This window comes from Clostridium sp. KNHs205, from assembly GCF_000702945.1.
Classification (GTDB): Bacteria; Bacillota; Clostridia; order Lachnospirales; family Lachnospiraceae; genus Anaerocolumna.
Genome location: NZ_JNLE01000003.1, coordinates 1,900,244 through 2,361,616 on the forward strand (window position 1 = coordinate 1,900,244; position 461,373 = coordinate 2,361,616).

At 39.9% G+C, this 461,373-nt stretch carries 407 protein-coding genes, 8 pseudogenes, 1 riboswitch and 1 other annotated feature (2 of these 417 only partly in view); of the genes and pseudogenes, 329 read left to right on the plus strand and 86 right to left on the minus strand.

What is annotated here, in order from left to right:
- The 5 genes from BR73_RS0108070 to BR73_RS0108090 form a co-directional block, all read left to right on the plus strand.
- Positions 1 to 464: the final stretch of a methyl-accepting chemotaxis protein gene (locus BR73_RS0108070; RefSeq protein WP_081848760.1), read on the plus strand. Its footprint begins 1,219 nt before the window's first position; the window shows 464 of its 1,683 coding nt (coding positions 1,220-1,683); its start codon lies off the left edge, out of view; it ends in the stop codon at positions 462 to 464.
- Positions 465 to 804: 340 nt separating this feature from the next.
- Positions 805 to 1,152: a TIGR04076 family protein gene (locus BR73_RS0108075; RefSeq protein WP_033165123.1), complete on the plus strand. Its 348-nt coding sequence runs from the start codon at positions 805 to 807 to the stop codon at positions 1,150 to 1,152.
- A gap of 314 nt (positions 1,153 to 1,466) precedes the next feature.
- A complete protein-coding gene (locus BR73_RS0108080; RefSeq protein WP_033165124.1) occupies positions 1,467 to 2,576 on the plus strand; it encodes an SGNH/GDSL hydrolase family protein in 1,110 nt (369 codons plus the stop codon).
- 192 nt (positions 2,577 to 2,768) lie between these two features.
- Positions 2,769 to 4,406 (plus strand): methyl-accepting chemotaxis protein, encoded by a 1,638-nt coding sequence (locus tag BR73_RS0108085; RefSeq protein WP_033165125.1) that lies wholly within the window; start codon positions 2,769 to 2,771, stop codon positions 4,404 to 4,406.
- A 194-nt stretch (positions 4,407 to 4,600) separates the two neighbouring features.
- Positions 4,601 to 5,779, plus strand: coding sequence for an amidohydrolase (locus tag BR73_RS0108090; RefSeq protein ID WP_033165126.1), 1,179 nt, complete (start codon positions 4,601 to 4,603; stop codon positions 5,777 to 5,779).
- 123 nt (positions 5,780 to 5,902) lie between these two features.
- On the opposite strand, the gene BR73_RS0108095 is transcribed toward BR73_RS0108090, so the two are convergent.
- Positions 5,903 to 6,085: a hypothetical protein gene (locus BR73_RS0108095; RefSeq protein WP_033165127.1), complete on the minus strand. Its 183-nt coding sequence runs from the start codon at positions 6,083 to 6,085 to the stop codon at positions 5,903 to 5,905.
- Between the two features lie 205 nt (positions 6,086 to 6,290).
- Here BR73_RS0108095 and BR73_RS0108100 point away from each other — a divergent pair, with 205 nt between their 5' ends.
- A complete protein-coding gene (locus tag BR73_RS0108100; RefSeq protein WP_033165128.1) occupies positions 6,291 to 7,463 on the plus strand; it encodes a PucR family transcriptional regulator in 1,173 nt (390 codons plus the stop codon).
- A gap of 155 nt (positions 7,464 to 7,618) precedes the next feature.
- On the opposite strand, the gene BR73_RS0108105 is transcribed toward BR73_RS0108100, so the two are convergent.
- Both BR73_RS0108105 and BR73_RS0108110 read right to left on the minus strand, forming a co-directional pair.
- Positions 7,619 to 8,488 carry an alpha/beta hydrolase gene (locus BR73_RS0108105; RefSeq protein ID WP_033165129.1) on the minus strand — a complete coding sequence of 290 codons (870 nt, stop codon included), beginning with the start codon at positions 8,486 to 8,488 and terminating at the stop codon, positions 7,619 to 7,621.
- 103 nt (positions 8,489 to 8,591) lie between these two features.
- Positions 8,592 to 9,326, minus strand: a complete 735-nt coding sequence (locus tag BR73_RS0108110) for a 4Fe-4S binding protein (protein ID WP_033165130.1) — start codon at positions 9,324 to 9,326, stop codon at positions 8,592 to 8,594.
- A 242-nt stretch (positions 9,327 to 9,568) separates the two neighbouring features.
- Here BR73_RS0108110 and BR73_RS0108115 point away from each other — a divergent pair, with 242 nt between their 5' ends.
- The gene (locus BR73_RS0108115) at positions 9,569 to 10,168 is read left to right on the plus strand and encodes a PadR family transcriptional regulator (protein WP_051685051.1); all 600 of its coding nucleotides are present in this window, start codon (positions 9,569 to 9,571) and stop codon (positions 10,166 to 10,168) included.
- 71 nt (positions 10,169 to 10,239) lie between these two features.
- Here the strand turns inward: BR73_RS0108115 and BR73_RS26690 are convergent, their stop codons facing one another.
- On the minus strand, positions 10,240 to 11,034 hold the full coding sequence (locus BR73_RS26690) for a DUF1266 domain-containing protein (protein WP_035297491.1): 795 nt from the start codon (positions 11,032 to 11,034) through the stop codon (positions 10,240 to 10,242).
- 269 nt (positions 11,035 to 11,303) lie between these two features.
- Between BR73_RS26690 and BR73_RS27250 the strand changes: the two genes are divergently transcribed.
- The 4 genes from BR73_RS27250 (at position 11,304) to BR73_RS0108150 (ending at position 22,498) form a co-directional block, all read left to right on the plus strand.
- Positions 11,304 to 20,288 carry a family 43 glycosylhydrolase gene (locus tag BR73_RS27250; RefSeq protein ID WP_051685052.1) on the plus strand — a complete coding sequence of 2,995 codons (8,985 nt, stop codon included), beginning with the start codon at positions 11,304 to 11,306 and terminating at the stop codon, positions 20,286 to 20,288.
- Positions 20,289 to 20,602: 314 nt separating this feature from the next.
- The gene (locus BR73_RS0108140; RefSeq protein ID WP_051685053.1) at positions 20,603 to 21,058 is read left to right on the plus strand and encodes a MarR family transcriptional regulator; all 456 of its coding nucleotides are present in this window, start codon (positions 20,603 to 20,605) and stop codon (positions 21,056 to 21,058) included.
- Positions 21,059 to 21,181: 123 nt separating this feature from the next.
- Entirely contained in the window at positions 21,182 to 21,688 is a 507-nt protein-coding gene (locus tag BR73_RS0108145) for a nitroreductase family protein (RefSeq protein WP_033165131.1), read from the plus strand.
- Positions 21,689 to 21,757: 69 nt separating this feature from the next.
- A complete protein-coding gene (locus tag BR73_RS0108150; protein ID WP_033167220.1) occupies positions 21,758 to 22,498 on the plus strand; it encodes an NADPH-dependent oxidoreductase in 741 nt (246 codons plus the stop codon).
- A 603-nt stretch (positions 22,499 to 23,101) separates the two neighbouring features.
- Here BR73_RS0108150 and BR73_RS26695 read toward each other — a convergent pair.
- Positions 23,102 to 23,545, minus strand: a complete 444-nt coding sequence (locus BR73_RS26695) for an SDR family oxidoreductase (protein ID WP_081848578.1) — start codon at positions 23,543 to 23,545, stop codon at positions 23,102 to 23,104.
- A gap of 75 nt (positions 23,546 to 23,620) precedes the next feature.
- Entirely contained in the window at positions 23,621 to 25,180 is a 1,560-nt protein-coding gene (locus BR73_RS0108160) for a helix-turn-helix transcriptional regulator (protein ID WP_033165132.1), read from the minus strand.
- A 189-nt stretch (positions 25,181 to 25,369) separates the two neighbouring features.
- Here BR73_RS0108160 and BR73_RS0108165 point away from each other — a divergent pair, with 189 nt between their 5' ends.
- Entirely contained in the window at positions 25,370 to 27,382 is a 2,013-nt protein-coding gene (locus tag BR73_RS0108165) for a methyl-accepting chemotaxis protein (RefSeq protein WP_033165133.1), read from the plus strand.
- Positions 27,383 to 27,873: 491 nt separating this feature from the next.
- Here the strand turns inward: BR73_RS0108165 and BR73_RS27255 are convergent, their stop codons facing one another.
- Entirely contained in the window at positions 27,874 to 28,932 is a 1,059-nt protein-coding gene (locus BR73_RS27255) for a rhamnogalacturonan acetylesterase (protein WP_051685055.1), read from the minus strand.
- A 300-nt stretch (positions 28,933 to 29,232) separates the two neighbouring features.
- Positions 29,233 to 30,504 (minus strand): uracil permease, encoded by a 1,272-nt coding sequence (uraA, locus tag BR73_RS0108175; RefSeq protein WP_033165134.1) that lies wholly within the window; start codon positions 30,502 to 30,504, stop codon positions 29,233 to 29,235.
- Between the two features lie 574 nt (positions 30,505 to 31,078).
- Between uraA and BR73_RS0108180 the strand changes: the two genes are divergently transcribed.
- Positions 31,079 to 32,821, plus strand: a complete 1,743-nt coding sequence (locus tag BR73_RS0108180) for an ABC transporter ATP-binding protein (protein ID WP_033165135.1) — start codon at positions 31,079 to 31,081, stop codon at positions 32,819 to 32,821.
- Positions 32,821 to 34,623 carry an ABC transporter ATP-binding protein gene (locus BR73_RS0108185; RefSeq protein ID WP_051685056.1) on the plus strand — a complete coding sequence of 601 codons (1,803 nt, stop codon included), beginning with the start codon at positions 32,821 to 32,823 and terminating at the stop codon, positions 34,621 to 34,623. The genes BR73_RS0108180 and BR73_RS0108185 overlap by 1 nt, the downstream gene beginning before the upstream one ends.
- Positions 34,624 to 34,902: 279 nt before the next feature.
- On the opposite strand, the pseudogene BR73_RS26700 reads toward BR73_RS0108185, so the two are convergent.
- Positions 34,903 to 35,307: pseudogene (locus BR73_RS26700) on the minus strand (GNAT family N-acetyltransferase); the annotation flags it as partial.
- Between the two features lie 75 nt (positions 35,308 to 35,382).
- Here BR73_RS26700 and BR73_RS0108195 point away from each other — a divergent pair.
- The 3 genes from BR73_RS0108195 to BR73_RS0108205 all read left to right on the plus strand — a co-directional run bounded on the left by BR73_RS0108195 (position 35,383) and on the right by BR73_RS0108205 (position 38,182).
- Positions 35,383 to 35,736, plus strand: coding sequence for a metalloregulator ArsR/SmtB family transcription factor (locus tag BR73_RS0108195; RefSeq protein ID WP_033167223.1), 354 nt, complete (start codon positions 35,383 to 35,385; stop codon positions 35,734 to 35,736).
- An 11-nt stretch (positions 35,737 to 35,747) separates the two neighbouring features.
- Positions 35,748 to 36,584: a nitroreductase family protein gene (locus BR73_RS0108200; protein WP_051685057.1), complete on the plus strand. Its 837-nt coding sequence runs from the start codon at positions 35,748 to 35,750 to the stop codon at positions 36,582 to 36,584.
- Positions 36,585 to 36,808: 224 nt separating this feature from the next.
- Complete coding sequence (locus tag BR73_RS0108205; protein WP_033165108.1) at positions 36,809 to 38,182, plus strand: transposase; 1,374 nt, start codon at positions 36,809 to 36,811, stop codon at positions 38,180 to 38,182.
- Between the two features lie 140 nt (positions 38,183 to 38,322).
- Here the strand turns inward: BR73_RS0108205 and BR73_RS0108210 are convergent, their stop codons facing one another.
- The gene (locus tag BR73_RS0108210) at positions 38,323 to 39,213 is read right to left on the minus strand and encodes a helix-turn-helix domain-containing protein (RefSeq protein WP_033165137.1); all 891 of its coding nucleotides are present in this window, start codon (positions 39,211 to 39,213) and stop codon (positions 38,323 to 38,325) included.
- 135 nt (positions 39,214 to 39,348) lie between these two features.
- Between BR73_RS0108210 and BR73_RS0108215 the strand changes: the two genes are divergently transcribed.
- Together BR73_RS0108215 and uvrA are read left to right on the plus strand one after the other, a co-directional pair.
- Entirely contained in the window at positions 39,349 to 40,263 is a 915-nt protein-coding gene (locus BR73_RS0108215) for a nucleotidyltransferase (protein WP_033165138.1), read from the plus strand.
- Positions 40,264 to 40,292: 29 nt separating this feature from the next.
- Positions 40,293 to 43,169, plus strand: a complete 2,877-nt coding sequence (gene uvrA, locus BR73_RS0108220) for an excinuclease ABC subunit UvrA (RefSeq protein WP_033165139.1) — start codon at positions 40,293 to 40,295, stop codon at positions 43,167 to 43,169.
- A 79-nt stretch (positions 43,170 to 43,248) separates the two neighbouring features.
- On the opposite strand, the gene BR73_RS0108225 is transcribed toward uvrA, so the two are convergent.
- On the minus strand, positions 43,249 to 44,013 hold the full coding sequence (locus tag BR73_RS0108225; protein ID WP_242860639.1) for a LysM peptidoglycan-binding domain-containing protein: 765 nt from the start codon (positions 44,011 to 44,013) through the stop codon (positions 43,249 to 43,251).
- Positions 44,014 to 44,306: 293 nt separating this feature from the next.
- Here BR73_RS0108225 and BR73_RS0108230 point away from each other — a divergent pair, with 293 nt between their 5' ends.
- The 4 genes from BR73_RS0108230 to BR73_RS0108245 all read left to right on the plus strand — a co-directional run bounded on the left by BR73_RS0108230 (position 44,307) and on the right by BR73_RS0108245 (position 49,385).
- Positions 44,307 to 45,614: an IS30 family transposase gene (locus BR73_RS0108230; RefSeq protein ID WP_033165140.1), complete on the plus strand. Its 1,308-nt coding sequence runs from the start codon at positions 44,307 to 44,309 to the stop codon at positions 45,612 to 45,614.
- 467 nt (positions 45,615 to 46,081) lie between these two features.
- Entirely contained in the window at positions 46,082 to 47,248 is a 1,167-nt protein-coding gene (locus BR73_RS0108235) for an iron-containing alcohol dehydrogenase (protein WP_033165141.1), read from the plus strand.
- A 107-nt stretch (positions 47,249 to 47,355) separates the two neighbouring features.
- Positions 47,356 to 48,276, plus strand: coding sequence for an aldo/keto reductase (locus tag BR73_RS0108240; RefSeq protein ID WP_033165142.1), 921 nt, complete (start codon positions 47,356 to 47,358; stop codon positions 48,274 to 48,276).
- 290 nt (positions 48,277 to 48,566) lie between these two features.
- Positions 48,567 to 49,385 carry a MerR family transcriptional regulator gene (locus BR73_RS0108245; RefSeq protein WP_033165143.1) on the plus strand — a complete coding sequence of 273 codons (819 nt, stop codon included), beginning with the start codon at positions 48,567 to 48,569 and terminating at the stop codon, positions 49,383 to 49,385.
- A gap of 161 nt (positions 49,386 to 49,546) precedes the next feature.
- Here the strand turns inward: BR73_RS0108245 and BR73_RS29080 are convergent, their stop codons facing one another.
- Positions 49,547 to 49,867, minus strand: coding sequence for a helix-turn-helix domain-containing protein (locus BR73_RS29080; RefSeq protein WP_197032634.1), 321 nt, complete (start codon positions 49,865 to 49,867; stop codon positions 49,547 to 49,549).
- Positions 49,868 to 50,714: 847 nt separating this feature from the next.
- On the opposite strand from BR73_RS29080, the gene BR73_RS0108255 reads away from it, so the two are divergent.
- The 4 genes from BR73_RS0108255 (at position 50,715) to yaaA (ending at position 56,647) form a co-directional block, all read left to right on the plus strand.
- Complete coding sequence (locus tag BR73_RS0108255) at positions 50,715 to 53,549, plus strand: beta-glucuronidase (RefSeq protein WP_033165145.1); 2,835 nt, start codon at positions 50,715 to 50,717, stop codon at positions 53,547 to 53,549.
- A gap of 223 nt (positions 53,550 to 53,772) precedes the next feature.
- Positions 53,773 to 54,849: an HD domain-containing protein gene (locus BR73_RS27260; RefSeq protein ID WP_051685058.1), complete on the plus strand. Its 1,077-nt coding sequence runs from the start codon at positions 53,773 to 53,775 to the stop codon at positions 54,847 to 54,849.
- Between the two features lie 316 nt (positions 54,850 to 55,165).
- Entirely contained in the window at positions 55,166 to 55,786 is a 621-nt protein-coding gene (locus BR73_RS0108265; protein WP_051685059.1) for a GNAT family protein, read from the plus strand.
- Positions 55,787 to 55,894: 108 nt separating this feature from the next.
- Entirely contained in the window at positions 55,895 to 56,647 is a 753-nt protein-coding gene (gene yaaA, locus BR73_RS0108270; RefSeq protein ID WP_033165146.1) for a peroxide stress protein YaaA, read from the plus strand.
- Positions 56,648 to 56,847: 200 nt separating this feature from the next.
- Here yaaA and BR73_RS0108275 read toward each other — a convergent pair whose 3' ends face one another.
- Positions 56,848 to 59,037, minus strand: coding sequence for a glycosyl hydrolase (locus tag BR73_RS0108275; RefSeq protein WP_033165147.1), 2,190 nt, complete (start codon positions 59,035 to 59,037; stop codon positions 56,848 to 56,850).
- A 370-nt stretch (positions 59,038 to 59,407) separates the two neighbouring features.
- Between BR73_RS0108275 and BR73_RS0108280 the strand changes: the two genes are divergently transcribed.
- From BR73_RS0108280 to BR73_RS0108295, 4 genes are all read left to right on the plus strand, one after another.
- A complete protein-coding gene (locus BR73_RS0108280) occupies positions 59,408 to 59,956 on the plus strand; it encodes an RNA polymerase sigma factor (protein WP_033165148.1) in 549 nt (182 codons plus the stop codon).
- Positions 59,946 to 60,491 carry a hypothetical protein gene (locus BR73_RS0108285; protein WP_033165149.1) on the plus strand — a complete coding sequence of 182 codons (546 nt, stop codon included), beginning with the start codon at positions 59,946 to 59,948 and terminating at the stop codon, positions 60,489 to 60,491. Before BR73_RS0108280 ends, BR73_RS0108285 begins: the two co-directional genes overlap by 11 nt.
- Before the next feature lie 89 nt (positions 60,492 to 60,580).
- On the plus strand, positions 60,581 to 61,117 hold the full coding sequence (locus BR73_RS0108290) for a hypothetical protein (RefSeq protein ID WP_033165150.1): 537 nt from the start codon (positions 60,581 to 60,583) through the stop codon (positions 61,115 to 61,117).
- Positions 61,118 to 61,262: 145 nt separating this feature from the next.
- Entirely contained in the window at positions 61,263 to 62,531 is a 1,269-nt protein-coding gene (locus tag BR73_RS0108295) for an MBOAT family O-acyltransferase (protein WP_347463298.1), read from the plus strand.
- An 87-nt stretch (positions 62,532 to 62,618) separates the two neighbouring features.
- Here BR73_RS0108295 and BR73_RS0108300 read toward each other — a convergent pair whose 3' ends face one another.
- Positions 62,619 to 63,197 (minus strand): AraC family transcriptional regulator, encoded by a 579-nt coding sequence (locus BR73_RS0108300; RefSeq protein WP_081848579.1) that lies wholly within the window; start codon positions 63,195 to 63,197, stop codon positions 62,619 to 62,621.
- A 463-nt stretch (positions 63,198 to 63,660) separates the two neighbouring features.
- Here BR73_RS0108300 and ltrA (BR73_RS0108305) point away from each other — a divergent pair, with 463 nt between their 5' ends.
- From ltrA (BR73_RS0108305) to BR73_RS0108325, 5 genes are all read left to right on the plus strand, one after another.
- Positions 63,661 to 64,941 (plus strand): group II intron reverse transcriptase/maturase, encoded by a 1,281-nt coding sequence (ltrA, locus tag BR73_RS0108305; RefSeq protein WP_035297454.1) that lies wholly within the window; start codon positions 63,661 to 63,663, stop codon positions 64,939 to 64,941.
- Positions 64,942 to 65,434: 493 nt separating this feature from the next.
- Positions 65,435 to 67,111, plus strand: a complete 1,677-nt coding sequence (locus BR73_RS0108310; RefSeq protein ID WP_033165152.1) for a glycoside hydrolase family 2 TIM barrel-domain containing protein — start codon at positions 65,435 to 65,437, stop codon at positions 67,109 to 67,111.
- 387 nt (positions 67,112 to 67,498) lie between these two features.
- Positions 67,499 to 68,605, plus strand: coding sequence for a DHHW family protein (locus BR73_RS0108315; protein WP_033165153.1), 1,107 nt, complete (start codon positions 67,499 to 67,501; stop codon positions 68,603 to 68,605).
- A 169-nt stretch (positions 68,606 to 68,774) separates the two neighbouring features.
- Entirely contained in the window at positions 68,775 to 70,619 is a 1,845-nt protein-coding gene (locus BR73_RS0108320) for a glycoside hydrolase family 20 zincin-like fold domain-containing protein (protein ID WP_033165154.1), read from the plus strand.
- Between the two features lie 79 nt (positions 70,620 to 70,698).
- Positions 70,699 to 71,640: a tRNA-dihydrouridine synthase family protein gene (locus tag BR73_RS0108325; protein WP_033165155.1), complete on the plus strand. Its 942-nt coding sequence runs from the start codon at positions 70,699 to 70,701 to the stop codon at positions 71,638 to 71,640.
- Between the two features lie 532 nt (positions 71,641 to 72,172).
- On the opposite strand, the gene BR73_RS0108330 is transcribed toward BR73_RS0108325, so the two are convergent.
- Positions 72,173 to 73,090, minus strand: coding sequence for a metallophosphoesterase (locus BR73_RS0108330; RefSeq protein ID WP_033165156.1), 918 nt, complete (start codon positions 73,088 to 73,090; stop codon positions 72,173 to 72,175).
- Positions 73,091 to 74,016: 926 nt separating this feature from the next.
- Complete coding sequence (locus tag BR73_RS0108335) at positions 74,017 to 74,898, minus strand: MerR family transcriptional regulator (protein ID WP_033165157.1); 882 nt, start codon at positions 74,896 to 74,898, stop codon at positions 74,017 to 74,019.
- A 1,255-nt stretch (positions 74,899 to 76,153) separates the two neighbouring features.
- Between BR73_RS0108335 and BR73_RS0108340 the strand changes: the two genes are divergently transcribed.
- Both BR73_RS0108340 and BR73_RS0108345 read left to right on the plus strand, forming a co-directional pair.
- Positions 76,154 to 76,696, plus strand: a complete 543-nt coding sequence (locus BR73_RS0108340; RefSeq protein ID WP_033165158.1) for a DUF6323 family protein — start codon at positions 76,154 to 76,156, stop codon at positions 76,694 to 76,696.
- Positions 76,697 to 76,707: 11 nt separating this feature from the next.
- A complete protein-coding gene (locus BR73_RS0108345; protein ID WP_156034650.1) occupies positions 76,708 to 77,574 on the plus strand; it encodes a DUF6179 domain-containing protein in 867 nt (288 codons plus the stop codon).
- A 478-nt stretch (positions 77,575 to 78,052) separates the two neighbouring features.
- Here BR73_RS0108345 and BR73_RS0108350 read toward each other — a convergent pair whose 3' ends face one another.
- Positions 78,053 to 78,787, minus strand: a complete 735-nt coding sequence (locus tag BR73_RS0108350) for a DUF554 domain-containing protein (RefSeq protein WP_033165159.1) — start codon at positions 78,785 to 78,787, stop codon at positions 78,053 to 78,055.
- Between the two features lie 245 nt (positions 78,788 to 79,032).
- Between BR73_RS0108350 and BR73_RS0108355 the strand changes: the two genes are divergently transcribed.
- The 3 genes from BR73_RS0108355 to BR73_RS0108365 all read left to right on the plus strand — a co-directional run bounded on the left by BR73_RS0108355 (position 79,033) and on the right by BR73_RS0108365 (position 82,982).
- Positions 79,033 to 80,466, plus strand: coding sequence for a diguanylate cyclase (locus BR73_RS0108355; RefSeq protein ID WP_033165160.1), 1,434 nt, complete (start codon positions 79,033 to 79,035; stop codon positions 80,464 to 80,466).
- 22 nt (positions 80,467 to 80,488) lie between these two features.
- Entirely contained in the window at positions 80,489 to 80,875 is a 387-nt protein-coding gene (locus BR73_RS0108360; RefSeq protein WP_033165161.1) for a DUF1801 domain-containing protein, read from the plus strand.
- Between the two features lie 94 nt (positions 80,876 to 80,969).
- Complete coding sequence (locus BR73_RS0108365; protein ID WP_051685061.1) at positions 80,970 to 82,982, plus strand: LTA synthase family protein; 2,013 nt, start codon at positions 80,970 to 80,972, stop codon at positions 82,980 to 82,982.
- Between the two features lie 213 nt (positions 82,983 to 83,195).
- Here the strand turns inward: BR73_RS0108365 and BR73_RS0108375 are convergent, their stop codons facing one another.
- The gene (locus tag BR73_RS0108375) at positions 83,196 to 83,675 is read right to left on the minus strand and encodes a DUF6803 family protein (RefSeq protein WP_033165163.1); all 480 of its coding nucleotides are present in this window, start codon (positions 83,673 to 83,675) and stop codon (positions 83,196 to 83,198) included.
- 347 nt (positions 83,676 to 84,022) lie between these two features.
- On the opposite strand from BR73_RS0108375, the gene BR73_RS0108380 reads away from it, so the two are divergent.
- Positions 84,023 to 85,492, plus strand: a complete 1,470-nt coding sequence (locus BR73_RS0108380; RefSeq protein WP_033165164.1) for a tetratricopeptide repeat-containing diguanylate cyclase — start codon at positions 84,023 to 84,025, stop codon at positions 85,490 to 85,492.
- Between the two features lie 81 nt (positions 85,493 to 85,573).
- On the opposite strand, the gene BR73_RS0108385 is transcribed toward BR73_RS0108380, so the two are convergent.
- The 3 genes from BR73_RS0108385 to BR73_RS0108395 all read right to left on the minus strand — a co-directional run bounded on the left by BR73_RS0108385 (position 85,574) and on the right by BR73_RS0108395 (position 89,067).
- Complete coding sequence (locus tag BR73_RS0108385) at positions 85,574 to 86,668, minus strand: hypothetical protein (RefSeq protein WP_033165165.1); 1,095 nt, start codon at positions 86,666 to 86,668, stop codon at positions 85,574 to 85,576.
- Positions 86,669 to 86,924: 256 nt separating this feature from the next.
- Positions 86,925 to 88,382: a HAMP domain-containing sensor histidine kinase gene (locus BR73_RS0108390; RefSeq protein ID WP_033165166.1), complete on the minus strand. Its 1,458-nt coding sequence runs from the start codon at positions 88,380 to 88,382 to the stop codon at positions 86,925 to 86,927.
- Positions 88,360 to 89,067 (minus strand): response regulator transcription factor, encoded by a 708-nt coding sequence (locus BR73_RS0108395; protein WP_033165167.1) that lies wholly within the window; start codon positions 89,065 to 89,067, stop codon positions 88,360 to 88,362. The genes BR73_RS0108390 and BR73_RS0108395 overlap by 23 nt, the downstream gene beginning before the upstream one ends.
- Positions 89,068 to 89,524: 457 nt before the next feature.
- On the opposite strand from BR73_RS0108395, the gene hcp reads away from it, so the two are divergent.
- From hcp to abc-f, 5 genes are all read left to right on the plus strand, one after another.
- Entirely contained in the window at positions 89,525 to 91,390 is a 1,866-nt protein-coding gene (gene hcp, locus BR73_RS0108400) for a hydroxylamine reductase (RefSeq protein WP_033165168.1), read from the plus strand.
- Between the two features lie 322 nt (positions 91,391 to 91,712).
- Positions 91,713 to 92,321, plus strand: coding sequence for a hypothetical protein (locus BR73_RS0108405; RefSeq protein ID WP_033165169.1), 609 nt, complete (start codon positions 91,713 to 91,715; stop codon positions 92,319 to 92,321).
- 39 nt (positions 92,322 to 92,360) lie between these two features.
- Positions 92,361 to 92,924: a hemerythrin domain-containing protein gene (locus tag BR73_RS0108410; protein ID WP_033165170.1), complete on the plus strand. Its 564-nt coding sequence runs from the start codon at positions 92,361 to 92,363 to the stop codon at positions 92,922 to 92,924.
- Positions 92,925 to 92,948: 24 nt separating this feature from the next.
- A complete protein-coding gene (locus tag BR73_RS0108415) occupies positions 92,949 to 93,371 on the plus strand; it encodes a hemerythrin domain-containing protein (RefSeq protein ID WP_033165171.1) in 423 nt (140 codons plus the stop codon).
- 593 nt (positions 93,372 to 93,964) lie between these two features.
- The gene (abc-f, locus tag BR73_RS0108420) at positions 93,965 to 95,965 is read left to right on the plus strand and encodes a ribosomal protection-like ABC-F family protein (protein WP_033165172.1); all 2,001 of its coding nucleotides are present in this window, start codon (positions 93,965 to 93,967) and stop codon (positions 95,963 to 95,965) included.
- Positions 95,966 to 96,004: 39 nt separating this feature from the next.
- Here the strand turns inward: abc-f and BR73_RS0108425 are convergent, their stop codons facing one another.
- From BR73_RS0108425 to BR73_RS0108435, 3 genes are all read right to left on the minus strand, one after another.
- On the minus strand, positions 96,005 to 97,186 hold the full coding sequence (locus BR73_RS0108425; protein WP_033165173.1) for a methyltransferase domain-containing protein: 1,182 nt from the start codon (positions 97,184 to 97,186) through the stop codon (positions 96,005 to 96,007).
- Positions 97,187 to 97,234: 48 nt separating this feature from the next.
- Positions 97,235 to 98,227, minus strand: coding sequence for a dTDP-glucose 4,6-dehydratase (rfbB, locus tag BR73_RS0108430; protein ID WP_051685062.1), 993 nt, complete (start codon positions 98,225 to 98,227; stop codon positions 97,235 to 97,237).
- 171 nt (positions 98,228 to 98,398) lie between these two features.
- Positions 98,399 to 99,643, minus strand: a complete 1,245-nt coding sequence (locus BR73_RS0108435) for a class 1 isoprenoid biosynthesis enzyme (protein WP_033165174.1) — start codon at positions 99,641 to 99,643, stop codon at positions 98,399 to 98,401.
- 110 nt (positions 99,644 to 99,753) lie between these two features.
- Here BR73_RS0108435 and BR73_RS26705 point away from each other — a divergent pair, with 110 nt between their 5' ends.
- On the plus strand, positions 99,754 to 100,017 hold the full coding sequence (locus BR73_RS26705; protein WP_051685063.1) for a TetR-like C-terminal domain-containing protein: 264 nt from the start codon (positions 99,754 to 99,756) through the stop codon (positions 100,015 to 100,017).
- A gap of 169 nt (positions 100,018 to 100,186) precedes the next feature.
- A complete protein-coding gene (locus tag BR73_RS0108445) occupies positions 100,187 to 101,074 on the plus strand; it encodes a DegV family protein (protein WP_033165175.1) in 888 nt (295 codons plus the stop codon).
- Between the two features lie 96 nt (positions 101,075 to 101,170).
- On the opposite strand, the gene BR73_RS0108450 is transcribed toward BR73_RS0108445, so the two are convergent.
- The 4 genes from BR73_RS0108450 to BR73_RS0108465 form a co-directional block, all read right to left on the minus strand.
- Positions 101,171 to 101,506: a phage holin family protein gene (locus BR73_RS0108450; protein WP_033165176.1), complete on the minus strand. Its 336-nt coding sequence runs from the start codon at positions 101,504 to 101,506 to the stop codon at positions 101,171 to 101,173.
- Between the two features lie 396 nt (positions 101,507 to 101,902).
- Positions 101,903 to 102,241, minus strand: a complete 339-nt coding sequence (locus BR73_RS0108455) for a hypothetical protein (RefSeq protein WP_156034654.1) — start codon at positions 102,239 to 102,241, stop codon at positions 101,903 to 101,905.
- Complete coding sequence (locus BR73_RS0108460; RefSeq protein WP_033165178.1) at positions 102,231 to 102,677, minus strand: hypothetical protein; 447 nt, start codon at positions 102,675 to 102,677, stop codon at positions 102,231 to 102,233. Before BR73_RS0108460 ends, BR73_RS0108455 begins: the two co-directional genes overlap by 11 nt.
- Before the next feature lie 318 nt (positions 102,678 to 102,995).
- The gene (locus BR73_RS0108465) at positions 102,996 to 103,391 is read right to left on the minus strand and encodes a DUF2089 domain-containing protein (RefSeq protein WP_033165179.1); all 396 of its coding nucleotides are present in this window, start codon (positions 103,389 to 103,391) and stop codon (positions 102,996 to 102,998) included.
- Positions 103,392 to 103,757: 366 nt separating this feature from the next.
- Here BR73_RS0108465 and BR73_RS0108470 point away from each other — a divergent pair, with 366 nt between their 5' ends.
- The 6 genes from BR73_RS0108470 (at position 103,758) to BR73_RS0108495 (ending at position 108,748) form a co-directional block, all read left to right on the plus strand.
- Positions 103,758 to 104,573, plus strand: a complete 816-nt coding sequence (locus BR73_RS0108470; protein ID WP_033165180.1) for a purine-nucleoside phosphorylase — start codon at positions 103,758 to 103,760, stop codon at positions 104,571 to 104,573.
- Between the two features lie 64 nt (positions 104,574 to 104,637).
- Positions 104,638 to 105,537, plus strand: a complete 900-nt coding sequence (locus tag BR73_RS0108475; protein ID WP_033165181.1) for a polysaccharide deacetylase family protein — start codon at positions 104,638 to 104,640, stop codon at positions 105,535 to 105,537.
- Positions 105,538 to 105,575: 38 nt separating this feature from the next.
- Positions 105,576 to 106,088: a GNAT family N-acetyltransferase gene (locus BR73_RS0108480; RefSeq protein ID WP_033167231.1), complete on the plus strand. Its 513-nt coding sequence runs from the start codon at positions 105,576 to 105,578 to the stop codon at positions 106,086 to 106,088.
- A gap of 205 nt (positions 106,089 to 106,293) precedes the next feature.
- The gene (locus BR73_RS0108485; RefSeq protein ID WP_033165182.1) at positions 106,294 to 106,707 is read left to right on the plus strand and encodes a MarR family winged helix-turn-helix transcriptional regulator; all 414 of its coding nucleotides are present in this window, start codon (positions 106,294 to 106,296) and stop codon (positions 106,705 to 106,707) included.
- Between the two features lie 353 nt (positions 106,708 to 107,060).
- A complete protein-coding gene (locus BR73_RS26710) occupies positions 107,061 to 107,813 on the plus strand; it encodes a DUF4886 domain-containing protein (RefSeq protein ID WP_051685064.1) in 753 nt (250 codons plus the stop codon).
- Between the two features lie 146 nt (positions 107,814 to 107,959).
- On the plus strand, positions 107,960 to 108,748 hold the full coding sequence (locus BR73_RS0108495) for a TIM barrel protein (protein ID WP_033165183.1): 789 nt from the start codon (positions 107,960 to 107,962) through the stop codon (positions 108,746 to 108,748).
- Here the strand turns inward: BR73_RS0108495 and BR73_RS0108500 are convergent.
- The 3 genes from BR73_RS0108500 to BR73_RS0108515 form a co-directional block, all read right to left on the minus strand.
- Positions 108,713 to 109,534, minus strand: a complete 822-nt coding sequence (locus tag BR73_RS0108500) for a hypothetical protein (protein ID WP_033165184.1) — start codon at positions 109,532 to 109,534, stop codon at positions 108,713 to 108,715. The two genes, BR73_RS0108495 and BR73_RS0108500, sit on opposite strands and share 36 nt — an antisense overlap.
- 10 nt (positions 109,535 to 109,544) lie before the next feature.
- Positions 109,545 to 110,111, minus strand: coding sequence for an NUDIX domain-containing protein (locus BR73_RS0108505; protein WP_033165185.1), 567 nt, complete (start codon positions 110,109 to 110,111; stop codon positions 109,545 to 109,547).
- A gap of 213 nt (positions 110,112 to 110,324) precedes the next feature.
- Entirely contained in the window at positions 110,325 to 111,344 is a 1,020-nt protein-coding gene (locus BR73_RS0108515) for a nucleotidyltransferase domain-containing protein (protein ID WP_033165187.1), read from the minus strand.
- A gap of 471 nt (positions 111,345 to 111,815) precedes the next feature.
- On the opposite strand from BR73_RS0108515, the gene BR73_RS0108520 reads away from it, so the two are divergent.
- The 3 genes from BR73_RS0108520 (at position 111,816) to BR73_RS0108530 (ending at position 114,002) form a co-directional block, all read left to right on the plus strand.
- Positions 111,816 to 112,193, plus strand: a complete 378-nt coding sequence (locus BR73_RS0108520; protein WP_033165188.1) for a GntR family transcriptional regulator — start codon at positions 111,816 to 111,818, stop codon at positions 112,191 to 112,193.
- Positions 112,194 to 112,533: 340 nt separating this feature from the next.
- A complete protein-coding gene (locus tag BR73_RS0108525; RefSeq protein ID WP_033165189.1) occupies positions 112,534 to 113,379 on the plus strand; it encodes an ABC transporter ATP-binding protein in 846 nt (281 codons plus the stop codon).
- Entirely contained in the window at positions 113,379 to 114,002 is a 624-nt protein-coding gene (locus tag BR73_RS0108530) for an ABC-2 transporter permease (protein WP_033165190.1), read from the plus strand. The genes BR73_RS0108525 and BR73_RS0108530 overlap by 1 nt, the downstream gene beginning before the upstream one ends.
- A gap of 19 nt (positions 114,003 to 114,021) precedes the next feature.
- Here the strand turns inward: BR73_RS0108530 and BR73_RS0108535 are convergent, their stop codons facing one another.
- Positions 114,022 to 114,357 (minus strand): branched-chain amino acid transporter permease, encoded by a 336-nt coding sequence (locus tag BR73_RS0108535; protein ID WP_033165191.1) that lies wholly within the window; start codon positions 114,355 to 114,357, stop codon positions 114,022 to 114,024.
- Entirely contained in the window at positions 114,348 to 115,061 is a 714-nt protein-coding gene (locus tag BR73_RS0108540; RefSeq protein WP_033165192.1) for an AzlC family ABC transporter permease, read from the minus strand. Before BR73_RS0108540 ends, BR73_RS0108535 begins: the two co-directional genes overlap by 10 nt.
- A 276-nt stretch (positions 115,062 to 115,337) precedes the next feature.
- Between BR73_RS0108540 and BR73_RS0108545 the strand changes: the two genes are divergently transcribed.
- Positions 115,338 to 115,667, plus strand: coding sequence for a tRNA-binding protein (locus BR73_RS0108545; protein ID WP_033165193.1), 330 nt, complete (start codon positions 115,338 to 115,340; stop codon positions 115,665 to 115,667).
- A 70-nt stretch (positions 115,668 to 115,737) separates the two neighbouring features.
- Here the strand turns inward: BR73_RS0108545 and BR73_RS0108550 are convergent, their stop codons facing one another.
- On the minus strand, positions 115,738 to 117,024 hold the full coding sequence (locus BR73_RS0108550) for a DUF4317 domain-containing protein (protein ID WP_033167232.1): 1,287 nt from the start codon (positions 117,022 to 117,024) through the stop codon (positions 115,738 to 115,740).
- A gap of 124 nt (positions 117,025 to 117,148) precedes the next feature.
- Positions 117,149 to 117,688: a 2'-5' RNA ligase family protein gene (locus BR73_RS0108555; RefSeq protein ID WP_033165194.1), complete on the minus strand. Its 540-nt coding sequence runs from the start codon at positions 117,686 to 117,688 to the stop codon at positions 117,149 to 117,151.
- Positions 117,689 to 118,549: 861 nt separating this feature from the next.
- On the opposite strand from BR73_RS0108555, the gene BR73_RS0108560 reads away from it, so the two are divergent.
- The 7 genes from BR73_RS0108560 to clpP all read left to right on the plus strand — a co-directional run bounded on the left by BR73_RS0108560 (position 118,550) and on the right by clpP (position 126,931).
- A complete protein-coding gene (locus BR73_RS0108560; RefSeq protein ID WP_051685065.1) occupies positions 118,550 to 121,750 on the plus strand; it encodes a CARDB domain-containing protein in 3,201 nt (1,066 codons plus the stop codon).
- Positions 121,751 to 122,120: 370 nt separating this feature from the next.
- Positions 122,121 to 123,065 carry a hypothetical protein gene (locus tag BR73_RS0108565; RefSeq protein ID WP_033165195.1) on the plus strand — a complete coding sequence of 315 codons (945 nt, stop codon included), beginning with the start codon at positions 122,121 to 122,123 and terminating at the stop codon, positions 123,063 to 123,065.
- A gap of 24 nt (positions 123,066 to 123,089) precedes the next feature.
- Entirely contained in the window at positions 123,090 to 123,767 is a 678-nt protein-coding gene (locus BR73_RS0108570; protein ID WP_033165196.1) for a hypothetical protein, read from the plus strand.
- 585 nt (positions 123,768 to 124,352) lie between these two features.
- The gene (gene ygiD / locus BR73_RS0108575) at positions 124,353 to 125,135 is read left to right on the plus strand and encodes a 4,5-DOPA dioxygenase extradiol (protein ID WP_033165197.1); all 783 of its coding nucleotides are present in this window, start codon (positions 124,353 to 124,355) and stop codon (positions 125,133 to 125,135) included.
- 142 nt (positions 125,136 to 125,277) lie between these two features.
- Complete coding sequence (locus BR73_RS0108580) at positions 125,278 to 125,637, plus strand: hypothetical protein (protein WP_033165198.1); 360 nt, start codon at positions 125,278 to 125,280, stop codon at positions 125,635 to 125,637.
- 299 nt (positions 125,638 to 125,936) lie between these two features.
- Complete coding sequence (locus BR73_RS0108585; RefSeq protein ID WP_051685066.1) at positions 125,937 to 126,353, plus strand: AraC family transcriptional regulator; 417 nt, start codon at positions 125,937 to 125,939, stop codon at positions 126,351 to 126,353.
- Positions 126,350 to 126,931: an ATP-dependent Clp endopeptidase proteolytic subunit ClpP gene (gene clpP / locus BR73_RS0108590; RefSeq protein WP_033165199.1), complete on the plus strand. Its 582-nt coding sequence runs from the start codon at positions 126,350 to 126,352 to the stop codon at positions 126,929 to 126,931. The genes BR73_RS0108585 and clpP overlap by 4 nt, the downstream gene beginning before the upstream one ends.
- A 148-nt stretch (positions 126,932 to 127,079) precedes the next feature.
- On the opposite strand, the gene BR73_RS0108595 is transcribed toward clpP, so the two are convergent.
- Positions 127,080 to 128,135, minus strand: coding sequence for a DMT family transporter (locus BR73_RS0108595; protein WP_033165200.1), 1,056 nt, complete (start codon positions 128,133 to 128,135; stop codon positions 127,080 to 127,082).
- A 585-nt stretch (positions 128,136 to 128,720) separates the two neighbouring features.
- Here BR73_RS0108595 and BR73_RS0108600 point away from each other — a divergent pair.
- The 3 genes from BR73_RS0108600 to BR73_RS0108610 all read left to right on the plus strand — a co-directional run bounded on the left by BR73_RS0108600 (position 128,721) and on the right by BR73_RS0108610 (position 132,059).
- A complete protein-coding gene (locus tag BR73_RS0108600; RefSeq protein ID WP_033165201.1) occupies positions 128,721 to 129,605 on the plus strand; it encodes a LysR family transcriptional regulator in 885 nt (294 codons plus the stop codon).
- 218 nt (positions 129,606 to 129,823) lie between these two features.
- Positions 129,824 to 130,363 carry a phosphodiesterase gene (gene yfcE, locus BR73_RS0108605; RefSeq protein WP_033165202.1) on the plus strand — a complete coding sequence of 180 codons (540 nt, stop codon included), beginning with the start codon at positions 129,824 to 129,826 and terminating at the stop codon, positions 130,361 to 130,363.
- 376 nt (positions 130,364 to 130,739) lie between these two features.
- A complete protein-coding gene (locus BR73_RS0108610) occupies positions 130,740 to 132,059 on the plus strand; it encodes an aspartate kinase (protein WP_033167235.1) in 1,320 nt (439 codons plus the stop codon).
- Between the two features lie 151 nt (positions 132,060 to 132,210).
- On the opposite strand, the gene BR73_RS0108615 is transcribed toward BR73_RS0108610, so the two are convergent.
- Both BR73_RS0108615 and serS read right to left on the minus strand, forming a co-directional pair.
- Complete coding sequence (locus BR73_RS0108615; RefSeq protein WP_033165203.1) at positions 132,211 to 133,134, minus strand: DMT family transporter; 924 nt, start codon at positions 133,132 to 133,134, stop codon at positions 132,211 to 132,213.
- Between the two features lie 443 nt (positions 133,135 to 133,577).
- Entirely contained in the window at positions 133,578 to 134,855 is a 1,278-nt protein-coding gene (gene serS / locus BR73_RS0108620; protein WP_033165204.1) for a serine--tRNA ligase, read from the minus strand.
- An 811-nt stretch (positions 134,856 to 135,666) separates the two neighbouring features.
- On the opposite strand from serS, the gene BR73_RS0108625 reads away from it, so the two are divergent.
- The 3 genes from BR73_RS0108625 to BR73_RS0108635 all read left to right on the plus strand — a co-directional run bounded on the left by BR73_RS0108625 (position 135,667) and on the right by BR73_RS0108635 (position 137,854).
- On the plus strand, positions 135,667 to 136,278 hold the full coding sequence (locus BR73_RS0108625; protein WP_033165205.1) for a sugar O-acetyltransferase: 612 nt from the start codon (positions 135,667 to 135,669) through the stop codon (positions 136,276 to 136,278).
- Between the two features lie 268 nt (positions 136,279 to 136,546).
- Entirely contained in the window at positions 136,547 to 136,759 is a 213-nt protein-coding gene (locus tag BR73_RS0108630) for a TOBE domain-containing protein (RefSeq protein ID WP_033165206.1), read from the plus strand.
- A gap of 294 nt (positions 136,760 to 137,053) precedes the next feature.
- Positions 137,054 to 137,854, plus strand: a complete 801-nt coding sequence (locus BR73_RS0108635; RefSeq protein WP_051685377.1) for an MBL fold metallo-hydrolase — start codon at positions 137,054 to 137,056, stop codon at positions 137,852 to 137,854.
- Positions 137,855 to 138,323: 469 nt separating this feature from the next.
- Here the strand turns inward: BR73_RS0108635 and BR73_RS0108640 are convergent, their stop codons facing one another.
- Together BR73_RS0108640 and BR73_RS0108645 are read right to left on the minus strand one after the other, a co-directional pair.
- Positions 138,324 to 140,435, minus strand: a complete 2,112-nt coding sequence (locus BR73_RS0108640) for a glycoside hydrolase family 36 protein (protein ID WP_033165207.1) — start codon at positions 140,433 to 140,435, stop codon at positions 138,324 to 138,326.
- Positions 140,413 to 140,814, minus strand: coding sequence for a metal-dependent transcriptional regulator (locus BR73_RS0108645; RefSeq protein ID WP_033165208.1), 402 nt, complete (start codon positions 140,812 to 140,814; stop codon positions 140,413 to 140,415). The genes BR73_RS0108640 and BR73_RS0108645 overlap by 23 nt, the downstream gene beginning before the upstream one ends.
- A gap of 269 nt (positions 140,815 to 141,083) precedes the next feature.
- Here BR73_RS0108645 and BR73_RS0108650 point away from each other — a divergent pair, with 269 nt between their 5' ends.
- The 4 genes from BR73_RS0108650 to BR73_RS0108670 all read left to right on the plus strand — a co-directional run bounded on the left by BR73_RS0108650 (position 141,084) and on the right by BR73_RS0108670 (position 146,287).
- Complete coding sequence (locus tag BR73_RS0108650; protein WP_033165209.1) at positions 141,084 to 141,569, plus strand: GNAT family N-acetyltransferase; 486 nt, start codon at positions 141,084 to 141,086, stop codon at positions 141,567 to 141,569.
- Positions 141,570 to 141,891: 322 nt separating this feature from the next.
- Positions 141,892 to 142,638, plus strand: coding sequence for a helix-turn-helix domain-containing protein (locus tag BR73_RS27265; protein WP_051685067.1), 747 nt, complete (start codon positions 141,892 to 141,894; stop codon positions 142,636 to 142,638).
- Positions 142,639 to 143,024: 386 nt separating this feature from the next.
- The gene (locus tag BR73_RS0108665; RefSeq protein ID WP_033165211.1) at positions 143,025 to 144,674 is read left to right on the plus strand and encodes an ABC transporter ATP-binding protein; all 1,650 of its coding nucleotides are present in this window, start codon (positions 143,025 to 143,027) and stop codon (positions 144,672 to 144,674) included.
- Positions 144,668 to 146,287 carry an ABC transporter ATP-binding protein gene (locus BR73_RS0108670; protein WP_033165212.1) on the plus strand — a complete coding sequence of 540 codons (1,620 nt, stop codon included), beginning with the start codon at positions 144,668 to 144,670 and terminating at the stop codon, positions 146,285 to 146,287. The genes BR73_RS0108665 and BR73_RS0108670 overlap by 7 nt, the downstream gene beginning before the upstream one ends.
- 5 nt (positions 146,288 to 146,292) lie before the next feature.
- Here the strand turns inward: BR73_RS0108670 and BR73_RS0108675 are convergent, their stop codons facing one another.
- Entirely contained in the window at positions 146,293 to 146,973 is a 681-nt protein-coding gene (locus BR73_RS0108675) for a DUF6774 domain-containing protein (protein WP_033165213.1), read from the minus strand.
- A gap of 544 nt (positions 146,974 to 147,517) precedes the next feature.
- Here BR73_RS0108675 and hflX point away from each other — a divergent pair.
- The 8 genes from hflX to BR73_RS0108715 all read left to right on the plus strand — a co-directional run bounded on the left by hflX (position 147,518) and on the right by BR73_RS0108715 (position 155,678).
- Positions 147,518 to 148,810: a GTPase HflX gene (gene hflX, locus BR73_RS0108680; RefSeq protein ID WP_197032636.1), complete on the plus strand. Its 1,293-nt coding sequence runs from the start codon at positions 147,518 to 147,520 to the stop codon at positions 148,808 to 148,810.
- 771 nt (positions 148,811 to 149,581) lie between these two features.
- Positions 149,582 to 150,166 (plus strand): manganese efflux pump MntP family protein, encoded by a 585-nt coding sequence (locus BR73_RS0108685; RefSeq protein ID WP_033165214.1) that lies wholly within the window; start codon positions 149,582 to 149,584, stop codon positions 150,164 to 150,166.
- Positions 150,167 to 150,314: 148 nt separating this feature from the next.
- A complete protein-coding gene (locus BR73_RS0108690; RefSeq protein ID WP_033165215.1) occupies positions 150,315 to 150,959 on the plus strand; it encodes a metal-dependent transcriptional regulator in 645 nt (214 codons plus the stop codon).
- 456 nt (positions 150,960 to 151,415) lie between these two features.
- On the plus strand, positions 151,416 to 152,480 hold the full coding sequence (locus tag BR73_RS0108695) for an aminotransferase class I/II-fold pyridoxal phosphate-dependent enzyme (protein WP_033165216.1): 1,065 nt from the start codon (positions 151,416 to 151,418) through the stop codon (positions 152,478 to 152,480).
- A 155-nt stretch (positions 152,481 to 152,635) separates the two neighbouring features.
- Entirely contained in the window at positions 152,636 to 153,409 is a 774-nt protein-coding gene (locus tag BR73_RS0108700) for a SagB/ThcOx family dehydrogenase (RefSeq protein WP_033165217.1), read from the plus strand.
- An 11-nt stretch (positions 153,410 to 153,420) separates the two neighbouring features.
- A complete protein-coding gene (locus BR73_RS0108705; RefSeq protein ID WP_033165218.1) occupies positions 153,421 to 153,702 on the plus strand; it encodes a DUF503 domain-containing protein in 282 nt (93 codons plus the stop codon).
- An 18-nt stretch (positions 153,703 to 153,720) separates the two neighbouring features.
- Positions 153,721 to 154,206, plus strand: a complete 486-nt coding sequence (locus BR73_RS0108710) for a GNAT family N-acetyltransferase (RefSeq protein WP_033165219.1) — start codon at positions 153,721 to 153,723, stop codon at positions 154,204 to 154,206.
- A 437-nt stretch (positions 154,207 to 154,643) separates the two neighbouring features.
- Positions 154,644 to 155,678 (plus strand): MerR family transcriptional regulator, encoded by a 1,035-nt coding sequence (locus BR73_RS0108715; RefSeq protein ID WP_033165220.1) that lies wholly within the window; start codon positions 154,644 to 154,646, stop codon positions 155,676 to 155,678.
- 322 nt (positions 155,679 to 156,000) lie between these two features.
- On the opposite strand, the gene BR73_RS0108720 is transcribed toward BR73_RS0108715, so the two are convergent.
- The 5 genes from BR73_RS0108720 to BR73_RS0108740 all read right to left on the minus strand — a co-directional run bounded on the left by BR73_RS0108720 (position 156,001) and on the right by BR73_RS0108740 (position 161,185).
- A complete protein-coding gene (locus tag BR73_RS0108720) occupies positions 156,001 to 156,372 on the minus strand; it encodes a metal-dependent transcriptional regulator (RefSeq protein WP_033165221.1) in 372 nt (123 codons plus the stop codon).
- Between the two features lie 489 nt (positions 156,373 to 156,861).
- Positions 156,862 to 158,211 carry a glycoside hydrolase family 3 N-terminal domain-containing protein gene (locus BR73_RS0108725; RefSeq protein WP_051685069.1) on the minus strand — a complete coding sequence of 450 codons (1,350 nt, stop codon included), beginning with the start codon at positions 158,209 to 158,211 and terminating at the stop codon, positions 156,862 to 156,864.
- A 612-nt stretch (positions 158,212 to 158,823) separates the two neighbouring features.
- Positions 158,824 to 159,177: a nitrogen regulatory protein P-II gene (locus BR73_RS0108730; RefSeq protein WP_033165222.1), complete on the minus strand. Its 354-nt coding sequence runs from the start codon at positions 159,175 to 159,177 to the stop codon at positions 158,824 to 158,826.
- A gap of 9 nt (positions 159,178 to 159,186) precedes the next feature.
- A complete protein-coding gene (locus BR73_RS0108735) occupies positions 159,187 to 159,498 on the minus strand; it encodes a hypothetical protein (RefSeq protein WP_242860640.1) in 312 nt (103 codons plus the stop codon).
- Positions 159,488 to 161,185, minus strand: a complete 1,698-nt coding sequence (locus BR73_RS0108740) for a DUF1538 domain-containing protein (protein WP_081848583.1) — start codon at positions 161,183 to 161,185, stop codon at positions 159,488 to 159,490. Before BR73_RS0108740 ends, BR73_RS0108735 begins: the two co-directional genes overlap by 11 nt.
- Positions 161,186 to 161,648: 463 nt before the next feature.
- Here BR73_RS0108740 and rlmD point away from each other — a divergent pair, with 463 nt between their 5' ends.
- The 25 genes from rlmD to BR73_RS0108870 all read left to right on the plus strand — a co-directional run bounded on the left by rlmD (position 161,649) and on the right by BR73_RS0108870 (position 182,584).
- Positions 161,649 to 163,046 carry a 23S rRNA (uracil(1939)-C(5))-methyltransferase RlmD gene (rlmD, locus tag BR73_RS0108745; protein ID WP_033165224.1) on the plus strand — a complete coding sequence of 466 codons (1,398 nt, stop codon included), beginning with the start codon at positions 161,649 to 161,651 and terminating at the stop codon, positions 163,044 to 163,046.
- Between the two features lie 401 nt (positions 163,047 to 163,447).
- On the plus strand, positions 163,448 to 163,774 hold the full coding sequence (locus tag BR73_RS0108750) for a hypothetical protein (RefSeq protein WP_033165225.1): 327 nt from the start codon (positions 163,448 to 163,450) through the stop codon (positions 163,772 to 163,774).
- A 141-nt stretch (positions 163,775 to 163,915) separates the two neighbouring features.
- Complete coding sequence (locus BR73_RS0108755) at positions 163,916 to 164,119, plus strand: hypothetical protein (RefSeq protein WP_033165226.1); 204 nt, start codon at positions 163,916 to 163,918, stop codon at positions 164,117 to 164,119.
- Between the two features lie 4 nt (positions 164,120 to 164,123).
- The gene (locus BR73_RS0108760) at positions 164,124 to 165,053 is read left to right on the plus strand and encodes a DNA adenine methylase (protein ID WP_033165227.1); all 930 of its coding nucleotides are present in this window, start codon (positions 164,124 to 164,126) and stop codon (positions 165,051 to 165,053) included.
- Between the two features lie 42 nt (positions 165,054 to 165,095).
- Positions 165,096 to 165,533 (plus strand): hypothetical protein, encoded by a 438-nt coding sequence (locus tag BR73_RS0108765; protein WP_033165228.1) that lies wholly within the window; start codon positions 165,096 to 165,098, stop codon positions 165,531 to 165,533.
- Entirely contained in the window at positions 165,530 to 165,814 is a 285-nt protein-coding gene (locus BR73_RS0108770; RefSeq protein ID WP_033165229.1) for an AbrB/MazE/SpoVT family DNA-binding domain-containing protein, read from the plus strand. Before BR73_RS0108765 ends, BR73_RS0108770 begins: the two co-directional genes overlap by 4 nt.
- A 3-nt stretch (positions 165,815 to 165,817) precedes the next feature.
- Positions 165,818 to 166,405, plus strand: coding sequence for a hypothetical protein (locus tag BR73_RS0108775; protein ID WP_033165230.1), 588 nt, complete (start codon positions 165,818 to 165,820; stop codon positions 166,403 to 166,405).
- 52 nt (positions 166,406 to 166,457) lie between these two features.
- On the plus strand, positions 166,458 to 170,501 hold the full coding sequence (locus tag BR73_RS0108780) for an S-layer homology domain-containing protein (protein WP_033165231.1): 4,044 nt from the start codon (positions 166,458 to 166,460) through the stop codon (positions 170,499 to 170,501).
- A gap of 29 nt (positions 170,502 to 170,530) precedes the next feature.
- A complete protein-coding gene (locus BR73_RS0108785; protein ID WP_024345962.1) occupies positions 170,531 to 171,091 on the plus strand; it encodes a YodL domain-containing protein in 561 nt (186 codons plus the stop codon).
- 60 nt (positions 171,092 to 171,151) lie between these two features.
- A complete protein-coding gene (locus BR73_RS0108790; protein ID WP_051685070.1) occupies positions 171,152 to 171,487 on the plus strand; it encodes a SpoVG family protein in 336 nt (111 codons plus the stop codon).
- A complete protein-coding gene (locus BR73_RS0108795) occupies positions 171,480 to 171,875 on the plus strand; it encodes a SpoVG family protein (RefSeq protein ID WP_033165233.1) in 396 nt (131 codons plus the stop codon). Before BR73_RS0108790 ends, BR73_RS0108795 begins: the two co-directional genes overlap by 8 nt.
- A 63-nt stretch (positions 171,876 to 171,938) precedes the next feature.
- Positions 171,939 to 172,169: a DUF6133 family protein gene (locus BR73_RS0108800; protein ID WP_033165234.1), complete on the plus strand. Its 231-nt coding sequence runs from the start codon at positions 171,939 to 171,941 to the stop codon at positions 172,167 to 172,169.
- Positions 172,159 to 172,584, plus strand: a complete 426-nt coding sequence (locus tag BR73_RS0108805) for an A24 family peptidase (protein WP_033165235.1) — start codon at positions 172,159 to 172,161, stop codon at positions 172,582 to 172,584. The genes BR73_RS0108800 and BR73_RS0108805 overlap by 11 nt, the downstream gene beginning before the upstream one ends.
- Before the next feature lie 155 nt (positions 172,585 to 172,739).
- Positions 172,740 to 173,567, plus strand: coding sequence for a Flp pilus assembly protein CpaB (cpaB, locus tag BR73_RS0108810; RefSeq protein WP_024345957.1), 828 nt, complete (start codon positions 172,740 to 172,742; stop codon positions 173,565 to 173,567).
- Between the two features lies 1 nt (position 173,568).
- Positions 173,569 to 174,381: an AAA family ATPase gene (locus BR73_RS0108815; RefSeq protein ID WP_033165236.1), complete on the plus strand. Its 813-nt coding sequence runs from the start codon at positions 173,569 to 173,571 to the stop codon at positions 174,379 to 174,381.
- 50 nt (positions 174,382 to 174,431) lie between these two features.
- Complete coding sequence (locus BR73_RS0108820; protein ID WP_242837851.1) at positions 174,432 to 175,805, plus strand: ATPase, T2SS/T4P/T4SS family; 1,374 nt, start codon at positions 174,432 to 174,434, stop codon at positions 175,803 to 175,805.
- Positions 175,802 to 176,731 (plus strand): hypothetical protein, encoded by a 930-nt coding sequence (locus tag BR73_RS0108825; RefSeq protein WP_024345954.1) that lies wholly within the window; start codon positions 175,802 to 175,804, stop codon positions 176,729 to 176,731. The genes BR73_RS0108820 and BR73_RS0108825 overlap by 4 nt, the downstream gene beginning before the upstream one ends.
- Positions 176,732 to 176,739: 8 nt before the next feature.
- Entirely contained in the window at positions 176,740 to 177,609 is an 870-nt protein-coding gene (locus BR73_RS0108830; RefSeq protein WP_024345953.1) for a hypothetical protein, read from the plus strand.
- Between the two features lie 15 nt (positions 177,610 to 177,624).
- On the plus strand, positions 177,625 to 178,284 hold the full coding sequence (locus BR73_RS27270; RefSeq protein WP_051685071.1) for a hypothetical protein: 660 nt from the start codon (positions 177,625 to 177,627) through the stop codon (positions 178,282 to 178,284).
- Entirely contained in the window at positions 178,281 to 178,676 is a 396-nt protein-coding gene (locus BR73_RS0108845) for a DUF4320 family protein (RefSeq protein WP_033167243.1), read from the plus strand. The genes BR73_RS27270 and BR73_RS0108845 overlap by 4 nt, the downstream gene beginning before the upstream one ends.
- Positions 178,673 to 179,224 (plus strand): hypothetical protein, encoded by a 552-nt coding sequence (locus tag BR73_RS0108850; RefSeq protein ID WP_033167244.1) that lies wholly within the window; start codon positions 178,673 to 178,675, stop codon positions 179,222 to 179,224. The genes BR73_RS0108845 and BR73_RS0108850 overlap by 4 nt, the downstream gene beginning before the upstream one ends.
- A 99-nt stretch (positions 179,225 to 179,323) precedes the next feature.
- A complete protein-coding gene (locus BR73_RS0108855) occupies positions 179,324 to 179,908 on the plus strand; it encodes a DUF6550 family protein (protein WP_033165239.1) in 585 nt (194 codons plus the stop codon).
- A gap of 71 nt (positions 179,909 to 179,979) precedes the next feature.
- On the plus strand, positions 179,980 to 181,680 hold the full coding sequence (locus tag BR73_RS0108860; protein ID WP_033165240.1) for a hypothetical protein: 1,701 nt from the start codon (positions 179,980 to 179,982) through the stop codon (positions 181,678 to 181,680).
- Between the two features lie 10 nt (positions 181,681 to 181,690).
- Positions 181,691 to 182,152: a hypothetical protein gene (locus BR73_RS0108865; protein ID WP_033165241.1), complete on the plus strand. Its 462-nt coding sequence runs from the start codon at positions 181,691 to 181,693 to the stop codon at positions 182,150 to 182,152.
- Between the two features lie 93 nt (positions 182,153 to 182,245).
- On the plus strand, positions 182,246 to 182,584 hold the full coding sequence (locus tag BR73_RS0108870; RefSeq protein ID WP_033165242.1) for a DUF3852 domain-containing protein: 339 nt from the start codon (positions 182,246 to 182,248) through the stop codon (positions 182,582 to 182,584).
- 98 nt (positions 182,585 to 182,682) lie between these two features.
- On the opposite strand, the gene BR73_RS0108875 is transcribed toward BR73_RS0108870, so the two are convergent.
- Together BR73_RS0108875 and BR73_RS0108880 are read right to left on the minus strand one after the other, a co-directional pair.
- Positions 182,683 to 183,558: a methionyl aminopeptidase gene (locus BR73_RS0108875; protein ID WP_026184156.1), complete on the minus strand. Its 876-nt coding sequence runs from the start codon at positions 183,556 to 183,558 to the stop codon at positions 182,683 to 182,685.
- Between the two features lie 49 nt (positions 183,559 to 183,607).
- The gene (locus BR73_RS0108880; RefSeq protein WP_026184155.1) at positions 183,608 to 183,949 is read right to left on the minus strand and encodes an AraC family transcriptional regulator; all 342 of its coding nucleotides are present in this window, start codon (positions 183,947 to 183,949) and stop codon (positions 183,608 to 183,610) included.
- Positions 183,950 to 184,223: 274 nt separating this feature from the next.
- Here BR73_RS0108880 and BR73_RS0108885 point away from each other — a divergent pair, with 274 nt between their 5' ends.
- The 11 genes and pseudogenes from BR73_RS0108885 (at position 184,224) to BR73_RS0108935 (ending at position 193,560) form a co-directional block, all read left to right on the plus strand.
- Positions 184,224 to 184,610: a hypothetical protein gene (locus BR73_RS0108885; protein WP_033165243.1), complete on the plus strand. Its 387-nt coding sequence runs from the start codon at positions 184,224 to 184,226 to the stop codon at positions 184,608 to 184,610.
- 73 nt (positions 184,611 to 184,683) lie between these two features.
- Positions 184,684 to 185,589, plus strand: coding sequence for a conjugal transfer protein TrbL family protein (locus BR73_RS0108890; RefSeq protein ID WP_024345943.1), 906 nt, complete (start codon positions 184,684 to 184,686; stop codon positions 185,587 to 185,589).
- Positions 185,586 to 186,146 carry a DUF4406 domain-containing protein gene (locus BR73_RS0108895; RefSeq protein WP_024345942.1) on the plus strand — a complete coding sequence of 187 codons (561 nt, stop codon included), beginning with the start codon at positions 185,586 to 185,588 and terminating at the stop codon, positions 186,144 to 186,146. The genes BR73_RS0108890 and BR73_RS0108895 overlap by 4 nt, the downstream gene beginning before the upstream one ends.
- Positions 186,143 to 186,373: pseudogene (locus BR73_RS0108900) on the plus strand (DNA cytosine methyltransferase); the annotation flags it as partial. The gene BR73_RS0108895 and the pseudogene BR73_RS0108900, both read left to right, overlap by 4 nt.
- A 169-nt stretch (positions 186,374 to 186,542) precedes the next feature.
- Positions 186,543 to 188,144, plus strand: coding sequence for a tyrosine-type recombinase/integrase (locus BR73_RS0108905; RefSeq protein ID WP_033165244.1), 1,602 nt, complete (start codon positions 186,543 to 186,545; stop codon positions 188,142 to 188,144).
- The gene (locus BR73_RS0108910; RefSeq protein WP_033165245.1) at positions 188,138 to 189,109 is read left to right on the plus strand and encodes a tyrosine-type recombinase/integrase; all 972 of its coding nucleotides are present in this window, start codon (positions 188,138 to 188,140) and stop codon (positions 189,107 to 189,109) included. The genes BR73_RS0108905 and BR73_RS0108910 overlap by 7 nt, the downstream gene beginning before the upstream one ends.
- Positions 189,102 to 190,121, plus strand: coding sequence for a tyrosine-type recombinase/integrase (locus BR73_RS0108915; RefSeq protein WP_033165246.1), 1,020 nt, complete (start codon positions 189,102 to 189,104; stop codon positions 190,119 to 190,121). The genes BR73_RS0108910 and BR73_RS0108915 overlap by 8 nt, the downstream gene beginning before the upstream one ends.
- Positions 190,122 to 190,293: 172 nt before the next feature.
- A complete protein-coding gene (locus BR73_RS29085; protein WP_051685379.1) occupies positions 190,294 to 192,360 on the plus strand; it encodes a DNA cytosine methyltransferase in 2,067 nt (688 codons plus the stop codon).
- Complete coding sequence (locus BR73_RS0108925) at positions 192,336 to 192,602, plus strand: hypothetical protein (RefSeq protein ID WP_033165248.1); 267 nt, start codon at positions 192,336 to 192,338, stop codon at positions 192,600 to 192,602. The genes BR73_RS29085 and BR73_RS0108925 overlap by 25 nt, the downstream gene beginning before the upstream one ends.
- Positions 192,599 to 193,189, plus strand: coding sequence for a hypothetical protein (locus BR73_RS0108930; protein ID WP_033167246.1), 591 nt, complete (start codon positions 192,599 to 192,601; stop codon positions 193,187 to 193,189). The genes BR73_RS0108925 and BR73_RS0108930 overlap by 4 nt, the downstream gene beginning before the upstream one ends.
- A gap of 86 nt (positions 193,190 to 193,275) precedes the next feature.
- Positions 193,276 to 193,560 carry a hypothetical protein gene (locus BR73_RS0108935; protein WP_033165249.1) on the plus strand — a complete coding sequence of 95 codons (285 nt, stop codon included), beginning with the start codon at positions 193,276 to 193,278 and terminating at the stop codon, positions 193,558 to 193,560.
- Positions 193,561 to 193,697: 137 nt separating this feature from the next.
- Here the strand turns inward: BR73_RS0108935 and BR73_RS0108940 are convergent, their stop codons facing one another.
- From BR73_RS0108940 to BR73_RS0108965, 6 genes are read right to left on the minus strand one after another with little or no spacing between them, the layout of a single operon-like run.
- Positions 193,698 to 194,111, minus strand: coding sequence for an arsenate reductase ArsC (locus BR73_RS0108940; protein WP_033165250.1), 414 nt, complete (start codon positions 194,109 to 194,111; stop codon positions 193,698 to 193,700).
- Between the two features lie 15 nt (positions 194,112 to 194,126).
- Complete coding sequence (gene arsA / locus BR73_RS0108945; RefSeq protein ID WP_033165251.1) at positions 194,127 to 195,860, minus strand: arsenical pump-driving ATPase; 1,734 nt, start codon at positions 195,858 to 195,860, stop codon at positions 194,127 to 194,129.
- 20 nt (positions 195,861 to 195,880) lie between these two features.
- Positions 195,881 to 196,255 carry an arsenite efflux transporter metallochaperone ArsD gene (gene arsD / locus BR73_RS0108950; protein ID WP_033165252.1) on the minus strand — a complete coding sequence of 125 codons (375 nt, stop codon included), beginning with the start codon at positions 196,253 to 196,255 and terminating at the stop codon, positions 195,881 to 195,883.
- Between the two features lie 23 nt (positions 196,256 to 196,278).
- Positions 196,279 to 196,770 (minus strand): GNAT family N-acetyltransferase, encoded by a 492-nt coding sequence (locus tag BR73_RS0108955; RefSeq protein ID WP_033165253.1) that lies wholly within the window; start codon positions 196,768 to 196,770, stop codon positions 196,279 to 196,281.
- Positions 196,754 to 197,815 (minus strand): ACR3 family arsenite efflux transporter, encoded by a 1,062-nt coding sequence (arsB, locus tag BR73_RS0108960; RefSeq protein WP_033167247.1) that lies wholly within the window; start codon positions 197,813 to 197,815, stop codon positions 196,754 to 196,756. The genes BR73_RS0108955 and arsB overlap by 17 nt, the downstream gene beginning before the upstream one ends.
- Positions 197,808 to 198,143 (minus strand): metalloregulator ArsR/SmtB family transcription factor, encoded by a 336-nt coding sequence (locus tag BR73_RS0108965; RefSeq protein WP_024345932.1) that lies wholly within the window; start codon positions 198,141 to 198,143, stop codon positions 197,808 to 197,810. Before BR73_RS0108965 ends, arsB begins: the two co-directional genes overlap by 8 nt.
- Positions 198,144 to 198,337: 194 nt before the next feature.
- Here BR73_RS0108965 and BR73_RS0108970 point away from each other — a divergent pair, with 194 nt between their 5' ends.
- Genes BR73_RS0108970 through BR73_RS0108980 form a run of 3 tightly spaced genes read left to right on the plus strand, consistent with a single transcriptional unit; the run spans position 198,338 to position 201,777 of the window.
- Positions 198,338 to 200,167 (plus strand): DUF87 domain-containing protein, encoded by a 1,830-nt coding sequence (locus BR73_RS0108970; RefSeq protein WP_033165254.1) that lies wholly within the window; start codon positions 198,338 to 198,340, stop codon positions 200,165 to 200,167.
- A 37-nt stretch (positions 200,168 to 200,204) separates the two neighbouring features.
- The gene (locus tag BR73_RS0108975) at positions 200,205 to 201,257 is read left to right on the plus strand and encodes an amidoligase family protein (RefSeq protein WP_033165255.1); all 1,053 of its coding nucleotides are present in this window, start codon (positions 200,205 to 200,207) and stop codon (positions 201,255 to 201,257) included.
- Positions 201,258 to 201,273: 16 nt separating this feature from the next.
- On the plus strand, positions 201,274 to 201,777 hold the full coding sequence (locus BR73_RS0108980) for a gamma-glutamylcyclotransferase family protein (protein ID WP_033165256.1): 504 nt from the start codon (positions 201,274 to 201,276) through the stop codon (positions 201,775 to 201,777).
- A gap of 33 nt (positions 201,778 to 201,810) precedes the next feature.
- On the opposite strand, the gene BR73_RS0108985 is transcribed toward BR73_RS0108980, so the two are convergent.
- Entirely contained in the window at positions 201,811 to 202,137 is a 327-nt protein-coding gene (locus tag BR73_RS0108985; RefSeq protein ID WP_033165257.1) for a helix-turn-helix transcriptional regulator, read from the minus strand.
- A 121-nt stretch (positions 202,138 to 202,258) separates the two neighbouring features.
- Here BR73_RS0108985 and BR73_RS0108990 point away from each other — a divergent pair, with 121 nt between their 5' ends.
- From BR73_RS0108990 to BR73_RS0109145, 33 genes and pseudogenes are all read left to right on the plus strand, one after another.
- A complete protein-coding gene (locus BR73_RS0108990) occupies positions 202,259 to 202,507 on the plus strand; it encodes a hypothetical protein (protein WP_033165258.1) in 249 nt (82 codons plus the stop codon).
- Positions 202,508 to 202,612: 105 nt separating this feature from the next.
- Complete coding sequence (locus BR73_RS0108995) at positions 202,613 to 204,079, plus strand: peptidoglycan DD-metalloendopeptidase family protein (RefSeq protein ID WP_347463462.1); 1,467 nt, start codon at positions 202,613 to 202,615, stop codon at positions 204,077 to 204,079.
- 23 nt (positions 204,080 to 204,102) lie between these two features.
- Positions 204,103 to 205,008 carry a DUF6329 domain-containing protein gene (locus BR73_RS29090; RefSeq protein ID WP_033165260.1) on the plus strand — a complete coding sequence of 302 codons (906 nt, stop codon included), beginning with the start codon at positions 204,103 to 204,105 and terminating at the stop codon, positions 205,006 to 205,008.
- An 18-nt stretch (positions 205,009 to 205,026) separates the two neighbouring features.
- A complete protein-coding gene (locus BR73_RS0109005; protein ID WP_033165261.1) occupies positions 205,027 to 205,377 on the plus strand; it encodes a DUF6103 family protein in 351 nt (116 codons plus the stop codon).
- A gap of 30 nt (positions 205,378 to 205,407) precedes the next feature.
- Positions 205,408 to 206,289 (plus strand): ParM/StbA family protein, encoded by an 882-nt coding sequence (locus BR73_RS0109010; protein ID WP_033165262.1) that lies wholly within the window; start codon positions 205,408 to 205,410, stop codon positions 206,287 to 206,289.
- Between the two features lie 4 nt (positions 206,290 to 206,293).
- Positions 206,294 to 206,578 (plus strand): hypothetical protein, encoded by a 285-nt coding sequence (locus BR73_RS0109015; RefSeq protein ID WP_029695029.1) that lies wholly within the window; start codon positions 206,294 to 206,296, stop codon positions 206,576 to 206,578.
- Positions 206,579 to 206,722: 144 nt separating this feature from the next.
- Complete coding sequence (locus BR73_RS0109020; RefSeq protein WP_033165263.1) at positions 206,723 to 206,902, plus strand: DUF6103 family protein; 180 nt, start codon at positions 206,723 to 206,725, stop codon at positions 206,900 to 206,902.
- 97 nt (positions 206,903 to 206,999) lie between these two features.
- Positions 207,000 to 208,046: a hypothetical protein gene (locus tag BR73_RS0109025; RefSeq protein WP_033165264.1), complete on the plus strand. Its 1,047-nt coding sequence runs from the start codon at positions 207,000 to 207,002 to the stop codon at positions 208,044 to 208,046.
- Between the two features lie 385 nt (positions 208,047 to 208,431).
- On the plus strand, positions 208,432 to 208,854 hold the full coding sequence (locus tag BR73_RS0109030) for a hypothetical protein (protein ID WP_024345918.1): 423 nt from the start codon (positions 208,432 to 208,434) through the stop codon (positions 208,852 to 208,854).
- Positions 208,855 to 208,856: 2 nt separating this feature from the next.
- Positions 208,857 to 211,682, plus strand: coding sequence for a MobP3 family relaxase (mobP3, locus tag BR73_RS0109035; protein WP_033165265.1), 2,826 nt, complete (start codon positions 208,857 to 208,859; stop codon positions 211,680 to 211,682).
- A gap of 176 nt (positions 211,683 to 211,858) precedes the next feature.
- Positions 211,859 to 213,298 (plus strand): DUF3991 domain-containing protein, encoded by a 1,440-nt coding sequence (locus BR73_RS0109040; protein ID WP_033165266.1) that lies wholly within the window; start codon positions 211,859 to 211,861, stop codon positions 213,296 to 213,298.
- A gap of 13 nt (positions 213,299 to 213,311) precedes the next feature.
- A pseudogene (locus BR73_RS0109045) lies at positions 213,312 to 214,652 on the plus strand (type IV secretory system conjugative DNA transfer family protein); the annotation flags it as partial.
- A gap of 726 nt (positions 214,653 to 215,378) precedes the next feature.
- Entirely contained in the window at positions 215,379 to 217,253 is a 1,875-nt protein-coding gene (gene ltrA / locus BR73_RS0109050) for a group II intron reverse transcriptase/maturase (RefSeq protein ID WP_033165267.1), read from the plus strand.
- A gap of 127 nt (positions 217,254 to 217,380) precedes the next feature.
- A pseudogene (locus BR73_RS0109055) lies at positions 217,381 to 217,854 on the plus strand (type IV secretory system conjugative DNA transfer family protein); the annotation flags it as partial.
- 4 nt (positions 217,855 to 217,858) lie between these two features.
- Entirely contained in the window at positions 217,859 to 218,128 is a 270-nt protein-coding gene (locus BR73_RS0109060; protein WP_033165269.1) for a helix-turn-helix domain-containing protein, read from the plus strand.
- Positions 218,129 to 218,598: 470 nt separating this feature from the next.
- The gene (locus BR73_RS0109065) at positions 218,599 to 219,495 is read left to right on the plus strand and encodes an alpha/beta hydrolase (protein WP_197032637.1); all 897 of its coding nucleotides are present in this window, start codon (positions 218,599 to 218,601) and stop codon (positions 219,493 to 219,495) included.
- Between the two features lie 64 nt (positions 219,496 to 219,559).
- On the plus strand, positions 219,560 to 220,117 hold the full coding sequence (locus tag BR73_RS0109070) for a flavin reductase (protein WP_033165270.1): 558 nt from the start codon (positions 219,560 to 219,562) through the stop codon (positions 220,115 to 220,117).
- A 24-nt stretch (positions 220,118 to 220,141) separates the two neighbouring features.
- Complete coding sequence (locus BR73_RS0109075) at positions 220,142 to 220,984, plus strand: aldo/keto reductase (RefSeq protein WP_033165271.1); 843 nt, start codon at positions 220,142 to 220,144, stop codon at positions 220,982 to 220,984.
- 10 nt (positions 220,985 to 220,994) lie between these two features.
- The gene (locus tag BR73_RS28215; protein ID WP_242860641.1) at positions 220,995 to 221,723 is read left to right on the plus strand and encodes a flavodoxin; all 729 of its coding nucleotides are present in this window, start codon (positions 220,995 to 220,997) and stop codon (positions 221,721 to 221,723) included.
- 1 nt (position 221,724) lies between these two features.
- Complete coding sequence (locus BR73_RS0109085; protein ID WP_242860642.1) at positions 221,725 to 222,606, plus strand: prolyl oligopeptidase family serine peptidase; 882 nt, start codon at positions 221,725 to 221,727, stop codon at positions 222,604 to 222,606.
- Positions 222,607 to 222,675: 69 nt separating this feature from the next.
- On the plus strand, positions 222,676 to 223,809 hold the full coding sequence (locus tag BR73_RS0109090; RefSeq protein WP_051685074.1) for an alpha/beta fold hydrolase: 1,134 nt from the start codon (positions 222,676 to 222,678) through the stop codon (positions 223,807 to 223,809).
- Positions 223,810 to 223,846: 37 nt separating this feature from the next.
- Positions 223,847 to 224,542, plus strand: coding sequence for a flavodoxin (locus BR73_RS0109095; protein ID WP_033165272.1), 696 nt, complete (start codon positions 223,847 to 223,849; stop codon positions 224,540 to 224,542).
- Positions 224,543 to 224,721: 179 nt separating this feature from the next.
- Positions 224,722 to 225,084, plus strand: a complete 363-nt coding sequence (locus BR73_RS26715) for a hypothetical protein (RefSeq protein ID WP_051685075.1) — start codon at positions 224,722 to 224,724, stop codon at positions 225,082 to 225,084.
- A gap of 15 nt (positions 225,085 to 225,099) precedes the next feature.
- Positions 225,100 to 225,228, plus strand: a pseudogene (locus BR73_RS29335) (prolyl oligopeptidase family serine peptidase); the annotation flags it as partial.
- The gene (locus BR73_RS0109105) at positions 225,218 to 226,012 is read left to right on the plus strand and encodes a DUF4405 domain-containing protein (RefSeq protein ID WP_242860644.1); all 795 of its coding nucleotides are present in this window, start codon (positions 225,218 to 225,220) and stop codon (positions 226,010 to 226,012) included. The pseudogene BR73_RS29335 and the gene BR73_RS0109105, both read left to right, overlap by 11 nt.
- Before the next feature lie 315 nt (positions 226,013 to 226,327).
- A complete protein-coding gene (locus tag BR73_RS0109110) occupies positions 226,328 to 226,975 on the plus strand; it encodes a flavodoxin family protein (protein ID WP_033165274.1) in 648 nt (215 codons plus the stop codon).
- Positions 226,976 to 227,208: 233 nt separating this feature from the next.
- A complete protein-coding gene (locus BR73_RS0109115; RefSeq protein WP_033165275.1) occupies positions 227,209 to 228,705 on the plus strand; it encodes an MFS transporter in 1,497 nt (498 codons plus the stop codon).
- A 16-nt stretch (positions 228,706 to 228,721) separates the two neighbouring features.
- Positions 228,722 to 229,474 (plus strand): carboxymuconolactone decarboxylase family protein, encoded by a 753-nt coding sequence (locus BR73_RS0109120; RefSeq protein ID WP_033165276.1) that lies wholly within the window; start codon positions 228,722 to 228,724, stop codon positions 229,472 to 229,474.
- 72 nt (positions 229,475 to 229,546) lie between these two features.
- Complete coding sequence (locus BR73_RS0109125) at positions 229,547 to 229,960, plus strand: cupin domain-containing protein (RefSeq protein ID WP_033165277.1); 414 nt, start codon at positions 229,547 to 229,549, stop codon at positions 229,958 to 229,960.
- An 11-nt stretch (positions 229,961 to 229,971) separates the two neighbouring features.
- Positions 229,972 to 230,685: a dihydrofolate reductase family protein gene (locus BR73_RS0109130; protein ID WP_033165278.1), complete on the plus strand. Its 714-nt coding sequence runs from the start codon at positions 229,972 to 229,974 to the stop codon at positions 230,683 to 230,685.
- Positions 230,686 to 230,824: 139 nt separating this feature from the next.
- Positions 230,825 to 231,277, plus strand: a complete 453-nt coding sequence (locus BR73_RS0109135) for an NAD(P)H-dependent oxidoreductase (RefSeq protein ID WP_033165279.1) — start codon at positions 230,825 to 230,827, stop codon at positions 231,275 to 231,277.
- A 69-nt stretch (positions 231,278 to 231,346) separates the two neighbouring features.
- Entirely contained in the window at positions 231,347 to 232,342 is a 996-nt protein-coding gene (locus tag BR73_RS0109140) for an aldo/keto reductase (protein WP_033165280.1), read from the plus strand.
- 30 nt (positions 232,343 to 232,372) lie between these two features.
- Positions 232,373 to 233,350 carry an aldo/keto reductase gene (locus tag BR73_RS0109145; protein WP_033165281.1) on the plus strand — a complete coding sequence of 326 codons (978 nt, stop codon included), beginning with the start codon at positions 232,373 to 232,375 and terminating at the stop codon, positions 233,348 to 233,350.
- A gap of 71 nt (positions 233,351 to 233,421) precedes the next feature.
- On the opposite strand, the gene BR73_RS0109150 is transcribed toward BR73_RS0109145, so the two are convergent.
- Entirely contained in the window at positions 233,422 to 233,883 is a 462-nt protein-coding gene (locus BR73_RS0109150; protein WP_033165282.1) for a MerR family transcriptional regulator, read from the minus strand.
- Between the two features lie 160 nt (positions 233,884 to 234,043).
- On the opposite strand from BR73_RS0109150, the gene BR73_RS0109155 reads away from it, so the two are divergent.
- The 27 genes and pseudogenes from BR73_RS0109155 to BR73_RS0109275 all read left to right on the plus strand — a co-directional run bounded on the left by BR73_RS0109155 (position 234,044) and on the right by BR73_RS0109275 (position 258,273).
- A complete protein-coding gene (locus BR73_RS0109155) occupies positions 234,044 to 234,868 on the plus strand; it encodes an oxidoreductase (protein WP_033165283.1) in 825 nt (274 codons plus the stop codon).
- A 75-nt stretch (positions 234,869 to 234,943) separates the two neighbouring features.
- Positions 234,944 to 235,576, plus strand: coding sequence for a flavodoxin family protein (locus BR73_RS0109160; protein WP_033165284.1), 633 nt, complete (start codon positions 234,944 to 234,946; stop codon positions 235,574 to 235,576).
- 31 nt (positions 235,577 to 235,607) lie between these two features.
- Entirely contained in the window at positions 235,608 to 236,507 is a 900-nt protein-coding gene (locus BR73_RS0109165) for a LysR family transcriptional regulator (RefSeq protein ID WP_033165285.1), read from the plus strand.
- A 31-nt stretch (positions 236,508 to 236,538) separates the two neighbouring features.
- Positions 236,539 to 237,057, plus strand: coding sequence for a flavodoxin (locus tag BR73_RS0109170; protein WP_033165286.1), 519 nt, complete (start codon positions 236,539 to 236,541; stop codon positions 237,055 to 237,057).
- A gap of 200 nt (positions 237,058 to 237,257) precedes the next feature.
- The gene (locus tag BR73_RS0109175) at positions 237,258 to 238,430 is read left to right on the plus strand and encodes an iron-containing alcohol dehydrogenase (RefSeq protein ID WP_033165287.1); all 1,173 of its coding nucleotides are present in this window, start codon (positions 237,258 to 237,260) and stop codon (positions 238,428 to 238,430) included.
- Between the two features lie 13 nt (positions 238,431 to 238,443).
- Positions 238,444 to 239,310: a DUF362 domain-containing protein gene (locus BR73_RS0109180; protein WP_033165288.1), complete on the plus strand. Its 867-nt coding sequence runs from the start codon at positions 238,444 to 238,446 to the stop codon at positions 239,308 to 239,310.
- 408 nt (positions 239,311 to 239,718) lie between these two features.
- Positions 239,719 to 240,771 carry an alpha/beta hydrolase gene (locus BR73_RS0109185; protein WP_242860645.1) on the plus strand — a complete coding sequence of 351 codons (1,053 nt, stop codon included), beginning with the start codon at positions 239,719 to 239,721 and terminating at the stop codon, positions 240,769 to 240,771.
- A 15-nt stretch (positions 240,772 to 240,786) separates the two neighbouring features.
- Positions 240,787 to 241,956 carry an iron-containing alcohol dehydrogenase gene (locus tag BR73_RS0109190; protein ID WP_033165289.1) on the plus strand — a complete coding sequence of 390 codons (1,170 nt, stop codon included), beginning with the start codon at positions 240,787 to 240,789 and terminating at the stop codon, positions 241,954 to 241,956.
- 99 nt (positions 241,957 to 242,055) lie between these two features.
- The gene (locus tag BR73_RS0109195; protein ID WP_051685076.1) at positions 242,056 to 242,538 is read left to right on the plus strand and encodes a cyclophilin-like fold protein; all 483 of its coding nucleotides are present in this window, start codon (positions 242,056 to 242,058) and stop codon (positions 242,536 to 242,538) included.
- 84 nt (positions 242,539 to 242,622) lie between these two features.
- Positions 242,623 to 243,351, plus strand: coding sequence for a flavodoxin (locus tag BR73_RS0109200; protein ID WP_242860646.1), 729 nt, complete (start codon positions 242,623 to 242,625; stop codon positions 243,349 to 243,351).
- 71 nt (positions 243,352 to 243,422) lie between these two features.
- Complete coding sequence (locus tag BR73_RS28220; protein ID WP_081848586.1) at positions 243,423 to 244,619, plus strand: flavodoxin; 1,197 nt, start codon at positions 243,423 to 243,425, stop codon at positions 244,617 to 244,619.
- Between the two features lie 189 nt (positions 244,620 to 244,808).
- A riboswitch (cyclic di-GMP riboswitch) is annotated at positions 244,809 to 244,900 on the plus strand.
- A 671-nt stretch (positions 244,901 to 245,571) separates the two neighbouring features.
- The gene (ltrA, locus tag BR73_RS0109210; RefSeq protein ID WP_033164413.1) at positions 245,572 to 246,984 is read left to right on the plus strand and encodes a group II intron reverse transcriptase/maturase; all 1,413 of its coding nucleotides are present in this window, start codon (positions 245,572 to 245,574) and stop codon (positions 246,982 to 246,984) included.
- 232 nt (positions 246,985 to 247,216) lie between these two features.
- On the plus strand, positions 247,217 to 247,666 hold the full coding sequence (locus BR73_RS0109215) for a sigma-70 family RNA polymerase sigma factor (protein WP_033165291.1): 450 nt from the start codon (positions 247,217 to 247,219) through the stop codon (positions 247,664 to 247,666).
- Positions 247,667 to 248,232: 566 nt separating this feature from the next.
- Complete coding sequence (locus BR73_RS0109220; protein ID WP_051685077.1) at positions 248,233 to 248,619, plus strand: recombinase family protein; 387 nt, start codon at positions 248,233 to 248,235, stop codon at positions 248,617 to 248,619.
- 60 nt (positions 248,620 to 248,679) lie between these two features.
- Complete coding sequence (locus tag BR73_RS0109225) at positions 248,680 to 249,051, plus strand: hypothetical protein (RefSeq protein WP_033165292.1); 372 nt, start codon at positions 248,680 to 248,682, stop codon at positions 249,049 to 249,051.
- A gap of 33 nt (positions 249,052 to 249,084) precedes the next feature.
- Positions 249,085 to 249,891 (plus strand): LPD28 domain-containing protein, encoded by an 807-nt coding sequence (locus BR73_RS26720; RefSeq protein WP_051685078.1) that lies wholly within the window; start codon positions 249,085 to 249,087, stop codon positions 249,889 to 249,891.
- Positions 249,888 to 250,091: pseudogene (locus BR73_RS29605) on the plus strand (DUF4314 domain-containing protein); the annotation flags it as partial. The gene BR73_RS26720 and the pseudogene BR73_RS29605, both read left to right, overlap by 4 nt.
- Before the next feature lie 42 nt (positions 250,092 to 250,133).
- Positions 250,134 to 250,625 (plus strand): hypothetical protein, encoded by a 492-nt coding sequence (locus BR73_RS0109235; protein ID WP_242860733.1) that lies wholly within the window; start codon positions 250,134 to 250,136, stop codon positions 250,623 to 250,625.
- Entirely contained in the window at positions 250,625 to 251,392 is a 768-nt protein-coding gene (locus tag BR73_RS26725; protein WP_035297505.1) for a hypothetical protein, read from the plus strand. Before BR73_RS0109235 ends, BR73_RS26725 begins: the two co-directional genes overlap by 1 nt.
- Before the next feature lie 41 nt (positions 251,393 to 251,433).
- The gene (locus tag BR73_RS0109245) at positions 251,434 to 252,024 is read left to right on the plus strand and encodes a hypothetical protein (protein ID WP_033165293.1); all 591 of its coding nucleotides are present in this window, start codon (positions 251,434 to 251,436) and stop codon (positions 252,022 to 252,024) included.
- A 169-nt stretch (positions 252,025 to 252,193) separates the two neighbouring features.
- Positions 252,194 to 252,574, plus strand: coding sequence for a hypothetical protein (locus tag BR73_RS0109250; protein WP_033165294.1), 381 nt, complete (start codon positions 252,194 to 252,196; stop codon positions 252,572 to 252,574).
- A 36-nt stretch (positions 252,575 to 252,610) separates the two neighbouring features.
- Positions 252,611 to 252,772, plus strand: a complete 162-nt coding sequence (locus BR73_RS29095) for an SHOCT domain-containing protein (protein WP_197032638.1) — start codon at positions 252,611 to 252,613, stop codon at positions 252,770 to 252,772.
- A 78-nt stretch (positions 252,773 to 252,850) separates the two neighbouring features.
- A complete protein-coding gene (locus BR73_RS0109255; RefSeq protein WP_033165295.1) occupies positions 252,851 to 254,458 on the plus strand; it encodes a recombinase family protein in 1,608 nt (535 codons plus the stop codon).
- 4 nt (positions 254,459 to 254,462) lie between these two features.
- Positions 254,463 to 255,368: a recombinase family protein gene (locus BR73_RS0109260; RefSeq protein ID WP_033165296.1), complete on the plus strand. Its 906-nt coding sequence runs from the start codon at positions 254,463 to 254,465 to the stop codon at positions 255,366 to 255,368.
- 20 nt (positions 255,369 to 255,388) lie between these two features.
- The gene (locus BR73_RS0109265; RefSeq protein WP_033165297.1) at positions 255,389 to 257,032 is read left to right on the plus strand and encodes a recombinase family protein; all 1,644 of its coding nucleotides are present in this window, start codon (positions 255,389 to 255,391) and stop codon (positions 257,030 to 257,032) included.
- A 325-nt stretch (positions 257,033 to 257,357) separates the two neighbouring features.
- Positions 257,358 to 257,789: a helix-turn-helix transcriptional regulator gene (locus BR73_RS0109270; RefSeq protein WP_033165298.1), complete on the plus strand. Its 432-nt coding sequence runs from the start codon at positions 257,358 to 257,360 to the stop codon at positions 257,787 to 257,789.
- Between the two features lie 133 nt (positions 257,790 to 257,922).
- Positions 257,923 to 258,273 carry a DUF2200 domain-containing protein gene (locus BR73_RS0109275; protein ID WP_033165299.1) on the plus strand — a complete coding sequence of 117 codons (351 nt, stop codon included), beginning with the start codon at positions 257,923 to 257,925 and terminating at the stop codon, positions 258,271 to 258,273.
- A 54-nt stretch (positions 258,274 to 258,327) separates the two neighbouring features.
- Here the strand turns inward: BR73_RS0109275 and BR73_RS0109280 are convergent, their stop codons facing one another.
- From BR73_RS0109280 to BR73_RS0109300, 5 genes are read right to left on the minus strand one after another with little or no spacing between them, the layout of a single operon-like run.
- Complete coding sequence (locus BR73_RS0109280) at positions 258,328 to 259,182, minus strand: DUF6551 family protein (protein WP_081848587.1); 855 nt, start codon at positions 259,180 to 259,182, stop codon at positions 258,328 to 258,330.
- A complete protein-coding gene (locus BR73_RS0109285; RefSeq protein ID WP_033165300.1) occupies positions 259,182 to 260,132 on the minus strand; it encodes a hypothetical protein in 951 nt (316 codons plus the stop codon). The genes BR73_RS0109280 and BR73_RS0109285 overlap by 1 nt, the downstream gene beginning before the upstream one ends.
- A 4-nt stretch (positions 260,133 to 260,136) precedes the next feature.
- Positions 260,137 to 260,511, minus strand: coding sequence for a hypothetical protein (locus BR73_RS0109290; RefSeq protein WP_051685079.1), 375 nt, complete (start codon positions 260,509 to 260,511; stop codon positions 260,137 to 260,139).
- Entirely contained in the window at positions 260,508 to 261,212 is a 705-nt protein-coding gene (locus BR73_RS0109295) for an integrase (RefSeq protein ID WP_347463341.1), read from the minus strand. Before BR73_RS0109295 ends, BR73_RS0109290 begins: the two co-directional genes overlap by 4 nt.
- On the minus strand, positions 261,202 to 263,100 hold the full coding sequence (locus BR73_RS0109300; protein ID WP_033165301.1) for a recombinase family protein: 1,899 nt from the start codon (positions 263,098 to 263,100) through the stop codon (positions 261,202 to 261,204). The genes BR73_RS0109295 and BR73_RS0109300 overlap by 11 nt, the downstream gene beginning before the upstream one ends.
- Positions 263,101 to 263,335: 235 nt before the next feature.
- Between BR73_RS0109300 and BR73_RS0109305 the strand changes: the two genes are divergently transcribed.
- The 8 genes from BR73_RS0109305 to BR73_RS26730 all read left to right on the plus strand — a co-directional run bounded on the left by BR73_RS0109305 (position 263,336) and on the right by BR73_RS26730 (position 273,222).
- The gene (locus BR73_RS0109305) at positions 263,336 to 263,695 is read left to right on the plus strand and encodes a helix-turn-helix transcriptional regulator (RefSeq protein ID WP_033165302.1); all 360 of its coding nucleotides are present in this window, start codon (positions 263,336 to 263,338) and stop codon (positions 263,693 to 263,695) included.
- Between the two features lie 160 nt (positions 263,696 to 263,855).
- On the plus strand, positions 263,856 to 264,770 hold the full coding sequence (locus BR73_RS0109310; protein WP_033165303.1) for a DNA-binding protein: 915 nt from the start codon (positions 263,856 to 263,858) through the stop codon (positions 264,768 to 264,770).
- Positions 264,771 to 264,799: 29 nt separating this feature from the next.
- The gene (locus tag BR73_RS0109315; protein WP_033165304.1) at positions 264,800 to 266,224 is read left to right on the plus strand and encodes an N-6 DNA methylase; all 1,425 of its coding nucleotides are present in this window, start codon (positions 264,800 to 264,802) and stop codon (positions 266,222 to 266,224) included.
- 4 nt (positions 266,225 to 266,228) lie between these two features.
- Complete coding sequence (locus BR73_RS0109320) at positions 266,229 to 268,373, plus strand: ATP-binding protein (protein ID WP_033165305.1); 2,145 nt, start codon at positions 266,229 to 266,231, stop codon at positions 268,371 to 268,373.
- Positions 268,373 to 268,969, plus strand: coding sequence for a hypothetical protein (locus BR73_RS0109325; protein WP_033165306.1), 597 nt, complete (start codon positions 268,373 to 268,375; stop codon positions 268,967 to 268,969). The genes BR73_RS0109320 and BR73_RS0109325 overlap by 1 nt, the downstream gene beginning before the upstream one ends.
- Complete coding sequence (locus BR73_RS0109330; RefSeq protein WP_033165307.1) at positions 268,962 to 269,600, plus strand: HNH endonuclease; 639 nt, start codon at positions 268,962 to 268,964, stop codon at positions 269,598 to 269,600. Before BR73_RS0109325 ends, BR73_RS0109330 begins: the two co-directional genes overlap by 8 nt.
- Positions 269,601 to 270,280: 680 nt before the next feature.
- Positions 270,281 to 271,654 carry a transposase gene (locus BR73_RS0109335; RefSeq protein ID WP_033165308.1) on the plus strand — a complete coding sequence of 458 codons (1,374 nt, stop codon included), beginning with the start codon at positions 270,281 to 270,283 and terminating at the stop codon, positions 271,652 to 271,654.
- A 101-nt stretch (positions 271,655 to 271,755) separates the two neighbouring features.
- Positions 271,756 to 273,222, plus strand: a complete 1,467-nt coding sequence (locus tag BR73_RS26730; protein WP_156034656.1) for an IS66 family transposase — start codon at positions 271,756 to 271,758, stop codon at positions 273,220 to 273,222.
- Between the two features lie 101 nt (positions 273,223 to 273,323).
- Here BR73_RS26730 and BR73_RS28230 read toward each other — a convergent pair.
- Positions 273,324 to 273,467, minus strand: a pseudogene (locus BR73_RS28230) (transposase domain-containing protein); the annotation flags it as partial.
- 940 nt (positions 273,468 to 274,407) lie between these two features.
- On the opposite strand from BR73_RS28230, the gene BR73_RS0109350 reads away from it, so the two are divergent.
- From BR73_RS0109350 to BR73_RS0109365, 4 genes are all read left to right on the plus strand, one after another.
- Complete coding sequence (locus BR73_RS0109350; RefSeq protein WP_033165310.1) at positions 274,408 to 275,184, plus strand: helix-turn-helix transcriptional regulator; 777 nt, start codon at positions 274,408 to 274,410, stop codon at positions 275,182 to 275,184.
- A 1,017-nt stretch (positions 275,185 to 276,201) separates the two neighbouring features.
- The gene (locus BR73_RS27280) at positions 276,202 to 277,113 is read left to right on the plus strand and encodes a toll/interleukin-1 receptor domain-containing protein (RefSeq protein ID WP_051685080.1); all 912 of its coding nucleotides are present in this window, start codon (positions 276,202 to 276,204) and stop codon (positions 277,111 to 277,113) included.
- A 422-nt stretch (positions 277,114 to 277,535) separates the two neighbouring features.
- Entirely contained in the window at positions 277,536 to 278,369 is an 834-nt protein-coding gene (locus BR73_RS0109360; RefSeq protein ID WP_033165311.1) for a hypothetical protein, read from the plus strand.
- 180 nt (positions 278,370 to 278,549) lie between these two features.
- On the plus strand, positions 278,550 to 279,869 hold the full coding sequence (locus BR73_RS0109365; protein WP_033165312.1) for an IS1380 family transposase: 1,320 nt from the start codon (positions 278,550 to 278,552) through the stop codon (positions 279,867 to 279,869).
- 841 nt (positions 279,870 to 280,710) lie between these two features.
- Here BR73_RS0109365 and BR73_RS29765 read toward each other — a convergent pair.
- Positions 280,711 to 280,851, minus strand: coding sequence for a MerR family transcriptional regulator (locus tag BR73_RS29765; protein ID WP_347463346.1), 141 nt, complete (start codon positions 280,849 to 280,851; stop codon positions 280,711 to 280,713).
- Between the two features lie 410 nt (positions 280,852 to 281,261).
- Between BR73_RS29765 and BR73_RS0109375 the strand changes: the two genes are divergently transcribed.
- The 18 genes from BR73_RS0109375 (at position 281,262) to BR73_RS0109455 (ending at position 296,846) form a co-directional block, all read left to right on the plus strand.
- The gene (locus tag BR73_RS0109375) at positions 281,262 to 282,227 is read left to right on the plus strand and encodes a hypothetical protein (RefSeq protein WP_033165313.1); all 966 of its coding nucleotides are present in this window, start codon (positions 281,262 to 281,264) and stop codon (positions 282,225 to 282,227) included.
- Positions 282,228 to 282,324: 97 nt separating this feature from the next.
- Positions 282,325 to 282,786, plus strand: a complete 462-nt coding sequence (locus BR73_RS0109380; protein ID WP_033165314.1) for a MarR family transcriptional regulator — start codon at positions 282,325 to 282,327, stop codon at positions 282,784 to 282,786.
- A 313-nt stretch (positions 282,787 to 283,099) separates the two neighbouring features.
- On the plus strand, positions 283,100 to 283,255 hold the full coding sequence (locus BR73_RS29345; protein WP_242860720.1) for a hypothetical protein: 156 nt from the start codon (positions 283,100 to 283,102) through the stop codon (positions 283,253 to 283,255).
- Between the two features lie 138 nt (positions 283,256 to 283,393).
- Positions 283,394 to 283,771, plus strand: a complete 378-nt coding sequence (locus BR73_RS0109385) for a hypothetical protein (protein ID WP_033165315.1) — start codon at positions 283,394 to 283,396, stop codon at positions 283,769 to 283,771.
- Positions 283,772 to 284,745: 974 nt separating this feature from the next.
- A complete protein-coding gene (locus BR73_RS0109390) occupies positions 284,746 to 285,240 on the plus strand; it encodes a sigma-70 family RNA polymerase sigma factor (RefSeq protein ID WP_033165316.1) in 495 nt (164 codons plus the stop codon).
- Positions 285,241 to 285,455: 215 nt separating this feature from the next.
- The gene (locus BR73_RS0109395) at positions 285,456 to 286,367 is read left to right on the plus strand and encodes a DUF4367 domain-containing protein (protein WP_033165317.1); all 912 of its coding nucleotides are present in this window, start codon (positions 285,456 to 285,458) and stop codon (positions 286,365 to 286,367) included.
- Between the two features lie 110 nt (positions 286,368 to 286,477).
- A complete protein-coding gene (locus BR73_RS0109400) occupies positions 286,478 to 286,915 on the plus strand; it encodes a hypothetical protein (RefSeq protein ID WP_033165318.1) in 438 nt (145 codons plus the stop codon).
- Between the two features lie 567 nt (positions 286,916 to 287,482).
- A complete protein-coding gene (locus BR73_RS0109405) occupies positions 287,483 to 287,890 on the plus strand; it encodes a hypothetical protein (RefSeq protein ID WP_033165319.1) in 408 nt (135 codons plus the stop codon).
- Between the two features lie 105 nt (positions 287,891 to 287,995).
- Positions 287,996 to 289,249, plus strand: coding sequence for a hypothetical protein (locus BR73_RS0109410; protein ID WP_033165320.1), 1,254 nt, complete (start codon positions 287,996 to 287,998; stop codon positions 289,247 to 289,249).
- Positions 289,250 to 289,527: 278 nt separating this feature from the next.
- On the plus strand, positions 289,528 to 290,055 hold the full coding sequence (locus tag BR73_RS0109415) for a hypothetical protein (protein ID WP_033165321.1): 528 nt from the start codon (positions 289,528 to 289,530) through the stop codon (positions 290,053 to 290,055).
- Complete coding sequence (locus BR73_RS0109420; RefSeq protein WP_033165322.1) at positions 290,048 to 290,899, plus strand: hypothetical protein; 852 nt, start codon at positions 290,048 to 290,050, stop codon at positions 290,897 to 290,899. Before BR73_RS0109415 ends, BR73_RS0109420 begins: the two co-directional genes overlap by 8 nt.
- Positions 290,900 to 290,914: 15 nt before the next feature.
- Positions 290,915 to 291,562, plus strand: coding sequence for an ATP-binding cassette domain-containing protein (locus BR73_RS0109425; protein ID WP_033165323.1), 648 nt, complete (start codon positions 290,915 to 290,917; stop codon positions 291,560 to 291,562).
- A gap of 250 nt (positions 291,563 to 291,812) precedes the next feature.
- Entirely contained in the window at positions 291,813 to 292,472 is a 660-nt protein-coding gene (locus BR73_RS0109430; RefSeq protein ID WP_033165324.1) for a hypothetical protein, read from the plus strand.
- A gap of 1,707 nt (positions 292,473 to 294,179) precedes the next feature.
- Complete coding sequence (locus tag BR73_RS28690) at positions 294,180 to 294,416, plus strand: hypothetical protein (RefSeq protein ID WP_156034658.1); 237 nt, start codon at positions 294,180 to 294,182, stop codon at positions 294,414 to 294,416.
- On the plus strand, positions 294,413 to 294,646 hold the full coding sequence (locus tag BR73_RS0109440) for a hypothetical protein (RefSeq protein WP_156034660.1): 234 nt from the start codon (positions 294,413 to 294,415) through the stop codon (positions 294,644 to 294,646). Before BR73_RS28690 ends, BR73_RS0109440 begins: the two co-directional genes overlap by 4 nt.
- A 585-nt stretch (positions 294,647 to 295,231) precedes the next feature.
- Entirely contained in the window at positions 295,232 to 295,438 is a 207-nt protein-coding gene (locus tag BR73_RS0109445; RefSeq protein WP_033165327.1) for a hypothetical protein, read from the plus strand.
- Entirely contained in the window at positions 295,404 to 296,162 is a 759-nt protein-coding gene (locus BR73_RS0109450; RefSeq protein ID WP_051685081.1) for a protein kinase family protein, read from the plus strand. The genes BR73_RS0109445 and BR73_RS0109450 overlap by 35 nt, the downstream gene beginning before the upstream one ends.
- Positions 296,163 to 296,282: 120 nt before the next feature.
- A complete protein-coding gene (locus BR73_RS0109455) occupies positions 296,283 to 296,846 on the plus strand; it encodes a hypothetical protein (protein ID WP_033165328.1) in 564 nt (187 codons plus the stop codon).
- 342 nt (positions 296,847 to 297,188) lie between these two features.
- Here the strand turns inward: BR73_RS0109455 and BR73_RS29350 are convergent, their stop codons facing one another.
- Entirely contained in the window at positions 297,189 to 297,299 is a 111-nt protein-coding gene (locus BR73_RS29350; protein WP_242860647.1) for a peptidoglycan-binding domain-containing protein, read from the minus strand.
- A 57-nt stretch (positions 297,300 to 297,356) separates the two neighbouring features.
- On the opposite strand from BR73_RS29350, the gene BR73_RS29105 reads away from it, so the two are divergent.
- Positions 297,357 to 297,620 (plus strand): ankyrin repeat domain-containing protein, encoded by a 264-nt coding sequence (locus BR73_RS29105; protein ID WP_197032640.1) that lies wholly within the window; start codon positions 297,357 to 297,359, stop codon positions 297,618 to 297,620.
- Positions 297,621 to 297,638: 18 nt separating this feature from the next.
- Here BR73_RS29105 and BR73_RS27290 read toward each other — a convergent pair whose 3' ends face one another.
- Complete coding sequence (locus tag BR73_RS27290) at positions 297,639 to 298,436, minus strand: HAD family hydrolase (protein WP_051685083.1); 798 nt, start codon at positions 298,434 to 298,436, stop codon at positions 297,639 to 297,641.
- Positions 298,437 to 298,544: 108 nt separating this feature from the next.
- Here BR73_RS27290 and BR73_RS28250 point away from each other — a divergent pair.
- The 10 genes and pseudogenes from BR73_RS28250 to BR73_RS0109520 form a co-directional block, all read left to right on the plus strand.
- Positions 298,545 to 298,658, plus strand: a pseudogene (locus BR73_RS28250) (ABC transporter permease subunit); the annotation flags it as partial.
- Positions 298,659 to 299,411: 753 nt separating this feature from the next.
- The gene (kdpA, locus tag BR73_RS0109480) at positions 299,412 to 301,097 is read left to right on the plus strand and encodes a potassium-transporting ATPase subunit KdpA (RefSeq protein WP_033165331.1); all 1,686 of its coding nucleotides are present in this window, start codon (positions 299,412 to 299,414) and stop codon (positions 301,095 to 301,097) included.
- 12 nt (positions 301,098 to 301,109) lie between these two features.
- Positions 301,110 to 303,170: a potassium-transporting ATPase subunit KdpB gene (gene kdpB / locus BR73_RS0109485; protein ID WP_242860721.1), complete on the plus strand. Its 2,061-nt coding sequence runs from the start codon at positions 301,110 to 301,112 to the stop codon at positions 303,168 to 303,170.
- 22 nt (positions 303,171 to 303,192) lie between these two features.
- Positions 303,193 to 303,741: a K(+)-transporting ATPase subunit C gene (gene kdpC, locus BR73_RS0109490; RefSeq protein WP_197032693.1), complete on the plus strand. Its 549-nt coding sequence runs from the start codon at positions 303,193 to 303,195 to the stop codon at positions 303,739 to 303,741.
- 242 nt (positions 303,742 to 303,983) lie between these two features.
- The gene (locus BR73_RS0109495) at positions 303,984 to 306,677 is read left to right on the plus strand and encodes a sensor histidine kinase KdpD (RefSeq protein WP_033165334.1); all 2,694 of its coding nucleotides are present in this window, start codon (positions 303,984 to 303,986) and stop codon (positions 306,675 to 306,677) included.
- Positions 306,678 to 306,679: 2 nt separating this feature from the next.
- Positions 306,680 to 307,384, plus strand: coding sequence for a response regulator transcription factor (locus BR73_RS0109500; protein ID WP_033165335.1), 705 nt, complete (start codon positions 306,680 to 306,682; stop codon positions 307,382 to 307,384).
- Complete coding sequence (locus tag BR73_RS0109505) at positions 307,381 to 307,965, plus strand: AAA family ATPase (RefSeq protein ID WP_033165336.1); 585 nt, start codon at positions 307,381 to 307,383, stop codon at positions 307,963 to 307,965. Before BR73_RS0109500 ends, BR73_RS0109505 begins: the two co-directional genes overlap by 4 nt.
- A 61-nt stretch (positions 307,966 to 308,026) precedes the next feature.
- Positions 308,027 to 309,505: a DUF4118 domain-containing protein gene (locus BR73_RS0109510; RefSeq protein ID WP_242860648.1), complete on the plus strand. Its 1,479-nt coding sequence runs from the start codon at positions 308,027 to 308,029 to the stop codon at positions 309,503 to 309,505.
- The gene (locus tag BR73_RS0109515) at positions 309,498 to 310,196 is read left to right on the plus strand and encodes a response regulator transcription factor (RefSeq protein WP_033165337.1); all 699 of its coding nucleotides are present in this window, start codon (positions 309,498 to 309,500) and stop codon (positions 310,194 to 310,196) included. The genes BR73_RS0109510 and BR73_RS0109515 overlap by 8 nt, the downstream gene beginning before the upstream one ends.
- A 48-nt stretch (positions 310,197 to 310,244) precedes the next feature.
- Positions 310,245 to 310,478: a hypothetical protein gene (locus tag BR73_RS0109520; RefSeq protein WP_033165338.1), complete on the plus strand. Its 234-nt coding sequence runs from the start codon at positions 310,245 to 310,247 to the stop codon at positions 310,476 to 310,478.
- An 86-nt stretch (positions 310,479 to 310,564) separates the two neighbouring features.
- Here the strand turns inward: BR73_RS0109520 and BR73_RS0109525 are convergent, their stop codons facing one another.
- The 4 genes from BR73_RS0109525 to BR73_RS0109540 are packed head-to-tail and all read right to left on the minus strand — an operon-like array spanning position 310,565 to position 313,402.
- The gene (locus BR73_RS0109525; protein WP_033165339.1) at positions 310,565 to 311,278 is read right to left on the minus strand and encodes a hypothetical protein; all 714 of its coding nucleotides are present in this window, start codon (positions 311,276 to 311,278) and stop codon (positions 310,565 to 310,567) included.
- Complete coding sequence (locus tag BR73_RS0109530) at positions 311,275 to 311,958, minus strand: hypothetical protein (protein WP_033165340.1); 684 nt, start codon at positions 311,956 to 311,958, stop codon at positions 311,275 to 311,277. The genes BR73_RS0109525 and BR73_RS0109530 overlap by 4 nt, the downstream gene beginning before the upstream one ends.
- The gene (locus BR73_RS0109535) at positions 311,955 to 312,800 is read right to left on the minus strand and encodes an ABC transporter ATP-binding protein (protein WP_033165341.1); all 846 of its coding nucleotides are present in this window, start codon (positions 312,798 to 312,800) and stop codon (positions 311,955 to 311,957) included. The genes BR73_RS0109530 and BR73_RS0109535 overlap by 4 nt, the downstream gene beginning before the upstream one ends.
- Positions 312,797 to 313,402, minus strand: a complete 606-nt coding sequence (locus tag BR73_RS0109540; protein ID WP_033165342.1) for a TetR/AcrR family transcriptional regulator — start codon at positions 313,400 to 313,402, stop codon at positions 312,797 to 312,799. The genes BR73_RS0109535 and BR73_RS0109540 overlap by 4 nt, the downstream gene beginning before the upstream one ends.
- Positions 313,403 to 313,776: 374 nt before the next feature.
- Here BR73_RS0109540 and BR73_RS0109545 point away from each other — a divergent pair, with 374 nt between their 5' ends.
- The 5 genes from BR73_RS0109545 to BR73_RS0109560 all read left to right on the plus strand — a co-directional run bounded on the left by BR73_RS0109545 (position 313,777) and on the right by BR73_RS0109560 (position 317,457).
- The gene (locus BR73_RS0109545; protein ID WP_242860649.1) at positions 313,777 to 314,178 is read left to right on the plus strand and encodes a hypothetical protein; all 402 of its coding nucleotides are present in this window, start codon (positions 313,777 to 313,779) and stop codon (positions 314,176 to 314,178) included.
- Positions 314,175 to 314,552 (plus strand): NAD-binding protein, encoded by a 378-nt coding sequence (locus BR73_RS0109550; protein ID WP_051685084.1) that lies wholly within the window; start codon positions 314,175 to 314,177, stop codon positions 314,550 to 314,552. Before BR73_RS0109545 ends, BR73_RS0109550 begins: the two co-directional genes overlap by 4 nt.
- A gap of 6 nt (positions 314,553 to 314,558) precedes the next feature.
- Entirely contained in the window at positions 314,559 to 314,732 is a 174-nt protein-coding gene (locus BR73_RS28255) for a TrkA C-terminal domain-containing protein (protein ID WP_081848590.1), read from the plus strand.
- Between the two features lie 192 nt (positions 314,733 to 314,924).
- Positions 314,925 to 314,980: a sequence feature (sodium ion sensor (DUF1646 type); this cis-regulatory element may regulate processes involved in with the transportation of sodium ions), on the plus strand.
- Positions 314,981 to 315,484: 504 nt separating this feature from the next.
- Positions 315,485 to 316,765, plus strand: coding sequence for a group II intron reverse transcriptase/maturase (gene ltrA / locus BR73_RS0109555; protein WP_035297454.1), 1,281 nt, complete (start codon positions 315,485 to 315,487; stop codon positions 316,763 to 316,765).
- A gap of 317 nt (positions 316,766 to 317,082) precedes the next feature.
- Positions 317,083 to 317,457, plus strand: a complete 375-nt coding sequence (locus BR73_RS0109560) for a hypothetical protein (RefSeq protein ID WP_033165343.1) — start codon at positions 317,083 to 317,085, stop codon at positions 317,455 to 317,457.
- A gap of 1,056 nt (positions 317,458 to 318,513) precedes the next feature.
- On the opposite strand, the gene BR73_RS0109570 is transcribed toward BR73_RS0109560, so the two are convergent.
- Entirely contained in the window at positions 318,514 to 318,837 is a 324-nt protein-coding gene (locus BR73_RS0109570; protein WP_033165345.1) for a helix-turn-helix domain-containing protein, read from the minus strand.
- Positions 318,838 to 318,992: 155 nt separating this feature from the next.
- On the opposite strand from BR73_RS0109570, the gene BR73_RS0109575 reads away from it, so the two are divergent.
- On the plus strand, positions 318,993 to 319,793 hold the full coding sequence (locus tag BR73_RS0109575; RefSeq protein ID WP_033165346.1) for a nitroreductase family protein: 801 nt from the start codon (positions 318,993 to 318,995) through the stop codon (positions 319,791 to 319,793).
- Between the two features lie 189 nt (positions 319,794 to 319,982).
- Here the strand turns inward: BR73_RS0109575 and BR73_RS0109580 are convergent, their stop codons facing one another.
- Both BR73_RS0109580 and BR73_RS0109585 read right to left on the minus strand, forming a co-directional pair.
- Positions 319,983 to 320,402 (minus strand): MarR family transcriptional regulator, encoded by a 420-nt coding sequence (locus tag BR73_RS0109580; RefSeq protein WP_033165347.1) that lies wholly within the window; start codon positions 320,400 to 320,402, stop codon positions 319,983 to 319,985.
- 12 nt (positions 320,403 to 320,414) lie between these two features.
- Positions 320,415 to 322,676, minus strand: a complete 2,262-nt coding sequence (locus BR73_RS0109585) for an excinuclease ABC subunit UvrA (protein WP_033165348.1) — start codon at positions 322,674 to 322,676, stop codon at positions 320,415 to 320,417.
- 492 nt (positions 322,677 to 323,168) lie between these two features.
- Here BR73_RS0109585 and BR73_RS26740 point away from each other — a divergent pair, with 492 nt between their 5' ends.
- Positions 323,169 to 323,444: a hypothetical protein gene (locus BR73_RS26740; RefSeq protein WP_197032641.1), complete on the plus strand. Its 276-nt coding sequence runs from the start codon at positions 323,169 to 323,171 to the stop codon at positions 323,442 to 323,444.
- Positions 323,445 to 324,225: 781 nt separating this feature from the next.
- Entirely contained in the window at positions 324,226 to 324,435 is a 210-nt protein-coding gene (locus tag BR73_RS0109595; RefSeq protein WP_347463463.1) for a polysaccharide biosynthesis C-terminal domain-containing protein, read from the plus strand.
- 158 nt (positions 324,436 to 324,593) lie between these two features.
- On the opposite strand, the gene BR73_RS0109600 is transcribed toward BR73_RS0109595, so the two are convergent.
- The gene (locus tag BR73_RS0109600; RefSeq protein ID WP_033165350.1) at positions 324,594 to 325,229 is read right to left on the minus strand and encodes an SIMPL domain-containing protein; all 636 of its coding nucleotides are present in this window, start codon (positions 325,227 to 325,229) and stop codon (positions 324,594 to 324,596) included.
- Positions 325,230 to 325,833: 604 nt separating this feature from the next.
- Between BR73_RS0109600 and BR73_RS0109605 the strand changes: the two genes are divergently transcribed.
- The 5 genes from BR73_RS0109605 (at position 325,834) to BR73_RS26750 (ending at position 329,691) form a co-directional block, all read left to right on the plus strand.
- On the plus strand, positions 325,834 to 326,709 hold the full coding sequence (locus BR73_RS0109605; protein WP_033165351.1) for a MerR family transcriptional regulator: 876 nt from the start codon (positions 325,834 to 325,836) through the stop codon (positions 326,707 to 326,709).
- Positions 326,710 to 327,661: 952 nt separating this feature from the next.
- Positions 327,662 to 328,192, plus strand: coding sequence for a hypothetical protein (locus BR73_RS26745; protein ID WP_156034662.1), 531 nt, complete (start codon positions 327,662 to 327,664; stop codon positions 328,190 to 328,192).
- Positions 328,150 to 328,653: an RHS repeat-associated core domain-containing protein gene (locus tag BR73_RS27295; protein ID WP_051685086.1), complete on the plus strand. Its 504-nt coding sequence runs from the start codon at positions 328,150 to 328,152 to the stop codon at positions 328,651 to 328,653. Before BR73_RS26745 ends, BR73_RS27295 begins: the two co-directional genes overlap by 43 nt.
- A 111-nt stretch (positions 328,654 to 328,764) precedes the next feature.
- Positions 328,765 to 328,968 (plus strand): hypothetical protein, encoded by a 204-nt coding sequence (locus BR73_RS0109620; protein ID WP_033165353.1) that lies wholly within the window; start codon positions 328,765 to 328,767, stop codon positions 328,966 to 328,968.
- Between the two features lie 231 nt (positions 328,969 to 329,199).
- On the plus strand, positions 329,200 to 329,691 hold the full coding sequence (locus BR73_RS26750) for a hypothetical protein (RefSeq protein ID WP_197032642.1): 492 nt from the start codon (positions 329,200 to 329,202) through the stop codon (positions 329,689 to 329,691).
- A gap of 635 nt (positions 329,692 to 330,326) precedes the next feature.
- Here the strand turns inward: BR73_RS26750 and BR73_RS0109630 are convergent.
- Entirely contained in the window at positions 330,327 to 330,644 is a 318-nt protein-coding gene (locus BR73_RS0109630; protein ID WP_033165354.1) for a TetR/AcrR family transcriptional regulator C-terminal domain-containing protein, read from the minus strand.
- A 63-nt stretch (positions 330,645 to 330,707) separates the two neighbouring features.
- Between BR73_RS0109630 and BR73_RS0109635 the strand changes: the two genes are divergently transcribed.
- The 29 genes from BR73_RS0109635 (at position 330,708) to BR73_RS0109775 (ending at position 360,127) form a co-directional block, all read left to right on the plus strand.
- Positions 330,708 to 331,136, plus strand: a complete 429-nt coding sequence (locus BR73_RS0109635; RefSeq protein ID WP_051685088.1) for an EFR1 family ferrodoxin — start codon at positions 330,708 to 330,710, stop codon at positions 331,134 to 331,136.
- A 213-nt stretch (positions 331,137 to 331,349) separates the two neighbouring features.
- Positions 331,350 to 331,991 (plus strand): GyrI-like domain-containing protein, encoded by a 642-nt coding sequence (locus tag BR73_RS0109640; protein ID WP_033165355.1) that lies wholly within the window; start codon positions 331,350 to 331,352, stop codon positions 331,989 to 331,991.
- Positions 331,992 to 332,111: 120 nt separating this feature from the next.
- A complete protein-coding gene (locus BR73_RS0109645) occupies positions 332,112 to 333,386 on the plus strand; it encodes a TrpB-like pyridoxal phosphate-dependent enzyme (protein ID WP_033167270.1) in 1,275 nt (424 codons plus the stop codon).
- 17 nt (positions 333,387 to 333,403) lie between these two features.
- A complete protein-coding gene (locus tag BR73_RS0109650) occupies positions 333,404 to 334,519 on the plus strand; it encodes a hypothetical protein (RefSeq protein WP_051685089.1) in 1,116 nt (371 codons plus the stop codon).
- A gap of 85 nt (positions 334,520 to 334,604) precedes the next feature.
- Complete coding sequence (locus BR73_RS0109655) at positions 334,605 to 335,207, plus strand: hypothetical protein (RefSeq protein WP_156034664.1); 603 nt, start codon at positions 334,605 to 334,607, stop codon at positions 335,205 to 335,207.
- Position 335,208: 1 nt separating this feature from the next.
- Positions 335,209 to 336,081 (plus strand): carbon-nitrogen hydrolase family protein, encoded by an 873-nt coding sequence (locus BR73_RS0109660; RefSeq protein ID WP_033165358.1) that lies wholly within the window; start codon positions 335,209 to 335,211, stop codon positions 336,079 to 336,081.
- The gene (locus BR73_RS0109665; protein WP_242860651.1) at positions 336,026 to 336,820 is read left to right on the plus strand and encodes an ABC transporter permease; all 795 of its coding nucleotides are present in this window, start codon (positions 336,026 to 336,028) and stop codon (positions 336,818 to 336,820) included. Before BR73_RS0109660 ends, BR73_RS0109665 begins: the two co-directional genes overlap by 56 nt.
- A gap of 1 nt (position 336,821) precedes the next feature.
- The gene (locus BR73_RS0109670; RefSeq protein WP_033165360.1) at positions 336,822 to 337,460 is read left to right on the plus strand and encodes an ATP-binding cassette domain-containing protein; all 639 of its coding nucleotides are present in this window, start codon (positions 336,822 to 336,824) and stop codon (positions 337,458 to 337,460) included.
- Positions 337,461 to 337,467: 7 nt separating this feature from the next.
- The gene (locus BR73_RS0109675; protein ID WP_051685090.1) at positions 337,468 to 338,877 is read left to right on the plus strand and encodes a coproporphyrinogen-III oxidase family protein; all 1,410 of its coding nucleotides are present in this window, start codon (positions 337,468 to 337,470) and stop codon (positions 338,875 to 338,877) included.
- Positions 338,878 to 338,889: 12 nt separating this feature from the next.
- Positions 338,890 to 339,573 carry a class I SAM-dependent methyltransferase gene (locus BR73_RS0109680; protein WP_051685091.1) on the plus strand — a complete coding sequence of 228 codons (684 nt, stop codon included), beginning with the start codon at positions 338,890 to 338,892 and terminating at the stop codon, positions 339,571 to 339,573.
- Between the two features lie 13 nt (positions 339,574 to 339,586).
- The gene (locus tag BR73_RS0109685) at positions 339,587 to 340,981 is read left to right on the plus strand and encodes a coproporphyrinogen-III oxidase family protein (protein ID WP_033165361.1); all 1,395 of its coding nucleotides are present in this window, start codon (positions 339,587 to 339,589) and stop codon (positions 340,979 to 340,981) included.
- Positions 340,982 to 340,984: 3 nt separating this feature from the next.
- Entirely contained in the window at positions 340,985 to 341,836 is an 852-nt protein-coding gene (locus tag BR73_RS0109690) for a carbon-nitrogen hydrolase family protein (RefSeq protein WP_033165362.1), read from the plus strand.
- Positions 341,826 to 342,620, plus strand: coding sequence for a hypothetical protein (locus BR73_RS0109695; protein WP_033165363.1), 795 nt, complete (start codon positions 341,826 to 341,828; stop codon positions 342,618 to 342,620). Before BR73_RS0109690 ends, BR73_RS0109695 begins: the two co-directional genes overlap by 11 nt.
- Before the next feature lie 12 nt (positions 342,621 to 342,632).
- Positions 342,633 to 344,105: a coproporphyrinogen-III oxidase family protein gene (locus BR73_RS0109700; RefSeq protein ID WP_033165364.1), complete on the plus strand. Its 1,473-nt coding sequence runs from the start codon at positions 342,633 to 342,635 to the stop codon at positions 344,103 to 344,105.
- A gap of 4 nt (positions 344,106 to 344,109) precedes the next feature.
- Positions 344,110 to 345,288 (plus strand): BtrH N-terminal domain-containing protein, encoded by a 1,179-nt coding sequence (locus BR73_RS0109705; protein ID WP_033165365.1) that lies wholly within the window; start codon positions 344,110 to 344,112, stop codon positions 345,286 to 345,288.
- Between the two features lie 10 nt (positions 345,289 to 345,298).
- Positions 345,299 to 346,006 carry a class I SAM-dependent methyltransferase gene (locus BR73_RS27300; protein WP_051685092.1) on the plus strand — a complete coding sequence of 236 codons (708 nt, stop codon included), beginning with the start codon at positions 345,299 to 345,301 and terminating at the stop codon, positions 346,004 to 346,006.
- 11 nt (positions 346,007 to 346,017) lie between these two features.
- Positions 346,018 to 346,650 carry a class I SAM-dependent methyltransferase gene (locus BR73_RS0109715; RefSeq protein WP_033165366.1) on the plus strand — a complete coding sequence of 211 codons (633 nt, stop codon included), beginning with the start codon at positions 346,018 to 346,020 and terminating at the stop codon, positions 346,648 to 346,650.
- The gene (locus BR73_RS0109720; RefSeq protein WP_033165367.1) at positions 346,643 to 347,572 is read left to right on the plus strand and encodes a carbon-nitrogen hydrolase family protein; all 930 of its coding nucleotides are present in this window, start codon (positions 346,643 to 346,645) and stop codon (positions 347,570 to 347,572) included. The genes BR73_RS0109715 and BR73_RS0109720 overlap by 8 nt, the downstream gene beginning before the upstream one ends.
- Complete coding sequence (locus BR73_RS0109725; protein WP_033165368.1) at positions 347,569 to 348,393, plus strand: sugar phosphate isomerase/epimerase family protein; 825 nt, start codon at positions 347,569 to 347,571, stop codon at positions 348,391 to 348,393. The genes BR73_RS0109720 and BR73_RS0109725 overlap by 4 nt, the downstream gene beginning before the upstream one ends.
- Positions 348,394 to 348,439: 46 nt before the next feature.
- A complete protein-coding gene (gene mfnA, locus BR73_RS0109730) occupies positions 348,440 to 349,609 on the plus strand; it encodes a tyrosine decarboxylase MfnA (RefSeq protein ID WP_051685093.1) in 1,170 nt (389 codons plus the stop codon).
- Positions 349,584 to 351,020 carry a B12-binding domain-containing radical SAM protein gene (locus tag BR73_RS0109735; protein ID WP_033165369.1) on the plus strand — a complete coding sequence of 479 codons (1,437 nt, stop codon included), beginning with the start codon at positions 349,584 to 349,586 and terminating at the stop codon, positions 351,018 to 351,020. Before mfnA ends, BR73_RS0109735 begins: the two co-directional genes overlap by 26 nt.
- A gap of 2 nt (positions 351,021 to 351,022) precedes the next feature.
- On the plus strand, positions 351,023 to 352,078 hold the full coding sequence (locus BR73_RS0109740; RefSeq protein WP_051685094.1) for an alcohol dehydrogenase catalytic domain-containing protein: 1,056 nt from the start codon (positions 351,023 to 351,025) through the stop codon (positions 352,076 to 352,078).
- 1 nt (position 352,079) lies between these two features.
- On the plus strand, positions 352,080 to 353,303 hold the full coding sequence (locus BR73_RS0109745; protein WP_051685095.1) for an AMP-binding protein: 1,224 nt from the start codon (positions 352,080 to 352,082) through the stop codon (positions 353,301 to 353,303).
- Positions 353,300 to 353,989, plus strand: a complete 690-nt coding sequence (locus tag BR73_RS0109750; protein ID WP_033165370.1) for an NAD(P)-binding domain-containing protein — start codon at positions 353,300 to 353,302, stop codon at positions 353,987 to 353,989. The genes BR73_RS0109745 and BR73_RS0109750 overlap by 4 nt, the downstream gene beginning before the upstream one ends.
- On the plus strand, positions 353,979 to 355,259 hold the full coding sequence (locus BR73_RS0109755) for a TrpB-like pyridoxal phosphate-dependent enzyme (protein ID WP_033167277.1): 1,281 nt from the start codon (positions 353,979 to 353,981) through the stop codon (positions 355,257 to 355,259). Before BR73_RS0109750 ends, BR73_RS0109755 begins: the two co-directional genes overlap by 11 nt.
- Position 355,260: 1 nt before the next feature.
- Complete coding sequence (locus BR73_RS27305; RefSeq protein ID WP_051685096.1) at positions 355,261 to 357,141, plus strand: AMP-binding protein; 1,881 nt, start codon at positions 355,261 to 355,263, stop codon at positions 357,139 to 357,141.
- Positions 357,141 to 358,028, plus strand: coding sequence for a helix-turn-helix domain-containing protein (locus BR73_RS0109765; RefSeq protein ID WP_033165371.1), 888 nt, complete (start codon positions 357,141 to 357,143; stop codon positions 358,026 to 358,028). Before BR73_RS27305 ends, BR73_RS0109765 begins: the two co-directional genes overlap by 1 nt.
- Positions 358,029 to 358,055: 27 nt before the next feature.
- Complete coding sequence (gene metK / locus BR73_RS0109770) at positions 358,056 to 359,222, plus strand: methionine adenosyltransferase (protein WP_081848597.1); 1,167 nt, start codon at positions 358,056 to 358,058, stop codon at positions 359,220 to 359,222.
- Between the two features lie 113 nt (positions 359,223 to 359,335).
- A complete protein-coding gene (locus BR73_RS0109775; protein ID WP_033165373.1) occupies positions 359,336 to 360,127 on the plus strand; it encodes a MerR family transcriptional regulator in 792 nt (263 codons plus the stop codon).
- 183 nt (positions 360,128 to 360,310) lie between these two features.
- Here the strand turns inward: BR73_RS0109775 and BR73_RS0109780 are convergent, their stop codons facing one another.
- Positions 360,311 to 361,243: a 2-dehydropantoate 2-reductase N-terminal domain-containing protein gene (locus BR73_RS0109780; RefSeq protein WP_033165374.1), complete on the minus strand. Its 933-nt coding sequence runs from the start codon at positions 361,241 to 361,243 to the stop codon at positions 360,311 to 360,313.
- Between the two features lie 155 nt (positions 361,244 to 361,398).
- Here BR73_RS0109780 and BR73_RS0109785 point away from each other — a divergent pair, with 155 nt between their 5' ends.
- The 7 genes from BR73_RS0109785 to BR73_RS0109810 all read left to right on the plus strand — a co-directional run bounded on the left by BR73_RS0109785 (position 361,399) and on the right by BR73_RS0109810 (position 367,045).
- Positions 361,399 to 361,953 (plus strand): TetR/AcrR family transcriptional regulator, encoded by a 555-nt coding sequence (locus tag BR73_RS0109785; RefSeq protein WP_033165375.1) that lies wholly within the window; start codon positions 361,399 to 361,401, stop codon positions 361,951 to 361,953.
- A 468-nt stretch (positions 361,954 to 362,421) separates the two neighbouring features.
- Positions 362,422 to 362,865, plus strand: a complete 444-nt coding sequence (locus tag BR73_RS0109790) for a GNAT family N-acetyltransferase (protein WP_033165376.1) — start codon at positions 362,422 to 362,424, stop codon at positions 362,863 to 362,865.
- Positions 362,866 to 363,189: 324 nt separating this feature from the next.
- Positions 363,190 to 364,260, plus strand: coding sequence for an alpha/beta hydrolase (locus tag BR73_RS0109795; protein ID WP_242860652.1), 1,071 nt, complete (start codon positions 363,190 to 363,192; stop codon positions 364,258 to 364,260).
- Between the two features lie 201 nt (positions 364,261 to 364,461).
- Positions 364,462 to 365,346 (plus strand): LysR family transcriptional regulator, encoded by an 885-nt coding sequence (locus tag BR73_RS0109800; RefSeq protein ID WP_033165377.1) that lies wholly within the window; start codon positions 364,462 to 364,464, stop codon positions 365,344 to 365,346.
- 446 nt (positions 365,347 to 365,792) lie between these two features.
- Complete coding sequence (locus BR73_RS29610) at positions 365,793 to 365,921, plus strand: hypothetical protein (RefSeq protein WP_278248526.1); 129 nt, start codon at positions 365,793 to 365,795, stop codon at positions 365,919 to 365,921.
- A gap of 35 nt (positions 365,922 to 365,956) precedes the next feature.
- Positions 365,957 to 366,151 carry a hypothetical protein gene (locus BR73_RS0109805; RefSeq protein WP_033165378.1) on the plus strand — a complete coding sequence of 65 codons (195 nt, stop codon included), beginning with the start codon at positions 365,957 to 365,959 and terminating at the stop codon, positions 366,149 to 366,151.
- A gap of 483 nt (positions 366,152 to 366,634) precedes the next feature.
- Entirely contained in the window at positions 366,635 to 367,045 is a 411-nt protein-coding gene (locus BR73_RS0109810; protein WP_033165379.1) for a DUF6508 domain-containing protein, read from the plus strand.
- 182 nt (positions 367,046 to 367,227) lie between these two features.
- Here the strand turns inward: BR73_RS0109810 and BR73_RS0109815 are convergent, their stop codons facing one another.
- Entirely contained in the window at positions 367,228 to 368,160 is a 933-nt protein-coding gene (locus tag BR73_RS0109815; protein ID WP_033165380.1) for an FAD:protein FMN transferase, read from the minus strand.
- Entirely contained in the window at positions 368,157 to 369,101 is a 945-nt protein-coding gene (locus tag BR73_RS0109820) for a LysR family transcriptional regulator (protein ID WP_033165381.1), read from the minus strand. Before BR73_RS0109820 ends, BR73_RS0109815 begins: the two co-directional genes overlap by 4 nt.
- Positions 369,102 to 369,447: 346 nt before the next feature.
- Here BR73_RS0109820 and BR73_RS0109825 point away from each other — a divergent pair, with 346 nt between their 5' ends.
- The 9 genes from BR73_RS0109825 to BR73_RS0109855 all read left to right on the plus strand — a co-directional run bounded on the left by BR73_RS0109825 (position 369,448) and on the right by BR73_RS0109855 (position 377,752).
- Positions 369,448 to 370,065: an NADPH-dependent FMN reductase gene (locus tag BR73_RS0109825; protein ID WP_033165382.1), complete on the plus strand. Its 618-nt coding sequence runs from the start codon at positions 369,448 to 369,450 to the stop codon at positions 370,063 to 370,065.
- Positions 370,062 to 372,485 carry a flavocytochrome c gene (locus tag BR73_RS0109830; protein ID WP_033165383.1) on the plus strand — a complete coding sequence of 808 codons (2,424 nt, stop codon included), beginning with the start codon at positions 370,062 to 370,064 and terminating at the stop codon, positions 372,483 to 372,485. Before BR73_RS0109825 ends, BR73_RS0109830 begins: the two co-directional genes overlap by 4 nt.
- A 59-nt stretch (positions 372,486 to 372,544) precedes the next feature.
- A complete protein-coding gene (locus BR73_RS0109835) occupies positions 372,545 to 373,303 on the plus strand; it encodes a helix-turn-helix domain-containing protein (RefSeq protein ID WP_033167280.1) in 759 nt (252 codons plus the stop codon).
- Positions 373,304 to 373,352: 49 nt separating this feature from the next.
- Positions 373,353 to 374,051: a transglutaminase-like domain-containing protein gene (locus tag BR73_RS0109840; RefSeq protein ID WP_033165384.1), complete on the plus strand. Its 699-nt coding sequence runs from the start codon at positions 373,353 to 373,355 to the stop codon at positions 374,049 to 374,051.
- A gap of 213 nt (positions 374,052 to 374,264) precedes the next feature.
- Positions 374,265 to 375,029 carry a class I SAM-dependent methyltransferase gene (locus BR73_RS0109845; RefSeq protein ID WP_033165385.1) on the plus strand — a complete coding sequence of 255 codons (765 nt, stop codon included), beginning with the start codon at positions 374,265 to 374,267 and terminating at the stop codon, positions 375,027 to 375,029.
- A gap of 141 nt (positions 375,030 to 375,170) precedes the next feature.
- Positions 375,171 to 375,347, plus strand: a complete 177-nt coding sequence (locus BR73_RS28705; protein ID WP_156034672.1) for a hypothetical protein — start codon at positions 375,171 to 375,173, stop codon at positions 375,345 to 375,347.
- Between the two features lie 281 nt (positions 375,348 to 375,628).
- Entirely contained in the window at positions 375,629 to 376,189 is a 561-nt protein-coding gene (locus BR73_RS0109850) for a TetR/AcrR family transcriptional regulator (protein WP_033165386.1), read from the plus strand.
- A gap of 20 nt (positions 376,190 to 376,209) precedes the next feature.
- Positions 376,210 to 376,386 (plus strand): hypothetical protein, encoded by a 177-nt coding sequence (locus BR73_RS28710; RefSeq protein WP_156034674.1) that lies wholly within the window; start codon positions 376,210 to 376,212, stop codon positions 376,384 to 376,386.
- Between the two features lie 331 nt (positions 376,387 to 376,717).
- Positions 376,718 to 377,752: an alpha/beta hydrolase gene (locus BR73_RS0109855; protein WP_051685097.1), complete on the plus strand. Its 1,035-nt coding sequence runs from the start codon at positions 376,718 to 376,720 to the stop codon at positions 377,750 to 377,752.
- Between the two features lie 289 nt (positions 377,753 to 378,041).
- Here BR73_RS0109855 and BR73_RS0109860 read toward each other — a convergent pair whose 3' ends face one another.
- A complete protein-coding gene (locus tag BR73_RS0109860) occupies positions 378,042 to 378,512 on the minus strand; it encodes a MarR family transcriptional regulator (protein ID WP_033165387.1) in 471 nt (156 codons plus the stop codon).
- 166 nt (positions 378,513 to 378,678) lie between these two features.
- Here BR73_RS0109860 and BR73_RS0109865 point away from each other — a divergent pair, with 166 nt between their 5' ends.
- From BR73_RS0109865 to BR73_RS0109905, 8 genes are all read left to right on the plus strand, one after another.
- Complete coding sequence (locus BR73_RS0109865; protein WP_033165388.1) at positions 378,679 to 379,554, plus strand: SDR family NAD(P)-dependent oxidoreductase; 876 nt, start codon at positions 378,679 to 378,681, stop codon at positions 379,552 to 379,554.
- Positions 379,555 to 379,730: 176 nt separating this feature from the next.
- Positions 379,731 to 380,318 carry a TetR/AcrR family transcriptional regulator gene (locus BR73_RS0109870; protein ID WP_033165389.1) on the plus strand — a complete coding sequence of 196 codons (588 nt, stop codon included), beginning with the start codon at positions 379,731 to 379,733 and terminating at the stop codon, positions 380,316 to 380,318.
- A gap of 344 nt (positions 380,319 to 380,662) precedes the next feature.
- Positions 380,663 to 382,600, plus strand: a complete 1,938-nt coding sequence (locus BR73_RS0109875; protein ID WP_033165390.1) for an FAD-dependent oxidoreductase — start codon at positions 380,663 to 380,665, stop codon at positions 382,598 to 382,600.
- A gap of 475 nt (positions 382,601 to 383,075) precedes the next feature.
- Positions 383,076 to 383,960: a DegV family protein gene (locus tag BR73_RS0109885; protein WP_033165392.1), complete on the plus strand. Its 885-nt coding sequence runs from the start codon at positions 383,076 to 383,078 to the stop codon at positions 383,958 to 383,960.
- A 75-nt stretch (positions 383,961 to 384,035) separates the two neighbouring features.
- Entirely contained in the window at positions 384,036 to 384,722 is a 687-nt protein-coding gene (locus BR73_RS0109890) for a response regulator transcription factor (protein ID WP_033165393.1), read from the plus strand.
- On the plus strand, positions 384,719 to 386,122 hold the full coding sequence (locus BR73_RS0109895; RefSeq protein ID WP_033165394.1) for a HAMP domain-containing histidine kinase: 1,404 nt from the start codon (positions 384,719 to 384,721) through the stop codon (positions 386,120 to 386,122). The genes BR73_RS0109890 and BR73_RS0109895 overlap by 4 nt, the downstream gene beginning before the upstream one ends.
- 730 nt (positions 386,123 to 386,852) lie before the next feature.
- A complete protein-coding gene (locus BR73_RS0109900) occupies positions 386,853 to 389,009 on the plus strand; it encodes an alpha/beta hydrolase fold domain-containing protein (protein WP_033165395.1) in 2,157 nt (718 codons plus the stop codon).
- 5 nt (positions 389,010 to 389,014) lie between these two features.
- Positions 389,015 to 389,710 carry a DUF6320 domain-containing protein gene (locus tag BR73_RS0109905; protein WP_033165396.1) on the plus strand — a complete coding sequence of 232 codons (696 nt, stop codon included), beginning with the start codon at positions 389,015 to 389,017 and terminating at the stop codon, positions 389,708 to 389,710.
- Positions 389,711 to 389,964: 254 nt separating this feature from the next.
- On the opposite strand, the gene BR73_RS0109910 is transcribed toward BR73_RS0109905, so the two are convergent.
- Positions 389,965 to 390,972: a LacI family DNA-binding transcriptional regulator gene (locus BR73_RS0109910; RefSeq protein WP_197032645.1), complete on the minus strand. Its 1,008-nt coding sequence runs from the start codon at positions 390,970 to 390,972 to the stop codon at positions 389,965 to 389,967.
- 315 nt (positions 390,973 to 391,287) lie between these two features.
- Here BR73_RS0109910 and BR73_RS0109915 point away from each other — a divergent pair, with 315 nt between their 5' ends.
- The 10 genes from BR73_RS0109915 (at position 391,288) to BR73_RS0109960 (ending at position 406,188) form a co-directional block, all read left to right on the plus strand.
- Positions 391,288 to 392,235: an ABC transporter permease subunit gene (locus tag BR73_RS0109915; RefSeq protein WP_051685099.1), complete on the plus strand. Its 948-nt coding sequence runs from the start codon at positions 391,288 to 391,290 to the stop codon at positions 392,233 to 392,235.
- Positions 392,236 to 392,346: 111 nt separating this feature from the next.
- Positions 392,347 to 393,258: a carbohydrate ABC transporter permease gene (locus BR73_RS0109920; RefSeq protein ID WP_033165397.1), complete on the plus strand. Its 912-nt coding sequence runs from the start codon at positions 392,347 to 392,349 to the stop codon at positions 393,256 to 393,258.
- A 58-nt stretch (positions 393,259 to 393,316) separates the two neighbouring features.
- The gene (locus BR73_RS0109925; protein WP_033165398.1) at positions 393,317 to 394,948 is read left to right on the plus strand and encodes an extracellular solute-binding protein; all 1,632 of its coding nucleotides are present in this window, start codon (positions 393,317 to 393,319) and stop codon (positions 394,946 to 394,948) included.
- 367 nt (positions 394,949 to 395,315) lie between these two features.
- Positions 395,316 to 397,478 carry a GH32 C-terminal domain-containing protein gene (locus BR73_RS0109930; protein ID WP_033165399.1) on the plus strand — a complete coding sequence of 721 codons (2,163 nt, stop codon included), beginning with the start codon at positions 395,316 to 395,318 and terminating at the stop codon, positions 397,476 to 397,478.
- A 296-nt stretch (positions 397,479 to 397,774) separates the two neighbouring features.
- Positions 397,775 to 399,796 (plus strand): pyruvate formate lyase family protein, encoded by a 2,022-nt coding sequence (locus BR73_RS0109935; RefSeq protein WP_033165400.1) that lies wholly within the window; start codon positions 397,775 to 397,777, stop codon positions 399,794 to 399,796.
- 17 nt (positions 399,797 to 399,813) lie between these two features.
- Positions 399,814 to 400,701, plus strand: a complete 888-nt coding sequence (locus BR73_RS0109940; protein ID WP_033165401.1) for a glycyl-radical enzyme activating protein — start codon at positions 399,814 to 399,816, stop codon at positions 400,699 to 400,701.
- Between the two features lie 4 nt (positions 400,702 to 400,705).
- A complete protein-coding gene (locus BR73_RS0109945) occupies positions 400,706 to 402,130 on the plus strand; it encodes a glycoside hydrolase family 32 protein (RefSeq protein WP_033167284.1) in 1,425 nt (474 codons plus the stop codon).
- A 331-nt stretch (positions 402,131 to 402,461) separates the two neighbouring features.
- Positions 402,462 to 403,562 (plus strand): glycoside hydrolase family 172 protein, encoded by a 1,101-nt coding sequence (locus BR73_RS0109950; RefSeq protein WP_033165402.1) that lies wholly within the window; start codon positions 402,462 to 402,464, stop codon positions 403,560 to 403,562.
- Positions 403,563 to 403,636: 74 nt separating this feature from the next.
- Positions 403,637 to 405,097 (plus strand): glycoside hydrolase family 32 protein, encoded by a 1,461-nt coding sequence (locus BR73_RS0109955; RefSeq protein WP_033165403.1) that lies wholly within the window; start codon positions 403,637 to 403,639, stop codon positions 405,095 to 405,097.
- A gap of 116 nt (positions 405,098 to 405,213) precedes the next feature.
- Positions 405,214 to 406,188 (plus strand): carbohydrate kinase, encoded by a 975-nt coding sequence (locus BR73_RS0109960; protein ID WP_033165404.1) that lies wholly within the window; start codon positions 405,214 to 405,216, stop codon positions 406,186 to 406,188.
- A gap of 476 nt (positions 406,189 to 406,664) precedes the next feature.
- Here BR73_RS0109960 and BR73_RS0109965 read toward each other — a convergent pair whose 3' ends face one another.
- Positions 406,665 to 408,743 carry a beta-galactosidase gene (locus BR73_RS0109965; RefSeq protein WP_033165405.1) on the minus strand — a complete coding sequence of 693 codons (2,079 nt, stop codon included), beginning with the start codon at positions 408,741 to 408,743 and terminating at the stop codon, positions 406,665 to 406,667.
- 306 nt (positions 408,744 to 409,049) lie between these two features.
- Between BR73_RS0109965 and BR73_RS0109970 the strand changes: the two genes are divergently transcribed.
- Entirely contained in the window at positions 409,050 to 409,886 is an 837-nt protein-coding gene (locus BR73_RS0109970) for a helix-turn-helix domain-containing protein (protein ID WP_033165406.1), read from the plus strand.
- A 658-nt stretch (positions 409,887 to 410,544) separates the two neighbouring features.
- Here BR73_RS0109970 and BR73_RS0109975 read toward each other — a convergent pair.
- Positions 410,545 to 411,753 (minus strand): helix-turn-helix domain-containing protein, encoded by a 1,209-nt coding sequence (locus tag BR73_RS0109975; protein ID WP_051685100.1) that lies wholly within the window; start codon positions 411,751 to 411,753, stop codon positions 410,545 to 410,547.
- A gap of 187 nt (positions 411,754 to 411,940) precedes the next feature.
- Between BR73_RS0109975 and BR73_RS0109980 the strand changes: the two genes are divergently transcribed.
- From BR73_RS0109980 to BR73_RS0110095, 23 genes are all read left to right on the plus strand, one after another.
- Entirely contained in the window at positions 411,941 to 413,341 is a 1,401-nt protein-coding gene (locus tag BR73_RS0109980) for a family 43 glycosylhydrolase (protein ID WP_033165407.1), read from the plus strand.
- Between the two features lie 118 nt (positions 413,342 to 413,459).
- A complete protein-coding gene (locus BR73_RS27310; protein WP_051685101.1) occupies positions 413,460 to 415,586 on the plus strand; it encodes a VOC family protein in 2,127 nt (708 codons plus the stop codon).
- A gap of 147 nt (positions 415,587 to 415,733) precedes the next feature.
- On the plus strand, positions 415,734 to 416,732 hold the full coding sequence (locus BR73_RS0109990; RefSeq protein ID WP_081848601.1) for an alpha/beta hydrolase: 999 nt from the start codon (positions 415,734 to 415,736) through the stop codon (positions 416,730 to 416,732).
- A gap of 107 nt (positions 416,733 to 416,839) precedes the next feature.
- A complete protein-coding gene (locus BR73_RS0109995) occupies positions 416,840 to 417,067 on the plus strand; it encodes a hypothetical protein (RefSeq protein WP_033165408.1) in 228 nt (75 codons plus the stop codon).
- A gap of 331 nt (positions 417,068 to 417,398) precedes the next feature.
- Positions 417,399 to 420,194 carry a glycosyl hydrolase gene (locus BR73_RS0110000; protein WP_033165409.1) on the plus strand — a complete coding sequence of 932 codons (2,796 nt, stop codon included), beginning with the start codon at positions 417,399 to 417,401 and terminating at the stop codon, positions 420,192 to 420,194.
- A 72-nt stretch (positions 420,195 to 420,266) separates the two neighbouring features.
- Positions 420,267 to 422,999: a family 78 glycoside hydrolase catalytic domain gene (locus BR73_RS0110005; RefSeq protein ID WP_033165410.1), complete on the plus strand. Its 2,733-nt coding sequence runs from the start codon at positions 420,267 to 420,269 to the stop codon at positions 422,997 to 422,999.
- A 65-nt stretch (positions 423,000 to 423,064) separates the two neighbouring features.
- Positions 423,065 to 424,288: a helix-turn-helix domain-containing protein gene (locus tag BR73_RS0110010; RefSeq protein WP_081848602.1), complete on the plus strand. Its 1,224-nt coding sequence runs from the start codon at positions 423,065 to 423,067 to the stop codon at positions 424,286 to 424,288.
- Between the two features lie 377 nt (positions 424,289 to 424,665).
- Positions 424,666 to 426,942: a glycoside hydrolase family 3 C-terminal domain-containing protein gene (locus tag BR73_RS0110015; RefSeq protein ID WP_033165412.1), complete on the plus strand. Its 2,277-nt coding sequence runs from the start codon at positions 424,666 to 424,668 to the stop codon at positions 426,940 to 426,942.
- Positions 426,943 to 427,659: 717 nt separating this feature from the next.
- A complete protein-coding gene (locus BR73_RS0110025) occupies positions 427,660 to 428,601 on the plus strand; it encodes an ABC transporter permease subunit (RefSeq protein WP_033165414.1) in 942 nt (313 codons plus the stop codon).
- 105 nt (positions 428,602 to 428,706) lie between these two features.
- Positions 428,707 to 429,597, plus strand: coding sequence for a carbohydrate ABC transporter permease (locus BR73_RS0110030; protein ID WP_033165415.1), 891 nt, complete (start codon positions 428,707 to 428,709; stop codon positions 429,595 to 429,597).
- An 89-nt stretch (positions 429,598 to 429,686) separates the two neighbouring features.
- Positions 429,687 to 431,372: an extracellular solute-binding protein gene (locus BR73_RS0110035; protein ID WP_033165416.1), complete on the plus strand. Its 1,686-nt coding sequence runs from the start codon at positions 429,687 to 429,689 to the stop codon at positions 431,370 to 431,372.
- A 469-nt stretch (positions 431,373 to 431,841) separates the two neighbouring features.
- Positions 431,842 to 432,849 carry a phosphotransferase gene (locus BR73_RS0110040; RefSeq protein WP_033165417.1) on the plus strand — a complete coding sequence of 336 codons (1,008 nt, stop codon included), beginning with the start codon at positions 431,842 to 431,844 and terminating at the stop codon, positions 432,847 to 432,849.
- A 36-nt stretch (positions 432,850 to 432,885) separates the two neighbouring features.
- Positions 432,886 to 434,250: an MATE family efflux transporter gene (locus BR73_RS0110045; protein ID WP_051685384.1), complete on the plus strand. Its 1,365-nt coding sequence runs from the start codon at positions 432,886 to 432,888 to the stop codon at positions 434,248 to 434,250.
- On the plus strand, positions 434,216 to 435,268 hold the full coding sequence (locus BR73_RS0110050) for a helix-turn-helix domain-containing protein (RefSeq protein WP_033165418.1): 1,053 nt from the start codon (positions 434,216 to 434,218) through the stop codon (positions 435,266 to 435,268). Before BR73_RS0110045 ends, BR73_RS0110050 begins: the two co-directional genes overlap by 35 nt.
- Positions 435,269 to 435,379: 111 nt before the next feature.
- Positions 435,380 to 437,083: a sensor histidine kinase gene (locus BR73_RS0110055; RefSeq protein ID WP_033165419.1), complete on the plus strand. Its 1,704-nt coding sequence runs from the start codon at positions 435,380 to 435,382 to the stop codon at positions 437,081 to 437,083.
- A gap of 6 nt (positions 437,084 to 437,089) precedes the next feature.
- The gene (locus tag BR73_RS0110060; protein ID WP_033165420.1) at positions 437,090 to 438,589 is read left to right on the plus strand and encodes a response regulator; all 1,500 of its coding nucleotides are present in this window, start codon (positions 437,090 to 437,092) and stop codon (positions 438,587 to 438,589) included.
- Positions 438,590 to 438,750: 161 nt separating this feature from the next.
- A complete protein-coding gene (locus BR73_RS0110065; protein WP_033165421.1) occupies positions 438,751 to 440,070 on the plus strand; it encodes an extracellular solute-binding protein in 1,320 nt (439 codons plus the stop codon).
- 92 nt (positions 440,071 to 440,162) lie between these two features.
- A complete protein-coding gene (locus BR73_RS0110070) occupies positions 440,163 to 441,065 on the plus strand; it encodes a sugar ABC transporter permease (RefSeq protein ID WP_033165422.1) in 903 nt (300 codons plus the stop codon).
- 11 nt (positions 441,066 to 441,076) lie between these two features.
- Positions 441,077 to 441,934, plus strand: coding sequence for a carbohydrate ABC transporter permease (locus tag BR73_RS0110075; RefSeq protein WP_033165423.1), 858 nt, complete (start codon positions 441,077 to 441,079; stop codon positions 441,932 to 441,934).
- Between the two features lie 73 nt (positions 441,935 to 442,007).
- On the plus strand, positions 442,008 to 444,350 hold the full coding sequence (locus tag BR73_RS0110080) for an alpha-L-rhamnosidase C-terminal domain-containing protein (RefSeq protein ID WP_242860653.1): 2,343 nt from the start codon (positions 442,008 to 442,010) through the stop codon (positions 444,348 to 444,350).
- Positions 444,351 to 444,850: 500 nt separating this feature from the next.
- Entirely contained in the window at positions 444,851 to 447,277 is a 2,427-nt protein-coding gene (locus BR73_RS0110085; protein WP_033165424.1) for a glycoside hydrolase family 3 N-terminal domain-containing protein, read from the plus strand.
- A 27-nt stretch (positions 447,278 to 447,304) separates the two neighbouring features.
- A complete protein-coding gene (locus BR73_RS0110090; protein ID WP_051685102.1) occupies positions 447,305 to 448,756 on the plus strand; it encodes an MFS transporter in 1,452 nt (483 codons plus the stop codon).
- Positions 448,750 to 451,290, plus strand: coding sequence for a family 78 glycoside hydrolase catalytic domain (locus BR73_RS0110095; RefSeq protein WP_033165425.1), 2,541 nt, complete (start codon positions 448,750 to 448,752; stop codon positions 451,288 to 451,290). The genes BR73_RS0110090 and BR73_RS0110095 overlap by 7 nt, the downstream gene beginning before the upstream one ends.
- A gap of 158 nt (positions 451,291 to 451,448) precedes the next feature.
- On the opposite strand, the gene BR73_RS0110100 is transcribed toward BR73_RS0110095, so the two are convergent.
- Positions 451,449 to 452,498, minus strand: a complete 1,050-nt coding sequence (locus BR73_RS0110100; RefSeq protein ID WP_033165426.1) for a HAMP domain-containing sensor histidine kinase — start codon at positions 452,496 to 452,498, stop codon at positions 451,449 to 451,451.
- 144 nt (positions 452,499 to 452,642) lie between these two features.
- On the minus strand, positions 452,643 to 453,332 hold the full coding sequence (locus BR73_RS0110105; RefSeq protein WP_033165427.1) for a response regulator transcription factor: 690 nt from the start codon (positions 453,330 to 453,332) through the stop codon (positions 452,643 to 452,645).
- A 223-nt stretch (positions 453,333 to 453,555) separates the two neighbouring features.
- On the opposite strand from BR73_RS0110105, the gene BR73_RS0110110 reads away from it, so the two are divergent.
- Positions 453,556 to 454,881 (plus strand): glycosyl hydrolase 53 family protein, encoded by a 1,326-nt coding sequence (locus BR73_RS0110110; RefSeq protein ID WP_051685103.1) that lies wholly within the window; start codon positions 453,556 to 453,558, stop codon positions 454,879 to 454,881.
- 221 nt (positions 454,882 to 455,102) lie between these two features.
- On the opposite strand, the gene BR73_RS0110115 is transcribed toward BR73_RS0110110, so the two are convergent.
- Entirely contained in the window at positions 455,103 to 455,684 is a 582-nt protein-coding gene (locus BR73_RS0110115) for a TetR-like C-terminal domain-containing protein (protein ID WP_033165428.1), read from the minus strand.
- 194 nt (positions 455,685 to 455,878) lie between these two features.
- Here BR73_RS0110115 and BR73_RS0110120 point away from each other — a divergent pair, with 194 nt between their 5' ends.
- From BR73_RS0110120 to BR73_RS0110135, 4 genes are all read left to right on the plus strand, one after another.
- Positions 455,879 to 456,892, plus strand: coding sequence for an NAD(P)-dependent oxidoreductase (locus BR73_RS0110120; protein ID WP_033165429.1), 1,014 nt, complete (start codon positions 455,879 to 455,881; stop codon positions 456,890 to 456,892).
- Positions 456,893 to 456,894: 2 nt separating this feature from the next.
- Positions 456,895 to 458,418 (plus strand): NAD(P)-dependent oxidoreductase, encoded by a 1,524-nt coding sequence (locus BR73_RS0110125; protein ID WP_033165430.1) that lies wholly within the window; start codon positions 456,895 to 456,897, stop codon positions 458,416 to 458,418.
- 499 nt (positions 458,419 to 458,917) lie between these two features.
- The gene (locus BR73_RS0110130) at positions 458,918 to 459,382 is read left to right on the plus strand and encodes a hypothetical protein (protein ID WP_347463391.1); all 465 of its coding nucleotides are present in this window, start codon (positions 458,918 to 458,920) and stop codon (positions 459,380 to 459,382) included.
- Between the two features lie 211 nt (positions 459,383 to 459,593).
- The gene (locus tag BR73_RS0110135) at positions 459,594 to 460,541 is read left to right on the plus strand and encodes an NAD(P)-dependent oxidoreductase (protein WP_033165431.1); all 948 of its coding nucleotides are present in this window, start codon (positions 459,594 to 459,596) and stop codon (positions 460,539 to 460,541) included.
- 4 nt (positions 460,542 to 460,545) lie between these two features.
- On the opposite strand, the gene BR73_RS0110140 is transcribed toward BR73_RS0110135, so the two are convergent.
- Together BR73_RS0110140 and BR73_RS0110145 are read right to left on the minus strand one after the other, a co-directional pair.
- On the minus strand, positions 460,546 to 460,719 hold the full coding sequence (locus BR73_RS0110140; RefSeq protein ID WP_081848605.1) for a winged helix-turn-helix transcriptional regulator: 174 nt from the start codon (positions 460,717 to 460,719) through the stop codon (positions 460,546 to 460,548).
- 64 nt (positions 460,720 to 460,783) lie between these two features.
- Positions 460,784 to 461,373, minus strand: the 3' portion of a protein-coding gene (locus tag BR73_RS0110145) for an AraC family transcriptional regulator (protein WP_051685104.1). It continues 322 nt past the right edge of the window; only the last 590 of its 912 coding nucleotides appear in the window; its start codon lies off the right edge, out of view; the stop codon is at positions 460,784 to 460,786.

A 461,373-nucleotide genomic window follows, 5' to 3' on the forward strand; every position in this document is an offset into this window, starting at 1 on the left:
TAGCTTTCCAGACGAATATACTTGCTTTAAATGCAGCAGTAGAGGCTGCAAGAGCAGGTCAGCACGGAAAAGGTTTTGCGGTAGTTGCAGAAGAAGTACGCAACCTTGCAGCCAGGTCAGCAAATGCGGCAAAGGAAACTACAGACATGATAGAGGGTTCTATCAAAAAAGTAGAAGCAGGTACTAAGATAGCAGATGAAACCGCGTCAGCCTTAAATAAAATAGTGGAAGATGTAACAAAAGCAGCGACCCTGGTAAGTGAGATTGCTATGGCTTCCGATGAACAGGCAGCAGGTATTGAGCAGGTTAATCAAGGAATAATGCAAGTATCAGAGGTGGTACAGATCAACTCCTCAACCTCAGAGGAAACAGCAGCCTCCAGCGAAGAATTATCAGCACAGGCAGAATTGTTGAAAGAATCCATCAGCAAGTTTAAACTGAAAAGCCTCTACGGAAGTTTTTAAATATTATTGTTGAAAGAAGCCGGTTGAAAATATCTGATTTTCACAGGCTTCTTTTATTTATTACCCTTTGCGCTCAAAGCTGATTCTTCGTTATCCCTTTGTGGATTGGCAGCGGCAATAAGAAGCGAAAATAAAAATAGCAGCAAGTAAAATCAAGCCGTAACCCCTCGATTTCTTTATAATAAAAGGAGGGTGGTTCAAAGGAGGCTGGCTCAAACGAGGGGAAGAGACAAAGGTAAGATTGGCAAAGCCCGCGGGACAGTTTAAGCATATTTAAAGGGATCAAGAGGATCGATTTGAGCGTAAAACCTGACTTTGTAAATAAAAATGGAGGTAAGACATGAAAAAATGGTATAACGAGGAATATGAATGGGAAATTGAGGTGACAGGTTTTCTTCGCAGCGATCACACGGAGCGGTATTGCCGAAATGGTGAGGAAGTAGGAGATAAATATACCTGTACTTATGGCTGTCCCGTAAATACAGACGGACAAGGTATCTGCTCCAAAGTAATGATGATGATGTTTCCAATTATGGAAGCGGTCAGGAGTGGCGGAAATTTAGAAAATATCGGAGGAGACAGCAAATACAGCAAAGACCTTGTATGTCCAGACGGCTGCGTTATGTTCAGGTTGACGGCAAGAAAACTTGAAAATGAGAATTTTTATAAAGGGAAATTCTTTGACTGAGAAGTAGAATGTTTCGGCACCTCTTTTCCGTAGCTTGCCATAGCTCCCCTTGTTTTGCATCTTAACAAGGAAAATGATGCAGGACAGTAAATAACATAACTTTATGATACCATGTATCCTAAAGTAAACAACCAATTTGTTCTCCTGTTTTCCTTTCAGCAATTGAATTTATCAATAAATAAAAAGAAGCGCTGGTAAAGAGAAAGGTAAATTGCTATAATAGTAGCCGAAGATTTGTTAAGAAGGAAGCAGGAGATATCTGTAATTTTGACTGTACAAAAAGTCAGGATTGGATATCCGGAAAAGAGGCTTGGATGAAAGAATACCGATTAGATGAAATAGAGAACCTTAAGGTTCATGGAAGAACAGCAGGAGCATTAAATCCTGTACCATTATTTTGGACAGGAAGCGGAATTGAGTTAAATGTCAGCGGTTCCGAGCTGTGGATTGAAGTAGAAGCAGGTTATAAGGAATATGAACCCTGGCTGGGATTATGGGTGAATTCCGTACCTGTTGGAAGACAGATGCTTAATAATGAAAGATACTGGATATGTGTATTTCGAGGTATGAATGCAGAGAAGGTTAAGAATATCCGTATTATCAGGGAAGTACAGGCTATGAGCGGCGATCCCTCCAGTTATCTGGTAATCCATTCTGTTAAGACGGATGGTGAATTCCATGCCCTGGAGGAGAAGCCTTATAAGATAGAATTTATAGGCGACAGTATAACCTCAGGAGAAGGTATAGTTGGTGCAAAAGAAGAAGAGGATTGGATATCCATGTGGTTTAGCGCAACCGATAATTATACCGCTTTTACTGCGAATGCCCTGAAAGCAGACTACCGGGTCATATCTCAGAGTGGTTGGGGAGTACTTACCAGTTGGGATAATAACCCGGACTGTAATATACCTCAGTATTATGATAAAGTATGCGGTCTGTTAAAGGGAGAAATGAATGAAAAATTAGGTGCTTTCAGGGAGAATAATTTTAATGCCTGGCAGCCGGACATTGTAGTCGTTAATCTTGGTACCAATGATGGCTCCGCATTTTTACAGCCCCAATGGCGTGATGAAGTGACAGGAAGATATCATAAGCAGCGTATGAACAGTGACGGAACTTATAATACGGAAGATATGGATACCTTCAAAGAAGCAGTAATAAGTTTCTTAACGAAAATCAGAAGCTACAATCCAAAGGCTCAAATAGTCTGGGTATACGGTATGCTTGGCATTCCTATGATGCCCTATATCTATCAGGCAATAGATACTTATAAAATGAGAACCCAGGACAAGCAGGTATCTGTATTTCAACTTCCTAATACCAATGATAAAACAGTTGGGTCCAGATGGCATCCGGGAAGATTATCCCACGAGAAAGCTGCGGAAGAACTAAGTGGTTATCTGCAAGAACTTTTGAATAATTAAGAAAAATACAGTACAGCCTTACGTAAAAATTATATAAAGTAGTACTGGATAAATTAATTCAATTGTGATAATATTATTCCATATTTCGAAAGGGTATTGGCGTGGCGATGGTGTCGGCAGTACCCTTTTTTGTGGGTAAATATAAAGGAATATTTTGGATGGCACAAGGCCAAAAGTTCAGAAAGAGGTCATATGGATAAAAGTAGATTATTGAAGCAAATATTATTGATTGGAGTTGGAAACGTAGTAATAACAGGTGCTGCTTTTCTGGGAGAGAGTTCTTTATCTAAAGAAGCAGCAGTTCTCATAGCAACGCTGCTGATACTTTTATATACCGGATTAATACTTTATTTCATGAATAAAAGAAGCAATAGACTGCTTTCAGAAATCGTAAGGGTTCTGCACCGATTTAACAGCGGTGACTTTACTGCCAGGATTCGTCTTAAGGCAAAGGATAAGGAAACAACACAGATAATCAGCGATTTTGACAGCCTTAGGGATATGTTGAATACATGGATTTATGGACTTTTACATTCCGCTGTTGCTGTAAAGACCTCGGCTCTTGAGATTACGGCAGATACAGAGCGGACAACAGAAGGCATGGAGGAACTTAATATTTCTCTGAATGAAATCAGTCAAGCTTTTGATGAGACCTCAGCCATGCTTTTTGATGTTTCAAAGGCAGCGGATGGTCTGTCTGTCAGCGGAGCTGATATTGCACGAAGCAGTACAGAAGTGGTTGATAGTGTACGTCTGGCAAAGGAAGCTGCTGCAGAAGGAGGAACTGCTCTTGAGAAAATGTCTGAATCCATGTCAGTAATGCAGACAGAAGTTACGGAAGCTTATGATAAGATCTTACATTTAGAGCAGGTTTCAAGGGAAATCGGCAGCATAACAGAAGCTATTTCTGCTATATCCAGGCAAACCGGTATGCTTGCCTTAAATGCTTCCATTGAATCAGCCAGAGCCGGTGAAGCTGGCAAAGGGTTTGCCGTTGTAGCAGATGAGGTACGTAAACTGTCAGATGAGACCAAAGAAGCTACCGGCAGAATCAATGAACTTATTTTAACGGTGCAAAATGAAGTACAGGCAGTGGTTGGTTCCATTGAAGCTGCCAAAGACCATGTATACAGTGGAGCTGAGGTTGCTGTACTTGCGGATGAGAAGCTAAAGAATATTATGTCGGTTACCGGTAAGACCCTTGAATATATGGAAAGTATATCGACGGATGTTAGAGAACAGTCTGAAAAGACAGATATCATATCAAAAAATGCCCAGGAGGTTGCTGAGAAGGGTCACAGCGGAACTGCTTCTGTTCAGGAGATTTCATGTGTTATGGAGAACCAGGCAGAAGATGTGCATAAGACCAATGTATCCACTCATAAACTGCTGGATATTTCAGAAAATCTTGAGAAAGTGATGGAGCGCTTCGACAATAACCTTGGAGAGCAGATGATAAAAATCTGTGAGAACCTGGCTGAACTTATAACAGAAGGAGAGAAGAGAAATCAGCCGGTAACGGATGACAGGCTTGAAGAATTGAGGAAACATTACAACCTTGCAGAATTTCACATAACGGATGCATATGGAAAGGTAGTTTTAAGCACTTCCGGTTTCCATGGTTTCCAATTCAGTGATAAAGAAGGCGCACAGACCTATGAGTTCACCAGAATGTTAAAGAATCCGACTTTGAAGGTAAATCAGAAAGCTGCTTTTCGGGATATCGATAACAAGTTGTTTAAATATGCTGGAGTTGCCTTGCCGGAGGGAAAAGGAATTGTGCAATGCGGTCTGGATGCCTCAAAGCTTACGGAGTTTGCTGAAGTCTGAGAAATAATAATATTCCCCTGATGTATAGATTATACATAAATAGAAAAACTTAAGAATAGTGTTGAATAATTTTCCTATGGTTAAAAACTGCCATTTTTTATGGCTCAAATATGGAAGTAATAAGATTGGCAGTAATAGGATAAGGAATTAAAGCTTAAGTTTGTATGATAGATACACATAGAAAGGGATTTGCAATGCTGGTTATAAAGAATGGTAAGATAGTCACAATGACAGGGGAAGTTTATGAATGTGGCAGTGTTCTGGCAGAAGAAGGAAAGATAGTTTATGTAGGAGAGAATCCCAGGTATGAAGAAAAGGAAGATACTGTTGTCATAGATGCCACTGGTCTGTGGGTAATGCCTGGGTTAATTGAAGCACACTGTCATATTGGCATTACGGAAGAAAAAGAAGGGGAAGAGGATGATGACTGCAATGAAACAACCCAGCCGGTAACACCTTATCTTAGAGGCCTGGATGCGGTAAATCCTATGGACCCTGCCTTTCATAATGCCATACAGGCAGGGATTACCTCTGTCATGGTGGGTCCTGGAAGCAGTAATGTAGTAGGCGGCCAGTTTCTGTTTATTAAGACACAGGGTAGGGTAATTGAAGACATGATAGTTAAGGAACCGGCAGCCATGAAGATAGCTTTCGGGGAGAATCCTAAAAGATCTTATAAGGATCTTAATAAACCGCCGGCTTCCAGAATGAGCATAGCTGCCATGCTTCGGGCAGAGCTGTTTAAGGCCAGTTGTTATAAGAAAAAGAAAGAGCAGTCAGAAGCTGATATGGAGGAGGATTTTAAGCTGGAGAGCTGGCTTCCGGTATTAAATCAAGATATACCCCTAAAGGCTCATGTACACAGAGCGGATGATATATTGACTGCCATCAGGATTGCAAAGGAATATCATCTTAAGCTTACCCTGGATCATTGTTCAGAAGGGCATTTGATAGCGGAGGAGATATATAAAAGCGGATATCCTGCCATTGTGGGCCCGGGAATGTCCTGCCGCAATAAACTTGAAATTAAGAATGTGGATTTTAAGACCCCGGGAGTTCTTGCCAGAAATGGTGTAAAAGTTGCTATTACAACAGATCATCCGGTAACATTAATTCAGTATCTCCCCATATGTGCCGGACTTGCTGCAAAAAAGGGACTTGGTATAGAGGAAGGGTTAAAGTCAATAACCATCAATGCTGCAGAAATATGCCAGGTGGAAGACCGGGTAGGCAGCCTGGAAGTGGGAAAGGATGCAGATATAGCAATCTTTACAGGAAATCCAATGGAGGTGTTTACCCATACCATGTATACAATAATTGATGGAAAGATTATATATGAATGGAAGGACGAATTGGAAGACGGAAAGAATTAAGGGATATGGAATATAGAAGGATTCAAAAAGAGAGCATTCATCGGAAAATGCTCTCTTTTTTGTGATGACGAAACATATAGGATTTAATTTACATTCAATAAATTAAGATTTAAGCGTATGTGATTATTTCATATTATTATTAGCGTCACTTTTTTTATGAAATAGTTTGGGTCTGCCTTGTTTTACCACCAGATGCTGGTAGAAGTTTTCGCAGTTTTCATATCTTTCGGAGGTAATCCAGCTTGCAGGTGCTTTCGTGTTATAATCTATTAAATCTAAGTATAAATTTGTGCTGCCAATATACATATAGGTATCCTCCTTTATTCCTTTGCCGAACTCTTTATTAATCTTTACTGTATGTATATTATATATAAAAATTGACTTTTTGTATATAATCTGCTAGTCTGAATATAAAGGGTGGAATTTGTATCCACAGCACAAAGGGTAACGTCTTTATAATTTTTAAGTAAGTATAGAATCAGCGAATGCTGACCTAGGGGGTAAAGCATAAATGGCAGTCCGTTTCTGGGAAATGTATGAAGAAACCAGGGAACAGTTTAAGCTAAATATAGTTGCCGGCAAAGCTGGAATGGATACGGTTGTAAGCTGGGTTCATATGCTGGAGGATGAGACCATTGTATCCAGATTTCACGGAGAAGAGCTGGCTATTACAACAGGAATGAAAGCAGATCAGCCTGACTGGCTTTTAAAGGTAGTCAGAGAAATGTCCCAGGAGGATTGTGCAGGAATCATCATAAATACAGGAATGTATATGGAAAGGATTCCGGAGGAGGTTATTGAATGGTGTAATGAACACAATTTTCCTATTCTGGAGATGCCCTGGGAAATCTCCATAACAGAGCTGATACAGGATTACTGTATGCGTATAATCGATCAGAAGCAATTTGAGAAGAAAATAAGCAATGCTTTCAGAGAAGTTATTCAAGGACGTTTTAAAGAGGCGGATGTCAGGCAGGTGTTAGGAGAACGGTATGATATAGAAGGCACCTTTCAGGCCTTTTGCATCTATGTAAAGAAGACAATGGAGGATGAGCTAAGCTATAATCAGGCGGTTATAAAACTGGAGAATTTGTTCGGCTTATGGAAGGGCAATGATAAAATCAATGCTTCTTACGGCCTTATAAAAATGGAGGATTTTCTTGTTCTGATTCTCAATAACAGAAAGGAAAAATACTACACGGAGCTGCCGGAACTGATTTTGCAGAGCTTTGCCGCCTTTTCCAGAGAAAAGAGGTTCTATCTTGGCATAGGACCCAGGGTGATTCATCTTGAGAACCTTCCTACCAGTTATAAGAGAGCCAGAACAGCAATGAAGATGTCCCTGGGAACCGGACGGGAGATGGTTGACTTTGAAGAAATGGGATTCTTTAAGTTACTATTTTCCATTGATGACACAGATATTCTGCTAAGCTACGCCAATGAGATATTAGGGCCCCTGGAGGAATATGATATTTCCCATGGTTCAACTTATGTGGATACCTTAAGAAGCTATATCAGAAATGACAGAAGCCTTATAAGGGTGGCGGAGGATACTTTCACCCATAGAAATACTGTTAATTACCGTATTCAGAACATCAAGCGGATACTTAAGTGTGAGCTTAAGGACAGTGAGGAATTATTCCCATACCAGGTAGCTTTCTACATAAGAGATATGTCGAAATAAGACAGAGCAAAATATGAATTGTGTTGAAATAGAGGCAGCTCCTTTACTTTCATGAGAAAACTTGTGAAAGGGAAGGAGCTTTATCTACGCTAGAATAAAAGGTATCTTAGTAAAATATAAGCATTTCAGTAAACCATGAACCGACCAATTAAAAGCTATAAATTATCATCTATAAATACTTTAATTAAATCTAAAAGCTCGTTGCTCCAGAATGAACCCTCGTGGGGAGCACCTTCCACGCAGACAAGAGAAACCTCTGCACCTGCATCAGATAGCCGGTGATACATAAGTTCACTCTGGGAATAATCCACCAGTGTATCGGCATTGCCATGAAGAATTAAGAAAGGAGGATAAGACTGTCCTTCCTTCATATGGTTCACCGGATTAATCTTCATAAGTTTCTTAAGATTTTCAGGAGTATCCTCACCTCGTAAACCTTCAAATATCTTCTTCATATTTTCCTCCAGATTCGGAAGGTTATCAAGGGCAAAGGTTAAATCCGTAGGTCCGAAGCAATCCACTACCAATTTCACAGAATCTGAAAATTCCTCGTATTCCTTTGTTTTGTAGCAGGGTTCATCCCCTGTAAGGCCTACTAATAAGGCAGTGTTACCGCCAGAGGAGGTACCCCAGATGCCAACTCTGTCAGGATCGATCAGATATTTGGAGGCATGTTTTCGCAAGTAACGGATTCCTGCTTTCACATCTTCCAGAAATGCCGGGAATGGGTGTCCCTCCAGACTGTTTCTGTGTGTTAAAGTTGCAACTACATAACCCTCTCTGGCAAATTGAGCCAATTGCGGAAGCTGATAATAAACGTCTGGGTGAGTCCAGGCGCTGCCTTGTACAAATACTATCAAAGGATAGGCAGGTTGTATCGGTGATACATCTGATTTCCAGGGAGTAAGTATCTGCATTTTTAAATCCACTCCCTGGGCAGTGGAATATATTACATCCGGAATCATAACAGCCATACTTTTAAGTTCCGGATTACATTTGATGGTCTTTACCTCTTTGTATGCCATACGGTTTCCTCCTGAAGAATGATTTTAAATAGCTCTGGTGCTTGGAAATATACTGATTTTATCATAATCTTCCAGATGCCACAAGGGCTATGCTCAAAAGATTCTATTTCCGGGTGTGGTTAAAGGATAGTTTAATAAGCTTCTTGGGGCAGGTGTCGGCACATTCCCCACAGAGGATACATTCGCTGTTGCTCATGTTGTTCTTTGACACCATCTCCTGGACTTCAAGACTCATTGGACATTTACCGGTACATTGTTTGCAGCTGATGCAGGCAGAAGAGTCAGCGGTCAGTTTAAGAGAAGGGATAGGAAGAAGTTCCTTCAGCTTCGTTCCAAGAATCATAAAAGGAGCCATCCAGCAGATGGAATGACACATACCTCTTTTACCCAGAAGCAGGGCCAATACTGTAATAAGAGTCAGGATTAAGAAATAAGTGATAAGACCGGGCATCCCGGCAGCTGAAATTCCATGCTCTGTCATATAAAAGAAATCCACGGAATGAACTCCACCGGCAGTAAGAAAGGCAGCAAGGATGCCAATAAGCCAGGGAATCCAGATAAAGTATTTAATCAGGTTGATTTTTATATTCGTAATTCGCTTGTCTACTGCTGGAAACAGGCACTCCTGAAGTCCGCCAGCAGGACAAACCCAGCTGCAGAAAGCTCTTCCAAATAACAGGGAGAACAGAAATAATGCAGCAAAGGTAAGGAAGCTTCCTGAGATTATCCCTTCAAAACCTCCTTGTATTATCAGGTAGGGTGAAAAATAAAATAAAGTGATGAGGAACAGGAAAAAGGATAGCGTAAGGAGTAATTTTCTTAATTTTTGACGTTTCATATAATATTGAACACCAATATAACACAGGGAAATAAACAGTTATGTCCGAAGTCACTGTGTTACAGCCACTGATATGTATGAAAGAAGTTACTGTGGCATCCTTTCTTTTTATTTTCTTTCACAAGGTAAATCGCATCTGCTATTCTTGACAAAACTATATCAACATGATATAGTTTTGTCAAGAAGTTTATTATTTATATACGCTTCTGATTTGTACGTGCAAAGGCGCGAAGGAGGTTAAAATGGCAAAAACAAATACAACTGTATATATAATCCTGGGTTTGCTTGATCATGAAGACCTTAGTGGGTATGATATAAAGAAAAAAATCGACTATATGATAAGCCATTTCTGGGAGGTTGGGTACGGACAGATATATCCTACCTTAAAGATGATGGAAGAAAATAAAATGATAATAAAACACTCCAGTGAAGCCAGTAAAGGACCGGAAAGGAACCTGTATTCTATTACTGATAAAGGGCGGGAAGTATTAAAGGAATGGCTTTTACTGCCGGAAGATAAGGAATATACAAAATATGAGATTCTGGTAAAACTTTTTTTTGGAAATATGGTGACAACGGAAGAAAATTTAAAGCGTATTGGTGCTTTTAGAGAACGGCAAAATCAGAATGCGGACATAATAAAAGTATTTAAACATAATCTGGAACAGGTACTTTCAGTGGATGAAGACCACCTGTACTATTACCTGACGGTTCTTTTTGGTGAAAAGGTGTACAAGGCCTATCAGGACTGGGCAGCGGAAGCAGAGGCCTTATTAAAGGATTACAATAAGAGGAAAGCATCTACAAAGGAGAGTGCAGCGCAGACTGTTACCAATGAATAAAGAAAAAGTCAGCCCTCCGGCAAACACCTGTTTACAGATGTGTATTGCCGGAGGGCTGAAAAGTACCAGTATTATTCCCACTCTTTCTGTAATTCATAATTCCAGTCAACGGAATATGGACTGTCGGTCTGTTCCACTAACTCCTGGTATATCTGATAACGGGCATAGCTTTCAGAGGTTTCATCAGACATATCGTCACCATTCCAGTATTGAAATCCAAATAGATAGCTATCTGTCATCTCGTCCCAGGAGCCATAGGCTTCCTGTAATTTTTTTGCGATAGCAAGACTTTTATCCATGGCTTCCTCATAAGTATAATAACCGGCAAGGTAATACCAGGCAGAAAGCTGCATGGCTCTGGATAAATCCCAGGCAAGAATTGCATTGTCACCATAATTAGCCACAGCATCATAGAGCCCCAGGTAATAAGCTCTGTCATTATCTGTATAAGAGCTATCCGACAATGCTTCTATCAGCTCTTCCCTTGTATATTCTGACAAGCTGTTCTCCTTGTATTCTTCCAGTAACAAAGCATTGTGTCCACCCTCCTCTAATAACCAGTTTATGGTGTCCTCTGCAGTGGTTCTGTCTGTAACCTCCCAGGATTCCTTTAGGCCGCTTTTAATCATTTGAACATTTAGGAGATTTTTAGTCCCATACCCTCCAATGAGATTCAGGTCACCGCCGTTTCGAGTTGTAATTATTGCATAGGCAGCATTGAACCAACGTAATGTATCGGATAGAGTATCCTCATTAACCGTAACATCAACAGGTGTTTCAGCTTTGGAATCCGTTCCGGTGCTGTTGCTGCAGCCTGTTAATAAAAAAGCGATTAGCAACAATACTGCTGTTAAACTTTTCTTCATTTTCTTTACCATCCTTTTGTATCAATTTTCAAGAGTCAATATTACCAAAATATACCTATTAAATGAAGTGGGAAATAAGTATGGTTCTAACGACGAAACAAAACAAAAATCTACAAATGTATAATATGCACAAATAAAATAATAATGAAACCGGTTGCATTCTATTATGTGGTGTGATAATATTTAAATACTGGTTAAATAATCCATAATACTATACTAATTGCACAAAAGGATTTTAGACCCAGTAATAGAGAGAGAAAGGATAAGTTATGGGAAAGCAAAAACGTTTACACAGGATAGTGGCTGTATTATTAATGCTTGCACTGGTAATACAACCATTGCCTGTAAGTGCAAATGATGCAGCGGCCTTAAACGGCACAGAAGAGAAAGGGGAAATTCTATCAGAGGTAACTACGGATGAGACTGCAGGTGAGGGGAACACCGCAGTAAACGTAGTGAGCGGATCCAGTATAACGAAAGTTATGCCGGGAGCAGAAGAGTTGGCAGCCAATGATTATGTACTGTATTTTGTGAATTGCGGTGCAGGCAATGTCAGCTCAGTGGCAAGCGGAGACCATATGGGACTTTATCAATCAGTTACGGATAAAGTATATGGTTCAGATATAACGGGTTATAGTTGGGGACGTTTGCCTAATACCTCTAATTCCAATGCAGTTGCAGGAGGAACTGCCGCAAGTCTTAACAAGGAAGATACTTACTATTACACTGGGGCAATCACCTATGTGTCCGGAGTCAGTGGCTTTTATTATGACTTTGAACTGCCGGACGGTTATTATGAAGTAACGGTAGGTTTTAAAAATCCCTGGTCCTGGAGACCTGTTGATATTGTATTGGAGGGAACGACCTATACCAGTGCTTTGAGTCTTGATCAGAATAAAGTTGTCGAGAGTAAGAACGAACTGAGGGTTTCAGATGGACAGCTTAATGTATTTGTGCATAACCCATCAAGAACTGATAGTTATAAGGATCCATTAATTAATTATATTATTGTAAAAGCAGTACCGGATTATGATACGGCTTTATTAAGTGCTAAAATAAACGAAATCAGGAGCAAAATAAACACTGCAACAGCCGCAGGAACAATCTATGCAACAGAAGCCTTAAGTACAGAGCTGTACCTGGAGGGTGGTGGTAAAGAAGATACCTTGGGAGATATGGAGCTGACAATTGCTGAAGCTGAAGCAATGATATCTTCCGGTACTGCTTCCGGTTTAGAGATTCGTGAGAAATGTAATGAACTGGATACCCAGTATGCAGCCCTTAGAACCATAGAGCACTATTCCAGTTTCTCCGGAACAAGCGGTAGTGTGTGGAAGGATACCAACGGAATTCCTATTCAGGCTCATGGCGGGCAGGTGCAAAAGATAGGAGAAAAGTGGTGGTGGTACGGAGAAGACAAGACAAAGGGATACCGAAGTAATGGTATCAGTGCCTATTCCTCCGAGGATCTGTATAACTGGAGGTTTGAAGGTTATGTCATGCGATCTGTCACAACCAGAGAGCAGTTAGATAACGATCCCTATTTCACCGCACTATACGGTAATCTGTCCTCAGAAGAAAAGGATAATATATATCTTTGTATCAATAATTCCACCTCGGTTATTGAAAGACCGAAGATGATTTATAACGAAAAAACCGGGAAATATGTATTGTGGTTCCACGCAGACGGACCAACAGTGGAAAGTCCCGGTGCCAATTATGCGGCAGCAGCTGCAGGCGTAGCAGTCAGTGATTCACCCTCCGGCCCTTTCCGGTTTATAGACAGATACCGCCTGAATATATGCCCGGAGGATCAGCTGACCGGAGCCTGGTATGAAAGCAGCAAGGGTTTTGCCAGGGATATGAATCTGTTTATCGATGATGACGGAACAGCATATATTATTTATTCCAGTGAAGAGAACAGAACCATGTTCATCTCAAAGCTGAATGAAGACTATACTTACCTAGCCACACCTGTTACAGAAGCCGTCCATGGAGTTGATTTCGTAAGACTCTTTCCGGGAGCACAAAGAGAAGCACCGGCAGTGTTTAAGTACGCTGGCAAATATTATATGATTAACTCAGGTGCAACAGGCTGGGCACCCAATCAGGCACAGTACTGGGTGGCGGATTCCATCCTTGGTACCTGGACCAATGCCGGAGATCCTTGTGTAGGTGATACCAAATATACCACCTTTGATTCACAGAGCACCAATGTAATACCTTATGACCCGCAAAAAGGTCTCTATATCTATATGGGAGACCGATGGTATGACAGTAATCTGGGTGATTCCAGATATATCTGGCTGCCAGTTGAGATAACCGCTAACAAAGAATTGCAGCTGAAGGCTTATACAGACTGGACTCTTGAGGAGCTTGGGGAACTTGCTCCGGTACAGGTGAATACAGAGTTAAAGGACATCTATAACAGTATCAGTGAACTGCCCTCTAAAGTAAGCATAACTGTCTATCGTAATGGCAGTGCTGAAACGAAAGATGTGTCTGTTAACTGGGAGGTTCAGAACCTGCTGCCAGCTGTAAAGACGAAGATTACAGGCACCTTGGCAGGCTATAACCAGACGATTGCGGCAAATGTTCTGGTGATACCGGATACCTTAAAGTATTATATTGATTCCGGTGCAACTGCAGGCTCCGATCTCTATGACCTGATAAAAGATAAGGTAACTCTCATAAATGAGACCTGGGATAAGGCATATGTGCAAGGCAGCTGGGGGTATTCCAGTATCCTTGAGGGAGAGGGTATAACGAATGCTGACATAGGCTATAAAAATAATACCAGCCGCGATGCTTTTGAAAGCGGTTTCTGGGCAAAGACCGATAAAAGCATTCAATATATCCTTCCGCTGAAAGCAGGAAGTTACCAGCTTCTTGCAGGCTTTCAGGAATGGTGGGGAACTACGAGGAATATTGGTTTATCCGTTTCCTACACACAGAATAATCAGGTAATAACAAAAACACTCGGTAACTTTACCAACAACGGTAAAAAGACCGTAAGTTATTTCTTTGACCTGCCGGTGGATGCGGATGTAACCGTTAAGGTATACGAGTATACGGCGGGTCCGGATGTGATTTTAAGCTGGCTGGCAGTGAATGAAGCCTCAAGCGGAGAAGTATTGGCTGAAAAGTCACTGGCACTCACGGAGTTTACTGCTTATACCACAGAAGCCCTTGGAAGAAAAACGAATTATACGGCAGAAGAAACCGCAGCTCTTAACACGGTAATTTCTCAAGGCAAAGGGCTTATTGAAGCTGCTGCCACTATTGAAATGGTCAGGTCTGCGCTTCAGACAGCAAAGGATAATTTTGATAAGGTGTATGAAAATGCAGGGGTTATTATTGCAGTACCCGTAGTAAAATATGATTTTAACGAGAGCCTGTCAGGCACTGTAATAGAAGATAAGAGTGGTTCCGGTCATAATGGCAAGCTATACGGGAAAGCAACCTATGTAACAGACCCGGTTAAAGGCCAGGTACTTTATCTGGACGGAACCACCGGAACCTATGGTGAAATACCAAAAGGGCTGCTTGACAATAAGAATCAGCTGACCCTTGTAATGGATGTAAAATCAAGTCTTACCTCCGGTAATTTCTTTACCTTTGCAATCGGTAAGAACGATCAGAAATATTTCTTTCTGCGGGCCAGAGGAAGTGAACTCTATGGTGCCATAACCAAGGCTACCTGGGGTGGCGAGCAGAAAATGAGCGGCAGTATGACTGCTGGAGAATGGTCCAAGGTCGTTATGGTGCTTGATGATAATTCTATGACAATGTATATTAACGGACTGCTTGTAAAACAAGTAACCGGCCTGACGACAAAGATAGCAGATTTTGGTACAGAGGTACTGACCTATCTGGGCAAATCCTTTTACAGCGGTGACGGTTATTTCAAAGGATATTTTGACAACATTGAAATATATGATAAAGCCTTTACCGCAAAGGAAATGGAGAATATTCTTGGTACTGAATTAATGACAGTTCTTCCCACACTAACAAAACTGGGAGAACCACTGTCACTTCCTGCTACGGTTAAGGTGAAATCCCAGGGTAAGGTGCTGGATTGTGAAGTGCTTTGGGATACAGTGCCGGAGGGGGCGCTGGATACCATTGGTGATACCTGTGAAGTAACAGGAAAGGTTACAGGAGTGAATTTAACAGTTTCAACCACTCTTACCGTAATCTCCAGAAAACTGATGTACTACATAGAAGGTAACAGAACCTCATCAGAGACCTTTAATATTCTGAAAGAGAATTCACCTCTTATGGTCAATGCTGTACCGGATCAAAAGTATGACAGTTCCTGGGGCTATACCAGTGACACAGCAACAGAGATGAAGGGGAGGGTAACCCAGAGCACCGACCGCTATGAAAATGGCTGGTACTCTGTAAACCATAAGGATATTGTGTACCAGATGGAATTAGAAGAAGGAACCTATAAGCTTACGGCAGGCTTTAGGGAGTGGTGGAATCAGTCACGCCATATGAATATAACAATCGAATACACAGATGAGAAAGGAACTCCCGTAATAACAAAAATTGCAGAGAACTTTGGCTGGAATCAGGTGAACGGAAATGTTCCTGACAGTGATAAGACAAAAAATGCAGAAGGAACCTTTACCCTGCCGGCAGATACAAAGGTAACTTTAAAAGTGTCAAGATACGGCAGCTCTCAAGACCCGGTCTTAAGCTGGTTTGCCTTAGAGCAGCTTTCTACCAGTAAGATAAAAACGGCTGATATAATAAATGGCGAGAGTCTGAAAGACCTGGACGGAAATACCTTGCAGGCCCATGGAGGAAGTTTTCTTTATAAAGACGGCACCTATTACTGGTTTGGAGAAAACAAAGCCCATAACGGAGCCACTTTTAACGGTGTCAGTGTATATTCCTCAAAGGACCTTATGCACTGGACTTATGAGAATGACATTTTGAAACCAAATTCAGCTGCTGTCTTAGCAAGCTGCAAGGTTGAACGCCCTAAGGTCATCTATAATGAGAAAACAAAGAAATATGTATTATGGGGACATTGGGAAGAAGCCGGTAATTATAACCTGGGGCATGTGGTGGTGGCAGTCAGTGATACCATAACCGGGGATTATGAATATCTCGGACATTTCGATCCGGGTAACCAGTCCAGAGATTTTACCGTATTTGTAGATGAGGATAAAACAGCGTATCTGATATCCTCTGCCAACAGCAATGCGGATCTGGATATTTATAAACTAGACGATTCCTACACCAACGTAGAGAAGAAGCTTTATACCCTTTTTGCCGGTAAACGCCGTGAAGCTCCGGCTATCGTAAAGAAGGATGGCTATTATTATATGCTGACCTCCGGACAGTCCGGCTGGCAGCCCAATCAAGGCTACTATACCAGTACACAGGATATAACCAGGGCAGAAGGCTGGTCTGAACTGAGTAAATTCGGCAATACTTCAACCTTTTACTCTCAGCCTGCCAATATACTTACCATAAACGGAACCAGTGCTACTACCTATGTCTATGTCGGCGACCGGTGGAATCAGAATGCACTTGGCGATTCCAGATATGTATGGCTCCCCCTGGAGCTTGAAGCCGGTAAACTTTCCATGGACTATATAAGAGAGTGGAAACTTAATGCTCAGACCGGAGAGGTTACCAACGCAAAGAAAGTAAACCTGTCAGCAGGAAAGGAAACGGCAGGCAGCAGTGAAGCCGAAGGCTACAGCTCTGCACTGGCTGTGGACGGTGATTATGATACTTATTTTGATACCGGTAAAGACAGTGTTCCCTACTGGTGGAGAGTGGATCTAGGAAAACAGTATAACCTTAGCGATATTGATATCAGCTGGAGATCCTGGAATGGTTCAGAGGTTTGCTACAAATATATTGTAGAAGGAAGCAATGACAACAGTAATTATACAACAATTATTGATGCTACCGGTAATACTATGACCTCCTTTACTGCTCACTCTCTGTCAGGTGCCTACCGCTATGTAAGAATTACCGTATCCGGGCAGATAAATGTAAATAATAATAACTCTGCTACCTGGTATCGTGGAATTCATGAGGTAAATATCTATGGAGAGGGAACACAGACTGTCTTAAATCCCTTTGGTATTACGGCTACGCCTTTTAAACTGAGCAGCTCAAATAAGGTTAATAATGTAAACCTTGCCTGGTCCACAAAGGAAAATGCCCTAAGCTATTATGTATACGGCAAGGAGGGGGAAGCAGGGGAATACAGCCTGATTTATCACGGTGCCGGTACTTCCGTAAAACTCTATGAGCTTGCTCTGGGCAAGGACTATTATTACAAGGTTCAAGCCTGGAACAATGGTGTTCTTTTAGGTGAAAGCAGTGAAGTAAAAGCTCAGACTGCAACGGTTTCCCAAGGACTTCTGGAATACAGTAATTCTGTTGGCGGAGCCATGACCACTTTAAGTACCCTAAAAGCAGGAGACACATATTACAAATATGACTACGTCAGCGATGAAAGCGGTTTCGCAAAACTTGAGGAATATACCTCCAGGGATTCGCTGAACTGGACTTATGTCAAAACCGTAATGGACAGAAACAGCCATCCAGATCTAGCCTCCTGTAAGCTGGAAGCGATGAATATTCGCTATGACAGCATTCATAATAAGAATGTACTCTGGGCACATTGGGAATTAAAAGACGGATATGGTTCGGGAAAAGCTTTGGTTGCCTCAGCTACACCGGGTGAGAGCTTTACCGTACATGAAATCTATAATCCGGAAGGAATTGCTGTAAGGGATATGAATTTCTTTATAGATGACAATGAAGCCAGAACCGGATACCTGGTAACAGCAGGTAATGCAGCCGGTGAAGGTGCTAATGCGACCATGTATATCTTTCAGATGAATGATACCTATACAGGAATTGAAGGCATTGTCACAAAATTATTTGAGAATCAGTACCGGGAGGCTCCAAGTCTTGTGAAGAAAGATGGCTACTACTATCTCTTTACCTCGCAGGCCGCGGGCTGGTATCCCAGCAAGGGAGCTTATGCCAGTGCACTTTCCTTACAGGGGCCCTGGAGTGAGTTAAGAAGTATCGGAAACAGTTCTAATTATTCCTCCCAGTCCGGCGGTGTAATTTCTATTGAAGGAGCAGCAGGAAAGAATTATTTTATGCATGCACCAAGATGGGTGAGGGAAGAAGGCACTGCGGCTGCTTTGTGCCTGCCTGTTGCTTTTGCAAATGGAATTGCTACCTATGATTATTATGATAAGGTGCTCTATAATCCCTTTACCGGAAGTTTAATACCGGAAGATAAGGGGGTATTGCTATCAGAAAATAAACCTGCAATTGCATCTATTGCAGCAAATGGTACCAAGACAGCAGCAAAAGCCAACGACGGAAATTATGACACTGCCTATACAGCGGTAAAATCTCAGTGGCCCTTCTGGTGGCAGGTGGATCTGGGAAGTACTTACAGATTGTCAGGAATTCAGGTGTCATGGTTTATGTACAAAGGTTCGGAAGGTTACTATCAATATAGGGTTGAGGCCAGTGAGGATGGCGAGAATTGGACTGAAATACTGGATAAGTCAGATAATAAGACTTATGGTTTTACTGCTGATACCCTTACCGGAAACGGCCGTTATGTAAGGCTTTCTGTAACCAATGCGGTACTGCATAATAATCCGAATAACTGGTATACACCAACTTTGTACGAAGTTAAGGTCTTTGGCAGCAGCAAGACTTTGGCAGAAGAACAAGAAGAAAATCAAAGGCTGGCAAAAGAAGCGGCAGAGGCCATCGATCTGGGCCAAGTAACGGGTATAACTAAGAATCTTATACTGCCCGTCAGTGGTTTGCATGGAGCACTAATCCAGTGGAAATCCAGCAATGCAGATATACTCGCGGAAAATGGCACCATTACCCGTCCAAAAGCGGGAGAGGGTAATGTAAAGGTTAAATTAACTGCGTCTGTCAATGTGGCCGGTGAAATAGCCCAACGTCAGTGGGATATTGTTATTCTGGAAGAAGGTGCAGAAGTAACACCAACTTTAGAACCAACAATAGCGCCTACCGGTACACCGACAGCAACTCCAACAGCAACTCCAACAGCTGAACCAACAGCAACCCCAACAGCTGAACCGACAGCGACCCCAACAGCAGCACCTACAAGCACGCCAACCCCAGAGCCAACATCTACACCTGCTGCAACACCTACGCTTACTCCGGAGAATAACACTCCACCGTATCTGTTAATAGAAACGAAGGTAAAAAATAAGACAGCAGACGTGGTGCTTACAATTTCTTCGGAGAAATTACAGGACGAATTAAAAGCTTCCAGTAAAGAAAATCCGTATTTGCTAAATATAACTCTTCCGGAGAAGGAGCTTACCGCTCAGTTAAAGAGCAGTACGACAAAACTGGTACAGATATCAATTATTCTTCCCCAAGCCATAACAACAGACGCCAGAATTAAATTGGAGGATATTATTATTGATAAGAATCTCTTGGAGGAGGCAAAAGAAAACCAGAAAGGATTGTCACTGGCAGTAAAGGATGAAAAAGGGGAAATCGTTTACCAGTGGAAGTTTGATGCAGCTTCTCTTAAGAATTCCAAGCAGGCTGTGACGTCTGTAAATACCTCTCTGGAAGTAGTACCTGCAAATACCGTAAAAGGTTTAAACAAACTATTGTCAAAAGACACAAAAAATAAGCAGGCGGCAGCAGTAGTATTTAAACATAGTGGTGTATTACCTGGGCAGGCAGCGGTAAAGGTATATGTAGCAGATCAAAAGGGAATTAAAGCTGGAGATACGGTATATGTATATCATTATAACGAAACGAAGAACAGATTGGATTCTTTAAAAACAGGCAGCTACAAGGTAGATAAGAACGGATATATTACGATGAATATCTTAAGCTGCTCCAGTTACATCCTTATGCCTCAAAAAGCCAGCCATAACATAACCAATTCCTTAATCAGCCAGATTTCTGCACCGGAGCAGTTAAGTATCGGCAGGGGGACTAATAAGAAAATAGAAGTTACCTTACCTGCTACCCTGGAGAAGACCAATAAAATAACAGATAAGGCCTCCGCAGCTGCAATTGGAGCGGTAACCATGAAATATTCTTCCCAAGACGAGAGCATTGCACTGGTTAATGAGAAATCGGGGCAGGTAACCGGAAAGAAAAAAGGCAGTACAGTGATTCTTGTAAAAGTTAAGCTATATTCGGGAGAAGAAAAAACTTTTAAAGTTAAGGTTCAGGTCAAATAGGAACAGGTATAGACAGGAAATACTAAGAGTAAGTCCTGACATAAGAGAATGAACTTACTATTGAAATAGCAAGTAAGCCTGTTGGTAAAAGCCGTTAGGATACCAGCTGGCTTACTTGTTTTCTGCATTATTCCTCTATAGAAATTTAGACAGAAAATTAACGGATTAATTAACGAGGGAATTAAGAGGTGTTTATCATAGAAGAAATAATAGAGTATTGAACTGTAGTTATAAAAGTAGATTGTGAAAAATTTAATTGACAATTATATTATCTGATGGTATATTTGTATGTACAAACAAATGAGGTGATGATTTTGAAGGGTACAAATAATAACGAAAGTTGTAATTGCAAATTGGATACCTGCCTGTTTTTTTCTACCTCAAAGCTTGCCAGGGAATTCGGTAAGATAGCGGAGGAAGCATTCGGCAAGACCGGACTTTCCACAAGCCATGCACTGATATTATATATGGTAAATCAGGAAGGTGAACTTCCTCAGAAGGAAATAGGCGAGAAGCTGCACCTGACCCCATCTACCATAACACGCTTTATCGAGAAGCTGGTACGAAAAAAGCTGGTTGCTAAAAGAACAGAAGGAAAGAATGTATTTATCTGTACCACAGAAGAAGGTTTGCTGCTGCAGGAAGAAATTATCCGCTCCTGGAACAGGCTGCATGATGCCTACAAGGATATCCTGACAGAAGAGGAAGCCCTGCAATTTATAACCATAAGCAGTAAGTTAATTGAAAAACTACAGAATCAAGATAACTAATGAGAGGTATTTAAGAGTGAAAGAAAATAATAAATTGAAAGGATGCCACGTGGAGATTTTTTAAATCTTTTTTATTTGTGGCAGTATCGCAGGCAGGCCTGCGGTAGGCAATGGGTATAAACAATGAATGAAATATTTAACAGAAGAAGTATACGTAAGTTTAAGGATCAGGCTGTTGAGCCGGAGAAGATAGAATTATTGTTAAAAGCAGCTATGCAGGCACCATCTGCAGCTAATCAGCAGCCCTGGGAATTTATCGTAGTACAGGAGAAGGAAAATCTGTTGAAGCTGTCTCAGACATCTCCTTATGCAAAACCTGTTGAAGGCTCAGGTGTAACCTTTTTAGTGATGGCAAATGCAGAGAACTTCAGAGTACCTACCGCCTGGGAACAGGATTTAGGGGCAGCAACACAGAATTTGCTGCTAGAGGCTGTTCATTTAGGACTTGGAGGCGTATGGCTTGGCGTAGCCACCGCCGACAGTGTAGTAGAAAGTGTCCGTAAGCTTTATAATCTTCCTGAGAATATCAAACCCTATGCATTAATTGCAGTTGGTTACCCCGACGGACAAAAGAATGAATTTGTAGACCGATATAACAAAGACAGAGTACATTACGAGAAGTGGAGTTGATTTATTTCTTATGGGTAACATATAGCTTAAAGGAATGGTAGTATGCTTGAAAAGAAAGGAGCTTTTCTTATGAATGAAACGATTAAAACCATACAGAACCATAGATCCATACGCAGTTTTCTTGACAAAGACATTGAGGATAATTTACTGGATGAAATAATTCAATCAGCCCAGGCTATGCCCAATTCCATAAATGGACAGCAGACTTCTGTGATTGTTATAAGAAGTAAAGAAACCAAAGCAAGGATTGCAGAATTAGCAGGCGGACAGAAGTGGATTGACGACGCACCGGTATTTCTTGTATTTGTAATGGACTTTTATAAGACCTGGCTGGCAGCAGAGAAAAACGGATTGAAGCAGGTAATACATGAAAGTGTTGAAGGTACCATGGTTGGGACTTTTGATGCGGGACTTAATATGGGCGGAGCTATTGTTTCAGCTGAATCCTTTGGACTTGGTATTGTACCCATCGGAGGGGTACGCAGAAACCCCGAGGATATCATAGAGCTCCTTGGTCTTCCCGAATATACTTTCCCGGTAGCTGGCTTAGCAATTGGATACCCTTTGGAGCCTTCTCATAAAAAACCAAGGCTTCCCCAGAGTACCTTCAGACATAATGAGAAATACAATACGGAGGGCTTAAGAGAGGCTATTGACCAATATGACAGTGAGATGGAGAGTTATCTTTCTGAAATTGGAAGACCGCAGGAAGGTAACTGGAGCCAGTATACATCTAATATTTATCAGAATGTTTATTATCCTAAGGTTTATCCGGTACTGAAAAAACAAGGATTTCAGAATGATAAATAAGAATGATAAATAAGATGACTTGCATGCTATTTCATCCTGTGTTAATAAGATAGATTTTAGTTTTAGTATATTTAGTTTCCTAAAGCAGATATTTAACAAAATGATTGCTTTGGGAAACTTTTTTATGTAATAGGATGGTTAAGAGCCAGTTTTTTACAAGGGGACGGCTAATTGTACAAACCAGAAAGACTCATACTTCAATTTCAAGGCATAAGAAGTCCTAATTATCTGAATATTTTATGCTTGGCATATTATCAAACAGATAACTCGCTTCGCTCAGACAATCTGTTTGATAATATAGCACAAAATATTCAGAGAAAAGGACTACTAATACCTTTCCATAGGCGCATTCGTCTTTCTGGTTTGTACAATTTGCCTGAAATCATATGGAAAAGAGGCTTTTGACACTTGAATTATAATAGAAGGTTAAGTTATGGGAATAGGACATGTTATCCGTTTATATTAAAAGCCCTGGCCGTTGGATGTACATGATACATTTATAAAGAGTGTCACTATCTTGACAGAGTGTTTGAGCTGTAGTCTTGATTGATACCTTGGGAGCAGCTAAGATCTTCATGAACAAAGAGTAATGTGAAAATTCACTTATTTGCCGAAAAGCCAGCCACCGTTTACATTAAGAATCTCACCATTAATATAGGAGGCTTCCGGGGAGGCGAGAAAGCCAGCGGCATAAGCAATATCCTCAGGAGTACCTGTACGACCTGCCGGAACCTGAGCGATTGTCTGATTAATTCTATCACTGGATAATTTGCCGCCGAAAAAGTCTGTATCAAGAATAATACCGGGAGCAATGGCATTGACGGTAATTCCCTGGCTGCTTAATTCTCTTGCTGTTGAAAAGGTAAGGCCGTGTAAACCGGACTTTGCAGCAGCATAAGCCAGGTTCCCGGCCTTGCTGCCGCCGGTGTATGCGGCGATGGAACTGATATTTATTATTCTGCCGCCAGGACGTCTTAGTAAAGGACTAATGGCAACGGTCATTAGAAATGCCCCTTTAAGATTAGCAGAATTGACCCTGTCCCACACGGCTTCGGCTTCTGTTAACGGCTATGTAGTAGTAATACCTTCACCAAACCCGGCATTGTTTACCAGAAGGACAGCTTACTTTATTTCTTTGTTAAGCATCCGGACATAGCTTTCAATTAAGAGTACAATATCTTCCTTGTCTTTGTTAAGAGGAGAGATCTTCTGCCAGAGATTCTTATAATATTCTACAAAGGCTTTAACAATAACCGGGTCATCAAGGGAGAGAAAAGTATCCAGTACTGTCCTGTTCTTTCCATAAGCATATAGAAATATTTCTTTACGTTCTTTTATGGATAAGGCTATATTTTTCTCTAAGCCATCCATATCCTGATAAATAACTGCTATTTGATAATTTTCATATTGTTTTATAATCGAGATGGCATATTCCAGATAGTCAATTACATCCTGTGTACTTGCATGCACTATTTTTATACCGGTATAAGTGTAAAGAAATATAATTTTATCTTCACATAATTTTTCAAAAGCTGAAGTGAAATAAATTTCAGTACATATATGATGAACCAGGTTTTTCAGGAAACCTCTGAATTGCTTCTCATAGTAATAGATTGAAAGCTTTTTTTCCTCTTTTGATAAATCCGTCTGATCTAAAAACTTCTGATATAACCGGGCAGGTATCAGCAGTTTGCTGAAGCTGTTGTTATAGCAATAATGGTTTCCCAGCTGTTCATTTGAGTCTGTTAAATTTAAGAAGAAAGTATCTTTCATTTCCTGATTATAATACTTAACAATATTATTGGAATTATTATTGATTAATAAATTTACATAGTTGGTCAGTACATCAACTGCTGATTTATTTTTTAGATAGAAAGCACAACTGATGCCGGTGTAGGCATCAGTAGGGAAACATGACAAGGCACCTATGCCGGACACAACATATAACTCTTTACCGGTCATAAAACTTTCGTTATTTGTCAGGTTATAGAGATTGATTTTACCTGTTTTCAGTAAGGGGAGTATGAAGCTGATTAATCTGACCGCACGCTCCACATTGCTGTCCAATGTAAGTAAAAAAGTAACCTGCCAGTTATTTTGTATAACTTCTAACAGAATCTCTCTTAGATAGCTTAATCGGTTATCAGAGAAAAAGGAGTTATCAAGAACATTGTGATAGGTCAGGTAAATCACATTATTCTCTTTACGGCGGTAGGATCTGGCAGCTTCTATCAAAGAAATGCCGGCAGTAAATACATTGGTTATACCATAGATTAATTTATCGTTGCTGGATAAATCAATGGAGTTTAAAAAAGTGATATCGCTTTTACTTTCTGAAGAAGTACCTTTCTTTTCTGTCCGGCTGGCAAGTGAATATTTTAATGATGCCTGCAGCATAATATGAAATTTTTCTTTATTTGTAATCTCGGTAATTTTCTCATTGACCTTCAGACTATAAAATAACTCATCTACCATTTTAAGCTGTAAGGAATCCATTATATTTCTCGAAAGAAATTCCGTAATGCTGTTAATATACTGGGTTGAAGGAAATCTTCTCTCATGTACCCAATGGCTGACAAGTGAATTATCCACATTAATAGCTTTTGCTAACTGGCTCATTGGAAGGTGAAAGGTGGTGAGCAAGAATTTAAGGCACTTGCCAAAAGTCATTTCGTTATACAATTGCAGGGTACTCCTTTAGAGGGTGTCATTATTACAGGATTCCGAATACTGTCATGTCAATGACAATGACAGATTATCAATAATAGTTTTAAATATTACATAATTCGGCTATAATCCACAATATATAATGCATTATAACAAATAACGACATCGATGAAAAGAAAAAAGACAGGTGGAGGGACATAGTATATGAAAAAGCATAGCAGTAAAAATGTAAGTGTGAAAACAAAATTAATACTCTATTTTACTATCCTGATATTACTCTCATGTTGTGCCTTAGGTTTTATCAGCAATAAAGTTGCCAGTGATATCATTTTAAAGGAAGCGGAAAATAACATGCTGCAACTTGCTGAAGATGCGGCGAAACTGGAGAGCAGCAGACTTGAGACACAAAAAGAGACGCTTAGGACCCTTTCCTTCTTTGATGAATTAAGATCCATGGACTGGGCAAAGCAGCAGCCGGTTCTTCAAAGCGTATTAAAAGAAACAGATTTTACGGAACTTGGAATCATACAACTTGATGGAAGCATTTCTTATGCAAATACTGCGGATACGAAGATAGTACTTCAGGAAGGTGATCCTTTAAGGAAAGCATTAGCAGGGGAAGATGCTATTAATTTTACGATTAGCCCGGTTACAGGTGAACTTGTGCTGGTGCAGGCAGTTCCAATCGAAAATAACGGGCAGGTAACAGGAGCCTTATTAGGACGTCTGGATGGAAATACTCTGAGTAAACTGGCCGAAGATACAGGTTACGGTACTACTGGCTATGGATATATCATTGACGGAACCGGAACGATTATTGGTCATAAAGACCTGGAACTGGTAACCAATCGCTATAATGCCATCGAAGCAGAAAAGACAGATAAAAGCGCTTCGGCCCTGGCAGCGACATTAAAGTCAGCAATCTCAAAAGAAAAAGGCATCGGTCATTACAGTTTCAACGGAGGATATCAGTATGTTGGATTTGCTGAGATTCCCGGAACAGAATGGACCTTTATACTGGCAGCGGGAAAAAGTGAAATATTGCAGCCTGTAAAAACCCTTCAGGTCTATATCATATTGATTGTTATTCTGGTGCTGGCAATCAGTGCAGTAATTGCTTTTATAATAGGTACTTCTATTGCGAAACCAATTATCGGAACAAGTAATTATGCAAGAAAGATTGCAGCCTTGGATCTGTCAGAGAATATTGACGAGAAGTTCAGAAGCAGAAAGGATGAAATCGGTGATCTGGCAGACTCTTTACTTAGTATTACCAACGGTTTCAGGGGAATCATAAGAGAAATTACGGATTCATCGGAGCAGGTTTCCATTGCTTCTAATGTACTGACCGAAACGTCTCAGCAGACAGCAACTGCTGCAGAAGAAGTATCAAAAACCGTAGAAGAAATTGCACAAGGCGCTTCAGAACAGGCGAAGCATACTGAAACAGGCTCACATAGGGCAATGCAGCTAGGTGAAACCATAGAAAGGGTTCAAAGCTTTATTCTGGACGTACATACTTCTACCGGAAAAGCAACAGAAGTGGTTTTGGAGGGCTTAAAGGAAATCGATACCCTTAGTAAGATAACCGAGGAGAATACTGCTGCCGTTGAAGCTATACATGAAGTCATTATGAAATCCAACGACAGTTCCAAGCGAATCAGTGAAGCAAGTAATGTTATTGAATCCATTGCAGCCCAGACCAATCTGTTGTCCCTAAATGCTGCTATTGAAGCGGCCAGAGCAGGGGAAGCCGGAAAAGGCTTTGCAGTGGTGGCAGAGGAAATAAGAAAGTTAGCAGAGCAATCCTCTGTCTCTACCAAAGTCATAAATGAAATAATAGATGAATTACAAAAGAATACGGATAATGCGGTTCAGACTATTGTAAGGGTCTCTGCAATAACAGAACAACAGTCAGGCAGCGTGAAAAACAGCAGAAATAAATATAAAAGTATAGCAGAATCCATGGAGATATCTACGGATGCAGTAAGTAACTTAAGTACTGCCGGTGATGAGATGAATAATATGAGACAAACAATACTGGAAGTCTTAGAGAATCTTTCTGCCATTGCACAGGAGAATGCAGCTGCATCAGAAGAAGCCTCTGCCTCCACCGAAGAACAGACTGCTTCTGTTGAGGAAATTGCAGGTGCCAGTGATAACTTAACAGAACTGGCTTTAAAATTACAATCTTTAATAGCTAAATTTAAATTATAAGTAATCTTATCTTATGGAACGTTAGATGTTGAAAATAGATATAAGTAACAAAGATGTATAAACATCCAGGAGCTATAAATGGAGGCTTTATAGACATTCAAGAGTTAAAACGTCAGGATTTATATGCATCCGGGATTTAAAGAATTCAAGGGTTAAAACGTCAGGATTTATAGGCGTCCGGGATTTAAAGAATTCAAGGGTTAAAAACGTCAGGATTTATAGGCGTTCAGGATTTAAAGAATTCAAGAGTTATATGAAGACGTTCAAACTTTATAAATGCCAGGATTTATAGGTGGCTGAGATTTATATACATCAAGAATTTACATAATAGAAGAATTATAGCGAAGATTATACACCGGATATAAATACCAAAGAAATATAAATACCATTTCTAAATTAGGCAGGAAGAATAGAATTCTTCTCTGCCTAATTTAATAAATAACCAATTAATTTAATGGATAATAAGAATAAACTGAACTTATATGTAATAGTTAGTTTCCGGTTATATCCTTGTCGAGTTCCGGCAGATTAACAAGTCCAATCCTACGGTAATCGTTTAGATTCTGTGCCAGGTTTTTCTTACCGGAGGGCTTGGGAAGCGGAGTATCAAGAGGAGCATCCGTAATATATTCGCTGATACCCGGAACACTTGCTTTTTTTATTTCCTGTGCTACGAATTTTGCAATTAATTTACCGCCAATATCATTGGTATGAGTATAATCTCTTGAAGTACCGTTACCCCAGAAATAATCCCAGGCATCTTCAGGTCCGGCAGCTTCCATATATTCAGTAGTCCGGGACCATAAATCGATAAAAGGTGTCTGCATTTCTTCTGCTACTTTTTTGACAGCATCTCGATAGGTACCAAGGAGATTGATTAACTTGCCGTCTTCATCAAATAGAATGCGATTTATAGGGGAGCACAGAATGGGTGTTGCACCAAGCTTTCTGGCCTCTGTAACATAATAGATCAGATTCTCTCTGTAACCGCCGTTAGCAGGAAGTTCCGCTTTCTTCTGATCATTATGACCGAATTCCACTATCAGGAAATCGCCAGGTTTTATTCTTTTCTTTAGGACCTGCCAGTTCGCCTGCTTAAAATCTGCCGTAGTGAGTCCCGATTGTGCATGATTAGAAAGCCCAAGACCGTTTTTCAGATATAGAGGAAACATCTGTCCCCAGCCGCAGTAGGTGGCAGCAGGTTCATAGGGGTATTCCGCTCTCTGATCGGCAACAGTAGAATCTCCTGCGATATATAAGGTGGGAGCATCACAGGAACTATAGGAACAGCTGTAATTCACTTCACCCATTACACCAACCGTAAGCATTTCCACTTGTACATATTCTTTGCCAAATTGATGATTATCACAAACATTAACAGTAAAATCATGCTCCTTTATCTCTCCGGCTTTTACCGTGTCTTCCTGATACCATCTGCGGTTATCACATAGTATGACATAATCCATATCTTTGTCAGCGGTAACTGTAACTTTTAAGTTATAGGTACCGTTTGCAGGTACCTTTAATAAGGTTTCAACAGGTGCATTCATATCATTATCTCCTTGTCAGAAATGTAATAAATTCATTATAAAAGATGTTATAAATTATAAATACCATTTTTATTGACCAAAAAATTGAAAAACATCTCTTTCTATAATTATTTACCTATAACCGGTATCCGTTCAATTCATTTCCTGACAAATAGATATCAAATACGGCTAAAAATAATAGGTGCTGTAATATTTCAGATATAAAACCTGAAATATTACAGCACCTTAGCGTATTACTATTTATTTAGCAGATTCTTTAGATAAATTCAATCGTTCATCAATAATTAGAATCCTATATAATTACTTATCGTTTGTAAGCCCCAGCTTATCAAAAACATAGAACAGCAGTGACATTACCATAGCAACCACGCAGGCAAGAACCATACCTGTTAAGGTTACTTCACCGATTTTTAAGGCAACACCGGAAAGACCGGTTACAAATACTACAGAAGTAAGAGTAAGATTACGGCTGCGGCTGAAGTCTACCTGTGCATCTACCATAACTCGGATACCGGAAGCACCGATGGTACCGTATAACAGGAAGGAAATACCGCCGATAACAGCACCTGGAATGGTTTGAATCAAGGCAGCAATAGGTCCGATAAAGGCAGAAACAATGGACAGAACGGCAGCTCCGCCAATAACCTGTACGGAATATACCTTTGTCATTGCCATAACACCAATGTTCTCACCATAGGTCGTAGTAGGAACGGAGCCTACGAAACCGGACAGCATGGTTGAAATACCATCAGCAAAGAAAGAACGGTGCAGACCGGGATCCTTTACTAAGTCTCTGTCAACGATCTTGCTGGTTACAATCTGATGTCCAATATGCTCGGAAGCCAGTACCAGAATAACGGGCAGGATCATAAGAATAGCCTGAATATTGAATTTAGGTGCCTGGAAATCAGGAATATGGATAAAGCTTGATTGCAGAGCATGAATTAACTGGTCTCCCGTAACTACTTTCGTAAAAAGTGCAGCTATATAGCCCGCAATGATAGCTATTAATATAGGTATAACAGCGAAAAATTTACGGAATAAAACATTACCAAGGACAGCTACGATCAGGGTTACAAGAAAGACAATGACATTTTTGGAATCAATAGGAGCAGTCTCTGTAGCGATAACACCTCCGGTTTTGGCAGCAGTCTGAGCTAACTCAAGACCAATAAGTGCAACAACCGGGCCCATAGCAGCGGGGGGAAGTACTACGTCAATCCATTTGATACCAAACTTGTAGAAAATAAAAGAAATAATACATGCAGCAAGACCAACTGCGATAAAACCACCAAGTGCATAGGAATAACCCCATTGGGAAATTACCAGACCAGCGGGCCCAAGAAAAGCAAAGCTGGAACCGAGATATGCGGGAGCTTTGCCTTTGGTAATAAGGATAAATAGCAGTGTACCGATACCGTTCATAAGCAGTACAACTGATGGATTGATCTGGAAGAGCATTGGCACTAATACGGTTGCACCGAACATAGCGAACATGTGCTGAAGGGAAAGGGGGATTAATAGTTCCGCGCCTACCTTATCTTCCACTTGAATAATTTTTTTCGTTTCCAAGAAAGTTTCCTCCTCATAAAAATTCATCCTGACAAGTATAGCACGGTCTTCGTCAGAATTCCACAAAGAATTTTATTATTTTAAAATTTATTTGATGAAAATGACATAAATTTACATGTATTACAATTAGTGTAAAAACTTTGTGAAATTTTTCTTGAAATGACTGCCATAATATGTTAATGTATTGAGGTAACGGTTTTGAAGAACCCCTTGTGACAGGAAGGTCACAAATTAGAAAAGAAAAGGAGGTCAGGCAGATGATTATTACTATGTTAATTACAGTTCAACAGAATAAGAAATGCATGACCGGCCTGTGTGAGAGATTTCTATAATTTTGAACATATAAACTATTCAAGTCGCAGGTTGTGTAGATACTGCGGCTTTTTTTTATCAAGGCATAAGAGTGAAGAAAACATTTTCACTCCTCTGATTCTATACGCGTGCTAAAGCACAAGGATGGGAGCCAGATATGAGATAAACCTTAAGGTTAATCTGCCTGAAGAAGACGCAGTGAACAGAAACTGCGTCTTTTTTGTTGGCCGGAATCATTTTAAGAAAGGAAACCTTCAGTTATATGAAATTATCAATTAAAAAATATGGAACCTTATTGGCAAAATACATGAAGAACAGCAGGCTGCATCTGGTTTTGCTGGCCCTTGTATTAGCTGTAAGCATAATATTGCAATTAGTAAATCCAATGATTATCAGCTTTTTTATCGACGGTATTGAAATGAATAAATCCATGGAGCTCCTCATAAAAGCAGCAATCCTTTTTATATTAGCAGCCTTTACGCAGCAGTTATTAGCAATTGCCTCCACTTATCTCAGTCAGAATATCGGCTGGAGAACCACGAATACTTTAAGACGGGATCTGGTAAAACACTGCCTGGGCCTGGATATGAATTATTTTAAAGAGCATCAGTCCGGTGAGTTGGTAGAACGGATTGATGGAGATGTAAATGCCTTATTTAACTTTTTCTCAAAGCTTTTTATAGGTTTTGCGAATAATATTTTACTCATGACTGGAGTTGTTGTGGTCTTATCCTTACAGAATCCGCTGATAGGGGCAGCTTTTGTTCTATTTCTTGTACTATCCTTCATAATACTTGGGAAAACACAGGGAGATGCAGTGGACAATTTCGGTAAGGAACGCGAACTTTCCTCTAAGCTCTATGGATTTTTAGGAGAACATCTGGACTGTACCGAAGAAATTAAGGCCAGTGGAGCCGGAAGCTATGTGTCCCAGCGCTTTATGGAACTGCTTCGTAAATGGCTGCCTATCCAGTTAAAGGCTTATCTGTCCGGCTACAAGATCTGGATTATAATGTCCGGACTCTTTGGTCTTGGTGATATCATGATATTTGCGGTAGGTGGCTATCTCTGGTATAAAGGACATATTTCCCTGGGGCTGGTGTATCTGATGCTCAACTATTTTCAGCTCCTTGAGAGTCCGCTGGATCAATTAAAGGAACAGATGCTTGATATCCAGAAAGCAACGGCAAGTATTATCCGTATAGAAGAACTTCTCAATCAGTCTTCTTCCATTTCTGATAAGGGTACAATTAAACTATCCGAGAAAAATATCTCATTAAGTTTTGACCAGGTATGTTTTTCTTACGAGAAAGAGGTACCGGTATTAAAGGACATTTCCTTTGAACTGCCAGCCGGTAAAGTGCTTGGAATATTAGGGCATACCGGCTGCGGTAAGACGACCCTTGCAAGGCTTGTAGTTCGTTTTTATGAACCGGATTCCGGAAATATCTGCTTTAATGGAAAGAAACAGGAGGATATCTTATTAAAAGATCTAAGAAGCAGTATAGCTTATGTTACCCAGGAGGTACAGCTGTTTTATGCCAGTGTAAGGGATAATATCACTTTCTTTAACAAGGATATATCCGACGATGAAATCATAGCTACTATCTATAAAATGGGACTAAAGGATTGGTTTGAGAATATCAAGGAAGGGCTTGATACCATCTTAGAGCCTGGCGGCGGAATGTCCTCTGGTGAAGCACAGCTTCTAACCCTAGTAAGAGTGTTCTTAAGAGATCCCAAACTAATTATACTGGATGAAGCCTCCGCAAGACTGGACCCGGTTACGGAAAGATTTCTGGAGCAGGCTCTGTCCACCCTGATAGAGGGAAGGGCATGTATCATTATAGCTCACCGTCTGTCAACGGTACAAAGAGCCGATAACATTCTGATTCTGGATAAGGGTGAAATCCTGGAATATGGATTAAGGGAAGAGCTTATAAGTAAGAAGGATTCAAGGCTTAATGAGCTATTAAACTATGGAATTGAGGAGGTGCTGGCCTAATGAATAAGAAAATAAATTCGCCTTCAAAAGATAAGAAATTTTCCATGGGGAAACTGCTCTTAAAGATGATGGCTTACAGACCCGGGCTTTACGCTGTTAATTGTTTTTTATGGGCAATGATACATGTATTGCCGTTAGGTATGGGATTGCTTTTTAAGGAATTTTTTCAGTTACTGACCCCGGGCAGCGATTTCTACAGAGGTCTTTTAACAGTATGTGCCCTGACCCTTGCTTATACTCTTGGACGTATGTTAAATATATATCTTGGTGCCAACGCAGATAATCTCCACCGCTTTACCATGAGTGCCCTGTTAAGAAAAAATATGCTGGAGAGCATCTTAAAAAAGCCCGGAGCAGCTGCTACACCCTGGGCCTCCGGAGAAGCCCTGAACTGCTTTCGGGATGATGCAGGAACCATAGAAGATACCATAAGCTGGACGCTGGATTTCATCGGCTCGCTGACTTTTGTAATCGTTGCTATAACCATAATGCTGAATATTAATGTAAATATTACGCTGTTCGTATTTGCTCCAATGATAATTGTTGTGGGTATCGTACAAATGCTGCGTGAAAAGCTTCAGAAATACAGAGAAGCAGCCAGAGAAGCAACGGGTAAAGTAACCGGTGCCATGGGGGAAATCTTTGGAGCAGTTCAGGCTATAAAGGTGGCAGGGGAAGAAGAAAATGCAGTAGGTTATTTGGAGGGGCTTAATGCCACAAGGCATAAGTATATGTTAAGAGACTCTCTCCTTTCCCAGACCCTGAATTCGTTATTTAACAATACTGTAAGTCTGGGAACCGGATTTATATTGCTTTTAGCCGCCGGGTATATGAAAAAAGGTGAGCTGAGTATCGGGGATTTATCCCTGTTTATATTTTATCTGAGTTTTATCTCAGACTTTACCAGCTTCTATGGCAATTTTATCGCTAATACCAGACAGGCAAAGATATCCTTTCAGAGAATCGCAGAACTTATGCAGGAGGATACACCGGTTAATGCGGTAGCACATACCAAAATGTCCTTAAAACCTGGCACGAAGAAAGGTAAAATAGCAGAGGTTAAATCAGTAGAAACAGCGGAAGAAAAGGATGAACTGCAGGAACTAAAGGTTGAGGGGCTGACTTATTGCTATGAAAGCTCCGAAAATGGTGTGGCAGATATCAGCTTTACATTAAAGAAAGATTCTTTCACTGTTATTACAGGAAGAATAGGGTCTGGTAAATCCACATTGTTAAAGGTACTCTTAGGGCTTCTGCCTGCCCAGAGTGGAAGCATCTGCTGGAACGGAAAGGAACTAAAAACTCCCGGTGATTTTCTTATCCATCCCCATTGTTCCTACACCCCGCAGATACCAAGGCTTGTAAGTGACAGTGTGAAGAACAACATTTTATTCGGATTAAGAGAAGAAGAAACAGATATCAATGAAGCTCTGCACAGTGCTGTATTTGAGGAAGATATCCTGCAGCTGGAACAGGGGCTTGAGACCATTATCGGACCAAGAGGTGTTAAATTATCCGGCGGACAGATTCAGAGAGTGGCGGTTGCCAGAATGTTTGCAAGAAAATCAAGCCTAAGGGTATTTGATGACATATCCAGTGCCCTGGATGTTGAGACGGAAAGCAAACTCTGGCACCGGTTATTTGCAAAACGTTCTGCCACCTGTCTGGTGGTATCCAACCGCAGGCTGGCACTGAAACAGGCAGACCAGATAATAGTTATGAAAGACGGCAGGATTGACGGAATCGGAACCTTGGAGGAATTATTGCAGAATAATGAAGAAATGAAGGCAATCTGGGGTTAATTGGTAGGCCGGTGCAGAAGGTTAAGTTTATCTTTTGCATCGGTTTCTCTATTTTTCAAAGGGCTTTCTATGTTATGATAGGGTTAAAAAAAACCGACTTTTCGAAGTAACCCCTATTGTCAGGCAAAATCTAATGAAAGGGGTTCGCTTCTAAATTTATAGTTCAAATTGTTATAATAAACGATAACAATAGTATTATACCGTAGGATAACATCATGTAAGCAGTATTACACTTGGGAGATTCCGGGGCAGTATATATTGTTTAGCAGATAAGATTTGTTAGTTCAACTGTAATTTCATCAAATTGTCGGTTTGTTCTTCCTCTCCTAAAACGAATATATGTGTATCGAATTTAATAAAGCCCTGTTTTTCATAGAATTTTATAGCGTTTCTATTGTTTTCCCAAACACCCAGCCAGATATAATGGAGGTCATAAGTTTTTCCGGTTTCTATGGCTTTTTGAATTAACTTTTTGCCGATATGTTTTCCTTTATATTCTTGCAGGACATAGATTCTCTGAACTTCTAAGGTATTGGGATGTCCCGGTTCTGTCTGGGCTTTATCAGAATTTATTTTCATATAGGCAGCTGCTTCCAGGTCAGTCTCCACCAGGAAGAACGTTGAGCCGTCTTTTTTTAATTCGGCTTCTATTTGTTCATAGGAAAAATTCTTCTGAAGATATTCTTCAAGATTTTCCTTTTAATGGGTTTGTGATATAATGGTCGAAAGGATTAATCCAATAAATAGAAGGGGGATATAATGAGTGATACAAATGAAATAAAGCAATTAACCAAAGAATTCAAAGATTGTCAGAAATCCCTTAGTGCAATAGGCGATGAGACAAGGCAACATATTATCATATCGTTATTAGAGTGTGATTGCAAAGGAGTTAGAGTAGGAGAGCTTACAAAGAAAACAAATCTGTCACGACCGGCTGTCTCTCATCATTTACAAATTTTAAAAGAGGCGGGAATCATAGGTATGAGACGAGAAGGAACAAAGAATTATTATTACTTTGATTCGAGGAAGACAGAGCTTAGCAAACTGATGAAATTACTTCATCATGTAAATGAAATCATTGAAAAAGCACCTGCCAATCCAGGCTGCCTGTAAAGGAGGAAGATATGAAATTAGAATTTCCTGTTGAAAAAACTATAAAAACACGTTCCAGTATTAGAACCTATGAAGAAAAACCACTTGATATCAAGGTAAAACAACAGATAAAGGATTATATTGCTGCTTTATCAAATCCCTTTTCTGTGGAGGTTAAACTCCAGCTTCTGGAAACAGCATCCTCAAATGAAAAATTGGGCACATATGGTGTAATAAAAGGTGCCAGGGATTATATTGGAGCAACCGTATCAGAAGTTGATTTGAACCTGGAGGCTGTAGGCTATTCCTTTGAAAAGTTGATTTTGTATTTGGCGAACCTTGGAATCGGAACCTGCTGGCTGGGAGGAACCTTTAACCGGAATCAATTCTCCAATGCCCTGGAGGTTAAAGCTAACGAATTGTTTCCTGCCATCTCGCCTATAGGCTATCCCTTGGAGAAAAAGAGACTTGCAGATACCCTTATTCGAAAAATAGCAAAATCAGATCAGCGTAAGAACTGGAACGAACTCTTTTTCCTGAATGATTTTTCTGTTCCATTAACACAGGAGGAAGCAAAAGAATTTGCATTTCCGTTAGAAATGGTGCGTTTGGGCCCTTCTGCCAGTAATAAGCAGCCTTGGAGAATCGTAAAAGCAAAGAATGGGTTTCATTTTTATGAAGCAAAAGCTCCGGGGTATAGTGATAAGCTGTCTCTTGATATCCAAAGAGTAGATGTCGGTATCGCAGCCTGCCATTTTCATGTGGCTGCACTGGAAAAAGACCTGCCAGGAAAATTTGAGAAACTCTCAGACCCAGGTATCATACCGCCGGCTGATAACCATTATATTTTCTCATATGTACTGTTGTAATAACGGTGCCCCACTCTCCTGCTGCGGGATTTTACCGTATAATAATTGCTGATATTCATTATGTAATTTATAAAACTTATATATAATTTACTCAAACTTCGCACTTGAATAAGTGCCTATGCACCTTGAAAATTCAATAATAACTGGCATAAAAATAGCATGAAACCGCTGGTTTTGTTATAATTAAGTTACCACACAAAATCAAACAATCGGAGGTTCATGCTATGACAAAAAGTATAACACAAAACAACCAGAATGATAACCAGATTTCTGCATCAATCAGAAAGTTTTTTACAAGATTTCATCTTTCATCGGCTCTCAAGGCTGCTAACGCATATAAAACGAAAGGATTTCCTGTAACCGAGATTTATCAGTATCTATTTCTTTTGATTTTTTCAAATAGAAGCATGTATATGAACATGTTGACAGGACGAAATACTCCGACCTTTGCCAAGGATACTGTCTATCGTTTTATGAAGATGATTCATATCAACTGGATTCGCTTCACATCGGTGCTCTGTTCCAGAATCATCAGGGATGCCATTCTTCCTCTGAATGATGAGAACAGGGTAAATGTCCTGATTATTGATGACTCGATGTTTGAGCGAAGCCGTTCAAAGAAGGTAGAACTTCTTGCTAAAGTATATGACCATGCGAAACATGCGTACCGTTACGGATTTCGTATGCTGACACTCGGGTGGTCAGATGGAAGCACATTTCTGCCAATTAACAGCATTCTTCTGACTTCCGAGAAACAGAAAAAACGTATCAATGAAGCAGCAATACTGGATAAAAGAACAGCGGGATATAAACGTCGTAAACTTTCTATGACCAAGGGTACGAAAGCCATGTTGAAGCTGTTGGAATCTGCCAAAATAGCATCCATTCCAGCAAAATATGTCCTGTTTGATAGTTGGTTTACATCCCCTAGCACAATACATGCCGTGAAGGAAATCGGTTATGATGTTGTGGCTATGGTTAAGAGGACACCAAAAATGTTCTTCCGCTATAATGGTACAGATATATCCTTGCCGAAAATCTATAATCAGAATAAGAAGCGTCGTGGTAAATCGCGATTCCTATTGTCTGTTATGGTAGATGTTATCAAAGACGGAGAAACCGTACCTGCTAAAGTAATTTATGTCCGGAATAAAAACAATCGTAAGGAATATCTCTGCATAATCTCCACCGACATAACGATTGATGAGGATGAAATCATCCGCATTTACGGAAAACGATGGGATATCGAAGTATTCTTTAAAATTTGTAAAAGTTATCTTAGACTCAGCAAAGAATGTCATTCACTTTCTTATGACGCAATGACTGCCCATGTAGCGGTTGTTTTCACCAGATATATGATGTTATCCGTTGAGAATCGGGAAACAAAGGATGAACGTTCTCTAGGTGAGTTATTCTTATACTTTTCTGACGAATTGTCTGATATCACATGGATTCAGGCCTTTCAAGTGATGCTTCAAATGTTCAGAGCACTGCTTGTAAATGATTGTGAGCTATCAGACGAAAAAATCTGTGAACTCACGGATGCATTCATGAGTGCGATTCCATCGGTACTAAAGGAACGCTTACTAGCAGCGTAAAACGAGCTGAACATTGACAACTTAATTACTGCCAGGTATTGAATTTTCAAGGTGCATAGCTAAAATCCATGTGCGAAGTTTGAGTAATTTAGAAATAACGGTATTATATCAAATACCGATCTGATTAAGTATAAGGTTCCTTATATCTGTGCTATAGGGTAATACAGTTCACATTCACAATATTGTTTATTGCACTTGGAATAGTCTACATACTCAAAATGAAACAATTCCGCAAGCTCGAATTCTATTGTAGGCATCCAAGTGCTGTAGATATAATCCCAGATTGCCTTTAAGGTGCGGGAGGAAAGTTCTTCGGGTCTGTGTGGACCCATGTATTTAAAGACTCCGTATTTGTGGGTCTTTATTTTTTTTGTCAACATATCAGGAGGTAGTATGCTGTTCTGATCTACCATCAGGGAAGGCTGGTAATAGGAAAAAGCAGCATTTTTACCGGAGATAGTGGTATAACCTATATAGATATCTTTATTTACAGGGTTTGCTATCCGCAGCCTGTGATTATAAAAGAAATCAACTCCGTATTGGGTTGCCAGCTGCTTCTTATTGTTCTCCTCCATATCTATTGTAAATTCATATCCCGCTATCTTAAAGGCAGGAAGTACTGTGATGGAAAGAAAGGACATAAGTCCTTCTCCGGCTTTGCTCATAAAGTCTGCATTAAAGCGATCCATAATAGAGAGGGCGGAAGGATGTCTTCGCCACTTGGCGGGAGTGGTTCCGAATTCTTCTTTAAAAAGTCTGTTGTAGGTATGAGCGCAGCCAAATGAATATTTTGATGAAATAAATTCTATGCTGTTATATTCACTTATCAAATCCTTTATGGAGCATGCAATCCTTCTTCTGCGTACATATTCCATAAGTCCTGTGCCGGTAGCACCCTTCCAGATGCGCAGCAGGTGAAATTTAGAAATGTTGACGTTCTCCGAGATATTATCCAGATTCAATTCCTCCAGAAGATTCTCTTCAATATATTCTGTGGTGTTTTTAATAACCGATAACAGATAATTATCCATAGATTCCCTTAACCCAGCAATTTTTGTCCGTTTTTTTCCTTCCGGACTCAGTATAATTATACCACACGAAAAAGTAAGAACAAGTGTTTTGTTGGAAAAATTTTAAATGTTTCTGTTGCAAAAGAGGGAGGGCAGATGTTAGATAATAATCAAAGTAAGATGCAGGAAAAGTATAATGCCGCAGTAGACAGCTTTGTGAAGAAAATAAAGAGTGATCCAAATGTAATAGCTGTTATTGTATGCGGAAGTCTCGCCTATGATTTAGTTTGGGAAAAGAGTGATATCGATACCACTGTGATTGTCAGGGATCAGATTCTTAAGACCACTTCTTATTGTATAACGGAGGATGATATTGTAATTAATATCAATCTGACAACCCGCAGTGATTTTAAAAGAGGCTTTGAACAAATGAAGGGAGGAAGCTTTCTTCAGTCTTATTATTCCAGAGGCAAGATGGTATATACCTCGGATGACAGTCTTGAGACTTATTATGAAGAGATGAAACAGCTGGACAAAAGTGATATCAATTATTATATCTTTTTAGTTGCCTGTGAACTGGTGGGAACCAGTGAGAAATGTCAGAAGTGGATAAAAGTAAAGAAGAATCCTCTCTATGCACAGTATTATATTCTAAAAGCCGCAGAACTCATTGCCAGAATAGAAGTTTGCAAGAATGGAGAAGCGCCAAGCAGAGAAGCGATACTACAGGCAATTTCCCTGTCGCCGGAGCTGCTTAAGCCTTTTTACCAGGATGCAATGTCAGGCCATTACAGTGAAGAGGAGGTAGTGAGGTGCATTAACTTAATAGACAGCTACCTGGAAGCTAATTTAGAGGCAATAGCTGAACCGGTTTTTGATTATATGAAGGATGGAGAAATCAAGACACTTACCATGATAACAAATCATTTTCATACAACAGGGCATTTCATTGTATCTATCTTTGATTATCTGGCAGAGAAAGGGATCTTGGAGAAGGTATCCCAGACTATAAGAATAACTCCGAAAAGCAAACCAGCAGTTGAAGAATTGGGATTTTTATATATTCCATGATGTTTAACAGAATGAGAAAGGAGACATTTATGTCAGTTCGCACCACCATTGAAATAGCCGGAGCCAGGCAGAATAATCTTAAAAATATCTCTGTAGAGATTCCCAGGGATAAGTTAACGGTCATAACCGGCGTATCCGGGTCCGGCAAGTCCTCCCTCGCTTTTGATGTTGTGTATGGAGAGGGACAGAGACGGTTTTTGGATTCCATTTCAACTTTTGCCAAAAGCCGAATCAGTCAGCTTAAGAAAGCAAAGGTAGATTATGTAAGAGGTCTGTCACCGGTTATAGCCATTGAGCAGAAGAAATCCAACAACAATCCCAGATCAACAGTTGGAACGGTAACTGACATCAGTGATTATCTCAGATTATTGTACGCAACAGCCGGCACGGGTAAATGCCCGGTATGCTCTAAACCGCTGAAGCAACTGTCCGCAGCGCAGATAGCAGAGCATATAACTACCTTACCCTCCGGTACAGTCGTGGAACTGAGAGCTCCCATAAATAAGGTCTTTGGAGAAGATTACAGTTATACCATAGATGAGCTGCGGGAAAAGGGGTATAAGAATCTGCTGGTGGACGGAGAACCCTTCTCACTGGCGGATAAAAAGGAACTGGATGAGAGAAAGGAATATCAGCTGGAGCTGGTAATCGACCGTTTCACCTTAAAAGGTGATAATTATATCCAGATTGCAAAGTCTATTGAAGCGGCAATGCTTTCCCTGGAAGAAGATATTATGATAAAGGTTGAGGTTATGGGCGGAGCAGCGGATTCCTTTTATGAGAACTTTGCCTGTACGGAGCACCATTTCTTTTTATGTGATATGCAGCCCTTCCACTTTTCCTTCAATACACCTGCCAGTGCCTGCAGAACCTGTATGGGTGTAGGACTTTCCTATGTAGTGGAACCGAGATTTCTGGTAGTCGCTCCGGAGAAGAGCATCAGCAGAGGTGCACTAAAGAATACGGTCTATAATACTTCGGGAAAAGATAGTTACCGAACAGTTGTTATGTACAGCCTGTCACAGCAATACGGCTTCAGTCTGGATACGCCCTTTCATGAGCTTCCGAAAGAAATCTGTGACATTCTCTTCTATGGTACAAAAGGTGAACTTGTAAAGATGCAGCAGCCTCCTTTTTCCACCAAGAAGAATTGGATAACCGGCAGAGAACGGCCATTCTGGGGCTTTGTACATGATTTGGAGAGCTGGTATAAGCATTACATCCGAAAAACTTCTACAACAGAAGCCTTTGAACCAAACTTTATCAAAGAGTGTATGATTGAAAAGGTATGCCCGGAATGCCATGGTGCAAGGCTAAAGAAACAGCGGCTGTTAATTACCGTAGGCGGAAAAAACATTGATGAGCTGTGCAGGTTACAGCTTCCGGAGCTGATGGAATTCTTAAACTCCATTACCTTTGATAGAGAAATCCAGGATGTGGCAGCCACGATTATAAGAGAAATTACCACCAGATTAAACCTTTTGATTGATATCGGTCTTCATTATATCAGCCTTAACCGCAGAAGCGACAGCATATCCGGGGGGGAGATGCAGAGAATAAAGATGTCTACCCAGATCAGCAGTGAGCTGATGGGTATGCTGTATGTTATGGACGAGCCCAGTATCGGTCTTCATTCCAGGGATTCCTTTAAGGTAATCGAAACCATGAAGAAGCTCAGGGATATTGGTAATACGGTAATTGTAGTGGAACATGATCTTGATACCATTAAAAGTGCGGATCATATTATTGAAATCGGCCCCGGTCCTGGTATTCACGGCGGAAATGTTGTAGCCCAGGGTACAATGAAGGATATCATGAAAGAGAAGCTGTCTGTAACAGGGAAGTATTTATCTGGTGCAGCTAAGATAGAAGTACCCATGAGACGGAGAAGCCTTGGAGACGATTATATATCCATACAGGGAGCCAGGGAAAACAATCTGAAAAATGTAGACCTTGATATTCCTTTGGGAGTATTCGTATGTATAACGGGAGTTTCCGGTTCAGGAAAGAGCTCCCTGATTAATCAGATTCTCTATAAACAGTTAAAGATAGATATGACAGGAGCGAGAATAACCGCCGGGGAGCACGATTTTCTCTTTGGCGCAAGCCTTATAAATAATATTATCAACATTGACCAGACACCTATTGGAAGAAATTCCAAATCCAATCCGGCTACCTATATCGGCATCTACGATAAAATCAGAGAACTCTTTGCATCTTTACCGGAAGCCCTTAATAAAGGCTATCGAGCGATAGATTTCAGCCTGACCCATGCAGGAGGGACCCGCTGTGAGCATTGCTCCGGCGATGGTGTAATCGTAACAAACCTTCAGTTTATGGCGGATATTGAGACTGTCTGCCCAATCTGTAAAGGTCTCAGGTTCTCAGAAGAAGGGCTAGAGATAAAGTACCATGGGAAAAACATCGCGGATGTACTTGAAATGACTGTGGAGGAGGCCTGCGAGTTCTTCTCGGATAACAATTACCTGAAGCACAAGCTGGGGATCATGAATGAACTGGGACTTGGCTATATGTGCCTGGGACAGAGTTCCACCACTCTCTCCGGCGGAGAAGCCCAAAGGGTGAAGCTGGCTTATGAACTGGCAAAGATTAAGAAAGGCGCCCACAATCTTTATATACTGGATGAGCCAACCACCGGTCTTCACTTGTCCGATATCCAGAAGCTCTTATTAAGCTTAAACAAGCTGGTAGATAAAGGTCATTCAGTTATTGTAATCGAACATCATATGGATGTAATCAAATCTGCGGACTATATTATTGATATGGGACCGGAAGGCGGCAGCCAAGGCGGTTATGTAGTGGCTGAGGGGACACCGGAACAAGTCTGCAAGGTGGAGAATTCTTATACGGGTAAATATTTAAAAGAAGTAATAGGTTGTTTATAGGACCTGGTATTAACATAAAAGCTCCTTCCCCTTAAATGGGGAAGGGGACTGCTTCTCTTCTTGCAGTTAAGGTGTTTTCCTAGAAATTTTCTGTGAACTGATTAATTATACCTTCTATCATCATATCTGCCATATCAAGAGCCTGCATTTCTATTTCATCAAATCCTGTAATGCTGTCTGAGAAATTATTAGAAATGATATCAACGGCTTCATCTTTTGTCATTGCCAGATGATCATACAGCATTCTCTGCCATTCCTGAGCTGACCAAAAAGGATTGATGCTGCCAAGGAAAGCTGCAATCTGATCCGCATTCTCATACCAGAGCTTTTCCGTATCGGAAACGGCCTGACTATTATTTTCGATAGCTGCTTTGACAAGGTCCGCTGCAATTGTCAGATGAGTTGTAAACAGCTCTTCGAATTCACCTGCAATATCTTCTCCATAAAAAGGAATTAAAGCTGCTTCGAAATCTTTGGGGTTGCGAAGGAGACGTTCAGTAGCGAGTTCTGTATCCGGCAGATTAAAAACCATGCTGAGAATGACCAGACGGGTCCAATAAACATGCTGCTCCCAAAGCATCCGCAAGTGATTGCTCAAAGCTTCCGCTGTAATGTCCCCATTAGAAATTTCCTGTGCTGGCATTCGGTAGATATCACAGCTTTGAGGAACCAGGATAATATCTCCAATATATAAATTGCTCACATCTAACCCTGGATTAACAGCTGTAATTGCTTGTATGGTGGTATGATGACGCTGAGAAATCATCCATAAGGAATCACCGGACTGGATTTCATATGGATGTGAACCTATAGGTAAAGTATACATAATAATATGATCTTTCATTTTTTTCCTTTTTTTATAGTATGATATGAGTATTAAAATGTACCTTGTCATTGAGAATACATAAGAAATCCGACCGGAATCCACTGTATGAATCAGTAAGCATCAAACATGAATTTATCCTTGCAATCAAGAATTAACAATTTACTATTACTAGCTGTAAACATTTTCCTTAAATGAAGTTGAAAGCTCTATTTTCAGGTATTTCGGGAATTTAGTCCTTCAAAAAGATGGAACTTAGTCTTGCACAAAAGGTATAATGGAGTATGATCTTCTGCCTGTCCAGGAGGTACTTTATGACCAATGATAACAGATATCAGAAACATCTTACCCTACAGGATCGATTTGACATTGAAGATGGATTGAACCACGGTTACACATTGAAAAAGATAGCCGACAAGGTAGGTAAAGACAACTCTACAATTGCAAAGGAAATCAGAAAACACCGAATCGGAGATGAAGGATATAATACTCACAGCAATGACTGTATGTACCGTTTTTACTGCCAGAAGCAGTCTACGTGTCCTGACTGCGATAGGATGAAAAGATGCTGTACTTGTAAGAAAAATGATTGCAGGACATTCTGTCAGGATTATCATTCGGATATGTGCAGGAACATATCCCGTGCACCTTATGTATGTAATGGTTGCCAAAGTATCTATGACTGTCGCAAACCTCATTTTTTTTACCGGGCAAATATGGCTTATGATACCTATAAATCCCTACTAAAGGATAGTAGAGAAGGAATAGCTCTGTCGCGTCAACAGCTTTATGAACTGGATTGCTTAATAACCCCGCTTATTAAACGTGGGCAGTCAATAGCGCACATTTATACAGGCCACAAGGATGAAATCCCATGCTCCATGAAGTCATTGTATAATTATATCGATCAGGGGATATTTACTGCTAGGAACATTGATCTTCCTAAGAAGGTAAAATATAAGGCTCGTAAAAAGAAGAGGAAAGAACCAGTAACTGATTATGCTTACAGGGAAGGTAGGACTTATAAGGATTTTCTGTCATTCATACAGGAGCACCCTGAAACAAATGTGGTTGAGCTGGATACGGTACATGGTAGCAATAAAACCGGAAATGTAATGCTCACCATGCTGTTCCGCAACTGTAGCCTGATGCTTATTATACTTATGACGGATTGCACTAAGGAATGTGTTAAGAAAGTTTTCGATGGTTTTGAAGCAGCTCTCGGATTTGAAACTTTCACCAATACATTCCCGATTATTCTAACGGACAATGGCCCTGAATTCAAAGGTCCGGCAGATGTTGAGAAAAGCTTAAGCGGAGGAGAAAGAACTAAAGTATTTTTTTGTGATCCACTGGCATCCTGGCAGAAAGCTAAGCTTGAAAAGAATCATGGATATATTCGGAAGGTAATACCAAAAGGTATACCTATAACCGGTCTTACACAGGAAGACTTGACATTGTTGGCAAATCACATTAACTGTACAGCAAGAGCCAGTTTAAATGGCCGCAATCCATTAGAACTGGCTCAGTTACTGCTTGATAAAAAGCTGATTCATGCTGCTGGCCTTAAACCAGTACCCGCGGATGATATCATGCTAAAGAAATCCTTATTGAAACACTAATTATCAGCTAAAAATATGATACAGGCAGAGGTCAGTCCATGAAAATGTAAATTCATCGTGTGGAATTTACTTTTAAACGGTATTTTCCAGACGTCTGCTTTTTGTACGCAAAAAACAGCTAAAAACAGTGTCCACAGTTCTATTATAGCTATATTAATTTAAAAGTAAACGTAATATTAACTAATAAAATCAATAAAGTAGAGGTTGTGATTACAAAAAACTTCGTTGTAGTCTAGAGGAATTTCGATTTACATTCAAGGCTGTAAATATTTTCCTTAAGCTGTAAATATTGCTTGACATATAGTTAACTCGAGGGGTTATGCTGAATATGGAAAAGCTTAAATAATATACCATAAATAGATGAATAATATAGTAGCTGCTGCATCTGGTAATACCATAGTAAAAAGATATATGTTTCATGAGACAATAGATAATTTAGTATGCTTATAAAGCGAAGGGAGAAAGAGATGAATAATTTTGTATATGAAATTCCAACAAAAGTATATTTTGGAGAAAATCAACTGGTGAATTTAGGCGGGGAATTGAGAAAGTACGGTAAAAAGGTGCTCTTAACCTATGGTGGTGGTTCCATTAAAAAAATCGGCTTATACGATAAAGTAGTGGAGGAAATAAAAAAGGCAGGTTTAGAGCTCTTTGAGCTGTCAGGGATCGATCCGAACCCCAGAGTGGCCTCTGTCAATGCAGGTGCTGAAATCTGCAAAAAAGAAGGTATAGAGGTACTGTTAGCTGTAGGCGGTGGTTCTGTGCTGGATTGCACAAAGTTCATTGGAGCCGCCAATTATTACGAAGGAGATGCCTGGGACATCCTGCTTGGAAAAGTTGACGTTAAAGAATGTCTTCCAATTGTTACGGCGCTTACCTTATCGGCTACCGGTTCTGAGATGGATAATGGAGGCGTAATCAGCAACCCGGATACCCAGGATAAAATCGGTATGGGATTTCCTGCAATGCTGCCGAAGGTATCCTTTCTTGACCCGACCCTGACCTATACAGTGAACAGGTTTCAGACAGCCTGTGGTGCAGCTGATATGTTAAATCACATTCTTGAGGTTTATTTTAATATGGAACAGGACCTGTATATGCTTGATACGGTAATGGAAGGTCTTATGAGGACAATTATTCAATATGCTCCAATTGCTATGAAAGAGCCTGAAAATTATGAAGCCCGTGCCAACCTGATGTGGACTTCTTCCTGGGCCATCAATGGATTTATTGACGGTGGTAAAAGCCAGGCTTGGAGCTGTCATCCCATAGAACATGAGCTGTCAGCTATTTATGATATCACCCATGGGCTGGGTCTTGCGATTCTAACCCCCAGATGGCTGGAGTACACGCTGGATGAAACCACAGTTGCTAAATTCTATCAGTTTGGAACCAATGTATTTAATATTGACAGAAACTTAGCTCCTATGGAAGTGGCAAAGAAGAGCATTGAAAAAATCAGCGAATTCCTGTTTGAAACACTGGAGCTGCAGAGTACTCTTACAGAAATAAGTATTGATGATACCAATTTTGAAATTATGGCAGAGAAAGCCTGCCAAAATGATGTTATTCCAGGTTTTAAACCATTAACCAAGCAGGATATAATAAATATTTTCAGGATGTGCCTGTAAACTCTTGACCTAGAGTTAACTGTACGGTTTATAATAACAATAACTTTCTGACAATTTAAATTCATTGTTTAAATTAAGTCCATTCTATTTGAAGGAGGAGATATAAAATGAGAACAATTCAATTAGGAAAATCCGATTTACAGGTACCTGTTATCGCAGTAGGTTGTATGCGCATTAACGGCCTTGAAAAAGTAGACGCGGAGAAGTTTATCCGTACAGCCATGGAGAACGGAGCCAATTTCTTTGACCATGCAGACATATACGGAGGGGGAGCTTGTGAGGAGATATTCTCCGAAGCAATCCACATGAATTCTGAACTGCGTGAGAAGATGATATTACAGTCCAAATGCGGAATCGTACCGGGACGTATGTTTGATTTCTCAAAAGAACATATTCTTACGTCAGTGGACGGTATCTTAAAACGTCTGAAAACAGAATATCTGGATGTTCTGCTGCTACATCGTCCTGATGCCCTTGTAGAACCGGAGGAGGTAGCAGAAGCCTTTGATACTCTGGAGAAAAGCGGGAAAGTACGAAATTTTGGTGTATCAAATCAGAACCCCAACCAGATTCAGCTGCTTCAGAATTCTTTAAAACAGCCTATTATAGCAAATCAGCTGCAGCTGAGTATAACCAATGCTACTATGATAACCCAGGGACTACAGGTTAATATGCTGGAGGAGGGAGCTGTTAACCGTGATGGAAGTGTGCTGGATTTCTGCAGATTAAATTCCATTACCATACAGCCCTGGTCACCTTTTCAGTATGGCTTCTTTGAAGGTGTGTTCCTGGGAAATGATAAATTTCCAAAGCTCAATGAGAAGATTGACGAAATTGCCGGTAAATATGGTGTCAGCAATACAACGATTGCTATGGCATGGCTTCTGCGTCATCCCGCTAAAATGCAGCCGGTAACCGGAACCATGAATCTCGGACGTCTGCTGGAATGCCTGAAGGCAGCTGAAATAACTCTGACCCGTGAGGAATGGTATCAGATATATCTGGCAGCAGGGAATATACTGCCCTAAGAAGCAGTAATTTTAAAGCTGTTAGCCAATAGGATACTATAGCACGAACGAAACCGAATAAAGCTCAATGACAACTATTTCCCCTGGTGTTAGACAGATAATAAAATCTGTTTCATAAAAGGAGTCAAACACCCTGTTGTCATGGAGCTTTTTTTATTTAAAAATTATTGTTGACTCTTACATTATGGTATACTCTATACTAAAGCTGAGCTCAAGAAAACACATATATGTGTGGTATTGCCTGTCAGGAGGGATAAAATCCGGCAGACGGTACCGACAGAAAGGATATCATGTTAAAAATAGGAGATTTTTCAAAACTTTCAAGAATCAGTATCCGCATGCTTCGCCATTATGATCTTATTGGGCTGCTTGTACCTGAGAGCATTGATGATTTTACAGGATATCGGTATTACAGTGAGAATCAGCTTCCCCTGGCCAGTAGAATTGCTGCGCTGAAAGAAATGGGGTTCAGCCTGAATATGATTGACAGAATTCTTAAAGTATATGATGATACCGCGTCCTTAAAAGAGTATCTTCTGCTTCAGCAAGCCGAGCTGAAGGAGCAGGCAGAGAAAACCGGCATGCAGCTGCGCATTCTTGAAACAACTCTTAATCGAATCGGAAAGGATGATAATATTATGCAGTATAGTGTATCTGTTAAAGAAATGCCGGAAAGATATGTAGCGAGTCTTAGAAAAATAATCTCGGCTTATGATAAGGAGGGCCTCCTTTGGGAACAGTTAATGAAAGAAGTGGCACCCTTAAGTATTCAATATGCAAATCCCTGTAATAGTCTTGCTGTTTTTCACGATAAGGAATTCAAAGAACAGGATCCGGATGTGGAAATACAGATATCTGTACTTGGCAGCTATCAGAACACGGCAAGTGTCATTTTCAAGACAGTGCCGTCCGTCACAATAGCATCCGCTACTTACAAAGGCGGATATGACCAATTGACTGCAGTAAACCATGCAGTTGCAGACTGGGCAAGGGATAACGGCTATGAATTCAGTGAGGATATGTTTACCATCTATCATGTAGGACCGGGGCAGACGAAAAACCCGGAGGAATTTGTAACAGAAGTGTGCTTTCCTGTAAGTAAAAGGTAGAAGCTTATTATCTGTAAAGTAAAAGACGCCAGTAATAGGAGTAAGCTGCTGTTTTAAAAGGTAGGAAAATCCGGAAGAGCTTCATGGCTCTTATGTAATATGCTTAAAGAGAATTTTCCTGTTTCATGTTGGTGAAAGCCATGAAGCTCTTCCGGTAAAGTTTATCTGACGGTAGTTTTGGTAAGCTTAAGTTTATTGCAATGCCGTGCTCTATAGTTACCTGGTGTAAGACTGGTATATTTCTTGAATTTCCGGTAAAAATATTCAACATTCTGGTAACCGATCAAATTGCAGATTTCGGGAATTTTAATATCTGTATGGACCAGCATATCTTTGGCGTTTTCCAGCCTTTTCCTTTCAATATAAAGGCTGAAATTGGTTCCGATCCGGCAGTAGAGCAGTCTGCCTAAATAAGCTGGATTGTAACCGAATAAATCAGCTATTTTCTCAAGTTTCAAATCTTCATTATAATGAATATCCATGTAGTTCAGTACCTTTTCAATGATTTTAACTTCTGAGGATTTCTTCACATAATCACAGAATAGTGTGAAACGAGTGTCCTCATAAAATTCTTTGCAAAACTCATGCCGAACCTCCTGTGCTGTTTGATTAATTTGGATTATATAATATATTTTTTTATTAAACATTGAAAAAATTATGTATTCTTTTTGCACAAATTGAACTCTTTGTTTTATGTGAAATTTAGTGATTCACAACAATGGATTAATTTGATATACTGGAAAAAATTTAATGATGTTGGCTAACGGGAGGGGTTAAAGGGGGACGGAAATTTGCACAAAATAGAAAGAATTCATGCGTTCATTCCAATGTATAAGAAGTCCTGATTTCTCTGAAGCTTTTGTGCTGGGGCATATCCTCAAACAGATAACTCGCTTCGCTCAGACAATCTGTTTGAGGATATAGCACAAAAGCTTCAGAGAAAAGGACTTCTAATACATTTCCATAGGCGCATTCATTCTTTCTATTTTGTGTAAATTTCCTGCATACTGTAAAAGAGCCTTTGTTGATTTGATGTAAATAAAGTAAAATAAGGTTAGTATTTGAAAATAGTATTGTGCTTATGAAATAATAAAACCAACTTCGCTTGCACAATCTGTTGGAGGATATAGTATAAAAGCTTCAGAGAAAAGGACTTTAATACATGTCCATAGACGTATTCATTCTTTTTATTTTGTGCAAATTTCCTGTATACTTTATAAGAGCCTATGATGAGTTAGATAAAAAAATAAAGTAATAAGATTAAAATTTTTGAAAGTTATATTGTGGATTATTTATAAATAAAACAAGTGAAAATAGGAAGAGGTTATTATGGGAAAAATAAATTTAAATGGAAATTGGGGGTTCTGCCTGGATGGTGAAAAGGCAGGTATCAGAAATGAATATTACAAGGAGAATTTTCTGGATACCATAGTACTTCCGGCTACGGTTTCTACTGCAAAGAAAGGAAAGGCTGCTGAGGATATACCATCAGAGCTTATAAAGACCGGTTCACTAACAGATCCTTATTATTTTGAGGGTTATTCCTGGTATTCAAAAACAATTGAAATTGGAGAGTTAAGGGGCAGGGAGTTCTTTTTGGTGCTGGAGCGAACCAGAATATCTCATGTATGGATTGGGGAGGAGTATGTAGGCAGCAATAACAGTCTTTGTACCTCACACAGATATTGTATTACTCCTTATGTTAAAAAGCAGATGAAGCTTACGATTATGGTTGATAATACCTCTTATCCGGTTAACGGAGGGCATATGACCTCGGCGGATACACAGACCAATTGGAATGGTATAACCGGTGAGCTATACATAGAAGAATTGAACAGTATTTATCTCAGTAATGTCAGTATTTATCCTGATGTAGCACAGAGCAGTATTTATGTTAAGGTATCACTGAACGGAGCAGAAAGTACACGAATAAGGGCAGAAGTTTCTTATAAAGGGGAAGGTGTCGGGGTTAAAGATTTTGTTATTGCAGGCGGTGAGAATCAGTTTTCACTAGCTTTAGAAGGTAAAGCATATACCTGGAGTGAACATACTCCTGATTTGTATCAACTAAAGCTTTCTTTGTTATGTGAGGGACAGGATACCACGGTGCTAAAGGAAGCAGATTACAGTTATACTTTTGGGTTAAGAGAATTTAAAGCAGCAGGTCATTATTTTGAAATTAACGGTATTCAAACCTTTTTAAGAGGAAAGCATGACGGTCTTATTTTTCCTCTCACCGGTCATCCGCCGATGGAGCTGGAGGACTGGTTAAAAGTGCTTGGTACTGCGAAGGAATATGGCATTAACCATTATCGTTTTCACACCTGTTGTCCGCCGGAGGCATGCTTTCTTGCAGCAGATCAGCTGGGGATTTATCTGGAACCGGAACTTCCCTTTTGGGGTACTGTAACAGAAGAAGGGGAGGCTGCCCATGATATAGCTGCCCAGCAATATTTAATCGAAGAGGGTTTTCGCATTCTGGATGAGTTTGGTAATCATCCTTCCTTTGTGATGATGTCTTTGGGGAATGAATTATGGGGCAGCAAGAGCGTTTTAGATAGTATTCTTAAGAATTATAAGAGCTATGATAGCAGGCATTTATATACTCAGGGATCTAATAATTTTCAGTTTATGCCTGTTATACTTGAGCAGGAGGATTTCTATTGCGGTGTTCGTTTCTCAAGAGAGCGGTTGTTTCGTGGTTCCTATGCGATGTGTGACGCACCGCAAGGTCATATTCAGACTGCTGTTCCTGATAGTGTTTATAATTATGACAATATGATACGTCCTGAAAAAATGTTGGCAGAGAAAGGGGAAGACAGTGAGGTTACTATTCAATATGGTACAGGTGTAAAGACTGTAAAAATGGAAGAAGCAGAGGAAATCATTCCGGAAGTACCGGTGGTATCTCATGAAATCGGGCAGTATGCCATGTACCCGGACTTTTCAGAAATAAGTAAGTATACGGGGGCATTAAAGGCTGAGAATTTCAAGATATTTAGAGAGCGGCTTAAGGGCAAGGGTATGCTTCACCTGGCAGATGAATTTTTCAAGGCATCTGGGCGATTTGCGGCTGCTTGTTACAAAGCAGAGATAGAGACTGCAGTAAGAAGCAGGGAACTGGCAGGTTTTCAGCTGCTGGATCTTCAGGATTTTTCTGGTCAGGGTACGGCTCTGGTAGGTATTCTGAATGCTTTTATGGAAAACAAAGGTATAATTGAGGCTGAAGAATGGAGAGAGTTCTGTTCTGACGCAGTTATACTGGCAGAGCTTCCGGGTTTTGTATACACAGCCGGAAAAGAATTAACAGCCGGAATCAAACTGGCACTTTACCGGCAGTGTGCTATTATGTCTCCGACAGTTGTGTTAAGCCTCTCAGAGGGTAAAGAAGTTCTGCTTACAAAGGAAATAAGACTAGAGGGTAACTATACAAACGGTGTGCATCAGCTGTGCGATATCACGATAACTTTACCGGAATTGGAGGTACCTAAAAAACTAATGTTAAAGGTTTCTCTAAAAGAGAACAAACCAGATAACAGTTCAGATTACCTTGAAATAAAAAATAATTATGAACTGTGGGTTTATCCAGATAAGAACTTATGTGCCGTAAATAAAGATATTATTATCACAAAGAGTCTGGAGGAAGCTTTGGGTAACCTTAATAGGGGAAAATGCGTCATCCTGTATCCGGATTCCCTGAATGAGAAGAATTCAATAGAAGGAACCTATTGTACAGATTTCTGGTGCTATCCCATGTTCCGGTCCATTTCTGAAAGTATGGGGAAAGCGGTACCTGTTGGAACCCATGGCTTGTATATTAAGAAAAATCACAGAATCTTAAAACATTTTCCCACAGAAGCTTACACAACACCCCAATGGTATGAGCTGATTACGGACTCCAGGGCATGTATACTTGAGAATAGTCAGCTGGAACCTATCGTGTGGACTATTGATAATTTTGAGAGAAATCATAAGCTCGGCAATTTATTTGAGGTAAGAGTGGGAGAAGGAAGACTGCTGGTATGCACCTTTAACCTGGAAAAGAGGAAAAAGCATCCTAACGTAAAATGGTTTGAGTATTGTCTGACAGAGTATGCAGGTTCTGAGGATTTTGAGCCGGAATTTGCTGTTGAGCCAGAGGAACTTAAAAGAATAGGAATTTAGAGTATAAGCTGTTATGATTGCTATTTTATTACAAAAATGTTAACATAAAAGTATTACTTAAGAAAGGAGAAGAAGGCTGTGAAAAAATTACTGAAAAATTTCCGATATAATCAAGGAGGCGGCGTCTTATAATTCTTCTTTATTAAGAAAGGAAATCTTAGGATCAAAATAAGACAGCTTACCGGACAGGTTATGCAGAAAGCAATGGAATGGGAGTATAGGAATGGACAGAATAGCTGCTGTTAAAGAATATGTTGACGGAATTATTAATCGAATAGAGAATCCGGAAGATAGAAAATACGCAATGTTACATACCTACGGGGTTGCCTGGTGCTGTTCTCTTATGGCACAGAAAAGAGGACTGAAGGAAGAAATAGGTTATATCAGCGGACTTTTACATGATATCTATACCTATTTTAGCGGCAGTGCTATGTGCCATGGTCAAAGCAGTGCAGAAATGGCACGCCCGGCAATTAAAAATATGAAGCTGTTCTCAGAGGAAGAAAAGAAGCTTATCTTATCAGCAGTCTTTTATCATTCCATCAAGGACAGAATTCATGAGGAATATGATGAGCTGCTTAAGGATGCAGATATTCTGCAGACATATTATAGTACCAGGAAGCCGAAGATTCCAAATGATGCTCTGCCAAGGCTTAACCGTTTATTAAAGGAATTGAATATCACAACTGAGGTTACAGGATATGAACCGGAGGCAGTTGAGGAAAGCCTGTTATTTAACCGTTTTAAGTTTGCTGCTCTGGCAGAAGCTCTTGCCGGACAGAACATTAAGGGAGAACGGGAGAGTAAGGAGTTCCTTGCGATAATTAAATATTATCCGGAGGTTAATGCCTATGAGGAATTAAAAAACAGTTGGTGTGCAGCTTTTGTTTATCACTGTGCATTAAAGGCAGGTTTGGAGCTTCCCATTAAGCAGCCGCCTTACAAATACCGGTTTGCGGGAGTAGGTACCTGGTATAGTTGGGGAGTGGACAAAGGCTTCGTTTTCAAGGACCGCGAAGGTATTATACCGGAAAGAGGAGATATCGTAATTTACAACAACATTATCCCGGAGGGCAGAAAGCAGGAAAACAGCCCCTGGCATGATCATATCGGCATTCTCTTAAGTATTGAGGAAGATTACTTTCTTGTGGCAGAAGGCAATGTGGATAACGGTAATATTTCAGGAATTGTAAAGAGAAAACGTGACAATACCATTGGATGTTTCTTAAGGATACCAGATGGTATGGAATATGACGGATTCCTTTGTGATTATAAGGCCTCAGAAATATATAAACAGTGATAAAGAATTAAGTTGAAATTGCTAAGTAATAGAATGAAAGAATAAGCAGTAAGCAGAAATAATAGGGAAATGAATGAAATAATAAGCAGTAAGCAGAAATGATGGGGAAATAATAAGCGGTAAGCAAGAAATGATGAGAGAATGAATGAAATAATAAGCAAATAAGCAGAAATAATGGGGAAATGAATGAAATAATAAGCAGTAAGTTGAAATGATGAGCAATAGAATGAAATAGCAACTATATAAGATTATGAGTAAATGAGAAGACAAAAATAGCTGTGAGAAAGAAACGAAAGCAATAACGAGAGGTAATAAAATGTGTAAGAAAATAGATTTTAGTAATAAACCAGTTCTAGAAGGAAGTAAAGTTATCTTAAGACCTTTTATAGAAGCAGACTGTGAGATAATGCTTGCATTACTGGAAGAGCCGGAACTAAGAAAGCTGACAGGTTCTGTATGCAGTGATGAAGAAGCGGATGAACCTTCGCCACAGGAGGAAATCGATAGAACCAGACAATGGTACCTTACCAGGAACCAACAGACAAACCGATTAGACCTGGCAATCGTTGAAAAGGAAAGCGGTAACGTCGTTGGAGAGGTTGTTTATAATGATTACGATGAAGATACAGGGAATGTGAACTTTCGTATACTGATAGGGAAGGCTGGTTGTAACAGGGGGATTGGTTCTGAGGCCGTATCACTATTTATACACTATGGAATGACCGTTCTAAAGGTGCATAAGATCGGGCTAGAAGTATATAGCTTTAATCCGAGAGCAGAGAGGGTTTATCAAAAGGCTGGCTTTGTATTGGAAGGTGTGAAACGGGAAGATTTCAGGTATAATGACGAATATATAGATACCAGGATTTATGGATTGCTGCAAGCTGATTATAAAGAACACATAAAGCATATCGAAAGCTCCTATGAGACTATTTAATGAAACCATTGAGGATACTTTATACGGGTATCTGAAAGTAACAATGACACTTGCCTGCAAAATTGATAATAATTACCACAGAATTAACAACAGGAAGCGAATGTTTTAATGAGAATTATCATATCACCAGCTAAAAAGATGAGAATCGATACGAATACTCTGGCTTACGAGGAACTTCCTCAATTTTTAAAAGATACCGAGTATCTGTCAAAATTTTTAAAGAAATTAAGTTATGAGGAAGCCAGGGAACTCTGGAAGTGTAATGATAAAATAGCATCTTATAATTACCAGCTCCTTAAGAAGATAGATCTACGCAGCAACCTCACACCAGCACTCTTAGCGTATGAAGGGATTCAGTATCAGTATATGGCACCGGTAGTATTTCAGACAAATGAACTGGAGTATGTCAAGGAACACCTTCGCATTTTGTCGGGTTTTTATGGCCTTTTAAAGCCTTTTGACGGGGTAACCCCTTATCGGCTGGAGATGCAGGCGAAGTTGAAAGGGAAGGGTTTTTGCTCTCTTTATGATTACTGGAAGGACAGGCTGGCGGTTCAGTTATTTACTGAAACAGACCTGGTACTAAACCTGGCTTCGGTAGAATACAGCAAATGTATAACCCGTTATCTAAGAGAAGAAGTACAATTGATTACCTGTGTTTTTGGAGAGCTGATTAATGGAAGGCTGATAGAAAAAGGAACCATAGCTAAAATGGCAAGAGGTGAAATGGTACGCTATATGGCAGAATACCAGATAGACAAGCCGGAGAAAATCAAGAAATTTAACAGATTGAATTTCTTATATGCAGAAGAATTATCGAATGATAGTACATATGTATTCCTGCGAAATAATGATAAATAAAAATGGAATTGTATTAACACGAAACCAGAATTACCAATGTTCATAATAAATAAAAAGGTCACAGAAAAATAGTTTTAGGATGGATGGATTAATTGCTGAAATAGCTAAGTTTCCATATGGAATAATAGAAGCAGCCATAATATCAGTTTAAGATTAAGGGTTGCCATATAAGCCTCTGGCTTATATGGCAACCCTTTCTTTTACGGCTCAGTACCAAGAATCAGCACGCCATCATAATAAACTGTTACATTGGCATTAGTTTTATAGGAATAATCGTTAGACTGGTTGTAAGCACTCCAGTCATTTTTATTCTGTCTTGTGTTTACTGACAGAACAGATCCCTGTGATAAGGTATCTTCCGACTGGAAGCTGATCTCAAGATAAGTGTCTGCAGTAGCTTTTGGTGCAGAAAGAGTCTTAAAGGTTCCTTTAGCGGAGCTGGTTATCGCCTTATACCAGGGAGCTTTGTTTAAGGCTAAAGCTGCAGTGTCACAATAAAAAGTTTCATTGCTGCTGCCATCCTTGGTGTAATAATAACGTATTGTAAGCTTATTTAATGTAAGCTCATTACTACCGGAGTTGGTTAGTTTTATATTGTTATAAAGAGTATTTGTGGAAGCAGAGCTGTCTCCGGTATTAGTAAGTGCCAGGTTGTAGTTGCCCCCAGGAGTAACAGTGGGAGTAACAGTAGGGGTAACAGTAGGAGTAACAGTGGGAGTAACAGTAGGGGTAACACTAGGAGTAACAGTAGGGGTAACAGTAGGAGTCACGGTAGGGGTAACAGTGGGCGTCACGGTAGGAGTTACAGTGGGGGTTACGGTAGGAGTAATAGTGGGCGTCACGGTAGGAGTAACGGTGGGGGTCAAAGTAGGTGTTGGGGTACCTCCTGTGAAGGCCGGAAGCTCATCCAGGGTTGTAACAACGTCACTGTTATATACCTTATAAACCATAGAGGATTCCGTATAGGTATTTCCAATACCTCCGTTGTAATCCAGGAGAAAATCGCCGTTCCACACACCAAACCATAACCAATATACATTGTCCCTCTTCATCAGGTCGGGATCCATCATAACACCGTTTTCACTTAAAGTAGCCATTTTACTGCCATTGGAATAATTAACGGTTTTTACGAACTGGTCGGATTGAACACTGTAGTTATGTGCATCGGCATAAATATCAGTTCCTGCAATGTCACAATACTGATCACCCGGATACCAGTCAGCATTCTGACCATTCCATACCCAGATAAGGTTATTCAGATGATGGTAATAGGTCTGACGGTCAAACATAAGCCTGTAGAGCCACAAATAAGGTTCAGCACCTTTGGCACCCCACCAGAACCAGCCGCCGCTGGCTTCATGAAGAGGTCTCCAGAGTATGGTAACACCTTCCTGCTGAAGGGAATCCAGATAACCTGAGATAACATCAATATCCCGAACCATAAGGTAGGCTTCTTCAGAAATCTGCCCGGATTCATACAGAGCTTTGACTTCACTTAAGGGTAATCTGCTTATGTTGAGAGAGGTTACTGCCTTTGACAGGTCGAAGGTAGTGCCCTTGGTATAGAAGTCAGCGCCGCCTTTGGGTGCGTGCCAGTGCCATTGGAAGGAGGTAAGACCACCTTTCACATTCCACTCTTTGGCAAGCCGTACTTCATCAGCATTCTGCCAGCTGCTGGCTGGGGAGCAGAAAATCATGTCGAATAACCGCAGTGCAGGGTATTTGCCTGTGAATTGATAGAGGGCATCGGATTCTTTATCGGTATTTAAAGTACAGGTCTGACCGGCTAAGGTGCTCTTTCCATAAATACTCTTTAAGTAGCTCATGATCTCTTTGGTCTTTGCATTGGCATTGGGATTAACCAAAGCTGAGGTTGCGTTGGTATAAACAGAAGCAGGAACACCTGTACCGTTTTCAATCTTTACATAATCCAGGTCGAACCATCCCCAGCTTTCCTTTATGGAGAGGGTAATGGTTCCGGCTTCGATGTAAATGCTGTTCAGCACCGTATCATGCCAAGCACCATCACCAGTGCTTACAACAGTAGCAACAGAAGCACCGTTAATGAGCAGGAAATTTTCTTTGTAGCTGTCTGCGGCAGTACGAACGGTAATGGTATAGTGCTGTGATGCAGGAATCGTTAGCTGCATGGACCAGGAGTTATTGCTGGCCTGGTTAAACCCGGTAGCATACCCTGTGCCGCTGTACCCTGCCCTTGCAGTGGCAGCTTTTACATTTCCGGCCATTACTGCATTTTCAGCCTCCAGAGTCTGAGAAAATGCTGTGGATACCGTAGTTGCATCCGCAGCAAAAGGGTGTGACAGTAATGCCGTTGCCAGCAAAAGGATTACCAGCAGCATTGCAGTCAGCGATTTTCTTTTTCTTATCATACTTCACCTCTTTCTTGCGCTTCTTTGCGCAGCATGTCATACGAAGCGGTTATAGCCTCGTACAGGGAGCCGCAGCTTATGAACTGCACTCCCAAACCCCTTAAATTACATTGATTTATACGGAAGCTAACTGCAGCTTCCGGTGATAAACATATAGAAACAAGAAACAGGGTCTCTATATTGTTTGTCCAATCGTTTTATTACTAAATTATATGCTAGTCCATGTTTTACATGCCTATGAGTTTTAGATTTAATAAAATTAAAGTCCATACTGCTATTTTCGAATATTTTTCAGGTTCGGTGTAACCTTATTATAAAATACAACGAATAAGGGTTGTATACAAAAGAATTATTAACGGGGTGCACTTCAATGATTCCTGATAAAACATTATATAAAGCCTTCCTCGAGGGGGATATTTCTGCCTTTGAAGAACTGGTAATACGCTATCGCTATAATTTGGTTTATTTTATCCTGCAGTTTCTGAAAGATTATCATAGCTCCGAGGATATAGCCCAGGAGGTATTCGCTTATATTTATCTGCATCCGGACAAATATTCCTCCGAGTACGAGTTTAAGACCTATTTATTTATGTTAGGTAAACGGCGAGCCATCGACTATATAAGAAAACTGAATCGAACGAAAGTAACATCGATAGAGGACCTGCAGCTGGAGGATGTAAGAACGCTGGAGGAAATCATTTATAGTAATGAAGATTCCATAGCACTTAAGAAGGCAGTTAAGGAATTGAAACCGGAATACCGTAAAGTGGTTGTGCTTCAGTATCTTAATGGTTTTTCACTTGCGGAAATCGCTGGGGTTATGGATAAAAGTGTCGGTTCTGTCAAAGTCATATCCCATCGGGCAAAGTTAAAACTGAAAGAAATTTTGGAGAAAGGGGGATGGTCTTATGAAATCTGACCGGGAATTCTTAAACGAGGTATATCAAAAAGCAGAGCAGATGAAAAAAGAGGAAGAAAACCCAGAACGGTTTAAGGGAAAAAGAAAGGCACCTCTCAGATTTGCTTTAACTGCAGCAGCTTTCCTTATATTTCTATCGGCCACTTATGTATTCTATAACATATCCGGGCGGGAACCAGCAACACCGCAGAAGTTCAACATGGAACCGCGTGGTATCAACTTGCCGGATTATATTCAGGAACTTCTTGATACAGCTACAGAAGTTGCAGAAGTACAACCGGTTGAGAACGGGACAGGCACTTACCGGATTCTGAAACTGTATAAGCATTCTCTGGCAGAGGACATTTTAATAAAAGAACTAACCAATCTCATGCCTGTTATTGGGAGGGGAGAAACAGCAATAGTATTCTTAAATACGGGTACTGAGGGATTACAACTCCTTGATGTTTTTACCGGAAAAGAGGATACAAAGGATTATGTAAACAGTACAGGGGATGTGTTAACAGAAGAAAGGCTTGAGGGCTTAGTAAAATAATTGCAATTGTAATAAAATAAAATCATAACAAAGAAAAATATTAAAGAACAAGTGAAAAGAAGTTCATTGTTCTTACAGGAGGATAAGAAATGTTCAAAAAATTACTATGTATTATGATGGTAACCTTATTAACCGTAAGCCTGGCGGCCTGCTCAAAGTCATCCGGTGAAGCTACCTCCAAAGGACCGGAGGGTACGCTAAGTGAAATTATAGATAAGATTTATGAACAGAAAGACCCGGGCCTTAACTTGGAAACCAGAGAAGTAGACCTTACAGATACCAATGCTCTCCAGTATAATACAGGGTTGACCGATGCCACACTTATTAAGGAAGCAACAGTATCAGAGGCACTTATTACCTCTCAGGCCTATTCCATGGCGCTGGTAAGAGTAAAAGACAGTAAGGACACAGAAGCTGTAGCGAAGCAGATGTTAGACGGTATCAATCAGAACAAGTGGATCTGTGTAGGTGCGGATGACTTAAAGGTTACCGCCTCTGGAGACACCATAATGCTTATGATGGTTCAAAGTTCCCTGTCAGATACTGTTACCTCAGATCAGATTGTAGATGCATTCAAAAACGTATGCGGCGGCAAAGTGGATCTGACCTTAGAAAAACAGCAGTAATGGAGTTGCCATGTTATTTTCGAGCATAACGTTTCTATACTTTTTTTTACCGGCGGTACTGATAATTTATTTTCTAGTACCTTATAAGAGTAAGAATTTCATAATTCTCCTTGCAAGCCTTCTGTTTTATGCCTGGGGAGAACCATTGTACAGCATACTAATGGCTGCATCCATTTTACAGGGATATTTTATGGGGCTTCGCATTGAGAGCCTTGCCGGCAGAAAACAGGCTAAGTACTGGATGATCACATCCATCGTGATAAGCCTTGTAATTTTAGGCTTCTTTAAATATTATGATTTCTTTATAGAGAGCTTTAATAAAGCTGCGCATTTATCCCTGCCGGTGCTTTCCATAGCCCTGCCAATGGGAATCAGCTTTTATACCTTTCATATAATGAGTTATGTAATCGATGTGCATCGGGGAAATATTAAAGCAGAGAGAAGTCTTATTACTTTTATGGCCTATTCGACTTTGTTTCCTCAGTTGGTAGCCGGGCCAATTGTTCGGTATGCGGATATTGCAGAGCAGCTTCATAACAGGAAGCACAGTCTCGAGCAGATATACTGCGGCAGCCGGAGATTCTTAGTGGGCCTTTCAAAAAAGGTGCTCCTTGCTAATTCCTTTGGACTGCTGGTTACTCATTTCAGAGCTTCCGAGGACAAATCTATACTATTTTTCTGGCTTTATGCAGCAGCATATACCCTGCAGATTTATTATGATTTTTCCGGTTACAGTGACATGGCAATAGGACTTGGACAGATCTTTGGATTTTGTTTTCTGGAGAACTTTCAGTATCCCTATATAGCAAAGAGTATTACCGAGTTCTGGAGGCGCTGGCATATATCCTTAAGTTCCTGGTTCAGGGATTATGTTTATATACCCATGGGTGGCAACAGGGTCTTAAAGCAAAGGCAGATATTTAATCTGCTGGTAGTGTGGATGTTGACTGGATTATGGCATGGGGCAGCCTGGAATTTCATATTGTGGGGACTGTATTTTGCTGTACTGCTGATACTTGAGAAATTCTGCCTGTTCAAAGGTAAATCCCGGATTCCTTCTGTCCTCTCTCACATTTACGTGCTGGTGCTGGTGATGATAAGCTTTGTTCTGTTTAACGCAGAAAATTTAGACCAGGCAATGGGAGATATCAGAGGAATGTTTGGGCTTACAGGAATCAAGGCAGTTACACAGGAGACGCTGTATTATTTCAGAAGTTATAGTATATTACTGAGCATTGGAGTAATCGGTGCAACGCCGGTTTCCGGCAAGCTATATAAGCGTGTAATCAAAGGGAAAGTGGGAAGCAGTATGGCACTGGTCATAGAGCCGGCAGTATTGATTGGCCTGCTTCTGGTGATTACGGGATATCTGGTGGACGGTTCTTTTAATCCATTTTTGTATTTTAGATTCTAAAAAAGAATCTTGAAATACAGGAGGAGATGAGAAAAGGGGTATGTGGTGAACAAAGACCATAAATGTTACTCATCTATCTTTTCTTACTTATCTGCAGTTCAGCCTTCGGTATTCTGTGGGAGTTATAGAAGTTAATTTCTTAAACTGCCTCATAAAATGAACATCATTTTTGTATCCGCATAAATGTGATATTTCACCAACCGGACAATCAGATTCTGCTAATAGCTCTTTGGCATAAGTAATACGGCTTTCGATGACATCTGACATACAGGTGGTAAAGAAGGTGTCTTTATAGATATTCTGCAGATAACCGCAACTTAAATGCAGCTTATCTGCCATTAACGGTATAGACCAGTCGTTATGCGGATTGCTGTATATTTCGCTTCGCAGCTTAATCAGCTTATCATGAATTCCTGAGTGCAAGGGAGGGAAAATTTTCGTCTCCATCTGCTCTTTTGCTTTTATAAATAACAGCTGCATCAACAGTTCAATGGTTTGTTGTCCATAGGAATTGTTTGAATAGAACTCATTGGCCATTTTCTGAATCAAATCGGAAATATAGTAGTGATTTGATATATATAGGGGGGCATTGAGGGGAATGGGATGCTGCTCAATAAGAACTGGATCACATTCAAAATGTATCCAGTCATTTTGTTTGCCCGCCATGGGCGGGCTCTAATGGGTGAAAGTCCCAAGTGCGCCTAGGCAACGTGGAAGCACATAGCTGAACAACAAGGGTGTCCACCGTGAGGTGGAATCTGAAGGAAGTTGTAGGCAAACTCTTGGTCCGACGGACAGAAATCACATATAAGGCTCTGAAATACGGATAAGTTTGCAAAAGAAGATGAAGTCCAAAAGTTGCTGGAAGTAGGAGTAAATGTGGCGGATAGATGAGAGGAAAGAGCTCGCACCTTAATCGGGGAGGTCTCACAGCGGTATCATTTGCCGAGTAACAACGAACTGTGAGAAGTCAGCATAGTCCGTAGTAGCGAGGAAGTTTCTGTAATGGAAACGGAGCAAAGGGACGAACAATCAATCAGTTGAAGTAGGTTCCGACTTGTAGTAAACACAACATCTGTCGATGACGTCAAAGATGGTGGAAACGAACGGGACAGAAAGGAAACAACGCATGGACACAAATAGTCTAATGGAGCAGATATTAGCCAAAGATAATCTCAATAAGGCGTATCTGCAAGTCATACGAAACAAAGGAGCAGAGGGTGTGGACGGAATGGAGTACACAGAACTTGGTGAATACCTTTTGAAGAATGGCGAAACAATTAAAGAACAATTGCGGACACGAAAGTATAAACCGCAACCAGTAAGGCGTGTAGAGATACCAAAACCAGAAGGAGGAGTCAGGAAACTGGGAGTACCAACAGTAACGGACAGATTTGTTCAACAAGCAGTAGCACAGGTACTCACTCCGATATTCGAGGAACAGTTTCATGACCACAGCTACGGATTCAGACCGAGTCGTTGTGCCCAGCAGGCGGTGCTTACAGCGCTGGAAATGATGAACGATGGGCACAGTTGGATAGTGGACATTGACCTGGAAAAGTTCTTTGACACAGTAAATCATGACAAGCTGATGACAATAATAGGAAGAACAATCAAAGATGGAGATGTTATCTCGATAGTTCGAAAGTTCTTAGTTAGCGGAGTGATTATAGATGATGAATACGAGGATTCTATTGTAGGAACACCTCAAGGTGGAAATATTTCACCACTTTTAGCAAACATCATGTTAAATGAACTGGATAAGGAAATGGAATCAAGAGGATTGGATTTTGTCAGATATGCAGACGACTGTATTATTATGGTCGGAAGCGAACTGGCAGCTAGCAGAGTAATGAAAAGCATTTCAAAGTTCATAGAAGAGAAGCTTGGATTGAAGGTAAATGTTAGCAAGAGCAAGGTGGATAAACCAAAAGGAATAAAGTATCTGGGATTTGGATTTTACTATGACACATTTGCCAAACAGTATAAAGCTAAACCACACGCTAGTTCAGTTGCAAAGTTCAAGGCAAAAATGAAGAAATTTACTTGCCGAAGTTGGGGAGTTAACAATAAGCACAAAATAGAGAAGCTAAATCAGTTGATTCGAGGTTGGATAAATTACTTCAAAATCGGTAGTATGAAGAAACTATGCAAGAATTTTGATGGAACTATTAGATATAGGCTTCGCATGTGCATATGGAAACACTGGAAAACACCAAAGAATAGAGCAAAGAATCTAATAAAACTGGGAATACCTAAATGGGCGGCAAGACGAACCTCTTATGCAAAGGGATTTGCAAGAGTATGTCGAAGTTCAGATATAAGCCAAGCAATAAATAATGAGAGATTAGCCCAGTTTGGACTAATCTCAATGTTGGACTATTACATCGAAAGGTGTGTTACTTGTTAAGTTGATTGAACCGCCGTGTACCGAACGGTACGCACGGTGGTGTGAGAGGTCGAAATTTCTCTGTTAAGAGAAATTTCTCCTACTCGATTATATTCTGCACCAAAAGCTCTGTAGTCATGTGGGGAATTTCTGTCGTAAATTATCAGGGTATTAGGAGGTGTGGATATTAACTCCCCTGAAATGTTAAATAATGCAGGAGATTTGACCAGTAATAGAAGGTACCATTCATAGCCGTTGGGACGATTGACGGCAAAGCTGTTTTCGTGTGTAGAATTGCAACCCATACGAAGTATCTTGAACATATGATTTCCACCTTAGAATATATCAGTTTATTCTTATTATAGTTTATTGATAGTTAAATTGCAATTTATTATACTGAATGTTACTAGTGCAATATTGCTTAAGCGAAAACTATCTTATTTTTTATCAGTAAAAAGGTGATACTCATGCCGTTTGTTGGCACTGATCAAAAGGTATTTTAAGGAGGAAATGAATGAACGCAAGATTATTTAGGAATCACTTTGTACGAAAAGAAATCCCTCTTGACCCAGTATGGGATTTCCATACCTTGAACTCCGAGGAGGAAATACAGGAGGAATTTAAAATGCTTGTACCGGGATGCTGGGAGAGCAATCCAAAGCTTTCATCCTACAAAGGAAAAGCAATATATTCTAAGAAAGTTACCTTTGGCGGTAATGCCCGTCTGGTGTTCAAAGGAGTAAGTCATACTGCATACGTTTATCTCGATAAAAAGCAGATTGGGTACCATTATAATGCATATACCGAGTTCAGTGTACTTTTACAGGATATACCTTATGGGGAACATCTATTGGAGGTTAAGGTTGATAATACATTTCACGAAGAATCCGCTCTTCATGTAAGTAATGATTATTACTCCTATGGTGGAATTACACGTCCGGTAGTAATGGAAGAGGTTGATGAACTCTTTATTAAATATGTACATTTTATCCCATACAGGGAAGCGGGTAAATGGTATGCTGCAATCAGGGCTCTTGTAACTAATCTAACCAATGAGCCAAGGGAGGTAACCCTGAAGATAAAGTTAGGGGAAGAAAATCTTACATTTGATGAAAATATACTTCTTCCTGGTACGGACACATTTATTGAGAATACTTTTGAAATCCCATATGCAATTCCGTATACACTGGAAGAGCCTAAACTCTATATGATGAATGCTATGCTTATTTACAAGGATAAAATAATAGATGATCTTATTGACAGAGTAGGTTTTCGCGATATAAAGGTCAAAGGGAAGGATATATTATTCAACGGGAAAAAAGTTACTATCAAAGGAGTGAACCGCCATGAAGATTATGCGGAATTCGGCTGTGCGGTTCCAATCGAAGCAATGTACCGAGACATTGAAATCATCAAGTCATTAGGTGCAAACTGCATTCGTACCTGCCATTATCCGAATGATGAACGTTTCCTTGATTTATGTGATGAAAACGGAATTCTTGTATGGGAAGAAGCTCATGCAAGAGGTTTGAACGAAGCACAGATGAAGCATAAGAATTTTGAGCAGCAAAGTGCGGACTGTATTAGAGAAATGATTGAAAATCATATAAACCATCCTTCTATCTATGTGTGGGGGATTTTAAATGAATGCGTAAGTAACACAGAGTTTGGAAGAGCCTGTTATGCAAAGCAATTCCAATTGATTAAGAAGCTGGACACCAGTCGTCCGGTAACCTTTGCCAGTCTGGAGGCTCATATTGGTTCTGATTTATGTCTGGACCTGGTCGATATAGTATCCTTTAATATCTATCCTGGCTGGTATCATAACACCCCGGTAACTGATTCCTTGGAGACGCTTAAAGCTTTCGTCAATCGTTCGGAAGGTGCTGGGAAACCATTACTAATCAGTGAAATAGGCGCAGCTGCAATCTATGGACATAGGAGCAATAATCTGGAAAAGTGGACCGAGGAGTATCAGCAGGCCATTTTATCAGAGCAGTTAAATTCCATATTATCCGATGAGGAATTAAGCGGTGTGATAATCTGGCAGTATGCTGATTGCAGGGTAGATAACGGGTGGTTTCACGGCAGACCCAAATGCCAGAATAATAAAGGGATAGTAGATAATTATCGAAGAGAAAAGTTAGCTTATAAAACTGTAAAAGAAATATATCATTCTTATCAGAGATAGAGTATGGTCTGAAGGCAAATAACATCGGAGGATTGACTACCAAAAATGTTTCGATAACAGCAAGAGAAGGAGAAACAGGGAGCTTAAGAATATAGTACATGGTTAAGGAATGCTATATTAAAATTGAGGAATATCTTATACCGGCGGCGGTATCACTTGTAGGCTTGAGCTGTTTTGAGAGAGGGGTTGTTATTCAATAACATCTGTATAACTGTAACTTTAGAGAGTGTAATCACGAATAAGTAATGTAAAGATAAGTAGAAAATTCAGCAGCATCCCGTAAGGCATCTGTACTTCCTTAAGGCAGTTGAATTACTTTAGGGCAGCAGGTTAACCATATATATTATTACTAATAGAATTAGCTGCTATATTAGAAATGAGGAAGTAATGAAAGATAGAATAAAGTATGTAATTGGCATATCATCACTGCTTATCACCTTATTCACCCTCTCAGTTATAAATTGTCTGAAACCTCAGGCAGAATTCTCTGACAGCGAGAGAAGAAAGTTAAAGCAAAGGCCGGAATGGTCCGCAGAACTTCTCCTTTCTAACAGGATGGGAGATGCTTTTGAAGGCTATGCCATGGATCAGTTTCCTTTCAGAGATACTTTCAGGAGAATCAAAGCTTATACCCTCTATAATCTATTTCAGGAGAAAGATAATAACGGTATTTATATTGCCAATGGATTTGCAGAAAAGCTTAATTATCCTTTAAAGGAGGCATCTCTTTCCAATGCCTTGAATAGATTTCAATCTCTCTATGATACTTATCTGGCTGAAAGTAGAGGTAATATATATACCTGTATCGTTCCTGATAAGGGTTATTATCTGGCTGAGAAGTACGGTTATCCCCATATGGATTATGACCGACTTTATGATACCATAAGAGCTGGAATGAAGTATGCTGAATTTATAGATATCAGAAATCTTCTGGAGATAAAGAGCTATTACAAGACGGATACACATTGGAGGCAGGAGATGATAAAGCCTGTGGCAGAAGAACTGTTAAGCATTATGGGAGCAGAGGATATCCATGAGCATCAATATCAGGAAATTACACCGGAAACACTTTTTTATGGAGTCTATTACGGGCAGTCTGCTTTGCCTTTGGAAAAGGAGTATATTACGTATCTGACCAATGAGCTTTTAGACAGTTGTATTGTCTATAACTATGAGAAAGACAGTACCTCCGGGATATATGATCTCAGCAAGCTTAAAGGCAGAGATCCTTATGAACTGTTCTTATCGGGTTCGGTTCCTTTGCTAACAATTGCAAATCCCAAAGCTGCAGGAGAGAAAGAGTTAATAATATTCAGAGATTCCTTTGGCAGCAGTCTGATACCCCTGTTGGCAGAAGCTTATTCTAAGATAACTCTGGTGGATATCCGCTATATATCCAGTGCAATTTTGGGGGATTATATTGAGTTTAATGGGCAGGATGTACTGTTCCTGTATAGCACCCTTCTCTTAAATGACAGTTTTAGTATGAAATAAACCAGTGCTTCATCCTTTTATAGTGCAAAATGCACATAAGAGAATGAAGCATTTTTATGTCATAAAAGCTTGTAATATATCTAAATTATGGATACAATCAAAAGGTAGAATATAAATGAGGTTATATAGAATTACGAACAGAAGATATTCACAAATGAAGGAGAGTGTTATGTATTTAATACCGGAACCACAAAAAATGATAATGGAAGAGGACACCGGCTTTGTCTTAAGATACAACGGGCGCATAACTGTTAGCAGCTTATGTGACAGACAAGCCGTAGCTCATGCCGCAATATTGAAAGAGGAAATCCTCAGACAGCTGGGTTTTCATTACCTTATTTCCAAGGGAGAAAAAATATCAGGAGAGCTGTTTCTTGGCCTAAAGACAACTTTGCACCCGGAAGGCTATCAGTTAATTATTACCAAGGACACCATAGAATTGTATGGTGGCAGCAGTGCAGGGATATTGTATGGAATCCAGACCTTACGCCAGATAATTAATTTTAAGGGAGCGGTACTTCCGGCCCTTACCATTGAAGATTATCCGGTCATAGAGAACAGGGGCTTCTATCATGATATAACCAGAGGACGTATACCGACTTTACAAAGTCTTAAGGAACTTGCGGATAAGATGTCCTACTATAAAATGAACCAGTTGCAGCTATATATTGAACATAGTTTTCTATTTCGTAATTTCAGTGAAGTCTGGCGGGATGATACGCCGCTTACTGCTGAGGAAATACTTGAGCTGGACCAATACTGCCGCAACCTGCACATAGATCTTGTGCCCTCTATTGCTACCTTTGGGCATCTTTATAAAGTACTTCGTACAAAGACCTATTCACATCTTTGTGAACTGGAGGGAGCGGAAAAGGAACCTTTCTCCTTCTATGAAAGAATGGGTCATCATACCCTTGATATTTCTAATAAAGATAGTTTTGCCTTTATTACAGAGATACTTCAGGAGTTTATCCCTTTATTTTCATCTGAATATTTTAATCTGTGTGCAGACGAGACCTTTGACCTGGGAAAAGGAAAAAGTAAAGCGATGGCTGAAAAGGTCGGACTTGACAACATGTACATAGACTTTGTAGGACAAATATCTGAGTTTCTTATTAGTAAGGGAAAAAAGCCGATGTTCTGGGGAGATATTATCTGCGGGTTTCCGGAAGCTGTTAAGAAACTTCCTGAGGGTGTAATCTGCCTCAATTGGGGATATGAACCCAATGAAAGTGAGGACAATACCAAAGCACTTAAAGAGGCAGGCGCACTTCAATATGTATGTCCCGGGGTTAATGGCTGGAACAGGCTGATAAATAATTACAGATCTGCTTATGATAATATCAGCAGAATGAGCAGCTATGCAGTTAAATATCAGGCAGAAGGAATTTTAAATACGGATTGGGGCGATTTTGGACACATTAATCACCCGGAATTTTCCTTAGCAGGAATGATCTACGGAGCAGCCTTTTCCTGGAATGCAAAAAGGCTGGAATTTGAAGATATTAATTGTAAAATATCGAGACTTGAGTATGGAGATGCAACAGATACCTTTTTGTCCGTAGTGAATACATTATCAGAACAGAATGCGGTTACCTGGTATGATGTAATATGTTTTAAGGAATTAAAGGAAAATGCCATTAAAGGAAAACCCTATTCACCTGTACTGGAAGATATCAGTTGGGATGAGATTAACGCAACCAATGTAAAAATAGATAACTGTTTAACCCTTCTTTATCGGATACTGTCCACCGCCAGACAGGAGAAGCGCTATCTTTATAAGGCTTATTTCATAGCAGGGGCAGGCATGAAGCTCTTCAATGAGATTGGTGCTTTTGCAGTCTGCGGTCCCTGTACGGCAGATGCAAAGGAACAGGGAAAGGAGCTTGCTGTAAGGCTTGAATACTGGCATCAGGAATATAAGGAGCTGTGGCGCAGTGTCAGTAAGGAATCCGAACTCTACCGTATCAGCGAAGTTGCTTTCTGGTATGCGGATTATCTGAGAGTCCTGTAAAATGGATATTGAATCAATGTTGCTTTTCGGTTATACTCTACATCATATGGCATTTGTCGAAAAGGAGAACTAAAAAGCAATGAAATTCTATCTTGCACCCTTAGAAGGGATAACCGGGTATATCTACCGAAATGCATTTCACACCTATTACGGTCAGGTAGATAAATATTTTTCACCCTTTATAACAACAAATTCGGATTTGGCCTTTAAGAACAAAGATATTAAGGATATTCATCCGGATAATAACAAAGGAATGGTCTTGATACCCCAGCTGCTTACCAATAACGCCAGTAGTTTTATTAGTGCTTCGGAAAAGATAAAGCAGTATGGATACAATGAAATAAATTTAAACCTTGGTTGTCCCTCCGGCACGGTTGTATCCAAAAATAAAGGTTCCGGCTTTTTAGCCCTCAAAGAGGAACTGGATAGATTTTTGGAAGAGATTTTTGAAAAGTCTGTTACAGAGATTTCAATTAAGACCAGAATTGGAAAAGAACAGCCGGATGAATTCTATGATCTGATTCAGATCTATAATAAATATCCTCTTAAGGAGCTGATTATTCATCCGAGAATTCAGAAGGATTTCTATAAGAACAAACCAAATCTGACGGTCTTTGCCGATGCCCTGAAGACCAGTAAGAATCCCGTCTGCTACAATGGAGATATCTTTACACTTAAGGATTTTAAAGATTTCAATCAGAGATTTCCGGAAGTGGATACCTTAATGCTTGGCAGAGGGCTTCTTGCCTATCCGGGATTGATTGCTGCCATTAAGGAAAATAAGCAGCCGGATAAGGAGGTCTTCAGGCAATTTCATGACCGAGTGTATAATGATTACCGTAAAGTCCTTGCTCCTGACAGGAACGTATTGTTTAAGATGAAGGAATTATGGATCTATATGAGTACTGTCTTTACTGATTATGAGAAGTACCTGAAAAAGATTAAGAAATCAGAACAGTTAGACAGTTATGAAGAAACGGTTGAGAAGCTCTTTCGTGAGCAGGAAATTGTGATTGAATAAATATTAAATGATTAAAAGCAGTTTTTCACAAGGGGACGGCAATTGGCATAAAACAGAAAGACTCATACTTCAATTCCAAGGCATAAGAAGTTCTAATTCTCTGAATATTTTGTGCTGGACATATTATAAAACTGATAACTCGCTGCGCTCAGACAATCAGCTTTATAATATAGCACAAAATTTCCAGAGAAAAGAACTTCTAATGCCTTTCCATAGGCGTATTCGTTCTTTCTATTTTATGCAAATTGCCTGTGCTCCTATTGACGTTAGACTTTGCTTATTTAATAATAAAGTTATTTGTTATACATCATATCTGGATAATATTGACGTTAGGCTTTGCTTATTTAATAATAGGCTCTGTCACAACATATGGTTGAAAAACGATATGATTTTAGCAGGGCATAAAATGCTCTGCTAAATTGGCTTTTTTATATAAATAAGACGAACTTTTTATCAATATGTACAATGTCGTGTAACCTTTGCTATTACTTATTTTTATAATATTTCAACTGTAGCCATATTATGTTCTATACTATTCAAACAATAACCACATAGAAGATACATTAGGAGAAATTATTCTTCCATCCCAAGGACCAGTAATCCCTAACTCCTTTGGTGTAATTTTTTGATAGCCACCTTCCATTCCTTGTATCTCAATATTGTATTGTTCATCAATTGATATAATAGCAGATAAAGGTTCACTATGTAAGACAATATCTTTTAGAGATGGATATTTTTCGTGAATTTCACTGGAATAGCAAAAATGTTCAAATTCTGGACCAAACCATTTATAAGATATTGCGTTAAGGGTAAAATAATAAGTTTTGTTAATTTTTTCTATTGAATCTGTATGGTCGTGACCATTAACACAAAGTAATATTTTCTTCCCATTAGCTGTTGCTTGATTAATGATACTTTGTACTTCTTCTCGGTTTGATACACCACGTTTTCTAAAGCTGTTTTCTAAGCTGTGATGCGAAAATATAACTATAGGTAGCAAGCTTTCTGAAATTTCTCGCTGTAGCCAAATTAATTCAAAATCGGGTATTGATGGATATATACCATCTTTTACTTCATAATTACGCTTATGATATACTTCAAATTCATTACCGTATCGAATAAAAGCTGCATCAAGCACTATAAACTTTATATTTCCACATTCAAATGAATAGTATGAGTGTTCCATACCAAGCCAATTTATAACATCTTTTTTAGTATACAGGTCAGTATCATGATTGCCTATTACGTGGTGATGTGGCTTTTCAAAATCATTAAATATTGATAGCAATTCTTCATTCTTATGGTATGGATGACAGAAATCCCCAAGCTCAATTATAAAATCTACCTCTGCTTCACGTGCCCTTGTTATAAAACTATTTAATCTTTCTAACCCATCTGGAATAACATCATGATGTAAATCTGTAAAAACTGCAAATTTTATACTGCTCATTAGATTACCTAACTCCTTTTAATATTCAGATTACATAAGTAATTTTTACTTCGCTAATTAAAACGATTAAGACATCTTAAATACTACTCTAGTCAATAATAATTTTATTGCAATTATTACATCTATAACTTTTTATTTTGGATTTCTAAGATAATACTTTCCACCCAATACTGTATACTTTTCAATTATTTTCAGTTTCTTATTATGCCACTTAAATGAATATTTTCAACTATCAATAAAACCTTGTATTAGGTTAGAATTACAATAAGGACATACCAATATTCCATAAAACTTCCGACTATTTTATTTCCTTCACATAAATCTACAATTCTGATTTAATTATATTGTTATTATATAATGTACATTTCTAAAATACTACCGTAATTCAATATATTTACTTAATCAATGGAACAGCCGGTCGTTTTGCTAATTCCCTACATTTAACCATTGCTAATGCTGACAGGGCTGTTCTCAAAAGAGTATTCATTTTATCATTTATTGAACTACTATTGATATTGATACAATTATTCCATGTAGGATAATTGTTAAGGTATTTTGAAAGACTCTTTATTAAGATTAAATATCTGCTACGGTTGCCATTCAAACTACTCCTTCCATATCTTTACGCTATTATTATAACACATAATTTGGAAGTAATCAGACGATTGTTCGATTTATCAACCTTATGTTATGACAGAGCCTAATAATAATATTAAGACATTTGGGATAAAAGAAAATTATATCAATAGATTTATTATTTGATAGTGCTTATAATAATATGTTCTTTTGTGTTTAGTGATTGGTCACTTTAAACTTTTAAGAAGTTGTTCCCTTTCTTATTTTTATTAGAAGAACCTGTTTACACAAAATTTTACACTATCGGTCTACTCTCTATAGTATCTTCATCAACCAATTGATTTAATGTATTATATCAATTGATGCTCTTTAAGATAGGTCTTATAAGCATTGGCCAGGAAGGTGGAAGCACCTTCACCATATATTCTGTCGGTAGCTTCTCTGACAGCCTTGTCAGTGGTAAAGCCTTCTAATAGAAGATTCCAGTAATTATCACCCATGTCTATTCCGTTTAAGGTAACATTCATTAAGTCCATCAATTCATTTACGATACTCTGTATTTCTGTTGAAGCAGGGTCTTTCCTCATGTCAGAAGTCAATTTTTTATGGAGTTCCGTATTTTTAGCTACATAATCTTTAGATGAATCCATAAGTGAATTCATTCTGTCCATCGTACCTTTGAAGTCTTTCAGATTTTGTTTCATCGCTTGTGTATATTTCTCAATACTGCCATATTGCTTTATTGCCAATTGACCGATTTCTGATTCCTTTTCTTTCATGGTCTCAAACATCTCATTGAACTTTTCCATGCTGCCCCAGTAAGTTACAATCTCATCTAAGTGGGTTTCTTTAAAATCCTCCAGAGCAGAAAAATAGTCCGTCATATCGAATTCCTTAAAGCTCATATCCTTTTCTCCTTTCAAAAGCCTGTCGATTAAACCAAGCAGGTTACCAAGTCTGTCAGCCTTAGCCTGTATAAGCTTTCGTTGATCCCTTAAAGCGTTTAGCCTGTCAAACTGTGGATTTTGCATTATTGCTTTTATATCCTTTAAAGGAAAGTCCAGTTCTTTGAAAAACAATATCTGTTGAAGGGTCTCCAGAGATGCCTTATTATAGAGCCTGTATCCGGCGGCTGTAGTATCAGATGGTTTTAACAGACCGATTTCATCATAATACTGCAAAGTACGAACACTTACTCCTGTAAGGTCAGAGACCTGTTTTACTGTCATCATGGCGGTACCTCCATAATCAGAGATTATATTTAGGTTGGTTGCTTATATATTTATAGGTTAAGTGGTAACAGCTGTTTTATTTCTTCTAATCTCTGTAATAAACATACACTATCACGTTGGGTGATAGTCAATAGATAATTTCAATATTTCAATATTTTTTATGCCATATTTAAAATGAATATATATGTAGTATTTTTAGGTCTTAATTATCTGTTTTTTTCTTTTCAATCTGCATTATAAATTTAAGTGCAAATACCTTGCTTTTATATGATTTCAGATTTATTGTAAAAAACTAAGACATTACATAGGTTTTCACACTTTGAAAAACTAAAACCATGATTATATAGGGGGTTATGTTGTAAAAACTAAAACCATTATTACATAGAATTCAGGTTGCAAAAGACTAAAATCGTAATTACATAGGATTCAGGTTGCAAAAAACTAAAACCATGATTATATAAGGATTCCGGTTGCAAAAAACTAAGACCATGATTATATAAGGATTCCGGTCGCAAAAAACTAAGACCATGATTATATAAGGATTCCGGTTGTAAAAAGCTAAGACCATGATTATATAAGGATTCCGGTTGTAAAAAACTAAGACCATGATTATATAAGGATTCAGTTTGTAAAAAACTAAAACCATGATTATATAAGGATTCAGTTTGTAAAAAACTAAAACCATGATTATATAAGGATTCAGTTTGTAAAAAACTAAAACCATGATTATATAAGGATTCAGTTTGTAAAAAACTAAAACCATCATTACATAATGATTTCAGGTTGTAAAAAACTAAAACCATGATTACATAAGGTTTCAGATTGCAAAAACATAAAAAACCCTGCTTTCATATGATTTCAGGTGAATTGCAAAAGAGAGAAAGAACGAATGTGCCTATGGAGAGGTATTAGAAGTCCTTTTCTCTGGAGATTTTGTGCTATCATGTAAAACAGATTGTTTGAGCGTAGCGAGTTATCTGTTTTACATGATGTCAAGCACAAAATCTTCAGAGAATTAGGACTTCTTATACCTCGGAATCGAAGCATGAGTTCTTTCTCTCTTTTGCAATTCACCGTCCCATTGAGAAAAACTGTTCTTTTCTAATCTGAGCTTCAAAGCATAAAAAAGAGACAGATTTTAATCAATCTGTCTCTTCCTGTATATATATTACCACAAAATCTCGATTTTTTCAAGTCTTGTAATAGATTGGAAGCTGCCCTATAATGAGATACCATCTTGGAAGGAGGATTATTTATGGAGGACAATTTATTTGAATTAATGCAGCTTAAAAAGCAGGAAGCCGAAATAACGGCACTTCTGGCAGTTAATGAAAAAACAGAAAGCTTCGGCCTGTCTTTATCCTATGAAGAGGCTAAGGAATTGGTGGTATTGAGAAATGACAGTCTTAAGAACACTCAGAGGGTGGAATTCGGGGAAGGTATTCTTCCAAAACTCATATACCACTTCTGTGATTCCCAGTATATTACACAGGATAATTACATGCAGACGCTGACAGATCTCCAGGATATCTTTTATCAGTTTAAGAATGAATCGGAGGATAATCTCACTGATGATGAACTGTTTACCTTTATGAAAGAGCAGTTTGAAGAGGTATGTACCGGTGACTTAGAATATCTTGCCGGTACTTGTCTGGAGAAATTCACAGAAGCTATCAGGGCAGGTTACCGAGGTTATAAACAGACTGGCGGCAGCGGAGAATTCAGCCAGTTCGACGATGTAACACGTTGGGACAGGGAGTTATATCTGGAGGTCTTAAAAGAAATCTTTTGGGATTAATGGGAGGCTATATGGATATGGATTATACCATGGAAGAACTTCTGCCCTTAGTGGAGAAGCTTACCTTTCAATTCACCTCGGGAGACAGCAGTTCCGTGACCTATGAGACTGCCAGAATGCTGATGGAAGCAATTCTCTATTGCATCGAGGAGTATGAAAGGGAAGGGAATGCATTCAGTGTCAGAAGCGAGAATAGACAGGAAGCTGCTTATGTATATAAGCTGGGATATGAGGCAGTAAGAGAGAAGGTATATAAAGCGAAAGAGTTATATGAGAATATTCTCAAAGATTTTAAGGATTTCGGTTTAAGAAATTTAAAAGAAACCTTTCTGGATGGAATGCCTGCTTTTTTCATTCATTATGATCCGAAATTCAAGCCCCAGGACCATTTATTAACCTTGGATTATCCAACGGTAGGTGCCATTGGTAATCTTAATGGGATTGATGCCATATATCAATATTTATGCAATATCAAACTTGAGAATGAGTTCTTACTGGTATTTCCTCCTGAGAACGTGGCAAGACGGTTAGAAAGGCTTATGCCTGACTACCAGGAAGCATATTATGATAATATTTGTGACGCAGTGCTCTTAACGGTAATAGGCTGTTATGCCGCAGATAAATCCATAGGTGGGCTTGACTTAAGGGAAGAGGATATGAGTGCAGTGAGGGAATATTTTGAAGGCGATGATATGGAAGCTGCAGAAGGAAAGATTCAGCATATTATAACGGTTCTTTTTCAGCAGGTTTTTTCTGATAGGGAAGAAATGAAAGTTTATTTTATGCAGGGTAGCAAAAACTATGCAATCAGAATTATGAATGGTATCCAAAATAATTCACTTTGCGGAGTATTTGGGTTGTATAATCAGTTTGGTTAAGAAAAGTTTTTGAAGTTTTAATCAGATAAAGTATGAGTAAGAAGGTTCTTAGCTGTCTGAAGAAAGCTAAGAACTTTCTTTTATTATGAATCCTTTATCTAACATTCTATCTACATTCTATGTAACATTCTATGCAAATTTCTATCTACCGTCTATGTAACATTCTATGTAAATTCTATCTACCGTCTATTTACAGTCTATGTAAATTTCTATCTACCGTCTATGTAACATTCTATGTAAATTTCTATCTATCGTCTATGTAACATTCTATCTACTTTCTATTAACAGTTAATCTATGATATAAGTATTTTACTATAAGAATTCTTTGGGAGGATTGTCAATGACATAGCCACTTCACGGATACAATTTTAAGAAAAATTATTATTTGCTGCATGCAAGTGCTACAAGCCTGACAATAGGTATATTATACAATTTAAGCAAAATTATTATTTGCTTGGGACAACATTATAAAAAGGTCTTATTTGTCTATAATATTAGCCAGAAAGTAATATACGACCGGTACTAAGATTGCAGGAAGAAGATTACCAACCCGTACTTTCTTACCAAGTAACAGATTAAGCCCCACACAAAAAATTAATACAGATCCAATGCAGGATAAATAACCGATTAGAGTTTCATTCATATAACCGGAGATCAGAGCCGCACACAGAGTAATTGAACCCTGATAGAGCAATAAAGGAACTGCAGAGAACATAACACCGATACCAAGAGAAGAGGCAAATACCATAACAATAATAAAATCCAACAGGGCTTTGGCAAAAAGTGTGGTGTAATCTCCCGTAAGACCATCTTTGATGGAGCCCACAACTGCCATAGCACCAACACAGATAACCAGCGTGGAGGTTACGAACCCCTCAACAAAACTGTTGTCACCGGAGGCTTTAAAGAGGCCTTTTAATTTGTTGCCCAGGTTCTCCATACGGTTTTCCAGGTTTAATGCTTCTCCGATAAAACCACCGATAACCAGTGATACAACCAACAGCATGGTATTGGCAGTTTCAAAACTGCCCTTATCCGTTAGTTTCAAAAGACCTGCCATGGCACCACCCAAACCGATAAATAAAGTTGCCGTACCACAGGCTTGCATTAGTATTTCATGAAATCTTTGCTTTAAACCATTTTTGATCAAAAGCCCTACGCCGCTTCCAAGGATAACTGCTAAAAAGTTTACGATGGTACCTAAGCCTCTCATGTTTTTCTCCTTTGTCCTTTAAATATCACAATTCTAACACAAACCCGTTGGAAATGAAATTAATAATTCTTATTTGATTGAAGAAATTGGCAGTGCCTATTAATATTTTTTTCTTGCGCATTAAAATAGAATTTTGTATAATATAACTGCGTTAATAGTAGCATTCCCGAATACTGTCACTTCAGTGGCGGATGGTTCTGCGGGGATGCTTTTCTTTCATTAGATACCTTTAGAGGAATTATAATATGAAATGGATAAATGTTAGCAAAGAACAATTAGAATTTGAAAGTTATAATAGCCTTATCGTATTAAGCAGGATGAAGCTTATATCTGCTGCTGTTGTTTTACTTTCCTTTCTGTTCATTTATTTTGACTGGACAGTGGTAAGGATAGGGACGGACAAAGTGTACCAGGTTACTTTAATTTCCATGCATTTAATTTGTCTGCTTGCTTCTGTAATATTTCTTATATTCTATAAGCCTATTGTAAAACATACAAAGGACGGCAAAGGTTTCATATACACGATACCTAAGGTATATTTTTTCCTGTATGTTCTTGTAGGAGCCCTATCTTCCGTCAACAGCCAGCGTTACACAGGAAATATATATTCTTATATCATTCTCTCTCTAATAGCCGGAGCGGTTCTTACATTGAAACCTCTGGTAATGGTTTTATCCTATCTTATTAGTCATGCGATATTTCTATACGGCATCAGCCTGCTCAACGACGACGCAGGACAAGCTCTTACAAAGCAGTTCAATGCAACAATTATGATTGCCACTTCCCTGTTTATGAGTATAATGTTTTACCAGCACCGAATGAAAGAATTTTTTACGAAGAAGAAGCTGAAAGAAAATGAAGAGAACTTTAAAAAGCTGTTCTACTCCAATCCCTACCCGGTGTTCATTACCAGACTGGAGGATGGCAAAGTTATCAAAGCCAGCAAAAGGGCTATAAGTCTTATGGGTCTGACCGAAGATGAGACGAAAGGGTATAACAGCATAAACTGGTATATTCAGGAGGATAACAGATTATCTCTTTTGGAAGAACTAAAAAGTAATAATTCCGTTTATAACCGCATTGTTGCCTATGATTTTAAAGGTAAACGTATGTGGGTAACTGCTAATTATGAATTAATAGATTATCATGGTGAAAAATGTATACTTACGGGTATTATGGATATCACTGAAATACACCGGGTGGAGGAAGAACTTTCACGTCAGGCCTCAACAGATGTACTGACAGGGATCATGAACCGCAGAATGGGAATGATTAAGCTGGAAGAACTTATGGAAACAGGTAAAACGGGCTTTGTGGAGTTTGTCCTGTGTTTTGTGGATATCAACGATTTAAAGAAGATTAATGACAGCTTGGGACATGGTGAAGGTGACAGATATCTTATGACCTTTTGTGATCAGACGAAGGAGAAGATCGGGGAGAAGGACCTGTTCTTTCGAATGGGAGGAGATGAATTTATTATCGTCTTTTTAAACAAATCCTTATCTCAGGCAGAAATGTTATGGAACAAACTGATAGAGCACCTTGGAACTTTTGAGATATCTGCCAGCCATGGTATGGCTTATTATAGCTCCGGTATGGAATTTGAGCTGGAGGATATCATTGAAAGAGCAGATAAGAGAATGTATGTAGAGAAGTTAAAATACAGAAAAGAGAACTAAAATACACCAAAAGGAGAATGGTATGGAAGAAAATAAGCAGGATTTTACCACAATTGATGAGTATATTAGGTTATACCCGGCGGAGGTACAGGAGAAGCTTACTGCACTCAGAGAGCTGATACATTCGGCAGCACCTGAGGCTACGGAAGCCATAAGCTGGAGAATGCCAACCTTTAGGCTCCATGGTAATCTGGTGCATTTTGCGGTTTTTAAGAAACATATTGGTTTCTATCCCGGGGAGAGCGGCATCAGGGTATTTGAAGACAGGATGAAGGATTATAAAAGTTCAAAAGGAGCCGTTCAGTTTCCTTTAGATAAGCCGCTTCCGTTAAATCTGGTAGAGGAGATTGTACTTTACCGGGTAAAAGAAAATACAGAGCTTGCCTTAAGTAAAAAGAAAAATAAATAATGCTTGACAAAACAGTTATAAGAAGTATAATTTGCTAGTCAGTTACCGTTACAAATACAAAGCAATGTAATATTAAATACAGGAAGTCAATAACATGAACAGAAAACCCATCAGATTAAATTTTGTATATTATTTTGCAGGTACCCTGCTGTCAGCATTTTTAATAGCAATTATATTGGAAAGCTTAAGCCGGACATCCCTTTTTAAGGCCCTTTATTTTCTATGGCAGGAACCGCTTTTATTCTTTTTAAATTTATCTATTATACTGCTCACTTTATCGGTAACTCTTTTTACGGCAAAAAGAAGATTCTTTTTCTCTATCGTTGCTGGAGCCTGGATCATTTTGGGAATAGTCAACAGGATTATACAGTGTTTTCGCCTGACTCCCATTTCAGCCATGGATTTCTATCAGGTGAAAGAAGCTTTAAGAAACCTGCCAATGTATATGAACACCTTTAATATATTACTACTGGTTGTCCTTGTTCCGGCAGTGGTTTTTCTGATTGTTATACTGTGGAAGAAAATCAAATCCCAGAAAAGATTGGTGGCAGTTCCTGTAAGTCTTTTGATCTTTTCAGTTTTACTTCTTGGAATTATTACCTTTACTGCTACCAGGACAAAAGTGTTGCAGAATGAATTTGATAATCTTCACGATGCATATTTTCAGTATGGCTTTACCTACTGCTTTACCAACAGTATCTTCGAAAGAGGTATTGATAAACCTTCCGATTACTCAGCAAAACGTATGGAGGAGATTACGGATGAATTAGTGAATGCAGCTGATGTACTATATACAGGGGATAAAGCTCAGGCTGATAGTCCCAATATTATTATGGTACAGCTGGAGTCCTTTTTTGATGTGAATTATTTGAAGCACTATACTTTTTCTGAGAATCCGCTGCCTAATTTTACGGCTTTAAAAGAGAATTACACATCCGGTTTTCTGACTGTTCCAGTATATGGTGCAGGTACAGTCAATACGGAATTTGAGGTTATTACAGGGATGAGTATGGAGTATTTTGGAACCGGTGAATATCCCTACAGAACTATCCTTAAGTCTGAAACCTGTGAAAGCGTTCCCTATAACCTGAACAGAGAAGGATACCGCAGTTATGTAATTCACAACAATTCCGCGTCCTTTTACGACCGCAAGGATGTATTTCCCAGACTTGGCTTTGATAACTTTGATTCCATAGAATTTATGAGCGGCTTATCTTATAATCAGCTTGGTTGGGCCAAGGACAGTGTGTTAACCGGTGAAATATTAAAGGCACTGAAAGCAGAGGAGGACAGGAATTACATATACACTATTTCTGTACAGCCGCACGGAATCTATCCCGATAACAAACCGGAGGTACCTTACCGGATTCAGGTGACACCAGAATCAGAGGCACCTTATCCGACTGCTGCTTATACTTCACTTGAGGCTTATGTAAACAGCATGGAATACTATATAAATCAGCTTTATGAGACGGACCAGTTTGTTGGAGAGCTTACCAAAGCGCTAATGGCTTATGAGGAACCTACTGTAGTTGTATTTTACGGTGACCACCTGCCTCCTCTGTCACTGGAACAAAAGGATATTACAAATGACAGACATCAGACTGAGTATGTACTGTGGAGTAATTTTAAGCTTGATAAGGCAGATAAGAATCTTACCGCTTATCAATTAAGTGCATATGTGCTGGACAGGCTGGGAATGGATAAAGGAATTTTAACCCAATTTCATCAGAAAGCTTCTGCTAAGGAAGATTATAAGGAAGAACTTAAGCTTCTCCAATATGACCTTTTATATGGCAAGAAATATGTATTTGACAAAAGTAACCCCAATGAAGTAAAAGATATGAGTATGGGAATCACACAACCTGAGATTACAGAAGTAACCAGGCAGGGAGATAAGCTTCTTATAACCGGCTCCGGTTTTACCGAATCCAGTGCTGTTGTGGTAAACGGCAAAAAGTACGAAACGGAGTATATAAGCGATGGAAAGCTGAGTATTTCTGATAAATTAGAAGAAGATTGCAACATCTATATAGAACAATTGGCAGGAAGTAAGGTGGCACTTGGGAAAAGCAAGGTCTTTCGTTATCTTTCAGTCAAAGAATAAATATAAAAAGGTATGCCGTATAATTACCGCAATATTCATTTCTATTATGAGAATGATACATTGTGGCTGCAGCATACCTTTTTTATGAAATTCTTCAGGGGGTTTATAACTTCTTGTGCCGAGTCTGGTATCCAGAAGGGATACAAGAAAGCTTCAAACAAACCCTGGATTTTATATGAGATAATAATTAAAACCAAAAACATCTATATCAGCTTACATACCACCACCGGATAAGAGCTCAGGATTCAGCATACCAAAAATCATAGCAATATGTGCAACTACTAAAAATATACTAACAAAAATAGCATGCAGCTTTAGCTTATCGCTTTCACTTTTCTTCTTTCCTACAATTCCGGTTTCCAGAAGAAAAAGACCACCAAAAGGAATAACACCGGATAAATAAAACAATACGGCGATAACGTCAAAGGGACCGCGCCAGGTGCCCGAAGTGGTCAGCGGGATAACTGCCTGGAATAACAGGTAAAGGAATATACCTGTAAAATAAATACCGGCAAAAATACCCGTAAACTTATTGATTCTCTTAGAAGTACCGGTAAAATTTCTGGAGTACAAAATGATGAACTCAGTGATAGCGAGTGTTTCCGCACATATTACCGGAATGGCCATAAAAATGATGAGCTGCCAGGGCTGATGTGATGCCAGCAATTCCATATAATGAGTTGCATTTCCCATATAGATGAATCTCCTTTGATTATTAAGATAGAACTGTTATAACAAAGGAATATGTATTTAATATGGAGAAATTTATAGTTTTCAGAATTATAAAGGAGTTATTCCATATAATCCTTGAGAGGCTTTTTAAGAAGCTGGCGGAGCAGGCATAACCGACTTTATGTACTAAAAAATAATGCATTTAGCGGTGTTTTATAACTAAACTTGCTTCAGAAGCCAATTTATTACAAAAAGATGAAAAAAGTATTGTAAGTTTTACAATGAGAACTTATAATATTGGATAATAATGAGGAAGATTAATTTAACATCAGATGGAGCAGGTATAACATTTGAGAAAAGAGGTCGTCATGGTAGGTACGAGAGATGAGGCGGACAGATTATTTTATAAAAGTCTGGAGGAATTAGAATCCCATCACCTGGAGGAAGCTGTTAAGAGCTGTATGGAAGCAATTAACGGTTACGAGGAACTGGGAGAATACTTCTGGTGTGCCAGAAGCCAGAACCTTCTTGGCGTAATTTACGGTGCCATGGATAATGAAACCATGGCTGTTGACTGTTATCTGAATGGTATAGAATATTGCACGAAACATCAGGTAAAAGGACTGCTCCATCTCTTTTACTGTAATATCGGAAACAGATATATGGAACTGGGGGATACGGACAAAGCATTAGAGTTTTTTATCAAAGGGAAAGAGGATCTGCTTGAGAACGGAAAAGAACTTTACGAACTATATGAGAAATGGCTTGTAGTAAATGATCTGAATCTGGGGGGAGCTTATTTTAAGCTGGGTGAGTTAAAGGAAGCGGAGGAGAATCTGCTGTCAGCCTTGGAAACAGCAGAAAAGACAAAAGATGATACCTACCTTTTTACCATTATGTGCTGCCTGTCTAAGCTATATATGGCAAGAGGTTCAGAGGAATATGTCAGGGAAAACCTGCAGACCATGATGGAGTTTGTTCAGCTAAAAGCAGCACCGGTCAATGATTTTATGCAGGATATGATCAATTTTACCTTTATATTGAGAAATCTGAAGGAACATGAGCTGTGGAAGAAATGTCTGGAGATATTTGACCAGTTATCAAAGGAAGTCAAGTCTCCTACAGTTATGCTTCAGGCAGTGGAATTCTGGCTGGATTACTACGAAGACCGTGGGATGCAGAAGGAACATGATAATATGTGCATCCGCCATACCAAACTATATCTGGAGTTAAAAAAATTCATCAACCAGGATAAAATTATGGCTCTGAATGCGAAACTGGAACTGCATCAGGCAGAGGATGATATAAAAGCAACCAAAAGAAAACTGGAAAAGGATAATGTAACAGGGCTTAAAAACCGTTATGCATTGCAGCAGCATGGTGTGAAGAAACTGGAACTGGCGCAAAAAACTGGAACCATGATTGCAGTAGGTGTCCTGGATATAGATCATTTTAAAGAATTAAATGACAGTTACGGGCATTTAAAAGGGGATAAGGCACTAAAGCAAGTAGGTAAAATTCTTAAAAACTGTCTGGACGGATATGGGGAGGTATATCGTTACGGCGGCGATGAATTCGTATTAATTATCCCAAATGGCACCTTAGAGGTAGCTGAGAAGCTGGCTAAGAAAATTCAAAGCAGTGTTATCAGCAGTCATATTCCGAACAAAACTTCTCCTATTAACGGTGAACTTACGGTTTCTATAGGAATCTGCTGCTGTATCCCTTCTGAAACGGACAGGCTGGAGGATGTTTTTGATATAGCAGATGGTATTTTATATCAGGTTAAGAACAATGGCAGGAATAATTACGGGATAAAGTATATGCCAACAAAATAAAAAATAACCGGTACCTTTCTTTACCATGGCAGGAAAGGTACCGGTTATTTCATTATAATGCTGGTGCAAGGCTCTGAATCGTTATTTTAAATAGATAATACTGCTATTCCATTGTGTTCCGTTATACTCAGAGAAGAACAATTCTTTGCCGGTAGGACCAAAGGCAGTAACAGCGTTTTCAGTATCTACAGCTATCTGAGTGGAGGTTCCGGTCAGAACATCGTATACATAAAGGCCTTTTGCGGAAGAACCGTTAACGTCTGCCTGAAGATTATAAGCAATTAATCTCTGATCCGGTGACCAGGAAACGCCGCCAAGTTCTGTTCCTTCAGCAATGGTTTTTTGATTGCTGCCATCTGTATCGGAAAGCAGTAAGCTTTGTTTGGAGCCGTTGTATTGAACGACAAGCATCTGATTTTTATCAGGTGAAGGAATGATGTCAGATACACTTTTAAGCTCTAAGCTGGATTTTTCTTTGGTAGCAGTGTTATATACTTTCAGGGTTTCATCTGAACTGGTATTATAATAAATTTTATCGTTTATCCTATCAACAAGAAACAGGGACTCCTCTTCAAGGCCTTTTACTACGCTGATTTCTCCGGAAGCAGTTGCTGTATAGGCACCTCCGATATAAGCAGCTCCGATAACTTCATTATCTGTCCATTTTGCGCTCATAGCTCCTGCAATACTTTCATTCTGAAGAACGAAGGTCTTAAGGGTATCCATATTCATTACAAAAAAAGCGGGATCACCTAAGGTGTATTCGGTATATAACAGGTGCTTTTTATCGGCTGACAGAACACCACCGCTTAAGTTGGTGTCTTTTTGCTCTTTTAATAATTTGTATTCTTTGGTAGTAAGGTTATAAAGGTACAGGCTTTTCGGATAGGAATCAGATAGTTCTGCCAGGCTCAATTTGCCAAGTGATTCATTATCCTTTGATACAATAACAGTTTCTTTATCGAGCCAGTCTGTAATATTGATATTTTCATATCGGTCGATTTTATCTACGGTTACCGCAGGTGTTTCTTCTTTTGTGCCATTATCAATAACAGTTATACTCTTACCGGGTTCCTTGATGGTTACCTTGCTGTTGTCCTCACTCTTTCCACACCCAGTGAAAGTTATTACTAATGCTGCAACTAAAATAGAACTAATAAATTTTGAATTTTTCATATTTCCTCCATTCCGCCGCTCGCAGCGGCACACAATCCGGCAAAAGAAGCGATTGCTTCTTTTAGAGTAAAAGTACTTTTCTCTTACTCATTACCTCCTTGATATAGATATCCTACCAAGTATTTGTATCCATAAGATATACAGATGTATCTAAATTGTAAACAAATGTATCAACTCTGTTAAATCCTATGACTTTATGAAGGTCTGCTGTATAACAAAGCTGCAGGCACCAAAGATATTCAATTTCAAACACACTCTAAGGAAGAGATATCGGAAATGTAACACGAAAACTGGTTTCATCTGCGCTTGTATTGACTAAAGCAATATTGCCGCCAAGCAATTCAGCATGCTCTTTTGCAAGAGACAATCCCAGGCCGGCACCGCCATTTTGCCTGGCTCTGTTCTTATCTACTGTATAAAAAGGTTCAAAGATTTTCTCGGCAGCTTCCTTTGGAATTCCTGCTCCGGTGTTGGTAATTTCTATTATAACCTGATCTGCAGCTTTATAGCTTTTTATCTGGATGCTGCCATTTGTTCTATTATATTTAATAGCATTATCCACCAGATTTACCAGGACAATAGTCAGGCTGTCCTTATCTGCTTCCACATAGGCTTCTGTAAGGTCAAGGTCCAAACGGAGTCCAAACTTATCAATTTTACCCTGAACACTGGCAACTACGGACAACAGCATATGACGTATATCCGTTGGCTCTTTGTTGAGTTCAAATTCGTATTTATCAAGAGCAGCTAATTTCAGAACCTTTTCCACCATATCATATAAGCGTTCGGTCTCACTCTTGATATTTAGCCTGGCGGTACTAAGAAGCTCCTCATCATCCGGATACATCTCAAGGAGATCAATATAAGCTTTAATAGAAGTCAGAGGGGTCTTGAATTCATGGGTAACGCTGCCGATAAATTGTTTCTGCTGTTTATCCAGCATAGATAACTTATTAACAGCAAGGGTCAATTTCTTCTGCTCCTCTTCCATGTTCTCAATGTTCTTCCTGATCTTCTGACTCATTTTCTGAATACCGGTACTCAGTCTGCCGATTTCATCTCTGCGGGAAAGGGGTGAGGTTTCATAATCTCCTTCCCCAATCCGTTCTACGGTCTTTACCAGCCGAATGATCCCATTGGCAAAAATATTAAAATAAAAGTATGCAAATAAAAAGCTAAGCAGAAAAACCGTACCGCCGATATAAATAAACATTTTCTGTATCTGATTATAGAAATGCTGGTTGTCTGTAAGGGAATAATAGAATTGTATCACACCGGCCTGTTCGTTATAGGTTTTTAAGGGAGACAGATAATAGAGTGAATCCTTTTCTATCATATAAGCGGTTTTATTATTCAGAGCGTATGCAAGAGCAGTTTTCATATTTTCAGTATCCGTAAAGGACAGCTTCTTATTAACTGCCAGGCCGTCTTTGTCATATAAGATAACCTGCTGACCACTGATTAAGGTAAGCTGGTCTGCAAAATCCTTCCCCTTATTGTGCAGAAAACTTTGAGTGTCCTTATTGGATTCTGCAAGAATCGTCTGAAGAAAATAAGTATTTGCGGTTTCTGTAAGCCTTGCTAAATACTGCTCGTATTGTCCCTGCTGGTTGGTTTTGATTCCTCTTAATACTAACAGGCTTAGAAGGAAAACCGTAAACAGCAAAAGTGCTGCCAGGAATATACTGAATTTAATCTTTATACTGGTTCTCACCGTAACCCCCTATACTTTTATAACCTATGCCGTGAACGGTCTGAATGACATCAGAGTATTCAGTTCCTAATTTTTTACGTAACCGCTGAACATGGATATCCACCGTACGGGTACCGCCGAAGTATTCCATTCCCCATACCAGATCCAGAAGCTGTTCTCTTGAATAGACTCTGTCAGGGCTTGATAATAACAAGGCCAGGAGGTCATATTCTTTTGGTGTCAGATCCAGTAAATGCTCTCCTGCGTATGCGGTTCTATTCCCCGTATGAAGTTTGACATGGCCAACCTGTATATTAGCAGTGTCTTTTTTCTCACCGGCAGTCTGCATCCGGCGAAGGAGGGATTTCAGCCTTGCAAGGAGCTCTCTCATGTCAAAAGGTTTGGTCATATAATCATCAGCTCCAAGCTCAAGGCCTAATATTTTATTTACAATGTCTTCTTTGGCAGTAAGCATGATCACACCTTTATTTCCTTTGTCCGGCAGTTTTTTTAAGATATCGTAACCATCCATACCAGGCAGCATGACATCAAGAATAAGGGCATCCGGATTAAAAGCCTTAAGTCTTTCAAGGGCCTCGTCACCCTGGTAAACGGCTTCTGTTATATAACCTTCTCTCTTAAGGGCATATACAATGGCGTCAGAGATTTTCTTTTCGTCTTCAATTACCATGATCTTTTCATTCATTGCCTCACCATCCAATCTATAGCATATTTGATAGCATTTAATTTTCCTTATGGAAATAAACAGAGAATACTGTAATAGCTTTATCTTATGTTATATCCTAGTATAAGTCAATTATACCTGGGGAAAACATCATGGTAAACCCATGAAGATTATCTTTGGGAAATATTCGATGTGAATGGTGTAAATATATAAATTTTCCTAAGGGTAAGCCAATTACCTCTGCTTATTTATAAGTAATTTCCTTCCTGGGTTTACTGTATGTAAAACCTGGTTTGTAATCGTTTTATAAGATCGCAGATTCTACAGCAGAAAAAGTTAAAAAAATAATAAAAAAACTTTTACAATGTAACATATGTTACGGAAATTATTTCACTATCCTGTTATGATATACACATCGAAGCGCAGTACGAAGGCAGCAAATGCGCTAAATAATCAAATTATACAGGAGGATTTAAGAATGGATAACAAGATGTTTTGCTATCAATGTCAGGAAACAGCAGGCAACAGTGGATGTACACAGGCAGGTGTCTGTGGTAAATCACCGGCAGTTGCAGGTATTCAGGATCTTTTAGTTTATGTGACAAAAGGCATCTCTGAGGTGACTACTAAACTTCGTGAAGAAGGCAAAAAGGTAAGCACTGAAATTAACCACCTGATCACCTTAAATTTATTTACAACCATAACAAATGCAAACTTTGACGAAGAAGCAATTGCTTCACGTATCGTTTCAACAATAGATGCAAAAAAAGAATTAATCAGCCAGTTAAGTGACAAAGCTACTTTAAGCGAGGCGGCTTTATGGGAAGGTACCACTTTCGAGTTCGCTGCCAAAGCAGCTACTGTAGGTGTCCTTGCAACTGAAAATGAAGATATCAGAAGCCTTCGTGAGTTAATTACTTACGGATTAAAGGGACTTTCCGCTTACAGCAAACATGCCAATGCACTTCTTAAAGATGACGAAGAAGTAGATGCTTTCTTACAGAGAGCACTTGCTAAGACACTGGATGACACCCTTGGTGCAGAAGAGTTAGTAGCACTTACTTTAGAGACCGGTAAATACGGTGTTAACGGTATGGCACTTCTTGATGCTGCCAATACAACTGCTTATGGTAACCCTGAAATCACAAAGGTTAACATCGGTGTCGGAACCCGCCCCGGTATCTTAATCTCCGGTCATGATTTACGTGATATGGAATTACTCTTACAGCAGACGGAAGGAACCGGAGTAGATGTATATACCCATTCCGAAATGTTACCTGCACATTACTATCCTGCCTTTAAGAAATATACTCATTTCGTAGGTAACTATGGTAATGCATGGTGGAAACAGAAAGAAGAGTTCGAAAGCTTTAACGGACCTATCTTAATGACAACCAACTGTATCGTTCCTCCCAAGGACAGCTACAAGGACAGACTCTACACAACAGGCGCTGCTGGTTTCCCTGGCTGCAAGCACATTGGCGGTGAAATCGGACAGGAGAAGGATTTCTCAGAAATCATCGAGCATGCTAAGAAGTGTGCAGCTCCTACAGAAATCGAAACCGGTGAAATCGTTGGTGGTTTCGCACACAATCAGGTACTTGCACTTGCTGATGCAGTAGTAGGCGCTGTGAAATCCGGAGCCATTAAGAAATTCGTAGTTATGGCTGGTTGCGACGGCAGAGCAAAATCCAGAAACTATTACACAGATTTCGCAAATGCTCTTCCGAAAGATGCGGTTATTTTAACGGCAGGTTGTGCAAAATATAAATACAACAAATTAGAGCTTGGTGATATCGGTGGTATTCCAAGAGTTCTGGATGCCGGACAGTGTAACGATTCCTACTCACTTGCAGTAATTGCATTAAAGCTTAAGGAAGTATTTGGTCTGGAGGACATTAACGATCTGCCTATCATCTACAATATCGCTTGGTATGAGCAGAAAGCTGTTATCGTATTATTAGCTTTATTACACCTTGGTGTTAAGAATATCCACTTAGGACCTACATTACCTGCCTTCCTTTCTCCTAACGTTGCAAAGGTACTGGTAGAGAACTTCGGTATTGCCGGAATCGGTACTGTTGAAGAGGATATGGAACTGTTCTTTGGCAACGAAGAAGAAGTTGCTGCAACCGTAGATGTAGAGGGTGCTATTACAAAGGATATGTTAATCGGCGATATTCTTCGCATCGATTCTAATCTTGCACCTATCCTGTTAGAGGTTGGTATGCACTGCTTGGGCTGCCCTTCCTCACAGATGGAATCCTTAGAGGATGCCTGCGCAGTTCACGGAATGGACGTAAGTGTAGTACTTGAGAAATTAAACAGCCAGTTAGCAAAGTAATAAGATGATGTAATAATGCTTAACTCCCCTTTAAGATATAGATTCATCCATGCAACAAACTCCCTTTGTACATCTGTACAAATGTACAGTGTACAAATGTGCAGGCTGTATCTACAACAGATGTGGCACTGCACAAATCAAGGTGTGAAATGTTCTTAATTTCCCATCAGCCACCATTAGCGCTTTGGAGCGCTCATACCGCAAGCCTGCTTGCGGTACTGCAAACCACCTGTCTATATCTTGGGGCTGCCTTAAAGAAATTGCTATAAGGCAGCCCCACCTTATAGCATATTGTTCTTATAGAAAATAAGGAGAAGAAAAGATGAGTGCATTTTTAGGACCAATCCATTATTGGGTATATAATAAGATTAAACTCCAGGAAGAACTGGTTAAGGATATTGTAGAACTCAGTGCTGCAAATGACTGGGATAACGAATTAGAAGATAAGCTTGCCAGGAGGTTTGGTACAATCAGCAGTGAACCTTTGGAAGATATAATAGATGGTATGAATATACATGGCTGGTTACAGTCTAAACTTTCTATTACAGAAGGAAGACTTGCTTTAGCAGTAACCGAAATATTAAATAAGGATAGTAACAGAAAAGAGAAGCTGATTGAAACGGCTTTTGCATTTGGTAAGAAACATAGTATTCCGGGTACTGCTGATGCGGAAGATGCTTTTCAGGTTATCAGTGACAGCCTCATTGATGGAATGCCCTGTGACCATGTAAATGAAATACTGGAGCAGGGTTCAGCTTACACAAGCTGGCAGCAGGCGGAATGTGTACACAGCAAATACTGGGAACTGGTAAATGGCTCCATAGAAGTATACTATGAACTGCGCAAGGCAATCATTGAGGGCTTGATAAGCGGTACAGCAATTAAATTTGTTGTGAAACCCGATGATGTTTTCGAACTTACATTAAACTAAAATCAAAATAATATTATAAATAATACAGGAGGTATGGATATGTACAGTGTGGAATTAATGGTAGCAGAACATGATAATATTTTAAAGCTTATCCAGGTGGTAGAAAATGCGTGCTGCAAAATCATAGATGGTGAAGATCCGGTAACTGAGGATTTTGAGAAGATGATTTATTTTGCCAGAAACTATGCAGATAAGCATCATCACGGAAAAGAAGAACAGGTACTGTTTGCTGAAATGACAAATAACTTAGGCAAGATTGGAACCAATCTGATTCAACATGGTATGCTGGTAGAACATGATCTGGGACGCCTGCACATATCCGACCTGGAAGATTCCATTAAGCTTTACAGAGAAAATCCTGTAACACTTCATAAGCTTGGAATGATAGCGGGAGCTTCCGGTTACGCAGTTCTGTTAAAAAGGCATATCGGAAAAGAAAATGAAGTAATCTACCCTTATGCGGAGAAAAGCCTTTCCAAAGAAATACTCGAATCAGTTGATGAAAGAGTCAGAGTCTTTGAAGAGGAAGCAACAGAGCAGGGAGTACAAGAGCACTGCCTTGGAATATTAAAAGAACTTACCGGGAAATACGGTGTGGAATAAAGGTCTGGAACAAGAGGTGTTACAATGATTAACCTGGAACAATTAAAAAAGCAGCATGCCAGCATTGAAGAAGAGTTAGACATCATACTAAGTCTTACTTTTAAAGAGGAGTATATTGATTTACTGGGTGATATCACTCTCCATATCAATAAACTGGCTGGACTTCTGAATATTCATCTGCTGTCAGAAGATGATTTTATGTACCCTGCTTTAAGGGATAGCAAAGACACAGAAATAAAAAATATGGCAAGCTCCTACAGTGATGAAATGGGAGGACTTGTTACGGAATTTACGGAGTATAAGAACCGGTTCAACACCAGAAACAAGGTCCTTGCGGCAGAAGCAGAATTCCGTCCCATGACGAAAATAGTTCTTGGTAAGATTAAGAGCCGTATGGATAAAGAAAATAAAAATCTCTACCGCTTGATTGCTGAGAAAAATTTATAAATAAGTCAGATTTATTACCTCTTACAGGCATAAAAATACAATTTACTTAAATTTTTAGCCCGGAAGAGGTAATTTTATTTTATTTATAGGTCATAAATTTTTAAAATAATTCTTGAGGTTTCTTTCACGTTACTATACTGTTACACTATTGTTATAAGATAAACCATCTTATATAACGTATGACACGGAAGGAGCTGTAAGGTATGACACCTGAAAATTGCAACTATGGATCAATTTAATAGTATTTTTATAATGGATTCATTATAAGAAAGCATTTGAAGGGATATACTTTGCTGAACTCATCGTAAGGAAACCTTGGATTATAAGTTGATGATTGATAGATCTTTCATTAAAATATAATCAGATTGTGATCAGGTTAAATATATAGGTTGACAGCACTGTAGAAGGAGTATTCTTCTGCAGTTTTTTTATGCCCTGAAATAGTAATGTTTTCTTTCTTGAAACCTTTCGCTGATAGGAAAAAAATAAAGGAAAGGATGCCACCTTATAATTTTTCAGCCGGAATGCGGCAGGAAAAAGACATATGGTGGCAGTATCGGAGGCCGTCCCCCGATATCAGGGTATAATTAAAAATGAAAGACATATTTGTTAATGGTGTGAAAAAATATATGAATACCACACTGGTCTTAAAAAACGTAACCTTTATGGTAAATGAAGGTGAAAGAGCAGGAATGGTAGGAGAAAACGGAAGCGGTAAGACTACCATCATGAAACTGATTGCCGGCAAACTGGCTTTAAACCATTGTGCAGGTTACCCTTATGCACCCGTACCGCCGGGCTACGATGAAGGCTGGGTACTTCTGTCAAAGGATACCACCTGTGCCTATCTGGACCAGATACCGGATTATGAAGCAGGGATCAGGGTAATTGATGTGCTTAATATGGCTTTTGAAGAGGTGTATAAGTTAGAGGCAGAGTTAAGAAGTCTTGAAGTTGAGATGCAGCAGGCAGAAGGGACAATACTTGAGAAGGTGTTAAAGAAATATGATAACTACTTGAAGCAATACGAAAGCAAAGGCGGATATCAGGTAACCGAGAAGCTTAACAGAATCTGCAAGGGATTAAAGTTCAGCGAAGAATTCTTAAAGAAAGAATTCAATGTACTGAGCGGCGGTGAGAAGACAACAACCGCACTGGGTAAACTCTTAATGGATAATCCCGATGTGCTGCTTTTGGATGAGCCCACCAATCATCTGGATATGGAATCGGTAGAATGGCTGGAGGAATATATTAAGACCTATAAAGGAACAGTGATTATTGTTTCCCATGACAGGTATTTCCTGGATCATACCGTAACAAAAATAATTGAGATTGAAGACGGTGAAGCAGAGACTTACAACGGAAACTATACAGAGTTTCTGCGCCAGAAGGAAGAGAATTTTCGGTTATGGCAGGAGCATTACAAAGTCCAGCAGAAGAAAATCAATGACATGGAAAAGTCCGTGAAACAGCTAAGAGAATGGGCGTCGAAAGGCGGTAACGAGAAGTTCTATAAAAGGGCTGCAAGCATTCAGATTAAGCTGGATAAAATGGAGCGGATTGAACGACCCGGTTCGAAGGATAATAATCTGCGGCTTAAGGTTTCGGAAGCAGAAAGATCGGGAAATGTAGTAGTAAAAGCCAGGGAGTTAAGGAAAGCCTATGGTGAAAAGATATTATTTAACGAAGCAGAAGCAGAGATCTATTTCAGAGAGAGGGTTGCCATGATAGGACAAAACGGCAGCGGAAAGACTACCTTTCTTAAAATGCTCTTAAAAGAAATTACACCGGATCAAGGTAGTATTGAGTTTGGCAGTAATGTTAAGCTGGCGTACCTGCCCCAGAACCTGACGTTTCAGAATGAAGAAATTACACTGCTGGAATGCTTTCGTGAGGACATTTCAATTCTGGAGGGAGCAGCCAGAGAATACCTGTCCAGATTCTTATTCTTTGGAAGTACTGTTTTTAAGCGGGTAAAGTATCTGTCCGGCGGTGAGCGGGTACGTTTGATGCTGAGTAAACTTTTATTTACGGATGTGAATCTGCTGATACTGGATGAACCCACCAATCATCTGGATACTGTGTCCATTGAGAATATTGAAAATACACTGGAGGCCTTTAAAGGAACGGTGTTTTATATTTCCCATGACAGATACTTTATTAATAAAACAGCGACCAGGGTATTGGAGCTTAACCAAGGGAAACTAAAGAGTTATGACGGTAATTATGATGCTTATAAGGCGGAAAAAGAAAAATTAGAGGGTAGTTTTGTTTCTGATATAAATATGAATAGCACCAAATCAGTCAGTATGCAGCAGGGGAATCGTATCGATAAAATATCTGGCGTAAAAGAAAAAAATGATACCAAAAGAAATAGAGATATCCCGGTGAATCCAGTCCGTATAACTTACCTTGAGCAAAATATAGAAAACCTGGAGAATGAGCTAAAAGCAGTAAATGAATGTATGAATTCACCTGAAATACCTTTTGAGGAACTTAATACACTCTATAACAGGCAACAAGAGCTGTCAGCTGAGCTTGAAAATGTTATGGAGGAATGGCTGTCTATTAGTATTAATGATAATAATAAGTAATAATGATATCTATAAATAATCAATGATAACTATAAGAAATCAATGGTAACATAGAAAGATTCCAGCCTCCTTTGTCACCATTAACCCCTTTTTACCAAGCTTAACAGCAAGGAATTTCTCAAAATCCTCCTTGGAATCCTTTAAGAAACGTATCTGATTACCATGACAGGAGTAAATAAAATCTGCAAGTGGTTTAACCTCTTTCACCAACAGGCTGTCGGAATAGCAATGCTTTTCCACAGCCTGAAACAATTCTTCTAATTCTTCCGCTCCTTTATCAAGGCCGAAGATATCAAAGAGTTTCACCTCTGATAAGGCTATTCTCTCATCGTATTCCTTTGCCAAAGCTTCAATTTCCTGCATATGTTTTCTGCCGTAAGTACTAAGGCAGAGACATCCTGCAGGCTTTAAGACTCGTTTAAGCTCTGTCAAAGCTTTCTTACGGTCTTTGGCATAAAAAAGTACATGATTAGCAATTACAAAATCAAAGGTTCCAGTCTCATAAGGAATATCCTCCATATCAAATTGCTTGTATTGATAATCACCGGGGATACCTTTTAATCTGGAGGCCGCATTTCTTAGCATGCCGGAGGAAATATCCGATAGCAGAACTGTAGTATCTGAAGGAAGACGGCCCTGATTCTCATACCACAATTCACCGTTTCCGCAGCCAACTTCCAGAACCCTGCAGCCTTTGTTAAGGGGAAGTTTATCATAGATCCATTGATACCAGCTCTCAGGGTTTTTGGAATACCGCTTATGAAGGTCAATTCGCACTTCCAGATTTTTTGAGGTCTTATATTGATCGATTAGAGTTTCTTCCATACTAAGAAGATGAATTAAGGAAACCATGTGCTTCCAGTCAGGTTCTTCTGTTTCAGGCAGAGCCTGTGCTGTCTTTTTAATAATCCGCTCCATTTGTTTTAAGGCAGCAATTTTCTCTTTCAGCAGCTTCTGCTGAAGATTTAAGGATTCTCTAACATAAGCTGAGTCAGTGTACTTAACGGAGATTTCTTTTATTTCCTCCAGAGAAAAACCAAGCATCTTAAGGGCGAGGATTCTTTGAAGAACAGCGAAATCCTTGTCTGTATAGAAACGGTAACCCGATTCTTTCATGAGAGAGGGCTTTAATAGCCCAACCTCATCATAGTAGCGTATTGTCCGAACGGATACATTTGCTCTTTTAGAAAATTCTCCCGTTGTATAAAAGTTCTCCGGCATTGGTATTTACTCCTCTCTTTAACAAACCTGTCTGCTTTGATTAATAATTCATAGGTTTAAGAACTCCCGGTTGTTCAAATACCACTGGATGGTTTTCTCAAGCCCGTCATCAAAGGAAATCTTTTGCTGCCACCCAAGTTCTTTTTGTAATTTAGATGAGTCCATGGAATATCTTCTGTCATGGCCTTTTCTGTCCGTAATAAATCTCAGGGGAGGAACAGTCAGGTGATAGTCCTCTTTTAAGATAGCCGTAATCTTATGAACTACCTCAAGATTAGTATAATCTTCCTGTGCACCTACATTATAAACTTCTCCCAGGGTACCATCCTTAAGAACCAGGTCAATTGCTGCCACGTGATCCTCAACAAAGAGCCAGTTTCTGATATTCTGTCCGTCCCCATAGATAGGGATGGGATTGCCAGAGAGGCAATTGAAGAGGCAGTTTGGTATAAATTTCTCCTGGTTTTGATAGGGACCGTAATTATTAGAACATCTGGTAACCAGAACCGGAAAGCCATAAGTTGAGAAATAGGCTCTGACCATGTGGTCAGCCCCAGCTTTGCTTGCAGCGTAAGGATTTCTTGGGTTTACAGGAGTTGTTTCGGTAAATTGCCCTTCTGCTTTAAGCTCTCCATATACCTCATCCGTGGAAATATAGAGAAATCGTTTACCCTCATAATTATCACCCCATTGATTTCTGGCAGCCTCCAGCAAATTAAGAGTACCGCTGACATTTACCTCAGCAAATATTCCTGGGGAACTGATACTTCTGTCTACATGGGTATGTGCGGCAAAATGAACCACATAATCAATGGAATAATCGGAGAAAAGGGAATTAAGAAGTTCTTTGTCTCTTATATCGCCTTGGATAAAATGATAAGCTTTATTACCTTCATAAGCATTCAGATTCTCTTTTCTACCGCAGTAGGTGAGTGCATCCAGATTAAGTAGCTTTATTTCTTCCGTACAATTCTTCATAAGATAATGGATATAGTTGGAGCCAATGAAGCCGGCTCCTCCGGTTATAAGATATGTTTTCATGATGAAATGTAACCTCCTATTGTGTGATGAATTTATTGTAGAAGGTTACGCAGCGTGAGAGTCAAGTATAATTTAAAATATTATAAGCTTAATTAGGTGCATTAATATTCCTCTATATAGGGCTGCTTAAATCTCATTAAAAAATCTAATTGGAATCACGTCCAGCCTTGCTTAAGAAAGTATGGTATCAAGGACTCTTTGGTACTTCTTCTGATCGGCAGAATCCAGGTTACCAAAAGGTCCCTGCCTGCCCTGCTCCAGACAGGTAAAGGATACTGGAAAGGAGGTTTCCATTCGTCTTATATAATCTGCAGGAAAGTATTCCTTACTTCTATTTAAAGACATGACTATCAGCTGATAGCTGCTGTTTTGTACAAACTGCAGAAAAGCAGTATTTTCCGGGCAGAAGGAGGAACAGAGATTATGGACAAAATGAAGAAGCTTATTTACAAGCTTTTCGAGCGCATGTTCCTGCATACTAATTGTAAATAAGGTCTGCCCTCCTCTTTTGGAATCCTCCCCGATATCCTGCAGATCATCTGCCAATTGCAGAAAGAATCCGAAGCCAAGGTAGAAGAGATAGTCTTCCCTGGTCATTTCTTCTGCTACATAGTAACGGTCGATTAATACGGATACGCCGCCTTTGTAAAGTGATATTGCAAGCCTTTCTTCAAGGGTTAAAGGTATTTCTGACTTTTGCTGTTTCAGGCTTTCCTCCTGGGCATCCAGCATCATGAGAAGCAGGGTGCGGGCGGTATCAGAATACCTACTGTCAGCTGCAGCAGAAGCTGCCGAGAGAAAATGCAGAGTCTTTGTGTCATGGGAACAGGTGGGAAAGGGTTGTTTTTTATGCAGAAAGTCCTGTATCAGTGTGTTGTAGCGAGCTTTATCAGCAGAAGAGTTACCCGGATTATCGATATAATTATCCGTGTAAGGATAGAGCATGCTATAACCATAACAGGTTTTTGAAAAGGGTGAACTATCCTTATGTATCTGTTTAAACATCATATAAACAATATAATTTCTAAGTGCCTGCCCCATATCAGCAAAGGAGAGTTCCGGTGTATAAGCCCTCACTTCTCTTAGAAAATCCTTTATTTCTGTAACAAAGGTATCCAGGTCTTCCGGAGAGAGGTATTTATGAAGCTGTATAATAGTTTCTGATAGAAGAACCTGGGATAAAAGGGAATCTATCTGATATTTCCAACGCCTGCGTTTTAGAGGAAAACGTGGATATTTCTTAACCAGCAGGAGGAACTTTTCAGATATGTCCTGAACATAGTTTTCGTTGACAGCTTTCTCTGTGTCTGTGATTTCTTTCAGAAACTCTGGAAAGGTTTCTTTTGCAGACAGCCATTGTTCTCTTATTACAGGAAGAAAGGAAGTTTTTATCATATCTTTGTTAAAACAGTCCATAGATGCGCACCTCTATATTTAATACCGGAATAAATTCAGGGTATTCTAATTATTGTCATTAACCGTATTATAATGAACAAACAATTGAATATCAATAGTTAAATCTATTGATGGACAGGGTTTATTCCTATCATTCCGTAAACAAAGCACATCTGGAGCGTTACCTGCATCATGAGTCCTATAATCTTCTATCAGGGGTATTAGAAGAGTTTGCGGAAGGAATGTCAGTGAAAGAAGGGGACAAAGTCTTTATAGCCAACTTTTACAAATTTGCGTTAGCCGGGTTGTTATTGGACTGGATTGATAAAGGAATGAGGGAAGAGCCTAAATTATTATGGAAAAGCTGGGAATTCTACTTCAGGGCAATTTTATGAATGCTCTGAAAAATACGAAAAGAAAGCATAAATAGCAAGCCTGTACTTTACAAGGCTTGCGGCTAGAGATATAATAGTTTTAAATACTACATAAGGTGGCTTGAATAGCAGTATTGATACTATTACAACCCTTTGTCAGGAATACAATACAGTACCAGGAGGTTAGAAGATGTCTGACTTTATTATTACCTGCTGTTCAACAGCAGATATGTCCTTGGAGTTTTTTGAGGAGAATCAAATCTCCGTCATACATTTTTATTATACAATGGAAGGCAGGGAATACGTGGATGATATGGGAAAATCCATGCCTTTTGATATTTTCTACAACAAAATAAAAGAAGGTGCTGCTTCTACCACTTCCCAGCCCAATGCAGAACAGTATATGGAGGTTTGGGAGCCGATCCTGAAAGCGGGAAAAGATGTTCTGCATATCAGTCTTTCCTCCGGTATATCAGGAGCCTATAATTCTGCCTGTATCGGAAGGGATATCTTAAATGAGAAGTATACGGACCGGAAGGTTGTCGTACTGGATTCCCTGGCAGCATCCTCGGGATACGGATTGCTGATAACCTTAGCGAAAGAAAAGCAGCAGGAAGATTTAGGACTTGAAGCCTGTTACAATTGGTTGGAGGAGAACAAACTTAAGGTAAATCACTGGTTCTTTTCCACAGACCTTACCAGTTATTACCGCGGCGGCAGAATTTCAGCAACTTCAGCTGCTTTTGGAACTATCTTAAAGATCTGCCCTCTTCTGAATGTAAACCATGAAGGAAAGCTGATTCCAAGAGATAAGTACCGGGGTAAACGTAAGGTATCAGAGGAAATGGTAAGACGTATGGAGGAACTCGCAGAGGATCGACAGGCTTATAATGGAAAGTGCTATATTTCCCAGTCTGCCTGCTACGAAGATGCCAGATTGGTGGCTGATATGATAGAAGAGAGATTTCCCTCACTTAAAGGGAAAGTCCTGATAAATAATATCGGTACAGTAATCGGTTCACATACAGGACCGGGGACAGTGGCACTCTTCTTTATTGGTGATAAACGAGTTGATTAAGGATTATATAAGAGGTTGTCGTTAAAAAATGAAGGGCTGGAAGTAACCTGCTGGTATCTTCCCGCCCTACATTCAAGGGAACAGCTCTTATATAGTCTATTTTTTGCTTTCCAGAAGCCCCTTTAAGAGACTTATAAATAATGCTGCCAGCAAGGAATTGAAGAACCCTCCCATAGAGATCCCTCTTACAAAATGATCGGCGATCATAATGGACCAGGCGTTTACCACAAAGCTAAACAGACCCAAGGTTATAATATTAAGAGGAAAGGTTACCAGCAAAAGCAAAGGCTTTACTAATAAATTCACAAATAACAAAACAAGACCAACTGCCAATAACGCACCGGTGCTGTAAATTGTAACACTGGGAATCGCCATGGACAGTAAATATATTACGGCAATATAAGAGAGATAATTAAAAAGTACTTTTTTCATGATAACTCCCATCTGTGCGCTTTAACACACGTAAATTCAGGAATATGAAAAATGCAATACATTTTTCAAACAAAAAAACAGTTACGATGTAATCTTCGGATGCATCACAGCTGAGAGCTGTCATTATCAGAAATTTGCAGAGCTAATTACTGACAATATTTTAATACAAACGTTAAAAGTCTTGTTTCCATAGGATTATTTCCTTAGGATTTCATACAAATTACAAGAATCAGAAAGAACGAATGCGCCTAAGAAAGGTATTAGAAGTCCTTTCCTCTGAATATTCCTAAAATATTCAGGGAATCAGGACTTCTTATACCTTACTGTGAAACCCTCACTACCGGTTAGCCAAAAAAGCGCAGACTTCTGACATTTACCAGCGTTTGAGAACTATGGTTAAAGCATTTTAATCAATACCCGTACATTGTCAGTAGTCACATCAACCAAATCATAGGATTCACTGGTTTTAAGTGATTTTAAAAGAACTCTGGTGCCTTTTAACATTTCAGATACGGCAGCGGGGGAGAAGCTATGTGGGGGTAGATTTATATTTTTATTGTCTGACAGCTTAAGCTTCTTATCCGGCATGAACCAAACGGCAATAGACAGAAGATCCTGGATACAATCTAACAGTTCATCTATTACAAAAAGGGATATGGGAAGTGAAAGTGAAAAATTCTTTTCTTCCCGAATCCTTATTGATATCCAAAAGACCGGGTAGAGCTTACTCAACATAAATCTTTACCCGGATATTTCCGTTACTTTCGTCATCCCATACCTCAACATCCACGATATTAGGATCATCTAAAGTGCCATTGATCAATTCTCTGATAATACCGGAGAAGTCGATTTCAGATAAATTTACGCCATTACTCTCCATTTTACTTCTGGCCTCAGCAGGAATGTGGACCATAATCTTTCCTGCAACTTCACCAAGCGTAGTGATAAGGCCAAGGGGAACATTAACATTGACGTTTAACGACTTTTTATCTGCAGAAACTTTTATCCGCAGAAATTTGTAATTGGTCTTTCTGGTGGCAGGATAAGCTACAGTTTCCGGGGTACTGTCAGTTTCTTTGGCAGTTCCTAAGGCTTCCAGCAATTCCATTCCTTCAGAAGCTGTTATCTGGCCTTTTTCAATCATTTCAAGAATTTTAAGTTGTTCGTTCATGTTATAACCTCCCATTTAATATATCATATTTTCGAGAAACTGAATATACAGTTTCTATGTTCATATTTGTTCCAATCTAATAAAAATACTTATGAATTACAAACTATATTGATTTCTGATTATTAAAACTTCCAATTCTTTTAAAGTCCATTATCACTAAGAGTTCATAATCTTTAAGAGTCAATTTCCTAAGAGTCCATTATCACTAAGAGTTCATAATCTTTAAGAGTTAAATTCCTAAGAGTCCATTATCACTAAGAGTTCATAATCTTTAAGAGTTAAATTCTTAAGAGTTCATTAACTAAGAGTCCATTATCTTTAAGAGTTCAGTTTCTTAATACGTTCGGCAGCCTCCTTGGGTGAAAGCTCTCCTCTGGAAACCTGCTCAAGAATTTCATTCTTTGCTTCTTTTAAAACTTCCAGATCTCTTGCCGATTCTTTGGCCGGTACTTCAAAACCAAGATTTCTTATAACAGTATCCAGTTTACCTCTTACGGTAGGATAAGAGATTCCAAGTTCTTTCTCTACATCTTTAATATTTCCTCTGCATTTGATAAATACTTTAACAAATAAAAGATCTTCTTCCGGGAGTCTGCAGAATTCACAAGGTTCAAAATCTCCTTCCAGGGAGGTATGACATCTTGGACAGCCTAACTTGGTAATCGTGAGCTTTTCTCCGCAGACAGGACATATTCCGGGAGCTTTATATTTCATGGAAAATACCTCCTTTTGTCTGATTTATTTATAATATACTATTTATAATTCCATATGTCAATAATAAAATTAATAATATTAATATTAAAATTAAATATATTTATTTTGAACTTAAAAATATTAAAATATACCTTGCTATCTAAAATTTAATATGTTAAATGATATATAAAAGAATTACTGTTTCATTGGTGCCAGGTATTGAGTTGCTGAGAAAATTATGATTTTATCCAGCAGTACGAATTCCGATTTGTAAACTTAGAGAAAATATCTTATAATATTAACCAATGCAACTATATTTAAGAATAACACATTAAATACTGAAATGAACAATTATATTGAAGCTTCAGTAACGAAAGAAAGGATCCTATGTACGAGAAAGTAGCGCAATCAGCAGAATATATAAAAAACAGGTTAAAATTATCACCGGACATTGCTATTGTCCTGGGCTCAGGACTTGGAGACCTGGTAGATTCCCTCACAGAAACAGAAATCATCAATTATGAAGATATCCCTTATTTTCCTCAGTCTACCGTTGCAGGACATGCCGGACGCCTGGTAATAGGCAAATTAAAAGGAACACCAGTGCTCATTATGCAGGGAAGATTTCATTTTTTTGAGGGATATTCCATGAAAGAGGTGACTTATCCAGTCTTTGTAATGAAATTACTTGGTATCAAGAACCTGATACTGACCAATGCCTGCGGAGGTATTAAGGAAAGCTTCTCACCGGGAACATTAATGTTAATTGAAGATTTCATCAATCTGATGCCTTCCAATCCCCTGATTGGAGTTAATGATGAAAGATTTGGGCCAAGATTCCCGGATATGACAGAGCCTTACAACTTAGAGCTCCTGGAAATAGCAAGAAATGCAGCAGGGAGGCTTTCTATTCCTTACGGAGAGGGAGTGTATGCAGGCTTTCAGGGACCGTATTATGAGACCGCTGCTGAAATACGGATGATCAGGAATCATGGAGCAGATGCAGTAGGAATGTCCACTGTACCGGAGACTATAGCAGCCAATTATCTTGGAATAAAAGTTCTTGGGATTGCCTGTATAACCAATATGGCAACAGGAATACAGAAGGTCAAGCATTCTCACGAACGAGTAATAGAAATTGCCAAAAAGGCCTCCAGTGATTTAAGTCTTCTGATAAATGCAGTCGTAGAGGATATGAAGTAATTTAACTGGGATAAAGCAAGGAGATAAACATATATTGTATTAATCGGTTTTAAGGTGCTTGTATATGTCTAATAGAAAATATGTTATTATTTCCGCTGCATTAATAGCTCTGCTTATTATATTGACAATTCCATTGATTAATATTTCGCCGGGGCAGATTGCCACCTCCTCCAAGGAAACTGTGGAAGAGGTGGATAATACGGAGAAGAGTATATATCTCCCAATTGTAATGTACCATGATATCAAAAAATCAAATTCCGGTAAGGATATCATAAATCCCAACGAATTTGAAAGTGATTTAAAGTACTTAAAAGAGAATAACTATACCACAATAACAATGGATGATCTTCTGGGATATGTATATGAAGATAAGCCCCTTCCTGAAAAACCCATAATGCTGACTTTTGATGACGGCTATCTTACCACCTATCGGTATGCCTATCCCATTATGCAGGAGTACGACATGAAAATTGTATTGTCCATAATCGGAAAAAGTACGGATGATTTTACAAGAGTGGGAGATGATCATCTGGAATATGCCCATTTAACCTGGCCGCTCTTATGTGAAATGCTGGAATCAGGACTAATAGAAATCCAGAATCATACATATAACCTTCATAAGTCTCGCGGAGGAAGAATCGGCAGCAAGCAGAAGAAGGGAGAATCCTTAGAAGAGTATGAAAAAGTTCTTTCTGAGGATGTTATGAAACTGCAGCAGGAGATAACAGAAATGACCGGTAATACACCGACGACCTTTACCATCCCTTATGGCGAGTATAGTGATGAAACCATTGAAATAATAAAAAAACTGGGATTCAAGGCAGCCTTAACCTGTGATTATGGTTTAAATCGAATTACAAAAGATAAGGATACTTTGTTTTCTCTAAAAAGGATATGCCGCTCCCATAAGTATTCCATTGATAAATTGTTAGAGGATGCAGATAAGACCATAAAAAGAAAATGAAAGCAGAAGTTTCTTATAATACAATAAGAGGAGTCAAGATGAGCTTACAAATTAAGAAAGCAGAAACAGAAAAAGACATTGAACAGATAGCCACAGCCGCAGCGGAAATCTGGCAGGAGCATTATATCACCATAATATCAAGAGAACAGATAGATTATATGGTGGAGCGTTTTCAGAGTAAGGAAGCTATTACAGCCCAGATTGAGAAAGAGGGCTATGGTTATTATCTGCTCTTAGACCAAGGTGTAATAGCAGGTTTTATAAGTATAAAAATAGAAGAAAAAGATATACCATCATTGTTTCTGAGCAAATTTTATATTAGAAAAGAATGCAGAGGAAAAGGCTTTGGGAAAGCGGCCATGGGTTTTCTGGAAGCTGTCTGCAAAGAAAACAAACTGAAAAAAATATGGCTTACTGTAAATCGTAATAATAGTAACAGTATAAATATTTATGAAAAATTAGGCTTCAGGAAGATACGTACTCAGGTAAATGATATCGGAAACGGCTTTGTTATGGATGATTTTGTCATGGAAAGAGAAGAAAGTTTTTAAGGTTATATCTTTACATCATGAAATTGATATGCTATCCTTTAAAAGTTACTATATAAGTTGAATAAAGCAAGTTCAGCTTTCAAAAATTAAAAAGGTATATTTTAGTGGCGTTTCAATGTTTGAAAGTATATTTACGGCATTTTAATGTTTGAAAGTGGTTGAATTTATTCATGCTTATATATAAATAGCTTATATAGGAGAGCTTATGCAGCCACATATCAATTTTTTCGGTCAGTACGTTGCGCTTTATAATTCTTACATCAGCCGGCTGAACAATTGTCTGTCTGCTTACCATCTAGACGGTAACCAATATGCAGTAGTCTATTATTTGTTCCATGAGGGTCCCAATGCTTTTGAAAATATTGAAAAATGCCAATATATAAAAGCCAATCCCCTGATGAGGAACATAAAACAGCTGATAAAAGCAGGCTATATCATTGATGTATCGGAAGAAAAGAAGAAACACATTTACAGTCTGACACTCTTAGGTGAAAGAACCTACAGAGAAACAGAACCTCTTGTAATCGCTCTCTTGGAACAAGCGCTTGGAGGCATTACTGAAGAGGAACAGTTAGTAATCTTAAAAGTTTTCAGCAAGATGAAAGATAATCTTGCGTAATTTCTAGTCTATTATCCCAATAAGTTCGCAAGGAAGAGACCTGCATGACAGGTTATCTTACTGTCATTATTTATTCATAAGAAAGGCAGACTGCCTCTTCCTTGCTTAGTGATTGTCTGATTATCTCATTTCAAATAAAATTAATTTGAAAATTTCAGTTAAGGATTTACAATTAAGGATCTTCAATTACCAATAAAGCTTCTTGTAATATTCATTATTCTACTAGTCATATTAATAATCTAATTTCCAATAAAAAAACTAATTTCCAATAAAATAAAAATCCTCCTTGTACTTTCCTTTTGCACTATATTGCAGTATGATGGTGTTAAGGATATTATAAGGAGGATTTTGTTATGAAAATATTGGCTATCGGAAACAGTTTCTCAGAGGATGCAACAGCATATCTATATCAGATAGCAAAAGCCGGCGGGGATGAAATCAAGGTAGTAAATCTCTATATCGGAGGCTGTTCCCTGCAAAGACACCAGGAAAATGTAGAAGGAAACATAGCAGATTATGATTACCAGATAAACGGAGAGTATACCGGCAGGAAGATATCCATTCAGGAGGCACTTTCTGAAGATAACTGGGATGTGGTAACATTACAGCAGTGCAGCGGTTTAAGCGGCCTTCCGGACAGCTATAATCCCTATCTTGAAAAACTTTCTAAATATGTAAGCAGCCTGGTACCGGGTGCGAAGCAGTGGATTCACAAAACCTGGGCTTATGAGAAGGATTCGAATCATGGAGAATATGGATATTATGATAAAAGTCAGGAAAAGATGTATGCAGAACTTACAAAGGCATATGATATAGCAGCCAAAAAGCTTTCGGCAAAGCTCATACCCTGCGGTGATGTTATCCAGTATTTAAGAAGTTTGCCGGAGTTTGATTATGGTAATGGCGGAATGAGCCTGTGCAGGGACGGCTTTCATATGAATATACCCTACGGACGTTATGCCCTTGCATTGACCTGGTACAAGACCTTGCTTAACGGTGATATTTTAACGAATACTTTTGTTCCTGAAAAGGAAGAGGAAGCGGTGGATCCAAAGCTTCTTTCATTTATAAGAGAGAAAGTATCTGAATTTTTAGAACAAGAGTAGCCTAAATAATTGAGACCACAACGCTGGGGACCAGCTTGCTTAATGGAGTCATATGTTTAATATGAATCAATCAAAATGAGCGGTACAAAACTTGCAGAACATATGTATACAGCATATGTTCTGCAAGTATATACAGGAGATAAAATATGAATTTTGGAATGCCTACCTTAATTGAATATGATACGCTGGTGGAAAATGCAAGACTTTGTAAGGCAACAGGGCTTGATTTCATTGAGCTAAACATGAACCTGCCCCAATACACCCTGGAGCAGCTGAAAGAAACCCAGTATCTTAATGAGTTATCCGAGGAGTATAGCCATTACTATACCATTCATCTCGAGGAGAATTTAAATGTCTGTGAATTTAACCAGGCAGTGGCAAAAGCTTATGAAGCTACTGTCTATGAAACCATTGAAGCAGCTCTGGCGCTAAAGGTGCCGTTATTGAATATGCATATGCATAGTGGTATCTACATTACCCTGCCGGATAAGAAGGTTTATCTTTATGATAAGTATAAGGATATCTATTTAAAGAAACTGGAGATATTCCGGGATAACTGCCAGAGGGTTATAGGAAATTCAAACCTTGTAATTTCTTTGGAGAATACGGACGGATTTCGGCCTTTTCAAAAAGAGGGGATTGAATTATTGCTTGACAGCAAGGTATTTACACTGACCTGGGATATCGGCCATTCCCATGCTGCAAAAGACATAGACGAGGAATTTCTGATAGAACATAAAAGCAGGTTGCAACATTTTCATATCCATGATGGAGCAGGAAAACAGAACCATATGACCCTCGGACAGGGAGAAATCAATCTGGCAGAAAGACTTTCCCTGGCCGAGGAGACCGGCAGCAGATGTGTATTGGAAACAAAAACAGCAGAAAGCCTGAGAACTTCAGTGGATTGGCTCAAAGACAGAAGCTACTTGTAATTGCAACCGACCATCAGCTTCATTTACTTTAGGGATATTATTAGATAAATATTCATATTCAGGTAATCTTGAAAGGCAGTTACGTAAAATACATAACAGGATAGGATGAAAAGTTTTGGCATTTGCTGTTTTCATAGGGTAGCCACTGTTTAGCTGCTCTAATAATTCTGCTTTCAAACACTTAAGTTCCTGTTCTGCGATACAAACAGGCAGTTCGGATAAGCACAGCAGGTAATACCATTTAACACTCCAATGTCTGTGTTTACTATCGTAGTATTTGTGATAATTTGTCAGGCGCTCTTTTATCCAAACGGTTTCATGAGGCGCTGCGGCTGCCAGAAACCGAAGCACGATTAAAGAGGTTTCGTAGCATTCACCGACCCCGTCATCTTCGTTCCCAAAACAGGTGGTACGAAGCCTGGCAAGAGTTTGCGCTGTCATCTCTTTTACAGCGTCGTTATTGACAGTAAGAAGCACCAGCAGTCTTAGAATTTCTAATTCGTAGGAATTAGCTGCAAGGATGTGAGTCTTTGGAGTCTGCGACAGAAGTGTCTTTAATTTCATTCCATTATTGTAGGGCGGTATAAAGTATAACGGATACATCTTATGCCCGTTCTTATCAGAGTTATCAGGATATCTGACACTTCTGTAAAAATTTCTTGCAACTGTATCACTGCTGATAGAAGAAAGCAGCTGATTTACTATTTTTTCCGACTGCCGCTGTGTCAGAGTACCGCCCTTAATCAGGTAATAATTTGTTTTGACCGTCAATTCATAGGAATTCATCTAACCCTCCTTATTTCGAAAGACTACGTGCAAAGGTAATTAATTTATTGTACAGATATAGATCATCTTCTGAAAAGTATTCCTTTGTAAACTTATCAACTGAAAACCAGTCTACCCCAGTGTTTTCCTCTTCACAGATATGAAGGGCAGCTTTTTCTTCTGCTATAAGGATATAAGCAACAGAGAGGTGCAGGTGTGCATTGACGAACCTGGAGTTCTTTCTGTGCCTGAATACGGGAAGGATGTCAACAGTGGCTATATCTTCTGACAGAGGTTCTATTTGGGTCAGGCCGGTTTCTTCCTTCGCTTCCTTTATTGATACATATAACATATCCTTATCACCATCAGCATGTCCACCGGTCCAGGACCATACATTTCGGATATTATGGTGTACCAATAATACCTTGTCCAGGGTACGGTTCATAATAAAGCCGGAACTGGAAATGTGTGCAATTTCGTTATCCCGTAGTAATACATTATCTCCGAAATATTTTATATATTCAAGGATAACCTTCTTATCCTGTGCTTCCTGTTCATTAACAGGCTTGTATTTTTCAATAGCAATTCTATAATCCATGGTTTACTCCTTCGTAATCAATTCTAAAAACCGGGTTTTACAGCACATTTGATTCTATTGGTAATTCCACCTATACAGAAATTCTCCATGCAGAAATTCTCCATGCAGAAATTCTCTATGCAGAAATTCTCTATAGAGAAATTCTCTATACGGAAATTCTCTATATAGAAACTCTCTATACGGAAACAATCTTTAACGGTAAGAGCTAAACTTCTAGTACCCACCTGTGATTGCTCTTTCATTTACACTTATAACAAATTCTTCTATCTTCTTATAATCGGGATTCTCAGGTAAACTCGTATTTTCTTTAGCATATTTGAATCTCTTCTCATATTCATTCAATAAATCCCAGAACTCCTGTCTCATGTTACCATTGTCATGCATATACATACCACTGCGAATATCCATAAGCAAGTCGTGTTCTTTCTCTCTATAGGTATTAATTTCTTCTTTTTCAAGAATATCCAGACACATCATATATAATCTGATCAGATGCATACAGTGCTTATTGAGGTGTAACTCATCTTTCTTACTATTACGTTTGCCTATTTTACTATATTCTTTGACCACATTGTTCATTTCAGACCAAAGGTTTTTATAATCCCTCAGCGGATAATGGCTCAAAGCTATATCCATAAATATTTCCGTATCCAGTTCTTCTTTGACCGATTTGTCTATATATAGTTGAATTGAACCATCCTCAAACTGTTCATATCTTGTCTTAATATCATATAACATATCTTTTACTGTGTTAAGGATATGCCCTTCCGTTTCAGGCTGTGTTAAGGTATCTCTGGCAATTGCATTCTGTAATCTTCTAAGCTGTTGCGTAGCATATCCGCCAAACGAATGTATGCATCTTCTTGATAAGAATAATTTCTTTTTATCAAGCAATTCTTCGCCTATTGGAGTTACCAGCAGATAATGTTCTGGTTTTAAACCTAACATTTCTATTGTATTTGGATTAGTATTAAGTAATAAACCAATGATTTTATTAAAAGCATATATGGTTGTATCCGTTGCTTCATTTACTCTCTGCTCGAAACTGCTCATACCAATTAAATCAGATTTACTATTTAAAGCAATGCCTCTAATATCAACATCACTGGTCTTAATGTTAGTACCATAAGCATATGAGCCACCTAATCCCAGCAGTATAATTTTATCACCTAAATGCTTGTCCGTTTTTAAGAATTCATATTCTTTTGTTTCCAGCAATTTACTAAAATCCATAATGTACTCCTTTGTCCATCAATATGAAATAAGTAAGTGTTCTATCATTATATAATATTTCTTTATTTGTTACAATCTTACATTTCTTTTCTGAAATCCGGGGGCCATTTCATCTTACCAGTCTCTATTTAATTTTAAGTAAATTACCATGTAGATTCTTTATACGATTAATAAGCAATTTATTATGTAGATTCTTTATACGATTTTGTAAATAATTTACCATGTAGATTTCTTTATGCGATTTTATAAGAAATTTACCATGTAGATTCTTGATACGATTTTATAAGAAATTTGCCATGTAGATTCTTTATACGATTTTATAAGCAATTTACCATGCAGGTTCTTTATATGATCTTAAAAACAATAATAAAAAGGTCTTGACATAATCGTTCATACTGTATATATTGTTTATATACAGTATGAACAAATTTCAGAAATAAGAAATTTATTCAATGAGATAGGAGTGATTAATTGGATATTATAATAAGCAATTCCTCCAATGTGCCTATTTATGACCAGATATGTAAATCTATTAAAGATATGATTATAGCAGGTAAGCTGGAGAGTGGCGAAGCGCTTCCTTCCATCCGCAGCCTGGCTAAGGATCTGCGTATTAGCGTTATAACCACAAAGCGGGCATATGACGAACTGGAGCGGGAAGGGTATATTGACACCATTCCAGGAAAAGGCTGTTTTGTTGCCACCAGAGGAGTTGAGCTTCTAAGAGAAGAAAATCTGATGAAGATAGAAGAACATATGCAGGAGGTAGCAAGACTGGCAGTATCCTGTAACCTGACAAATGAGGATCTGATAGAAATGTTTCGCACGCTCCTTAGTGAAGCTGATTGATTAAAGTGAAAAGATTATTTACACGAATAATTAAAGGAATATAGACTTATAAGGGAAGAAGATATAACAAAAAATGTATTAAAATGACGTATAAAAACAAATCAAAAAGAAGCCTTATGAAAAAGATTTTATCAAAAAAGAAGACTTGAAAAGAAGATTTATGAAAAAAGAATTATGAAAAGAGAAGACTTATAAAAAAGCCGTATTAAAAAGAAGCCGTATTAAAAAAGAAGACGTATTTAAGTAAAAGGCACAATAAAAGAAGTACAATATAACAGTAAGACGAAAAAGAAAGAAACAAGTACTAATAAAAAAGATTTATTAGAAAGGAATATAACCTATGAATGCATTAGAAGTAAAAAATCTTAATAAATCCTATAAGGGTTTTAATCTTGATAATGTCAGCTTTTCCCTTCCTCAGGGCGGAATTATGGGGCTTATCGGCGAGAACGGCGCTGGTAAAAGTACCACTATCAAACTAATTATGAATTCAATCAGACGGGACAGCGGTGAGATAGCTGTATTGGGGAAGGATAACAACACGGATTTTACAAGGACCAAAGAAGATATTGGAGTAGTGCTTGATGAAGCTTATTTTCCCGAATGCATGACACCGGTACAGATTAATAAATGTCTGAAATATACCTACAGGAATTGGAGTGAAAAGCAGTTTTTTGATTATATGGAGAAGTTCGGACTTCCCCTTAAAAAGAGTTTTAAGGAATTCTCAAGAGGAATGAAGATGAAGCTGTCAATTGCAGCAGCAATGTCACATAATGCGAAGCTGCTCATTCTGGATGAAGCCACCAGTGGCCTTGACCCCATGGCGAGAGAAGATATATTGAATATTTTTTATGATTATACCAGAGAGGAGAATCATACAATCTTAATCTCCTCCCATATCACCTCGGATCTGGAGAAGCTGTGTGATTATATAACTTTTATCCATAAAGGCAAGGTACTATTCAGTGAAGAGAAGGATCAGCTCCTGGAGGACTATGCAATTCTTCGCTGCGGCAATGAGGATTTGAAAAGAATCCCCAAAGAGCAGATACTTGGTAAGCGAAGTTCTGCTTACAGCACGGAAGTCCTTGTAAAACGCAGTAAGGAACTCAGAGATTTCAATCTGGATAAAGCCGGAATAGAAGATATTATACTCTTGATGACGAAGAAGGAGGTGGCATAATGAAAGGGTTATTATTAAAGGATTATTACGTTTTAATGAAACAAAGCAGAATATTACTGCTGCTTCTTGTTGTGTATACCTTTCTTGCCTCTACAGGAACCGATTCTTTCGGGGCCTTCACCGTACTCTTTATATCAATGCTGCCAATGACCTTAATGGGTATTGACGAGAAGCACAAATGGGAGAACCTGGCTGTTACCATGCCTTATGAGAAGAAGGACTTTGTAATCAGCAAATATTTAATTGTAGTAGTTATGCTATTTTGCATATCAATATTTTATGCCTGTACCAGAATTGTCATGCAGTTAGCTGGTATGCATTTTGAGGAAATGTTTAGTATTTCGTATATTACCCTGATGCTGAGTATTGGGCTTATATATCCTGCTTTACTTCTTCCGTTGATGTTCCGTCTTGGTGTAGAGAAAGCAAGATTATGGTTTCTTGTAATTACGGCAGCCCTAGGTGGTGGTATAGGAGCATTTATGGCAGGTAAGTCAGAGGAGAGCTTTCAGATCCTATACAAAATCATCAGTAAACCATGGGCAATTTTGATAATGGATGTATTAATCTTCTTATTGTCCGCAGCTATCTCTGTACGATTATATGAAAAAAGAGAGTTTTAAGCTTTCGTCGTCATTGTTTTTACACAAATACAAACTGTACCAGAGCCATGTAGAGAATTGTACCGCCTGCAATGCTAAGCAGAGTATTTCTCTTCCATACATGCAATAATAAAATAAATAAAACAGCAGCACCTTCCGGAATACCGTAAGGCGACTGAATAAAAGTTACACCCTTCATGCAGTAGACTACCAAAAGGCCGATTATGGCACAGGGGAGAACCTTCCCAAGGTAGGTTACATACGCTGGGGGTGTTTTCTTTTCCGGAAATAATATAAAAGGCAGAAATCTGGTAAGCATTGTTCCCAGAGCAATTGCTGCTATGATGGTAAAGGTCTGAAGAGGTGTTAAGTACATGGCTGCTTGTCTCCTTTGTAGAATTTTCTATAAACGGTGAGTACCAGTAGTATTAAGACCATGGAGGGAATGATAAAGTTCTTTGCTCCAAATATCACCAGACAGATAATAGAGCAGATAATCCCGGACACTGCTGAAAAGTGGTTCTTTCCTTCCAGCCACTGTTCAATAAAGATGACTACGAACAATGCTGTCAATACAAAATCAAGACCTTTGGTCTCAAATTGTATCACACTGCCAAGTAAACCGCCCAGAACCGAAGCACATACCCAATAGAAGTAATCCAGAAAGGAAACAAAGAAATAAAAAGAAGCTCTATCCACTCCTTCCGGTGGTTCCTTACTGTTAACTACGGAAAAGGTTTCATCGCAGAGTACATAAATTAGAAAGGGTTTTATTTTTCCGATCCCTTTATATTTCTCCAGCATGGAAAGACCGTAAAATAAATGTCTGGCATTAACCATCAGTGCTATGTAAAAAGCCTGAAAGGGCTGAAATGGACTGGTTAACAGAGTGATTGCAACAAATTGCATACTGCCGCAGAACGCAATTGAACTCATAAGAAAAGACCATAAAGGTCCGTAACCGCTGGTGCTCATAAGTAAGCCATAGGCAAAGCCCAAAAATGCAAAACCTGTAAGGATAGGCAGGGTACAGGGGAAAGCCGCAAGAAAGGCATCGCGGTATTTGTGCTGCTTGTTCAAGTCATAACCTCCTAAAGTTGATTTAGCACAGCAATAGGATAAAGTATTGCATTGCACTGTATGTAATTCTAAAATTGTTTTAAGGATTTGTCAACCGCAGTTAGAGTGGAATTAGAAAGCATTTTCCAATTTTGATTGGAGCGAAGGAGCACATTGGTGTCGGTGTGAATTGTGTCTTTCATATTTGTAAGCTTCTTCTGTTTGATATATAATTAGAAATATCACCAAAAGGCAGGTTTGATATAAGAACCTTAAATCAATCCAGGAGGAATCGTTATGGCTTCATTTGAAGATTTTGCAAAATTAGATATTAGGGTAGGAGAAATTACGAAAGTTGAATTTTTTGATAAGGCTAAAAAACCAGCATATAAATTATGGGTAGATTTTGGTGAAGAGATTGGTATAAAAAAATCAAGTGCCCAGATTACAGAATGTTACAAAGAGGAGGAACTAATAGGAAAACAGGTATTAGGTGTAGTTAATTTTCCGCCAAGGCAGATAGCGGATTTTATGTCGGAAGTATTAGTTCTTGGGATATACTCCACTAAGGGAGTGGTATTAATTCAACCTCAGCAATCAGTTAATAAAGGCGATAAATTAGGTTAAAAATGCCTCCGTCTAAGCAGAAAACTAAATAATTCGGATCTACTTAAGCGGAAGCAAATTAAAATTGCAGCTATAGTTCCATAACACCGTTAACTTTGGCATGTTCATCATTGTCCATAGGAATGATGATACATTTCCTGCCGTCAATGGTCTGGTAAGTTATCTGGGGAACCTTAGCTTCCTTAACCTGAAGAAGCACAGCATAATCCTGATTACTGTCCTGCCCTTCCGTTAAAGGTGAGTCAGAGGCTTCATCAAAATCCCAGGACACAGTCGGTATGGGAGCTTTTGTTACTTCTTCCAGTTTTCCCTGAAGTATCTGTATTTGCTCTACCAGTGCTTTATTTGTTTTATTCTTTTCATTTTCAGTCAGAATTTTCTTATCCAGGAGATATTCTACTGCCGGAGGTTCTTCACTGAAGGTTTCTTCATAGGTCAGTTGGATTTTCTGAGTAATATCCTCGGATAGACCGCTTTCTGTCAAAATTTCCTGTACGGACTCACTGGTCAGAAAAACAGGCTCGTCCGGTTCCTCTGCGGTAGCTGCCTGCTCCTCTGCAATCATACTGAGGCTTTCCTGAATCTCGCTAATAACCTTGCTTGTTTGCTCTGAATCATTAATGGCATTCTTTATAATAGAATGGAAGGTATTTTTCTGTTCTGCAGCTGTTGCTTTTGCCGGGCAGCCTAACACCAGTTCTGCCAGTTCTCTGTGTGGTTCCAGAGGATTCTTGGTATAAAACATGGCAGAATGGATATCTGTACTGCGCTCTGTAAAAGCCGGGAAGATAAAGCCAGTCTCAGGTACGGTAACAATCCAGTCTCTGTTACGTGGTCCGATCTTATTCATATCCTCAAGGTAACCCAGGCCTGGTTTGGATAGAGTAACTGGACAGATGGCACATAATAAATACTCATAAACTTCTTCCGATTCATCCAGCTTTGCCTGATCGGATGTCTTTGTCATTACATCATAAGCATCGTGAAAGACTAAGATCAGATAGTTGCCGGAATAGTCATAACTATCAATAACCAGCTGGTAGAAGGTATTTAGCAGGCCTTCATTTTTCAGCTTGCTCTCTCTTAAGCCCATAAGAAACTGCTGTTTACCGTTTTGCTCTTCTTCAGCTAATGGAAAATTCACTTCAATTAGGTTATTTCCGACTGAACCGGACAGGACTTTCTTTGCAAGTTCCAGGTATTTATAGAATTCTTCTTCCTCCAGATTTAAAAAGGTCTCCTGAAAGTTAACCAGTATTTCTTTATCTGAATTGACGTAACAGCCACACATCTTTGTAAAGGTACATCCGGTTTTTTTGAGTCGGTTTTTTAACTCCAAGGTATCTTTCTTATTCATAATTTTATTTCTAGTAGTAGACTGTATTGCCTGGTAGTAAGAAGTGTAAAACAAGCATTCCTTACTTTCTTTACCTATAGTACGGTCTACCACAGTCTCCTTTCTTTTTAGTTCTATACTTGATTTATTTATCTAAGTCAATGGTATAAATTTCTTCCACAGGAAATGTTATTTTTACTAATCCTATTGAAACAAACTCACCACACATTTTTTCGAATTCCTGCAAGATTAAATTACTCGCCCTATAAAAAACACTATCCTCATCTTCACCAGTAAGAGCGATGGTACAATGTGGAACCCAACTATTTGGACAATACCACTCCCAGCCTTTTTTATCAAAAGCATTTAGATATTCGTGTAATTCTCGCTGAAATTGATACATATTGCTATTCATCACAGGTGATACAAAAATAGTCTTTGTATCATTAAACATTCCTACTGAACCAATATATGCAGGCATTGGCTTATGACTTTGAGCAAACTCTTTTAATTGTTTTATACATATTTCTTCCTCCACATCATTAAAACACGCTAATGTAAGATGTGGTCTTGTTTTCCATTCCAAAAACTTTGTGCTCAATTTTTCATCGGCTACTCGTTTAGCCAAGTTAAAAAGTTTCTGTTCTGTTTCTTTATCGTAATACAATTCTATCGCATATTGCATACATATTACCTCCACAAAACCGTATATCGTTCCCTTATTTGTACCCCCATTGCATAGGCCTTTCCCCAATATTATTTCTTGCGGACAGCCATTCATTTCATAATTCTGTATCAGACGTTCCAGTTTTCGTTTCAGTAAAATGCATCAAGTCTCTTAATTATAAGACAAAATCAAAAATAAATCAAAGCGTGGAATAAAAAAATTTAATAATAATTTATACTCGTATCCAATAATATGAAAGTCTGAATATCGTTAGGTAATTACAGTAATACAAAAATAATTAAATAGTGGAGTACTTTGCTTTGAATTGATTATCTGATAATTCATAAGAACTGATAATTTATAAGAATTGATAATACATAAAAACTGATAATACATAAGAACTGATAATTTATAAAAATTGATAATACATAAGAACTGAAATACATAAGAACTGATAATTCATAAAATCTGTCATTTCATATAAAAGGTAATAGGCGCAGCTTTTTCTTCTTGAAGATGATGATTTATTCTTTTTATTATGTTAATTATAACTAAAAATATAAGAAAAAGTTCCTATATTTATACAAATTAACGATAAAGTACTTGCATATAAAAATAAGCCATGATAATATAAAATTATGGAGCAAGGATTAAGTTTACAAAGTTTAACGTTAAACTTACCTCTCTGTACGGCCTGGAATTCCAAGATTTATTGAAGTATGGTAAAAATTATAAGAGCTCTTTTACAAAATTATCGAAAGGAGGGTAAGCAGTTAAAGTTTAAAAGGGAAGCAATAACTGTCTCCGGAAACAGTTATTGCCACCTTTCTTAATTACATGTGGGTTACTTTAAAATGATGTGGAGGGTAGCAAAAGAATATGAACGGTAAAAATAAGCTTTTAAGAATTCTTACAGCATTAGCATTGATTATTAGCCAGATATTTGTGTATACGCCAGCTACGGAGGTCAAGGCAGCAGGAGCGCCGGATCTTATTGTTACAGATATCAGCTGGTCACCGGCAAACCCTGTTGCCGGTAACAGTGTAGTCTTTTCTGCAACTATCAGGAATCAGGGAACAGGTGCAACACAGGCAGGTGTTATTAACGGTGTGAGCTTCTTTGTGGATGGAACGCAGGTAAGTTGGTCAGATACCAATACCTCCTCCATACCGGCAGGAGGTTCTATAACTGTAACCGCTAACAGCGGTCCTGCAGGAACCGCATCCTGGAATGCAACAACCGGTAACCATACCATTATGGCGTGGGTGGATGATGTGAACCGTATGGCGGAAACCAACGAAGATAATAACCAATACAGCAAGAGTCTGACTGTATCAGGAAATAATCAGGGAGGTGGGACACCGGATCTGATAGTCACGGATATAACCTCCTCTCCTGCAGCTCCCTTGTCAGGAAATGCAACCACCTTCAGTGCAGTGGTTAAGAACCAGGGAAATGGTGCAACACCTGCAGGAACCATTATAGGAGTCAGTTTCTTTGTTGATGGAACACAGGTAAGCTGGTCAGATAATACAACGACAGCTCTGGCAGCAGGTGCCTCAGTTACTGTAACGGCAAATGGCGGGCCTTCCGGAAATGCTGCGTGGACAGCTGCAACGGGAAGTCATACGGTAATGGCTTTTGTGGATGATGTAAACCGTATTACTGAAACCAATGAAGATAATAATAAATACTCAGAGAATCTGGTAGTAACAACTTCACCTATGGCAGATCTGATTGTAGCAGGTTTAACCATAAGTCCGGCTTCACCTACAGCAGGTGATACCTTAAGTTTTACTGCTACTGTGAAGAATCAGGGTATTGCAGCAGGTGCGCCAGGAGTATTAACTATCAGCGTGGATGGAAATACTGTCTATACTTCCTCCAATAATACAGCAGCACTGGGAGCAGGTGCCACTACAGCCATATCAGGAACTCTGGCAGGGCTTAGCACAGGGAGCCATACCATTACAGCAACGATAGACAGTGCTGGAACTACGGCTGAGAGCAATGAAACGAACAACACCTACAGCACCAACCTTACCGTTAATCCAAAGGCTGGTATTGACTTTATTGTAACTGAAGTAAGCTGGTCACCTTCTTATGTGACGGTAGGCAACAAGGTTAATTTCAGTGCAGTAATAAAAAATCAGGGAACGGTAGCAGGAGCTGTTGGAACAGTTGCCTTTAAAGTGGATGGAACCCAGGTAGCAACAGCAAGCAGTACAACCTCAATTGCTGCAGGAGCAACAGTAACGGTTGCAGCTTCCGGCACCTGGACTGCTACAAGCGGAGCACATGTTATTACAGCAGTAGCTGATAGTTTATCGGCGGTTACTGAAACAGATGAGACCAACAATACTTTAAATGCCAGCCTTACGGTAGGCAGTGGTGGCAGAGGAGCGACTGTTCCTTATACCAGATATGAATCAGAAGATGGACAGACCGGAGGAGGAGCAATACTTCGAACTGCACCGGACTTTAACTATGCACTCATTGCTTCAGAAGCTTCTAATCAGGCTTATGTTGCACTGCCCTCCAATGGTTCTTATGTAGAGTGGACGATTAATCAAGGCGGAGCAGGTGTTAATATGCGATTTACCATGCCGGATTCATCAAGTGGCATGGGATTAAACGGTTCTCTTGACTGCTATGTCAATGGAAGCAAGGTTTCTACTATTAATCTGTCTTCCTACTGGTCCTGGCAGTATTTTATCGGTGATCAGCCGGGAGATGCTCCCAACGGCGGGCAGGCAGCTTTCCGTTTTGATGAAATCCATTGGACGCTTCCTACAGCATTAAAAGCAGGTGATAAATTGCGTATTCAGAAAACAAACGGCGACAGCCTGGAATACGGTGTTGACTTTGTGGAGGTTGAACCGATACCGTCTGCTATTACACAGCCGGCTAATTCATTGTCAGTAACTTCCTATGGAGCCATAGCAAATGATGGTGTGGATGATTTAAGTGCCTTTAATGCATGCGTTAGTGCAGCTGCAGCCCAGGGTAAGACTGTATATATTCCTGCGGGAACCTTCCATCTTGGAGGTATGTGGACAATTTCCGCACAGAATATTACTATTACCGGTGCCGGAATGTGGCATACCAATCTGCAGTTTACTTCACCTAATGCACAGAGCGGAGGAATCTCCTTCCGTATAACCGGAACAGTAGATTTTGGTAATGTATACATTAATTCCATGCTGCGTTCAAGATACGGACAGAATGCTATTTACAAATGCTTTATGGATAACTTTGGAACCAATTCCAGAATACATAATTTCTGGGAAGAGCATTTTGAAGCCGGCTTCTGGGTTGGGGATTATGCACATACTCCTGCCATTGCAGCAGATAACTTATTAATTGAGAATGGAAGAATAAGAAACAATCTTGCGGATGGTGTTAATTTCTGCCAGGGCACCAAGAACTCAACTGTTCGTAACTGCAATGTCAGAAATAACGGAGACGACGGACTTGCCATGTGGCCGGACAACACCATGGGAGCACCCATGGAAGTAAACAATGCTTTCCTATATAATACGATTGAAAATAACTGGAGGGCAGCTGCGATTGCTATCTTTGGCGGTTCAGGACACAAAGCTCAGTATAACTACATCAAGGATTGCTTTATGGGTTCAGGAATTCGTCTGAATACGGTATTCCCCGGGTATCATTTTGAGAATAATACGGGAATTCTGTTCTCAGATACGACCATTATCAATTCCGGTACCAGTAAGGATTGCTACAATGGTGAAAGAGGAGCAATTGATCTGGAAGCCTCCAATACAAGCATTAAGAACATAACCTTTGAGAATATTGATATTATCAACAGCCAGAGAGATGCCATCCAGATGGGATATGGCGGAGGCTTCGAAAATATTGTGTTCAAAAATATCAATATTAACGGAACGGGTAAAGATGCAATTACTACCTCAAGATTTTCAGCACCTCATTTAGGAACCGCAATCTATACCTATACCTCAAATGGTTCGGCAACATTTATTAATCTTACTACCAGTAACATCGAAGCACCTGAAAAGTACCTTATCATGAATGGATTTAATGTGACTTTTCAATAAACTTAAATGACTAATTGATAATGCATAAAAAAAGAGCAGATTTCAGAAACAGCTTTTAAACCATAGACAAAGTCCAGGGTGATTACCCTGGACTTTTCAGCTCTCTTTAAAACACTACTAATTAAAGAAGTGCTTTTCGCTACCTCCAGATGTATGGAGATAATCAAAGGTCTAACTGTTAATATAACGTTTATTTTAACGTTTTACAACCGATATCTGTTTATTGTTAATACCAGTAATTGATGATATTACTAGAGTATTACTGTGAAAGAACATGGAATAATATGGGAAAAAATATTGACAAATATTAACTTTTGCACTAATATAAATAATACATTACTCGAGCAATGATAATTTTAGGAGGTATTTGATGAAGAATTTATTATTAAAACGCAGTATTGCATTATTTGTATGCTTAACATTAATAATTTCATTATGTAATGGTAACATAGTAAAAGCAAACACAGTAAATGATAATTCATTAATAGGTAGTGCTACCATTTTTAATGAGGACATTGTTAATGATCCTGAGGTTGCATTAATAGACAGTATAGCAAAAGAATACTATAATTATTTTAAAGATAATAATATTGAAGAAGAAATTTACACAATAGCAACAGATATTTCATCTGGAAAAGAAATATCTGGTTTGCCGAATGTAACTACGAACAGTATTAGTCCTTTTTCGTCAGTTTTTTCTGATGGTGTTTTAGATTACTCTTATTATGTAAAAGAAGTTACAGGACAAACTTTCACACTTAGTCAAATTGGAATACAATTAGCAGCGTTAGGTACTAAGTTAAATTTAGGAGCAGCACTTCCTTTTCTGGAATTTTTGGCTTTATTAGCTGGTGGTATTATTCTAACACTTACTATTGCTATTTTATATTCTGCAATAGCAGTTGGTGTAAATGATTTAATCTTAACATGGTATCAATACTCTAGTGTTAATTTGACTGCTGCAAAACAGAATACTATGGCTATTGTAGCTCAACAAAAAAATGGAGCAAAATATTGGAGAGCATATCTTGCTAACTATGGGGGTCTTGGCGGAATAGCTATTTCTGATCCCATTACCTATTCTCAAGCAAGTGAACTCGTTAAATTAGATATGTCTACAGTTAATGTATTTGCATTTAATTATAGTGATGCAGCTTATTTAGCTACATATGCATACGGTTTTGGATTTACAAATCCAGAAGCACATAGGGATAATGGAAAAATACTCAATATGCAACACGTTCACGCTTATATAACACAAGGGAAAATACATGGTAAATGTCATATTTTCTTTGCAGTACCAGTAGTTGCTTAAATTTAACACTGAAAGGATAAAGTTATGTTAGAATTAGATATAGAATATACCGATTTTTTATGCAAAACAGCTCTTACCATTAATAATTATTTATCTAATTCTTATAGAGACTACTTAATCACTAACATAACAGTTGATAATTATCCTCGTGTGGTTGATTATGAACATAATGAGTTTTTATTTAATTTAATAAAATCAGCAGAAGAATGGGTAGATATAGAAGCTGCTATAAAAAATGATATGTTAGTATTAAATTATAAACGCTTGCCAGACTTGATTAGATATATGCATGGTATAGATTATTTAAATAAAACTATTCATAAGAAAATGGAAGAAAGTATTGCTATACCACAGCTAAGTGATTTTTTATTAAATGATTCAGATTTCAGGTCACTTTCGATTAATAGCAAGCAACAAACATGTAATATAACTTTATCCAATGTACTTGTTTATAATGATAGTCGATTAAATTATTCAACAGATGTAGATACAAAGACAATACTTATAAAGTTTTTGGATGTTAGCAATTTAGACGTTGATGGTTCAATTTATACGGAAACATTGGGTTTAAATCGAATTTATAAATGGTATACTTCTATTGTTGATAATAAAGTATATAATTTTAAACTATTAGCTATAACCAATTATAAAAAATTCCTCTTTAGTGTACAATGTAGTAATGTAAAAGTAACTATTATGTAAGTTTATTCCAAAATTTCCACTTATAGTTAGCTGACTATTTAACTATAAGTGGAGTAACAATTCAGATATTGCTGTAGTGTTTGGATTATATTGGTTTTACGATTCTTGTCAAGTGATTAATGAGAGTTGCTAAATCGTCATTCTATAGACTGAATTCATTATAATTTTCAATGAACAGATAGGTATTTTGACTTTATTATGATATAGTTAGTGTGCCTACTCAAAAATATTGCATATTGCTTATGTCTTCCAATATCTTATGGACTTATGGAATCCTTCTTAAAATCTTCTGTATACAGTGTTGTAGAATCATCTATTCTTCCATAGACTTTATTATACCTTTTCTTTAAGATGTTATCATGGTCAACCTCCAGAGTAACTATAAGGAAACGATTTGATTTTATAAAATTTAGTGTTATAATACATATATTACAGCTAGATAAATAGAAAGAACTGCTTTAATAAATTGCAAGAACTGCTACAATAAATAGCCAAAATCCAGCGAAGTAATCACCAAGTAACATTATCACTAATGGATAAATTAAAATGTACTACAAAGTAGAAATATATAAAGGAGGAAATCTGATGAAAGCAACAAATAAAATGCCGGTATTATTTGTAGGTCACGGTTCACCTATGAATGCCATTGAAGATAACAAATTTACACGAGGCTGGGAGGTAATTGCAGAAAAAATTCCCACTCCCAAAGCTATTTTATCTGTATCAGCTCATTGGTATGTGCCGGGTACTGCAGTACTGACAGAACATAATCCCAGGCAGATCTATGATATGTATGGATTTCCCCAGGAATTATATGATTTGAAATATGAGGCCTCTGGTTCGCCGGAATTTGCAGCTAAAGTCTTGGAATTGCTGGAGGGAGAGGCTGTGGCAGACAACAGTTGGGGACTGGATCATGGAACCTGGGCGGTGTTGTGTAAGATGTATCCCGCAGCTGACATTCCTATTTTCCAGTTAAGCATTAACAGTAAAAAGGAAGCGGCCTACCATTTTCAACTGGGCAGAAAACTCAGTGCCTTAAGAGAACAGGGCGTATTGATTATGGGAAGCGGAAATGTTGTTCACCATCTTGGCCGGATCAACTGGGAGATGGAGGAGCAGGGATTTCCTTATGCAGAAGAATTCGACGGCTATATAAAGGGTTGTATTCTTAGTAAGGACTATGATGGAGTAATTGATTATAGAAGATCCAAGGCGGCAGCGATGGCTTTTCCCACACCGGAGCATTTCTATCCCCTGTTATATACTTTGGGAGCTTCCTCTGATGAAGATACAGCAGAAGTATTTAATGATTCCTGCGTGTTGGGTTCCTTATCCATGACCAGCTATCTGCTTCAGGAAAATTAACAAATATTATGAAAAAGGTCTCCAAAATACCTGTTTCATCCGATACAGTATATACAGCTGTTGGTTTAAAACAGCATGGAGTGTGTTTGAGCAGTCTATTTCAAACACAGTCTTATGTTCAGTATAGAAACAGGGTGGAGATATGATAGTAAATATTGAAATAAAGATTGCAGATGATAACGGAATTACCTTAAAGCATTACGTGAAACGTATGGAGGATATTAAGGACGGAACCATACGCCTGGAGGATATTACCGGAACGGATACCTCCTTTAAGGAGTTATTAGACCGTTATCTGACCCAAAGCGGTAGAAAGGTACGTGAGAAACTCTTTCCTACTGCCAGATTGTATAATGAAAACTTACGAACTGCGGTCAATATAAAACTACTGGAAGGAAGGAATCGGGAATTGATTCATCAAACACCTGCCCAGGCTGTACAGAAATATGAAGCCAGTTTTCATACGCTGGAGGAAGAGTCTTCTCAAAACAATGAAACTTAATACAAAACCTAATTGCGATACTGTAGTAATTACAGTATCGCAATTTCTATTAAAACATATAAGGAATTATCTGCTATAATAACAGTATAAAATCCACTAAGTACACTGAATTTACTGACTGTATTGAATTTACTGACTGCATGGGGGGAATTGAGTTTAGTGCATCCCCATGCACCAAACCAACAAACTATCTTTAAAGTAAAACCCAACCGATTGAACAGTTCACAGCCTTTGTGTATACGAAAAATTATTGTCCGGCACAAGCAGTTTTCAAACACGTTTATAAAATGGAGGTAAGAATGTCTGAAAAAGATAAGTCCATCGAAAAGATAAAGAAATACATTGATGATAATCTGTATGAAGAATTGGAACTTGAAAAGCTGGCGCAGGAAGCAGGTTATTCCAAATATCATCTGGAAAGGCTTTTTACGAAAACCTATAACAGCACTCTTTCGAAATATATTCGGGAAGAGCGCTTAAAGGATGCAGCAGCCAGACTTATATTTACGAATACTTCAATCCTTGAGATAGCTTTGGAGGCCCGTTATGAGTCACAGCAGGCTTTTACGCTGGCTTTTAAACGTCTATACCAGGTACCCCCGGGTATATACAGAAGTAAAGTGAAACAGGAAGCTTGCAGGCTTAAGGCAGTAACAGGACAGAACAGTAAGTGGTTAAGGAAAAATAATGATTGGAAAGGGAGGGCTGCGGCATGAGTTTAGTACCTTATGTAGTTGAACAGACATCCAGAGGCGAGAGAAGCTATGATATTTATTCCAGGCTGTTAAAGGACAGAATTATATTTTTAAATGAAGAGGTGACGGATGTATCAGCAAGTGTGATTGTAGCACAGCTGCTATTTTTGGAAGCAGAGGATTCCAGTAAAGATATACATCTTTATATTAATTCTCCCGGTGGTTCTGTAACAGCAGGCTTTGCAATTTATGATACCATGAATTTTATTAAATGTGATGTGTCTACCATATGTATTGGTATGGCAGCCAGTATGGGTGCGTTCCTGCTTTCCGGTGGAACCAAAGGAAAACGCTATGCCCTTCCCAACGCTGATATTATGATACACCAGCCTTCCGGCGGCGGCAGTGGTACTGCCAGTGACATAAGGATCATCAGCGAACATATTCAGAAGAACAAAAAGAGACTAAATGAAATACTTGCAAAAAATACAGGACAGAGTGCTGAAGTTATAGAAAGAGATACGGAAAGAGATAATTTTATGACTGCTGAAGAAGGTAAAGCCTATGGTCTCATTGATGAAATATTGTTAAGAAGATAGAAAGCAGATTTTTGGTGCATCGTCCTTGAATTAACCAGACCCAGTACTGTATTAAAAGTTTATCCTGCCCACTTTGCCTGGTTATTTACAGGACGATGCATTAGTTATCCATAAGCTGCCTTCAGGAATCATATACCCGGTCAGTTTATCAATCATGACTGTGGGTATGATGAAGGTCAGGCGTATGAGGATGTTCATGGGTAAGGGGAGCATGGCTGTGTGAATGGCTGTGTTCCCCTTTTATCTGTTCTGAATGGGAATGAGTATGATGTCCGTCATCATGGCTGTGCCGGTGTTCGTGTACAAGGGGAGAGTGGGTGTGAACATGTTTGTGCTTTTCACTGCTGGCTAAGTAGACTCCGGCTCCAAAGAACAGCAAAGCAATGAAAAAGACCATAGTAAGGGTCTCTTTGTTAACAATTACAGACAACAGAACTCCAAGAAAAGGTGCAAAAGCATAATAAGCACCGGTTCTTGCCGCTCCTAAATCTCTCTGGGCACGTACATAGAAGAAAATACTCAGGCCATAGGAAATAAATCCAAGAAAACAGGCGGCTGCAATGGAAGGAATATGTAAGGCGATATTGCCTGTGATAAAACAGATTAATAGAGCACCGAAGCCGGAACCAAAGCCTTTTAGGATAACAATTTCCATAGGGTTCTTCAATGAGAGCATTCGGGTGCAGTTATTCTCAAAACCCCAGCAAATACTTGCCATCAGTACAAACAGGGAGCCGGAGGAGAAAGTAAAACCGGTCATATCTACAAGACTGAGTATCAGACAACCGAAACAGATCAGGAAAATTGACCACCAGAGTCTCTTTCCTATAACCTCCTGAAATACCACTAAAGCAATCAGTGCTGTTGCTACGACTTCAAAATTACCGAGGAGAGAAGCACTGGCTGCCGTTGTCCTTGTGAGACCAAGCATCAGAAATACCGGAGCTGCCACATCTAAAAGAATCATTCCAAGGATGTAGGGAAGCTCCTTTTTTGTAAGGCGTGCTTCTTTTTCAGAAGTTCTGCCTTTACTGCGAAGGATATATAGGACAGACATACCCAAGCCGGCACCCAGATACAACATAGCTGCCATTTGAGTGGGAGGCAGTTTCTCTAAGAGGATTTTAGAGAAAGGTGAACTTAAGGAAAATAAAAGAGCGGCAAGTATAGCATAAAATATAGAAGAATGATTTATTAATCGCATCGTATATCTCCAATCCTACAAGGAATAATAAAACTACATCCCCCCTGGGGGGATATAATAAACATAACACAATGCTCAAAAAGATACAATCATTTTCATATAATAGCAGCGTAGCCTGAGCATAGGCCTGAACTGTAATCAGAAGAAACAATTGTATTTTTTTACGAGTATGCTATAATTCACTATATGTAAAGCGATGGGGATATTACTATAACGGTGATATTACTATATTTATAGTGAAATAATTCAAAATAAAAATAATAAAGAGATTACGAAAGAAGTAGCTGTTTATATCTGGTATTTTCAGGATATTATGCGCTGGAAAACACTGCGTTATAATTCTGATATTCAAGGTTAGAAGCGAAGAAATAAGCTGTTAACATAAAAATAGACAGAACGAGAGCCCCCGCGAAAACTGGTGTAAGTAATCAGATTACTTGAAATCCGGAGGCCCTAAAGGTTTAGGTGATTTGAATTTTTACAATTACAGTATAAGTCATTTTCCTTCATAAATCCAATTTATAGATTAAATGTGGGTGATAAATAAAAGTTATGGACTGTAAATAATTAGAAAGGGGTGGCGGGTTGGAACTGCATTACTTAAGAATATTTCATACGATAGCGAAATGTATGAGTTTTAAGAAGGCATCAGAGGTACTTCATTTAAGCCAGCCTGCATTATCCATACAGATTAAGAAGCTTGAGAGTGGAACCGGAATGAAGCTTTTTAATAAAATAGGGAACCGGATTGTGCTAAGCGAAGATGGAAAGATGCTATATGGCTATACTCAGAAAATATTTGCTATTGTAGAAGAGCTGGAAAATCATGTACAGAATCTTGGAAATGAAATTGGCGGAAGTATAAACCTGGGTGCCAGTAATACTCCTGGCGTATATATCCTTCCTAAGGTTATTGGGGAAATGAAGAAACGATATCCCGGTGTTACCGTTAATCTGCATGTTGCTGATACATCTGAAATCACAAATCTTATTGAGAACGGTACCTTGGATGTAGCCGTTAATGGAGGTAATTGCAACTACAACAGCAGCATAGTTGTTGAGAAACTGCTGGATGACAGACTGGTAGTAGTGGCCTCACCGGATAATCCGCTGAAAGATAAGGATACCATCAGTATCAAGGAATTGGCGAAAACAGCTTTTGTTGTTCACAGTACAACCTCCCAACTGTACACATATTATAAGAAGTTTATAGAAATTTACGGGATTTCAGAAAATATCGGTATGCATTTTGGCAGTATCGATGCCATTAAATATGCCATATATGCAGATCTTGGAGTATCCATACTGCCCTATTATGCAGTAAAATCAGAAATAGAGAAAGGAATGCTCACGCAGCTGAATATCAGCTGCAGCAAACTGGAATACCCTTATAGTCTTATCCATAATAAACATAAACATCTTTCCACGGCTTCTGCTAAGTTTATAGAAGTGTTAAAAGAGGTATTATAAGCAGAATAAACACTTATTTAGGTGAGACAATTATATAAGCGTTTAACTATCAAGTGGCTCACAAGTTCAGTAAGCAGGAAATGCAATAAGAAAAGAAAAAGAGGTAGAAGAGTGAAAGAAAATAATAAATCGAAAGGATGCCACGTGGAGATTCTTTTACTCTTTTTTATTTGTGGCAGTATCGCGGGCAGGCCTGCGATATGCAATGGGTATAAATAATGAAATTAATGATTGCATCGGATATACATGGCTCAGCCTATTATTGTAATAAAATGCTGGAAGCTTATAAAAGAGAAAAAGCGGATAAACTGTTGCTTTTAGGGGACCTCCTGTATCATGGGCCAAGAAATGACCTGCCAAGGGAGTATGAACCCAAAAAGGTTATTGAAATGTTAAATGCTGTGAAAGAAGAGTTACTCTGTGTCAGGGGAAACTGTGATACAGAAGTTGATCAGATGGTACTCCAATTTCCGGTATTGGCGGAGTACTGTATTTTATACCTGAATAATCGTATGGTATTTGCAACACACGGACACCATTTTAAGCCTGATAACAAACCCATGTTAAAGAAAGGGGATATCCTGTTAAACGGTCACACCCATGTGCCGAAATGGGAAGAAAGAGAAGACTTTATCTATGTAAATCCGGGGTCCGTTTCGATACCGAAGGAGGACAGTCCTAACAGTTATATCCTCTGGGAAGAGGAAGTTCTGTTTAAGAATCTGGAAGGTGATATCTATAAGAAGATAACGCTATAAGAAAAGATGGATGAATATATATGCATTGTATTATTGTATTCATGCATTTTTTGGTGAGAGATTGTTTTTTTGATATTCGCTTTGACCTAGTGCAGATACTAGTTTTATCTGCAAATATGTGGAAATACTATTTACACAACCCTATAAATAATTACTTTATTTATTCATTGCAATCCGGGGGGATATGTGTTATTATAAGTATCAAAATTTGTAATAAAATACTACAATGGAGTAATGCATCTTAGACAGATTGCTTCAAACAGCATGTAGCGTGCTGTTATTTTTACGTTTATTTGTTCTTACCCGCGGCATGTATTTGCTTAAAGGCCAGACTACAGATAGAAAGTTTGATATTTTAATTATGGTGGAGGAAAATATGATTAAAGTAGTTAAATTCGGCGGGAGTTCCTTAGCAAGCGCAGAACAATTTAAGAAGGTCGGAAACATAATCCGTTCCGAGGAAGCAAGAAGATATGTGGTACCTTCAGCACCAGGAAAGCGTAATTCTCAGGATACCAAGGTTACGGACATGCTCTATCACTGCTATGACCTGGCAGTAAAGGGAGCTGATTTTAAGGAAGCTATGGAAGGAATTAAGACTCGTTATTCAGATATTATTAAGGGGCTTGATCTTACCATGTCCTTAGATACGGAATTCGAACAGATAAGTGCAGACTTTGCAGCAAAAAAAGGTGCAGATTATGCAGCTTCCAGGGGAGAATACTTAAACGGTTTGATTATGGCTGAATACTTAGGCTATGAGTTTATAGATGCGAAAGAGGTCATTTTCTTTGATAACAACGGTGTCTTTGATGCAGATAAGACTGATGTTATTCTGGCAGAGAAGTTAAAGAAAACACCAAATGCAGTAATACCTGGCTTCTACGGAGCGTATGAAGATGGAGGCATAAAGACCTTTTCCAGAGGTGGTTCCGATATTACCGGGTCCATTGTAGCAAAAGCAGTACAGGCAGATATATATGAGAACTGGACAGATGTATCCGGCTTTCTTGTAGCTGATCCAAGAATTATTAAAAATCCTGAGGTAATCTCCACTATTACCTATAAGGAGCTTCGTGAACTGTCTTACATGGGCGCTACTGTTTTGCATGAAGATGCAATCTTTCCAGTAAGAAAAGAGGGCATTCCCATTAACATCAGAAATACCGATGCACCGGAAGAGCCTGGAACAATGATTGTAAAGAATACCGTTCTAAAGCCGGAATATACCATTACCGGTATTGCCGGCAAGAAAGGTTTTGTTGCTATAAATATTGAAAAAGATATGATGAACTCTGAAATTGGGTTTGGGAGAAAGGTGCTCCGTGTATTTGAAGACAATGGAATTTCATTTGAGCATATGCCCTCCGGTATTGATACACTTACCGTTTTCGTTCATCAGGATGAGTTTGTAGAAAAGGAACAGAGCGTTTTAGCTGGTATTGATCATGCTGCCAATCCGGATTCCATCGATCTGGAAAGTGATCTTGCCCTTATAGCAGTTGTTGGGAGAGGGATGCGTCAGACCAGAGGGACTGCAGGAAGAATCTTCTCAGCCCTTGCACATGCTAACGTAAATGTTAAGATGATCGATCAGGGTTCCAGTGAACTGAACATAATAATAGGTGTCAGCAACAAGGATTTTGAGGTGGCTATTAAGGCCATTTATGATATCTTTGTACTGTCCAAGCTGTAAGTCATTGACATAATATTTTTAATCAGATAACATTATGGTTAGAAGTGAGTATAATCAGGAATGAACATAAAAAAGAGGGCGTTATATGGTAATCTTACTACCATATAGTGCCCCTTTTTATTTGCACTATATTCCTATAATAAATAGTTCGTTAACCCTTTCGTAATCTCTTGATTTTATTCTTACCCAATGGATTCTCAGATATTACAAGACCTGCAATGGTCAGAAGAGTACCAACTGTTCCAAGCAGTGTCATTTTTTCATCCAGTATTAATGCTGAAGTAAGGATAGCAATTACGGGAATGATATAGATATAAATACTGGTCTTAACAGCTCCTAATACTTTGGTAGCCCAATTCCAGGTTACATAACAAAGGGCAGAAGCTCCTATCCCTAAGAATAACAGATTGGCAGCATGGATTGGTTTAATCAGCTTGGCCAGTTCGATTTCCGGACGGAATACAGGGTATAGGGGAATCATGGTAAGCAGGCTGTACAGAAATATTTTTCTGGTGGCAATTATCATGTTATAGCCCAGGTCACTGATCTTTTTCGTAAAGATTGAATAAATTCCCCATATAAAAGCTGCAGCCAATGCCAGTAAATCACCCATGGGATTTAGAGCTAGAGCTGCGCTGCCGTTATAGCTGATAAGTACGATTCCCGCCATAGCAGAGAGAAAACCCAGGAAGAAAGATGGGCGGAACTTTTCATTCTTTAGAAGGAAATGTGCCATTAAGGCTGTGAAAAATGGGGCCGTGGATACGATGACTCCGACATTGGAGACACTTGTCATGGTTAGAGCATTATTTTCCATAAGAAAGTATAAAGTCACACCCGAAAAGCCAGCGCCGAAGAAGAGCCATTCATGGGATTTCTTTTTAAGAGTGACTTGGGTATCTTTACCGGGTTTGATTAGCCAGAGTACGAGAAAACCGATCAGGAAGCGGTATACCAGAATTTCATAGGGAGTGAAATCCTTTAGAAGTACCTTGGTTGATATAAAAGTGGTACCCCAGAAGAGAACACTGAATAATGCAGCTGCATGACCTTTCAGGGAATGGTTTGAGGACATAGGTAACTCCTTCTGCAGTGTGTATAATTTGTTACAATCGCTTATTTTGAAGAACATAAAAACATAAAGGACATAAAAACATGAAGGACATAAAAACATAAAGGACATAAAAACACAAAGGACATAAAAACACAAAGGACATAAAAACAAAAAGGACATAAAAACATAAAGGACATAAAAACATGAAGAACATAAAAACATGAAGGACATAAAAACATGAAGGACATAAAACATGAAGGACATAAAAACTTAAAGAAATTAAAAGCCTGAAGAACCTAAAACTTAAAAACTTCAAAAAACACTAAGTACTTATATGTATAAGAACTTTCTTAAAAACTCACCGAAAGCCTGCTCAATTACAGGCTTTCGGTCATCCTTCATAGCTTATATGAACAATTGCGTTACAATAAGTTATACCAGATGAAATAAGGTATGAATCAGTATTATTTAATTACAGTCTTTCCACCCATGTAAGGCTGTAATGCCTTGGGAATATTAACGGAACCGTCAGCATTTAAGTTATTCTCAAGGAAAGCGATAAGCATTCTGGGTGGAGCTACAACGGTGTTATTTAAGGTGTGAGCAAAGTACTTGCCTTCTTCTCCAACAACACGAATCTTTAAACGGCGAGCCTGGGCATCTCCTAAGTTAGAGCAGCTTCCAACCTCGAAATACTTCTTCTGTCTGGGAGACCAAGCTTCAACGTCTACAGATTTTACTTTAAGGTCGGCAAGATCACCGGAACAGCATTCCAGAGTTCTTACAGGAATATCAAGTGAACGGAAAAGGTCTACGGTATTCTGCCATAAAACATCAAACCACTTAGGGCTTTCTTTGGGGTTGCAGACAACGATCATTTCCTGCTTCTCAAACTGGTGAATTCGGTAAACACCACGTTCTTCAAGGCCATGTGCTCCTTTTTCTTTTCTAAAACAAGGAGAATAGCTGGTTAAAGTCTGAGGAAGAGTCTCTTCAGGAAGAATAGTGTCAATGAATTTACCAATCATGGAATGCTCGCTGGTACCGATGAGATAGAGATCTTCACCTTCGATCTTATACATCATGGCATCCATTTCTGCAAAACTCATAACGCCTGTAACAACGTCGCTTCTAATCATATAAGGAGGGATGCAATAGGTAAAGCCTCTCTCAATCATAAAATCTCTAGCATAAGAAATAACAGCGGAGTGAAGTCTGGCAATATCACCCATCAGATAGTAGAAACCATTTCCGGCCACTTTTCTCGCACTGTCTAAATCCAGTCCGTTGAATTTATCCATGATTTCAGCATGGTAGGGGATTTCAAAATCAGGTACTACAGGCTCACCATAGCGTTTTACTTCAACATTTTCGCTGTCATCTTTACCGATAGGTACACTGGGATCGATAATATTAGGAATAGTCATCATGATTTTCTTGATTTTCTCTTCCAGTTCTGCTTCTTTGGTCTCTAACTCAGCAAGTCTTTGGGATTCAGCATTCACCTTTACTTTCATTTCCTCGGCTTCTTCTTTTTTCCCCTGAGCCATAAGGCCGCCGATCTGTTTGGAGATTTTATTTCTATCTGCTCTTAAGGTGTCGGCTTCCTGCTTCGTAGCACGGGCTTCTGCATCAAGGTCTATAACCTCATCTACAAGACCAAGCTTGTTATCCTGGAATTTGTTCTTAATGTTCTGTTTAACGATTTCGGGGTTTTCTCTGACGAATTTAATATCTAACATAATTTCCTCCATTCATTACACTATATTTGGCTTATAAATGGTGAAAGCCTGAAAACAAGCTGCCTTTTCACCTGTTATTGTTACGGTTGCTGTTATGCTCTTACCTTTAGACAGAAGATGTAGAACTGTTGATAATGGAAGGCTGCAGAAAAAGATTTAAACAATAAAAAAAATCCTCCGTTCCCATAAATAATTGGGACGAAAGGATTCCGCGTTGCCACCCAAATTGCCGTTAAAACAACGGCCGCTCAACATGGCAGGATAAAGGCTGCCACCCTTTCGGCTTCCTAACTTCATAAACAGGTATCTGGTTTATGTTTATTCACCGACAGCTCCAAAAGTGGAAAGATCTGAGCTTTCACCGATTTACACCAACCACCGGCTCTCTTTGGAAATCTCATAATCGTAGCTTTTATCAACACCGTTAACAATATATTTGATTTTATTATACACAAATTCTTAGAAATTACAAGGGATATTTACAGTATGATTGATTTTAGGCCAATTGAGCCAAAATATGTGGAGAAATATATCATAAAAGTATTAATATAGGGGTGTGAATGAATATAACGATTGTACATCGTAGATTTTAGCGAATTGAATCTTCTAAGGTTGACAAAGTAACAAAAAAGAGATATAGTAAATATACTTTATAAAGAAGATTTAAAAAGTGCTTAGATAAGTATTTAAAGAGTAAGTTCTTCAAAATAAAATTTTAAAGCCTTAATCAAACTCATTTAATATGTCTATTTAAATCAGACAATAATATGAAATAAACAGATAACATATTTGAAAGGAAAAGGAACCTAAGATGAATCAAAAAGAGAGAATGCTGGCTGGTTTGCCCTATAAAGCCTGGCTTGATGGACTGCCTGAAGATCGGATGGAAAATAAAAAGAAGTTATATGAATTCAATATGCTGCCCCCGGAAGAGGAAAATAAAAGAGAAGCCTTAATTAACGGAATACTTGGTAAAGTAGGGGAAAATGCGCATATTGAAGCTCCTTTTCATTGCGATTATGGTAAGAATATTGAAGTAGGAAAAAACTTTTTTGTCAATTATAACTGCACCATTCTGGATGTAGGTAAAGTGGTAATCGGAGATAATGTTATGTTTGCTCCCAATGTATCAATTTATACAGCGGGGCATCCCGTACATCCTGATTCCAGAAATACAGGTTATGAATATGGAATTGCTATAACGATTGGAGATAATGTTTGGATTGGCGGCAATGTTATCATTAATCCAGGTGTTACCATAGGAAACAATGTAGTAATCGGCGCTGGCAGTATCGTAACCAAGGACATTCCTGACAATGTGATAGCAGTTGGAAGTCCCTGTAAGGTAATTAGGGAAGTAACTGAAGCGGATAGAAAGTATTACTATAAAGATAAAGAATTTGATGTTGAGGATTATCGTTAATTTTTATATTAATAAAAACTATTGATTGCTTTTTGATTGATATAATACAATGAAGTTTTGTCGATAAAAAATGAGAATAATTAAAAGGCTGATAGCAATCCTAAGCGAACTCAGGATTGTTATCAGCCTTTTAAAGTAGTATAGAATATTTAATTCTTAGTGATTTTTCTATTGTTTGATAGCTGAAAATTTTACTTGGATATCTAACAAAATTTGGTGTATAATGTGGATTAACAAAGAGACAACCATAAAACAGGAGGTAGATTATATGAAGGTTAGTGCCAGGAATCAGCTAAAAGGTAAAGTCGTAGCTATCAAAGACGGAGCGGTAAACGGTATTGTTACCCTTGATATCGGTGGCGGAAATATATTGAGTGCTACTATTTCTATGGATGCCATCAAGGAACTTGAATTAAAACCAGGGTCGGATGCTTATGCAATAATCAAAGCAACTTCTATTATGGTTGGTGTAGATGATTAATTTTATTTTTTATTTATAAAACTTGAAAAACAAAGCAGCAAGCCCGTAGAAACTTGCCTCAGACTGTAGACAAACTATATTTTTGAGCCTGTGAAATTTTTTCAGTAAATAGGGAATTCTATGATAATTATTAGAGCAGATGGAGACTTAGGTGAGTGCCATCTGCTCTTTGACTATATATTCAATAGAGATTAAAACACTGGACGATGTGAAAAAGTTTACCGATAATACCGTAATGATATCGAGTACAATTTATGAAAAAAGAGACAAGAAAGGAAGTCAATCGAAATGAAAATGAATGAAAAAGGCCAAATGGTAGCACCTGCTACCTGTAGGATGACAGCCGAAGATTTTGAAAATAAAGATGGAACAAGTGTATATTGGTTAGGTGGTGGAGGAGCCATGATAAACAGTCATGGCACAATCATCATGATTGATCCCGTATTGGAAGGGTTTGATATGCCGCTATTAATTGATATACTGATTTTACCACAAGAAGTACCTGAGGTGGATGCGGTTCTGGTTTCCCATTCAGATAGTGATCATTATTCCAGAGCTACCTGTAAGAACTTGAAATCTGTGTGCAATGCATATCATACAACGCTCTATGTGGCTTCATTAATGAAGGAAGAGTGTGACATTGATGGAAATGGGCATGATATAGCAGACCATATTCAAGTGGGCGAGATAGACATAGAACTTACACCTGCAGATCACGCCTGGCAGAGATTGTATGAAAGCTATAATTACCGAGTATGGGAAGACAGAGAATGTTGTGGATTTTATTTGCGTACAAGAGATGCTAAAATCTGGTATGTTGGAGATTCTAGATTAATGGAATGCCAGCTACACATGGATCCACCGGATGTAATACTCTTTGATTTCTCAGATAATTATGTACATATTGGTTTGGAGAATGCATACAAACTAGCCAATACTTATCCTGATGCGAAGCTTGTGCTGATTCATTGGGGAACAATTGATGCACCAAATGAGAAAGCATTTAATGGCAATCCGCAGAATATCTTCGATCATGTAGTCAATCCAGAGCGCGTAATTGTGCTGGCACCAGGACAGGAATACAAAATTCGTTGATTGAGTTTATTCAGACGGGGATAGAGATAAATCGCAATTGACCGTGCTGAAAGCGAGGGATGCTTTTTGACTGAAAGTCAAGAAGATGGTTGGATATAGGGCATGTTCTTGAACAAGTTCAAGAACCATCGCTCGCAAAAGAGCTCGCTCAACTCTTTAGTTTGAATTCCTTATTAGCTAAATATTCAGTACTTAATCCCATTTCATCACCACCATAAATTCAAATTTAGCATATTATATCACGAATAAGTGCGAAAGAACAGCATTGAATATTTATAAACATATATTCAATGCTGTTCTATAAAATTGATTTTGTCTACACTCTGAAGCAAGCCCGTAGGATTTGCTTTTTTGTTTATCTTTTAAATAACATATATCATGAGTATTAGCTATCATTATAAATATTTCAAATAAATTCGCTCAAATAACACGTTCAATAAAATGATAAAATAATGACGACTTAGGACAATTACTGAAGTGTAATTTCAAACAGCCTTGCCGTAAAGGTCTTAGGCAGTCTTACAGACAGGCTGTTATTCTCCTTGTTGTAAAGATAATCACACTCTTTATAAGACGGGTAAGCACACTTGACATCTGCTACCGGGCTGCTTAAAACAGGCAGAGGAAGAACGCAGGTATCTGTCTCGCTGTTTCTTCTCCATACTGCTACGTAAAGTTTCTTTTCCGTTTGAAGACCTAAACTAACCCAGGTATCAGAAAAGGCTGATAATCCTAAAGGCCAGAAGGGCAGTGAGGTTCTGATATCTCTGCGGATTGTTTTATAATAGTCCAAGGCTTCTTTTACCAGAACTTTTCGCTCCTCCGTCAAGTTCACAAGGTGACCGCTCTGATGGATACGAAGCAGCATTGCATTTACCATGTTAAAGACTACCTCTTCTTTGTCACCGGCAGTCATAGGATAGGACCAGATAGCAGACTGTTCGGGAGTTAAACCGGAGGGAGAGTTGGCAGCAATGGTAGCATATCGCTTATAATCATCCTGATCACTGGTTGACTGGATGGAGTGTCTTGACAGCATGGCATAATCTATGCGAAGCCCGCCGCTGGAGCAGTTCTCAATAATAAGGTCAGGATATTTCTGAAAGATAGCATCCAACCAGGCAAGATAGGCTCTTTCATGGCCTAAGAGGCCGTCACCGAAGCTGTCTGCATGAAGCTCTGTACCAATTCCGGGTTCAATATTATAATCCATTTTGATGTATCCCACACCATAATCTTTGATAAGCCTGTCAATTACCTCATCCGCATGGGCTCTGACTTCTGGATTGCGGAAATCCAGCTGATAACGGGAACGGTCATATACCTTTTTGCCATGACGCATAAAGAACCAGTCATCCGGTACTTTGGCTGCCTTGGGGCAGTTGATTCCCATTACTTCTAATTCCAGCCATACACCAGGGATAAGGCCTTTACTTCTGATGTAATCCGTTACTTCTTTAAGCCCCCCCGGGAAACGTTCTCTGGATTCTTGCCATTCACCAACATTATCCCACCAGAAACCTGCTGAATACCAGCCTGCATCTATACAGAAATATTCACAGCCGGCTTCTGCCGCTGCATCAATTAGAGGGATTTCTTTCTCGGTGGTGGGATCAGCCCAGAGACAATTCATATAATCATTGAATATAATTGCCAGGGATTCATTATCTTTATTGGGCCGTCTTATTATTCTGCGGTATTTTGTCAGCTCGCCCATGGCAGTATCGAAATTACCGGCATCAACGCCTACGGATACCGGGACAGAAAGGAAAGTATCACCAGGAGCAAGTTCCTTGGACCAGTGGGATTGAATTTCAGTAGGGCCGCTTAAAGCAAGATAGAGATGAGCATTGTAATCGGAGATTTCCCAATGCCAGGAGCCGTTGTGTTCAATCTGCCAGAAGAGGCTGCTGCCGGTCTCTTCATTAGCCAGGTATCCCATGGGAAGGTATTCTTTTGTGGACCAGTTACCGGTATTTGTAATATTGACAGCTTTTGAGGAACGTTGTTCCACATCGGGCTGTGCCTGAGGTAAACCAAGCTCTGAAAGGGTGTAGGATTGCCAAAACATTTCTCGCTGCCAGGCATTATGAGGAATTTTTAAGGATAACTTATCGTCTCTTTTTAAGATTCCTTCCTTATCGATTCCGTTATAATAGAAGGAGGAGATATATTCAAGGGTCTGGCTTTCATTGCCCCCGTTAACTACTTCACTGTAGGAACGAATAACAGATACGCCATCGTAGAATTGTATATGACTTGTAACAGTAACACCGGTTTCTTCATCTATTACCGTTATCTCAAGCTTCCGTCCCAGGTCATTACGGTAATCTTTATGAGCCTGGTATTTCATACGATATCCGGGAGCAGTAATAATGTATTTGTTACCATGGCGCTCCAGCGGTCTGTTGATACCTGAGAGGTTAATCTCCATTAGATGAAAGGAACCCTCCAGATTTCTTGATTTTATGTCGCTTTCATTGAAGGGGAGGGCGGAGAAGTGAAGCAGTTTTATTTGCCCTTCCTCTGTTATCTCAAGAACTATATGAATCTTATTCTCATATATTTGAATTCTTTCCATCTTTTTCTTTATGTCCTTTCATATATTTTTCCATGGCTATTACAGAATCCCTGCTGATTACATGTTCAATGGAACAAGCATCCTTATCTGCAATTTCTCCATCTATTTTCAGAATATCCACAAAGAATTTCTTGATAATCCGGTGTTTGTCCGAAGTGGATTTGGCTAATTCAAGTCCTTTCTCCGTCAGAAAGATTTCTTTGTATTTTTCATAATTTATAAGCCCTTTTTCAGCCAGTGAGACAATGGCACTGTTTGTGCTGGCTTTGGAAACACCAAGTCTCTTCGCAATATCTGATACCCGGGCACCTTCCTTATCAGAGGATAGTTCATAAATGGCTTCCAGATAATTTTCCATTGTAAACGTCAGTTTGTCCATAAATAACCTCTTTTCTAAATATCAACATAAACTTGATATTAATTGTTCCTTAACAAAAGTCCGAAACACTAGGATTTACTGGTTCCCGGAGCATTTTCTGTTAATTCTTTCATCAGTTTATCAGTTTGATAGGTTAAAATCAATGAATATAATATTAAATTTATGATTACAATTATTCTTTCTTCTGATATAATGCATAGAGACATTAGTAATAAAGACCTATTTATTTACATTTATGTGTGGAACACAAGAAGAGGAAGTTCGGCTGTATGTTGATTCGTGAAGCAAAACCAAAGGAAGTTAAGTCCTTGCTGGAGGCAGGCTATAAATTATGGAACAAGGGAAGAACCTTTGAGGAGTACTATAAAGATAATACCAGGGAAGACAGTTATGGAACCAGGTATGTATTAGAAGAGAACGGGGCAGTGGTGAGTTCTCTTATTTTACTGAGGCTTGGTCAGAAGTTTAATTGTGATACTTACGGCATCGGTTCTGTATTTACGGATAAAGCCCATGCCGGTAAAGGTTATGCAACTATTCTTATCAATTCCTGTATTGGTAAGCTGCACAAAGAGGACTGTATCATATTCCTTTATTCCGAAATAGAACCTGCCTTTTATGAAAGACTGCATTTCAGGGTCTTACCGGACAGACTACAGAAAAAGCCTGGCTGTTATTGTATGGCATCTTGTTCAGAAGCAGTCTGGGATCAGATTATACAGTCAGATATAGATAGTATACCGGATTATTTTTGATTTTTATAATATATAAAGCAATGCTTGAGTTATACTTGTAGAACACTGCTCTGTTAATAATTGACAAGCAGAAGCAATCGTTTTAAAATAATTTTATCAGAGTATGTAGCCTTCATACAGGTGAAACTGATTCATATTTAAGCTGTTTATCAATCTGAAAAGCTTGGATATTAGCAGAGGCACCTGTATGTTTTTGCGTTCTAAAGCATTCCTTTAGTACTGAGAGCTTGTACTCAATTATTGGTTTATTCACTTTAGCTGTGATTTGTTTATAATAAATTTTGTAGCCGGCAACGCAAAACAATCAGGAGGTAAATTAATTATGTTTAGTACAATTGAAGTTGGAAAGAAGATAGCAGCATATCGTAAAGAAAGAAATATGACACAGATGGAGCTGGCAGATAACCTGGGAGTAAGTTATCAGGCAGTAAGTAATTGGGAAAGAGGCAATTCCATGCCGGATATCTCAAAGCTTCCTGAGCTGGTTTCCATATTAGGCTGCAGCATTGATGAATTATTAGGTAACAGGAAGGAAAGTGAACTCTTTAAGAAAGTACTGGAGGGAGATGCGAAGGAATACGTTAAGGAGCAAAAAGTATCGGTAGAAGAACTTGCCTCCGCAGCACCTGCTCTTAAGCCAAGTGAGACGGAGAGTCTGGTTGAAACTGTTCTGGATGAGAATTCCGACCGTATTTCATTAGAGGATCTGGTAAAGATAGCGCCTTTTGTAAGTGAGGAGTTCCTTATGGAATGGATCAACCGTATCGATGTGGTAGAGAATATAAAAGGAGTTACCGCATTGGCACCTTTCTTAGCGGAAGAGTCCCTGGATGTATTGGTTAAAAAGATAGCAAAAGTAGGAGAGCTCTCACAAATCAGTCCCCTGGCACCTTTTCTTTCTGAAGAAAGTCTTGATACGCTGGTTGAGAAGGCCTTTGAAGAAGGTAAGATTGGAGAATGCACAGGACTCTATCCTTTCCTTAGCAGCCAGGCGGCAAAAAAACTGGCTGACCAATTTATGAAGAATGGCAATATGAAAGAGTTTGTTAAACTCGCACCTTTTTTATAAATCGCAATAACTCGTTGCCTTGGTGTTATTGCGAAAAAGATGGTATCTCGCATTTTTCCTTTGAACCGCTGCAGTTAAAGAACTGTAAAAAGGATGGGAATACTTGCGAACATATTCATTTTAAGGGTAAAGGCGGTGCTCGTACAATCATTATTCAGAACAGACCTGGCAAAAATCCTACAAACAAAAATCATACAAGCAAAAATAATACAGATATAAATAATACAGACATAAATAATACAGATATAAATAATACAGACAAAAATAATACGGACAAAAATCATACAGATAAAAGTCTATAAGTATTTAAATTAGTCTTATATATAAAGAACAGTAACAATTTACAGTTATTAAGTAAATTGTTACTGCTCTGGAAAAGAGGAGAGATGAAAGAACTACTGCTGCGACGCAAGGGGAAATTTATTCAATATTTATTTGCCACGTTTATGTTTATCATAGACCACTTCGCCCAGATGGGTATCTTCGTACTGATACTCCATGCCATCGAGAAGGGGGATGCCGGGAATTATTGGAAAATAATTATAATTACGGCTTTGTTTATCCTATATGCGCCCCTTAACTTCCTGATATCAAGGTTATTACGTATCCGCTATATGAGAGATACCATACTGGATGTCAGAAAACAGGCTTTTGATAAGATTATCAACATGCCTTTTAAGAAATTTTCTGCCAAATCAAAGGAAGTATACATATCCAATCTGATCAATGATATCAATACCTTTGAGAATAAATTCTTCGTAAGTCTTTTAAATTACCTTATTAATATGGGAATGTTCATATTCTCCATATTAATACTTGTATTTCTGGACTACAAACTGGCCATAGCCATGGCCGCTCAGGCCGTACTGTTAACTGCACTGGCGGGGTTCTTTATAAAGAAGTCCACAACCTTGGAGCAGGAATTATCAGAGAGCAATGAACAGTTTACCACAGATATGGCAAATACCTTTAATGGGATGGAAATACTTAAATTAAACCACATAGAAGATAAATTCCGTGATAAGAGTATGGACGCAGTCGGCAGAATGGAAAGAAAGAAGTATGCTGCAGCTGTCTTTACCGACATGCAGAAATATGTTATCCGTATTATTTCATTTGCTTCAACAGTAGGGGTCATGATATATATGGCACATAGCTTTATCAATGGATTGACCTTAAGTATGGGAGGGCTGTTGTTCCAGCTGTGTTCTTCCAGCAGTAACTTTTTAATCAATGCCTTCCCAATGAGAAATCAGATGAAAGCCTCCATGACCATATACCATAAGATTGCAGACAGATCAGCGGAAACAATGGAAGAAGATAAAGGAAGCGTTGCGTTTAATTTACAGGAAAACATTTCGCTGAAACATGTGACCTTTCGTTATGGTAACAAAGAGATTCTGAAAGATGCAAGCTTTGTAATAGAGAAAGGAAAGAAATATCTGATTAAAGGAGCAAGTGGTGCAGGAAAATCCACATTAATAAATCTTCTTGCCAAAACCACCGAGGACTATGAAGGTGAAATCCTGGCAGATAATATTGAATATCATAACCTGAATGAAAAGTCCTTTCATGAAAAGGTGGCCTTCGTATACCAGGATGTTTTTCTCTTTGAAGATACCATCAGAAATAATATCACCCTGTATCAGGAGGTATCGGAAGAGAAGGTTAATTTTGCAGTCAAGGTCTGCGGCTTAGAGGGAATCTTTACTGATAAGAAAGCAGGACTTGATGAGATGCTGCTTGAAAACGGAAAGAATTTATCCGGCGGGCAGCGTCAGCGTATCTCCATAGCCCGGGCTATTGCAAAAGACGCACAGATTCTTTTTGTAGACGAAGGCACTTCAAGTCTCAATGAAGAACTGGGAAGAGAAATAGAAAAGGTATTTTTATCCCTGGACAATACGGTTATTGCCATTAGCCATCGCTATTATGAAGGGGTTACCGAAAATTATGATTATGTGCTGGAGATTAAGAACGGAAGAGTTCACCAGTTTCTGGCACAGGAATATTTCAACGAGGTGGTTGTATGTTAAAGAAATTATTTCGCGCATTTCCCTTCCTGTTAGGCTCCCTGGTGGTGACGTTACTGTTAGTAGGCCTTGATGCAGTGGTAACGAGAAAGATGTTAGGAATGCTTGATTTTGCACTGGCTGGGGATCTTGCGTCTCTTAAGAAAGAGACACCATATCTTTTGGCAGGAGCGGTGCTTTTGGTACCCTTAGGAATTTTAGAAGCCATGACCAGTAATTTCTACAAGAAAAAGAGCAATCTGAACATAAAGAATTACTATATAACAAGAGTCTTTGCAAAGAATATCAGGGAATTCCAGAAAGAGAACAACGGAAAATACTTATCCTCCATGACCAATGACTTTAATACCCTGGAGATTAATCTGTTGACAGGTATCTATACGGTAGGAAGGGCATTAATGAATTTTCTGGCAGGCATGTGGCTGCTTTCAACAGTAGATTTACGAATGATACTCCTTGCGGTGGTTATTATATTAATCAATCTGGGAATATCAGCAATTACAGCAAAACCTTTAAAGAAGAATTACAAAGAAAGAAGTGATCTCTTTGATGGTTATACTTCTTATATCAAAGAGGTACTCTCAGCTTTTCATATAGTAAAAAATTATAATCTTCAGGATAAGGTTACGGCGGATTATTATCATAAGAGTGATGAGATACAGAATAAGGGCTTCCTCATTGAGAAGATGATGTCTTTTGTAAATGCTTCTCAGAACTTTGTGATGAGCAGCAGTTTCTATGGAATCCTATGCGGAATTGGGTATATGGCAGTGACGGGTAAGATCAGCGCCGGCGGCTTAATCGTAATAATGGAGGGTATCAACCGAATGACCTTTCCTATTTTCGAACTGGCGGAAAGCTTACCAAAGCTCTTTACCTCCGGAGATCTGATTGATAAGATTGAAGATTCCCTTAAGAATACGGAGACCTACGAGGAAACGGTATCATTGGAAGAGTTTAAAGAAGAGATTCGTTTTGAGGAAGTAGGTTTTCATTACGAAGATGATGAAAGACAGATCTTAAGAGAGATTAACCTGGATTTTAGAAAAAATGGCAAATACCTTGTTGTTGGTCCCAGCGGAGGAGGTAAATCAACCATGCTCCGATTATTCCGTAAATATGTAAATCCTACTCAGGGGAAGATACTTATCGACGGACATAACCTGATGGATGTAAAGAAAGAAGATTACTTCGGTCTTATAGCTAATATTGAGCAGCAGGTCTTTCTATTTGAAGATACAATCCGGAATAACATAACCCTCTATAAAGAGCTGGGGGAAAATGAAATCCAAAAAGCCATCAAAGATGCAGGCTTAAAGGAATTCATAGAAGGCCTGCCACAGGGGCTGGATACGGTAATCTATGACAACGGCAAGAACATCTCCGGTGGGGAGAGAAGCCGTATCGTAATTGCCAGAGCTCTTCTTAGTAAAGCCAGGATATTGTTGATGGATGAAGCTTTTGCATCCCTTGATATGGAAAGAGCAAGGGAAATCGAGAAGACCATCCTGAATCTTCAGGATATCACGGTTATCAATGTAAGCCATGTAATCTTTAAAGATACCAGAGAATGCTATGATAAAGTCATAACTATAAAAGGAACAGCCTTTACCTGATAAAATCATTTGAATTCAGAGCTGTTATCTGAGTCAGAGTTATCATCAGAACCAGAGCAATTACCTGAGCCAGAGTAGCCATCGGAGTCAGAGTTATTACCTGGGTCAGAATAGCCATCGAAGTCAGAGTAATCATCAGAATCAAAGGAATTACCTGAGTCAGAGTAATCATTCCAATCAGAGGGATTACGTGAGCCAGAGCAGCCATCCGAGTCCGTATTATCATCCGAATCAGAGGAATTACGTGAGCCAGAGCAGCCATTGGAGTCAGAGTTATCATCTGAATCAGAGGAATTACGTGAGCCAGAGCAGCCATTCGAGTCAGAGTTATCCTCTGAATCAGAGGAATTACGTGAGCCAGAGCAGCCATTCGAGTTAGAGTTATCATCCGAATCAGAGTTATTATCCGAATCAGAGGAATTACGTGAGCCAGAGCTGCCATCCGAGTCAGAGTTATCATCAGAATTAGAATTGTTATCTGAGTCAGTGGTATCATCTTCATCAGAACCTTCAAGGGCGGCGGATTTCTTTGACTCACAGAGGTCCTGCTGAGCTTGAATAGTTGCAAGTGTATCGCCAAGCTGATTGAAAACCGACGAAATAACTGCCAACTCATCTGATGAGTACATTTGTGAAATAGTGCAGGCTATAGCAGTTACTAAAGTAACAAGTTCACAGGAATTCATAGCTCCTCCTAATCCGCCGTTCGGTTCATAGTGTACCGAGACAAAAATGGCCTGCCTGCTGAATGGATTACTTGCCACAAAAGAAATGCTTATGGCTCAGTAGCTTCTAAATCGTTCTGTAAATAAGACAGGTTGATTATTATATATATACGGGGACAGGAATCATAACATGCCTAAGTTCAGTGAAATTCACAATAAATACATAGATAGAAAGTCTATTGTTAATACTAAAAGGGTATAGCAAGAAAAATTTCTTGTATTTAACAGGAGCATTTGTTATAATAACCCTAGTTGATTAAAGGAGGTACTACAAGAATGTGGATTATTAAATTTCGTTTATTATCTTTTTGCCGCTAATTTCATAGTGCTTAAAGCTCTGCCTGTCAGAGAGTGAAACGGGATAAGTCTGCCTTTTTGTAATACACATCGGTTTAAATAGTGTAATAGAAAGAAGAAGAAGGAGAAGAACACCTTCTTTTTTTCGTGCATATTTTTCTTGCTCTAAAATAAATAACAGGCAGAGACTTGGAAAGGAAAAATCTGTATGATGAATAAAGAAAAAGTCCTCCTTGCCGGAGGTAAATTAAAAAATGACGACAACTTCCAGGCGTCCATGGAGGAATTAAGAGAACTTACTTTTGCCTGTGACATGGAAGTGGTGGGAGAAGTAACACAGAATCTGGATAGAATTCACGCTGATATCTATTTTGGAAAAGGAAAAGCAGAAGAATTAAAAGAACTCTTTGAAGAACAAGAAGCGGAGTTAGTTGTCTTTAACGATGAGCTGTCACCCTCCCAGACAAGAAACCTGGAGAGGTTTTTAGGCTGCAGAGTAGTAGACCGCGCGGTGCTGATTATGGATATCTTCGCAAGAAGGGCAAAAACCAGAGAAGCACAACTTCAGGTAGAAGCTGCAAGACTTAAATATCTGCTGCCAAGACTGTCGGGAATGGGAATTAATATGAACCGGCAGGGAGGCGGCTCAGGACTTCACAATAAAGGAACCGGAGAGACGAAGCTGGAACTGGACAGAAGAAAGATAGAAGAGAGAATTGCAAGACTGGAACGAGAGCTGGAAGAACTGGTAGGAAGAAGACAGAACCAGAGACAAAAGCGGGAGAAGAACGAAGTTCCGTTAGCAGCTCTGGTAGGCTATACCAATGCTGGCAAGTCAACTGTAATGAACGGAGTACTAAAGCTGATGGGAAGTGCAGAAGAAAAACTGGTATTAGAGAAAGATATGCTCTTTGCCACCTTGGAAACCTCAGTAAGAAAGGTATTAACAGAGGACAACAAAAGCTTTCTCCTAACAGATACCGTAGGTTTTATCAGCAGGCTGCCTCACCACCTTATCAAAGCCTTCCGCTCAACCCTGGAAGAAGTATTAATGGCTGACTTACTAGTACAGGTCATAGATGTATCTGACAAAGAGCATGCAAGAGAAGCCGAGGTTACCAGAAAGACCCTGGAAGAACTGGGAGCCGGAAATATACCTGTACTCTATGTCTATAACAAGATAGATAAATTGACCGAAGAAGAATACAGCAGTATAAGAGACACCTGTAAAGAAGAGAACAGTATCTTCCTGTCGGCAAAATCAGCAGAAGATTTAAAAAGACTGATAGAGGTTATTGCAGAGAGGCTCTTTAAGGAAAATGTAACAATAAATCTTCGAATAAATTACAGTGACAGCAAGTGGGTAGCCTACCTAAAAGAAAATACCTCTGTAAGCAGCCTTAACTATGCCGAAGACGGAATCTATATAACCACTAATTGTAGCAGAGCAATTTATGAAAAACATTTCAAGGATTCAGAATATATGGTAACTACAGTCTAGTATTAAGATTTAAATGAGATTACTTATAGCTGATAAGCATTACAACTAGTGGTGCAAAATATCTTATAAATTTTTTCTTTTTATATTATTATTATTATTATTACAGAACACATTACTTGTAAACACAAAGCTTATGCCACCATGTTGCAATGAGCTCAAGCACGCCATGCTTATATAGGTAACGATTAATAGTATTTATAAACAAAGACAAGAAGAGCATAATTATTTGCAATATATATAACCAGATGATTTTGGCTTCTGTTTAGGAATTTTCTATTGAAGGGTTTCCTTATGACACTTAAATTGCGGCAGTTGCGACCAGGTCAGATTATACCACTGTTTGAGCTCACAGCCATTGGACTGTGATAACTAACCAGCGAGGTTGGTATAATCTGGCCTGCCAGGGAGCAGCTGCCGCAATTTTAGTGGAATAAGAAACCCTGAATAAGAAAATGTATAAACAGAAGCCAAAATCATCGTCCGTTGCCACAGCCCTCCCTTATCCAAAACCTACCCCTTATCCATATCCCCCCAAAAAATAATTGACAATCCCCCTGCAATCAGTTATGATTTATCTATTGTAGTAAGGGAGTAGTTAGCCGATTATGTGCAATAAAGCCAACATACTGGTAACCTATAGGTTATCTGGTTTTATTTTAAATAACGAGACTTACCTGCAGCGTTATAGTTGCGGGTAAGTCTTTTTTATGCGAAATATGCAGGTTATTGGCGGTAGAAGGGTTAAGCATCAGTAAGAAGGAGAGAATAGGCATGAATTTGTTAGAACTACTTATTTTAGCCATCGGTTTGGCAATGGACGCTTTTGCAGTAGCTGTCTGTAAGGGATTATCAATAAAGAAAATTACAGCAAAACATCCTATTGCAGTAGGTTTATACTTTGGAATCTTTCAGGCAGGAATGCCTATGATCGGTTACTTTCTCGGTAAACAGTTCAGCAGTAAGATAAATGCCATAGACCACTGGGTAGCCTTTATCTTATTAGGTATTATAGGAATCAATATGATAAAAGGCTCGCTAAAAGAGGAAGAGGAAGAAGAAGGCTGCGATTGCAATGAACCGGATAATACTCTTGCAGTGAAAGGAATGTTGATACTGGCAGTGGCAACCAGCATAGACGCCCTGGCAGTGGGTATAACTTTTGCATTTCTGAAGGTTAATATATTTGTTGCTACCTCCTTTATAGGTGTTATAACCTTCCTGATTGCAGCAGCTGGTGTTATTATCGGCAATATATTTGGAGGAAAATTAAGATCAAAAGCAGAGATGACAGGTGGAGCCATTCTGGTCTGTCTTGGAGTGAAGATACTCCTTGAGCACCTTGGAATCATTGGATAAATAATTACATAGAATATTTCTTTTCAGAAAATGATATTGTCCAGATAAATAATGGCAATATCATTTTTCTTTATAAATAAAGCTTGCTAAAAATAAAATTTGGGTTATAATAAAATTAAATTAGGCATACCTAAAAGGAGCGATGAACATGACCCGTAACAAAGAAGATTATATTAAAGAAATATATAAATTAGGGGGCGGAGAACACCGGATAGGCAACAAGCAGATAGCAGAAGTATTGAATATAGCACCCGCTTCGGTTACGGAGATGCTTATTCGGCTCAGTAAAGAAGGATTGATTGTATATGAACCCTACAAAGGCTCGAAATTAACAGCAGAGGGTATCAGAAATGCCATTACCCTCCTTAGAGGACATAGACTATGGGAGGTATTCCTAATTGAGCAGCTCGGTTATACCTGGAGCGAAGCTCATGAGGATGCTGAGAAATTAGAGCATGTAGCTCCCAAGAGACTCATAGACCGACTGGATGAATATCTTGGTAACCCTGCTTACTGCCCTCATGGTAATGTAATTCCAAAAGCAGATGGAAATGTAAAGACCATTTTGCTGAAGAGTCTTACAGAAATGGAAGTAGGAGAGACCTCTTATATAAGAAGAGTAACAGAAGAAAATGAACTGATGGATTATTTGCAAGGACTGGGCGTTCATATTGGAAGTTCAGTGACGGTCCGTAAATATGGTGCGTATGAGGGACCGGTTACTATTGAACTTGATGGGAAAGAGCAGCAGTTAAGCTTTAAGGCAGCAGGCTTAGTCTTTGTTGAAGAATAAATCAGATGCAAGAGGTTTATCTCAAGTTATAATCAGGATAATAGCAGTAAATTTAGAAGCAATAAATTAGGAGCAAAAAATTAGAAGTGAGAAAATAGAAGCAATAAATTAGGAGCAAAAAACTAGAAGTGAGAAAATAGAAGCAATAAATTAGAAGCAAATAACTAGAAGTGAGAAAATAGAAGCAAAAAACTAGAAGTGACAAAATAGAAGTAAGAAATTAGGTGTGAGGAATTAGTACTGAGGAAATAGACATGAGTAAATAAAGTATGTAAGGAGGAGGCCTATGAATGTAAAAAAGTATATGGAACGAAAACTAAATATGCTCTTTATCATAATTCTGATGTTGATTATCTTTGCCAGCTAAGTAGCTTGCAATTAGTGGTTTCTGAGGCTATAATAAAGTATTAGACGGAATTCCTATAAGATTACTAATATAGCACGGAGGCAGACAGAATGTACAGTTTTATGAATGATTACAGCGAAGGAGCCCACCCTAAGGTTTTAGAGCTGTTAATAGAGAGCAATCTGGAACAAAATGCAGGCTACGGAGAAGATACACATACAATAAAAGCAAAAGAATATATAAAGAAGCATTTAACAAAAGGACAGGATAGACCAGCAAACAGTCAGAACCTATCGGAAGTGGATATTCATTTTATTCCCGGAGGAACACAGACTAATCTGCTGGTTATATCCTCCTTTTTGCGTCCTTTCGAAGCTGTTATTGCAGCTGATACCGGTCATATAAATGTTCATGAAACAGGCGCAATTGAAGCAACCGGGCATAAAGTAATAACAGTATCCAATGAGAAGGGAAAGGTTACACCGGAGGCAATCAAGGAAGCTGTTGATTACCACGCAGACGAACATATGGTAAGACCGGGAATGGTATATATATCCGATTCCACAGAACTTGGAACGGTATATACCAAAGAAGAGCTCTACAAAATACGCCAGATCTGTAACAGAGAAGGGCTGCTGCTCTTTCAGGACGGGGCAAGGCTTGCTTCAGCACTTACCTCTCAGGCTAATGATCTGGAGTTATCAGATATCGCTGAGCTTACGGATGTCTTTTATATCGGAGGTACCAAAAATGGTGCCTTGCTGGGGGAGGCACTGGTAATTGTTAAGGAAGAGCTGAAAAGGGATTTTCGCTATCTTATCAAGCAAAGAGGTGCTCTCATGGCAAAAGGTTTTGTTGCCGGCATTCAATTTGAAGCTTTATTTCAGGATAATCTTTACTTTGAGCTTGGATACCACGCCAATGCAATGGCAGAAAAGATCAGGGAGACACTTCTGTCACTGGGAGTGGAGTTTCTGACCCCACCTGTAAGTAATCAGCTGTTTCCAATCTTACCGGACAGCTTTTTAGAAAAATTAGAACAGGAATTCGTATTTTCCGTGCAGAAGAGAATAGATAAAGACCACAGCGCTATACGTCTGGTAACTTCCTGGGCTACAACACCAAATGGAACGGATAGTTTATGCCGCTACTTTTTGGATAACCTTAAGAAGTAGACTTGTGCGCAATCCACAGGGTATGATTGAGAATTCCTTGCAGTTTTCAGACACACCTCAGACATAGGATAATTAATAGTATAGACATAAGGAATTTCAGAGTTAATTATCATTAAAAGGCTTGAAGTAAATATACAACAAGAAGGAGAATGTACATGGAGAATATCTACAAACAAAAAATTATTCAGGGAAGGGAAATCATGAAGTCATCCGATTATGAAATCGAAAGTGACGAAAAGAAAGGCTTACCTCAGCCGTTACTGTCAAATGAGAAATCTGCTGAAACAGTTATAGAGCTTTCCAAAGACTTTGAAGATATTATTGTTAAAAAGGATTATCTGAACATTCTGAATGACAGAACCAGCAGAAGAAAATACGCAGAAGAAAGTATTACTTTTAAAGAGTTATCCTTCCTTTTATGGGCAACCCAGGGAGTTAAGAATGTAATCGGAAATAAACGCAAGGCAACTCTTCGTACTGTTCCCTCCGCGGGAGCCAGACATCCCTTTGAGACCTATCTTTTTGTAAACAAAGTTGACGGTTTGAAACAGGGATTGTATCATTATCTTCCATTAACCCATGAGCTGGAGCTGATCAGAGAAGATGAAGAGCAGGTAAGTAAGGTTTCAAGGGCATATTACGGCCAAAGCTTTGCTGCAGGCGCCCCTGTGAGCTTTGTATGGACAGTAGTGCCTTACCGCAGCGAATGGAGATATACTGTTAATGCACAGAAGTATGCACTGATCGATGTAGGACATATCTGTCAGAATCTGTACCTGGCAGGGGAAGCCATCGGCTGTGGTGTATGTGCTATCGGAGCATATGACCAGCAGCTTACAGACAGTCTGCTTGGGCTGGAAGCGGAAGATTTAGAAGAAGATAGTGAATATACCGTATATGCTGCTTCTGTGGGAAAGATTGAGGCGTAGATACAAAGACTATGAAAATAGGAACCCTGCAGATATGGCTGTATCTCCCCTGGGTGCATTCTTTAAAGGAAAAACGGATGGTGGTTAAGAGCCTGTGCCAGAAGATCAGAAATAAATTTAATGTTTCGGTTGCTGAGGTAGAGGAACAGGATACCCATCAGACTGCAGTATTTGGTATTGCCTGTGTGGCTTTAGACAGTAAAACGGCAGACAGCATTCTAAATAACGTTTTGGACTTTGTGGACAGCAACACTGAGGGGGAAGTAACAAGAACCGAAAGAGAAATCCTATAAGAAAGAGAGAGGATACCAATGAGCGATACACAATTTACCATCAGAGAAGCAAGGGAAACAGATACCGGGATTATCCTGGAGCTTATCCTAGAGCTGGCAGTTTATGAGAAAATGGAACACCTGGTCACTGCTACGGAGGAAATCCTGAAGAAATCCATATTTGAGCAGAAAGCAGCGAATGTACTGATAGCGGAATACGATGGCAGACCAATTGGCTATGCCCTCTATTTCTATAACTTTTCGACCTTTACCGGAAAAGCGGGAATCTATCTGGAGGATATCTATGTGAAACCGGAATTCAGAGGAACAGGTTATGGCAAGTCACTTTTATCCGCAGTAGCAAAAGAGGCCAGAAAAAGAGAATGTCCCAGACTTGAATGGTCCTGCCTTAACTGGAATGCTCCCTCCATTGCGTTCTATGAAAGTCTTGGGGCGAAGCATATGGACGAATGGAGAACTTACCGCCTTACCGGAGAAAATATAGCTATATTGGCGGGAGAATAGAATAGCAGCATACGTATGGAAGCCTGAGGATAAGTTGATACTTTCTTCAGGCTTTTATTCGTTGGAACCAGGAGGTATATTTTCTTTTATGAGTTTACATAGATAGAATGAGGGACAAAAGTTTGTTTTCACAGGTGATGACAAAAAGTGAAAAAGCAGAAAAAGCAGAAAAGGCAGAAAAGGCAGAAAAGGCAGAAAAGGCAGTTACAAGAAATATTTATACTTTTCATTCATTCTTTCGTTGCTTCATATGTGTGAAAGCATACGGAAAAAAGGGAAAATGAGTCTTAAAAGGGGATTCTGACTTTTGAAATGTGAATATTAATGGTAAGATTTTATACAAGATTAAATTTATGAGATTAAGCTTTACTTTGACGCCACGTCAACAGATATACTTATATCAAACCAATGCGCAAAGGTTCACAAAGGAGATAGCAATGGAACTTCTTACAATCAGTCAAGTGTCAAAATTATTAAATGTATCAACCAGAACTCTCCGATACTACGAACAGATCGGATTGCTGCCAAGCATTAAGAAAGAGGAATATGCCTACCGTACCTATGATGAAGCTTCTATCAACCGTTTAGAGCAGATCATCATATTGCGTAAACTTCGAATTCCTTTAAAACAGATAACAGAAATATTAAAGAAAGAGGATGCAGTGCTGGCAATTGATATTTTTCAGGAGAATCTGAAAGAGATTAACAATGAAATATCTGCCCTATCTACCATAAGGAAGATATTAGCTGTATTTATTGAGAAGCTTGGAAGTGCAATAACTGAAAAGAAAAAGCTGGATTTGCTGGGAGATGCTGAAGTTTTGAAAGTGGTTGAGGCACTTGCTGTGACCAAAATCAAATTCAAGGAGGATAAGTCTGTGGAGGATAATAAGACCGCTAATGACTTAAACAAAGCCAATAAAGAATTAAACGCATTAAAGGATATAAGAATCGTGTATATACCTCCCTTAACGGTAGCTGCCAGTCAGTATACGGGAAAAGACAGTGAAATGCATTCAGGGGAAAGACTTGATAAGTTTGTCAGGGAAAGCGGCTTATTAAAGCATAAACCGGATGCAAGGCATTTTGGCTTTAATAACCCTATGCCCCCAAGAGAAACAGCATATGGTACACCCTCAGTCGGTTATGAAGTGTGGGTCTCAATTCCTGAGGATATGGAAGTCCCGGAGCCGCTTGTAAAGAAGCAGTTCTATGGTGGATTGTATGCGGCACATGCCATCAGTATGGATGAATTCGACCACTGGGGATTGCTGGCGGATTGGGTATTTCAAAATAATCCCGATTATGAATCTGCCTGGGGAGAAAAGAGATGTGACCTGCCGGATGCAGAAATGGATTGGGCGTTAGAGGAGCAGCTGAATTTCTTTCATAATGTCCAGGACCCGAATTTTAACAGCGAAAAAATGCAGTTGGATCTATTGTTCCCGATTAAGAAGAAAGTGCAGCAGTAGGCAATCTTATATCACTAAAGCAGGGAAATGCTGTGGTTTCTTTAAAGGTAATTTTGGATATAAGGTAGGCAGTTTTTTTAAAATTATATAGTGGAGTTTGTGGAGGATGAGGAATCAATAACTATATATTGGTTATCATCCTCTAACAAAAAAGCAGATATAGTGTTTCAGTTTTTATTATCCAATCAAGCAATGTATACCCATCTATACCAGTACATAAAACAGATTTTACTTCAGGAAACGAATGAAGTAAAGCTTTTATATGCTGTTCATTTGCTCTTCTTATAATCAATAGCTAGTTCCCCTTATACTGCCATACCTGTTATTTGAGTTTATTGTAAAAATAATTCTTGATACACTGATAACTTTCATTACTGATAACATGCTCAATTCTACAGGCATCTTCTGCCGCTGTTTCTTTGCTCACTCCGGCAGCGATTAACAGATTGGTAAGGGTCTGATGGCGGTCATATATTTTTGAAGCAATTTCCTGACCGGCTTTTTCAAGAGTGATAGCTCCGGCCTCATCTACGTGTATATAGCCATTTTCACGCAGTTTCTTCATGGCAATGCTGACACTTGCTTTTGTATAGCCCAAATCATTGGCAATATCTATGGAACGGACATGTCCGGTTTGTTCTTGTAATCTCAGAATAGTTTCTAAATAGTCTTCGGCGGATTCTTTAATCTGCATCCTATCACCTCATAAGTATTTGATAGCTATTATTTTAACGAATAATAGAAGAGAATGCAATGTAAATTGACAAATGAGAAAAGCAGTATTTCCATAAAGTCGATTACATAATCCTAATCGATTTGCAAAGTCTGATAAGAGATAGACGGATTCAACTCTGCAAAGTATAATAGTTAGAAGAGACTAACTGATTATGCAGTGAAAGCACTTATGCTGCTATAAATATAGATTAAAATTATATGTCCTATTGGGAATATAATTTTATGACCCAATAGAACGCGAACAGAAAGAGAGGAAATATGAATACACATCAAAAAGGAATTTAAGGAGGGGATGGATTTCTTAATAATACACCCTCCAAACACCCTATATTTGTTGAAATAAAATAAGATTCAAGTCAGATGATAATATATTTCATGGGAATGTAAGATTAGAAATATATTATCATCCAACTTGAATCTTTTATTTACCTTTAACCTATAGCTATTTTTATTGTAGAATACCAAGCTTCAATTTCCACATAAGAATACGTATTACAGATGCGTCAAGTCGATCCTCTTTTATTTTACCACTCTTAACCGCCTCCAGAACTGCTGGTATCTGTGTATCAAAGTCAGTTGCAATAAGCAGGTCGTTTCCGGCCTGAATGGCAAGGACAGCAGCCTCATTATCCGAGGTATATTTCTTAATAGCATCCATACTCAGATCATCGGTCATAATAACACCTTCGTATTTCAGGGTATCCCGTAAAATCTCATGAACTGCTGAGGAGAGGGAAGCGGGGTATTTCTTGTCCATTGATGTAACAATATTGTGGGAAACCAGAATACTGTCAGCGCCGGCTTCAATACCTGCCTGAAAGGGAAGAAAATCATTTTTAAGGAACTGGTCATATTCCCTGTTATCCGTTGCAACTCCTGTATGTGTGTCGACGTTGTTGCCATAGCCGGGGAAATGTTTTAAAGTGCTGCCGATATGTGCTCTGTTCATGGCCAGAATAATGGTTTTTACATAATTAGCCGTAGCTTTGGCGTCTTTACCAAAGGCCCTTTTGTAGATAAAATCAGCAGCAGCTGTTGAAACATCACTTACCGGAGCCAGGTTCACGTTAATACCAAGGTCCAGCAGAAGCTCTGCTTTTTCTTTGGTATCTGTCTGAATGGCTTCAAAGCCACCAGCCTTATACAGGTCCTGGGGAGACTTAAAAGGCTCTGAACGAAAAGCAGTATATTTACTGATACGGTTTACTGTACCGCCTTCTTCATCCACACCAATCAATAAGGGAATGGAAGAAAGATCCTGATATTCTGATAGTAGATCTTTGATACTGGCTTTTGTCTCATTCTTAAAATCATCACCGAATAAGATATATCCGCCCAGGCAGTAATCCTTCAGATCGGCAGCTGCACTGTCTTTGCGCAAGCGAACAAAGAACATCTGACCAACCTTCTCCTCCAGGGTCATGTGGGAGAGAAATTCTTCCGCTCTGGTCTTATAGGAATCTGCAGAGGAACCGGAATCCGAGTTGCCATTCTGTCCCGAAGAGCTGTCAGGGTCTGAGGAACCACCTTGTCCGGAAGTAGTATCCGTGTCAGAAGGAAGGGTAGTACCGCTGCCAGAGGTTTCAGCAGAGGGGATTTCAGTAGCAACGGAGGGAATCTCCGTAACAGTGGGAACAGGAGTGTCAGCAGGAGTGTCTGTAATGTCACCTGGGTTTTCCGAATTCTCATTACCTCCCGTGTTGTTGCCAAAAGGAGTAGGAAAGATCTTACTGCAGCCGGTTAATAGAACAGGCAGGAGTAAAAGGATAAATAAAAAGGCTAATTTATTCAATTTCATAAAGTTTTATTCCTTTCTTACTTGTCTGGTGCTGTCAGAAAAATAAAAGAAAGCTGTCCTCCTATGGCACCATGGTGTTTTACGGCAAAGACTATATAATACATTTCTAGAAGTAGAATCTGCAATAAAGAGCTTCAATATACTGTCACTCTATGTAGACACTTGTAAAATAACGCATTATGATCTTTAGGATTAAATGCAGCTGTTTAAGCTGTTAATGTTCCTCGTGAAGAAGTAGAGGCATTAGCGAAAACAGCATAGGCAAGATAGTATTATAGTACAAAAGCTTTAAAACAGTATTATAGTATAGAAGCTTAAAAACAGTATTATAGTATAAAAGCTTAAAAACAGAAATGTCTTATAGAAAATTCGTTTAAAAGCAAAGCGTTCAGCTGCAAATAGAGATTAAGTTATAGTCATTTTATTAAGAAAGAAAATAAAAGATTAAGGCTAAATAAAGATTAAGGCGAAATATCATTATAAGGAAAATAAATTATGGCTTCCCGACACTCTGTTAGTGTTGGAAAGCCATAATCTACTTATCAATATTTCATAAGCTAAAACGAGTTAAATTCATCGTACAATGGAGAATTGCCTTAAAGTAAGATAAATTTACACTTGCTTCTTAATATCCAGGTTCTCACAATTGTATTGACCAAGACCGACTGCACTTGACACCGGCAGGGTGTAACAAATTCCATGAGCTTCTGTTTTAAAGCCGGAATACTGTTTGATGCTGTTCATAATCCTGTCAGCTGCATCGCTGTCAATTATGGTTAAGATAATTTCTTTTTCTTTATCTGTATTAATACCCATAATTTCTTTGTGTTGAAAACTATAACGGCGAGCATTTATAATTGTAGCCCCGCAAGAACCGTAGGAACGAATATATTCCACAATTTTTTCAGCAAATCCTACGTTAACAACGATATACAAGGCTTTCATATTCATATTAAGGTCTGTCATGTTTTCCTCCTACACAGACAACTTTTCAACAGGAATGACATAAGCAATACCTGTATTAGGTTGATCAAATTTCAATTTTGTAACAAACTGTTCCATTAACAGGGGGGTTAGATTACTTTTTACCATACATGTAATCATGACCTTTTTCTCATCAGCGACAAGCCCCAGCATATCCTTAAAATATCCGGATTGTACTGAACCCTTGGCATACACCACATCAATAAGATAACAGCCGGAGTCAAGTATTAATTTCAGTGCATTATCTTTAAATTTTCTTGCTGTGATTACGGTTAAATAATCAAGCGTATTATCAGAATCCATCAAAGCTATTGACTCCCTCCTCTGTTTTATTTAACTTCATAGTATCATTATTCTCCTTTAAATCATAATCCATGTGCTCTTTGACCTGTTTTGATGAGTGTTCCACTAAATTTACAAGTAAAGCCAATTCCTCTAATTCGTTAATCTCAGCTTCTTTAGCGGCCTTTTCCACCTTTCTAAGAGTCATATCATATACTATACCTAAAAATTGAACAGCAATCAATGGGGTAACTGAAATAAAGGCAATAATTCCGAAACCGTTGACTAAAATTGACTGTCCGCCGGAAGTGGATTTTTGAGCAACCGCCTGTGCCATACCAAGTGTCAGGGGGGTTAAGAAGGCAGAAGTTAACGCACCACCGGAAACACCGCCTGAATCGAAGGCCAGACCTACAAATAGCTTAGGTGTAAATTTCATCATAATAAGCGCAATTGCATAGAGAGGAACAAGAAACCAAAGAATATTTATCTGAGTCAGGATTTTTACCATTGCAATCAAAGAGGCAAAACCAATACCGATGGCAAGGGTCATTCGTATGGTATTCTTTTTAATATGACCATTGGTTATTTCCTCCAGCTGTTCACCCAAAACGGTAACGGCAGGTTCTGACAAGGTGATAGCTGCACCGAGAATAAAACCAATGAGCAGCAGCAGCCATTTGAACCATTCCGGACGGGAGGATTCCAGGAAGACTTCACCGATGTACTTGCCTGCGAAAGCAAAACCGTAGTCTATTCCTGACAGGAAGATCAATAAACCGATAAAAACAACCACAGAGCCAAGAAGAATATTAATAAAATCTTTCTTCGGCTGTTTGATCAGAAAGAATTGAAAAGGCAGAAAGATAACAATGATAGGAATAAGCGCCAGTGCAACTCCACCTAAGTTACCGGTAAGGATTTCACGTACAGTACTTTCGGTACCGGGAGCATAGAGCTGTTCAGGAGGTAAAACACCTTTATAATGGAGGTTAAGTGCGATAGCATAGATGGACAATGCTAAAATAGGACCCACAGAAGCAAGGCCGATGATACCAAAGGTATCGTCATTACTTTTATGCTTGGACAAGGTGACCGAAACACCCATACCCAGCGCCAGAATGAAGGGAACAGAGATATCACCGGTGGTTGCACCGCTTCCGTCAAAGGCCAAGGCAACGAATTCATTGGGGACAAAGATAAGTACAATAAAGGTAATAATATACAAAACGGCGAAAACTATCTTAATATTTAAGTCTTTCATAATTCGGTAAAGGGAAAAGCCAACCAAAAGACCAATACCCAAACCCATGATCCAGATAAAGATAGTCTCATTGATAATAGGCATAATCATATTTGTCTGTCTGGCTAAAACAGTTAAAGCAGGTTCGGCAACAGTGGCCAGCAGACCAAAAACCAAACCAAAGAAAATAATAAAAGAGGCTTTTTTCAGTTTAATCAGTGAACCTCCGACGAGCATACCGATTGGAAGAATACTAACATTAAGACCGACCAAAAAAACAGATTGCCCCACAACCACACTAGCATAACCTATAATTAATTTCAAATAATCCTTTGGATTATTTAAAGGTGCGATAAAAACACAAACAATAATAATTATTATTGCAAGAGGTAGTGAGGAAATAAAAACTTCCCTCAGCGTGGTGTTAAAAATAGCTAGTTTACTTTTTAGATTCAAATTCTTCATCACGTTCTCCTATCTCAAATTTATGTACTTATAAGCTATATCAACTAATGTTAATCTTAAGACTGTGTCAGCAACCATAGATGTTTATCTTAAATAATAAATTATACTTTTAGGAAATTCCCTCAAAACAAAGGATTGATCAAATTATCACACTTCTCAATGAATTAAAATGAAATTTCACCAACATAATCAAATGGATATAAAAGATAGAACTATGATATGAAAGTAATTGCACTACTGCCAGAATAAGCAAAGAGTTCACCTATAACTTATACACATATAAATTAATTATACATTATTTTGAATAATAAGCAATAAATTTGGTGTTATTTTTAATTTTTTTTGCAGAAGAATTAATAAAAATAGAATTTAACCAGCAGGAACAAACCGGAGCAGGTGGACAAACAGAGGCATTATATCGTATAATGTTTTCATTGAAAAAAAGAAGCAGGAGACAAAAAACGTGAAAAAAGGAACACAGTGTGTCGGTGAAGTAATAAGAGTTGATTTCCCCAACAAGGGAATCCTTCAGATAGAAGATGAAAAGGTATCCATTAAAAATACCCTCCCAGGCCAGAAGGTAAGTGTTGTAGTAAATAAAGCCCGTAAAGGAAAAAATGAAGGCAGACTCCTTGAAGTCCTGGAAAAATCCCCTCTGGAAACAGAAGAGCCAAAGTGCCGCCATTTTGGTCCCTGCGGAGGCTGTACCTATCAGACCATACCCTATGAAACCCAGCTTAGTATGAAAGCAGAACAGGTAAAGCGTTTGTTGGATGCTGTCTGTCGTGATTATCCCTTTGAAGGGATCAAAGGCAGTCCGAAGCAATGGGGGTACCGTAATAAGATGGAATTTTCCTTTGGTGATGAAATGAAGGACGGACCGCTGGCTTTGGGACTTCATAAGAAAGGGAGCTTTTATGATATTGTAACTACATCTGAGTGCCAGATTGTTGATACGGATTATAATCAGGTACTGACCTGCGTGCTGGAGTATTTTAGTGCTAAGGGGATGACTTTTTATAAGAAGCTGTCTCATGTGGGGTATTTGCGCCATTTGCTAGTAAGAAAGGCGGTTAAGACAGGAGAGATTCTGATTAATCTGGTGACATCTAGCCAGTGGGATTATGAAAAAAAGGAAGACTTAATCATAGAGGAGTTTAAGAATAAGCTTTTAGAACTTGAGTTAAGTGGCAGTATTGTTGGGATTCTTCATACGTATAATGACAGTCAGGCAGATGTTGTACAAAGTGACCGTACGGATATATTGTATGGACAGGATTATTTCTATGAAGAGATTCTTGGACTGAAATTTAAGATCTCGACCTTTTCCTTCTTTCAGACCAATTCTTTGGGAGCGGAAGTGCTTTACAGTACTGCCAGGGAGTTTATTGGAGAGACGAAGGACAAACTGATATTTGATCTGTATAGCGGAACTGGGACAATTGCTCAGTTATTGGCACCGGTAGCCAAGAAAGTAATTGGAGTGGAAATTGTTGAAGAAGCCGTTATAGCGGCAAGGGAAAATGCGGAGTTGAATGGACTGGATAACTGTGAATTTATAGCCGGGGATGTACTGAAAGTGATAGATAACATTGAGGAGAAGCCGGATTTGATTGTACTGGATCCGCCAAGGGATGGGATACATCCGAAGGCGTTGGAGAAGATTATTAATTTTGGTGTGGATAGGATTGTATATATTTCTTGTAAGCCAACTAGTTTGGCCAGGGATTTGGTGATGCTACAGGAGAAGGGGTATAAGGTGGAGAGAGTTTGTTGTGTGGATATGTTTCCTGCGACGGTGCATGTTGAAGCAGTGATAATGATGACGTATTGTGGTTCAGAAAAGAAAACTAAGGGTTAGACCACAAGATGTTGTGGTTTTTAGCTCAAAAATGACCGATTTCAGAGCTCAAAAAATGCGATTTTTGCCCCCGTTTTTTTGCCCCTTCCACAGATGACATAGATGATTTTAAGAAAATTTGATAGTTTTGGGCTAAGAGAAGGTAGCCATAAAAATCGGGATAATATTCTTCGTAAGGGTGTTTTATACGACCATAATAAGATGATGAAATTACAAGACGGTCCAGAGCTTACACAACTATGAAATGAAATTTTATATTGATTTGCAGAAGTGAATATATTATCAGTTAAAAATTAAGAGGCTAAGTTTCAGGTCAACTTTAATGACCTGCAGACTTAGCCTTTTTTTGTTCCCATTTTTTATGACACAGAAAATATAAAATGTAGGAGGTCAAATTCATCATGAGCAAAATTTTTTCTATCATTGGTCTGGAAACCAATACAGGAATTCGCGATGCTGGAATTATGAGCGGTATTCCGGAGGTAGAGGACATACAACGGTCCAATCTATACACGGAGCTTCTTGAGGACTGTGGTGCATCAGAGTACATCGCCGTGATCGCCAAATCTTTTCGTTACGGGCACGGTCCTCCCGAACCTGCTGGTGCGGAGGATTTAAGTTGGATTGCTCTGCATCGTGAAATGATTGAAACTGGTGAAGTGGTGGAACTACAAGCCTCCCGTCTCGTTATTATCTATCCCGGTCAAGGGATGCAACTTAATATGTAGCGCCTTTTGGCTTCAACTGAAACTGAAAGGCGCTTTTTCTTTTTCCTGAATCAACTATGATAAACAGAATAAGAAAACATGAGGCGTCGTCTTTGGAAAAAGGCGGCGCCTTTTTTGTTTTCAGCGAAAGGAGCATAAACCATGAATCAAAAAGCAAATCCATTAGAAAAGCCGGGTGCGGGAGCAACCGGTCCCCCAAAACGTTATGGCGTGCCGCTGCCAGCCGAGCGTTCCCGCTGCGAGGGCTGTCCTTATCCCCGTATCGGTTTCATTTGCTGGAGTCCGGATGGAACCTGTATGAAAACGGATGTTGATGCCATCAACCGCCGCAGTAAAGGCAGGTGAAAAAATGAACAGCATCATCAGCTGGGTAGGCGGAAAAAAAGCACTGCGGGAACTAATCTATCAGCGAATGCCCAAAGAGTTCGGGCGGTATATTGAGGTTTTCGGCGGCGGGGGCTGGGTGCTGTTCGGTCGGCCGGTTGATACCGCCATGGAGGTGTACAACGATTTTAACAACGACCTAACGAACATGTTCCGGTGTGCTAAGGAGCAAACACTTGCACTGATTCAGGAACTGAACTTCCTGCCGCTGAATGGGCGAGATGAGTTTGGCGTGCTTCGCAGGTATTTGGAGAAGCAGGAATTCACCAGTGAGTATCTGGCAAAGGAGTTAGAGCTTGCCGGGCGATCTCTCTCCCCACTTGAGCATGAAGATATCCGGCAGATTCTTACAGAGAAAGCAGTCATGAATGATGTGAAGCGCGCCGCCGCCTTCTATAAACTCATTCGATACAGTTACGGAAGCGGATGCACCAGCTTCGGCTGTCAGCCCTTTGATATCCGGAAAGCCTTCCACCTGCTCTGGCAGGCCAATGTTCGTTTAAAGGATACGGTCATAGAGAACAAGGACTTTGAAGACCTCATCCGACAGTACGACAGAGAAAATGCTTTTATTTATTGCGATCCTCCCTATTACCAGACAGAAGGACATTATGCTGTTGAATTCAGAAAGGAGGATCATTATCGCTTGCGGGACACGCTGACAGCCTGCAAGGGTAAATTTCTGGTCAGCTATAACGACTGCGAATTCATCAGGGAGCTGTATAAAGACTTCCAGATCGAATCGGTCAGCCGTCTCAATAATCTGGCGCAGCGCTATGACAATGGAAGTGAGTACGCCGAGGTGCTGATTTCCAACTATGATACTGGCGAAAGGTTGCGGGATATGCCATCACAGCTCAATCTTTTTGACACCGGTCTTTTCTTTGACCAATAACCCAACTCCCGCAAGGGGTATTAATGAAGGAGGAAACATTCTATGAAAATTATGAAAACAAAAGCGGTCGTCGATACCCAGGGATTTCTGACGCTTCCTGCAATTCCCGCAGGGCTGACACCTGGTGATCAGGTCAATGTCATTCTTGCATCCCAGGCGGAGGAATCAGCCCCTCTGCTTTTACTTACCCAATCCGGCATCGAGGTTGCCGTACCATTGTGCGCTTTGTCGGATGCTCCGGAGGACGAGGATGAAGCAGATGACGAGGACGGTCTGAATCTGCCGGCAGAGCTGCTGGAGGATGCGGGAATTCCTGCCGACAGTGCTCTGGAAATCATCTGTGGGGACGGCGCCATTGTCATTTTTGCCTCAGATATTTTAAATCAACTGCCAGAGGAGGTGACCGGGCTCTTTCAAGAGCTTGGTATTCACCCCGATACCGTTCGGGAGGTTATGAGAAAGGAGGGTTACTTTGTATGAATGCTAAAAACACATACCGCATTATCGACAGTAAGGGCAGAGTGCTGATTCCCAAGGACATGCGCTCAGCATCCGGACTGGACTACGGCGATATCGTAAAGCTGAATGTCCGTCAGGGTGCAGTCAGCATTCAGAAGGTGGAGCTTATCGAGGTAGGCGACCAGTCACCTGAAGCGGTGGAAGCCTATGTTCGCGCTGCCATTAAGCGGATGCCGGATGACACACAGCTAAGTCTCATCACCGATTTAACGGAGCTTCTCAAACAAAGGAAGGAGAATTAATGCGTGGAAGAAAAAAAGCTTTTAACTTCGCAGGACTGCCGGCAGACGGGATATGATATTTCACTGGAGGGAAAGGTGGTTGTGCTGAGCGCAGCCGTACTGCCTGAATCCCATCGCAGTGCAGAGCATCAGCTGTATTTATGTACCGGTGGCTTTGGCAGTAAGCAAAGTCCCAGTGGACGTGCGGTCTTTGCCGTATCCCTGGCAGATGGCGAACAGATACGCTGGAACCGCAGTGACATTCTCGGCATTGCAAAGCCTGAAATTCTTACGGATCATGCCAGACTCCAGCTCTCACAGATTCGTCCGGCAGGAGCGCTGGACTTGAAAAATCATGAGCCTCAGTACAGCGGTTATTGCTTTCTGCCGGATGGCCGCTATACCTCCGGTGTGTGGCTTTGCAGCCCCAAGGAGGTGCAGGACTACATCGACCTGCAGAAGGAATATCAGCATCGAATCATGGTCTGCGACCGGGATGATTTCTGCGTTTTTGATATGGTGGATGGTAAACTCATCTATCCAACGCAGGAGATACTGGATGCACATCGCAAAGAACAGGAACAAAATGGCGGCATGGAGCTGAAGCTGTAACGCGTTGCAGACTTTGGCTCCTTTTATAAAAAATTGAAAGGAAGGTATTCTCATGGCAGAAAAGAAAAAGAGAAGGGTTGGCGTAATCGCCATCCTCATTCTCCTCCTGCTGCTGATCGGCGGCGGGATTTTTGTTTTTATGGAACAGCGTCCCGATTTGTTTATCCCGGAGGATGAGATCCTCACCCGTGGTGAGTTCGCTACTATTATGGTGCGGGATATCCCGCTGGACACAAAGGACGTGGAGAAAGACCCGGCCAGTTTCCCTGATATTGACGGACATTGGTCGGAAAAGTACATTGAGGCGCTGATTGATGCAGGCATCATTGACCCTGCTGACTATCCGGATGGCTTCCATCCCGATGATCCGATCACCCGTGCTGAAATCATCAAGATGCTGGTGCGTATCAGCGGAAAGGATGAGGAAGCGAAAAATACCCAGGGACACAGCGGCTATGACGATGACAAGGACATCAAGAATGGCGACAAGGGCTATGTCATTATCGGCAAAGAGGATGGCATTACCGGAGAAAATTCTGACGGAAAATTGAAGCCGAACGATCCGGTTACCAAGGGTGAGGCTAAGGATCTGATTGATAAAACGAAACCTCTTCCAACACCTACCCCCACACCGGAAATACCCAAGCCAACACCCGCGCCTAATACGCCCGATCCTGTAAAACCAACACCGACACCCGGCGGAAATTCGGATGACGATGATGATTCAGGAAGCTCCGGCGGCGGCTCCGGTGGTAGTTCCGGCGGAGGCCCCTATTCCTACCCGGATGCGCAGGTGCGTTTTGAGCTTCCCGAAACCGCACATACCGATACTGAAATCAAAGTCATGCCGGTATGGAAATACATGCAGAGCTTTACATGGACGTTGAGTAAAACTGCCGTGGACGGCTCCGAGCAGCCGGAAGAACTGACAGATGCCGGCACGCTCAGTCTGGAGGGCGGTATACTCCAGTTTAAGGAGCCGGGTAAATATACCCTGACCGCAACAGCGAAAAACGTCAGAGGAAAGGAAACCGTGCTATCCAAAACGGTGACGATCTACCCGGTGATTGACCTGACCTTCGCCCTGCCGGAAACCACCCACACAGACAAATCGGTGACGCTGTCCTATGCGCTGGAAGCTCTTTATGGGCATGACATCATGTGGACGGCAGAAAAAGACGGTGAAACAACAGCTCTTACCGATATGCTGGATGGTGCGCTTGGAAATGAGGGCGGCACCTTTGTGTTCAAGAATTCCGGACAACAGACACTTACAGCATCCCTGACCGATGAAACTGGCCGCAGCTTTACCCATACGGAAAGTACAACAGTCTATCCCGTTGCAGAGATTACCTTTGCGCTTCCTGAAGCAGCCCATACTGATACAGAGCTTAAAATCTCCACCACACTGCTAAATGCAGATGATATGCCTGTGGTTTGGAGCCTTATGAAGAATGGAGAAACGGCTGAAATCGCAGAGGAACTGGAAGGCTCCCTGACCGATGAAGGCGGCAAAGTTCGTTTTAAGGACAAAGGCGTGTATCGTCTTACTGGAACGCTGACGGATGAAACTGGCAGAACCTTTGAAGCATCACAGGCTGTTACCATCTACCCGGTGGGCGCTATTGGCTTCTATCTGCCGGAGATTTCCCATATAGACAAAAGTGTTCAGGTGCAGGCATCATTCCAACATCTTGGGACTGCTGAAATTCAGTGGTCGTTGACCCGAAACGGTGAAGCGCTCACGCTCTCGGACTATGTGGAAGGAACTCTGACTGACACCGACAGCATTGTCCGTTTTAAGGAAAAGGGCGAATATGTGCTGAAAGCCGCCTTTACAGACCCTGCTGGCAGAAGCTACAGCTATACTGCACCTATTAAGGTCTATCCGGTACCGGGTATCACCTACCAGCTGCCGGAAACTGCCCATACGGATACCCCCGTATCCATTATTCCAGAAAACTTGGAATTGCGGGATCTAAAGGTGGAGTGGCTGTTGGAGAACAGCTTCGGATTCCAAGATCTTGCGACTTATCTTGACGGTACGCTTACAAACAGCGGCGGCACCATCCGATTCAAACATGCAGGAATCTATGAACTCATTGCCCGGATTACCGACGAAACCGGCCGTGTATTCCTGTATGAGGATGGCGGGAAAATCGAAGTCCTGCCAGTGCTGACCCTATCCTTCGAACTGCCGGATGCCACCCATACCGACCGCACCATTGATCTGCGTACCCGCGGCAATAACAATACACTACCGGTAGAATGGGTGCTCACAAAAGATGGGGAGCCGGTGGAGCTTACCAGTGCTTTGGAAGGCAGTCTGAATGCTTACGGCGGGAAAATCCGCTTTCAGGATGTCGGAACCTATACCTTGACTGCCTCCATGACGGATGCTCTTGACCGTGTATTCTCTTACAGCGCAGTTACAACCGTCTACCCGGTACCTTCTGTTTCGCTGAGTGCGCCGCAGGTATGGTATGCAGGAGAAGCTGGAGCGGTTAGTGTCACCGGTACGGATCTGGAAAACCTCACAGCCAACTGGACAGTCAGCAAGGATGCAGGCGAAGTCAAGCCGTATGCTGCCTATGCTTCCGGTTCCCTGACAGAAGGAGGCGGATCTCTCACTTTTTCAGCAAAGGGAACCTATAAGCTGACTCTGACCATGATAGACCCTTCCGGCCGCACCTATGAAAAAAGCCGGGAATTTATTGTATATCCTATCCCGACCATGAGCATCAGCGTTCCTGCATTGACCTACAGCGGGGACTCCATGGCGGTTACCGCTTCGGGCTCTGAGCTGGCGGAAATGGACATGGTATGGCTTCTTTCTGTCGATGGAGGCACTGCCAGAACTTATACCGAATATGCAACAGGTGCTCTGACCAAGAATGGCGGAACTCTGAATATCTCTACCAACAAAACGATTTCTGTAAAACTGATTGCCGAAGCAACAGATACAAACGGACGTAAATTCACTTTTTCTTCAAATCAGGCAACCATTAAACCAATTGCCAGCTTCCCGTTTGCCGTGCCGTCCTCCGTTCATATCGGTGCTGGTTTTAATGTATCCCTGCCGGCAGCCACCGGACTGGATGGCAGAAACCTCGTGTGGGCGCTGACTAAGGGTGGAAGTCCGGCAACTTACACCGGCAGTCTCACCAATAGTGGCGGCAATATCACCATCAGTGCCGCAGGCAGCTATGTTCTGACTGCCAGCACCACAGACAGCACGGGGCGCGTCTTCAGTTATGCTCAAAATGTCGCCATTACCAACAATGCACCGAACAAACCGACCGGAAGCGCTTCCGTTACCCGCACGGCTCAAAACGGCAAGCTGCGGGTGAATCTTACTGCTTCGGCTACCGACCCGGATGGAGATGCTGTCACACTGGAATACTCCGGCAACACTGCCGACGGCTATTATGCCGTGGGAACCCACACCGTGAAGGTCCGTGCCAAGGATGCATGGGGGTTATATTCTGACTGGACGAATATCACCTTCACTGTAAGCAACTCTGCACCCAGCACTCCGGTGATTACCCGCACACCAAACGGCAACAGTATAGCACCGGGCGTTGCCATTACCATTACCGTTTCCAGCAGTGATCCGGATGGAGATGCCATCACCTACATTTGGGAAGGACGTCCCGCACAAACAAGCACTGCCTACCCGTTGGGCAAGAACGTGGTGCGCGTGAAAGCCGTGGATTCCACTGGAGCCGAGTCGTCCTGGGCTGCGATAGTTTTCTTTGTAGCCGATCCGAATCGCGGCGGCGGCATGACGCTGACAGGCCCGGAATCAGTTATTCTGGAGCAGGGGATCTCTGGTGCGACCATTACCAATTACACCTTCACCGTGCCGCCAGTTTCCGGGCATTCCGGCAGCGACTACGGACGTGTCCGCGGATACAATACCTTGACCGGACAGTGGGATCAGCTCGACTACGGAACTACCACCAACGGCATCACCTTCAGCCGTTCCCTTTCGCCCGGCATCTACAGTCAGTTGGAGTTTTACTACTACACAAATCACGACTGCATGTATAACAAATCCAACATCACCTACAGTGTGGAGTTTTACTTCCAATAATCAGCCTCACATGGAAAGGAGGGCTTTTCTTGAGCAATATTCAAATTAAAAACAACCGCATTTTGTACTATGGAAACACGGCAGGCTATCTCTCTGGGGAAAATGCTGTGGTCGATCCTATGTTCCAAACCGATGAACTGAAATCCTATCTCACAGAAAAAAAGGGACTGGAAGTGGAATGGACGCCTGGCACCTTCGAGCGTCTGGCGACGGGGACCCTCGATCCGGAGGGCAACACTGCACTGCTAAGGCGCTGCCGTGTGTGGCAGATTGCACCTGAAACGGATGTGATGATGAAATTCATCAACTATGATGACTTTACAAGACGCTTCGGAGAACCGGACCCCGCCAGCTATCAGGTGGTGTACGACGGCGAGGTGGACACCAATGATCTGGAAGCACTCTATACCAAATTTAATGTTGACCACCCACCCGGCTATGAAGGGCACAGTTTATCTATGTCGGATGTGCTGGAGCTGTATGATAAAAGCGGGAGCACCTTTCATTACTGTGATACCTTCGGTTTCAAGGAAATCTCATTTCAAGCGCCGGAGCAGGAACAAATTGAGGGGCTGCAAATGAATCTGTAGCCACAGACAACACAGCCATAGGGCTGTTTTTTATTGCCTAAAAATGAAGGAGGAAAACACATGAACCAGCAATTAACACCCATCAAAATCGATGCCCGTATCAATACGATTCACTTAAATGGCAGGGTAAGAGCCTTTGCATCCATTACGCTGGCAGACTGTTTTGTTGTCCGGGGCGTGAAGGTCATCGAAACACCCACCGGTCTGTTTGCCGCTATGCCCAGCCGCAGAAGTACCTCCGGCGAGTACCGGGACACCTGCTTTCCTATCGTAAAAGAGCTTCGGGAGCAGATCAATGAAGCGGTACTGGAAGCATACCGACAGGCACTCCTGCAGGCCGGAGAGCAGACCCTGCAAGTAGAAGAATCTGAAGAAGGAGGAATCCCCCATGAGTAAAGCGCAAACTGCACCGAACGTAGCACAGACCGCCACTGAACAGCCGATCCCTATGAAGATCGATGTGAAAATCGGCTCCATTCGTCCGGACGGTAATGTCAGGGCTTATGCATCGGTCAACCTAAACGACTGCTTTGCCATCCGCAACGTTAAAATCGTGGACAGCACCAAGGGGCTGTTCATTGCCATGCCCAGCTATAAGGCGGGCAATGGCGAGTACAAGGATATCTGCTTTCCGGTCACCAAGGAGTTCCGTGAGCAGCTGAATCAAACGGTGGTTGATGCCTACCAGCAGGCACTGACACAGAGTCAGACCCAGGGCAGACAGCTGATGGAACAGGCTTCCCAGCCGGAACAACAGCCCGGTATGCAGATGGCAGGGCTGTAGTCTTGCCATGCCACCCATTCACCAATATTAAAAACCAAATCAAATAAAATGGAGGTCATTTCAATGAAAAAATTCGTATCCAAGGTAAGCAATAAGCTCATCAAAAAGGCACTGGAAGCACAGGCTCTGCTCCGCAGAAAGGACGGGGAAAATTTCGTCGACACGGCCATCAAGATCCTTATGGCTGTTGTCATTGGTGCTCTGGTGCTGGCCGGACTGTATGCCCTGTTCGGTGAGACCGTCCTGCCTACATTAAAACAGCGTATCGTTGATATGTTCAATTATGGTGGCTGATCCGTCGCTCCTGCTGCAGGGCGGCTTTTTTGTTGTTCTGCTGACTGCGGTATCCGCTTGGGATATCTGCAAACGGATCGTCCCCGACCTGCTGTGCCTATGCATCGTCCTGACCGCTCTGCTTGATTTTACGCCGGAAAAACTGCTTGGCCTGATTCCCAGCTTCGTCCTGCTCAGTGCCGCTCTGTTATGGGGCGGCATGGGCGGCGGGGATATCAAGCTCATGGCGGCTTCCGGTCTGGTGCTGGGCTTTTACAACGGAATGACAGCGTTAGTGGCAGGACTTATCCTGCTTCTTCTGTTTCATGCGCTGTGTTTTATAATCCAAAAATTGCGGGGGAGGACTGTGCCAAGGGCATACCCCCTCGCGCCTTTTCTATCCATTGGCTGTCTTGCAGCCTATTTTTTATTTTGAAGGAGGACTATCCCATGAAAAAAACATTAGTTACTGTCGCTTGTGTTGCCGTTCCGGTTGCTGCAGTTGCAGCACTGCTTATCCGCAGATTCCGAAACCGCCGCTTTTTTTAATTCTAATCCGAATGTTAATAGAAAGAAGGAGGAATTGACTCTATGAGTTTTCTAAAAAACCGTACGATGCTGGGGGTACTCTGCATCGTGCTTTCGTTACTCATCTGCTTTGCGCTTACTCCGCTGTTTAACCAAAGCGTATCGCAGAAAACAAGCATTGTCCGGGTGGTGAAGGAGATCAAAGCCGGTGACCAAATCACAAAGGATACCGTGCAGACGGTGGAGGTGGGTGGATACAACCTGCCGGAGAACTTACTGCGCCAGACCGACTCAGTAATCGGCAAATATGCTGAAGCGGATTTGTTCCCCGGAGATTATATCCTTACCGATAAGCTCTCTGACGTTCCAGCCGCTGAAAATGCCTATCTGTACAGCTTAAATGGTGACAAGCAGGCCATTTCGGTAAGCATCAAAAACTTTGCCCAAGGGCTTTCCGGCAAGCTCATCTCAGGTGATATTGTCTCGGTCATTGCACCGGACTATAAAAAACAGGGAGCCACAGTCATCCCCCCGGAATTGACGTATGTAGAGGTGATCGGCGTCACGGCCAGCACCGGCTATGACACAGATACCGGAGAGATTTCTGAAGATGAAGATGAAAAGGAGCTTCCCTCTACTGTGACACTGCTGGTATCGCCCGAACAAGCAAAAATTCTTGCAGCGTTGGAAGCGGATGGAAAACTCCACCTTTCACTTGTTTTCAGGGGTTCCAAGGAAAATGCTGTTCAGTTTACTAAGCTGCAGGATGAGGTTATCGCCAAGCTGTATCCTGTACCAGCAGTATCGGATAATACTGAAGCAGCGCAGCCTTCCGGCACAGAACCATCTGCTGAAACGGAGGCTCCTGCCACAGAAGCAGGAGGTGAATAAGATGCTGAACTTTATGAAGGGAAGCCTGTTCTCCCGAGATAAAAAGGAAGTCCTGCCGGAGGAACCGGAACAGGATGTGCAGGTGCTGGCAGTATGGGGCAGCCCTGGCAGCGGCAAGACCACCGTTAGTGTGCGCCTTGCAAAATACCTTGCCGAACATAAAAAGAATGTGGCACTTTTGCTGTGTGATATGACCGCCCCCATGCTTCCCTGTATCTGCCCGCCCGGTGACTTGGAGTGTGAACGCTCCCTTGGCAGCATCCTTGCCGCCACACATGTAAGCGATCTGCTCATTGAACAGAACTGTGTGACACATAAGAAAATGGGGAACCTCACCATGATCGGCATGCTCAAGGGAGAAAATGTGTTTACCTATCCGCCCTACAGCCAGGAGCTGGCGGCGGAACTGATCAATCACCTGCGAGACATCGCACCCTACATCATTATCGATTGCGGAAGCTACATCGCACATGACATTTTATCAGCGGTTTCCCTGCTGGAGGCGGATTCCGTTCTTCGTCTGGTAAACTGCGACTTAAAATCCATCAGCTACCTATCCAGCCAGCTGCCCCTGCTGAAGGATCAGAAATGGGATGCGGATAAGCAGTATAAGGTGGCATCCAATGTGCGCTCCAATCAGGCAGGAGAGCATATTGAACAGGTGTTGGGCAATGTGGTATTTCAGCTTCCACATTCTGAAGAGTTGGAAAATCTGGCCCTGTGCGGAAATCTGTTTGGGGAGTTGAGCCTCAAGGACAGCCGGGGGTTTCGCAAGGAGATTGAAAAAATAGCAAAGGAGGTGTTTGGTGTATGAGCCGAAAGAAGCCTGGAAATGCAGACCGGCAGACGGTATCTGCTCCAGTTATGAAAATAGATAAGACACGAACTGCGGCAGGCTCTCAGAGCCTGTTTTTTTCATCCTCAAATACCCATGAATTTGGTTCAGTCCTCCGGGAGGTTCAGGCCCATATTTCCTCCCATTATGCAGGACTCATTACGGATGGCAGCAATGGTGAGCGAAAGGAGCAGATCAAGCGGTATATTGCCAAGTACCTGCAGGATAACCGGGCAGCAGTGGCGGGAATGACCGAGAACCAGCTCACTGACGCGCTTTATACTGAAATGGCCGAGTTTTCCTTCCTGACCAAGTACATCTTCGGGGAGGGCATTGAGGAAATTGATGTGAACGCCTGGGATGATGTGGAGGTGCAGTACAGCAATGGTGTCACCAGAAAACTGGAGGAACACTTTGAAAGTCCCGAACACGCAATCAATGTGGTGCGCCGCATGCTGCATGTGTCCGGTATGGTGCTTGACAATGCCAGCCCTACTGCACTTGGGCATTTAAGCAAAAATATCCGTATTGCGGTTCTAAAATCTCCGGTGGTGGATGAAGATGTCGGCGTAGCCGCCTCTATCCGTATTGTAAACCCGCAGTCCATGCAAAAGGATGACTTTACCGGAGGCGGCACAGCCACTGAGCCGATGTTGGACTTTTTATCGGAATGCCTGCGATACGGGGTGTCCACCTGCGTGGCAGGAGCCACCAGCTCTGGCAAGACCACGCTGGCAGGATGGCTTCTGACCACTATCCCGGATGGAAAGCGTATCTTTACCATTGAGAACGGCTCCCGCGAGCTTGCATTGGTAAGGCGCCAAGATGGGCAAGTCGTAAACAGCGTCATTCATACCCTGACCCGCGACAGTGAAAATGAACGGCAGCGGATTACGCAGACCAGTCTTCTGGATATGTCTCTGCGATTTAACCCGGATTATGTAGTGGTGGGCGAAATGCGAAGCGCTGAGGCAAACGCAGCCCAGGAAGCAGCCCGAACCGGTATCACGGTATTGACCACAATTCACTCCAACAGCTGTGAGGCCACATGGCGCAGAATGGTATCCCTGTGCAAGCGCGCGGTGGATATGTCGGATGAAACCCTCATGGCTTATGTGACAGAAGCCTATCCCCTGGTGGTGTTCTGCAAGCAGCTGGAGAATAAGGCCCGGCGTGTCATGGAAATTATGGAATGCGAGATCCTGCCAGACGGCACGAGAAACTTCCGGCCACTGTTTCAGTACCACATCACCGAAAACCGTATGGATAACGGAAAATTCATCATTACCGGACACCATGAAATCGTGCAGGGCATCTCGGGAAGTCTGCAGAGAAGGCTGTTGGAGAACGGCATGCCGCAAAGCACATTGAAGCGCATTCTTGCGATGGGAGGTGCCGCATGACAGAAATCCTTTTAATTGCCTGCATCGGTTTGATTGCAGGAACTTTTCTCATCCTCGGCCTTTCTCCCTTAGAGTTTACAGATGGTTTGTTCGGGTTTCTGACCCGAAAAGATCAAAGCATTCGTGCGCAGATCAACGAAAGCACAAACCGGAAAAAGGCTCGCTTTCTGCGCCGGGAGATTATTGAAGTGCAGGAGATTTTAAAGCTCACCGGACGCGCAAGCCGCTTTTCCATGGTGTGCGCGGTGTCGCTGTTACTTTTCGCGGCAGGGGCGGCCTTTGCTATTCTGCTAAACAATGTGTTTCTGGTGCCAGTGCTGGCGGCGGGGCTGATGTTCCTGCCCTTCTGGTACATCCGGCTGACAGCGTCCCATTACAAAAAGGCGGTGGCGGCCGAGCTGGAAACCGCGCTCTCCATCATTACAACCTCTTATCTAAGAAACGAGGATATACTCACCGCAGTTGAGGAAAGCGTACAGTATTTGAACCCGCCGGTAAAAAACGTGTTTACAGAATTTCTGGCACAAACCCAGCTCATTGACCCGGATGTGGAAGCGGCACTCCATGCCATGAAGCCAAAGATTCAGAACGATGTGTTCCACGAATGGGTGGATGCCATCAGCTCCTGCCGCTATGACAGAAGCCTAAAAACCACGCTGACACCCATTGTCTCAAAGCTTAGCGATATGCGGATTGTCAATGCGGAGCTGGAGTATCTGGTATCTGAGCCCCGCAAGGAATTTATCATTATGGCGATGCTGGTGGTGGGCAATATCCCCATTATGTACATGCTGAACCGGGACTGGTATCATACGCTGATGCACACTATGGTGGGGCAGATCATTCTGGCAATTTGTGCTGCCGCTATCTTTAGTTCTGCGGCATTTGTGATACGACTAACCAAGCCCATTGAGTACAGGAGGTGACCGGGATGATGACACAGTTGTTTTTTACCGGAATCCTTATTGCTGTAGGACTGTTTCTGATATTGGCGGATGTGCTAAAGCTTCCCGCCATAGGTGCCGGAAAGGCCATGCTGGGTGCCGGCAAGGAAAATAAGAAAGCTGCTAAAACAGTGGAAGCGTGGCTGATGACAGGTGCCGTAAAGCTCTCGAAATACATCCGGATGGATGAGTACAAGCGCAGCCGGATGGCAAATATCCTAAAGGCTTCCGGCATTTCCATGACACCGGAGGTGTATACGGCCTATGCCATTACCAAATCCGGAGCCATTGCACTTGGGGCGCTGCCGTGCCTGTTCTTGCTTCCGCTGCTGGCTCCGGTACTGTTGATTCTGGCAGTGCTGACCTATTTTCAGGAAACGAAACGTGCTGACGAGCAGCTTCGGGAGAAGCGGGAGCAGGTAGAAGGTGAGCTCCCCCGATTTGTGGCAACCATTGAGCAGACCCTAAAGGCCAGCCGGGATGTGCTGGCGATGATTGAAACCTACAAGAAGAATGCCGGACCTGCCTTTGCCCATGAGTTGGATGTTCTGACCGCCGACATGCGTTCCTCCAGCTATGAAGCAGCGCTGACCCGATTTGAGTCAAGGCTTAATTCGCCCATGCTTTCTGATGTGGTCAGAGGACTTATTGGCGTACTGCGCGGTGATGACAGTGCTGTATATTTTCAGATGCTGGCGCATGATTTTAAAGCGCTGGAGCTTCAGAGACTTAAGGGGCAGGCCCAGAAGATCCCGCCGAAGATTCGGATATTCTCCTTTATTATGCTGATGTGCTTTCTTTTTACTTATCTCGCCATTATCGCCGTGGAGATTTTAAATTCACTTGGAACAATGTTTTAGATTGGAGGTGTTACGATGGAAAACAAAAATCAAGCCCTGCTGTTTGACCGGATACAGGAAAATTACAATGCTTTTACCACAGAATGGTCGGGACTTTCACCGGTGGAACTGATTGGTAAAGCGGAGGAAATCTATGCGGTTCGGATGACAAAAGAACACCTCATGGGACGTGTGGATGAGCAGCAGGCCGCATGGCTTCTGCGTTTTGAAAATCCACTGGAGATCGTGCGGGATAGATGGATAGCAGAGAACGGTATGAAGATGGTGCATGATGAGGATTTCTCCCATGTGCTATGGGCGGTAATGGACAGCCAGGATACAGAAAAACTCTATGCATTGTCAAAAGGCGCAGAACCGTCCACCAACCGGGATCGCCCTGTAACTGTTCGAGAATTCATTGAAAAGCACCAAGGCGTTGCCTATGATATGATGACGCCAGGCGGATATGTGTATCTGACACCGGAAAAGGCACAACTTCTGCTGGTCGGGCAGAGCACAAAGGGGCATCCGGGAAGCCCAGAGTATGCTGTGGAAATTTCTGCAGAAGAACTGCTGGAACAGGAGGTTGTAAATGCCCGTTTCAGTGATGGTGCATGGCATCTGCTCAGTGATTACATTCATGAAATGGATATGGAGCAGGAGCAGACTCCCATGGAGGGGGTGACCCTGTGCTGAAGAAAATACTGAAAAACAGACGCGGTGAAGGTTATATTGACGTAGCCGTGCTGGTGCTGTGCGTGATGCTGGTCATCGCGGTGGCAGTCAGCGTCCTGCCTGTATTCGTTACAAAGAATAAGCTGGACACCTATGCCGCCGAGCTGTGCCGGGAAGCGGAAATCGCCGGACGTGTGGGCGGTGAAACCACCCTGCGGGCGCAGGTACTGACCGAAAAGACAGGACTTAATCCTGATATCTCATGGTCGAAAAGTGGAAAAATTCAGCTAAATCAGGAATTTACCGTAACAGTGACCACTCAGACGGATCTCGGTCTTTTTGGCGGCTTCGGAACCTTCCCTGTCACACTGAAAGCACAGGCCAGCGGGAAAAGCGAGGTGTATTGGAAGTGACAAATGGAAAAAAATATGCTATTCTGAAAGATAACAAAGGAACCTCGTTTCCCTTAATTATTGCAGTAGCCTTGGTGCTGCTGATGGTGCTGTGCGGAGCCGCCGAGTATATCCGACTGGCGATCATTGCCCAGGGCGTCCGGGACGCGGTTCAATCCGCAGTAATTTCCACCGTGAACGACAGCTATGACGATGTATATCACGGTGTCCGTGAGGGCTACGCTGGAGCGTATATGCCATCTGCAGATGAATTTGAGGAAAGCCTTGATTACGGTGACATCTACGGACATCTGGACGAGCTGTTGGGGCTGCGCTACGAAAGCGGCTATCATGTGAAATATTCCGGAGATGGCTTGGAATTCAAACTCTCACGACTATCTGTGAACTTAGAAAATATGCCGCTGGCACCGGGCAGCCCCAACAACAGCCGTGGATTTCTGGCTGATGCAGTGATTCGATTGGAGGTTCCGGTACGATTTGGGGGCAAGCTGCTCCCGCCGATGGTGATCAACCTCAAAACTCAGGCGAAATATATGCCTTTATTTTAGCTGTTTTCGGATTATCCATAGACTTCCGAAAACTTCTGTAGTATGGTGTGTCATTGAAAAACATACCATCAACCATTCACGAAAAGGAGGTCATCCTACATGAAACTGACAGAAAAAACAAAGCGCAGACTTACAATTGCAGGGCTCGGTGTTGTGAGCATCGTCCTTGTGATAGCTATTGCCTCACAGTTTAAAACCAAGGTTCCCAAAGAACCGGAAATTTTACAAACGCAGGCGGTGTCCAGTGAGGTCACCCCCAGTGTGGATGTTCCAGACTCTTCCATGGAACCTTCAGAAACGCCGAAGATAAGCGTACCATCGATTGATCCGACAGAAACACCGGCTGTGACGGGGGGTGTGGACACCGGAAAATCCACCGGTACCGAGCAGAGCATCCAAGCAGAGCCTACGAAACCACCTGCTCCTACAGAGGAACCTAAAACGGAAGTTTCGACTTCAAAGGAAGAAAATCCTACTGTTAACCCAAGTAAGACTTCCGAGAATAAGACGGAGGGCACGGTAAAGACAACACCGCAGGAACCGGCAGGCGGAGAAAAGAAAGATGGAAAGATATATGTACCGGGTTTCGGATGGATTGAAGATGAAGGCGGCGGTGTTAAGCAGGAGACTGTGGGTAATGAGGGCGATGAGCTGACAGGAAATAAAGTGGGGCAGATGGATTAGCCCCCAAAAAAGAATATAACATAAAAAGCACCGATCATTCGGTGCTTTTTACTGTTTCAGGGAGGTATCATATGAAACGACATCTCAGTATTTTGCTTATACTGGTGCTGCTAGTTTCTGCGTTTTTGCCGAACACCGCCCATGCCGAAGGAGATGGAAACATCGATCATGGAGGTGGCGGCATGGGCAGCGGTACCAGCGAAAACTACTGGAATTCTGGCAATGAGGGTGTTAGAATTACCGTTGTTCGTGAAAGCGATAGAGCTACTGTAACAACCCCTATAGATTTCTCAAACAAAACCCCATCGGTCTCTGTGCATTTTGGAAAAGTCTCGAAAATTGCATATACCAACGGGCATGGGGTTTCGCCAACTACATCAACGTACACTTGCTTAAAACCAGCTCTTTCAATGCCTCGAATAATAAGTTCAGGCAGCGGGCAGGCAAGCATTGCACAAATTAAAAGTTATTTTACAGATGAACTTGTTATCCGATATATCGCTCAAGTTACCGGTATGAACTATGATGTATTAATTAACGGCGAATACAAGCTTCTGCTGGAACCTATTGCCTATATTACATTTCAGGGTGTAAAAATGGCGATGACAGCCACCGAAGCAGCTCTTTACGATCAGAAGCTAGGTGGTGGACTGCGAAGCAAGATGGTGTCGCTCAGCCACAAAAACCTGCCGTTGGCGATGTTCTTAGAGGTATCGGATCTTGGTTATCCCGCATGGTCAGGCTCAAGAACATCAGCGGCTTCTAATGTTGATATCATTTCATCCCTGGGAATAGGTATTGTTCGGTTTAAGGAAAAGCCGGACGAACCGCCCGAAGTGACTGCATGGGATTACGAGTATCGAGTTAATACAGATGTCATCACCTCAGTCACCGTTCGTGGTGGACAGTCCGATCCTGACCATCCGGTAACAGTCCGATTTAACATAGGAGGCAGAACCTATACTGTCAGTGGCGTGTACTACCCAGAGGGAGACAGCCAGCTGGTATGGGTGCGCTGGAGGACACCCTCCACACCACAGACTATGAACATTGATGTGTCGGTATCAGGCAGTGGCTCAGCCAGCAAGGGTAGCATTACTGCTAAAATCGTTGACCTATCCGGAAATGATCCACCCAATCCTGTGGCGGATGACCGGAACGACGGCTATACCAAACCATCCGTGCCGAGTAAGGAACAGAAGACCTCGGCCTCTTGGGGTGTCTGGCGCCCGTGGTGGCATGAATATTGGGTTTGGAACAGCGGTGATGAAGATGAGGATGGATGGTGGGAAGACGAAGGATGGTGGGAATTCGATTGGGACGCATACCATGCCAGTCTTTCCGCATCTATAAGCATCACTCCTGATTCAAAGGTACCTACCGCCTCGGGAAAAACCATGGGAAGCGGTTACGGCATCAATCAAAGCACCACTGCTAATGTCAGTACCAATCAATCCTCTGCGGTGACCGATGTGCAGAATGCCGTTACCTATTTTCCAGAATTTCAATATCAGACGTACTGGCGACTTTTAGAGCGTACCCAATCCGGCTATAGCTCCAAGTTTGAATTTGCTGCCAACAAGTATTCTACCTACAAACGCAGAACGCACTTTACCCCCGTATGGATGCCAAACGGAAGCTACACTCCCTACACATGGCTGATAGATTGCTGGACGCCTTCGGGAATGCTTTCTATGAATCTGACCGATTCAGTGAACATCCAGGGAAGCGTTTGGGATGACTGGCACATTGCGCCTGTCAAACCGGACTGAGAGGTGTGATATGGCATATGAACGCATTGAAAAACCAGAGGGCAGCTTATACCACTACACAAAACGAGCGCAGCTGGACAGTATCCTACAGGATGACAGAATACGCCGGTTTGGTGACCGGGAATGCTGGTTCTGTACCTCGCTGGAGGATACTCTGGCATTGATGGAAAGAACAGTTATGCAGGAGGGTAAGCCCTATTATGACGTGAACGGCATCCTCCGGCAGTATCCAACCTTTATGCCGGAGGATTATGTGATTCTCAGACTCACACCCCGATACCAGAATGGTGAATGGGTTCGCTGGAATCAGGAGACGCCCCACGGCAGTCCTCCCGAGCTGCTGGCGGAGGCACAGGAATTCAGCCGGTTAAAGGTCGGTTTCCGTAGTGATTTAAAATTTCAGGCAAATCCGGAGGTGATAGAGGTTTCTCCACTGTTGGAACAAAATCAGCAGCCCCGGCTTTCCATGTAGCAAACAACAGCAGAAAAACAACACGGCTGTGGAGTGAAGAACTTCACGGTCTTTTTTTCTGCCCCAAAACCAATAATGAAAGGTGGTAACCCTATGAAAATGAAACGAATCCTGTCTGTGCTCTGTGTCATGCTGCTGATTATCGGACTGTTCGGTACGACAGCGTATGCGGCAGGCTCCGGCGATGTGGCGGGAGCAATTGAAGGAACATGGAACGATGCCTCCGGGCAAATCAAGACTGTAGTGAACAAGGTCGTATTTCCCGCAATCGACCTGATTCTGGCGGTCTTTTTCTTCGCCAAACTTGCGACGGCGTACTTTGATTACCGCAAACACGGGCAATTTGAGTGGGCCGCGCCCGCAATTCTGTTCGCCTGCCTCGTGTTTGCACTGACCTGCCCGCTGTACATTTGGACTATTCTTGGCATGTAGTAATAATGAGTAGGTCCAGTTCTGCAAGGAGCTGGGTCTGCTCATTTAGGTTCTCATTATGCTCATAATAAGAAATTCTGGTTATTCCTAACTGTTCATTAATATGCCAACACCTCATAACCAGTTTCGGTTACTAACACCTGTTTTTCCCATTGCGCAGAAGGCTTCCCATCAGCAGTGCGAATAGTCCAATTATCGCATTTATCTGTTACTATATTGGATTTTCCCATATTTATCATAGGCTCTACAGTAAAAACAAGTCCTGGGACTAAGAGCATTCCTGTTCCTTGCTTTGTCACATAACCGACCCAAGGATCTTCATGAAATTGTAGACCAATACCGTGGCCTCCGATTTCTCGAACGACAGAATATCCATTTTCCCTTGCATGGTCTTGAACAGCTTGCCCAACATCACCAAGAAATCCCCACGGTTTTACCTGTTCAATGCCCAGCTCCACACACTCTTTCGCAACATCAACCAGTTTTTGTTTCTCAGCGGAAACAGCACCAATGCAAAACATGCGTGAAGAATCTGAAAAAAATCCGTTATAAATTGTAGACACATCAATATTTACAATATCGCCGTTTCGCAGGAATATACGATCAGAGGGGATACCATGACATACAACATCATTAATTGAGATACACACGCTCTTAGGGTATCCGTCAAAATTGAGTGTTGCTGGAACGCCTCCCAGTTCCTTGGTTTTTTCGAAGATAAGCCGGTCAAGCTCTTCCGTGGTGATTCCATCAACCGCATAATTTGCAATGAAATCCAGTAAAGCGATGTTTCGTTTGCTGCTTTCCCGAATACCTTCAATCTGTTGTTTTGTTTTAAGCAATTTTCGATAAGGCACTTCATATCCCTTTAAGCGGTAGATTTCAATTTGCTCATCAATAGGGCCATGACATTTCTTATATTTTCGACCGCTGCCACACCAGCAGAGATCATTTCTTCCAAACTTGTCAGACATTTTATCTCCTCGCATTTACAAATTCGGAGGGAGCAATACGCCCTATAGACTAAGGTGAGCTAAGAGAAACACCGGAAGTTTTCCGATATTGGCGTGGCGAGCATTGAAACGCTTGTGAAAAAGCTCTTGCAAACGCTTCAGATGACGAGTACCCATATCGAAAAGCAATATCGGTTATTCTGTCATTGGTTATGCAAAGATCATTAGCAGCAGCTTTTAATTTACATTGGGCAAGAAATTGTTTATATGTCATACCCATGTGCTCCCGAAACTTTGTAGAGCAGTAATACGGTGAATAACCAACATATGATGACATATCTTGCAGGCTTGGGCTTTCTGTTATGTTATTTTCTACCCACTTTGCCATTGTTTCTATTGTTTGAACAGACATTTGCTTCACTCCTTTCTCCAGTATATCAATTCTCATAGACAATTACCTGATATAAGTTGCACATATGAGATAAAGTGCTTGCCGATAATCTCCGTAATTTGGCTGCAGCAGGAGTTTACGGATGCCTTTAATTACTGTACAGATTATAAATAATTAGCAATTCAAATACTTGTTAAAAGTTATCGTACCATATGTTGCCGCAAATTTCCACTGTCCTTATGCAAGTATTGACTGGCAGATCCTTGGTATGTAAGCCTATGTAAACGAGAAAAAAATGGTTCCTGGTGATGACCATGCAGCATCGACGCATGGTTATCCTTTGGAAGAGAGGCTGGAAACCTTTGCAGCAGAGCAGAAAAAACTGCTCCAGGAGATAATCGGTAAGATTGTAGAGGATGCTATAGCTGGAGCCGACACAGAGGAAGAAGAGCTGTACTGTGAGATTGGGTATGACAGCATCGAACGACGGTTGAGTCCGATGGATGATATGGGCAGTAGACTGACACTGGAAAAAATGGTAGAACTCATTGACGCTCATCCTGCTGTAAATTACTCGGATATGCATAATACGGGCATAACAATTTATCTCAATGAACCCGAAATTCTGCAAGAGCTTGGACTGCTTTCCAACAAGGGATTAAGTGATCTGGCACAGCTATGATAGGAGATAGCTTTAAACACTATAGTATCGAAGGGAGCCGCAGGGCTCCCTTCTTTTTTGGAAGGTGATGCCTATGTTTATATGGGATTTTGTAGCCGATACGGTCTTGGGCCAAATCCTTGATTGGATTTACGGACAAATCATCGGCTTTCTTGGAAATTTCTTTTCCGCAATGGGCGGCATGGGAGCTGATCTGTTTGAAATGAGCTGGGTTCAATCCATCGTCCTGTTTTTTGTTTATCTGGCTTGGGCGCTGTATGGAACGGGGCTGGTGGTGTCTGTTTTTGAGTGTGCCATCGAATACCAGTCCGGCCGGGGCAGCATCCGGGATGCCGCGCTGAATGCCATCAAGGGATTTATGGCAGTGGGGTTATTCTCCACCGTTCCCGTAGAACTGTACAAACTGTCCGTTTCACTGCAGAGTAGTCTGACGGCGGGAATCACTGGCTACGGAAGCGGCTTGGATACCCTTGCCGGAAATATCATCAATGAGCTATCCGCAGCCGGGAACCTAGAAAGCGCTGGTAGCTTGAACGTCTTTGGCGGGCTGGGAGTGATCACCAGTCCGATTATGATGCTGTTTATCCTGATTCTGATGGGCTACGCCGTAATTAAGGTGTTCTTTGCAAATCTCAAACGCGGCGGTATCCTGCTCATTCAAATCGCTGTGGGGAGCTTGTATATGTTTTCCGTTCCCCGCGGCTACATGGACGGTTTCACCAGCTGGTGCAAGCAGATTATTGGGCTGTGTCTGACCGCCTTTTTACAAGCCACCATCCTCATAGCTGGACTGATGGTCGTGAAGGATCAGGCTCTGCTTGGGCTGGGGCTTATGCTGGCGGCGGGAGAAATTCCCCGAATCGCTGGAGCTTTCGGATTAGATACCAGTACCAGGGCTAACTTTATGAGCGCCGTCTATGCCGGGCAGACTGCCATGAACATTACGAGGACGATTGTAAAGGCGGTGGCAGCAAAATGAAGCTGGTCTATATCTGTTCCCCCTATGCCGGGGAAATTGAACGGAACGTGAGGTTTGCGCAGGATGCCTGCCGCTATGCTATATCGCAGTGCTGTGCGCCGGTGGCTGTGCATCTGTTATACCCCCAACTGCTAAATGATGCTGTACCGGCAGAACGGGAAGCCGGCATTCAAATGGGACTTCGGGTATTGGCGGCCTGCGAGGAATTATGGGTGTGCGGTTCCCAGATCAGCACTGGAATGCGCTGTGAGATTGCGGAGGCCAAGCGGCTGGGTATTCCGGTCAAACGAGTATCCGCAGAACAAATACAAGGAGGACATACCATGGAGAAATACGGAATATGGGCGCGCAGGAGTGCCGCCTCTGTGTGCGGGGCATCGGAAGCCTGGGTAAAACAGGACGGAGAACCTCTGACCTTTGATACCTATAAGGAAGCAGCCTCTGAAGCCAGGCGGCTGATAGAAAATACCCGCACACCCAATGTAGCCTACTTTGCAAAAGGAATGGACATCACGCTGGAGGAAGCGCCTTTCTCTGGCATGAAGCTGCAGTATTGACCGAGCCGCTGACCCTCGGCAGCCTGTTTGACGGGATTGGAGGCTTTCCGCTGGCAGGCGTCCGGCAGGGCTTTACGCCTGTCTGGGCCAGCGAAATCGAACCGTTCCCTATCGAGGTGACCCGGCTGCGCTTTCCTGAAATGTGTCATGTAGGCGACATTACAAAGCTTGACGGTGCGCAGCTTACGCCTGTGGATGTGATCTGCGGGGGCTCACCCTGCCAGGATAATACCGAAGAAATAGTTATCCCGAAGATTGGGTTATATAGTATAAAAAAGATAGATAACACCTCGCTTTCTTAAATTTGAATCCCAAAAACTTCGGGATAACACTAATGACCTGTATAATGGAAATTGCCAGCCAATTGGCGAAAAAAATCATACAGAGGTGATAAATTTGAAACACATCAACATGAAAGATCTTGTAGAACAGGTTCTTGATGCGCTCCATCAATCAGGTATGCGAGTAAAACAGATCAAAGACTACAAGTATTGCGGTCTTTACCCTATCTGCCAATACTTTAGTGACAGAGGTTTGACTGCCTACACAAAAAATGTTGCAGATGAGTTCATTCTCCAAATCCGTGCCGAGTACGAGCAGGGGAAAATATCGCGATGGAAATGGACCACGGTACGAAGATCGGCTGAACTACTGGAAAAATACCATACCGAAGGTACTGTGATACTGTCATCGCTTCCCAAATGGGAGGTGCTTTACAATCCACTGCATCAGCCGCCACCCTCACAGCTTCTTTTAGAGGCTGATAATCTGTTGGTGTTGGTCTACCAAACCAAACAGGAGCTTCTGAGATTTGGATATCGGGAAAAGACCATCAGCAACTATGTTTACGATGGGTTTGATGCTATTCTCCGTTACTGCGGGGAGCGTGGTATAACGCAATATGAAAAAGACGCAATTGATAGCTTTGTTGCACAGACACGCACCGGCTACGAAAACCATTCAATATGTCGGTCTGTGTACCAAAATGTCCGTAAGGTGGCCACCCTGTTGGATGAGTACCACCAAACCGGCAAGATTGAATTGAAGCGTGTTCCCGCTTGGGGGCTGCGAAGACCAGGCGCGTATTATACCGAGTCGCTTAATGCTTTTTGCCGGGAGAACGAACAGACCGGTGCCCTTGCACATAGTACAATCTCTGTTGCCCATAGTGCAATCCGCAATTTTCTTTTTGAATTAGAGGATATGGGATATGTGGATTTTGGCGGTATAACGCTTTCGGTTGTAAGCAAGTGTGTGTCGCATAACGCTAAGCGATATGCTGGTGGGCTGGGGTCCATGCTGTTTGCGATTCGCTCTTTTTTACGCTTCTTACACCGAAATGGCACAACACAAATCGATCTGAGTATTGCAATGCCAGAAATGGTTGCAAAAAGGCGAGTGATACGCCAGGGGTTTGATACAGTCGAAACTGAAAAAATGCTATGCAGTGCCAACGTCAATTACTCTACAGGCAAGCGTGACTATGCCATTATGCTAACCGCCATTCAGACGGGCCTGCGGGCTGTGGACATCGTGAACTTGAAACGGCAGGATATTGATTGGAGAAACTATGAAATACGTATTATTCAAAGCAAAACCGGGCACCCGTTGAGCTTGCCATTGGAGTATGAGACTGGGAACGCGATTGCCGATTACCTGTTGAACGAACGGCCAAAGTGCGATTTACCTTTTATCTTTCTATGTGGCAATCGTCCCTACCGCCCTTTAAAGAATCGCTCAGCCAGTGCCATGATTTCCCGGTATATGCAGCGGACGGGTATCGATAAGTCAGATATTCCCCGGCGCGGCTTCCACAGTTTCCGTCGTTCCTTTGGTGCGGGACTGCTCGAATCTGAAATTTCACTGGATATGCTTAGCGAATTGCTTGGGCATACTCACATGGATTCGGCAAAGCCATACCTTGCTGCAAATGAACTGGGATTAAAAAGTTGTGCCATTGGATTGATTTCTACCGAGAAAGCAGGTGAGGGATGGTGAAGCGTGTTTTTGGTAGTCACTTTGCAGGGTTCATTCAGCAATTCATTGAACAGAAGAATGCCCTGGGTTTTCCGTATGAAGAAAGCATTCGTATACTACATGTGTTTGATCGATTTTGTATGGACAAATTTCCCGGTGAAATGGCGTTAACCAAAGAACTTTGCATGGCCTGGGCGGTTCGGAAAGAAGCGGAACAAAACAACTCCTTTCGCAATCGCTTAATGCCGGTTCGGGAATTTGCCAGATACTTAAACAGGATTGGAGAAGCAGCCTATGTGCTTCCCCCGGATTTGTCCCAAAAAGGTCCACGCCACATGCCGCATATTTACTCTGAGGAAGAAATCGCTGCCTTTTGGCACGTTCTGGACCTAATCCGTCCGAGAGGGGGATTCCCCATCCGTCATCTTGTGATACCAACGATTTTTCGTTTGATCTATTGCTGTGGCTTGCGTCCCATAGAGGCGAGGAAACTCCGTGTAGAAAATGTCGATTTGGACGTCGGAAAGCTCAAGATTATGGAATCCAAGGGGCACAAGGACCGCATTGTTATGATGACTGACGATATGACAGAACTATTACGGCAATACCATCAACAAGTGAGCCGCATTATGCCGGGACAGGAACTGTTTTTCCCTAATTCACAGGGACATTTGTATACGAAGAAATGGATTGAAAAGACATTCCGCATCATGTGGGCCAAAACTGGTATTCCAGTATCCACCGAAAAGCCGCCCAGAATTTATGATTTTCGTCACACCTTCGCAACGCATCGCCTGTATATGTGGCTGCGGGAGGGCAAGGATGTTTCCGCCCAATTGCCCTATCTCAGTGCCTACATGGGGCATTCACAACTATCTGATACCTATTACTACGTCCATCTGGTCCCGGAACTGTTCACGGCTATGTCCGGATTGGATTTCTCAAAATACGAGAGTTTGCTGCCGGAGGTGGAGATTGATGAATGATTTTTTCAAGGCCGTCAGAGGTTATCTTCTTGAGTATCTGCCTAAACAGCGGTGTTGCAGCGAAAACACCATCAAATCCTACCGAAATGCACTAAACCTGCTTGTTGAATATCTCCGCATTGAAAAGCAACTGACCGTTTCTCACATTGATTTCGGTCTGTTTAACCGCAATTTGATTCTGGAATATCTGGATTGGTTGGAAAACGTGCGCAACTGCGGTGCAACCACACGAAACCAACGGCTTATGGTAATACGGGCTTTCTTCAAGTACGCTGGTGAGTTAGATTGTACACAGGTGGCTTTGCAGCTTGAGGCGAAAGGGATACCCACTAAAAAGACGCCAGGTAGAATAGTAGAATTTCTTTCCGAGGACGCACTACAAACTTTGCTCAGTCAACCTGATGTGAGGAAACGAACGAACCTTCGCAACCGTTTTTTTATGACGCTCATGTATGAAACTGCTGCGCGATGCGATGAATTGTTGAGTATGAAGGTCCGTGACCTACGGCTGGATGTTCGTCATCCTGTCGTATATCTGACCGGAAAGGGAAACAAAACCCGTTCTGTAGCCTTACTGCCCAAAGCTGTGGAGCATTGTAAACAATATCTGAAAGTGTTTCACGCCGATACCATCAAGGACGATTTCCTGTTTTTCACTGTTATTCATGGCACAAAACAAGCAATGTCACCCGATAATGCTGCCGCATTTATGAAAAAGTACGGCGAAATGGCACGTAAGATTTGCCCTGAAGTTCCTGAAAGGGTGCATCCTCATCAACTGCGGCATACAAGGGCGATCCATTTATACCGTGATGGTATGCCGCTGGCCGTATTATCTGAATTTCTTGGCCACGTTGATCCAGAAACCACAAAAATCTATGCATATGCCGATGCCGAAATGAAGCGCGCGGCTATGAAAAAAGCTGAACACTTGCGAAAGGGGGTGCCTGTTCCCATACCTATTTGGAAGGACAATGAGGATATGATCCTGGAATTGTCCGGACTTAAATGATTTGTTATCCCGAAGTTTTCACGAAGAAGCGGCCTATTAAGCGGCTTTCTCGTCTGACTTCGGGATAATTATTTCTTCGGTATTATCCTGATTATCCCGATATCGGGATAACACTGATCTGAGTGTTGCGGGGAAGCGTGCGGGCTTGCAGGGAGAGCGCTCCGGCCTGTTTATGGAGCAGGTTCGCGTAATCAAGGAGATGAGAGCCTATGACAAAGCAAACGGAAGGCCAGCTGACGCTGTTCGACCTCGGTATATGTGCTGGGAAAATGTTCCCGGAGCCTTCAGTTCTTCCGAATCAGAGGATTTCCGGGCGGTACTTGAGGAAACCTGCAGAATTGCGGACAGTACCGTATCTATACCTCGACCTCCGGGAGGGGTATGGAAATCTGCTGGGGCCATACTGGGAGATCAATTCTCCGTTGCTTGGCGAGTATACGATGCTCAATACTGGCCCCGCACCCCCCAGAGAAGAAAACGTATATACCTTGTCGCAGATTTTGGAGGCCACACCGCATCACAAATATTATTTGAGCAAGACCGCCTGTTTGGGGATTCTGCGCAGAGCGAGGAAACGCGGCAAGGAACTGCCGCCTATTCTGAAACGAGCGCTGGAGATCCAGGCGGAAGCTCCGGAGCCGTTGGAGGAAGCTCAGGAGAATGCCTGACGCCATGGGATGTGCAAAGCCGCCGCATTTATGAAGGCGATGGTGTGTGGCCGTCTCTGTATGGCGGCGAAGGTGGAGGACATGGGTATATAACAGAAGAAAAAAGTGAAACTGTAACGATTCCAATCAATACACAGATAGCCACTAGGCATGAGCGTTTGGGAGAAGGAACAGGTCTTGGGATAGGAGCCGATGATGATCCAGCCTTTACCCTCCAGGCATCGCACTCCCATGCTGTATTTCATTCTGCACCAGAAAGCGGAACCATCGCTTTTGCCTGTAACCAGCGGGATGAGGTACGGAATTTAAATGATGTATCCGGGGCAATACAGGCTCAACCCGGCATGAAACAGCAGACCTTTGTAGCACAGTTTTCGGAAGAATCCGGCGTTCAGCAGCCAAATTGCCTTACCCCATGGGATACCCAGCAGGAACGGATCTTTACAGAGGATAGTATTGCACCAACACTGGCCGGTGCGGATGGTGGCGGTGGAAGGAACCCGGGCGGGCTGGTGTTTTCGGCAGGTGTCGTTACCAAGGGAAATGGCGACTGTTTTCTGACTCCGGAGCAGCACACATCCCTCACATCGGGCGGTGGGCAGGCTGGACAGGGCTATCCCTGTGTGCTGACAGCTGGCTTCTGTGCAGGAGCCGGTCCTGCTGCGGGAGGGATTGGTTACAGTGAAGAAATTTCCCCGACACTGAAGGCAGCGGAGAGCGGAACCAATATGGTGCCCTCAATCCTTTGCCTGAACGACCAGGGCGGCGGGCAGATGTACTGCTCCGAAAACCAGACCGGTACGCTTCGAGCGCAGGAACATGGACACCAGCCATTGATTCTGGATTCCCAGCCGGAGCTGTTTGAGAACCATGGCATTGACTCGCGCTATACCGGACCTCACCCAGTAGCTCCGACAATGTCTGCTCGTTATGGAACCGGCGGCAACAATGTTCCCCTGATTTCCCAGCCAGCTGTTCTTGCCGGGGAGTCCGGTGAAGCTTTGGCACATGATTCGACTTACTGTATTGCCGGAAATATTATTGATCGACAGGATCATAACGGGGGCAATGGACTTGGTGTTCAGCCGGACATCAGCTACACCGTGACATCCACCGACCGTCATTGCGTTTTTTCACAGCAGCGGAGCGATGAGTATGCGCCAAATGAGGTAGTCAGCACGCAAAGTGCCAGACAGTATAAGGATGCAACAGACCTTATATGCGAGGCGGATGTGGCCGGGCTGGATTGCCGCAATGGAGTGGAAAACGGCGACTTAAGTGGAACACTGCAATCCAAAACGAATGGTGGCTATTCCCTCAACAATGTGCATCCCATCCGCATCGGTAAGCTGATCCGCAGGCTGACGCCTCTGGAATGTGAAAGACTCCAGGGGTATCCCGATTACTGGACGGATATCCCCGGCGCTTCGGACAGCGCAAGATATAAAGCCCTTGGCAATAGTGTGGCGATTCCCTGTGTGGTGCATGTGCTCCGGGGAATCGCTTATTTTTTACGCAAATTTAAATTGGAACAGGAGGAATCAGAATGTACATCTACCCCGACAACCTAAAATCGAAAGCCACGCTGTGGCTTTGGCAGCTCCGGGATATCGGCATCATTGGCGTGGGGCTTTTAATCTCTGTGTTTGCGCTGGCGCAGCTGGGATTTCTGCCGCCCATTGTCATCACAGCCCTCTACGCATTTTTGACTATACGGTTTGACGATACCAGTATCCTTGACTTTATCCAATATGCCTGCGCATTCTTTTTGACAAAGCAGCAGGTCTACGAATGGGGGTATCTGCCAAGATGAGCAAAACAGAAAAGAAAACAGAAAAACAGCGTAAGGTTACCCGCCAGCTCATTGGAACCAGAGAAGTGACAGATTACAGCCTGGATACTTATCGCGGCGACCGGCTTGTGTATTTTATGATTAAACCCACCAATATCTCCGTGTTATCTGAGGAAAGTATCTCAGCGCGGATTTATGCACTGATGACGGTTCTCAAGGGCATGGCAGAGCTTGAATTTCTGTGCTTGAACAGCCGTGAAAGCTACGAGGATAATAAGCGGTTTTTGCGAAATCGTATGGAACAAGAAGACAATACAGCTGTGCGAAAGCTGTTGGAGCAGGATATTATCCATCTTGACCGTATTCAGGTGCAGATGGCTACGGCCAGGGAATTCCTCGTCATCATCCGGCTCAAAAATGAAAAGGATAGCGAGGTGTTCCCCTACTTAAGCCGCATCGAAAAAACGCTGCGGGAGCAGGGCTTCATTGCCAAGCGTTCCGGCAAGGAGGACATCAAGCGGCTTCTGGCCGTCTATTTTGAGCAAAATGTTACAACGGAAAAGTTCGAGGACTTTGACGGCGAACGTTGGGTTATTTTCGGGGAGTAAATGCGCCGGTTTTTGTTGGGTTTTCCATCTAGACTTGTACGAGGTATTCGTTTATTGTCTTGTGTAATACGCGGGAGATGATGAGAATGGAATATAAGGAAATCATGGATATAGTGATAGCGGAACTGAGTCAGCGTGCGCTTAGCAGGCAGCGTGAGGAGGATGAAGCACTGGACCAAAAGATACTGCGGCGCATTGATGTGCGGGGAAGAATTGAACAGTGCATTTCTACTCTTAGTGAGCCGGAACAGCAACTTTTTCAGGAGTATTTTGAAATAACGTTGGATATCTCAGGGATGCAGGAAGGGTATCTTTATATGCAGGGAGCGAAAGATTGTGTGCGTTTTTTAAAAGACCTTGGGGCTCTATGACTCCAATTTTGCTGGTGAAAGAAATACAAAATAGGAAGCCATGGATTGCACATAGCTTCCTATTTTGCTCATGCTGAGAATACCACAAACATATTAAAATTGTGTAACTTTAAGCAGATAAGTTTTGTAACAACGGATTACAAATCCTGAATTCTCTTTATAAGCAATAATATATTATTTTCAATCTGCTTTATAACCGTAATAAACTCGTCATCACATTTGCCGGTCGGATCATCAAGTCCCCAATCCTCTCGGTGCTTGCAGGGTAAAAAAGGACACTGAACATTGCAGCCCATAGTAATAACAATATCTACTGGAGGAATTGAGGAAAGCAGCTTGGAACGCTGTGTTTTCTCCATATCAATGCCGTAAAGCTGTTTCATTAATCGAACAGCGTCCTGATTGATCTGTGACTTTGTTTCTGTTCCAGCAGAATAGCTTTCAAACACATCAGCGGCAAGGTGTTTACCGAGTGCTTCCGCAATTTGGCTTCGGCAAGAGTTGTGAACACAAATAAATGCCACCTTGGGTTTGTTTATTTCCTTATTCATGAAAGACCTCCCTTTTTATAGCTCTCTTAGCTTATCGCCCTTTATATCATCTGCGTGCCAAGCGATTAAAGCAAAATTTCCACTTGTATGTTCCGCTATCTTGTTTATCCACGGAATTTCATTGCTGGCTTTTGCAGCTAACAGGGCGTTTGTTGTTTTTGTATGATAAAGAGAAGAATTCACAAGCCACCACTTTGTAGCAATATTGGCACGTTTCAAGTCTTCTTCCAGACGTAATGCTTCGTAAACTGGGGTAGCTTCAGGCAAGGCTACAATAACGACTGCTGTTTCAGCACTTCGCAGACGTGGCAGCAGCTTTCTTACGGAATCGGGGATATTGCCTTGTGTCCTCTGAACCTCTTTATGATAGCTCAATGTAGAATCCAATAGCAGAAGTGTATGCCCTGTAGGTGCGGTATCAATGACAACAATTTCATTTTCGGCACGCTCTACAACTTCCGCAAAAGCTCTGAATACGGCAATTTCTTGTGTACAAGGAGAACGCAGATCTTCTTCGATATAGGCAATATCTTCTTCCGACATGGTTTCCCGTGCCTTTGTTAAAACTTCCTCCTGATAGCGTGCCAGTTCCTTATGCTCGTCAATATGGCTCATGATAATGCCGCTGTTTTCATCGAGAACATATTTTAAGTGTGCTGCTGGGTCAGTAGTAGTTAAATGCACCTTTTTACCCTTTTCAGAAAGCCCTAAAGCAATAGCGGCAGCAAGTGTAGTTTTTCCAACACCGCCTTTTCCCATCGTAAAAATGACTTTTTTGCCACTATGGTATAGGTCATCAATGACATCCTTTAGCTGGGGAACATGCTCTGCTTTCATGGTTTCGTCACTGGTGACATAGCCATCCTTTGTTAGCAGTGACCTGACATTCTCCATACCTGTAATGTTGTATGCCCTCAAAGGAACCATGTAGGTTGTAATGGCCTGTAATGGTTTTGGCATATTTGCAAGGGCGCTTTGCTGTTTATTGTAAAGATTTTTAGAAATGGTGTCATCATAATCAGCCAACACCCCATTGATTACCATAGACTGATTGCATACACCAAGCTCCGCTAATTCGTAAGAAGCCCGCTCTATTTCTTTGAGGGGGGCCGTTTCGGGGCGGGTTACAAGAATTAAGGTTGTTTGTGCGCCGTCTGTCAGTGTTTCAACCGCAGCTTTATACATTTCCTTTTTACTTTCAAGCCCGGATAACTGTCCCAAACAAGAGGCACCATGTGTGCTTTCGCTGATGAAATTGCTCCACGCAGAGGGAAGCTGCAACATTCTAAGGGTATGCCCGGTCGGCGCGGTATCGAAAAGAATGTGGTCGTATTTTTCTTCCATCTCTTTATTGGTAATGAAGTTGGAAAACTCATTGAAAGCGGCAATCTCTACTGTGCAGGAACCAGAAAGCTGTTCTTCCATATTAGCGAGGACTGATTCCGGAAGTTTACCACGATAAGGCGAAAGCACGCTTTCCCTGTATTCTGTCGCTGCCTGTATAGGGTTAAGGTTTGCTACATCCAGATTGGGTACTTCTGCAATGGGCGTGGCTTTCCCTGAAAGCGGGGTGTCAAACACATCCTGCAAGTTGGAAGCCGGGTCTGTGCTGACAAGAAGAATTCTTCTGCCGCTGTCCGCAAGATTTACCGCCGTTGCACACGCTACAGATGTTTTCCCGACACCACCTTTACCTGTGTAAAACAAGTATTTCGTTAAGGTGATTTTGTTTGGGTCAAAGATTTGCATTGAGGAACCTCCTTTCCCTTTTAGCAGCAGTTCCCGTCAGAACAGCAGCAACCGCCTTGTTTTACGGATTTTGCTTCGGTCAAATAGCTTGCGGGAACCTCCAGCAAAGAAACAAGTTCCTCATTGGTTGGATAGCGGCCAGTCATCACGATTTTTTCATCGATCATAACAGCGGGCAACTCCGCAACACCTTTTTCATTGATAAAGGTGTTGATCGTTTTGTTATTGACAAAAGCCATCGGTGCACCGCTTAGATTAAAGCGGTCAACTACCACTCCGTTCTTTTTCAGTGCATTTAAAACAGTAGAAATGCGGAGCAGCTCGGGGTCAACACTCACACCGCAAAGGCCGGTGTCACAGCACATGGCAGGTTCAAATATTTGCATTTTTTTCATGATAAATCTCTCCTTCTATATGATTATATTAAATTGCTTCTTCGTTCCATAAGAACGGTATTACGCCACTGTCCAAAACGGTCTTGCCCAATTCGTTCACGGAATCCCACTTGACGAAATCCGCATTTTTCATGCAAACGAATGCTTGCTTTGTTGTCAGCCATAATTCCCGACTGCAGTGTCCAGATTCCATATTTTTCAGATTGCTTTGACAGAAAGTTCAGTAGTTGGTTCCCTGCACCTTTTCCTCTATGAGTATCATGGATGTAAATACTGACTTCCGCCACGCCACGATAAACACAGCGGCTTGACACAGGAGTTAACGCTGCCCAACCGGCAATGACATCACCATCGGTTATTACAAAGCGGCATTGCTTGATATGCGACTGGTCAAATTCTTCATAAGTGGGACATTCCGTTTGAAATGTTGCAAGGTTGGTATCCATACCTTGCTGGTAGATTTCGCTGACTGATTTCCAGTCACCTTTTTGCATTTCTCTAATTTTGTAATTCATTTTGAGGAAACCAGCCTTTCGTTTTATTGACAAATTTTACAAGCAAGAGCATAACCGGCACTTCTGTCAGAACGCCAACGGTACAGACAAGCACCACCGGGGAAGTTGGCCCGAAAAGTGCAATCGCTACAGCCACCGACAGTTCAAAAAAGTCCGACGCACCAATGAGTGCGGCAGGAGCCGCAACATTATGGGGCTGCTTTGTTATCTTGCACATCCAATAGGCAAAGGCGGCAGTGAGGACATTTTGCAGGATCAGCGGAATAGCAATCAAAAGGACATGTAAGGGGTTTTCCAGTATGGCATCTCCTTGGAATGAGAAGATGATAACCAGTGTCAGGAGAAGTCCAACAGTTGTAACATTATCAAATTTAGGGATAAACCTTTGCGTGAAATATTCCTCGCCTTTGTTTTTTACCATGAAATATCGGGTAAGAAAACCGCCCACAAGAGGAACGACAACAAATAGAACAATGGAAAGAATCAATGTATCCCACGGCACAAAAATATTCGTTACACCCAGCAGAAAGGATACAATCGGGACAAATGCCACGAGGATAATCAGGTCATTGACTGCCACCTGCACTAAGGTATGAGCAGGGTCGCCTTTGGTCAGATTACTCCAAACAAATACCATTGCGGTACAGGGGGCTGCACCCAGCAAGACGGCTCCGGCGACATAGCTTTGTGCAAGCTCGGTCGGTATGAACGTATTAAAAACAACGTAGAAAAAGAAGGAGGCAAGACCAAACATGAGAAATGGTTTAATCAGCCAGCTTGTTCCGCTGGATATAAGAAGCCCCTGCGGATTATTGCGTACATTTTTGATGGACTGAAAATCCACTTTCATCATCATGGGGTAAATCATCACCCAGATGAGTATAGCAATCGGAATGGATATTTGTGCGTACTCAAAGCGGCTTAAGAATTCAGGAATACCAGGAAGGAAGTTGCCGATTAAAATTCCCGCTGCCATACAGATCAGCACCCAAATTGTAAGGTATTTTTCAAAGAAGCCAATACCAGTGTTTTTCTCCTTACTCATTGTCATCACATCCTTTGCAGCAGCCCGTATCTTCTTTGCAGATGCAGTTTTCCTTATCAGAGGTGATGGAGCAGAAAAATTGTTTTGTCTTGCCGATGGTTTCCTCGTCCAAAGAGTAATACGTCCATTTGCCCTCGTTTCGGCCTTTGACAAGACCACATTCACATAGAAGTTTCATGTGGTGGGATAGCGTAGATTGGGACATTTCAAATTTCTCTAAAATCATGCAGGCGCAAAGCTCTCCGCAAGAGAGCATATCAACAATCATAGCCCTTTTGGGGTCGCCCAGCGCCTTAAACACTTTTGTATTTTCCAAATAGTTTTCCATATTGGCACCTCACATTTATATTCTTCGATATGACTATTATATGCACCAAATCGAAAAGTGTCAATATGAAATTGATTTTATAATTAGTAAAACCTTGATTTCCATTTCCTAATCATTATTTTTTAAGCCGTCACAAACTGTGGCGGCTTTTTCAATACTCAAAATCAAAATCAAAATCAGAAAGGAAGAAGCCCATGGCAAGAAAAGTGAAACCCAAAGCTCAGCCACAAGAGGAGGTGTGGATACAAGAATTTCTGGATATGATCGCCCCTTCGGTAATCAAGTTTAATGCCGACCATTTCATCTGCGGCAATACCTATCGCTGTGTGTGGGCGCTCCGGGAATATCCTACTGCGACCGATGAACAGGCTATCCTCCGGCACCTTGGGGAGAAAGATGGCGTTACCCTGCACCTTTATACTCGACATGTCACCCCAGTGGAGGAAAAGAAAATCATCACAAACGCTGCCAACAAAAACCGGATGCAGAGAACCAGTACGCAGGATCTCCAGCAGACCGTGACAGCAGAGTCAAATCTACAGGATGTGGCTACCATAGTGGCCCAGATGCATCGGAGCCGGGAGCCTCTGCTCCATGCCGCTGTATACATTGAGCTGACATCCCATGATTATGACCAGCTGAAGCTCCTGCAGACGGAAGTCCTGACAGAGTTGGTACGCTCCAAACTTAACGTGGATCGGCTGATGCTGCGCCAGCAGCAAGGTTTTATCTGCGTAATGCCCTCCGGCTGGAATGTGTTTGGGGATCAGTTTGAACGGGTGCTGCCTGCCAGCTCGGTCGCAAATCTGTATCCCTTTAATTACTCCGGAAAAACCGACCCCAACGGTTTCTACCTCGGCAGGGATAAGTTCGGCAGCAATATTCTGGCGGACTTCAACCGCCGCGCCGATGACAAGACCAACGCCAACATCCTCATTCTTGGAAATAGCGGTCAGGGTAAGAGCTACCTGTTAAAGCTGATCCTGTGCAACCTGCGAGAATCCGGTATGCATATTATCGGGTTAGATCCGGAAATGGAGTATGAGGATCTGACCATCAACCTCGGGGGCTGTTTTATCGACCTTATGTCCGGCGAGTTCATCATCAATGTACTGGAGCCAAAAAGCTGGGATGAAACTGGTGATCCCAAAGATATGGATGCACCCCAGGCATTCCGCCAGACCAGCAAGCTCAGCCAGCATATCAGCTTTCTAAAGGATTTTTTCCGCACCTACAAGGACTTTACGGACCGGGAGATCGACACCATTGAGATCATGCTGGGAAAGCTCTATGAAAAATGGGGCATCACGGACCACAGCAATTTTGATCGCTTGAATCATTCAGATTACCCGATTTTATCTGATCTGTATGACCTCATTGAAAAGGAATACAAGGGCTTCGATGAAAGCCACCGCCAGCTCTATACAGCGGATTCTCTTCGGGAAATCTGCCTTGGACTTCACTCCATGTGTAAAGGAGCGGAGTCCAAGTTTTTTAACGGCCATACCAATATCACCAGCAATGATTTTATTACCTTCGGTGTCAAGGGTGTGCTAAATGCAAGCAAGAATTTGCGTAACGCCTTGTTGTTTAACGTGCTTTCCTACATGAGCAACGAACTTTTAACCACCGGAAATACTGCGGCCAGCATCGACGAGCTGTACCTGTTCCTGACGAATCTCACCGCCATTGAATACATTCGTAACTTCATGAAGCGCGTCCGTAAAAAAGAAAGTGCTGTTATCCTGGCTTCACAGAATCTGGAGGATTTCAACGTGGAGCATATCCGTGAGCTGACCAAGCCCTTATTCTCCATTCCAACCCACCAGTTCCTGTTCAATGCAGGCTCCATAGATGCAAAGTTTTACATGGATACGCTCCAGCTGGAGAAATCCGAATATGAGCTGATCCGCTATCCCCAGCAGGGCGTGTGTCTTTATAAATGCGGCAATGAGCGGTACAACCTGATGGTTCATGCACCAGAGCATAAGGCAAAGCTGTTCGGAAAAGCCGGAGGTCGCTGATGACCACCCGAAACATAGGGCGAAGGGAGGATAGTCTATGGACATGAGAGAGCAGCGCTTCGGCATTGAGATAGAGATGACCGGCGTGACCCGCGAACAGGCGGCAAAGGTTGCTGCGGAATACTTCGGAACCGACAGCCACTATGATGGAACCTTTTATAATACCTACTCTGCTTTGGATTCGCAGGGACGTAAGTGGAAGTTTATGAGCGATGCCAGCATCACGTCGCAGCGTAAGTCCGGGCGTCAAACCATATCAGCTTCGGATGAATACAAAACCGAGATGGTCAGCCCGATCTGCCGCTGGGAGGATATCGAAACCGTGCAGGAGCTAATTCGAAAGCTGCGTGATGCCGGTGCCATTGCAAACTCCAGCTGTGGCATCCATGTGCATGTGGATGCCTCCCCCTTTGATGCCAATACCCTGCGAAACATCACCAACATCATGGCTGCCAAGGAGGATATGATCTACAAGGCACTGCAGGTAACCGTAGCCAGACAGCACCGCTGGTGCAAGCCGGTGGACAACCGTTTTCTGGAAGAACTCAACCGCCGTAGACCCAAATCGCTGGAGCAGGTCAGCCGTATCTGGTACGACGGAGAGGATGGCCGCCACGAGCATTATCACGATAGTCGTTATCATTGTCTTAACCTTCATAGTGTGTTCCAGAAAGGTACGGTTGAGTTCCGTTTATTCAACAGCACCACCCATGCCGGTAAGATCAAGTCATACATTCAGCTGTGTATGGCAATTTCCGCACAGGCCCTGAATCAGAAGTGTGCCAGCCGTACAAAGACCCAAAGCACCAATGAAAAATACACCTTTCGCACCTGGCTTCTGCGCCTTGGACTCATCGGGGATGAATTTAAGACTGCAAGGCTTCACCTGCTGGAGCATTTGGATGGCTGTATTGCGTGGAAGGACCCTGCGCAGGCTCAGCAGCAAAAGGAACGATTAAGGCAGAAAAAAGAAAAGGCTCTGGCTGAAGAAGCACAGACACCCTCCACGCAATTGGAGCAAATAGATGAAAATGAGCAGGAACAGGCCGGGGCTGATGAGCAAAGCCCCGGCCTTTCTATGTCAATGTAAAAGGAGGTATTCAAATATGAAAAATGAAACTCTGTATATTGCCTATGGCAGTAATCTGAATCTGCCGCAGATGTCTTTTCGGTGCCCCACTGCCAAGGTGGTGGGAGTAAGCGAAATCAAGGACTATGAACTATTATTCCGCGGCAGTCGCAGCAGTGCTGTTGCAACTGTGGAACCGCTTGTGGGTTCCAGCGTTCCGGTGCTTCTGTGGAAGGTTCGGCCCAAGGATGAGCTTGCACTTGACCGCTATGAGGGTTACCCGAATTTTTACCGCAAGGAGCTGTTTCCTGTGGAGCTGGGCGGACGATCTGTTAATGCCATGGTGTATGTGATGAATGATGGTCATTCGCTGGGTGCGCCGTCAGATTACTATCTCAATACGATTTTGGAAGGCTACAAATCTACAGGCTTTGATTCGGATTTTCTGGAGCAGGCGGTGGAGAAGTCCATCCGCATGGCACAGGAGGAGCAGGAAGCAGAGCTGGAACAGGGCAATCTATTTGGACAGAGATGGTGGTAAAAAAACAAGCCGTACCTTGCGGTACGACCTGTTCTACTTATCTTCTTTCTGCATCGCTTCCATAGTCGCGTACAGAATGCGCAGTTGGCTTTCATTGCATTGTCGCATGCGCCTCTCGGTTTTACGAAAGGCTTCATCCTCGCGTTCAGGGAAAAACAGTGCATCCAGCGAAAGGTTCAATGCCTGAACCAGACGATACAGCAAATCAATGGAAGGTTTACGGTGTTCACTCTCAATATGCTTTAAGTGTGTGGGCGTAATACCGACCAGCTCTGCCAATGCTTCGTGGGTGTAGTGCTTATCCAGCCGCGCCGCCCGGAGCGCAGAGCCCAAGACACCCTTTTGTAATTTGTTATCCATCTCTATCAGCTCCTTTTATTATTAGCTTATAGTTTCCTGTTCTGCTTGAAAATAAGCTATAAGGTAATTATAATATCTCTTATAGCTAACTAAAAGAAATAAGAACGGAGGAAATAAGTGAATGACATCAAAGGAAAAAGCAAAGCTGATCAAGCAAGCAGGGCGGCTATACCTGCTGGGACACACGGTGGAAAAGCACAGAAGCGAGCTGCGCAGACTGGTAGAGCAAAAGGTACCCTATGATTCTCCGCAGATGGCAGATGCTCTTGCAAAATTTGAAGAGGCGGACAGTGAATGGAAGCGTCTGGAGCAGGAGCATTTAGACTTTCGCAGCCGGCTTGGTATCAAACAAGATCAATTAATTGAATGAGGAAAACACATATGCCCTCCGGGAATTCTCCGGAGGGCATATGTGTTTGAAAGGAGGTTATCCATGGCAGATCCTGCAACCATCACACTTGCAGTCAAAGCAGCAATTACGGCCGCATCTGATAAACGAACATGGAAGGCGGTGGGTGTTCTCATCGCTACCATATTAACGCCCTTTATTCTGATCATCGTCATGATTACAAGTCTTTTGTCAGGAACCGCAAACCACAACAATGCCGCTGTTGCACTTTCCTTTCACGGCGGCGTTATATCCGGTCAGGTGCCGGAGGACTATCGGCAGTACATTGAGGACATGCGACAAAGCTTCTCGGAACTGGACACGGCAATTTCAGAAATAACTCCCATGATAGAGGACGGAAGCCTTGACTCCACGCAGGTCAAGGCTATTTTTTATGCTCTGTATTTTGGCGCAGATTCCCTGCGTGGGATGGATTACCAGGCATTTGCGGACTGCTTCGTCCGTTATGAGGAACGAACCCGCACCTGGACAGACGAGGATGAAGTGGAGCATGAGGAAACCTATACCGTAGCGGTTCCCCTTACCTCCCTGCCGGAAATTTATGCAAGGCTGGAAGAAACGCTTGGTTTGTATATTTCCTACGAGAAGCAGGCCAATGCATCAGAAATCTATTACCGGGCATTGTATGGAACCGGCGCACCCGGTGAAGGCGACGGATTTGACCAGTGGTCAGACTGGCTGCCGGAGCAGCTCTCCGGCCTGACCTACGACTTACCTGTGGGTGAGACTGGAGCTGGAGCTGTTCAGCTTGCACTGTCCCGTCTGGGAGATCCCTATTCACAGGAGCGTCGTGGGCAAGGCGATTATACGGACTGCAGCTATCTGGTGCAGTGGGTATACCGCCAGTTGGGAGTCAAGCTCCCCGGTACCGCCGCTGAGCAAGGTAAATACTGTGTGAACAATGGACTTACCATTTCAAAGTCCGATCTTGCCCCCGGTGATCTGGTGTTCTGGAGCCACAAGGTAAATGGTCGTTATCTCAATATCACTCATGTCGGCATCTACACAGGTGATGGCAAGGTAGTAGATGCATCCTCCTCTCGAGGACAGGTGGTATACCGGAATTTGTTTGATGCAGATAAGCAGGTACTATATGCAAGACCCTATGTTGAAAACAAAGTTCAGGTGTCTTCCTCTGGTATGCACTCCCTGTTGGGAAACGGCTGGCGCTCCATGGCCACTTCGGAGTTTGGCGGAAGAACAGATCCCATCACCGGAGCATGGTCGGGACATTCCGGACTTGACCTGGGGGTGTCCAAAGGGACTCCAATCCGTGCAGCTGCCGCTGGAACCGTGCAGACAGTCAGCTATGGAAGCACCGGATACGGATATTATCTGACCATTGACCATGGCGGAGGAGTGGTTACTCTGTACGGACATTGTTCGGACTTGCTCGTTACGCAGGGACAGACGGTAAAGGCCGGGGAAATTGTGGCGAAGGTGGGCTCTACCGGACGAAGCACCGGGAACCATCTGCATTTTGAGGTGCGGATAAACGGAACGGCCCAAAACCCAAGAAATTATCTGCCATAGGCAAAAAAAGAAAGGAGTAAGCTATGTTGAAGCTACAGGTAATATTTGAACGAAAGGTATCGGAGTTCCCTTTAAGGGAATGTGTGATTGAAAAGGCAGTGGAGCTTCCGGAAGCAGAATACAGCCGATTCCGCTCCAGGATGCTTCGGGACGCTCCCTTTATTTCAGAGAGCACCGATTCCATGTACATGGAGAAAAAAGGAACATACCATTGTCTTTTGGTGTTGGGAGAAAACCAGTCTGATGGTGTTCTTGTTGAAGCAGAGGGATATGACTATGCCAGGTATTCCAGTTATCTTCCGGGGGCAAGAGATTATCTGACCACCCAATTAAACGAGCTTGCGAACCAGATTATTCGGGAAAGTACTCAAAGCACCTCCAATGGCTCATGGGCCATTTATTTTGATGAGATACAAGAGCAGTACGGTGTGAATCTAAAGGACAGCGAATACATCAGCACGATGCTGTGTGACCTTCTCTCGGTTCGGCAGGAAATGGCTGAAATTGAACTATTGGAGGACGGTCTCGACATGACCTTCTATCTGGATTACTGTTCAAATCTGGAGAATGACATTTTGTGTGAAGGGGATGCCGGAGATCAAACATTGCGCTTAAAGGAGCTGATCCGTGTACCTTTTGAAAACCTCCATCTTGTGCATCACGAGGTGGATATGGACCCTTCCACCATTGTGTATCTTGACTCTGCCACCTTGACAGAGGAGGGAAAACGGGCATGGGAAGATGTGCTGAATGCACAGGTGCTCAGAGTGTTTCACGGAATTTATGGCATGCAGGCGGAGTGTGCGGAAGTATCCTCTCAGCGCCTGACTGAATTTACCCGGATGCTTGCCGGGGATTGTCCCTGTGAGGATTATGACCGCTGGGTCAGAGAGCCGGAGGATACTCCCGGCATGGAACTGAAATTGTAAAAAAGGAGGAATTAACCCATGAGTACAACCGAATTGAAGCTGTTCTTTCCGACAGAAAAGCTGGAAGCCCTCCGCTTTTTCATGGATAAAAAGGAGCTTACCATTGAACAGGAGCTGCAGGATTATCTGGATAAAACCTATGAAAAGGTAGTTCCGGCGCAGGTGCGGGAATATGTAGAGAGCCGCATGGAGCAGACGCCCGTGTCACAGGAAACACCGGGGGCTCCCCCAGTTAGAGAACGTCCGGTACGCCAAAGCCGTCGCCAGAGAGAGCAGGCTGCCGCTGAGCCTCAAATGGACGCTCCCCCTCAAGAAGAACCATCGGAGGATTCGCCGCAGGAAACCCAGAGCATGAACATGAGTATGTAACAACAGAAAAAGAACAAGGAGGTGTTAGTCATGATTAAGCTTGGCATAGACAACGGAAATTACAATACAAAATCCTCGGAGGGGATGCTTTATGCCTCCGGCTTTGCGGTCAGCGACCGGGAATTCATTACACCGGAAATGCAGCTGTTCTATGAGGGCGGCTTTTACGCGATTGGAGAACGTCGCCTGCGCTTTCAACAGGATAAAACCAGAGAGCAGGATACGTTTATTCTTACCCTGCCGGCCATTGCGGAAGCCCTGAAGCGCGTGGATGTGAGCAGTACCGACATTATGCTGGGTGTGGGGCTTCCCATTGATAGCTACGGCACACAAAAGGAGGCGTTCCGCCGGTATTTTCTGCGGGAAAATGTCTCCTTTGTGTTTGAGGGCAGACCTTACCAGTGCCGTATTGCAGACTGTAAGGTGTTCGCTCAGGGACATGCGGCATTGTGCCGCTATTATCCCCAGCTGAAGGAATACCGCAGCATCACCCTCATTGACATCGGCGGTTATACGGTGGATGTTCTTACCGTCCACAATTTCAGACTGGATAGATCCAGCTGTGCCAGCCTTCGGCTGGGAACCATCACCTTATACAGCCGCATTCAGGATGCCCTTCAACGAAGCGGCATTCTGCTTTCAGACACCTTAATAACCGATGCCATCCAGGGCAATATTCAGCATACCGCCAGCAGGCAGATCGGAGAAACTGTGGAGCAAGAGGTATCGGCCTACTGCAAAGAGCTGTTTAATGCACTACGAGAACGGGGGCTTGATCTGCGGCTCCCCACTGTGTTCGCGGGCGGTGGTGCTGAACTTCTGGAATACCGGCTGCGCGGGGATGCGCTTAATACTGTAGCGGTGCTGAACCGGTTTGCAAATGCAGACGGGTACAAGCTCCTGCTGGGTTAGGAATATGCGCAAGCGTTACTATCTGTCCTTTGATATGGACGATCCCAGACACCGGGAGGCGGAGCGGCTGTTCACGCAGCAGGCCAGCCGCCAGCGCACAGAATTTGTGGTGTCCAGTATTCTCGCCTTAGAGCAAAATGTTCAGCTGGAACAGGTGGTGCGGCAGGCTGTTCGGGAAGAACTCAATCAGCTCCGGGTAACAGTCCCTTCTTCGACAAATGTGCCGGAGGCCGCTGTGCATCTGGAAGAGCTCCCTGACAGCCTTATCCACGCATTGGAGGAATTGTAGCGGCTCCACTTCCCTGCCTAATACCTGTTAAGGTAAAAATAACTTGCACCAATTTGGCGCAGTTTTTCGGTATGGGTGTAAACGGTATGCACCAACTTGGCTCACTTAGTTATTCACGAATTCTATGAAAAGGAGATGTTATCTATGAAAACGGCGGTGATTTCTGTTTGTTACAGCACAGAAAGGCTGGAGGCCCTCCGGCAGTATCGAACAGAAGCAGAGCTGCAGGATGAACTGGAATCAGTGCTTCCTGCGCTTTATGAAAAGTATGTTCCCTCTGAAGTGCGGGAACGAATAGAAGCAGCGGAAGAAGGTGGCGAGTAGTGTGAGCGCTGCCTCTTTTTTTCTCTGAGGTTCGTGCTGCGAAAATCAGTGTGTGGAAGATATAAATCTTAAACTCTAAAATGACAGGAGGATTGAAATGGGTGACGAATCAATCGAGCTTTGGCTCAATAAATACCAATATACCGCACTGTCGGATATCCTTTATGAAAACGGCACTGACATAAAAGCTGTCATGCAGGAAAAGCTGGGGGAGTTATATACACAAACCGTTCCCGAACAGGAGCGAATTGAAATCGAGAACCGGATCAATGCAGAACGCCTTGCTGCTGAGCAGCGTGCACAGGAGATGCGACGGTTTTCCGTATACCATGTAACAGAAAACGGCAACAGCCATTGCTTCGAATCGGATTACTGCTTGGAGCTGATGCAGCTGGCGCTGTTGGTACGCAGATACCAGCGCGGTGAGCTAAAATACCAGCCGGAGAGCTTCACAGCCCTGTTCCGGAATTCTGTTTCCATCAACGCCCTACAGTTTGAAGAAAACGTGAAAAAGCGGATGGACAATACCGGTCAGATCACCGGCGTGTTTGACATTGACTTTGACCGGAAAATGATTTCCGGAGTCAATATCATGGATGGTTGGAAGGCTTACTCCATGAAGGACACCGGCACTGCGGCTTATTACGCCTATCGCGCCAATTATCTTCCAGAGGATAAGCGCTGGCCTATTTTTCTTGAACATCTCGAAGGTCGTGAGCTGACACAGCCTGCTCCACTGATCACGGCAGGCTGCCGCAAGCTGGAGGAAGGTGATATCTCCTTTTCAGACGAGATCATGGAAACGGATGGGTGCCTCAATTTTTATATCAATGTCCCCTTCAACGTGGACGAGATATTCGGAACTCATGTGGAAACAGCGGAAAATGAAGACTGGATCAATGTCTATGCTAACTATGATACCGTTCATGGGCAGGTGTGTGATACCCTGGATATTGTCCTGAATCGTGGGGATGGCTCCTGCGAAGAACTGGCCTATCAGCTGGATGATCATGAAAAGGAGCTTTTGCTGAGCAAAATGCAGGACTACTGCATGAAGCAGGAGGGTATGAAGCTGGAGGATTACAGCCTCAAGCTGCAGGAGGAATCCGAGCCGCTGACAGGCCCAGCCACGCAGCAGATGTAGACACGCCACGTTGCCGCCCGTGTGCCCCTGTGTCGCGTTCTTCCGGCTGGGGTGGCAGCGTTACACCATAAGGGGGCTGTAGCCCCTTGTTGGAGCCGTGTGCGCAGAAGATTGACGGGTGGCGAAACAAGGAAAGTCGTGGTGAACCATGGGGTCGAAAACGATGCGGGTTAAAGGAGCGGGGTCGTAAACGCCCCACTCCGGCTCACATCTCCCCGCAATGCGGGGAGAAAAGCGGTTTTTCACCGGGGTCGTAAAAACACTCAAGGAGTTGTTTCCGGGGTTGTAAGGAAAACAGAATACCGATAAAAGCGGGAAATAAAGGCTTTTCATAGGGGTTGCGACAGGTGTTGCACCTCTTTTTTGATAGAAAAGGAGGTTTGCTATGTCAGAAGAAGAAAAAATCAAAAAAAAGTTCCCTTTGTGGATGTATCCGGAAACCAGACAGCTGGTGGCAGACTGGTACAAAAGGGATAACTGCCAAAGCCAGAGTGAATTCATTGAAAAGGCAATTAAATTCTACTGCGGCTATATCTCAGCAGAGGAAGGTGTCCGGTTCCTTCCTGCAGCAATTACATCGGCCATGACCGGCATGGTGGATGGTCTGGAAAACCGCATGGCACGGCTTACCTTCAAGTTGGCGGTGGAGATGAGCATGATGATGAATATCCTTGCAGTCAATGCAGATTACGATGAAAACACGCTGCGTAAGCTCCGCGGCAAATGTGTGGAGGACGTGAAGCGGTCAGTGGGTTCCGTGACCTTTGAGGATGTAGTGAGCTTCCAGAAGCGGGAAAGGCGTGACTGATCATGCCACGGATTATCTTTAAATGCCGCTATTTAAAAAATGCGGCGGCCCATGCGGAAAATCTGGTAACCTATGTTGCTACACGGGATGGTGTAGAGAAGCTTCCGGAGCGGATGCGAAACCATCCTGCCACGAATAAGCAAAAGCTGCTGGTATCGGATATTTTGGAGCAGTTTCCGGATTCCACCGGGCTGTTCGAGTATGAGGATTATCTGGCGGAGCCTACCATGGAAAATGCCTCCGAATTTATCTCCGCTGCTCTGGATCAGAATCTTGACCAGCTGGCACACAAGGAAGTCTATGTCAACTATATCGCTACCCGCCCTCATGCTGAACGACTGGATACCCATGGACTGTTCTCCGATGAGGATATTCCGCTGGTATTGTCACAGACGGCGCAGGAGGTGGCGGCACATACCGGAAACATCTGGACACCTATCATATCGTTGCGGAGGGAAGATGCCACCCGGCTGGGGTACGACAATGCCGCCGCATGGATGGCACTGCTGCGCAAGCAGCGGAATGTCTTTGCCCAACAGATGAAAATCGAACCGGAGAACCTGCGGTGGTATGCTGCCTATCACGATGAGGGTCATCACCCTCACTGCCATATGATCGTGTATTCGGTCGATCCCCGTGAGGGCTTTGTAACGAAGCCGGGCATTGAAGCCATGCGCAGCAGTCTGGCGCGGGAAATCTTTCAGCAGGATCTGCTTCAGATTTATGCAGAGCAGTCAGAGCGTAGAAATGCACTGACCACGCAGAGCCGGGATGCCCTGCAGGTACTTCTGATACAAATGCAGACCGGTGCCTGTGACAATCCCGTGCTGGAGGAACTACTTTCTCAGCTGGCAGAACGGCTTCGGCACACCGCTGGTAAAAAGCAGTATGGCTATCTAAAAGCACCGGTTAAGGAACTGGTGAACCGGATCGTGGATGAACTGGCGAAGGAAGAACGTGTGGCAGCGGCTTACGCCCAATGGTACGAGCTTCGCAATGAGGTACTGCGTACTTACAGAGATGAGCTTCCGCCACCACTCCCTCTTTCTCAGCAAAAGGAATTTAAACAGATAAAGAATATGGTAATTGCGGAAGCAGTCCGGCTGGGCAATCAGGAGTTCACCTTTGAGGGGGATGATCAGGCGGAACCGCCTCCGGAGTATGAACCTATCATGGAGGAAACGTTCATTCCGGAGGATCTCGAAATGATGTCAGATGCGGTGCCTGACGAGGAATTGACTGAGGAAGCAGAAGACTTGCAGTCCTGGCTTGACAACGATCAGGAATTCGAATCGACCGCTGGACATTCCGACAGTGCGGATACAGCGTCATCCAGCGGGAAGCCACATATCGCATGGAACAGCCGCTATAAGCAGGCCCGAGCCTTCCTATACGGCAGTGATCTTTTAGAGCAGGACTTTGAACAGGCCCTTGCCCTGTTCCTGCTGGAAGCGGAGGACGGCAATGCACTTGCCATGCATGACCTGGGAAGAATGTACACAGACGGTCTGGGTACAGAGATGGAAGCAGATACTGCCTTTGACTGGTACGGAAAGGCCCTTACCGCGTTTCTGGCGATTGAAGCCAAAAAGGAACATCGCTATGTAGAATACCGTATCGGTAAGCTGTATGTAGCGGGACTTGGCACGGAGCAGAACTACGCAGAAGCGGCAGACTGGTTTCAGCAAGCGGCTTCCAAACGTCACAAATACGCCCAATACTCCCTTGGCGGTTTGTATTACCGGGGACAGGGTGTGGAGCAGGATTTTCAGACTGCATTCAGCCTGTACCAACGCTCCGCTGCGCAGGGAATGCCCTATGCGGATTATGAGCTGGCAAAGATGTATCGGGACGGAGTTGGAACAGCGCCAAACGCTGACGAAGCGGAACTGCACTTTGAGGCCGCCTTCCAGGGCTTTTGGCAGATGGAACGTCAAAGTCGTGATGACAAGCTGCAATACCGCCTTGGACAGATGCTTTACACCGGCACCGGAACAGAAAAAGATGTGGACGAGGCTCTTTGCCATTTTGAAAAGTCTGCCCGGCTGGGGAATGTCCACGCACAATATATGCTGGGAAAAATTTTTCTGGATGCGGACAGCGGGCATTTTAATGCGGAGAAAGCCATCCTGTGGCTCACAAGATCAGCGGATAACGGCAATGCGCTGGCACAATATGCTCTCGGAAAGCTTTTCCGGGACGGAAATTATGTGGAAAAGGATATATCAAAAGCAATTGCACTCTTTACACAGGCAGCAGAGCAGGATAATTCCTATGCTGCTTATGCTCTGGGAAAGCTCTATCTGCTGGGAGATGACACACCCAAGGATATGCATGCCGCTTTAAAGTGGCTGACAAAATCTGCTGACCTTGGCAACCAATTTGCCCAATATGCGCTTGGTAAGCTGTACCTGACCGGCGAGGATGTTCCAAAGAACATTTCCAAGGCGCTGGAGCTGTTTCAAAAATCAGCAGAGCAAGGCAATCAATATGCGCAATACGCCCTCGGTAAATTTTATCTGCTGGGGCGGGATATCCCCCGTGACCGGGAGGCCGCTGTGAGGTGGCTCACCCTTTCTGCGGAACAGGGCAATCAATATGCACAGTTTTTTCTTGACCATCTGGATTCGTTCCGGGATCCTTCCTTATTTCTGGCTGTCACCCGGCTCTTACATCATGCCAGCCGGATATTTCAGGAGGAAGCCAGAAGACTGCCAGGTGCTCCCGGTATGCACACGGATAGCAAACTGCGCAGAAGGCTCCGGCAGAAAAAGATCGCCCAGGGCCATGCACCGGACGATCACGAACAAAAACTCACAACCTACTAAATGTGAAGGCGGTTTCCATGCGAAAACAATCTCATGGGCAGACGAAACAGCTGCCATCCATACAGCAAAAACAATTGTATCCCAAGCCGTCCGTTCATCAACGGGCGGCGTTTTTTTGTGTCCGCCACGGGCACATGCGATGCGGAAAACGCAAGCGATAAAGGAGGTGCTTCGGCATGGCATATGTGTATTTTACTGATGAACAAAAACAGCGGGCCAACGCAGTAGATCTGGTGGACTTCCTCCAGAGGCAAGGCGAGCAGTTGGTTCGTTCCGGTCGGGAATATCGCTGGAAGCGGTATGACAGTGTTACTGTGCGGGGCAACGAATGGTTCCGTCATTCCCGCAAGGAGGGCAGCCGTGCCATTGACTTTGTTCAGCAATTTTACGACATGAGCTTCCCGGATGCAGTCTCCTTTCTGCTCGGCGGGGAATCCGGGGTGGAGTGGAATCAGACAGAGAAAAGCGCCCCTCCGCCTCGTAAAGAATTTGCACTGCCGGAGGAAAACCCGGACATGCGACGGGTGTTTGCCTATCTCATCAAGCAGCGCTTCATCGACCGGGACGTACTGTCCCATTTTGCACACAAAAAGCTCATCTATGAGGATAAGCAGTATCATAACGCTGTGTTTGTAGGGCTGGATGAGAATGCAGTTGCCAGGCACGCCCATAAACGAGGTACTTATACTCAGGGTGAGCCTTACAAGGGAAATGTGGAGGGCAGTGATCCCTGTTATAGCTTCCACTGGATCGGGGAAAGTGATACCCTCTATGTCTTTGAAGCTCCGGTGGATATGCTGTCCTTCATTACCCTGAATAAGCAGGACTGGAAGCAGCACAGCTATGTGACGCTGGACGGTGTATCGGAGCATGCCCTGCTGCGCCAACTGGAGCTGCATCCACATCTGAAGAACCCAGTGCTGTGTCTGGACCATGACGCAGCAGGGATTGAAGCCACCGGACGGCTCAAGGATATTCTCTGCGAGAAGAATTATTACGATCCTGCCCATATGGACATTTCCGTTCTCAGATCGGAGTTTAAGGACTGGAATGAGGATTTAAAAGCGATTCACGGTATTGAACCCATCCCAGCACAGGAGCATCCGAAGTTGATGCTTCTGCCTCAGGTGTGTTCGGGAGTACTGGAGGTTTGTCGAATGCAGTCTGTGAATCAGGACGCCAATACCCGCTTGCTGAATGAATGTGAACAGCTGGCTCCCCTGCTACGCTCAGATAGTCTCCAGCGAAACGTATTAGAGGAACATTGCCGCCAGACTGTGGCTTGTGCTTTGATTTCCATTCAGAATACCTGTCGGCAGATGGAAATTCCGGTATCCATGGAACGTGTAACCAGATGGCTACAAGCGGAATACAAGCCTCATGAAGATAGGGGCTGGCTGCGCTCCAAAGCGGAAGATATCAGGATTGCCGTGAGGGATGTGTCCAGCCGTATCCGTACTCCTGGTATCCGCACGGCAGACGAACAGAAGCTTTTTATGCGTTCCTGCCTTACACTGGCGCTTAGCTGTGTGAAAGCGCAAATGTTCATCGTGCTGGAAGCGCAGGAGCAAGCACCCAGGCAGGAGCAAACCGGAAATTTTACCATGACGATGTGAAGGAGGGATGACTGTGCAAACATCGCAACTTGTAACGCTGCTTGCTGCCGGACTGACCATGTTCGGTGTGATCGGCTTTTTATCACTGCTTGCTCACTATTATACCTTAAACGGTATCAAGTCAAAAACCGTAGGTGATGGTCAGCATGGTACAGCAAGATGGGCAACCAAAAAGGAAATACAGACAGTATACACGACAGTCCGGTATGAGCCGGAAAAATGGCGGAAGGGAGAAAATCTCCCGACGGCACAAGGTTTAATTGTGGGCTGGCAAAAGGCATCCCTATTCGATAAAACGGCTCCTCACGGCTATGCGTTAGTGGATGACGATGATGTCCACTGTCTGATGATCGGTGCTGCAGGTGTCGGCAAGACCGCTAATTTTCTCTATCCTAACATGGAGTATGCCTGTGCTTCCGGCATGAGCTTCATCACTACCGATACCAAGGGTGACCTTTACAGTAACTATGCGGGTATTGCCAAGGATTACTACGGCTACCAGGTGTCAGTCATTGACCTTAGAAATCCCACCCGCTCAGACGGAAACAATCTGCTTCATTTGGTAAATCGCTATATGGATTTATACCTTGCCCATCCGGAGAGTCTGGCGTATAAGGCCAGAGCGGAGAAGTATGCAAAAATAACCGCCAAGACCATCATCAGCTCCGGAGGCTTTGACAGCTCTGCCGCTGGACAGAATGCCTTCTTTTATGATGCCGCTGAGGGACTCTTAACCTCTGTAATCCTGCTGATTGCTGAATACTGTGAGCCCAAAGAGCGACACATCGTGTCTGTGTTCAAGCTCATTCAAGATCTGTTAGCGCCCAGCGGTGTCAAGGGCCGAACACTGTTCCAGATGCTGTTGGCACACCTACCGGACGATCATAAAACAAAGTGGTTTGCCGGCGCCGCTCTAAACAGCGCAGAGCAGGCCATGCAGAGTGTCCTGTCCACAGCATTGTCCCGGCTTAACGCATTTCTGGACTCGGAGCTGGAGCAGATACTATGCTTTGATACCGCTATTGATGCAGAAAAGTTCTGTAAGCAGAAAAGCGCTGTTTTCCTTGTTATGCCGGAGGAAGATAACACGAAATATTTTATCATCAGCTTAATTGTTCAGCAGCTCTACCGTGAAATTCTTTCGGTAGCAGATGAGTATGGAGGTAAACTCCCGAACCGTATCATAATGTTTTTGGATGAGATTGGAACCATACCCAAAATTGAGTCTGCAGAGATGATGTTCTCGGCCAGCCGCTCCCGCCGTGTGTCCATTGTCGCCATCATCCAGAGCTTTGCCCAGTTAGAGAAAAACTACGGAAAAGAGGGCGCCGCCATCATCATCGATAACTGTCAGGGTGCGAAACGTTCCTAACTGAAAAGGTTAGGCACAAGCACAAAATATAAAGGAAACTGAAAGAAGTTTCCAAAATAATGCTTGGAGAACTGATATTCCAACAGGTGAAATGAGAGGGTAACGCCTTGAAGCACCGCCATAATACTACGATATGCGGTTTTGCCTGTATCGGCAAAACGGTATAAAGCTCGTTGAAGTCGGCTGAAAACTGCCGTATTGCAGGTTGCAACGAAAGCTGGTTAGAGGTAACCAGTGCAGTTGATAGGTCGGTGGTCTACAAAATATCTATGGTGAGAATGTGTTTGTAAAAACACTGACGAACGCTCGAATGAAAGGGTCTATAAGTTGATTGCATAGAAATGTGCAAGTGCCTTCGTTGGCAGTATGCGAGGTTTAGTAAAACATTGGCTATGAAAAACCTTATACCGTTACAGGCGGTATCGTGCATACAGGCTCATAGAGAACACCTACGGATATATGTATAGATAGGAATATCGGAACGTTGTAAGGTTAGAATGCAGAGCTGATACAGGCGATGAAGCATTGGCAGGAAAGACATAACCTGTCTTAATCTAACTGAAAGTGATGGCACAGTACCATTGATGCTATGGAAACATAGTCGAGGGAAAGCCATTAGTCGTCAAAATATTAATACGCATAACTACACAAATTCAAAGGTTCGAGTATGACTAAGAAAAGCGAAATCCATAAGGAGAGTAGCAAACTTTGACAAAGGTTAAGAAGCCAAAGAAACAAAAACTGCGCAATGCCGAATATTATAATTTCACAGCGATATTTGATGGCTTGTATTCCAGAAGCAAGGAAAAGAAAAATTTCTATGACCTCATGACAATCATTACCCATGAGGACAATATCAAGCTAGCATACAGGAATATTAAGAAAAATCATGGCAGTAGAACGGCAGGCGCAGACAACAAGACGATACTTGATTTGCAAAAATGGGAAACAGAAAAATTGGTAGAGCATGTACAAAAAAGATTTTCACATTACACCGCCAATAAGGTTAGACGGGTGGAAATTCCAAAAGGAAATGGTAAAATGAGACCGCTCGGCATTCCTACTATTATGGACAGGTTAATACAGCAGGCTGTTTTACAGGTTCTAGAGCCTATATGCGAAGCAAAGTTTCACGAACGAAGCAATGGGTTCAGACCAAATCGAAGTGCGGAAAACGCACTGGCTCAAGTCTATAAAGCGATACAGCTACAAGGTTTACATTTTGTGGTGGACATTGATATCAAAGGATTTTTCGATAATGTCAATCACGGTAAGCTGATAAAGCAAATGTGGGCAATGGGCATACGAGATAAAAAGCTGTTAAAAATCATATCTGTCATGCTAAAAGCCGAGGTTGCAGGAATTGGATTTCCCGAAAAAGGCACTCCGCAAGGTGGAATTATTTCACCACTACTGTCCAACATTGTGCTAAATGAGTTGGATTGGTGGATAGCCTCACAATGGGAAAACATGAAAACGCGCCATCCATATGTCTCAACAATAAACAAAAACGGCTCTATCAATAAAGGCAGTACCTTTCTGGCACTTAAGAAAACAAATTTAAAAGAGTGCTTTATTATCAGGTATGCCGATGATTTTAAAATATTTTGCCGCAATAGAAAAGATGCTGGTAATCTATTCATAGCTACGCAGAAGTGGCTGAAAGAACGGCTGGGATTGGAAATCAGTCCTGAAAAGTCCAAGGTTGTGAATCTGAAAAAGAAGTATTCGGATTTTCTGGAATTTCAAATCAAAGCCGTGGAAAAGAGCGGAAAATATGTTGTGGCGAGCAGATTAACTCCCAAAGCTAAATCAAAAGTATCAGAAAAGCTAAGCAATCAGATAAAGAAAATACAAAACCCTAAAAATGTAAACGATGAAAATCATGAAGTTCACATCTACAATTCCATAGCGATAGGAATACAAAACTATTATCGCTATGCGACTAATGTGAACATCGACCTACAAAAAATAGCTTTTCTTGTTGACCGAACCTTTAAACTCAGATTGCGGAGCAGAATAAAGCGAAAATGTGAAAATCCTACAGTTGGCTTTGTCTACAATCATTACAAGCACAGCAAGCAAATACGTTTCATTAAAAATCAAGCTGTTGCGCCTATTGGTACAGTCGTACATCGAAATCCGATGTACAAGCCTGTCAAGGTTAATAAATACACGGAAGAAGGGCGTGCGCTTATCCATAAGTCACTCGAAAAGGTAAATATGGGTATTCTGCATTACCTAATGGCACACCCTGTTAAAAATCGAAGTGTGGAATACAACGATAACAGATTAGCATTGTATTGCGCACAGACTGGGAAATGTGCTGTAACGGGAAAAATTCTTGAACTTGACAGAATACATCTTCATCATAAAACTTCCATACGAGACGGCGGTACAGACGAGTATCGTAATCTTATCATGCTTGATATTGATGTGCACCGACTTATTCACGCAACCAAAGGTGATGTTGTAGAGAAATATGTTCAACTGATACAGCCTAATTACAATCAAAGAGATAAAATCAACAGGCTTCGCAAAAGGCTCAATTTAGAGCCGATAACAATGCAAATGGCAGATTAACATTTGTTGTGTAGATTATGATTTCTAATATTAGACGATGGGGCGCCGTGTGAGGTGAAAGTCTCGTGCACGGTGCTAAGCGGGGGAAAAGCCGGAGATTATATCAAAGGTTTACCTATCGCAATATACCGTGTTCGGCGGCTTTGCTCCCAACAGTGAATCGGCGCAGATTTTATCAAAGGCTCTTGGCAGTCAGACCGTTATGAGCGGTTCTGTCAGCCGGGGAAAGAACGACCCCAGCCAGTCCCTGCAGATGATTGAGCGTCCACTAATGACACCAGATGAGTTAAAATCCATGCCCAAAGGAAGATTCGTTGTAACAAAGACCGGAACCTGCCCCATGCGAACCCGGCTAAAGTTATTCCTCGAATGGGGTATCACCTTTGGTCAGACTTATGAAATTAAAGAACAAGCTGCAAGAAAGGTAGCGTATGCCGACCGTCGCAAGGTTGAGGAAGAAATTATTCGGCGCAATGCCGCCTTTGAACCGGATCAAGAGGAAGCGGAGTATGAACCATTTCCTTCCGGCGGAATGGTGCATACTCCAGTCCCAGCCATTAATCTGGAACCTATGGAGCAGAAACACAGGGCGGGGAGGTGAAGCCATGGCCTATTTTACATCTGTTTATAACTCTGAGTTACCACATAGGGCAAAAACGGTATATATGTATCTTCATGACAGAGCGGATCGAGACGGTAAATGCTATCCGGCAATTGGTACCATTGCCAGAGAACTGAATCTGTCCAAAAGCACTGTTAAGAGGGCGCTTCTTGATCTGGAGAAAAGCGGTTTTCTACGGCGTGAGCAACGCTGGCGAGAAAATGGAGGTAAGAGTAGCAATCTCTATTTTTTAAGTAAAAAAGCATCAGTTTAGGAAAAAAGACAGGCCTTTCTTCCAAGGGGAAGGTCTGTCTTTTGGGTGGACTGTGGGAGAGGTCATGGTGAACCGTGAAGGGGAACCTATCACTTTAAGATTGATTAACAACAGAAAAGAAAAATTATTATCCCTACGTAATAGGTGTAAATGATTGATCCAAACCAGCAATAGAATACGGATTTTATACCTAAAGCGATAGTAGTGTAAAACCCAAACATGGGCTATAACCTTTAGGTACAGACTGGTGAACGAAAGGAGACTTCTGTTAAGGTCTCTTTTTTTTTATACTGTAGTTAAGAATATAAATGGAGATGGATTGTATAAACCTGTAGCCGATGTTTCTTATATGGACCAGGATGAATGAACAATCTAAGAAAATGCGATATATGAAAAAAATAATTGCAATGTTTGCCCTACTGGTTATATTCTTTTCGCTTGCCGCCTGTGGGGGGGAACGTGATAGCAGTTTGGATGCGCAGCTGGAATCTCCTCAAAACCAGCAGAGCTTCTCTGAAAGTGAGACGCAACCCTCGCAGCCTTTGGCCCTGAACAAGGACACGGTGGGGACTGCTATAGCAGATCCTCTTAATCAGCAGACACTTTATCTATGGGAAGAAGAGAATGTCCCTGCCACCACGGAATACACCCAGAATACAGGAAGTTATTTTGATGACCCTGATTTTCGTCCTTACCTGGTGAGCTTCCCAGTGGCAGAGGGGGCTACAATCAAAGGCGCTGTACTGATTAACGCCGGCGGAGCCTTTCGATCGCGTGTAGATAGAACAGAAGGTACACCCGTTGCGCAGGAACTAAGTAAACTTGGTTACCAGAGCTTTGTCGTGAATTACCGTCTGCGTCCGTATACGCAGGAGGAAGGGGCGCTGGATTTGGCAAGGGCTGTACGGTTTGTACGAAAAAATGCAACGATATACGGTATTGATGAAAAAGATATTGCCGTTATGGGTTTTTCGGCAGGCGGTATCTTGGCGGGAGAAATGCTTTTGAACTTTAGCGGAACGGTTAATGGTACGGCACTAGACCTCAGCTATGTGCCGGACGAACTGGATACCATTTCTGCGAATGCCGCTGCAGATGGAATGATCTATTCCTTTTATGGCAGACTTAGTGTAGCTTCCACAGACAGTGAAAAATTTAAGCATTCTTCCCTGCCCCCGACCTATTTCTGCTATGGTACCCGTGATCCATTCGTAGGTGAGTTTGAAAAATGCATGGAAGCCCTTCGTCAAGCGGATATTCCTGTAGCGGTAGATGTACTGGAGGGCAGACCTCATGGTTATGGATATACTGAGGGGTGGATCCCGGCGTATTCCGAGTGGCTGGAAGGTGTGTTTCGCAATAACTGATTCAGCATATAAGATATACTTGGCTTTACAAAATATTAAGTGAATAAGATAGGAGAAAATCATTATGAGAAAAAACTTTGGAGCAAAAAGCTGGATGTACCCACTGCCGGTGCTGATTGTAGGAAGCTATGATGAAAATGGTAAGGCAGATGCAATGAATGCGGCATGGGGAGGTATTTATGATGCAAACCACGTTGTGCTTTGCTTGAGTGAAGGACACAAAACATCGAAGAATATTAAAGCCAAGGGTGCGTACACCATAAGCTTTGCAGATGCCTCCCATATCGTTTCGGCGGATTATGTTGGCATGGTCTCTGCCAATAATACTCCGGATAAACTGGAGAAAGCAGGTTTTACTACCCAGAAGAGTACCTTTGTGGATGCGCCAATTATCTGCGAGCTGCCAATGACGCTGGAATGCCGTCTGGTCAAAGTGAACGAGGATGGTAATTTCATTGGGGAGATTGTCAATGTCAGTGCTGAGGAAAGTATTTTAGGAGAAGATGGCTTGATAGATACTGCAAAGCTGCGTGCCATTTCTTATGATCCAGTTCACAATGACTATCTAATATTAGGTGAAAAGGTGGGAAATGCTTTTCAGGATGGCAGTGCTTTAAAATAATATAAATAATTGGAGGAATCAGTCATGGATTATGTTACTTTGAATAATGGAATTAAAATGCCTATATTGGGCTACGGTGTATATCAGGTAAGCAATAAAGAATGTGAACGTTGTGTACTAGATGCCATCAGTGTGGGTTATCGATCCATCGATACCGCGCAGGCTTATGGCAATGAGGAGGCTGTTGGCCGCGCACTCAGTAAATGCGCTGTACCCCGTGAAGAACTGTTTATTACCACAAAGGTATGGATCAGCAATGGAGGCTACGAAAAGGCGAAAGCATCCATTCAGGAATCCTTGCGGAAACTGCAGACGAATTATATCGACCTTCTGCTCATTCATCAGCCTTTTAATGATTACTACGGTACCTACCGTGCCATGGAGGAAGCCTATAAAGAAGGATGGATTCGTGCAATTGGTGTTTCCAACTTCTATCCTGACCGTCTGATTGATCTATGCAATTTTGTGGAGGTCACCCCTGCTGTGAATCAGGTGGAAACGCACGTGTTCCATCAGCAAAAAACTGCCCATGAATACATGAAGAAATATGGTGTCCAGCATGAATCATGGGGGCCGTTTGCCGAAGGACGAAAAGATTTCTTCACGAATCCTGTTCTAATTAAAATCGGTGAAACGCATCATAAAAGTGCTGCACAGGTCGCACTTCGTTTTCTCATTCAGAGCGGCGTAGTTGTAATTCCAAAAACCACGAATAAGGAGCGCATGATCCAGAATATTGATGTGTTCAATTTTAGCTTGACAGAGGAAGACATGGCTGCGATTCAGGAATTGGACGAGAAAGAAAGCCTGTTCTTTTCTCACTATGATCCGGCTACCGTAGAGATGATGACAGGACTGCACAGATAAGGAGGAACCAATGAAACGATCCCTCACAATACTTTTCACCGCAGCTATGGTGCTGTCACTGAGCGCCTGCGGGAATAATCAAAACGATAAGCCCTCGGCTTCTGATTCACAGCCGCCGGCACAAACGCAAAGCGTACCAAATTCACAGACTCCTGTAACTGATGACACTGCCTCAAAAGAGAATGGAAGTGACTCGGGAAGTAAAATTCTGATTGCTTACTTTACGGCTGCTGAAAACAGCGGCGTGGATGCCATCTCCTCTGCCAGCTATACAACCGTAAACGGTACGCCTGTGGGGCGTGTCCGTGCAGTGGCGGATATGATAGCGGAAGAAACCGGCGGAGAACTGTTCTCCATTCAGACATCCGTGGTATATCCCACGGATGGCGAAAAATTAATCGATTATGCGGCGAAGGAGCAGGATGAAAATGCCCGCCCGGAGTTGACTAGTAAGATTGATAACCTTGATCAGTACGATACGATTTTTATCGGTTACCCTAATTGGTGGTACGATCTGCCTATGGTGATGTACAGCTTCTTTGATGAATATGACTTTGCGGGCAAGACCATTATCCCTTTCAATGTCCACAACGGCAGCCGCTTTTCCAGCACCATTGAGACCATTCAGAAAATGGAACCGCAAGCAGCCGTAGTCGAAGACGGCTTTACGGTCAGTGAAAGAACCGTTGCCGATGCGGCGGAAGATGTCGCTTCCTGGCTGGACGGGCTGGGCTACTAAGATGAAGCGTAGAAGACCGGTTTTTATTTCACTGCTTGCGCTTTGTTTTTTTCTTTCTGCTTGCAATGGTTCCTCTACCGGGCAAATCTCGGCAGAGGAGGCAGAATCCGTCCCGGAAGAGCAGCTTAATTCCGCAATGGTTCATTCATCTGATGAAAAAGTAATCTGGCCTGTGAAAACGGGCTTTATCACAGAACAAATTTTAAACGGTGCAGATGGCGAAATTCATTACAGCTACTACCTGCCGGAAAACTACGATGAAAGCAAAAGCTACCCTATGGTGGTAGTTATGCCCGGTTACGATATGATGTGGTTTGGAGAAGAATCCTCCGGAACGAATTTGAAATGGAATGGCGTGCTGGCTTGGACCGCGCTTGATCAGGATCTGATTGTGGTTTCTGCCCAGCTTACCGATTGGGGAGAAAAATCCGCACGGCAGGCCATTGAATTGACTGAATACTTTCTTAATCATTTTGTGGTGGATGAGTTCAGAGTATATGCCGCCGGATACTCCGCGGGCGGTGAAACCATGTCACAGGCGGTATCTATGCGGCCGGATTTATATGCGGCGTATTTGCATGGGGCATCACAATGGGATGGAACCTATACGTCTTTGGCGGAAAATAAGGTTGGCGTTTATATTTATATGGCTGAAAATGACGAGTATTATGGCTCTCAAAAGGCGCGTGAGGCCTACAATGGACTGCTCAGTGCCTATCAGGCGGCCGGTTTTTCCGAAGATCAGATTGACGATATGCTGCAGCTTCAAATTCCCGACAACGCGCATTTTAACAGGTTGGGCATTTTTAATTATCACGGCGGTGGGAATATCTTGTTTGATGATAAAGCTATTTTAAACTGGATTCTCTTTCATAGTAAATAGCATTACTGTATCTATTTACGCAATTAAAAATTATAAAACGAATGAACTTACAAAGAAAGAGGGACTTATATGAAAAACAAAAACCTTTTGCAGTTATCAGCATTATTTATGGCCGGAATGCTTTTGGTAACCGGTTGCAGTGGGAATGTAACCAATAACAGCAGTACTTCGAATGGCAGTAATACGGTAAATGATACCGATACAGAGAATGATACAGGAGCACTTGTCATTGCAAAGCAAGGCATCTTTTCTGCGGGTGGAATAACAATGACTTCGGACGGTATCTTTGATCCTGAAGACCAATGGGAAGAGAGTGGAGCGGGTCAGACTGCTCATGTGGATCATGCAAATGTACTCTATCAGATTCCGGAAAATGAAACCGGACTGCCGATGGTATTTCTGCACGGTTACGGACAGTCCCGCATGGGCTGGATGACAACACCGGATGGCCGTGAAGGATGGTCAGATATGTTTCTGAGGAAGGGACACAGCGTTTTCCTTGTGGACGAGCCAAGACGCGGCGAGGCTGGAATGACCTCTGTCGGCGCAACTATCAGCACTAAGACGCTGGATCAGCGTTGGTATACCCAGTTCCGAATTGGCCGCTGGACCGACGGAAAGTCTGTTGTAAATGAAGGCTCGCAGTTCCCAAATGATGATGCATCCGTGGATCAATTTTTCCGTCAAATGACGCCTGATACCGGAATGTCGTCGGATATGGGCGCAGACTTCGACAATGAAACCGTTGCAAAAGCATTGGCGGAAACCGTAGAAGAAGTATACAGCAGAACCGGTAAAAATTCGATTCTGGTAACCCATTCTCAGGGTGGCGGTCCCGGATGGACCACTGCAAAATATACCGACCATATCGCAGCCATCGTGGCGATTGAACCAGGTGGAGCACCAAGAGCTGATTCAGAGGATTACAAGGCAGTAACGGAGAAGAACATCCCGGTTGTATTCTATTTTGGTGATTATATCGACAATGGAGATCCGGCAATTCAAGCAACCGGTATGTGGCAGATGATGCGTCAGGGTTGCTATGATTTCGCAGAAGCCTATACCGCCCAGGGCGGAACCAGTACCGTGGTGGATCTTCCCAAGGAAGGCATTACCGGAAATGACCACTTCCTGTTTCAGGACTTAAACAATGATGTGATTGCTGATCATGTTGAAAACTGGATTCAGACGAATGTGAAATAAGCATCTGAATTTAGCTCGATGATTGGAGGTAATATTTATGAAAATAAGTACTTTAAAAAAAGTGATAAGTTGTGTGATGGCAGTTTCCACCCTGTTTGCTTTAGCCGCCTGCAGCAGTAATGAAACGTCATCGCAAACGCAGACATCTAGCCAAAGGCAGGAGACTTCGGTTGCGGAGAGCAGTACATCTGCCGAATTGACTGATCCTCAGGCAGAGGCAACTACGCCTATTGACGATGTGTCCAGCAGCACACTGGTGGTTTACTACTCCGCCACCGGCAATACAGAAAGCGTAGCGAATACCATTGCTGTGGCAACAGGCGGTGATCTTTTTGAACTGGAACCGACAGAGCCTTACAGTGATGAAGATTTGGACTGGACGAATGAAAGTAGTCGCGTCAGTGTAGAACACGATAATCCGGATGCCAGAACAGTGGAGCTGACTGCGGAAACCGTGGACAATTGGGATAACTACGATACTGTGTATATCGGCTACCCTATCTGGTGGGGCATTGCAGCATGGCCGGTGGATACTTTTGTGAACGCTAATGATTTTACAGGTAAAACCATAATTCCGTTCTGTACTTCGTCAAGCTTAGGACTGGGTGAAAGTGGAAAGCTACTGGCAGAGAAGGCTGGAACCGGCGAATGGCTGGAGGGCCAACGCTTTCGCAGCGGTGCTTCTGAATCCGACATTATCAATTGGGTAAACAGCCTCGAACCTAATCAATAAGGCAAAGAATTAGGCAAGGGAGCCGCAGCTATCAAAGGCTTCGGCTCCCTTGCGCTGTCTCCACTTTGCAAAGGAGGCAAAGCTGATAAAAGGAAAGGCAGCTTTGCCACGCTATTCTATTGCTGTTCAGCTTTAATATGCTGTTTTCCAGTCGTGCAGGGTCATCGCTAGGTAGCAGTATGCCTGCATTAACGAAAAATGATACAACAATACAAGAGACACAAACGCAGTCAGGACGCCCCTCTGTTACACAGGCCGAAACAGGCTTTATTACAGAACGGATTTTGGACGGAGCTGACGGCGAGATCCATTACAGTTACTATTTGCCGAAGGACTATGACGAAAGTCGGATTTACCCCATGATAGTAATTATGCCTGGCTATGGCATGATGTGGTTCGGAGAGGAGTCCTCTGGAAGCAACTTAAATTGGAGCGGTTTCCGGGTGTGGACGGAGTTTGACGAAGACATGATCGTTGTCTCGGCCCAATTGACTGATTGGGGCGAAAAATCTGCAAGGCAGGTAAATGAACTAACGGAGTAATTTCTACAACATTTTGCTGTGGATGAAAGTCGTGTTTATGCCGCCGGATATTCGGCAGGTGGTGAGACTATGTCCTGTGCAGTGTCTATGCGCCCGGATTTGTATGCACACTATGCGGGCGCTAGGGCGAAACATGGCCTATAGAGCAGATCGCTCAGAATGCCAATGTTGCTTTGCCCGAGCGGCAAATGCCCATCTTTACAAATTTTATCCAATAACTCACGAAAAGGAGGCGGTTTGCATCAGACCTAAAATGATGATAAAAATAGCGGTGGATATCGGCATGACCGTTCTGCTACTGCTTTTAATGACCTATGAGCTCATTGGACAGGCTGCCCATGAATGGATTGGCATTGGCATGTTTGTGCTATTTGCTGTACACCATATTCTGAACAGCAGCTGGAGCAGGAATGTTTTAAAAGGTAAATATACTGCGCTGCGTATCCTGCAAACCGCCCTTGTTGCTGGTGTTCTGTTAACCATGCTGGGTTCTATGGTAAGTGGCATCATCTTATCCCGCCACGCACTTTCTTTTCTTCCCATTGAAGGCGGGCGTTCCTGGGCCAGAAATCTGCATATGGTTTCCGCATATGGAGGTTTTGTGTTGATGAGCCTTCACCTGGGTTTTCATTGGAACATGATGATGGCTATGGCAAAAAAACATATGAAAAAGAGTTCCCACAGTTATAAATGGCTACTGCGTGGGATTGCTGTTTTTATTGCAGGGTATGGCGTCTGTGCTTTTATAAAAAGAGAGATTGGAAGCTATATGCTTCTCAAAATTGAATTTGTGTACTTCGATTTTGATGAACCATTGCTTCTTTTTATTCTCGACTACATGGCTGCAATGGGACTGTTTGTATTTGTAGGGCATTATCTTTCAGAAGGGATAAAAAGAATTCAGCAAAAGAAAAGGCAACCTGAATAACTAAATGTTGGGTACCTTTTATGAAGTGACATAAAGAGGAGTTGTAGCAAAAAATGCTATGGCTCTTCTTTATTAAAGGTTCATTCTTGGTTTATTTTTATTTTAAGTTCAGGCTATAATGGGATGCTATTATAACCTTTAGGTGTTTTCCATAAAACTAATTGAAACTTCTGTTATTGTGTAAAAAATATTATAATAAAAAGAAATTGATTTATGCCTTGAAATATAAATGTTAAGGATTGCATGGTTTTAAGGAGATTTGATAATAGAGATTACACAAAAAAATGAAGTAAAAGGAGCTGCAGTAAGGAAAATATGAAAGTTGTTGCTATCAATGGAAGTCCAAGAAAAACAAAGAATACAGCTACTTTGCTTGAAAAAGCACTGGAGGGTGCCGCATTGGCTGGTGCAGATACAACGCTCATACACCTGTATGATCTCAACTATAAGGGATGTATGAGCTGTCTTGCCTGTAAAAGGAAAGCCAGCAAGTGGGTTGGGCATTGTGCAATGAGGGATGATTTAACTGAAGTGCTGGAACAGATTATGCAAAGCGATGTCCTTTTACTTGGGTCCCCTATTTATCTGGGAGACGTTACCGGTGAGATGCGTTCTTTTTTAGAGCGCCTTATTTTTATGAATTTATCATATGAAGAAGACATTCGGTCCTATTTTATGAAAAAAATACACACCGGCTTTATATACACAATGAATTTAAACAAAGATATGGTAGATCGTTTTGGGTATCCGTATATTTTTAACACCAATCAAAGATTGCTTTCAGAAATATTAAAAGGAACATCGGAAATTTTGGTTGCTGACGACACCTATCAATTCGATGATTATACCAAATATGCAGCCTCTAAGTTCGATGAGAAGCATAAAGCCCAAGTGAAAGCGGAGCAGTTTCCGGCAGATTGCAATCGCGCGTTTGAACTGGGAGTCCGGCTGACATCCATGTAAAATACCAGTAACCCAGATGATTAGAATCCGTGGAATGACATTAGGGGTTATGCAGGGCCAAATGCCTTGCGAAAGACGAGCAATTGACTGATTTAATAAAGAAAATTTGCTTTTGCTGTACCGCATAATACTCATTATGCGTACAGCTTTTATTTTGAAGATGACATGATTTGTTTCATAGAATCGCATCAATTAGGTATCTATGTGCGCAAACAGACAGGAGAATTTTATAAATGAACCGAAAACAGACTTTAATTGTAACCATGGCATTATTACTATCAAATGCTATGGCTGGCTTAGATGGAACCATCATTAATACCGCACTGCCAGCAATCGTAAGTGATCTACATGCCATTCAATATATGGGCTGGATTGTAGCTGTATTTTTATTGGGTATGGCAGTAGCTACTCCGCTTTGGAGTAAGTTAGGAGAGCGCATCGGGAACAAGCGGACTTACCAGATCGCCACGCTGTTATTTGCAGCAGATTCGGTATTCCAGGCATTATCAAGTAATGTGCTGTTATTTTTGATTGCAAGAGCAATTATGGGTATTGGTGCAGGAGGAATGAATACCATGCCCTTTATCATTTTTGCAGACCTTTATGAAGACCCTCAAAAGAGAGGGAAAGTTATTGGTTATGCAACAGCAAGCTTTAGTGCCGCCTCCATAATCGGGCCATTGATAGGTGGATGGCTTGTCGATTTTATGAGCTGGCATTGGGTGTTTTACATCAACGTCCCGATTGCAGTCATATCCATATTGGTTGTTCAATTTTTCTTTAAAGAACCTAAGAAGACGGTAACAAAAGAAAGGGTTGACTACTTAGGGGCTGGTATTTTAATTCTAGGATTGGTGACACTTTTAACTGGAATTCAAATGATAGGAACCGGATCAGCCGTTTTAATTGCTGCTTTAGTACTAACTGGTTTTATCTTAATGGCGCTGCTATTTAAAGTTGAAGAAAACGCCTGTGATCCCATTATACCCAACCGTCTTTTTGTAAATAAAGCGTTAGTGATTGATTTTTTACTGTTTGCTATTTTGTGGGGGGCTTTTGTTGCTTTCAATATTTACGTACCAATGTGGGCGCAGGGACTATTGGGGTTGAGTGCATTAATCGGAGGGATGACCCAAATACCAGGTGCTGTTACTAACTTTGCGGGCTCTATGTTAGGACCTTCTATGAGTTCTCGCATGGGAAAATATTGTGTGATAGCCATAGGAACCATTGCGTTTTTGATTTCATTTGGGATAATGGCTTTGGCAGGTGTTGGTATACCCTTATGGACTTTATTGCTGGCCGGAGCATTTGAAGGCTTTGGCTTGGGGCTGTGCTTTAATGTTTTGCAAATCAGCGTGCAGGAAGATGCAGAAAAGAAAGATGTCCCGATCGCAACTTCTTTTGCTTACCTTTTAAGGATTTTAAGTCAGACATTTATGTCTGCTATTTATGGTGTTATTCTGAACCACGCCTTGGTAAAAGGAGCCGCAGCATCCAATAGCAATATCTCAATTGCTATGCTCAATCAATTGAGCGATTCAAAAAATACGGGAAGTCTGCCCGCAGATTTGTTGCCGATGATGAAGCAAATTATGTATGACGGATTGCATCATATCATGCTAACCGCATTTATCCTATTAATTGTTGCGTTGCTCTTTAATCTTGGCATACAACAGATAATGAATCAGGCAGTGAAAAAGAATAAACAAACATATGTAGAAGTCTAATTACGGAGGTGGATTTATGAATATAACGGAAGTAGCAAAAGCACGCTTTTCTAAAATGTTTTCGGATGGTGCAAAAAACCTCTCAGAATCCGATCCAGAGTTGGTTGAGTTTTTCAGCCGATTCGCATTTGAAGAAGTGATCAATGAGGATGATCTGGAAGACAAAACACGCATGATGGCAATTTTAGCTACTCTTTTGGGCTGTCAGGGACTGGACGCATACAAAGCAGTCCTGCCTGAGGCGCTAAATCTGGGAGTTACGCCTGTAGCAGTAAAGGAAATTCTTTATCAGTCGATAGCGTATTTGGGTATGGGGCGCATACTCCCTTTTTTACAGGCCACAAATGAGATATTGGCCGCATGCGGCGTGGAGCTGCCCCTGCCTGGTCAAGCCACAACGACAGCAGAAACGCGCCTGGAATCCGGTATTCAAACGCAAGTAGATATCTTTGGCGAGGGAATGAAGAACTTTTGGCAGTCCGGTCCGGAGGAAAGCCGTCATATTAATCGCTGGCTGGCAGGTAACTGCTTCGGGGATTATTATACCAGGACGGGACTTGACTATAAGCAGCGAGAGATGATTACATTCTGCTTTTTAGCTGCGCAGGGCGGGTGTGAACCGCAGCTAACGTCCCATGCCGCTGCAAATATAAAGCTTGGGAATGACAAGGTATTTTTAATTAAAATTATCTCTCAGTGTATCCCCTATATCGGTTATCCACGCAGCCTCAATGCGCTGCGGTGTGTCAATGAGGCTTCTGAAAAATAATATCCGAAAAATAATATCCGAGTCAAAAAGTATGGATCAGAACACAAAAATCGAAAGGAATGGTAAAGCATTATGAGTGAAGTAAATGTAAATAATCCAAGTATCTTCCCGGCAGGAGGCCAGCTTCTTGAAACGTTTAGTAAATTTTTTATCGGTCAAGCCTATCTGCAGCCCTTGACCAGCAAAGGCGGTCCCATCGCCAATGTGACCTTTGAACCTGGCTGCCGCAACAACTGGCACATTCATCACAAGGGAGGTCAAATTTTGCTGGTAACCGGGGGGCGCGGCTGGTATCAGGAATGGGGACAGGAACCCAAGGAACTGCATCCGGGTGAGGTAATTGACATTCCGCCGGAAGTGAAGCATTGGCATGGTGCGGCAAAAGACAGCTGGTTTTCTCATTTGGCGGTAGAGGTTACTGCGGAAGGTTCCTCCAACGAATGGCTGGAGCCGGTGGATGACGAAGCCTATGGAAAACTAAGGTAGGAGGAACTGCAATGGAAAGGCCCTACATCATATGCCATATGGTGACCTCTCTGGACGGAAAGGTTACCGGTTCGTTTTTAGAAAAAAGTGAGTATGCCCCGCTGCTTGAGGACTATTACCGAATCCACCGGGAATATGGAGCAGATGGTTTTTTGTGCGGCAGGGTAACCATGGAGGGAAGCTTCCCCCAGCCCCCGGATCCTTCTGTACATTACAATGGTCCGGTCATTGCGCGTGAGGATTATATTGCGGAAAAGGCATCCTTTTATGCGGTATCAATTGACCCGCATGGCAGGCAGTGGTGGAATAACCGTGTTATTCTTGATCCTGATGAAGGCTATAATGGCGCACATATTATTGAAGTGCTGACCGAAGCTGTTCCGGATGCCTTTCTGGCACATTTAAGGGATAAGGGGGTTTCCTACCTTTTCAGCGGCAGGGATGGATTGAATCTCCCCTTAATCACGGAGAAACTCAGGAAGCTATTTGGTATAGAAAAACTGCTTCTGGAGGGCGGTGGAATTGTCAATGCCTCTTTCCAGCAGGAAAAGCTGATTGATGAAATCAGCCTTGTAGTCGTTCCTGCCATAGAGCCAGCGAAGGAAGCAAAAGCTCTCTTTCAAACAGGAGCATATCCGGGTGATCTGACAACAGAATCCATGAAGCTTAGCAAAACCACTCAGCTGGAGGACGGTGGCTTATGGCTTGTATACCAAAAAGCATAAGCTTCTCTAAATGTTGTGGTTTATACTGCTGAACAAATGGAGACTTCTCTTCGAAGCGTAATATGCTTACACTGTAATGGTAATAACAATAGTTTGATATTTGTGCGGCGCTCTCGCACAAGAATCTTAGGAGGAAAAAATGAGTATTTTAATGATTAACGGAAGCCCGAATAAAGACGGCAATACAATGGATCTGGCGAAAGCTCTGTTAGGCAAAGTGCAATACTGTACCATTCACCTTGTGGATTGCAAGATATATTCTTATGGTCAGGAATTTGCAGATGATCAGTTTGATGAAACCGTATCCGCCATGAAAGAGGCAGATACCATTGTCATTGGTTCTCCTGTCTATTGGCATAATATGAGCGGAGCGGTCAGAACCTTGCTTGACCGGTTCTACGGACCAGTCAGTCAGGGAGAACTTCATGGGAGAAAGCTTTTTTTCCTGTTCCAGGGAGCTGCCCCAGAAAAATGGATGCTGGAAAACTCTGAATATACGATGAAACGTTTTGCAAGCCTGTATGGAATGACCTACATGGGTATGGCGACAAACACCAAAGAGGCTAAGAAGCTCTCTGAATCTGTATCTTAACTAGAAAATTGAATTGGCGAAGCAACATAACGAGCCGCTGATTGATACAGATGACGGAAAGGAGAAACCATGGAAAATAGATATTTAGGAAGAAACAAGCTGGAGGTTTCAGCTGTGGGGTTTGGCTGTATGGGACTTTCCCATGCCTATGGCGCCCCCACAGATGAAAAGGAGGCGATTGCGCTTATCCGTCAGGCAGCTGATATTGGTTATCGTTTTTTTGACACTGCCGAAATCTACGGTACGCAGGAAGACCCGTATGCCAATGAGCGGCTTGTCGGAGAAGCGCTCAAACCGATTCGGCATGAGGTAACCATTGCAACGAAATTCGGTATTCGATTTGATACCTCCCGTGGTACCCTGCCCTATCCCATCGTAGCAGATTCCAGTGCAAAGCGTATCCGGGAATCGGTAGAAGGCTCTCTCAAGCGGCTGCAAACCGATTATATTGACCTGTATTTCCAGCACCGGATTGACCCAACGATACCAGCAGAGGAAGTAGCGGCTGTCATGTCGGATTTGATCCAGGAAGGCAAAATCAGAAGCTGGGGTATTTCGGAAGCGACTAAGGATTATATCAGACGGGCAGATGCAGTTTGTCCCGTAACTGCGGTTGAGAATCGCTACTCCATGATGGCACGGCACTATGAAACTCTGTTCCCTGTGCTGGAAGAGCTAGGCATCGGGCTGGTGGCGTTTTCACCGATGGCGAATGGACTGTTAACCGGTAAATACGGTAAGGATGTGCAGTTTGATGAAAAGTATGATTACCGCAGTAAAATGCCCCAATTTACCACTGATGGTATTGATAAAAACGCGGAACTGATCCGGTTGCTGCAGGAAACGGCAGAAAAGAAAAATGCCACGCCCGGACAAATTTCCATGGCATGGATGCTTTGTAAGAAGCCATGGATTGTCCCCATACCCGGCACTCGCAAGATTGAGAGAATGAAGGAAAATGCGGGTGCGGCTGATATTGGGCTTTCAGAGGAGGAAATCAAGATATTGGACACCGCCCTGGATCAAATTCCAATGTCAGAGGTATTTGGCGGAGATAAAAATTAAGAAAAGCGAAAATGAGCAAGGAGGAACAGCATGGAAAAAAGATATTTAGGAAAGAGTAAACTGGAAGTATCAGCACTTGGTTTGGGATGCATGACAATGGTTAACGGCTTTGAGATTCCTGAAACCAGAAAAGAGATGGAGAACATTATCGGTCGAGCCTATGATTTAGGCGTTACACTCTTTGATACTGCAGAGGTTTATGGTCCCTACAAGGATGAGACCCTTGTGGGAGAAGCCTTGAAGCCGATTCGGGATCAGGTTGTCATTGCCACAAAGTGCGGCGTTCAGATTGAGGATGGCAAGCAGGTTGTATGTACTCGTCCTGAAGTCATTCGGGCTTCTGTTGAAGGTTCTCTGAAAAGGCTTCAGACGGACTACATTGATCTGTATTATGTGCATAGAATTGATCCGAATGTGCCTATCGAGGAAGTGGCGGGCGTGATGAAGGATCTCCACGCACAGGGGAAAATCAGAGCATGGGGACTTTCCGAGCCGTCTGTAAGCACCATTCGCAGAGCAAACAATGAATTTCCTATAACGGCTGTGCAGAGTGAATATTCCATGATGTGGAGAGATCTGGAGAACGAATATTTTTCTGTTTTTGAGGAGCTTGGTATTGGTCTGGTTCCTTTCAGCCCGCTTGCCAAGGGCTTTCTTACGAGCGGAACCGATGGACACTATCATTCACTTGCATGGGAAAACACTAGATTTTCTGAAGAAAATATGAAGCATAATATGCAGCTGCGTAATCTCGTTACACGTTTTGCAGAGGAGAAACAGGTCACTCCGGCCCAGATCTCTCTTGCATGGGTTCTGGCACAAAAGCCCTGGATTGTTCCGATTCCGGGAACGACAAAGATGCACCGTATGGAGGAGAATGTAGGGGCTGCCGCTGTCACCCTGTCAGCCTCCGAGTTGAAGGAGCTTGGTGAGATTCTAGACAACTTTACTGTATCCGGCGAACGGTACACACCCGGTTCGGATATGGCAAAACGGGTAAGACTGTAATCATAAAAAGACCGCCACCTACGAGTTATTCGTTGGCGGCGGTTTTTTAATATCCCATTGGCTTTACTTTTTTATTTTAGAGTACTGCGATGCTTTTCAAAGTTTTCCTTATACGCACGTATATCGGCCGGCATATCTTCAATGCTTATTGACTGAGGTGCTTTTGTTGTACCTGCGGCCTTGGCAGTTTCGTAGTACCAGCATTTGTATTTGATAGTGTCCAGTGTGCTTTGAAGCTGCGCCATTTGGTCTTCCACTACCTTGCGCTGCTTTTGAAACATCTGCAGCCTTAAGTCAATGGTTTCATCTCCCTGCTCGGCCCAGTCCATAAAGGTTTTAATATCCTTAATAGACATGCCTGTTTTTTTCAAACAATCTATGATCAGCAGCCAGTCAAAATCTGCGTCCTTAAACATTCGCATACCTCCGTCAGAGCGTTCAATGAACGGAAGCAGTCCCTCCTTATCGTAATAGCGAAGGGTGGAAGGAGCTATCTGTAGTTTTTTTGCCATTTCTCCAACAGTGTATAACATTAGGGTTTCCTCACAATCAGTAGGATTAATTTAAAAAACAATCAAAAAGGTATTGACTTAAAGTCGACTTTAACTTGTATAATTTTATTTAACTTAATACAACTATACTATATCAATCATTTCATGTCAATCTCTGAATGGATGGAAGGAGAAGAATACTATGTTAACATGGATTATAACGGGTTGCTCTAGCGGTCTTGGCAGACACCTTGCTTTAGAAGCACTGAAAAATGGAGATAATGTTGTTGTTACAGCGAGAAATCTTTCGGATATCAAGGATATTGCAGATGCGTATCAGAATACGGCACTGCCGCTTTCTTTGGATGTGAAAAATAACGAACAAGTACATTCTGTTGTGAAAGAAGCGGAAAAGCGCTTTGGAAGCATAGATGTACTTGTAAATAACGCCGGACATGGGTATCGTGCGGCTGTGGAGGAAGCAGACGAAGGAGATGTCAGCGAGCTTTTTGCTACAAACTTTTTTGGCCCTGTAGCACTGATCAAAGCAGTACTGCCGGGGATGAGAGCCAGGCTCTCTGGAACAATTGTAAATATTTCCTCCATTGCAGCGCGTACAACTGCACCGGGATCGGGCTATTATTCTGCTACAAAATGCGCTTTAGAGGGTTTGTCCAGAGGGCTTCAAAAGGAAGTTTCTCCCTTGGGATTATCGGTTATTATCGTTGAGCCCGGTGCGTTTCGTACTGAATTTGCCGGACGTTCTTTGCAGCAATCTCAAAGTTCTATCGCTGACTACGCCAATACGGCAGGGCATCGCCGGAAAGAAAATGACAAAACCCATGGCCTCCAGCAGGGCGATCCTGTCAAAGGAGCACAGCTTATTATTAAGGCAGTAAATGCCGAAAAGCCGCCCTTGTTGCTTTTGTTAGGAAGCGATGCTGTTCAGGTGGTCAGCGACGCCCTTGCTGCCGATCAGTCACAGGTTGAATTATGGAAAGAAGACAGCAGGACTACGGATTATTAAAGCTCTGGTGGTTTTTCAGGCACCGGTTCCTTTGGTCAGATTTGAAAATTGATAACAGAAAGAATGGAGAATCATATGAAAGTATTATTGGTAAATGGCAGCCCCCATAAGTCTGGCTGTACGTATACAGCCCTTACAGAGGTAGCAAATACTTTAAAGGAAGAAAATATTGAAACCGAACTATTTTGGGTCGGTGCGAAACCACTTTCAGGCTGTATTGCCTGTAAGAGCTGCGCAAAAACCGGACAATGCGTGTTTCATGATACCGTCAATGACTTTCTCGCCATGACAGAAGGTGCGGATGGTTTTATTTTCGGTACGCCGGTTCATTATGCAGCTGCAAGCGGTGCCATGACCTCTTTCATGGATCGGTTGTTTTACGCCGATTTGCAGGCAGGTAAAAATTCCTTCTACCTGAAACCGGCCGCCGCCGTTGTTTCCGCAAGACGTGCCGGAACAACAGCGACATTTGACCAAATCAATAAATACTTCACGTTGCAGGAAATGCCCGTGATTTCCTCCCAATACTGGAATATGGTGCATGGTGCTAGCCCAGAGGAGGTTGCCGAGGACTTGGAAGGCTTGCAAACTATGCGAACCCTTGCAAGAAACATGGCCTTTTTCTTAAAATGCAAAGAAGCAGGAATAAAGGCCGGGATTCCATTGCCCAAACAGGAGCCCAGAGTCTTTACCAACTTTGTTCGTTAGAAAAAAGAAATAGGAAAGGTGGTGAGTTAGCATGTACAACCGACAGTTGGATACCTTTATTCAAGTGGCTGATGCCGGAAGCTTTTCCAAGGCGGCTGATGAACTATATATATCGGCTACTGCTGTAATCAAGCAGATCAATCTTTTAGAGTCCAGTTTAGACTTGCAGTTATTTGAACGTTCCCATCGCGGTCTTACCTTAACAGAGTCGGGAAAATCGCTTTACAACGACTCAAAATACATCATTCAATATTCAAACGACTCCATTATGCGCGCTAAAAAAGCCATGGTTAACAGTGAAAGTATTATCCGTATCGGCACTTCGTTAATGACACCCACGCAGTTTCTAATGGAACTGCGTCCTCAAATTCATGAACATTATCCGGAACTTAAGTTTCAGCTGGTTCCTTTTGATAATACACCTGAAAACGCAAGAGAAATATTAATGAACCTTGGCCAAAACATTGATATCGTGGCAGGAGTCTTCGATAATGGTTTCTTAAAGGCTCGAAAGTGTACAGCACTGGAGCTGTCCAGGGAGCCTATTTGCTGCGCGGTGCCGATTCACCACAAACTGGCTTCTAAAAGCCAGTTAACAATAGAGGATCTCTATAATGAAAATGTGATGATGATTAAACGCGGCTGGAATAGCTATATTGATCTTCTACGCGATGATCTCTGGCAAAACCATTCTTCTATTAACATCGTCGATTTTTCGTTTTACAGCGTTGATGTTTTTAATGAATGTGAGAATAGTAATAATATTCTATTGGTAATTAATCGATGGACAAACATACATCCCCTTATGAAAATAATTCCTGTCTCATGGTCTCATGCAGTACCGTTTGGCTTGCTTTATTCACCCAGTCCATCTGCTCAGGTTCAGTCATTGATTGATTCTGTTGCACAGGTGTATGAATTGAAAAAATAAAAAGGGTAAATATTTGATGGAGGAGTTATAAATGGAAGAGATTATAATTTACTTTTCTCGTAAAGGAAACAACTATGTAAATGGTAAGATAATCAATCTTTCAATCGGAAATACTGCAGTTGCAGCACAAATGATTCAGGAGATAACTGATGCAACTATATTTAAAATAGAGCCAATAGTTTCATACTCTCATGATTATACAGAGTGTACAAATGAGGCAAAAAGAGATATGCAGCAGGATGCAAGACCCGAATTGAAAAGCTACCCGGAAGCTTTGGCGCAGTACCATACAATTTATTTGGGATATCCGAATTATTGGGGCACTATGCCTATGGCAGTTTTTACTTTTCTTGAAAGATATAATTTTTCAGGAAAAGTAATTATGCCATTTTGCACCCATGAAGGGAGTGGTATGGGAAGCAGCGTGTGCGATATAAAAAAAATCGCCAAAGGTGCAAGTGTTGGAACGGGACTTGCCATTCATGGAGCAGAGGTCGAAAGTGCGAAAGTCGCAATTAGATCTTGGCTGGATAGGAACAAACGAGGATGATTCATCCATTTTCTGCTCATTTCAATATCTCTTAATCTATGGACTCATGAAGCTTAGAGTATCTGTATTATAAGCTGGAACAAGGAGTCGTAAACGTAAAGAATCAAACAAAATATTTGATGTTAATATGGTTTCTATGCTTATGGAATGCATTGCATTTGCTAAAAAATAATAAAAAATTAATTTTGGAGGAATTAGAGATGTCTTATACTTTTTATGCACCAACTCGTGTGCTGTTCGGAGCAGGTCGTTTAAACGATTTGCATACTCAAATCATGCCCGGCAAAAAGGCAATGATTGTTATTTCAAATGGTAAATCTACCAGAGCAAACGGCGCATTGTCACGTACCGAGGAACAATTGCGTTTGGCAGGCATTGATACGGTAGTCTTTGATAAAGTAGAAGCCAATCCCTTGAAATCTACTGTAGAAGCAGGGGTAAAATTTGCGAAGGAAGCGGAGTGTGACTTTATTGTTGCTCTTGGCGGCGGTTCTATTATGGATGCTGCAAAGGTAATGGCAATGTACACCCTGCAACCGGGAGATTTGTGGGATTATGTCGGAGGCTCTACAGGTAAAAACCAACCACTCGTTAACCCGACACTACCATGGATTGCGATTACAACAACTGCAGGAACCGGCTCCGAAGTTGACCAGTGGGGGGTTATTACCAACCCTGAAACCAATGAAAAAATAGGATGTGGTGGTCAAGACAGCTTGTTCCCTGCAATTGCCGTGGTTGATGCCGAGCTCATGCTGACTGTTCCACCCAAGTTCACTGCTTATCAGGGCTTTGATGCACTGTTTCATAGTACCGAGGGCTATATTTCATGCGTCTCCAGTCCGATGGCTGACATGGTACAGTTGGCAGCAATTGAAAATGTGGGCAAGTATCTTCCCCGTGCGGTCAAGGATGGCAATGACCTGGAGGCTCGTGAGCATGTTGCCTTTGCTAATACCATGTCCGGCTATTCCATGGTGGTGGGTGCATGCACCAGCGAGCATTCGATGGAGCATGCAATGAGTGCCTATCATCAGGATTTGCCTCATGGTGCCGGTCTTATTATGCTCTCAAAGGAATATTATACACATTTTGTGAACAAACACGTTTGCGATGAACGGTTTATTCGGATGGCTCAGGCTTTGGGAAAGAAAGATGCAAGTGATCCAATGGATTTTGTCGCTGCGCTGACAGAGCTGCAGAAGGTCTGCGGGGTGGCAGATTTAAAGATGTCTGATTATGGAATTGTGCCGGATGAGTTTGATACACTGGCAAGAAATGCCCGTGAGACTATGGGAGGGTTATTTGCTTGTGATGCAACACCGATGACTCATGAAGAATGCGTGGAGATATTCCGCAAATCTTGCCGTTAAGGAGATGCATCGTATGGAAAAATCAAAAGTTTATTTTACAAAGAAAATTACGCCCGATTCTTTGCAAAAGATATATCATGCTATGGATGTCCGATTGAAGGGTAAGATCGCTGTCAAAATTTCAACAGGCGAACCGGGAGGCCATAATTTTTTACAACCCGCTCTGATTAAAGAGCTGGTGCAGGAGTTAAACGGAACGATTGTAGAGTGCAACACCGCCTATGAGGGTCGAAGGTATACTACAGAGGAGCATTTAAAAGCAGTCCGGGAACATGGCTTCATGGATATTGCGCCCTGCGACATCATGGATTCTGAGGGTGAGTTATCTATCCCTGTGACAGGCGGCAAACATTTGACTGAGAATTTCGTCGGAAGTCATCTGAGCAATTACGAGTCTATTTTGATGCTCTCTCATTTTAAAGGTCATGCCATGGGAGGATTTGGCGGTGCGTTGAAAAATATGTCTATCGGTATTGCTTCTTCCCACGGTAAAGCATTCATTCACGGCGTAGGCATTCCTGAAGATTTATGGACCGCCGATCATGATTCTTTTTTGGAGTGCATGGCTGATGCCTGTAAGGCTGTCATGGATTTTAAGGGGCGTGATAATATCGTGTATATCAATGTGGCTAACCGTCTCTCTGTCGACTGTGACTGCGACAGCCAGCCTCATGAGCCCGAAATGGCCGACCTTGGAATTTTTGCTTCGACCGATCCGGTGGCAGTGGATCAGGCTTCAGTGGATGCTGTATATCAGTCCTCAGATTCAGGAAAGGCAGCGCTCATTGAGCGCATGGAGTCTCGTAACGGTATCCATACCGTAGAGACTGCAGCAGAGCTTGGATTGGGAAACAGAAGCTATGAAATTATAGAAATATAATTATAGTTGACTAACTTGATAACCGTACAGTCTTGCGATATTTATTTCAGAGCAATATCGTTGTGATTCCCCGATTCGTTCGTAGAGATAAAATTCAAGGATACAAGTTGTGTATTTTTTAGCGGATTACCGATAACATTGCTTTGTTTATTTATAAAAAGGGAAACTGGCCTATAAAGGTCTGTTTCCTTTTTTTATAGAAATTCAAGGCTATTAACATATTTGTTGTAAGCATATTTCAAGTCGTACTCAAAGATGAGATTGTCCATGTTAAACATGTATCTTTATTGGAAGAATTTTAGCCATAACCTTAAGGTTGCTGTTGATGAACTTATAGAAACTTCTGTATGATTCACTTATCTTTTATAATAAAAACAAGACAATATTCAGAAGGGAGAATACTTGCTTGTGAGTAAATCAGTAATTCTTGCATTGCTGTTAGCAATGAACCTGTTCAGCACAGGCTGTGCTGAGAAAGATATAAATAACGGCCCCAATAATACCAATATTATATCTGCTCCGGCTCATGAGGATATTCCCGGTGACGGAGGAGGCACGGCTATGAAAGATCAATACGAAAATTTTAAAATAGACAGTTCAGTTATCGATGTGATTGAGCATCCGGCTTTTGATGGTTTTGGACGCTTCCTTTTCCCAACTGAATTTAGAATGCCAGACCGCAGCATGAAGCTGAGTAATATCAGTTCCCTTCTTCCCTATCACAGCAGTATCAATTCGGGTACAACGGTAGAGGTTCTTAATTACATGCTGGACGAGATGAATCAGGGGGAAACAATCTTCTATGACATTTATACAGAGGAAGAAAAGCGTTCCGATCCTTCCAAAGAAAACACGGGATTGTTTTTCTTTCGTGGTGAGGCAAACGCACCCTTTGCTGTTATTAGTGCTGGTGGCGGTTTCTCCTATGTCGGATCAATCCATGAGAGCTTCCCTCATGCGTTGGAACTGAGTAAAAAGGGATACAACGCTTTTGCGGTTCAATACAGAACCGGCGGTGCAGAGGTTGCCTGTGAGGACTTGGCAGCGGCAATTTCATTCATTTTTGAGAATGCGGACATGCTGGAGGTTAGCACCGACTGCTACTCTTTATGGGGTGGCTCGGCGGGGGCAAGAATGGCGGCATACCTTGGTTCCTATGGGCCGGCAGCATTCGGGGGCGAATCCCTTCCAAGAGCCGGAACGGTAATCATGCAGTATACAGGCCATTCTGATTATACTGAAAGCGACCCTCCCACCTACGTGTGTGTTGGAGAAAACGATGGTATCGCCAATTGGAGAACCATGGAGCGGCGTGTAAATATGCTCAAAAGCCAAGGGATCGACACTGAATTTCATAAATACCCAAATCTAGGCCATGGCTTCGGACTTGGGATTGGAACCACAGCCGAGGGCTGGATCGACGATGCTGTGGCATTTTGGGAAAAACAAATGACTAATTAGAGAGGATCTTGAAACATGAAAAACTTTGTATTTGAAAATTCAACAAAAGTCTATTTTGGAAAGGGTTGTGTGAAAGAATATCTGGCCTGTATCCTGAAAAATTATGGGGATACAGTAATGCTGGCTTATGGATCGGGTTCCATAAAAAAGAATGGCGTTTATGATGAAATCATGGATATTTTATTGGGTAATGGCAAGACAGTCGTTGAGTTTAACGGAATTATGTCTAATCCCACCTATGAAAAGGTTCTGGAAGGGGCAAGACTCGCAAAAGAAAACAATGTTGATTTCATTCTTGGCGTTGGCGGCGGCAGCGTAATGGATTGCTGTAAAGCGGTTTCTATCGCCGCTGCTTCTACAGAGGATGTCTGGGAGCATTATTTTGCCAGAGCCGGCGTGATTGACTTTGAACCGCTTCCTCTGGGGGTTATCGTTACGGTTTCTGGTACAGGAAGCGAAATGAATGGCGGAGCAGTAATTACGAATGAAAAAACGATGGTAAAGACTGGACGTGATTATGCAAAATGCAACCCGAAGTTTGCACTGCTTGATCCAACCTACACCTACAGTGTACCAGTCAGTCAGATGGTTTCCGGCGGATTCGATACTCTTTCTCACATTATGGAAATCTATTTCAGCGAGCCAGACGAAGATAATGTATCCGATGACATTTCAGAAGCGCTTATGAAGAATGTTATTCGCAACCTGCGTGTTGCCATTCAAAATCCGGAGGATTATGTTGCCAGGAGCAATCTCATGTGGGATGCCACTATGGCGGAGAACAGAATTATCAAGATGGGTAAAACAACGGATTTTGAATGCCATCAAATGGAGCATCAGCTGGGAGCCTATACAAATTGCAACCATGGCTTCGGACTGGCAGTTCTGCACCCTGTTTATTACCGGCATATCTATCAGCATGGACAAGGAAAATTTGCACGCTTTGCCACAAATGTGTGGAATCTTAATTCAGAGAACAAAACAGAAGAAGAATTGGCGTTGGCAGGCATTGAAGCGTTAGCCAATTTTATTAAGGAAATAGGACTGCCCACGACACTTAGGGAGTTGGGAGTGGAAGATGAAGCTGTTTTGAAAAAAATTGCAGACTCCTGCGGCATTTCAGCAGGCAGCTACAAACGTATGACCAAGGAAGAAATTCTCGAGATCTTTCGGGAGTGCTTCTAAATTTAAAAGGAGGGTTTCCTAATAAGACGGTTTATGATATGCATTTTGAGTTCTATTCTAATGTTCAGCTTAACAGCGTGCAGTAATGGAGGCGAAACAATGCCCAGAGAGCAACAGTCATCAGCCCCAGAGGCTGAAGCGTTAAATTCTGAAAGCACACCATTATCTGAGAATAATCCTGTTGAAGAAAGAGGGGCGCTTACGGATATGGACGAACAGGCTTCGCAAGCAAGGATTTCAATTACTGCCGGGGATCAGGTCATTTATGCAAGTCTGTTTGACAATGAAACGGCAGATTCTTTTAAAAATCTGTTACCCCTTACGTTAAATGCATTTGACCGAATCGGTCTGGTAAAATCCACCGTACTTCCCCAATCCATTTCTGCTAATGGAAAATTCACAAGGGAATATGTTCGCGGTGCCGTGTTTTACTGGCCGGAGGGGCCTGAAGTTGCATTTTGCTACAGCGATCATCTTCTGGAAACCGTTGTTGACATTATCCATATGGGATTAATTGAAACTGGCGTAGAAATTTTTGAGGAATATACCGGTGAAATTTATATAGAGCTGGTTAATCAGTAGAGCCCCTCTCCCCCTAAAATAAAATAACCAATTGAAAAGGAGCTTTGTATGAAAAAAATAATTACGTTTTTTATGAGTGCCGTTATGATCTTTAGTTTAGCTGCATGTGGCAGTAACGGGGGATCTTCAACCAGTCAACCCTCACCATCCACCACTCAGCCTTCGGAGTCTGTTAGCCAAGCACCTGCTCCGAGCAGTGAGCCATCTGCAGAAAGCATACCATCATCTGAAAGTACACCGGAGCCAGTATCTGAAAGTAAAAATACTCTTGTAGTCTATTTTTCAATGCCTGAAACCACCGACCCCAACAACATGACGCAGGATGAAGATCAGAGTGTTGTTGTCATAGATGGAAAGGTTCTGGGTAATACCCAGTATGTAGCGCAGCTGATTCAGGAAAATACGGATGCTGATATTTTCCGGATAGAGCCTAAAACCCCTTACCCCACGGATCATGACACATTGGTAGATTTGGCTAAGCAAGAACAGAATGATGCGGCCAGACCGGAGCTTGCGGCAAATGTGGACAACCTTGAGCAGTATGACGTGATTTTTCTTGGGTATCCCAATTGGTGGGGGGATATGCCGATGGTTCTGTATTCTTTCTTAGAAAGCCATGATCTGTCTGGTAAAACAATTATCCCATTTAATACGCACGGCGGAAGCGGTTTTTCTGACAGCATCAATACCATTGCAAAATTGCAGCCCAATGCAACCGTAAATAAAGACGGCTTTACTGTTTCAAGAAACACAGTGGAGGATTGTGCAGATGATGTTGCAGCTTGGGTAGACGGCCTGGGATATGCAAAGTAGTATGCTGCAGTTAATTGTAGGTTTAAATTTTCAATTACCTAAATGATAAGTATTGATAAGGAGGAACCAGGATGAAACGAATAAGAGGAATATTTTCTTTACTGCTTACACTGATTATTTTAAGCGTTTCAGCTACCCCCGCTTTTGCTTCCGTCCAGAACACAGGGTTTTCTGATGTGTCCCCAGATGTCTGGTATGCGCAAGCGGTGGCATACGTTCAAAATAACGGCATTATGAGTGGAACGACATCTACGACATTTGAACCCACCGCCCCCATGAGCCGGGGGATGCTTGCCACAGTACTTTATCGAATTGCGAAAAAACCGGCTGTTTCCGATTCCAAAACATTTGTAGATGTAGCTGATAATATGTGGTATAGCGATGCTGTGCAATGGGCGTCCACAGAAAATATCATTACTGGCTATGGAAACGGGAGATTTGGAATCAATGATGCCGTTTCCCGTGAGCAGCTTGCTACAATCCTTTGGCGCTATGCCGGAAGTCCCGTAGCCGATGCGGATGAAGCAACATTTAATGATCTGTCTGCAGTATCTAACTGGGCAATTCCAGCTGTTAATTGGGTGAAGACAAATAATATTATGAACGGGAGAGGCGATAATCGTTTTGATCCGGCAGGCAAGTCTACCCGTGCGGAAGTTGCGACTATTTTATATAACTATCTCTCTCCTGCTACGACACCTGAAAACGCCGCAAAGGCCCTGGTTGTCTACTTCTCTTTGCCGGAAACAACCGACCCCAATAATATGACACAGGAAGAAGCAAACAGCACGGTAGTCATTGACGGTAAAGTCTTAGGAAACACGCAATACGTGGCACAGCTGATTCAGGATAACACCGGCGCGGATATTTTCCGTATTGAGCCCAGAACACCGTATCCAACCAACCACACTATCTTGGTGGACTTGGCCAGAAAAGAGCAGGATGAAAACGCACGGCCTGAACTTGCTTCAAGGATTGAGAATCTGGCGCAATATGATGTCATTTTTCTTGGCTACCCAAACTGGTGGGGCGATATGCCGATGGTACTGTATTCGTTCCTTGAAAGCCATGACTTAAGTGGAAAGACGGTTATCCCTTTTAATACACATGGTGGAAGTGGATTCTCAAGTACGATTAATTCAATTACCCAATTACAACCAAATGCCACAGTAAATAGAAATGGATTTACTGTTTCCCGAAACAATGTGCAGGACTGTACAGATGATGTTGCTGCATGGGTGCAAGGGTTAGGTCTACAAAAGAAGTGATTTAGTTAAATGAGAGTGATTTTATATACAAACACTTTGAGCAAAGATATTTCTCATAGTTTCAGCTAGTACGGATTTTCAGCATGGTCACTCTACGCTCTCAGCGATAAACAACTAAAGTGTAATTAGCTAATAGATGAAAAGTAATATTAAGTGTAGTTAATTAGCGGTTGAGATTTGAACTGAATATGTTTTTAAGGGCAAATTCAGCGAAAGCTGAGGGCGCAAAGCTATAGGATCTAAGGTGCTTGTACAAGCATTATGATAGCCTGGCTGCAACAATCAGCATGAAGCCTGCCTTTTTTTCAAAGGCAGGCTTTTGCCATCTTTATCTGTCCATATTCTGATAGATGGCACGGGCATCAGGATACCAGCTTTCGCCTCACATAGACGAAAGGGTATGCTTATGAAGATTTCTTGCTCCCCCCTGTGCCAGAGGTGGAAATAAAGATGGCGCAGCTTTTACATATCAACTCCATATAATACAAAAAGATATACAGTTCAAAGAAAAATCAGCATTTCGCTTTTATAGGCGAAGTGCTGATTTTTTATTGTGCGCCTGGCGGCGCACGTTTCTAATGGGTGAAAGTCCCTAGTCTGCCCTAGTAGTGGGAAAGACACAGCCAAGACCAAGGGTGTCGTGGGTGACTGCGAATCTGAAGGAAGGTGGAGGCAAATCTCTGGTCTGACGAACAGAAATCACATCAGGCTACAGTTAAGGATAAGACTGCAATACAAGTTAAAGTCCAATAACTACTCGGAATTAACTGTAGTAAATGTGGCAGATGGATGGAGAGAAAGAAACGTGTGGTACCCAGGGAGATCTCGTCAGCAAGTGAAAACAGAGTATGAAACTTGTAGTAACAACGAATGACGAGAAGTCAGCCGAGGTCATAGTACCATTTCAGTTGCAAATGATATGGGAAGGACTGAACTTTAGGAGGTACAAGCAATGAAAGTAACTGATAGTAGATTTAAGAACAGACAACTTCATATGGAAGACTATCTGCAAATGGTATCTGCGGAACAGAAAGAGGATGCAGAAGTGTTCGACTACGGGAAGATTACTGAAAAGAGCGGTATCATCACAAACTATTGGATGAATAATCTCTTGGAATTGATTTTGCGAAAAGATAACCTCAACAAGGCATATAAGCGAGTGAAATCAAATAAAGGAGCAGGTGGAACAGATGGAATGCAGGTGGATGAACTTCTGCCCTACTTAAAGGAAAACCAAGACACCTTAATTCAAGAGATAAAGGGAGGCAGATTTAAGCCAAACCCAGTTCGAAGGGTAGAAATACCAAAAGAAACAAAAGGTGAGTTCAGAAAGCTTGGAGTTCCAACCGTGGTTGACCGAGTTATCCAACAAGCAATCATACAAGAACTAACGCCTATCTACGAGGAGCAGTTCTCAGAAAACAGTTTTGGTTTTCAGCCGAAAAAAGGTGCACATGATGCACTGAAACAATGCCAAAAGAATGTAAACGAAGGCTACGTATATGTGGTTGATATGGATTTGGAAAAGTTCTTTGATACCGTATGCCAGAGTAAGCTGATTGAGGTATTGGGAAGAACCATCAAAGATGGCAGAGTTATCTCTTTGATACATAAATACCTCAATGCTGGAGTGATAACAAAAGGGGTGTTTGAGAAAACAGAGGTCGGCATGCCACAAGGTGGACCATTAAGTCCATTGCTAAGTAATATCATGCTAAATGAGTTGGACAAGGAACTTGAAAGCAGAGGACATAGGTTTGTCCGATACGCAGATGATTGCATGATTTTCTGTAAAAGCAAAAAGAGTGCAGAAAGAACCTTGGAAAACATCATACCATTCATTGAGAAAAGGCTATTTCTGAAAGTGAATAGGAAGAAAACGCAAGTCGCGCACATCAGTAAAGTTAAATATCTTGGATATACATTCTATAGATATAGAGGTAAATGCAGATTTAGAGTACATCCGAAATCCGTAACAAAGATGAAAGACGCAATACGAAATCTGACAGACCGAAACAATGGCATGAGCAACACAGCGAGAGAAGATAAATACCAACAGTTTGTGAGAGGATGGATAGAGTACTTTAAACTCGCAGATATGAAGAATCTTCTAAAAGGCATAGATGAATGGGCTAGACGCAGAATACGAGCGGTCTATTGGAAACAGTGGAAGAAAATCAAGACAAAGTACAGAATGCTTAGAGCCATAGGATGTGAGCATTGGAGAGCCAAAGAACTTGCCTGTAGTAGAAAAGGGTACTGGCGCATGGCGCAAGTGCTGAACCAGATATTTTCTAATAAAATAATAGCCAAGCTAGGATATACATCCATGCTTGACTATTATCTGATAGTTTATGAAAACTAAAGAACCGCCGTATACGGAACCGTACGTACGGTGGTGTGGGAGGTCGGTAGATAAAATAATTATCTACCTCCTACCCGATTTCGACAATAAAACTGATACAGCGACCAGATGTTCCAATATTAGGCGATTTTCTAGTCGCACTATATATAAGCACGTCGAAACCTCGTTGCCGATCCCCTCCGCTTGTTCTTCATTTTTTGATTTCAAACATCACGAAATGGAGGACAAGCCTATGGCTTTATACAGAAAGGGAATTAATTACCGGGCAAAATATCCGGATGCAAGCGATGCTGTTATTGAGGTATTAGAAAAAAGTGACCGCAAAATGGAATACCAACAGTACGATTTGAAGGTAGAGCGCTATCATGTGGATTGCGCACACCTTACAATCAGTTGCACTCCTAGCCGGGAAGATTCTTACGAACGGCTGCTGGAGGAAAATCGTCAATTCGCATCAGATGCAGAAAGTGTGGAGGATGCTGCAGTAAAAGCGGTATTAATTGAAAAAATGCTATCCAGTGTGAAGTTGCTCATACCGGAGGAACAGAAACTGATCGCAGAACTGTTTTTCGAGGGGAAAAGTGAGCATCAGTTGGCAGCAGAAACAGGTATTCCACGTATGACAATTCACAACCGTAAAAGACGAATACTGGCTCACCTGAAAAAACTTATAGAAAAGTAAAAATAATTTGGTCCAACCCCCTCACTCAACGTGGAAGTAAGTGAGGGGGTTTTTTCTATTCTCCCTTTTGCTCCTTGAAAATTTCATATCCGGCAGCATCAATACATGATCTGTCCAGCCGTGTGAAAAGCGGCAGCGACCTTGACGGGTGCGCCAAAACTGCCTGCGGATTGGGTAAGGTGGTATTATATATACCACTTTATCCGTTCGTCGAACCGATGGCATCGAAGGTGACGAGCGAGAACGCCCGGTCATAAAACAGCTTATGGTGAGCTGTATCGCAATGAAATGGACAGTGCTAACGCTACTTCCGCCCAGCCACAGACATCGCAATGGGGGCGGCTCGCAGAGATCCTGGGAGAGGTGAAATTCCTATGAGGCCCGCTTAACCGGCAGGCCGTTGCTGTTGCCGCCCTAGCTTCGGGAAGTAGTGTCAAATAGAAGCGTAGAACCAAAATGAAGAACAAGCAAAATATCTCATTTTAGAGACCATGCGGCGGGACAGTTATGCCCCGCCGCATTCCTGTGAAATGAAATCGATCAAACTTTAAAGGAGGTTTTTGATAATGGAACAGAAAAAAAGAGGATGGCTGTATTGCCGTATCGATGCGCCGGAGGATACGCATGGCACATTAAAGGAACAGCAAAAGGAACTCTGGGACTATGCCGAGCAGCTTGGCTTGGAGGTTGCCGGTGCATCGCAGGATATTGGAAGTGGTTTGACTCTTGACAGACCTGGACTTAACGTCTTGAAAACTGCCGCCGCAGAAGGGCGAATGGATATTGTGCTGGTAAAAAGTCTATCTAGTATCGGACGAAATATGGAACAGACATTGGAGCTATCTCAACAGATCAATCAGATGGGGATCACCCTATGCTCCCCTCTTGAAGGAGAAATCCAACTTTCATCTGATACGCCGCTTTCCCCGGAACCGTTTTTGCATCTGAGCTAGGGCATTCATACGATGTTCTGGATGCTGCTCATGAAATAAACCATCGAAAGGAGAGTTGTTATGACTAACGAAGAAATAGGTAAGATGTTTGAAAACAACAATGTAGTCAGGGGATACGTCTATCCATATGAAGGAGGTCGAAGTGAATATTGGTTTGAGAATTCGCCCTCCAACATTGCCAACTTTATTATGCAGCATAGGGATGCGAAAGAAATTATTGTCACCGATACCGTAGACAGAAAAATATTAAACACCATTGGCGAATTTATCGACCGCTGCCCGGATCAAGGGCTCCTGCAGCAGATTCTGCCGCACCTGGTTCCGATACAGATGGGAGAGGCTGAGCCACAAGAGATTCCCGTTGCGACAGATGCAGAGGTAGAGGAATACTTCGAAATGCGTGATGAGCCAAAGATGGGGCTTGAGCTATGACAACCATAATGTCATTTGTCTGGAGGGAACCAAATGAGCGTAAACGCCATAAAAGAACAATACGAACATGTCGAACTATTCGGGAAGCCAGCGCTTTTCACTGATTCCCGGATTGATCGGAGTACGGTACCAGAGGGCTTTCACTGCTACGATCTTCAGGGGTCTGACTATGATCCCGGAAAGCCCATTATAGTGGAGGATCATGTTGTCGTAAATCATGCCGGTACGATACTCACATCAGAACCGGTTAACATGCCCAAGGAGGGCCGCCGCAGGCTGAACGGAAAGCTGAATTTTCTTGGTGAATGTTTGAGTCTTGAAGGCTTCTGTGAAGAACACGCAATCACCCTTGCACCGGAGACTTGCAAATATGCCCTGCGTCCTGCATTAGCAGAGCAAGCAGAGCTTTTTTATGCTCTTCCCAAGGAGCAGGATACTATGCTTGGAACAGTAGGGCATCTGCGTATCGATTTTGGCGGCAATGGACATGAGTTCTGGCACACCTGGTGGCCGCGTGATTATGAGAAGTATCATGGTTCCGCCTTTGAAATGGAGTTAAAGGCAGTCGTGGATGAACTGCGGGAAAAGGGGCCTCTTGAAAGTCTGGGAGCAATGTCGAGTTACTGCAATGCTCATGGCGGAGAGATTACAGGAGGATGGCAGCAGAACTATGGATACATCGTAGAAACAGAGAACTACCGTTACTGTTTACGTTGTAATCCGGCCCCCGGAGATTATCAGGCGTACTTGACTGTTTTCGATCTGCGGGTACAGCAGCTGAATATGGCTGAGAATGACATGCCCGATCAGGGCATGGGGATGGGAGGAATAAAGCTATGAACTATAATCCGTCACTTATAAAATTTATGAGGGAGAAATACCCGCCAGGAACACGAATCCGGCTTGAAAGCATGAACGATCCCTTTGCGCCGGTTCCGCCCGGTACGGAGGGCACGGTTGATCTTGTTGACGATGCTTGTGGGATACACATGAAATGGGACAACGGCCGTACCCTGGCGCTAATTCCTGGGCAAGACAGTTTTACGGTTATTCCTCAGCCATTTCATACACTCAAGCTTTATATGCCATTGGCAGTTAATCTTTATGAGCGTGATGAATACGGAAGCTTGGACGATGAACCCATAGAGCTTGGCGACCGTGAGGTTCTGGAGTACGAGGACAGCATCTTTTCTGCTATTCTTCGTGAACGAAGGCCAGACGAATCGGAGCGGGGGCTCATGCAGTACTATGGAAAAAATGACACTCTGAACCAGAAAGTACAGTCCTATGTGTTTACTGTGGAGAAGGTAAACGGCAGTCTCATGGGTATGGCAGAATGCCGTATTCAAGGTGAGCTGACTGACAACGAGCTTGAGATGCTGAAGGACACCATCAGTGGTCAGGCTTCCGATGGCTTTGGGGAAGGCTTTGAACAGCGTTACATTAAAATTCCAGATGGTGAGATTTGTGTCAGCCTTTGGAGCAGTGAAAAAAGCTGGAAAATCCAGACGCAGGATGAGCTGGAACAGCAGGGTCAACAGATGGGCGGAATGACGATGGGAGGGATGAGCTAATGCCAAATCATGTAACCAATATTTTGCGGGTATCCGGTGATCCCGCACAGGTGAAGGCCATGTTTGAGGCCATTCAAAGTGATGAAATCGGCCTTGGCAGTATTGACTTTAATAAAGTGCTTCCTATGCCATCCTCTCTGGATATGGATTATGGCAGCCGGGCAGAGCGTGGGATGAAGCTTTATCGGGACTTTACTGCTGAAAGTACTGCGCTTGCAATGGCAAATGTGGTAAAACCGGATGCTGACCATGAAAACCGTGTTGCTGCGTTAGTAAAAAAATATGAAGCACTGACCAAAGACGATCCCCAGCTGCTGAAGCTGGGAGAACAGTGCTGCAACAATATAAAAAACTATGGTCACCCCTCATGGTATCAGTGGTCAGTTTCCAATTGGGGAACCAAGTGGAATAGCTATGGCTACGATAAGCTGGCAACTCCGAGGAAGTTTGATGGTGAGCACATCGAGTTTCAAACAGCATGGAGCCGTGCAGAGCCTGTCATCAGTAGGCTTGCCAAGCAGTATCCTGATCTTACCTTCGAGTATCTGTGGGCGGACGAGGACTTTGGACATAACACAGGAAAAAAAGAGTTCCAAAACGGAGAGGAAACATTCAGCGATATTCCCCATGGAGGGTCAAAGGAGGCTCTTGAGCTGGCAGCGGAGATACACGGTGTGGATTTGTCGGAGATGGGCTACCAGTATAATGAGAAATCCGGTACATACGAGTACCACAGTCAAAGTGAGTCAATGGAAATGGAATTGTAGCCTTATATCCCCTTTTAAACTAATTGGAGGTGAATTGTAGAATGGAAAACCCGGATTTACAGGCAGTCTATATAGAACGGCTGAATGCACTGCTGCCCACGTTGGATTTTAAGGAGCTGGATCGCTCCTGCAATACCCAGGACAACATGTATGCCAAGGAAGCCCTGAAGAAAATGCACGATTTATTTATAGAAGTTTACGGAACAGATGATCTGGATTACGGCGGTTATGAGTTTGTCGATGTACCGGCTGTTATAGTGGGACGTAACACAGGGCATATGGGACTTGGAATCGTGGCGCTTGACCTGCAATCCTCCGGGGAGCATTACGGTACCTTTTTTCTGACGCCAAAGGGTATCATTGATCAGGGATTTGATGAAATGAAGCCTGCAGATACCAAATATCTGGCTGACACTTATGTTCCCTACGATTACTGGTACACCGTATATATCCAGCGGGATCATCATGTGGATTTTGAGCATATTCCCGAAAAGGTGGTGGAAATGCTGGAAGCCTGTCAGCCTGGACAGCAGGAAAAGATGACCCAGGAAGCTTCGAAGCCGCAGGGTAATGAGCAAACCGCCGATTCTGAACAGGAAAATGCGTGTGAATCGCCTTCAATGGAAATGTAGAGTGCATATCCCCTCTTTTCTTCACTTGAAGTGGATCATATATATTATAAGTCTGTGTGAACAGCGTACTTTTTATCTTAGAAACTATGCGGCAGAACCGGATTTCCATTTTTCTGCCGCATCCTTGTGAGATAAATCATCAATTAAGAAAAAGAAAAGGAGGAACTGTATGAGTAATCATTCTTTAAACGATTTGCTGGAAAAGGATTTGGTGGTGGGCTGTGTCTGCAATAGCAATGGTTCAAACAAAACCTATTATTTTGAAAACACCCCGGAAAATATTGCGAGCTTTATTAGGGCGCATCAGGAAAGTACGAATCAACTGCTTCTGACCAGTCTGTCAGACCGTCTTATTTTAAGTACCCTTGGAAGTAGCATCAGCCATTGTCCCAATCAGAAACTGCTGCAGAAGGTACAAAAGGAGCTGTGTTCACTGCAGAAAGGAGAAGGCTCCCCGGCTCCCCTGGTAGTTGCCAGCGAGAAAGAATTTCAAAGACTTTTATATGAAGAGGATCAGAGAGTAACGGCTGCTGAGCTGCGGATGCTTTAGGTGGGGGGCAGATATGTAGGAACAGGAGGAAATGCCATGGAAAACAAAAAGGAAGCAAGAGAAATGCAATATAAGCTATCGGTAAAATTGCTGGATATTATGGTGAATAGCGGCTTTTTACTGCCAGAGGAGTATGAAAAAATTGATGCACTGAACCGGGAAACATTTTCTCCGGAGTTGGCTGAAGTATATGCGTAAAAACACTAGCTATATATGAAAAGGTGTGGTAATGTGTGTTGCTAACAGGAGAAGAATCTTCTGGGAAAGGAGAAGCATATGGAAAAGAAGACAGTAAAAAAGGTAGTAAAAATTGAGCCTGTTAGCACCATTTCAAACATGGAAAAGCCCCTTGTGAAACGAGTATGCGCCTATTGCCGAGTGAGTACCGAATCAGCAGAGCAAATCAGTTCCTTTGAGTCTCAGGTGGAGTATTATGAGCGGCTCATTCAGGAAAAGGACAGCTGGGTATGTGTCGGTATTTATGCGGATCAGGCACGAAGCGGTACGAAAACCAGTGGACGTGATCAATTCCGACAGATGATGCAGGACTGCAGATTAGGCAAAATCGATCTGATCCTTACGAAGTCCGTCACCCGCTTCGCCAGAAATACCGTAGACAGTATCAAGGCGATTCGGGAGCTGAAGCGTTTAGGCATCGAGATCTACTTCGAAAAGGAGAGGATCAGCACCCTGTCTGAGAAAAGTGAACAGCTGCTGACAATCCTCAGCTCCATAGCACAGGGTGAAGCCGAGAGTATCTCAACCAATTCCAGATGGTCCGTGCAATATCGTTTTCAGAATGGAACCTTTATCATCAGCTCCCCTGCTTATGGGTACATAAACGATGAGAATGGAGAGCTTATCATCCAGCCGGAAGAAGCCAAAATTGTCCGTAGAATTTTTGATCAGTACCTTGGTGGAAAAGGCTCCTACGCCATAGCAAAAGAACTGCGTAAGGCGGGAATTCCTACCATACGAGGATCGAAGGGCTGGCAGGACGGTGTGGTCAAGGAGATATTGCAGAACCCAGTGTATGCAGGTGACCTGCTCTTCCAAAAAACCTACACGACTGAGGGGGTACCCTTTACCAAGAAGCATAATCGCGGTGAGATGCCGCAGGTTATGATTACGGATAACCATGAACCCATTATCAGCAGAGAAGAAGAACAGGCGGTTCGAGAGCTATACGCATACCGCAGACAAAAGCAATGTGTGGAGAATGTCGAGGTCTACCAGAATCGATACGCATTCAGCAGTCGGATTATCTGCGGAGAATGCGGCTCCATATTTAGGAGGCAGAAGATATACATTGGAAAGCCTTACGAAAAAGTACAATGGTGCTGTCATCAGCATATTGAGGATATTTCGAAATGCAGTCAGAAATCAATTCGGGAAGATTGCATCCAGCATACCTTCATAACCCTGTGGAACAAGCTGGCCAGTAATTATGAAGATATCCTTTATCCTCTTCTGGCGATATTAAAAGCGGTGCCGGACGATCCGGAGCAGGTACAGGAATTGCTGGAGCTGGAGAATAAAATAAGGGAATTAAAACAGCAGAGCCATATGTTGCAGAAAGTCCTTACAGGCGGCGACATTGGCTCTGTTGTTTTTATAGAAAAACGAGGTCTTATAGACACGGAGCTGGAAAAGGCATACCGCCGACAGCAGCTTCTCAAGGAGCAAAAATTATTTGATGAGCAAATCAGCCAGACAGAGTATCTGATGGCGGTTTTCAGAAACCGCCCTGCCATACTAGACGATTATGACGAGGAGCTCTTCCGAATGATGATTGAAACGGTGACTGCTTACCCCGGACAGCGGTTGGTCTTTAAACTGAAGAACGGACTGGAGCTGGAAGAAACCTACGGAAAGGAGCTGTAAGCAGATGCAACGACATATGCCGCTTGGATACCGGATCGTAAATGGTAAGGCTGATATCGTGCCGGAAGCCGCTCAGATAGTAAAAGCTGTTTTTCAGGCATATTTGGGCGGAACCTCTACCTATCAGATTGCAAAAGACTTAACGAAACAAGGAGTCTTAAATGCCAGTCACAAGCCCTCTTGGAACCACGGTTCGGTGGGAAAGATATTGGAAAATAGAAAATACACTGGAGATGAGTTTTATCCTTCACTGATCGAAAGCGGAATTTTCGAGCAGGTGCAAAAGCGCAGACAGGAAACAGTAAAAAGCCTTGGCAGACACGTACAACCAAACAGTTTCCGGAATCAAACAAAATTCAGCGGAACGCTGTACTGCGGTATCTGCGGACAGTCATATCGGAGATATGTGGAACACTGCAATCAACCCAGTGAGAATGTGAAATGGAAGTGCAAGCATTATATCAAGTCCAATCGGGTATCCTGCCTAAACATCTTTCTGACCGATGAACAAATCGAAAGTGCTTTTATGAATGTCATCAACCAAATCATAGCGACACCAGCTATGCTGGAACAAAGGCGCTCGATAAAAACACCTGCTCCCTGCCCTGTCGGAGAAAAGCTGACCCGACAAATAAAGGAGACTCTCAATGCCGGTCAGTATAAGGTAAACGAAATAAAAGAGCTTGCTTATACACGAGCTGCCGCACAATATCGGGTATCGGTTATTGATGACAGCGCTTACCGGACGGATCAGATAAAGGCTGCTATTTTAGGCAAAGAAAAGCAGATGGATTTTGATGAAAGACTTTTTCAGCAGGTAATCCGTAAAATCACAGTAAACCCGGATGGCAGGCTCCGGTTTGAACTGCTTAACGGTCTGCTTCTTGATAAGAACATCGAAGAAAATTAGTGAGTAGGAGGAAAACAAAGATGCAAGCAGTAAAGAAGAACATCTCGATTATCCCTGCAACACGAGGATATGATAGAACAATTCGTCCACAAATGAAAGCCCTGCGGGTTGCGGCTTACTGCCGCGTCAGCACCCTGCAGGAACAGCAGGAAACCAGCTACGAAGCACAGGTAAATTACTACACAGAAAAAATCGAGAACAATCCTAGCTGGAAGCTGGCGGGAATTTATGCGGATGACGGAAAAAGCGCAACCTCAACGAAGAACAGAAGTAACTTCCAAGCCATGATTGAGGACTGCATGGCTGGTAAAATTGATATGGTTATCACCAAATCCATCAGCCGCTTTGCCCGAAACACCGTAGATTCACTGATGAATATTCGAAAGCTAAAGGAAAAGAACATCGCGGTCTTCTTTGAGAAAGAGGGCATCAATACGCTGGAGGGCAGCGGTGAACTGCTGGTTACCATCTTAAGCAGTCAGGCACAGGAGGAAAGCCGGAATATCAGCGAGAACTGCCATTGGGGAATCGTTCGAAAATTTGAAAGCGGTAAGGTGATTGTCAATCATAGCAAGTTTTTAGGCTACACAAAGAATAAAGACGGAAATCTTGTCATCATACCAGAGGAAGCAGATCTGGTGCGCAGGATTTTCCGTCTTTTTTTAGAGGGAAACAGCAGTTATAAAATTAAACGGATACTGGAAGCCGATGGTATCCCCACAGTCACCGGAAAGACCGTATGGCAAGCAACGGTCATTGACAAAATGCTTAGCAACGAAAAATATATGGGTGATGCCCTGATGCAGAAAACCTATACCGTGGATTTTCTGACGAAGAAAAAGGTGATAAATAAAAGTATCGTACCGCAGTACTACATAGAAGATAATCATGAAGCGATTATCCCAAAGGAGTTGTACCACCGAGTACAGGAGGAAAAGGCACGTAGAGGTGCAATCTACCGACCTGCATCTAAAAAAGTGGATGCACCTTCTATCAAGGGAAAGTACAGCGCCAAATATGTGCTGTCCGACATTATGGTATGCGCAGAATGCGGTCAGCCCTACCGCAGGCAGGTATGGTCCAAGTACGGCATGAAAAAAGCCGTGTGGCGCTGTGACAACCGCCTCAAGCACGGTTCCAAGAGGTGCAAGCATTCCCCCACCCTGAAAGAAGACAGCCTCCATGAAGCCATTATGACCGCAATTAATAACGTGGTAGAGGATCAGGGAGAATTTGTGCAGGCATTCCGAGAAAATGTAATCCGCATCATCGGAAGCTACTCAGCACAGGCAGAGCCTACGGAATACGATGAGCAAATCGAACAGCTTCGACAGGGAATGATGAAACTTATCGAGGAAAGCGCCAAAACCGAGTGTGCAGATGATACATTCGATAAAGAATACCGCATTATCGCAGATGAAATCAAGGAGCTAAGGAAGAAAAAAGCAAAGGTGCTTCAAGAACGACATCTGGCAGAATCCTATGAACAGCGTCTGCAGGAGATGAGTAGCTACACGAAAAAAATTAACTACTTAAAACGGGAGTTTGACGATGACCTTGTCCGCAGACTGCTTCAAACAATCCGAGTTATCAGTGAGTGCAAAATAGAAATTCAATTTCAATCGGGCATCGTTATACGGCAGGATGTCCTGTGTGATGATTAAATGACGGCAGGAGCCGAAAGACCAGCGGTTCCTGCCAGTGTATAAAGTACTGGTAAGAATAAAATCCTCAGACAGTGGGCTGAGGGTTTTATTGTTGGCAGTACCAATATGGTCTGCTGCAAGCAGAAACGGGTTTATAGAAATGTAAAAAAAGTGTATAATAAAAATAAGAAATTAACTTCAAACTATTATGTTGAACAGCTTATATTTATGAGGTAAAATGTTAATTCCTTTGGAGTAGAATCCAATAAGAAGGCCAAAAAACAATAAGCATGGTTCAAATAATCTATCTGGATAGGTAGAACGGGAGAGGCAGGTGATTATAATGACAATACAGCAGATTATGAGGGATATGAAGCTGTCTAGATATCAAGTATCAAAGGTCAGTGGAATTTCGTGGGAAACTCTTACGGAGATTTATAATGGAAAACTTCCTTTGAATCAATGTAATGAAGAGGTACTCTCTAAACTGTCACAGGTGCTGGAACTTTCAAGGGAAGATTTATTAGAGCTGGAACCAGAGCAGGAAAGCGACATATCTGATGGGAAGCCAGAGATAAAGACTTATTTAGAAACTGGACTCACGGAGAGTCTCCAGATGGCAATCGATGATTATCAGCAGGGAGAAAAGGAAAATGTACTGCATCTTGACTGCTTGTGGAGTGAATTATATGGTTCGATAAATGCGGATCTTTGGGCGGGCATTATTACGGATGAGCAGGCCAGATATCTCAGGGATAAGTATCTTGGTATATAGATGAATTAGTAGGCATGGCCTGCAAGCTGTACATGAATGATTTTTAAATATCTGAAAACCTATAACATAAAAGAATCACTTTGGGATGTATTGATGTGCAATTATAGCACGAAAGGAAAGAGGCTTATATTGTATGACAAATGAACGAATATACAGGATGGCATTTTCAGCTGTCTACCCGCTGCTAGTCCAAAAGGCAGAGCGCAAGGGGCGCAGTAAATCGGAGGTTGATGCTGTAATTTGCTGGTTGACGGGCTATGACGATTCCGGACTGCAGGGACAGATTATAAAGAAGGTCGATTACGAAACCTTCTTTTGCGAAGCCCCGCAGATCAACCCGGACGCCGCCAAAATTTCAGGTGTGATCTGCGGATATCGCGTCGAGGAAATCAAAGAACCGCTGATGCAGAAGATCAGATGGCTTGATAAGCTGGTGGATGAATTGGCAAAAGGCAAGCCTCTTGAAAAAGTGCTGAGATCCTAAAGACTCACAGGTATTTCGGAATTTATCATGAACGTGAGAAAGCGCGGCTTAAATTTAGTTCGGTGTTTCTTCCTCGGCAGAAGTCTCATCCTCAGCCGTATCGTAACCATCACCAGCCATAGCTGATTTGATCTTATATAATTTTGACCATTTCAGCGGCGCTTTCAATTTTTTGTTATAAGCAATAAGCATGGATTCTGAATAACCAAGAGATCCTGCTTTTCTTTCTCTTGCTGTCCGTCCGATGTCTTTTGCAGAGAAAGCACCGACTTTTTCTTTGAATAGATCGTCTTTTAGAAGGTCTTCAAAAGCGACAATCAGCTGAGCAATTCCTTTCAGCATATTGGATGAAAGCGAATTAGAATCACCTTCCCATGTTCCAATACATAGACGAAGAGTACGGTCCAGCACGTGAAACCCGAATTTCCGGTAGATGTATTCCAGACATGCCACTGCACAGATTCCACCGGGAATTTTGTTATATGTGATAGACAATCCATATGATTCTACAAGGGATTTAATAATAAGCTGCTCATCATTGCCGGCTTCAACATTTGCCATAAAAATTTCATACGGCAGAAGAGGCTTGACATACTTCAGCTGATTTGCAAATATGTCCGCTTCCTGGGTGTATTCCAGATCATCATATATCATGCACCAGACCGGAGTATCACGTGTTCCGGATACAATGGCTACAATTTCTATCGTATGCTGACCGTTGAAAACATAATTAACGCCATTGCGGCGGCTGACCTTTACCGGATTGATTTGATATAAATCAAAGTTTTCTACCGTTCGCTGGACATGTGAAATAGAGAGGTTTCTTTGATATTCCTGATTAGATACCAGGTTTTTAATTGGAATCTGCTCAAAATGTACTTTAGGAACAAACGCACTGTAATCGTCCATTAATTTACCTCCTTTAGAGCCTGAAGCATATGGTTGATGGTTTCTTTTAAATTTCCCAGTTCTTTTTCCAGCCTGTGGCACGCTTCACCGGTTACATCATTGAAATCTGATGTGGAGTGGGTACGGTTAATGGAACTGATCCATGAAGGAATGGTCAGCGTAAGGCTTGATATTTCAGCGTCCGGATCATACACAGGCATTTCCTTTATAGAACCCGCTGGTATGGGAAGAGAATTACTTTCCGAGGAATTTTGTTTTTGCAGTATCAGTCGGCGTAGATTTAGTATAAATTCTCTGGGATTATCAGCGAGTAAAGGACTTAACTCTTTTACTTCCGGCACTGACAGCTGTGAGAACGCAATTGCATTTTCAAGGGATATCTTAACTTCACTGGATAAGATACGGGGAACCAGTTCCGGTATAATCTTTAAAAGCAAGTCCAGCGCCTGTGTATATTTTTCATAATTCAAAATAGAAGCCGAAGAAATAAGGTATTCTTCACTTAGCCGTTCTCTTGTCTGACCTGGGGCGGTAAAGGCAGGTTCAGGCAATATACCTGCCCTGAGCTCTCTTTTTGTGTATTGACTGACTCCAGCAGCGTGATGTGCACCAAGTATTTTCTCCATTTCGCACCTTTTTCCAATCAAGTATCTGCGAATCTCTTCTGTGATATTGGAGCGTTTCAGCTGATGTGCACAAATCCATACAATTGCTTCTTCACGGCTTCTGAGATATATGCGCTGAACTTTAAACGGAATTCGGAGTTTTATACATAATTCATATCGGCTGTGGCCATCCAGGATGGTACTGTTCCAGACAAGAAGAGGTTCACGGCATCCGTCCCTTATAATACTTTCTTCCAGAGAGAGTAATTCTTCTGCAGACAATGGCAGAATCAGCTGTCTGAAAGCTGTGTCAATTTTTAATTTATAGATACTTTTCTCTGCCATGGAATTATGATTTAGCCCGATTCAACAAAATGGATTTGTCCATGTGAAACTGAGCCGCTCCTTCCTTTGGAATTATTTCGCCGTATAGGCGGTAGGATTGATTATTCTCCCATTCACTGCACAAACTGCGCAGATTATTAACAAGAGATCTGCTGTACAGTTCAATTGACTTTTGGGTGGATGGTAACTGTGTAATTTTATGAGCCCGAGAATCAGAGCTGTCACTGCCAAGAACTGCTAGTGTTCGGTCCTCCGGATTTACCAAAAGCAGTACATAATCGGGATTACCTATAGAATGCAGTGTGTTTTTATGTATCCGGATACGGCATTTTTTCAAATCTACTGATATTGCAGGTATTAAAGTGCTGTTTCCTGTCATAACTCATCCCTCCCCTCGTCAGATGAAACAGGTGTGTTTTCGGCTGCCTTTTCCTTCAGCCCAAATACAGTATAGCCGTCAAATATATTTACCTGAAGAAGCCGGCGATGCTCTTCGACAGGCAGACCGAATTGATTCTGCCACTCTGCCGGGAAGACCGGAGTACGCGAAGTCTTTGGCTTTTCATTATCATTTTGCAGCCGCTGGTAAATCTCGGTAGCAGTAAGATCAAAGATAAAGAGATATTCGCTGCCGCTTTGAATCAGCTTTCCAAGAAGCTTATAGCGGTAGTCAGGGTTCCAATCCATTAGCTGAATGACCTTTGCAAAAAACAGACGGCAGGTTATCTGCTTTGGTTTTCTCTGGATTCCCTTACTGGTGCACCAAAGAAAAGAATCTTTTTCGTCTTCCCTGCTTGGACGTACAGCAAGTTTTTTGTCCTGTGGATTTACTAGTATCTGAACATAGTTTACATCCGGCATTCGGGTCAGGCATGCTGTATTCATCCATACCTTGCAGCTGCTGAAGGTAATCGAAGGTTCAAACACATGAGCAAAAAATTCACGCCGGACAACCTGATAACCGTCATAACTGAAATTGTCATCCTGAATGTCTGTTTCAGAATTAGGCATCGTCTGCTCGTTAAGCGGCTTTAGCGGGGGATTGTTATTTATGTATGGCAAGGTATTTTCATTCTCCATTCTCTGGCTCCTGTTCTATATTGCATATCATTTGTTTGATGGTGCTCCCGATTACCTCAACGCTGGTGATATTTAATCCCGGAGAATCAGAAAAAGACCTGCCTTCTTCGCTGACGTTCCATACGCCTTTTCGGTCAAAAGCAGCTAATTCCCGTGCCTGGGCATGCCGGTAAAAGTTGCTGCCAAAATTGTCCGCCCATGCGCAGGGATAAGCCACGATGTCCTTTTTAGGGCCGGAGGTGAAAGGCTGGGAACCATCGGAAAGCAGGGCACTTTCCGGTGAATCATTCGAACCTGATTCCAAAGTATCCTGCGGAATAAATATCTCCGTTTCCTTTATATCAAAGATTACGACTGCTTCGTCGTCTCTGCACCGGTGGATACCTCTCATACGATATTTACAGCCTGATTTCCAGCCGAAAAGCTCATATAGTGTTTTTATATATGCCGCACAGCTGACAGGCCGGGGATAATACTGTCCATTATTGGGGTTAGCCCACCTTACGGCATTCCTGGTTTCTTTTGTGCAGGGACGTATTACAAGCAGATGGTCTCCGGGATGAATAAGCATTTCTATGTACAGGGATTTGTCAAATTTGCGTATACATTCGGTGCTGAATACGATGCCGTCAGCAGAAAAGGTAACGCATAGCTTTCTTGCGGTGTCAAAGAATTGAGAACGTGCAATTTCAAACCCGCGCAGATCAAAATCTCCGGAATGTGCTTCAATCTGAAGCCCGTTTACTGGAGGCAGCAACCCATTTTCATAAACGCTTTTCGATGCGGCATGGTAATCGTCAGCAGAAAAAGCGGCCCATCGTGGATTTACGGATACAAATCCTTTTAATACGCCATTCTGTATTACTTTCAGCTCCGGAAGAATGCCTTTGTTGCCATACCGTGCGTTGCTGATCAGGTGCTGAACGGCAATAAAATCGTCTCTGGAAATGATGGCTTCGTGATGCCCATGATCCCAGTATTGATTCCGATCCCGCTTGTTTTTTTTTGATTTATGATCCAGATAGCTGGGGGTCCAGGTTTTTCGCGCAAGCACATCACCGCAATGTCTTTCATTCTGCAGAATCTGCAGAATAGAACCGGGTGACCATGAAGTATTGTTTTTCTTGGTGCGGCGTCCAAGTCTGGTCAGAGTATCTGCGATCTGAGTGCAGGTGTATCCGTACAGGTACATGAAAAAAATCAAGCGCACAGTTTCTGCTTCGGGTTCGTTAATGATAAGTTCTCCGTTCTCATCCTGATCATAGCCGAGGAGCGGAGGCGTTAGAAAGATGCCTCTGCTAAACCGCATCTCAATGGAAGAATTCATAATTTCACTCTTATTATGGGACTCTTCCTGCGCCATTGTGGCCATAAAGGACAAGAGCATCTCACTGTTGCTGTCAAGGGTGTAGATATTTTCTGTCTCAAAGAAGACTCCTACGGGAGGGTGCATAGCCGCAAGCTGACGAACATAGCCAATGCAGTCCAATATATTTCTCGCAAAACGTGCTACGGTTTTTGTGACAATTAAATCGATTTTACCATTCCGGCAATCTGCTATCATATTTACGAAAGCGTCGCGATGCTGGAGGGATGTGCCGGAGATACCCTCGTCGGCATAAATATTGACCAGATTCCACCCGGGATGACGGCTGACAACGTCTGTATAATGATTTTTCTGGAGTTCATAGGAAGACGTCTGCCGGGGATCATCGGTAGATACCCGGGCATATATTGCGACTCGTTTTTCAGAGGTGCTTTCGTAGAAATTGTCTTTCGGTATAGCCGGAATAACATCAAGTTCTTCCGTGTTGATTCCTTTATATCGTGCACGTATCCGTGCTTTTTGGCGTTCTGTGTCAGTTAAGTGTACTTCGTTTTCTTTCATGGCCATTTTCTCCTGCAAATAAGTTTATTTGAAAATTATATAAGGTATAAGGGAAAATGGGAATGAACCACAGGTCTGCTTGTTGACCTATGGTTCATTTTCAAAGCCAAATAATTCGTTTATGATTAGATATTAACCTTTTGGCAGTACAATTCAAAGGCAATATAGATGAAACAGGCAGCAATAGCCTATTATGTAGAATATGACAGTATTCTACATAATAGGAGGATAATTTATGGCAGTAAACTTTATAATTATTGGCCGGAGGGTAAGGGAAATTCGTCTGCAAAAGCAGATTTCACAGGAGATATTAGCAGAGTGGATTGAAATGTCAGTGACGTATATCAGCCATATCGAGACGGCTAAAAAACGTGCGAGTTTAGAAACACTTGTAAAGATTGCGAATGCATTGGGAACAACAGTGGATCAGCTGCTGAGCGGTAATCAGGAAAATGATCAGGAGGAGTATAAAGAAGAACTGGTACAGCTGTTAGAGGACTGTACCAGTTATGAGAAAAGGGTTATTTATGAAATTGCTGCTGCAGCTAAGATGAGTATTCGTGATAATGGGTGGCTTCGGTGTAAAGATGACTAATACAATGTAATTTACTCCAATAAATGAGCTGATAGTTTTACTGAGAATATTATAATGTAAAACGGAATATTAAAACAAAAAAATGTAAAAATATATTGCATATTGTTCCGAATTTCGTGTATAATGAGAATATCGGAATATTATATAGGGGGTGACTCTTTTGGAATACATGAACGTACAACAAGCAGCAAATAAATGGGGAATTTCAGACCGGAGAGTAAGAATATTATGCGACGAAAATAAAATTCCTGGAATCATTCGTAAGGGGCGCTCATATCAAATTCCTATGGATGCGGTAAAACCAGTAGATGGAAGAAAAAATAGAAACAAAAAAATACCTGAGCAGTTTGTGTCCTTATTTTCAAGAATTGATGCTTTAAAAAATGAATTAGATAATCGACGTCCACTTACACAAGGAGAAGTTCAGCGCCTACGTGAAGAATTTCTTGTTGAATATACATTTAACTCTAATGCTATTGAGGGAAATACGCTTACTTTACAGGAAACAGCTATGGTATTAGAGGGAGTGACTATTGATAAAAAGCCATTAAAAGATCATTTAGAGGCCGTTGGACATCGTGATGCATTTTTATATGTTCAAGATATAGTAAAAAATAAAATTCCTTTTACGGAGAGTATTATAAAACAGATTCATACCTTGGTTTTAATGGATCGTCCAGAAGATCGGGGAGTCTATCGACGCATTCCAGTTCGTATTTTAGGTGCATTCCATGAGCCACCAGAACCTGTTTTGGTACCTGAATTGGTGGATAGATTAATTAAGGAAAATAATTTGGTTAAGCTTCATCCAATTGAAAATGCAGCATTATTCCATTTAAAATTTGAAGGGATTCATCCGTTTATAGATGGAAATGGGCGCACTGGGCGCTTAATACTGAATTTATTCTTAATGCAAAACGGATATCTTCCAGTTAATGTTAAATTTGCAGATCGCAAACGTTATTATGAAGCATTTGACAGTTATTACCGAGATGGCTCATCTGCCGAAATGACAGAGTTGGTTGTTGAATATCTGGAAGAACGTTTTCAAAGCATTTTAACGTATCTGAAATAGCAATTAAATAATATGTACTGAGGTAAAGCATGAGCTCAATATTTGATAATGAGAAAAATAAAGACAAGTGTCAAAAATTCACTCCACCAGAAATGGTGGAGATAATGTTAAATTTAGCTGGTTATACAAACAATTTAATTGGATGTCGCATTTTAGAAAATTCATTTGGGTCTGGTAATATTTTAACAGCTATTGTTAAAAGATATATTAAGAGTGGTAGAGATTTGGGTTTGGATTCTCAAGTGATTTCAGAAGGGCTTAGTACTGATATTTATGGTATTGAGCTTGATGAAAAATTATTTTCAAACTGTAGAGAAGAACTTAATATAATCGTAGAAGAATCTGGGGTGCCTCCAGTCAAGTGGAATTTGTTTAACGTAGATGCATTAACTTGGAAAAGTGAAATCCTTTTTGATTTGGTTATTGGAAATCCACCATATATTACTTACAAAGAAATTGATTCAGACAATAAAAGTATGATAAAGAGTAATTTTTCTACCTGTGCAATTGGAAAATTTGATTATTGCTATGCATTTATTGAGGCGGGCGTTAAATTATTAAATACTAATGGGAAACTTGTACAACTTGTGCCAAGCAATATTTATAAAAATGTATTTGCTGAAGAATTACGCAAATTATTGCAATCGCATATTTCATTAATTTTAGACTACCCATCACAAAATATTTTTAAAACTGCATTAACTTCCACAAGTGTTTTTTTATATGATAAGGCATATTACGAGGATTTTGTTCTATATAAAAATATGACTGATAATTATGAACTTCGGATTCCTCGAACTTCTTTAGTTGGAAAATGGATGTTTGTAAATTTACATGCAGAAGGGGAAAATTTAGTCAGATTTGGTGATATGTTTAATGCTTCAATTGTTATAGCAACTTTACTAAATGAGGCTTTTATTTTGAGATCAGAACAAATAGAAGATTATGAGATTGAAGAAGCAATAATAAGGCCTACTGCTAGTCCCCGATCTTTAAGATATAAGCGAAAAGAATTTATTATTTTCCCTTATCAATATGTCAACAATCAATTAATACGGATGGAAACAAATATGTTTCAATCTATTTATCCAAAGACAGTTAAATACTTGCATAGCCATATTGAAAAGCTTAATGCAAGAAAAAAAGATGAAAGCACTGCGTGGTTTGAGTATGGACGCTCACAAGCACTTGCACATTTAAATCAAGAAAAACTTCTTATGTCCACTGTTGTAACAAATACTGTTGAGCTTTATCATTTAGATGTTGAGACAATTCCTTACTCTGGAATTTATATCACAGTAAAAGATAATAATTGCACATTAGATGAGGCTGAAAGAATCTTGAAAAGCATAGAATTTCTTAACTATATAAAACAAGTTGGAATAAGCGTGTCTGGAAAGTCTATTAGAATTACTTGTAAGGATATAAATAATTTTGAATTTGTTAGGAGGTAGAACTGTGGAACATTTACAGTATGTAATTGAAGATAGCACAATTGCAGAGTTATTGGGTGTTCAGAACTTTACTAATGATGAGTCGGCAGTTTTGGAATTGGTAAAGAATTCCTACGATGCCAAAGCTCCGCAGCTTGTACTTGAATTCAACGGAGACCGCCTTACTGTTACCGACAATGGAGTTGGTATGAATGCTGATGATATTAGAAAACATTGGATGCATGTAGGTAAAAGTTCAAAAGAATATGAAGTGATTGATGAAAATAATCATAAAAGAATTTTAGCCGGATCTAAAGGAATTGGTCGATTTGCATTGTCTCGTTTAGGGCGAAATGTTCAAATCTTTTCCAAGAAGAAAGAATCCATTGCAGTTGTATGGATAACGGACTGGAATGGTTCGACTCTCAATGAAGATGAGTCTATTAAATTACAGGGAACAAAAATTATTATTGATGGACTACGCGAAAAGTGGGGTAAGAAAAAGATCACAAACTTAGTCGACTTTTTGTCAAAAACATATAATGATACTTCAATGAAGATTAAATTGATTCATCCAGACATTACAACTGATGTATTAAGATTTTTTCCAGAACCCAAACTTGGAAAAAACTGCTTAAGCAACATTAAAATGTATTATGACAGCAAAACTTGCAAACTGAAAACAGAAATATCCTCTGATGAGTTTCTTGAAGAGGCAAAGATTTTTTGTTCTGGATTAAACTTGAAAGAGTATTCTGCGAGTACTGATATGGTTGACGAGCTGAAGGCATCAAAAGAATGGGATTTATCAACAGACGAATTGAATGAATATCTATCAAAGTTAGGAGATTTTTCTACTCAGTTTTATTTTAATGTTAATTCTTCTTCTGTAGAGATGGAAAAATTTTTATATAAATACTCAAGCCTTCCTGAAAGTCTAAAAGGAGGAATAATCCTATATCGAAATGCATTTAGTATTTCAGCATACGAAGGGAAGAAAGACTGGCTTGGCTTAGGAAAACGATCGAGAAAATCTCCAGCTGCAGCATCGCATCCTACAGGCGCCTGGCGTGTACGAGAAAACCAATTGGCAGGAAAAGTTCAAATCGATAAGATGGCAAATGCTGTCTTACAGGATCTTTCTAATAGACAAGGTTTAGACGAAAATCTTTATTATGAGCTGTTCATAGAAATTATTCTTACTGGTCTTAAAGAATTTGAGAGGTATAGGCAAGAAATTATTAGACACATAGATACAAAAAATAATGTAGAGCCAGAAAAGAAACCAACACCTGTGTCAGATAAAGTAATTTCTGACCCCAAAACGGTTTCCCTGCTTACTGCAAAGGAAGCTCAGCAATTAGCGACGGAAATCAAGACTTATAGAAAGGAAAGTTCTGATTATCAGCGAGAAAGAGCATCGGTTGAAGAACGTTATAAATATGATGTTCGTATTTTGAATGTTTTAGCAACAACAGGGTTGAAAGCTTCTTCCATTGCTCATGAGATGAGGAACGACAGAAATTCGATTGCTGAGAATGCGCAGAATATCATTCTCGCACTAAAAGAATATGATATGTGGGATGAATTGCTATCACCGGAAAGAACAGAAAAAGCGTATATGAATGTGCCGTATCTTTTAGAATCAAATAGTACTGTAAGTGCAAAAATAGTAACATTTATGAATACAATGCTTGCAGAGGTTGAAAAAAAGCAATTTGAGGCTTCTTGGCAAAGTATAGCAGATGTTTTAAAAAGTATTAAGGATATTTGGGAACGGGATTATGCATGGATAACAATTACTGCAAAAATGGAAGAGGATATCTGTTTTTTAATGTCAGAAGATATAATTAAAGTAATTTTTGATAACTTGATTTTAAATAGCATACAGCAAAATGAAGATAGTAATCATTTAAATATTACCATTGAGGCTAAAACGCTTGATAACCTTTTGCATTTTATTTATTCAGATAATGGCAAAGGGTTAGACAAGAAATACGCCGCCAATACAAGAAAAATTTTGGAAGTACACGAAACAACTCGGAAAAATGGTCATGGCTTAGGAATGTGGATAGTCAATAATACTGCTGTTATGTCAGGTGGAGAGATTATACAAATTTATGGTTATCCTGGATTTTCAATAGAGTTTTCAGTAGGAGGCAAAATGTAATGGAAAAATTCAACTTGCTTTATATTGATGATGGACCTGAGCCATCATTAGAAAAGTATTTGGATCGTGAATATAATAATTTGGATTATGACATCGAATATTCTGAAATAACATTTGATCCAAATGAAAGCTATGATAGTCTTATGCAAAATCCAAAAGTGCAATCGGCCAACATCATTTTTATTGACTCAAGATTGTTTGAAAATCGAACGGTGGGTAATAGCAAATTTTCAGGAGAAGAGTTTAAAATTTTTTTACGAAAGTACTACCCATTCATTGAAGTAATTGTAATAACGCAAAATGAGGCTGATCCCGATGTAGGTACTATATCTAAATACGATCCTAAATATGGAAAAACAGCCAGTGAATATTACGCAGAAAAATTACCCGGTTATATAGATAAAGCAATTCAAAATATTTTAATCTATAGACGTCTTGCGGAAAAATTGGAAAGTAATGAAAATTGGGAAACTACGATAAAGGAAAAGATTGTTAATTCTTTACAAGGCATCGGTGTCTATGATGAACTTACAAAAACTGATATTGATCAGTTGATTTTAGCCTTTAAAGATATACAGGAGAAATTAGATGTCTAATGATTTTAGAAATACAAAATATTGTCCCGCATTGAAAGATGTGGGACTGAAGAAAGCAAAAGTTGCTGATCAAATAAAAAGTGATCATAAAAGAGCTCGTGATATGCATGCGTATATTTATCAGAATAATGGGCCTTATAAAATTGAATTTATAAAAGCGTATAATGGTAAGTGCGCATATTGTGGGGCTTCAATAAATATTTTGCCTAAGGTAATGTTTGAAATTGATCATTTTATTTATGAGAAAGCTCCAGTATTTAATGGGAGCAAAGCAGCAGCTGGATATATTGAAAATCTTGTTTTAGCCTGTCATTCATGTAATCATCAAAAAAGTTCTTTTATAATTGAAGATGCTGATCATCAATATTTTTATCCTGATACTGGGGGAATACAAAAAACATTTATAAGGGATGATCAGTATTACATAAAAATTTCGGATGAGTGCAAAGAAAATCGTGTAGTAAAAGATTTTTATAAGCAACTAAATCTTGGAGGAGAAATTCATAGGCTTGACTATTTATTGATGAGTATGATTGGAATGAAAGAAAAAATAACAGACATGCCAGAGGCAAGCGCCAAAATAGGACAAGCAATAGAACTGCTTCGCGTTAAAAGAAATGTTATGGGATAGATCTATTTAATAATCTGGTGCAGGAAGATGGTTCAGCTAATGTATCCATTGCAGGTTTAAATCCGGTTGACTTAAATGCAGTTGATGTAGACGATAGAAATTAAAAGGAAGGAATCACATACTAATTACATAAATGCTACTAAGAATAAAATCCTCAGATAATGCGCTGAGGATTTTATTGTTGGCAGTATTCCACTATCAACAATATTATATCCGGTGGTGTGCGCATCGCCAAAAGCGCAAATCTAGGTTATAATCTTATCAGGAAAAAGGCAGGACACTGAGCAAAAAGATGGTTCATTGGACTTTGGGTAACGAATTATATGGCTTCCACCAAGGCTCAACCACGCCTCGCGGGAATCTTTTTCACCCACTCAACACATGTGGAGACGGTTGCTTTATTAACTCGGAAAAACATGATTAGTTATAATCTTGAGATGACGGTGGATGTTGATATGTATATTTAATAAAAAACTTCTTTATAAAGAGTTAATAACACATATTTATTGGTTGAGATTAAAGCAGCTAATAACAATAAATTAAGTACTCAAACTTCGCACTTGAATAAGTGCCTATGCACCTTGAAAATTCAATAATAACTGGCATAAAAATAGCATGAAACCGCTGGTTTTGTTATAATTAAGTTACCACACAAAATCAAACAATCGGAGGTTCATGCTATGACAAAAAGTATAACACAAAACAACCAGAATGATAACCAGATTTCTGCATCAATCAGAAAGTTTTTTACAAGATTTCATCTTTCATCGGCTCTCAAGGCTGCTAACGCATATAAAACGAAAGGATTTCCTGTAACCGAGATTTATCAGTATCTATTTCTTTTGATTTTTTCAAATAGAAGCATGTATATGAACATGTTGACAGGACGAAATACTCCGACCTTTGCCAAGGATACTGTCTATCGTTTTATGAAGATGATTCATATCAACTGGATTCGCTTCACATCGGTGCTTTGTTCCAGAATCATCAGGGATGCCATTCTTCCTCTGAATGATGAGAACAGGGTAAATGTCCTGATTATTGATGACTCGATGTTTGAGCGAAGCCGTTCAAAGAAGGTAGAACTTCTTGCTAAAGTATATGACCATGCGAAACATGCGTACCGTTACGGATTTCGTATGCTGACACTCGGGTGGTCAGATGGAAGCACATTTCTGCCAATTAACAGCATTCTTCTGACTTCCGAGAAACAGAAAAAACGTATCAATGAAGCAGCAATACTGGATAAAAGAACAGCGGGATATAAACGTCGTAAACTTTCTATGACCAAGGATACGAAAGCCATGTTGAAGCTGTTGGAATCTGCCAAAATAGCATCCATTCCAGCAAAATATGTCCTGTTTGATAGTTGGTTTACATCCCCTAGCACAATACATGCCGTGAAGGAAATCGGTTATGATGTTGTGGCTATGGTTAAGAGGACACCAAAAATGTTCTTCCGCTATAATGGTACAGATATATCCTTGCCGAAAATCTATAATCAGAATAAGAAGCGTCGTGGTAAATCGCGATTCCTATTGTCTGTTATGGTAGATGTTATCAAAGACGGAGAAACCGTACCTGCTAAAGTAATTTATGTCCGGAATAAAAACAATCGTAAGGAATATCTCTGCATAATCTCCACCGACATAACGATTGATGAGGATGAAATCATCCGCATTTACGGAAAACGATGGGATATCGAAGTATTCTTTAAAATTTGTAAAAGTTATCTTAGACTCAGCAAAGAATGTCATTCACTTTCTTATGACGCAATGACTGCCCATGTAGCGGTTGTTTTCACCAGATATATGATGTTATCCGTTGAGAATCGGGAAACAAAGGATGAACGTTCTCTAGGTGAGTTATTCTTATACTTTTCTGACGAATTGTCTGATATCACATGGATTCAGGCCTTTCAAGTGATGCTTCAAATGTTCAGAGCACTGCTTGTAAATGATTGTGAGCTATCAGACGAAAAAATCTGTGAACTCACGGATGCATTCATGAGTGCGATTCCATCGGTACTAAAGGAACGCTTACTAGCAGCGTAAAACGAGCTGAACATTGACAACTTAATTACTGCCAGGTATTGAATTTTCAAGGTGCATAGCTAAAATCCATGTGCGAAGTTTGAGTAAATAACCTTACTGAGATGGTGTTACTTCTTCGGAAAGAAAAGTTTGGTTCTTCTAGTGAAAAAACTCCTAAGGGGGAAATTGCTGGACAACTTTCTCTTTTTAATGAAGCTGAAGTTGAGGCGGATGCTTCTATTCCTGAACCTATTAAAAAAGAAGTAGTCAAAGGATATACAAGGACCAATCCCAAAACAAAACGGGAAGAACTAATAAAAGATCTTCCGGTGAGGGAAATCCTTTGTGAATCTTCCAGGGAAGATATGAATTGTATTCAATGTGGCACAGCGCTTAAACCAATCGGTAAGGAAACTGTTCGTGAGGAGTTGGAATACATTCCGGCAAAGCTTCAGATTGTTCGTTATGTCAGAATGGCTTATGAATGTCCGAAATGTAAACATACCAATCATCCGTATATTCAGAAGGCGAATACCCCTACCTCTCTAATGAATCATTCTCTGGCATCCCCTGGCTCGGTAGCAAATGTAATGTACCAAAAGTACGTAAACAGTATTCCTCTCTACCGTCAGGAAAAGGATTGGGAACAGCTTGGTATCTTTCTGTCAAGGGCAACCATGGCTAACTGGGTAATCCGTTGTTCTGAGGATTATCTTATTCCGGTAACAGAGCGTCTTCGAAAAGAACTGCTTCTAAGAGATGTCATTCATTGTGATGAGACTCCGATACAGGTGCTAAAGGAAGAAGGGAAGAAACCACAAACGAAGTCATACATGTGGTTATACCGGACCGGAAACGATGATAAGCCACCGGTTATTCTTTATGATTATCAGTCTTCCAGAAATGGTGACCATGCAGTAATCTATTTGAAGGATTTCAAAGGGTATGTGCATTCGGATGGTTACGCAGGATATAATAAACTATCCGGTATTACCAGGTGTGGCTGCTGGGCTCATCTTAGACGGAAGTTCGTTGAAGCAATTCCTGATAAGAAAGCCAAAGATGCTCCGCTTACCAGTGCTGAAATCGGAAGGGATTACTGCAATCAGCTTTTTAAAATGGACGAAGATCTGAAAGACCTGACTCCGGATGAAAGATATAGCAAGCGTCTTGAACTGGAAAAACCAGTTCTTGAGGCCTTTTGGTGCTGGCTTGAAAACCTAAATGTGTTAAGTGGTTCAGCCCTTGGAAAAGCTGTTACTTATGCAAAGAATCAAAAGAAGTATATGGAGAATTACCTTCTTGATGGAAGATGTTCGCTTTCCAACAATACAGCTGAGAATGCAATCCGCCCGTTTACAGTTGGGCGTAAAAACTGGCTGTTTGCAGATACCCCTAAGGGAGCTACTGCATCAGCTGCAGTATATAGTATTATCGAGACAGCAAAAGCGAATGGTCTTAACGTATATACCTATCTGGAATATCTACTTTTGTATATGCCAGACACGGACTGGAGGAATTACCTGGAAGGACTGGATAACTTAATGCCCTGGTCAAAAGCTGTACAAGCAGAATGTGGAAAACGCTAAAGGAGTGCAATTATAACCGTTCTTGTTATTTTATATAAGGCACTCTTTTATTGATCGCTTACCTACCACTTAAGTATGCCGCTCGATGGAGCGGCCGTAAATTAGCTTTGCTTTCTACATTCCTCTGGTAAGTTTGGTGACCATGGAAGTAAATCTTCTAAGAAACTTCGGTCTGTTCTATCCCGATGCTTTGGCATTTCTTCCAGAAGGTGTTTGATATATTCATAGGGTTTTAAGTTATTCGCCTTAGCGGTTTCACAATGTTATCATTCCAGCCACATTGGGGAACATTATTTGGAGCAATCGTAATAATCGCTGTTGCATATAGCGCATACAAGTTTTGGGTAGAGAAATTTAGTGATTTTTTTGAGATTATAATCATTTGTATTGAGTTAATTGTTATATCAATAGTAACGACTAAAAATCAGGTGGAAGATTTTGTCTCTATATTTTTATATGTTTTTTTTGCAAAAACAGCAATATTTATGATTAACTACTTGATAAAGTCTTCAGTTGCATCATATTGTAATGAATAAACAGATGACATTTAAGCGTAGAATTAAAAAAATATCTTCCATCAAGGATTCAGTGGGTCTTCATGACATCATTTTTGTCTATTCAAGGCATGTGGAGACTGTAATCCTGTTACAACGCCGTAATATCTGATATATAAGGGTCTAGAATTATAGATAGAAATATGTTTTGACGTGAGAGGATACTTTCACGTCTTTTCTATTATCAGAAAATAAATGTACTCCACATTTCAGAAGGGCGGAAAGAGGTAAGGTAGTGTGGAGATGTGTAAGAAGGATTGAAAAAGGAAGACAAGATGGCCTTAATTTGCCTATTTTGGATGAAGGATGGATGGATTCGGGATATTTTGGTGAAGCTGTTTGCCAGAAAGGGTATATGATTAAAGCTTAGTAGGGGGAAGTCCATAAAATCCAGGTATTTGATACATTTATTTTGATATAAAAAATAAAGGCTCTCAGGAGAAAAGATCATTTTAGAGTGTCTTGGAAATATATAGAATTTATATGAAATTATTTTTTATGGTATATCATTGGGAAGTAATATCTCGGAATAGTTGATGAAGAAAAAGGTTCTTGACATAATTGGGAACAAGTGACATAATGACATTATGATGACATGTCAGTAATAAACAATACGTAAAGGAGAGGAAAAATGAGTCAGAAATCAGTTAAAGGAAGTTTAGAGCTTGCAAAATCTATAAAGCTTAGACGGAATGAGCTAAATCTCACAATTGAAGAGGCGGCATCAAAAGCAGGCGTTGGGACAAAAACCTGGAGCCGTTACGAATCTGGAGAGTCTATAAGAAAGGACAAATGTAGAGGTATCTGCAAAGCACTAAACTGGCATAGTTTGCAGGGGAATGGAGAAGCCGAGACAAGTAACAAATTGAATTTCAACGAATATAGAGATCACGAAGCGTGGTCGTCATATCTCATGGAGAGATTTGGAAATTTTGCTGCTACATCTTTTGTGATTGGCAGTGACATACTTCTTGATAATTTACAGGAGGACATGGATGAACTTTCTTCAATGCCAAGAGAGTCACACATTGGACAAATAGGCGCTTCATGGATGGAGTCATTATTACCGGCACAATTTCTTATGAGGTATGATTATGACTTCTTGTATATTCTGCGTACCACAGTTACTCAATTTCGATTACAGGCTCCCAAGGGAAGTCCGATAATAGCTCATAGTGTAATAGAGGAACTGGCATTATACCTAATTATGGAAGAATCTCGATTTCTAATGGAAAGTATGGAGTTTGATGGGGAACAGGATGATATAGATGACTATGACAGTTGGGATGAATGGATATTTGACATTTTCGATGACATGGATTTGATTACTTTTTTATATTCAGACATATATTTAACTGATGGACATCCATACCATTTTGATTGTTGGTTAGAAAGACAATTCTATTAAAAAATCTTATTTCTATTGTAAGAACAAATAATGTGTTATCCTTATAAAATTTTGTGAGGTGTTTTAATGAAATATGAATGCCTGTGCTGTGACTAATATACTTTTAATAATAAACCATATAGCAATTATGAAATTTGTGAAGTCTGCTTTTGGAAAGATGACCCAATCAGTTGGAGAACCCGATCTGCAGGCTGAGCTAAGATGATCAGCTTAATTCAGGGTAAAAATAAAATTATATCATATTTTTGGAGTAATAACATGCTATTGCTATAAGTTATGATGATGCATTTGAAGAATGTATAAAGAAGTTCATTCTAGACAGTGTTGAGACTGCTTATGTATTAAGTTATTTAAATAATATAGGGATAGAAATACCTGATGAAAGCGAGATAGATTTATTCAAGTATTTAGCAATCCATTAATGTTTCACTTGCTTGTATCAAAAAAGGTTTCAATTGATGAGCGTTTACTTTAAATGCTATTTACCAATTATATGTGGATAATCTTCATAGTAGACTATATCTTGATTTGGGAGTTGAGATAAATTTCTTAAATTTATTCGGCGAGCTTACCTACTCTATTTTAAATGAAGGTAGAGAATATTTAGGGGAGAAGAGATTAATGAAATACCGTAAGTATCCATAATATGATGCTGAAAAATGACCTTATAAATAATTGTTTTGGTTTTGATATATTAATCTTTCACTATATAGTATAAAACTTCTTCTATGTCACCACATTGCGAAAACATCTGTGTTTCACAGAAGAAATAAGGCAGTGACCAACCAAGGTGATATAAATAATATAAAATATTACTACAATGAGGAAGAAGAACACTTGTTCTTCTTCCGTTTTTGTGTTATTATGTGGATATTAGATATTTTATGATATATTTAGAACAGATTTTATTTTTTCGATGTATGTTATAGCGAATTAAATACCTTTAGGTAAATAACAGTTGCACCAAAAATCAGATAAGGGAAAAAATTACGATTTGATAAAAAGAAAGGATAAAACATGTCATCTATTTTTATGAGTCATACAAGCATTGATAAGCCTTTTGTTGAAAAACTGGCAAAGGATATGGAGAAGTACGGAATACGTATATGGTACGATAAGTATGAAATTAAGGTTGGGGAATCTATTTTTTGGAAGATTGATGAAGGGATTGATCAATGTGACTTTTTAGGAATAGTTATTTCTAAAGAAGCATGGGAATCAGAATGGGTTAGAAAAGAAGTTGCATCAGCATGGAATAAACAAATGGTAATGAAGAAAAATGTAATCTTACCGATCTTTTATAGGGATTGTGATATTCCGTTAATGTTACGGGATATAAAATATGCTGATTTTAGAAAAGACTATTATGTTGGGTTAAAAGAGTTGTTGAAGGTTTTTGGAATTAAGAATACAGATATTTTAACAGAAGATAATTGGAGAAAATTTATTAGAGAAAATAATGAATGGAAAAGGTATAGGAATAATGAATTTGAAAAATTTGTAACTAATGTTTACAAAATTGCTAAGAAATTTAAGTGGAGTGTTTGGGTTGGAAGAAGTAAAAACCCTTATTCAGTATGTCTTAGTATGCATAATAAAGCTAACAAAACAAAATCTTTTTCTGTAAGAATGATGCCGAATAATAATTATAGATATTTAGTTGCAGAAACATCTGAGATTAATCCTAGTAATATTCAACTAATGGATTATAAAGTTGACATAGGTTATAGAATGAATGAAGTGGAAGAATATATTTGGAATAGAATAGAACAAACCGTATTACAATATGGTGAAAGTGAAGAAGAACCAGTATTTTTTACAGAAAAGCATGTAAATATTGATCAGATGACGGATTTAGCAAAAGAAATGTTTCGAAAAGTTAATTGGAATCAAGAAATTATAGAAGATTTGATCGAATCTCATGCGTAAAGTATTTTGGAGATAACAGTTGAGTTTTTACTTTAGGCTCGTTTCAATGATTTAAGACAATCGTTAGATATAGGAACTTTGGCTATTAAAACAAAATGTTCTAAAATAGATAATTCTGAAATTTAAGGAAATATACCATACCGCCAAGACTTTACCATGCCAAAGTGGAATCTTTTTATCTCTTCAAGGCATGTGGAAACCGTAGTTCTGCTGGAGCGAAAAGTCTAGTAAATCAAAGAGTTTCGAGAGTTTGAAGGTGATATGCAGGTGTGTTTTTGTGTTGAGGTGAGGTGCAATATGTTTCTAGTTACCGTGGTAGGGTAAAGGAAATGAACTTTTTGGTAAAAGGTTTGGATTTTGTCAAATAAGTATTTAGGTTTTGTAACTAGGAAATAAATTGGAAATCAGAAGAGGAACAGAATATGAGTATTTATGAGTTGATGAATGGTGCAATTTATAATAATGATTTGCTAGAGGCGGCAAATAAACTTTTTGATTTTACTGAAAAGGCATTATTAGAAAAGAATAAAGGAACAATTGTGAAAGTCTTTTATGAAAAGCTGATTCAATATTCTCTAGGTGATTATATATGGGAGCCATCAACAGATAACTATAAAATATATAGTGGTAAAAGTGCCATTTCCAAGTTCATGTACTTATCTATGCCGAGAAAAGAAACGCCTGTAAAAACATTGAAAAAAATTAGGGAACTATCACTTCAAATACAAAACGATTTTTATTCACCTATTGGAGAAGCTATAAGTAAGAACAAGGTTCAAAAAATTATGTCCTATTTAATTGCAAAGTACAATTTTGCCGATAAAGTGTTTGTCGATAAACCAGCAATAATCTGTCTTCTAGAATACAGCAATAAAAATTATAACAGCGAATGTTTGGTTTTAAAAACGGACTCATCTTTAAGCCAGCATTTCTTTTTATACCATTTGAATCATAATTGCAATGTTAATCCCATAGCAGTTTTTTTTCATGAACTTGGTCACGCACTTCATGCTAGATATTCCGGCAGTTTGGATGTGATTCCTTCTAATATTATATTATTATTAAAGAGGACTTGTATGCCTAAAATTGAAGAATTGCCAGATTATCAAAAAGCAGAAATCTTAGCAGATGTATTTAGTATGGGACTAATGTTTGAAAGCGCCTATGAAAAATATGATTGTTTTACAACAATTCATGCAGATGACAAAAAAGTATTTAAACTAATGGTTGAAAAAATACTAAATACCATGAATTGAACTTTTAACCTGAATTATTCATGATAACTCATCTAACGGTGCGTCGCACCGCATAGTTACTGTATTTTCATCTATTTATTGCTTTCACCTAAAAAGTGAAGTCAAAACAATAGAAAAAGAGTTTCAACTTTGTTAAAATGTAGTCACCACAACAAACATCAACACAAAGGAGAAACCCTTATGTCTAGTTTAATGGCACTTCGTTCCGAAAGCAATAGTAAGATTAAAATAAATTTTGATGGAGGCGATTTATCCTCCGATGCAGGGATGCTCTTACTCAAAGAGTTTATCTGCAAAATCGGTCTCGACAAGCTGATTGAACAGCATTTTCAGACCAATGATAAGACTCTTCGTATCCACAAGGATGGCGAAAACCTGCTACAGAAAATGTATCAGCAGTTAGCAGGCTACTTTACTGATGATGATTCGGATGAGCTGACCACAGACCCTATTTTTACAACTTTGCTCGATAAGGATTCTTTGGCTTCACAACCCACAATGTCACGCTTTTTCAACCGAATGGATGACATTACGCTGATGCAAATGGACTGGATTTTATATCTTATTCGTAAGAAAATATATTCCATCCGTAAGCCGGATATGGTGCTATTTGATATTGATTCCACCCTGTTTGATACCTTTGGAAATCAGGAGGGTGAAGGCTTCAACTACCATTACTCGAATCATGGATATCATCCTCTCCTCTGCTATGATGGTTTGACTGGTGACTTGTTAAAGGCTATGCTCAGGCCTGGCGCAGTTTATACCTCCACTGATTGCTGTCAGTTTTTGAAGCCTCTGTTGATGGAGTACCTAGAGGATTATCCTGAGGTAGCTCTTTATCTTCGTGGAGACAGTGGCTTTGCGTGTCCAGAGTTATTTGAGTTGTTAGAGACCAATGGTACTTCCTATGCCATCCGCCTCAAAGTAAATGAAACGCTAAAAAATCTGACAGAACCTCTTGAGAAAGAATTAGATGAGATTACTGCGGATAATAAGGGGGATTATGCAGTAGTATATGGTGAATTCCGTTATGCAGCTGCAAGCTGGGGGCAAACTAGACGTGTTATCGTAAAGATTGAAAAACCAGCAAATCAGCTTGTGTATATGCACACATTCATCGTAACAAACATGGATTTAAAACCAACAGAAATCATACGATTCTATTGTAACCGTGGCAAAATGGAGAACTTTATCAAGGAATCCAAAAGTGGTTTTGACATGGATACCATGTCTAGCCGCAGCATGCTTATAAACTCCAATAGAATGCAGATTTCGGTACTGGTCTATAACATTTTCAACTGGTTTCGTCGTCTCGTACTTCCACCGTCTATGAGGAAATTTCAAATAGATACGGTTCGGCTGAAGTTGTTGAAAATCGCAGCTAAGATGGTGCACTCAGCAAGATATATTACATTCAAACTTTGTAGTAGTTGCCCTTATAAGGAAGCATTTATCGAAACATTGAATAATATCAGACTACTTCCAAAGTTGGAATAACCTAATGATGAACCTTGACAGCTCAAAATGATAATTGTGGATACTACAGGGATTTTCTACCCTTTTTTAATGGTGAATTCATTAATTTATCAACAAAAATGAGCTACAATGGTAAATCGGTGGGTAGATTATTTTTTTCTACATCACCATGAATAATTCAGGTTTAATTGTATTTCAATATAGAATTTTTTATAAAGTAGATAGATGTTTTAAGGGCTTATCCAACGCCAAGGGTATTGGGTCCAATGGTCATCATTTTTATCTCCTCAAGGCACGTTGAAACGATAATAATGATGACGAATAGTGGAACGAATGGAAAATAAGACGGTTTGACCACTATATGTAGTGGTTTTGGAGCGGAAAACGGGCAAAAATTGAAACAAAAAAGTGTTTAGCCCGTTTTTTTGGCCGTTTTCATAGATGACAAAGGGTCGCTAAAGGGATATGATCTCTAAAATAGGAATTTCATACAAAAAATTCAAAAGTATCAGGATAGCAAATCTTGATGCTTTTGTTTTTAAATATAGATTAATAATCAAGTGTCTTTTAGGCACCGGATAAAAATATATGTGCTATTTTTATGATAATGAGAAGAATAGCCCTTATTTAATCCTCAACATTAATTAGGTTGATATTATACTTAACTTTTCCTTTAAGTATAATATCATAGAAGTGTTGTTTATTATCAATGAAATCAACACATTCCTTTAATTCTGCTTTCTGCTTATCTAACATAATTTTGCGTTCAGGAATGGTTATTTTTCCCTTTAGACAAAGGCTAAGATAGCTTTTCAAATCTTGAATACTCACCGCACCTTTTAAGACAGGATAAGCTGTTCAGTCAATTAATATCGCTATCATCAAAAATTCTATAGTTATTTTTACCTCTTTTCACATTTGGGACTAAGCCCTCATTACAATAAAATTTCAGCGTTTCATATGTCATGCCTACTTTTTGGCATACCTCTTTCATGGAATACATAAAAGTAAGTCATTTAATTTTTGTCGGGACGCTACTGTTATTTGTAGGTTGTGAGTGGTTTGACCAGATGAACTATTCGAGTGGTGGCTTGGCAGTTTACACAATTAAGATGGCAGTTACAAAATGTACAATGCCTTTTGGGAATATGATGGTGATGGGAGTTTCTGTAATATTTTACTCCTCAAAAGCGGTAAGTTAAAGGGCTGTACAAAACTACGTGTCAATACTGATTTGAAATTGCAGATTTAGGGGTGCTGACATTGAAATTAGCAAGGGAAGAAGTCTTCCTCATCATAGTTAGATTTATTACTTGACTTTTATTGTATAGTGCTATACTATATTGTATAGCACTATACAATATTTATGAACTATGCGAAATCGAATAAATTTATTATTATGGAGGTAGTATTGTGGTTAAGAAACTTAAAAATAGCAAAGCTGCAAAAGTAATACTGGGAATTCTTCTTGGAATTACTTTAATTGTTGTTGGTGTATATGTGTACTATTTTGCCGGTCCCTACAGTGGTGCTGATGAGGTCAATGCTCAAATTGAAAAAATGAATATTGATAAAGAAGAAATTCAAGATCTCGTCACTCAAGATGAGGAACAGATTGATGCGTTGAATTATAAGTTCGTCATCGATGACCAAATATACAGCAAACAAGATTTACGTGATTGGCAAAAAAATGAATTCATCAAAACAAATAAATTGTTGAATCGCAGATTTAAGCAAAATGTTAAAATCGACCCAGATATGTCTTTTGAAACAATTAAAGGACTTGTAGTGGCTCAAAAGGTTGCAATTGGACAAGACAATTTGAAAAAGGGACTTGAACGCCAAAGTAAATTCGGTGATATTATATCGAAGGTTGCGAGTGCCACTTCATTCGGAAAGCGTAAAGTAAGTGTTGCAGATATTTATCTCGAAGGCAGCAAATACGATGCGAAAGAAGTGATGCGTCAGCTTGAAGAAATGATGACTGTAAACAATTCTGAGAACCAATTAATGAATTTCAAGGCAAATCCGAATCATTTTTATTCACATGGCAGCGAGACAACTCAAGAAGTTGTAGAAATGACTGGAGGTACAAGGGTTGCAAATAGATTTTTCCTAAGATATGGTGATGATAGTGGGTTGGAAACTAAGAAAGATCCAGAGTTTGTTGTTGAAACAGCTGGGACTGGTTATTTGGAAGATGGTACAGTTATAGGTGGTGTGCGTCACGAAATGACCGATGAGGGGGATACACTTCATGTTCGGTTGCAAGTGGAATTTCCGGGATCTATGCCAAGTTATATGATTCATCAACATTCGATTCACTTATTAGTAGAGTTTAGTAATTGGTTGTCAGATATTGAAAATGGAAATCAATAAGTTAAGATTGTGTATGAACTGATAATTTTACTTTGCGACTTGTGTAATTTATAAATTGTAAACCCTAAAGAGGAATTACAATACGATAGGAGCTAAAATGGATAATGATCTTATTAGTGTAATGGAAGCCTTTATGGCTGTTAATAACAAAATTTATCAAATCAAAGATGAGTCCATTACTTTCTCAAACGGTATAAAACTGAAGACAGGTGCAATTCACTTAGTTGAAGCAATTGGGAACCATCCTTTGTCAAACGTCACGACACTTGCTACTAAGCTTGGCGTGACGAAAGGGGCTGTATCACAGCAAATTTCTAAATTAATGAAAAAGGGTCTGGTATCTGCAACACGCAGGCCTGAGAATCAAAAAGATATTGTTCTACAGCTATTACCGGCAGGCAATGTAATTTTTCACGAACATGCCCAAGCTCATGAAGAATTATATCGTGTGTTATCGGAAAAAGTTCTGAACTTTTCAGTTGACGACCGGGAGAAAATGATTGAACTGTTTGAATTAGTTGGTCAATATGTTGATGAGTATCGGCAAGGATTTATTTAATCAAAAGTTATAAATGGACTCATTTTATTGCTGAATAGCAAGTTGTGACACCTCCATAATACTTCACTGAAAAAGAATGGAGTGAAATAGTAATGTCAGTTTTTCAGGACTGTTCCTGATTTTGTGTAAACGCTCCGGCGGCAAAAGTAATAAAAATGATCGAAGAGAAAAAGCCGTTTATTCTGCCAGAGCCGGCAATGGATAACTGCTATCTTTATAAGTATTTAACCCAGGAAAGAGGAATTTGCAAGGAAGTCATTGATTTTTTGTAAAAAAGGATCTGATTTACGAGTCCAAACCGTATCATAACATCATCTTTAAGGGAAACGATGCAGATGGAATAACCCGATTTGCCAGTATGAGAGGAGTGTTTGACAGAGACGGAAAGCCATTTAAGTGTGATGTACCAGGAAATGATAAACAGTATGGCTTTAATATCGTGAATGAAGAGAGTAGGAGGAGTATTTAATTGATGATGTGATTGATGCTGCCTGTGAATGGAATTATGATTTGCTTCAAACGGAAAAAGCAGAGAGGGAAAACCCGGATGATTTTCTGGATTTCATAAAAAAGGATAATTATTATAAGTAAAGCGGTAGAAAAAGGCTTGCTTGCCGAGGCGGAATTTGCCATCTCCATAGGGAAGGTCACCTTTAAGGAACGTGTAGATGGAGGAACTGCTATGTTAGAGGCCATCAGCAAATGCAAAAGCGGGGAAACTACCTTGATTGGAGCCTTTAAAGGCTTCGAATTGCGGGTAGAGAAAAACTATATCGGAGTCAACTATATGGTGTTGCGTGGGAAAACAGACTATAAGGCAGAACTTTCTTTCAGTCCGGTGGGAAATATGGTGAAACTGGAAAATTTGTTTGGCAACATTGAAGAAAATGTGAAATTTCTGGAAAAACGTATAGAACAGTATCAGAGGAAATGGAAGAGTCCAAGGCAGAGTATGAAAAACCATTTGAACAGGAAGCGGAACTGACAGAAAAGACGGAGAGGTTAAATGAATTAAACGTACAGCTTGACCTTGAAAATGGAAAAGATGGGAGATAGACAAAGAAATATAATTAAAACATTTAATTATATTGTGGGTGACCATGGCGTCAGTTCCATTTTTCTGCCTTGCTGTAAATTCATGGAGCGGTTATTTATCAATGCAGTTAGAAAGCAGATGGGAGGTATTTTATGGAGCAGACATATAGGCTTAGCGAGGTTGAGGAAGTTCTTTCGGGGCTTGATCTGGTTGAGGTGTCGGACTACATTCTGGATAGTGAGGAGGATTATCAGATTGTTATAAGCGGTTGATGGGTACATATCCCGGAACTTGCTCTGAATCTGCATGAAGGAATATTTTGCAACTATGACAATGCGGAGCAGGCATACCTGCCGGATTTTTCTATCACGGTAATTATGGAGGAAGACACAAATAAGTAATGATAAAGACTGTCAAGTGTAATAAAAAAATGGGCAATTTTATAAAATATTGCCTATTTATATTAAATCAGCTATAATTATGTCAACAGGAATAGGGCTGTCACATAAAAACCAAATAAAATAGTGAATAGAGGCAACAGAGGAGTGAGCCATGAACTGAGTAATACAGAATCCTAAGTGGAAATAATGATATAAAATATAGCAGTGCACGCGAATCTTTGGAAGTGACAAGAAAACACTGGAACATAGAATATACATACTAGATGTTAGCTTTCCAGAAAGCTATAATAGAGTCATACAGGAAAATTCTGTTTATAATATATTCTTAATCAAAAGAATATATTATAACTTGGTAAATATGGGTTCTTCCTTTGGAAGATTATCATATGAAAGAAAATGGTGCTTTAAGTATGATTTATATAATTTATAGACACTAACCTTTGATATTGCTTTATTTAAAAAAATTAATTTATGCGGTTGCCCTACAACAGGAGGTTTTTAACTAAAAGGGGAGTGTAATTAATGGGACTTAGTAATAACCAACGTGATGATATAGAAAAACTATATCAAGAGATGTTTCATCCTATGTTAGTGTATGCACAAAACGCACTAAATGGGCAGGCTTTAGCTGAGGAAGCTGTTCAAGATACATTCCGAATTGCATGTGCCAAAGCTGAGAATCTATTATCTAGCCCTAATCCCAAAGGCTGGTTATTAAATACTCTCAAATATGTGATAAGAAATTCTATTCGTAGTCGCGCAAATCTCAATCGCTTAGTAATAGCTTCATTAGATTTTGACGAAAATATTTCACATGAAAAAGAATATATAGATGATCTTAAAATTGATCTCTTATTCTCTGACTTAGCTGATGATGAAGACTATAAATTGATTAAGAAAATTGCATTAGACAAGTGTACCATTTTGGAAGTTGCCGAAGAACTCGGTATCTCCTTAGAAGCATGTCATAAACGAGTTCAAAGGGCAAAAAAAAGATTAAAAAAGCGAATTCAATAAATAAAAAAATCAATTTATCATGTCCGTAAAAGCTTAGATGAGTACATATATAATAGAGAATGATTTCTCCTGATAATTCTGGTGAGGATTCAACTTTATTTTATTATATTTGTCACAATTTTGCGGTATGAGAGAAACATATATTTCATTGCCTCGAAATTAAAGGTGTTAGAGTTCTTGATAGCATTATATGTTAAAGAAGGGAGGTTGTATTGATGCCTGAATCCAACGAAAAAAAACATCAGAATTATTCAATATTTGATAGCATGAGCACAGAAGAGTTAGAAAATATTCTCCAGGCGGATGCTCAGTTGCTCAGTGAAGAGGATTCCGACACAGAAGCAATTTTATACATTATGGAGGTGATTGCAAAGCGGGAAAAAGAACATCCAACCGGTAGGTTTACAGACATCCATTCTGCTTGGACTTCCTTCGAACATAACTATCTTCCTTATATAGAGAATGATAAATCTATTTATGAATTTGAGGATTCAGATATGGATGCCACACAAAAACCTTACAAGGATTTTTTTCACCTACAAAGAAAGCACCGAATGATACGATTTGCCAGTTGCGCTGCTATTTTTGTTGTAATTCTTTTGACTGGAAACATGACAGCGAAAGCTTTTGGAATTGATTTGTTCGGTACGGTTGCTAAGTGGACAAAGGATACGTTTAGTTTTTCCAGTTCTGTGCCACACGAAAACACATCTGACGTTGAAGATTTCAACGAGGCTGTCAAAAATGATAATCTCCAGCAAATTCTAGACCAGTATGGAATAACTTCTGATTTGGTCCCTACATGGCTTCCTGACGGATATTTATTTAAAAACAGTGATGTATATGAAACCCCTGCAAGCACTACTTTCCATGCAATTTATTATCGTGAAGAGGACGAGATTTCAGTTACAATCACCTCCTTGTCAAAACCAGTTAGAAGCATATATGAAAAGGATGATAATGAGGTAACCGTTTATTCAGTAAACGATATTGAGCACTATATCATGACGAATCTTGAGATTACCAACGTTGTGTGGACATCCGGAACCTACGAGGGTTCAATTTCTGGGAAATTTACTTTGGAAGAAGCGAAAAAGATAGTAGATTCCATTTATAAAAAGAAATAAGCAAGTCTATTATCCTTGCGGATATTGTAACAACCATCTATTATTTTCAAAGAAGAACTAACGTATTACATTCTGCTTTGTGTTTATCACAGAAAGGAAAGGTTGTATAAATGAAAAGAAAAATTTTAAACTTTTTGACATTGGGTTTCGTAATTGCGTTATGTATTACTTCAACGGCCAGTGCAGCTGGAATGGAGATCCAGGCGAGCGAGTATCTAAATAGTTATGGTGCTTATGTATATACTGAAGGAAACGGAGAAATCTCGATATGGTTTCAGGTTCTGGGAACTGGAACTATGGACGAGATTGGATCACTAAGCATACGATTGCAGGAAAAATCCAGTACTTCATCTACTTGGACATATATAAAAACCTACAGCCAAGTTAGTTACCCCAGTTTACTCGGACATAACACTGACTTTTATTCTTCCGGTGTTTATTATTCTGGTAAATCCGGTTATTCATATAGAGCTGAGGTTACCGTCTGGGCGGGCAAGAATGGGAATGGAGACTCGCGGGTAGTACTTACAGAGGCGGTTATCGCATAAAATCAAAATTAGGCTATTTATAAAAAGTCAGCACACTTCGTTAAAGATTGGTGCTGGCTTTTTTCGTCGTACATCAAGCATCTGGCAAGAAGTTTACGATGTAATGTATTGAAAAAAGAATTATGCGATATGCAAGTCCTCTTACTTAACTGAGAGGTCAGGGGATGAAATAATCAGTAACTGCCTGCTAGTATGATAATACGATCTCTTATGAAGTTCGTATATAGGTAAGACCAAGAAATAAATATTTAAATTTTATATTTTGTAAAAATACTTGTCCATTTTTGATAATATCAAAACATATATTAAGTGAAGATACATAATAGATTTGCGATGGTTGTTCGTTCTAGGCTCGACATTAAGTTAAAACTCTGTGTACGTCTTCTCTAAATTAGGTACTACATTAATTAATACTGGAGCTAATGCTTGACAAAATTGTGCCATAAAAGATTTAGATTAAGGGGGTTGTCCGGATATCCTGTTTTCACAGGTTACCACAACGATAGAGAGTGCTATGCGGGTTATGCAGTTGCAAAAATTAATTATTTAAGAGAGGAAGTATTTGGAATGAAGAAAAAATTATCATTTATGTCGGCTTTCTTGGTAGCGACACTCATATTTGGTTCTATGACAGCTTCTGCTATGAGTATTCAATTTAATATTAGCAAAAGCGATGGCGCGGTATGGGTTGCGTCAAACACAAAAGATCTATCGGGCAGTAATTTTCAGATATCCAATATGAATACATCTTACAGCAACTTTGTTGAGGATGCGGATGTCATTGGCTTTAGAGTCAAGAATCCTGCAGGTACGGTTTCGTATTCCGGCTATCATACGTTCAGTAAGTTTGTTTATCGGTATTCACTGCCGTATACTACAACGCCTGCCACGAGTGCTAGTCTACGGCTAAACGCTCAGGTAGACAGTGCGGGTCAGTACAATAACGTCCAGTATGAAGGGGAATGGATTTCATAAAAGTTTATCTGATTTCATGGGGGAACAGCTACACCCGCTAATGGTTCCCCCATTTATGTATTGACAAGATTAAGTAATCTATGAGCAATTTAGGAGAGAAATGATATGATAAAGTTAAAAACAACTACAGCGCTTCTGGTTGGCATTCTATTAATATTTAGTATGACGGCATGTGCACCGGAAGATCCTAATGCCGTAATAACTAAGCCAACACAGGAACTAGGGCAAAACGCTACCCCTTCAAACACAGAGCAGAATACAGTTGATAATAGCTCTATAGAAGCACTACTGTTAGGAACACCCGGCCATATCAACAAAGTCTTAAGCGAAGATTTTGTTGTAGATGCAGACGTGCATATTCCCAAGGTCGAAAAAGCAGATATATTATTTGCTAAATCTATGCCCTTTGATGAACAAAAGCTATTATCTATTTTTTATAAAGGGAAGACGCCGAGGAGGAGCTTAACCAGCTATGATGATACCATCATGTATAATGATGACAACTCATACCTTAATATTAATGATGGTTTTCTAGGTTATGGTACACAGGATTATGAATATGTACAGTTTCCTACGGATTCCTTTGCCGCTGCAAGTGATATTTTTACTGCTAACAGACAGTTTAGTGAGGTGTATACCCAGGAGAATTTAGGGTTTATGACCAGGTCCGAGGCATTTGAGACCGTTTCTGATGTTTTAAAGGTATTATCCATAGACATCATGGAAGATGCCGAAATTTACGCCATTGATTCTTCCACAATGCAAAAGCAGCAAGAGGAAATAATACGAAGAGAGATTGATAAACAAAAAGAAGCGGGTATTTCTCCCATACAGGACCCGACGGACGGATATCAAATGAAAGATACATTTACACCGGAGGACGATTTTTATATTCTATTTTTTAAGATGGCACAAAACAAGATTCCTGTTACACAAAAATCATATACAATCCAGGCAAGTGATCGGGCTCTTAACGGGTCAACTGCCAGAGTATCGTTCTCTAAAAGTGGGATTATCCAATTGAATTTTAACGGGATTTATCAGCAACAAAGCATTGCAGAATCTCCAAGTACGCTCATTTCAGTGGAAGAAGCACTCCAGAAGGCATTTGAAGAATACAACGCCATTATATCCACGGATAAAGTAACTGTCACGGCAGTTGATTTTGAATATGTGCCCGTTCCTTATAACAGTAACTATGATGAAGTGAAGCTTATTCCCACATGGTCACTGACAATGGCGTATGAAAGAGACAAGACTTCAAACAAGCCTTCAAAAGATGGAAAACAAGATTCTCAAACTAGTGTAAGTAACAGAATGATATTTATAAACGCTGTCACAGGAGAAGAAATCCAGTAAGAAAGGGGAGGACTGCCATTAAAAATTTTATAACTATACTGAAAACGGATTTTTACCGTGCATTTCTCTCCTATGGCTTTGTGATTGGAATTTTTTCCACGGTGGTTATATTCTATTTTGGCTCAGTCGGAATGATATCACCTAATGTCTCCGCTGTTGCTGCTTTTAATAACACGTTTAAGTACAATAATATTTCAAAACTGTTTATTCTAAGTGCAACTTTTCCTTTTGCCGCAAGTTTTTGTATAGACTGGCAGACAAGGTTCGCTTTTTCCATAATGATAAGAAGCGGAAAGACGGCCTATGCTCTATCCAAATGCATCACTACCGCTGTTGCGGGCGGGTTGGCTGTTGCCATCGGAGCGGCTGTATTTATTGGCTATGTATGCGTGACACAGCCAAGCATATTGCCTGAAGCGATTGAGATAGAAATGGAATTCTCCAATGAAGCCTTTGGTGATTTGCTTGTAAAGGGGGAAGCGGTTTTATTTTTCCTGTCCTATCTTTATATCATATTTTTGCAAGCTGTTTTCTTTTCCACGTTGGGGCTTATGATATCTGCATTTAAACCCAATAAGTATGTTGCGTATATTTCTCCCTTCGCCTTGAGCTTTATGCTAAACCAAATAGCCAATGTTTTTAATCTGCCCATATGGTTAGACCCGGTTAAGCTTGCCACAGCGAGAGTATTGGGTACCACGGCATCCACAATACTTTGGATGGCAACAGCAACCTTTCTTTCGCTTACCATCTTTTGTAGCATCTTATTCATTCGCACTGTGAAGGGGAGGATTGCCAATGGTTAAAAAAATATTTAGCATCGCCATGTATTCCATCCGGCAGTGGGTAACTGATCCACGCATTATCTCCCTCTTTGTTTTGATGAGTATGTTTGTATGGAATGACTTTGAGGTAATCGGCGACCTCACCGGTATCACGGGTATAAAAACCAACCCCCTAATATTCCCCTTTTTCTCCAGCGATCCGGTCAAGCAGCTGATATTACTTGCCGGCATTGTATTTTTGTTTTCCGATGCCCCCTTTATTAATAAGAATCAGCCCTATATCATCATTAGAAGTAAACGCATACCCTGGGTGCTGGGTCAGATACTGTATATCATTATGGCCAGTGCCATCTATTTTTTATTCTTAATGTTGGTCTCCATATTGGTTTTACTGCCACATGGGACATTTGCGACAGACGGGTGGGGGAAAATTATCAATACCTTGGCACAAACTGATGTAGGAGCGCAGTTAAAATTACAATTTGGTATAACAAAGGAAATAACAACTTTTTACTCACCATGGGAAGCGTTTGGGTTTAGTTTTCTTTTAGATTGGGGCGTAGCATGTTTTTTAGGATTGCTCCTGTTTGTAATCAATCTGAATTTCAATCGCATGCTTGGCTTGGTTGCGGGAGGTGTGATTCTATTTTTTGATTTACTCGTAACAAACGCGCTTCCTCCTACCTTTTATCATTTCTCGCCTGTGTCGCTTTCAAGGTTGAGTGTTTTAGACCCAATGGGGGTTTCACTGTTTCCTAATTTGACCTATCCATTTGTTTTTTTTAGTGTAAGCATTGTTATTTTATCTGCTTTACTAGTTGTGAGCATAAAAAAAACACCGATAGAGATCACATCAGAGTTGTAAGGAGGTATAATGTCGATGTCTGAAAATATAATCACCGTAACTAATGTGAGTAAGAATTTTAAAGAGGGAACTGCACTAAAGGATGTGACAATTGCGTTTGAAAAGGGGAAAATACACGGTATCATTGGCCGCAACGGTTCAGGCAAAACGGTGCTTTTCAAATGTATTTGTGGGTTCATTTCTCCATCTGCTGGAGAAATAGTTGTAGCTGGTAAAAAAGTTGGAAAAGATACGGATATTCCAGACAATGTTGGAATCATTATTGAGGAACCAAGCTTTCTTCCAAATTACAGCGGGTATGGAAATCTACGGTTGCTTGCCTCAATTAACCATAAAATTAAAAAAGACGCAATACATGCCGCTATATCAAAGGTAGGTCTTGAGCCTGACAGTAAAAAGCATGTTAGAAAATATTCTATGGGAATGCGTCAGCGGCTGGGGATTGCACAAGCCATCATGGAAGATCCGGAGATTCTGATTTTCGACGAACCTATGAATGGCTTAGACCATGCTGGTGTGAAGGAAATTCGCGACATATTAAAAAGTTTAAGGGATAAAGGGAAAACTATAATATTAGCGAGCCATAATTCTGAAGACATTCAGGAACTTTGTGATACCGTATGCGAGATGGATGCTGGGGTGTTGCATGTAAAACATAGATGAAATATAACTGTATATTAATCAGTAACTGGTTCGAGTGGTATAGAATCAAATACTATTTATAGTAAAACTGTTGTATGTTGATAAATTATGAAGAAAATATCTTTGTTATAATTATTTAATACACTAGTAACCGTGAAAATTTGAATTTGCTTATATGTATGAAAGTAATTAGGGAAGGGGATGGTTCCTTTGTTTTAATAAGTGGAATTAAATAAATAACACCGTTTGATTCAAAGAAGGAGGAAAATCAATGAAAAGAACAACAAAGAAACTATTAAGTATTGTACTTGCTTTATCAATGACATTATCACTAGGAGTGGCTGCCTCTGCAGCAGAAGTTGATGCTAATAACTCAGTTAATCCTTCCCTTACACAACAAGAAAAATATACTCAATATGAAAAAATAATTGCAGAAATCTCTCAAAAATATGGTATTGAAGCTTCTATTGAACCAATTAGTTGGTTTTTAGAAAACGGCTTTCCAGATACAGTCAAGTTTGAGCAGCAAGTGAAAAATAACTGCGAAGCTCTTATAAACGCAAAATTAACTGATCAACCAGTGACAAAATCCCGCATTACCCCATATGGATATCAAACATATACTTGGTCGGATACTCAGTATAAGAGTAACTTTGAAATATCCGTAAATTATTCCTTTGCAATTGTAACAGCACAAAATCCAGATACAGGAAAATATTTTATTGATCAGTTCAGTGCTGCGAAACCTACATTAAGTGGTAACGGTAAGGGTATTATAAAAGATTACTCAACTAGGACAGTTGATAGCGGGAGCACATATGTCACGACCTCAAATCTGACGCTTACAAAAGACGGTGTAAATTATAGTAGAACATCAGCAGCATATGTATATTGTAGTAGTAATGGCAATATCACAATCCAAGGTTATTAATTGTGATTAATCCAGATTTACTGTATATCTGTACATAAAGTTGTTGATTTGTATGAGAGTAACATCGAACATGGGGAGTTGCCTGTTATGTAGGCAAAGTAAGTCGCTCACCCCAAATTTAATTCCTGACGGGGTAGCTCTGGTGCATATAACGCTTCAAGTGAGGCTGGTACAGACGCAGATACTATAATAATGCATTGGGTATTTACAGAAATAATGAAAACCTCTGGTCGGTGTTTGATAAACTTACCAGAGGTTTTATATTAATTTGCCTAAGTGCCATAAATTGAGGTTATTGATGTTCTAATTATTTACTCGTCTTTATACTTGAGCCAAGTCGGAAGCCATAGCTGAAGTATCTTCCGAATCAATGAAGTCGATCTAATTACAAAGATCATCCACTACTCAACCTTTTATAATCTTCTTACGATGGCCTATCATAGAAATATACTTATTTTAGTTTTGCTTCTGTAACTTCCTTGATTTCAATAATATCATATAGTTGAACTTTCTTTTAAATGACCGATTGCTGGTTCTTGTGATACACTTTTCTTATCTTCATCCTATCACACCCTTATCTAATATAATTTATAGTATAATTTCTGTAGAGGGTCATTATGTGCCATAACTCAGGAAGGTAATACATAATCATAAACTGATTATGTTTCACCTTTCTGTTTTTTTAGGATAGTGTATTCCTTTAACCTACTTCTGAAATTTCCATTATCGCAGTATCAAGCATCAAGATAGACGGAGCAGAGGGAATCCATGTACATTTCCTCCGTCTACTATTGGGCTTTTGTAAATTTCAATCGCTTCCGTCTGTACGGTAAAAAGTTGGAGTTTTATTTCTTTACAATCTGACATGGCAAATTTTTATTAATCAATTGCGTATTTGATTACCAACATTTTTTATCACATTCTACTTTCAAATCTCATTTTAGCAATCCATTTTGCAAACTATTGCTACTACTCTTTTATTCCATTAATGGCTAACATCCCTCCTTTTAACAATTAAATCACTGGAGAATAACCTAAATACTACTATGAAATTGAAATGAAATTGAAGAATAAGAAGATTATTTATTATTGGCTATCGATATAAAACATTGGTTTGTTAAGAGTAATCAAAAATTATATTTGGATGGTAGCACAGCTGCTAATTCCGGGACATCATTAACCATACCGGTATATTCGCTTAATCATTCAAGTTTTAATTCATATGGTACGAATTGGATTTTAAATCAAATACCAACTGATTCTAACGCAAATGATTTATTATTAAAGAAAGTTAGATTTCGAGACTATCCTAATACATATATACTTGTGCCGGGCTGAATGTTCCACTTTGTGGGAGACAAGGAGCGATTTTGGGGCGTAGCGGGTCTACGTTCCCAAAATCACGACGCAGTATCCCGCAAAGTGGGGCGTTCAGAATGGCGCAATGAGTTTTCAGACATACCCTAGGCAAAAGGGGCATCTCGATGAGTAAAAATACTACCCTCCCGCGTGGAGGCGTAAATAAAGACGATACAGTCCGTATATATAACTTCTTGCTGTTCAGTAATTGGCTTTTTTCAGCGAAATTAATACAAATTCAAATAAAATATCTATTTAAATTACTTGGTATATTTTCGATATTGTGTTTAGCCATTTGTTCAGGAGTTTTTCAATACCTTCCTTAATCCATTTTAAACACATTTGAACTTGACCGTAACAATTAAATTCAATAGAATACAGCAAGCTTTCGGAAATGAAGTCTTTACCATAATTATTGATAAAGAATTCTATCCACCGGATGAAAAGGTTAGAATTGATGTTTTATCAAAGCATATGACTCCAGATGATCCTGCATATCCAAGGTTAATTGATTATTATCAAGGCATTGGATTTTTAGGTGAGGGGATAAAAGCGTCGTTCTTCTCGTGGGATTTTTCTGGATGATGATCTCCATCAGCCCGCTTTTAATCGGGCTTGGAGGGGATTTTTATGCTTATTCAGGATGTAACAAGAATTGGGAAAAAATGAATTTTGAAATTATTGATAAAAAAAGTGCAATCGAGGAAGTAGGACCTGGTGTAAATATTTGTATGATACTTTGTAAGACGGTTTGTGGCTTAACAGGAGCATTTGGCTTATTAGGATCAGTTATAGCGAGTATGGAAATTTCTTAAAGACATAGGTCAAAATAATAAGTAAATATTAAGTTAAAAGTTTTGCCTTTTACGAAATTCCAGTAGAAATACATTGTTGAGGGATTAAGTTTGAATACAAGAAATCTTAATATTCTTAGATTTAATAGCGAAAGTGGTAAGCAATTATTATCAAGCGCTTTCTTATTAAGGCAGAAATGTTTTTATGATTGATTTTTGTAAATAGCTTAAGATTTTGTACAAAAATTAATTGTAGAAGAAAGATTTTAAAATAATAATCCGACGACAAGGGGGATCAAGGCATGTGGAGACAGTAGTACTTTTATCCAACGAAAAGAAAAAGGCATATCATGTTGAAATTGAAATGAAGATGTAAGGAAATAGAGGTTGCTTTTATAACAATCTATTTCCATTTAAAATAATGCTTTCGGAAGAAACGATGGTTCCGAAATTAAGGGAAATCTGGAATGCTCCTTATAATTCATATATAAGATGTCGTTTTTAGTCACATATTGACGAAATATGAATATATTATTATTGCATAATAGAATTCTTTATTAATGCAAATTTATGCATAGAGAGGTGTTTGTATGAGCTTTAACAGAAATGAATCTTTTAGAGGGCATAGCTTTTATACTTCTGGGGACTGTCCAAGGAGCGATATTAGCAGATCATTTAGTAGATCCAACATCAGATTTAATAGCTGGTCTAGCTGTAGATCACGAAGCAGGTCAAGAAGCAGATCCAACAGTAGGCGTTTTAGAAGATCATATTAGTTATGTGTCGCTTATTGGGTCTTCATCTGAAAAATAAGAGCGGTAATTTAGATATATATTACGAAGAGAACGATACAATAGACATTTATACCATTCAAGAATTATTGGGTGAGGGACGATATGGAATAGTATATCTAGCTGTTGATGAGGATAAAAATAAATATGTTGTAAAACAACTGAAGAAAGAAATGATAAAAAAAAGTGAAAATAAATTGTTTTACGAAGAATTGTGTTTAAAGAAGTTGCAGCATCCTTATTTCCCGAAATTTATTTTAAGGTTTAAAGATAAGGACAGAGAAGGTTATATACTTGAATATATAGAAGGGGAAGTATTTGAAGATATCTTACGAAAAGAAAGATATCAATTCAACCGTGAAGAGATTTACGAGGTCTGTGGTCAGCTGCTTGATATGGTAGAGTTATTGCATAGCTACAATATCGTTCATAGTGACATTAGGCCGCCGAATATCATAAGAAAAGATAATAAAGAGCTTTCGCTCATTGATTTTGGTTTGGCAAGAATAATGGATAATGATCACTATACTAAGAAGTTAGATTACTGGTGTATAGGTGATTTTTTAATTCATCTATATTACACAACCTACCAAAAAGTAAGTCGAATTGATAAACCATGGTTTAAAGAGCTTGACTTGATGCCAGAAGAAAAAGTTTTCTTAAAAAGACTTATGGGTATTGAAAAATCCTATGAAAATATTCATGAAATCAGGCAACAGTTGAATAAAATTAAGAATAGCAATTAAATAGATAAACCATGTGTTTAATATTGCTAGGATATTAAATCGCATGGTATCTATTTATATATCCTGCTGTGTTGTAGATCTATTAGTGCTTATTAAAGATCTTTAGGAAGAAGGATTTTAATGAAACATTTAGGGGAGATAATAATATTTTATCCGGATAGTTTTCGAGCAAACATATTTACAAAAAACCCTTTTCGAATGATTGGCCTTATTGATGTAGCAATACGTTATTACTATGGGATTGAAAGAGTAACTCTGGCCTTCTATAGGTCCTCTGGCACCAACAGCGGCAAAACTCAGGGATTATGGTATCCTATCGTTGGAATTAAGATACATACAGGTGAATTTACAGAGTTTACAGAATACATAAATTGTGTACTTACGGAAACTACTGAGGGCGGATATGCAGATAAGGGATGGTTGGCAAAATCACTTTTTTTCAGTGGTAATAAGGACGGAGCAGAATTAAGAGGTTTTTCCTACGGAGTTCATAGGGACAGTTTATATGCAATAGGAAGGAGTCTCAGCTGTCTCTATGAAAATAACAAGTATTATCTTATAGAGGAAATGGATGCTGAATTCATCAATTCAATTGTGACTTTAAATAGTAAGCTCTATAATAATATACATACACAACGAGAGAATTACGATCAATTCATTCATGATGTTTATATAGGAGGCTAAGGCCTGTTTGATAAAGAGATTTGTTTGATATGACACAGTTTACTGAGGAAGTCCTTGTAAAAATAAAAAGAATACCATATGGGAGTGTTATGAGCTACAGACAGGCTGCAAGGATTGCATGAAATATTAGAGGTGCGAGGCAGGTAGTCAGGATACTTCATTCTATATCTGAGAAGTACAATCTCCCATGGCACCAGATAAAATATATGTTATTACATCAAAACCTCTTGAGCCTAACCTGAGAACAGAACTAGGGGGGACAGTTCCGATTCCCAGTGAGGTGCCCTCGCTGGTTAGCTCTGCCAGCTTTGTTACGGCAACATATACGGACGAAATCTTATTTCAGGTTGCCTTTCCTACAACACCATCGGCAGTCAGATTAAAGATACTCTGGAATTTCGTTACTGCGGCTTTTGTGGTATTGCCGAATTTACCTGGTTCATCGGTGATCACCGGAATAGCAGGATAGTTGCGCCTGATCCGGTTCAGATAAGTGGTGTAAAAGAAAATGTGGAACAGCTATTTGTAGCAGGTGCGTTGATTAATGAAGTGGAAAAAGATGGTTATACAGCACTGATGTATGCCGCTTATTATGGTCTTATAGAATTTGCAAAATTTTTTTTAAGTCATGGTGCAGACCCGATGCTGAATCCAAAAAGGGAGAAACTGCGCTCTCCATTGCGGATAAGAAAAAAAACAAAAATATTGTTGATCTATAATGTGGTTCTACCGTTTTGTGTTTTGCTAGGACTTTCCTATGCGTCCATGCTGTGATATATTATCTTTGTTTCTTTATTTCTTCCCATGTCTGAGTAAACTGTAATCTTTCTGTTTCATCCGATATACTTGAAATAGCTTCCTGTATGGTCTTATCCATTTCTTCAACAGAGTGATTATCCATCCAGATGTTAAGCTCGTCAACAACTTCCTTCCTGTACATTTCAAGAGAGCCATAAACTGTGTCAGCAACACCGATATGTGCTGGAAGTTGAATGCTGTACCCTGGTATCTTTCTAAAAGCAATAGAAGCTTTCCGGGCATAAGTTGTTCTGTTCCCGCAAGAGTCAGCCTGTCCAGTATTTCTTTGTAATAGGCCGGATTCGGTTTGCAGTAGCTGTAGTTTTCATAGGTGGTATAAAGCTCGAAGTCTGAAGGCTCCAGACCTGCCCAGCGGATGCGGGCTTCGGTAGCAACAGCAGGGAAGATAGGATTTGTCGCCAGTACCACACGGTAGCCCATTTCTTGAATTCGACGGATTGCTTTGGGCACTCCGGGGCTGAACTTACAGTATGCTTTCGCACCTTCAAATTCCTTTTCGTAGAATTCCTCAAACAGAGGCTTATCTGCTAATGCTTTTTCTCCGTAAATTGCAGCAAATTTTTCCCAAAAGACTTCTTCGTTGCTACAGGTGCCGCCATTTTTAACCATAGCCGCCATACATGCCCATATCGTGTCTACTAGTTGCTTTGGTTCGTAGCCGTGCAGGGCTAATTTCGCCGCCAGCAGTTTGAAATATCCCTTTGTAAATTCGTCCTGATTCATCGGAAGGAGGGTTCCGTCAAGATCAAATAAAACAGTTGTAATACGCACTCTTCACACTCCTTTTAGTTCAATTAAGGTAACCGTGATATTTCAGTTGTTAACAGAAGTCTTTTGGAATATCAGCAGTTGAATCTGTTGCATTTTAATCTTCATTCTTCACTTGGCTGGGGAGCTATCATGTATTTGGCGGCAATAGCTGGAGTAGATCAGGAACTATATGAAGCAGCGAAAGTAGATGGTGCTAACCGCTTTAAATTAATGAGACATATATAGCCCCCTTGCCTTTAGCTGTATCCTTCCCACTACTACAATAAAGAATCAGGATGAGGTGTGTGGCAGCCAGCCATGTCCATATCCTTCTACCGGGCAGATTCAGGAGTTGTACTGTTATAACGTGCGCTTTATAGCATACTAAAAAAACAGGTTGTCTCACCAAGAACCAGGTGCGTTTTATGGATTATGTTGGGGGTCGTGGTGAACCGTGAAGGAGAATCGTTCACTTTAAGAGTTGCAACATCAAAAAATAACAACCGCCAATAACGGTATTTATCTGGACGATTTCTTGACATCTAGCCAATTCAAATTGACACTTCGTTGACTTTTTTTATGGTATCATTTTAAATGCAATAAGCAATATTATTATATTTCAATTTGAGATAGTCAAAGAACTAAAAAAGGGAGGCATTATGTCATGGACTGGGTCAGAATTACCCTATGGGCATGGTAATTATTTTAACTATTTTATGTATGATTCAATGGTGGTTCAATACTTATCGCTAAGCTTATGAAGTAGCTTAAAAGTCTAAAGTAATAATTTAATATTTAAGCACAAAAATGGTAGAAATAAGAAAATAACTAAAAACATAATGCCCATTATTTCGGGTGAAACTGTCGCGAGCAGCGTGACCAATAAAGAACTAGGAAGGAGTTGATAAATATGGGTATTATATTAACAATAGCGGGTTTAATCGGCCTTTTATTACTAATTTACTTATTCTATGTATTATTTCGAGGTGAAGAATTATGAACATGATTATTTTGCAGGATATTATTTATCTTGTTTTACTTGTGGGATTATCCATTCCACTTGGCATCTATATGTACAAAGTCATGACCGGTCAAAAGGTGTTTTTATCCCGCATCGTTGCTCCGGTAGAAAACGGAATATATAAAATGATAGGAGTCAAAGGCAACGAGGAAATGGGAGCAAAAAATTATGCATTGTCCGCCTTGATATTCAGTGCAGTGGGTGTGTGTTTTGTCTGGTTGATTCAGATGCTGCAGGGAATTTTACCATTTAATCCTGCAGGGATTAAAGGAACAAGCTGGCATCTTGCCTTTAACACGGCTGCAAGTTTTGTATCTAATACCAACTGGCAGGCATATTCAGGGGAAACCGGACTGTCCTACCTGACGCAGTTTCTGGGACTTACTGTACAAAATTTTGTATCGGCAGCCACTGGAATAGCCGTATTGTTTGCTTTGATCAGAGGTTTTATTATAAAACAGAAGACCACTATCGGCAGTTTTTGGGCAGATTTAACCAGAATTACACTTTATGTGCTGATTCCCCTATCCTTTGTTCTGGCGCTTGTGCTGGTGTCACAGGGGGTTGTGCAGACCTTTGCACCATACAAGGAAGTGACTATGCTTCAAGGAGGAGCGGCACAGACCATCCCCCTTGGTCCTGCGGCCAGCCAGATTGCCATTAAGCAGCTCGGAACAAATGGCGGTGGCTTCTTTGGAGTTAACTCCGCTTTTCCGTTGGAAAATCCGACGGCATTTTCAAACCTGCTGCAAGTATTGTCCATCCTGCTGATTCCCGCCGCTTTATGTGTATCCTTCGGTAAGGCTGTTAAGGATAGTAAACAAGGGAAATCTATCTATATCGCCATGATGATTCTGTTCGTACTGTCGCTTACTGCTGTTACAGCCAGCGAGGTATTCCTGGCTCCGGAGTATACCGGTGTTGCCGCCTCTGCAAGTATGGAGGGTAAGGAAGTTATTCACGGCGTGGGAGCATCCTCTTTGTGGGCCACTTCAACCACAGCGGCTTCCAATGGATCGGTTAACTCTATGCATGACAGCTATACGCCGCTTGGCGGAATGGTTTTGATGTTTCTGATGCAGCTTGGAGAAATTGTCTTTGGCGGCGTAGGCAGCGGATTATACGGTATGATTGCTTTTGTTCTGCTTACGGTATTCATTGCGGGACTCATGGTCGGCCGAACGCCCGAGTACCTTGGGAAAAAGGTAGAACCGTATGACATGAAGATGGTCTGCCTGATTGTGCTGGCACCTTTAATGTTCACACTTCTTGGAACCGCTGCGGCTGTGCTGATGCCGGAGGCCACTTCATGGCTGACCAATTCGGGTGCACATGGATTTTCCGAAATTCTCTATGGATTCTCATCAATGGGAAATAACAACGGAAGTGCTTTTGCCGGATTTAATGCAAACACTGTATTTACAAATATTGTTGGCGGAATCATTATGCTGCTGGTTCGATTTATCCCAATGGTTGCAGCAATCTTCCTAGCCGGAAATATGGCGAACAAAAAGGCGGTTGCAGTCAGTGAAGGAACTTTATCAACAACAAATACGATGTTTGTGGGATTGTTAATCGGTGTTATTCTAATTGTTGGTGCACTGAGCTTTTTACCGGCTCTGGCTCTTGGACCCATTGCCGATTACTTCACAATGCGATAGAACGGGGTGATTATAATGGAAAAGAAAAGTATTAATAAAAGTATTTTAGGAGATTCGCTCAGGCAATCCTTTGCTAAACTTGCCCCCGGTATACAGGTAAAAAACCCGGTTATGCTGGTCGTTTATATCGGTGCAATTTTAACTACAGCATTATACGTTTTGTCCTTCGTTGGAATAAAGGATGAAAACAGCGGATACATTCTTGCGATTGCTCTAATCTTATGGTTCACGGTATTGTTTGCAAATTTTGCGGAAGCCATTGCAGAAGGGCGCGGACGCGCCCAGGCAGATACCCTGCGCAAAGCGCGAAAGGATGTAAAAGCTAAAAAACTGAAAACTAAGAGTAATACAGATGACTATACCGAGGTACTTTCTGCCCAGCTTAAAAAGGGTGATGTTGTGATTGTTCGGGCAGGAGAGCAGATACCTATGGATGGTGAGGTCATTGATGGTGCGGCTTCTGTAGATGAGAGCGCAATTACGGGTGAATCCGCACCGGTAATCCGTGAATCGGGAGGTGATCGCAGCGCGGTTACGGGCGGCACCACACTGGTATCCGACTGGCTTGTCATTGAAGTGACGGCGGAGGCCGGAGAAAGTTTTCTGGATAAAATGATTTCCATGGTGGAAGGCGCTTCCAGAAAAAAGACACCCAACGAAATTGCTTTGCAAATTTTGCTGGTAACGCTAACGATCATCTTTGTAATTGTTACAGCAACGCTGCTTCCTTTTTCAAGCTTTGCAAGCAGTCAGGCAGGGGCAGGCTCAGCAATTTCCATTACAAATGTAATAGCTTTGCTGGTTTGTCTGGCACCTACAACAATCGGCGCACTTCTATCCTCCATCGGTATCGCCGGTATGAGTCGCCTCAATCAGGCGAATGTGCTTGCTATGAGTGGCCGTGCAATTGAAGCAGCCGGAGATGTGGATGTGCTGCTACTGGATAAAACCGGTACCATCACCCTTGGAAACCGTCAGGCAAGTGAGTTCCTTCCGGTAAAAGGCATAAAGGAACAGGAACTGGCAGATGCCGCACAGCTCTCCTCTTTGGCCGATGAAACAGCCGAGGGTAGAAGCATCGTTGTTCTGGCAAAAGAAAAGTTTGGTATTCGAGGCCGCGAGCTTACGAAAATGAATGCCAGTTTCATAGAATTTACGGCAAAAACCAGAATGAGTGGTATTGATTACCAAGGCATACAGATTCGTAAAGGCGCCGCAGAAGCGGTAAAAGCTTTTGTACAGGACAATGGCGGAGAGTATCCCGAGGAATGTGAGCAGATTGTAAGGCATGTGGCCGGAGCAGGCGGTACGCCTCTGGTAGTTGCAAAGAACAATCAGGTGCTGGGAGTTGTGTATTTAAAAGACATTGTAAAAAACGGTGTGAAAGAGCGTTTTGAAGACCTGCGTAAGATGGGTATCAAAACCATAATGATTACAGGCGACAATCCTATGACTGCTGCGGCAATTGCCGCAGAAGCGGGCGTAGATGATTTTCTTGCAGAAGCTACGCCGGAAGCAAAGCTTGAGCTGATACGTGACTACCAGGCAAAAGGGCACCTGGTAGCGATGACGGGTGACGGCACAAACGATGCACCTGCCCTGGCACAGGCGGATGTTGCCGTGGCGATGAACACTGGTACCCAGGCGGCTAAGGAAGCGGGTAACATGGTTGACCTGGATTCCAGCCCTACCAAGCTCATTGACATTGTGCGTATCGGCAAGCAGCTTCTGATGACACGTGGAGCGCTGACGACCTTTAGTGTGGCAAATGATGTTGCAAAATATTTTGCCATCATTCCGGTGCTGTTTTTTGGAATCTACCCGCAGCTGACAGCCTTAAATTTTATGGGACTTACCAGCTCAACGACAGCGATTCTATCCGCTATTATCTACAATGCGCTGATTATAATTGCACTGATTCCGTTGGCTCTAAAGGGTGTGAAATACCGTGAACTGCCTGCAGGAAAGCTGTTGGGACAGAATATGCTGATTTATGGCTTGGGTGGTATTGCAGCTCCTTTTATTGCAATCAAAGGAATTGATATGTTACTCACAGCCTGCGGAATTGTATAAGGAGGATTATATGACGAAATCAATGAAAATACTACGACCAGCTGTTATGTGTTTCCTTATGATGACCATAATATGCGGCGTCATTTATACGGCGGCTGTTACGGGAATTGCACAGCTTTTATTCCCAGGCCAGGCAAATGGAAGCACCATAACAGTTACGTTAAAAGATGGCACGCAAAAGGACTATGGCTCCACACTGATCGCACAGGAATTTACAGGAGCCGGATACATGGTTGGAAGGCCGATGGGTGTAACAAATCTCTCATCGGTAAGTGAGGAACAAAAAGCGCTTGTACAGGAGCGCACTGACTGGCTGCATACCCTTGACCCGGATAACACGGCGGATATACCGATGGATCTGGTAACAGCCTCAGGAAGCGGCGTTGACCCGAATATCACTCCGGAAGCAGCGGAGTATCAGGTGTCCCGTCTTGCAAGGGAACGTGGCATAAGCGAGGACGATGTCAGGGCAATTATCAGTAAATATACCACCGGTCGTTTTCTTGGAATATTCGGCGAGCCTTCTGTAAACGTCCTGAAGGTTAACTTGGCACTGGATGATTTGCTGTAAGCTGTAGAGCGGTTAACCGATGTGAAGGTCATGCTTTTTGCATGACCTTCCGGTGCGTTGAACGAGCCTGTCATCTCTATAAATGAAACAGCCTAAGGAAAAATGCGGATACCCGGAAAAGAATAGATATCATCAGCTTTCGGAGAAAGAATCACATGTACCAATAATCTATTATGGCAGGAATAACTTGCTATAAATTATGGTAGTGGTATGATTGTTAAATAAAGAGGAGGTGAGGTAAAATGAATGAATTTGATATACGTCCTGATCCCAACGCACTTCTGGTAGATATACAAACACAGCAGGATACTCATTTGGGAAAATTAAAAATTTTTTTCGGATATGCAGCCGGGGTAGGTAAAACTTATGCGATGCTAGATGACGCGCAGGAGCAGTACCGCATGGGGAAAGACATATTGGTCGGTTACGTTGAGCCGCATACCCGACCGGAAACGTTACAGCTTTTACAGGGACTACCTTTCCTTGCACCCAAATCGGTATTTTACCGTAACATAGAGCTCAAGGAATTTGACTTGGATGGAGCACTAAACCGCAGACCGGAACTGATTTTGGTGGATGAGCTTGCACATACCAATGCAGAGGGCGTTCGAAATCTGAAGCGCTTTCAGGATATTGAGGAACTTTTAAATGCTGGTATTGATGTTTACACGACCGTAAATGTCCAGCATATCGAAAGTCTTAACGATGTAGTTGAAGGCATAACCGGTGTTCGGGTAAAAGAAACCGTACCCGACTATATCTTTGACAGAGCCGAAAAAGTGAAGCTGATTGATATCGAACCGGATGAATTGCTCAAGCGCTTCGAGAATGGGAAGATTTATAAGCCCGAACGGGCACAAACGGCTATGAATCATTTTTTTACGCGGGAGAACTTAAAGCTCCTGCGTGAAATTGCAATGCGAAAAGCTGCGGATAGAATCAGCAATGAAAATCAGAATGAGCGCCGCACGACCGAAAAAATGGCAAATACAAAAATGCTGGTTTGCATTGGTTCATCCCCCTCCTCCGCCAAATGCATCAGGTGGACGGCAAGAGCCGCGGAAGCCTTTCATGCCCAATGGGTAGCGCTTTATGTTGAAAGCACCGATAGTGATCATTTAACTCCCCAGCAGCAGAAAATACTTCGAGAAAATATGGATCTGTCAGAAAAGCTTGGAGCAGAAATTGTTTCGCTCACAGGCCATGAAATCGCCATGTCTGTAGCTGAATACGCAAAACTATCCGGCATCACAAACATTGTAGTAGGCAAAAGCCGTAATAAGAAAACACTAAAAAATCTGTTTGAGATGGATTTTGAAGACAAGCTGATCTCTCTTATACCAAGCATAGAAGTCCATATAATACCTGGTGCCACCACTCGCAGGGATTATAAAAAACCACGCAGGACAATTTGGAAAGGAAAAGTGGAATTTTCATGGGTTGACTGTGAGAAAACAGCAGCATTGCTGGTGGCAGCCACTTTGATATCCCTTGGATTGCGTAGGGTGGGAATCGGCGACCAGAATATTATTATGACCTATATCCTTTCTGTGCTTGTTGTATCAAGGATTACAAAAGGCCATATATTTGGAATGATTGCTTCGGTTGCAAGCGTATTGAGTTTCAATTTCTTTTTTACCGAACCCATGTATACGTTCAATGCGATTCAAGCGGGTTATCCTATTACCTTCCTCATTATGCTGCTGGTCGCCTTAATTACAAGCACACTGACCGTAAGAATTAAGACCCAGGCTAAGCAGGCTGTTCAGAGAGAACGCCGTACGGAAGTTCTATATGAGATCAACAAAAAGCTTCTGGTTACCCGAGGACTTGAAAATATTATCTTACTGACCAATTCATATATTGTGAATTTATTTGAGCGTTCCGTTGTATTCTTTCCATCCGATCCTGAAACCGGTAACGATGGTAGTGTCATGCAGGCCGAAGGAGATACGGACGAAGCAGTCCTTAATTCCAAAGATGAAAAGGCTGTGGCACATTGGGTATTCATAAACCAAAAGCGTGCGGGAGCAGGAACAGATACCTTAATGGGTGCTTCTGGTTTTTATATGCCGGTTATATCACAAGGGAAGGTGCTGGCTGTTTTAGGGATTTCCTGCACAAATGGACCGTTAAGCCACGATACCCGCCAATTTTTACGCATGATTGCCTCTCAGGTGGCTATGGCACTGGAACGCCAGCATTTGTCTGATGAACAGCGCAGTATCATTGTGGATGCGGAAAAAGAGAAAATGAGAAGCAATTTACTGCGGGCTATCGCCCATGATCTGCGCACACCTCTTGCCGGAATCCTGGGGGCCAGCTCAGCAATACGTGAAAATACAAAAAACTTGGATGAGTGTACTCGCGACAAGCTGAATGCAGATATTCAGGAAGAAGCTCAATGGCTGATACGGATGGTGGAAAATCTATTGTCGGTGACTCGTATTAATGAGGGGGAAACTAAGGTTAACAAGAACCCGGAGGCGGCTGAGGAGGTTGTGGCGGAGGCCGTAAGTCGCATCCGAAAAAGATTTCCGCACCACAAGATTGAGGTTTCTGTACCGGATGAGCTGCTAGAGGTGCCAATGGACGGTACCTTGATTGCACAGGTGCTCATTAACCTTCTCGAAAATGCAGTGAAGCATTCTGCCGACACCTCACCGGTTGATATTATATTAAAAAAAGGCGAAAATACAGCAACATTCGAGGTACTAGATCATGGGAAGGGAATTGCAGAAGAGGATTTCCCGTATCTTTTTACCAGCTATGTTCCAAACGGAACCAAAAGCTCAGACTCTTCCCGAGGGATGGGAATTGGGCTGTCAATATGCATGACAATTATTAAAGCGCATAATGGAACAATGGAAGCCGATAATCGAAAAGAAGGCGGTGCAATATTTAAGTTCACACTGCCATTGGAAGGAAGTGAGTGACTATGGTGAAACCAACCATTCTCGTCATCGAGGATGAGGAAGCAATCTGCAACTTTATAACAGCAATCCTGAACTCAAACGGATATCAGGTCATCAAGACCGGTACCGGAAAAGAAGGACTTTCTATGGCCGCATCTTATTCGCCGGATGTTATTTTGCTGGATCTTGGACTGCCGGACATTGATGGTGTGGAGATACTGAAAAGTATTCGTGAATGGTCGAAAATACCGGTTATTGTGGTATCAGCCCGCGGACACGAGCGGGAAAAGGTTGAGGCCCTCGACCTTGGAGCCGACGATTACATTGTAAAGCCTTTCGGCACCTCGGAGCTCTTGGCAAGAATCCGGACGGCCCTGCGGCACAGCCCTCAAAGCATGGGTGCGCAGACACTGGGTGAAGAGAAAACGACCATTGGTGAACTTCAGATAGATTATGAAAAGCGTTCGGTTTTTCTCACTGGAAAGGCAGTCCATCTGACACCGGTTGAATATAAAATTATAGCGCTTTTATCAAAAAATGCCGGAAAGGTTCTGACCCATGATTATATCATGAAGGAAATATGGGGACTGTACGCCGGAGATAGCCATACACTTCGTGTTAATATGGCAAATATACGCAGAAAGATTGAATCAAATCCCGGCTCACCTAAGTATATTTTGACGGAGATGGGAGTTGGATACCGAATGGTAGAGGAGGTAGAAATATGAAGAGACTAATTTTGGTAACGTCCCCTCCGGCGAGTGGGAAAACGTATGTATCAAAACAGCTTGCAAAAAAGCTCATGCATGTTGTTTACTTAGATAAAGACACTTTGATTGTATTATCGAAACAAATTTTTGCAGTGGCGGGACAGGAATACAATAGAAGCTCTGACTTCTTTGAAAAAAACATACGGAACTATGAGTATGATGCTATTGTGGCGCTTGCCTTAGAAGCCTTGGATTATGATGATATCGTACTGATTAATGCGCCTTTTACAAGAGAAGTCCGGGATGAAAAGTATATGACTGATCTAAATGCAAAACTTGCATTAAAAAACACAAAGCTCACGGTTATATGGGTGCAGACAGATGTTGAAGTATGCAGACAGCGAATGATTTCCAGAAACAGTGACCGTGATAAATGGAAGCTGGAACATTGGGATGAGTATATCTCGGGCATCAACTTTGAAATACCCCATGAATTAAATGACCCAACCTGCAAAGACGATTTGCTGATTTTTGAGAATTCCTCGCAGCTGGAATTTGAAGAATCCTTGGACAGAATTATAAATATTATTGAGGAGTAATTTTTTGGGGGAAGTGAATACAATGCCAGAAAAGATAAAGATAACGCTGAAGTGTGCCGTTTTGACGATATTGCTGCTTACAGGAGCCTCTGTGATAGGGTATTTATTTGATGATACAGGATTTCCGGAAACCAATATCGTTATCACATACCTTTTGGCGGTTCACATGATTGCATGGCTGACGGAGGGCTTCTTATGGGGGATTCTTTCCTCAATTGCTGCAACCTTTCTGTTTAATTATTTCTTTACTGAGCCGTATCTGACCTTCTCCGTCAATGACCCAAGCTACATGATTACCTTTGTCATTATGACGATTGTCGCGCTAATCACAAGCACCATCGTTTCTCACGCAAAGAAAAGTGCATTGGATGCAAGACAAAAGGAAGCTGAAACAAAGGCAGTATATAACCTGACCAATCATCTGACCGATGCAGACAATATGCAAGACATTGTAGGCTATGCTATTGATGAAATCAGTGAATATCTAGGTTGTCAGGCAGCATGCCTTTGTTTTCAGGAGAACGGAATGCCAGAGAACTTCTTTATACAGCACCGGGCAGATCATAGGCAGATACGCCGAGAAACTGAAGATAAAGAAGAAATTAAAGGCAGGATAGAGCAGTTGAAAACGAGCTATAGTATGGGGGCTGAGTTTTATGACTGGCCGATTTATGGTCATGAAAAAAAGCTCGGTATTATACGAATTCCGCTTAAAACTGCGCAGACGATAGGTGCGGAGCAGATGCGTCTGCTGCGGTCCATGATTGAAAGTGTCGCTTTGGCAATGGACAGACTGAGGGTCTCAGCGTTGCATAACCGTTCACGTGAAGAAACTATTCAAGAGAGGTATCGCGCAAATCTGCTGCGGGCTATCTCACATGATTTAAGAACTCCACTGTCGGGGATTATGGGTACTTCTGAGATGATAATGGATATGTCCAAGCAGGATGATCCCCGTTATGACTTAGCGTCCGCCATTCATAAGGATGCCGATTGGCTGCATTCTCTTGTGGAAAATATCTTAAGCCTTACCAGATTACAGGAAGGTAAACTTATACTCAATAAACAACCGGAGGCTGTCGAAGAGGTCCTGGCCGTTGCCATTGAACGTATTTCCAAGCAATGGCCTAAATATGAAATTGATGTCAGTATGCCAAATGAACTCCTGATGATTCCCATGGATGCGAAGCTTATCCGACAAGTACTGATTAATTTATTGGATAATGCGATTAAGCATACACCTCCAGATGGTGAAATTGGTATTTTGGTGGAGAAAAATGAAAACTTACATTTCGCTATTTTTAAAGTCATTGATAGTGGAAGCGGAATATCTCAAGAAGATTTGCCGCATATATTTCAAATGTTTTATACCTCCCATACACAGATTTCCGATGCGAAGCATGGGATCGGCCTTGGGCTGACCATCTGCGATGCAATTATCAAGGCACATGGAGGAAATATTGAAGTTAAAAACCGGATCAACAGAACAGGAGCGGAATTTACATTTACGCTTCCTATGGAGGTGCAAATACATGAATAGTTATCATAAAACAATCTTAGTGGTTGAAGATGATCCTCAGATTAGAAACTTTATATGCTATTCATTAAAACAGGCGGAGTTTCGATACATTACAGCATATACGGCACAGGATGCGCTTGGTCATCTAATATCAGAGCAGATTGACATTATGCTCTTGGATCTTGGATTACCGGATTTCGACGGCATGGATGTAATCAAAAAAGTTCGGGAATGGTCTGAACTTCCTATTATTGTGGTTTCTGCCAGGGATCAGGATAGTGAAAAAGCAGCGGCTCTTGATTTAGGAGCGGACGATTACCTCACAAAGCCATTCTCTGCAACAGAACTGATGGCGCGTATTCGTGTAGCCGTACGTCACTTGAATAAGCAGAGTAAAGAAAATCAGCAGAGTGCACTTACTGTGGGCGGGTTAAAAATTGAACTGGATAAGCATCTTGTTTATCTGGACAATAAAGAACTTCACGTCACACCAATGGAATACAGTTTATTAAGTCTATTGTTTAAAAACATTGGCAAAATTCTGACGACCAGTGCGATATTAAAAGAAATATGGGGCATCGGTTACGGAAATGATACGCAGGCTTTACGTGCATTAATGGCAGGGCTTCGGCGTAAAATCGAGAAAAATCCGGCAAAGCCGCGCTATATCATTACTGAAATCGGAGTTGGTTATCGGCTTGTGGATGAGTGAGCAGTTTTGTAGTTGGAGGTATTATATTTATAAAATTTTTTAAAAAATGTGGCTTGGAAGGGTGATACTTATGCCAATGAGAAGAAGCAAATACGACGTTGTAATAAATTTGTTCTGCTTGTTGTTAACTGGGGTGGTGATGTTTGGAATACAGGCGTTACTATTACTGAGGATAATAAAACACGTATATACCGCATACTAAAAAATATGATTGGTACTACCAAGTTGTTAGTTGTTGGTGTTTTTGTATTCTTGCTGGAAGAACTGATTGTTAGAAAATAAGCATCGGATTATATAAATAAATGACCATTTTGAAATTCAAAATGGTCATTTATTTTGCATAATTTTAACTGTGAATAAAGGAATTCTTATATGATTTTTCGATTGAATTTCCGATACAGAAGCAAAATCCAGAGAAGTGAGGTTAGCAATGCTGGTATTAAGAAGACCAGATTACGTTCTATACAAAACTTAGCAATCCAAAAAGACGGAAGGGGCGAAAACAGATACTGTACTCCTGACGAAAGGAAGAAGGGTACGGGCAAACCTAGTATCAATAGCCCCGACAGTTTTGCCATAGCCATACCCTCCACCCGGTTATGGGAAAAAGTAAACAGTAAAAGCACCACAGCAACACTGGTCAGGCTTGTTAGCAGACAGGTAAGAAATACCATCCAAACCGGCCAAACCGTCAGGGAAAACCAGTGCATTAGTGCAGTAGATATAACAATAGCGATTACGGCCGGAAATGCTAGTCTGGATAAGATATAGCCCTTTTTTCCCACAGGGGTTACTGCAAGATAGCCGGCTATGTTTTCATCATATTCGGTCAGCATCATCATCGCTGATGCGAAACAGAGCATATAGGGTGTGACAAGAGCCAGCAGCAGATCAAACAGCAGATAGTATTCTGAGAGATTAGTTTCCTTCTGAAAATAGCTGTTCAATACATTATCAACCGCCGGGATACCGAACCGGATAAAAAACGCGCTAAAGATGGAAGCGCAGCACACGGCTGCAAGCATACTGTCGTTAAGTACCTGGCGAATGAACATAGAAAAAGATCGAAGCATAGGGTTCATAGTTTGACACCTCCCAAGGAACGCAGACTTTTTGACATAACATGCTGTGCCAGCAGTACAGATAATATAGTCCAAAATATCAGAATAGGAAACGCCAGCAACGCCCATTTACCATTCTGGCATAGCTCCATAATACAAACACCTGGATGGGCAATCAGCCAGCGTGGCTTCCAGCCAAATAGCCAGGCGATTGCGGGCAGGTTGATGATTATTTCGGCGGGGATGGTCGCAACAATAAACTGATTTAATGTTCTGATATTTGCGGCAACCATAAGCCCTACGGCAGAAAACAGGCAGGAACCAAAGAATACACCTGCGGCAAATAATAACGGATTGGAGATAACGCCGCCACCGAGTCCAATCAGCAGTCCAACTATTGTTGAAATCAGGCCTATGGATACAAGCTTTGAAATTACATATTCCATTGACTTGACAGGTGATATGGCAATGCTATCTAAGACCCGTTCTCCTTTTTCAAATAAAACAATCGCCCCCATGAAGAAGAGTCCCATGGCTGCAGGGTCGGTAAACACCATCAAAACAGCACCTTGCTCCCGCCATCGGGCAGGCAGTACATACAGCAGGCAGATATAAAGTATTGTAAATACAAGATACAAAAAGTAGAACCCGTATTTAAACTGAAAACGAATATCGCCAATCAGCAGTGATTTTATCCTCATTGCAACCTCTTCCCTGTGAGTTCCACAAAAATATCATTAAGGGTTGGTTCACTGCTGTGGATGGTCAGCAGCCGGTTTTCACGGATAAGCTTCTGCAGCACTTTATCATCACCCGTATGATTTAACGGAATCTTCGCTTCTTTCTCCCTGGAATCTAATGCATAAGTGTAGCGGACTTTGGAAGCACCTTTTGACATAATCAAATTACGGGGGGTATCCAGTGCACGCAGTTTGCCGTCCACAATAAAGGCCACACGGTCGCAAAGTTCTGTTGCATCGTACATATTATGGGTGGTCAGCAATATGGTTTTCCCCTTTGCTTTTTCCTGTAAAATGATGTCTTTCATCCGTTTTGCGTTGGATGGATCAAGTCCAGAGGTCGGCTCATCCAGAAAAAGCAGGGAGGGATTATGGAGTAATGCCTTAATAAAGTTTAACCTGGATTTCATTCCTTTGGAAAAGTCCGATACTTTTTTATCGGCGTCGGGAAGAAGCCCAACACTTTCCAACAGCGGATCAATTGACTGATGCTGTTTGTAAAGAGAGGCAAAGAACCGTAGATTATCCCGTGCTGTCAGCTTTTCGTAATGGCTTGGAAACTCAAAGTCTACGCCGATATTTTCATAAAAGCTGTTGTCATGATGTTTCACCTCTGTTCCGTTTAACAATACACTGCCCCTATATGTGGTTAAAAGCCCGGTAAGAATTTTTTGCAGTGTGCTTTTTCCAGCGCCGGAAGGGCCTAAAAACCCAAAGATTTCACCATTTTGTACATCAAAGCACATGTTCTCAATAAATGGCTGTTTTGTATAACTGAATTGTAAATTTTGTACCTGTATCATAACGTTTCCTCCTCAAATAGTTGTAGCACTGCACCCCGGAGCATGACGTGGATTGCTTCGTCAAATACGTCTTCGCCAATCTCCCGCTTGTGTAGCATTGTGCAGAATATCGCTCTTAAAACAGCACTGAATATTTTAATGTTGCCTTCTGTTTGTACACCGGGCAGCAAGGAAAGCAGATGTTCCATATTAAAGTCATCCTCCTTAGCATGTGCGGCGGCAACTTCCGGTGGTAATTTCCTCACCAGAAGATCTAAATCCCCATTTGCAATAAAGGCATAAAGGAAAGTAGCATCTACTTGCTTGTATAAACGAAAAATAAGATCTGTAAAGGTATCAGCATTGATATTATCTTTTAACTCATCTATCCAGAGAAGTAACGTGGTTTGCAAATCATTATGGAGTGAACAAAACACATCAAAAAACAACAATTCCTTGGAAGCATAGAAAAGATAAAAGGTTCCTTTGGGTATGTGTACCCGTTTCACAAGTTCATCTACTGTAGTCTTACGCATACCGAACTGAGCAAGACATATCTGAGCTTCCTCCATGAGACGTTTTTGAATATATTCTCTTTCACTGTCAGAAAAAGCCTTTGGCATTGGACTCCTCCTTATATTCTATTTGACTATTAATAATTATATGGTCAAATATAAATTTTGTCAACATGTTTGCTTGATAAATGTGTGATTATTGTTATGTGATATCATATGAAAAATTATATGCCTTACCTTTTCGAAGTCATCCGAAGCGTTTTATTCATTTATCACAGCATTCTCACAGCCGAAGTGCAAAGCTCACACTGCGGTCACAGATTAAGCGTTAAAATTATAGATGCAAAGAAATAAGAATTAATTTTTAAAGGAAGTCCTGATTCATGAAAAAGATAACAGTCTTTGCATCTGTGAATTTTATAGAATTTCTCTTGGTATTTTTAATTGGTTGGTTTTAACATAATGGATAGGAGGTTTTAATTATGATAATGCAGGATATGATGGAAAACAAAAACGGATTGGTTGCGCTATGTAATATAGTACGGACGTTATTAAGTGAAAGAGATTATCAAAAATGCGAGCCGCTGATTTTTGAAGCGATGAAAAAATATCCGCATGCGCCGGAACCGCATAACCTGATTGGTCTGCTGCTGGAATTGCAGGGTGATCACTTGACTGCCATGAAACATTTTCGTGCGGCTGGGGCACTTGACCCCACCTATGTTCCTGCAAGGCATAACTTAGACCACTTTGGGACTTTTTTCTCCAGAGGGACCTGGGCCATTGATGAATCAGACTGTCCACCTGAGCCAAAAACGGATAACTTCAAATTGGTTTATGACAAAAATGGTATTGGCCATGTTGTTAGGAGGGAACCAGAATGAAGATGTTTGGGAGAAAAGAGAAAACAGATTATAGTATCATCATCGGCTGTGGACGGTTAGGCGGCGGTTTGGAAAATGTCTTATCGGATGAAGGGCACGAGGTCTTAATTATCGACTGTAATAAGGAGTCTTTTCTTAAATTGTCGTCGTCCTATGTAGGTCTCACTCTCATCGGAGATGCTACAGACATTGATATTCTGAGTGAGGCACAGGTGGAAAAGGCGACTGCTGTAATTGTTGTAACCAATAATGACAATACCAATATTATTGAGCAGCAAGTTTTTTTAGATGGAATTGCATCCTTAATTCCAATCGGTGAAGGCGCGTCAGTATTGCGAAGTCCCTATTCCCGGAACAGCTCCGGTGGTGGGTAAAAAGGTATGGGAATTGATTTGCCCAAGGAGGTTCTTATTGGATACATTCTTCGTGGTGAGGGCAGTATGATTCCTCGAGGAGACACCCGTATTCTTGCTGGAGATTTGCTGGTTCTGATTTCGTCAGACAAGCAGGAACTTACTGCGATCAAAGAACTGACAGGACGGGGAGGGTTATGAACGCATATATACAGATGCGGTACCTGTGGAAAGCCCGTGTCAAACCTGAAAAAGACTGCACAAACAACTATAAATCTTATGAATATATAAAATGATATGGAAAATTATGTTTTCTAACCGAAGTGTCTTGTAATTTATCTTGCCAAATTCAAGAATTTGTGCTATCATTTTTATAAATTAATAATGTTTTACGGTTGAACGAATGTTACATTTGATTTCAAGAGTTTAAGCTTCTGGGGTGGGAAGCTCGCTATTTGCGAGCTTCCCACCCTTTTTGTTTGCCCGCCATGGGCGGGCTCTAATGGGTGAAAGTCCCAAGTGCGCCTAGGCAACGTGGAAGCACATAGCTGAACAACAAGGGTGTCCACCGTGAGGTGGAATCTGAAGGAAGTTGTAGGCAAACTCTTGGTCCGACGGACAGAAATCACATATAAGGCTCTGAAATACGGATAAGTTTGCAAAAGAAGATGAAGTCCAAAAGTTGCTGGAAGTAGGAGTAAATGTGGCGGATAGATGAGAGGAAAGAGCTCGCACCTTAATCGGGGAGGTCTCACAGCGGTATCATTTGCCGAGTAACAACGAACTGTGAGAAGTCAGCATAGTCCGTAGTAGCGAGGAAGTTTCTGTAATGGAAACGGAGCAAAGGGACGAACAATCAATCAGTTGAAGTAGGTTCCGACTTGTAGTAAACACAACATCTGTCGATGACGTCAAAGATGGTGGAAACGAACGGGACAGAAAGGAAACAACGCATGGACACAAATAGTCTAATGGAGCAGATATTAGCCAAAGATAATCTCAATAAGGCGTATCTGCAAGTCATACGAAACAAAGGAGCAGAGGGTGTGGACGGAATGGAGTACACAGAACTTGGTGAATACCTTTTGAAGAATGGCGAAACAATTAAAGAACAATTGCGGACACGAAAGTATAAACCGCAACCAGTAAGGCGTGTAGAGATACCAAAACCAGAAGGAGGAGTCAGGAAACTGGGAGTACCAACAGTAACGGACAGATTTGTTCAACAAGCAGTAGCACAGGTACTCACTCCGATATTCGAGGAACAGTTTCATGACCACAGCTACGGATTCAGACCGAGTCGTTGTGCCCAGCAGGCGGTGCTTACAGCGCTGGAAATGATGAACGATGGGCACAGTTGGATAGTGGACATTGACCTGGAAAAGTTCTTTGACACAGTAAATCATGACAAGCTGATGACAATAATAGGAAGAACAATCAAAGATGGAGATGTTATCTCGATAGTTCGAAAGTTCTTAGTTAGCGGAGTGATTATAGATGATGAATACGAGGATTCTATTGTAGGAACACCTCAAGGTGGAAATATTTCACCACTTTTAGCAAACATCATGTTAAATGAACTGGATAAGGAAATGGAATCAAGAGGATTGGATTTTGTCAGATATGCAGACGACTGTATTATTATGGTCGGAAGCGAACTGGCAGCTAGCAGAGTAATGAAAAGCATTTCAAAGTTCATAGAAGAGAAGCTTGGATTGAAGGTAAATGTTAGCAAGAGCAAGGTGGATAAACCAAAAGGAATAAAGTATCTGGGATTTGGATTTTACTATGACACATTTGCCAAACAGTATAAAGCTAAACCACACGCTAGTTCAGTTGCAAAGTTCAAGGCAAAAATGAAGAAATTTACTTGCCGAAGTTGGGGAGTTAACAATAAGCACAAAATAGAGAAGCTAAATCAGTTGATTCGAGGTTGGATAAATTACTTCAAAATCGGTAGTATGAAGAAACTATGCAAGAATTTTGATGGAACTATTAGATATAGGCTTCGCATGTGCATATGGAAACACTGGAAAACACCAAAGAATAGAGCAAAGAATCTAATAAAACTGGGAATACCTAAATGGGCGGCAAGACGAACCTCTTATGCAAAGGGATTTGCAAGAGTATGTCGAAGTTCAGATATAAGCCAAGCAATAAATAATGAGAGATTAGCCCAGTTTGGACTAATCTCAATGTTGGACTATTACATCGAAAGGTGTGTTACTTGTTAAGTTGATTGAACCGCCGTGTACCGAACGGTACGCACGGTGGTGTGAGAGGTCGAAATTTCTCTGTTAAGAGAAATTTCTCCTACTCGATTTATTTTTGGAACTGGTGATTATATACATCAGTGGTAAGTAATACTATGAAAAAGGAGACTATACTTGAAGAAAAATATACTTTTGATCCTAAACAGCCCACTGATTGGTGGAGATTTTATGCTTAAATGTTATTTATCTCTATTATTATAATTTCCATAATTACATTGTTGACGGTTTAGATAACAATGGTAGTAATAAGCGGTCAATGTGTGATAGGAGGGGGATAAATGTCGTTTCAAACAAATGAAAAACTGGATATAGCAGGAACTGTTTTGTGCGTAAGTGGCTTATCAATTATGGTGATTGGTTTTTTTATTCTTACAAATATGTGCGATATTTCCATAGTATTAGGTATTGTCATAGGAAGCACGGCTTCTATCCTAAGTTATTTTTTACAAGTTTTAGCTGGGCAGATTTCAGAAAAGTACAATTCAAAAAGAGCTGCTCTAGTGGATATACTATTAAGAATGTTTAGTATTCTCTTAATTGTTACAGTTGCATTTATCATATTGCTGATGCCATTATTTGATAATGTAACTGGTATTGTTTCATTGTTTTTCGCTCAGATCAGCCGTGTAATTATATCACTAATCAAAGAATGAGCGGTCTTGAAGATCATAACTTAATTTATATAAATATATTACGCCACTAAAAAAGGGGTTAGTCATATGCCGAAAGGAAGTAACTATAAAAACTATAAATAGAATTTTAGTGTTTTTCTTTCTTTAAGGGAAGATTACGAAATGAGAAGATGTGACTGAAAAATTATAAAGAAATATTATTTTGGGTGTAGTATTTATTATAATGAAAAAGTCTATTATTTTTATTTTGAATTTGATGTAAAAAATAATGCTTTTAAGTTGGAATTAAGGGATTATTCTGCTGAAAATAAGGAAGAGAAGCAATCATTAATTGTTGAATTAAAAGATAAATCAGATGTTGAGTTGTATACAAAGACATTTGTATTTTATTTAAGTACAATAGAGTTTTTTGATGATTTTAATGAAAAATTATTCCTCAGAAAAATAAGTTGTATTTTTAATTAATATAGTTTTTGTACTCGGAACACATAAAGCTACAGTTCATAATTTCATTATAAAAACAAAATTCTTTATCATTCCAACTAAATATTTAAAAGTCGTATAGACCGCTTATTTTCAAGCTTTTTGAAAATGAGCAGTCTGTTTGTGTTTCAGATAAGAAATTAAAAAGCAAGCTTAAAACGAAAGGTGGTGAGAATAACATAAATATTTAGTAAAATACTATTGACTTTCATGAAAATCTACAGTTTTAGCAGCAATTAATCATTGTATAAAAACAGAAGTTATCATCGCTACCATGAAATGGTTGGCCTTAACCCAAATGAGGCAAAGGTTAAAAATAATTGTCACACATTCAACAACTACAGATTTTACGGAACCTAAACTTAACAATATGACGATAGAAAACGCAGACAATACTGATTCTTCAATTGGATTAATTAACATAAACGTTGATACTTAGATGATGGAAGTGGGATAAATGATATTACTCTATCATTTAGAAATGAAGAGTAATAAAAAAGATTGCCTATGGTGCCTATAGTAAGGTAATTGAAAATTGATTCTCGGATCTGGCTGCAAATTATAAAGTCCTACCGGAAAATCTTATGTAACATTTTATTTCTTAGAAAAATTAACGCCCCATTGTCTTAAGGATTCCAAGATAGGCAATAGGCTTTTTCCTGCACTTGTAAGAGAATATTCGACTTTTGGGGGGATTTCGGTATAAATATGCCTATTGACTAAGCCGCTTTCTTCTAATCCTCTAAGCTGCTGAGTGAGCATTTTATGAGTGATATTTGGTAATGCTCTCTTTAATTCACTGAATCTCATCGTATTTTCTGCCAAATACCAAATGATTAGTGGTTTCCATTTCCCGCCTATCAGTTCAAGTGTAAGTTCCATAGAGCAATGGTATTCAACGCCTTCATATTTTATCATTAAAATTTTCTCCTCAATATTTATTTCTTTAAATTTGGTATACAAACGGGTACTACGTCACTAATAAGTGCGTACTTGCTAAAATAGATATTAAAGTCTATCATAGCAGAAAAGGTAATTTTAATCCAACGACCTAAATAAATGGAGGGTAAAAAATGGAGTTAATTAAAGTTCAACAATCGCTATGTGTCAAATGTGGAATTTGCATTGAAATATGTCCGCCGAAAATTCTATCCATGGGAGAAAATGGTCCTATGGCAAGTAATCCCCAGGAATGTATAGCTTGTGGGCATTGCGTTGCTGTATGTCCCCAAAGTGCAATAGATAATATAAGAGCACCTCTGTCTGTACAAATTAATCTGGAAAAGTTTCCTGTTATTAATGCGGAAGCTGCTGAACAATTTCTTAGGTCGCGTCGATCAATCCGCTGTTACAAAAATAATAGTGTGCCACGAGACCTATTGTTTAAATTGTTGGATATTGGTCGATTCGCACAAACCGCCAGTAATAAACAGGGGATTTCCTATATTGTTATAGAAGATAAAGAAATACTAAAAAAAATAACTGAAGTGATTATTCAATGGATGGAAGAAAATTCATCCTATTGGTGGAGTTTCCCTTTACACATTAATACTTATCGAGATCATGGAATTGATGGAATCCTGCATAATGCGCCAAACCTCATTATAGCGACTGCACTAAAAGACTTTAAAAACGGCAGAGAGAATACCATTTTATCATTTTCTTATATTGAACTGTTTGCCAATACAATTGGAATAGGTTCTGCATGGGCCGGACTCGTTGAAATGTGTGCGTTTTCAAATTATAGACCTTTGCTGGACTTATTTAAAATTCCAGAGGATAAGGTTTTCACAGGTGCTGTTATGGTTGGTTATCCAAAATATAGTTTTAAAAGGCTTGTGGACAGAAATCCACTTGATGTTACTTATTTATAATACCAGCATGTCTTTGTTAAATTTCAAAATTTTATCGAACTTTTTTCTATATGCGCAGATGAAGATAAGCATTTGCTTTAGGATGTTCTCCGTGGTGAAAGGGGTTTTGACGGGGGTGTTGTCACAGATTGGGGCGGGTCAAACGACCATGTGCGAGGTGTGGTTGCAGGCTCTAATCTAGAGATGCTATTACTTTTCTGCGTATAAGTTCGTAATCCTTTTGCACATCATTGAAAAAGCATGTACTTCTTCTTCTGTTAATGCTTCTTCGATTAGGTTCATAATTTCATTTCCAAAATCCTCAACACGATTTAAGAAAGCTTCCCCCTCTTTGGTAAGAATAATATTGTAAGAGCGGCGGTCATCCGTCTGCCTTTGCTGCATAATATACTTCTTTTCCAGTAAACGCTTTGTTAATTTTGAAATGCCAGATTGTGAGATACCTCTCATTTCAGCAAGTTCTTTCGTGGTTTTCGCCCCCTGCTTATGCAAGGTATCGAGTATATAGTATTGTGCCGTTGAAACACCCTCAACATTGAACCGATTTGAATCTGATACAATCATGCATTGAAAGGGAATATAACTGTCCTCTAACTCTTTTATTGCCATTAAGTCAACCTCCTATTTTTCATTAATATACTTTTTCAGGTGCTTTCCAGTTAAAGAATCTGGACAGTTGATTAAATCTTTCGGTAATCCTGTAAACATAATCTTACCACCATTCTGTCCTGCATAGGGGCCAATGTCAATAATCCAATCTGCTTGACAGATAATATCCAAATTGTGTTCTATAACAATAAGAGTGGAATTTTGTTCTACAAGGCGATTCATTATATCAATCAATTGTTTTATATCAGCCATATGCAAACCTGTTGACGGTTCGTCCAAAACATAAATCTGACCGCCGTTTTCAAGTTCGGAAGCAAGTTTAATTCGCTGTAACTCACCACCTGAAAGCGTGCTTAATGGTTGTCCTAAAGAAACATAAGTGATACCAACGTCTGAAAGCCGTTTTAGTACCGTTACGATTTCTTTTTCCTGAAAAAAATTTAAGGCTTCCGTGACCGTCATTTTAAGAACATCGGCAATACTTTTTCCTCTTAGCTGACAGGCAAGCACTTCGTCCGTATAACGGTTTCCGTGACATTCTTCACATACCGTAACAATTGTATCCATAAACGCCAAGTCTGTATAAGTAACGCCTAGACCTTTGCAGGCAGGGCAAGCACCTTGTGAATTGAAACTGAATAGAGAGGCGTTTACGCCATTCCTTTTCGCAAATAGTTTTCTGATAATGTCAAAGATACCCGTAAAAGTTGCTATGTTGGAACGTTTTGACGCCTGTATCCCTTTTTGGTCAATAAAAACAGTTTCAGGATACAGTCGTGGCAATACTCCATTAATTAGAGTACTTTTTCCTGAGCCGGCAACGCCGGTTACAACAGTCATTACTCCTTTTGGTATATCAACTGAAAGGTCTTTTAAATTATGCAGGGTTGCATTTTTAATGGAAAGCCAGCCTTTCTGGGTACGAGTATCAGGTTTTAGCTTGGGGCAGTATGATAAATATTTTGCTGTGAGAGTATCTGCTGTTTTCAGCCCATCTAAATTCCCTTGATATACAACTTCCCCTCCGTAGGTTCCTGCACCTGGTCCCATATCAATAATATGATCTGCAATTTTTATCATATCCGGGTCATGCTCTACGATGAGAACAGTATTCCCTTTATCGCGCAACAACCGCATAAGCTCATTAATTTTGCTTATGTCATGAGGGTGTAGCCCTATACTCGGTTCGTCAAAAATGTAAGTAAGTTCAGTTAAGCTGCTGCCAAGTTGGCTAACCATTTTAATTCTTTGTGACTCCCCGCCTGAAAGTGTAGATGTTTCTCTGCTTAAACTTAAATAGCCCAGTCCTATGGATACCATGTGCTGAATCCTATTCACAAGTTCCGAAACAATTGTAGCGGATACAGGAGCATGAATAGACCTGACAAAATCCAAAAGCTCATTTATTAGCATATCTGCACATTCCGCAATATTTTTCCCGTTCACTTTGCAAGATAATACTTTATTATTCAAGCGAGTTCCATGACAGTGGGGACAATCCTGTTTTACAACAAACCGCTCAATTTCTTTTCCATATCTGACTTTTTCACCATCTTCTTTTTTTAGAAAACTCCGTTCAATGCGTGGAATTAAACCCTCATACAATGAGGTTTTATGCCATTCTGGGGTGGGATTCTTAACCTTAATTCCGTCAGCGTAAAGTAACAGCTCCAGTTCTTTGGAAGAATAGTCCTTAATTTTTTTGTCGTTATCAAAAAAGCCTGAATGAATATAGCGGGTTAATCGCCAACCACCGGGTTCAAAAGTTGGAAAACGGATAGCTCCCTCATTTAAGGATTTATTTTTATCTAACAGCTTTTCAATATCGAGGGTTTCAATTTTTCCCAAGCCCTCACAATGTTCACACATTCCAGATGGATTGTTAAACGAAAAAACATCGGAATAACCTACAAATGGTTCACCTATTCGGGAAAACAATAAACGTAATACAGAATAAATATCTGTAATTGTCCCAACCGTTGAACGAGCATTACCGCCTAATCGTTTTTGATTGATAATAAAAGCCACTGACAAATTTTCAATACTGTCCACATCAGGCTTTCCATAATGCGGCATACGGTGACGGATAAAACTAGTGTAGGTTTGATTTAATTGTCTTTGCGATTCTGCCGCTATTGTATCAAATACCAAAGATGATTTTCCTGAACCGGAAACACCTGTAAATACCGTGATTTCTTTTTTGGGTATCAAGACATTTATGTTTTTTAGATTTCGTTCCCTTGCACCTGATACCTTAATATAATTATCAGACATACTTTTACCTCGCTGTTTTATATGATACGGTTAATATATGAGTGGGTTAACTATATTTTATCACGTTGTTTTTTATATTGCAATGATAAGAGCACGATTTTTTCTGCCATCACGAAAATATACAAAGGCACTCTTTTATTGATCGCTTACTTATTAGTAGCTAATTTGAGGGTTAATTTTAAGTCGACCCAGAAAAAGTCTGGATGAATGGACGTACTCGCTAGCATTGTTGACGGGTACGTATTTTTAAGAATTTGCATAGATGTTTTGAAAATAAATATGAGATAGGGTATAATGTAAGAAATATTCAAATCATATTGATTTGTAGATTAATTGCAGCTACTTTGACGGTAATGAAAGTAAAAAATATGACATGGAAAAGTAGGCTGAGTGTACCATTATACATATGTGAATACACCCATCCACTAATGGGAGATATAAGGACTGACCCTATACCAGTCTGCTAATAGAAGATAGGAGAAAAGCTAAGATATGAGTATTTTATCGATTGCCAGTAATGCTTCTGTATGGAGAGGTTATGAATATTATAATGAGAAGAAGGTTCTCTCCTGGAAGCAAACGGAAGAACATAAATTTGAGGGAGAGGTTGTCGGTAGTGAGAAAGAACCTTACCATGTGATGATTGACACCGAACATCCTAAAAAATCTAAATGCAATTGTCCACATGCCGAAGGAAAAAAATTATTTGTAAGCACAAGATTGCCCTGTTTTTTGCGGTTTTTCCTAAGGAAGCCGATCGTTATATAACTGAAATCGAAGAATATGAAAGAGAAGAAGAGGAGCGGGAACAGAAACGCTACAATCAGATTATAAAATATGTGGAGAGTCTGTCAAAAGAAGAACTGAGGAGGGCATTAATTAATGCGTTGGTAGAAGCAGAAGAAAGATAAATAAAGAGCAAGATTATGAGAAAAAAAATTGGAGCAAAATCTTTAAATAAATATATATTAAAGTCCGGTAGATATGTTTTCCTATATGAGCCATACAGAAGTAGTTTGCTTGTTGGAGAGTGCATATAAAAAACAACCTGTTAAAATAAACGCTATACAGTGAAGAAGGAGAAAGCAAATGATTTATTATCATGTAGATGTGTTTAGCTCAGAAATTCTGTCAGGGAATGGCTTGACCGTTATATTTCATGAAGAAGATATGAGTATGCTTATTCTACTGATGAACTGGGCTCTATTATTGATAGTAAATATTATGAATACAATCAAAATGTGTGGAAGGACTTATTAACTTCTTATAATGGACAGGATATAACTTATGATGAAATCGGAAATCCTCTTAATTATCGTGATGGTATAAAATTTACATGGACCAACGGAAGAATGTTCATAGCTATTCTTATTACAATTTTTGGTCTGATATTTTTGGATCAGTTACTCTATACTATGGGGGGGTACGGATTCACTTTTGCCGTATGCTAAGAGTTTACTAGAATCATTTTAATCGGAGTTGTAACGAGTACAGCTTTTTCGAGTCTGATCCGAGCAGAGGGCACTAGTAAATATGCTATGTATGGGTAATCCCGATGCTTACGAATATTATCCTGGATCCGGTATTCATCTTTGGCTTCCATATGGGAGTTACCGGAGCGGCAGTTGCTACAGTTATCGCGCAATGTGTTTCAGTAGTAATGAGTATTTATTATTTCTTCCTATCAAGAAAGAGTTCGTTGAAGATAAAATTGAGACATTTTATTCCGAATGGAAAAATCCTACAGGAGATAATCTAACTTGTTTGATTGCTTATAACTTTTGATGGGGTGGAATACCGAGGCTTCATCTTTCATATGGGCGGAATGTTATATAAAAAAGCCAGGCCGGCTGATGAGGGTACCTACAACTCATACGCCGGCCTTTTTGATTCTAGCTTATGACACTCTAATACTTATTAATAGATAAACTCCACAATTACTGAGGCTTCAATCTTTGTAGTTCCGGATTCGATTGGTGTGGCTGAGGTACCTTCTCTTAGTGCAAAGGAAGGAGAAAAAGGAATCGGTTGTGTACTTACTTCGGTAATTAAGACAGGAACAGGGTCAAAGATAATTCGTAAGCTGGACGAGATGGATTTTGCTTTCTGATAAGCGTTTTTCACTGCTAAATTAAGTGCTTGCTGATAATATAAATCAGGATCAGCTACTTCAAAGCTTATGGATTCAATAATATTTGCCCCGTTGTATACAGCGGTATCGATGACGGTTCCCACAAGTCCCAAATCATCTAGGCTAACTTCATAAAGATTGCGGACAGAATATCCGCGATCAATCCGGTTACCGTTTTGGTAATCAATAATCTTTTCAATTTGATATTGTACCGTTTTTATATCTGCAATTCCGAGTTGTCTCAACACTTCCAGTACCTGCTGGCTAATTTTCGCGTTTTCAGCCTGCGCAGTTGTAACATCCTCTCCGGTAGTTAGAACACCAAGTCTTAGAATGGCAAGATCCGGATTGACGGATACCTGACCTTTCCCTGTTAACACCATTTTCTTACCAGGGTTTTCATCCTCTCTGATGGTTGCCATATTTTTCGCTCTATTAATAATTTATCATAATATATGCGAGGGATTAGAAGATTAATACTTTAACCAACATATATTTAATAAAAAGATAAAAAGTATGACCTATAAGAATTTTCTGAGTTCAGCGAATTGAATCTTATCCACGAAAAAGAATATATGCTGACGCATAAGTTTCTCGAAATCCATTGCATTGAACTTATTGGTAAAAAGAAATCTGCCAATGTTACCAAGTTGTCAAAGGCTATGAGACCTTACAGGAGGAGCTGTCAGCAAGACAGTAAAGCACCTTATCGAGCGAGGCAGTATCGAAGCATACCGAAAAACCGGAGAATAAGAAGGAGATTTACTACCCGACGATTTGCCCAAAGGCCTACAACATGATTTTGCCGAACTGAAAGGATATTATGAAAAAAATGACTGGTTTCAGTTTGATACGCTGTTTGAAGTTGTAGAAGCAAGTGTGAAAGCATATTATCTTGCCTTGTTTATGGTATTCTTTAGTAAATAAGAATTTGTCAAATTCAGAAATAATATATAAAAGCATTGACTCCAACGTTGCGTGATACTGTATTATCTAAACTAGATGATATGAAAGGAGTTGAGAAATATGATGTCTGTAAGTCAAGTCATAAAATTAACAGGAGTAAGTTCCCGTACCCTGCAATACTACGATGAAATAGGTTTGTTAAAACCCAGTGAACACACTTCGGCTGGCTACCGCTTATATAATAATGAAGCATTGCAAAAACTTCAGCAAATTCTCTTTTTCAAAGAATTAGGATTTAAGTTGCGAGAGATTTATGAATTAATAAGTCAACCAGATTTCAATAGGATTGAAGCATATAAAAAACAGAAAGAACTACTTCTGTTAAAACGTAATCGTACTGACAGGCTCATACAACTTCTTGGTCGCTTAGAGAAAGGGGAACAATGTATGAGTTTTAAAGAATTTGATTTAACTAATTATATTAACGCATTAGAAGATTTCAAGAAAAGTAGTACAGATGATATTGTTAAATATTGGGGAAGCGCTGAGAATTTTGATTTGTTGATACGAAAAGTAAAAGAGGATGAACCGAAAGTTACTAAACTTGCTATAAAAGAATATGGAAGTGTCGAAAAATACACTGAAGCCATGAAGTACAATCTGGAACATTTTTCTGAAATCATGGAACAACAAATGTCTGAAGATGTCAAAGAAATAGCAATACAAAACGACGAACTTTACACAAGGTTAACTGCGGATATGGCAAGAGATATATCCTCCGATGAAATACAGAATATTGTCCATGAAATAAATAAGTTTATGCGTAAACATGCGTCTGTTGATTTAATCGGAAACAATTACTGGAATGTTGTTATCAATTCATATTCAAGTGATTATGTAAAGGCAATAACTGATACGAAATATGGTATAGGTGCTTCTGATTATCTTGTAAAAGCTTTTCAGTTTTACTTAGATAATAGAAATGTTGAAGAATAACTTACAAACTTCAATTTAATTGTGTAGATTTACTAAAGGAACGGAAATCCCCGTTCCTTTAGTCTGTATATATTTTCTGTTTTGGCATAATCCAAAATTCAAAAATGAATTTGTCTACAGTCTGAAGCCACAGCAGCAATTGCTGTGGCTTTTTGTAACTTATCAGGTGATGTCCAAAGTTGAATATTTATTTTTGGCAATAGTAATAAGTAATATCATTTTAATTTTATGTTAGTAATAAATGCCATGTTTTTCTTAAAGTAACAGAGAAATACACTATCACATTGGCGGAAAGGAGAAAAAAGAAAAAACAGTTCGCTGACTATGATGGTAAAAAGTACAAGCTAATGGGGACAGACAGTAGTAACTTACACCATCATTTTCTTAACATACCAGTAAAATATACTACCATTATGATAATATCAGGGGTTTTAGGGGCTGTACCCCTAACCAGAAGCATTTGTATTACAAAGTGCGTATCTGGCCAAATACTTGTGTTTCCTGAAGCAGTTATGGTACCGAATAATGTTATACTGGTGATGGTAAGATTCGTTTCAGCATTGGTTACAACTGTAATTCGTGCGGGTCCGCTGATGTTATAGTCATCTCACTGTTATATACGACTCCTGCTACATTGGTTGCATAAGGCTTTATATAGAGTAGGTGGTATTATACTGGAGATTTGTTGGTCCTATAATTAAAATCTATAACATTATAGAGGTGAAAGAAACTCATAAAGCATTAGATAAAAAGTTACCAAAACTAACCTTTCTAATCTTATGAAAGTAGCTGTTACATCGGTACTGAAATCGAGGAAAATATTTACAGTTTAATAAAGTTACATAAAAGAATATGAATACAAACGAAGGGTAGGCAATAAAATGTCTATCCTTTAATTATGCTCTTAATGTCAAACCTCATGTCAATAAAGAGGAAAATAATTTAGAAGGATATGAATACGAGGGCAATTGGTAATCCACTTCAATACCGTAATGGAATTAATTTATCATGGACAAGAGGAAGAATGCTTGCTAACTATCAATCCAGTTCTTATAATATTAGTTATAAGTATGATTATAATGGTTTGAGGACAAGTAAATCAGTATATAATTCTTCTAATGGGACTACTTTAGAGACTAAGTATTACTACGATGGTAAACAATTAATTAAAGAAAAATCAGGTAATGATGTTTTATGGTTTTTGTATAATTACGATGGTTTATTGGTTGGATTTGAATTAAATGGAACAACTTATTATTATGAAAAAAACATACAAGGTGACATAATAAAAATATATGATGATACGGGTAAAGAAGAAGTGGAATATACTTATGATGCATGGGGAAAAATCACTAGTATGTCTGGGAATCAAACATTAGGAGAAAAAATCCATTCCGATATCGTGGATATTATTATGATAAGGAAACTGGTCTTTATTATTTGCAAAGTAGGTATTATGATAATGAAATTAAAAGATATTTAAATTCTGATAATTTTAATATTTTAGGTGTAGATAGGAGCAGTGTAAGCCAGGATAATTTATATACATATTGTTCAAATAATCCGGTTAATTGCAGCGACCCAAGTGGAGAGTTTAACTTCAAGTGGGTATTAAAACATGCTAGATCTAAAAAATTTGTCTCAACTGCTCTTGATATTGCAATAGGTTTAGTACTAGATAAAGGAACTTCGGGTATAAAAACAACCATATCAAAAAAGATAAAGGAATATGGAGAAAAAAGAGCACAAATATGGTTTTCTCAAGTGCTGCGTAATAAGTTAATTGCAAAGTATCTGGGTGCAAAAGTAGCTAATAAATTGGTTAGTTCATCAACAATAATCTGGGAGTTTATATCAGTGTACTTAGATCCAGGATTAGCAATTTTTAATGCAATTGATAAAAGAGATAAAAAACCAAATAATGGGTATTGGGAATTTTGGTAATGTTAAATTTTCAAGAACTAATTCCCCATTAAATAGATATACTTAAAATTTAAAAGAACAATAACATATGCAAGCCTAAAAATATTAAATTAAGATTTGAGAGGTATTAAATTGAGTAAAAGAGAAAAATACATTAAATATATTATGGAATTTATTATGCTGTTTATTGCATTTATGATTGGGGCATATTTGGAATTACCTAAATTATTATCGTTAATTATTAGCGCACTAATTTTTTATCTAGAAATTGCTTTTTTTAAAATTATCAAAAGGATTATTTTTAAGAAAAATAACAAAAATGATGAGAAAAAATGAATAGAAATACTTATCTTTCCTATGTAGACTGCTTTAAAGAAACAACAGAATTTATTTATGATAGCAAAAACGAAGAAACAATACAATTAGGTTAAGCCGTGAAATACTGGAAGCTGTATAAACATGGTGCGATAATTATCTTATATTTGTATGTTTGCTGTAGATGTATCGATTGTTATTTCTAAAATAAAATTTCATCAAAAAATATTATATATAGACATTCTTGCAATAATGAAAAAAAAGGCGAAGGAAGAAGCTGGAGATTATCCACTTTACTATACAGAATGGAATGGATCGAAAGAATTTGATAGGAACTATCATGCAGCATTTATTGCACAGACAATCGCGTATAACGAAGGACTGGTAGAAGGATATTCTTACTGGACTGTTTCTGATATTTTTGAAGAGCAGGGAATGAAGCTGGGACCATTTAAGAATGAATTTGGTCTATTGACGAATCATGGGATTGCAAAACCATCTTATCGTATTTTCCAGGCATTGCATGAAGCAAGAGATAAGCGTCTGACTGTAGAGGGTGCCCATCGTACAGCGGAAGTTCTCGCTTTAAATGGAGATAAGGAAATAACGGTATTTGCATATAACCATGACATTGAACGGAGAAATATCAAAGTCGAAAAAATGAACATATTGATTTGCGGCAAAGTTTCTTCGATTACAAAAGCAGTGATTGATGAGAAACATTCTAATCCACTCAATACATGATAAAAAATGGGAAGTCCAAAATATTTGAAGAAGGATTAAATTGAAAAATTAGAAGATGCTTCCAAACTAACTTATGAAAACGTTGCAATAGTAGAAGGGGATACTCAGTAAATTGAGTTTATAGCAGAACCAGAGAGCGTAACAATTTTTAAAGTACGGATCGAGAGACTTTGATAATATCAAAGCTTATTGTGAAAAGCAAGGAATTCCATTATATGTTATTGGAGATGCCCTCAGGGCAAGACGTGCCTTGAAGGCGGTTGCCGAAGCAAATGAAGCTGTAAGAGCCATTTCCTGAAAGTAACGAAGGAGAAGGATATATCAAGTAAAATAAAGCATACAAAGAAAAAGATAAATAGTATGAAGCAAATTCGGTACTATTAATTTTGGATAGAGTGGTTTATAACTGAAAAACGAGCAAAAAATGGGACTAAAAAATGAGATTTTAGCCCCGTTTTTTTGCTCTTCCAAGGATGACACAGGATAAGGCTCAATGAATGAATACTATTCGGTGGTTGCTTTCCGGTTTGGCTATTTCAATACCTAAAGGATGGTTTCTTCCGCAGGTATCAGCGGTTCGGTCACCAGAGGCTTCTTAAAGACATCATATTTTTTGATGAAGATTCTAAATCTTCTTATTCCTTTAACAACCCTATTGCACCCTTGTTCATTAGGCTATTGAGAAGCACTACTGTTTTTTCGATATCAGGTTGTTCTTCCCTTGTAAAGCAATATGTCATCATACCAACAATAGCAGACATGGTGTATTCCAAACCGCATTCCAGTTTGTAATTATCTGTTTCATATGATTGTACCAGGGGGCGTGCCAAGGCTTTGTATGCATTTTTCATCTTTTCCTGAAAAGCCGGATCGCCGTTTTTTCCTAACAGAACAATAAAATATTGTTTGTTTTTATTGTACACTTCCACAAGATGTTTGAGTGGAAATTCCACGTTCCTAGTCGGTATTATATTTTTGTGCTCTTCAATATCTGGTAAGACAGATGCTTCAATTTTATGATATTATTACATGAAACCAGTAAGGAGAAAAAGAAAAAACTTTTTGACTCAATGGAGAAGAAAATTAATGAGATCGTTACGGTTGTTAATTCCCACGAGTACCATGCAGTGGAAACGGGTACCATGACAGATAGAATTTTAAGAACAGGAATCTTGTATCGGTGTTTCTCGCCGTTTATTAAACAAATGGATAACAAATTCAAGATGGATCAAGGGTGCATTAGTTGTGGATTATGCAGCCAGGTCTGCCCGGTACATAATATTGAAATAAAGAATGGAATACCGACATGGAAGCATCAGTGTGAGATGTGTCTTGCCTGCTTAAACCTATGTCCAAAGCAGGTTATCCAATACAAAAACTTATCGGAAGGAAAACAAAGGTACAAGAACCCTTATGTTGAAGTAAAAGATCTTATGCGCCGATAAGAGTGCCATTGCTCTTAATACGATAAAGTATCACAATATACTAAAATTCATTCATTTCAAAACTAGGTGAGATTCCTACTTGCTTTTCATAATTATATACATGATTTTTTTATTTTTGAAAAAGTGAAATGGAAATGAATAACTTTTTTTAGCATTGACAGTAAAAATTGATTGCGTTACAATTAGTAAAAAGTAGGAAAAGGAGCAATAAAGTTGGAAAAGAAGGTCAAGTTGGATTACAAAAAAGAGTACAAGGATCTGTATATGCCAAAGAAAAATCCAGTCCTTATCAAGGTACCTTCCATGAACTTCTTTATGATTGATGGAAAAGGAATACCGGAAAGTGACGAGTATCACAGTGCAATGCAAAGTCTATATAGTTTTGCATTTACAATCAAGATGAGTAAGATGTCTGGTAATCAGCCACCAGGATACTTTGAATATGTTGTACCTCCTTTGGAGGGTCTGTGGAGCTGTGAGGACGGAGCATTTGTATTTGCAAAAAGGGACCAATGGATTTGGACATCCATAATTCGTCAGCCAGAGTTTGTTACACAGGAAGTATATTTGAATGCCCGGGATGAGATTGCAAAGAAAAAACCTGAAATTGATGTTACGAAAGTCAGGTTTGAGACTTTGGAAGAGGGACTTTGCGTACAGATTATGCATAATGGACCATACGACCAGGAGCAAAGTTCAATTGACCAGATATTACGGTACATAGAAGAGAATAACTTGCAGGTAGATTTTGAGTCAGGGAGAAGACATCATGAGATTTATTTATCGGACCCAAGAAGATGTAAACCTGAAAGCTTAAAAACTGTCATTCGTTATCCTGTAAAGAGAATCAGATAACAATGTGTCTATTATTTTAAGAAGGCTTATACAAAAGCCGGCTTGATAAATCAAGCCAGCTTTTGTATAAGCCTTCTTGGCGCTTATATGCCTTTTACCAAAAAGAAAGGAATAAGAGTTATGCCGGATTATGATATTCGATTAAGAGAAGAGAATATTCCCACAAGATGGTTCAATGCATTTCCCAAACTAGGAGTTGAAATTCCAAAGCCTATGAATAGCGAGGGAAAGAATCAAATCCAGAATATGAAAAAGATTCGCTTGCAAGAGCTGTCCAAAGAAGAAGAAAGCAAGGAGAAATGGTTAAAGATTCCAGAGGAAATTCTAAACGAATATGTGAAGGCGGGACGTCCCACAAGGTTGACCCGAGCTGTGAATCTCGAGAAGTATATAGGCTGTTCTTCTAGAATTTACTTGAAAAGAGAAGATACACTTCCAACTCATAGTTTCAAATTGAATACAGCAATTGCACAAGTTTATTTTGCCCATAGGGAAAACATTAAGGAACTGGTTACGGAGACTGGTGCTGGACAGTGGGGAGCAGCGTTGGCATATGCGTGTCGGAATTATGATATTAAGTGCCGCATTTTCTGGGCAAAAGTGTCGAAGGAGCAGAAAGAACTAAGAGCGATTATGGCCGGATTATATGGTGCGGAATTGGAACCATCACCGAGTGTGAATACCAAAGCCGGAAGAGCAATTATGAAAAGCAATGAGTATGGCACCATAGGTTCGGGTATTAGTGAAGCCATTGAGTATGCATTGGAGCATGAAGAATGTCGCTATGTGTCCGGTAGTGTCCATAAACATATTTTGATTCATCAGTCCATCATAGGCCTGGAGACCAGGCTTCAATTAAAGCAGGCAGGAATAAAACCAGATGTATTAGTAGCTTGTGTTGGAGGAGGAAGTAATTTAGGAGGATTTATGCTTCCATTTATGATTTCTGAAGATTCAAATGACATTGTTTATCAAGGAGCAGAATCCATGGCATCTCCTCGTTTTACAAAAGGAGAGTATCGTTATGACCATTCCGACCCACTTGGATTCACGCCGTTAACTTGTTCTTATACGTTAGGAATGGATTTTGTCCCATCGCCAGTACATACAGGAGGTTTAAGACAGCATAATAGTTCACCGATCTTAGGAGCTTTATATAAAAACAATATTTTAAAGATTAATGCTTACCAGCAGGAAGATATTTTTACTGCGGGAAGAGAACTGGCTATGAAAGAAGGTATCTTGCCAGCACCAGAAAGCTGTCATGCAGTAAAAGCTGCAATTGACGTTGCGCTGCAAGCTGAAAAGGAAGGAAAGTCAAAGAATATTGTCGTCTGCTTAAGTGGTAGTGGATATTATGATATCAAGGGTTACAAAGAGGTTTTGAACTTTTAAGGAAAGGAAGAGTGGATATGAAAAAGAAACTGGAAAAAATGGAAACCTACTTAGAGGGAAGTCCGGCTTACTACCTAGCGTATGATGGAGAGGAGAAGCTGATTCAATTACTGAAAGATCTTAATGCAGATAAAGTATTTCTGGTAGAGGACACTAAGGTAGAGGAACTGACAAAGGATAGTTTATATCTTGCTGTAAAGGAAGAGCTTACCTGCGAAAAGATCCTATTTGAAGCAAGTGAAAAGAACAAGACATTTGCCTGTTTAAGTGATTTGTGTGAAGAGATGATACGTGCAGGTGTAACAAAAGATTCCATTATCGTTGCACATGGTGGCGGACTGGTTGGGAATATAGCTGGACTTTGCGCTGCATTAATCTTTAGAGGAATTCGTTTTGTTGAAGTTCCAACTACTTTTCTTGCGCAGACAGACAGTGTACTCAGTAATAAACAGGCCGTAAACAGTAGTGTCGGAAAAAATCATTTTGGTGTGTATTATGCACCACAGTTTATCTTTGCAGATGTAAAATATCTTACCATCGACAAACCGGACAGAATTAAAAATGGTGTAGTGGAAACGATAAAAAATGCCTTAATATCAAATAAGTCATTAGTCGAAGTTTTGAAGAAAATGTTGTGTAGTGACGGAAAATATACAGAGGAAGAATTATACCAGATTGTAAAAATATCGGTTTTGTCGAAAGGGCATATTTTAGAAAAGGATTCCTCTGAAAAAAAATATGGAGTTATCCTTGAATATGGACACACATTTGGACATGCCATAGAAAAACTCTCCAGTGGAGAGATTCTCCATGGGGAAGCGGTATCCATTGGAATGATTGTTGCTGGAAAGATTAGTTTGAAGATGAAGGTGATGTCTCAGGCTGATTATGAAGAAATGGTTCATTTTATTAGAGATTATGGCGGAATGAATGTGAAGATACCAGAAGACATGACCACAGAGCAAATCATAAATGCAATTCAAACAGATAATAAGAAAAATGCACGTGGTATCTGCTATGTATTATTAAGAGGCATTGGAAAAATATATAACCCAAATGAAAATTACATGGTTACGTTAGAGGATTCCATTGTGAAAGAAGCATTGGATGAATACAAAACTGAGGTGAAGTAGTATGGATATGCACCGTTTATCCAAAAAGGAAGATTGGCTCAGTGAAGAGATGCTGCCATATTATATTCAATATGTGAATGATCAGATGATTTACAAAGAAGATTTTATAACGGAGCTCACCAAAATACTGGAAGAACATCAAGGGGAACAGATTATGGAATATTGCTCAGGAGTTTCAGGACTTTTATACCAAGGGTTGTTTCCTAATCCGAGTGAGAATGTTATCTGTGCTGAAAATGATGAGTTTCTTCTGAAAATCGTTAAAGAACATTTAAAGGAAAGGGAGCAGAAGATAGAGACCTGCCTAATCGTAAATGATGTTGAGATGGATTCAATTCAAGAAGGTGCATGTTCCGTAATATATGCCTTCGATTTTTTACATAGTTGTAACAACTTGAAAAACCAATTAGATATTTTGATGGGGAAGTTAAAAACAGGAGGACTGCTGTGGTTTTATGATCTTCGGCGTGATGCGGAACAGTCTATGTTAGAGCAGGTTATGATAGGATACAAAAACCTGAAATGTGAACAGGCCGGCTGGTATCTTAACAATTTTATTTCGTCTTGGAGAGCTTCTTATACAATTGATGAAATAAAAGAAATTTTGAAAGAATATCCATTCATAACATATGAAGTCGAAAAAGACAATGCTTTAACAGTATCAGTCAAGATTAAAAAGGAGGGATAGGATGGGATTTTTTGATAATCAAGTAAAAGTCAGTCTGATCCAGATGAAAATATCATCTGGTAAAAAATGGGAAAACCTTGAAAAAGCACTGAAATTTATAAAGGAAAGTAGTGAGGCAGGAGCAAAACTGGCAGTATTGCCAGAGTGTTTTTCAACTGGAATTAACCTCACATCTATGAAGAAAGATGCGGAGAGCTTAGAGGAAAGTGAGACAGTACAAAAGTTAAAAGAGGCAGCCATACAATACCATTTATACATATGCGCAGGAATTTTGGAAAAGAAAGATGGAAAAATATACGATTCCTTAAGTCTTATATCACCAGAAGGAGAACTTATTTACACCTATCGTCGCAGAATCCTTTGGAAGATGGAAAAAGATTTCTGTGAAGCAGGAACAGAGGCACCAAGATGTATAGAAACAAGCATTGGAAAAATCGGATTTATTCTAGGCTATGAGATTTATTTTCCAGAAGCGTGCAGGGAACTCTTTCATCAGGAAACAGACATTATTATATGTCCAGCTAATATATTGAAAATGGCATCAAGTTCTATTGAAGTTTTATGTAGAGCACGTGCAGAGGAAAATCACTGTTACTTTTTATTTGTAAGTTGCCTGGGATATCATTTATTTACCAATAGCAACTATATGGGAAGCAGTATGATTACCTGTAATTCTTCTTGTTTAATTTATGAAATGAAAGCAAAACGTATAGATTCGACTGGCTTGCTTTTAAAAGCAGCAGAAGAAGAGCAGGTTGTCACAGCTTCTCTGTCTATAAAACATGTTAGCAAGCATAGAAAGAAAAACAGTGAATTGGATGATTTACTTATGTTTGAAGAGAGAGGTGAGCATAATAAAGAGACAGTTCAATAAGCTTATATATTATATATCAAAGGATCTTCTTGAGTATGTGAGATATAAAACCGCCATTATTTCAAATGTTCTGCTTAGTTTAATTATGGTAAAAGCCTTTGGAGATTATTCGTTATCAGGAGGGTTTGGAACTAATAACTACTATCTATACATGTTGCCAGGTATTCTTTCTATGGGAGCTATGAATAACTGTATTTTTTCAGCCAGTTACAATGTTTCCATGGATCGGGAGAAACATCTGATGGATGATGTTGTACTTTCTCCATCGTCCTATTTTACCTATATGACAGCAAAGTATATTGGGAATTATTTAAAAGCACTCCTTCAGTTTGCGTTGGTTATGGTTCTCTCTATCTATTACTATGATGTCACCATTGACAGGTTAGGGATGCTCTTTCTTTATTTCAGCATAGGTGCCGTTATGTTTATTTCCATTGGTATGCTTCTTGCTTCCATTACGGATATTTTGTCATTGGGAGGTCTTGCAAACCTGATTATTGTTCCGTTTACTTATTTTTCTGGAATCTTTTTTCCGGTAACGGGACTGGATGGAATAACAAAAGAAGTTGCCAAGAGACTTCCAATTACTTCTCTTAATGAAATGCTTCGTTACTCTGTGAACTCTCAATTGATGTTTGGGTATTTACGAACCCATGTCATATATGTGAGTATTGTAACGTTGTTTCTAAGTACTGTAACTCTCGTTATCTATTATAAAAAGCTAAAGAGAGGTTATTAAAATGGAGCGGATAGAAGTTAAGAACTTAACGATAAGCCGTGGGAACAAAAGGATATGTAATGATGCATCATTTGTAATGCAAGCTAATAGTATTGTTGGATTCATGGGGGCAAATGGGGCAGGAAAGACAACCTTGTTAAGAGTCCTTCTTGGAGTAATCGAACCAGATAAGGGGGTAATCTTTGTAGACGGAAAGCAAAGAAGAGGGTTTGACGAAGAGAAGACAGGTATCATCCATCAATATGATAATCTTTCGGATTATCTTACTGTGAAACAGTATATGAAGCTGGAGCAGAAGCTTGTCCGTGGAGATAAAAATTACTGTAAGTACTTGGAAGAACGGCTTAAGTTAACAGAATGGATGAATAAGGAGATCGGGAAACTTTCATATGGAACAAAGAGGAAGCTGTCAATCTGGAAAGCATTAATTAGAAAGCCTGAACTGCTTGTGATGGATGAACCAACCAATGGACTTGACGAGGCGATGAAAGAGCAGGTGTGGGAACTTCTAAAAGACCTGCAGAGAAGTGGAATTATAGCGCTAGTTGCAACCAATAGTGATGAGGAGGCTTCTCGAATCTGCGACCGGATTTTTTATATAGAGAAACAAAAGTTAGTAGAAAAGACTAGAAAGGAATGAGAAAAGAATGGGTGAATTTTTCTGGAAGGAATACCCTGAATGTGATAGGGAGTATGTAAGATGGTACCCATGTAATGTTGGGAAAATGAGCGAATCAGAGCATATGAAGAAAGAGCCATATGTGTTTTATGTCCACCTTCCATTCTGTAACAATGTCTGCAGCTGTTGTCTGTATAACAAACAGAATACAGAGGGGGAACTGCTTGAGAATTACCTGACCGCAATTAAAAATGAAATTCTTCTGTATTCTAAGATACCATCTGTCATGAATGCAGAGTTCGTTGCAGGTTATATAGGAGGCGGTACTCCAACCGCTTTATCGGAAGAGCAGTTAAGCGACTTGCTGGATTTTATAAAAGAGCATTTAAATATTAAGGATTCTGCACCAATTACGGTAGAAACAACACCAGTTGACATTACATTAGAAAAAGCAAAGATGCTTTTAGCCCATGGTGTAAACAGAGTTAGTGTGGGCGTTCAGTCATTTGATAATGAACTGTTAAAGAGAATTGGTCGTACCCATACATCCCAAAAGGCAGTTGAAACCATTCATATGTTAAGAAGTGCAGGATTCAAAGAAATCAATATTGATTTAATGTATGCATTGCCTGGAGACTCTATGGAAGCATGGAAAAAGACGCTGGATCAGATGGATGAATTAAATGTAGAATCTGTGTCCTTATATTATTATATTCAATTACCTGAAAGCAGGCTTACCACTAGAATACAGCAGGGCAGAGTACCGGCATGTCCAGATGAACAAGAGGCAGAGCAGTTATATTTATATGGAATCCAGTATTTATTAGAAAAAGAATATGTTGCTGTATCACCAAATGATTTTGGAAAAGATGGTAAGACAGGTGAAGACAAATGGAACAAAGAAGGGGCAGTAAGCTTTTGGATTGATGAAGAGAAAGGATATAAAGCTGCAATGGCTTATACCATGGATCGTACATCATATATTTCCCATTGTTGGTATCATAACGGCCCAATGCTGGCATTTGGTTCAGGCGCTTATGGATATATGAACAATCATATTTATTTTAACCAGCCTTCCATCCAGACTTATATTGACAAAACAAATAATGGGCATCTTCCAGTTGTAATGGGAGCGGAAGTGAATCTGGATGAACAGATTCGTAGAAATATGATATTAGCAGTGAAACTTTTATGCATTCGTAGACAGGATTTCATCGATCACTATGGAATTGATATTGGAATGTATTTTAAGAAAGAAATAGACATTCTGATTGAACAAGGATTAGTTGAGCTGACGGAGGAAAAACTGATAATTACCTTCCCGAAAGGCTGGAAATATATTGATAACATTAGCAAGATGTTTTACTCGGAGAAGAATTACCGGCTTCCGCAGCCAGCACCAACTAATACAAATTTAATTAAGTATTTAATTGGTTGAAAGGAGAAAAGTATGTTTGGTAGATTGTTTGGCCTGGAGGAAAGAGTTCCTCTAAAAGAAGAAAGAATTAAGGATTTGGAAGGGGCAAGAGGTTACGACAGAGTTTCCCGTACTTCTATGAGATTTCCAATGGAAAGTATTATTAAAGATAGTAAGAATCTCATTAAACCAGGGGATACAATTCTGGACGTAGGTTCCCAAAGCGGATTATTGACTTTTATGACGGCAGGGCTTCATCCGGATTGTGAGGTATTTGGATTAGAAGAAGATAGTCTGTTAAATGAAGTTGCGGAAGAAAATCTGACTCTTGCAACATTATCACAGACTCCTGGAAAGGTAGAGTTTGGTTGTGGTTCCCTTACGAATATGCCAATTGATGATGAGTCAGCTGACCTGGTCATCAGCTATATGCCATTATTTCGAGTAAGTGATCCAATAGCATTTTTAAAAGAATGTAGGAGAGTATGTAAAAAGAATGGAACAGTATTCATCTATGACATGGCTAGGGATGCAGATGAGGGAACCATTTCATTTATCCTTCAATACGTTTCCGCTGGACATGGGGAGTTTATGCAGTCTCTTCATGCTTCCTATTCCCTTACAGAAGTACAGGAATTACTAAAAGAAGCTGGATTAGATGGCTGGACTGTTACAAGAGAATCCTTGAATTTAAAAATAACATCAAAGGAAATCTAAATGGAGGCGTTTTATGGAGAATTATATTTTATTTAATAAAGATAGACAGAATGAAGTCTCAGTAGATGCAGATACAATGTGGGGAAAGAAAAATCCAATTGTACTGTATGTACATATTCCATTTTGTAATAATGTCTGCTCTTGCTGCATTTACAATAAATATTCAACAAAAGGTGTTTTACTGGAAGGGTATCTGGGTGCATTAAAGAAGGAAATTGATAAGTATGCCAATGAGCCACATATCAAGGATAGTGAAGTAATATCCGGGTATATTGGCGGCGGAACGCCTACCTGTCTGTCAACTGAACAGTTAGATGATCTTCTTACTTATATTGAAAAGAGTTTTAATCTGAAAAGAAAAGATAAGTTCTTCAATATCACAGTAGAGACAACGCCAAATGAAATGGACCTTGAGAAAGCACAGATGTTGAGAAGACATGGAATCAACAGAATCAGTATTGGAGGACAGGCATTTAACGATCAGCTTCTTAAGAACATTGGAAGAACACATACTGCTCAGAGAACAATGGATGTAGTCAAAATGCTTAGGGAAGTTGGGTTTGAGCATGTGTGCGTAGATTTAATGTATGGCCTTCCAGGTCAGACAATTGGTATTTGGAAAGAAACGCTTCAGGAATTCTTAAGTATCAAGGCAGATTCATTAGGTTTTTATCCTTACTTAGTAATTCCAAACAGTAAGCTTTACAGTGAAATTAAAAGAGGAGCAATTCCACCTACTCCAGAACAGGATATTCTGGACGAAATGTTTGATATTGGTGTTGAAACACTTTTATCAGCCGGCTATTATTGCGTAACTCCAAATGAACTTGGAAGAGAAACCTACAAGGATGGAGGAGAGAAGTGGAAAGATTATGATGTCCAGACTTTTGAAGTTGGAGAGAAGGGATATCATGGAATCGTAGTATCTACATTCCCAGTAACAACTCATATTGCCCATAGTTGGTATGAGGGTGGAGATTTACTTGGCATCGGAGCTGGTGCCTACGGATATATGAATGATTACTGGTATCTGAACGAACCTGATGTAGATAAATATATAGAAATGATCAATGGAAAGGATAAATATTCTATTGTAGAAGGCTCTTACATGTCAAAAGAAGAAAAGGTTGCACGTTTCCTTGTAATGGGTACTAAGTTTATTAAACTGCTTAGAAAAGACTTCTTAGACCGTTTCGGTGTAGATATGCAACAGGTATTTAAGGAAGAAATAGAACGTCTGGAAGAATGGGGATTAATTGAAATGAAAGAAGAGGCTTTGGAGGTAACATATCCCAAAGGCTGGTACTACATTGATAACATCAGCAAGCAGTTCTATACCGCTGCCAATTACCGACTTCCGCAATCTACACTTACCAATACAAATGTATTGAATTATCTGAAGGAATAGCTTATGAAAATGAAAGAATTGAACATTGGGGTTATCCAGATGAAATCTGAGCCTGGAAAGTACCAGGAGAACATGGACAAGGTCAAAGCCATGATTGCAGACTGTGCAGCAAAAAACTGTCAGTTAGTCTGTCTGCCAGAGGCGTTTGCTACAACAATTGATTTTGGGGCATTGCCAGGAATTGCACAGAGCATTCCAGGAGAAATAACAGATGCATTATCCAGGTTAGCCAGAAAATACGGGATTGATATTATTGCTGGAATTTTAGAAGCGGTGGAAGAAAACATTTATAGTTCGGTTGCATACATAGATTCAGGTGGTTCGATTCGGAGTGTTTACCGCAGAGTCAATGTTTATGAACTAGAGAAGAAGTTTCTTGCGAAAGGAAATGAATTAGCCATTGTAAATACAAAATGGGGCAAGATTGGATTGCTGGGTGGATACGATATTAACTTCCCAGAGGTATGCCGCAGGTATTTTGAAGAAAAGACAGAGCTGATGGTATGTTTATGTCAGATTCCTGATACATTCCTTACGAGCACTGTAACAATTGCAAAGGCAAGAGCATCGGAGAACAATTGCTATTTTGTATTGGCAAGTAATATAGGGAAAAATGGTTTAGCAAGAATTGATTTTATGGGAAACAGTATGATCACTCAAGGTGGAGACGTCTTTGATTTCGCAAGTGGAGAATATATTCCACAGGAAGAAATTCTTGCAATTGCAGGTCAGGAAGAAACAGTTCTTACGGCTCGACTGAATATGAGGAGAAAGAATTTGGAAATCGTTAGAAATCCGCATATGTTAGATAAAAGAGCGGATTACAGCAGTTTGGAGGTAAAATATGCAGAATAAAATAAAGGGTAAAAGTGCATCAAATATAATGGATGCAACTGGATATTGGCGTGAATATCCAGAGAGGGATTTGGAACATGTCAGAAGATATCCTGTTACAGTAGAACGTCTTGATGAAAAAGATGTCTGGAAAAATAAATACATGAAAGTTGTGTGCGTTCTGCCAGAACTTCAAGAAGCAAAAACGGAAAAGAAAGAGTATATTGCCATGCTTCAACAGGAACTGAAAAAGCAGGCTGGTAAAGACTATACTAAAAGTTTTTGTGTAGAGAAACTTATCATTTGGGATCGTGGTTCACAATATGAAGAATCGGATTATCTTGGATTACTTAACTTTGTGAAACAGAATTTTAGCTGTTCCGATGATATCAGGAATAAGATTGTGAAAAATGAGTTTAAAGATATTGAGGTATGGAATTATGAAGAACCGATTCTTGCTGCAGGATTAGGAGCGGCAGGTTATATAAAAGGTCATGATTATTTCAATACAGAAAGCTTATCTGAGTATTCCAATGCATTAAGTAATGACTGCTATCCAGTGGAAAAGGCGTTTTTAATCTCTGCACAGGAAGTATTAGCAAGAACAATCCGCCAAGGAATTTATAGGGGAAAGCTTGGGTTAAAAGGATTCCAGGAACACCATGGGTTCTATTTTGAGAATGTATTCCATGATGAATTACAGAAATTAGAAGAGAAGGGATATCTGAAAGTGGAAGAGGATGACTGTATCTTTCTACAAAAAGAGAAACAAGAGGAAATCCTGGATAGCTTAGTGAAATGGTAAGGAGGCGAGAAAATGAAATTGCCTAAACATGGTGAAAAGAAGAATATACCGCAGGAAATGCTGGATTTTGGCTTTTGGAAGGAATATCCCGATCGAGATAGAGAATATGTAAGATGGTATCCATGCAATATTAAAAGTCTGTCGGGAAAGGAAATCTGGGAACAGATTCACGAGCATGATGAGCCATTATCATTTTATTTACATATTCCATTTTGTAATAACAAATGCCATTCCTGTTTCTATACCAAATATAATACACAGCCTTCTCTTACGGACCGCTATCTTGATGCTATAAAAAAAGAAATAACGATGTATGCAAGTCAGCCATATATTAAGCAGAAAACCTTTCATTCCGGTTACTTTGGCGGAGGAACTCCAACAGCACTTTCCGAGAAGCAGCTATCCGATTTGTTAACCCATGTGAATAAAACACTTAACATTGAAAAAGATGCAGGGATTACCATGGAGACAACACCTAGAGAAGTGACAAAAGGTAAGATTAAAATCATGCTGGAAAACGGTATTAAAAGAATCAGCATCGGTGTACAGTCTTTGGATGATGAACTTCTAAGAAGAATTGGAAGAAATCATACAGCACAGGAAGCAAAAGATGCAGTGCATGCATTACGTGAAGAGGGAGTAAAAGCCATTAATGTTGACCTGATGTATGGACTTCCGGGAGAAACTCTGGAGAGTTGGAAAAACACGATTCAACAGCTGATGGAGATGCAGATTGATTCCGTATCGTTATACTCTTTTGTGGTAATTCCGTTTAGTAAAATATTCATGAAAATTATGAATGGTCAGCAGCCAGAATGTCCAAAAGAAGAAACCTGCATGGAATTCTATAATTATGCCGTGAAAACGCTGCTAGAGAATAATTATAAAGCAACCAGTACACAGGATTTTGTAAACTGTAACCTTGCGACATCTGAATATGTAGAGCATGGTGAAAGCTATTCATTAGGTGAAAAGGATTACGAAGGCGTATTTACACCAAGCATGTCTCAGCTTGCTTATCCAGCGGACCGCTGGTATTACTGCCGAGATCAGATACCATTTGGATCAGGCGCATATGGATATGTGAATACCTACACCTGCTTAAATGAGCCGGATATAATGAACTATATTGAGACAGTGAACAAAGGTGAGTTCCCTGTTGTTATGGGAAGCAAAGTTGATAAAGAGGAACGAAAAGCAATGCTCATGGTACTTGGTACGAAGATGCTGAAAGTTAAGAAACAGGATTTTTATGATAGGACAAAGGTGTCTATAGAAGAAGCATATGGAGATATCATAAAAAAACTGGAGGAGCAAGGGCTGGTGCGTTTAACAGAGGATGCACTAGAAGTAACGTATCCAAAGGGCTGGTATTATTCAGACAATATCAGCAAAACATTTTATAGTAAAGACAATTATAAGATTCCACAGCCTGCTGTTGACAATATCACGGTACTTAAGTATCTGAAGGAAAAAAAGGTGTAAATAGATGAAGCAATTATTATATATCCACAATACAGAAAGCTGGGTTGGAAAGCATTGTGAAACAACTGCTGTAAAGCATGTTTTAGATTATTACGGACTGGATTATTCGGAAGATTTCCTATTTGGGATCAGTGGAGGAATCGGTTTTATCTACTGGTATGCAAAGAATATGAATGTTCCATTTATAGGTACAAAGAATAAGACCAGAAAAGGAACCATTCAGGAGGTTTGTGAGAAGCTTAATTTGAATTGCCAGGTAAAAGAAACGGCCAGTATCATGCGGGCACAGAGATATCTGGAAAAAGCAGTTGCAGTAGGAAAGCCTTTAATTGTTAATGTGGATCTTGCATTACTTCAATATTCAGGAGTCCCCCAAAATGCACATTTTGGGGGGCATGCGGTTGCTGTTTTTGGAGTGGATCAAGAAAAATCACTTGTGTATATTCTTGATAGAGGAAGAAAATTGGTATCAGAACCTATGGAAAGTTTTCAGTTAGCCAGAAATTCCTCTTATCAACCATTTTCACCTAAGAACCGTTCCTTTCTAATTGAACCAGATAGTCAGAATAAGCTCACAAAGGAAGAGCTTATCAACCATGATATGATTATAGACTCAATTAGGGAATGTGTTTCTGAAATGATGTATCCAGAAATCCGTAACAAAGGTATTACTGGTTTTGATATATGGGCCAGAAAGATGAAAAAGTGGACAGAGGATTTTCAGGGACTGGATTTTTTGGGTTGTTTGATGAATGTGTTCTCTAATGTTGTGATCGGTGGTACTGGTGGAGATGCATTCCGAAGTATGTATGCAAGATTTTTAAGAGAATGTTCGGTGCTCTTAGGGAATGAACAATTGAAGGAAGCAGCACTACGATACGAAGCAGCCGGAGTATGCTGGGTAGAATTAGCCCAACTAGCCTTGCCGGATTCCTGTAATTATCTGAAGCAGGTAAAAGAGACTATGTATGCAAAAAACCAGATATTTGAGGACGGTAAGCCAGATGCGCTTTCCAGGCTTTTGGAATTACAACAGAAGCAAAAACAGATATTAGAGATGGCAGCAGAGGAAGCTGTGAATCATCAGAAAGAAATTATATCTGATTTATGCCAGAAGGTTAAGCGGTGCAAAGCGTTGGAACAGGATGCATTATCCTGTTTAAGCAGTTGTCTGGAGAATTAGAGGAGGTATTATGTTTACAAATCAAAGTAAAGAGAGGATTCCTATACAGAAAAATAAATTTCATACAATTGCCGAAGTAAGGGATTATGATATGGCAGCCCCTAGAAACACGCTGTTATACCCAATGCAGAGGCTACAGGAATTAGTAAAGCCTTATATCGCGGAAGGAAAAAAAATTGTTAATCTAGGATGTGAGACAGGAATTCTTGCATTAATGATTGGTGGTGAATGTAGAGCTTTGATTACAGGAATAGATGAAGACCTACTTCTGTTAAAAGGAGCGGAAGAAAATCTTCGTATTGCAAAACTATGCAATTATCCAGGTGACGCAGAATTTCTATGTGCATCATTCGATAGTCTTCCAATCGAATCAAACTCTGTAGATGTAGTGTTTGCAGATAATTTTATTTATAGATGCGACAAAGTAGAAGATGTATTGAAAGAGTGCAGACGAATTGTAAAAGAAGATGGTGTCGTACTGATTAATCAACTTCTAAGAGATGCAGATAAGGAGAAAATAAGATTTATCAAACAATATTTGAAGACCGATTCGTTTGGCGGAGAAAAAGAATTTATGGATACACTGAACAGCTGTTATTCCTTTGAAGAGTATGAAAAAGTTTTGAAAGAAAATTCGGATTTAGGTTTTGAAATCAGAAAAGAGCAGCTGGCTGTAATTATTTCTTATAACTTTGATGATTCTGAGCTTGAGCAGTAAGGAGGGGCTATATGGAACAAAATATGGCATGGATGAATCAGGTGCAGGAAATAGCCCTTCTTTATCCAGAAGAAATACGATTTTTAAGTAATTTACCTGTAGAAGTACAAGATAAGGATGGATTAATAGTTGATATTGGAACATTTAAAGGTGGAAGCAGCATAACACTTGCAATGGGACTGAAACAGAATGGAATTAAAGAAAAAGTTTATACCGTTGACAGTTATGAATATTTTACATTTGGAGACGAAGACCAGGAAGATGAAGATGGAGACTGGGGACGAGATGGAAAAATGCGAACTGCTTTTCTTGAAAATGTGAAGAAATTTCACTTAGAAGATGACATTGTTTCTGTTTTTAGCGATTCAACAAGTTATCTGAATCAAACAGATGCTTCTATTAAGCTGATGTTTTATGATGGTTCTAACATGGCGGATAAAGTATCGGAAGACCTTTTCCTGGCAGCATCTAAAATTGTATATGGAGGATATATCTGTCTGCATGATTTTCACGATGTGGAGATTTATGGCGGGAATGTGAAAAAGGCAGTAGACAAGTTCTTAAAGGAAAGACATGAGTTTGAATTTGTAAAAAAAATTGGTGAAACAGGGGTTATCAGAAAGAAGGAGGGATGGCATGAGTAAGGTGAAAATCGCCTGTCTTCAGTATAAGTGGAGAGATGCTCCAGCAGAAAACCTGAATTATATTGTCTCTGAGATACGAAAGATTGGAGAAGAAAAAAAAGTAGAGGTCATTTTTTTACCGGAATTTATCATAGGAGCACCATTTCATTTCCCGGGAAGAGCACATTTAAAGGGAGTAGTGGATGATACAATACCGGGAAAAATAACGGGCATATTTTCTGAACTGGCAAAGAAATACGGACTTTACATATTTGGCGGCACCATTGTAGAACGGGAAGGGGAGCAGTATTATAACTCCACCTTTGTAATTGGACCGGAAGGGAACCTACTTGGTAAAGCAAGAAAGAATCATTGTTATGCTGCAGAGATGGTGGCTGTTACACCTGGAAATGGGATGCTATTACTGGAACTCCCATTTGGAAAGGTAGGAATTCTAGTCTGTTCGGATTTCTGGATACCGGAAATGCCAAGAATCTTATCCCTGCAGGGAGCTGAGATAATATATGTGGCAGGTTCCTCCCTATTACAGAATATTAGTGATATTAAACCTTGTATGCGTGCGAATTCAGTATTTAATGTTTGTTATACGGTATTTACCAGCGTGGTTGGAGAAGTGGAAGGAAACAGGGTAAATGATAAGAAATTTAAAATCGAATTTGGTGGACATACAACCGTTGCAGAGCCAGACCAGATAATGAACTCCCTAGAGGATGAAGAAGCAGTTCTTTATGAAGAATTAGATATGGATTACATCAGAGAACTTAGAAGCATCGATGTGAAATTTCAAAAGACGCATTTCTTTAGTCTGTGGGGAAGAAGACCTGAATTGTATAGAGATATATTGAAACCTTATGTTGGGAAGGACAAGGAACTAGGAGAACTTGTAGAAGAATATCTGAATAGTAAGGAGGAAGAGAAATGAGATTATCGTATAACGTGAATGGACTTAGAAATCTTGATTTGCTTACTGCGATACACAGAGTCCAAGAGGCTGGCTATGAAGCAATTGAGCTTTCATTACATCAAAGACACCTGCATCCTTTTTTTACAGGAGAAGAGGAAATAAAAAAACTGACAAAAGAGCTAAAGAATACAAAGATGAAGCCAGTATGTCTAGCTACAGGAGCTGAATTACTATTGTCTAGTGTAAAACATGAACCTTCATTAATTGCACCAGTAAAAGCAGGTAGAAATGCCAGGATTTCCTTACTGCAGGAAGCAGCAAAAATGGCAGAAACGTTAGAGATTCCTGTTGTGAATTTTTGTTCTGGTTATAAGAGTCCGTTAATGTCTGATGAAGATGCAGATAAGTATTTAATTGAAGGTATCTGGAAAGCAGCGATTGGAGCGGGAAATGTGATATTTGCTATTGAACCAGAGCCAGGTATGTTTATTGAGACAACACAACAGGCGATTGCACTGATTAAGAAGGCAAAAGTCCCTAATTTGAAACTGAACGTGGATTTAGGACATGTTGTCTGTTGCGAAGAAAATGTACAGGAGAGTCTTACAAAAGCATTGCCTTTTACAGCACATATACATATTGAAGATATTAAAGGAAGAACTCATAGGCATCTAATTCCAGGAACAGGTGATATTGATTGGAGTATGTTTGCAAAGTGCCTGGAGGATGCAGGATATGAGGGATATCTAAGTGTGGAATTATATGATTACGACTCTATGGCAGATCAGGCGATGAAAGAGAGTAAAGATTTTATTCTTGAAAATAAGATACTGAATTAGTTCTATTAAGCCAGTAGAAATGTGCATAGTGAGAAAGGAGGATCAAATGTTTCCTCAAGAAGGTTTATCCAGTAGGGCAGTGAAAAAAGAATTAAAGAACTATAAGCATCAGGATAAGCAGTATATAGATGGGCAGATTTTCAATTCTATCTGTACAGAACCACTGGTTATTGCGAAAGAAGCTTATACTGAGTTTTTAAATACAAACTTAGGAGATAAAAGAATTTTTAAAGGCACAGCAGAATTGGAAAAAGAAACAGTTGCTATGCTTGGTGAACTTTTTGATAGACAGGATGCGCCTGGTTGTCTTGTAAGTGGTGCAACAGAAGCCAACCTGTTGGCATTATATGTAGCAAGACAGAAAGCTATGAAAAAAGGAATGAATGAGTTTGAAGTCGTGGTGCCAGAATCGGTTCATTTCTCTGTAATCAAGGCAGCCAGTATTCTGAATCTGAACCTGGTTGTAACGAAGCTTGATTCAGAATATAGAGCCGATCCCAAGGTAATTGCAGATAGCATAACAGATCGCACGATTGCAATTGTAGCAACAGCAGGGACAAGTGAACTGGGAATGGTAGATCCTTACGATGAGATTGAAAAAATAGCAGTTAAAAATGGACTTTATTATCATATTGATGCGGCTTCCGGTGGTTTCCTTTTACCGTTTATGGAATCTGCAAGAAAGATATATCTTGGAAATGGAGTTTGTTCTATTGCAGTGGACCCACATAAATATGGATATTCTGTAATTCCAGGAGGAGGCATCTTGTTTCGAGATGAAGAGATACAGAATGAGATTGCATTTTCATCCTTTTTTGAGGGGACCCATATACATAATACCTTACTAGGAACCAGAACAGGAGCAGGAGCAGCCGCCGCATTTGCAGCAATGTCTTATCTTGGAATTCGAGGATATCAAAGCTGCGTAAGAAGGATTATGGAAACAACTGCACTTGGAGAGCAATATGCAAGAAAGAAGGGACTTAAGCTGTTTCAAAAATCTGATTTGAATATTATTTCGATCTGTTCCAGGGAACCGGAGCAAATGCAAAAAATGTTAGAGGAACAAGGAATTATCATTTCCGTTAACAAAAAGTACAGAGTAATCAGACTGGTCATAGAACTCCATCATACATATGCAAAAGTAATGGAACTGCTAGATTTAATTGCAAAACTGGAGGTTAGCTTTCATGAAGATGCTATTTATCTCACCTAATCGAGAAACAGGCTTTCGACCGGTTTTTCCTATCGGAGCTAATATTGTTGCCAATGCTGTTAATCAGATGGGGTGGGAGACCAGGCTTCTTGATTTGTGTTTTTCCACAAAACCATTAGAAGAAGTAAAAGAGGAGATGTTAGCCTTTTTACCAGATTTCGTAGGGATTTCCATACGAAATCTGGATTTTCAAAGTTATCTGGAACCAGTGTTTCATTTGCCGTTTATCAAGAGAGTGGTTGATACTGTAAAGTCGTGTAATGAGAGTGCCGTGATTATTCTAGGGGGATGTGGTTTTACACTGGCACCGAAAGAAATACTTAGATACCTGCAGGTTCCATATGGAATTTATGGACCTGGAGAAAATGCAATGCCAATGCTCTTACGATGTTTGACTGAAATGGGGGACGTAGAGAATTGTGACAGTCTTGTCTGGATGGATGGCAACGGAAAGCTTCAGATAAGTAGCAAGAAAAGCCAAGTAGATAGCTTTCTAAACTTTACGAAGGATCAGAGAATTAGTCACTATAATACGCAGTACTACACAAGAGAATGGAAAACAGAAGCATCACCAATTACTGAAATCTGCGATGCAGTGGAGGGAAAAAGGGGATGCACGGAAAACTGTATTTACTGTACCAATTCTGTTATCGCCAGAACAAAGCTGTTAATGAAAGATCCTGTTCTTATTGCAGAAGAAATAGAAGATATTATACAGATTGGATTAGCAAAACGATACGAATTTACAGAAGGAGCATTTAATCTTCCAATCGCACACGCAAAAGCGGTAATAAAAGAACTGAAGCAGAGACGTATTAAGTTTCCCTGGAACTGTATGTTTTCACCAACAGGTTATGAGGAAGAGCTGGTGGAAGGAATGGCAGAAACAGGGTGTGACCTGGTCGAGATGGGAATAGAATCGGGAAGTGATACAATCTTACACAATCTAAGGAAGAAATTCAGCTTTCAGAAAGTAATAGAGGCTCAGCAGGGATTATTAGCAAATGGAATTCGAATTGAGCATTGTATTTTTATTGGTTCGCCGGGAGAAACAGAGGATACCGTAAAAGAATCATTAGAGCGGGTAGGTAAGCTGTTGGAATATAAGAATGTACATCTGTTTCTTAATTTTGGGTATCGCATTTTTCCAGAAACAGAACTAGCACAGATTGCAGTGGAAAAGAACGTGATTAAAAAAGACACGAACCTGGCATTCCCTCATTACTATATTGAACCTTCCGTTTTACAGAATGACAAATTACTGGATTATATTGAAGAATGGACTGTTGCACATAAGAACAGTTACCTGTGGTGGGGAATCCCAAAGATTCACCTAAAAGAGCGTGTTGCACAGGTGGCAATTCAGCATGAGCAGATGCAGGAAATATTTGCAGAAATGGAAGAGGAGTAAAGATGAAAAAAATAGTATATAAAAAGCCGGGTTGTGTGGTGATTGAAGAGGATGAAATACCAAAACTTAAGGAACATGAAGTACTGGTGGAGGTTCAATGTGTTAGCTTATGTGGTTCTGATTACAAACTTTATAATGGAACATATGATGCGCCACATACATACCCGCTGGTAATGGGACATGAATGGTCGGGAATCATTGTAACAGTCAATGACGATGAGAATGAATTCCATCCAGGGGACAGAGTCACGGGAGAATGTTCTATGTGGTGTGGGAAATGTCCGAATTGTCAGGAAGATAAGAATTTATGTGCGCACATTGAGAAGTTTGGAATAACAAGAGATGGCTTTGCAGCACAGTATCAGATTATGGACAGGAGATTTCTGCACAAAGCAGAAACGCAGACAGATTATGATGTACTGGCATTAGCAGAACCATTAGCAGTTGCCCTGCATGGGATTCAAAAAATAAGGAAAGTCTGCGCTTTTACTGGGAAGAAAGCAGCTATCATCGGTGGTGGTTCCATAGGAGTGTGTATTTATCTTCTCCTGAAAAACTATTACAAGATAAAGGATGTTGTCATCTTTGAAACAGACAAAGAAAAAGCTATATTTCTTAGAGAAACATTTGATGCAGAAGTTTGTAGTGACAATATGCTTTGGGAAAATGGCAGTTATCAGTCTATCTATCAGAAACAAGAATTTGATATGGCATTTGAGGCCTCTGGCACATCAAATGGAATTATAACAGCTGCCCATCTTTTGAAGATACAGGGAAATCTTTGTCTATATGGTTTAGGAAAGGACTATCAGGCTGATATGAAAATAATTGTGCTGAAGGGGCTTCATGTAACAGGAACAATTGGTGGTTCAGGTGAGTTTGAGACAGTTGTTCAGTTTATTGGAGAGAATTCAGAACGAATACGCAAACTGATTACAAAACGATATTGCTTTAAAGAGATTAAAACAGCACTTGAGCATACGCCAAAAGAGAATGAACCCGTATTAAAGCAGCAGATTTATTTTAGGAAGGATGAGAATAACCGTGGAAAAAGGTAGTATGATAGATCAACTTTTGAGAAAACAATATGATTACATGATACATAATTCATTATTTTATAAGCAACGTCTGGAGCGGGGAGAGCTGCCGGACAAGATAAGCGGAGCAAAAGAACTGGCACAGTTGCCTTTTACACAGAAACAAGACTTTAGAGAATTTTATCCATTTGGTTTTCTAGCATCAGATAAAAGTAAAATAGTCCGGTATGGAGAATCAACGGGAACATCAGGGAAGCCAACTGCATCTTATATAACGAAAAGGGACTGGGAAGAAAATCTAAAGTATACGGTTACAAGTTATTCTGAATTCTTTTCGGAACAGGATACAGCTATCATCTGCATACCTTATGAGCTGGCATTTTCTGCAATTGATATTGACCGGGCACTTAGCAGAATAGGAGTCACTGTTATTGCAGCTGGAGCACTAAATAAGGTTTGCCCATGGGAAAGAACCGTTCAACTTATAAAGAATATAAAACCAACGATTCTTGTATGCAGTGGAACCAGGGCGATACGTTTGTTTGACATGATGGAGGCCGAAGGGCTGGAACGTAAGGATATTGGATTAAAGTATGTATTTTACGTAGGAGAAGCCGTTTCTTTGGCAAAGGTAAAAAGGATGGAAGAAATATGGGGAGTAAAGCTTATAACAGCTTATGGAAGCACAGAAACCAACACATTATCTCTTCCGTGTAAAGCAGGTTATCAACATTTAAATGAAGAACGTTATTATTGCGAGGTTCTTGAACTGAAAACCGGTCAACCAGCAGGACAAGGTGAAAAGGGGGAACTTGTTGTTACTTCATTACAAAATGAGGCAATGCCAGTTTTTCGGTATAAGACAGGAGATCTGGTTGCAATCGATCGTACACTATGTGAATGTGGAAATAGAAATGAAAGAATTATCCATCACGGAAGAATTGAAGATCAAATAAATCTTAATGGAAACGTATTAAGTAAAGTTGAGATGGAGAATTTGATATTTCATTGTTCGATACCTGGATTTTATTATAACTATTATCAGAATGGGAATAGAGAACTTGTTATTGAAGTGGAAAAAAGCATTCATGATAAGGAAGTTAAAAACAGGTTACAGGATAAGATGCGTATTGCTTTGGGAATTATTCCACAAGTTCATGCAATTGATAAAAAATGTTTTACAGAAAAAATGGATTCCGTGCTGAAGCCTGGAAAAATCAATAATCTTCAAGGAGGAGTAAGATGAAAGAGAAGATAGGGATTGTAGGCTATGGAAGAATGGGACATGCATTAGCAGGACGATTAACAGAGTATTACGATGTACTTGTGTGTGACATACGTGAAGATATTAGAGGAGAATCAGGAATAAAGCTTGTAGACGCAAAGTCCTTATTTTCAATATGCAGATACATTTTGTTATGCGTTAACCAGGAGGATATGGAATCTGTAGTGCAGGGAAATAAAAACGATTGTATGGCCGGGACTTATCTTATTAACATTGCCACAGATTACCCGACGAAGAAGCTTAGTGAAATGGTCTCGGATATTTCAGGAATAGAAGTGGTAACTGCAAAAATAATGGGCCAGTATCTTGCAATTGAAAAGGGAATGCCTGTTGTGGTCATTACTGATGAAATAGAAGCGAATAAGTTTTCGGTTGTGCAGTCTGTTTTCTCTATGTTCTCTACTATAATCAAAAGAGATACGAAAGCTGTAAAAGTGATAAATCATGAAATTACTAAAAGAGCTATCTGTATGCTGTTAGAAGCCTACCATTATTGTGAAGAGCAGGGAATGCCTAAGGAAGTATATGAAATTGCCGTTAAGGCAATTGCAACAGGTACAATTGAGGAATTTTACCAGTATACAGATAATGATTATATCAAGAGGATTATGGATGAGATAAGGAATGGTGAAAAAAATGAAGGATGAATTATATCATGTAAGACCGGGTGATAAGCCTGCACAATGGTATCAGGTTGTAGCAGATTTTAATGAACCATTGCCACCAGTACGCTATGGAGAAAATGCTAAACTTACCAAGCAGGAGCACGAAAAGATTCGGGTGAAAGAACTCTTAAAGCAGGATACTAAGACCAGCCGTTATGTGAATATACCAGAGGAAGTGTTAGAAAAATATGAAATGTGTGGACGTGACACTCCGCTGATGAGGGCTTATTCCCTGGAGCAGTATCTGGGAACATGTGCTGAGATATATGTAAAGAGAGAGGATGTATTGCCTACTCATAGTTTCAAACTGAATAGCGCATTTGCACAGGTATATTATGCAAAACAAGAAGGATTTGAGCGTGTAGTTTCAGAAACTGGAGCAGGACAATGGGGACTTGCATTATCTTATGCAGCCAATGCATTTGGAATGAAAGCAGATATATTCTGGGTCCGTTCCTCCAAGGAACAAAAGCCTTATCGAGCTGATTGGAGTAGCCTTTTTCAGGCAAAAATCCATGATTCCCCTTCAGAGGTAACAGAAACAGGAAGGGTTGAATTAGGGAAAGACAGTACATGTCCTGGTTCATTGGGAATAGCAATTGGTGAAGCTGTAGAGTATGCACGAAAACAGAAAAATTGTGCGTACATATCTGGAAGTAACCTTCCAGATGTAATTCTTCATCAGTCTATTATTGGTCTTGAGACAAAAAAACAGTTAGAATGGATTGGAGTAAAGCCAGACTGGTTTGTGGCCTGTTGTGGTGGAGGAAGTAATTTAGGCGGCTTTATGGGGCCTTTTTTCTTTGACAAACAGTATAAGAATGCCAGATTTCTTGCAGCAGAATCTGACGCAGCACCACGACTGACCAAGGGAGAATACCGTTATGATTACCCAGATCCATTGTGTATACTGCCTCAGGTGAAAAGTTATACGTTGGGAAAAGATTACATGCCACCTGTTACGCATGTAGGAGGTTTGAGGCAGCATAATGGTTCAGCTGTTATTGGATGGCTTAGAAATAAGGGGATGCTTCAGGCAGAATCATTCTCACAAGAAGAGGCACTTGAAGCTGGAAAACTCTTTGCCAGCTTATACGGTGTAATACCAGCACCAGAATCATCCCATGCACTGGCAGCTGCCATCAACAGGGCGTTACATGCTAAGAAAACAAAGAAAAAAGAGGTAATAGTCTTATGTTTGTCGGGATGCGGTGTTTTGGATATGCAAGCATATAAAGAAGGAGTCAGATGATATGGGATTGCTGGAGAATATGGATTTGTATGAATTATGGGATAAGATAAAAGAAAGAATCCACAAGGATAGAAATAGAGCAGCAATAGATGAGTTGGAATCATTTCCGAGTATCCAGGCCATCTTTTTAGAAAAATACATTCGAGGTATTCATCATCGTGCTTATTATATTGGAACTTACCAGGAGGAAGAAACCGTAGAAGGTCTTTGTAACTTTTTGAGCGGTAGGACGGAAGTATCGAACCTTGCATATGGGCCATCTTATATAGCTCCAAAATATTATGAAGCACCCGGATGGTGGATCAGTCTGAATATTGAAGAGTGTCATATCGAATTATTTATTGTTCGTGAGTTCGGTAAATGGTTAGGTTTTGATGAAAAAAAGAAACAGTCATTGATGTCTCATTGTGCAATTGAGCTTCGTGACAGACAGACATTTTATTCCTGCGTGCGAAAAGCAGGAAAAGTAAAAGGGATGCAGATGTTAATGTTCCATAAGGAAAGGGATGTAGGTTATACATATACACACTTATTAGATACTAGAAGCAATAAAGTGATTGAAGTGATTTATACATACTCACAAAAAGAAAGCAGAAGACATAATTATTTCCTGGCTGCATGCAAGCAGAAAGAAAGAGATAAAGAGATTCTTCAGAAGGTGGAAGAAGTTTTCTATATGTCAGATGAGGTACGACAAGAATGGCAGGATTCCCAATTAAGAAGAGTATACCGTAACTTTTATGGAAGAGAAGGATACGATTTAAAACCAGAAGAAGTGAATCGGGAAACCATTAAGAAGTTACCATTTATGACAAGAGAAATGCTTAAGGAAGCATACCCTTTGAAGCTTGCCAAAAAGGCTCAGGAGGAACTTGTGCGATATGGAGAAAGCACGGGAACAACTAAAAATCCCATTAGTGCTTATTACTCTGTAGATGATTGGCATTATAACAATGCAGTAGTAGCTGGATTCTTAAGCGAAATACTTGAACCAGAGGATAAAGTTATGGTTGTGGTTCCATATTCGTTAGCTATGGTTGCACAAGATGTTGACAGGGCACTTGAATCCATTGGGACAATGGTAATTCCAGTTGGAACAATTGGTGATGCATGTAATATTGACAGAGCCATCTCCATTCTCAAATCAACTAAAGTCAGTACAATTGTATGTTCCCCTACGAGAGCCCTCTATATTGCATATGAGATTAAAAAAAGGGGATATGATGTCCATAAGGATTTCTCTGTAAACAAGATTTTTTGCGTTGGGGAAGGAACCTCAGCGGCCAAGACGGAAATGCTGCAGGAGATCTGGAAGGCAAAAGTTTATCCTATGTATGGAATGACAGAGACAAATACATTAGCAATGCCGTGTACCCAAGGAAAGCTTCATTTAGCTGTAAATAAAGCTTTCTTTGAAGTTGTGGACCATGAGGATAACGATGTGGGATTTGATCGAAGAGGAGAACTTGTTGTAACAACGTTCTTTGAAGGAATGCCTCTACTACGATACAAAACAGGTGATATCTGTACAGTACATTCAGAAACGTGCTCCTGCGGTTTGAATTTTCATACCATAGAGCACCATGGCAGGAAAACAGACAGTATTAAGCTGGGAAACGCAGAAGTACCAATTTTAGATTTGGAACAGGTAATTTTAAAGAACTCACCTTCTATGTTCTACAGTTTAACTGTGAATGAAAATGAAGTTATAATTGGACTTGCCATGAAAGATATTGCATCTGTCCAGGATAAGCTAAAGAAAGAATGTATGAACAGATTCCATATAGAACCCGTGGTGGAAAGTATAGAGGAAGATGTTGTTGCAGATAGAATTAAAGGAATGGTTAAACCATGTATTGCTTCTATATATAGGGGAAAGTGATGGAGATGTTAGTTACAGAGTTAAATAGGCTAGAGATTATTCTGGATTCATTTCAAGGTAAATATACCGTGAAGCAGGCAGCAGAAAAACTAGAAGTTACAGAAAGAAGAGTAAACCAGCTAAGAATTGCAATCAGGACGCAAGGATGTGAAGCAATTCAACATACTCCCACAACGGTTCAAAATAAGGACTTGATATCGATGTGGCAGCTGCAAAATGTGCATAAGAAAATGAGTATATTGAAATTTCAAAGAATGCTGGAAGAGCAGGAAAATATAGAAATCTCCTATTCGTCTGTATATCGTTTATTACGAAAAGAAAAACTGTTTAGTCCCTATCACAAAGACAGGCAGGAAAAGCTACAGGCAGGAAATGTGTTTGGGTTGGTTCAACCAAAGTATCCATGGTTACCTGGCATAAAAAAAATGTACTATCTTTATATTCTGTGGGATATATCCGGATGTATTACAGGAATATATCTGAACGAAGAAAAGAATTTTCTATGTATGAAAAAGGTATTGGAGCAGACACTAGATAAATTTGGAATACCAGAAACGATATATTTACAACCTCATAATATATTGTTGAATAAAAAAAATACTGAAGGCACAGAGTTTTATAAAAGTATGAATAAGCTGGGAATTTTAGTTAACAGGATACCATGGGAGTATCAATCCATTGTAAAAGCAGTGTCAGAAACACTGAAATATGATGTTGCATTACTCTTTCAGGAAAAGCAAGTTGCCAATGAAGTGGAGGCCAACGAATTACTTTACCACTATATGCATAAGGTAAATGCACGATACGAGAAAAAATTTGATTTAGCAAAAAGTGTTTTTGTTCCAGTGATAGACAAGGAGACAATTAGAAAGTGGATGAATAATTAAGAATTAATCCAAAAGGAGGATATGAAAATGAGAAAACTATTATTTACTTCAGAGTCAGTAACAAAGGGACATCCAGATAAAATGTGTGATATTATTTCTGATGCAATTTTAGACAGTTACTTACGACAGGACCCAGACAGTAGAGTAGCATGTGAGGTGGCTGTAACAACAGGAATTGTAATGGTGATGGGAGAAATTACATCAACGGCAACAGTTGATATAGCTGAAGATGTACGAAATACAATCAGAGAGATTGGTTATGTATCTAAGGAATGTGGATTTGATGCAGATACATGCGCTGTTATCCAGGCAATCGACAAGCAATCAGCAGATATTTCACTGGGTGTGAATCGAAAAGAGCAGTCTGGAGAAGAACGAATAGGTGCAGGAGACCAGGGACTTGTGTTTGGATATGCCAATAATCAGACAAAGGAGTACATGCCTTTGCCAATTATGTTAGCAAACAGGTTAGTTAGAAAGCTGGACGAAGTAAGAAAGCAAGGTGTAATTGATTATCTTTATCCGGATGGAAAAAGCCAGGTTACAGTGGAATATGATGAAAATGGAAAAGCAAAACGAATTGACACTGTAGTAATTTCAGCGCAACATAGAGCAGAAGTAGAACAGGAGCAGATATATGAGGATATAAGGAATTATGTGATTACACCAGCACTTCCAGCTGACTTTGTGGATGAGAATACAAAAATACTAGTAAATCCAACTGGCCGCTTTGTTATTGGAGGACCCCATGGAGATACAGGTCTGACTGGAAGAAAGATTATTGTTGATACCTATGGTGGCTATGGACATCATGGCGGTGGTGCATTTTCAGGAAAAGATTATACGAAAGTAGATCGTTCTGCTTCTTATGCAGCACGTTACCTGGCAAAGAATATTGTGGCAGCTGAGTTAGCAACAGAATGTGAAATCCAGCTTGCATATGCAATCGGTGTGGAAAAACCAGTTTCTATTTATGTAAATACATATGGTACAGGAATAATATCAGATAGAGAAATTGAGCAGTTCATTGATAATACATTTGATTTTTCACCAAATGGAATCATTAAAAAATTCAACTTAAAAAATGTATGTTACAAGGAAACAGCAGCGTATGGTCATTTTGGTAGAAGTGATGTGGATTTCGCATGGGAAAGACTGGACGAAGTGGAGTGTTTTCGATCTTTATGGAAATAATAGAAATATCATTTGTATCTTCTTTTTCCCAAGATTATAATAAAAAATAAAAAAGGGTGTTGACACTCCCCTTTAGGGGAAGGTTTATAATACATTTAGGAGGAAGAAGAGAGATGTATAAAATAGGTGAATTTTCAAGAATAACAATGTTATCTATTAAAGCCCTGCGTTATTATGATAGTCAAGGAATATTATCACCAACTATCAGGGGAGATAATCAGTATCGTATGTATGACGAAAATGATTATGAAAAAGCAATTCTTCTTAGAAAATTAAAAAAATGTGGATTCACAATTACAGAAATAAAGGATGTGTTTCTCAATTGTGATGATACAAAAGACTTGAATTTTTTTCTAATGGAAAAGAGGGAATTTATTAAAGATAACATAAAGAAGGAAAAGGAACTTATTAAAGATATCGAAAAAATGCTTCTTCCAGTAGATAAGGAGGCTGAATATATGGAATATTCATTTGAAATCAAAAACCTGGAACCAGTAAATGTAGTGTCTGTACGCTTTAAGGGAAAATATAGCGATATGGGAAAATACATCGGAAGCCTTTACAAAGCTGTAAAAGGAAAAGCAGATGGTTCCCCATTCTGTTTATATTATGATGAAGGCTATAAGGAAAAAGCAGATATTGAATTATGCGTTCCATTCAAAGGAAATGTTACTAGTAATGAGGTAACGGTAAAGCAGCTGCCAGCAGTGAAAGCAGTATGCACACAGCATTCAGGTACTTATGAGACACTAAATGAAGCATACAAACAGATTATTGACTATGCAAAATCCAAAGGTTATGAAATGAAAGCACCTTCAAGAGAAATTTATGTAAAGGGACCAGGGATGATTTTTAAGGGAAATCCGAACAAATATATTACAGATATTGTGATTCCAATTAAATAATATAATCAATCAGTAAACCAAAAGAACCGAATTATTAATTCGAACGAGCTGTAACACAATATATGAATAAACTTAAACAGGGTACTTTCCTTTGAACAGAAAGCACCCTGTTTCATTATAGAAAGGAGGAGCACATACGGCTGACCCTGCAACTATTGCTTTTAAGTCATTTTCAGTAGCTGCTCATTGCTCCGTAATTAAGCTTTCTACATCGTAAAGCCTTGGTGCCTTTATTCCGTACTTTCTGGCATCTGTAATAACTTCCTGTACGGCATAGCCAACTTTAAAGTGGTTATGTGCCACAAGGGCATAGGACATGCTTTTTGGAGAAAAAACAACATGACTCATAAGAAATCCAACAACTCTCGGTGGCAGGCCGCTTAACACTTTTGTCAAAAAATCAAGTTTTGACCCTTTTGCTTTCAAAACAGGGATCATTTCTTTCATGTTCCAGCCTAATCCATCGAGTGCTTCCCGTGAAGAAATTACTTCCTTAAAACTGCCGCTTTTTAATACTTCTACTTCCATTGCAGCATTGAACGCGAAGTGATTCCAGAGCCAACTTTTTACATCTTTTTGAACCATTATCTTGAAGCCTGTCTGAGCAAAAAGCTTACGAACCTCTAAATCCCTTTTGGTAGGCTCGGATTCAAATGTTCCAAACTGAACCGTCTTGTAAAGTCCGCCATAAAGAGTATTTCCTTCAAATCCGCCGCCAGCACCGGGGAAACCATAAACAATTTGACTGAGTGGAATCGGCTGAACAGCCAATTTCGGGTCCTGCCAGAAGTTACTGAAAAAAAGGACTGTTGCATTTCCAACGCGCGGTGCCAGGTACTTAACTGCACTTGATACCTGTTCGGGGTTGACGCTCATAAGAATGAGGTCATAGTCGTGATTTTCCTTTATCTCTTCGTGCATAACAATAGGCCATTTTTCTTTGAATATCCGGTCTTTTTTGCCTTTCCTTGCATCCCATAGTTCCAAATTTACATAGGAGCCGTATTGTGCCTTTCTGCCTTCACGAACATAGAACTCAACGGTGTGGCCAGCGTTTTCGAAGGCCCAGGCGTACAGTGTTCCTATCACACCGCGGCCCCAAATTAGTATTTTCATAAAGTATCCTCCAGAATGATCACCTGTTGACTTTTCAACACGTGTTTGATATTCTGAGTATACTGTTTGTGGAGAGAATTTCAATAGTTACAATTGTCCCAATTGTTGATAACTCAACACATTGCGCTAATTTGTTGAATCTGGAGGAGAACACTGTGGATAGAAGAATAAAAAAAACAAGGCAGTTGATTATGGATACCTTCATCGACCTGTTGGCCAAAAAAGGATTTGAGAAAATTACCATCAATGACATTGCCGAACGCGCAGACATAAACCGTGGGACTGTTTATCTGCATTATATGGATAAATTCGACTTACTCGACAAGTGTATTGAAAAATACGTTGAGCTGCTGCTAAATCACTGTGCCAATAGTACTGATACCACTCTGAACGCAAGCGCATTTCATAGTGTATTTGAATATTTGGAGGAAAATTTCACAATATACAAGTTACTTCTTAACAATGAGGGATTTGGATTTTTCCGCAGCCGCTTATATGACATTATTGAGCAAACAGTAACCGAGGTTATCGGTGTAAAGTCAGAAAACAACGTGTTTTCAAATGGTGTCACCACTCATTTTTTGACTTCCGGGTTTATTGGCGTATTGGAATGGTGGATCAATAATTCTATGCCCTGCAATGTTCAGGAAATTACTGAGCAGCTTATGTTTTTGCTGGAACCATACACTAAGCACCTTGTATCAAGCTAACCTAATTTGCTGATAATATTTTTACTATAATTGAATTATAATGCAAAAGTAAGCGCTAAATCTACAAAATAAGGCCTATCTAGGCGACTTTATCCGAAATATAGACTTTTGCCAAGGGGATACCAGAGGGGTACGGCATCCTTAGGCCCACTCACGACATGTGGAGACTGTTAGTTGTTAAATATAGTAAAATAAAGAATAATATATATGATAAATGGATGCACTCATTAACATTTGTTGATGGGGGCGTTTTATTGTAGGAAATTTGTATGAATGTTTTGAAACTAAATATGAGGGAGAATATAATGGAAGGTATCAGTCAGCAGAATCTTTCCAGATGACAAAAGAACTTGGGGTAAGGAAAATGAACGTTTTTATACAAGGGTTGAATCCTGTCAAATAAGAATTTTGTCTTGTAACGATTTTGTCTTGTAACTAAGAGATAAAATAGAAATTGCGGAGAAAAAGATGGAAATAATTAAAGTAATAGAAAGAACCCCATTGCTGCTGCAACAACTATTAGAGATATGGGAAAAGTCTGTAAAAGCGACACATCTATTTTTGACAGACGTAGAAATACAAAATATTAAAGAATATGTTCCTCAAGCGTTAAGGGAGATACCGCATTTGATTGTAGGTGAGAATGAAAATGCAGTTCCGATTGCTTTTATGGGAATTGATGGACAGAAACTTGAAATGCTGTTTATCGCAGTGGAAGAAAGAGGTAAAGGCTTGGGGAAGAAGTTGCTTAGATATGGAATTGAAAATTTTGAAGTGAATGAGTTGACGGTGAATGAGCAAAACCCTCTTGCCAAAGGTTTTTATGAACACCTGGGATTTCAAGTCTATAAGAGAACTGATAGTGACGAACAAGGAAATCCATACCCACTCTTATACATGAAATTGAATTGATAAAATTTAATTTTAGAGGAAGGCTTGAGGCTATGTAAGAGCAGAGATTTGCAGTAAAGGACTGGATGCTTTTCAGAAAAAAATTACTGATTTGCAGGAAGCCTATATAGACAAGCTCAATAAGGAATATAGACTTACTAAATGAAGACACTAATCCATTTGAAAAATATTTGAGGCTGGAATAAATGATGGCTAATCGAACCAAATGTATTTAAGCGCTTGTGGAAACATCTCAATTCGATAAAAGATCTGTATAGGGATAAGTGGACAGGAAAGATAACATCTGCAAGGTTGAGGCAATAAAGGCAATAAGATGGATTTATTTTGAAAAGTATTTCAGAGAAGGAAGGGACAAAAATTATTAAGAAATTAATTAAATCTGTAAAATGGTTTGGAATTATATTGATACTTTTGATCATTGCAGGACTATGCTTTCCTACATGGACTCCTAAAATATCAAATGAAAATAGTATTAGTGAATTGCGAAAAATTAAGATTAACGAAACAGACATTGAGGTTATGATACGTGGGTGCAACCGTAATAATCCGGTTATTGTATTTGTACATGGTGGACCATGTTGTTCGGAAATCCCGTATATAAGAGGATATCAGGATTTGCTGGAACAGGAGTTTACTATTGTCCATTACGATCAACGAGGAAGTGGAAAATCGTATAAGTTCGGAACTGACTATTCTGATGTAACCTCCACTACGCATGTAGATGATTTGATTGCTCTTACAGAGTATATCAAGCATTATTTACATCAGGAACAAGTGATTTTGATCGGACATTCCTATGGAACTTACATTGCAACAATGGCTGCGGCTAAAGAACCAGAATTGTTTTGTGCTTATATAGGAATAGGCCAAATGTCTAACACTATTGAAAGCGAGCTGGATGGATTAAATAAATGTATTGAAGCTGCTATAGAGGCGGGAAATACAGACGATGTAGCCTATTTAAGTGACTTAGAAAGTTCTATATCAAAAGGTAATCAAATTACACCACGGAATTATGTACGAAAATATGGATTTGCTGCCCGCAATATCGATGAAAACTCAGATTATTTAAAGGGGTTTCTCTTTGGCAGCGAGTATAATTTGCTTGATGCAATTCGTTTTTATACGGCATCAGGCAAGTATCAAGATGCACTAATTATGGAAGCACTGAAAAATCCCATTACTGATATTGTCACTGAGATAGATATACCTGTTTATTTTGTAATGGGTAAATATGATTGTATGACTTCACCGGAGGCCGCAGAGGTATACCTGAATAAGCTAACCGGACAAGCTCCACATGAGATGATAATATTCGAGAATTCAGCACATTATCCGCAGCTAGAAGAGAAGGAAAAATTCTATAATTGGATGTGCAGTACGTTTGCTAAGTGAACATAATCGCTGTTGTCCTCCTGTTTTTTGTAATATTCCATTCTCATTGATATTACTAATCACTTGAAATATATAAATTCGTTTATATAATTAATTGCGTTTGAAAAATCCTATTTTCCGTGATACTATATCAATGATACATGAATAGTTATTAAATTGAGAAAATTAATAACAATAATGCTATTATTATGGAGGCGCATTATGGATTTGCTGCAAATTAAATATTTTCAAACTGTGGCGAATATGCAACATATGACAAGAGCTGCCGGTGTGCTGCAAATCGCGCAGCCTGCCTTAAGTGCCATGATTGCTAAGTTAGAGGAGGACTTGGGTGTTCCCTTGTTTAATCGGACAGGACGTAATATTGTTTTGAATGAATATGGAAAAGCATTTTTAAAACGTGCAAATAGAATATTGAAAGAAGTTGAGGAAGGACGGCAGGAGATATCCGATTTGTCCGGAAGTGAAATGGGTTCTGTTTCTTTTGCAACCACATCTTTGAATAAAGAATTCGGTAGTTTAATAGGCAGCTTTGCATCTCTGTATCCAAAAGTGAATTTTCATATTACTCAGTTAGGTGATGATCAGGAAAAGCTTCATCTATTGGATAAAGATGAAATTGATTTTGCTTTTATCAATACGATTGTTGAGCACACGAATATCACTACTATGAAATTGGCAGAGGAAGAAATTTATTTAGCAGTGCCACCATCCCATTCCCTTGCTGGTTACCAAACAGTTTCTTTTCAGAATTTAAAAGACGAAGCCTTTATCGGATTAAAAGCTAATTATAGCCAGCAAGAATTTTGTGATGAATTTTGCAAAAAGAATGGGGTTGTGCCAAATATCATCTGTGAGTGCAGTGAATTTACAGCGGTTATTAATTTGGTTGAAGCTGGGCTGGGTGTGTCTTTTTTACCCTGTTCTGAAGAAGAGAAAAAGGAACTGCCGGTTATTTTACTTAAAATTGAGGGAATTAGTTATAAGAATATTCTGCGGCTTGCCTGGAAAGAGCAACGATATTTTTCAAAAGCGGCAAGAAATTTCCGTGAATATGTAAGCAAATATTTCAATACTACAGTATAATTATAGCGAAAAGGCGTGTCGCAAAACCAATGACTTAACTTAAAGGCGTGTCGCAAAACCAATGACTTAACTCAATGACATTGGTTTTGCAATACGCCTCTTTTTTCTGTAAATTAATATATAAATGCTTATGTATATATACATTATAATATATTTTTATTTATTGAAATTCAGGCTTATACTGTAGATAGCAAAGAGCGGAAAGGCTTTAGCTTTGCTTGCATAAAGATATAATTAACTGTTGTAAGAGGTTATTTTTTTTGAGTGTGAGTTAGTATTGACTAACCAAATGGAATACAAATATTTTCAAGTACCCTGATATCTTCTGAACAATTGCAAGAAAGGATATAAAAAAATAGCATTAAAATCATTCTGGGGTATCTTGATTTTGCTTCTTGGTACTTTCGCGGGTTCGGGGCAGGCACTCCAATATCAGCAGGGTATTTTTGATAGTTGGATTCATCACCATGCTGGAGCTGGACGTAGCCTTAGGCTGGTTTTATATAGGAAATACCTGCGTCCATGACAGCTCTGTACTACTCTGCCATGGCAGTTATGGATCAATAGCCCCTTAAGAGGGCTTTAAAAGCTAAAATATAAGGAGAATTATATGAAAGAGAGAAAAAACAAGTGGTTGAGAAGGTATGATGAAGAGTCTTACGCAGCTTTTACAAAATACTTCTCAAGTTATATCCAATCATACTTCCCCTTTTGTGGAGGATGGATGCCATCATTTTACGATACAGAGACACCAGTTTTTTCAGATTTACCTAACGAAACGAAAGAGAGGAGAAATACAAAATGATATTATGAATAGATAAAACCGGAATTAAAGATCTTTGTGTTCAGGCCAGGTGATAAAAACAACTAAATCATTAAAGTTTATAATTTTGAAAGGACAGGTGAAGGTCTAACTATAAAAATGTAATTCACACTTCTCATACTAATTCATACCAGAAAAAGGCTGCTTACAGGCAGCCTTTTTCTGGTATGAACTGTTATAAATACGCAGGAGGAGATATTCAAAGAGAGACCAGATGAGATGATTAAATATTTTGTATTTTTTGATTGTTTCATATAAACGGTTTATAAATAAATACATAAGCACTATAATAAAAGAAAAAAGTGTAGTATGGCATATAAGAAAAAGTATTGGTATGATTTACAAGTTAAGGCAACAAGAGCTAAGTGAAATTATACATTTGAAAGGGTAGTATTGATAGCTAAATGATATATCACTTACGAAAGCTATCGTTTTATATTAATATTGAGGAGGAGAACAACAAGTATGAGTAAATTTGATATTTTAACAAAATACATACCTTTAATCAAGGCGGATAACATTGGTGAATGGGTGATTGATAAAGAAAACGATGGAACACCAGAGCATCCGATACAGCTGCCTTTTGTGGGGTATTCCGAAATGGTAAATAATTTCATCCAAGATATTTACATCTTTGAACAAAGCAATAAAGACATGGAGCTTACCCGTTATGGGGATATTCTCAAAGAGAATGGCCTTGAATGGGGGACGGAATCGATGAAGAAGGCTGATGTTTCAAATTTGAATGCACAGTGTGTGCTTGCACTTATTATGGGTGCTGTTAGAGCGGAGCGCTTTTGTGATGGTGCATTATTAGATTACTTTAAGACTGGCTGTATATTGAAGTGGCTGGAAAAATTAAACAGTATAAAGTAAAGGGCTTTCTCTCCCTTGGAGGCAACCCGTACGTGAGGGTATTACAGAAGATGAGCTCAGATATTATGCAAAGATAACAGAATTTACTTTCTAAAAGAAACCCATCTTATATTATTGGTGAGGATAGAGCAGCAAAAAGCCAGGGCAAATATAGCTATAGTTATTGCAAAGGTTTTATACGCTTATAAATGGATGAGCTTTCCCCTGAGATTATTTGTGAAGGCCAGTTCTCCATCCAAAGTGATTACAACCGCACCCATATTACTAATTCTGTTCACTCTGTGAATAACCGAAGCAGCATCTAATCCAAACAATTCTGTAGTACAGATATCGCAGTCCAGTGAGCTGTCAGCAACAACCGTTAAAGAAGCAATATTACTTTCGATGGGGTAGCCTGTTTGGCTGTTAAAGATATGGTGGTATTTACTGCCTTCCCGTTCAAGAACCCTCTCATATATTCCTGACGTTACAACGGACTGGTTTCTTATTTTAACAAGTGCTACCGCATTCCCTCTTGGTAAAAACGGATTTTGTATTCCAACGTTCCACTCGCCACCTTCGGAGGGGGATTCTCCAAACACGAGAACGTTGCCCCCCAGGTCTACCATAGCAGAGACAGCTCCCTGTTCCTTAAAGAATTCCATTACTTTATCAGCGAAATAACCTTTTGCGATGGCTCCAAGGTCTATCTCCATGCCTTTTTTTAAGAAATGGATGGTTTTTTCCTCGTCATTCAATTGTATATTTTCGGGCTTTAAAAGTTCCAATACGTTCCTGATTGCTTCTTTCTCTGGTACCTGTGCCTCTTTAAAACCAATTCTCCATAATTTTATTAATGGGCCTATTGCTATATTTAAAAAACTATCTTCAGGTAAACTGTGCTTTTTTCCTGTTTTTATCAGCTCATACAGCTCCTCGTCCACCTTCTGCGGGGACATTGCAGCTGTTTTCTTTAGCAGGGCAAGCTGTGAGTTGTCACTGTTGGCGCTAAAGACTTCATTATAATGAAGCAGCATGTCCTCAGCCTTTTTTGCCAGACCTTCGGCATCGCTTCCTTTGATATAGAGGGAGATTTTGGTTCCCATAAGATAGATAATCTTCGTATACTCCGTCATTTTCTTTCTCCTATATTGGAATGGTTCTGTCCATGAATTAAAAAGGCATTTAGCAGATCATTGTCAATGCTGGACAGGGTTCTCTCGCTTAGATAGGCAATAAAATAATCTAAGCTTATTTCATCAATGGGAATGGGATAGATATTATATTCAGAAGGGCTCTCCTTAACATAGATGCTTTCGGGGATAATCGTCAGTCCCATATTGCTTGCTGACAGCTTAAGTGCAGTATTGATTTCCGTGCTTTCCATTATGATATCGGGCTCCACCTTATAAATATTTAGTAGATGATCGATCTGTTTTCGGATAGCGGAACCCTTGGAAGTCAGGATCAGCTTTTGACATAAGAGTTCACTTATGTCTATCGTACCTTCAGGGATAACTGCTACCTCTGTCTGATATAGCCTACAGCAGCGGGGAATCACAGCCCGGTATCGGTGCCTCCCCCAGCTAACAGAATTTAAGTTCGGCGAAATGAATCTTGAATCTTGTCCTATCCAGAAATCCAATTCATTGTTTTGCGTGAGTCTCTCGCTTTTCTCTGGTAAAATCTCTGCAAGCTCGATTCTGCAGTTTGGATGCATGCCCAGAAACTCAGGTAAAAAAAGTGGTAAAAGGTAGGTACCAAGGCTTGGAAGTACGCCTATCCATATAACCGTTCTATCACGATCTGATATATCTGCTATTTCACGAACCAGCTTAGCGTAGTTATTTTCTAATGAAGTCAAATATTGATAATAGATCTTTCCTTGCTCGGTTAATCGATAAGGCAGCTTATTACGGGTAATCAGTTCGCAGTTTAACTGACTTTCCACCCTCTTTATAACCTGTGTCAGATAAGGCTGAGAAATATATAGTGATTTAGCGGCCTTACTATAATTGCTGTATTTTAAAATGGCATCAATATAATATAGGATATCTTGAGAGTCGGTTTTTGACATTTCATTCCTTCCTTCTGTAATTTTAGTTAAGGTGTGTCAGAAAACTCATTGTACCGTTCTGAATGTCCCACTTTGCGGTATTCTGCGTTGCAATTTAGGAAACGTAACACCATTGCATACCCTAAATCGCGCCTTTAAGTTTTTTGCAATTTGCCTCCCACAAAGTGGAACCTCCAGCCCGGCACAAGCAGTTTTGAAACACACTCTAGTCTGGTTTTTTGATTATAACAAAGTTGTTATCAATCTTCAATGAATAACTATTAGATAATATAAGTATAGTATGTTAAAATAATGTCAAACACATGATCATAGTTGTAGAAGCTTAATATACAGGAAGGAGATTATTATGAAATATTTAGCAATCGTAGGCACTAATTCAGAGGTGTCAACGAATCGTATGCTGCTTCAGTTTATACAAAAGCACTTTTCCAATGAGGCAGAGATAGAAGTATATGAAATTAAGGAGCTGCCTGCCTTTATGGAGCCTGAGGATTCCGAGGTTCCAGATAAGGTAGCGGAGTTATCTGATAAAATTTTGAAAGCCGATGGTGTTATTATAGCAACGCCAGAGTACGACCATGCAATACCTGCAGTTTTAAAGAGCGCTCTGGAATGGATCAGCTACACGAGTCAGGCACTTACGGATAAGCCTGTTTTAATCGTGGGAGCATCTCATGGTACTCTTGGTTCCTCAAGAGCACAGGCGCATCTTAGGCAAATTCTTGATTCCCCGGAGCTTGCTGCCAGAATTATGCCAAGCAGTGAATTCCTTTTAGGCAAATCCCAGAGTGCGTTTGATAGTTCCGGAAATCTCATCTATCCAGATAAGGTGTCAGAGCTTGATGAAATTTTCAGAGAGTTTGTTCTGTTTACGGATATCACATCAAAACTTCTCAAAGAGAAAGGTTTGAATAAAAAAGTAAAAAAATATACTTGGCAAGAGCAGGAGGATAAATTACAATGAAATTTATAGCTATTGTTGGAACAAATGCAAAACAATCATATAATCGTAAGCTCCTTCAATTTATGAAAAAACACTTTGAATCAAAGGTAGAAATAGAACTCCTTGAGATTAAAGATGTTCCGATGTTTAATCAATCAGATAATCAGTCCTACGGTGAAGTAATACAGATGTTCAATGATAAGATTATTGCCTGTGATGGTGTTATTATGGCTACTCCCGAATATAATCATTCCATTCCATCGGGACTTAAAAGCCTGATTGAATGGTTAAGCTTTGATCTACATCCACTGGCTGGCAAACCGGTCATGATCGTTGGTGCTTCCCTTGGAACACAGGGTTCCTCTCGTGCGCAGCTGCATCTTCGTCAGATTCTGGATGCACCAGGTGTGGATGCCAATGTAATGCCGGGATATGAGTTTTTACTTGGCAGGGCAAATACTGCCTTTGATGATGCCGGTAACCTGAACAATGAAGGAACGGTAGATTTCCTGGAGATATGCTTTTTACGCTTTCTGCGTTTTGCTAAAATTGCTAATCAGCTTAATGAGGAAGAGGAGTTTTCCTTTAAGCCGGGGGAATATGACGTAAATGCAATTGGTCACAGCGGAAATCTTCCAATGAAGGTATCTTTTAGTGAAAAACGAATCGAAAGTATTAAGATAGACACCAAAGGTGAAACAGAAGGAATTGCTGATGTGGTGTTTGTAAGAATTCCAGATAAAATTATTGAAGGACAGACTTTAAATGTGGACGCGCTCTCAGGTGCATCTGAAACCAGTAATGGTGTCATCGACGGTGTAGCTAAAGCCGTGAAGCTTGCAGGGGTTAATCCTGATATCCTTAAGAGACGGCCAAAGCCAGCCAGCAGCCGAATCCGGGAAGACGAAGAATATACCTGTGATGTAGTCGTGGTAGGCGGTGGCGGCGCTGGACTAAGTGCAGCAGCTACGGTGCTGCAGAATGGCTGCAGTGCAATTGTTCTTGAGAAATATCCGGCAGTGGGAGGAAATACCATACGTTCCGGCGGTCCTGTTAATGCAGCAGATCCGAAGTGGCAGATGGGGTTTGAGGAGAATCCGGGAGAAAGACATACTATTGAAGCACTATTAAGTACAGATGAAAGAGAGATTCACTCAGAATATCTGGAGGATTTCCGAGCATTGAAAGAAGAATTCGCTGCCTACCAGAATAAGTTTGGAGCACAAAAGGGGCATCTATTTGACTCACCGCTCCTTCACAGAATACAGACATATTTTGGTGGAAAACGAACGGATTTAAATGGCAGCACCATATACGGACAGTATGACCTGGTAAAAATCCTGACGGACAGAGCCTTAGAGAGTGTAAATTGGCTGGAGGAAATAGGCGTTGAGTATGATAAGAGCATCGTATTTGCTCCCGTTGGCGCACTCTGGCGTCGGGGTCATAAGCCTGTGAAAAGCTATGGTACTGCGTTTATCCTTGCTCTTACCAAATATGTAGAGGAACACGCAGGAAAGATTATCACGGACAGTCCGGCAAAGGAATTTATCATAGAAAAGGGTGAAATAAAAGGAGTAATAGCAACAGGGGTCAATGGACAGAAGATAACAGTACACGCAAAGGCAGTTATTCTTGCAAGCGGTGGCTTTGGCGCAAATACAAAGATGCTGAAAGAATATAACACCTATTGGAGTCACATTGATGATGATATAAGGACAACGAATTCCTATGCCATGACTGGTGATGGAATACAGCTTGGTAAAACGGTAGGAGCAGCACTGACTGGAATGGGATTTACTCAGATGATGCCTGTAGCTGATCCTGAGACCGGTGAGCTATTCAGTGGACTTCAGGTACCACCTGAAAATTTCGTAATCGTCAATAGAGAAGGAAAACGATTTATCAATGAATTTTCCGGAAGAGATGTTTTAACAAAAGCTGCAATTGATCAGGGCGGTTTGTTCTACTTAATTGCTGATGATGAGATAAAGAAAACCGCAGCCAATACGAGCCAGGAGAAAATAGACCATCAGGTAGAGGCAGGTACCTTATTCAGAGCGGATACCCTGGAAGAGTTGGCAGTTAAAGTCGGTATGGACCCTGCAATCCTTAAAGCTACTGTTGAGAAATATAATTCCTATGTGGATCAGGGCTTTGATCCTGAATTCCATAAGGATACCTTTAGCTTAAAGGTGGAGAAAGCACCCTTCTATGCGACACCCAGAAAGCCAGCCGTTCATCATACCATGGGAGGACTGAAAATAGATACCAATGCCTGCGTATTAGACGAAAACGGTCAGCCTATCAAAAATCTTTATGCAGCCGGAGAAGTTGCAGGAGGTATCCATGCAGGTAATCGCCTAGGTGGCAATGCTTTAACTGATATATTTACCTTCGGACGAATTGCAGGTAAAACTGCCGTTAATAACATCAAATAACTCTGAGTCACGCATTGGCTTTCAATGTAATTTATAGTATAAGAGCAAAGGTGATGCAAATGAATGATATTTTTATGTGTGGACAACATTATGGTGCTATAACAAATTGCATTGAAGCAGATTTGCATAGGCATTGGCTGCTGCAGGTATTTATCAGCGCGGAGGAAAATCTTATAATTAACGTTGAGGGACAAAGAATAAGTTGCCGGGCCATAGCTGTTAATATGAATACAAAACATGAGTTCTATTCCGGCAACTCAATTCATTTTACAATGTTAGTGGATCCAACAACCCAATTGGGACGAACTTTAAGAATTTACTTTCTAAAAGAAAACCCATATTATATAATTCCTGAGGATAGTGCAGCCGAACTTCAAAGATATCTGTTAAATGTAATTCATAATGGGGAAAGCCATAACTATTCGGTGCTGATAGAAAATATTATTCGTTCTTTTGATAAATATCCGCCGGTGAAATATGATCAAAGAATAGAGCTGCTATTAAGGCGGATAGATGCTTGTGATTGCGAGGAGGCACTGCACCTGGTGAACTACCTTGCGAAAGAAATGTCTTTATCGGAAAGCCGGCTCTCACATCTTTTCAAGAAAGAAACCGGAATTTCCTTGAAAAGTTATATTGTTCTTCATAAGCTGCAAAGAGTATACCAAAGGATATTTAATGGCGAAAGTATAACCCAGGCAGCAATAGCATCAGGATTCGATTCCTCCTCACATTTTGCTGCTTTTAATAAAAAAATGACTGGAATGTCAGCAAGGGATATTATCACAGATAGCAGATTTTTGAAAGTAAGCCTATAGATATCTTTGTATAATATGACTATCAAAAGATATACAAGGAGGTCATGTTATGAAAGAATATCTACAGGCAACACCTATGCTGGATTATGATAGTAGTGGGATACAGCAGTTAGTGAAGGGCAGGAAATGGAAGGATAAAGATGAGTTTCAAAAAATACTTGAGATATATAATTTTGTTAGAGATGAAATAAAATTCGGCTATAATGTTGATGATATCATAAAAGCAAGTGAAGTTTTAGAAGATGGTTATGGGCAGTGTAATACAAAAGGTACTTTATTTATGGCTCTGCTTAGAGCAGTTGGCATCCCATGCCGAATTCATGGGTTTACGATTGATAAAACTCTCCAGAAAGGCGCTATGACAGGAATTATATATAGCCTGGCTCCTCAAAATATTGTGCATAGCTGGGTGGAAATATTTTTTGAGGAAAAATGGTTAAATATCGAGGGGTTCATACTTGATGTTCCCTATTTAAATAAACTCCAGGAAAAGTTTTCAGAGTGTAATGGAAGCTTCTGTGGTTACGGTGTAGCAACCAATGATTTTAAAAAACCGCAAATTGACTGGAATAGAAATAATACTTATATACAAAAAGAAGGGATAAATCAGGATTTTGGTATATTTAACTCACCGGATGAATTCTTTAGAAAACATAGTCAGGAATTTTCACCCTTAAAGAAATGGATATATCAGAATATTGCCAGAAAACTTATGAATCGAAATGTATCTGGAATAAGGGAAAGATAATAGGATAGAAATTATCGGGGTTATGGTCAACGGGGAAGAGCTTTTTCAATACAGTGATAAAGACGAAGATAAAAATCGTGGAAAATAAAGATGTTTTTTGATTCCAAAATAGAAGATATTAAGGTTGTAGTCACTGGAAACGTTAAGGTATGGGACGTTGGCATCGCAGAAATATAGCATTGGTGGGAGTAAAATATTTGTTGGAGGTGTGTTATGGATTTTAGAACTATTTTTGAGCAAGTGCCGGAACAATTTGACAAATGGAGGCCTCGATATTGTGATGAACTTTTTACTGACCTTATTGAATATGCAAATCTCGATTCAAATAGTGAAGTGCTTGAGGTTGGACCTGGTACAGGTCAAGCTACCGAACCTATCTTAAAAACAGGATGTTCTTATAAGGGGATTGAATTGGGGGAGTCCTTTAGTGAGATAATGAAAGATAAATACAACTCCTATAAAAATTTTAATATTATCAATGCTGACTTTGAAACATATCCTTTTGAAAGTGAGCAATTTGATTTAGTATATTCGGCAGCAGCTTTTCAATGGATACCGGAACGAATAGGTTACCCAAAAGCGTTTGACATACTAAAAGGTGGTGGAGCCTTTGCTATGTTTATGATGCGACCAGATATACGGCCAGGCGGAGGATATACTGATGAACCGCTATTCTCCCAAATCCAGGAGGTATATGCTAAGTATTTTCGCCCAGAAACAGAATATAAGTGCAGCTTGGATTATGATGCTCGTGACCAGTATGGCTTTGTTAATCTTGAGCGCCGCGAATACCTCAAAACAAGAGAATATAATGCCGATGACTATGTTTCGCTCATTGGAACACACTGTGACCATATAACACTTAAAGAACCAGATAAAAAATATTTTTATGAGGGGATAAGAAAAGTCATTCTTGATGCTGGTGACAAGATAACTCTTTATGATAAAATAACAATGTATTTGGCTAAAAAACCATAGCACTGAATAATATAAGCATAAATTCAGAAAAATGAGGATTTCAGAGAGAATATTATGTGATATTAATGTAGAACATTATCATTGACAAATGAATATTAGTTAGTTGTATAATGAGATAAAAATGATGTGAGGTGCTTATTTATGAACTTATATAAGTGTGGTGTATGTAACACAGAAATACCATTCATTAGTTTAAAATGTCCTGAATGTGGAAAATATCGCCTTATAAAAAGAAAGCCAACTAAAACAGGCTGGATAATAACAGTAGCAATATTCATTGTGATAATCGTAGCATATATTACAGATATTTTAATTTAACGTTAATTTAATGATATTTGTGTCACTATATATCTAGTGGTTTGAAACAAGACAAAGGGCAAAAAAGGGCCGAAAAAGTCCCTTTTTAGTCCTTTTTTTTAGCCCGTTTTATTAATGATATTCTTTTTATTTATTTATTTTATTACGTGTTTTATTACTATTCACAGCAACCCTAAAAAAGGGAAAAAAGTTCTATAGTTCATATTGACATATAAAACTATCTGCGCTAAACTATAATTGTTTTAAACGCGTTTAATAAATACCCATAGGAGAAATACACAATGCAATTAGAGGATGTAAAGGATTCATTAATTCAAGCTACAGTAAAGTTGTTGTCTAATAATAAAAATTCAAGAAAAATTACAGCTCGGCAAATTGCAAATGAAGCGGGTGTAAATTTGGCTATGATAAATTATTACTTCAGTTCTAAGGATGCACTTGTAAATCTTGCTGTAAGCCAGATTATGTCAGAGCGGGCCGAAGAGCTAAAAGTGATCAGGAACAGCAAAATTACCCCCCGACAGAGGCTAAAAGAGTTTCTAATTACAATGTCCGACATGACAATGGACTATGCCGTACTTACAAAACCCACGGTTCCCTATGTACTTTTGGAAGGAGAGATAGAACTGCCATACGACATTCTTCCAATGGTAAAAGAGTGCTTCGGAGATAAACGATCCGAAACGGAGTGCAGAATTATAGCTTATCAGCTCATATCTTTTTCACAGCTTATATTTTATCGTTCTATTGATTTTTTGAAATATACTGGAGTTGATATCAATGATAAAGAGCAGAGGGATGCGTTGTTTCAAACTATTCTAGATTTGTTTTTAAATGATTAAGTTCAAGGAGGCATATTATAATGAAACTTTTAGGAATCATATCTATTGTTGCAATCGCCTGTACGTTACTTTGCGGTCTTTGGATGAAATTCGGACCAGGAGAAAAGGACGTTAATTTTCATGTAGTACTATCTGTTGGAACTATATTGTTATGTCTGGTTACAATCATCCTGTATATGAATAAGTTGAAAGTATAGTTCATTAATGCCTATATAACAAAAATCGCTAGATTGAGTTGTTGAATTAAAATGTAAGAAAAGTATTTATTAGCTAAGGAATCTGTAAGGTGTAGGATTCAAATAGAAGTAAGTTCGTCATATTACGGTTTTATATTATATTGTGTCTTAATAAATGTAGACATTTTATTATCTTGAATAATGATATAGAGAATGTCTGTTTAGATACAGAATATTGTGAAAAAATCTTGTCTTTTTTAGAAAATAAGATAGTGGGTAAAACTCGATAATATATCTGAAACATTTAGAATAGGTGTCCATTATCCAGTATCCGAAGGGAAGGTGGATTATCATGACATTATTAACTGAAACGAGAATAAAGAAAAAAAGAAAAATAAAGGTTAGAATAAAAATCTTATTAAGAATCCTTGTACTGTTAACCTCCGGAATTATATATGAGAATATAAGCAGATCTTTAGATAGTAAGAAATACCCTTTTGTTGGTAAACAAATCGATGTCGACGGTCATTCTATGCATATTTGCGCAGATGGAACAGGGGGTGTAACAGTTGTATTTGGAGCTGGGTTTCAAATACCATCCGGATATGTTGACTTTTATCCACTATATAGGGAAATCTCAAAGTTCACTAGAGTGGCAGTATATGATAAACCAGGGTATGGATGGAGTGATACTACCACCGCACCCAGAGACATTGATACCATGACAAAAGAAATACATGAAGTGCTGTCAAAAGCGGGCGAGAAGCCGCCTTATATATATGTGGCACATTCTATAGCATCACTGGAAGCTATCAGATTTGCGCAATTGTATCCCGATGAAGTCGGGGGCATTGTTTTAATAGATGGCTCCAATCCTGCTATGTATACAAATATAAAAAAGCAATCATCATTTGTTTATTTGCGTACATCAATATTCAAAGGCTCAATTTCTTTGGCAAATAATATAGGCTTAGGAAGATTACTGTTACATACAATATTTCCTTATGATTCGACACCACTATCGACAGGAAGAAATGAAATGTCAGGAGCATCTGAACAATTAAAAAACCTTGATGAGTCATTGTTCTTAAAGACTTTTAATAACAGAAATCAAAAGGATGAAGGAAAAAACAAAGAAAAAAATGCAGCTACCGTTTTATCTCACGGCTATCTGGGAGACATCCCTCTTAGAATAATAACTTCCGAAGAACTAACTAATTATGAGGAAAGCAAAGAAAATCAACTGAATTTATTAAAGTGGTCGGCAAACAGCAGGCAGGTTGTTGTTGATGGTGCAGGACACGCTGTTCATTGGTTTAATCCAGAAGTAATAAACAAAGAAATTTTAGAGCTTCTAAAATACACTGAAGGTACATATTCGAATTAGAGTGAAAAGAAAGGGAATAGGTTTTAACTAGAAGCCTTTTTTGAGCCTTTAGAAGTCTCAGCCCTTTAGGTCCTCTGGTTTGTCCGTTTAAGCTTATAATACAGATACTATGATTAGAACTATCGACAGCAAGAGCTTATGTTCAAAATTAGCACAGGCGAAGTTTTGGTGACTACAGGAAACTTCGCCTGTTTTTATTATACATGGAAAGCTGACTTTTGATCTTATTAAAGAATGGAGACGGAGTTGCAATGACAAATAAGAAAGTTTGATGATATCCAGTTCCCAATCAACTATTATATTCATACCCGTTAAAACACCTGAGCAAGTAAACAAATGTTTCAAGATCAGAATCTTTCCATTTTGAAATGCGATTATAAAACTCTTCTTCTTTTTCCTTAATAGCCTTTAACGCTTTTTCACGGCCTAGTTCTGTTAAGGATAATAATACTCCGCGGCGGTCTTCCGGGTGAGTCTCACTTTTAACATATCCCAGGTGTTTCAGCTGGGCAACAAGACGGCTGACGGAGCTTCGGTCCATAGCTGTCGATTCAGCTAAAAGAGAAGCAGCGGACGGCCCGTTGGACAGAAGCCAACGGACAATCAGGAAAGCAGCCGGTTGTAATGTCGGATCAAAAACGGCTGCAGTTCTTACATTTAAAGCATGTGATGCACTAAGCAGCGCATTGAGCTGATCGCCAAGTTTTAACTCAAGTTGTATTCTTGATGAATCCGGTTTTGTAATAATATTTTCTTCCATAGGGTTACCTCACGCAATATACTTGACATATGTCAAACAATACAATATAATTTAATTGATATATGTCAAGTATATTTGAAGTTTTGGCTTATGTCAAGTAGCTGAATAACGTATCGTACACAGTAATAAACCTTTGTGTTTAGTGCTAGGAATTAGGGAGGATTATATGTCAACATACCCAATTGCAGTAGTAACTGGCGCTACCAGCGGTCTTGGACAACTGGCGGCAATCGAATTGGCCAAACGCGGAAAACAACTGGTTTTAACAGCCAGAAATGAAAAACGCGCGGAAATTGCCGAAAATATTATTAAGGATGCTGTACCTGAAGCTAAAATAAACTTTTATTTCGGTGATCTGTCACTTATGGAAGATGTAAGAAGAATTGGAAATCAGATGAAAGCGGCATATCCCCAAATTGATATATTGGTGAACAATGCAGGACTGCATGGCTTTAAACAGCGAATAACCAAAGAGGGATTTCCTGAAATGATTGCAGTGAACTATCTGGCGCCATGGTTGTTAACACATACGCTATTAGATTCATTAAAAGCTTCAAAAAACGCACGAATAGTGAATGTCGCTTCCGAAGCATCACGCAATCATGGTGAACTTAATTTGCCGGTGGATTTGACAGATACTTCAGAATTTACCGCCAGAGGTTCATCAATGCTTTATGGAAAAACAAAACTGCTTGATATTATGTTTACAGGTGAGCTTGGCCGTCAGCTTGATGGAACAGGAGTCACTGCCAATGCTTTGAACCCAGGTTTTAATGTAACAGGCCTTGGCCGGGAATTGGGTTTTTCTTCTGCTCTTTCTAAAATATTGAAAACACTGCATATCGGCGACCCGAGAAAAGGTGCTGATATTATCGTCCGTTTGGCTACAGGCTCAGAGTATCAAGGAGTGACAGCAGGATATTTTAATGTAGTTACCGGAAAATCCATTGTGCCTATATATCCGGGCGGTGATAAATCCATGCAGGATAAGCTATGGAAGACTACGAAAAGCTTGCTCGAACAAAGAGGATATCTTAAATAAACACAACAAGCAGAGAAGCCGAAACACGAAAGAAGTTAAAAGTTGCAGTGTATTCCAAATCACTGTCCTTTAAATCTTGGTTATACATAAATTGTTGTATATATTTAGACTTATGATATAATAACCTATAAAACAAAAGTCAAAATGAACACAAGATTATAAAAAGGGGAATTAAGTTGAGAGAATTAAAAAGCATAGAGGAAAAAATATTGGATAGGGCACTCTTTCTTATAGGAAAAAATCATTCCTGTGATATACCTGTCAGAGCCATAGCAAAGGAAGCCGGTGTTAATGTAAGTGCTATTAACTATTATTTTCGAACAAAAGAAGAAATGTTAAAGCAAGCCAAAGAACTTTACATTGAAAATGTCCATTCTATTCTTTCGATCCTTGAAAAGGAGGAGTATAACGAAGAAGAAAAACTTATATATGCTACGAATGAAATCATGGAATATATTATTAGGTATCCAGGAATTACCGTTATACTTAATGAATCCTCTAAGCTAGAAGATGAAACCTCAAAGAAAATTTTAAGAACCTCAAAGAACATGACAAACAGAGTGCAACAGCTTTTAGATTATCTAATAAATCAGGACGAGTTAAGATGTCAGTATAAGCGAATGATATTTTGGGCATCCATTAATTATCCCATAGAAAACAATGAATTTACTGATGTGGATAAAAAAATAATAGAGGATAGGGATTCCAGGATAGCTTATATTAGGTATCTTATTGAGTTTTTAAGAGAAAGTCCAAAATCCTGAAATATAGATTGATGTAACAGTTATAGTTTTATGATATGATTTGAGCGTCAAAAGCCTTGCTTCAATAGGAGCACAGGCAATTTGCCGTCCCATTTTGAATAACTGACCTTTCGACGCCCAAATCATAATATAAGAAGACTGACTAATTTTAGCAGTCTTTTTTTGTTTGTAATTTTGTTATAAATTAAACAAAGTGTTTTAAACATATTGATTAAATTTTGGAGCTATATTATAATAATGATGGTATTACATGAAAGTAAGAGATTTACTAAAATGTACATCTAAAATTAAGATACGAAAAAAATATGGGTTATTTCCCATAATTAAAATCAGGAGGATAAAGTATGAAATATAATAAGCTTTTTAGTCCAATAAAAATAAGAGGATTGGAGCTAAAGAACCGGATTATGTTTCCGGCAATGGGTACCAAGATGCCAACAGAAGATAAATTTGTCACCCAGCAAATAATTGATTATCATGTAGCCAGAGTAAAAGGAGGCTGCGGCTTAAATTTTACAGAAGTCTGTTCCGTATATTCTGCCGCTTCACCTAAAAAATTTCTTGCAATTAGTGAGGACAAATATATTCCTGGTTTAAAGAAGCTTACAGATGCGATTCATGGAGCAGGAGGAAAAGCCGGTGTCCAGTTATGGCTTGGCGGTTTGGCAGTTGGCAGTGATCAAACACAGATGATTATCATTCCAAGTCCTATGCCGGTACCAGATACTGAATATACCATACCGGAAGCCAGTATTGAAGTAATTAAAGAATGCGTTAACGCCTTTGGCGAGAGTGCAAAAAGAGCAGTTGAAGCTGGTTTTGATACCATTGAATTCCATGCAGGGCACAACTATACCCCTCATTCGTTCCTAAGCCCGTTCTTTAACAGGAGAACAGATGAATATGGTGGAGAATTGAAAAACCGTGCAAGATTTCTTCTGGAATGTATTGCAGCTATACGAAGCAATATACCGGAAGATATGCCATTATTTATGAGAATTGATGCCCAGGATGATTATCTGGAAGGCGGATTAACGATTGAAGATATTATAGAGTTCTGCAAGTTAGCGAAAACTGCCGGAGTTGATGTACTGGATATATCGCGAGGTAATTTTTCCAGCGCAGCAATTAAATATGAGGTTCCCCCTATTGATCTGCCAAGAGGCTTCAATGTTGAAAATGCTGCAAGAATAAGGAAAGCAACAGATATGTTAACCGTTGCAGTTGGAAGAATTAATGATCCTGCACAAGCGGATAATATTCTTTCAAATGATAAAGCAGATATGGTTGTTATAGGTCGTGCGCAGCTTGCAGACCCTGAATTTTGCAATAAGGCCATAGAAGGCAGGGAAAGCAGTATTATCAGATGTGTAGGCTGTAACCAGGGCTGTTATGACGGTTTTGTATCACCTGAGATACCTTTTATTACCTGTTTAAGAAATCCGGCTTTAGGAAGAGAAGAAGAGTATAAACTTATTAAGACAGAAAGTCCAAAGAAGGTTTTGATTGCAGGCGGTGGTATAGCAGGTCTTGAGGTAGCCCTGCAATTAAAGAAAAGGGGGCATCACCCTATTATATGCGAAGCTTCAGATTCCCTTGGCGGTCAATTTGCCCTGGCAGGAGAAGCACCAAGAAAAGAAGAGATGAAAGAAGCAGCACAGGCAATGGGAATACAAGTAATCGGGGAAGGTATTGAGGTAAAACTAAAGACCCCTGTTTCAACAAATTTAATTGAAGAGATAAAGCCAGATGAAGTAATCATTGCCATTGGTTCAGCCCCAATAGAACTTAACATTCCCGGTATAAACAAGACACATGTAACCAATTCCCATGATGTACTGGCTGGTAAAGCAATAGCTAACGGTAAGGTTGTGGTCATTGGAGGCGGACTGGTTGGACTTGAAGTTGCTGAGTATGTACATGAGAAATCTGAAAGTGTAACCGTTGTTGAAATGCTTGATAAGGCAGCGAAAGATCTTGGGCAATTACGTAACATATGTGTTATGGAAAACCTGTACGCTGCAGGTGTACAAATCATAACAAATGCAAAATGTATAGAAATCAAAGAGAATGCAGTAGTAATAGATAGAATGGGCAGCATAGAAGAGGTTCCTGCTGACAGCGTCGTAATCGCTATTGGAGCAAAATCACGTAATTTTGATAATATTAGTGCTTTTTGTGAGAAACTTGAAATTCCCTGCCATATCATTGGTGATGCCGTAAGAGCCAGAAGAGCCTTAAATGCTGTTGCAGAAGCAAATGAAGTTGCAAGGGCGATATAACAGAGGAAAAAATGTGACTTAAATAATTCGATACGTATTTTTATAGATAATTGAGCATTTTATTCATTTTAAACTTAATGAGTAAAATGCTTTTTTTATTTGCTTTCTCTTAGGGTGTGCCTGAAAACTCATTGTACCTAAACTCATTGTACTGTTCTGAATGTCCCACTTTGCGGTATTCTGCGATGCTATTTGGGAACGTAACACCACTACGTCCCCAAAATCACGCCTTGCTGTTTTCACAAATTGTCTCCCACAAAGTGGAAACTCCAGCCCGGCACAAGCAGTTTTCAGACACACCCAGGTTAACATGGATAAATTAAATGATTGCTAAATTTGGATTAAGGTTTTATAGATTTTTTAAAGAAGGAATAATGTATACAATTGTGAACAATTGTTAAAATTATAGATTTTAACTTTTAGATACAATATAATCCTGTAGAAAGTTAATAAATATTTTTAAAGGAGATAGGAAATGGATAAGAAATTTATAAATAACAAAAAAGAATTTGCCATTTTAGTAGATTCCTGCTGTGATGTACCAGAAGAATACCTGAAGGATTATCCAATCTATGTTATTCCGCTTAGAATAAATTATAAAAATGCTTCATTCAAAGATAGAGTTGAAATATCTCCGGAAACTATTTATAAAAATATGGAAGAAGAAATACCAACGACATCCCTCCCTGCTTTTGAGGATGTAAATGAAATATTTGAAAGAATTATTCAGGATGGCTATACTAAAATTATAGCAATTAATATATCGAGCAATCTAAGCGGTACATATAACATGGTGCGGCTTGTAAGTAATGAATATACTTCAAAAGGAATTCAGTTTTATCATCTGGATACAAAAAACATAGCGATTGCCAGTGGCATGTATGCTATATCTGCAGCGAAGCACTTAAAAGAAGGGAATAGCTATGAGGATACGATAAACCTGTTAACAGAGGAGTATGGAAATTCAAAAGTATTTTTTTGTGTTGAGACATTGGAATATCTCCGTAAAGGTGGCAGAATCGGACGTGTGGCCTCCTTGTTAGGTTCAGTATTGGACATCAGGCCAATTATTACTTGTGGTGAAGATGGAACTTATTGTATTGCAGGTAAAGAAAGAGGTAAAAAAAGATGTGTAAATAAAGCGGTAGACTTGATTACGGAATTTGTAAGTACAGCAAAAAATGCAGAAATAGCAATTATGTATAGCGGTCAGGTAACAGGGCTGGATAAAATCAAGGAACAAATCAAAAGTACACTGCCTCATTGTAAAATTCAGATTAGAGGGCAGATAAGTCCTGTATTAGGTGTTCATGTAGGACCGGGGTTAATTGGAATAGCTGCTTATGTAATTAAAAATTAGCTTTAAATATTCTATATTTTGGGATAAAATAAAATTGGTTTTTAAGCAATCTATAGAAGAAATGGAGGATTCTCGATGATAAATATATTAGTATGCGATGACGATATTTCAGTTCACACTTCTTTAGGTATATATCTGGAAGATAATCAGTATTCGTATACAAGTGTATATGATGGAAAAGAATCTTTGCAGCATGCATTAAGCGGTAATTTTGATCTTATTATTCTTGATATCATGATGCCTTATTTGTCTGGAATTGATGTTTGTAAAGAAATACGGAAGGTATCAAAAATTCCAATCATAATGTTAACTGCAAAAGGCGAAGAAATCGATGTGCTTCTTGGTCTTGAATTAGGTGCGGATGACTATATAGTAAAGCCATTTAATCCCAGGGAAGTAGTTGCAAGAATAAAAACAGTTCTAAGAAGGATACATGATATAAGTGAGAAGAATATCAGATCCGTTATAAGTTTTTATGATTTGCAGGTCAATATATCCAATTACAAGATGCTATTTAATAATAAAGTAATTAATGCAACACCCAAAGAGATAGAAATATTGTTTTTGCTGCTCAATAATCCGGGAATTACGCTTTCCAGAGATGAAATGCTGGATAAAATATGGGGTGCAGATTACACCTATGTTGACAGGAGAACTATAGATACACATATCAACCGTATTCGTTCCCATCTACCTAAGGAATATGCCGACCGTATTCAATCTGTTTATGGTGTGGGGTATCGATTCGAGGCCGGTCTATGAAGCAGAAAATTCATTATTTTAATATTAATAGTTCCTATGTAAAAATAATTTTTTCCGTAATGCTTACTTTTATATTATGTTCTATCGGTTTAACTGCAGCACTATTTAGTATCTATAGCCAGTATGTGAAGGAGATAAATCCTGCAAAAGAAATTATATTTGGGGTTAATACAGGGATTTTATGTTCCATGCTTGTAATTATTATTATTCCAATTGCTTTGTTTGCATCAAAAAAAATGGCAAATCCATTGGTCGAAATGAATAAAGTTGCCGTTGCTATGTCAAAGGGGGATTTTTCAGTTCGAGCGAAAGATCACTACCAGGGAGAAATTGGTCAGCTTGCAGAAACACTAAATCAGTTAGCCACAGAGCTTTCGGCAACAATTAATTCCCTGACAATTGAGAAAAACTTGTTGAACCAAATACTCAATTCCATGAGTGACGGGTTATTAGAACTCGATATTTCTCAGAAGGTCAATCTAATAAATAAACCTTTCTATGAAATGTTTGGTATAGAGACTTATTTTGATCTGAAGGAAGAGATACGTGAATTAATTGAAAAAATAGCGATAATGGTAATTAATAGCCATAAAACTGAAGTTGAAACCTGCACATTGGGAAACAAGAGCATTTTACTCTCAGGGTCCCCTATACTTTCAGAACAAAATGATATTGTAGGAACTGTACTTTTGTTTCGGGATATAACAGAATCAGAAAGATTGGAACAAACCAGAAGAGATTATGTAGCAAATGTCTCTCATGAACTCAGATCACCCCTTACAGCAGTAAAGGGTTTGATTATACCGTTGAAAGAGGGAATGGTAAAGGATGAAGTTAAAAGAAACCATTTCTATGATGTTATTTATAGTGAAATAGAAAGACTGAACCGTTTGGTTAATGATTTATTTGAATTATCAAGGTTGCAGTCCTGGAACAAATCCTTTGATATGCAAACGGTAAATATACAAAATATACTTTATGATCAACAGGACAAGTTTTTATTGCTGGCAAAAGGAAAAAATATAAAACTTATTGTAAATGAAAATGGAGACCCCATATTAGTAAAGGGTAACATTGACCGTATTAGTCAGGTTCTTACAATATTTATTGACAATGCTATAAAATTCTCAAAAGAAAACAGTACAATAACTTTATCAGCCTGTATCAGGGATAATAAAGCACTTGTTAGTATTCATAATACCGGATCATTTATTCATCAGGAAGATTTACCGTATATATTTGATAGGTTTTATAAAGCTGATAAAGCACATAAGGAACAAGGGGCCGGACTTGGGCTATCCATTGCCAAAGAAGTTATTACAAGGATGAATGGTAAAGTAATAGCAAAAAGTGATGGATTAAATGAAACTATATTTATTTTCAAATTGGATAAAGTATGAAAACAAAATATGCGTATCCTTTTTTATAATTAGAATGTATGATAGTTTTGTATGTTAAGGATCATTTGATAATAGACATAATTGAGTTTTCAGTAAGAGTGGTGACTGGCTTATTATAGCAGATAATTAGTCAGGGGAGAGACTTGCTCTGGTATAAGACCTAATGAATCCAAGTAATCACTAAGTAGAGATATAGTTTAATAAAAAATAAGTAAAATAACCCGAGATGCAATTTTCTCGGGTTATTTTTTTGGGATTTTTATATCTATTCTTATATAGCTAAAAGGAATTTAGATGAGTATAAATCGTAATAGTGTAGACAAATGTAGACAATTGTTAAATTTATAGAATTCAATTTTTTAATTTTATATAATCTTTATGTAATTATACATCTTAGTATATAAGATATTATTCAACATCTATTTTAAAGAAAGCGAGGAATATCTTGGAGAAAACATATTTGGTTATAAAAAAATCCGGTGTTTTGAGTATCATATTTGGTACTTGTACCGTTGTAACCGGATTAATATTAATACTGAATGGAAGGAAACTGTTTAAAGAATGTTCTAAGTTACTCTTTTAATAATTAGCGTTTATGAAAGATACTTTATGCATGCCAGACTGATATAAAGTAAATTCCTTTGAAGCTGGGTTATAAGGATATAACATGATTTTAATATAAAACAATATTAGGAAATAATGTTATCACTGAGAAATAAGGAGTATAAAGATGGCTATCTCATCTAAATTAATCAAAAAACAACTATTAAGATATAAATATAACATAGCAAACCGTTCTTTAGACACCTGCCGTTCTCATCAAGAGCTTCTAGGCAGATTAATTGGAATGCGGCAAAAAAGCAAGGTGATTATCCATGAAAGAAATTTTCCACAATTTAAAGGAGCAATGGTCATTCCAAAGCATGAAACAAAAAATGGGGTGATGCTATATCTGCATGGAGGCGGATATATTTACGGGGGTATAGATTATGCTGTATCTATAGGATCGATATTTGCAGAGAAATGCAATGTGAGGGTGTTCTGTGCAGCATACCGGCTGGCTCCGGAACATCAATACCCGGCAGCTCTTGAGGATGCATTGACTTCATACCTGTATCTTATATCTAGCGGTTATAAACCGGAGCAGATAATTTTCTGTGGTGAAAGTGCAGGTGGAGGACTTGTTTATTCGCTTTGCCTTTATCTAAAAGCTTGGAATATACCCCTGCCCGGAGGCGTAATCAGTATCTCACCATGGAGTGATCTGACTTTATCCGGTGCTTCATATAACTACAATAAAGAAGCTGATCCAAGCATGACAAAAGATGAACTGATTTTCTATGCAAACTGTTATACCGATGATAAATTGAATCCTTTCGTATCACCCTTATATGGTGATTTTGCAGGTTTTCCATCATCGTTAATATTTGCTGGCGGCAGTGAAATTATGTTGGAGGATGCAAAACTGCTTCATGATAAGCTGCTATCTGACCGATGCACCAGCCGATTGATTGTTATGCCTGGAATGTGGCATGGATATGTACTTTATTGCTTAAAAGAAAACCGTTCAGATTTTAAAGAGATTAATATATTTCTAAATAGCAAGTTAGAGGATAAACCTAAGTTAATGTGGATGCACCTTGATAACGCTGCTAAGATTTTTCCGGCAGCTTACCGCCGTAATAGTAATCATGTTTTCCGCTTATCAGCCACACTTTTTGATGTAATCGATAAAACGGCATTACAGACAGCACTTGATGCTACAGTAAAGCGGTTTCCTACTATCGCTGTTAAGCTGAAACGAGGCATGTTTTGGTATTACCTAGAAGAAATAAATATGGCCCCTGTTATAGAAGATGAAAAGAGTTATCCTATTGCAAGAATGCCCTTTGATAATATTCGGAAATGCGCCTTTCGTGTTCTAGTTTTTAATAAAAGAATAGCAGTAGAATTTTTTCATGCTCTCACTGATGGTAATGGCGGATTGGTTTTCCTGAAAACCCTTGTAGCTGAATATCTCAAGCAAAGATATGGAGTCGAAATTCCTTCCGATGAAGGCGTACTAAATAGTTTTGATCTTGCAACGGAAGAAGAAACACAGGACAGTTTCCCAAAATATGCCGGTGAAACAACAAAAAATCGGGATATAACCCGTGCATACAGACTTAAGGGTACAATTGAAAATGATGGATACCTCAATACCACAACTTTTCTATTTGACACCGAAGAAATACGTGCTATTGCCAAAAAATACAGAGTGACAATTACTGAATTCATGTCTGCTGTGCTACTGCAGGCCTGTTATGAAATACAAAATAAAGCTGTTCCTGGCAGATATCAAAAACCTTTAAAGATTTTAATCCCTGTAAATCTAAGAAAGATTTTTAACAGTAAAACTTTAAGAAATTTTGCACTTTTTGTTACTCCCGGGATTAATCCCCAAATGGGGTGCTGGTGTTTGGAGGAAATATGCAAATCAATTCATCATCAAATGGGATTATTGGTTAATGAAAAGGAAATGTCTGCAGTTATTGCATCAAATATCAAATTTGAACAGGTTATGGTCCTGCGGCTTATGCCGTTATTTATTAAAAACCTGGCTATGAAAGCAGCTCATTATTTTGTAAGTGATGGAAAAAGCTGTCTTGCATTATCCAATCTGGGCGCTGCAGCTATACCGGACGAAATGAAAAAGTATGTTGACCGTTTCGATTTTTTACTTGGTGCAAGTCCTCGGAGTATTTATAATTGTGGAATGATTTCTTTCGAGGGTCTCTTATGTCTGAATTTTGTTAGAAGCATTCAAGAAAGCATATTGGAGCAAAAAGTATATGAAATATTTAGAAGTCTTGGAATACAAGTTAAAGTGGAAGGAAACCGGAGGTAAATGGTATGTTTTGTATTAAATGCGGAGTGGAACTTTCAGATGGTCAAAAAAAGTGCCCCCTATGTAATACCGTAGCGTATCATCCCGATATTCCATTAGCTAATACGCCTGGGGCTTATCCTGCTTTTAAAAAGGAAAGCGAAAAATTAAAACCCATAGGATTATTAATTATAATGACAATCGTGTTTGCTATTGTATGTATGCTTATTTTATTTATTGATTATCAAGGTAATCAGGGCATAACATGGTCAGGTTATGTGGCAAACGGGATCATTTTACTTTATGTTTGGATAGCATTGCCTTTCTGGTTAAAGCGGAGCAATCCGGTAATCTATATTCCAATCAATCTTGTAACACTTGGAATTTATCTTGCCTATATAAATTACTTCACAAATGGACAATGGTTTTTAACTTTTGCGCTTCCTATTGTTCTGGTTTTAAGCGTTTGTCTGACAGCAACAGCGGCATTGTTGCATTATCTTCATAAAGGCTATTTGTTTATTGCAAGCTCTGTATGGTTTGCTTTGGGCGGGTTTATGATGATGCTGGAAGCTCTTATAAATTACACCTTTGGTGTAAGTGATACCTTGATATGGGCGCCATATCCCTTTGCTACCTGCTGTTTTATAGGAATTAGCTTAATTGTAATTGCTATTCACCGGCCTTTACGTGAATCTCTGCATAAACGGTTTTTTATATGAGTATTTATCTATTTAAATCATTACTATAATGAATTATCTGACTGATTTCATAGATTTGCTTTACTTGCGCAGGCTGGGTTTAATTTCGTAAAATTGGCTATAATTATACCACAAAATAAGGCGCTACTACTTCGCTTTGTAGAGCGCCTTATTTATTGTTGGCTTTAGTCTGTTGAGCATAAAGGAGTTTCCTGCAACAGAGAAATGGATGGCCTATTTAGGTAGGCTATTAAATAATTTCTGGTTTTACTATATTATTGTATCTTTGTAGTACCGCCCCATTGATAATTGACAGGTAAAAGTGTGAGACTGGGTATTACCTTTTTCTCATCAGCCAGAACGATTTCCACACATAATTGACTTAAGTCTTTTATAGGCTGGCAGATGGTTGAAATAAATAAACCATTTCTTACATCGCCAAATTTATAGATACCATCAAATCCAATTATCTGAATATCCTCCGGCACGCGGTATCCCATTTCCTGAAGTATTTTTAGAGTCATATATCCGTTATAATCGGTATTTGCAAAAACTCCATCAAAAGAGAGTGTACCATCTTGATTTTTATGGTCATTAATAAATTTAGTAATCATTTCTTTAGGGTCATCACAATCCAAAGCATCCAGATAGTCCGGTTCAATACCATGATTTTTGCAGGCTGCTAAATAACCCAGTTTTCTCTTATCAGCTTCCCCTGCAAAAGTTGAGTGAAAACGTATGTAAACCGGTTTTTTGCACCCTAATTCCATCAGTTTATTAATAGCTAAGACTCCTCCTGCATAATTATCGGAAGAAACTCTTGGAATTGCCGTATTCTCCAGATAACGGTCAAAGGTTACAATGGGAATATGAGGAGGAACATGATTTCCAATATCTGAATAAGTCAATGCTATTATCCCATCCGTTTTTGCTTGGGAAGCAAGATTAAGATATTCAATCTCTTTTTCCGGCACCCCATTAGAACAGCAAAGCATTAGTTTATAGCCATGCTGATAAACAGCCGATTCAATATAATGGGTAAAAGCAGCATAAAAAGGATTTTGGGTATCAGGAACGATTAGTGTTATAGTCTTGGTACGTTGGGTTTTTAAGCCTCTGGCGTAGGTATTTACCTGGTAATCTAATTTCTTTATTGCTTTATCAACTTTTTCTTTATAGTCTGCACCAACAGGTATTCCATTTATTACTTTTGAGACTGTACCTAGTGCAACTCCGGCTTCTCTCGCAACATCTTTCATAGTGGGAGCTGTGTTTTTATTCAATTTAATCCCCTCTTTCATAAATAATTGTAAATCTCCTTCTATTATACATAAGATTATGAAACGTTACAATCATTAATAGTATACAAATAGTACAATTAATAATTAATAAATTATACAAATGTATCGTTTTTGTGAAAGATTTAATTGACAAAATCACTACTTTGGTTTATTGTATAAAATATGAACAATGAAACGTTACACGAAATATGTATGGAATCATATTCTATTTTATAATAATTTTTACATAATGGCAGATAGATTATGATTCTAATTTCTTTTCTTTGCGTGAAACGTTACATATTGGAGGAGGTTTCAATGAAAAAAATAGAAAAAATATCAATGCTATCAATTTCTAAGAGATCATTAAGCAAGAGAATACTAAAGCATTGGGAATTTTACCTGTTACTTTTACCAGGCATTTTACTAACTGTAATCTATAAATACATACCTATGTATGGAATTCAAATTGCTTTTCGTGATTATAATCCGATTGACGGTTTCTTTGGAAGTCCATGGGTAGGATTAAAATGGTTTGAGAAGTTCTTCAATAATTACCGAAGTATTAGAATGATTCGGAATACAGTGCTTTTGAGTCTATATAGTCTCCTTTGGTCTTTTCCAATACCAATTATTTTGGCACTTTTAGTAAATCAGGTGAGACAAAAGAAGTTTCAAAGAGTTATCCAGACAGTATTATATGCACCTCATTTTATATCAGTAATGATATTATGCGGTATGCTTCGAATTTTTTTATCTCCAAATGGAGGGTTGCTTAATGAGTTAGCCCAAATATTTGGTGCAAGCGGAGCTATTAATTATATAGACCAGGCAAGCGCCTTCCGGTCCATATACATTTCTTCCGGCATCTGGCAGGATGCAGGTTGGGGAATGATTATTTACCTGGCTACACTATCCTGTGTGGATGCATCACTTCACGAGGCAGCGAAAGTGGATGGTGCAACTGCCTGGCAGAGAATGCTCCACATTGATATTCCGGCGTTGATACCGATTATTGTCATACAGTTAATAATGTCCTTTGGAAGCTTAATGAGCGTGGGTTTTGATAAGGCTTTCCTGCTGCAGACGAATTTAAATAAAGAAACCTCTGAGATAATTGCAACCTATGTTTATGAACAGGGTATGTTAAAAGCAATGTACAGTTTTTCAACAGCAGTTGGACTATTTAATACGGCAATAAATCTGATATTACTTGGTTGTGTAAATAAAATCTGCAAAAAGATTTCGGATGTTAGCTTTATATAGGCTAAGTAATTTAATTTTACTTAAGTTTACATACTGTAATTCTTTATCAGGTAGAATACAAACTTTTATAACTATTAGTGCCGAAAATGGCAGTGGCGGAACGGAGATTATATGAAAAAAATAAGAAATAGCGGAGGAAGTGTTCTGGGGGGCTCAGACAAAGTCTTTGAAATTGGAAATAAATTATTCCTTCTTGGTTTAGTAATAATAGTAGCTTATCCTTTGTATTACGTTCTAATAGCGTCAGTATCCAATCCATATGATGTGTATGCCGGAAAAACCTTTTTATTGCCTTCAAAATTTACATTAGAAGGATACCGTAGAGTTTTTGAAGAAAAATCCATTGCGATGGGTTATATAAACAGTATTTATTATACGGTATTGGGGACATTTATATCGGTAGCATTAGTTATTACCAGTTCCTATGCACTTTCTAGAAAAAGTTTACCGGGCAGAAAAATTATTATGATTTTTTATGTAATAACCATGTATTTTGGCGGAGGATTAATACCTACTTACCTGGTTGTATCAAAAACAGGACTCATGAATTCCCTTTGGGCTCTTATTTTACCGGGAGGTGTTGCAGTATTTAATGTAATTGTAGCACGGACATTCTTTGAAACCAGTATACCAGAAGAACTTTATGAAGCGGCGCAAATTGACGGCAGCAGTAATCTGGGTACTTTTATTAAAATTGTTTTGCCCTTGTCAAAATCCATTATTGCAGTTATGGTTATTTATTCCATGGTTGCGTATTGGAATGATTGGTTTACATCCCTTATCTATATGACAGATAAAGCGAAATATCCATTACAGCTGGCTCTTAGGCAGATATTAATTAAAAGCCAGGCAACAGCTACGATGATAGGAAATATGGATGGAGGTTATGCAGAAGCAAACCGGATTACCGAGATGATTAAATTTGCCTCGATTGTAGTAGGATCTGTACCCATGCTGATTGCCTATCCTTTTGTACAAAAGCATTTTGAAAAAGGCTTTATGGCTGGAGCTGTTAAAGGCTAGCCTTAACATAAAGCTGCTACATGTAACAAAAATTATTATTTAAGAGGAGGGTTTTACAATGAGAAAAAACTTTAAAAAGCTGTTAAGTTTAATGGTTCTGACAACTGTGATTGTTGCTATGGGTGGTTGCAGCAACTCCGGTAAAGGTAAGTCAGAATCAGCAGAAAGTACCAAAACAAAATCAAATAATTTCAGTATTTTTGCGGGAATTAGTTCTTTATCGCCAGATAACAGCGAGAAAACATTAATTAAACAAATGAATGAAGCTATGGGAGTAACTATTGATTGGAATTGTATATCCGGTGATACCCTGACAGAGAAAAAGAATCTGCTGCTAAATACAGGCTCCGATCTGCCGGATGCTATCATGGGGGCTTCACTGACTGATTATGAATTAATTACATATGGTGCAAGTGGTATGCTTATTCCTTTGGAAGATTATATCAACAAAGAAACAATGCCTAATTTAATGAAAGTTATTGAAGAACGTCCTAACCTGTTAGCAACTTCTACGATGCCGGACGGACATATTTATTCTTTGCCAAGTATCTCAGAGATGGGATTTACCTATTCAAACGGAAATGACTATTATATTGGAGCAATTCCTCAATTTACAAGCATAAATAAAGACTGGTTAAAAGCTGTAGGTATGGAAATGCCGAAAACCATTGATGAACTGCATGATGTTCTGGTTGCATTCAGGGATAAGGATTGTAATGGAAATGGAGATCCATCCGATGAAATTCCATTATCCTTTATGTATGGCAACTGGTGTGCAGGTATGACAACTTTGTTCTCTGCTTTTGGATTTACCGATTACAATGATCAACACCGTGCAATTAAGGATGGAAAGGTCTATTATCAGGCAGCAACTGAAAATTATAAAGCAGCGATTAAATACTTCCATGAGTGGTATAAAGAAGGACTCATTGATACAGAAGCATTTTCTCAGGATTCAAGCCAGTACATTGCAAAAGGCTCCGCAGACGACGCAAAATTAGGCGTATATGTATGGTGGGAGATTCCTGAGGTAGTTGGCTCCAAACATGCTGCAAGTTATGAGTATCTGCCTTTTCTTACCGATGCCCAGGGAAACAGCGGTGTAAATCTGAATGAACAGGGGACAACGTCACATGCTTCTTTTGCAGTAACTAAGGAATGTAAAAATGTTGAATTACTTCTTAAATGGGTAGACCAATTATATGATCCCATTAATAGTATGCAGGCTATCTATGGTCCAATTGGAGAATTCTTCGCAGAAAAACCGGATGAAAACGGTGTATATAAAACCAAAACACTTGCTGAAGGAGAGACAGAAGGTGAGCTAAAGAGTAAGCTGGAATTATACGGTCCCACAAGACAATTATCCACAGATTTCGGTACTTATTATTATATGGAGGACCGTGCACAGCAAAGATTGAAGGATTTAAAAGATTTCTGGTTTCAGAATGTTGATAATTTTGAATACTATCCAAGTGTAACTTACACTTTAGAGGAAACAGAAACTATAAATGAATACATTAGTGACATCCAGTCTTTAACCTCTGAACAGACTGCAAGATGGTTAACAGAAGGTGGAATTGATGAAGAATGGGATTCTTATATAAGCCAACTTGACAGCATCGGTTTACAAGAAGTAATTAAGGCTTGGCAGGATGCATACGACAGATACCAGGCTGCATTAAAATAATTCTTCAGAATATCTTTGGGGCAGCAGGACTTTGTTAAATGGTTGCAGGACCATAAGACAGCTATGTTTAATCTATAAATTAGTTCGTAATACGCTGACAAATGAGTTCGATTGCATTTGTCAGCGCATATTTAATCCAGCCTATAAATTCCTTGACTTCTTTAAGAAACTGTTAAAAAGTTATTTTCAGAAACATTAGTTATAGTCAAGGATTAAGAATATAATTCAACGGGCTACTTCTCTGGTAGGATGTTTAACAATGGATAACATATTCTTTCATATACATATGTAGTTGATAAAGAAACAGAGAATCATGAATTTTGATTATATTTTCCAAAATTTACAGCCAAGAAAGGGAGGTGACATATTGGAACTATTAAATTACCAGTTTACAAAAGTAAATGGTACGGTTGTACTAAGAGATTTTCATAATATAGATAGGTTTAGACTTAATGAAGGGAAGGAATTCTCCAATAGGGCACTTGTCTGCAATGAAGCCGACGCGTTCTTATTTGACGGTTATGCAACATGGTTTGAGGGAAATCCTGCTATTTTACAGCAGGCAAAAGACCTTACAGTTACCTGCATTATTGCACCACTTAGCTATGAAACGGTTGTCAGCGGATTGGTAAGTCAGTATTCCATAATGGACCGTAAAGGATTCTATATAGGAGTAACAAAGTTAGGAAGAGTGGTTGTGGGCTTTGCAGATGGTTTCGGTACCGTAGAATATGAATCAATTGATAATCATCTGGTTAAGGATATGTGGAATATTGTGACGGTTACATTCGATTGTACTGCAGGCTGGTCTACCCTCTTTGTGAATGGAGTGATTTCAAATCGAAAGCAGTTTACACGAGGAAGCCGTATAGTAAACACAGAAATACCCTGTTACGTGGGTAAATTCGTAGATGGGGGCAGATTTCACAGAGCTGCAAAGCAAGGCACTTATCATGGATATATGCATTCTATGGTTATAGATGCAAAAGCAAGCTCAATTCAGGAGGTTTTAGAGGAGCATAAGGCACAAAGGAGCAGGATGGATTACTTTGGTTCTGTTAACACGGTATTAGACCGCACCATATATAAGGAGGATTTCAATCGCCCAAGGTATCATTTAATCGCACCGGGGAAATGGATGAATGAACCCCATGCCCCTATGTACTTTAACGGATATTACCATATTTTCTACCAGGCAAACCAGCATGCTCCATTATTTGATAATTTGCAGTGGGGACATATGGTCAGCACCGATATGATGCATTGGAGAGATCTTCCGTTAGCATTACAAACCCAGGAAAACAGTCTGGATCCAGATGGATGCTGGTCAGGCAGCAGTTGTATCGATAAGGATGGAATACCTACTATCTTTTATACCGCGGGGAATAATAAGAGTATTCCCAACCAGGGAGTAGCAATCGCAGAAGCTGTCCTTGATAAGAATAATCATCTGGAAGTATGGAAAAAGCAGAATAAGTTAGCGGTAAAGCAAGGTATAGACGATGGATGGCTCGGGGAGTTCAGAGATCCATATGTATGGCTAGAAGAGGATACCTATTTTATGTTGGTTGGTACAGGGGATGCAGGCAATGGCGGTGGGAATGCTATGCTCTATACCTCTAAAGACAAGAAAACGTGGACAAAGGAAGGTTTTATTCTGGAGTATTCCTATGAACAGAATACAGAGGTAGGGCATGTATGGGAATTGCCAGTATTACTTCCGGTACGAAATGAAAGCAATAAAATTGCATTCCATGTGCTATTACTTTGTGCATGCCAGATTGAGAATAATATCGTTCATACATATTACTGGAAGGGTGATTGGGATGCGGCGGGCAGAAGATTTACGAAGCATCATGAGAAGGCGTTGCTGCTTGATTTAGGAGCAGGCGTATTCACAGGACCGAGTGGTTTTGTGACACCGGATAAACGAAGCGTTGTATTTACGATTGCTCAGGGAAAGAGAAATCACGAGGATGAGTTTCAGTCAGGGTGGGCACATAATGGTGGTCTGCCAGTTGAGCTGTATGCCTCTGGCGGTAGACTTGGAGTTCGGCCAATTTGTGAAGTTTATCAACTGAGATCGGAACTTCTGCTTGAAGATTATGATATTGAGGTAGATGAACTGAATAGGAAACTAGCACAGATTACTTCATCTCAATTATACATTAAATTGGAAAGTAAGTGTGACTTTATCGGAATCGCAGTTAATCGAACGGAGGGAACGGAGGAAGTATTCTATGATAGAGCGGAAAAGCACTTTGGTGTACGGACCGGGACACAGCCGGAAGAGATAAAACTTGTCAGTGTACGAAGAAATGAATGTGATTTTGTAGATATCGGTGATCAACCAATCATTATGGAGTATTTCCTGGATAATTCAATGATTGAAGTTTATTTGAATGAGTTGAAAGCAATCTCTCATAGAAATTATACGGAAAAGAATGATAGAGCTTTACAAATAGTTTCAAAGGAAGAAATACTAATTCAGCATATACAGGTATGGTCCATGAATGATGTATATTTCTAGAGTGTACCAGCAACTATAAAAAAAGATACAAATTATCAATTATTACAGTATGGATTCAGTTATTGCTTGCTTCATAGCAGTTAACATATTAACAAATATTAAATGGGAATGATATAGCAAGCATAACATCCCATATCTACCCAAATCTAGTCTCTTTTATGGGCATAGAGTTATTTATAGATGGAAAAGCAATAATTAATAAATGAGCCGGATGTCCAAGCCAGAACAAAATGTATTAGGACTATTATTGAATGCGCATAGTTAAGTATGTGCGAACGAGTGGAGGCCTTGATAAGATGAATCGTATTGACAAGTATATGGAATTATTCCGTGAATCCATGTCAAAGAATGAGATTTATATTCCCAGCCAAGGATTATTGGCAGGCTGGCATACGAGGTGTGAAAAGGGTAGTTATTTATGGGAAATGTTTGAATTTGATAATATGCACTTTCCCCTTGGAGATGCCTTTTTTCAATACGGTATAAGGGGAATTATTCAGAAGTCGGAAGCAGCTCTTGAGGATATAAAGGCAGAGGAAGGATATTTACAAGCTGTTCAGGATGTGTATAAGGAAATACTTACCTATATTGAGAAGCATGCAGCTCTTGCCAAAACAATGTCTGAAGAAACTTCAGTTATGGATGAAAAAGTCAGGCTTGAAGAGATCGCTGGTAATTGCAAAGCTTTAACACAGGGAGCGCCTGAAACATTTGCCCAGGCTTTACAATTGTTTTGGTTTATGTATGTTATTAGAAATCCATTTGGAAATGGATGTATTGGCCGTTTGGATCAAAAACTCTTTCCGTTTTATGAAAATGAAAAAAAGAATGGGTTCATAGATAAAGGAAAAATGATTGAACTGATTATGGAGTTTTATAAGCATCTTAATGAAATGGGTACAGGAGATACACTTAGAAATCTTATGTTATCGGGGCAGGATGCAAGTGGTAACGATGAGACAAATGAAGTTACTTATTTATTTCTGGAGGTTTACGAAAAGTTAGGAGATGCAGAACCTCATCTAAATGTAAGACTGCATAAAAACAGTCCCGAGAAATTAATCAAGAAGTGTGTGGAGCTTTTAGGCACTGGTAAAGGGCAGCCAACCTTATATTTTGATGATAATATCATTCCGGCAATGGAACAGGCAGGTATTTCACATGAATTAGCCTGCAGGTATGCCAATGATGGCTGCACAGAAACCGTTATTGACGGTGCAAGCAGTATTACCTTTTTACAGCATGAAATGGTAAAAACTGTGGAATTAACTCTTTTTAACGGAAGAGAAAATCCAAGTATTTGTCCTGTTAAAATGAAAAAATCAAGACAGCTTGGACCAATTATGGAACCAAAGACAGCTTTGGTACTTGGTTATGAATCAGGTGATGTTACGGGGATGGAATCTTTTGAGGAAGTATATGCTGCTTTTGAGAGACAGTTGACATTCCAGATTACCAGGTGGCTGCAGTTAATTGACAAAAAAATAGAAGAGGATGAGGAATATACGGTTACTTCCCCGTTAGTTGGAGGAAGCCTGAAACTTTGTTTGGAAAGCGGCAGGGATCCGCTTCGGGGCGGCGGCTTTTTAGTGGGTAATTATCAATTATTATCCGGCAGCATAGGTACTGCTGCGGATTGTTTAATGGGTATTCAAACAGCAGTTTATGAAAACAAATGGTGTACCATGAAGGAATTGGTGGAGGCACTGGCCTGTGATTTTAAAAGGCAGGAAGTGTTAAGACAGAGACTTCTCCATTGCCCCAAATATGGAAACGGTGAGGAGCAGGTAGATGCAATAGCAGCCGGAATAGCCGCTAAATTTATTGAACTTGTAAACAAATACCGAGTTGAGAGTGGTAAGTGTGTATGGCCTGGATTATATGATATCGACTTTAAGATAGCAGCGAGCATCACAGGTGCTACTCCGGATGGGCGTAAATTCAGAGATCCAATCGGTGAGCATTGCTCTCCGACACCGGGTATGGCAAAGAAAGGTCCAACCGCCATTTTAGAATCTGCATCGAAGCTGCCTATGAGGGATGGGTATGCCTCCTCCCCCCTTCATTTAACCCTGGATAAAGGAAGTTTCATTATGGGAGCAGAGAAGGATAAAATACTGTATCGTATGTTATCAGCAGCCAGAGAACAGGGAATACCGGTACTCAATATTTCCATGTATAGCAGGGAAGAATTGATAGAGGTTAAAAAACATCCGGAACATTATCCGGATTTGGTGGTCCGGGTTTGGGGATTTAATGCCAGATTTGTTGAGCTGGATGAAGAATTGCAGGAACATATTATCAGACGGATAAGCTAAATAATTGAGGGAAATAAATGAATACAGCAATTATTATGGAGATACAAAGATATTGTATCCATGATGGTCCGGGAATAAGAACGACCGTTTTTTTTAAAGGCTGTCATATGAAATGCGGCTGGTGTCATAATCCGGAGTCTCAATCAAAGAAACCCGAGATGATGTTTTTTGAAAACAGCTGCATTCTTTGCAGGCAATGTGAGGCAATCTGCCAAAGAGGGGCACATTCTTTTACTGATAAAAGCCATAAAATAAATTTAGAACTATGTAAGAACTGCAGTAATAAACAACAATGCCAGGAAATTTGTTGTACAAATAGTTTTAAGCTTAACGGAAAGAGTATGAATGTAGAAGAAGTATTCAAGGAAATAATGCGAGACAGATGCTGTTATGGAGAACTGGGTGGTGTTACCTTTTCCGGAGGAGAACCTTTATTACAGCAGGATTATTTGAAGGAAATTATGAGCTGCTGCAAACAGGCAGGAATCTCAGTTTGTCTGGACACGACACTGAATGTAGAGTGGGATATGGTCGAAAGTATAACTCCTTATACTGATCTATACTTAATTGATCTGAAGTGTATGGATGAACAACTGCATATTGCCATGACTGGAGCCAGCAATAAGAATCTTCTCGTTAACATAAAAAAACTATCTGATTTGGGGGCGAGAATGATTATTCGAATGCCGATTATTGAGGAAATCAATGATTCGGTTAATGAAATGAAAAAACGAAAAATATTTTTACAGGATTTAAGAGGACTTGAACGCATTGATATGATTCCTGTTTCAAATTATGGAAGTGCAAAATATAAAGCTTTAGGTAAAAACATTCCGGAATATAATAATCACACAAATTTAGATATGCTGATAGAGCAGGCAAAAAATCGGTTTGAAAGGAGTTGAAAGCATGGAATTATTCTATACACCGAAACATGCAAAAATCGGTGATGTAATACCTTTTTACAATGAAGCAGAAAATCAATTTGACCATTATTATTTAAAGAACTGGAATCCTGATGCCCCAAAGGAGCAAATCCTATATGGATGGCACCGGATTACAACAAAGGATAACCGGAGCTACAAAGAAGTTCCGACAAACATACAGGGAGGCACCGGTTCTGTCATAAAGGCAGAGGGGATCTATCATATGTTTTATTGTACCTTTGACCAGGATCCGCCGGCACAGTGGGTCAGGCATGCTGTCAGTACAGATTTAACCCATTGGGACGATATCATAGAAGATAAATTCGGGCCGGACGGGGTAATATATAAAATGTCTGATTGGAGAGACCCTTTTGTTTTCTGGAATGAAGAGGAACAAAAATGGTGGATGCTTCTGGCAGCACGGGAAAATGCCCCCACAGAAAGAAACGGTTGCGTTGCTTTATGTGTATCCGAAGATCTGTCCGGATGGGAATACCAATCACCCATGTATGCACCCCGTATGAACCAGGCAGCCAATGAATGCCCGGATTTATTTAAAATAGGTGACTGGTATTATCTGGTGTATTCCAACTATACCGACGGCTTTAGTACATATTACCGCATGAGCCGTTCTTTAAAGGGGCCCTGGTTACGTCCGGAAATAGATACTTTCGATGGCAGAGCTTTTTATGCCGCAAAAACCGGCTTTGACGGGAAAGACCATTATGTTTATGGATGGAATCCCACTAGAGGGGAAGATAGCTGGAAATTTGATCCCAGTAAGGATTTTGGAAATGATTATAAAACCTGGAACTGGGGTGGTTCTCTTGTTGTTCATAAAATTGTACAGCATCCGGATGGTACGCTGGGAGTGTGCCCGGTTGAAAGTGTGGAAAAAGCTTTTTTCAAAAAACAGAAAGCTGCCATAAAACCATTAACCGGTACCTGGAAGATGAAGGATGATATGGCACTTTGTTCATCTTTAGATGGATTTTCCTCTGCGGTTGGAAATCGGATTCCGGAGGTGTGCTGTATTAAAGCAAAGTTAAAATATACCGGAAATCCTACCAGATTCGGAATTGCACTGCAAGTGGATGATACGTTTGCACAGGGATATTATCTGATGTTTGAGCCCTGGTATAACAGGATTCAATTCCGCTCCGGACTGAGAATGTATGAACAGGGCGGACAGCTGTTCCCCTATGCGGTAGAATTGGAACGTCCGTTAAAACTGGAAGCAGATAAAGAATATGAGCTTGCTGTTTATATACAAGGAACCCTGGCCGTACTGTATGTAAATCATGACCTGGCTTTTGGATTCCGTATGTATAATGAAAAAGGACGCCAGTTGGGATTTTTTGTTTCAGAAGGTATACTGGAAGTAAAAGATATTATAATTGAAGAATAAGTGATAGAACTGGTGTCAAATGTCTAAGAATACAGGTATTTTTCGATAGTAACTGTATAATACACAGTGAACCAAACATTGGATAACACTTATCCTGTTATAAAAAAGAGAAATAAAATAACAATAAAATAGAAAATAAAAATAGCAATAAGTAGAAATAAAATAGCAATAAAATAGAAAATAAAAATAGCAATAAATAGAAATTAATAACAATAAAATAGTGCAATAAATTAGAAATTATAGTAGCGCAAATTATAATATCAATAAATTAGAAATTATAATAGAAATAAAATAGTAATTAAAATAGAGACAATAGCAGGAGGGCATAGTAATGTTTCATAACAGCATGTCGGCATTACCCATATTAAAGAATGGGAAAAGCAGAGCAATCAATTGGGAAAACAGAACCGGTGAAAAGGGAAAAGGAGGTATGGCTGCCAGTGACCTTGGTCCCTCCAGGAAAGGTTCTCCCTGTATACCGAAAATCTCAGCCGGTGAGACCATAACCTTGGCTGAGATAACCGGCCCAGGTGTAATCCAACATATATGGATCACCGTTACTGACCGGACCAGTGAACGTAACCGCTATGTGTTAAGAGATCTTGTATTGCGCATGTACTGGGATGGAGAAGAAACTCCTTCTGTAGAAAGCCCTTTGGGGGACTTTTTCTGCTGTGGTTTTGGTGTTTCTTATCCTGTCAATTCAGTTCCTATCGTTGTAAATCCCACCAGAGGTTTTAACAGTTATTTCCCAATGCCATTTGGAAATAAAGCAAAGATAACCATTGAAAATCAGAACGATGAAGACATTCCGGCATTTTTCTATCAGGTGGATTATTGCCTTTATGAGGAACTTCCGGCAAACACCGGTTATTTTCATGCACAATGGAGACGGCAGCGTCTTACGGAAAAAGGTAAGGATTATGTCATATTAGATGGGGTTCAGGGAAAAGGACAGTATGTAGGAACCTATATGGCACTGACTACTTTGGAACGTTACTGGTACGGAGAAGGGGAAGTGAAGTTCTATTTGGACGGAGATGAGAAATATCCCACTATCTGTGGAACAGGAACGGAAGATTATTTTGGCGGAGCCTGGAGTTATGCAACCCAGGAAAACGGAAAAACCGTAGAAAATACCTACTGTACTCCTTATATGGGATATCCGTATTATTCCCATCATGATACCTTTATTCATAACGATTACCATAATGATGACCAGCTGCCCCAGAGAAGTTTCTACCGCTGGCATGTGATGGAACCGGTTATATTCGAAGAAGATTTAAAGGTAACAATTCAGCAGATCGGAGTCTATCACGGCGGATTATTTGAAAGGCAGGATGATGTGGCTACCGTTGCCTACTGGTATCAGGCAGAGCCTCACAAGCCTTTCGGCCCCCTTATGGAGCGCAAAGAACGCTGGCCAAGATGATGAGAGTTATAAGGTAAAAGGAAAATCGTAAACTGAGGATAATTAATTACAAAAATATAAAGGTGGAAATAAGAATGAGTGAAGCTTTAGAAAAAGCCAGAAAATATGAGAGAGAAGCAAGGGTACAAATACCGGAAGGACAAAAACCCTCCTTTCACGTGTGCGCTCCCGTTGGCTGGATAAATGATCCCAATGGTTTTTCCCTGTATCAGGGAGAATATCATTTATTTTACCAGTATCATCCCTATAGTACTGTTTGGGGACCAATGCACTGGGGACACAGTAAATCCAAGGATTTTATTAAATGGGAGCAGTTACCCTGCGCTTTGGCACCGGATTCCGATTATGACGGGAAGGGATGTTTTTCCGGCAGTGCAGTGGAACAGGATGGAAAACATATCCTGATGTATACAGGTGTATCGGCAGCAGAAACGGATGAGGGTACCGGAGTCAGACAGGTACAGTGTATTGCTGTAGGAGATGGTATTAATTATGAAAAACTGGACTGTAACCCGGTAATTACCAGCGATTTACTCCCGGAAGGAAGCAGCAGGGAAGATTTCAGAGATCCTAAGATATGGAAAGAGGGAGAAGATTTTTATGCGGTAGTTGGCAGCAGAAGCAGCGATTCCAGTGGTCAGATTGCATTATTTACTTCTAAAGATGCCAAGGAATGGAGTTTCGTAAGTATTGTAGACAGCAGTCAAAATATCCATGGGAAGATGTGGGAATGCCCTGATTTATTTACCATAGATGGTGAGCATGTATTGATTACGTCACCCCAGGAAATGACAGCTATTGGAATGGAATTTCACAATGGTAATAATACATTATACATAGTTGGAGAACTTGACAGGGATAATAATACATTAATCAGAAAACAGGCAGCTGCAATTGATTACGGACTGGATTTTTATGCACCTCAGACATTGGAAACGGAAGATGGTAGAAGGATTATGATTGCCTGGATGCAAAGCTGGGATAATCATATAACCCCAGCCGATTTTATATGGTCGGGTCTTATGACTATTCCAAGGGAAATTAAACTTGTAAACAATAGATTGTATCAGAACCCGGTAAAGGAATTGGAACAGTATTATCAGAATGAAGTTAAATATGAGGCTGAAGCAATAAATGGACGAAAAGAATTTGAGGGTATACGCGGCAGGGAACTGGACTTTACGGTAGAAATTGAAGCTGGTAATTACAGGCGATTCACTGTCAGACTGGCAGCAGATAGTCGGTTTTTCTCTGAAATTATTTATGATCCCAGAGAAAACACGCTTACTTTTGACCGTACTTACTCTGGTTTTACCAGGGATAGCATACACACACGTACTATGAAAGTAAAAGAACAGGGCGGGAGAATTAAGTTACGTATCTTAATGGATAAATATTCGGTGGAGATTTTTGTAAATGATGGAGAACAGGCTATGACTTCCCTGATTTATACTTCTTTGGAGGCGGAGAGTATCTGTTTCCTAAGTGAAGGATTAGCAACGATAGATATCCTCAAACATGACATAATCGTTTGATAGAATGGAACCGCACAAAGAGAGATTAATCCATGCTTTATTAATGTTTCTGGTGCGGTATCTTTCTTTTTATCACAGGCGGCTAGTGTAAACCGTAAAAAATAAGGAGGAACGAAATGAAAAAATTTGACGTAATTGCTCTGGGAGAATTATTGATTGATTTTACGGATAACGGATTAAGTGCTCAGGGAAATACTATATTTGAGGCAAATCCCGGCGGGGCTCCCTGCAATGTTCTTGCAATGTTAAATAAATTCGGACATAAAACTTCATTTATAGGTAAAGTAGGTCAGGATTTATTTGGTATAAAATTAAGAGCAGCCTTGGAGGAAGCGGGAATAAATACTGCCAATCTGATTTTGGATAAAGAAGTAAATACAACCCTGGCTTTTGTTCAGACTTTAAAAAATGGAGACCGTGATTTTTCATTTTACCGTAATCCCGGTGCAGATATGATGTTAACAGCAGATGAAGTGCAGGATAATTTAGTAAAGGAAGCCTGTATTTTTCATTTCGGAACCCTTTCCATGACTCATGAAACAGTCAGGAATGCAACAAAAAAAGCAATCCGGCTGGCGAAAGAAAACGGTGCAGTAATATCCTTTGACCCAAACCTCCGGGAGCCACTATGGAATTCTCTCGAAGCTGCGAAAAAACAGGTTGAGTTTGGATTATCACAGTGCGATGTGTTAAAAATTTCTGACAATGAAATCAGATGGTTTACCAGAGAGAATGATTTCGATGCAGGTATAGCAAAATTGAAAGCGGAGTATAACATACCGCTTATTTTACTGTCCATGGGACGCGACGGAAGCCGTGCTTATTATAAGGATAAACGTGTGGAAGTGCCATCATTCCTTCAGGAGAACACCATAGAAACAACAGGTGCTGGAGATACCTTTGGAGGCTGCTGCCTGAACTTTATATTAAAATATGGACTTGATAATATGAATGAAGATAGATTATTAGAAATGCTGACTTTTGCAAATGCAGCAGCGTCAATAATTACAACCAGAAAAGGTGCTTTACGGGTCATGCCTGATGTAAATGAGGTGAAAGCCTTTATACGGAGTAAGATACAGAAAAGATAATTCAGTAACTAAGAAGTATCTTGAAATTCTTCTTTTTAAAAAAGAAAAAATCGGACATAAGTATCCCTCATTTTTACGGGTTTTGTTTTAAAGCATAAAAAAATCTTAGAACACCTACCCGGCTGTTAAGAATTTCTTGACAAACTGGGGATGTACGGCTCAGATTCTTTTCTGCTTTTTCATAACATAATATTCCATACTTCTTGCAATATAGGGATTCATTGCAAAAATAGCATGATATATAGGTGCTTTATCTCTATCTATAGAGTAAGCCAAGGATATTATACAACATATTTTATTTTAAGAAGTCTACTGGTGCAATGAGCAATATTTAAGGTACTGTTCATTAACAGACAGTACCTTAAATATTGTTCAGCGATAGACAAAAATAAGGGGCTTCACTGCACAAGATTACTCACCTATTTTGGTTATACAAAAACAATGAAGGAGAAATCTCTTACTATGAGTATTTGCCATCACTTTAATACCATTACCCCATATTTAACAAGTTGCGTTTTACCATGAACTTCCTCACCGGTGAGCAAATCGGTCATTGTTTTTTTCACATCTATCTCCATACTATAAGGCATATAATTTAGAACAAAAATATAGTCCTGGTTTTGTTTATTTCTTATGGCAAGCTCTATTTCTTTCGGTAATTCTATCACATCTTTATATGGAGTTGCAAACCCAAGTTTTCTTAGGAATATTTCTGCTGTTTGCGTGGAAAACCCAGCTCCAAAATAATAAGCCTTCCCAGTGCCGATAGTATTTTCCACCAATGCCGGTTCACCATCATAATAGTTACCTTTAAAGGTAGCTAAAACTTTGGCACCTTCCCTGGCTTTAAGAATGTCATTAAAAATAGGTGCTTCTAATTTTTCTCCATCCCAAAGGGCATATTCGTCCTCATCAGCAGGACCAACCAGGGTATAGTCAGTGACTTTCACACCACATATATCACCTGCAAAACCAGGCAAAGGGAACATGGGGCAGCGTCCATATTCGTCTTTATAACCAGTGCGGGATCCCATAATCAGTATACCACCTTTTTCCACATAAGTTTTTAATAAGTCGGCAGTTTCCTGGGTCAGAATGGTTGCATGAGGATAGACTAGAAGTTTGTACTTCATTAAATCCTCCAGGGTAGTTTTATTTGTATCGTTATTTTGCAGATAAAAGAAATCCATAGGGGTATGGGTTAACTGAGCGGCCGTAAACCAACCATTGTCACTGAAATCATCCAATGGTCCATGCCATTTATCCTGCTCACCATCCCAACTGTTATCGTAATCTTTCACTACGGCAACTTCCGCTTTATAATGAGCACCAGCAACTTCCGTAAGCCTATTAAAGTCATCGCGAATTGTACTTAATTCTTGAAGACGTCTATTGGGTTCGTTTGAATAACCGTTTAAGCCATGCCAGTAAATTTCTGTTCCGATCCAGCTGGTTCTCCAGCGGAAATAACTGATAAAATCAGCACCGTGGGCCAGAGACTGGAAAGTCCACAGCCTCATCTGACCAGGTTTCGGAGCTGGTTGTTTCAGTCTGGAATCCCAGCCCCCTGGGCCGGATTGTTGTTCCATGATACCAAAGACAGGGGAAATGGACCTGGTTTTCATAAGGTTCCAGGAAGTTCTGCGGTCATTAAGATTCCCCGGTTTCTTGGGTTCTGTCCAGGTATCGTAAGCAAAATTGGGATAGGAATCATAGGTTATAAAGTCAAGGGTAGACTGTGTCATTTCGTGATTATCCAAATGTCCGAAAATGCCATTAGTGGTTATAAACTGGTGCGCAGTCTTATACTTTCTAATGATGTCTGCCTGTAATTTGCAGTATTCTATGGTACTTTTAGAGATAAACCGCTTTTCTTCCAGGGACAAATGTGGATTATTGGAATTGCTGACTGTTGGACGGGTCAGATGTAATTCCTCCCAGGAAGTATAAGTTTGATTCCAAAATGCAGTACCCATACATTCATTTAATTTATCCAGTGTCTGAAACTTATTTTTAAGGTATGTACGAAAAGCGGCATGATCGGATTCAGAATAAAATACATTTATTTCACAATTTAACTCATTATCAATCTGCCAACCAATGATAGCAGGATGGGAGCAGTAGTGAGAAGCAATTTTATCAACGATTTTTTTCGTAAATTCTTGAAAGACCAGGGAATTATGAGTGCTGTGTTTACGCATTCCATGACGGTATAAAGTACCGTCCTCTTTAGCGTTTAGAGATTCCGGGTATTTATGTGTAAGCCAGGCTGGGGGTGTTGCAGTAGGAGTACAGAAAATTACTTTCATGCCTTTTTGGTGGGCAAGGTCTAAAAAACGGTCAAAGAAGTCATAGGTATAAACACCTTCTGCTGGCTCAAATTTATTCCAGGCAAATTCTGCTATTCTTATAACTTCAATTCCAAGTTCAAGCATTCTATCAAGGTCGTCTTCCCATAAATTTTCCGGCCAGTGTTCCGGGTAATAACAAACTCCTAAAGTGGGTTTGGTTAATAGAAAAGATTTTTCTGATGAACTATTATGTATTACTGTCATATTGACCTCCTAATTGTATGCTAATTTTGCTATGGATATCATTGAATAGTACTATATTGTTATTGTATAATAAGAAATAGACATAGTATATATACCTATATTGGTATTTATATAAGTATATTGCTATTAATAGTTAGGTTTAAAAGTATATATTAAATTCCTAAATAAAATTAATCAGGTAAGTTAAAGCAATTTGAATTATACTTTGTTAACCTATTCAATATAAGAAATAGTTTATGGCATTTTATAACCTTGTTTAATAAAAGGAATTGACTTATGATAGATAAATAACAGACAGGAGAAGTTATGAGAAGACAGATATTTTTACCCATGATACATGAAAATCCTTATTTCTGTTTTCCAGAATCGGTGGGATGGTATAAAGAGGAACCCGGTCATTGTGCCATCAGAAAGAAAGAGGAATTCCAATATTTTAATCTTCATGTTGTTATTAATGGAAAAGGATATTTAAAATCCGATAAACAGCTTTATATTTTACAACAGGGAGATGCCTTTCTCTATTTTCCACAAGAAGAGCAGTACTATTATTCGGATGTTGAAAATCCCTGGGAAATCTTATGGGTTCATTTTAATGGGACTTATCTGAATGAATTTTTTATTGAAAGAGAACTTCATTCCTCAAATGTATGGACGCTCAAATTATGGGATAAAGTAAAACAAACTATCATAAATCTCCTGGAAGAAGCAGAAAAACATGCAATTCTGCATCAATCCACTCTTTCCACACTAACCTATGGTATTATTTCAGAATTTATATGCCAGGCAGAACCCCTTACTGTAAATAAAGGTTTGGATATTTATAATAGAGTGATAAGAATATTGCCGAAAATGCGAGAAATGTCTACAAAGCCCTTTGAATTAAAATTTTGGGCAGATGAATTAAGCATAAGCACTTATTATTTTTGCAAAATGTTTAAAAAAACCACTGGAATGACCCCGACCAATTTTATTATGCTTTGCCGTTTACAGAAATCCAAGCAGCTGTTGATGGAAAACCGGAATTGGACGGTAAAACAAATTGCACTGGAATGCGGATATCCCAGTATCAGTTACTTCGGAAGGTTGTTTCTTGAAAATGAAGGGCTGACACCGGCAGAATACAGGCGAAAGCATCAATTGTAAATGATAAGATTAAAACTTTTAACGTCTCTTAAGTGGGCTAAATATCTTGTATTAGGCTGCAAATGAAGATTATTGTCAATCATGAAATTCGCAAGCTTTAATGTTTCAGGCAGTTTATTTACAGTAGCGAATTAGCAGAACCAGCCTTATGCTTCAGGAGAAATTCCTGGAGGAATTTTTTGGCCCAAAATCACTTTGAGGAGGTGGCAAAAGCGCAAAGTGAACTCACATACATAATGTAATCCAAATATTTATGAGAAGTAATTATTTATACGAGAAAGGCTCAATTACACTTTTGCAAACAGAAAAAAGCATTTGAGCAACCTCTTTTTTACTTAGATCATAATCAGAATCAATCCAAGAATTCAGGAAATAAAACGGACTGCTCTTTGAGCATGTTGTAGATTAATGGCCGCATGAAGGATGGTGCCATGCAGGGTATGCTGGAAATGGCCAATGGACATTACATCCGTGGAATCCGCCGGATGATTAAGGGAGAATAAGAACGTTAAGCGCATAATTATATCATATGATATAGATGAAAAGGCAGTCCATGAGAGCTGCCTTTAAAGTTATGAATTTCTATGCTTTTTGCCGATGTAATTCATTAATATATAAAACCAAAGGTTAAATCAGTAGGTAACACTCCTGAACAAAATTAAATATCCTTATTAGAAATTGTTTTTAAACGATAGTCATTTGGAGTAATCCCTAGCTTCTTTTTAAATACATTCTGAAAATAACTTTGACTAGAAAAACATAAATAAAAACTGATTTCACTAATAGATTTATTGGTATAAGTCAAAAGGTATTTTGCTTCTTCTATTTTTCTGCTATTAATAAATTCATTGATACCAAAGCCCAGCTCCTGTTTAAATTTGCGTGAAATAAATGAGCGGCTTTTATTAACATTAGCGGCTACATCTTCAACAGTGATCGGGCGATTGGTATTTGCATTAATGTAATTAATGCATTCATATACACTTAATGAGATACCAGAAGGTATTTTCGATACAAGTACACGCTCTGTAAAATCAAACATCAATTGATACTGCAAGTTGTAAATGTCTTCTACTGAATATAGCTTTTCCATCTTCTGTATATAGACATCACTTAATTGATATGCACTTTCCATATCCAAGCCACCTTTAATCGCTGCTCTGGTAACTAGGGTTATCCCGGCTATAAAAAGATTCTTGATTTGTCTGATACCATTATCCGCTACTACACCAGGTGTTATTACAATTGGGGCTTCCAGAAGTTTTTTTAAGGCAGCCAAATCACCATTTTCAATAATGTTTAAGTATTGCTTTTCGAATTGATAAGTATTATGAAGATGTTGTTCTTCTTTTGCATTAAAAATTTTTGAAGTATGCTCTGTCGCTATTGGGAAAAGAATCTTACGGTTTTTATAATCTAAGATATCTTCCATAGTGAGTTTCTTATCATTGATAGAATAATTAAGGAAACAGAGAGTGTGAAGAAAGCGTTCAAAGGTCATTTTTGGAAAACTATTTATTAATTCATTAATTTGATTTATATGGCTTAAGGAAATCAAAGCATCCTGCATAACTTTTTTTGTCATCTCTTTTGACAATAGGACGTTGGTGATGGGTCCAATGACAACACAACTATCCTTATTTTCATCGATTTTCACGATGCCAATATATAAAAATTGCTTCGTTACAATATACGTAACACTCTGAGGTTGGTTTACTAAGACCTCCAAATATTTTTGAACAATATCAAGAGCTGAATCAGCAGGAGGAAGTTGAAGCATTAGGGTATCCTTTTCATAAAACCATATCGGAATATTGGTGCAGTTGTATAGGTAATTACAAAAGAGCATCACATCTTTGTTTTTCATTAAGCCACCTCCTGAACTAATATTATAATAACAGACACATAATTACAATACAAAAATAATATGCACAAATATAATAAATTAAACTACTGATTTTGAAGCTTAACGTAGTTATAGAGCGACAGAATTGGAAGCGGAGTTTATGAGATTGAGTAATAACTAATAAATAACAAGTTATGAAAGGAATGATATGAAGAAATTAGCATTTAATCCATATTTACCAAGTTATGAATATATTCCGGATGGGGAACCGCATGTATTTGGTAATAGATTGTATCTATTTGGTAGCCATGATCGCTTTGGTGGTAAGGACTACTGCCTAAATGATTATGTGTGTTGGTCAGCACCGGTTGATGATTTAGCTGATTGGCGTTATGAAGGAGTTATTTATAGAAAAGATCAGCATCCCAGAGGAGATGGTTCTGTACCGTTTTACGCACCTGATGTCGCATGTGGGCTAGATGGTAACTATTACTTATATTACTCTGTGAAAGATAGCAGCATTATATCCGTTGCGATCTGTGATACACCTGCTGGAAAATATGAATATTATGGCGATGTAAAATCACCAGAAGGTCATGTATATGGTACGGATCTATCAGACTGGTATGAGTTCGATCCAGCTGTATTAGTGGATGATGGAAGGGTATGGCTCTATTCGGGGACCGGTCAGGCATCCACTGAACGACAGGGCCATCCGGTAGTAGGAGCTTTTGTTCGTGAGCTTGAGGCGGATATGCTAACCTCTAAATCGGAACCCTCCATTATTATGCCCAGAGTAAAAAGACCACTGACCAAACCAGCATTTTTTGAAGGTTCTTCGGTTCGTAAGATTGGCGATACTTATTATTTTGTTTATCCGGCAACCGATTTAACAGGTTTAAATTATTGTACCAGTAAATATCCTGACAGAAATTTTGTATACCGAGGAATAATTCATTCCACATCGGATATGAGATTGAATGGACATAGCCTGTTCAATCCGGCATATCCACTTGGTAATAATCATGGCGGCATTGTCTGTGTTAAGGAACAATATTACATATTTGACCATCGAATGACCAATCGTACTCTCTACGCAAGACAAGGTGTGGCAGAACCAATTACAATCAATGAGGATGGAACAATTAATCAAGTAGAAAGTACTAGTTGCGGTTTAAATGGTGGAACACTTCCATGGAAAGGAAAATACCCGGCTTATATAGCTTGCAACCTGATGCCTGGAAAAATTCTTGGGTTAAGGAATCCGTTGAATGGACCTTATATGACACAGGAGGGTGAAGACCGGGAAGACAACCCAAATCAATATGTAAAATCGATAACATCAGGATCATTGGTAGGGTTTAAGTACTTTCAATTTGATGGATTAAATAAAAAGCTTTCTGTTACGTTAAGAGGAAGAGCGAAGGGAATACTGAGAGTCCTTACAGGTGAAAAAGGCCAGGGTGTGGCAGAAGTGAAAGTTAATATCGAGTCAGCTTTTTGGAAAGAGTATCATGTTAGTATGAAAGCATTACAGGGAAAGCATGCAATATTTTTCACTTTTAAGGGAAAAGGAACTCTAGATATGGAATCTTTTGAAATGTCATAACATAGGAGCCCCCTACTAAGATGGTCATTTGGGCTTTATACAAATATGGCTTTAAAAAGATGTAAATCAACGAAATGAAAAGGAGAGTATGGGCTTATGTAACCATACAAGATAAATCATGAAGGAAAATAAATTATTTGTAGGAGTTATCGGTACAGGAGCAATTAGCGATATTTATCTCAAAAATATAAGTCAAAAGATTGGTAATTTAGAGCTGGAAGCGATTGCCTCAAAGCACTTTGAGAATGCTGTGAAAAAAGCGAAGGAATATGGTATTAAAGCGCAGACAACAGAGGAATTAATTCATAATCCAAAAGTGGACTTAATTGTTGTTTTGACCCCTGTTAGTTCACATTATGAACTCATAAAAGCGGCATTACTCACTGGAAAGCATGTTTATACAGAAAAAACAATTACAGAGGATCTTGTTAAGGCAAAAGAACTCGTGGACCTTGCAAATGAAAAAGGCTTATGTTTGGGCTCAGCCCCAGATACTTTTATGGGAGCAGCATATCAAACTGCTCAAAGAGCAATCGACAGTGGGCTTATTGGAGAAGTAAATTCATTTGCTATTTCAGCAAACCGTGACAATAATTTATTACTCAGTCTTTACCCATATTTACGTGAGTCAGGTGCCGGAGTTCTGTTTGACTATGCTGTTTATTACATAACTGCACTTGTTAGTTTGCTGGGACCTGTTGAACGTGTAGGAGGTATTTCAGAAATGCCTTATAAAACCTATACGAATATTATTCCTGGCATGCCGGATTATGGGAAAGTTATGGATAATCCAAATGAAAGTAGAGTATCTGCTATCCTAAAGATGAAGAATGGAATTTCAGGAACCCTGCATATTGATGGTAACAATATTATTACTGATCAAGCATATTTCTCTATTTACGGTACAAAAGGGATTTTATATATGTCAGATCCCAATACCTTTGGCGGAGAAGTTAAATTTCTTCCATATTCAATGGATCCAAGAATAAAAACAGATCCAATCAACCTATGGAATTTTTCAGATTATATTGAAGACTCACGTGGAATGGGTATAGCGGATGCAGCGAATGCAGTCCTAAATTGTAAAAAGTGCCGGGCATCAAAAGAACTGGCATTTCACGTGTTGGAAGTATTGGAATCAATTAATCAAGGCGGTGACAAAGGTGCGTTTATCGATATCAAATCTTTCTGTGATAAGCCAGAACCTATGCCACTTGCAAGTGTTCCAATTACGAATATTGGCCATGCTTCTTTTGTTGCGAAAAATATGGAGGAAATGCTCCATTTTTATGAAGATATCTTAGGAATGAAGCGCCTGTTTACGTTGACAATGAACGAGCTTACAGACTGGGTCGAAAAAAAATATGACCTTAGCAAAGAGGAGGTATCAGAAATGAGGGCAAGTGGCGACCTGCCATGGATTGAGTACTTAAAACTTGCAGACCACCAATATATAGAACTGTTCCATAATATAGAAGGAGAAAAGAAACCATTCGTAGAGAGGCAAGATTACTATGGATATGTAAAGCTGAACTATGAAGTTGACGATATTGAAGTGATTAAAAAAGTTCTTGTTGATGCTGGAGTTGAGATAAAACAAGATATACGAAAAGTAGTCGACGGTGCTTTAGAATTAGTGGTACGTGATCCAGACGGAAACGAAATTCAATTTACACAGTATGATAAAAACGGATTGATCCCACTAAACGATAAAAAAGAACATAAAGTTTGCTCACAGGTAAAGTTCACAACTCAGGTGGCATATAACGTAAAGGACACAGTAAATATGAAGAACTTTTACTGTCAGGGATTGGGACTTAGATGTGTAAAGACCTTAACGTATGGTGACCTGGCACAATATTTAGAAGCGATGGGTGCTGAAGAAGAATTAATAATCAATCTAAAGATGATACGCGATGAGCCATGGATCGATTATATTGAAGTAGCACCACATCAGTTTATTGAGCTTTTCTACACATTCGGAGCTACGAAAAAAGAGAAACGCGATTTGAGTGGATATTATAATTATCAGCATTTATGTCTTGAAGTTTCGGATATTTATGAAGCGAAAGAAGCTGTTGTGAAAAATGGAATTAAGCTGGATAAGGATATCGATTTAGGTCCTGATGGTGCATATCAATTGTGGATAGTTGATCCGGATGGCAATCGCATTGAATTCATGCAATACACTAAAAAATCGAAACAATTAATAGGTGAGATGGTGGCTGCCAGGAGCCTTTATTGATGTTAATGAAATTAAAAAAGAAATCAGGGACATGAAGAAAGCTGGATTTGGGAATGAAAAGATCTATCGAATAATACCATTTTCAATAAGTGAAGGCAGACTCAAAATAAAACTTTACAATAACTTTAATAAGAAGAGGAGAAGAATATGAAATCAGAAGTCATTATTTTAAACAAAGAAAAAGGGGTAACATTAACTACCTACCTGTTAGATTCCTCAAAGGAATTTACGAATATTAAATCACGTCCTGCAATACTGGTATTACCGGGGGGTGGCTACACGATGTGCTCGGACAGGGAGGCCGAACCGGTTGCAATGGCTTATGCTGCTGAAGGCTATCATGCATTTGTTCTTCGCTACAGCGTTGGTGAAAATACAAAATGGCCAAATCCATTAAATGATGCTGAAACCGCTTTAGAATTAATAAGAGCAAATAGTTCTTCTTGGGGAATTGATCCGATGAAGATAGCAGTGATTGGATTTTCTGCTGGTGGCCATCTTGCAGCAGCACTTTCAACAATGGGTAGAATAAAGCCGAATGCAATGATTCTTGGATATCCTTGCATATTAGAAGAAATCGGAGCCATTCTTGCAACCCCAGTTCCTGGGCTTGTTGATAAGGTGGATTCTACTACTCCACCAGCATTCTTATTTGCAACACGTGATGATAGTTTAGTTCCTGTAAGAAATTCACTCCGTTTTATGGACGTTCTTGATCAATCCAGGATACCGTTTGAGGCACATATATTTTATAGTGGTCAACATGGAATATCACTTGCAAAAAGCCATACATCCTCTGGTTTTATAGGTAATGTAAATCTGAATATAGCTAAGTGGTTTGATATGAGTATTGAGTGGCTAAAGCAAGTTCTGGGTGATTTCAAAGCAGATCAAAATTACGTTGATATTAATGTGGATAACAATACAGAAGTTTATAGTATTAATAACTCCATACGGTCGTTACTGGAAAATATGGAATGCAAGAATATATTAATTGAGAATGTGCCATTATTTGCGGATGAGGAAATGGTAAAACCTGCTTTCGATATCTCCCTTCGAATGATGAGCCAATATGCAAATGATGTGGTTACACCAGAAATATTACAGGAGATAGAGAAAAAACTTAATCTGATTAAGAGAAGGTAATTAATCAAATATGAAATAGAATTCATTATTTAGAAACAGACGGTTCGCTTTACTACTGCAGAAGTGAAGGGAGCCGTCTTAATTTATATCTGTGAGCTTGTATCACTTTGTATATTTTATTTAACAGGCAGTATCCTGTAAATGTTGTAAATAGTGCTGATGCAAAGGCGTACACTTACTTTGAAAATCAGGATCTTATCATGATGGTAGTAAATTCAAAACCACTGTATCAGGAAGTTATTGATGCTCTTAATGCAAAAGCTAAGATGGAAAAAATGTATAAAAAAATCAGCGAGATGAATAAAGATTACATGCTGTTTCAATCTGGACTATGAACAGCATTTGCAATTAATAGTTATTTACTTTATTTTTACAATGGAAAGCACAATATTACAATAAAGAATCTCCGGACTATTTTATAATAATGATGGAATAATTCGTTGAATAAGAATTAATAACAGATAACCCCAAATCAAATAAATGCTTCAAATGTAACAATGCAAGAATGATGTATACTTGATATGGTTGATGTATCTAAAGCATTAAGATAGAGAAGAGGGACTTTCGTTTTCAATCCTTTGATTGGAGTATATACGAGGTGCAACAGAAAAAGATTATGTAAGAATTAATGGAACGTAAAAAATAAAAATTGGAGGGAAAAGCCATATGAAAAAAGATGAACTTATTCGGATGGAGATGCAGGTAAAACCGAAAATCCGTTGGTGGCTTCCAGGAGCTTTTATGGAGAAAGAGGAGCTTGAACAGGAAATTGAAGATCTGGTGACAGCCGGTTATGGTGGCGCGGAAATATTATATTTTATGGGAATTCCGACAAATGATATTAATCCGCAAGCTTATTCTGAATACTACTTTGGTTCAGATAGATGGAATGATTTAATGAAGCATGCTTTAAAAAAAGCCATCGAATTGAATTTTAAACTGGATTTTACCGTAGGACCTTTATGGCCAATTGCATCACCTGCCATTCCTGCGATTGATGATGAACGTGCATCCTGGGGGCTTCATATTGGAACAACGAGTTTTGTAAATACATACCGCGGTGAATTGCCGTCATCAGATACGATTGATAAGAGCAGGGTGTATAAGATTGCCGGAGCATCAATTGCAAAACGGGTACAAAAAGAAAGTAATGTATATTTATTAAATAGTGCAAGGGTAGTAACACAGCACATGAATACAAGAAACAATACCATCGACATCAATCTGCGGGAATTGATGAAAGAAGAGGATGAGCTGCTTCAGAGCAGTACGGATGAATGGACGTTATTTGTATTTTATGAGCAAACCTCAGGGCAGATGAATGATTCGTCAGGCACTCCTGTTATTGACCATCTGAGCAAAGCAGCAGCTAGTGCAATCATCGATTATTGGGAAAACGTATTAATGGGGGATGAAGAACTAAGGCAGCTTTATGAAGAAAATGGTGGGGATTTGTTCTGTGACTCAATTGAGGTAAATGCATCCATGCTGGGTGGAATGTATGATGCCAAGCCGCTTCCGGTTATCTTGTGGTCTCCGGCTTTTCTGGAGACCTTTCAAACGAGAAGAGGCTATGATTTAACACCGTTTCTGCCCTGCTTGTTTATCGAGGGGCTTTATCAGCATTCAGCAGTCCGAAATGTGGATCAGAAAGCAAAGTACGAGTTTGATGGTACTCATGTAAATGTTCAGATACAAAATGATTTTTATCAGACAATAACAGATATGATTAATGAAAATCATATTAAGCCACTGAAGGAATTTGTTAACCGCCATAATATGAAGCTCCGATATCAGGTTTACGGGTTACCTACCCAGATGTGTTCAAGCCTTCATTATGTAGATGTTCCGGAATCTGAATCCTTAGGGTTCCAGGATAATATTGATTCCTGTCTGCTGTTGGTAGGTGCGGCCCATGTGGAAAAGAAACCAGTCTATTCCTATGAATTAGGTGCAATACAAGGCCTTGCGTATAAACAAATGTGGACCGGAAGTAAAGGCTTACTTTGGCAGCTTCACCAGGCTATGGCTGCCGGAGTGAACCAGGTTGTGTTACATGGAATGTCATATAATACGAAGTCAGTGATTGGCCCGGTAGAACCTATATTTAAATGGCCGGGGTTAAGCATGATGGGAACAGCATATTCCAATGAATGGGGCAACCGCCAGCCAATATGGGAGCACAGTGGGATGATGACATCCTATATCAGCAGGCTCCAAGGGTTGTTAAGGCAGGGAACTCCGAGGGTAGATCTTGCTGTTTATCGTCAAGAGTTTGATGGGGTAAATTATTCCATGCCGCAATATGCAAATCCCTTGAGCATGGCAGGTTACAGCTATGAATATCTTAGCACCTTCCTCCTTACGAGAATTGATTCCAAGGTCACGAAAGAACAGGGCAAAGTAATCTTGGATAAGGAGGGTGCAGCTTATAAAGCACTTATTATTGATTATCAAAGAAACAGGGAAACGAATTTATTGCAACAACCCAGACTTTCATTAGAATCAATGGAAAGCTTTGTTAAACTTGCCGAGAAAGGATTTCCCATATTATGGATAATTGGTGAACCCCAATACATTTCCAGCTATCAGAGCGCTAATGATTTCAAGAGAATACATGAGGTTTATCAGCAGCTTTTACGATATCCAAACGTATACGTTTTACATGGAACAGATGATTTAATACAACAAATGAATCAGGCTGAGATTTTACCTGATCGTATAGTTACGAAAGCTTCTTCTTTGATTCATGTGCATCGCAGCAGCGAAAATATGGATTATTACTATATCTACAACCAGAGTGAAAATGAAGTAGTTGATGAGACAGTGGAATTATCAGGTGCTGGAATTCCATGTGTTTACAACTGCTGGACAGGTGAGCTTCAAAAAATCGAGCATTTTTCCAGGAAGAATGGTTATATATCATTCCAGCATACGTTTCAACCGAATGAGGTTATGACACTGATGATTGGAAATCTTGTAGGTAATTACCGTACTATGTTTGATGCTTCATCATTTAGTAATGAATTGAAACTAACCTCCTGGAATCTAACTGTTAAGAAGTATCTTCCCGGAGATCATCCGACAAAGACATTGTTTGCTAAGGAGTTTGTCAATTTGGAAGCGTTAGTTCCCTGGAGACTGATACCGGGACTGGAAACGGTATCCGGTATGGGAGTTTACACAACGGTTTTCGAACTGCCTGAGAAGGTAGAGCGTTGTATGATATCGCTTGGTGGAGCTGCCGATACAGTAAATATTAATGTAAATAGCCATACCTTTCTGCCGGATCAGATAACAAAAAAGGTTGAGATTACCAACGGTATCCTTGTTGGTAAGAATCAGATAACTATCGAAGTCGCTTCAACGCTTAATAATGCATTGAACGTTATGGAAGAGAAGAAGGCACTTCAGGATTATGGGCTATTTGGACCGGTGATTCTAAAATATACATTGATATAAATAAGCTAGAATAATGGAGTATTTACTACATTAATATTAATTTAATAAAACACTTAAAGAGAGGGTAACAATATGTATTTAAAACAATTAAGAATTGAATATCAAAAGAATCCAATAGGGATAGATTGCAGAAAACCAAGATTCTCCTGGAAACTTATATCAGAAAAGCAGGATATCCTGCAGACAGCATATCAAATTATTGTAAGAAACCAAAATGATATTGTATGGAATACCGGAAAAGTGAATGAGGATACATCAATCCATATCAGATATGAAGGAGAACCATTAGAAGCAGTAACAAGATATAACGTATCTGTGGAGGTATGGGATAATCAGGGAGATGTAGGTCATATTGAAGGTGAATTTGAAACAGGTTTGTTCAGTGGTAACAATTTCAAGGCAGACTGGATAACACATACCTTAGAGGAGACAGAGGCTTGCCCTGTTTTTGTGAAAGAATTCGAAATTACGAAGACCATTGAGAAAGCCAGATTATATGCTTCTTCATTAGGAATTTATGAACTAGAGCTTAATGGAATACGCGTCGGTGAGAATCTGTTTACACCTGGCTGGACAAGCTATCATAACCGACTGCAATATCAGACCTATGATATAACTAATATGCTTCTTGGAAACAATATCCTTAATATGACAGTGGCTAACGGTTGGTATAAAGGAGTATTTGGATTTGGTGGTACAAAGAATAATTATGGTGATAGACTGGCAGTTATTGCGGAAGTTAGATTAAACTATACCGATGGTTCTGAAGAGGTTTTTGGAACGGATACCTCATGGAAATGCAAAACTGGAGTAATCCGTTTTAGCGAAATATATGATGGTGAAATCGTTGATGCTAATTACATCGATATGAATTTGAAGCCAACTCAGAGTTATGAATATAAAAAGGAAATTCTACTTGGCCAGGAAAATACTCCTGTTAGAATAACATCTAGATTTAAGCCGATTAATATCATTAAAACACCTAAAAATGAAATAGTACTAGACTTTGGACAGAATATGGCAGGTTTTGTAGAAATGAAGTTAAACTGCCATAAAGGTACTAAGGTAATCTTAAAGCATGCGGAAGTATTGGATAAAGACGGTAACTTCTATACAGAGAATTTAAGATCGGCAAAGGCTACTGATGAATATATCTGCAAAGGCGGAGAAGAGCTTTATCGTCCTCATTTTACATTTCATGGTTTCCGGTATCTTTGTGTGGAGGGGCTGGGAGAAGAGATAAATCCTAATGATTTCACCGCTTGTTCGGTTCATACTGAGATGGAGCAAACAGGTACCTTTGAATGCTCCAACCCATGGATTAACAGACTCCAAAAGAATATCGAATGGGGGCAACGCGGTAACTTCTTAGATATTCCCACTGACTGTCCTCAACGTGATGAACGCTTGGGTTGGACTGGAGATGCTCAGGTTTTTGCTCGGACTGCGGCTTTTAATATGAATGTTGCACTTTTTTTTGCCAAGTGGTTAAAAGATCTTAAGGCTGATCAGACAATGGAATACGGTGTTCCCTCTGTAATTCCGAATATACTGGGGAACCAGGCTGGTGCGGCAGCGTGGGGTGACGCAGCAACCATCATTCCTTGGGCCATGTATCTGGTGTATGGAGATAAGTCAATCTTGGAAGAGCAATATAATAGTATGAGAGATTGGGTAGAATATATCTACTCAGTATCGGAGAAGGGACTTTTATGGCAGTCCGGTTTCCAGTATGCAGATTGGCTTGCTCTTGACAAAGAGGAGATGAGTGACAGAATTGGTGCTACGGATAAATACTTTGTTGCGACTGCATTTTATGCACACTCAACTGAGATTTTATATAAATCAGCTCAAATATTAGGTTATGAAGAGGATTATAAAAAGTACTTATTATTATACTTAAAGATTGTGGATGCTTTTAATGATGAATATATTACGAAAACTGGTCGTCTGGTAAGTGAAACACAGACTGGGTGTGTTCTTGCACTCCATTTTAATCTGGCGAGAGTTGAATATAAAGATAAAATTGTTAAAACCTTAGAGAAAAATCTGGCAGCACATAAGAATCATCTGGTAACAGGATTTGTAGGGACTCCATATATCAGTCATGTTCTGTCTGACTATGGGCTCCATGAAATTGCCGGTAAATTGATACTTCAGGAGGATTATCCTTCCTGGTTATATGCGGTGAAAAAAGGAGCGACTACCATATGGGAAAGATGGAATTCCATGTTGGCTGACGGAAGCTTTGATGAATCCGGCATGAATTCTTTTAATCATTATGCATATGGTTCCATCGGTGATTGGCTCTATCAGAAGGTAGCAGGAATTCAGCTGATTGAGCCCGGTTACAAAAAGATCAAAATTGCACCTAAATTTGTAAAAGGAATTACATTTGCTAAAGCAACCTTTGATTCCATGTATGGATTGATTGCCTCATCTTGGGTATGTGAGAATGGTAGAATAATTATAGATGTGACAATACCAGCCAACACAACTGCTATTCTTGAACTTCCGGAAAGGAACGAAAGAATTGAAGTTGGCTCTGGCAGCTATCATTACGAATATGATACAGCTTTGGATCTTCGGATCAGCAAATATTCCATGGAGTCAACCCTTGGACAGATTCTGGAGAATCCGCTTGCAGTTGAAATGCTGGAGCAATTCGCACCAGGTACAACAACCAATCCTATGATTAAATTAGCGTATGGTCAGACGATAGCCGAACTTACTTCTATGATGCCAGGGGGGGGAAATCAGATGTTCATCGCTGTTATAGATGCCTTAAATAATTCAGAAAAATAAACGGTATGTACAATTGATAAGAAATAAAAGGAATTGAAAATATCCAATAAGTCTTGGGGGAGAGGATGATTGACATGAATCTTGATACGGTAATGGGACTCTGCAAGATGATAGATCACACATATAAGATCATAGCAGCCTACTTCGATTCTGATGGAAAGTTGATATTTATTTCATCTGAGCTCCGGAAAGAAGATCATTTGGTATACTATCTTAAGCAGACAGGTTCAATTGTACAGCTATGTATGATGTCAAAGGATATTCAAATTAGTATAGACGATATTGCCCTTACCTGGATAGGTGTTCCGGTTAAATCTGGAGATATTGTTCGAGGCTATATTATTTTGGGACCATTTTATTCAAGTGTTATATCAGAAAATGCATTAATGGAAATTATACACAAGATGAATATCAGTGAAGATCAAAAAGCATCAGTACTTAATTATCATAGTATTATTAATTTATTTCCCTATAAGGAATACGTTAAATTAATAAAGTTTTTATTTTTTTATCTTTATAATCAAGAATTAGATGAAAGTAAGCTGGGGATAATCAGCCAATCCAATCAGATTAATAATGTGGAGTTACAAGACGATGCATTAGAAAGCAATAATGAAATGGAGGTTCATGGAACCTATCTATTCGAACGTTGTATGCTGGAGTGCATCCGTACTGGAAATATTGTTAATTTAAAACAGGTGCTGCTATCTGGAACTATCGGTAAAGTAGGCGCTATGATTATTGGAAATGAATTGCGACAAGCAAAAAATACATTTATTGTAGCGACTACTATCGTTGTCAGAGCAGCTATTGAAGGAGGCTTAAATAGTGAAATTGCATTTTCAATCAGTGACCTGTATATCAGGCAGATAGAGATGATGAAAACGGTATCAGATATAGGTGAACAAACGGAAAAAATGCTTTTTGATTTTGCAGGAAGAGTTCATAAGTTATTAAAAATTAATGCATATTCCTATTATGTAAATCAATGTTGTGATTATATTCAAACAAATGTTTATTGTAATATAAGTGTTAATCAAATCGCGGATGTTTTAAAAATAAGTCAAGAGCATCTTTCACGCGTATTTAAACATGAAACAGGAATGGCAGTTAACGAATATATCAAGAAAATAAAGATGAAGGAAGCTAAGTTTTTACTTAAGTATACAGATAATTCTCTGGTTGAAATCAGCGAAAAACTTGCATTTAGTTCACAAAGTCATTTTCAAACTGTTTTTAAAAATGAGATGGGTTTAACTCCAAAGCAGTATAGAGATAAAGTAAAATAAACAACTAAAATTTTATATTGAGCTTAAGGCTTTTATACAGAAGTATATATAACATAATGATGTAAGTTTTTTCATATGGGAATTATTGCGAGTCGAATGACTAAGATAGGATAATACACTCATGAAATCTTAAATACTATATAGATAAACTTGGTGGAGTTTGTGTACTATGAGCAAACTTCATCCTTTTTATGTAGAAAAATATGCAGTATTAATAATAATATCAGATTTAAATAATAAATATCATTAATCTGATATAGGCTGAAAAGATTTGATTATAAAATATAAGGAGTACACTTCCATGCCGGTAGGCATCAATGGATACCATTTTATCCAAGGTAATAAGTGTTAATAAATTGTGAGAGGAAGTAAGTGATATGGAAATAGAAGAAATAAGAAAATTAATAGCCGAATTAACATTGGAAGAAAAAGCTGGGTTATGCTCTGGAGCAGATTTCTGGCATACCAAGGCGGTGCAACGTTTGGGCATACCTCAAACAATGGTTGCAGATGGTCCTCACGGACTACGAAAACAAAATGGCCAAGGGGACCATCTTGGTGTAAATAGCAGTATTAAAGCAGTATGTTTCCCAGCAGCATGTGCTACGGCAGCAAGCTTTGACAGAGAGCTGCTTACGTTAATGGGTCAGACAATAGGCGATGAATGCCAGGCAGAAGGATTAAGCGTAATTCTTGGACCAGCAGTAAATATTAAGAGATCGCCGTTATGCGGAAGAAATTTTGAGTATTATTCAGAAGATCCATATTTATCAACAGAAATGGCTGGAGCATTAATAAAAGGAGTACAAAGTAAAAATGTTGGAACAAGTATCAAGCACTTTTTAGCCAATAATCAGGAATTACATAGGATGACCAGCTCTTCAGAGGTAGATGAGCGTACCCTTCGAGAAATTTATCTGGCAGCCTTTGAAGGTGCAGTCGTTAAGGAAAAACCCTGGACTGTTATGTGTTCCTACAACAAGATTAACGGTACTTATGCTTCAGAGAATAGTTTCTTTTTAACGGATATACTGCGTAAGGAATGGGGATTTGAAGGTTATGTGATGAGTGACTGGGGAGCCGTCAATGAACGTGTTCCGGGTCTTTTGGCTGGACTTGACCTGGAGATGCCTTCTTCCGGTGGCATAAATGATGAACTAATAGTAAATGCTGTTACCAGCGGTACGCTGGATGAAAAAGTATTGGATCAAGCCTGTGAAAGAATTTTAAATATCGTATTCCGATTTGAAGATAATAAAGTTCCTGATACCGTATGGGATAAGGAAGCTGATCATGAGTTATGCGCCAGAATAGCCCAGGAATGTTGTGTACTTTTAAAGAATGAAACCAATATCCTTCCGTTAAAGGAGTCAGATAAGATTGCCTTTATTGGCAAATACGCAAAGGAACCACGTTATCAAGGGGGAGGTAGTTCACATATCAACAGCTTTAAGACAACCTCAGCAATGGATGCAATAGAAGGGTTACTTAATATAACTTATGCCGAAGGGTATCTTGATAATACGGACGACATAGATGAAAGTCTTAAAGAGGAAGCGCTCGAAGCAGCCAGGATGGCGCAGGTAGCAGTAATTTTTGCCGGACTGCCAGATTCTTTTGAATCAGAGGGCTATGATAGAAAACATATGGGTTTACCTGCTTGTCAAAATGATCTGATTGAGGCTGTATGTAAAGTACAACCGAATACAGTTGTAGTTTTACACAACGGATCACCTGTTGAGATGCCATGGGTGGACAAGGTAAAAGGTATTCTGGAAGTATATTTAAGCGGGCAGGCAGTTGGTCTGGCGACGACCAACATACTATTCGGAAAGGCAAATCCTTGTGGAAGATTACCAGAAACCTTCCCCTATAAGCTGGAGCATAATCCATCCTACCCTTATTATGGTGGAGAAGGAAACCAGGTAGAATACCGAGAAGGTGTTTTTGTTGGATACCGTTATTATGAAACAAAGAAAATTGACGTGTTATTCCCTTTTGGCCACGGGTTGTCATATACATCTTTTATGTATTCTAACTTACATCTTGATAAAGATACCATAAAGGATACAGACACATTGACGGTTAGTGTGGATGTGACAAATACAGGTAAAGTAACCGGAAAGGAAGTGATACAGCTTTATGTATCACCCATAGAAGGAGAAATCATCCGCCCAATCAAAGAGTTAAGAGGTTTTGAGAAAGTAGAGTTACTACCAGATGAGACAAAAACAGTATCTTTTAAACTTGAAAAGAGAGCATTTTCATATTGGAATACAATTCTTCATGATTGGCATGTTGAATCAGGAAATTACGAGATAATGATAGGAAAATCAGTAAGAGAGATTGTATTATCGAAAAAAGTTGCAGTTCAAGCCACTGTTTCAGTACCTCATTCCTATTCCTTAAATTCTAGGCTTGGTGAAATTATGAAGAACCCGAAAGCAAGTTCAATTATGGGAGCGTTTTCGGCGGGAATGGGAGAAGGAGCACAGGAACAAAAGGATTCTGCAGTAAATTCTAATGGAGCAATATCATCGGAAATGATGGAAGCTACGATAGCAGAAATGCCTTTGAGAGGTTTACTTAGTTTTATACCTGGATTAAAAAGAGAAGCTCTTCAGCAAATGGTTGATATGTTAAATCAATTATAAATTCAATGGAAAGGATAAGAAGCTGTGTTTAATAAACCAGCTTCTTTTGTTAGATATTTAGTAATTAATTACACTAAGTTTAAATTCAATCATAAAACATTGTAAAAAATGAGCGGTTTGCCGCTCATTTTTAGGTTTTATATATAAAAAAATACCTATTGTATCATTGATGTATAATAAATATCATTTTTCTGATATAGCAAAAACACTACAAATGATAAAATTGAGTGAAACATAAGGTGGGTGAGAAAAAATAAAAAAGAGTATAAGACCAGAATTAGAAATTAAAAATGAATATTATTATGAAGAAATAGTAAAAGGAAGTTATACAAAACCTCTCATTATAGTGATACCACCGGATACTCAGGTTGCTGATGAAATATCGTTCGAAAACATTAATATGGCTATCAGAAGTTGGAGTTTTCCTGGTAAGGAGGGACTTAGGATCAGAGTAATAGTCTGTTCGAATGGGGATGAAGTCGAGTTGTTTGTCAATGGTGAGTCCTGCGGAAGAAAGCCTGCTGGATCAGCTTGTGGCTACTTAACTTTATATGATGTGGTGTTTCGACCAGGATTAATTGAAGTAATTAATTATCGGAACAGGTTGGAATACAGTAGAGAGGTAATGCAAAGTGATAGAGGATACTGAGATTACTCAGAGCTAGTTTGATATGGCAGGATATTAGCAATATCAATACGAATGAATGGAGGAAATTTATGAAATTGGGTAAAGGAAATCCTGCTCTAAATGCAGGCAAAACTTCATGGAAACGTGATTTTGGTATGAACTGGAGAACATATTTGCTTGTTTTACCGGTCATTGTTTACTTTTTTATATTTAACTATCTGCCAATGGGTGGATTAATCATGGCATTTGAAAAGTTCAACCCGATAAAGGGTTTTTTGGGAAGTGAATTTGTAGGTCTCGATAATTTTATACAATTTTTCACAGCACCCAATTTCTTTGAGATATTAAGAAATACATTTGTGATTAGTTTATTAGGACTTACAATTGGGTTTCCTTTATCAATTATATTTGCACTTCTATTAAACGAAATTTACATAACATTTTTTAAGAAAACAGTGCAAACTATCAGCTATATGCCCTATTTTGTCTCAACTGTCGTTATCTGTGGTTTAATTATCGATTTTGTATCTTCCAATGGCATAATAACTAATGTTTTAGTGAAATTCGGTATGGAACGTCAGAATTTATTGCTAAATCCAAACTATTTCTGGGCAATCAACCTGATTTCAGATATTTGGCAGGGGTTGGGATATGGATCTATTATTTTCATTGCTGCTATATCAGGAGTAAGCCAGGAGCAGCATGAAGCTGCAGCCATTGATGGAGCAGGTAGATTAAAGAGAGCATTGCATGTTACAATTCCCGGAATTATGCCTACGATTATTACCATGTTGATTTTAAAATGTGGTTTATTAATGTCGGTAGGATTTGACAAAATCTTGTTGTTATATAATCCAAGTATATACGAAACGGCTGATGTTATAGTTACGAATGTTCAACGTATGGGTCTTGAGAAAATGCAATATGGTTACTCAGCAGCTGTTGGTCTGTTTAACTCGGTCGTTGGAACAGTGCTTTTACTGGTTTCCAATGGGATTAGCAAAAAGTATACGGATAACTCGGTATTATAGTAGGTGGGCTAAATCACCGAAAGGGAATCATATTCATTCGCTTGCATAAAGCACATTAGCATTTTGCTTAGTATATGACTGCCAAATGGCAGTATGGAGGTTATTATGGTTGAGAAGTTAACTTTTAGCAGGGTTGTATTTAATATATTAAATTATGGCTTTATGATTATTTTATGTTTTGTCTGTATCGCACCTATCTGGCATGTTGCAATGGCTTCCATCAGCGATCCAAGAGAATTGATGGCCTCCAGCGGTTTTATATTAAAGCCTCTTGGAAAAGTAACTCTAAAAGGTTATGAACTTGTATTTAAAAATAAAGATATAATTAACGGATATCTGAACACCATTATTTATGTAGTAACAACCACAATAGTCGGAGTGATACTCACTGTTATAGCAGGTTATGTGATTAGTCGTGAAAACTTAAAGCTTAAAGGTTTGATCACTCTTTTTATATTATTCACGATGATGTTCAGCGGCGGACTAATCCCTGGATATATGGTAAATAAAGAACTTGGCCTTATAAATACTAGAGCTGTATTAATTATACCCGGAGTTATTAATGCATTTTATATCATCATGATGAAATCAGCTTTTGAACAGCTTTCATCCAGTTATGAAGAATCAGCAAAAATTGATGGCGCAGGTCCGCTTACGATTATGTTGAAGATACTGGTTCCTTTAATCAAATCAACGATAGCAGTAATCGTAATGTTTAATGTAGTAATGCAATGGAATTCCTGGTTTCCTGCATCTATCTATTTGACCAAGAGAAGGGATTTGTGGCCGCTTCAGTTATATATCAGAGAGATTCTGGTGCAAAACGATACAGCAAAGATACTAAGCGGATCTGATATAAAGGGTAAGACTGATTTTACCTCGAATCTGGTTAAGTATTGTACTGTAATGGTAGCTACCCTGCCGATATTAAGTATCTATCCATTTGTACAAAAATATTTCGTAAAGGGTGTTACTCTTGGTGGTGTTAAAGGCTAGTTTAATACGGTAATTGATCCAATAGATTAATTATAAATGCGTTAAGAGGAAATAAAAGGTTAGTTTAATTTTAAGGAGGAGGATTTAAAATGAAAAACATGAAAAAAATTTTTGTAATGTTTATCTGTTTGGCTATGGTTTTTAGTTCGTTAAGTGCATGTAAAAAGTCTGAGAGTAAGGATAATAATACTTCAGATCCTACAGAAGGAGCTAAGGAATTAATAAATATTGATTATTCAAAGCCGGTGGAATATTCCTACTGGTTATATTCTACACCAGGAGATTACAATTCTGATTATAACAAGAACCCGGTTGTAAAATATCTGAATAAGAAATTCAATATGACACTTTCTTTCCAGCAACCAGCATCTGGAGCAGATACTGATTCGTTAAACATAATGTTAGGAACAGGTGAGTATACAGATATCATAGATTCAAACTATTATACAGGTTCTATAAATCAGCTTTTCACTGATGGAGTAATAATAGATATTGCAAAATATTTGGATTACATGCCTAATTTGAAAGCTTTACTTGAAACAGATGATAAGTTAAGAAAAAATACTTATAATGATGAAGGTCAATTATTAAAATTACCTATCGTTTCAACTGATAATGAAAATGCGTGGGGAGGATTGGTGTATAGACGCGATATCTTAAAAACGATGACAGGTGACAATATCTCATTTCCGAGCGGCAATGAAAGTCCGATAACAATTGCTGACTGGGATTATATGCTCCCATTGTATAAACAGTATTTTGAGGCGGCAGGTATGAAGGACTATGCTCCATTAATTCTTCCGGCAAAAGGTTATTTTGATTCTGGTGATATACTTACAGGCTTTGGGACTGCTCCTAACTACTACGTAGATAATGGGACAATTAAATATGGTCCGATGCAGGATGGTTTCTATAATTATCTTGTTAAAATGAAGGAATGGTATAAGAATGGTTATATCTATAAGGATTTTGCAAGTAGAACGAATGATTTGTTCTATATGCCTAATACAGCCCTGACTTATGGCGGAGCGGCCGGTGTATGGTACGGATTAGGTTCTCAGTTGGGTGATACTTTGTCAATGCCTGATTATGGACTATATGTTGATGTACAGCCTGTCGCCAATCCAATAGATAAAGAACATGGAGTAACAACAGCTCCGAATCTGGTATATACAGGTAAGAATGAAAGAACCGGTGGCACAATGATTACTAGTTCCTGCAAAAACGTTGAAAGACTATTGGCAACCATTGATTATCTTTATTCTGAGGAAGGTTCTTACTTAAAAGAATATGGACTGACGAAGGAGCAAGGTGCTGCTGAGAATGAACTCTATGTAAATAATGGCTTAGCAGATGGAACATATACAAAGAATACGGATGGGACATTAAATTTTAATAGCAAAACTACTTTTAATGGTGGAAGCCTGCCTTTGGCAGAATTTGCTGATGTTCGTATGCCAGGGTTAGCTAATAATAAATACACAATTGAAGCTTCAATGGATATTGAAAAAGAAGCCACCGCTACTTGGTTATCCTATGGAACTACAGGAAAATTGCCATCAATTCAAAGAACTACAGAGGAAGAATCAACTTATTCTAATAATCAAGCTAAAATTGATGATTATGTAAATACAATGGTACTCAAATTCATTCTGGGAGATGAAGAACTTAGCGAAAACTCTTGGTCTAATTTCAAGACCCAGCTTGAAGCGTATGGAGTGAATGATAATATCGCAATCCAACAGACAGCATTTGATCGTTATGAAGCAAGATAACTTGATTATCTTTTACATAACATAAATGATGGTTGCAGGAACTGGACTACATGCGTGGAGGATGGGTTAAAAAAGAGTGATTGCCATGCAGGGAGTGTGGCTACAACCAATTAACGGAGATTTTAGATTTTCTGCAATCGGCAATGCAGTAATCTAAAATCTCCGCTATTATTTTTAATTCCATTCCATATGCCCTATATGAAAATTGCTATGTTCCGGCAGTTACACATTCTACTGTTCCATGGGGGAGAGATATTTTTGCTGAAGTGTTTGCGGGGATAGAAATACTGTCAAATGTCTTTTGGGCTTCTACTCCTGTTAAAAGGTTTAGGGCCAAAGGCCTGACCATATAAATTAAAAAGTCATTTTAAAGGATATATAAGGTTATGTAAAAGGATTGTATAATAACTCCCAGAAAATATAATGAAATATATGAAATGTATAGGATAATTTTAACGGAGGGTTGATAATGAAGAGCAAAACAAAGAATTTGTTATCGGAAGAGCAGATTAAGACACTTGTAAAAGTTAATTTTGGAGATTTGTGTAAGGTTGGAAGTATAACAGAATTAAAAGGTGGTATGTTTAACTCGGTGTATTTGATTGAACGAATAGATGAAAAAGATAAGATTGTGTTAAAAGCAGGCGTAATACCAGGAACTACTTTGTTAACCTATGAGCAGGATATAATGCCGACAGAAGTTAAATGTTTTCAATTAATTGAAGAGCAGACAACAATTCCTACACCTAAGATATTAGCATATGATTTTAGTAAAAAACATATTAATAGTAATTATTTTTTCATGACAGCCATGGAAGGTATCTCCTTAAATAAAATTTCCAGAAAAATGGAGAAGCATAACCTGGAGAAAATTAAAACTGAACTGGCAGGTTACTTAGCACAAATGCATCAGATTAAAGGTGATTATTTTGGATACTTTACCGATGATAAAAAATATCAATATGCTACCTGGAAAGATGCATTTTTACATATGTTTGATATGATTTTGAGGGACGGCAGGGAACATAAAGTTAAATTACCCTACGAGAGAATTGAAAAGGTTTTAAAGGATAATTCGAAATATCTGGAGGAGATAACAACCCCGTCACTGGTGGAGTATGATTGTCATGAAGGTAATATTTTTGTAAAACAAGTTGGAGGGGAATATGTAATAGAAGGTATTCTTGATTTTGAGCGTGCTTTTTGGGGAGATCCTATCGCTGATTTCCCGGCAGCCTTTATTATGCTGGATGATATACGAAAAGACGAAGCCTTTTTAAAAAGCTATCTGAAGGAAAGCAAAGAAAAGAAGCAATTTACTGAAGCGGATACAAAAAGATATCAATTATACCGGATGTATATCTTTACGATTATGGCCGCGGAAACCTTTCGGTATGGATTTTTATATGCACACTTACAGGGCTCATTTTCAAAAAGTATTGTTATGAAATGTTTGAAGGAATTGGAGCAGTTATAATCTGGAATGCCGTAGAAAGGCAGAATGGAGATTAGCATGGAAAATAAATATCAATCTTTGCTAGGGGAGGCTTCAGTTAGCAAATTAATATGGAAAATGTCAATTCCTTCAATCATAGGAGTGATGGCTTATAATATATATAACATCATTGATACGATTTATGTAGCAAAAGGTGTGGGAACGAATGCTGCCGGAGGCTTAGCAGTTTCATTTCCTCTATTTTTGTTTTTATCCGCAGTAACAACAACCTTAGGCAGCGGAGCTGCATCTGTTATGTCCAGAGCATTTGGTGAAAAGGATTATGAAAAAGCAAATAAAACTGCAGCAAATACAATCGGATTATTTTATTTCATTGCTATTCTTGTTACAATTTTTGGTCTGATATTTTTGAATCAGCTACTCTATGCGATGGGGGTTATGGATTCACTTTTGCCGTATGCCAAGAGCTATACCAGAATTATTTTAATCGGAGCTGTAACGAGTACAGCTTTTTCGAGTCTGATCCGAGCAGAGGGCAGTAGTAAATATGCTATGTATGTATGGGTAATCCCGATGCTTACGAATATTATTCTGGATCCGGTATTCATCTTTGGTTTCCAAATGGGAGTTTCAGGAGCGGCAGTTGCTACAGTTATCGCGCAATGTGTTTCAGTAGTAATGAGTATTTATTACTTCTTCCTATCAGGAAAGAGTTCGTTGAAAATTAAATTGAGACATTTTATACCGAATGGTAAAATACTGCAGGAGATAGTTTTCATTGGAATGCCATCCTTCGTTCAAATGTTTGGATATAGTATTTCTATTATTATCATAAATCAGATATTAAAAAAATACGGAGGGGATTTATCCATAAGTACTTATGGAATCGTTAGTAAGATTAATACATTTTTGATTATTCCAATGAATGGGATTCTACAAGGAATTCAACCGATTATTGGTTATAATTACGGGGCGCAAAAGAAACAAAGAGTGTGGGAAACCATTAAAAGAGCCTCTTTTATAACAGGAATATATGGAGCTGTTATTTCTCTTTCATTAATTGTACTGGCAGAACCGATTATGTATATCTTTACATCCGATCCAGCGGTAATCCGTATGGGCAGCTATATTTTAAAAATTATTAACATAGGAATTTTATTCAGCGGTATACAATCCATACAGTCGACCTATTTTCAGGCAGTGGGGAAGAAGCTGGCTTCCCTCATATTATCCCTGTGTAATTATATTCTATGTTTTATACCTGTTACCTTAATCATGTCCGGCATATATGAGTTAAATGGAGTATGGTATTCTTTTCCCATATCAACTATTATGTCATTATTCATATCAACTATATTTCTTATTAATTCATTAAGAAAGGAACTATATGAAAGTGGAGAAATTACTACAGATAATGAATAAGCAGGATGAAACACATGTTTATAAGGTGGATAGTGCTCTAATTGAAGTTATGGAAAATGAGTTTGTTATGACAAATGTCTTAAGAGGATATTTAAACTATTTACAGAAAAACAAAACAACAGACTGGCGCATGTATAAAAATAATATTAACGAGCTCCTTAGTCAACATGATGTATTAATAAAGAAGACGAATGGCTTTGAAATTAGTAAGCATACACCTGATTTTGCTATGTATTTACATAAGCATACTTATTTTGAAATAGATTATGTCTATCAAGGAAGCTGTAAATATTATATTGACAATGTGAATAATTTTTTTCAGCTGAATGAAAAAGAAATGTGTATTGTAAATCCTAACATTGTCCACGGAATCAAAATAGAAAGCAAAGAAGACATTGTATTTAAATTATTTTTGCCGGTAGATACCATTAATTTTAATATATTTAAGGATTTGGATCATGAGCGTATACTGAAAAAATTTTTTGTTAACTCAATTAGTAAAAATTCATTGTATTCCGCTTATATTATTATAGATACAAAATCAAACGAAGAATTGGATTCCATTATGTTTCATTTGTTTTCGGAGTATTTTTATAAAAACCTGATGTGGGAACAAGTATATAAGAATTATTTATCTTTACTTTTATTAGGGCTGATGAGAATAGAGGAAAGTAACTATCAAATGGTAGCGGAAAAGATGAACGATGATTTTATCATGACACGTATTATAAATTGTATCCAGAAAAACTATCAGTTTATAACATTAAAGGATTTAGCAAAAGACTTCCATTTTCATGAGAATTATTTAAGTAGAAAAATCAAAAATGTAACGAATAAAAGCTTTAAAGAGCTGTTAGTCCAATCTCGTCTGCAGGAAGCGGAAAGACTCTTGACTAATACAAATCTGTCAATATTTGAAATCTCAATTAAAATAGGATATACCAAACCAAGTTATTTTTATAAGCTATTTAAGGAACATTATAATATGACGCCAATGGAATATAGAAGTAAAATTTAATATGAAATATCCAAAAACCAATAGGATAGTGAATCAAAAAATTATTATTTTGAATGTATAACGATATTTGTTTGTTTATAATAAAGGTATGTCATAAACCTTGGAGCCAGTATGAAGATAAAGTTTGAAAAATACGGTATAAGAACCAGAATACTGATATTATTTACAGCATTGGTGATTATACCTTTTTTTATATTAATCATTGTCGTATTTTCTGTCTTTCAACAGTATGCCCGGAAAAGTTACGGTGATAGTATGGTTGATACTTTGACAGCAGTCACAACGCAGGTAAAGGCATCTATGGAAAAATATGAGGAAAGTACCATGTCCTTTTATTATAATGGTGGTGTAGAGAAATTGTCAGGAGCTATAAGTCAAACGGATAAAAAGGCAATAGAAGATAATCTTTCGGCAATTTGCTACTCTTATAACGGAATCATGTCCTCCTATCTTGTATCAGCAGGAAGAGTATACCACAGTTATCAAACGTATTCCAATCTGCTGGAGGAGATGGAGCAGTACCAAAGTAAGATCATAAAAGACGGAGGTAGCTGCAGTTGGTACCCTACCAGTAGATTATTCGGTAAAGCAAATACGAATCACTATGTTATGGCCAGGTCCCTAAACAGCAGTACGAAAAAGAATGTTGGAATTCTCTATTTAGTAGTCAATGATAAAATGATAGCAGATGCACTGAAGCAATTAAATATGGAGGATTCCGTTAAATACCTTGTTGATAAGGACGGTATGATATTATACAGTTCTGATACTTCCAGGTTTGGAAAGAAATTCGATACGAAACAGCTCATACAGGAAGAAGTAAGCGGTTATCGTATCGGTAAAATTGGCGGGCAGGAGACGTTAATAGCATCCTATCATCTTTTTGAAACGGATTGGTATTTTATTAGCACAATCAGAGAAATGGATATGATGAAACTTATTTCTCCATTACAAAGAAGTTATGTTTATATCTCAATCGTTTATTTTCTGTTTCTTTTTATAATGCTTCTTACACTCCAAAAATATGTTTTCCGACCTTTAGGTGTCTTAAAGAGTTCCATGGATCAGTTTGCTTTAGGAAACCTGAATATTCAGATGCCGGATATTGCCATAGGAGAATTATCAAGTTTATCAAAACATTTTAATAATATGACCTCCAAAATTAAAAATCTGATGGTTAAAAATGAGAATGAAGTAAGAGAAAAGAACAATTTTAAAATGCAGTCTTTGGTAGCACAGCTGACACCTCATTTTATATATAATTCCTTAAACACAATCAGATGGATTGCAGTTATCAATAAACAGGATAACATTCAAAAACTTACAGATTCCTTGATTCAGATATTGATGAATGCTGCAAAGGTTGACGACCTTAATTATACAATAGCGGATGAATTGGAATTAATCAAAAGCTATGCGGTTATACAGAAAGCCAGATTCATGAATTTTGATTTGGAGATAGAGACAGAGGAAGCGGTACTGCATTATAAAATTCATAAATTTTTGATTCAGCCAATTGTTGAAAATGCCATTATACACGGACTAGGAAGAGGCAGCAGCATTCATGGCATGATTAGAATAAGGATTTGGGCCGGTGAAGAATTAAAAATTGTAGTTGAGGATAATGGAGTTGGTATGAATGTAAAAGAATGGAGGGATAGTAATAAAAAAACGAAAAATCATACGAATATAGGATTAAAAAATATAGAACAAATTATTACTCTGGAATATGGTGAAAAATACGGTATTCAGGTTAATAGTACAATTGGACAGGGAACAATAGTAGAATATACATTACCAATTATCAGAAGGTGAAAAGATATGATTCGGTTAATAATTGTAGATGACGAAGTCCTTGCAAGAATAGGAATAAAATCCTTCCTTGAGGGGAAAGAGGACATAACGATAGGAGGAGTATTCAGCCAGGCTTCAGAAGCCCTGGATTACTTAAGGACAAATCCCACAAATATTGTAATTACAGATATTGAGATGTCAGACATGAATGGACTTGAATTTATCAGGGATATTAGAAAAAATAATCTGGCACAAGGAATTATCATACTAAGCTGCCATGATAACTTTGAATATGCCAGGGAAGCTATTTCTCTGGGGACGGACAGTTATCTTTTAAAGCACAGTGTGGATGAAAAGAGTTTAATAGATGAAATATATAAAGTCCATACCAAAATCGCAAGTAATACATCCCGTAAAATTATTAAGAAAGAAAATAATCTGGAAAAAATGGTGGATCAAGCTGGAATTTATATGGTGGGTGTATTGAAGTTTCACAAATCCTATCTGGGTGAGGAGATACCCTTGAGTGGGCAGGTGGAAGAAAACATGCTGGTACACCTGCTGGAGGAAATAGTAAATCAGTATCATATGGGAACCCTGTTTGCTCCTTACAAAAAAGATATGTTTATTATATTTCGATTTGAAACTGATACAAAACCGTCTGAACGTGAAAATATGATTTTTGAATATGTCTCGGAGTTAAAGAAAAACGTAGAGCAATATGTAAATAAATCCTTAATCATGGGGGTTAGTCAGGAGCTGACAGATTCCAGGGATATTCCGATTTGCTATAAAAATGCTGTTGCAGCTGCGGAATTAAGTTATTATGATGAAAAAAACTTTTTATTTAAATATAGCATTGTAAATTCTACAGTAACCCCTAAACTTCATTTTACACCTGAGAATTTTTTGGATGATGAAGGAATTGAAAATTTTATGGAGGAATTGCAAATCTTCCTGAAAAGCTGTAAAAAGAACAGTGTGCGGGTAAATGTTTTAAATGATATTCTTATTCATGAAGTAAATACTCTTGTTTATAAAGTCTTAAACCAATACCGGTTTAGCGAAGAGGTGATGAGTAAATGGAATTCTGTCTATCAGTTTATTCCTGCTGTCATGTATGCGGAAAATGTGGACATACTAAAAAACAATCTTAAAAAGGTTATAGCACGATTTCAGGAGGAGTTATTGTATCAGCTTCGTAAAGATGAATTTTCTGAAATATTTCATTTTATTGAAAGTAATCTGTCAGAAAAACTGTCGCTGTCTGAAATTGCAAATATGAATTGTATGAGCATACCTTCTTTTTGCAAGAAATTCAAAGAAAGAACCGGTATGACACTGGTACAATATATAAATCAGCAGAAAATAGAGAGAGTAAAAGCATATTTGAATGACCGCCGGTATTCCCTGGGACAGATTGCGGAAATAACCGGATTTTCAAATGAAAATTATATGATCCGGGTGTTTAAAAAGGTTACCGGACATACGGTAAAGGATTATCGTTCCGATATTGATGAGATATAATTTTGAATGTCCAATATGATTTTTAACCTATAAAAAATTAACCTATACTGAAATATAAATATTTGAATGAAAGAAAGAAGTCTGTTAATGGAATTGACTGCTTTCTTTTTTTATAATAATACTGTAAATAAAATTTACGCAATGTAAAGGAGAGGAAAGTTATGAAATTAAGAAAAGTTGTAGCAATGTTCACTCTAGTGGCTATGATGGGTACTTTATTTGTCGGATGCAGTAATAAGGCGGCATCAGATAAAAATGAGGGAAATACGGTTTCAGAGGAATCAAACGGTGGGGATAAGGGAACTGATGGAGAGGGCCAACAGAAGATATCAGGTACAATAACCATATTCGAACATGAGTATAGTTATGAAGATAGTTTGAAAGAAGTGATTGAAGGGTTTAATAAATTGTATCCAAATGTAGATGTGAAATATGAAATTAAGGCCGGACAGGAATATTACAGTATATTATCGACCGCTATCCAATCAGGTGACGGACCCGATCTTTTCTGGACGAATGGTACAGCTACCAGCAATATGGCTGATTATGTATCAAATGGTGTGTGTTATGATTTAACCAATGCGGTAGACTACAGCCTGTATGATGAAAGCGCAATGAATCTTACAAAAGTGGATGGAAAATCTTATTCTATTCCATGGCTTACACTGGATACCAGAGCAGTATATTATAATAAAGACCTGTTTAATGAAAATGGATGGAAGATTCCTGAAACCTTCAGTGAATTCGAGAAACTGTTAGGAACGATAAAAACTGCAGGATATACACCAATCTCATTATGCGCAGCCGATCCATACTGTCTCTTGTTTGCTTTTGAACCGATACTTGCAGCCTACGACGTTGACTATACGAAAGGTTTGGCTGATAATTCCGTTTCGGCTACGGACAAGCCGGTAAAGGACGTTTTAGATCTTATGCTTGGATGGGCAGATAAAGGATATTTCGGAGATAACTGGCTGGGAGTTGCTGATAATAATGCTCAGATACTTGGATTTACTTCTGGGAAAGCAGCAATGAATATAGCTGGTTCCTGGGATGCTGCTACCATAAGCCAAAATAATCCGGATCTGAATTTCGGTGCATTTGTTATTCCGACAGAAGATGGAACAACAGGTCTTGTCGGAACTCCTGCAAATGGGTTTTCTGTAAATGCTGCTTCAAAAAATCTGGATGCTGCCGTTGCCTTTGCAAATTATTGTGCATCATTGGAAGCACAGAAAATCTGGGTACAGTCCCAGGGAGCCGTTTCTGCAAGCCCGGAAATCGAGGCATCCTCTGAAATAGCAAAAGAGATAAGCAGTTATGGTAATGGAAACATATATAGAAGCTGGCAGAATGTATTAAGTACTAATTCAACTGATGGGAAAGCCGCAAATATTTTCAGTAATGATTTTCCGGTAGTTTTTTCTAAACTTTTATCAGTTGATGACTTCTTAAAGGAAATAAGCGAAGTAATGCAATAAATTAAAATATTTTAGGACTGTATTTAAAGGGCTGTTGCAAAAATGTAACACATGTGCTGTTATATGCAACAGCCCTTTATTAGGAGGTTTTTATGAATAATAAAAGAAAACACTTACTGTTTATCGCTCCGGGCTTTATTTTTTATACATTGTTTATCATTGCACCGGTAATTTATGTAATATATTTAAGTTTCTTTGAATGGTCGGGTTTTGGTGAAATGAAATTCAATGGTCTTGGGAATTTTATAACGTTGTTTACGGACGCAAGAATTGCACCTACATTTTTACACGCAGTACTGAATAATTTGAAATATCTTTTGTGCGTTTGGTTAATCATAACGCCTTTTCAATATATATTGGCATATTTGTTTTATATTAAAATTCCTTTTTTCAGATATACAAAGTTTATGGTGTTTTTACCTTATGTAATCAGCTCAACCATCGTCAGTTTTTTTGCAACACTGATATTCGATCCTAATATAGGATATTTAAATCACTTCTTATCAGGAATTGGAATGTCTGATTTGCAGGGTGCCTGGTTTGGGGATCCCAAATGGGCTTTCAAATTAATGATAGCAATGATTATCTGGCAGGGTGCCGGTTCCGGTATTATGATTTTTTATTCGAACATGATGGATATTCCACAGGATATTATGGAAGCCTGCAGGATTGATGGATGTACGGAGCCACAGAGATTTATGTATATTCTGCTTCCGATGACACTTCCCTCCTGTGCATCCATAATAACAATGAGTACCATCTGGGCTCTGGCAATTTTTGATATGCCTTTTATTTTAGGAGGTGCAACCGGCGGTGTCGGCGGTTCTCTGGATTTTGTCAATCTGGTATTTTACCGGTATACCTTCGGCAGCGCATTTAATGGACAATCAAACCTTGGATTCGGAGCGTCCATATGCGTAATAATGTTTGTGGTTATGCTTTTGGTTACTTCAGTACAGAATAAAATACTTTCCAAATTTGAATATGAAAATTAGGAGGCACCTTTATGAGAAAAAAAGAAACGAAACATGAAATTCTGTCTCCGGCAGCGAAGACCGTCCGATGGATTATATCTATCATATTAATTCTTTATACTTGTTTTACTATTTTTGTGATTGGAGTTACTCTATTAGATTCCTTTAAGTCGAAAAGTGATTTGGTCACCAATTTTACAGGGTGGCCGAAAAAATTTCTAATGGATAGTTACATTACAATTTTATTTAAGAATAATTTTTTTCTATATTTTAAAAATAGCTTGATATTAACCTTATTTGGAACTGTAGGTTGTATACTGCTCTCTTCTATGGCGGCTTATGGAATAGCAAGATATCAATTTAAGGGGAAAGCTTTTATCACCAGTTATTTTTTAGTAGGATTGATGGTACCGGTTCAGGTAAGTGTCCTTCCGATTTTTCTGATGTTAAAAAAGGTTGGTCTGCTAAACCATCTTATGGGATTAATCCTTATATATATTTCTGGTATATCCATGTCATGTTTCATATTCCAGAAGTTTTTTAAGACTATTCCGGTTGCACTGGAAGAATCTGCAAGGCTGGACGGTGCAGGAGATTTTAAAATTTTCTTCAGGATAATTTATCCTATCAGTAAACCTGTACTCTTTACAATGGCACTGATTACGGGGATTGGACAATGGAATGATTTTTACATGCCTATGGTATTTTTAGGCGGCGAAAATGTAAAGTCGTTAACCTTAGCAATCTATCAATACATCGGTCAGTTTACCAGATATATGAACGAATCAATGGCTGCAGTTGTTATTACCTTAATTCCTATCATTATCATTTATTTTCTCTTCTCAACGCAGATTGTGGAAGGATTGACCGGTGGTGCAGTAAAAGGATAACTAATTTTAGTCCATGGGGTATCTAAGATTTATCTATATAGTAATGGATTAAAAAAGAAAGTGAGCGAAAACATTGTTTAATATTGATAAAATGAATTGGATTTGGGTTCCTGGTTGGAATGCTGAGGATAAAGAAATTCCCAAAATCGTTTATTTCAGAAAAAAAATAAAAATAGATAAGGTACCATCAGAATTAAAAATAAACATCTCTGCTGATTCCAGGTATAAACTGTATATAAATAAGCAATTGATTGAAATTGGTCCCAGTAAAGGAGATCGATTAATATGGTATTATGATACGGTTGATATAGCACCGTATTTAAATGAAGGGATTAACATACTGGCTGTCATTGTTCTCCGTTATCCGTTAGATCATAGGAAAGGAAATCATGGGATATATAGAACGGAAACACCGGGATTATTTCTTAACGGAGAGTACCGTGAGGAAAATGGAGAAATCGTTAATTTATCCTCAAATCAGACTTGGAAATGCCATAAAGAAACAAATATAGAGATTATTTCTGAATCGTCTGTTTTTGCTCCTCTTCAGATTTTGGAAGAAGCTACAGGAAATAAGGATTCCTTCGATTGGATGAGTAAAGATTTCTGCGACCTGAATTGGGAGAATGCTGTCATATATGATTCTTCTGCAATAAGTAAAGCCGTAAGTCCGGGAAATTTAACGGCTAGGACAATTCCATATATGAATAAAATTCCGAGAAAATTTAAAGGTATTACTGTTATCAGACAGTCGGAATCAGATGAAAAAACCTGGAATCGCATGTTGTATGGCATGGGAGGTGTTGCAGTAAAAGCTAATACAGAAGAGATTATTGAAATCAATGCCGGGGAATTAATGACAGGTTTTCTGAAGCTGGCTGTGACAGGGGGTTCCGGTGCAACAATTCAGATATTGCAGTCAGAAGGATATGTACAGCCGGAAACATTTGAGAACTTACAATCTGATTTACCCAAAAAGGCAGACCGAATGGATGTAAAAAATGGCCATCTGCATGGTTTTACAGATACGTATAAAGTATTAGGTCTTGGAAAAAAGGAGCAGGCAGAGGTTTATGAGCCGTTCTGGTTCCGAACATTCCGCTTTATTCAATTAAAAATAAAGACATACAAAGAACCTTTATCAATTGAAAGCTTTGATTATTTAGAAACAGGATATCCTTTAGAAGTAAAGACCTGGGTAAAAACTTCTGATGAATCCTTGGCTAAAATTTGGGATATTAGTGAGAGAACACTAAGGAGATGTATGCATGAAACTTATGAAGACTGTCCATTTTATGAACAGCTTCAATATGCTATGGATACCCGGTCTCAAATACTATATACTTTTATGGTATCCGCTGATGACAGACTGGCACGTAAATGCTATGATGATTTTAAGCGGTCACAAAGATATGACGGTATGATTAACTGTTCCTATCCCAATTATGGACCCAATATTATACCAGGTTTTTCAATTTATTATATCCTTATGCTATATGATCATATGATGTATTTTGGAGATGAAAAATTAATTAAATATCATATGCCTACCGTTGACGGAATTCTTAATTATTTCGACAGAACTCTCACAGAGGAAGGCCTTGTTGGTAAAAATGGAGGTTTGAATTTAAAAGATGCTTATTGGTCTTTTATTGATTGGACCACACAATGGAAGGAGACAACAGGAGTTCCCAGAGCCATATTGGATGGTCCTATAACAATGGAAAGTTTTCTATATGCAATGGGACTGTCACATGCAGCAAAATTAGCTTCTTTTATTGGTAGGAATGGAATGGCAGAGGAATATAATGAACGGGCCGGAAAAGTGATTAATGCAGTAAAGACTTACTGTATGGGTACCAATGGTATGATTCAGGATGGACCAGGAATAGAGGAATATAGCCAGCATTGTCAGGTATTTGCTGTCTTGACAGATACGCTGGATATAGAAACAGGAAGTAAAAATATAATTGAGACGCTTAATCATAAACAGAATTATGCGCAGTGCTCAGTAGCAATGGCATTTTATTTATATCGTGCCTTAGAAAAAGTCGGGTTGTATGAATATACAGATGGGCTATGGGATTTGTGGCGTGATATGTATAAAAGGAACCTGACTACATGTGTGGAGGATGGTTTAGAAGAACGAAGTGATTGCCATGCCTGGGGAGCCCTGGCTCTCTATGAGCTTCCGGCAGCAGTTCTTGGAGTGCGTCCGGCAGCACCGGGATTTAAAGAGATAGAGATTAAACCGGTAGCCGGTTATCTTGATTGGGCAGAAGGTGAAGTTTTTACACCAGGGGGAATTGTAAAGGTTAAATGGAAAAAGGTTGACCAAAACATTGTAATCGATTATGAATTAAGACAGGACAACAGTTCAGTAAATTATAATAAATCCAATAAAATTTATCTATAAAATTGAGGTGTTCAATTTATTTTTTCACGAATTATTATAATTTTGATATACAAATTGTACAAGGTGGTAATTGGTTAGAAATAAGAATATGCTTGCAGTTTTAAAAAGGGCTTATGCAAAACAGATAAAGAACTGTTTTGCATAAGCCCTTTTTGCAGTTTGCGGATTAATACTATAACAGAATAAAATAGCACTCTTATGAAATAGGAAAGATGGATGAAGCATATTTAGTGAAAGAAAATAGCATAAGATATTTTATTTAAAAACAATATTACAATTAATATAACAATATTACAATACTGTCTTGAGACGACGGTATAAACTATATATAAAACAGAATAAGACAGGGAGGATGAAAAATAAATTTTTCAACCGCAAGTTTGTGCTTGCGCACCACAAACTTGGTATGCGCAAGAATAGAGGTTAGGTTGAAAAAACAAGAGCAGTTTTTTCAACCTCCTGATTTGCATGTGTGCTAAAGCACACAGATGGGAGTGAATATGAAAAATATAACAAGGAAGATTACGGAACTGACATTGGAAGAAAAAGCTTCCCTTCTTGAGGGGACAAAATCTTGGAACACCAATGAAGTTCCAAGACTTAAGATACCACCCCTATTTCTTACAGATGGTCCTCATGGTTTGCGAAAAGTCAGGAAGGCAACGGGAGGTTTTGGAGTTTCTGACAATGAACACTCCACCGCTTTTCCTACCTCAGCAACGGTTGCCTCTTCCTGGAATACAGAAAATATTTACCGTATGGGTAGAGCTATTGCAGTAGAATGTGCGGCAGCTAAAGTAAATGTATTGCTTGCACCAGGGGTAAACATAAAGAGAAGTCCCCTCTGCGGCAGGAATTTTGAATACTTTTCAGAGGACCCCCTTGTGTCCGGTGCCTTTGGAGCGGCTTTTGTAAATGGAGTGCAAAGTATGGGAGTCGGCTGCAGTGTAAAACATTTTGCAGCCAACTCCAATGAGAATTACCGTTTTATCGGAGATAGCATAGTAGATGAAAGGGCATTCAGAGAAATCTATCTGAGAGCTTTTGAAAGAGTAGTGAAAGAAGCAAAACCCTATACTCTCATGTGCTCCTATAACCAGGTTAACGGTACCTTTGCTTCACAGAATAAGCTGCTGCTGACGGATATTCTAAGGGGGGAGTGGGAATTCGACGGTCTGGTAATGACAGATTGGGGTGCTACCTGTAACCGGGTGGAAGGTGTTCTCGCAGGCTGTGATTTAGATATGCCGGGTGATGTATATTATAATAAAAATTCTATTGTTGAAGCTGTCCAAAAAGGTGAAATACCCATGGAAAACCTGGATCTTGCAGTAAACAGAGTCTTGAATCTGATAGAGAAATGCAAGGAGAGTGAACCGGCTGCTTATGACTTTTTAAAAGAAAATGCAGTTTTGTCCTGTGACATTGCCAAGGATAGCGCTGTACTGTTGAAAAACGATGGACTACTCCCTCTAACAGGAAAAGAGAAACTGTTGATAGTGGGGGAAATGTTTGAGAAAATGCGTTACCAGGGAGCGGGTTCTTCACTTATTAATCCGCCGGAGGTTATAACCCCCCAAAATGCTTTTGACAAAAGAGGAATTTCCTACACCTATAAAAAGGGTTACAGATGCTTTTATACTGAACGCAGCAAAGAATTAGAACAAGCCGCACTTCATGCGGCAGACAACGCGGATACAGTGTTGTTTTTCGGAGGTCTTACAGACTTTGAGGAGAGCGAAGGTTTTGACAGAGAGCACTTAAGAATGGGAGCCAATCAGGCGGAATTGCTAAAGGCTCTCATAGCAGCCGGAAAAAAAGTTATTCTTATTCTATATGCAGGAGCGCCTGTGGAACTTCCTTTTTATGACGGGTTATCAGCCTTGCTGAATATGTATCTGCCCGGCATGTACGGAGGAGAAGCTACAGCTGCGCTGCTGTATGGTGAGACGACACCTTCCGGTAAGCTTGCTGAAAGCTGGACATTGAGTGTTCAGGATACAAGCTGTTCTGCGGATTACAACCTCGGACCGGTATCCAGGTATTATGAAAGCATCTATGTAGGGTACCGCTATTATGACAAGGCTGGAACAAAGCTTCGTTTTCCATTCGGTTACGGATTATCCTATACGACTTTTCAGTATGAGAAAATAAAAATAGAAGAAGATAACAGGAAAGTAACTGTTCATGCTGATATTACCAACAATGGAAATATAGCTGGGTCTGAAATTGTACAGCTATATGTTAAAAACAATAGCAGTAAGGTTTTTAAAGCAGAAAAAGAACTGCGCGGTTTTACTAAGGTGTTTTTACAGCCGGGAGAGACAAAAGCAATAGAGATATGCTTTGACAAAAAGGACTTATCCTATTGGAATGTTAAAAAGCACTGCTGGATACTGGAAAATGGAAACTATGAAATCCTCCTTGCAGCCTCTTCTGCTGATATCAGGCTTAGGGCAGAGCTTACGGTAAAGGAAGGAACAGAAGAGGAATCACCTTATGCAAAAGATGTAGAAGCAGCCTATCACATACCGCCTAAGGAAATACCGGGATGTTTTAATAAGCTTACGGGTGTGGAGCAAACGGATGTGCCTTTTGGCAGTACTTTGACACTGGAATCTTCGTTAAAGGAATTTAAACGAACTTTCATGGGGAAGTTTCTTTATAAGGCTGTTATGGGGGTTATTCAAAAGGAGTATAAAAAAGCACTGAAAATGCCAGATTCCCTGGAACGTGATACAAGACTTAAAAATTCCTATTTTGTTGTAAGAATGATGCCGTCTAATTCCCTGCGTTCCATGTGTATGTCCTCAAGCGGTCAGTTTACCTACAATATCGCAGCTGGATTTGTCGAAATGGCAAATGGTCATTTTTTACGCGGATTAAAGATGTTTCTAAAAAGCAATAAGAAGAACAAGTCAAGCTAGAATATTCGGAAAAGAGGTTAAGAGAACATGAGAGAACTCTTACAAAGGAAAGTTTTTGATTCCCGTATTAAGTCACAGGATACTACCGGAAAAGAAAGATGGTTGGGATATCTGTTTGGTCCTGCCGGTGCCCTGCTCTTGAATGCCGTACTGGCAACCTATTTAAATGTTTATTATACAGATGTACTGGATCTGACCCATTTCTGGGGAGGAGCATTTCTGGTGGTATTTCCCATTGTGTCAAAGATTATCGATGCATTTATCAATATATTAATGGGCTACATCATAGACCGGACCAGGACAAAGCAAGGAAAGGCAAGACCATGGCTTTTACTGTCAGCTCCTTTTCTGACACTTTCAGGTATCCTTTTGTTTGCCGTACCCAATGCCAGCAGTACGGTGCAGGTAATATGGGTAATGCTTTCCTATAACCTTTACTATTCCTTTGCCTTTACCATATATAACATGAGTCATAACCTAATGGTTCCGCTCTCTACCAGAGATACCCTGCAGAGGGGGAAATTATCCGTATTCAATCAGATTGCTACCATCATGATGAGCGGTATACTGGTAGCACTGGTATTCCCTATGATAATCATGCCTATGGTGGGACTGGACAAAGGACACTGGACAATCATTATGGGCTTGATATCAGCACTGGCACTTCCTTTAACGCTGATGGAATATTACTTTACCAAGGAACGTGTAACGGAAGAGACCAAGGGATTAGTAGAGGAAAAGCTGCAGTTTAGAAAACAGTTAAAGGTTATCTTTACAGACCGATTCATGCTGATTATCTTTGGATATTTCCTGCTTCAGATAACGGGTTCCACCATTAAGAACCTCGGACTGGTATATTATAGTAATTATGTCCTTGGTACCTATAATGACGGTATCACCCAAATGATGTTATCGGTAATCGGTGAAATCCCTATGGGAATCGGTGTGTTTGCTGTCTGGCCCCTGGCAAAGAAATTCGGTAAGAGAAACATAACTCTTGCAGGCTTTGTACTATATGGCATAGGAAGTGGTATCTGCTGGCTATTTCCAATAAATATGACGATTGTTTTAATTGGACAATTTATTAAGAATATTGGTGGGCTGCCCTGCGCTTATGTGTTTATGGCACTTTTTGCTGACACCCTGGATCATGTAGAATGGAAAGCAGGTTTTCGCTGTGATGGAATTGCTATGTCCGTATACAATACCATAGCGGTTGCTATGAGTGGAATCTGTACCGGAATCTTTAACGGGCTTCTGTCTGCTGCGGGCTACATAGCACCTTATCACGACGCAGCCGGGAAGCTGGTAGCAGTGCAGTCCCAGGGAGTTAAGAATGCTATCACTTTTTCTTTTGTAGGGTTTGAGACTCTGAGCAGCGTTGTAATTGTAATACTATTATTGTTTTTAAATGTTGAAAAAGATATTAACAGAAAACAAGCTGATATCAAAGCCAGAAGGGAGGAAAGACGATGTTAAAAATAACGGCATTGAAAATGGAAGGTCTTACTAATGGGTGTATCACAGACAGAAGACCGAATATTTCTTTTTCTCTGGAGTCTGACAGGGAAGGGGAGCATCTGGTAAAAGCTGTGATTACATCAGGCAGCTGGAGCTGTGAGACTGTGGACCAGGTAAATAATCTTTATGGAGGAGAGCTGCAACCCTTTACCAGATACGAGGTGTGGGTAGAGGCTGTGGGAAGCAGCGGTGAAACGACAAAGACTTCTGCTTTCTTTGAAACAGGAAGACTTCAAACCCCTTGGAAAGCAAAGTGGATTACGGATTTAAGTTATGATTATCCGGAGAAGGTATCACCTGTGCCTATGACTTTCCGCAGCCGTTTTGCTATAAACAAGAGAATCAGGCGCGGGTGGGTAAATGCTACTGCATTTGGGGTATATGAACTTATGCTTAACGGCAGAAAGGTGGGAGAGGACTATTTTGCACCGGGATTTACCTCCTATGAGCATCAACTTCAATATCAGACCTATGATATTACGGACAGGTTAAAGTCGGATAATATTATTACTGTTGTAGTAGCAGGAGGCTGGGCGGCCGGTTCCTTCAACTATAAAAGAAAGAATAAAATCAGTGCCGACAGGCAAGCCTTACTATGTGAACTGCACATTGAGTACGAGGATGGTACGCGGCAGGTAATCGGTACGGATGAAAGCTGGCAGGTGACGGAAGACGGAAATTACCGGATGGCAGAATGGTATGACGGGGAAACCTATGATGCAACCGTTGATTTAGATACAGTCACCTGGAAGCAGGCTGATGCAGCCAACCCACGAAGTAAACCGGAAATTCTTTCCCAATATGGCAGTCCGGTAAGGGTTCAAGAGATAAAAAAGCCGCAGAATATAACTTTGACCCCTTCTGGTGAAATCATCTATGACTTCGGACAGAATTTTGCAGGAGTGATATCTGCAAGACTGAAGGGAAAGAAAGGGCAGCAGATAATTTTCCGCCATGCCGAAGTACTGGTTAACGGAGAGCTATTTGTAAAATCCCTGCGTACCGCGAAAGCTACTGCAACCTATCACTGTCAGGACGGGGATCAAAGCTATTCGCCCAGGCTTACTTACATGGGCTTTCGGTATGTCGGAGTAACAGGAATAAAGAAGGAAGATATTGAGCTGACTGGATTGGTTCTACATTCTGATTTTGAAGAAACCGGCAGTTTTACCTGCTCCAATGAGCTTATCAACAAACTTCAAAGCAATATCCGCTGGGGCGGTAAATCAAACTTTGTAGATATCCCCACAGATTGTCCACAAAGAGACGAACGCCAGGGCTGGACGGGAGATTTTGCTGTATTTGCCCGCACTGCCTGCTATAATTTTGATATGGGACGTTTCATTGATAAATGGCTTCTGGACATGAGAGCGGAACAAGGTAAGGGAGGCGGTATCCCCATGGTTGTCCCAAGAGCCGGAGACAGCTGGCCTGCAATGGCGAATTCCTGCTGGGGAGATAGCTGCATTCTGGTACCCTGGGCTGAATATCTGGCAAGAGGAGATTTAGGACTGTTAAAAAGACAGTATCCGTGTATGAAGAAATTCCTGAAAGCCGCAAAATGGTGGTCGGGCTTGCTGTCCGTTACACCGAATGGCCGGCTTATCTGGCGTTTTCCCTTTCACTTCGGTGACTGGTGTGCACCTGATGAAACAATCAATCAGTGGCTAAAGAAGGGGAAATGGGTCGGAACGGCTTATTTTGCTAATTCCTGCGGTATTGTAGCTCAGATAGCGGAGCTTTTAGGAGAGAAGCGGGAGGCAGAGTACTATAAAAATCTCCGGTCAAGGATAATGAAAGCTTACTTTAAAGTATTTACCGATGGAAATGGAAGGCTTAAGAAGGAATTCCAGACTGCTTATGTTCTGCCGCTGCATTTTGATATGGCAGAAGGAGAGGAACAGAAAAAGCTGGCGGATAATCTGGTGAGGCTGGTGAAAGCTGCAGACAATCATCTAACGACGGGATTTACCGGAACCCCCTATCTGCTGTTTGCGCTGTCGGATAACGGCTATAGTGAGACTGCCTATGATGTGCTCCTGCAGGAGGGGTGCCCCTCCTGGCTCTATGAAGTAAAAGCGGGAGGTACTACAATCTGGGAACGCTGGGATGCCTTGCGTCCGGATGGAACGGTTAATATCGGTGACCTGGCAGGTAAAAAATCCGAAGAGGAATCGGGAGGCGGTATGGTATCCTTCAATCACTACGCTAACGGTGCCGTAGGAGATTGGCTGTACCGGCGCATGGCGGGTATTGAGGCAATCAGTGGCGGTTATAAGAACTTTCGTATTGCACCGATACCCGATAAGAGAATTACCTGGGTTAAAGGCAGCGTTATCACACCTTATGGCAGGATTTCTTCTGACTGGAAGAACGAGGATAATCACTTTTCCATCACGGTAGAAGTTCCCGTATCAACACAATGTACCCTAATGCTGCCAAATGGTGAGGAGCATTGTCTTGCCAGCGGAAGTTACAGCTTTTCTTATTAACTGTAAAGAATGTAATATTTCAGGTGGAGTATAAGAGGAATCTTTCGCTCCACCTGATTTTGAACTCGTCAAAAGCACGCAGATGAGAGATCCTTCTCACTATTTAACAGAAGTGCATATTTATAACCGACTTCGAACATCTATTACATGAGAAACAACTAATAGGAATTCGGAAGCTGAATAGTGAATTCACTTCCCTGTCCGGGCACGCTTTGGACCTGTATGGTACCACCGCATAAGCTGACAATACGGTATACCAGGGACAATCCAAGTCCGTTGCCGTCACGGGCTCTGGATTTATCAGCTTGGTAGAATTTCTCGAAAACATGCTTTATTTCCTGGGGGGATATTCCGATACCGGTATCTTTCACGGAAACGCAGACCAACTGCGGAGTGTTTTCGAGGGTTATATGGATTTTTCCTCCTTTTGGGGTGAATTTAATAGCATTAGACAATAAATTCGTCCAGACCTGCATCATTAAATCTTCGTTGCCGTACAGAAATGTTTTCGGTAACTCCAACTCCAGCTCCAGCTCCTTTTCCGTCCAGGCGTTTTCCAGAAACAGTATTGCCTGCCGCAGCTGTTCATCCAGGCGGTAGGAAGTCTGGTCTAAGATTTTTTCCTGATTTTCCAGCTTTGACAGCTTAAGAATATTAGAGGAAAGGGCACTGAACTGTCTGGTGCTCTCAAGTATCATGCAGGTATACTGTATCCGCTCCTCCTCTGCAAGCCCACTGTCTTGGAGTAAAGTTGCAAATCCCTCGATGGCAGCGATGGGGGTTTTGAATTCATGGGATATGTTAGCAATAAAATCATTCCGCATCATTTCTATACTGGAAAGTTCGTGGGCCATTTGATTGAAGTTTGTTAAGGTCTCCATTATTTCTTTGATCTGACTGGAGGTCTCCAGCTTAACATTGAAATTTCCGCCGGCTATTTCCCTTGAAGCATGGTTCAACTTGGTTATGGGTGTCAGTATCCGTTTTCCTACAAGAGATGTTATGATGGTACCGATGAGGATGCTGATTACAAGTACGGCACTGATAGCGAAGGGAAGACTGAATTCAAGCCGGTCCAGTAAATTAGTATTGATGGCAAAGAGAATAATGAAATACATAATGACCGAGGTCATAACCATTATGGCAAAAACAATTAATACGAAGTATTGCCAGAGACTTGGTTGTCTTTTCCTTTTCTGCTTATACATGATTTACACCCATTGCATATCCCAGACTGGTCTGGGATACTGCCACAAATAAGAATGTGTGAAAGATTCTCAGTGTGGCAACCTTTCTCTTTATAAATTTCTTTCACACTTGTTCCTTTCCGGTGTGCTGGTTCAGGTAAACCTTTAATCATTCGTCATTGTTTCCGGTTTTACTATTTTATAACCCAGACCGTGTACTGTAATAATTTTGATATCCTTATTGTCCTTGAGCCGGTCGCGTAAACGGTTAATATGAACATCTACCGTCCGCTCTTCGGAATCTGTATCCATACCCCATATTTCCTCCATTAATTTCTGCCTGGTAAAAGTCTTACCCGGGTAGGACATCAGTTTATATAGGACATAAAATTCTTTTTGAGGCAATTGTACTTCTTTTCCCTCATAGATTATTGCCAGACTATCATAGATAAGGGAGGTACTTCCCCAAAGTATTTTGTGCTCCGATACGATTTTTGCTCTTCTCATCAAGGCATGTATTCGAAGAATCATTTCATTTACATCTACAGGCTTTATCATATAATCGTCGGTTCCGACAAGAAAACCACGTTTTTTATCTTCGAAGGTATCCTTTGCTGTTATCATCAGTACTGGAAGGGCAGGGTTATATTCTCGTAAAAGCTTTGTCAATGCATATCCATCCAGATTCGGCATCATAATATCGGTTATAACCAGATCAACATGGTCACGTTCCATCATTTCAAGGGCTACTTCACCGTCCCCGGCAGGGAGTGGATTAAAATTATTTTTCTTTAGAACGGTGCAAAACAGATGTCGTAATTTTGAATCATCTTCTACTACAAGTATATTAAGCATAAATCCTCCTTCTTATAATTTTATGAATGTATTATATCACTCAGATGTAAACAATTTTTAAACTTTGTAAATTATTATATCATATATAGTAGTATTTTTTATATGAAATTGTCGGAACTGCTTAAGGTCATAATTAATTATCATTGTAAAGTTAATAAAAAGTTTAAATTAGATTGTTATAATCTTGGTATTAAAAATTACACATTAAACATTAGGAGGAAACATGTTAACTTATTTAAAAAAAATGAAAACAAGTATTAAAGTAGTAATAGCTTTACTATTTGTAGTATTTATAACAGGAGGTATTGTATTCTTTAACCTGACTGTTTATCAGGAGGATAAAAATTACAAACCGGCACCGAATGATGAGAATTTTCGTACAGCTCTTTCCGTAAGCCCTTTTTCCGGAGAAGCCTTTGAAGAAGGATATCAGTATAAGGCAGGAGATTTATCTGCCGAAAACAGAGAGGAGCTGGAGAAAGTTTTTATTGAAGCCGGTGCTACCGAAATGTATGCAAGGATAGCAACAAAACGTTTTAAGACCGAGGATAATATAGTAAATGGAGAACTTGATTCCAATGCAAATTATCATACCCTGGAGCAGGGACTTGAACTATGCAGGCTGGCGGCAAAACTAAACATTCCAATTAATCCCGAAATTATGTGTGCCTATACCTATATGGATATGGACAGACAGCAGGCACCGGATTTCAGCGAATATCCGGAAATTTATGAGCTTCAGAATGGTAAGGCCTGGGAAGAGCTGACATTGGAGGAAATGTGCACTGTGCTGAAGGCTTACGGTGAATTCGTAGCTACGGAAATCTTAAAAACCGGATGCATTGTTGACAACTGGAATATCGGAAATGAAGCCAATTATGGATTTGCCGGAGTAAATGTAGGTTTAAAAACCGCTGTCAATGGAAAGCTGGCAAAGGTACCTGCCTGGAAAAAAAATATTCTTCCGGTACTGGGAACAAGCTGGCTGAAAAATAATGTATGGAAATATAATGCAAAACAAATGGCTGCTGTGGCGGAAGGCATAAAGTCTGCTTATAAAAAGCTGGATATTGATCCCAGCGGTATCAAATTTTCCACCCATATAGCTACTGTTGTAACAACCGTGCATAATGCAGTCACATATTTTAAGACTCTGCAGGAAAACGGCTTCCCTTTGGATACCGCCGGAATTAGTTTCTATCCCAGTGCGCCGGGTGTGTATATTAATAAGATTACCATGTTTAAGAAAATTGTAACGGCTATAAATGAGGAATGCAATATACCGGTGTTCGTTGCAGAATTTTCATATCCCTCCGGGGAGGTTGAGGGAGCATATGCTGGCTGGTCCAATACGGTTAAAGGGTATCCACATAATGAAGAGGGACAGGCTGCTATTTACAGGGATATTGTAGAGTGGGGGAAAACCCATGGTCTGGCAGGCATCCGCTATTGGGCACCAGATTTCAGCGGCTGGGGAAGCATGTCCATGTTTTCCTATGATAACAAAGAAGCAGCTGCAAAAGAAATTATATTGCAGCAGCTGAAATAATTGGGAAGCAGGATTTGTTGCTGTTACCCATAATACTGTAAATATGCATTCATTAACTATGAAAGATAGATTCGGTAAAAGAAAGGATAATTATGCTAGAAAAAACCTATATGAAAATGAAGAACATTGGAATTACGAATATTGCGTTTGGCGTATTAAGCATAGTAGTAGGAATAGTCAGTATATGGGGGGGCAAGAATCTATTGAAAAGCAAAAATAAATTACTTTTTTGAAAAGAGTACTTTACTGTCATCATATATGGAAACGGCATTGTCCGACAAACGGAAAATCATCTCAGCCAATTCCTCGGGACTCATGTCAAAGCCGGCTTCAAACCATTTTGTTATTAAGCTTAAACAGCCCATGATCACATAGCGGTATATATAGTTGGAGGTTTTTTCATCACATTGAAGGTTCAGGTTAATTTCTAAATTCCCGATGGAGGTATTAATAAAGGCTGTCTGGAAGGACATATTCTCCTGACGGCATAGCAGGGTATAAAAAATATCGGAATTTGCCTTCATATAATACAGGAGTTCCTTTAGATAATGAAGACTGTTTAAATCGGAGTCTATTTTTTTCAAATGTTCCCTGGCATTAAGTAAAAGATCTTCTTCTATCTCCTTTAAAAGGGCAAACTGGTCTGTATAAGAAAGATAGAAGGTAGAGCGGTTGATATCTGCATTTTCACAGAGCTCTTTAACGGTAATTTTACTGATGGGTTTGGTATGCATTAGTTCAATTAAGCTGTTTTTCAATAAAGTTTTCGTAAGTTTTATCCGTTGGTTTTCCTTTTTTTTCACTTGAAAGATTCCTTTCGTATTTAAGATGGTGATTAATTTATTGAAATATGTTGATTTAATGACATTTTTATTGAATGTGTCTATTCAATAGCAATTAAAAATAAACTGATGGTTGTAAAATAGACGCTATGTCATTTATTATATGGCTATACAAATGATAAGTCAAGTAAAAGGACCTCAAAGGAGGGTAGCATATGAAAGTATTTATGATAGGCGGTACTGGGTTACTGGGTAGCGAAGCAGCAAAGGAATTAATAAACAGAGGGCATGAGGTGGTATCAATTGCACTGCCGCCTTTGCCAACCGGAGCGGTATTACCAACCCAGATGAAAATTGAGTTTGGAAATTACCTGGAGATGTCCGATGATGAATTGAAAAAATATTTCAACGGTTGTGAAGGTTTTGTATTTGCAGCTGGAGTGGACGAAAGGGTGGAAGGGCCTGCACCAATTTATGATTTGTTTCGGAAATATAATATAGACCCCGTAAAACGGCTTCTCCGCTTAGCCAGGGAATGTGGGGTGAAGCATTCGGTTATTTGCGGATCCTATTTTGCTTATTTTAATAAAATCTGGCCGGAAAAGGAGCTTACTAAGTGGCATCCTTATATCCGAAGCAGAAGGGATCAGGAGGAAGCAGCTATGTCCATGGCAGATAAGGATTTTCATGTTGCAGTCTTAGAACTTCCTTATATCTTTGGAACCCAGCCGGGACGTAAGCCGGTATGGATGTTCCTGGTAGAAAGCATAAGAAACATGAAAGGGGTTACTCTTTATCCCAAAGGCGGAACTACTATGGTTACGGTAGTTCAGGTAGCACAAGCTATTGCAGGAGCTATTGAAAGGAATAAAGGCGGTAATTGCTATCCCATAGGCTACTATAATATGGAATGGAAGGACATGTTATCCATCGTCCATAAACATCTGGGTTGTCCCGGAAAAAAGATTGTTACCATACCGAATTGGATGTATGCTGCAGGTGGCAGAAAACTTATGAAAGAGCAGCAGAAGAAGAATCTGGAAGGTGGACTTCACATGGTTAAATTCACAGAACTTCAGTGTTCTAAGCAATTTATAGATAAGTCGTTAGGGTGTATACCTCTTGGGGTAAAGCCTGATGATATAGATAAGGCAATAGGAGATTCTATTCGTTTATGTCTTAATATCATGGATAAAAAAGTAAATGCACTGGATATGAAAGGGGAATAAAAATGAAAAAACAAAGAGTGTTACTGACCGGAGCCTCAGGCGGTATGGGGTCTCTCGGATTGAAGGAATTACTAAAAGATACGGATAAGCAGGAAATTACTGTACTGGTTCTTGATACGGAGACAGACAGACAAAAGATGAAAGAATTTGAAAATAAAAAAGGACTTACCATCTATTGGGGTGATCTTACCAATTATAAGGACGTATATGAGTGTGTTAAAAATGTGGACATCGTTCTTCATGTTGCAGCTCTGGTATCACCTATAGCGGATTATAAACCTAAACTTGCCATGAAGATAAATTACGGATCTATGAAAAATATAATTACTGCCATCAAAGAGCAAGGAAGAATGGATGAAGTAAAGGTAGTATCCATTGGTACCATAGCGGAAACAGGGGACCGGATGCCGCCTATTCATTGGGGAAGAGTTGGTGATCCCTTAAAACCTAGTGTTTATGATTATTATGCCGTTTCTAAAATAGCAGCAGAACGTCTCCTCATTGAATCGGGCTTAAAATATTGGGCCAGCTTAAGGCAGACCGGAATTATGGGACCGGCAATGAGTAAGATAAGGGATGCTATTATGTATCATAATTGCCTGGATAATGTGCTGGAATATGTATCTGACAGGGATTCGGGAATACTCCTTGGAAATCTTGCACGTTTTCATTACACCGGTGAGCTGGAAGAAGATTTCTGGGGACATATTTATAATATCGGTGGTGGAGAAAGCTGTAGGGTAGATACATTTACCATGTATAAGGAACTGTATGGTGCAATTGGATTTAAGGATTTAAAATATGTCATTGAACCTAAGTGGTATGCAACGAGAAATTTCCACGGGCAGTTTTATCTGGATTCGGATAAGCTGGAGAAACATCTGCATTTCAGACATGATTCCATGCAGTATTTTTACGATGCTTATTTGGAAACTCTCGGATCAACAGTGACAGTGGCAAGGGTTATGTGTAAACTACCCGGAGGGCAGAAACTCATGGGAAGTATCATGAAGAAGATGTTTTTAAAGGATGCAAGAACGGAGCACGGTACCGTCCGTTTCATCGAGCAGAATATGGAAGACCACATTGATGCCTATTGGGGAAGTAAAAGGGCATGGGAAGAAATTCCGGAAAATATCAATGATTTTAAACACTTTAAAAACTGGGATAAGGTAGTGCATATTGACCATGGTTACGATGAATCAAAGCCGGAAGAAGAACTTGATATAAAGGATATAAACGATGCTGCTAAATTCCGGGGAGGCGAATGTAAATCTACAACGATGAAAAAGGGTGACTGGAAGGGAAAACTTAAATTTAAGTGTGCCTTTGGACATGAATTTGAAGCGAGTCCCCGTCTTATTTTGGAAGGGGGACACTGGTGCCCGGAATGTGAACGTAAGAGTTGGAATTATGCTGCCAGAGCAAAGGTTGATCCTTTCTTTGCACAGGTATGGAATCCCCTTCATGATAAGAATGAAAAAGGACGCGAGTATAAGAAAGAGGTTACAGAACTAGAACTATAACTAAAGTATTAATCTACCTGTGGTATAAGATTTAAAAAGCTTATATCACAGGTATTTTTGGTAAGAAAATCATCAGAATTTTATCACCTTGTGTGCTTTAGGCCATAATGCTATTATAATATCGTAATAAGAAAAGACAAAACAAATTTCAAAAGAGTATTCTATGAAAAATAAAATAGTAAATTATTTTTATATTTATATAACAATATACTGGAGACATTAGCCAATATGAATTATACTTATAACAGATATTAAAGAAACTGGAGGCCTGGACAAACAGTGAGCAAGATATGTAGGTGTGTTTTTTTATTGGTTGGATTGAAATATATTCCCGGTTACCGAGGTGCACCCCATTGTTATTGCAGCAACTATTAGAGATGTGTGAAATTTGTAAAAATGATACATCTGTTTTTGTCAGACGGAGAAATACAAAATATTAAAAAATATGTTCCTCAAGTGTTAGGCGGGATACCGCATTTGATTGTAGGTGGGAATGAAAATGCAGTTCCGATTGGCCTTTATGGGGATTGATGGACAGAAACTTGAAATGCTGTTTATCGCAGTGGAAGAAAGAGGAAAATGCTTGGGGAAGAAGTTGCTTAGATATGGAATTGAAAATTTTGAATTTAGAGGGAGGCTTGGGGCTTTGCAAGAGCAGAGATTTACAAAAAAGGACTGGATGCTTTTCAGAAATAAAATTGGTGATTGGCAGGAAGCCTATATGGACAGGCTCAATAAGGAATATATAGAATTACTAAGTGAAGACGCTAATCCATCAGAAAAGTTTTGGAGGCTGGACAGGAGAATAAAGGAAGATAGGAAGAAAACTGGCGTTCATTTAGAAATGAGCCGATCGAACCTTGTTTATAACATTATTTCCCTTATAAGTGATAGCGCGATTAGTTTTGAAGATCTCGAAGAGTTCAGTGATGAGTTAAAGGAAACTGTTAAGTGTTTATGTTGAGAGATAGTTTAGAGTATATGAAGTTTTGAATTGTAATTCAGATAGAAATTAAAACAAGGAGTAAAGAGTGAAAATCTGTGATTTTCTCGCTGTATCTAATTCGTAATTAGAGCTGGTAATTGCAAATATCAAATGAAATTTATTCGAAGTAAGAAAGTAAGAAAGTAAGATAATAGATAGTATGGTATAGAACATGAAAGGTGGTTTGGTAATGAAAATTCTTATAGTCGGTTATTTTACCGAGATCTCAAAATCAAATATTACAAGGCATTTTCCGAAAGACTGGGAAATAGTAATTGTTCAGCCTGGAAAAGAAATGCTGCATCATATTGAAGACTGCCAGGTAATCATACCTGAACATATCAAAGTAGATCACAACCTACTTTCCATAGCAAAAAGTTTAAAATTGGTACAGACAGGTGCAGGATATGATAATGTAGATATCGACGCCTGCACGCAGTTCGGCATTTGGGTGGCTAATGCTTCAGGAGTGAATGCAAAGGCAGTGGCCGAGCATGTAATGGCATTGATATTGGCTTATTATAAAAACATACCGTTTCTTGATGCTTTCATGAAAAACAGAATAGATGAAAGTCAATTGGATTATACAGGAAGTGAATTAACAGGTAAAACGATTGGAATTGTAGGCTATGGCGCTATCGGTAAAAAAGTAGCTGATTTTTGCAGGGTTTTTGATATGAATGTGCTGGCATATGCTAGAAATGCTGTTGTACAATCTGATGATTTTGTGAAAATGACGGATTTCGATAATCTTGTAAGTACATCAGACATAGTAACTGTACATGCATCCCTGAATCCGCTAACCAAACAGCTGATCGACAAAGAAGTATTCAGGAAAATGAAGAATACTGCACTTTTTATAAATACGGCCCGCGGTGGAATTGTCAATGAAAAAGACTTAATAGATGCTTTAAAAAATGGAGATATTTCAGGTGCATGCCTGGATGTGTTTGAAGCTGAACCGCTTTCAACCGACAGTGAGCTTCGGAATCTGAGTAATGTGATACTTACTCCCCATACGGCAGGTATGCCTGACGGTCTAAAATTCCATAAAAAAAGATATGATTTCTTTGTGAATAATATAAAACGTGTAGAGAATGGTGAAGAGCCTGAAAACAAGCTCAATCAGCTATTATAGATCTTTACTCATTTTCTTCATTATTTATTTTATAAAGATATTGCGTACCCCAATCACATAACGATTTGAGAACAGGTTCTAAAGTTTGTCCTATTTCTGTAAAAGAATACTCAACCTTTGGTGGTACCTCTGGATATACATTTCTTTTTATGATACGTTGTTCTTCAAGTTCTCGCAACTAAAGGAATAAACGTTTTATTTTATAATAAGCCTTCCAACGATTTATATTTGATATTTATATTTTACAGCATAGTGCAATATATAGTTCTATACTCAGAAGGAGAATAACCAAAGTTCTTTTTGAACATCCTTCCAAAGTGTGTTAAATCAGAAAAGCCAACCCTCTCAATAATCTCAGAGACAGGTAACAGAGTTTCTTTTAGCATTTTAGATGCTAAATACAGTCTTAGCCTGATAAGATACTCCATAACCGGATAACCTGTAATCTCACGAAATTTTTCTGTTAACGAGGTTCTGTTGATATGAAATTTTTCGGTAAGCTCCTGTATGGTTATTTTATTCATATAATTTGTATATAAATACAAAATTATCTCTTTGGTTTCACCAGGGTCTTTATTAAGCTCTACACTTTCAAGGGTTTCATCAATAATTAGTAATCTTGATAACAAAAAAAGCATTTCTATCAGATAGGTTCTGCTCCTGCAGGGCCAATCATTATCCTTTTGAATATCCAGGGCATCCTTTATATTGTCAATAATGTTACTGATTCTGTGAGCATTGCCCGGACCAAGATGTAACAGACCTATAAATTCATTTGGTTTTCTTAAAAACGGATTTAACCAGTATAGATCTTGTGTTTCATTTACAGACA

Bases quoted from the DNA above. Each gene is read 5' to 3' on its own strand.
- BR73_RS0108075 (WP_033165123.1), top strand. From the start codon at position 805: ATGAAAAAATGGTATAACGAGGAATATGAATGGGAAATTGAGGTGACA.
- BR73_RS0108080 (WP_033165124.1), top strand. From the start codon at position 1,467: ATGAAAGAATACCGATTAGATGAAATAGAGAACCTTAAGGTTCATGGA.
- BR73_RS0108085 (WP_033165125.1), top strand. From the start codon at position 2,769: ATGGATAAAAGTAGATTATTGAAGCAAATATTATTGATTGGAGTTGGA.
- BR73_RS0108090 (WP_033165126.1), top strand. From the start codon at position 4,601: ATGCTGGTTATAAAGAATGGTAAGATAGTCACAATGACAGGGGAAGTT.
- BR73_RS0108095 (WP_033165127.1), bottom strand. From the start codon at position 6,085: ATGTATATTGGCAGCACAAATTTATACTTAGATTTAATAGATTATAAC.
- BR73_RS0108100 (WP_033165128.1), top strand. From the start codon at position 6,291: ATGGCAGTCCGTTTCTGGGAAATGTATGAAGAAACCAGGGAACAGTTT.
- BR73_RS0108105 (WP_033165129.1), bottom strand. From the start codon at position 8,488: ATGGCATACAAAGAGGTAAAGACCATCAAATGTAATCCGGAACTTAAA.
- BR73_RS0108110 (WP_033165130.1), bottom strand. From the start codon at position 9,326: ATGAAACGTCAAAAATTAAGAAAATTACTCCTTACGCTATCCTTTTTC.
- BR73_RS0108115 (WP_051685051.1), top strand. From the start codon at position 9,569: ATGGCAAAAACAAATACAACTGTATATATAATCCTGGGTTTGCTTGAT.
- BR73_RS26690 (WP_035297491.1), bottom strand. From the start codon at position 11,034: ATGAAGAAAAGTTTAACAGCAGTATTGTTGCTAATCGCTTTTTTATTA.
- BR73_RS27250 (WP_051685052.1), top strand. From the start codon at position 11,304: ATGGGAAAGCAAAAACGTTTACACAGGATAGTGGCTGTATTATTAATG.
- BR73_RS0108145 (WP_033165131.1), top strand. From the start codon at position 21,182: ATGAATGAAATATTTAACAGAAGAAGTATACGTAAGTTTAAGGATCAG.
- BR73_RS0108150 (WP_033167220.1), top strand. From the start codon at position 21,758: ATGAATGAAACGATTAAAACCATACAGAACCATAGATCCATACGCAGT.
- BR73_RS0108165 (WP_033165133.1), top strand. From the start codon at position 25,370: ATGAAAAAGCATAGCAGTAAAAATGTAAGTGTGAAAACAAAATTAATA.
- BR73_RS27255 (WP_051685055.1), bottom strand. From the start codon at position 28,932: ATGAATGCACCTGTTGAAACCTTATTAAAGGTACCTGCAAACGGTACC.
- BR73_RS0108180 (WP_033165135.1), top strand. From the start codon at position 31,079: ATGAAATTATCAATTAAAAAATATGGAACCTTATTGGCAAAATACATG.
- BR73_RS0108185 (WP_051685056.1), top strand. From the start codon at position 32,821: ATGAATAAGAAAATAAATTCGCCTTCAAAAGATAAGAAATTTTCCATG.
- BR73_RS0108195 (WP_033167223.1), top strand. From the start codon at position 35,383: ATGAGTGATACAAATGAAATAAAGCAATTAACCAAAGAATTCAAAGAT.
- BR73_RS0108200 (WP_051685057.1), top strand. From the start codon at position 35,748: ATGAAATTAGAATTTCCTGTTGAAAAAACTATAAAAACACGTTCCAGT.
- BR73_RS0108205 (WP_033165108.1), top strand. From the start codon at position 36,809: ATGACAAAAAGTATAACACAAAACAACCAGAATGATAACCAGATTTCT.
- BR73_RS0108210 (WP_033165137.1), bottom strand. From the start codon at position 39,213: ATGGATAATTATCTGTTATCGGTTATTAAAAACACCACAGAATATATT.
- BR73_RS0108215 (WP_033165138.1), top strand. From the start codon at position 39,349: ATGTTAGATAATAATCAAAGTAAGATGCAGGAAAAGTATAATGCCGCA.
- uvrA (WP_033165139.1), top strand. From the start codon at position 40,293: ATGTCAGTTCGCACCACCATTGAAATAGCCGGAGCCAGGCAGAATAAT.
- BR73_RS0108225 (WP_242860639.1), bottom strand. From the start codon at position 44,013: ATGAAAGATCATATTATTATGTATACTTTACCTATAGGTTCACATCCA.
- BR73_RS0108230 (WP_033165140.1), top strand. From the start codon at position 44,307: ATGACCAATGATAACAGATATCAGAAACATCTTACCCTACAGGATCGA.
- BR73_RS0108235 (WP_033165141.1), top strand. From the start codon at position 46,082: ATGAATAATTTTGTATATGAAATTCCAACAAAAGTATATTTTGGAGAA.
- BR73_RS0108240 (WP_033165142.1), top strand. From the start codon at position 47,356: ATGAGAACAATTCAATTAGGAAAATCCGATTTACAGGTACCTGTTATC.
- BR73_RS0108245 (WP_033165143.1), top strand. From the start codon at position 48,567: ATGTTAAAAATAGGAGATTTTTCAAAACTTTCAAGAATCAGTATCCGC.
- BR73_RS29080 (WP_197032634.1), bottom strand. From the start codon at position 49,867: ATGGATATTCATTATAATGAAGATTTGAAACTTGAGAAAATAGCTGAT.
- BR73_RS0108255 (WP_033165145.1), top strand. From the start codon at position 50,715: ATGGGAAAAATAAATTTAAATGGAAATTGGGGGTTCTGCCTGGATGGT.
- BR73_RS27260 (WP_051685058.1), top strand. From the start codon at position 53,773: ATGGACAGAATAGCTGCTGTTAAAGAATATGTTGACGGAATTATTAAT.
- BR73_RS0108265 (WP_051685059.1), top strand. From the start codon at position 55,166: ATGTGTAAGAAAATAGATTTTAGTAATAAACCAGTTCTAGAAGGAAGT.
- yaaA (WP_033165146.1), top strand. From the start codon at position 55,895: ATGAGAATTATCATATCACCAGCTAAAAAGATGAGAATCGATACGAAT.
- BR73_RS0108275 (WP_033165147.1), bottom strand. From the start codon at position 59,037: ATGATAAGAAAAAGAAAATCGCTGACTGCAATGCTGCTGGTAATCCTT.
- BR73_RS0108280 (WP_033165148.1), top strand. From the start codon at position 59,408: ATGATTCCTGATAAAACATTATATAAAGCCTTCCTCGAGGGGGATATT.
- BR73_RS0108285 (WP_033165149.1), top strand. From the start codon at position 59,946: ATGAAATCTGACCGGGAATTCTTAAACGAGGTATATCAAAAAGCAGAG.
- BR73_RS0108290 (WP_033165150.1), top strand. From the start codon at position 60,581: ATGTTCAAAAAATTACTATGTATTATGATGGTAACCTTATTAACCGTA.
- BR73_RS0108300 (WP_081848579.1), bottom strand. From the start codon at position 63,197: ATGGCGGGCAAACAAAATGACTGGATACATTTTGAATGTGATCCAGTT.
- ltrA (WP_035297454.1), top strand. From the start codon at position 63,661: ATGGACACAAATAGTCTAATGGAGCAGATATTAGCCAAAGATAATCTC.
- BR73_RS0108310 (WP_033165152.1), top strand. From the start codon at position 65,435: ATGAACGCAAGATTATTTAGGAATCACTTTGTACGAAAAGAAATCCCT.
- BR73_RS0108315 (WP_033165153.1), top strand. From the start codon at position 67,499: ATGAAAGATAGAATAAAGTATGTAATTGGCATATCATCACTGCTTATC.
- BR73_RS0108320 (WP_033165154.1), top strand. From the start codon at position 68,775: ATGTATTTAATACCGGAACCACAAAAAATGATAATGGAAGAGGACACC.
- BR73_RS0108325 (WP_033165155.1), top strand. From the start codon at position 70,699: ATGAAATTCTATCTTGCACCCTTAGAAGGGATAACCGGGTATATCTAC.
- BR73_RS0108330 (WP_033165156.1), bottom strand. From the start codon at position 73,090: ATGAGCAGTATAAAATTTGCAGTTTTTACAGATTTACATCATGATGTT.
- BR73_RS0108335 (WP_033165157.1), bottom strand. From the start codon at position 74,898: ATGATGACAGTAAAACAGGTCTCTGACCTTACAGGAGTAAGTGTTCGT.
- BR73_RS0108340 (WP_033165158.1), top strand. From the start codon at position 76,154: ATGGAGGACAATTTATTTGAATTAATGCAGCTTAAAAAGCAGGAAGCC.
- BR73_RS0108345 (WP_156034650.1), top strand. From the start codon at position 76,708: ATGGATATGGATTATACCATGGAAGAACTTCTGCCCTTAGTGGAGAAG.
- BR73_RS0108350 (WP_033165159.1), bottom strand. From the start codon at position 78,787: ATGAGAGGCTTAGGTACCATCGTAAACTTTTTAGCAGTTATCCTTGGA.
- BR73_RS0108355 (WP_033165160.1), top strand. From the start codon at position 79,033: ATGAAATGGATAAATGTTAGCAAAGAACAATTAGAATTTGAAAGTTAT.
- BR73_RS0108360 (WP_033165161.1), top strand. From the start codon at position 80,489: ATGGAAGAAAATAAGCAGGATTTTACCACAATTGATGAGTATATTAGG.
- BR73_RS0108365 (WP_051685061.1), top strand. From the start codon at position 80,970: ATGAACAGAAAACCCATCAGATTAAATTTTGTATATTATTTTGCAGGT.
- BR73_RS0108375 (WP_033165163.1), bottom strand. From the start codon at position 83,675: ATGGGAAATGCAACTCATTATATGGAATTGCTGGCATCACATCAGCCC.
- BR73_RS0108380 (WP_033165164.1), top strand. From the start codon at position 84,023: ATGGTAGGTACGAGAGATGAGGCGGACAGATTATTTTATAAAAGTCTG.
- BR73_RS0108385 (WP_033165165.1), bottom strand. From the start codon at position 86,668: ATGAAAAATTCAAAATTTATTAGTTCTATTTTAGTTGCAGCATTAGTA.
- BR73_RS0108395 (WP_033165167.1), bottom strand. From the start codon at position 89,067: ATGAATGAAAAGATCATGGTAATTGAAGACGAAAAGAAAATCTCTGAC.
- hcp (WP_033165168.1), top strand. From the start codon at position 89,525: ATGGATAACAAGATGTTTTGCTATCAATGTCAGGAAACAGCAGGCAAC.
- BR73_RS0108405 (WP_033165169.1), top strand. From the start codon at position 91,713: ATGAGTGCATTTTTAGGACCAATCCATTATTGGGTATATAATAAGATT.
- BR73_RS0108410 (WP_033165170.1), top strand. From the start codon at position 92,361: ATGTACAGTGTGGAATTAATGGTAGCAGAACATGATAATATTTTAAAG.
- BR73_RS0108415 (WP_033165171.1), top strand. From the start codon at position 92,949: ATGATTAACCTGGAACAATTAAAAAAGCAGCATGCCAGCATTGAAGAA.
- abc-f (WP_033165172.1), top strand. From the start codon at position 93,965: ATGAAAGACATATTTGTTAATGGTGTGAAAAAATATATGAATACCACA.
- BR73_RS0108425 (WP_033165173.1), bottom strand. From the start codon at position 97,186: ATGCCGGAGAACTTTTATACAACGGGAGAATTTTCTAAAAGAGCAAAT.
- rfbB (WP_051685062.1), bottom strand. From the start codon at position 98,227: ATGAAAACATATCTTATAACCGGAGGAGCCGGCTTCATTGGCTCCAAC.
- BR73_RS0108435 (WP_033165174.1), bottom strand. From the start codon at position 99,643: ATGGACTGTTTTAACAAAGATATGATAAAAACTTCCTTTCTTCCTGTA.
- BR73_RS26705 (WP_051685063.1), top strand. From the start codon at position 99,754: ATGGACAGGGTTTATTCCTATCATTCCGTAAACAAAGCACATCTGGAG.
- BR73_RS0108445 (WP_033165175.1), top strand. From the start codon at position 100,187: ATGTCTGACTTTATTATTACCTGCTGTTCAACAGCAGATATGTCCTTG.
- BR73_RS0108450 (WP_033165176.1), bottom strand. From the start codon at position 101,506: ATGAAAAAAGTACTTTTTAATTATCTCTCTTATATTGCCGTAATATAT.
- BR73_RS0108455 (WP_156034654.1), bottom strand. From the start codon at position 102,241: ATGTTGAGTAAGCTCTACCCGGTCTTTTGGATATCAATAAGGATTCGG.
- BR73_RS0108460 (WP_033165178.1), bottom strand. From the start codon at position 102,677: ATGAACGAACAACTTAAAATTCTTGAAATGATTGAAAAAGGCCAGATA.
- BR73_RS0108465 (WP_033165179.1), bottom strand. From the start codon at position 103,391: ATGAAATATAAAGCTCCCGGAATATGTCCTGTCTGCGGAGAAAAGCTC.
- BR73_RS0108470 (WP_033165180.1), top strand. From the start codon at position 103,758: ATGTACGAGAAAGTAGCGCAATCAGCAGAATATATAAAAAACAGGTTA.
- BR73_RS0108475 (WP_033165181.1), top strand. From the start codon at position 104,638: ATGTCTAATAGAAAATATGTTATTATTTCCGCTGCATTAATAGCTCTG.
- BR73_RS0108480 (WP_033167231.1), top strand. From the start codon at position 105,576: ATGAGCTTACAAATTAAGAAAGCAGAAACAGAAAAAGACATTGAACAG.
- BR73_RS0108485 (WP_033165182.1), top strand. From the start codon at position 106,294: ATGCAGCCACATATCAATTTTTTCGGTCAGTACGTTGCGCTTTATAAT.
- BR73_RS26710 (WP_051685064.1), top strand. From the start codon at position 107,061: ATGAAAATATTGGCTATCGGAAACAGTTTCTCAGAGGATGCAACAGCA.
- BR73_RS0108495 (WP_033165183.1), top strand. From the start codon at position 107,960: ATGAATTTTGGAATGCCTACCTTAATTGAATATGATACGCTGGTGGAA.
- BR73_RS0108500 (WP_033165184.1), bottom strand. From the start codon at position 109,534: ATGAATTCCTATGAATTGACGGTCAAAACAAATTATTACCTGATTAAG.
- BR73_RS0108505 (WP_033165185.1), bottom strand. From the start codon at position 110,111: ATGGATTATAGAATTGCTATTGAAAAATACAAGCCTGTTAATGAACAG.
- BR73_RS0108515 (WP_033165187.1), bottom strand. From the start codon at position 111,344: ATGGATTTTAGTAAATTGCTGGAAACAAAAGAATATGAATTCTTAAAA.
- BR73_RS0108525 (WP_033165189.1), top strand. From the start codon at position 112,534: ATGAATGCATTAGAAGTAAAAAATCTTAATAAATCCTATAAGGGTTTT.
- BR73_RS0108530 (WP_033165190.1), top strand. From the start codon at position 113,379: ATGAAAGGGTTATTATTAAAGGATTATTACGTTTTAATGAAACAAAGC.
- BR73_RS0108535 (WP_033165191.1), bottom strand. From the start codon at position 114,357: ATGTACTTAACACCTCTTCAGACCTTTACCATCATAGCAGCAATTGCT.
- BR73_RS0108545 (WP_033165193.1), top strand. From the start codon at position 115,338: ATGGCTTCATTTGAAGATTTTGCAAAATTAGATATTAGGGTAGGAGAA.
- BR73_RS0108550 (WP_033167232.1), bottom strand. From the start codon at position 117,024: ATGAATAAGAAAGATACCTTGGAGTTAAAAAACCGACTCAAAAAAACC.
- BR73_RS0108555 (WP_033165194.1), bottom strand. From the start codon at position 117,688: ATGCAATATGCGATAGAATTGTATTACGATAAAGAAACAGAACAGAAA.
- BR73_RS0108560 (WP_051685065.1), top strand. From the start codon at position 118,550: ATGAACGGTAAAAATAAGCTTTTAAGAATTCTTACAGCATTAGCATTG.
- BR73_RS0108565 (WP_033165195.1), top strand. From the start codon at position 122,121: ATGAAGAATTTATTATTAAAACGCAGTATTGCATTATTTGTATGCTTA.
- BR73_RS0108570 (WP_033165196.1), top strand. From the start codon at position 123,090: ATGTTAGAATTAGATATAGAATATACCGATTTTTTATGCAAAACAGCT.
- ygiD (WP_033165197.1), top strand. From the start codon at position 124,353: ATGAAAGCAACAAATAAAATGCCGGTATTATTTGTAGGTCACGGTTCA.
- BR73_RS0108580 (WP_033165198.1), top strand. From the start codon at position 125,278: ATGATAGTAAATATTGAAATAAAGATTGCAGATGATAACGGAATTACC.
- BR73_RS0108585 (WP_051685066.1), top strand. From the start codon at position 125,937: ATGTCTGAAAAAGATAAGTCCATCGAAAAGATAAAGAAATACATTGAT.
- clpP (WP_033165199.1), top strand. From the start codon at position 126,350: ATGAGTTTAGTACCTTATGTAGTTGAACAGACATCCAGAGGCGAGAGA.
- BR73_RS0108595 (WP_033165200.1), bottom strand. From the start codon at position 128,135: ATGCGATTAATAAATCATTCTTCTATATTTTATGCTATACTTGCCGCT.
- yfcE (WP_033165202.1), top strand. From the start codon at position 129,824: ATGAAATTAATGATTGCATCGGATATACATGGCTCAGCCTATTATTGT.
- BR73_RS0108610 (WP_033167235.1), top strand. From the start codon at position 130,740: ATGATTAAAGTAGTTAAATTCGGCGGGAGTTCCTTAGCAAGCGCAGAA.
- BR73_RS0108615 (WP_033165203.1), bottom strand. From the start codon at position 133,134: ATGTCCTCAAACCATTCCCTGAAAGGTCATGCAGCTGCATTATTCAGT.
- serS (WP_033165204.1), bottom strand. From the start codon at position 134,855: ATGTTAGATATTAAATTCGTCAGAGAAAACCCCGAAATCGTTAAACAG.
- BR73_RS0108625 (WP_033165205.1), top strand. From the start codon at position 135,667: ATGAATCAAAAAGAGAGAATGCTGGCTGGTTTGCCCTATAAAGCCTGG.
- BR73_RS0108630 (WP_033165206.1), top strand. From the start codon at position 136,547: ATGAAGGTTAGTGCCAGGAATCAGCTAAAAGGTAAAGTCGTAGCTATC.
- BR73_RS0108635 (WP_051685377.1), top strand. From the start codon at position 137,054: ATGAATGAAAAAGGCCAAATGGTAGCACCTGCTACCTGTAGGATGACA.
- BR73_RS0108640 (WP_033165207.1), bottom strand. From the start codon at position 140,435: ATGGAAAGAATTCAAATATATGAGAATAAGATTCATATAGTTCTTGAG.
- BR73_RS0108645 (WP_033165208.1), bottom strand. From the start codon at position 140,814: ATGGACAAACTGACGTTTACAATGGAAAATTATCTGGAAGCCATTTAT.
- BR73_RS0108650 (WP_033165209.1), top strand. From the start codon at position 141,084: ATGTTGATTCGTGAAGCAAAACCAAAGGAAGTTAAGTCCTTGCTGGAG.
- BR73_RS27265 (WP_051685067.1), top strand. From the start codon at position 141,892: ATGTTTAGTACAATTGAAGTTGGAAAGAAGATAGCAGCATATCGTAAA.
- BR73_RS0108665 (WP_033165211.1), top strand. From the start codon at position 143,025: ATGAAAGAACTACTGCTGCGACGCAAGGGGAAATTTATTCAATATTTA.
- BR73_RS0108670 (WP_033165212.1), top strand. From the start codon at position 144,668: ATGTTAAAGAAATTATTTCGCGCATTTCCCTTCCTGTTAGGCTCCCTG.
- BR73_RS0108675 (WP_033165213.1), bottom strand. From the start codon at position 146,973: ATGAATTCCTGTGAACTTGTTACTTTAGTAACTGCTATAGCCTGCACT.
- hflX (WP_197032636.1), top strand. From the start codon at position 147,518: ATGATGAATAAAGAAAAAGTCCTCCTTGCCGGAGGTAAATTAAAAAAT.
- BR73_RS0108685 (WP_033165214.1), top strand. From the start codon at position 149,582: ATGAATTTGTTAGAACTACTTATTTTAGCCATCGGTTTGGCAATGGAC.
- BR73_RS0108690 (WP_033165215.1), top strand. From the start codon at position 150,315: ATGACCCGTAACAAAGAAGATTATATTAAAGAAATATATAAATTAGGG.
- BR73_RS0108695 (WP_033165216.1), top strand. From the start codon at position 151,416: ATGTACAGTTTTATGAATGATTACAGCGAAGGAGCCCACCCTAAGGTT.
- BR73_RS0108700 (WP_033165217.1), top strand. From the start codon at position 152,636: ATGGAGAATATCTACAAACAAAAAATTATTCAGGGAAGGGAAATCATG.
- BR73_RS0108705 (WP_033165218.1), top strand. From the start codon at position 153,421: ATGAAAATAGGAACCCTGCAGATATGGCTGTATCTCCCCTGGGTGCAT.
- BR73_RS0108710 (WP_033165219.1), top strand. From the start codon at position 153,721: ATGAGCGATACACAATTTACCATCAGAGAAGCAAGGGAAACAGATACC.
- BR73_RS0108715 (WP_033165220.1), top strand. From the start codon at position 154,644: ATGGAACTTCTTACAATCAGTCAAGTGTCAAAATTATTAAATGTATCA.
- BR73_RS0108720 (WP_033165221.1), bottom strand. From the start codon at position 156,372: ATGCAGATTAAAGAATCCGCCGAAGACTATTTAGAAACTATTCTGAGA.
- BR73_RS0108725 (WP_051685069.1), bottom strand. From the start codon at position 158,211: ATGAAATTGAATAAATTAGCCTTTTTATTTATCCTTTTACTCCTGCCT.
- BR73_RS0108730 (WP_033165222.1), bottom strand. From the start codon at position 159,177: ATGACAGACCTTAATATGAATATGAAAGCCTTGTATATCGTTGTTAAC.
- BR73_RS0108735 (WP_242860640.1), bottom strand. From the start codon at position 159,498: ATGGATTCTGATAATACGCTTGATTATTTAACCGTAATCACAGCAAGA.
- BR73_RS0108740 (WP_081848583.1), bottom strand. From the start codon at position 161,185: ATGAAGAATTTGAATCTAAAAAGTAAACTAGCTATTTTTAACACCACG.
- BR73_RS0108750 (WP_033165225.1), top strand. From the start codon at position 163,448: ATGAGCAAAATTTTTTCTATCATTGGTCTGGAAACCAATACAGGAATT.
- BR73_RS0108755 (WP_033165226.1), top strand. From the start codon at position 163,916: ATGAATCAAAAAGCAAATCCATTAGAAAAGCCGGGTGCGGGAGCAACC.
- BR73_RS0108760 (WP_033165227.1), top strand. From the start codon at position 164,124: ATGAACAGCATCATCAGCTGGGTAGGCGGAAAAAAAGCACTGCGGGAA.
- BR73_RS0108765 (WP_033165228.1), top strand. From the start codon at position 165,096: ATGAAAATTATGAAAACAAAAGCGGTCGTCGATACCCAGGGATTTCTG.
- BR73_RS0108770 (WP_033165229.1), top strand. From the start codon at position 165,530: ATGAATGCTAAAAACACATACCGCATTATCGACAGTAAGGGCAGAGTG.
- BR73_RS0108780 (WP_033165231.1), top strand. From the start codon at position 166,458: ATGGCAGAAAAGAAAAAGAGAAGGGTTGGCGTAATCGCCATCCTCATT.
- BR73_RS0108790 (WP_051685070.1), top strand. From the start codon at position 171,152: ATGAACCAGCAATTAACACCCATCAAAATCGATGCCCGTATCAATACG.
- BR73_RS0108795 (WP_033165233.1), top strand. From the start codon at position 171,480: ATGAGTAAAGCGCAAACTGCACCGAACGTAGCACAGACCGCCACTGAA.
- BR73_RS0108800 (WP_033165234.1), top strand. From the start codon at position 171,939: ATGAAAAAATTCGTATCCAAGGTAAGCAATAAGCTCATCAAAAAGGCA.
- BR73_RS0108805 (WP_033165235.1), top strand. From the start codon at position 172,159: ATGGTGGCTGATCCGTCGCTCCTGCTGCAGGGCGGCTTTTTTGTTGTT.
- cpaB (WP_024345957.1), top strand. From the start codon at position 172,740: ATGAGTTTTCTAAAAAACCGTACGATGCTGGGGGTACTCTGCATCGTG.
- BR73_RS0108815 (WP_033165236.1), top strand. From the start codon at position 173,569: ATGCTGAACTTTATGAAGGGAAGCCTGTTCTCCCGAGATAAAAAGGAA.
- BR73_RS0108820 (WP_242837851.1), top strand. From the start codon at position 174,432: ATGAAAATAGATAAGACACGAACTGCGGCAGGCTCTCAGAGCCTGTTT.
- BR73_RS0108825 (WP_024345954.1), top strand. From the start codon at position 175,802: ATGACAGAAATCCTTTTAATTGCCTGCATCGGTTTGATTGCAGGAACT.
- BR73_RS0108830 (WP_024345953.1), top strand. From the start codon at position 176,740: ATGACACAGTTGTTTTTTACCGGAATCCTTATTGCTGTAGGACTGTTT.
- BR73_RS27270 (WP_051685071.1), top strand. From the start codon at position 177,625: ATGGAAAACAAAAATCAAGCCCTGCTGTTTGACCGGATACAGGAAAAT.
- BR73_RS0108855 (WP_033165239.1), top strand. From the start codon at position 179,324: ATGAAACTGACAGAAAAAACAAAGCGCAGACTTACAATTGCAGGGCTC.
- BR73_RS0108860 (WP_033165240.1), top strand. From the start codon at position 179,980: ATGAAACGACATCTCAGTATTTTGCTTATACTGGTGCTGCTAGTTTCT.
- BR73_RS0108865 (WP_033165241.1), top strand. From the start codon at position 181,691: ATGGCATATGAACGCATTGAAAAACCAGAGGGCAGCTTATACCACTAC.
- BR73_RS0108870 (WP_033165242.1), top strand. From the start codon at position 182,246: ATGAAAATGAAACGAATCCTGTCTGTGCTCTGTGTCATGCTGCTGATT.
- BR73_RS0108875 (WP_026184156.1), bottom strand. From the start codon at position 183,558: ATGTCTGACAAGTTTGGAAGAAATGATCTCTGCTGGTGTGGCAGCGGT.
- BR73_RS0108880 (WP_026184155.1), bottom strand. From the start codon at position 183,949: ATGTCTGTTCAAACAATAGAAACAATGGCAAAGTGGGTAGAAAATAAC.
- BR73_RS0108885 (WP_033165243.1), top strand. From the start codon at position 184,224: ATGGTTCCTGGTGATGACCATGCAGCATCGACGCATGGTTATCCTTTG.
- BR73_RS0108890 (WP_024345943.1), top strand. From the start codon at position 184,684: ATGTTTATATGGGATTTTGTAGCCGATACGGTCTTGGGCCAAATCCTT.
- BR73_RS0108895 (WP_024345942.1), top strand. From the start codon at position 185,586: ATGAAGCTGGTCTATATCTGTTCCCCCTATGCCGGGGAAATTGAACGG.
- BR73_RS0108910 (WP_033165245.1), top strand. From the start codon at position 188,138: ATGGTGAAGCGTGTTTTTGGTAGTCACTTTGCAGGGTTCATTCAGCAA.
- BR73_RS0108915 (WP_033165246.1), top strand. From the start codon at position 189,102: ATGAATGATTTTTTCAAGGCCGTCAGAGGTTATCTTCTTGAGTATCTG.
- BR73_RS29085 (WP_051685379.1), top strand. From the start codon at position 190,294: ATGGAGCAGGTTCGCGTAATCAAGGAGATGAGAGCCTATGACAAAGCA.
- BR73_RS0108925 (WP_033165248.1), top strand. From the start codon at position 192,336: ATGTACATCTACCCCGACAACCTAAAATCGAAAGCCACGCTGTGGCTT.
- BR73_RS0108930 (WP_033167246.1), top strand. From the start codon at position 192,599: ATGAGCAAAACAGAAAAGAAAACAGAAAAACAGCGTAAGGTTACCCGC.
- BR73_RS0108935 (WP_033165249.1), top strand. From the start codon at position 193,276: ATGGAATATAAGGAAATCATGGATATAGTGATAGCGGAACTGAGTCAG.
- BR73_RS0108940 (WP_033165250.1), bottom strand. From the start codon at position 194,111: ATGAATAAGGAAATAAACAAACCCAAGGTGGCATTTATTTGTGTTCAC.
- arsA (WP_033165251.1), bottom strand. From the start codon at position 195,860: ATGCAAATCTTTGACCCAAACAAAATCACCTTAACGAAATACTTGTTT.
- arsD (WP_033165252.1), bottom strand. From the start codon at position 196,255: ATGAAAAAAATGCAAATATTTGAACCTGCCATGTGCTGTGACACCGGC.
- BR73_RS0108955 (WP_033165253.1), bottom strand. From the start codon at position 196,770: ATGAATTACAAAATTAGAGAAATGCAAAAAGGTGACTGGAAATCAGTC.
- arsB (WP_033167247.1), bottom strand. From the start codon at position 197,815: ATGAGTAAGGAGAAAAACACTGGTATTGGCTTCTTTGAAAAATACCTT.
- BR73_RS0108965 (WP_024345932.1), bottom strand. From the start codon at position 198,143: ATGGAAAACTATTTGGAAAATACAAAAGTGTTTAAGGCGCTGGGCGAC.
- BR73_RS0108970 (WP_033165254.1), top strand. From the start codon at position 198,338: ATGGCAAGAAAAGTGAAACCCAAAGCTCAGCCACAAGAGGAGGTGTGG.
- BR73_RS0108975 (WP_033165255.1), top strand. From the start codon at position 200,205: ATGGACATGAGAGAGCAGCGCTTCGGCATTGAGATAGAGATGACCGGC.
- BR73_RS0108980 (WP_033165256.1), top strand. From the start codon at position 201,274: ATGAAAAATGAAACTCTGTATATTGCCTATGGCAGTAATCTGAATCTG.
- BR73_RS0108985 (WP_033165257.1), bottom strand. From the start codon at position 202,137: ATGGATAACAAATTACAAAAGGGTGTCTTGGGCTCTGCGCTCCGGGCG.
- BR73_RS0108990 (WP_033165258.1), top strand. From the start codon at position 202,259: ATGACATCAAAGGAAAAAGCAAAGCTGATCAAGCAAGCAGGGCGGCTA.
- BR73_RS29090 (WP_033165260.1), top strand. From the start codon at position 204,103: ATGTTGAAGCTACAGGTAATATTTGAACGAAAGGTATCGGAGTTCCCT.
- BR73_RS0109005 (WP_033165261.1), top strand. From the start codon at position 205,027: ATGAGTACAACCGAATTGAAGCTGTTCTTTCCGACAGAAAAGCTGGAA.
- BR73_RS0109010 (WP_033165262.1), top strand. From the start codon at position 205,408: ATGATTAAGCTTGGCATAGACAACGGAAATTACAATACAAAATCCTCG.
- BR73_RS0109015 (WP_029695029.1), top strand. From the start codon at position 206,294: ATGCGCAAGCGTTACTATCTGTCCTTTGATATGGACGATCCCAGACAC.
- BR73_RS0109020 (WP_033165263.1), top strand. From the start codon at position 206,723: ATGAAAACGGCGGTGATTTCTGTTTGTTACAGCACAGAAAGGCTGGAG.
- BR73_RS0109025 (WP_033165264.1), top strand. From the start codon at position 207,000: ATGGGTGACGAATCAATCGAGCTTTGGCTCAATAAATACCAATATACC.
- BR73_RS0109030 (WP_024345918.1), top strand. From the start codon at position 208,432: ATGTCAGAAGAAGAAAAAATCAAAAAAAAGTTCCCTTTGTGGATGTAT.
- mobP3 (WP_033165265.1), top strand. From the start codon at position 208,857: ATGCCACGGATTATCTTTAAATGCCGCTATTTAAAAAATGCGGCGGCC.
- BR73_RS0109040 (WP_033165266.1), top strand. From the start codon at position 211,859: ATGGCATATGTGTATTTTACTGATGAACAAAAACAGCGGGCCAACGCA.
- BR73_RS0109060 (WP_033165269.1), top strand. From the start codon at position 217,859: ATGGCCTATTTTACATCTGTTTATAACTCTGAGTTACCACATAGGGCA.
- BR73_RS0109070 (WP_033165270.1), top strand. From the start codon at position 219,560: ATGAGAAAAAACTTTGGAGCAAAAAGCTGGATGTACCCACTGCCGGTG.
- BR73_RS0109075 (WP_033165271.1), top strand. From the start codon at position 220,142: ATGGATTATGTTACTTTGAATAATGGAATTAAAATGCCTATATTGGGC.
- BR73_RS28215 (WP_242860641.1), top strand. From the start codon at position 220,995: ATGAAACGATCCCTCACAATACTTTTCACCGCAGCTATGGTGCTGTCA.
- BR73_RS0109085 (WP_242860642.1), top strand. From the start codon at position 221,725: ATGAAGCGTAGAAGACCGGTTTTTATTTCACTGCTTGCGCTTTGTTTT.
- BR73_RS0109090 (WP_051685074.1), top strand. From the start codon at position 222,676: ATGAAAAACAAAAACCTTTTGCAGTTATCAGCATTATTTATGGCCGGA.
- BR73_RS0109095 (WP_033165272.1), top strand. From the start codon at position 223,847: ATGAAAATAAGTACTTTAAAAAAAGTGATAAGTTGTGTGATGGCAGTT.
- BR73_RS26715 (WP_051685075.1), top strand. From the start codon at position 224,722: ATGCCTGCATTAACGAAAAATGATACAACAATACAAGAGACACAAACG.
- BR73_RS0109105 (WP_242860644.1), top strand. From the start codon at position 225,218: ATGGCCTATAGAGCAGATCGCTCAGAATGCCAATGTTGCTTTGCCCGA.
- BR73_RS0109110 (WP_033165274.1), top strand. From the start codon at position 226,328: ATGAAAGTTGTTGCTATCAATGGAAGTCCAAGAAAAACAAAGAATACA.
- BR73_RS0109115 (WP_033165275.1), top strand. From the start codon at position 227,209: ATGAACCGAAAACAGACTTTAATTGTAACCATGGCATTATTACTATCA.
- BR73_RS0109120 (WP_033165276.1), top strand. From the start codon at position 228,722: ATGAATATAACGGAAGTAGCAAAAGCACGCTTTTCTAAAATGTTTTCG.
- BR73_RS0109125 (WP_033165277.1), top strand. From the start codon at position 229,547: ATGAGTGAAGTAAATGTAAATAATCCAAGTATCTTCCCGGCAGGAGGC.
- BR73_RS0109130 (WP_033165278.1), top strand. From the start codon at position 229,972: ATGGAAAGGCCCTACATCATATGCCATATGGTGACCTCTCTGGACGGA.
- BR73_RS0109135 (WP_033165279.1), top strand. From the start codon at position 230,825: ATGAGTATTTTAATGATTAACGGAAGCCCGAATAAAGACGGCAATACA.
- BR73_RS0109140 (WP_033165280.1), top strand. From the start codon at position 231,347: ATGGAAAATAGATATTTAGGAAGAAACAAGCTGGAGGTTTCAGCTGTG.
- BR73_RS0109145 (WP_033165281.1), top strand. From the start codon at position 232,373: ATGGAAAAAAGATATTTAGGAAAGAGTAAACTGGAAGTATCAGCACTT.
- BR73_RS0109150 (WP_033165282.1), bottom strand. From the start codon at position 233,883: ATGTTATACACTGTTGGAGAAATGGCAAAAAAACTACAGATAGCTCCT.
- BR73_RS0109155 (WP_033165283.1), top strand. From the start codon at position 234,044: ATGTTAACATGGATTATAACGGGTTGCTCTAGCGGTCTTGGCAGACAC.
- BR73_RS0109160 (WP_033165284.1), top strand. From the start codon at position 234,944: ATGAAAGTATTATTGGTAAATGGCAGCCCCCATAAGTCTGGCTGTACG.
- BR73_RS0109165 (WP_033165285.1), top strand. From the start codon at position 235,608: ATGTACAACCGACAGTTGGATACCTTTATTCAAGTGGCTGATGCCGGA.
- BR73_RS0109170 (WP_033165286.1), top strand. From the start codon at position 236,539: ATGGAAGAGATTATAATTTACTTTTCTCGTAAAGGAAACAACTATGTA.
- BR73_RS0109175 (WP_033165287.1), top strand. From the start codon at position 237,258: ATGTCTTATACTTTTTATGCACCAACTCGTGTGCTGTTCGGAGCAGGT.
- BR73_RS0109180 (WP_033165288.1), top strand. From the start codon at position 238,444: ATGGAAAAATCAAAAGTTTATTTTACAAAGAAAATTACGCCCGATTCT.
- BR73_RS0109190 (WP_033165289.1), top strand. From the start codon at position 240,787: ATGAAAAACTTTGTATTTGAAAATTCAACAAAAGTCTATTTTGGAAAG.
- BR73_RS0109195 (WP_051685076.1), top strand. From the start codon at position 242,056: ATGCCCAGAGAGCAACAGTCATCAGCCCCAGAGGCTGAAGCGTTAAAT.
- BR73_RS0109200 (WP_242860646.1), top strand. From the start codon at position 242,623: ATGATCTTTAGTTTAGCTGCATGTGGCAGTAACGGGGGATCTTCAACC.
- BR73_RS28220 (WP_081848586.1), top strand. From the start codon at position 243,423: ATGAAACGAATAAGAGGAATATTTTCTTTACTGCTTACACTGATTATT.
- ltrA (WP_033164413.1), top strand. From the start codon at position 245,572: ATGAAAGTAACTGATAGTAGATTTAAGAACAGACAACTTCATATGGAA.
- BR73_RS0109215 (WP_033165291.1), top strand. From the start codon at position 247,217: ATGGCTTTATACAGAAAGGGAATTAATTACCGGGCAAAATATCCGGAT.
- BR73_RS0109220 (WP_051685077.1), top strand. From the start codon at position 248,233: ATGGAACAGAAAAAAAGAGGATGGCTGTATTGCCGTATCGATGCGCCG.
- BR73_RS0109225 (WP_033165292.1), top strand. From the start codon at position 248,680: ATGACTAACGAAGAAATAGGTAAGATGTTTGAAAACAACAATGTAGTC.
- BR73_RS26720 (WP_051685078.1), top strand. From the start codon at position 249,085: ATGAGCGTAAACGCCATAAAAGAACAATACGAACATGTCGAACTATTC.
- BR73_RS0109235 (WP_242860733.1), top strand. From the start codon at position 250,134: ATGCCATTGGCAGTTAATCTTTATGAGCGTGATGAATACGGAAGCTTG.
- BR73_RS26725 (WP_035297505.1), top strand. From the start codon at position 250,625: ATGCCAAATCATGTAACCAATATTTTGCGGGTATCCGGTGATCCCGCA.
- BR73_RS0109245 (WP_033165293.1), top strand. From the start codon at position 251,434: ATGGAAAACCCGGATTTACAGGCAGTCTATATAGAACGGCTGAATGCA.
- BR73_RS0109250 (WP_033165294.1), top strand. From the start codon at position 252,194: ATGAGTAATCATTCTTTAAACGATTTGCTGGAAAAGGATTTGGTGGTG.
- BR73_RS29095 (WP_197032638.1), top strand. From the start codon at position 252,611: ATGGAAAACAAAAAGGAAGCAAGAGAAATGCAATATAAGCTATCGGTA.
- BR73_RS0109255 (WP_033165295.1), top strand. From the start codon at position 252,851: ATGGAAAAGAAGACAGTAAAAAAGGTAGTAAAAATTGAGCCTGTTAGC.
- BR73_RS0109260 (WP_033165296.1), top strand. From the start codon at position 254,463: ATGCAACGACATATGCCGCTTGGATACCGGATCGTAAATGGTAAGGCT.
- BR73_RS0109265 (WP_033165297.1), top strand. From the start codon at position 255,389: ATGCAAGCAGTAAAGAAGAACATCTCGATTATCCCTGCAACACGAGGA.
- BR73_RS0109270 (WP_033165298.1), top strand. From the start codon at position 257,358: ATGACAATACAGCAGATTATGAGGGATATGAAGCTGTCTAGATATCAA.
- BR73_RS0109275 (WP_033165299.1), top strand. From the start codon at position 257,923: ATGACAAATGAACGAATATACAGGATGGCATTTTCAGCTGTCTACCCG.
- BR73_RS0109280 (WP_081848587.1), bottom strand. From the start codon at position 259,182: ATGGACGATTACAGTGCGTTTGTTCCTAAAGTACATTTTGAGCAGATT.
- BR73_RS0109285 (WP_033165300.1), bottom strand. From the start codon at position 260,132: ATGGCAGAGAAAAGTATCTATAAATTAAAAATTGACACAGCTTTCAGA.
- BR73_RS0109290 (WP_051685079.1), bottom strand. From the start codon at position 260,511: ATGACAGGAAACAGCACTTTAATACCTGCAATATCAGTAGATTTGAAA.
- BR73_RS0109295 (WP_347463341.1), bottom strand. From the start codon at position 261,212: ATGGAGAATGAAAATACCTTGCCATACATAAATAACAATCCCCCGCTA.
- BR73_RS0109300 (WP_033165301.1), bottom strand. From the start codon at position 263,100: ATGAAAGAAAACGAAGTACACTTAACTGACACAGAACGCCAAAAAGCA.
- BR73_RS0109305 (WP_033165302.1), top strand. From the start codon at position 263,336: ATGGCAGTAAACTTTATAATTATTGGCCGGAGGGTAAGGGAAATTCGT.
- BR73_RS0109315 (WP_033165304.1), top strand. From the start codon at position 264,800: ATGAGCTCAATATTTGATAATGAGAAAAATAAAGACAAGTGTCAAAAA.
- BR73_RS0109325 (WP_033165306.1), top strand. From the start codon at position 268,373: ATGGAAAAATTCAACTTGCTTTATATTGATGATGGACCTGAGCCATCA.
- BR73_RS0109330 (WP_033165307.1), top strand. From the start codon at position 268,962: ATGTCTAATGATTTTAGAAATACAAAATATTGTCCCGCATTGAAAGAT.
- BR73_RS0109335 (WP_033165308.1), top strand. From the start codon at position 270,281: ATGACAAAAAGTATAACACAAAACAACCAGAATGATAACCAGATTTCT.
- BR73_RS26730 (WP_156034656.1), top strand. From the start codon at position 271,756: ATGGTGTTACTTCTTCGGAAAGAAAAGTTTGGTTCTTCTAGTGAAAAA.
- BR73_RS0109350 (WP_033165310.1), top strand. From the start codon at position 274,408: ATGAGTCAGAAATCAGTTAAAGGAAGTTTAGAGCTTGCAAAATCTATA.
- BR73_RS27280 (WP_051685080.1), top strand. From the start codon at position 276,202: ATGTCATCTATTTTTATGAGTCATACAAGCATTGATAAGCCTTTTGTT.
- BR73_RS0109360 (WP_033165311.1), top strand. From the start codon at position 277,536: ATGAGTATTTATGAGTTGATGAATGGTGCAATTTATAATAATGATTTG.
- BR73_RS0109365 (WP_033165312.1), top strand. From the start codon at position 278,550: ATGTCTAGTTTAATGGCACTTCGTTCCGAAAGCAATAGTAAGATTAAA.
- BR73_RS29765 (WP_347463346.1), bottom strand. From the start codon at position 280,851: ATGTATTCCATGAAAGAGGTATGCCAAAAAGTAGGCATGACATATGAA.
- BR73_RS0109380 (WP_033165314.1), top strand. From the start codon at position 282,325: ATGGATAATGATCTTATTAGTGTAATGGAAGCCTTTATGGCTGTTAAT.
- BR73_RS0109390 (WP_033165316.1), top strand. From the start codon at position 284,746: ATGGGACTTAGTAATAACCAACGTGATGATATAGAAAAACTATATCAA.
- BR73_RS0109395 (WP_033165317.1), top strand. From the start codon at position 285,456: ATGCCTGAATCCAACGAAAAAAAACATCAGAATTATTCAATATTTGAT.
- BR73_RS0109400 (WP_033165318.1), top strand. From the start codon at position 286,478: ATGAAAAGAAAAATTTTAAACTTTTTGACATTGGGTTTCGTAATTGCG.
- BR73_RS0109405 (WP_033165319.1), top strand. From the start codon at position 287,483: ATGAAGAAAAAATTATCATTTATGTCGGCTTTCTTGGTAGCGACACTC.
- BR73_RS0109410 (WP_033165320.1), top strand. From the start codon at position 287,996: ATGATAAAGTTAAAAACAACTACAGCGCTTCTGGTTGGCATTCTATTA.
- BR73_RS0109415 (WP_033165321.1), top strand. From the start codon at position 289,528: ATGATAAGAAGCGGAAAGACGGCCTATGCTCTATCCAAATGCATCACT.
- BR73_RS0109420 (WP_033165322.1), top strand. From the start codon at position 290,048: ATGGTTAAAAAAATATTTAGCATCGCCATGTATTCCATCCGGCAGTGG.
- BR73_RS0109425 (WP_033165323.1), top strand. From the start codon at position 290,915: ATGTCTGAAAATATAATCACCGTAACTAATGTGAGTAAGAATTTTAAA.
- BR73_RS0109430 (WP_033165324.1), top strand. From the start codon at position 291,813: ATGAAAAGAACAACAAAGAAACTATTAAGTATTGTACTTGCTTTATCA.
- BR73_RS0109440 (WP_156034660.1), top strand. From the start codon at position 294,413: ATGATGATCTCCATCAGCCCGCTTTTAATCGGGCTTGGAGGGGATTTT.
- BR73_RS0109445 (WP_033165327.1), top strand. From the start codon at position 295,232: ATGAATCTTTTAGAGGGCATAGCTTTTATACTTCTGGGGACTGTCCAA.
- BR73_RS0109450 (WP_051685081.1), top strand. From the start codon at position 295,404: ATGTGTCGCTTATTGGGTCTTCATCTGAAAAATAAGAGCGGTAATTTA.
- BR73_RS0109455 (WP_033165328.1), top strand. From the start codon at position 296,283: ATGAAACATTTAGGGGAGATAATAATATTTTATCCGGATAGTTTTCGA.
- kdpA (WP_033165331.1), top strand. From the start codon at position 299,412: ATGAACATGATTATTTTGCAGGATATTATTTATCTTGTTTTACTTGTG.
- kdpC (WP_197032693.1), top strand. From the start codon at position 303,193: ATGAAAATACTACGACCAGCTGTTATGTGTTTCCTTATGATGACCATA.
- BR73_RS0109495 (WP_033165334.1), top strand. From the start codon at position 303,984: ATGAATGAATTTGATATACGTCCTGATCCCAACGCACTTCTGGTAGAT.
- BR73_RS0109500 (WP_033165335.1), top strand. From the start codon at position 306,680: ATGGTGAAACCAACCATTCTCGTCATCGAGGATGAGGAAGCAATCTGC.
- BR73_RS0109505 (WP_033165336.1), top strand. From the start codon at position 307,381: ATGAAGAGACTAATTTTGGTAACGTCCCCTCCGGCGAGTGGGAAAACG.
- BR73_RS0109515 (WP_033165337.1), top strand. From the start codon at position 309,498: ATGAATAGTTATCATAAAACAATCTTAGTGGTTGAAGATGATCCTCAG.
- BR73_RS0109525 (WP_033165339.1), bottom strand. From the start codon at position 311,278: ATGAACCCTATGCTTCGATCTTTTTCTATGTTCATTCGCCAGGTACTT.
- BR73_RS0109530 (WP_033165340.1), bottom strand. From the start codon at position 311,958: ATGAGGATAAAATCACTGCTGATTGGCGATATTCGTTTTCAGTTTAAA.
- BR73_RS0109535 (WP_033165341.1), bottom strand. From the start codon at position 312,800: ATGATACAGGTACAAAATTTACAATTCAGTTATACAAAACAGCCATTT.
- BR73_RS0109540 (WP_033165342.1), bottom strand. From the start codon at position 313,402: ATGCCAAAGGCTTTTTCTGACAGTGAAAGAGAATATATTCAAAAACGT.
- BR73_RS0109545 (WP_242860649.1), top strand. From the start codon at position 313,777: ATGATAATGCAGGATATGATGGAAAACAAAAACGGATTGGTTGCGCTA.
- BR73_RS0109550 (WP_051685084.1), top strand. From the start codon at position 314,175: ATGAAGATGTTTGGGAGAAAAGAGAAAACAGATTATAGTATCATCATC.
- BR73_RS28255 (WP_081848590.1), top strand. From the start codon at position 314,559: ATGGGAATTGATTTGCCCAAGGAGGTTCTTATTGGATACATTCTTCGT.
- ltrA (WP_035297454.1), top strand. From the start codon at position 315,485: ATGGACACAAATAGTCTAATGGAGCAGATATTAGCCAAAGATAATCTC.
- BR73_RS0109560 (WP_033165343.1), top strand. From the start codon at position 317,083: ATGTCGTTTCAAACAAATGAAAAACTGGATATAGCAGGAACTGTTTTG.
- BR73_RS0109570 (WP_033165345.1), bottom strand. From the start codon at position 318,837: ATGATAAAATATGAAGGCGTTGAATACCATTGCTCTATGGAACTTACA.
- BR73_RS0109575 (WP_033165346.1), top strand. From the start codon at position 318,993: ATGGAGTTAATTAAAGTTCAACAATCGCTATGTGTCAAATGTGGAATT.
- BR73_RS0109580 (WP_033165347.1), bottom strand. From the start codon at position 320,402: ATGGCAATAAAAGAGTTAGAGGACAGTTATATTCCCTTTCAATGCATG.
- BR73_RS0109585 (WP_033165348.1), bottom strand. From the start codon at position 322,676: ATGTCTGATAATTATATTAAGGTATCAGGTGCAAGGGAACGAAATCTA.
- BR73_RS26740 (WP_197032641.1), top strand. From the start codon at position 323,169: ATGAGTATTTTATCGATTGCCAGTAATGCTTCTGTATGGAGAGGTTAT.
- BR73_RS0109600 (WP_033165350.1), bottom strand. From the start codon at position 325,229: ATGGCAACCATCAGAGAGGATGAAAACCCTGGTAAGAAAATGGTGTTA.
- BR73_RS0109605 (WP_033165351.1), top strand. From the start codon at position 325,834: ATGATGTCTGTAAGTCAAGTCATAAAATTAACAGGAGTAAGTTCCCGT.
- BR73_RS26745 (WP_156034662.1), top strand. From the start codon at position 327,662: ATGAATACGAGGGCAATTGGTAATCCACTTCAATACCGTAATGGAATT.
- BR73_RS26750 (WP_197032642.1), top strand. From the start codon at position 329,200: ATGAAAAAAAAGGCGAAGGAAGAAGCTGGAGATTATCCACTTTACTAT.
- BR73_RS0109635 (WP_051685088.1), top strand. From the start codon at position 330,708: ATGATATTATTACATGAAACCAGTAAGGAGAAAAAGAAAAAACTTTTT.
- BR73_RS0109645 (WP_033167270.1), top strand. From the start codon at position 332,112: ATGCCGGATTATGATATTCGATTAAGAGAAGAGAATATTCCCACAAGA.
- BR73_RS0109650 (WP_051685089.1), top strand. From the start codon at position 333,404: ATGAAAAAGAAACTGGAAAAAATGGAAACCTACTTAGAGGGAAGTCCG.
- BR73_RS0109655 (WP_156034664.1), top strand. From the start codon at position 334,605: ATGATTTACAAAGAAGATTTTATAACGGAGCTCACCAAAATACTGGAA.
- BR73_RS0109660 (WP_033165358.1), top strand. From the start codon at position 335,209: ATGGGATTTTTTGATAATCAAGTAAAAGTCAGTCTGATCCAGATGAAA.
- BR73_RS0109665 (WP_242860651.1), top strand. From the start codon at position 336,026: ATGATTTACTTATGTTTGAAGAGAGAGGTGAGCATAATAAAGAGACAG.
- BR73_RS0109670 (WP_033165360.1), top strand. From the start codon at position 336,822: ATGGAGCGGATAGAAGTTAAGAACTTAACGATAAGCCGTGGGAACAAA.
- BR73_RS0109675 (WP_051685090.1), top strand. From the start codon at position 337,468: ATGGGTGAATTTTTCTGGAAGGAATACCCTGAATGTGATAGGGAGTAT.
- BR73_RS0109680 (WP_051685091.1), top strand. From the start codon at position 338,890: ATGTTTGGTAGATTGTTTGGCCTGGAGGAAAGAGTTCCTCTAAAAGAA.
- BR73_RS0109685 (WP_033165361.1), top strand. From the start codon at position 339,587: ATGGAGAATTATATTTTATTTAATAAAGATAGACAGAATGAAGTCTCA.
- BR73_RS0109690 (WP_033165362.1), top strand. From the start codon at position 340,985: ATGAAAATGAAAGAATTGAACATTGGGGTTATCCAGATGAAATCTGAG.
- BR73_RS0109695 (WP_033165363.1), top strand. From the start codon at position 341,826: ATGCAGAATAAAATAAAGGGTAAAAGTGCATCAAATATAATGGATGCA.
- BR73_RS0109700 (WP_033165364.1), top strand. From the start codon at position 342,633: ATGAAATTGCCTAAACATGGTGAAAAGAAGAATATACCGCAGGAAATG.
- BR73_RS0109705 (WP_033165365.1), top strand. From the start codon at position 344,110: ATGAAGCAATTATTATATATCCACAATACAGAAAGCTGGGTTGGAAAG.
- BR73_RS27300 (WP_051685092.1), top strand. From the start codon at position 345,299: ATGTTTACAAATCAAAGTAAAGAGAGGATTCCTATACAGAAAAATAAA.
- BR73_RS0109715 (WP_033165366.1), top strand. From the start codon at position 346,018: ATGGAACAAAATATGGCATGGATGAATCAGGTGCAGGAAATAGCCCTT.
- BR73_RS0109720 (WP_033165367.1), top strand. From the start codon at position 346,643: ATGAGTAAGGTGAAAATCGCCTGTCTTCAGTATAAGTGGAGAGATGCT.
- BR73_RS0109725 (WP_033165368.1), top strand. From the start codon at position 347,569: ATGAGATTATCGTATAACGTGAATGGACTTAGAAATCTTGATTTGCTT.
- mfnA (WP_051685093.1), top strand. From the start codon at position 348,440: ATGTTTCCTCAAGAAGGTTTATCCAGTAGGGCAGTGAAAAAAGAATTA.
- BR73_RS0109735 (WP_033165369.1), top strand. From the start codon at position 349,584: ATGAAGATGCTATTTATCTCACCTAATCGAGAAACAGGCTTTCGACCG.
- BR73_RS0109740 (WP_051685094.1), top strand. From the start codon at position 351,023: ATGAAAAAAATAGTATATAAAAAGCCGGGTTGTGTGGTGATTGAAGAG.
- BR73_RS0109745 (WP_051685095.1), top strand. From the start codon at position 352,080: ATGATAGATCAACTTTTGAGAAAACAATATGATTACATGATACATAAT.
- BR73_RS0109750 (WP_033165370.1), top strand. From the start codon at position 353,300: ATGAAAGAGAAGATAGGGATTGTAGGCTATGGAAGAATGGGACATGCA.
- BR73_RS0109755 (WP_033167277.1), top strand. From the start codon at position 353,979: ATGAAGGATGAATTATATCATGTAAGACCGGGTGATAAGCCTGCACAA.
- BR73_RS27305 (WP_051685096.1), top strand. From the start codon at position 355,261: ATGGGATTGCTGGAGAATATGGATTTGTATGAATTATGGGATAAGATA.
- BR73_RS0109765 (WP_033165371.1), top strand. From the start codon at position 357,141: ATGGAGATGTTAGTTACAGAGTTAAATAGGCTAGAGATTATTCTGGAT.
- metK (WP_081848597.1), top strand. From the start codon at position 358,056: ATGAGAAAACTATTATTTACTTCAGAGTCAGTAACAAAGGGACATCCA.
- BR73_RS0109775 (WP_033165373.1), top strand. From the start codon at position 359,336: ATGTATAAAATAGGTGAATTTTCAAGAATAACAATGTTATCTATTAAA.
- BR73_RS0109780 (WP_033165374.1), bottom strand. From the start codon at position 361,243: ATGAAAATACTAATTTGGGGCCGCGGTGTGATAGGAACACTGTACGCC.
- BR73_RS0109790 (WP_033165376.1), top strand. From the start codon at position 362,422: ATGGAAATAATTAAAGTAATAGAAAGAACCCCATTGCTGCTGCAACAA.
- BR73_RS0109800 (WP_033165377.1), top strand. From the start codon at position 364,462: ATGGATTTGCTGCAAATTAAATATTTTCAAACTGTGGCGAATATGCAA.
- BR73_RS0109805 (WP_033165378.1), top strand. From the start codon at position 365,957: ATGAAAGAGAGAAAAAACAAGTGGTTGAGAAGGTATGATGAAGAGTCT.
- BR73_RS0109810 (WP_033165379.1), top strand. From the start codon at position 366,635: ATGAGTAAATTTGATATTTTAACAAAATACATACCTTTAATCAAGGCG.
- BR73_RS0109815 (WP_033165380.1), bottom strand. From the start codon at position 368,160: ATGACGGAGTATACGAAGATTATCTATCTTATGGGAACCAAAATCTCC.
- BR73_RS0109820 (WP_033165381.1), bottom strand. From the start codon at position 369,101: ATGTCAAAAACCGACTCTCAAGATATCCTATATTATATTGATGCCATT.
- BR73_RS0109825 (WP_033165382.1), top strand. From the start codon at position 369,448: ATGAAATATTTAGCAATCGTAGGCACTAATTCAGAGGTGTCAACGAAT.
- BR73_RS0109830 (WP_033165383.1), top strand. From the start codon at position 370,062: ATGAAATTTATAGCTATTGTTGGAACAAATGCAAAACAATCATATAAT.
- BR73_RS0109835 (WP_033167280.1), top strand. From the start codon at position 372,545: ATGAATGATATTTTTATGTGTGGACAACATTATGGTGCTATAACAAAT.
- BR73_RS0109840 (WP_033165384.1), top strand. From the start codon at position 373,353: ATGAAAGAATATCTACAGGCAACACCTATGCTGGATTATGATAGTAGT.
- BR73_RS0109845 (WP_033165385.1), top strand. From the start codon at position 374,265: ATGGATTTTAGAACTATTTTTGAGCAAGTGCCGGAACAATTTGACAAA.
- BR73_RS28705 (WP_156034672.1), top strand. From the start codon at position 375,171: ATGAACTTATATAAGTGTGGTGTATGTAACACAGAAATACCATTCATT.
- BR73_RS0109850 (WP_033165386.1), top strand. From the start codon at position 375,629: ATGCAATTAGAGGATGTAAAGGATTCATTAATTCAAGCTACAGTAAAG.
- BR73_RS28710 (WP_156034674.1), top strand. From the start codon at position 376,210: ATGAAACTTTTAGGAATCATATCTATTGTTGCAATCGCCTGTACGTTA.
- BR73_RS0109855 (WP_051685097.1), top strand. From the start codon at position 376,718: ATGACATTATTAACTGAAACGAGAATAAAGAAAAAAAGAAAAATAAAG.
- BR73_RS0109860 (WP_033165387.1), bottom strand. From the start codon at position 378,512: ATGGAAGAAAATATTATTACAAAACCGGATTCATCAAGAATACAACTT.
- BR73_RS0109865 (WP_033165388.1), top strand. From the start codon at position 378,679: ATGTCAACATACCCAATTGCAGTAGTAACTGGCGCTACCAGCGGTCTT.
- BR73_RS0109875 (WP_033165390.1), top strand. From the start codon at position 380,663: ATGAAATATAATAAGCTTTTTAGTCCAATAAAAATAAGAGGATTGGAG.
- BR73_RS0109885 (WP_033165392.1), top strand. From the start codon at position 383,076: ATGGATAAGAAATTTATAAATAACAAAAAAGAATTTGCCATTTTAGTA.
- BR73_RS0109890 (WP_033165393.1), top strand. From the start codon at position 384,036: ATGATAAATATATTAGTATGCGATGACGATATTTCAGTTCACACTTCT.
- BR73_RS0109895 (WP_033165394.1), top strand. From the start codon at position 384,719: ATGAAGCAGAAAATTCATTATTTTAATATTAATAGTTCCTATGTAAAA.
- BR73_RS0109900 (WP_033165395.1), top strand. From the start codon at position 386,853: ATGGCTATCTCATCTAAATTAATCAAAAAACAACTATTAAGATATAAA.
- BR73_RS0109905 (WP_033165396.1), top strand. From the start codon at position 389,015: ATGTTTTGTATTAAATGCGGAGTGGAACTTTCAGATGGTCAAAAAAAG.
- BR73_RS0109915 (WP_051685099.1), top strand. From the start codon at position 391,288: ATGAAAAAAATAGAAAAAATATCAATGCTATCAATTTCTAAGAGATCA.
- BR73_RS0109920 (WP_033165397.1), top strand. From the start codon at position 392,347: ATGAAAAAAATAAGAAATAGCGGAGGAAGTGTTCTGGGGGGCTCAGAC.
- BR73_RS0109925 (WP_033165398.1), top strand. From the start codon at position 393,317: ATGAGAAAAAACTTTAAAAAGCTGTTAAGTTTAATGGTTCTGACAACT.
- BR73_RS0109935 (WP_033165400.1), top strand. From the start codon at position 397,775: ATGAATCGTATTGACAAGTATATGGAATTATTCCGTGAATCCATGTCA.
- BR73_RS0109940 (WP_033165401.1), top strand. From the start codon at position 399,814: ATGAATACAGCAATTATTATGGAGATACAAAGATATTGTATCCATGAT.
- BR73_RS0109945 (WP_033167284.1), top strand. From the start codon at position 400,706: ATGGAATTATTCTATACACCGAAACATGCAAAAATCGGTGATGTAATA.
- BR73_RS0109950 (WP_033165402.1), top strand. From the start codon at position 402,462: ATGTTTCATAACAGCATGTCGGCATTACCCATATTAAAGAATGGGAAA.
- BR73_RS0109955 (WP_033165403.1), top strand. From the start codon at position 403,637: ATGAGTGAAGCTTTAGAAAAAGCCAGAAAATATGAGAGAGAAGCAAGG.
- BR73_RS0109960 (WP_033165404.1), top strand. From the start codon at position 405,214: ATGAAAAAATTTGACGTAATTGCTCTGGGAGAATTATTGATTGATTTT.
- BR73_RS0109965 (WP_033165405.1), bottom strand. From the start codon at position 408,743: ATGACAGTAATACATAATAGTTCATCAGAAAAATCTTTTCTATTAACC.
- BR73_RS0109970 (WP_033165406.1), top strand. From the start codon at position 409,050: ATGAGAAGACAGATATTTTTACCCATGATACATGAAAATCCTTATTTC.
- BR73_RS0109975 (WP_051685100.1), bottom strand. From the start codon at position 411,753: ATGAAAAACAAAGATGTGATGCTCTTTTGTAATTACCTATACAACTGC.
- BR73_RS0109980 (WP_033165407.1), top strand. From the start codon at position 411,941: ATGAAGAAATTAGCATTTAATCCATATTTACCAAGTTATGAATATATT.
- BR73_RS27310 (WP_051685101.1), top strand. From the start codon at position 413,460: ATGAAGGAAAATAAATTATTTGTAGGAGTTATCGGTACAGGAGCAATT.
- BR73_RS0109990 (WP_081848601.1), top strand. From the start codon at position 415,734: ATGAAATCAGAAGTCATTATTTTAAACAAAGAAAAAGGGGTAACATTA.
- BR73_RS0110000 (WP_033165409.1), top strand. From the start codon at position 417,399: ATGAAAAAAGATGAACTTATTCGGATGGAGATGCAGGTAAAACCGAAA.
- BR73_RS0110005 (WP_033165410.1), top strand. From the start codon at position 420,267: ATGTATTTAAAACAATTAAGAATTGAATATCAAAAGAATCCAATAGGG.
- BR73_RS0110010 (WP_081848602.1), top strand. From the start codon at position 423,065: ATGATTGACATGAATCTTGATACGGTAATGGGACTCTGCAAGATGATA.
- BR73_RS0110015 (WP_033165412.1), top strand. From the start codon at position 424,666: ATGGAAATAGAAGAAATAAGAAAATTAATAGCCGAATTAACATTGGAA.
- BR73_RS0110025 (WP_033165414.1), top strand. From the start codon at position 427,660: ATGAAATTGGGTAAAGGAAATCCTGCTCTAAATGCAGGCAAAACTTCA.
- BR73_RS0110030 (WP_033165415.1), top strand. From the start codon at position 428,707: ATGGTTGAGAAGTTAACTTTTAGCAGGGTTGTATTTAATATATTAAAT.
- BR73_RS0110035 (WP_033165416.1), top strand. From the start codon at position 429,687: ATGAAAAACATGAAAAAAATTTTTGTAATGTTTATCTGTTTGGCTATG.
- BR73_RS0110040 (WP_033165417.1), top strand. From the start codon at position 431,842: ATGAAGAGCAAAACAAAGAATTTGTTATCGGAAGAGCAGATTAAGACA.
- BR73_RS0110045 (WP_051685384.1), top strand. From the start codon at position 432,886: ATGGAAAATAAATATCAATCTTTGCTAGGGGAGGCTTCAGTTAGCAAA.
- BR73_RS0110050 (WP_033165418.1), top strand. From the start codon at position 434,216: ATGAAAGTGGAGAAATTACTACAGATAATGAATAAGCAGGATGAAACA.
- BR73_RS0110055 (WP_033165419.1), top strand. From the start codon at position 435,380: ATGAAGATAAAGTTTGAAAAATACGGTATAAGAACCAGAATACTGATA.
- BR73_RS0110060 (WP_033165420.1), top strand. From the start codon at position 437,090: ATGATTCGGTTAATAATTGTAGATGACGAAGTCCTTGCAAGAATAGGA.
- BR73_RS0110065 (WP_033165421.1), top strand. From the start codon at position 438,751: ATGAAATTAAGAAAAGTTGTAGCAATGTTCACTCTAGTGGCTATGATG.
- BR73_RS0110070 (WP_033165422.1), top strand. From the start codon at position 440,163: ATGAATAATAAAAGAAAACACTTACTGTTTATCGCTCCGGGCTTTATT.
- BR73_RS0110075 (WP_033165423.1), top strand. From the start codon at position 441,077: ATGAGAAAAAAAGAAACGAAACATGAAATTCTGTCTCCGGCAGCGAAG.
- BR73_RS0110085 (WP_033165424.1), top strand. From the start codon at position 444,851: ATGAAAAATATAACAAGGAAGATTACGGAACTGACATTGGAAGAAAAA.
- BR73_RS0110090 (WP_051685102.1), top strand. From the start codon at position 447,305: ATGAGAGAACTCTTACAAAGGAAAGTTTTTGATTCCCGTATTAAGTCA.
- BR73_RS0110095 (WP_033165425.1), top strand. From the start codon at position 448,750: ATGTTAAAAATAACGGCATTGAAAATGGAAGGTCTTACTAATGGGTGT.
- BR73_RS0110100 (WP_033165426.1), bottom strand. From the start codon at position 452,498: ATGTATAAGCAGAAAAGGAAAAGACAACCAAGTCTCTGGCAATACTTC.
- BR73_RS0110105 (WP_033165427.1), bottom strand. From the start codon at position 453,332: ATGCTTAATATACTTGTAGTAGAAGATGATTCAAAATTACGACATCTG.
- BR73_RS0110110 (WP_051685103.1), top strand. From the start codon at position 453,556: ATGTTAACTTATTTAAAAAAAATGAAAACAAGTATTAAAGTAGTAATA.
- BR73_RS0110120 (WP_033165429.1), top strand. From the start codon at position 455,879: ATGAAAGTATTTATGATAGGCGGTACTGGGTTACTGGGTAGCGAAGCA.
- BR73_RS0110125 (WP_033165430.1), top strand. From the start codon at position 456,895: ATGAAAAAACAAAGAGTGTTACTGACCGGAGCCTCAGGCGGTATGGGG.
- BR73_RS0110130 (WP_347463391.1), top strand. From the start codon at position 458,918: ATGCAGTTCCGATTGGCCTTTATGGGGATTGATGGACAGAAACTTGAA.
- BR73_RS0110135 (WP_033165431.1), top strand. From the start codon at position 459,594: ATGAAAATTCTTATAGTCGGTTATTTTACCGAGATCTCAAAATCAAAT.